We start from the raw sequence: 453,002 nt of genomic DNA, 5'->3' as shown, positions 1-453,002 counted from the left end.
ACGTCGCCGCCCTTGTCGGTGAAGGTCGCCGTCGGCGAGACGCGGACCAGGTCACCGCCCAGGGTGATCACGGTGTGCCGCAGCGCGGCGTCGCGGCCCAGCTTCAGGTGCTGCTCGGAGACGTGCACCGCGTCGTCGGCCCAGTCCTGGACGCTGACCACGGTGACCTTGGCGCCGTCGCCGATGACGAACTCGACGTTGTCGGCGTAGGTGCCGGAGCCGACGTGGTCGAGGACGACGACGGCTTCGGCGAACGCCTCGGCGCGGACCTGCAGGTGCCCGTAGGCGACCTGGTCCACACCGGGGCCGTGGATGCGCAGCACCGACGGCTTGGACGCCTTCGTCTCCTTGGGCACCGTCACGACGGTGGCCTTGGTGAACGAGGAGTACGCCTGGGCGGCGATCCGGTCGCTCGGCACGCCGGCCTGGCCCAGCCGCGAGTCGTCGCGGCCGACGGTCTCGATGGTCAGCTCGGGCGCGGCGTCGGCTTCGAGGGTGATCTCGCCGGTGGCGGGCGCACTGCCGTCGTGCAGGCCGCGCAGCCGCTTCATCGGCGTGAAGCGCCAGTTCTCCTCACGGCCGCCCGGGACCTCGAAGGCCTCGACGTCGTAGGAGGTGAAGCGCTCCGCGCGGGAGGCCGCCGGAATGACGGCCCCCTCGCGAAGAGCTTCGGAAACGTTGTTCTCGGTAACCGACATGACTAGCCGACGGACCCTTCCATCTGGAGCTCGATCAGGCGGTTCAGCTCGAGCGCGTACTCCATCGGCAGCTCGCGCGCGATGGGCTCGACGAACCCGCGCACGATCATCGCCATGGCCTCGGCCTCGTCGAGACCGCGCGACATCAGGTAGAACAGCTGCTCTTCGCTGACCTTCGACACCGTGGCCTCGTGGCCCATGGACACCTCGTCGTTGCGGATGTCCACGTACGGGTACGTGTCCGAGCGCGAGATCGTGTCCACCAGCAGCGCGTCGCAGACGACGCTGGAGCGCGAGTGGTGCGCGCGCTTCGCCACGCGGACCAGGCCGCGGTACGAGGTGCGGCCGCCGCCGCGCGCCACCGACTTCGACACGATCGTCGAGGAGGTGTACGGCGCGAGGTGCTCCATCTTGGCGCCCGCGTCCTGGTGCTGGCCCTCGCCCGCGAACGCGACCGAGAGGACCTCACCCTTGGCGTGCTCGCCCATGAGGAAGACCGACGGGTACTTCATGGTCACCTTGGAACCGATGTTGCCGTCGATCCATTCCATGGTCGCGCCCTCTTCGCACTTGGCGCGCTTGGTGACCAGGTTGTAGACGTTGTTCGACCAGTTCTGGATGGTCGTGTAGCGGCAGCGGGCGCCCTTCTTGACGATGATCTCCACGACCGCCGAGTGCAGCGAGTCGGACTGGTAGATCGGCGCCGTGCAGCCCTCGACGTAGTGCACGTAGGCGTCTTCGTCGACGATGATCAGGGTGCGCTCGAACTGGCCCATGTTCTCGGTGTTGATCCGGAAGTAGGCCTGCAGCGGGATGTCCACCTTGACGCCCTTGGGCACGTAGATGAACGAGCCGCCGGACCACACCGCGGTGTTCAGCGCGGAGAACTTGTTGTCACCGGCCGGGATGACCGAGCCGAAGTACTCCTGGAACAGCTCCGGGTGCGTCTTGAGCGCGGTGTCCGTGTCGAGGAAGAGCACGCCCTGCTTCTCGAGGTCCTCGCGGATCGAGTGGTAGACGACCTCGGACTCGTACTGCGCCGCGACACCGGCGACGAGGCGCTGCTTCTCCGCCTCGGGGATGCCCAGCTTGTCGTACGTGTTCTTGATGTCTTCGGGCAGGTCTTCCCAGCTCGCAGCCTGCTTCTCGCTGGAGCGGACGAAGTACTTGATGTTGTCGAAGTCGATCCCGGAGAGGTCCGCACCCCAGTTGGGCATGGGCTTCTTCTCGAAGAGCTTGAGCGCCTTCAGTCGCGCTTCGCGCATCCACTCCGGCTCGGACTTCTTCCCGGAGATGTCGGTGACGACATCTTCGTTCAGCCCGCGACGGGCGCTGGCGCCCGCTTCGTCGGAGTCGGCCCAGCCGAACGCGTACTTGCCAAGGGACTCGATGGTCTCTTCCTGGCTCAGTGGCGCGGTGGTGGGAGTGCGCTGCTCGGCAGCGGCAGTCATGCGGGTTTCCCTCCATTCGGGATCCGTGCTGTGCGCCCAGAGGGCACCGTGCTTCCCGGCTCGGGATGGGCCGGGTTGTTCCCCGTCGTGACGGGAACGTGGGTGGTGCACGCGGAGTCACCGCGTGCGATCGTCGCCAGCCGCTGGACGTGGGTGCCCAGCAGCTCGGCGAACGCCTCCGTCTCGGCCTCGCACAGCTGCGGGAACTCCGCGGCCACGTGGGCGACCGGACAGTGGTGCTGGCAGAGCTGAGCGCCGACGTTCTGACCGGGTGCCGGCGCGCCTACCTGACGGGTCGACGCAGCGTAGCCCTCCCTGGTCAGGGCGGTCGCCAGGGCCTCCGCGCGCGTCGCCGGATCACTCGATCCAGTGATCGCGGAACGGTGCGGCCCGACGAGCTTCTCGATGCGCTGCTCGGCGAAGGCGCGTACGGCGTCTTCGCCCGCGTGCTCGGCGAGGAAGCGGATGGCGGAGACGGCGAGGTCGTCGTAGGCGTGCCCGAACCGGGCGCGGCCGGGCTCGGTCAGCAGGAAGAGCTTGGCCGGACGACCCCGGCCGCGGGGCCCGCGGCGGGGGGCGTCGCGCGTCTCGGCTTCGCCGTCCGCGAGAAGAGCGTCCAGGTGCCGCCGGACGGCCGCGGGGCTGATCCCGAGCTGCTCGGCGACCACGACGGCGGTCATGGGACCCTGTTCCAGGAGCAGCCGGGCGACCTCGTTGCGGGTCTTGCCCTCGGCGCTGACCTGCGACGGGACAGCGTTGACCACGGCGCGGGGCATGTCGCCGCCCGCCGGATCACCCGCCTCCGTCTTTTTCACAACACAAGTGTGTCTTATTTCCCGGCGGTCGGCAAAGGCGGGGTGTCCGGCAGTGACCCGACTCACTCGAAGACGGCCCCGATACCCTGCACCCGTGGCAGTGGGTGAGCAGGACCAGCAGGCGGCGGTGATCGCGACGGAGAGTACGCATCCGGTGACGCTTTCGCCCGTCCGGCCCCTCGAACCCCTCCCCCTCGAAGCCGAGGAGCTGCGCGGGCTGAACGTCGTGCGCCGGTTCGGCACGGTCGGTTCGCTCTTCCTCGCGCTCGGCTCCCTCGGCGCCGGCGCCGCCCCGGTGATCAACCCGGTGCAGGAGATCCCGGTGCTGCGGCTGTTCACCCGGATCCCGACGGTGTCGCTGGCCATCGCGATCTCCGGGATGGGCATCCTCGTGCTCAGCTGGCTGATGCTCGGGAAGTTCGCCCGGCCCGACCGCGCCCGGCTCGCGTCGCAGGGCCAGCTCGCGCGCACGATCGCCCTGTGGGTGCTGCCGCTGCTGGTCATCCCGCCGCTGTTCTCCCGCGACGTCTACAGCTACCTCGCGCAGAGCGAGATCGTGCACCGCGGCATGGACCCGTACGTCCTGGGTCCGGCGCAGGCCCTCGGCGTCGCCGACCCGTTCACCGCGGGCGTGTCGAACATGTGGCGCGAGACGCCGGCGCCGTACGGGCCCCTGGTGCTGCGCCTCGGCGGCTGGCTCGCGCCGCTGGCGGGCAACAGCATCGCCGTCGGGGTGCTCCTGCAGCGCGTGCTCGCCCTGGCCGGCGTGGTCCTCATCGTCTGGGCCCTCCCCCGGCTGGCGCGCCGCTTCGGCGTCCAGCCCGCGACGGCCCTGTGGCTCGGCGCCCTGAACCCGCTGCTGATCTTCCACTTCGTCGCCGGCGCCCACAACGACGCGCTCGCCATCGGCCTCATGCTCGCCGGGCTCGAGGTGGGCATCCGGAAGCTGCCGATCCGGGTGAAGGGCGACACGCCGCCACCACTGGCGCACGGCGAGCTGCTCTACATCGGGCTCGGGGTGGCGATCATCACCCTGGGCGTCGCGGTGAAGCTGCCCGCCCTGTTCGCGTTGCCGTTCTTCGCCGTGATGGTCGCGCGACGCTGGCACGGCCGCCTCAAGGACCTCTTCTTCGCCGGCGCGCCGATGGCGCTGTGGTTCGGCGTCGTGCTCGTCGCCGTCTGCTTCGGCACCGGCCTCGGCTTCGGCTGGGTCGGCGCGACGTTCGACACCCCCGGCCTGGTCCGCTCCTGGATCTCCCCGACCGCCGAGCTGGCCAACCTCTCCGGCGTCCTCGGCATCGCCCTCGGGCTCGGCAACCACACCAACGCCCTGGTGCCGATCCTCGGCGCGCTCGGCTACCTGGTGGCCGTCGCCATCACGTTCAAGTTCCTGTGGGACAGCTTCAAGTGGCGCTACCGGCCGATCATCGGCCTCGGCGTCTCCCTCGGCGCGGTGATGATCCTGCAGATCAACCTGCAGCCCTGGTACGTGCTGTGGGCGGTGATCCCCCTGGCGGCCGCGGCCGGGACGTCCCGCTTCCGGGTGGCCGCGGCGGTGCTGTCCGCCGCCCTGCCGTTCCTCCTGCCGCCCACCGGCAGCACCTTCGACGGCCGCCCGTACGTGCTGCCGTTCGCCTACGTCGCGGCGATCGTCGTGTGCGGCGGCGGGATGCTGATCGTGCGGCGGCTCGCTCCCGTCTTGCTCTCCAGGCCGTCCCCGCGGGTGCCCGCGCGGGCCGAGCCCGTATCGTGACCCGATGTGAGTGCCCCCGCCGTCGAGATCACCGGGCTGGTCAAAAGCTACGGCTCCACCCGCGCGGTCGACGGTCTCGACCTGAGGATGGAGCGCGGCAGCCTGCTCGCCCTGCTCGGTCCGAACGGAGCAGGCAAGACCACCACCGTCGAGATCTGCGAAGGCTTCCTGAAGCCTGACGCGGGTTCGGTGCGCGTGCTCGGCCTCGACCCCGTGCGCGAGTCCGCCGCGCTGCGCCCCCGCGTCGGCATCATGCCCCAGGGCGGCGGCGCCTACCCCGGCGTCCGCGCCGACGAGATGCTCGGGCTGGTGGCGTCCTGCGCCGCCTCCCCGCTGGACCCGGCCTGGCTGCTGGAGGTCCTCGGCCTGGCCTCGTCGCGGCGGACGCCGTTCAAGCGCCTGTCCGGCGGGCAGCAGCAGCGGCTCTCGCTGGCGTGCGCGCTGGTCGGGCGGCCGGAGCTGGTGTTCCTCGACGAGCCGACCGCGGGCATGGACCCGCAGGCCCGGCGGCTGGTGTGGGACCTGCTGGGCGCGCTGCGCCGCGACGGCGTCTCGGTGCTGCTGACCACGCACCTGATGGAGGAGGCCGAGGCGCTGGCCGACACGGTGGTGATCGTGGACCACGGCAAGGTCGTGGTCTCCGGCGCGCCGCAGTCCCTGACGGTCGACGAGAGCGGCAACGCGGGCCTGCGCTTCAAGGCGCGCACGCGGCTGGACACGGCGCTGCTGACCGCGGCGCTGCCGGAGGGTTACGCGGTGCGCGAGTCGGCGCCGGGCACGTACGTCGTGGTGGGCTCGGTCGACCCGCAGGTCGTGTCGACGGTCACGGCGTGGTGCGCGCAGCAGGGCGTGCTGCCGGAGGAGCTGCAGGTCGGCAAGCGGACGCTCGAAGAGGTCTTCCTGGAGCTGACCGGACGGGAGCTGCGGGCATGAGCGTGTTCGAGCCCGGTGTTTTTGTTCCGGCACCCGGACGGGGGTCGCTGGGCCGGATGGTGCGCACCCACGCGAAGGTCGAGGCGAGCCTGACCCTGCGCCACGGCGAGCAGGTGCTGCTGACGCTGCTGATCCCGCTGGCGCTGCTCATCGGGTTGTCACTGCTGGACATCCTGCCGGCGTCTTCGGTCGGTTCGACGTCCAAAGTGGACTGGATCACCCCGCGCATCCTGGCGCTGGCGGTGATGTCGTCGGCGTTCACCGGCCAGGCGATCGCGCTGGGCTTCGACCGGCGTTACGGAGTGCTGAAGCGCCTTTCGGCGACGGCGTTGCCCCGCTGGCTGCTGGTGGCCGGCCGCCTCGCGGCGGCGCTCGTGGTCGTCGTCCTGCAGTCGGTGATCATCGGCGTGGTGGCGGCGTTCCTGGGGTGGTCACCTTCTCCGGCCGGACTCGCTTCGGCGGTGTTGCTGCTGGTGCTGGGCACCCTGGCCTTCGGCGCGCTGGGCGTGCTGCTGGGTGGGGCGCTGCGCGCGGAAGCCGTGCTGGCGCTGGCGAACATCGTCTGGTTCGTGCTCCTCCTGGCGGGCGGCATCCTGCTGGCGCCGTCGTCGCTGCCCTCGGGGCTGGCCCGGGTGGTGGAGCTGCTGCCGTCGGGAGCCCTGGCGGAGGGGATGCGGTCCGCTCTGGTGGACGGTTCTTTCGCGCCCGGGCCCATGCTGGTCCTGGCAGTGTGGGCAGTGCTCGCGGGAGCGCTGGCTTCCCGCACCACGAAACTCACCTGAGTCCGATCGGGACGGGTAGAAGTGACCTCACGGACCGCGCGCCGTCCTGGGAAGGTCGTCCGGACCCGCAACCGGCCCCCAGGGAGCAGTTCCACATGGTTTCGAAAACCCGCGTCTTCCTGATCATGCTGCTCCTGCTCGTGGTGGCGATCGGCTCGATCATCCTCTTGGTGAAGGTGGACGCGGGAGCGTTCTGGATCAGGACGGTTCCCCTCGCCGTGCTGGGCTTCGGTGCGGTCATCGCGCAGTCGATGGGCTTGTTCCAGAAGAAGGCCAAGAAAACCGAGTGACCTAGGTCCCTTGCGCCCGGCACGCCGTTCAGGGCGTCAGGACCTGCCGAAAGCCGTATTTCCGCGCGCTCTACCATCGATGGGTGCCGTTCACCAGCCTCGTCGCCCGCCTGCCGTATCCCTCCGCCACCGTGCAGCGGGCCGTCGGGATCGCCGCGGTCCTCGCGCAGGCGCTGATCGGCGTCACCGGCTCCATCGTGCGCGTCACCGGCTCGGGCCTCGGCTGCCCGACCTGGCCGCAGTGCGTCGCCGGCAGCCTGGTCCCGGTGGACCACCCCGGCATCCACGCGCTCAACCAGTGGATCGAGTTCGGCAACCGGATGCTGACCGGCGTCGTCATCGCCGTCGCCGCGGTCGCCGTCATCACGGCCTGGCGCGTGCAGATCGACCACCCGAGCCGCACCCGCCTGGTCAAGCTGGCCTGGACGATGCCCGGCGGCGTCGTCCTGCAGGCCGTCGTCGGCGGGATGACCGTGCTTGCCAAGCTCGAGTGGTGGACCGTCGCGATCCACTTCCTCGCCACCACTCCCCTCGTCTGGCTCGCGGTCCTGCTGCTGCGGGCGTTCCGCGAAGGCGACGAACCCGCCCGGCCACTGGTGCCCGGCCGCTCGGTCCTGGTCGCGCTGGCCGTCGTGATGTGGCTGGTGCTGGCCGCCGGCACGACGGTGACCGGCGCCGGCCCGCACAGCGGCGACATCAACACGCACCGCCTGGCCGTCTCGGTGGAGACCCTCGCCCAGGTCCACGGCGGACTGCTCGTGCTGTACATGCTCCTGCTCGCGGTGTTCGGCCTGCAGCTGCTGCGCGCCGGCGCGCCGAAGAGCCTGTGGCAGCGCTACATCGCGGTGTGGGTGGTCGCGCTCGCGCAGGGCGGGCTCGGCTCGCTGCAGTACGCGCTGGGCGTGCCGGAGGCGATGGTGTCGTTCCACGTCCTCGGCGCGATGGCGGTGATCATCGCGACGGCGACGCTGTGGACGGGCAGCCGCGACCGCGGCCCGGCCGTCTCGCTGACGGCGGCGCCTAAGGAACTCGCCACCGCCTGAGCAACCGCCGGTCACACCGCCTTAACTCGCACCGCATAGGGTCTGCGCATGACGACGCGCTCCGCGCCCAAGCCGCTCATCTCCCACCGTCGGGGGACCGGCGAGATGCTCGTGCTGAAGACGTTCCTGCTGGTGCCGTTCGCGGCACTCCTCGTCGCGGTCCCGCTGGTGTGGGGCTGGGGCATGACGTGGATCGACCTGGCGCTGGCGGCGGTGTTCTACGTGTTCGCGACGCTCGGCGTGACGGTGGGTTACCACCGCTACTTCACGCACGGCGCGTTCAAGGCGTCCCGGCCCCTGCGGGTGGCGCTGGCCATCGCGGGCAGCATGGCGGTCCAGGGCTCGGTGATCTTCTGGGTGGCGAGCCACCGCAGGCACCACGCGTTCGCCGACCGCGAGGGCGACCCGCACTCGCCGTGGCTGTTCGGCACGTCGCCGTCGGCGTTGCTGCGCGGGTTCTGGCACGCGCACATGGGATGGATGTTTTCCCGCGAGGTGACCAACGCGGACCGTTTCGCGCCGGATCTGGTGGCGGACGGGGATCTGCGGGTGGTCAACCGGTTCTTCTGGCTGTGGATCACGCTGAGCCTGGCGCTGCCGGCTCTTCTGGGTGGCCTGCTCACGTGGTCGTGGTGGGGCGCGGTGACGGCGTTCTTCTGGGCCGGGTTGGTGCGGATCGCTTTCCTGCACCACGTGTCGTGGTCGGTTAATTCGATTTGCCACCTGATCGGGGAAAGGCCGTTCGCTTCACGCGACAAGGCGGCCAACTTTTGGCCGCTGGCGGTGCTTTCGATGGGCGAGAGCTGGCACAACTCCCACCACGCTGACCCGACTTGCGCGCGGCACGGGGTGCTGCGGGGGCAGGTGGACATTTCGGCTCGGGTGATCCGGACTTTCGAGCAGCTCGGGTGGGCGACCGACGTGCGGTGGCCGCGGGCTGATCGTTTGGCGGCGAAGCGGGCAACCGCAGAAGCTTAATGTGCCCGGGACGACACGATCGAGCAGCTGAGTCCTCGATCGTGTCGACCGCTTTCTCTTACGGTGAGCCGGATTCCGATCACCTAAGGAGACCGATGAGCAAGGACAGCGGCAAAACAGGGCGCGGGAAAGACCGGCGGATCGTCACCGCGGCGAGCGCTCTGCTCCTCGTAGTGGCCGCGGCGATCTTCGTGGAGTCGATCGGCGACGAGCCGGCGAGCACCACAACCACCATCGCGGTTCCCGGCGGTGGCGGCGGCGGTGGCAACACCGGTAACTAGTTCAGCGGTCGCTTGAGGGAGGGTCTCGTGGCCGACGCGATCGCATCGGTCACGAGGATTTCCACCTGAAGGCGATGCCGTACTCCTCCCGTGGGTGACACCCGTCGGCGAAGGTGTGCCGGACGAACCCGTCCCCGACGGGCAGCAGGTGCGGATCACCTTCGGGCGGTTGCTGCGTCCGCTCGAATTCGAGCTGCTCGGCGTACCACCAGCACGCCTCGGGAAGGTGCTTCGGGTCGAAGTTCAGCTGGATGGTCAGGCCGCCGGGCGCAATGCCGTGGTGATCGATATCGACGTTGACCCACTCGCGTTCCTCGTCAAGCCGGCTGTCGAGCGCTTCGGAAACGAACGTGTAGCGCTCACCCTTGTGCAGCGTCCGGCGAAAGCGCAGGCGCGCCGGCACTGGGGCTCCCGGGTGCACCCTGGGTGAAGCGACCACCCGGCACGCCCACAACGCCCTCACCGGGATGTCCGCCGCGTCGTGCGTCCAGCCGATCAGCGCGTGAGCTTCATAGCCGTCGACGCCGTCCTCGCAGGCGGCGATATCGCGTTCGGTGATGCGGCGCTGCACCGTCCGGCGGTGCATGACCGCCGTGACGAGCATGCGTTCCACGAACACCGGCTGCGCCCCTCTCGACGCGGCCCGGGCCCGCCAGGCGACGCGCCCGGTCACGACTTCCACCGCCGCTCGTCCGATGTCGATGTAGGGCTGCCAGTCCGCCCCCGTCAGCGAGGCGAGCTTCGCCTCCAAGCGGCCGGCAAGGTCCTCGAGCGCGCGTCGCCAGGCTTGGTGCATCGGCGCCGTGGTCGTGGGCGGCGGGTCGCCGAAGACACCCGGCAGCAGCAGCAACTGCTTGAAACGATCGTTCAACGTGCTCTTCCACGCGGTTCCGCCCGGCGCCGGCGGCACGCGGAACGCCGCCGTGAGGGTGCTGTGGCGGCGGGCATCCGCGGCTGCGTTGATCTCGTCGAACATCAGTCCCCACGACGCGAGCGCGCGCGACTCCACCGTTGCCTCGGGGAGCGACGCTGTCGGCGTCACCAATGAGCAGAGCACAGGCGCCGCCTCGCTCGCCGGTTTTTCGATCGCGTCGCGGAGAAAGCGCAGGGGCACGCCGTCCTTGCGGGTCGCCAGCCAGCGCAGCGCGGCTTCGACCGACGGTGAAGCCCCCTTCTCGACGGTCATGACGCCTCCGCTACCCGGACGAAGATCGACAATTCCCCGGCAACGGCGAGATAAGCGACGACAACACTCCGGAAACGAAAAAACCGGCCCGAAAACAAAAGATCAGTTCCGGCCCGGCTCACCGCCGGTCACCATTGCCTGGGGCGTACTAGCACACCAATAAAGGGGTAGCACAGTGACCAAGGGCAGGACAAGCAAACCCGCGCGGAACCGCGGCGCACGGGAATTGATCAAAGTCGGCTTGAGCGGGATCGGCGGGCTCTACCTGCTCACCGGCTCGATCGCCGTGACGACGATCGGCGCCATCGTCGCCCTCGCGCTGGCCGCCGTGCGATGACTACGCCAGTTGCTGCCGCACCGCCGAGGCGAACCGCAGCGCCGCCGACGGGTCCGTCTGACGGAAGCCCAGCGACGGTTCCGTCAGCTCCAGCTCCAGCAGCAACGGCTTCCCGTCCGCACCGCGGACCACGTCCACCCGCGCGTACAGCAGCTCGGCCCGCAGGATCCCCAGCAACGCCGACGCCGCGTCCAGCACGTCCTCGGCCAACGCGACCGCGTCGGCGGGCGGCGAAGCCGGAGCCAGCTTCTCCGACAGGTACAGCCCCGACGAGTCCACTTCGGACCCCAGCATCGCGCTCTTGGTGAACGCGTGCGAGTAGAACCCGCCGATATACACCAGAGCCAGCTCACCGGAAGTGTCCACACTGGACTGGTACGGCTGGATCAGCGCCGTGTGGCCCTCGGCATGCAAGGTCGCCACGTGCGCGGAGGCGTCCTCACCAGCAGCGAACCGGGCCGCGCCGCGCGAACCCGCGCCCACCGATGGCTTCACCACGAAGTCCGAGGACGGGAAGCGTGCGTCGTCACCCGGCGAGACCAGCGTCGTCGGGACCACCGCCAAACCCGCGTCGAGCAGCTCGACAAGGTACGACTTGTCCGTGTTCCAGCGCACGACCGCCGCGGAGTTGAAGAGAGACGGGACCGACTCGCACCACGCGAGGAACTCCGAACGCCGCGACGGGTAGTCCCACGTCGCGCGCAGGATCACCGCGTCGGCGTCCTCGAACGCGGCGTCCGAGTCCCACGCTGCCCACGACACCGAGAAGCCCAGCGAAGACAAAGCAGGCACCAGAGCGTCGTCGTCGCCGTCACCGGAAGGAAGCTCCGCGCAGCCGACCAGGATCGCTGTGCGGTTCACCGGCCGGCCATCTTGCGGCGGTGCTCCGGGCCGATCTTCGTCGCCTTGACCGTCTCCGCGTCCCACGTCGCCGGGGAGAGGTCCTCGACCGCCTCGATCAGCGCCTCGCCGGTGGCCACGGACGGCACCACGACGTCGCCGAGGGCGCCGTCGGCGCCGACCAGCACCACACGCGCGCCCGCCCGGCCGATGTTCTCCACCACCGCGCGGGACGGCTTGCCGTGCGCCTTCACGAACTTGCGCGCCGCGCCCAGCTGCGCGCTGGTCGGCGAAACAGTCTCTTCGGAATCAGACACGTCCCGAACGATAACCAAAGACGCGCCGGAACGCGGAACAGCGTGGCGTCGGCCATAGTTGTGCCTGGGAGAACCGACCCGAGGAGGACGCATGCCCACCGCAGTGCAGGTGACGAAGACCGGCGGCCCGGAAGTGCTCGAAGCGGCCGAAGTGGACGTCCGCGCCCCGGAGGCCGGCGAGCTGCTGGTCGACGTCGCCGCGGCCGGCGTCAACTACATCGACACCTACCAGCGCCAGGGCATCTACCCGATCGACCTGCCGTTCGTGCTCGGCCTCGAGGGCGCGGGGACGGTGGTCGAGGCGGGCGCGGACACCGGGTTCGAGGCCGGCGACCGCGTCGCCTGGCAAGGCGACCTCGGCAGCTACGCCGCGCGCAAGGTCGTCCCCGCGTCGATCGCCGTGAAGGTACCCGAAGGTGTCTCGCTGGAGACGGCCGCCGCGATCATGCTGCAGGGCATGACCGCGCACTACCTGGTCGCGTCGACGTTCGAGGTCAAGCCCGGCCACGACGTGCTGGTGCACGCGGCCGCGGGCGGCGTCGGCCTGCTGCTGGTGCAGCTGGCGAAGGCGCGCGGCGCCCGCGTGATCGGCACCGTGTCGACCGAGGAGAAGGAGAAGCTCGCCCGTGAGGCCGGCGCCGACGAGGTGATCCGCTACGACCGGGACGACTTCGCGAAGGTCACCCGCGAGCTGACCGGCGGCGAGGGTGTCGACGTCGTGTACGACGGCGTCGGCAAGGACACCGTCGACGGCAGCCTGGCCAGCCTCAAGATCCGCGGCCTGCTCGCGCTGTTCGGCGCGGCCAGCGGCCCGGTCCCGCCGATCGACCCGCAGCGTCTCAACTCCGGCGGCTCGCTGTACCTGACCCGCCCGACGTCGGCGCACTACACGCGCAGCCGCGAGGAGATCGACTGGCGGTCGAAGGAGCTGTTCGACGCGATCCTGGCGGGCGACCTCACGGTCCGCATCGGCGGCAAGTACCCGCTCGCGGACGCGCGCAAGGCTCACGAGGACCTTCAGGGCCGCCGCACGACCGGCAAGCTGCTGCTCATCCCGTAAAGCCGTGGATGTCGCATTGAGGGACTTCGATTCCCTCAATGCGACCATTCACGGACCGGGCGGCTCAGGTCGGAACCGAAACCGCGTCGGTGACGAAGACCAGCGTCTCGTTCGGCTTGATGCCGCGGCCGCCCTCGCCGTACGCGAGGTCCGGCGGGATGATCAGCAGGCGGCGGCCGCCCTGCTTGATGCCCTCCAGGCCCTTGTCCCAGCCCGGGATGACCTCGCCCGCGCCCAGGTTCAGGTCGAACGTCTCGCCGCGGTCGAACGAGCTGTCCAGCTTCTGCTTGTCCGACCACGTCACCAGCAGGTAGTTCATCTTCAGCTGCTGCCCGGCCTTGGCCGCGCCGCCGGTGCCCTCGGACAGGTCCTTCGTGATCAACTTCTTCGGCGGGTCGCAGTCGTCGGGGATGGTGATGGTCGGCACCTCGCCGAACTTGCCCGTCGTCTTGATGTCGTCCGCCGTGCACTCGCGGCCCTTGCTCTGGGGCGCCTGGGCGGCGTCCGACGACGGCGGCACGGACGGTCCCGCCGGCGCGGCCGTCTGGGTCTTGGCGGCCTGGCCGCACGCGGCCAGCGACAACGCCGCCGCGGCGGTGACCACGATCTTCCCGATCTTCTGCATGCCGGGCACCCTAGCCAAGCACGGAGAGTGCCGGGACGTCGTCACCCGTGGCGACCACGCCGAGCCGCCGCGTAGCGCGCGTCAAGGCCACATACAGGTCGTTGAGCCCGCGCGGCGAACCCGAGACGACCTCGTCCGGCGCGACCAGCACCACCGAGTCGAACTCCAGGCCCTTCGCCCGCTCGACGGTCAGCACGCTCAGCCGCTCGTCGTGCTCCGAAAGCCACGACGAGACCTCGTCGAACCGGGCCGCGGGCACCAAGACCGCCACCGTCCCACCGTCCACTTCGGACAGTTCACGCTCGACCAGCCCTGGCAGCTCCGAGGCCAAGGACGAAGGCCGCGCCGACCACGGCGCCACCCCGGTCTCCCGCACCGAAGACGGCGCGGACAACGCCGGGTCGACCTCCGCGAGCACCCGGGCCGCGACCGCCATGATCTCCGCGGGCGTGCGGTAGTTCACGGTCAGCTGCTCGAGCCGCCACCGGTCCGCGACGTACGGCGAGAGCGCCTCGCCCCACGACCGCGCTCCCCCGGCCGCACCCGTCTGGGCGACGTCTCCGACCAGCGTCATCGACCGGTTCGGCGAACGCCGCATCAGCAGCCGCCAGTCCATCGCCGACAGCTCCTGGGCCTCGTCGACGATCACGTGCCCGAACGTCCAGGTCCGGTCCTGCGCGGCACGCTGGGCCGCGGTCAGCTCGCTGCGCTCCACCTGGCGCTCGGCGAACAGCTCGGCGTCGAGGACGTCGGAGACGCGCAGCAGCTCCTCGTCGATGATCTCCTCGTCCTGCTCGAGGATGTCGAGCACGCCCTCGGCGTACGCGCGGTCTTCGCGCTCACGGCGTTTGCGCTCGACGCGGGCCTCGGTGTCGTCGACGCCGATCAGCTCGGCCAGCTCGTCGAGCAGCGGCACGTCGGCCGGCGTCCACTTCGTGTCGCGGCCGCTCTCCAGCAGGGCGCGGTCTTCGGGCGAAAGCAGCTTCCGGGCCGCGCCGGAGAGCCGTTCGCGGTCGGCGAACAGGTCGTCGAGCACGCCTTCCGGGGTCAGCACCGGCCACAGCGAGTCGATGGCGGCCGTGACGTGCTCGTCCGCGGCCAGCTCGGCGCGGATGTCCTGCAGGTCCTGCCCGTCGAGGAGGTCGTCGCCCAGCTTCCGGGCGGCCTGGCGGGTCAGCGCGTCGAGGACGTCGGAGACGAACAGCCGCCGCGCCGGGTTGTGCGGCCGGCGCGACCGGCGGGCGCGGGTCCGGGCGTCGGTGCACGTCTTCCGGTCCAGCCGCAGCACGACGTGCTCGTACTCGATCTCCATGACGGGCTCGGGCACGCGCTGGCGATCGCGGACGGCGTTGGCCAGCACCTCGGCCATCACGAGCCGGCCCTTGACCTCGGTGGTCTCGCGCGGCTCGACGCCGTCGGCGTCCAGGCCCGGGTAGAGCTGCCCGACGGTGGCGAGCAGCACGCCGGTCTCGCCGAGCGACGGCAGCACCTGGCCGATGTAGCGCAGGAACGTGCTGTTCGGCCCGACGACGAGCACGCCGCGGGTCGTGAGCTGCTGGCGGTGCGTGTAGAGCAGGTAGGCCGCGCGGTGCAGCGCGACGGCGGTCTTGCCGGTGCCCGGCCCGCCCTGCACGACCATGACGCCGCCCAGCGGCGCGCGGATGATGCGGTCCTGCTCGGCCTGGATGGTCGCGACGATGTCGCTCATCTCGCCGGTGCGCCGCTGTTCGAGGGCGGCGAGCAGCGCGGCCTCGCCGGCCAGCCCGAGGTCCTGGCCCTGGTCGGCGGCGGTGAGGTCGAGGATCTCGTCGTCGAAGCCGGTGACCTTGCGGGTCAGCGACCGCAGGTGCCGTCGCCGCCGCACGCCGTCGGGCGAGGCGGCGGTGGCGAGGTAGAAGGGCCGCGCGACGGGCGCCCGCCAGTCGACGAGCAGCGGCCGGTAGTCGTCGTCTTCGTCGAACAGCCCGAGCCGGCCGATGTAGGTGGTCTCCTCGGCATTGCCGGGGACGAAGTCGAGTCGCCCGAAGGCCAGGCCCTGCTCGACGGAGCCGAGCTGGGCGAGCCGGTCGGTGTAGAGGGTGGTGGCGACGTCGCGTTCGGTGCGGGCCTGCGGGGTGCCGCCGGTCTGGCGGAGGGTGTCGTCGAGACGCCGCTGGGCCTCGGCGCGTTCGGCGTCGAGCTTCGCGTAGAGGGTGGTCACGTACGCCTGCTCGCGGGCGAGCTCGGCGATGAAGCCGTCCGAGGACACGGACAAGAGATCCTGCTTTCGCCTCAAGGAAAAGAGCCGGTCAAGTCTAACGGCCCCGGCGGCAGGATCATTCCGCCCCGAGGGCGCAGTACGGGTAGACCTCACTGCCGGCCGCGACGACGACCGGCAGTTCCTTCTCCCCCACCGCGCACGACACGCTCGCCGCACGCAGTTGCTCGCCACCGGTGAGCCGGCCGTTCGCGTCCCGGTGGAGGACGGCCGCGCCGTGGCTGGTCAGCGCCCGGCAGTTCGCCGAGTGGTAGCGGACGCCGCCGGGAACGATGGTCGCCGTCACCGGGGTGAAGCCGCCGAGGGACTCCGGGGGCAGCCACGTCGCCGGGCCCGGCTCGGGCCGGTCCAGGGCGACGCCGATCCGCTCCCCCGGCAGCAGCAGCGGCACTTCCACCGTCCGGGCGCCCGACATCACCGGAATCCGGTAAGCAGCCAGGGTGCTCGTGTTCTCCAGCTCAGCCGCGCCCGGGCCCTGTTCGGCGACCCGCACGACACCGCCGTCCGGGGCCGGGCCCGGGACCGCAGTGATCCGGGTGGGAATCGCGCAGGCAGTGCCGAGCAGCTCGTTCGTGTCGAGCGACACCTTCCCGCGGCCGATGAACGCCAGCAGGCCGAGGACCACGACGGCCGCCAGCACGGCCAGGACCCGGTCCTTGCCGAGGCGCGGCCTCATGGCTTGCTCGAGCTCGAGACGCTGTAGAGGTCACCGGCTTGCCCGTAGTAGGAGCCCGCGACCACGGAGACCAGGATCCCCGCGTCCGGCTGCCGGTAGGTGCGCATCTCGTCCGGGTCCGGCGGATAGGGCACCTCGTCCAGCCGCACGCCCCGCGCGGCGAGCAGCGCACTGACTTCGGCGAACGGCACCGGACCGTCGAAGGGGCCGTAGCGATCGCGGACCAGGCGATTGATCATCTCGGGGTCGCGGTACCGAAGCCGGTGCGCCTGGACCGAGAAGTGTGTCCCCACCCACGGGTGCCCGGGACCGGGACGCTGCCAGAAGAACTCGGCCAGGCCGTGGTCGCGCCCCAAAGTGTGCTTCGAAGGGTTGTCGCCGTAATCGTCGCCGAGCAGCGAAGCCACCCGCTCGGGTGACCAGGTGTGGTCGGCCCCGAGCACGGTGCCCGACTCGATGACGTCGGCGAAGAACTCCGCCGGGCTCAGAACGGCAGGCCGAGGGTCGGCAGGCCGATGGCCGAGTCGACCGCCAGCGCCACGAACACGATCATCAGGTACGTGTTGGACCGGTGGAACAGCGCCATCGGCTTCGTCTCTTCGCCGCGCCGCACCGCGGCCTGCAGGCTGTGCGCGTAGAAGAGGAACCAGCCGCCCGCCAGGATGGCGAACGTGCCGTACAGCCAGGACGTCACCGGGAGCAGCAGCAGCGTCCACGCCACCATCACCCACGAGTAGATGACGATCTGCTTGGCGACGTGCTGGGCGGTGGCCACCACCGGCAGCATCGGGACGCCCGCGCGCTCGTAGTCGTCGCGGTACTTCATGCCCAGCGCCCACGTGTGCGGCGGCGTCCAGAAGAAGATGACGCCGAACATCACGAACGCCGGCCACTGCACGGTGCCGGTGACGGCGGCCCAGCCGATGACCACCGGCATGCAGCCCGCCGCGCCGCCCCAGACCACGTTCTGCGACGTGCGCCGCTTGAGGCCGAGCGTGTAGACGAAGATGTAGAAGAGGATCGTGGCCACGGCCAGCACGGCCGACAGCAGGTTGACCGTGAAGTAGAGCACCACGGCCGACGCGACGCCCATGACCAAGCCGAAGATCAGCGCGCCGCGCCGCGGCACCGAGTCCTTCACCAGCGGACGGCGCTTCGTGCGGTTCATCACCTTGTCGATGTCCGCGTCGATCACGCAGTTGAGCGCGTTCGCGCTGCCCGCGGCCATCGTCCCGCCGACCAGCGTGGCCAGTACCAGCCACGGCGAGGGGATCTGACGGCCGGCGAGGAACATCGCCGGGATGGTCGTCACCAGGAGGAGCTCGATCACCCGCGGCTTCGCCAGCGCGGCGTAGGCGCCGACGACCTGGCGGATGCTTCGCCGGTCACCGTGCGGTCGCTCACCGGTCGGGTGCACGGCGCTGGTGTCGTCACTGCGTCCGTGCGCAGCGTTCACCAACGACATTTCACTCCCTGAGTCAGGTTCGGGCGGGCCCGATGCCGGAGGCGTGTGGTGCCGCTGAAACCCGCCGGTGTGAACCCTCGAACGATGTTAGACGTGGTGAATCCCGTGGGTGATCGCGGGTCTGGAACGGGTCCAAGCACTAGGCTGGCCGGGACGGGCCGCGATTGCCCCTGCGCACGGCCGCGAGCAGGAATATCGTCCCTTCGGGATCGATTGAGATAGATGTCCGTGCGCACGGGTAACCGGAACGAGCAAGACCAGCCGCAACCATCATGACCGGGAGTTGGAGTTCAGTGTCCGATACCGCCCCTACCAGCGAGAACAACCCACTCCTCCGGCGTAACGTCCCCGCCGACTGGACCGACACCGACACCCGCGCCGTGGACACCGTCCGGGTGCTCGCCGCGGACGCGGTCGAGAACTGTGGCAGTGGCCACCCCGGCACCGCGATGAGCTTGGCGCCGCTGGCCTACACGTTGTTCCAGCGCACGCTGCGGCACGACCCGAACGACCAGAACTGGCCGGGCCGCGACCGGTTCGTGCTGTCGGCCGGCCACTCCAGCCTGACGCTGTACATCCAGCTGTTCCTCGCCGGCTACGGCCTCGAGCTCGAGGACCTCAAGCAGCTGCGCAAGTGGGGCTCGAAGACCCCGGGCCACCCGGAGTACCGCCACACCGACGGCGTCGAGACCACCACCGGCCCGCTGGGGCAGGGCCTGGCGAACGCCGTGGGCATGGCGATGGCCGCCCGTCGTGAGCGCGGCCTGCTCGACCCGGACACCGCGCCCGGCGAGAGCATCTTCGACCACTACATCTACGCGATCGCGTCCGACGGCGACATCGAAGAGGGCGTGACCGCCGAGGCGTCGTCCATCGCGGGCCGCCAGGAGCTGGGCAACCTGATCGTCTTCTGGGACGACAACAAGATCTCCATCGAGGACGACACGAACATCGCCCTCTCGGAGGACACCGTCGCGCGCTACGACGCCTACGGGTGGCACACCCAGGTCGTCGAGGGTGGCGAGGACGTCGTCGCGATCGAAGAGGCCATCAAGAACGCGAAGGCCGAGACCGGCCGCCCGTCGTTCATCGCGGTGAAGACCGTGATCGGCTACCCGGCCCCGAAGAAGATGGGCACCGGCAAGGCGCACGGCGCCGCGCTGGGCGCCGAAGAGGTCGCCGCGGTCAAGAAGGTCCTCGGCTTCGACCCGGAGCAGTCGTTCCAGGTCGAGGACGACGTGATCAAGCACACCCGCCAGGCGCTCGACCGCGGCAAGGCCGCGCACGCCGAGTGGGCCGAGAAGTTCGAGGCGTGGGGCAAGGCCAACCCGGAGCGCAAGAAGCTGGCGGACCGCATGTCCACCCGCACCCTGCCCGAGGGCTTCGCCGACAACCTGCCGAAGTGGGAGCCGGACGCCAAGGGCGTCGCCACCCGCAAGGCCTCCGGCGAGGTGCTCAACGCGCTCGCCGAGCCGCTGCCCGAGCTGTGGGGCGGCTCCGCGGACCTCGCGGAGAGCAACAACACCACGATGAAGGGCGCCGACTCGTTCGGCCCGGAGAAGGCTTCCACGGACATGTGGAAGACCAGCCCGTACGGCCGGACGCTGCACTTCGGCATCCGCGAGCACGCCATGGGCTCGATCCTCAACGGGATCGCGCTGCACGGCGGCACCCGCCCGTACGGCGCGACGTTCCTCATCTTCTCCGACTACATGCGCCCGCCGGTCCGGCTGGCCGCGCTGATGAAGGCGCCGGTCACCTACGTGTGGACGCACGACTCGATCGGCCTCGGCGAGGACGGGCCGACGCACCAGCCGATCGAGCAGCTGTCCGCGCTGCGCGCGATCCCGGGCCTCAACGTCGTCCGCCCGGCGGACGCCAACGAGACCGCGTACGCGTGGAAGGCCGTGCTGGAGGACATCCACCACCCGTCCGGCCTGGCCCTCACCCGCCAGAACGTGCCGGTGCTCGAGGGCACCAGCGCCGAGGGCGTCGCGAAGGGCGGTTACGTCCTGGCGGATTCCGACGGCACGCCGGACGTCGTGCTGATCGGCACCGGCTCCGAGGTCCAGCTCGCCGTCGAGGCGAAGAAGGTCCTCGAGGCCGACGGCGTCAAGGCGCGCGTCGTCTCGATGCCGTGCGTCGAGTGGTTCGACGCGCAGGACGCGGCCTACCGCGAATCCGTCATCCCGGCCGGGGTGAAGGCCCGTGTGTCCGTCGAGGCGGGCATCGCCCAGTCGTGGCACCGCTTCACCGGTGACGCCGGGGTGAACGTTTCGATCGAGCACTTCGGCGCCTCCGCCGATGCCGCCACACTGTTCCGTGAGTTCGGTTTCACCACGGAGGCAGTCGTCGACGCGGCCCGCCGCTCGATCGCCAACACCAAGAACTGAAGGGGACATAGATGAGCAACGACAAGCTCGCGCAGCTGTCCGAGGCCGGTGTTTCGATCTGGCTGGACGACCTCTCGCGCGAACGCCTGAACACCGGCAACCTCGCCGCGCTGGTCCGCGACAAGCACGTCGTCGGCGTGACGACCAACCCGACGATCTTCGCCAACGCGATGTCGAAGGGTGACGCCTACGACGAGCGGACGAAGGAGCTCGCCGCCCAGGGCGCCGACGTCGAGGCGACCATCCGCGACCTGACCACGACCGACGTGCGCAACGCCGCCGACCTGTTCCGCGACGTCTACGCCGCCACGAACGGCGTCGACGGCCGCGTCTCGATCGAGGTCGACCCGCGCCTGGCCAAGGACACCGACAAGACGGTGGCCGAGGCCCAGGACCTGTGGAAGACCGTCGACCGGCCGAACACGCTGATCAAGATCCCGGCCACCGAAGAGGGCCTGCCGGCGATCACCGCCACGCTCGCCGAGGGCATCAGCGTCAACGTCACGCTGATCTTCTCCGTCGAGCGCTACAAGAAGGTCATCGAGGCCTACTTCGCCGGCCTGGAGCAGGCGAAGGCCAACGGCCACGACCTGCGCGGCATCCACTCGGTGGCGTCGTTCTTCGTGTCCCGCGTGGACACCGAGATCGACAAGCGCCTGGACGCGATCGGCACCGACGAGGCCAAGGCCCTCCGCGGCAAGGCCGCCGTCGCCAACGCCCGGCTCGCCTACGCGGCCTTCGAGGAGCTGTCGGCCACGGACCGCTGGAAGGCCCTCGCGGCCGACGGCGCCAACGCGCAGCGCCCGCTGTGGGCCTCGACCGGCGTGAAGAACCCGGACTACTCCCCCACGCTCTACGTCGACCAGCTCGTGGTGAAGGACACCGTCAACACGATGCCGGAGAAGACCCTGGACGCGGTCGCCGAGCACGCCGAGATCACCGGTGACCAGGTCTCCGGCCGCGCCGCCGAGGCGCAGGAGGTCTTCGACAAGCTTTCGGCGGTCGGCATCGACATCACCGACGTGTTCGTCGTCCTGGAGAACGAGGGCGTCGAGAAGTTCGAGAAGTCCTGGATCGAACTGCTCGAGACCGTCAACGGCCAGCTCGAAAAGGCGAAGGGCTGAAGCACGACATGACGACAGGGGAAAAGACCGGCGTCGAGATCGTGGACGCCGAACTGGCGGAGCGCGCCGCGCCGCTGGCCGAGCGGCTGGTCACCGACCAGGCCGCGTCGAAGCTGGCGGCGCAGGACCCCACGTTGTGGGGACCGGACGCCGAGTCCGAGGCGTCGATCCGGCTTTCGTGGACGACGCTGCACAAGTCGTCCCGGCCGCTGATCGGCGAGATCGAGGCGCTGCGGACCGAACTGCGGTCCGAGGGTGTCGACCGCGTGGTGCTCGCCGGCATGGGCGGCTCCTCGCTGGCGCCGGAGGTGATCACCGGCACCGACGGCGTCGCGCTGACCGTGCTCGACACGACCGACCCCGGCCAGGTCGCCGACGCGCTGGCCGGCGACCTCGAGCGCACGGTGATCGTGGTGTCGTCGAAGTCGGGTGGCACCGTCGAGACCGACAGCCACCGGCGGATCTTCGCGAAGGCGTTCACCGACGCGGGGATCGACGCGGCGCGGCGGATCGTGGTCGTCACCGACCCGGGCTCGCCGTTCCAGGAACTGTCCGAAAAGGAGGGTTACCGCAAGACCTTCCTCGCCGACCCGCACGTCGGCGGCCGTTACTCGGCGCTGACCGCGTTCGGGCTCGTGCCGGCCGGTCTCGCCGGCGCGGACGTCGCCCGCCTGCTCGACCAGGCCGCCTCGGTGGCCGAAGAGCTCGGCGCGGACTCGGCGGACAACCCGGCGGTCAAGCTGGCCGCCGCGTGGGCCGCCGCGCACGAAGCGGGCGCCGAGAAGGTCGTGCTGGCCGACTCCGGTTCCGGCATCAAGGGCTTCCCCGACTGGGCGGAGCAGCTGATCGCCGAGTCCACCGGCAAGCAGGGAACCGGGTTGCTGCCGGTCGCCGTCGAAGGCGTCGAGGCGCCCGGCTTCGCCGACGCGAAGTCCGATGCCACGGCGGTCGCCGTCGGCCCGGCGAAGGGTGCGGCGAAGCTCGCCGTCACCGGCTCGCTCGGTGCGCAGATGCTGCTCTGGGAGTTCGCGACGGCGCTGGCCGGGCGGCTGCTCGGGATCAACCCGTTCGACCAGCCCGACGTCGAAGCGGCCAAGAAGGCGGCCCGCGCGCTGCTGGACGACCCGGAGAAGCTGAAGGGCGGCGAGGAACCGTCCAACGTGGACGGTCCGGTCGAGATCTTCGGCAGCGACGGGGTTTCCACCGAGGGCAGCCTGACCGACGTGCTGCGCGCGTTCTTCGCGTCGGCGCCGGACAAGGGCTACATCGCGGTGCAGGCCTACCTCGACCGGCTCGACGACGCGTCGACCGCGCTGCTGCGCGGCGAGATCGCCAAGCGCACCGGCCTGCAGACGACCTTCGGCTGGGGACCGCGGTTCCTGCACTCCACCGGCCAGTACCACAAGGGCGGGCACCAGAACGGCGTGTTCCTGCAGCTCACCGGCGCCGTCGAGCAGGACCTCGACGTGCCGGAGCGGCCGTACACCCTCGGCCAGCTGCAGCACGCGCAGGCCCTGGGCGACGGGCAGGTGCTCGCCGAGCACGGCCGCCCGGTGCTGCGCCTGCACCTGACCGACCGGGCCGCGGGCCTCGCGGCCGTCGTCCGCGCGGTACAGGAGGGGGACGCATGACCTGGACCAACCCGCTGCGCGATCCGCGGGACAAGCGGCTCCCGCGCATCGCCGGGCCGTCCAGCCTGGTGATCTTCGGGGTCACCGGCGACCTGGCCCGCAAGAAGCTGATGCCCGCCATCTACGACCTGGCCAACCGCGGGCTGCTGCCCGCCGGCTTCTCGCTCGTCGGGTTCGCCCGGCGCGACTGGGAGCACCAGGACTTCGGCGAGCTGGTGCACGACTCGGTCAAGGCGCACGCGCGCACGCCGTTCAAGGAGTCGGTGTGGAACCGGCTCGCCGAAGGCATCCGGTTCGTGCAGGGCACCTTCGACGACGACGACGCCTTCGACCGGCTCGCGCAGACGGTCAAGGACCTCGACAAGGAACGCGGCACCGGCGGCAACACGGCGTTCTACCTGTCGATCCCGCCCGGCGCGTTCCCCGTGGTGACCAAGCAACTGGCCCGTTCCGGGCTGGCCAACGCGGACGAGAACACCTGGCGCCGCGTCGTCATCGAGAAGCCGTTCGGCCACGACCTGAAGAGCGCCGAAGAGCTCAACGCGATCGTCAACGACGTCTTCCCCGAGGAGTCGGTGTTCCGCATCGACCACTACCTCGGCAAGGAGACGGTGCAGAACATCCTGGCGCTGCGCTTCGCGAACCAGCTGTTCGAGCCGATCTGGAACGCCAACTACGTCGACCACGTGCAGATCACCATGGCCGAGGACATCGGCCTCGGCGGGCGCGCGGGGTACTACGACGGCATCGGCGCGGCCCGCGACGTCATCCAGAACCACCTGCTGCAGCTGCTGGCCTTCACCGCGATGGAGGAGCCGGTCTCGTTCGAGCCGCGGGCCCTGCGCGCGGAGAAGATCAAGGTGCTGTCGGCGACGGGCCCGGTCGGGCCGCTGAGCAAGACGACCGCGCGCGGCCAGTACGCGGGCGGCTGGCAGGGCGGCATGAAGGTGCCCGGCCTGCTGGAGGAAGAGGGCTTCGCGAAGGACTCGAAGACCGAGACCTACGCCGCGGTGACCCTGGAAGTGCAGAGCCGCCGCTGGGCCGGGGTGCCGTTCTACCTGCGCACCGGCAAGCGGCTCGGCCGCCGCGTCACCGAGATCGCCGTCGTGTTCAAGCGGGCGCCGCACCTGCCGTTCGACTCCACGTCGACCGAGGAGCTGGGGCAGAACGCCCTGGTCATCCGCGTCCAGCCGGACGAGGGCATCACGCTGCGGTTCGGCTCGAAGGTGCCGGGGACCACGATGGAGGTCCGCGACGTCACGATGGACTTCGGCTACGGCCACGCGTTCACCGAGTCCTCCCCCGAGGCCTACGAGCGGCTGATCCTGGACGTCCTGCTCGGCGAGCCGTCGCTGTTCCCGGTGAACGAAGAGGTCGAGCTCTCCTGGAAGATCCTCGACCCGATCCTGGAGGCCTGGGCCAAGGAAGGGTCGCCGGAGCAGTACCCGCCGGGCACCTGGGGCCCGCCGTCCGCCGACGAAATGCTGGAGCGCACCGGCCGGAAATGGAGGCGCCCGTGATCATCGACCTGCCGTCCACCACGACTTCGGCACTGAACAAGAAGCTGGTGGAGATCCGCGAACAGGGCGGGCAAGTCGCGCTCGGGCGGGTGCTGACGCTGGTGATCGTGGCCGACGACGACTCCAAGCTCGAGGAGGCCATCGAGGCGGCGAACGGCGCGAGCCGCGAGCACCCGTCGCGGGTGATCGTGGTCGCCAAGGGCGCCCGCACCGCGGCGCCGCGCATCGACGGCCAGATCCGGGTCGGCGGCGACGCCGGCGCGAGCGAGGTCATCGTGCTGCGGCTCTACGGCCCGCTGGCGGCCCAGGGCCAGAGCGCCGTCGTGCCGCTGCTGCTGCCCGATGCGCCGATCGTGTGCTGGTGGCCCAGCGCCGGTCCGAAGGACCCGGACAAGGACCCGCTCGGTGAGCTGGCCCAGCGCCGGATCACCGACTCGGCCGCGGAGAAGAGCCCGGTCAAGGCGCTGACCACGCGGGCGAAGGCCTACACGGCCGGCGACACCGACCTGGCCTGGACGCGGCTGACGCACTGGCGCGCCCAGCTCGTCTCCGCGCTGGACCTGCCGCCGTACGAGAAGATCACCGGCGCGACCGTGACCGGCGAGGCCGACTCGCCGTCGACCGAGCTGCTGGCCGCGTGGCTGGCCGAGTACCTGAAGGTGCCGGTCAAGCGGGTCAAGAGCTCGGGCGCGGCCGGGATCATCTCGGTGACGCTGGACCGGCGTTCGGGCGCGGTGGAGCTGCACCGGCCGGACGGGCGCGTCGGCACGCTGACCCAGCCGGGCCAGCCGACCCGGCGGATCGCCCTGCAGCGGCGCAGCACCCAGGACTGCCTGGTCGAGGAGCTGCGGCGGCTCGACCCGGACGAGGTCTACGAGGCGGCGCTGCACGGCCTGGGCAAGATCACGTCCGGCACCAACGGCAAGACGGGCGCGCCGGCCAAGGCCGACGTCACGTCGCCCGCGGCCGCGGGCGTGTCCGCCAAGGCGAAGAAATGAGCAAGACCGAGGTCGTCGTCTACGCGAACCAGGACCTCCTGGCCGCCGCGGCGGCGGCCCGGCTGGTCACGCGGCTGGTGGACGTCCAGGCGGCCAAGGGGTCGGCGTCGCTGGTGCTCACCGGCGGCGGCACGGGGATCGCGGTCCTCTCGGAGCTGCGGGCCTCCTCGGCCCGCGACGCGATCGACTGGTCCCGCCTGGACATCTACTGGGGCGACGAGCGGTTCGTCCCGGCGGATTCGGACGAGCGGAACGAGAAGCAGGCCCGCGAGGCGCTGCTGGACCACGTGCCGCTGGACCCGAAGCGGGTGCACGCGATCGCCGCGTCGGACGGCGAATTCGGCGACGACGTGGACGCGGCGGCCGAGGCCTACGCGGAAGTGCTGGCTTCGAACGCGGGCCCGGAGGACCACGGCGACGTGCCGTCGTTCGACATCATGCTGCTGGGTCTGGGCGGTGAAGGGCACACGGCATCGGTGTTCCCGGAGTCCCCGGCGGTGTACGAGACCGAAAGGTCGGTGGTGGCGGTGCGCAACTGCCCCAAGCCGCCGCCGACCCGGATTTCGCTGACGCTGCCGGCGATCCGGCGGGCCCAGGACGTGTGGCTGATGACGGCGGGTTCCGCGAAGGCCGACGCGGTGGCGCTGGCCTTGGCGGGGGCCGGTGAGGTTCAGCTGCCGGTCGCCGGGGCCCGCGGGCATCGGCGGACGCTGTGGCTGCTGGACCGTGCGGCCGCCGGGAAGCTGACGAAGGTTTATCAGCCGCCTACGGCTTAGGTTTCGGTGGTTGGTGAAGGCCCTCTGCTTCGGCAGGGGGCCTTCACGGCTTTTCGGGCGCCGGAACTGTCGGGGGTCGCCGGTAGCGTGGAAAACGAGGGCTGCTCAGGCGGCTTTCGCCTTACTTCACCCGCCAGCCCCGACCCAGGTTGCCGAAGATCTCCTCCGCGGCCCGTCTCGGGTTCTCATTGGCCACGATCAGCTCCCGGGACGCCAGCGCGAACCGCGCCAGGGCCGCGCACGACACGTCGCCTTCCGGGGCTTCCATCTCCTCCGCGATCGCGCGGGCGAGCGCCGTCTCGTGGCGCATCCACATGCGGCGGCCGTAGTCGCGCAGGGTCGGGGTGCTCTCGATCAGCCGGACGAACTCGTCGCTCGGGCCGCCGTCCGCGCTGTCACGCAGCATGTGCTCCCGCAGCGCGTCCACGATCGTCTGTCCCGGCGGCCGGCCGCGCACCGCCAGGACCAGCGCCGCCTCGATGTCGTCGTCCTGGTCGAACAGCAGCGCTTCCTTGCTGGGGAAGTACTTGAACAGCGTCGTCACCGAGACGTCGGCGGCATCCGCGACGTCCTTCACACCGACCTCGTCGTAGCCGCGTTCGAGGAACAGCTCCAGCGCCGCGTCGGCCAGCGCTTGCCGGGTCTGCGCCTTCTTGCGCTCGCGGCGCCCGATCACTTCGGTCATGACCCCAGCCTACGTGATGGTTGACTCACTTCAAAAGTTGAGTCGTTGCACTTTTTGAGTCACTGTGCTTTTCTGGATCCAGGCCGCCGGACCAGCCGGCGGCACCGAACTTCCAGGGGGAAGCCATGAACTCCATCGCGATCGTCGGCGCCGGACTGGGCGGACTCGCCTGTGCCCGCGTCCTGCAGCTCCACGGCCTCGACGTCACCGTCTTCGAACAGGAAGTCTCGGCCGACGCCCGGGCCCAAGGCGGCACGCTCGACCTCCACGGCGACACCGGCCAGGTCGCCCTGCACACCGCCGGGCTGTACGCGCAGTTCCGGGAGCTGGCCCGCCCCGAGGGTCAGCAGATGCGCGCCATCGACCCGCGCACCGGCGACGTCGTCATGGACGAGGTCCCCGCCGAAGGCGACGACTTCCGTCCCGAGATCGACCGCGGCCAGCTCCGCGGACTCCTGCTCGGCTCCCTGGAACCCGGCACGGTCCGGTGGGGACATCCGATCACCGACGTCACCAAGGCCGGCCGCCTGACCTTCGCCGACGGCACCGCCCGGGACTTCGACCTGGTCGTCGGCGCGGACGGCGCGTGGTCCCGGGTCCGCCGGGCGCTCACCGGCGTCCGGCCCGAGTACAGCGGGGTCACGTTCGTCGAGCTCGGCCTGGATGACGCCGACCGCCGTCACCCGGACCTGGCCACGCTGACCGGCCAGGGAACGATGATGACGAAGATCGACGGGAAAGCGCTCGTCGCGCAGCGCAACAGCAATGGCCACATCCGCTGCTACGCCGTCTTCTACGCACCCGAAGACTGGGCCGCGGGCCTCGACTTCGCCGACACCGCGGCGGTGCGCGCGCACCTGCTGGAGCGCTTCGCCGGCTGGCACCCGAGCCTGCTCGGCTTCCTGCACGACCTCGACGGCGGGTTCACCCACCGGCCGCTGCACGTCCTCCCGGTGCCGCACGCCTGGACCTGCACGTCCGGGCTCACGCTCCTCGGCGACGCCGCGCACCTGATGCCGCCGCTGGGCGTCGGCGCCAACCTCGCCCTGCTGGACGGCACCGAGCTCGCCACCGCGCTGGCCACCGCCCCGAGCGTCGGCGAAGCCGTCCGGATCTACGAGACCGGGATGCTGCCGCGGTCGATCGAGACGGCGAAGGCCTGCGCCACCGGCCTGCACGACCTGCTCAGCGACGACCTCAGGTCGATGGCGGCGTGACGACCTATCGCCGGACGGCCACACGTGGGTAACATGATTCCCACGATGTGGTCGTCCCGGTGCACAGCGGGGAGCAGCGCCCCGACTCTCGGTAGCACCCCTCCGCGGCTGTCGCCCGGACGGAGTAGTCGACTACGGAATTCGGCCGCCGCAACTCCGGCAACGGGTGAAACTTACCGTCTTCGTACGCGACCTCGTTAGCATCCGCACATTTGTCCGTTGCTGCGCGTCCCGATCGGGCCCTGAGCACCTCTCACCAACAAGTCCACAAGACGAATGGGGTCGCCAGCGATGAGTACAGAGGGACTCTCGATTCCAGGCATCTCGATCGCCGGCTCGGGGCCATCGGCCGCCGAGCGGGCGCGCAAGCGCGGGTTGAGCCTGTTCGGCTCGGTGCCGCGCCCCGCTGTGGTCACGTTCGCCATCGACGCGGCCGCGGTCATCCTGGCCGTGCTCGACGTCTGGCTGGTGATCCCCGAGAAGGCCCAGCCCTACTCGATCTGGCTCTCCGGCGCCGCCTGCCTCGCGGTGGTGTTCCGCCGGAAGTTCCCGTTCCTCGCCGTGCTCGTCGCGGTCCCCGGCTTCCTGGCCGGCTGGGCGCAGCTCGCGTCGATGATCACGCTCGGCATGCTCGCCACCCGCCGTCAGCTGCACTGGCAGGTGTGGGTCGGCGCGGCGCTGGTGTGGTGCTGCCGGTTCGTGCAGTGGCCGTTGGAGGACTTCGCCGAGCTCAGCTGGCGCGAACACATCCTCGACGGCATCTACGGCGTGCTCGTCGCGGGCATGCCGATCGCGATCGGCCTGCTCATCGGAGCGCGGGCCGAGGTTTCGAACAAGCTCGCCGAGCTGGCCACGAGCCGCGACCGCGAGCGCCGCTTCCACGCCGACGCCGTCCGCGCCGAAGAGCGCGCCCGCCTGGCGCGCGAGATGCACGACGTCGTCTCGCACCAGATCACGCTGATCGCGATGCAGGCCGGCGCGCTGCAGGCCCAGACCACCGACGACCACGCGCTGGAGACCGCGCAGGTCATCCGGACGCTGTCGAAGCGGACGCTCGAGGAGCTGCGTTCGCTGCTGAGCGTGCTGCGCACGGGCGCCGACGACGAGGGGCCGCGCCCCGGGATCAACGACCTCGACCGGCTGATCCGGACGTCGGAGGTCCCGGTGCACCTGTCGGTGGAGCACCTGCCGGAGGCCCTGCCGAACCAGGTGTCGGCGGCGGCGTACCGGACGGTGCAGGAGTGCTTGACGAACGTCCACAAGCACGCCCCGGGCGCGACGGCGACGATCCGCATCCAGGGTGAGCACGGAGCGCTCAAGATCGAGGTCCGCAACGAGCGCGCTCGCCGGACGGCGGAGTCGCTGCCGTCGGGCGGGCACGGGCTGACGGGGCTGGCCGAGCGGGCGCGCCTGCTGGGCGGGAGTTTCGAGACGTCCGGCATGGAGGACGGCGGCTTCCGGGTTCGGGCCCGGTACCCGCTGGATCGCTGAGGGCGCCCTCCGGCCCCCGGTATCCATTTTATCGGCGACCACCGACGATTTCGGATTCGCAGGAGCCGCGAGCGGCGGATTTCGGACCATTACGGCCGGAATTCGCCGCTCGCGGCTTTCTCGCGCCGGAATTGTCGGTGCCCGCCGGTAGCGTGGAAAACGGGGGCGGCGGCCCAACCGGACGCGAGCGGGAACGCTCGTGCGCGCACTTCGACCATCGGCCCGCGTATCCGGAGAGTCGGAATGCGTACCCGGACGGTCGGCTCACGTACATGGCAGGTCGGCTCGTGCACCGGGACGGTCGACACGCGTGATTGGGGGGCCGACACGCGTGTTTGGAGAGTCAGCTCGCGTGATTGGGGGGTCAACACGCGTGATTGAAGGGGCGACACGCGTGATTGAAGGGGCGACACGCGTGATTGAAGGGGCGACACGCGTGATTGAAGGGGCGACACGCGTGATTGAAGGGGCGACACTGCGTGCTGCGTCGTGTCGACCGTCGGATCACCCGTGTCGACTCTTGGATCACGTGTGTTGACCGTCGGATCACGGCGGGAGGGTGGGTGGGCGCGCGAAAAGCCACCCCGAGGAGTCCCGGGGTGGCTTTTGGCCGGCAACGCTTAGATGATCTCCCGGCGCTGGCGCAGGCGCTCGAGGGCTTCGGCCAGGATGGCCTCGCCGTCGGCGTCGCTGCGTCGCTCCTTCACGTACGCCAGGTGCGTCTTGTAGGGCTCGGTCCGCGGTGCGGCCGGTGGGTTCTTTTCGTCCTGCCCGCCCGGGAGCCCGCAGCGGGGGCAGTCCCACTCGTCGGGGATCTCCGCGTCGAGCGCGAACGACGGCCGGGCTTCGTGGCCGTTGGCGCACCAGTAACCCACCCGGCGCCGCGGCGCCGATTCACCTCGTTCCGATTCGCCTGTAGGACCGGCACCCACCCGGGTGCCTCGAATCGCGTTACCGCCAACCATGAATCCTCACACCTAGGAATCGGCGGCGCGCCCCCCAATAGGCACGCCGAATCACTGCGCCCTGCCGCCGGAATCCGGTCGCGATCGGCGGTGGGGCGCCGGACGCCTCACACCTTGAGCAGCAGACCCAGGCCCACGATGCTGATCAGCCACACCGCGCCCAGCAGCAGGGTGATGCGGTCGAGGTTCTTCTCGGCCACGCTCGACCCGGCCAGGCTCGACTGCATCCCGCCGCCGAACAGCGACGACAGGCCACCGCCCCGGCCCCGGTGCAGCAGCACCGCGACCACCAGGAAGACGCTGGTGACGATCAACAGGATTTGCAGGAACAGCTTCATGTCATCCCTTGGGCTCTAGGTGAATGCAGGGGTACGGCATGGTCGTTTCCGACCACCACCGTACCCCTGGACTCGTCCACTGCTGTGTGACGGACCGGATACACAGGCTACCCGGTCGTGGCCCCGATCAGGGCAGCGGCCCGCCCGCGGCGAGTGCGCAGAGTTTCGTGAACTCCTCGCCGTCCAGGCTCGCTCCGCCGACCAGGGCACCGTCGATGTTCTCGCAGCCCACCAGCTCGCTGATGTTGCCCGACTTCACCGATCCCCCGTAGAGCACCCGGACGGACGAAGCGATCTCGTCGCCGTACTTCTCCTGGAGGGTGGCGCGGATGGCCTTGCAGACCTCTTCGGCGTCGGCCGAGGAGGCGACCTTGCCGGTGCCGATCGCCCAGACCGGCTCGTACGCGACGACGACGTCCTTGACCTGCTCGGCCTTGAGGCCCTTCAGCCCGTCGATCAGCTGCGTCGTGGTGTGGTGGATGTGCTCGCCGGCCTCGCGGACCTCGAGCTTCTCCCCGATGCAGAGGATCGGCGTGATGCCGTGCTTGAGCGCGGCCTTGACCTTCTTGTTGACCAGCTCGTCGGTCTCGGCGTGGTATTCGCGCCGCTCCGAGTGCCCGACGGTGACGAACTTGCAGCCCAGCTTCGCCAGCATCAGGCCCGAGATGTCCCCGGTGTAGGCGCCGGAGTCGTGCGGCGAGAGGTCCTGGGCGCCGTAGGTGAGCGACAGCTTGTCGCCGTCGACCAGGGTCTGCACGCTGCGGATGTCGGTGAACGGCGGCAGCACCGCCACGTCGACCTTCGCGTAGTACTTCTCCGGCAGGGCGAAGGCGATCTTCTGGACGAGCGCGATCGCCTCGAGGTGGTTCAGGTTCATCTTCCAGTTGCCGGCGATGAACGGCTTGCGTGCCACTAGTTCTTCTCCTCCAGGGCGACCACGCCCGGCAGTTCCTTGCCCTCGAGGTACTCCAGCGAGGCACCGCCGCCGGTGGAGATGTGCGAGAAGCCGTCTTCGGGCAGGCCCAGCTGCCGGACCGCGGCGGCCGAGTCGCCGCCGCCGACCACGGTGAACGCGTCGCTCTTCACGAGCGCCTCCGCGACGGCGCGGGTGCCGCCGGAGAACGCCTCGAACTCGAACACGCCCATCGGGCCGTTCCAGAACACGGTCTTGGCGTCGGCCAGCTTGCCCGCGAACAGCTCACGGGTCTCCGGGCCGATGTCGAGACCTTCGCGGTCGGCCGGGATCGCGGTGGCGGCGACGACCTCGTGCTCGGCGTCGGCCGCGAACCCCGTCGCGGCCAGGACGTCCACCGGCAGGACCAGTTCGACGCCGCGCTTCTCGGCCTCGGCGAGGAAGCCCTTCACCTGGTCGAGCTGGTCGGCCTGCAGCAGCGAGTTGCCGACCTCGTGGCCCTGGGCCTTGAGGAAGGTGTACGCCATGCCGCCGCCGATGAGCAGCCGGTCGACCTTGGTCAGCAGGTTCGCGATGACGCCGAGCTTGTCGGACACCTTCGCGCCGCCGAGCACGACCACGTAGGGCCGCTGCACGTCGTCGGTCAGCTTCTTCAGCACGTCCAGCTCGGCCAGCACCAGGCTACCCGCGTACGCCGGGAGCACCGAAGCGACCTCGTAGACCGAGGCCTGCTTGCGGTGGACGACGCCGAAGCCGTCGGAAACGAACGCGCCGCCCGGCACGAGTGCGGCCAGCTCGGCGGCCAGCTCGGAGCGGTCCACGGCGTCCTTGCTGGTCTCGCGCGCGTCGAAGCGCACGTTCTCCAGCAGGACGACACCGCCGTCGGCCAGGCCGCCGGTCAGCGCCTTCGCGGACTCGCCGACCAGGTCACCGGCCAGCGCGACCTCGGCGCCGAGCAGCTCCGAGAGCCGCTTGGCAACGGGAGCGAGGGTGTACTTCGGGTCCGGCTCGCCCTTGGGGCGGCCGAGGTGCGCGGTGACGACGACCTTCGCGCCCGCGTCGGCGAGCTTCTTGATCGTCGGCAGAGCCGCGCGGACCCGGCCGTCGTCGGTGATGCGGTCCCCGTCGAGCGGGACGTTCAGGTCGGACCGCACGAGTACGTACCGGCCCTGAACGCCCTCGCCCAGCAGGTCGTCGAGGTTCTTGACGCTCATCGGGTCAGGAGAGCTTCGAACCGATGAGCTTCGCCAGGTCGGCGAGGCGGTTGGAGTAGCCCCACTCGTTGTCGTACCAGCCGACGACCTTGACCTGGTTGCCGATGACCTTGGTCAGCGGCGCGTCGTAGATGCAGGACGCCGGGTCGGTGACGATGTCCGAGGAGACGATCGGGTCGTCGCTGTAGCGCAGGATGCCGGCCAGCGGGCCGTCGGCGGCGGCCTTGTAGGCGGCGTTGATCTCCTCGACCGTGGCGGCCTTGGAGAGCGTCACGGTGAGGTCGGTGGCCGAGCCGGTCGGGATCGGGACCCGCAGCGCGTAGCCGTCCAGCTTGCCCTGCAGCTCCGGCAGGACGAGGCCGATGGCCTTGGCGGCGCCGGTCGAGGTCGGGACGACGTTCACGGCGGCGGCCCGGGCGCGGCGCAGGTCCTTGTGCGGGGCGTCCTGCAGGTTCTGGTCCTGCGTGTAGGCGTGGACCGTGGTCATGAGGCCCTGCTCGATGCCGAAGGCGTCGTGGAGGACCTTGGCCAGCGGGCCGAGGCAGTTGGTGGTGCAGGAGGCGTTCGAGATGATGACCTGCGAGCCGTCGTACTTGTCGTCGTTGACGCCGAGGACGACGGTCAGGTCCTCGCCCTTGGCGGGCGCGGAGATGATGACCTTCTTCGCCCCGCCGGCGATGTGCGCCTTGGCGGCGTCGGCGTTGGTGAAGAAGCCGGTCGACTCGAGGACGACGTCCACGCCCAGGTCGCCCCAGGGCAGGTTGGCCGGGTCGCGCTCGGCGAGGGCCTTGATGGTCTTGCCGTCCACGACGATGCCCTCGTCGCTGACGCTGACCTCACCCGGGAACCGGCCCAGGATGGAGTCGTACTTCAGCAGGTGGGCCATGGTGGCGACGTCGCCGAGGTCGTTGAAGGCGACGACCTCGATGTCGTGGCCGCTGGCCTGCACGGCGCGGAAGAAGTTGCGGCCGATGCGGCCGAAGCCGTTGACACCTACGCGAACGGTCACTGCTGCCACTCCTCTGAGGATCGGCCGGGAGTCCCGGCCGTGACTTGCGGGCTCGCGGCCACCCTAGCGTGCGGGCATGCGCGTCCCTGACTGCCCTGACGAGACTTCCACCACTTGGCGAACGGGTCAAGAATCGATTAAGAAGCCGGGGCCTCCCGAGGGGTCTCCTTAACGTGATCGACACCTGGACCACGGCGGACCGCCGAGGCCCGCGGTTCGACGGTTCTGCCTGGGAGCACCCGGTACGGACGACGTGACCGCGACGCGGCCGACGAGACCCTGGACCGATTCAGTCGATCTTGCGAAAACCCGGTTTCCGGACGCTGTCCGACGCGGGGTTCCGGACGGCCGCGAGCGGGCGTGAGGTCGATGACTCGACCGATCCAGCCAGGGAGCTTCACCCGGTCAGCTCCCGTTCCAGCGGCGTCCGGAACCGCGGCACCGCCCGGACCTCCCCGTACCACCCGGCGCACCGCTCCGCCTCGGCTTCCGCCAGCGCCTTCCCCTCCGCGCCCACGTCCTCCAGCAGCCGGAACGCGATCTCGCCCGAGCGTCGCTGGGCCCAGCCGCCGACCACGCGGCCGTCCATCCAGATCGTCGGGCCGACGTTGCCGCTGCGGTCGAACAGCGCCGGGCGATGCGGCCCGAGGTACCAGTCGCGCTCCTGCCAGCCCATCGGCGTCGGGTCCAGCGCCGGCAGGAACGCCACCCACGGCGCTGGCTCGGGCACGGACGCGACGTCGTCCGGCAGCACGACTCCGGGCACCCCGTCGAGGTCGACCTCCACCGGCGACAACGCGGACAGGGCCTTCTTCGTCTGCCCCGCCGTCCAGCCCGTCCACCAGCGCAGGTCGGCCGCCGGCGCCGGGCCGTACGCGCGCAGCCAGCGCCGGGCCAGCTCGACCCGCGCCTCTTCCGCGTCCCACCGGAGCAACCCGGGCGCCCAGGAATCGAGCGGGTGCCAGACGTACTGGCTGCTGGTCCAGCTCCCCCGCGGCCGGCCACGCACGATCCGGCCGCCGGCGGCCAGCAGGAACAACACCCGGCTGGTGACGTTCCCGATCGCCTCGTACGGCTTCCCCGCCGCCATCAGCAGCTGCTGCCGCAGCCGTGGCTCGTCCTCGCTGAGCTGCTGCGCCGTCGCCGAGCCGCGGGCCCGCAGCGCCGCCTCGACCGACGCTTCGACCTCCAGGAGCCACTTCCCCGGCTCCGGCACGTTCTCCGGGTGCCCCTGCCGGCCCAGGTGCTGCTCCAGCAGCTTCCGCTGCTTGACCTCGATGTCCGCGGAACACCCGGCCTGCACGAGCGCCGCGGTGTCCAGCCCGGTGACGAACACCGTGCGGCGCATGCCGAGCAGCCGCAGCAGCGTCCGGTCGTCGTACAACGCCCGTTCCACCGCAGCGATCGCCGGGGACGCGAGCCGAGCGCACGCCGAAAGGTGGACCGTCGCCGGGTCGGTGGCGTGCAGGGCAACGACGCCCGCCACGGCGTCCTCCACCGTGGCCGCGGGCGCGGCGAGGTGGTGCCGGACGGCGAGGCGGGCCCGGCGTTGCGCGGTGCTGATCTTGAGTGGAGGCACCCGCTGTTGATACCACCGGGCACCGACAAAAACGCCTGGTCGCCAGGCCGGGGCCCGGTTACTGATCCGACCGAAAGGAGGCCGACCCCCGAGCGGCACGCAACCGTTGCCACGAAAGTCATTCGGCCGTGGCTGTGGTCGGATCAGCAACGAACGGCACAGTACGCTCGCGGCATGGTCTCCGGTGCGCACTTCGCGGCCTTCGCCGCACTGACGTTCCTCATGGTCGTCGTCCCCGGTCCGAGCGTGCTGTTCACCATCAGCCGCGCGCTCACGGTCGGGCGGCGCGACGCGCTGCTCACCGTCGTGGGCAACTCCGCGGGCGTCTACACGCAGGTCGTCGCGGTCGCGTTCGGCCTCGGCGTGCTCGTGACGACGTCGGCCGCGGTGTTCACCGCGATCAAGATCGCCGGCGCGATCTACCTCGTGTACCTGGGCGTCCAGGCCCTGCGGCACCGCCGCCGGCTCACCGAAGCGATGGCCGCCAAGGTGCCCGCGACGCCCGGTCGCGTCCTGACCGTGCTGCGCGACGGATTCGTCGTCGGCTTCGCGAACCCGAAGTCGATCGTGTTCCTCGCGGCGCTGCTGCCCCAGTTCGTCGACCCGGTCGCCGGGTCCGTGCCGGTCCAGATGCTGCTGCTGGGCCTGTGCCTGCCGGCGATCGCGCTGGCCACCGACAGCGCGTGGGCGCTGGTGGCGGGCACCGCCCGCGCGTGGTTCGCCCGCTCGCCGAAACGCCTGGAGATGGTCGGCGGCACCGGCGGCCTCGTCATGATCGGCCTCGGCACCACCCTCGCCTTCACCGGCCGGGGTGACTGAGCACCAGGTCCAGCAACCCGGGGAACACCGCGTCGAACTCCGGGCGCCGCAAGCGGTTCAGCCGCCGCGGCCCGGCGTCGCGCTGCTCGATCAGGCCCGCCGCCCGCAGCACGGCGAAGTGGTGGCTGAGCGTCGCCTTCGCCACCGGCTGGGCGAAGGTGCCGCACGCCTTCGTCCACTCCGGCACGGCGGCCAGCTCCCGCAGGATGCTGCGGCGCACGGGATCGGCGACCGCGGCGAGGGCGTCCTGCAAGGACACCTCCGCCGGGACGCCGTGCGTCAGCCCGCGGGCCCGAGCGGTGGTCACCGCAGAGCCTCCGCCAGCGCCGGCCACCACTCGCGGGGCAGGTCACCGGCCGGGACGACGACCTGGTCCGCCCCCGCCGCCCGGTACTCGCGCAGCCGCGCCACGACCGCGTCGAGGTCGCCGCGGACCGTGAGCCCGTCGACCAGCCGGTCGGAGAGGTCCGCGATGTCGGCGTCGGTGAAGCCCATGCGGCGGAAGTTGTTCGCGTAGCCGGGCATGCCGGCCAGGAACCGCAGCGAGCCCTCGCGGGCGCGCTCGCGGGTCGCGGCGGTGTCGGCACCCGGGACGACGCTCAGCAGCACCACGAGCTGCTTGCCGGCGCCGAGGATCTCCCGCGCCGAAGCGACGTAGTCCGTCGTCACGAGGAACGGGTACGCCCCCGACGCGCGGTCCCGCGCCAGCTCCAGCATCTTGGGGCCGAGCGCCGAAAGGATGCGGTCGGACGCGGGGACGGTGTCGTCCAGCTCGTCGAGGTAGTCGTTCAGCGTGGCCAGCGGACGCGGGCCGTGGGCGCCGCCGAGGCCGACGACGAACCGCCCGGCCGGCAGGTCCGCGTACGCACGGGCGATGTCGGCCGCGGGTACCCGGTCGACCGGCAGGATGCCGCTCGCGACCGGGATCTTCGCGGTCCCGTGGATCACGTCGGCGATCAGCGGCAGGTTGCTGCCCTGCCCGCCCGGCAGCCACAGCGTGGCGTACCCCAGCTCGTCCAGCTCCGCGGCGGCCGTGACGGTCTCCGGCCCGGTCGTGCCCAACGTGGCGCCCAGCGCCCCCAGGTTCGTCATGCGCCGGGCAACCACGGAACTCCCGGAGATGTTCCCGTCAGGCCGTCTGTTCGTCCTCAGCGGAATCCTGGTCTTCGGACGGCCGCGAGAACATCCGCGTCGCCGACAGCCGCGCGACGCCGTCCGGGTCGCCGAGATCGTCGAGGGAGGTGCGGACCGTCGAATCCACCGAGAGGTACTTGCGGCCCGCCCGCAGGTCGGCGTCGTTGCGCAGCCGCACGATCAGCGGGAACTCCGACAGCGCGCCCGCGTCGAACAGGCCCGTCGTGTAGATGAGCTGCACGCCCAGCGCCTCGGCCACCGCCCGCTGCAGCTCCAGCAGGTACCCGGCGGACGCGCGGCCGATCGGGTTGTCCAGGAACAGCACGCCCGAGTGCCGGTTGCGGGCCTTGCCGCGGTTGTTGGCCCGCAGCGCGGCCAGCGTGCAGTACAGGATGATCGCCGCGGTCAGCTGCTGGCCGCCCGAGAACACGTCGCGGATCTCCGAGACGCGCTGGCGTTCGGTCCGCAGCACCGAGTCCGGCTTGAGCATGTCGACGCGGAAACCCTTGGGCGCCGCGGCCCGGACCCCGCGCAGCACCAGGGAAAGCCCGTCGCGCTTGACGTCGCGGCCGTCCGCGGTCTTGCCGACGGCCGCCTCGTCGACGACCTCGCCGAGCTTCTCGGTGAGCGCGTTGTCCTCCAGCTCGGTGAAGCGGATGCGGAGGAACTCCTGCCCGGACCAGTCGCCGAGGCCGTCCGGGAGCCGGGAGACGCGCTGGGCGGAGCGCAACGTCCGGAGCGCGCCGTCGACCATGCCCTGCAGGCGCGTGATGATGCCGCCGCGGTGGCGGTCGATCTGCGCGAGGTCGTCGGTGAGCGAGCGCAGCCGCGGCCGCAGCGCCTCCGCCCACTCGGCGGCGTGCGCGGGCAGCCGGTCGCGCTTGACCGAGATGACCTGCTGGCGCACCGGGGTGCTCAGCTTCTCGAACCGCTTCTCCGTCGCGTACTGCGCGAGCTGGTCGGCGGCCTCGCGCACGCGCCGGTCACCCGCGTCGGCGGCCTCCTGCGCTTCGGTGAACGTCGCGTTGAGCCGGGTGTACTGGGCGCGTGCGGTGTCGACGTCGCCGTCGTAGGCCGCGGCGTCGGTGTCCGTCACCAGCCGGGCCATCGACTCGGCCAGCAGCGAGAAGCCGGACGCCGAGTTCTTCGCGGACTCCAGCGTCGCTTCGGCCGCCGCCCGGCGTTCCTGCAGCTCTTCCCACTTCCGCGCGGCCACGGACACTTCCAGCCCGGCCGCGTCGATCAGTTCGAGGCCGTGCTCGATGTCGCGCGGTTTCTCGCCGGTGACGCCGTTCTGCAGCGGCAGCGCGTCCAGCTCGGCCCGCCGCGTCGACACCAGCCCGATCGCTTCCGTGCGCTCGTCCTCCAGGCCGTCGACGACCCGGCGGGCGCGCGCCAACGCGGCCGCGCGCGCCGAGGCGTCGGAGCCGTCGGGCGTCTCCAGCAGCTCGGCGGCACGGACCCGGACCGCCTCGTCGAGAGACTCGACGGCCGAGCCGGCGGCGGCCTCCGCGGACTCGGCCTGCTCCAGCTCGGCCCGCAGGTCGCTGCCGACCTCGACCTTCGCGTACGACTCGGACGCCGACAGGTAGGTCCGCCGCAACGCGTCGACCGGCTCGGCCGGCACCGGGCCGTCGGCCGCTTCGGCCGCGCCCGGGACCTCGGCCAGCTCGGCGCGGGCGGTCGTCGCGGTGCGGCGGTGGCCGTCGGCGGTGCGCTGCTCCTCCCCCGCCTGCTCGCGCAGCCGCGCGGCCTTGCCGGCGGCGTCGGCGGCCTGCAGGTCGGCGCGCTCGGCGATCTCGGTGGCGCGCTCGACGTCTTCGGTCCACTCGGCGATCCGCGCGCCGCGGGCGCCCAGCTCCCCGAGCCGGCGCGCCTTCTCCTCGGCTTCGCTCGCGGCCGCCCGCAGCTCCGGGACGCGCTCCCGCAGCGACGCGGCCTTTTCGCTCAACCGCGCGAATTCCGCGTCGGCCTGCTCCAGCGCCGTGCGCGCGGTCTCGCGCGCGGCCCGGGCCGCCTGGGCCTGCTCGGCCAGCGTCGCGACGGCGCCGGGCGGGTAGTCCTCGCGCCAGGTGGTGAGCTTCCACGTCAGGGCGCCGTCCGCGGCCAGCTTGGCGGACAACGCTTCCAGGCGTCGCTGCCGTTCGGTGTGCCGCCGGGCCACGGCTTCCCGCTCGGCGTCCGCGGCTTCTTCGTCGTACATCGCGGGGTTCGGCGGCACGAGGAACTCGACGCCGGGCGAGGCGGGCGCCTCGGCCAGCAACGCTTCGGTGGTGCCGACGGCGATGATCGCGCTGGGCAGCAGCCGCCGCGTCGTCAGGACCTCACGGGCCCGGTCCGCGTGGGCGGTGTCGTTCAGCAGCACGCCGGACACCAGCTGCGGCAGGCTTTCCAGGACTTCGGCGCGCCGGGCAACGTCCAGTTTGGACAGATAGCGCCAGCCGGACCACGCGGTGATCCCGGCCTCCTCCAGGGCATCCAGCGCGGCCTGGACGTCTTCCGGCGGCGGCAGCAGCCCGCCGGAGCCCAGCGCGGCGAGGGCCCGCTCGTCGGCGGACTCCTCCATCCGCAGCGCGGTCTGCTCCTTCTCGACGGACGCGCTCGCCTCGCGCAGCCGCTCCAGCAACACCGGCAGGTCGCTCTCCAGAGCGACGTCGTCGGCGCCGAGCAGCTCGACCAGGCGGCCCTCGGCGGCGAGCGCGTCGGTGCGGCGGTGGGCACGGTCGAGGTCCTCGGTGGCCCGCTCGAAGCGGTCCTGGGTGGTGCCGGCCAGCTGGTGGGCTTCGTTCACGGCCCGTTGCGCCGCTTGGAGGTCCGCCGCCACCCGGTCCAGTTCCTGCTCGCGCCGGGCCAGCTCGGCGGTGGCGGCCTCGGCCGCGGCACGGGCGGCTCGCGAAGCGTCCGCGACGTCGGCGCCCGAGGGCAGCAGCCCGGCGCGGACGGCGTTCTGGATCTCTTCGCGCAGCTCGGTGATCCGCGTGGTCAGCCCGCGGGCTTCGGCCCGGCGACCGGCGGCGAGGTTGGCGGCCTCGTCGCGTTCGGTCTGGGCCTTCTCCGCCTCGGCCCGCAACGCGCCCGCGTGGGCCTCGGCCTTGTCGGCCTGACGCTGGGCGTCCTGGGCCAGCGCGTGCAACCCCCGCGCGAGCGCCGAAGCGGCGTCGTTGCGCGCCTTCAGGGCCGGCCGTGCCTTCTCCTCGCGGCTGCCGACCAGTTCGCGCAGGTCCTTCGCCTTGCGGGAGGAGTTCAGCTGGTTGAGCACGGTCGCCGTCTCGCGCCACGCCTCCGCCTCGGTCTTGGCCGACGCGAGTTCGGCGTCGACGTGCTTGCGGGCCTCCTGGGCCTCGTCCAGGCGCAGCACCGCGACGAGCCGGCGCAGCTCCGTGACGCCCGCGGCGAGCCGCCGGTGGTCGCCCTCGGCGAGCTTCTCGGCCGACTTGACCTCGGTGACGTGCTCCTCGAGTCCCGACAGCCGCGCGTTCTCCAGCTCGTTGCGCGCGACGACGCGACCGGCGAGCGACGCCATGTCGGCCTTCGCGGCCTCGGCGATCTTCCGCGACTCCGCGGCGACGCCTTCCTCGGCGGCCAGCGGGCCCAGCAGGTCGAGCGCTCCCGCGACGAAATCGCGTTCCGACAACAGGTCCCCGCGCTGCGCCAGGTTGTGCGAGTACGTCGAGACGACCTCGGCGAGGTCCTTCGGCTCGTCCTCGGAGATCACCGCGCGCAGCAGGAAGTCGACGAAGGCGTCGTCGGTGCCGAAGGCGAACGCGTCCGCCGCTTCACCTTCGCCGGCGTTCATCGCACGCTGGTAGCGGAACAGCTCGGTGTCGAGGCCGAGGCCGTCGAGCCGGCCGGTCCACTCGTGGTGGCGGCGGGTCCAGGACAGCTCCAGCTCGGGCTCGGCCAGCTGGGCGGCGGCGAGCTTGTCGTGGAAGCCGGACATGGTGAGCAGCCGGCCGTCCTGGGTCATCGGCAGGGAATCGAGCCCCAGCGCGGCGGTCGGGCGGAAGCAGTACCAGGAGTCGGCGAGGTTCTCGGAGTCGGCGGACACGACGTGCCCGCGCCATTCGGAGACCTTGCCGGTGATGATCCGGTGCCCGCTCTCGACGTGCAGCCACTCCAGGACGACGTGCGAGACGTCCTTGGCGGCGACGAACTTCTCGAGCACCTTGGTGCTGGTGGTGCCGACGACCTGGCGGCGGCCGGGCAGCATCACCGAGAAGATCAGCTTGATGAGGACGGACTTGCCGCCGCCGTTCTCCAGGAACAGCACGCTGGCCGGCGACGGGCGGCGCAGTTCGGCCGGGCCGGTCGCGTGGATGCCGGCGCTGAACAGCGCGTCCTGCTGGGGTGCGGTGATCTTGGCGCCGACGCCGCTGAAGTCGAGCACGACGTCCTGGTAGCGGGCACCCGCCGGGCCCACGGAATGCAGGCGGACCCGCGAAAGCTCGTACATCGATTCCCCTCTACAGCGTGTCCGACGACGTCGCGCGCAGCGTGCCCCCGGAGTTCGCGACGGCCACGACGTCCAGCGCGAGCAGGTCGTCGAAGGCGGCGTCCGCGGCGAGCTCGCGGACCTGGATCTGGTAGCGCGGCGTGGTCCGGTAGGTGCCGCCCTGCTCGTCGCTCACCGGGACCAGGAAGCCCTGGTCGGCGAGGAAGCGCAGGGCGCGGCTGACCATGCCGCGGGTGGTGTCGGCGGCGAGGCGGCCGTCCTTGGTGGCCGCCGCCGCGGGACGCCGGGTGTAGGCGCGCCAGGCCTGTTCCAGCTCGGGCGCGTCGGCCAGGGGGTCGTTGTTGGCCTCGGCCGCCGCGGCGCGTTCGTCGAGCATGCGGGCGGCTTCGCGGACCATCGCGTCGACCTGTTCGACGCTGACGCGGCCGATGTAGGTGTCGTTGGCGAGGTCGTCCGGGCGCGGGTAGCCCAGCGCCGCGGTGGCGAGGTGGATCAGGCCGTGCAGGACCTTCTCCGTCTCGCGGCGCTCGCGGATCTTGGCCTGGCGGGCGTAGGAGTCCATCTTGATCTCGAAGACGGACTCGTCGGTGGCCGCGAGGACCGCGCCGGCCTGCTGGTTGACCTCGAGGACCATCAGCCCGAGCCCGGCGGCGACGGCGTGGGTGAGCGCCTTGAACGCGTTGTCCTCGCCGTAGCGGCGCACGAGGTCGCCGTAGACGACGTCACGCGCGGGCAGCTGCTTCGGCCGCATGCCGAACGCGACCAGCCGGGCCGCGGCCTCGGCGTCCACGCTGCTGTGGGACAGCGCCATTACGCGACTTCCTCTTCTTCGTCGGCCCGCTCTACGGCGGCGGTGGACAGCAGGAGGTCGGCGCCGCCGAACTCCGGGTCGTCGAGCAGGGTGCCGTCGTCGACGGCGAGCAGCACCGAGCGGTCGCCCTGGCGCCGGGCCGCGCCGACCCCGGGACTGTAGGCGTGCACCGCGCGCAGCGCGACCAGGGCGGCGAGCCCGGGCTGGCGGCCGCGGCGGGCCTCTTCGAGCAGGCCGGACAGCCGCCGCGGCACCTCGGGCAGGTCGAGCAGCTCGTCGGCCCGGCGCCAGACGTCGTCGCCGAACTTGTCGGTGATGTCGGCGGGCATCAGCTCCGGCTCGGGGATCTCGCCGACGAGCTGGTCGCGTTCGGGCGCGGGGCGCAGGAGCAGCGAAACCAGGGACGACAGCGACGGCACGACCGGCGGGGCAATGCCCGCCGCGGCGTGGAAGAAGTGCTCGACGGGCGCTACGGCGTCGGCCAGCGGCAGCCCGAGCGTCGGCACGAGGAGCTGGCCGAACAGGTCGAGCGTCGCGCGCTGCGGCGGGCCGGAGAACTGCTGGCGGTCCTGCTCGGCACGGAACACCGCGCCCGCGTCGGCCAGCCGGGACTGCAGCCGCGTGTGCCGGCGGATGCAGTCGCCGACGATGTCGACGAGTTCGGCCGCGCGGCGCTTGCGGTCGAGGTCCTCGGTCTCGTCGCGGGCGGTGGTGATGTTCTTGAGGATGGCGTTCTCGGCGCGGAACCGGGCCTCGATGTGGCTCAACGCGCTGTCGAGCAGCTCCGGGACCTCGCGTTCCCAGTCGACCGACCGGACATCGCGGCGGGTGGCGTCGAGCTTCGCGCGCAGCGTCTCGCCGTACTGGACGGTCCGGTAGCGGGCCTGCTCGGCGGCCAGCTTGGCGTCCGCGAGACGGCCTCGGTTGATGAGGTTCTCCAGCTTGACCTCGGCCGCGATCTGCGCCGACTCGACGTCGGTGTCCAGGGCCCCGACGAGGACGTTGATCGCCTCGTCGGTCGCGCGCAGGTAGACCTCGCCGTCCCGGGCCGCCAGCTCGACGAGCAGCTTGAAGTCGAACTGGCGCCGCTGGTAGCCGCCCGGGCCCATCGAGCCGTAGACGCGCCGGAAGCCGCGGTCGGTGGTGCCGACGTTGATCAGGTTGTCGAGGACCCACTTGGCCACGCGGACGTGCTCTTCGGGCATCCGCGACGGCGCCTGCGCGGCGATGAACGGCAGCAGCCGGTCGATGACCTCGTCGTGGCCGGCGCCGGTGTCGAAGTCCATGGCGATGGTGACCTGGTCGATCGTGTGCAGCGCGATCTCGGCCATCTGGTAGATCGTGGCGTCGGCCCAGTCGAGCTTCGCCTTCCGCGCGTCCAGGTCGTGCAGCGGCGCGGTGCAGGCCAGCGCCTTGAGGCGGCGCGTCAGCCCCTCGTCGGCCAGACCCATGGCAGCCCTGTCGTCGTCTCGCACAGCAGGCCAGGCTAGTCGGCCACCCTCTGCACACGCGCGGGTGACAGGTTAACGTCCCTCCTATGCGTGAGATGAGCCGCGAAGAGTGGTGGAAGTTCGCGTCCGAAGGCACCCGGACGGGCAAGCTCGGCCTGGTGCGGGCCAACGGCGCCGCGATCGTCACCCCGATCTGGTTCCTGCTGGACGAGACCCCGGACGGTGACGAGCTGGTCTTCACCACCGGCACCGACACCCTCAAGGGCAAGGCGATCGCCCGCGACCCGCGGATCTCCCTGGTCGTCGACGACCAGGAACCGCCGTACTCCTACATCCAGTTCACCGCCGAGGCGCGGCTGACCCACGACTACGACGAGATGCTCGCCTGGGCGACCAGGCTGGGCGGCCGGTACATGGGCGCCGAGCGGGCCGAGGAGTACGGCAAGCGCAACGCCGTCCCCGAGGAGTCGCTGGTCCGGGCGAAGATCACCAAGGTGATCGCGCGGGCCGAAATCGCCGGCTGACCTCGTTTTCGCGGTATCCTCGCCCGCGGGGGTGGGGGTCATGCTTTCGGGTGAGGACAGCAGACGTGACGCCGTCAAGGCGATCATGAGCTCCGGCCGGCGCGAGCTGGTCGCGGAGCTGGAACGCCTCGACGGCGGAGCCCGGTTCGGCCGGGGCCGCGCGAGCCTGCTGGAAGACGGCGACGTCTTCGAGCGCGCCGGGATCAGCGTGACGACCGCGGACGACGGCGGGTTCTTCACCAGCGGGCTGTCGGTCGTGGTCCACCCGCGCAGCCCGTACGTTCCCGGGTTCCAGGCGCACTTCCGGTACTGCGAGTCCGAGGACACCTGGTGGTTCGGCGGCACCGTGGAGCTCCTCCCGTGCTACGGCTTCGCCGAGGACGCGGCGCACTTCCACCGGGTGCTCAAGCAGCACTGCGACACGCTCGACCCCGCGTTCCACGCGCAGGCGAAGCGCACCGCCGACGACCGGTTCCGGCTGCCGCACCGCGACGAGCCGCACGGGCTCGGCGGCATCGCCTTCGACCACCTGCGCCCGGCCGGTCCGCACGGCTGGCGGCGCGGGGCGGCGTTCACGGCGGCAGGCATCGCCACGATCGCCCCCGCGTACCTGCCGATCGTGCGACGGCGGCGGGACCTGCCGCACGGCGACCGCGAGCGGCAGTGGCAGCTCCACCGCCGCGGCCGGTACGTCGAAGCCGCGCTCTTCCGCGCCGCGTCCGCCGGGCGCGCCGACGCCGAAGCGATCCTGCTGGCGCTGCCGCCGATGGCGCGGTGGGAGTCCGGGTTCACGCCGGAGCCGGGGAGCCCGGAAGCGGAGCTGGCGGCGTTCCTCGTGCCGCGCGACTGGGCGGGCGAAACCGCCGCGACGGTCGGCTGACGCTCCGGCTCCGCCGGACGGACAAGGCACCGCTGAGCGGGAAACCCTTCTTCACCAAGGGTGAGCGCCCGTGTCGAGTATTGACACGGCCCGCTCGAAGGGTGTGAGATCCCTCCTATAGATAGGAAACTTTCCTAACTATTAGGTCCGATTCCGGTGGTCCGCCGACCAGTTCCGCCCCGGTCACCCCCTGTCCCCCGACCCACGCAGGAGGCTCCCAGTGGCACCCCGTCCACCGTGGCGCGTGGTACTGGCCGGTACCGCCGTCGCGGCGCTCGGCCTCACCGCGCTCAGTCCGGTAAGCGCTTTCGCGGCCGATACCGACTACGAGTCCGAGAGCGCCGTCATTTCCCAGGGCGTCGTCGAGTCGAACCACGCCGGCTACTCCGGCACCGGGTTCGTCAACTTCGACAACGTCGTCGGCAGCTATGTCGAATACTCCGTGAACGCCGCGCAGGCGGGCACGCACACCCTGACCTTCCGCTACGCCAACGGAACCGCCGACAACCGGCCCGTGAAGCTGGTCGTCGACGGCGGCGACAAGGGCACTGTCGACTTCCCCGGCACCGGCGCGTGGACGACGTGGAAGACCGCCACCGCGAGCGTGCAGCTGACCGCCGGGGTCAACAAGATCCGCACCACGGCGACCACCGCGAACGGCGGCCCGAACGCGGACAAGCTCACCGACACCTTCGTCGCGCCGACCGACGGCGAACCGCCGACGCCGCCGTCGAACCTCAAGGCGAGCGACATCCTCCCCACCGCCGCGACGTTCTCCTGGACCGCCGCGACCGACAACGTCGGCGTCGTGCGCTACGAGATCAACCGTGGTGGCAACATCCTCAAGACCGTCGACGGGAACACGACGTCGGCGACGGTGACCAACCTGACCCCGAACACCGCCTACGACATCTCGGTCGGCGCGTTCGACGCGGCGGGCAACCCGTCGCAGCAGAGCAACGTGGTCACCTTCACCACGCCGCCGAGCGACGACACCACCCCGCCGACCGTGCCGGGCAACTTGCGCTCCACCGGCGTCACCGCGAACAGCGTTTCCCTGGCGTGGAACGCTTCCACCGACAACGGCGGCACGGTCGCCGGGTACGACGTCTTCCAGGGCGCCACGAAGGTCGCGACCACGACGTCGCTCGGCACGACCGTGACGAACCTGGACCCGAGCACCTCCTACACCTTCACGGTCAAGGCGCGCGACCCCGACGGCAACAGCTCCGCGGCGAGCAACGCGGTCACCGCCAAGACGTCCGCTCCGGGCGGCGCAGGGGGCATCCCGGAGTACGACAAGGACATCGCGAAGGTCGACCTCGGCTGGGCGGTGGACTTCCTGCCGAACGGCAACGCGCTGGTGACCGAGCGGGACCGGTTCGAGGTCCTGCTGGTGACGCCGTCCGGCCAGAAGACCACGCTGGGCAAGGTGCCGGGCGCGGTCGGCACCAACGGCGAAGGCGGCCTACTGGGCCTGGCGATATCGCCGAACTGGTCCACCGACCACGCGATCTACCTGTACCACACGGCGTCCGGCGACAACCGGATCGTGAAGATGACCTACGACGGCACCACGCTCTCCTCGACGTCGACACCGGTGCTGACCGGGATCGCGAAGAACCGCTACCACAACGGCGGGCGGATCAAGTTCGGTCCGGACGGCAAGCTGTACGCCACCGTCGGCGACGCGAAGAACAGTGACAACGCCCAGAACAAGAGCTCGCTCAACGGGAAGATCCTCCGGCTCAACCCGGACGGTTCGGCGCCGAGCGACAACCCGTTCTACGCCACCGGCGGCAACGCCCGGTACGTCTGGAGCTACGGCCACCGCAACCCGCAGGGCCTGGCCTGGGACTCCCGCGGCCAGCTGTGGGCGGCGGAGTTCGGCGAGAGCAGCCAGGACGAGCTCAACCTGATCCAGAAGGGCGGCAACTTCGGCTGGCCGAGCTGCGAAGGCACGCAGGGCAGCTGCAGCGGCTTCATCGCCCCGAAGAAGACGTGGTCGACGTCGCAGGCCGGGCCGTCGGGCGTCGAGATCGTCAACGACTGGATCTACATCGCCGGCGTCACCGGCGAGCAGATGTTCGCGACGCAGATCAACGCGGCGGGCACCGGCGTCGGCACCGTGTCGACCCTGTTCTCCGGCCGCTGGGGCCGGCTGCGCTCGGTCACGAAGTCCCCGGACGGCGGGCTGTGGCTGACGTCGACGAACAACGACAAGAACGGCGGCACGCCGTCGGTGCTGGACAACGTGATCGTGCGGCTCAAGTTCCCCGGCGGGACCACGCCGGGTGGCTTCAAGCTGACCAGCTCCGCCTTCGCCGACAACGCCACCATCCCGGACAAGTACACCTGCGCCGGGGACGGCACGGCGGGCCAGGACCCGTCGCCGCCGCTCTCGTGGGGCGAGTCCACGGGCGCGAAGGCCTACGCCATCGTGTTCGCCGACGTCGCCAACAGCGGCAACAAGCTGCACTGGGCGATCTGGGACGTCCCGGCCGCCACGAAGTCGCTGCCGGAGGGTCTCGGGGCGGGCTACACCGTGCCGAACCAGGGTGGCGCCAAGCAGAAGGCGATGGGCAGCGGGGCGAACGCGCAGAAGTTCTTCGGTCCCTGCCCGGGCGGCTCCAGCCACCCGTACACGTTCACGCTCTACGCCCTGAACACCGCGACGGTCCCCGGCCTGACCTCGTCTTCGACGATGGCCCAGGTGGAGACGGCGATCAAGGGCGCGTCGACGGCCAGCGTGGTGCTGCGCGGCAAGTCCAGCGCGGCGGCGGCCTAGAAGCCGCGGCAGGGGTGACCGGAGCGGCGCCGGTCACCCCTGCCGCCCTCACCCCTGTTCGGCGACGCTGCGCAGGTGGGCGTCGACGTCGAAGCCGTGTTCCTCCAGCCGCCGACGGGCCAGCAGGAGCTCGTCGGGGGTGAACAGGTCGGCGTACTCCGTGCGGAGCATGGTCGCCTCGGAGCTGCGGCCGAGCTGGTTCTTCTCCCAGAGCACGGTGAACCCACCCGCGGTGCCGGCGCCGCGCAGCAGCAGCCGCGCCGCCTCGACGCCGCCGTGCTCGCGGACCATCCGTTCGAACTGGGCCGGCCGGTATCCGTAGTCCTTCGCCAGGACCCGGCAACCGTCGAGCAGATCCTCGGTGAACCGCGCGGCTAGGCGTGGATCGGCCGGGACGGGGACGGCGGGCTCGGGCATGGGACACCTCTCGACGGGATGGCTTCCCTGATTAATCGCGAACCGAATCGGTTTCGCTACGCCGTTCGGGAAACCCGTCCGGGAATACCACTCTGCGTGTCATGGACAACGGACAAAAGCCGCAAACGGCAATTGTCGAGGACCCCCGCCAGGGTCACCAGCCGAACAGGCCCTCCATGATGCGCGCGCACCGGGAAGTCATCGCCACGGCGTCTTCGTCCGGACGGTCGATCCACCAGCTGATCAGCGAGTCGACCACGCCCGTCCAGACCTGCGCGATGGCTTCGATGTCCACGGGGTCGGCAAGCCCGCGCGACGTCATCAGCTGCGTCGCGCCGAGCAGGGCGAACGCGTCCAGGCGCCGCCGGTAGTCCGCCGCCGCGGTCGCGATGCCGCCCGTCGCCGGCACCGTCGCGTCGCGCAGCAGGCGCCACGCGTACCGGTCGTGGTCGAACGTCGTGAAGATCGCCGAAAGCACCTTCAGCGGCATCTGGTCGGGGTCGCCGCCGGCCGCCATGGTCGTCGCGACGCCCTCGGTGAGGCGGTCGCCCGCGCGGTGCAGGCAGGCCAGGTAGAGGCCGTCCTTCGAGCCGAAGTACTGGTACAGCAACGGCTTCGTGACGCCGACCCGGCGCGCGATCTCGACCATCGACGCGCCCGCGTAGCCCGCCCGGCCGAACTCCTCGGTGCCGGCCACGACGAGCTGGGCCTCGCGCTCTTCGCGGGGCATCCCCTTGGTCCCGACCGCCCTTGACTCCGTCACGCCGGAGAGCCTACCGTGCGTAAAGTGACTCTTGGGTAAGTTACCGTCAGGTCAGATCAAAGGGGACGACGTGGCCGAGTTCCTGGCGCACCTGCGCGACCCCGTGCTGTTCGCGATCCCGGTGTTCGTGCTGTTCGTGGCGATCGAGATCGTCGCGGTGCACGTGCTCGGGCACGACGACAACGTCCTCGGCTACAGCCCGGCCGACACCCGCACGAGCATGCTGATGGGCACCGTCGCGGTCGGCGTCAACGCGCTGTTCCGGCTGGTGATGCTCTTCGTGTTCGCCACGCTGTTCGAGCTCGCGCCGGTCAAGCTCGACCCGCGCGACTGGTGGACGTGGGTGCTCATGCTGCTCGGCCAGGAGCTGGTCTTCTACGCCTACCACCGCGCCAGCCACCGCGTGCGGCTGCTGTGGGCCGGACACCAGGTGCACCACTCCAGCGAGCACTACAACTTCTCGACGGCGCTGCGCCAGAAGTGGACCCCGTACTTCCAGCTGCCGTTCTGGTCGGTGCTGGCGTTGTGCGGGATCCCGCCGTGGATGATCCTGACCGGGCTCTCGATCGACCTCGTCTACCAGTTCTTCGTGCACACCGAGAAGATCGGGAAGCTGCCGCGCTGGTTCGAGTACGTCTTCAACACTCCCTCGCACCACCGCGTCCACCACGGCAGCGACGCCGAGTACCTCGACGCGAACTACGGCGGGATCTTCATCGTGTGGGACCGGCTGTTCGGCAGCTTCGTGCCCGAAGGCAAGCGCCCCACCTACGGGCTGACGAAGAACATCGAGACGTACAACCTGCTCCGGGTCGGCTTCCACGAGTACGGCTCGATCCTGCGCGACCTCCGCGCGGCCCGGACGTGGCGCGAGCGCGCGGGCTACCTGCTCGGCCCGCCCGGGTGGCAGCCCGCCGGAACCCACGCGCTCGCGAACGCCGAGTGACCACCCGGGTGTAACACGGTGACCGGCTGTCCGACTGGAGGAGGTGCGACCCGCCGGGCCCACGGCGGGCTCCGACGAGACGGCAACCGGGAGCACAGTGACGATCGCCATCACCTTCGAAGGCAGTACCGGCCCCGACGATCTCCCGGGATGGCTGGCCCTGGAAGAGGATCTGCGCGGCCGGCTCCGGACGACGTCCGGCCGGGCGACCCCCGAAACCATGGGCTGGGAAGTGGTGGTCGCGGCGGCGATCGCCGCGGTGCCCGTCCTGGCGCGCTCGGTCTGCGGGTACCTGGTCGAACGCGACCGGCTGCGGAAGGGTGACCTGCTTCTCTCCTACACCGCCGAAGACGGCCGAGAGGTGCACGTCCGCCTCACCCGCGCCACCGAGCCGGCCGCGCTGGCCGAGACCCTCCTGGTGCACCGGTCGGTGACCATCAGCGAGAACGCCGATGCGCCTTCCCGTTCCTGAGTCCTCGCACGCCGTCCTCATCGGCACGACCACGTACTCGGGCTCGTTCGCCGAGCAGCCATTGCCGGCCGTGGCCAACAACGTCGCGGACCTCGCGGCCGTGCTCACCGACGAGCAGTACGGCGGTTTCCTCGCGGAGAACTGCACGCCGGTGCTGGACGAGGACGACCGCAACGCGATCCTGCGGGCGGTCCGCGCCGCCGCGGCGCGGGCCACCGACGTCCTGCTGGTCTACCTCAGCGGGCACGCCGCGCCCAAGGAACTGTCGAGCAACGAGCTTCACCTGCCCCTGCCGAGCACGGACGACCTCGGCGAAGACTTCTGGTGGAACCACGCGCTGCCGTACTCCGACATCCGCCGGATCGTCCGGGACAGCCAGGCGGCGTGCCGGATGATCGTCATCGACACCTGCTTCAGCGGCCGGGCACTGGCCGAAGCGATGGGCAAGGCGGACGGGGAGGCGTTCGTCATCTCCGGCTCGTACGTGCTGGCCTCGGCCGGCAGCAACATCCACGCCGTCGCCCCGGCCGGAGCCCGGCACACCGCGTTCACGGGCGTCCTCATCGACCTGCTGACCAACGGCATCGACGACCCGTCGCCCGAACTGTCGCTGCCCCGGATCTTCCCCCGGCTGCGCCAGGCCCTGCTGGCGGCCGGGTACCCGGAACCGGACCACACCGCGACCAAGACGGTCGACCAGAAGGCCGTGGTCCGCAACCGGGCCGCGCTCATCGCGCGCGACCTGGCGCCCGACGTCGTCACCGACCTGGGCAGCGACGTCAACACGATCATCGTGCGCGGCCTGCGGCGCCTGGAAGACCTCTACGGCCAGGGCACCCGCTCGGTGCGCGACCGGGTCCGGTCGGAGGTCCTGCGGTTCCTCGACCACGACAGCAAGATCGTCTCGCAGGAGGCCGGGCGCCTCTACGACCTCATCCGCGCTTGGGAGGACGCCCCGGGCGCGGACGACGAGCCGAAGCGCCCCGGACGCGTACGCCGGGCGCTGGCCGACCCGTGGCTGGGCGCGTCCGCGGTGGTCCTGGCGCTCGTCGCGGGCACGGTCCTGTGGTCGACCGGCCTGTCCGCCGGGCTCGCGTGCGCGGTGGCGGCCCCGCTCGGGCTGCTCGGCTACGCGACCGCGATCGCGGTCGCCGTGGTCTCCACTCCTCCCGAGAAAGACTGACACGAATGCACAAACGCTCACTCGCCCTGACTTCGGCCGTGCTGGCGATCGCGGCGGCCACGACCACCGCGGCGATCACCTTGCACCCCGGCTCGGCCCCGGACCCCACGCAGACCGCCGCGGCCCGGCCGTCGGCCGCGCCCCTGGTCGCCGTCTCCGGACCCGAACTGTGGCCCGTCGCCGGCAAGACCCTGCGGGTCGGGTTCAACGGCGAGATCCCGGGGTGGAGCTACCCGGGCACCGACCCGAAGGGTTTCGACGTCGACCTGGCGGACTACCTCGCCGAGCAGTTCCACTTCACGGTCGTGCCGGTGGCGCTCACCCCGTACGACCGGGAAGGCGCCCTGCTGCGCGGCGACGTCGACCTGGTCATCGCGAACTACTCGATGGACGGGACCAGCACGACCGACCCCACGAAGAACCGCCGGGACCTCATCGACTTCGCCGGGCCCTACTTCGTCGACCGGTCGGGGCAGATGGTCGACCGCGACAAGCTGGCGGCCATCACCGGCCAGACCAGGCTGCTCGACTCCGAGCACACCTGCGTGACCAAGGGGACCACGGCCGCGGACAAGCTCGGCGCCCGGGCGAAGGACACCCTCGCCGAGTGCCTGGACCCCTTCCTCGACGTCGACGACCGGCAGTTCGACGCCGTGGAGACCGACGAAGCGATCCTCCTGTCCGTCGCCAACTTCAAGAAGGCCAAGGTCGACCCCGCCTACTGGGACAACGGTTCCCTGGTCAACCCGAAGGAGTTCTACGGAGTGGGCATGCGCAAGAGCGACTCGAAGGCGTGCATCCAGTTCACCACGAAGATCCAGGAATTCGTGAACTCGGCGACCTGGCAAGCCTCCTACGACGCCCTGCACATCGAGACGACCATTCCGCATCGGCCGGAGCGCACGGACCACGCGTACTGCTGACGGCGCCGGCGTGGCGATCACCCGCCGCGAGGGCTCCCGCGGCGGGCGACCACCGGACCTCGCTACGCGGTGTCCTGCAGGTCCAGCTCGTTCTCCGGGCGCAGCGTCACCGGCAGGCTCGCCAGCGGCGGGCGCTGCGGGGACGTCAGGTCCGTCAGCACCAGTTCCCGCTCGACGCCGTCCGCCGACGTGCCGCGCTGGAACTGCGCCAGGATCGTCGCCGGCGGGATGGCCGTCACCAGGCGGCCGTAGCGTTCCAGGCGGTCGAACAGGGTTTGCATGATCTGCCCCGACATCCGGCCCAGTGCCTGCGTGCTCTGGTGGCGGTGCACGCGGTGGCCCAGGTCGACCTGGGCGAGCGCGTCCAGGCCGCGCAGTTCCAGCAGGTCGATCAGGTGGCCGATCTCGACGCCGTAGTTCACGACGAACGGGATGCTCTCGAGCACCTCGCGCCGGCCCGCGTACTCGCCCGCCAGCGGCTGGACGAAGCCCGACAGCTCGGGCCAGAACATGTTGATCAGCGGCCGCGCGACGAGTTCGGTGACGCGGCCGCCACCCTCGGGCTCGCTGCCCGCCGCGCCGTTGAGCGGGCGGTGGTAGAAGCCCTTGACGTAGGCCACCGACGGGTCGGTGAGCAGCGGGCCGAGCAGCCCGGTGACGTAGTCGGTGGTGAAGTCGTAGAGATCGCCGTCGACGAAGACCACGAGGTCGCCGGTCGTCGCCGCGACGCCCTTCCACAGGGCCTCGCCCTTGCCCTGCAGACCGTCCAGGGCCGGGAACACGGCGTCCTGCGCGACGACACGCGCGCCGGCCGCGGCGGCCACCTCGGCGGTGGCGTCGGTCGAGTGGCTGTCGACGACCAGGATCTCGTCGACGAGCCGGTGGTGTTCGCAGAGTTCTTCGCGGATGGCGGTGACGATCGCGCCGACCGTCGTTTCCTCGTTGCGCGCGGGGATGACCACCGAGACGGTCGTGCCGCGTTTGGCCTCGACCAGCTGTTCCGCGGTCCAGTCGTCGGCCCTGCTGCTGCGCCGGGCGAGCCAGGTGCCGACCTCCGGCGACACCTGCAGCTGCGCGCGGTCATTGCTGTTCCGGCTCGTGCGCATGCGTTCCCCTTCCCTCGTTCGGCGTACTCCCTCCCGACCGAGGTTCGACGCGCCGCGTTTCGGCGACCACTCCCCCGCGCTACCGGGGTGTTACGAGTTGGGCCGGACGGCACCGATCCCGTTAACCGCACCGACCGAAAACCGGCTGACCAGCGGGGCCGGCTCCCCTGGGCTCGCCGCCGATGAACCGGTACCGCGACCGAGGCATCGGCGAACGCCGCGAACGGCGGGCCGTCGATCGTGAACCGCGAACCCGCGATCGCCGGACCCCGGCCGCGGGACCTCGTCAGGCCTCGTCGTCTTCTTCGAGCATCTCCGGGGTGACCGCGGACTCCGTGTCCGGGATGTTCAGGTCCTTGGCGCGCTTGTCCGCCATCGCCAGCAGGCGGCGGATGCGGCCGGCGACCGCGTCCTTCGTCATCTGCGGGTCCGACAGCTGGCCCAGCTCCTCCAGGGACGCCTGCCGGTTCGACAGGCGCAGCTTGCCCGCCGCCAGGAGGTGGTCCGGGGCCGTGTCGCCGAGGATCTCCAGTGCTCGCTCCACGCGGGCCGCCGCCGCCACCGCGGCGCGGGCCGAGCGGCGCAGGTTCGCGTCGTCGAAGTTGGCCAGGCGGTTCGCCGTCGCGCGGACTTCGCGGCGCATGCGCCGCTCTTCCCACTGCAGGACGCTCGTGTGCGCACCCAGGCGGGTCAGCAGCGCGCCGATCGCGTCGCCGTCGCGGACCACCACGCGGTCGGCCCCGCGGACCTCGCGCGACTTCGCCTGGATACCCATCCGGCGCGCCGCGCCGACGAGCGCCAGCGCCGCCTCCGGGCCCGGGCAGGTCACTTCGAGCGACGACGAGCGGCCCGGTTCCGTCAGGGAGCCGTGCGCGAGGAACGCGCCCCGCCACGCCGCTTCCGCGTCGGCCACTCCCCCGGACACCACGGCCGCGGGCAGCCCGCGCACCGGACGGCCGCGCTGGTCGATCAGCCCGGTCTGGCGGGCCAGGCCTTCCCCGTCCTTGACCACGCGCACGACGTACCGGGTGCCCTTGCGCAGCCCGCCGCTGGCCGTGATGACGTGGACGTCCGAATGGTGGCCGTACAGCTCGTGGATCTCCTTGCGCAGCCGTCGCGCGACCGAGCCCGTGTCCAGCTCCGCTTCCACGACCACCCGGCCGGCCACGATGTGCAGGCCGCCGGCGAAGCGAAGCAGCGACGCGACCTCCGCCCGGCGCGGCCCGATCTTCGTGATCTCCAGCCGGCTCAGCTCGTCCTTCACCGCGGCGGTCATCGCCATTACTGCCCCTCCCTGCCTTTCGCTCCTCCCCCGTGCTCCCCGCCCCTGCCGAGACCGAGAGCCTCCCGCATGCATCGCGCGAGCGCATCAGGATCATGCCGTCCCGCCACTTCCGGGTCGCCCACCGCCCCCAGGTGGGCGCGCCCGCCGAGCCGTTCCGCCGCGCGCCGGAGATTCGCCGGGTCGGGGACGGAATCGCGGTCCGCGATCACGGCGTCGACCCGCAGATCGGGCGCGTGCTCGAAGAGTACGTCCAGGTGCCGCTCCGGCGAGAACCCCGCGGTTTCCCCCGGCTGGGGGACAAGGTTGAGCACCAGCACCTTCGTCGCGGCGGTTTTCACGAGCGCGTCGTGCAGGCCGGGCACCAGCAGGTGCGGGAGAACGCTCGTGAACCAGGAGCCCGGGCCGAGGAAGACGACGTCGGCGTTCAGCACCGCCTCCACCGCTTCCTCGCACGCCTGTGGCGGCCGCCCCGAGTGCCCGGGCGAGTGCAGGCTGACGCGCTGGACCTGCCCCGGCGTCGACGCCACCGCGACCTGCCCGCGGATGGTGCGCAGCGCCGCCGGGTCCTCGCTGTCGAGGCCGCTGACCTGGCCCACGATCTCCAGGGGCTCCGGCGACATCGGCAGCACCCGGCCCGAGACGCCCATCAGGCGGCAGGCCTCGTCGAGCGCGGCGACCGGGTCGCCGAGCACCTCGAACAGCCCGGCCAGCAGCAGGTTCCCCACCGCGTGCCCGGCCAGCGCGCCGTCGCCGCCGAAGCGGTGCTGGAACACCTCGGCCCACAGCGTGCCGCCGTCTTCCGCGGCGAACGCGGCGAAGGCCTGCCGGAGGTCGCCCGGCGGCAGCAGCCCGAGTTCGCGCCGCAGCCGGCCGGACGACCCGCCGTCGTCGGCCACGGTCACGATCGCGGTGACGTCGGGGGTCACCCGCCGCACCGCGGACAACGTGGCGTGCAGCCCGTGGCCGCCCCCGAGGGCGACCGCCCGCACGTTATTCACGACCAAGGTCGCGGTGCACCACCTTCACGGCCATTCCGTCCTCTTTGGACAGACGCTGGGCGAGCTCCACGGACAGCGCCACGCTGCGGTGCTTGCCGCCGGTGCAGCCGACGGCCAGCGTCAGGTACCGCTTGCCCTCGCGCTTGTAGCCGGCACCGATCAGCCGCAGCAGCTGGTGGTAGCGGTCGAGGAACTCCTCGGCGCCCTCCTGCGAGAGGACGTAGTTGCGGACCTCGCCGTCGAGGCCCGTGTGCTCGCGCAGCTCCGGGATCCAGAACGGGTTCGGCAGGAACCGGACGTCCATCACCAGGTCGGCGTCCATCGGCAGGCCGTACTTGTAGCCGAACGACAGCACGGTGACCCGGGTCTGGGTGCTCGCCTCCGACCCGAACGCGTCCTCGATCTTGGCGCGCAGGTCGTGCACCGACAGCGACGAGGTGTCGAGCACCAGGTCGGCCTCTTCGCGCAGCGGCTCCAGCAGCGTCCGCTCCGCGGTGATGCCGTCGGCGAGCCGGCCGTCACCCTGCATCGGGTGGCCGCGGCGGACCGCCTCGAAGCGCCGGACCAGCACCGCGTCGGTCGCCTCCAGGAACAGCACGCGCGGCTTGTAGCCCCGGGCGTCCAGGTCCTTGATGACCGAGGCCAGGTCGTCGGTGAACGCGCGCGAGCGCACGTCCATGACGACGGCCACCTTCGTGATCGCGCCGCGCGCCTGCGCGCCCAGCTCGACCATGGTGGCGATCAGCTCCGGGGGCAGGTTGTCGACGACGAACCAGCCCAGGTCCTCCAGGCACTTGGCCGCGGTGCTGCGGCCCGCTCCGGACAGACCAGACACGACCGCGACCTCCATGCCGGACCCGCGGATCTCCTCTTGCGCACTCACTGTGTTTCCCTACTCCCCTGCTTGCGTGCCGTTGCTCGCGCCGGACTCCCCGGCCAGCGCGGCGACCACGGCCTCCGCGGTGCGCCTGCCGAAGCCGGGCACCGCCTCGATCTCTTCGATCCTGGCCTGCTTGAGCCTCTTCACCGAGCCGAAGTGCTTGATCAGGGCGGTACGGCGAGCCTGCCCCAGCCCGGGCACACTGTCCAATTCGGACGCCTGCAGCCGCTTGGAGCGCTTCTCGCGGTGGTAGGTGATGGCGAACCGGTGGGCCTCGTCGCGCAGCCGCTGGAGCAGGTACAGCCCCTCCGACGTCCGCGGCAGGATCACCGGGTCGGGGTCGGCGGGCAGCCACACCTCTTCGAGCCGCTTCGCCAGCCCGATCACGGAGATGTCGGTGATGCCGAGCTCGGCCAGCACGTCCGCGGCGGCGGTGGCCTGCGGGCCCGCGCCGTCGACGACCAGCAGGTTCGGCGGGTAGGCGAACTTCTTCGGCCGGCCGGTCTCCGGGTCGAGGCCCGGCTTGGCCGAGTCTTCGGCCGCACCCTCGGCGGTTTCCTTCAGGTAGCGGGAGAACCGCCGGCGCACGACCTCGGCGATCGAGGCGACGTCGCCCTCTTCCGCCGCCTCGCGCAGGGCGAAGCGCCGGTACTCGGACTTGCGCGCGAGCCCGTCCTCGAAGACGACGAGCGACGCCACGACGTCGCTGCCCTGGATGTGGCTGATGTCGATGCACTCGATGCGCAGCGGCGCGGTGTCCAGCGCCAGGAACTCCTGCAGCTCGGTGAGCGCCGCCGAGCGCGCCGTGAGGTCGCCGGCGCGGCGCAGCTTGTGCTGGGTGAACGCCTCCCCCGCGTTGCGCTGGACGGTCTCGGCGAGGGCCTTCTTGTCCCCGCGCTGCGGCACGCGCAGCTGGACCCGCGAGCCCCTCAGCCCGGTGAGCCACTCGGCGACCGCGTCGGCGTCCGCGGGCAGCTCCGGGACCAGCACCTCGCGCGGGACCACCGGCCCCGCGTCGACGTCGTCACGGGCGTCCAGGTCGGCCTCGTCGCCGTAGAACTGGGTGAGGAAGTGGTCGACCAGCGCCGGGACGTCCATCTCCTCGGCCTTGTCGATGACCCAGCCGCGCTGGCCGCGGACCCGGCCGCCGCGCACGTGGAAGACCTGGACCGCGGCTTCGAGGTCGTCGTGGGCGAACGCGACGACGTCGGCGTCCGTGCCGTCGCCGAGCACCACGGCCTGCTTCTCCATGGCTCGCCGGAGCGCGCCGAGGTCGTCGCGCAGGCGGGCGGCGCGCTCGAACTCGAGCTCTTCGGAGGCAGCGGCCATCTCGTTCTCGAGGCGCTTGATCATGACGTCGGTCTTGCCGGCGAGGAAGTCGCAGAAGTCCTCGACGATCTCGCGGTGCTCGTCGGCCGAGACGCGGCCGACGCACGGCGCCGAGCACTTGTCGATGTAGCCGAGCAGGCACGGCCGGCCGATCTGGCCGTGCCGCCGGAACACGCCGGCCGAGCAGGTGCGGGCCGGGAAGACGCGCAGCAGCAGGTCGAGGGTCTCGCGGATGGCCCACGCGTGCGCGTACGGCCCGAAGTACCGGACGCCCTTCTTGCGGGCGCCGCGGTAGACGTGCAGGCGGGGGAACTCCTCGGTCAGCGTCACCGCGAGCATCGGGTAGCTCTTGTCGTCGCGGTAACGGACGTTGAACCGCGGGTCGAACTCCTTGATCCAGTTGTACTCGAGCTGGAGCGCTTCGACCTCGGTGGCGACGACGGTCCACTCGACGCTCGCGGCCGTCGTGACCATCTGCCGGGTGCGCGGGTGCAGGCCGGAGAGGTCGGCGAAGTAGGAGTTCAGCCTGCTGCGCAGGCTTTTCGCCTTGCCGACGTAGATGACCCGCTTGGTCGCGTCGCGGAACTTGTACACGCCAGGGGCCTCCGGGATGCTTCCCGGAGCGGGTCGGTAGGTGGTCGGGTCAGCCACCTCCCAAGACTATGGGTCGGCACCGACAGTTCTCGCACGCCCCCGAGTGCCCCGCCGGAAGTAGGGTGTTAGTCCGGTTCCGACTTCGGTAGGTGTCGCCCGGGATGAGGCGGTGGTTACTTTCCGACCGGCCCGATCGGGCCCCGTCCGAAAGGATCACCTCCGTGAGCTCTGTTCGTATCCTCGGCGCCGCGTGCACGGCCGCCGTCGCGCTGACCCTCGCGGGTGGCGCCGTCGCTTCGGCCGGCGTCCAGCCGAACATCGTCGGCGGCACCACCGCCCCGGCCGTCTCCTGGGGTGCCCAGGTCTACGTCAACACCCCCGGCCGCGACTTCCAGGGCTTCAACTGCTCGGGCACGGTCGTCGCCGCGCGCTGGGTGATGACGGCGGTGCACTGCCTCGACCAGGACGGCTCGGGCATGCACGTCAAGGTCGGCAGCAACACGCTGTTCTCCGGCACGCAGATCGCGGTCGACGGGAAGTACGAGTCCCCGAACGGCGACATCGCCCTGCTGCACCTCGCCTCGGCGACCAGCGCGGCGCCGATCACGCTGGGCGGCGCCGACCCGTCGACGGGCAGCACCAACCAGCTCTACGGCTGGGGCCGCACCACCCCGACCGGCCCGCCGGCGTCGGCGCTGAAGACGGCGAACGTCCAGGTGACCGGCCGGTCGTCGGACGCGTACGGCGGCCGCGCGATCCAGAGCGTCGGGATCAACGGCTCGGCGTGGAAGGGCGACTCGGGCGGGCCCCAGGTGTCGGGTGGCGTCCAGGTCGGCGTCGCGTCGACGGTCCAGAACCAGAGCGGGACGAACACGCGCGGCACGAACAACTACGCGAGCGTGGCGTCGAGCCGGTCCTGGATCCGGACGACCGCGGGCGTCTGACGTTCCTTCGGGGCGGCGCGGTTCTCGCGCCGCCCCGAAGTTGTCGGTGCGGTGTGGGATGCTCGCGGGCATGCGGATCGCCACCTGGAACGTGAACTCCATCGTCCCCCGCCTGCCGCGCGTGCTGGAGTTCCTGGAGCAGACGGCGCCGGACGTGCTGTGCCTGCAGGAGCTGAAGAACTCGACGGAGAAGTTCCCGGCCGCCGAGGTCGAGGCGCTGGGCTACGAGGTGGCGGCGTACGGGCTCGGGCGCTGGAACGGCGTCGGGATCGTGTCGCGGGTGGGGCTGTCCGACGTGGTGCGCGGGCTGCCGGGCGAGCCCTCTTTCGAGGGTGCGGCCGAGGCGCGTGCCGTGGGCGCCACCTGCGGTGGGGTGCGGGTGTGGTCGGTGTACGTGCCCAACGGGCGCGAGCCGGACAACCCGCACTACGCGTACAAGCTGGAATGGCTGGAGGCTTTGCGGTCGCTGGTCGCTTCGGAGGTTTCCGGCGGTCCGTTCGCGGTGCTGGGCGACTTCAACGTGGCGCCGACGGACGCGGACGTCTGGGACATCGCGGTGTTCGCGGAGTCGACGCACGTGACGAAGCCGGAGCGGGACGCCTTGGCCCGGCTGCGGGATCTCGGGCTGTCGGACGTGTTCCCGCGGCCGTTGAAGTACGACCACCCGTTCACGTACTGGGACTACCGGGCGGGGAACTTCCCGAACAACAAGGGGATGCGGATCGACCTGGTGTACGGCAACGATGCTTTCACGTCGGCGGTGACGGATTCCTATGTGGACCGGAACATGCGGAAGGGCAAGGGCCCGTCCGACCACGCGCCGATCGTGGTGGACCTGGACCTCTAGCCGGGCTCAGTGCTCACGAGGTGGCCGCGCGGTGGAGCTTTCGCAGTGCTCGCACCGCTTCCACCGCCCGGGCCCGGTCCACCGCCTGCACCGCCATCACCGCGTGGTACTCGTCCTCCGGCAGCTCCAGCCGCGCCCACGAGGCACCGTCCGGGAAACTCACCGAAAGCACGTCGCTCCAAGCGAAGCGCCGGGTCATCAGCACGTTGCGGACTTCGATCCCGGTCTCGTCCGCGCGCACCCTGGCGATCGCGAACAGCATCACGCCGCACGCCAGCAGGATGCCGATGCCGATCATCGCCGCCTGGTCGGAGCGCTGGAAGCGGACTCCCGTGTTGCCGTTGCGCAGCAGCACCGCCACCACCACGAACACCGCCAGCAGCGCCACCGCCAGCACGCTGCACATGATCAGCGCGCGCCGCGGGCGGATCACCAGGGTCTCGGTCGAAGTAGCCACGCTCACACGAAACCCCGCTCGGTCCACGGCTGGCGCAGGGCCCGCAGCACGTGCGCGCTGTCGAGCGCCGCGACGGTCGCCTCGTACCCCTTGTCCTCCTTCGCCCCGGGACGCCCGGAGCGGTCGAGGGCCTGCTCCTCGGTGTCGCAGGTGAGGACGCCGTTGCCGACCGGGGTGCTCTCGTCGAGCGCCACCCGGGTCAGGCCCGCCGTGACCGCGTCGCACACGTACTCGAAGTGCGGGGTGCCGCCGCGGATGACCACGCCGAGCGCGACGACCGCGTCGTGGTTGCGGGCCAGCGCCTGCGCGACCACCGGCAGCTCGATCGCGCCGGCGACGCGGACGACCGTCGGCTCTTCCTCCAGCTCCGCCTCCTTCGCCGCGAACAAGGCCCGCTCCAGCAGGACGTCGGTGATGGCGGCGTTCCACTTGGTGGAGACGATGCCGAGCTTCAGCGACTTGCAGTCGGAGAGGTCCAGCTTGAGGTCGGGCCGGCCGTCGCCGCTCACAGGATGCCCCCTTCGGGGTGCTCGGAAGCCGCGCCGACCTGGTCGTAGTGCTCCAGCTGGGCCAGGTCGTGGCCCATCCGGTCGCGCTTGGTCCGCAGGTAGCGCAGGTTCTCCGGGTTCGGCGAGATCGGCAGCGGGACCCGCCCGGTGACGCGCAGGCCGTAGCCCTCCAGGCCGATCCGCTTGGCCGGGTTGTTCGACAGCAGCCGCATGGTGCGGACACCCAGGTCGCAGAGGATCTGCGCGCCGGTGCCGTAGTCGCGGGCGTCGGCCGGGACGCCGAGGGCGAGATTCGCGTCCACCGTGTCCGCGCCGTCGTCCTGCAGTTGGTAGGCCTGCAGCTTGTGCAGCAGGCCGATGCCGCGGCCTTCGTGTCCTCGGATGTAGAGCACGACACCGCGGCCTTCGGCGGCCACCGCTTCCAGGGCCGCCTCCAGCTGGGGGCCGCAGTCGCAGCGCAGCGAGCCGAAGACGTCGCCGGTCAGGCACTCGGAGTGGACGCGCACGAGGATGTCCTGGCCGTCGCCGATCTCGCCGTAGACGAACGCGACGTGCTCGATGCCGTCCAGGAGGCTGTCGTAGCCGACCGCGCGGAACGTGCCCGCGGCCAGCGGGATGCGCGCCTCGGCGACCCGCTCGACCTGCTTCTCGGTGCGACGGCGGTAGGCGATCAGGTCGGCGATGGTGATGATCGCCAGGTCGTGGTCGGCCGCGAACACCTCCAGCTCGTCGCGCCGCGCCATGTCGCCTTCGTCCTTCTGCGACACGATCTCGCAGAGCACGCCCGCGGGGGCGAGCCCGGCCATCCGGGCCAGGTCGACCGACGCCTCGGTGTGCCCGGGGCGCCGCAGCACGCCGCCGCCCTTGGCCCGCAGCGGCACGACGTGCCCGGGACGGCGGAAGTCCTTCGCCGTGGACGCCGGGTCGGCCAGCAGCCGGATCGTGTGCGCGCGGTCGGCGGCGGAAATACCGGTGCTGATGCCCTCGGCGGCGTCGACCGTGACGCTGTACGCGGTGCCCCGCGCGTCCTGGTTCGTGTGGTACATCGGCGGCAGGTCCAGCCGATCGGCCTCGGCCTCGGTCAGCGCCACGCAGACGTAGCCCGAGGTGTAGCGGACCATGAACGCCAGCAGCTCCGGCGTCGCCTTCTCGGCCGCGAAGATGAGGTCGCCCTCGTTCTCGCGGTCTTCGTCGTCGACCACGACGACCGCGCGGCCCGCCGCGATGTCCGCGATCGCCCGCTCGATGGCGTCGGCGTCGAACACCGCCCCGGTACCGCACGGGGTCCAGCCCGCCTCGGGCTCTGCCGCACTCGTCTCACTCATGACCGCTCCTCCGTGCCGCCGTCCCGATTGTGCACCTGGTCGCGGATGTGTGCCTCGGCCAGCTTCTCCACGTACTTCGCGACCACGTCGACTTCGAGGTTCACCAGGTCGCCGGCCTCCCGGCCGCCGAGCGTGGTCACCTCGAGCGTGGTCGGGATCAGCGCCACCTGGAACCGGTCGTCGGTCACCGCCGCGACGGTCAGGGAGATCCCGTCGACCGCGATCGACCCCTTCTCGACCACGTACCGGGCCAAGTGCGCCGGCAGCGCGAACGTCGTGACGCCGTTCTCGTCGCGGCCGAGGAACACGCCGGTCCCGTCGACGTGGCCCTGCATGATGTGCCCGCCGAGCCGGCCGCCGGCCGGGGTGGCGCGCTCCAGGTTGACCCGGTCGCCGGTCGCGACCTTGGCCAGGCTCGAGCGCTGCAGCGTCTCGTTCACGACGTCGACGGTGAACTCGCCGCCGCCCACCTCGACGACCGTGAGGCACACCCCGCTGACCGCGATCGAGTCGCCGTGCCCGGCGTCGCTGGTGACCAGCGGGCCGCGTACGCGCAGCCGTGCCGCGTTGGTCAGCTGTTCGACCGCGGTGACCTCGCCGATCTCCTCGACTATGCCGGTGAACACGTCCGCTGCCTCCTTGTGAGCCGGTTCTTCCATCCAACACCCGACGCGGCCCGCAGGCTTCCCCGGTGCCGTCGCGGGGTCAGCCGGCCCGGCCGCGGGCGGCCTGCTCGCGCAGCGCGGCGACCGCCTTGCCCGGGTCGCCGGCGCCGTAGACGGCGGAGCCGGCGACGAAGCAGTCGACGCCCGCCTCGGCGGCCTGTTCGATGGTCTCGGCGTTGATCCCGCCGTCGATCTCGACGATCAGCTTCAGGTGCCCGGTGTCGACCAGCCGCCGCGCGGTGCGGACCTTCTCCAGCACGTCGGCGATGAACGACTGGCCGCCGAAGCCCGGCTCGACCGACATGACCAGCAGCGTGTCGTAGTGCTTGAGCGCGTCGAGCCACGGCTCGAGCGCGGTGCCCGGCTTGAGCGACAGGCCGGCCTTCGCCCCGGCGGCGCGCAGGTTCTTGGCCAGCGCGATCGGGTCCTTCGCGGCCTCGGCGTGCACGGTGACGTTGTACGCGCCCGCCTCGGCGTACCCGATCGCCCAGCGGTCCGGGTCGTCGATCATCAGGTGGCAGTCGATCGGCACGTCGGTGCTCGCGAGCAGGGACTTCACCACAGGCAGGCCGAGGGTCAGGTTGGGCACGAAGTGCGCGTCCATGACGTCGACGTGGACCCAGTCGGCGCGGGTCTCCCCGCCGTCGGCCACGGCGGCGATCTCCTCGCCGAGCCGGGCGAAGTCCGCGGACAGGATGCTGGGGGCGATCAGGGGTCGGTCTGCCACGTCCCGAGTGTAGGAGGCCCGCGCTAACGGTCGCTAACCGGTTGTGACGGATCTGGCGTACGACCAGGATCTGGCTCCGGAGAGGGAGGTCCGGGGTGGCCCGGCCGTCCTACGCTCGCCGCATGCCCGGATTCCTCCATTCCCTGACCCGGATCGGCAGCTACCGCAGCCTGCTCCACGCCGCCGCGGGCGCTGCCGTCGCGGTCCCGGTGACGCCCTTCGCGTTCGCCGCGGCGGTGTCCGTCGAAGTCGACTCCCGGGTCCGCGCGCTCATCGCGTTGCTCGCCCTGGCCGTGCTGATGGGGCTGCTGGGCCTGCTGGGACCGGTGCGCCGCCTCGGCATCGGCCTGGCCAACACCCTGCTCGGCACCCGCGTCCCCGCGCCCGAGGGCCGGCCGGACGTGGCGTCGCGGCTGCGCTCGGGGCTGTGGCTCGCGCTGCACACGGCCGCGAGCGGCGTCCTGTTCACGCTGCTGGCCTTCCTGGGGCTCGGGCTGCTCGTCCCCGCGGTGTGGCTGACCGGCGGCCAGGACACGATCAGCCTCGTCTGGGACGGCGTCCCGCTCGGGGCGTGGACGATCCCGTTCGGGCTGGCGGTGGCCTTCGCGGCCCTGGCGCTGACCGCGGCCGCCACCCTCGGCCTGCGGACGGCCGCGACCGCGCTGCTGGGCCCGTCGGACGCCGAACGGGCGGCGCTCGCCGAACGCCGCGCCGCCGTGCTCGCCCAGCGCAACCGGCTCGCCCGCGAGTTGCACGACTCGATCGGGCACACGCTGACGACGTCGACCATCCAGGCGGCGGCCGCGGCGGACCTGGTCGAGGCCGACCCCGCCCAGGTGCGGCGCGCACTGGGCACGATCGAAGAAGCGTCTCGAAGCGCCCTCGAGGACCTCGACCACGTCCTGGGCCTGCTGCGCGAGGAACCCGCGACCAAGGAGCCGGCGCGCACGCTGACCGAGGTGGACGTCCTCGCCGTCCGGGCCCGCGACGCCGGGCTCGACGTCCGGCTGACCGTCACCGGGCCGGTCGCGGCGCTGCCCGCCGCGGTGTCGCGCGAGGGCTACCGGATCGTCCAGGAGGGCCTGACCAACGCGCTGCGCCACGCCGGCCCGGGCGGGGTCGACGTCCGCGTCGAGGCCGGGCCCGAGCGCCTGGCGATCGCCGTCGTCAACGCCCTGCCGGGCGTGGGCCCGCGGCCCGGACGACGCGGGCTGGCCGGGCTCGCCGAGCGCGTCGAAGCCCTGCGCGGCGAGCTCGACGCGGGGCCCGACGGGGAGCGGTGGCGGCTGCGCGCGACCATCCCCTTGAGGGCGGGCGCGTGACGCCGACCGTGCTCCTGGCCGACGACGAGCCGCTGGTCCGCACCGGACTGCGGGCCCTGCTGGAGCAGCAGGGCATCACCGTCGTGGGCGAGGCGGCGGACGGTGCGGAGGTGCTGCCCGCGGTCCGCCGCACCCGGCCGGACGTCGTGCTGATGGACGTCCGGATGCCCGGCACCGACGGCATCGAGGCCACCCGGCGGCTGCTGGCCGGACTGGCTGAACCGCCGAAGGTGCTCGTCGTCACGACGTTCGACAACGACGACTACGTCCACGAGGCGCTGCTGGCCGGGGCGAGCGGGTTCCTGCTGAAGCGGGCGCGCAAGGAGGAGATCGCGCACGCCGTCCGGACCGTCGCCGCCGGCGAGTCGCTGCTGTTCCCCGAAGCGATCCGGCGGCTGGTGGGCGCGCGGCTGCCGAGCGGGCGGTACGCGCGGGCCGCGAAAGCGCTCACCCGGCGCGAAGCCGAGGTGCTCCGGCTGGTCGCCACCGGACTGTCCAACCAGGACATCGCGGCCGCGCTCGTGATCAGCCTCGAGACGGTGAAAACCCACGTGGGCAACATCTTCGGCAAGCTCGGCGCCGCCAACCGCAGCCAGGCAGTGGTCATAGCGTACGAATCGGGCATCGTCGCGCCGGGCCACCTCGCCGGTCAATAACCGACGTGCTCCCGGTCACCTCCGTGAAGCCATGAGTTCCCCCAGCGGTCACCTGGCGCTCACCCGCCGTCCCTCCTCGGCACACATGCAGACGGACTAATAGCCCGTGTCCGGAATCCGGGCTCTTACCTCCCGAAGTCCCCGAAGAGGAGAAACATGGCTTCGCTGCTCACCGGCCGCCGCCGGTGGCTGGTCGCGGGCGCGCTCGGCGCCGCGCTGGTCGCCGCCGCCCCGGTCGCCATCGCCGCCAACGGCTCCGACAGTGCCACCGGCGGCTCCGACAGTGCCACCGGCGGCTCCGACAGGGCCAACGCGCGTTCGTCGGCCGGCACCGGTGACCGCACCACCGACGTCCGCTCCGCGATCCAGGGCGGCAGTGCCCGCAACGTCATCCTGTTCCTGGGTGACGGCATGGGCCAGTCCGAGATCACGTCCGCGCGCAACTACGAGCGCGGCGCCGCCGGCCGGCTCGCGATGGACGAACTGCCGCTGACCGGCGACTACACCACCTACGCCGTGGAGCAGAACAACCCCGGCAAGCCGAACTACGTGACCGACTCGGCCGCGTCCGGCACCGGCTGGGCCACCGGCGTCAAGACCTACAACGGCGCCATCTCGGTCGACGCGTACGGCAACCCCGTGCCGACGATCCTCGAGCTGGCCAAGCGCGGCGGCCTCCGCACCGGCGACGTCACCACCGCCGAGGTCCAGGACGCCACCCCGGCCGTGCTCGGCTCGCACGTCGTCAGCCGCGACTGCAAGGGCCCGGTCGAGACGACCGCCAAGTGCGCGGTCAACGCCAAGGAGAACGGCGGCGCCGGCTCGATCGCCGAGCAGCTCGTCCAGACCCGCCCCGACGTCCTGCTGGGCGGCGGCGCGAAGTACTTCAACCAGAAGGTGACGGCCGGGAAGTTCGCCGGCAAGACCGTGCTGGACCAGGCGAAGGCGGCCGGCTACAACGTCGTCAACACCGCGGCGGACCTGGCGGCGGCGAAGAAGGGCAAGCCGGTCCTCGGCCTGTTCGCCGACGGGAACATGCCGGTGAACTGGACCGGCCCGGCGGCGGTCCACGGCGGCACGGCGCCGTCGCGCTGCACCGCCAACCCGGCGCTGCCGAAGACCCAGCCGAAGCTGGCCGACCAGACCCGCAAGGCGCTCGAGCTGCTCGACGACCGCCACGCGGACAAGGGCTTCTTCCTGCAGGTCGAGGGCGCGAGCATCGACAAGCAGGACCACGCCGCCGACCCGTGCGGCCAGATCGGCGAGACGATCGACTTCGACGCGGCGATCGCGGCGGGCACGGCGTTCGCCCGCAGCCACCCCGACACCCTGGTGCTGGTGACCGCCGACCACGGCCACAGCTCCCAGATCGTCGAGCCGACCGCCACCCCGGGCCTCACCGCGACGCTGATCACCAACGAGGGTGCGAACATGACCCTCGCGTACGGCACCGCCGAGACCGGCGGCTCGCAGTCGCACACGGGCACCCAGGTCCGCATCGCGGCCATGGGCCCGCAGGCGGCCAACATCGTCGGCCTGACCAACCAGACCGACCTGTTCGGCACCCTGAAGCGGGCTCTTCGCCTGCGCTGATCCACGAAAGGTGGGGCAGGCCCCCGGATCGTTCGGGCGGCCTGCCCCATGCCCCCTGGTTTCGCGGCTCCCTAGGTTGGGGAGCACCACGACACCAGGGGGTTCTTCCATGCGGAAGTCTTTGCGCGGCAAGCGGATCGTCGCCATCGGGACGCTCGTCGCGCTCCTCGCGGCGACCACGGCGGCGCCGGCGCTCGCCACCACCAGCCCGCTCCAGGGCGCGCTCGACACGGTGACCGCCCAGGACGGCGTCCCGGGCGCCGAAGCCGTCGTCCAGGACGGCGCCCGGACGCGGGTGACGCGCAGCGGCACCGGGGACGTGACGACTGGGAAACCGTTCCCGCGCAACGGGTCCTTCCGCGCGGGCAGCGTCACGAAGTCGTTCGTCGCGACCGTCGTGCTGCAGCTCGTGGGCGAGGGCCGGGTGAAGCTGGACGCGCCGGTCGAGCGGTACCTGCCGGGCCTGCTCCCGGACCGGCGGATCACCGTGCGGCAGCTGCTGCAGCACACGAGCGGGCTGTACAACTACACCGACGACCTCGCGTTGAGCGATCCGGAGTCACTGCGCCACCGCGGCGCGGAGCCGGCCGAGCTGGTGGCGATGGCGCTGAAGCACCCCGCGCTGTTCCCGCCCGGTACGAGCTGGTCGTACTCGAACACCAACTACATCGTCGCCGGGATGCTCGTCTCGCAGGTCACCGGCCGTTCCTTGGGCGACGAGATCGCGCGGCGGATCACCCGGCCGTTGGGCCTGCGCGACACGTACCTCCCCCGCCGCGGCGATGAGAAGCTGCCCGACCCGCACGCCGTCGGGTATGTGCCGCTTGGTGGGGAGCTGGTGGACTTCAGCGACTACGACGCGACGATCGCGGGGGCGGCGGGCGGGCTGGTTTCGACGCCGGCGGACCTCGACCGTTTCTACGGCGCCCTGCTCGCCGGACGGCTGCTGCGCCCGGCCGAGCTGGCCGAGATGAAACGCACGGTCCCGGCCGACCTGGGCGTCCCGGGCGCGCGCTACGGCCTGGGGCTGGGCAGCATCCCGCTGTCGTGCGGGGAGTTCTGGGGCCACGAAGGCGGGATTCTCGGGTTCACGAACCTGGCGGGGGTCGGGCCGGGCGGTCGCCGGGTGACGGTGGTGCTGAACGAGAATCCCTCGCCGGCGGAGACGAGCGGGCACCTGCTGGCCGCCACCGCCGCGGCGGCGTGCTCGTAGGTCCGGAGGCCGCGTTCGCCCCTGGCCGGCGTTCGCCGTCCGCGAGCCGCGCCACCGCCTGCGTGCGCGGCTCGCGGCCCGGAACTGTCGGTGCCGCCCGGTAAGGTCGAAAACGGGGGGCGCCCCGGCGGCCGGCTCAGGGAAGCAGGTCCAGGGCCTCGGTCCACGGCCGGCCGATGTCCAGGCGGTGCAGCGTCACCCCGGCCTCCGCGAGGGTGTCGAGGTGGTGCTGCCACGCCGGGTGGTGCACCCGGGTGTCCTGGATCTGGTACGCCACCACGATCGTGATCCCCGGCGCGCCGAGGACGTCGCCGAGCACCGTCAGCGCCTGGTTGTCCGCGATGCCCAGCGCCAGCTTCGCGACCGAATTGGCCGACGCCGGCGCGAAGAGGAACACCGCCGGGTCCGGGTGCGGCCGCGGCTCCCCCGGCAGCCGCGAGACGCTGCGCACCGGCAGGTCGGTCGACAAAGCAACCTCGGCGAGCGCGCCCGTCGACTCCAGCCAGCGGTGCGCCGTCGGCGTCAGGGTGATCGCCGGGCGCCAGCCGCGCTCGGCGGCGGGCCGGACCAGCTCGGCGGCGAACCGGACGTCCAGTCCGCCGCACGAGCCGGCGACCAGCCCGAGATCTCTCACGGCTTGCGCAGCACGGCACAGAACATCGCGTCCGTGCCGTGGCGGTGCGGCCACAGCTGCACGTACGGCCCGTCGCCGAGCTCCGGCACCCCGGGGAAGAATTCGCGCGAGTCCAGCACCTGGGCCTTGAGCCGCCGCGCCGTCTCGCCCAGCACGCCCTCGGTTTCGGCGAGGTGCGGCGAGCAGACGACGTAGGTGAGCGCCCCGCCCGGCCGCAGCAGCGCGTAGGCCGCGGTGATCAGCTCGCCCTGCAGCTTCGTCAGGTCCGCGACGTCCGACGGCTGCCGCCGCCAGCGCGCCTCCGGCCGCCGCCGCAGGGCACCGAGCCCGCTGCACGGCGCGTCGACCAGGATCCGGTCGTAGCCCGGCTCCAGGCCACTTTCGCGGCCGTCGGCGACGTGCACCTTCACCGGCAAACCGGTCGTGGCCTTCTCCACGAGCTTCGCGCGGTGCGGCGCCTTCTCGACGGCGTCCACGGTCGCCCCGCTCAACGCGGCCAGCGCGCCGAGCAGCGCCGCCTTGCCGCCGGGACCGGCGCAGAGGTCGAGCCAGCGCTCGTCGGTGCCTTCGACGGGCACCTTCGTCGCGGCGATCGCGCACAGCTGGCTGCCCTCGTCCTGCACCGCGGCCAGCCGCTCGCGGATCGGCTCGGCGTCGGCCGGGTCACCGGCACCGGCGGGCAGCCGGACGCCATAGGGCGAGTACGGCGCGGGGTCGCCGCCGGTGATCGCGGCCAGCTCGTCCGCGCTGATCTCGCCGGGCCGGGCGACCAGGTGCACCTCGGGCCGCGCGTCGTCGGCTTCGAGCGCGGCCTTGAGACCCTCGCCCTTGTCCCCCAGCGCTTCGGCGAACGAGCGGGCGATCCAGCGCGGGTGCGCGGTGCGCAGCGCGAAGGCCCCGATCGGGTCGGTGGCCTCGTCCGGCGCGACCTCGTCCAGCCAGGCCGCTTCGTCCTTTTCGGACACCTTGCGCATGATGGCGTTCGCGAAACCCGTGGCCCACGAACCGGCTTCGGCTCGCACGAGGTCCACAGTGGACGTCACGGCGGCGTGCTCCGGGATGCGCGTGCGCAGCAGCTGGTAGACGCCGAGGCGCAGCGCGTCCAGCACCACCGGGTCGGTCTTGGCCAGCGGCCGCTCGGCGCAGGCCTCGATGACGGCGTCGAGCAGGCCCTGGGCCCGCGACGTGCCGTAGGCCAGCTCGGTGGCCAGCGCCGCGTCCCGGCCGCTGATCCGCCGCTCGCGCAGGAGGTCCGGCAGGACGAGGTTGGCGTAGGCGTCCTTCTCCCGGACCGCGCGCAGGACGTCGAACGCGGCCTGCCGGGGCCCGTCGACCTCCGGCGGCCGGCGCGGGCCTTCCTTGCGCGGTGCCGGACGGCCTCGCTGCGGCCGTGACGGACGTCGTTCCCTGTGGTCGTTCACCGGAGGCGCTCTCCCTGGTCGATCCTCGTACCTCGCGCCCAGTCGGTGGCCGCCATCCGTTTCTTGCCGGGTGCCTGGACCTCGCCGAGCCGCAACGGCTTCGTCGCTGTCCCGACCAGCACCCGCTTGCGTTCGACCACGATCTCCCCCGGCGGCGGACCGGGCTCGTCGACCACCGTCACCGGGCCGAGCTTGAAGCGCTCGCCGCGGAACTCCGCCCACGCGCCCGGGTCGGGCGTGACCGACCGGATCTGCCGGTCGACCGCCGAGGCCGGGTCGGCGAAGGACACGCGCGCGTCCTCGACGGTCACCTTCGGCGCGTAGCTCAGCCCTTCGGCGGGCTGCTCGCGCGCGACCAGGCTGCCGTCGGCCAGACCGTCCATGGTGGACAGCAGCAGCTTGGCGCCGGACTCCGCCAGCCTGCCGAGCAGGCCGCCCGCGGTGTCGGTTTCGCCGATCGCCTCGGTCACGACGCCGAACACCGGGCCCGCGTCCAGCTCCTTGACGATCCGGAAGGTCGACGCGCCGGTGATCTCGTCGCCGGCGCGGATCGCGGCCTGGACCGGCGCCGCGCCCCGCCACGCGGGCAGCAGCGAGAAGTGCAGGTTCACCCAGCCGAGACGCGGGATGTCGAGCGCGGCCTGCGGCAGCAACGCACCGTAGGCGACGACCGGGCAGGCGTCCGGCGCGAGCTCGGTGAGCCGGGCGAGGAAGGCCGGGTCGCCGGCGCGCGCGGGCGTCAGCACCTCGATGCCGTGTTCGTCGGCGAGGGCGCCGACCGGGGAGCGGACGACCCGGCGGCCGCGGCCGGCCTGGGCGTCGGGCCGGGTGACGACGGCGACGATCTCGTGGCGGCCGGAGTCGAGCAGGGCGCGCAGCGCGGGGACCGCGGGCTCGGGGGTGCCGGCGAAGACGAGCTTCATCGGCCCACCTCCGGCGGGAGCAGGGAGGATTCACGTGACTGGAACATCGCGCCCGAGTCTAGAAGGCCCGCATGATCACGGCGCGCCCGCGCCCGCGCCCGCCTGAAACGCCGGTAAACAACGCGACAGCTCCCGCGGCCGGGGATTAGCGTCACCCGCATGCCCGGACGATCTTCTTCCCCGACGTGGCGCCCGCTGACCCGCGAGGACGCCCAGGCCTCGGCCGACCTGCTCAACGCCATGGAAGCGGTCGACGGCATCGGCGAGCACTACACCGCGGAGGACACCCTCACCGAGCTGGTCGACCCCTTTGCGGACCTGGAGCGCGGCAGCCTCGCGGCCTTCGACGGCGACGCGATGATCGGCTACATGAAGATCCGCTTCAAGCCGGCCGCCGACGAGGTCCACCGGGTCTTCCTGGACGGCGGTGTCCACCCGGCCCACCGCCGCCGGGGCCTCGGCACCCGGCTGGTCGAAGCCGGGGTCGCGGCCGCGAAGGTCCTGCACGAGCTGCACCACCCGGCCCTGCGGCTCGCGGTGGACGTCCACCGCCCCGAGCACATCGCGGGCCTCGCCGAGCTGATGCGGTCCCGGGGCTTCACGCCGGTGCGGTACTTCCGGCGGATGGAGCACCCGCTCGGAGACGTCCCGCCGGTGGACGCGCGGATCGAACCGTGGTCGGCGGCGACCGACGAGGACTTCCGGCGGGTGCGGAACGAGGCGTTCGCCGACACCTGGGGCGCGGTGCCGATGCCCGCGGACCTCTGGCGGAACAAGATCGTCAACCAGACCTTCCGGCCCGGGGTCAGCTTCCTGGTCCGGGACGCGGCCGGGGTCCCGGTGGCGCTGCTCGTGACGATGTCCTGGGACGCCGACACCGAGGCCACCGGGATCCGCGACGCGCACTTCATGATCGTCGGGACGCTGCGCGAGCACCGGAAGCAGGGCATCGCCGGCGCGCTGCTCGCCCACGCGTTGCGCGCCGCCGCTGAGCAGGGTTACGACCGGGCGAGCCTGGTGGTGGACTCGGCGAGCCCGTCCGGCGCCTCCGGGGTGTTCGAACGGGCGGGGTTCGTCCCGAAGGCGCCGTACATCCGCTGGGCTCTCGAAGCCTGAGCTACCAGCGCGTGGGCCACACCACCTGGGCCGCGCCCTGACCGCGGCGGACCGGTTCCGCCGCCGCCAGCCAGCGGCCGTCACGCAGGCGCTCCACCCCGGTCGCCGCGCCGATCTCCGCCGGCGCCGTCGAGAAGCCCTGGCCGCGGGCCTTCAGGTCCGCCGTCTCCGGCTGGTCCAGGAACGCCTGCTCGACCTGGGCGGCCGCCGAGTTCCGCTGCGACGCCCGCGGCGCCGCGATGGCGTCCTCCAGCGACAACCCGCGGTCGAGGCGGCCGAGGATCACCTGCAGGACCGTCGTGATGATCGACGCGCCACCCGGCGAGCCGGTCGCGAAGAACGGGCGGCCGTGGTCGAGCACGATCGTCGGCGCCATCGACGAGCGCGGCCGCTTGCCCGGGCCGGGCAGGTTCGGGTCGGGCACGCCCGGCGTCACCGGCGTGAACGAGAAGTCGGTCAGCTCGTTGTTGAGCAGGAACCCGCGGCCCGGCACGACGATCCCGCTGCCGCCCTCCTGCTCGATCGTCAGCGTGTAGGCGACGACGTTGCCCCACTTGTCGGCGACGGTCAGGTGCGTGGTGTTCTCGCCTTCGTACGGCGTCGGCGCCGCCGTCGTGCCCGCGGCGCAGGGCGTGGGGTGCTTGGGGTCGGCCGGGGCGACCGGGCTGGTCGCGGCCTTGTCCTTCGAGATGAGGCACGCCCGCGAGTCGGCGAAGCGCTGGCTCAGCAGTTCCTTGGCCGGGACGTCGACGACGGCGGGGTCGCCGATCCAGCGGTTGCGGTCGGCGAAGGCGAACCGCGTCGACTCCAGGAAGTACTGCAGGTAGTCGGCCTTGCTCGCGTGCTTCAGGTCGAAGTTCTCGAGGATGTTGAGCGCCTCGCCGACGGTGAGCCCGCCCGAGGACGGCGCCGGCATGCCGTAGACGTCGAGGCCCTCGTACCGCGCGTGGGTCGGGTCGCGCTCGATGGCGCGGTAGGCGGCGAGGTCCGCGGTGCTCAGCTTGCCGGGACGCACGTTCAGCGTCGAAGCGGGATCCTTCGGCGGCTGCTGCACGGTCTTGGCGATGTCCGCGCCGATCGGGCCGCGGTACAGCGCGTCGACGCCCTGGCGCTCGAGCTGCGCGTACGTCGCGGCGAGGTCGGGGTTCCGGAACACGGTCCCGGGTGACGGCGGCGCGCCGCCCGGCAAGTACAGCGACCGCGTCGACGGGAACGCGGCGAACCGCGCGGCGTTGTTCGCGATCTGCGTCTGGAACGTCGAGTCGACGACGAATCCCTTGCGCGCCAAGTCTTCCGCGGGCTTCAGGGACTTCGCCAGCGAGCGCGTCCCCCACTTGCGGAGGGCCTCGGACCACGTCGCGGGCGTGCCGGGGACACCGACGCCGAGCCCGCTCGTGACGGCGTCGGCGAACGGCAGCGGCTGGCCGTTCTCGACGAAGAGGTTCGCGTCGGCGGTCTTCGGCGCGGTCTCCCGGCCGTCGAGGGTGTGGACGCGGTGGGTCTTCGCGTCGTAGTAGACGAAGAACCCGCCCCCGCCGACGCCGGCGGAGAACGGGTCGGTGACGCCGAGCGCGGCGGCGACCGCGACGGCCGCGTCGACGGCGTTGCCGCCGTCGCGCAGGACCTGGGTGCCGATCGCGGTGGCGTCGGCGTCGATGCTGGCCACGGCGCCCCCGAAACCGACGGCGACCGGGGACTTCGGCGTGGGGGTGGCGGCGTCGGCGGGCGCGGCCGCGACGGTCGTGGCGAGCACGGCGGTGGCGGCGATGACGAAGGCCCGGCGGCCTCTGAGCGACGGCATGCGGGCGAGTCTGCCCCCTGCGCGAAACGGCTTCAAGCCGCCGATCCGACTTACGCCTCGTGCGGCCGCCGAGCCACCCGCGCGAGCACTACGCAGAGCTACCGAGGCACTTCACTTGGTCAGCGGTAGAGGTGCGCACTTGATCGCCCCATAGTGGAATTTCTGCCGGTGAGGGGGATGGATGGGGCATTACCCGAACTGCGAACGCGCTCAGAGCCGAAGGTGCCGGTGCACCATGTGCTGGGGTACACAGCACGGCTGGAAGGACGCCGTCAAACTCGCCAAAGATCCCGATCCCGCGGTTCGCCGCGATTTCCGGATAAAGGTGGACGACGCATGGCGGGCCGCCTTCGTGGGGAAACGGAACGCGAACCAGCGCCCCTCGCAGCGGATCAGCTATCCGAAGAAGATCGCGGGTATCGACTCGGCGATCGCCGATCTCGTGGAGTGGCTGGCACAAGATCTCGCGGCCGCGGGCACCGTTCCCGCCGGGACATCACCAGCGATCGACGGAGAATCCCCTCTACATTCCGAGGAAACCCAGCAACACCGAACGTCACCTGACGATCCGGCCGACGACGCGGCACCTTCCGGCCGATCATCCATCGACGGGATATCGGACACGCGAGCGGCGCCGGACACCACTCACCCGCAGGCCGTTCTCTCGAACGAGGGACCGGTCGTCACTCGGGTGGAAGAGCTGGGCGACGTACTGGCCGAGCACGTCCTCAAAGACATCGAACGAGCGGTGGCCGGCCCGGTATCGAAGGAAGTCAAGGTCGCGCTCGCGGATCATTTCTGGTGCGACTTGTTCGCGCAACTGGCCCACGTGCTCGACGAAGGTGTCAAACTGTTCGACAAGGTGCCGGACAAGGTCACCGACCTCATCATCAAGTCACGTCGAGCGTCCGAACGCCTTCCACTCGAAGACTTGATCATCAAGACCGCCGTCAAGAGCGTCTGGAAATTCGTACAAGGACTTTCCTTGTTCGGCTGGGTCATTCAGGTTCGCAAGTTTCTCCCGGTGGTTCGCGTCCTCGCCGTGTTCATCTGCAAGGCTCCCGAGCGACACAAGGCAGTCGTGGAGTACTGCCTTGACCCCTTGCGGGAGCAACTGACTTCGGAAACGAAGGAGCGACTGGCGAAAGTCCTGCGAGAGTGGCTCCCTGAGATCACCGCCGAAGTCGCCCGACGGAAGAAGGACCTGCCGCCCGGGTGACGTACGGCGGCAGCGTGCCTTACCCACCGATCCGCCCGGACCGGACCGGATGAGTTCCACCGGGTCCGGCTGGATGCGGATCGGTCCTGGCCGCCCACCGATGCGGCCGCCCACCAGCGACGCCAGGCGTTTCAAGACGCCGAAGGGCGCGGATCGGGCGCGCGCGCCCGGCTCGTCAGAATTTTACGAGTTTCCCCAGACTTCGAAATTGGATCACATGGCGGAGTGACGGCGCCCACATCACTGTCACAGAATCGTCCGGCGCGACCCTGCACAGCCGCGCACAGCGAGGGCAACCGAAAGGACAACTGAAGATGACCGCACCACGCAGATGGCGCCGCCTGCTCGGCGCCGCTGTCGCCGTCTCGACCTCCCTGCTGGTCGTGACCGCCCCCGGCGCCTCGGCCGCGCCGGGTCAGGACGTGTCGGACAACCACGAGATGGGGGCCTCGATCCGCGCCCACGACGGGGTGGCCCCGGCGGGCCTCGCGCCGGCGTCGGTGGACGCGAGCGTCCCCGGCATCGACGTCAGCTCCTACCAGGGCAACGTCAACTGGGCGTCGTACTGGAGCGCGGGCAAGAAGTTCGCCTACGTCAAGGCGACCGAGGGCACCGGCTACCAGAACGCGTACTTCAGCCAGCAGTACACGGGCTCGTACAACGTGGGCATGATCCGCGGCGCGTACCACTACGGCCGCCCGGACACCTCGGGCGGCGCGGCCCAGGCCGACTACTTCGTCGCCCACGGCGGCGGCTGGTCGAAGGACGGCAAGACCCTCCCGGGCACGCTCGACATCGAGTGGGGCCCGAACAACGCCTGCTACGGCAAGACGCCTTCCCAGATGGTGGCGTGGATCAAGGCGTTCAGCGACGAGTACCACGCGAAGACGACCCGCTGGCCGGTGATCTACACGGCGACGAGCTGGTGGAGCCAGTGCACCGGCAACACGGGCGACTTCAGCTCGACCAACCCGCTGTGGGTGGCGCGCTACGCGTCGTCGGCGGGCACGCTGCCGTACAACTGGGGCTTCTACACCTTCTGGCAGTACAGCTCTTCGCCGATCGATCAGGACCAGTTCAGCGCGGACATCTCACGCTTGAAGGTGCTGGCGACCGGCTGAGCCGAGCGGGAGCACGCCACGCGCCGGGCGTGCTCCCGACCCGCTCAATCGGCGGACTTGATCTTATCCGCCAGCGATTGTTTAGCCTTCTTGACGGCACCTTCATCGATGGCGAACGCGTTTTCCTCAAGTCGACCATGCAGCACTGTGTAAACGTGCTCGTAGCCCACTCCCCACTTCTCACCCTTCTGCCAGGCGAACGCCACCAGACTCTCCTTGCCTTTGACGTACTCCGGGACCAGAACGACGACCAACTGACGACCGGTCGCAGAAGTAAAACCATTCTTCGGGAACTGACAGTAGTAAAGAAACCCACGTGACGGTGGACGATTCATGGCATTTCCTTTCAGATGGGCGAGGAGGCGACGGTAACCCCCGCGCGATGATCCGAGCCCGTTTGCTGCGAAACCGGTGCACCCGTTCGGCGGCGTTCCCCACCGAACCAGCCAGGGAAAATCGCCCCATGCCACCGGCTCGACGCGGGCGCCCGACCTCACTCGGCGACGAGGCGTTCGATCCGTGGCCACGGATCGAGCACGGTCAGCTCGCGGCCTGGCTCCTCAAAATGTGCCGCCTCTACGGCCGCGAGGACATCCTGACCATCCGGCAGCTGGCGGCCGCGGTGCGGACGCCACCCGTCGACAACGCCACCGTCTCCCGCTGGGAGAACTCCCGAGCAACGGTGCCGACATGGGCCCTGCACCAGTACGAGCGACTCTTCGATCTGCCGCCGGGCGAGCTGGTGGCCGTAGTGACCGCACTCGGCCGGGACCGGCCGACGGGACGCCGGAGCGCGCCGCGCTGCGACGAACTGCTCGAGAAATGCCTCGACCGTGCTCCTGTCTCCGCCGCGGAATGGGCGGACCTGACGGTTTCCCTGACCCAGCCGCGACGCAAAACCGCCCGGCCGATATGGGACACCCTCGGCCACCGGCTGCTCACCGAAATGTGCCTCTCCGTGGGCTGGCGATATCTGCTCCGGCTTTCCGCGCTGCAACGAGTGCATCGGCACCCGGAGGGAGGCGCCGCGCTGGTCGCGGCGACCGAAGAATTTGTCACCGAGCCCGCCTGCCAGCTGATCATCGACCCGATCGCCCTGCTCGCGGCGAATCCGGCGCCGGCGGCGGCCCGCCACCTCCTTCGGCTGCTGTGCGAACCGCGGAACGAAGCCGAACAACTCGGCGCGCTCTTCGCGTGGGCGGCCCGGCCACCCAGTGCACCCGACATGGTTCGCCGGCTCGAAGCTGCCTCCTGCGAGCTGTGTGCGTCGACGTCACCGCCGCTCCAGGTAGCGGCTTCGGACGTCCTCGCGGCCCTGTTCCGGCACCGCCCGAGCCGTCCCGGCGCACGTTCGGCGCCTCTGGGAAAAGCTGGAGACGGGGTCTTCGGCCAACTGCACGGCGCCTTGGCGAAAGCTCAGACCCGGCATCACGAAGCGGACCTGCTCGGCCGGCGGATCCTCCGGCAGGCGCTGGCCAGCACCGACAGCGATCTGCGCATCCTCACCGTCAACGTCCTGCACGCGTCGCCGTTTCGCGCAGTTCTCGCCGACACTGTCGCGTCGATGCTGACCAGCGGGCGCACGAGGACCGGCTCGGCGATCCACAGCGTGCTCGTGGACCTACTGGGCAGTCTCGGCGAAACCCGGCACCGCACGATCGTCGAGAACCTGATACGGCGGGGCACGGCGCGGGACGCGGCGGCCTTGGCACTGGCCCACCTCCCCGGGCGGACGGACCCGCGTCTCTGGCACCACGTGCTCACCGCGCAACCCACCGGCAGTAGCACCCAGCGAGCCGTGCTCTACGCGGTGGGGATGAAGGGCGACCGCGACGGGCTGCGGCTCCTGCGGGCACACGCTCCCGTCGTCCGCTCCCGCGCGAACTGGTGGCTGCGACTTCCGGCCGAAGCCTCGGCGGGTGCAGCCCTCTGACGACCGGGCCGGCCGGCGGATTTGGACTTGCGCGGGTTACGCGGGTGGCGACGCCGCCAGAAGACTCGGCCAGGTCGCACGCGCCGTGAAGGAAACCCGTGCGCCTGACCGTCCCGCCCCCTGCTCGCCGCCGTTCCACTCTTTACAGTTCCAACCTTGTGCAACCATCCCCGAAGTGAAGCTGCGATGGCGAAAGAAGACGCGAGAACACTTCTAGAACTACTTCGACCATGCGATCTGGGGCGTTAATATTGGTCAGGCACAGTCCGACGCGCTGCCAGCCACCTTAGAACCAGACGGCTCGATTACCGTATATACGCTCTCCAAATCGCACGGAGCTACCGCCCTCTTGGTCTTCACTTCATCGGTCGTCATCGACGACCAGCGTGTCAGGCGGGATTCCGGTGACAGATCAGATGACTCCAGCCAGCTACAGGCACGCGAGTACCGGCTCGTCCTCCTTCAGACCAGCGGCCCGAACTCATTCGACAACGCCAGCGCCGTGCCCGCCGCGAAGCCCGGGCCGGCGATCGACTCCGGGCCGAGGCTTGCCATCGTCCGCGACTTCGATGCGTTCGACATGCTCGAGGTCGAGTTCGGACGGTGGATGTAACAACTGGGGCCCATCGACGACTTGATGTTGGTCGACGAAAGGAGGCGCTCGGTGACGGACCCGGCGACAATAGAACCGCTCGAGGAACTGACAGCGTTGTGGGCCCCGGGAAGCGCGATACTTTGCGTAGGTGCTGGGGACCACGAGATCGAGTCGGTGGCAACCTGGCACGTAAGCCCGGCCGGCGATCCGACGGGAGCGTGGATCTACCCCGCGAGCGACGTGTTCGGCTCCCAGGACGCGGCGCGACGTGTCCTGGCCTTCGTCGAACGTCGTGCGATCGCGGCCGTTCACCCCCAGCGCCTGCAGGAATGGCTTGACCAGCTGACCGCAACGGCGAAGGTGGACGTCGAAGACGGGTGGTGGAAGCGGCAACTGTTCTCACCGGTGGACGCGTTTCACGAGACAACCCGGCGACGGCAGCAATACGCCGTCACGGTCGAGGCCGCACGCGAGAACAGCAAGACGATCACTCCCCTGGAATGGACACACGACCTTCCCGACGACGCCGAGGTCCAGGACTTTGCGTCCCTGCAGCGCATCGCCGGCATTTCGAGCGCGCCCGGCACGCCCGTGGTGTCCGAGATCCTGCCGATCGCCCGCACCCTGAGATGGCTGGTGTCCCTCTGGGCGGAAACCGAGCAGGTGAAGAACCGGCGCCGCTACGTGCGAGCCGAACACGGCGATCCCGACCCGCTGCCGCCCCAGTGGCTGGCCGCGGTCCAAGCCGGCAGCACCAACCGGCTGCCGCTGTGACGACCGCACGCGGGTACGCCGTCATCGACACCGAAACCACCGGCATCCTGACCGGCTGGCATCACCGCATCGCCGAGATCGCCGTCGTCCACGTAGACCCGCACGGAAACATCACCGACGACTGGGTGACGCTCGTCAACCCCGACCGCGACCTGGGACCCCAGGCCATCCACGGCATCCGCGCTGCCGACGCACGCCGAGCGCCCCGGTTCGAGCAACTCGCCGGCGACCTCGTCGAGCGGCTGGCCGGGCGCGTGGTGGTGGCGCACAACTGGACCTTCGACGCGATGCACCTACGTGCCGAGTTTGGCCGGCTGGGTATCGACACGCCGTTCGCACCCGACGCCGGGCTGTGCACCATGCGAGCCGCCGGCCGGGCGCGGCTGAGTTCCGGACGTTCCCTGATCGACTGCTGTGCGGCCGCAGGGCTGCCCGAACGTGCGTGGCACACCGCACTCGACGACGCGCGAGGAGCGGGCGAACTGCTTGGTTTCCTCCTGCGGCATGCGCCGAGCGCCGTGGGTGCCACGGATGCCCAGTTGCACGCCGCGAACTGGGCCTGGGCGCACTTGGAACGGCGTCGCACCCCGGCAGTTCACCGTGCGGCGATCGGACAAATCGAACCACATTTCCTTGCCAAGCTCGTCGAGCGGATGCCGCGAGACGGCGAACCGGTCGTCGACGCCTACTACGCGATGCTCGACGACGCCTTGCTCGACCGGCAGATCTCAGCAACCGAAGGCGACGCGCTCGTCGAGATCGCCCACGACCTCGGCCTGCACAAGAACGAAGTCGTGGCCCTGCACCTGAGCTACCTACGCGACCTGGCCCGCGAAGCCTGGGCCGACCAAGTGGTCACCGACGGGGAGCGCAACGACCTGCTCACAGTCGCCACCCTCCTGGCCCTTGATCCGGCGATCGTCGAATCCATCCTCGACGAGGAACGCGACGCCGTGCGGGACCCGGCACCCGACAGGGAACACAAGATCGGCGGACTGGTCCTGCGACCGGGCGACAAGGTGGTCCTGACCGGCGACATGAAGCGCCAACGCGCCGACATCGCGGCCGAAGCCACCGCGGCAGGCATCCGCGTCACCGGGGCGGTCAGCAAGCAGACGCGTGTCCTAGCCGCGGCCGACCCGGACTCCATGTCGGGCAAAGCCAAACGTGCCCATGAATGCGGCGTCCCAGTCGTCTCTGAAGACGCTTTTCTGAAGGCGCTCGCGAAGCTCGCCAGCCATCCTGTTGCCACAAGGACCCCTTGATCACCGCGCCCACAGCGCTCATGACCCCACCGACGCCACAAAGTCGATCGGCGACGAGCGTTGCCGCCACCGGCCGCGAAGGCCTCGTCGCCACGCTCCTGTGTACCCTCCCTGCCTCGCGAACGCCCGGACTACTGCTGCGAGCACGCCCTCATGCAGACCACCGAAATGATCATCCGAGGCCGGCAGGCCGTTGCTCGGCGGCCACGATCCCGAGACCGGTGACCTGGTCTCGGCGACGACGTCAAGCTTCGTGGAACCGGGTTCAGCGACACCGTCCGGGTCCGGGTCAACCTGCCCCGCTATCCGGTGCCCCGGTGCGCCAGGCCGGGAGCTCGTCGGCGAACGGGGAGCGGGACGCGTGCCACGACGCCAGGAGCCGCAGCCGGTCCTCGTCGGTGCTGCCCGGCTCGGCCGTGAACACCAGCATCACCGGTCCGGGGTTGCCGGGCAGCGGATAGGTGTCCCAGTCCAGGCGGATGTCGCCCACCTCGGGCACCGAGAAGGTCTTGGTTCCGCTCACCGACTCGCGGACGTCGTGGCGGGCCCACAACCGGCGGAACTCCGCGCTGCGGATGCTCAGTTCGCCGACGATCGCGGTGGCGCGGGGGTGGGTCGGGTCCGCGGCGACGGCGGCCCGCAGCATGCCGATGTAGTCCAGGGCCTGCTCCTCCCAGTCCGGGCAGCTCCGCCGGCCGGTCAGCGCGTCGTCGAACAGCAGCAGGAGCATGTTGAGCCGGTCCGGCGGATAGGCGTCCGGTTCGCCGAGCAACGCCTCGGCCATCGGGTTCCAGTCGAGCAGGTCCAGGTGCCTGCCCAGAACGACCGCGGGGGTGTCGATCACCCGCAGCAGCCGGCGGGTGCGGTCCCGCACCCGCTCCGGCTCGCGATCCACCGGGGCGGGCGCCGGACGACGGGCGGCGTGCCCCAGGGTGAACAGGTGCCGGCGTTCCTCGTCGCCGAGGCCGAGCACGCCGGCGAGCGCCGCCAGGACGTCGTCGGACGGGCGAACCTCGCGGCCTTGCTCGATCCGCTGGTAGTAGTCGGTGCTCAGCCCGGCCAGCAGCGCCATCTCCTCGCGTCGCAGCCCGGTGACCTTCCGCCGGCTGCCCGGTTCCAGGCCGACGTCGCGCGGACTCAGCCGGGTGCGCCGGGCGCGCAGGAATTCCCCGAGTTCGCGAGCGTAGGGATGCGGACTGCTCATGCCACCAGTGTGACTCCTCCGCGGCGGCCCAAGGTAGGTCTCGCAGTCCCAGGCAACCGAAAGCGACCGAGCCCGCCCGGATCGCTCCTAACGTCGTCGGCACAGCGCACCGACCCCTTCAGGAGCAGCAGATGACCGGATGGACCGCCGACCGCATGCCCGACCAGAGCGGCCGCGTCGCCGTCGTGACCGGCGCGAACTCGGGCCTCGGCCTGGTCACCGCCACCGAACTGGCCCGCCACGGCGCCCACGTCGTCCTCGCCGTCCGTGACACCGCCGCCGGCGAGCGGGCCGCCCGCCGGATCGACGGCGACACCGAGGTGCGCGAGCTCGACCTGGCCTCCCTCGACTCCGTACGCGCGTTCGCCGCGAAGCTGGTCGTCGACCACCCGGCGATCGACCTGCTCGTCAACAACGCCGGCGTGGTCCTGCTCGGCCCGCGCCGCACCTCGGCCGACGGTTTCGAGCTTCAGTTCGCCACGAACGTGCTGGGCCACTTCGCCCTGACCGGCCTGCTGCTCGACAACCTGGCCGCGGCACGGGAAGCCCGCGTGGTCAGCCTCAGCTCGATCACCCACAAGAACGCGAGCCTGGACTTCGACGACCTGGAGTTCGAACGCGGCTACCGGGCCGCCGCCGCCTACGGCAGGTCCAAGCTCGCCACGACGATCTTCGGCCTGGAGCTGGACCGCCGCCTGCGTTCCGCCGGCTCGCCGGTCGTCAGCGTACTGGCCCACCCCGGGGTCACCCGGACCAACTTGACCCCGCGCGCCTGGGAACACCGTGGCCGGGCGGGGCGGGCGATCGCGCGGCTCGGCCTGCTGGCCACCCAGCCGGTGGAACGGGGTGCGCTGCCGCAGCTCTACGCCGCGACCGCGGACGGTGTGCGGGGCGGCCAGTTCTTCGGACCGGCCGGGCTCGCCGAGACGCGCGGCCGCGTCACCGAAGCCCGGCTCAACCCGCGAGCGGCCGACCCGGCCGTCGGAAAGCGGCTCTGGGCGGCGGCCGAAGAACTGACCGGCATCGGCTACCTCTGAACACCCTTCCCGGGCACGGAGGCGGCGCTCAACGGGAATGACAGGTCTTCAGGTAGCTCAGAAACGAAGCCTGCAGCCCGGTGAGGTGCGTCTCGTGCAACATCTCCGTCGTGACATCCCGCGATCGCCCCTTGGCGTGCAACTGTTCCACCACCGCGAGAGCGTTGCGCGCCACCGCGCGGTAGAGCGGGACGGCTCCCAGCAGTTCGACTTCGTTCAGCGTGACGTGCAGAGAGGCTGAGTCTTCGCTGGGTGCCGGCAGGTTCTCGACCAGGGCGAAAACCCGGCTGTCCTCGACCGCGACGCCGGGACTGCCCGCGCCGAAGGTCGCGAACGGGGCCGCCTCGCGCAGCCACGCGTAGAGGGTGAAGAGGCCTCCGTAGGAGTAGCCGAACAGGCCGTGCCCGGACTCGCTGACCCGGAGCCGCGACCGCAGGTGCGGGTGGAGCTCGCCGGTCAGGAAGTCGAGGAAGACGTCGGCGTGGGAGTCCGCCAGCTCCGCGAGGTAGGCGTCCATGTTCTCCTGGGTCATCGCACCCGAGTCGCGCGCCGCTGCCAGCACGGCCACCATCTCGTCGCTGACTCGTTCCCCCGGCGGCACGAGATCGCGATTGCGGAGCCGCGCCCAGTCCGCGGCCTCCTCACCGGCGTAACCGACGCTCACCTGGATGTACGGCGCGATCGTCAGGTACGGGTCCGCCTGGACGACGATGAGGGGCGAGGTGAGGCCGACGGCCCAGTTGCCGTCCACCACGTAGATCAGCGGCAGGGGGTCGGTGGAGTCCTCGTACCCGGGGGGTGTGGTCACCCAGACGCCGTAGCGGTGCCCCGACCGCGCCGTGATTTCGAGGTACTCCGTGTCCGCGAAGCAGCCGTTCAGCATTCCGCTCATCGAGCTTTCCCTTTCATGACGCGGCCGTCCTTCACGACGAGAACGGCCATCTCCGGATCGGCGAACACCTTCGCGTCTCGCAGCGGGTCCCGGTGCCACGCGACCATGTCGGCCCGCATCCCGACACGGATCGTCCCGACGGTCTCGCCCAGGCCGAGGATGCCGGCGTTGACGCTGGTGGCCGAGACGAGCGCGTGCATGGGCGACTCCAGCTCGGCGCGCAGGCGCAGCTCCTCGCCTCGGCGCCGCTGGTGCGGCCCGATGAGGTCCGAGCCCAGTCCGATCCTCAAGCCCGCCGCGCGAGCGATCCCGAGTGCCGAGGCCATGCGCTGACGGACGCCGGCGACGCGGTCCCGCGCCTCGGGGCCCAGGTCCATGCTTTCGGTGTCCGTGAGCTGTTCGATCACGGCGAAGGTGGGGACCAGCGCCACGTCGTGCTCCCGCATCGACCGGGCCGTCGGCTCGTCGATGCCGGTGCCGTGTTCCACGCAGCGGACGCCGGCCCGCACGGCGTTGCGGATGCCCGCGTTGTTGTGCGCGTGAACCGTGACGTAGGTGCCGCGCGCGGCCGCTTCTTCCACGGCCACGGCGATCTCTTCGGTCGAGAACTGGGTGTCGGCGAGGCGGTCGTGTCCCCCGACGACACCGCCGGTGACGCACAGCTTCACGAACGTCGCACCACGGCGGAACGACTCGCGGACGTTGCGCCGCAGCTCGTCGGCATTGCCCGACACCAGCGACAAGGCGCAGAGCCCGGGGATGTGGTGGGCGTTCCACAGCTCGGTCGGTTCCCACGCCGCCCCGTAGTAGCCGTGCCCACCGGTCTGGCACTGCACCGGACCGCACGAGAGGACCCGCGGACCTCGCACCTTGCCGTTCGCGATGACGTCGACGACTCCGGCGTCGATGCCGCCGGTGTCGCGCACCGTCGTGAAGCCCGCGTCGAGCGCGTGGCCCGCGGTGGCGAAGATGTCGGCCGCGAGTTCGGCGGCCGAGAGCTGGAACCCGAACTGCGCCCGGATCGGGCTGGAGAGACCCAGGTGGACGTGCGCGTCGATCAGTCCCGGGGTCAGCAGCATGCCGTCGAGGTCGACCGTCGTCGCGCCCGCCGGGGCCCGGCCGATCGCGGTGATGATCCCGTCCGTCACGCACACGTCGGACGCGGCCGGGTCGGCGCCCGATCCGTCCGCCACCACGCCGCCGGCGAACCACACGTCGGTCAACGAACCTCCCGGACCTCGTCCTAAACAGTGGTGAATTCGATCTGCGGTAACATACTCAACAGTGGTGAACTCGTCAAGGGAGGCAGCGTGCGATCGCCGGTCGGGGAAGGACGGGAGCGCCTGTTGCAGGCCTTGTTCGACGAGTTCGGCGAGGGTGGCCCCGGACCGAACCTCTCGATGCGCCAGGTGGCGGAGCGGCTCGGCGTGCACCACACGCTGCTGACCTACCACTTCGGATCACGGCCGGGGCTGCTGGGCGCCGTGCTTTCGGAAGCACGCCGCCGCGACAACCGCGTCATCGCCGCGACCGGCGACGCACCCGGGTTCGCGACGTTGTGCGAAGCCATCTGGAACTTCTACGCGAACGACGCGCACGAAGATCGGACCCGCGCCTTCTTCCGCCTGGTCGGACTCGCGGTCTACGAGCCCGGCGCATTCCGAGAGTTCGTCGCCGACCTCGACGACCTGACGCGCCTCCTCGAAGCGGCGGCTCTGCGTGAGGGGTCCACGGCGACGGAGGCGCGGCAGCGGAGCGTCATCGCCGTCGCGGCTTTGCGAGGACTGTTGCTGCAACGGTTGCTCACCCCGGCCGCCGAGGTCGACGCGGCAGCCGGGCACTTCATCGCCTCCTTGGCGGCGCCTCCCGCGTGAGGCCGAGCGGGCCCGCCCGACGTCCGCCGGTCAGGGCCGGATGCCCGCCGCGCGGAGCCACACCACCCGGCAGGTCTCCGACGCCTGGTCCAGCGCCGCCGGGGACACCGCCGACGCGTGGTAGAACGTCCGCTCGATCATCCAGCACAGCGCGCCCGCGATCGCCCGTGCGCCGTCGGGGCCTTCCTCGTCCGGGACACCGGCGCGGACCAGGATCGTCGCGATGGCGGCGATGAAGATGTCCGCGGTCTCCATCCACAGCGCACCCAGCTCGGGAATGGCCGAGGACTGGTCGATCGCGACGCGCATGATCAGGCCGTGCTCGTGCCAGCGTTCGCGGGTGCGGCGCAGGGCCGTCGCGATCGCGTCGCGAGGCGCCGCCGGATCGTCGGCCGCCGCCCGGGACTTCTCGTGCAGCGCCTCGACGGTCTTGGCGAAGAGCGCGACCAGCGCCTCCTGTTTCGAGCTGAAGTAGAAGTACATCGACGCGCGGGACAGCCCGGCGCGCTCGGCGATGTCGTTGGTCGTGAGCGCGTCGAAGCTCTTCACCGCCAGCAGTTCCTCGAGGACTTCGAGGAGCTTCGCCTCGCGCAGGTCCCCTTTGGACGGTGCGGCGCGCCGGCGTCCCGGTTCAGGCATCGTTCGCCGCGATCTGGTGCCCGTCCGGGAAGTCCGTGGACCGCGAGAGCTCCTCCCACGCTTCGATGTCCGCGGTCACCGCGGCCCGGCCGCTCGCCACCAGCCGCAACGCGTCCGAACCGAGCACCAGGTGCACCGGCGGCTTTTCCGCCTCCACCACCGCCAACACGGCCGCGGCGGCCTTCGCGGGATCGCCCAGCTGGTTGCCGCTGGCCGCCTGGCGGGCCGCGCGGATCGGCTCGAACAACTCGTCGTAGTCGGCGATCGACCGCTCGCTGCGGACCATCGAACGGCCCGCCCAGTCCGTCCGGAACGAGCCGGGTTCGATGACGGTCACCCGCACCCCGAACCCGGCGACCTCCTTGGCCAGGGTTTCGAGCATGCCCTCCACCGCGTATTTGCTGCCGCAGTAGTACGCCAGCCCGGGCACGGTCATCAACCCGCCCATCGAGCTGACCGCGAAGATGTGTCCCGAGCGCCGCTTCCGCATCCCCGGCAGGACAGCGTGGACGGTGGCCGCCACCCCGAACACGTTGACGTCGAACTGCGCGCGCAGTTCGGCCATCGGGGACTCCTCGAACACGCCCTCGTGCCCGTAGCCGGCGTTCGCGATCAGCACGTCGATCGGGCCGACGGTCCGCTCGACCTCGGTGACAACGGCGACGACCGCGTCGTCGTCGGTCACGTCGAGCTGCCGCGCGTGGGCGCGCCCGGGCGCCAGTTCTTCGAAGGCCGCCAGATCGGCGGGCTTGCGCACGGTGCCGACGACGGTGTGACCGGCCGCCAGCGCGCCTTCGGCGAAGGCACGGCCGAGGCCGCTGCTCGCGCCGGTGATCAGGAAGGTTCGCTTCGTCATGAACTCGACTCTACACCTCGTCGATAAAATTCGACACTGTGTCGACTACGGCTCACGAGCGCGTGAAGACCGGCTTGCCCGGCGGCGGGTCCAGCAGCACCTCGACGGCGTCCTCGTAGCCGAACGGGCCCGTCAGGATCGGCGACGGATCCAGGGTTCCGCTGTCCAGCAGCTTCAGCACGTCGGGAACGTGCGGACTGGCGTGGGGTGGTCCGACGACGAGGGTGATCCCCGTGCCGTACAAGGAGAAGTACGGCAGCCGCGGCTCTCCGAAGTAGACGGACCGGATGACGCACGTGCCGCCCGGGCGGGTCGACAACAGGGCGCACCGGAAGCCCGCGCTCGCGGCCGAGGCGTCCACGACCAGGTCGAAGGCGCCGTCGAGCCGGTCGGGGTACTCGGCGGCAAGGGTGACGGTCGCGCCCGCGGCGGCGGCCTTGGCGCAGCGGGATTCGTCGACGTCGAGGTAGGTGACGCTCCCCGCGCCCAGCGCGACGGCGCTCAGGACGGTCAGCAGCCCGAGGCTGGCCGTGCCGCCGACCACGAGCACTGCGGCGCCGGGCTGGGCGTCGAGGGTCGGCCGGACGGCCTGGAAGGCGTCGGCGAGGTTGTCGGAGGCCGACGCGGCCAGGACCGGATCGACGGCCGGTGGCAGCGGCGTGAGGGCGTACCGGGCCCACGGAACCCGCACCAGCTCGTCGAACAACCCGCCCCACAGCCCGCCGGCGCTCGTGCCGTACGACGCCAGGCGCGGCACCGAAGCGCAGGCGCCGGGCAGGTCGCGCCGGCAGTTCCCGCACGTGCCGCAGCTGATGTGCCACGGGATGACCACGCGCTGGCCGATCCGCAGCGGGGAGTCGTCGTCGGCGAGGTCGACGATCTCGCCGACCGCCTCGTGGCCGAGCGCGAACGGGGCTTCGAACGGCGCGGGCGACACGACGAGCCGCCGGTCGAGATCGCACGCGGACGAGGCGATCGGCCGCACCAGCGCGTCCCCGGACGCCGAGAGGCCGGGCGCCGGCCTGTCCTGCCATTCCAGGCCGCGGGGACCGGTGACGACGAGGCTCCGCATGGCACTCCTTAGATGATGCTCTCTAGAGAGCTGACTCTAGAAGGCGCGTTCGGTACCGTCAACCCATGCCCCGCCTCGTGCACGACACGTCGACGATCCTCGACGCGGCCGCCCGGCTGCTCGCCGCGGGCAGCGCCGACGCGATCACCATCGCCGGCGTGATCCGGGAAGCCGCGGTGTCCAGCGGCTCCGTCTACCACCGGTTCCCGAACCGCGCGGCCCTGCTGGCCGCGGTCTGGAACCGGGCGGTGCAGAGCTTTCACGCCGAGCTGTACCCGCTCTTCGACGACGAACCGGTGGCCGCGGCGGTCGCTCTCGGGCGCCGGACCGTGTCCTGGTGCCGCGCCAACCCGGCCGACGCCCGGGTGCTGCTGACCGGCCTCGGCTCCTTCGAACCCACGGCCTGGCCCGCGGAGAGCCGGGACGCGCGCGAGGCCGACCAGTCCCGCTGGGACCAGCACATCCGCCGCCTGGTGACCGACCTCAAAGCGGCGACCGGGCGGCGAACGGCGGAGATCCTGCTCATCGTCGTCGACTTGCCTTACGCCGCCGTCCGCCGCTATCTCGGCGCCGACCGGGACATCCCGGCGACCCTCGAGGACATCGTCGAGCGCGCCATCCGGGCCGCACTCACCGCGGACTAGCACGGACTAGCGCGGACCAGGCCATGCCATCACTCCGCTCCCCCGCACCGGCGGGGAGGTGGGGTGGCGGCGCTGCCGTTGAACCTCGCCAGCAGCGCGGCGAACGTCCGGACCTCCTCTTCGGCCCAGGACCCGAGCAGCTCGCCCAGCCGTCCGCCGCGCGCCACCCGGACCTCCTCGACCCGGCGGTGCCCCGTGTCCGTCAACCGCACCGAGTACGCCCGCCCGTCGTCCGGTGCCTCGACCCGCTCGATCAACCCGAGCGCCTCCAGGTGCTGGAGCTGGCGCGAGATCGTCGGCGACGTCACGCCTACGTGGCACGCGAGTTCGGTGGGGCGGCGCGGGCCGCGCTCCGCCAGGTGGGCCAGGAGGCGGTAGGCCGCGACCTTGAGGTCCGGGTGCACCTCCCGGCCGAGTCGTCCCAGCGCCGCGCGGTCCTGGCGGACGAAGACGGCGAACTCGCGTTCGAGGCGGGCGATCGTTTCCTCGGCCGGCGTCATCGCGGACCCTCGGGCACGGCGTTGGTGGTCCGCAGCGGCACTTCCCGGATGAACAGCACGCACACCAGCGCGACCAGCGCCAGCGGCACCGCGTACTGGAAGAGGGTGCCGGTCGCCTGGCCGTAGGCGTCTTCGACCACGGCCCGGACCGGCGCGGACAGCTCGGCCGGCCGGGACAGGGCATCGCCGGTGGCCGAGCCCAGCTTGTCCGCGAGGTGGTGTCCGACCTGCCCGGCCAGGGCCGCGCCCAGCGCCGAGACGCCGATCGTGCCGCCCAGCGTGCGGAAGAACGACACCGACGAGGTCGCCGCGCCGAGTTCGCGCGGACTCACCTGGTTCTGCACGGCGAGCACGAGGTTCTGCAGCAGCACACCGAGCCCCAGGCCGAGCAACGTCATCGCCAGGGCCAGCTGCCAGTACGGCGTGTCCCGCTCGGTGAAGCCGAGCAGCGCGAGCCCGGCGGTGATCAGCACGGCCCCGGTGACCAGGAGCGGCTTCCAGCGGCCGGTGGCGGAGATGATCCGCCCGGCGACGCTGGACGCGAGCGCGAGGCTGAGGATCTGCGGCAGCGCCAGGATGCCCGCCATCGTCGGCGACTTTCCTTCGGCCAGCTGGAAGTACTGGCTCACGTAGGTCGCCGCGGCGTAGAGGGCAACGCCGACCGCGAGGCTCGCGATGACCGCCAGCACGACGGTCCGGGTGCGGAACAGCCACAGCGGCAGCACCGGCGCCTCGGCTCGCCGTTCGACGGCAACGAACGCAAAGGCCAGCACCAGCACACCGGTGAGCATGACCACGGTCTGCCAGGACAGCCAGGCGTACCGGTCGCCGGCGAGTGTCACCCAGATCAGCAGGAGTGACGCCGCGGCCGTCAGCAGCGCGGACCCGGCCCAGTCGATCTTCACCGAACCCTTGGTGACCGGCAGGTTCAGCGTCTTCTGCAGCACGATCAGCGCGACGACGGCGAACGGCACGCCGACGAAGAAGCACCAGCGCCAGCCCAGCCAGTCAGTGTCGACGATGAGCCCGCCGATCAGCGGCCCGGCGCTGGTCCCGACCGCGAACACCGCGCCGAAGTAGCCGGAGTACCGCCCGAGTTCCCGCGGCGGGATCATCGTCGCGATGATCACCTGGATCAGCGCCATCAGCCCGCCCGCGCCGATCCCCTGCACCACGCGTGCCGCGATGAGCAGGCCCGCGTCGGCGGACAGGCCCGACAGCACCGAGCCCACGGTGAAGATGATCAGACCGGCCTGGATCAGCAGCTTCTTGCTGACCAGGTCGGCCAGCTTGCCCCAGACCGGGCTGGACACCGTCGTGGACAGCAGCGTCGAGGTGATCACCCAGGTGTAGACGCTCTGGCCGGCGTGCAGGTCGGCGACGATCGTCGGCAGCGCGTTCGTCACGACCGTCGAGGACAGGATCGCCACGAAGATCCCCAGGTACAACCCGGACAGGGCCTGCAGGATCTGCCGGTGGGTCATCGGCGCCGCACCGGCCGGCGCGGCTACTCCGGCCGTCATCGTGCGGCTTGCTCGACGAGCTTGGTGACGACGTCCGGACGGCTGAGCATGACCGCGTGGGAGGCGTCCACTTCGGTGACCCGAGCACCCGCGCGCGTGTCCATGAAGCGTTGCAGATCCGGGCTGATGGCGTGGTCCTGGCGGGTGAGCAGCGCCCACGACGGGATCGTCCGGAAGCCTTCGGTCGCGCCGGCGTCGGTGACGGCGCGGGTGTCGGCGGGCCGCTGGGTGGTGGCGAGGTCGGCCGCGAGGGTCGGAGCGAGGTCACCGGCGAAGGCCGCGCGGAACTGTGCAGGGTCGATGGTTACCTCCGCGCCGCCGGGCACCGGGGTGGTGATCAACGGCAACGGCGTCGACGACTTCGCGGCCAGCTCGCCGATGGTTTCGCCCTTGACCGGGATGAATCCGGCGATGTAGACGAGCGACTTCACGCCGGTGACCGCCGTGGCGGCGTTGGTGATGACCGCACCGCCGTAGGAATGACCGACCAGCACCTTCGGTCCGTCGATTGTGGACAGATAGGCGGTGACGTACGCGGTGTCGCTGCTCAGGCCCCGCAAGGGATCGGCGATGGCGCGCACGGGGTAGCCGTCCCGGCGCAGCCTCTCGATGACGGGTGCCCAGCTCGAAGAGTCCGCCCACGCGCCGTGGACGAGGACGATGGTCGGCTTCGGACCGCCGGTGCCCGAGGCCGTGGCCGGTGCGGAGGTGGCGAGCAGGGCGAGTGCCGCGACGCCGGCGACGGCGAGGCGGGAGAAGCGGAAACGCATGGCAGAACCCCTTTCGGGGAAGGAAGGCGTGCCGGTGCCCCGCCGGATCGCGGCGGGGCACCGGGGTGGGTCAGCGGCCGTGGGCTTCGAGCAGCCGCAGCCACACCTCGCTGACGGTGGGGAAGGCGGGGACCGCGTGCCAGAGCCGGTCGATCGGGACCTCGCCGGCGACCGCGATGGTCGCCGCGTGGATCATCTCCGCGACGTCGGGGCCGACGAGGGTGAAGCCGACGATCACCTTGCGGTCCTCGTCGACGACCATCCGGGCGTGGCCGCGGTAGCCCTCGGCGTGCAGGGCGGAGCCGGCGGTGGCGGCCAGGTCGTAGTCGACGACCCGGATCCGCAGCCCCGCCGCCTCGGCCTTGGCCGCGGTCAGGCCGACCGACGCGATCTCCGGGTCGGTGAAGACGACCTGCGGGACCGCGCACTCGTCGGCGGTCGCCGCGTGCCGGCCCCACGGGGCGTCGTCGACGGGTTCGCCCTTCGCGCGCGCGACGATGACGTCGCCGACCGCCCGGGCCTGGTACTTGCCTTGGTGCGTCAGCAGAACGCGCCGGTTGACATCGCCGGCGGCGTAAAGCCAGCCGTCGACGCCGTCGACGCGCATGGTGTCGTCGACCGTGAGCCAGGCACCCGGCGTCAGGCCGATGTTCTCCAGGCCGAGATCCTGGGTGTTCGGCGTCCGGCCGATCGCGACCAGCAGTTCGTCGGCTTCGATCTGCTCGCCGTCGGTGAGGATGACCGACACCGTGCCGTCGTCGTTGCGCTTGACGGACCCGGCTTCGGCGCCGATGCGGACCGAAACCCCCTTTTCCCGCAAGGAGACCGCCACGTGCTCGCCGACGAACGGCTCGTTCAGGTGCAGCACGCCGTCCCGGGCCAGCATCGTCACCGACGACCCCAGCCGGCTGAACGCGGTCGCCATCTCCGAAGCCACCACCCCGCCGCCGATGATGGCGAGCCGAGCCGGAACCTCCTTGGCCGCAACGGTTTCGCGGCTCGTCCACGGCTTCGCGTCGCGGAGGCCCTCGATGTCCGGGACCAGCGCGCCGCTGCCGGTCGCGACGATGACCGCGTGCCGCGCGGTCAGCGTGGTGGTGGTGGTGCCGTCGGCGCCGGTCACCTCGACGACCCGGGCGGCGGTGATCCGGCCGTGCCCGCGGTAGAGCGGGATGCCCGCCGATTCGAGCCAGGACACCTGGCCCTCGTCGTTCCAGTTCGAGGCGAAGGCGTCGCGACGGCGGAGCACGGCCGCCACGTCGAGGTCGCCGGTCACCGCTTCCCGCGCGCCGGGCACCTGCCGGGCCGCACGGAGTGCCGCGCCGCTGCGCAGCAGCGCCTTGGTCGGCATGCACGCCCAGTAGGAGCACTCACCGCCGACCAGTTCCCGCTCGACGATCGCGACGGTCAACCCGCCCCGCACCACCCGGTCGGCCGCGTTCTCCCCGACCGGACCGGCGCCGATGACGATGACGTCGAAGTCACTCACGTCAGTTCCCCTTGGCGGCGCGGCCGAGGCGGATCGCCGAGACGAGGAAGAAGATGCCGCCCAGCACGGCGTAACCGGCCACATTGGCCAGCGACGGGTTCGCCGCCGAGGCACCGATGACGAAGTTGGCGCCGGCCAGCACGGAGATACCGCCGCTGAGCATCATCGGCCACTGGCCGCCCATCTTGCGGCGGCGGATGCCGACGATCAGCTGGACCACCCCGGCCACGATCGCCCAGGCACCCCACACCCGCAGCACTCCCGGCACGCCGGACGCGGACGCGATGCCGATCCCGATGGCCGCGAGCAGGCTGATCGCCATGTTCACGTACAGCGCGGTCACCGACCCGCCGCCCTTCGACGACCGAGCGTCCACAATGGCCGATCCCACGTCGAACAGCGGGTACACGACGGCCAGGACGACGCCGACCGCCCCCAGCCCCGACTTGGTCGTCAGGAACACCAGGACCGCCCACACGATGGCGAACGCGAACCGCACGAAGTACAACCGGCGCAGCGCCGGAGCGAACCCACCTACGGCGGGCGAGTCGACAGTAGTCACCATGATCCCTTCAAGGCTGCGGGGATCTCCCCCGACAAGACCGAACGTTCTATCTCAATTCAGCATGGCCGCGTGGCCGGGGAAAGTCAAGACAGATCGTTCTATCTAGTTCTTACGAACCCGTGATCCGGCCCGACCAGCCGCGGTACTCGTCGACGGGCACCGGGTGGTCGACCGGCACCACACGGGAGTGGACCGCGGTCAGGCAGCCGGGACACAACAACTGCCGGAAGACGATCTCCGCGTCGACGTACTCCAGCGGGTCGTGCCAGATGTGCGGGCCCGCTTCGGTCGGCGCCGCGTCCCGGCGGGCGAGCCCGGCGACGAAAGCGCCTCCCGCCAAAGGTCCGATCCCGGTTCCACAGTGGACGCACGCGACCGTCCCGTCGGCCAGGACGACGAGGTTGTCGTCGAGCCGGCGCACCGCGTCCAGGTCCGGCGTGCCGAGGGGCGTGAGCCCGGTGACTCCGGCGCCGGACGCCCGGTGACGCCGCAGTTTCGCGCGTCGCTCTTCGGTCGCGGTCACATCCACTTCGCCACCGCGGAGCACGACTCCGTAGACGTCCTCGGCCGCGTCCGCCGTCACCCGGACCTGCTGCACGTCCTCACGCACGCTCTCGGGCGCGCGCAGCAGCGGGTCGCCGTACCCGCCACCGGCCTGCCAGTGCAGGTAAAGCGCGTCACCGGGGCCCAGGTCCGACTCGCCTTCGCAGGGCAGCACCTCGATCTCCCCGCCCAGCTCGCCCAGGTGGCCGGGGATGGTGATCGCCTGGGCGAGCTGGGGTTCACGGACTCCGCGCACGACGAGGTCGAGCTGGGAGTTGCCGGGATAACCGCCGGCCAGTCCGACGTTCTGGTTCGCGACCTTGCCCGTCCCGGACACGACGAGGGACATCGTCCCCGCCTGGTCCGGGTGCTGGACGTAGCAGACCGAGCCGCTCATCCCGCCGCGCTGCCGGCCCGGGCCACCGGAATCGGTCTGCTCACGACGCCACAGCGCGACGAGCGGGTAGAGGTACTCGGTCATCTCGACGTCCGGCGCCCGAGCGGCGGGGATGATCAACCGGCCGCCGGTGTCGACGCCGTCGTGGTACACCTGCGCGCCGTAACCGCCGGCCATGACGTCGAAGATGGGCGACACGAAGCCCTTGCTGCCCCCGCCGCGAGTGTCCACACCGGACACCACGCAGAGGTCGGTGGTGCCGTTGCAGATGGACTGCACGTCGGAGCGGTGGTCCGGTTCGGCGTCCAGCATCTTGGCCAGCACCTCGGCGACGAGGTTGCCCGAGCCCCAGGCCGGCCCGAAGGGTCCCTTGCCCACGGCGGCCGGGAAGGACGCGTTGGTGATGGTGTCCTCGTCGGTGATGATCTCGAAGCAGCGCATCAGCCCGCCCGCGGCCCACGGGATGTCCCCGGCCAGCAGGGGAAGCATCGTGAACACGATGCCCGCGCGCAGCCCCGGGTAGGGGCAGTTGATGATGCCGGTCTGCCCGGCGGTGCCGCGGAAGTCGAAGACGAGCCGGTCGGCTTCCTTGGTCATCGCGACCTTGATGGCGTGCAGGCCACGGTCGCCGGTCCGCGACTGTTCCTGGTAGCCGACCGCGGACCACGTCCCGTCGGGCAGCGTTGCGAGCTTGGCCCGCAGCCGGCGTTCGGCGTCGTCCATCATCCGGTGCATCACGGACTTGACGGTGTCGGCACCGTACTTGGTGATGAGCCGCAGGATCTGCTCGGCCGCGTTCTTGTTGGCGGCGATCTTGGCGCGCAGGTCGAGGCCGACCAGGTGCGGCAGCCGGGAGCGGCGGACCCAGGCGTCGGCGATGTCGCGCTGCAGTACCCCGCCGCGGACCACCTTCATCGGCGGCGTCGGCACGGCCTCGCCGAAGACGTCCTGCGCGGACGGGCTGAACGAGCCCGGCCGCGGCCCGCCGAGGTCGACCTGGTGCGCGATCGCCGTCGTCCAGCCGAACAGCTTGCCGTCGTGGAAGATCGGCGCGAGGATCGCGGCGTCGTTCTGGTGCAGCCCGCCGCCGATCCACGGGTCGTTGCACAGGAACATGTCGCCCTCGGCGATGCCCGGGTTGTCGCTGCGGTGGCGCAGCGTCCAGGTGATGGCCAGGTCCATCGAGCCGATCAGGCCGATGTTGTACGTGCCGACCTGGACCTGCTCGCCGAGCTCGTCGCAGATGGAGAAGTTGAAGTCGTTGGACTCGGTGACGACGTGCGAGCCCGACATACGCCGCAGCGTCTCCCCCATCTCCTGGGTGATCGCCCACAGCCGGTGCCGGACGACCTCGTAGGTCAGGGCGTCGACCTCACCGTCGTCCACCTGGTGCAGCGGCAGGGACGGCGAGATCTGCCGCAGCAGCTCCTCGCGGGGCATGGGGCGGCTGGTGAACTCGTCCGCGCCGGGAATTCGGGAAGTCATGGTGTCCTCACTGGTAGCGCAGCACGAGGTTGCCGAGGTGGTCGACGCGACCGGTGACGCCGGCGGGGACCACGACCACCGTGGTCGGGACGTCGACGATCGCGGGTCCGACGAGCTCGTGGCCCGCGCGCAGCCGCGCGTAGTCGTAGACCGGGGTCATCACGAAGCCGATCTGCGAGTCGAGGCAGACCGACCGCTCCGAGAGCAGCGCCTCCGCCGGGTCCGGGCCGTCGGCCTCGGGGACCACCGGAAGCCGGACGGGGAATCCGAGGCCGGCCTTGGCCTGCACGCGGTAGGTGATCGCCTGCACGCCGGCTTCGCGGTATCCGGCGCCGCTGCCGTTGATGCGCTCGTACTGCTCCTCGAAGCGCTCGAGGATCTCCTCGCCGGTGCGCTCGGTGAACTTCGCGTCCGGGACGGCCGTGGCGAGCTCGGTGACCTGCATCGAGTACCGCAGGTCGATCTCGCGGTGCAGCGACACGTCGTGGAACTTCACCTTCTGCCGGTCCAGCGCGCGCTGCAGGTCGGCCTCCAGCCGGCCGAAGTGCGCCTCGAGCACCGCGGGCTCGACCGGGAACGACGACGGATCGGACAGCTCGGCGCTCAACGCGACGTCCGAAGCCGCGAGCCCGTAGGCCGAGAACGCGGACGCCACCGGCCCGAGCGGCACGACTACCGCGCTCACACCGAGGTCCTGGCAGTACCCGGCGCAGTGCGCGGGCCCCGCTCCCCCGAAGGCGTAGGCGACGAAGTCGCGCGGGTCGTAACCGGCCTGCACGACGGCGCGCCGCAGCAGGTCGCCCGCCTGCGCGTTCTGCACCTCGTGGATCGCGATCGCGGCTTCCTCGACCGTGAGGCCGAGCGGCTCGGCCACGTGCTCGCGGATCGCCTCCCGCGCCAGGTCCATCCGCAGCGGCTTACGGCCGCCGAGCAGGCCGCGCTCACTGAGGATGCCGAGCACCAGGTTGGCGTCGGTGTTGGTGGGCCGGGTGCCGCCGTTGCCGTAGCAGGCCGGACCGGGGACGGCTTCGGCGCTCTGCGGGCCGAGCCGCAGATTCCCGCCGGCGTCCACGGAGGCGAGCGCGCCGCCGCCCGAGCCGATGGTGTGCACGCGGATCGTGGCCGCGTTGATCGGGAACTGGTTGACGATGGAGCCCGGAGCCATGACCGGCTCGCCGTCGACGATCAAGCCCGCGAGGAACGTCGTGCCGCCGACGTCGGTGGTGATGACGTTGCGGTGGCCCAGTTGCCCGGCCAGGCGCATCCCGCCGATGACCCCGCCGGACAGGACCGAGCCGACCGTGGTGATCGCGTGCTCGGGGGCGCGGTCGGCGGTGATGGTGCCGCCTTCGCTCTGCATGACCAGCAGCGGTCCCTTGAGCCCGCCCGCCTCCAGCTGCTTCTGCAGCGGCAGCAGGTAGGTGCGCAGCCGCGGGCCGACCTGGGCGTTCATGATCGTCGTCGAGGTTCGCGCGAACTCACGGATGCGGGGACTGACCTCCGAGGAAAGCGTCACGTACATGTCCGGCGCGATCTCGTGGATCAGCTCGCGCACGCGCCGCTCGTGGCCGGAGTTCTTGAACGACCACAGCAGGCAGACGGCGATCGCCTCGACCCCTTCGTCCACAAGGGACTGTGCGACGCGGCGCACCTCGTCCTCGTCCAGCGGTACGAGGACCTTCCCGGCGTGGTCGATCCGCTCGGTGACCTCCAGCGCCCGGTACTTCGGGATCAGCGGCGCGGGCTTGCGCTGCCGCAACGTGTCCTGGATTTCGTGCGCCGAGCGGCCGAGGGTGCGGCCCTCGGCGTTCATGATGTAGATCGCGTCGCGGTGACCCTTGGTGGCGATCAGCCCGACGTCGGCCACCTGGCCCTGCACCAGGGCGTTGATCGAGGCAGTGGTGCCGTGGGCGATGTAGTCGGTCCGCGAGAGCAGCTCGCCGACACCGATGCCGAGCTCGCCGGCGAGGTCTTCGATCGCGCGCATGACGCCGACCTCGCGGTTCGGCGGGGTCGTCGGGGTCTTGGCCGAGACGATCCGGCCGGCGCCGTCGGAGGCGACCGCGTCGGTGAACGTGCCGCCGACGTCGATGCCCAGTGCGTATGGCATGTCCGTTCCTTACCGCTGGCGGGCGGTGACGCGCCCGGTGACTGTGTGCAGGAGTGCCGTGGGGTCCTCGTCCGCCGCGCCCATCCAGGCGACGTGCTGGTCCGGGCGCACGAGCAGCAGCGCGGCGGGGTAGCGGCCGGGCAGGTCCACGACGGCGAGCGGAATCCCGAGTTCCCGGGCCGCCAGCGTCCAGGACGTCGTCCCGGTTCCCGGGTCCGTGCGCAGCAGGGTGAAGCCGGGGCCGAGGAGGTCGAGCACCGACCGGCCGTCGTCGAGCCAGGCGTGCGGCAGCCGGAACCCGGGCCGCGCCCGATCCTGGTAGTCCCCCATGGTGATCTCGGCCTGGTCTTCCCCACCGACCACCAGCGGCGAGCCCGCGTAGTGGTAGCCGAAGCTGAAGCCGTCGGGGGAATACCGGCGCGGCTCGGTGACCGCGAGCCGCTCGGCGAACGCCGCGCGCGCCCGCTCGCCTTCGGGGCCCGTCAGGTGGATGTCCGGCGAGACGTCCGCGAACGACGTCCGGGCCTGGGCTCCCACCGCGGTCGCGAACTGCTCACCGACCGGCCTGCGCTCCGGTTCGTACGCGTCCAGCAGCTCCGGCGGTGCCCAGCCGTGGTGGACCGCCGCCAGCATCCACGCCAGCGCCGCGGCGTCCTGGATGCCGGCGTTCATGCCGAACCCGCCGACGGGGATCCAGACGTGGGCGGCGTCCCCGGCCAGGAACACCCGGCCCTCGCGGTACCGCCGGGCGACCAGCCGTCGCCCGGTCCAGCGCACCACGCCGAGCACCTCGTGCTCGACGGGCCTGCCCACCGACTCCCGCAGCAGCTGCTCGGGGTCCTCGCCCCCGGTGTCGTGGCCGGGCGCGAAGGCGACGTGGTTGAGCCACAGCTCGTCGCCGTCGATGGCGATCAGCGACGCGATCCGGCGGCCGTAGGTCCAGTACGTCCAGGCCCGGTCTTTCGCGGCCAGCCGGCCCAGCTCGGGTGACCGGACGAAGGTCGAAACGAACTGCTGGATCGCGTCGACGCCTTCGTACCGGATGCCCAGCTGCCGCCGGACGGTGCTGTGGGCGCCGTCGCAGCCGACGACGTACGCGCACCGCAGGGTGCGCTGCTCCCCGCCGGTCTCGACGACGGCCTCGACGTGGTCGTCGTGCTGCCGCAGCTCGACCAGCCGCGTGCCGCGCTCGAAGGTCAGCCCGGGCAGCTTGCGCGCGTGCTTTTCCAGGATGGGTTCGAGGTACAGCTGCGAGATCCGGTGCTGCGGCTCCGGCGTCGGCCAGCCGTCCCTGCCTTTACCCGCCAAGACGTCGTGCGCGGTCGGCAAGTCGATGCGGAAGATCCCCTCGCCGTCCAACGTCGTGCGGTACTGGATCGACGTCGGGTAGTCCTCCGGCAGCCCGGCCCGGCGGATCTCGTCCGCCAGCCCGAGCCGCCGGAAGATCTCCATCGACCGCGCGGAAGTCGTGTTGCACCGGGGGTTGACGGGCCGCTCGTCGGTGGCCTCGACGACGTGGCAGGGCACACCGCGCCGCGCGAGGTCGATGGCGAGGGTCAAGCCGGCCGGCCCGGCGCCGACGATCAGGATTTCGTTCATGCGCTCAGGAACTCCCCTACCAGCTTGGTGAACTCGTCCGGGCGGTCGACGTGGATCCAGTGCCCGGCGCCCGCGACCACGTGCAGGCGACCGTGGGGCAGGGCGTCGGCGAGGCGTTCGGAGACCTCGACCGGCTGGACCCGGTCGCGCTCCCCGTGCAGGGCGAGCACGGGGGTGGTGAGCTTGGCCGGGTCGACGGGCGGCGGGCCGCCCGCGGCGTCGGCGAACATGGCGCGGAACGCTCCCTCCGCGGCGGGACGAAGAGCTTGCCTCAGCCGGAGATCGGTGAGTTCGTCCAGGAGTCCTTCGTGGACGCTCTCGTCGGCGACCAGCCGGCCGAGGGTGGCCCGCATGGATTCCTTGGTCGGGTTGTCGTAGAAGGGAACCGCCGGCGGCAGCGGCCCGGTCCCGGCTCCGCCCATGACCACCGCGCGCTCGACGCGGTGCGGCGCCACGGCCAGCAGGGCCAGCGCGGCGGCGCCGCCGGCCGCCGAGTTGCCGACCAGGTGCACGCGGTCCAGGCCGTGGCGGTCGAGCAGGTCCAGCACCTGCCGGGCCCGGGCGATCGCCCAGGCGTGCGGCCCGCGAAGCCCGGCCGTCCCGGCGATCTGCGTGCCGAACCCGAGCAGATCGGGAGCGAGGCAGTCGAACGCGCCGTCGAACCCGGCCCGCACGCTCGCCCAGTTGCTCGCGGCGTCCACGCCGGGCCCGCCGCCGTGGAGCAAGACCAGGGCAGGCACGTCCGTCCTCCTTTGTGGATGGTACGTCGGTTCGCGGCTCACGGCAGCCGCCACGAGGGCTTCCCCGCAGGTACAGCGGCGTTGTGGTCCGGTTCGAACTCGTTCACGCGTCCGCCACCGCGCTTTCGGCCGGCCGGTCCGCGGTGGTCCGGGCGGAGCGTCCGAACCGGGCGAGCAGGAGCGTCGCGACCGCGCCGATGACGCCGGGGATCGCGAAGAAGCGGAACATCGAAGCCGGCGCCCAGCCGGCCTGCAGCAGGAACCCGGCGAGCAGGGGCGCCAGGACGGCACCGAGCCTGCTCACCGCGACCGCCATGCCGAGGGCGGTCGCGCGGGCTTCGGCCGGGTACAGGCTCGGGATGATGACGTTGATCCCAGTCACCGTCCCGTTGAGGAACAACCCGACGAGCACCGCCACGACGAGCGCGATCGCCAGTGTGCCGAGCGAGAAGGAGAACAGGATGAGCGCGAGGGCGCCGATGCCGAAGTAGGCCGCCGTCAGCCGCCGCGGGCCGATCCGGGACACCAGCAACCCCAGCAGCACCGCGCCCGTCACTCCGCCGAGGCTGAGGAGGACGCCGCCGCTGATGCCCTGCCGGCTCGACATCCCCGCCTTCAGCAGCAGGCTGGGCGTCCACGAACTGGCGAAGTAGAACATCAGCTGCGCCGAGACGAAAGCCACCCAGACCAGCACGGTCCGCACCGCGTTGCTCCCGCGGAACAGCGAGTCGAGGACCACCTTGCGCGTCGTCGCGGCGGACGGCGCCGCGGGCAGCTCCTCGACCGGCGTGCGGCCCATCGAGACGAGGATCCGGTTGAGCTTGTCCAGGGCCCCGCGGGGTCGGCGGGCGACGAGGAAGTCCATCGACTCGGGCAGGAACCGCAGCGCCACCGCGAAGAGCGGAGCCGTCAGGACGGCGCCGAACACGAAGACCGACCGCCAGCCGAACGAGCCCAGCAGCACGCTCGACGCGATTCCGGCGATGACCGAACCCAGGCCGTAGCCGGTGGTGATCAACGCGACCACGAGCCCCCGGCGGCGGTGGTTCGCGTATTCGGACGTGAGCACCGGCAGGCTGGCCGCCATCGCCCCCACGGCCGCCCCCGTCACCACCCGGCACGCGAGCAGCTGCCCGAAGTCCTGCGCCGCGGCGGCGGCGAGCATGCCCAGCGACGCCAGGGCGAGACAGGCGAGGGTGAGCCGGCGGCGTCCGACGCGGTCGGCCAGCGGAGCGAGGAAGAGCCCGCCGATGGCCATGCCGGCCAGCCCGCCGCTGAGCAGCACGCCCACCGCGGACGGGGACAGGCCCCACTGCCGGGTGATCGACGGCCCGACGTAGGAAGTGACCAGCAGGTCGAAGCCGTCGATCAGGTTGATCACGAGGCAGAGCGCGACCGCTCTCACCTGGGCGCGGCTCATCGGTGAATTCTTCACCTGGTCAAGGACGTTCAAGGAAACCTCGCTTCGTTGCGGCGGCCGGTTACGTCCCCCCGGGGAAGCTCTGTATGTAGCGCTCACTATACAACTTCCGAGACGGGTTGACCAGCGCTCGCGACGCTGAGCGTCAGTCCACAGTGGAGTACGGCGTCAGGCGGTTCGGCCCGCCGACGCGGAACCCGGAATCACTCGCTGTATGGAGCGATCAGTACACAAGTCACCGTAGCGACGACCCGGGCGATCGTCAAGACCGAACGTTCTCCCCCCGGAGCGGGGTCACTTCCCCGCGGCCTCGAGACGGTGCCGCAGGAGCCCGTCGACACCCTGGAGGAACGTGTCGCAGACCTCGGCGGGATCCGACAGGCAGCCCGCCGTCATCGCGCCGTCGCGCAGCATCACGAAGTGACGCCCCGCGAGCTCCGGCGCGGTCTCCCCCACCTGCGCGAGCAGGTCCGTGACCGTCCGGCGGAACCACTCGCGATGAGCGAGGACGGCCTGGTGCACCGGGTGGGCGGGATCCGGGTATTCCGCCACGGCGTTGAGGAAAGCGCAGCCCCGGAAGTGCGCCGACCCGATACCGTCGGCGATCGACCGGGCGATCGCCCGCAAGCCGTCGGCCGCCGGCAAGCCACCGGCGACGACCTTGTCGACCCCTTCGCGCTCCATCTCGTGGACACCTTGGAGGTACGCGACGACGAGGTCGTCCTTGCTGGGGAAGTGCCGGTACAGGGTGGCGCGGGTGACCTTCGCCTCAGCGACGATCCGGTCGATCCCCACGGAGTGCAGGCCCTCGGCGTAGAAGATCCGCGTGGCCGTCGCGAGCAGCCGCGACCGCGCTTCGGAGACCTGACCTCGAGCGTTCTGCACCATCTTTCGAGTGTAGCAGAGAGAACGTTCGGTACTCCCCTGCTTGATCAGGAGGCGCTCCAGCCTCCGTCCAGGACCAGTTCGGTCCCGCTGACCGAAGCGGCTTCGGGCGAGCACAGGTACGCCACCGCGCCGGCGACGAGGGCGCGGCGACCCGAGAGGCTCACGACTTCGGCGCGGCGAACGGGTTCGCGTCCGCGTGGTGGTGTCCCCACTCGTCCGAGCGCCCGAAGTCGTGCGGGACCCAGTCGTCGCCGACTTCGATGCCGCCGCAGCCGATCTCCAGGTGGAACCCGCTGGGGTTGCGGACGTAGAAGGAGATCGCCTTGTCGTTCATGTGCCGGCCGAGGCTGATCGAGATCGGCACCTCGTGGGCCTGGGCCCGGTCGTAGGCCCGCCCGACGTCGTCGATCGAGCCGTGTTCCAGCTCCAGGTGGTGGATCGACGCGGTTTCCGCGTTCGCGAGCGCGATGCTGTGGTGCGTCCGGTTGCAGCGGAAGAAGAACAGACCCGGCGCACGGTAGTCGGTCAGCTTGAACTCGAGCACGGACTCGTACAGCTCCCGCAATTCGGCGAGCCGGGGACTGGCGAGCACGAGGTGGCCCAGGCCGGTCACGCCGGCCGGCCGGTCGACCCCCAGGCGCACCTTGGCTTCCCCGACCGCCAGCTCCACGCGGTAGCCGACCGGGTCGGTGAACCAGCGCAGCTGCGTGGCACCGCGCAAGCCCTTCTCCTCCACGGAGCCGTCCGCGACGGCGAACCCGGCGTCGGTGAGCCGCTGGGTCAGCCGGTCCAGCTCGCGCGGTGAGTCGACGATCCAGCCCAGCTCGCGCGGACGGTCCTCAGTGGACGGACGAAGGGCGAGGCGGTACTTGAACTCGTCGAGCTCGGCGAGGGCGATCTCGTCCGTGCCGGACTTGGCGTGGGTGACCCCGACGCCCAACGTGCGCCCGAGCAGGTCGGTCCACGCGTCGAGGTCGGTGACGTCGAGACCGACGTAACCCAGCTTCCTGATTCCCACGCGTGTCACCCTTCCGCCGCGGCGGCCGCGCCGCCCTGCAGGAACTCGCGGACGATGTGGTTGAACTCGGGGGCGCGCTCGTACTGGACCCAGTGCCGGCAGTGCGGCAGCACCCGCAGCTCCGCGTTCGGGATGCCGTCGAGGATCCTGGGCGCCCAGGTCAGCGGGACGGTCTGGTCCTCCCGGCCCCACACGAGCAGCGTGGGAGCGGCGATGCGCCCCAGATCGGGCGTCAGGTCACCGAAGTTCGGGGGAATCGGCAGCTCGGGATGAGCTCGGAGGCTCGACTCGTACCGCTCGTCGATGAGCGCCTCGGTCGCCAGCGACTCGTCGTACACCATCAGGCGCACGAACTCCGCCATCGCGTCACGTGACGGCTTTTCCGCGGCCATATAACCGAAGAGGCGTTCGAGGCCGACGGGCCACGGCGGCGCGTCCGCCGGGAGGACCCCACCCGGCGCCATGAGCACGAGCCGGTCCACGCGGTCGGGGTAGCGCATCGCGATCCGCATGGCCACGGCACCGCCGTAGGAGTTGCCCACCAGGTGGGCTCGCTCGATCCCGAGCGCCGTCATCGCCCGGCACACCCGGTCGGCAGCGTGGAAGATCAGCGGCTCGTCCGTCTCGGGCCGCGGCGACTCGCCCCAGCCCGGCAGGTCGACCACGATGTTCCGGTGGTCGGCGAAGGCGGGCAGGTTGCCGCCGAAGTTGCTCATCCCGGTGGCGCCCGGCCCCGATCCGTGCAGCCACACGACCGGGCGGCCCGAACCGGCCTCGGTGTAGGCCAGCCGCGCGTCACCGACATCCAAAGTGCTCGTCACTGTGCCGCCTCATTCGTTGTATGTAGCGCTCACTATACAACGGAGGGCGGCGTTTTCAAGGTCGATCAGCCTCGCGGTCAGCGCTTGCGCTTCGCCGCCCGCTGGTCCGCCAGGCCGCGGATCAGGGCGACGAACGGGGCGACCTGCGAGCGGTAGCTCATGCCGTCGAAGCTGTTGGCCACGGAAAGGCCGTCCGTCAGCGCGCGACCGAGGACGGCCAGCTCCTGGACGAGGGCTTCGTTGTTCTTGCCGCCGTTGGGGGCGAAGATCGGGGTGAGCGCGGCCACCCAGGAAGCGTGGGCGTAGTCGCGGATGCGGCGCACGGTCGCCTGCACCGCCTCGGCGTCCTTCTGCGGGCCGACGCTGATGGCGACCAGCAGCTGCAGATAGTCCGGCCGCCGGTCGAGGGAACCGCAGGCCGCGGAGAACCACGCTTCGAGGCGGTCGAGCGGCGCCCGGTCGTCGAACGACGACGGGTTCGGGAACAACGCGTGCAGCTCGTCGAAAGTCCGCTCCAGCAGCGCCGCGAGCACACCGAGCTTGTTGCCGAAGTGGTAGTAGATCGAGCTGGGCGGCAGCCCGGACTGGGCACTCAAGTCCGAAATGGCCATGCCGTCGTAGCCCTTTTCCCCGACGAGGGCGCGCGCCGCGTTGAGAATGACCTCGCGGCTGCTCAACCCGGGGGCCGTCGATGCGGAGCTGGAATCCCTCGCCATGCGGCCATGATAGGTCCGCGGCGGCCCCGCTCCCCCACCGGGAGCGCCGGGCCGGCGGGTCTTCCGCCGGCCCGGCCGCACGGTTCAGGCGACGGTCGCGTCGACGGTCACCGGGATGTTCCCGCGGGTCGCGTTGGAGTACGGGCAGATCGCGTGGGCGCCTTCGACGAGCTGGTCGGCGGTCGCCTGGTCCACACCGGACAGCTCGGCGTGCAGCGCCGCGCCGAGGGTGAAGCCCCCTTCCGGCGTCGTGTGCACCTGGACCTCCGCGACGACGGCGGAGTCGGTGACCTTGACCTTCCGCTGTGCCGCGACGGCCTTCAGCGCCGAGTGGAAGCACGAGGCCCAGCCCGCCGCGAACAGCTGTTCCGGGTTGGTCGCGCCGCCGGGGCCGCCCATTTCCTTGGGGATCGCCAGGGAGAGGTCGAGCAGGCCGTCGTCGGTCCGCGCCTGCCCTCCCGCGCGGCCGTCGCCGGTCGAGGTGGCGATGCCGAGGTACAGGGGCTTGGTCATGAGGGGGTCCTTTCCCGATCGCGGACAATTCGCGATACCGAACGTTCTATCCCGCTCACTATGAACCCGCGGACTCCGCCACGTCAAGACCGAACGTTCTATCTTGAACGTGCTATAGTGATCGCTACATACACGTCGAAAGGTGCGCCCGTGAAACGGCACCACTGGTCCGCCGAAGACATCCCCGCCCAGCACGGCCGGACCGCCCTCGTCACCGGCGCCAGCACCGGGCTGGGCTTCGCGATCGCGGACGCCCTCGCGCGCCGCGGCGCCGACATCGTGCTGGCCTGCCGCGACGCCGGACGAGCGGCCGCGGCGGCCGACCGCATCCGGGCCGGCTCGCCCGGCGCCGTCGTCCGCACCCTGCTGGTGGACTTCGCCTCGCTCGCGTCGGTCCGCGCCGCCGCCCGGCGGCTGCACGACGAGTACGACCGCCTCGACCTGCTCGTGAACAACGTCGGCGGCTTCCGCGTGCGGTACGCGGTCACCGAAGACGGCTTCGAATCGACCATCGCCGTGAACCACCTCGGGCCGTTCGCGTTCACCGGCCTGGTGCTCGACCTGCTGACCGGAACCCCCGGGTCGCGGGTGGTGACGATGGGCAGCAACGGGCACCGGCAGGGCGCGATCGACCCGGCCGACCTCGACCCCGAACCCGGCCGCGCCTACCGGTTCGTGGCGGCCTACAACCGGGCCAAGCTGGCCAACCTGCTGTTCGCGCACGAACTCGACCGCCGCCTGCGGGCCACCGGTACCCCGACGATCGCGGTGGCCGGCCACCCGGGCCTGGCCCGGACCGAAGGCGGGCGTGAGCTGAACGCGCTGGTCCGGGCCGCACTCGACCCCAAGGTCAACCCGCTCGCGCTCGCCCTGTCCCAGAGCGCGGCGAAGGGCGCGTTGGGGCCGCTGCGAGCCGCCACCGACCCGGCCGCCCGGGGCGGCGACTACTTCGGCCCGCGCGGACGCACCGGCTACCCCGAGCCGGTCACCTCCAGCGCGCTGTCCCACGACGCCGGCCTGCAGCGGCGGCTGTGGGAAGCGTCCGAGCAGCTCACCGACGTCAGCTATCTCCCCATCCAGGAAAGCGAGGCAAGCAGGTGAAGACGAGCACCAAGGTGGCCCGCGGCATCGCCGCCACCGCACTGACGGTGGCCGACACGATGACACTGACCGTTCCCCCGGCCACGGCCGCCGAAGTTCCCGCCGGGGCCGCGCTGACGGCGAACGGCTCGCTCGGCAGGCTCGGCCCGCTGACCGACCTCGTCGTCGAACGCCTGCGCGTGGGCGACGACGTGGCGGCGGCCAAGTTCGGCACCGGCTCGCCGATCGACGACCCCGCACGCGAGGAGCAGGTGCTGAACCAGGTACGCGCCCAGGCCGGGGCCATCGGGCTGGACCCGGACGCGGCGGCGGCGTTCTTCCGCGACCAGATCACCGCCGGCAAGGTGGTGCAGCGGGGACTGTTCGCCCGCTGGACGGCGCACCCGGACGAGGCGCCCACCACCCGCCCGGACCTGGGACAGATCCGCACGCGACTCGACCAGCTCACCACGGACCTGCTCGCGCGACTGGGGTCCACTGTGGACATTCGCGCCGAGCGGATCCCGTGCGTCGTGCAGCTCGTCCTGGCGACCGGTTCGGCGGTGGTCCTGGAGCGGCTGGACGCGCTGCACCGCCAGGCGCTCGGCACTGCCGTGCACTCCGTGTGCCGGCCTGCGGGATCGCCCGCGCCGTGAACGTCCACACGGGACTCGCCGCCTCCGGCCGTTTTGACGGGACATCCCGCCTGCGGCCCTGAGCGCTCAGGCCGGCGGCCAGTTCCGCAGCGCGAGCTCCGCCACCCGCCGCAGATCCTCCCGGGTCGCGCCGCCCGCCGCCTGGACGGCCATGCCGTTCGCGATCGTCATGACGTAGCGGGCGATCAGCTCCGGTTCGGCGTCGGCGGGCAGATCACCCTCGTCGACGGCCCGCTGGAAGCGTTCGCGCAAGTACTCCTGGCCCAGCGCGCGCCACGCGGCCAGGGTGTCGTGCGCGACCTGCCCGGTCGCGCCGACGGCCAAAGCGCCCTGCACCCCCAGGCAGCCGGCCGGGAACCCGGGCCGGGTGTTGGCCAGGACCGAGCCGGCCAGGAACAGCGTCGCCACCTCGTGCGCGGTGGGAGCTTGCAGTGCTTCGACGATGTAGGCGCCGGGGCCTTCGGTGTAGCGCTGCAACGCCAGGCGGAAGAGGTCTTCCTTGTTGCCGAAGGCCGCGTACATGCTCTTGCGGGAAATCCCCATGGCCTCGGTCAAGTCGGTCAGGCTGGCCCCGTCGTAGCCCTGCTCCCAGAAGACCACCATGGCCTTCTGCAAGGCCGCTTCGGCGTCGAACGCCCGCGGCCGGCCCACCTGCGCCTTGTCCACCACCACATCCTACCGCTTGTGCACCGATCGGTGCAGAAGCTGCTAGGGTCGACTTCGGCACCGATCGGTGCACAATTATCCGGAGGTCGAGAATGCTGAGACTGGAAGGCAAAACCGCGGTCGTGACCGGGGGCGGTACGCGCGGGATCGGCCGGGCCACCGCCGCCCGGCTGGTCGCCGAGGGCGCGCACGTGTTCATCACCGGACGCCGCGAGACCGAACTGGACGAGGCGGTGGCGGCGATCGGCGGGACGGTGACCGCGGTGCCGGGTGACATCACGGACCCGGCCGACCTGGACCGCCTCTACGAGCGGGTCGCGGGTCGCGGCCAGGGCCTGGACGTGCTGTTCGCCAACGCGGCCACCGCCTCGTTCGCCACCATCGAGACGATCACCGCCGAGGACTTCGACCAGGTCTTCGGCGTCAACGTCAAGGGCACCGTCTTCACCGTCCAGAAAGCGCTTCCGCTGCTCAACGAGGGCGCCTCGGTGATCATCAACGCCTCCACCGCGGCCGACCGCGGCACCGCGGGCTTCGGCGCCTACGCGGCATCCAAGGCGGCGTTGCGGACGTTCACGCGCGTCTGGGCGAACGAGCTGAAGGACCGCGGGATCCGGGTCAACGCCCTCTCCCCCGGCCCGACCGACACCTCCGGGATGACCGAGCTCATGGGCGAGGAGAACGCGCCGGCGTTCAAGGCCGCCGAAGCGGCCCGGATCGCCATCGGACGGCTCGGGCGCGTCGAGGAGGTCGCGGCCGCCGTGGCTTTCCTGGCTTCGCCCGACAGCAGCTTCATGCTGGGCGCCAACGTGTACGTCGACGGCGGCGAGAACCAGATCTGAGCCCGAGCCGGCCATGATCGGCACGAAGAAAATTTGAGGAACGGTCGTTCTTGACTGATCGTTCCTCAAAAGGCTATCGTCGTGGCATGGGCAGGCAACGGGCGTTCGACGAGGACGAGGTGGTGCGCGCCGCCGTGGGGTTGTTCGGCGGCCGCGCGTACGACGGGGTGTCCGTCGACGACCTCGTCACCCACCTCGGCGTGCACCGCAACAGCCTGTACAAGACGTTCGGCAGCAAGCGCGGCCTCTACCTGGTCGCCTTGCGCCGGCACCTCGCCGACGACGTCCGTCCCCTGGCCGAAAAGCTCGCCGCGGCACCGGATGCCGCGACCGCGCTGCGGCTCATCACCTCGGCCGACCTCGGCCTGCTGCTGCTCGCGGCGGTCGAACGGGCGCCGGCCGACGACGAGGTGGCCGCCGAAGTGAACGCGGCGCTGGCCGCCGTCGACCAGGCGATCGCCGACGCGCTCGGCATTTCCACCGTCCTGGCGGCCGCCCTCACGGCGGCCGCACTGGGCATCCTCCTGCGCGGTAACCCGGACGGTGTCGCCGCCGCACTCGCCCAAAGCTTCCATTTTCCCGGCTGACAAGGAAACCGACATGGCACTGGTCCACATCGACGGCGACGACCTCGTTGTCGTGATCGAAGGTCTCGACAAGCTCTGGGCCTTCAAGAGCAGCCTGAGCATCCCGCTGGTCAACGTCCGTGGCGCGACCGCGGATCCCGGCATCGCCGCCGATCCCAAGGGAATCCGCGCGCCGGGTGCCCACGTGCCCGGCGTCATCACGGCGGGCACGTTCCACCTCGACGGCGAAAAGGTCTTCTGGGACGTCAAGGATCCGTCGAAGGCCGTCGTGATCGAACTCGCCGACGAGCGCTACGCCCGCCTGGTCGTCCAGGTCGACGACCCGCGCGCGACCGTCACGCTGGTCGAGAACGCTCTGCGCTGAAAGGCGAACCGATGCTCCCCCACCTCGCCGCGGTCGCGATGTCGCTGGCCGCCGTGACCGCCACCCCGCCCGCCCTCGTGCCCGCCGCCGATCGCGAGATCGTCTTCACGATCGACGGAACCGCGACGTACGGCACCCTGCACGTCCCCGAACACCGCGCCGGGCAACGGTTGCGCGCCGCACTGCTGCTGCCCGGCAGCGGCCCCACCGACCGCGACGGCAACCAACCGGCCGCATCCCCGAACACCCTGGCCCAGGTGGCCGGCGCGCTCGGCGGCGACCGGGTCGCCACGCTGCGGTTCGACAAGTACGGCACCGGCCGCACCGGCCTCGGCGCCTACCGCGACCACCCGGAAACACTCGACTACCCGGCGTTCGTCCGTCAGGCGAAAGCCGCCTACGAGTTGTTGCGCGACCAGCCGGAGACCGACCCGCACGCGCTGCTGGTCGTCGGGCACAGCGAGGGCGCGATGACGGCGTTGCTGCTCGGCGGCACCGTCCACCCGCGCCCGGCCGGCCTGGCACTGCTGCAACCGCAGGCGATCCGCCTGCTGGACCTGGTCGCGCTGCAACTGCACGCCCAGACCGCCGAGGCGGCCCTCACGCCGGAGCAGCAGCGGGCCATCGACACGGCGATCGACGCCGCCGTCACCGCCCTGCGCGAACACCGGCCGGTCGACACCACCGACCTGCCGCCCGTCCTCGCACGGCTCTTCACGGCTTTCCAAGGAGCGAGCGGCCGGTTCGTGGACAGCGACGACGCCGTCTACCCGCCGGACGCCGCCGCGGCCCTGCGTCCGGGGACCCGGGTGCTGCTGACCTGCGGCACGAACGACACCCAAGTTCCTTGTGCCACAACGGATGCCTTGACCGCCGCCCTGCGCCGCGCGCACGTGGGCGGACCGGGCCGGGTGCCGCTGCCCGGAGTGGACCACCTGCTGCACGACGCCGACCATGCGGACACTCTCGCCCCGGCCGCGCTCGACGTCCTGCACCGGTTCGGTCAGACGCCGGGCCAGAGCTGAACCAGCCAGCCCTCGACGCCTTCGGCGTAGGACCCTTCCTCGAGTTCCGCGGCCTCGACGCGCCGGCCGGAATGCACACGGGCACGGTGCAGACCGGGACGGCCGATGGTCAAGACGTTCGGCGACTGGATCGCGGTGACCGACTGCAGCCGAACCAGATCACTCAGATCGCAGGCGACCTCGACCACCTGGTCCCAGTCGCCGAGCCCCGGCAGCGGATCGACGTCCCAGAGTTCCAGCCGCACGGCCGGGTAGTGGTCGGTCCCGGCGCTGTGGAGCAGAAGCCCGCCCGGACCGCCGACCGCGAGCCAGTCGCCCCGCGGCACGGGCAGGTTCAGCGCAGTGCGGGTCATCGGGATCTCCTGCAGGAGGAACTGGCCGTACTCGACTTCGATGCGGTCGTCGATCGCGGCCACCAGCGTCGGCATCCCCACGCTCCTTCCTTTGTCCGGCGGTACATCGTGAGGGTATTGGGGTCGCGAAGAGCGAACGCGGCGCCGGCCGGTTTGCTGGCTCCCGGCCGCCGCTCGGCGGTATCGTCGACGTCATCATGACCGTTGACCCCCTCCGGCCGTACGGGGCGCTGATCGAGTCGCGGCTCCGGCTGATCACCTGGAACGTCTGGGGCCGGTTCGGTCCATGGGAACAGCGGCAAGGCGGCATCGCCGCGGTTCTCGCCGAACACGCCCCGGACGTCTTGGCCCTCCAGGAGGCGTGGTCGGCGGCCGATCGGGATCAGGCACGGGAGCTCGCCGCCGCGGCGGGGCTGCACCACCACCGGTTTTCCGGCGATCGCGAGGAAGAAGGCGTGACGTCGGGCAGCGCGGTGCTTTCCCGCTGGCCGATCACCACAGTGGAGTCCTGGGTCCTGCCCGGACCTCCGGGCCATGAGGGCAGCGCGGTCCGGGCCGACATCGATGGCCCTCGTGGCCCGGTCCGGCTGGTGAGCGTCATGCTCGACTGGCCGTTGCACCACACCCGCATCCGGCAGGACCAGGTCACCGAGCTGGCACAGCGAGTGCGTGAACTCGGCCGCGGCGCGCTGACCGTGGTGTGCGGCGATTTCAACGCCACACCGGATTGCGACGAAATCCGGATGCTCACCGGCCGTGCCGCGGGCGCCGGGGTGTGCTGGCACGACGCCTGGGAATTCGCCGGCACCGGCCCGGGCCACACCTGGTCCACCGCGAACCCCTGGGCGGCGGCGGTGCTGCCTCGCGACCGGCGCATCGACTACGTCTTCTCGACCTCGTTCCGCCGGGGCGGCGCCGGGCAGCCGACCCGGGCACAGCTCCTCGGCACCGCGGCAGCCGGCGCGACGATGCCCTCCGATCACTACGGAGTGCTAACCGAGCTGCGCTACTGAGCCGGCGCTCAAGCCGATGGCGCCGTCGACGAGTTCACGGACGATGTCGGCGTGGCCGACGTGCCGGTTGATCTCGGCGATGTCACCCACCGTGTGCGCCGCCGATCGGTCGTCAATTCCGGTCGACGTCCGCGTAGAAGGACCGCAGAGCGGCCGCGAGCTGGTCGGGGGCTTCCATCGCCACGTAGTGCCCGATCCCTTCGATCCGTACCGCGGTCACGTCGGTGGCGACCTGCCGCAACGTCGTGGGTGTGAACTCCCCCGAGAACCCCGTCACCGCGAGCACGGGCATGTCCAGCTTCCGGACTGCGAGCTCGCGAAGTTCTTCGCCTTCCGAGATGAAGGACCGGTACAGGCCGGCGGCGCCGAGAAACGCGTGGGGTCGCGCATAGGAGCGGACGAGCTCGTCGATGTCGGTGCCGGTGAACGCGTCGGGGCTCGCGGCGAGCGAGGGGATCGCGTAGTCGGCGATGAACGCGCGCTCGCGTCCGGTGAGGAGCATCTCCGGGATGCCCGGGGCGGCGAGAACGCCGATGTGCCAGGCGCCGCCGTGGGCGACGTCGGCGAGCTTCTCGGCGCCGAATCCCGGAAGCCCGGTCTCGATCCCGGTGTAGCTGCGGACGAGCTCGGGGTGGGTGTTGGCGACGCGGAACGTCGTGGGGCCGCTGATGTCCTGGCCGGCGAGGTGCACCGGTCCGACGCCCAGCCGCGTGATCAGGTCGCTGAGGTCTTTCGCCGAGGTCGCGCTGTCGTGCTCCGGGGTGGCGGTGGCGGAGTCACCGAATCCGCGCAGGTCGACGGCGAACACCCGGTGGTGCTCGCTCAGCAGGGGGATCAGCTTGTGGAAGACCCACCAGGTCTCCGGAAAGCCGTGCACCAGCAGTACGGGAGACCCCGCGGTGCCGGCGGCCGCGTAGTGCAGCTCGGTGCCGTTGAGGCTGAGACGGTGGTGCTCGACGCCGGGGATGGTGGCGGCTGGGCGATTCATGAGCTTACTTCCCGTCGATAGACAAGTCACTTGTCGAACCTTAGAGGATGGACAAGTGACTTGTCTATCTCGGTGCGCCTCGTATGATCGACCGCATGGCGCAGTCCAGCGGCGCCGAGCTCGCGCTTCTGCTGCTCGGCGGGTTCCACACGATGGTCGACGAGGTGAGCGTGGAGCTGGCGAGACGCGGCCACGCGGGCGTCCGCCCGGTGCACGAGTTCGCGTTGCGCGCCGTGGACGCGGGCGCGGACACTGCCTCCGAACTCGGTCGCCGTCTGTCGGTCACCAAGCAGGCCGCCGCGCAAACCATCGCCACGCTGGAGGGGTTCGGCTACGTCAACCGCGAGCCCGATCCCGGCGACGCCCGCCGCAAGCGCGTACGAGTCACCCACCGCGGCCACGAGCTGATGACCATCGGCGGCGCACTGTTCGACGACGTGCGCAGCCGCTGGGCAGCCCGGATCGGACCCGAGCAGCTCGAAGTCCTGGAAACACACCTGGCCCAGCTCACCGAGCACCGCTCCTTCACGGCCGAGGACCTGCAGGACTGACCCGGCGAAGCCACTCCGTGACTGCCGATGGGGTACTAGATCGTCTCGAGCATGCAGATTTCGGTGAAGACGTGGCCCTCGGGGAGCACACGGAAGGACCCCTCGGTCCGGAAGGTGGTGGTGAGCGTGATCTTGCCGTTCCTGGTCCACCAGTAACCGTTGGAGTGGGACACGTAGCCGGCGGCCCTGATCCGCCCGGCGAGCGCCCGCCGGACCTCCGCCACCGTGCCGGGGCGGATGGTCTGCAGGCACATCGAAGCCTGGTGGCCGAGGACCGCCCACCGCCGCCGGCTCTCGTACACCAGCTCGCCGTCGCGCGCGCCGATCCGCGCGGCGAGTTTCCGCATCTCGCGCCACCGCCGCCGGATCGTGAACTCCATGCTGTACCCGGACACGACAACCAGGAACGTGACGACGAGTGCGATCGGGAACGCCCAGAGCAGCCACGGCCAGTAGTCCGTCCAGAGCCACAGCCCGGTCGCCAGCAGGACGTACGACAGCGGCAGCCAATAACGTCCACGCATCCGGCGCTCCCCAGCTCTGGCGTCCTCCCGGCAGGGTACGCGCGAGCGCTCCTTGGCAGACAACGATCCCGGGATTCACCACGTGATCAGGAGCCTTCGCAGTCCTCGGGTCAGGCTCTCGGGCTGCCACGCCAGCTCGTCGTCCCGCTCGGCCACCCGCAGGCCGGGCATCCTGGTCACCAGGGCGTGCAGCGCGACCTGCAGTTCCATCCTGGCCAGCGGCGCGCCGAGGCAGAAATGCGCTCCGCGGCCGAACGACAGGTGGCGGGCCGCTTCGGTGCGGTCCACGTCGAACCGGTCCGGGTCGGGGAAGACGGCGGGGTCCCGGTTGGCCGCCGTCACGACCGGGAACACCGTGGTGCCGGCTTCGACGGTCCGATCGGAGAATTCGACGTCTTCACGGGCCATTCGTGGCTGTCCGGCGTGTCCCAGGGCGACGACCCGGAGCAGTTCCTCGACCGCGTTCGGCACCAGGTCCGGCGCCGCCACCAGGCGTGCCCACTGGTCCGGGTGGTGGGACAACACCAGCACGGACTTGGCCAGCTGAGCCATGGTGGTCTCCTGGCCGGCGCCGATCAGCAGCAGCACGGTGATCAGCAGTTCGGCTTCGCTGAGCCGATCGCCGTCCTCGTCGTGCACCTGGGTCAGTCCGGAGAGCAGGTCGTCGCCGGGGTGGTGACGCTTGCGCTCGATCAACCCGAGCAGGTGCGACGCGGCGACGGCGCCGGTGGCCGCGAACGCCTCCTGGTCGAACGTGGTGGTTATGGACATGGCTTCGATGAAGGCGAGCAGGGGTTCGCGCTCGTCGTGGGCGATGCCGAGCAGTTCGCAGATCACGATGCCGGGCAGTGGTTCGGCCAGCGCGCCGACCAGGTCCGCCGGCGGTCCGGCGGCCAGCATCCGGTCCAGCAGGTCGGTCGCGACCGTCTCCACTCTCGGCCGCAGGAGTTCCACGTTGCCGATGGTGAACGCCTTGGCCACCAGGCGACGCAGTCTCGTGTGGTCGGGTGGGTCCATGTTCGGCATCATGTCCGGTGACTGCAGGCCGGGGACGATGGTGGGTGCGTCCGGTGTCGCCAGGGCGGCGCGGCTCATCCGGGGATCGGACATCGCGCGCTGGACGTCGTCGTAGCGGGTGACCAGCCGGACCTCGTGCCCGCCGGCCAACCGGACCCAGGGCACCGGGTCGGTGTGCAGCATCCGGATCGCCTCGGCGGCCGGGTCGGTCGAGGGTGGTGCGTCGAACGGGAACAGCGGTGGTCGACCCTGCGCTGTCATCGCGCTCTCCCGGTGCCGTGTCGAAGCGACGATGGCCTGGTGTGCCCGTCGACAGTGTGATCCGGTTCTGCTCGGACCGCAAAGGATTGACCCGGCCTGAACGCTTTGGGCGCGCGGCGGCAAAGACGGGGTGTCAGGGCGAAGCGAAACCCGAGGAGCTTCATGTCGTCAGACGCGGAACTGATCGGTAGGTCGCTGCGCGGGGACACCGATGCCTTCGTGGAAGTGATCAGCCGGCACGAGACCGCGCTCGGGAACTATCTGGCGCGCAGAGTGGGGCGGCAGGCCGCCGAGGACGTGCTCGGCGATGTGTGGGTGGCGGCTTACGAGTCCCGCGCGAACTACGACCGTTCGTATCCCGAAGCCCGGCCTTGGTTGTACGGCGTCGCGCTGAACCGGCTGCGCCGGTACTGGCGGTCCGCACCGGCCGAGGAGCCGGCGTCGGACCTGACCGGCGTGGCGAGCGACTGGGATCCCTGGCCGGCGGTGGATGCCCGCGTGGACACGCAGGCACAGCTCAGCAGGGCACTGGCTCGGCTCAAACCGGAAGAGCGGGAAGTGCTGGGCCTGGTCGCCTGGGAGGACCTGACCGTCGCCGAAGCCGGGCGGGTGCTCGACATCCCCGCCGGCACGGCCCGCCGCCTGTTGCACCAGGCGCGCAAGGCACTGCGTGAAGCCCCCGAAGTGGTCGCGCTGCTGCAAGTCCCGACAACGTGAAAGACACCCCATGGATGAAATGGATCTCATGAAGAATCTGCGCGACGTGCCGTCCCCCGGGCCCGAGGCCTATGACCGCGCCCGCACGGCACTGCGGACGGCGATGGAGGAACAACCCGTAGCCGCGGTCGTGCGACCGAAGCGCTGGTTCTCCTGGCCCAAGGTCGGCGTCGCCGCCGTGGGCGCGGCCGCCGTCGCGGCGGCGGTGGTGGTGGCTACGTCCGGCGGCAGCGTCCCGGCCGGCCCGTCCGACGCGGTCCCGCGGGCGGCCGAGGTACCACCGGCGGTCGAGGCACCGCTGGTGAAGCTGGCCTCCGCGGTCAAGGCGGCCGGCACGCAGCCAGGAGACGCGTCGCTGATCGTCAACACGAAGTTCGGGCTGGACGGCAAACCGGACCTCGACTACACCCTCTACACCGACAAGGGCCAGCAGTTCACGGGTGACTCGGCGAAGACCCTGGTGGACGCGGTCGCCAAGGGTGACGCCCAGCCCGCTACCCCGTATGACGGGAAGGTGATGGCGGCGGCCCGTCTCGCCGCGAACGGCGACGTCGACAAGGCCAGGACCGCGATGATCACCGCGGGCGGCAACGCTCTGGGAGTCGGCCTGAGCCCCGCCGAGGCCGAAAAGGCCTGGGCGGACGCCCAAGCGGAGACCGCGGAGATGTTCCGCAAGATCGGCAAGCCGGTTCCCGCCCCCCGACCGCGTCCGACGGGCAAGGACCTGGAAAACCTGATCAACAACCACCTGTGGAGCAACACCGAACACGCGCTGTTCGCCAACGCCGCCGACGCGGAGGTCCGCGCGGGCGTGCTGAAGCTGTACGCGACCATCCCGGACATGATCGTCGGCATGACCGCCGTCGACGGCCAGGCCGCGCTGACCCTCACCGCGCCCCCCGCCATCCTGGGCGGCAGTGCGGACGTCCTCATCATCAACGCCGACAACGGCCTGCCGATCCGTGAGGAGATCACCTCGGCGGAACCGTCCAAGCACTGGGTGGTGAACTACAAGTCCTCCCGCGTGACCCTCGCCGACGTGGCCGCGGGCAAGATCTGATCCGTCCTGGGAGGGCCGAGATCATCTCGGCCCTCCCAGGATCGTTCCGCGTTCCGCCGCCTCCGGTCGTCCAGGAGACCTTGTCGCTCCGGCTACCCACCTGCCTCGAGCACCGCGAGGTCGCGCACCGCGTAGCGGTAGTGCTCGGCTTCTTCCTTCAGAACCACCTTGAGGCAGCGGCGCACGACGTATTCCTGGTCGGGATACATGACAGCCGGCTTGCGGCCACACACCCGGTCGAGCTCGGCCGGGTCGAGCCCGTCGACCGCACGTCGCATCGCGGCCATGCGGGCGAGCCGCGGCGCGAGCACCTCGTCGAGGGTCGGGGTGGCGTCGAGGGTGAGGCCGAGCTTCTCCGCTTCTTCGGGCGGCATTCCGCCGTGGGGGTAGCCCAGCGGGTGGTAGGGCGCCTCCTCCTCGAGCACGGCGTTGCCGAGCCAGGCATCGCCGGCGAGCAGCAGATGCCGTTGTGTCTCGACGAAGGACCACTCACCGTCGACCCTCTCGTGGAGCTTGGCCTCGGGCAACCGCCTCGCCCGGTCGAGCGTCGTGCCCCACAGGGTCTCGATGGCGTCCCAAGCGGCCCGGTAGTCCTCGGGGGACGCCGCATTGCGCGCCAGCGCCCGCGCGGGGTGCCGGCGGTCGAGCTCGGCCTCGACGTAAGCGGTTACATCGACGTCGTTGACGACGAGGCGCTCGAAGTGACCACCGAGGTAGACGTCACTGCCGTAGCAGTCGACGATCTTCAGACCGTCCACCTCGCAGTCGCGGATCTCGAGGCCGGCCAGGTCGCACAGGTGGATACGAGCACCGCGGAATCGATCGGTCCGGGCGTATTCGGAAACCATCGGAGCAGTCTCGCCGAATTTGTCCCGCCCGCGCCACGCTCTCTTCGCGTGCGCCGCAAGACAAGGGCACTTTCGTCCGTTCGACGGTGCACCTCCCCTTGGTTCGCGCACTAGGCTCCGCCTCCATGATCGAGGACGACACGCCAGCCGATCCGGTCGCCTCGCGCCGCCCGGCCTACCTGGAGGACCTGGCCGGCGGTGTGGATCGGTTCTTCGAGCCTCGCCGGACCAGCTGTCCGTGGTGCGGCTCCGCCGCGCTTCGGGGCCGATTGCGCACGACCGACTTGCTGCAGCACAAGCCGGGCCGGTTCGTGCTCGACGAATGCCGGGACTGCGGGCACGTCTTCCAGAACCCCCGGCTGAACCCGGACGGGCTCGAGTTCTACTACCGGGACTGCTACGACGGGCTCGGCGAAAAGAACATGACCGGCATGTTCGAAGGCAACCGGGCGGGGTACCGCTCCCGGGCCCAGCTGGCCCGGGAAGCCGGTGCATCGGGTGAGTGGCTCGACGTCGGCATGGGACACGGGCATTTCTGCCAGGAAGCCGCCGCGGTGCTGCCCGGAGTCGAGTTCGACGGCCTCGATCTCGGCGACGGGGTGGACCTGGCGCGTCGGCAGGGCCGGATCCGTACCGGCTACCGGGGCTTGTTCGTGGACCGGGCCGAGGAGCTCGCCGGGCGCTACGACGTGGTCAGCATGTACCACTACCTGGAACACACGGCGGAACCCCAGCGAGAGCTGGCGGCGGCGAGGACGGTGTTGCGGCCCGGCGGGCTGCTGGCCATCGAGCTGCCCGATCCGGAATGCCGCTGGGCGAAGGTGCTCGGCCGGTGGTGGATGCCCTGGCTGCAACCCCAGCATCTGAACCTGATGCCGATCGGCAACCTCCGTGCCGAACTGGCGGCCCGCGGATTCACGGTGGTCGCCGAGCAACGCGCCGAGCCGCACGGCGCCATCGACGTGCTGGCCGCGTCGATCATGGCGGTCAACGCACTGACGATCGCCGGGGAGGATCTTCCGTGGCGGGGCGCCCCGCCGACGTGGTGGCGGCGGATCCTGCGCAAGGTCACGTTCGTCGCGTGCGTGCCGTTGTTCGTACTGGCCTCGGCGGCGGACCGGATCAGCGCTCCCTTAGGCCGGCGGCGCGGGTGGTCCAACGCGTACCGGGTGGTGGCCCGCCGGGACGCCGCATAGCCCGCACACTCTGCCGGCGCGGCGATTCGAGGTCGCGTCATGCGCAGTCGGGCCCGGCGGCTTCAAGCCTGCCGTCGGAGGTCCTCGATGTGCACGAGGTACTCCTGGGCCACCGCGAGGTCTTCCTCGTCCACCGTGCCGCCACCACTGTGACCCGCTGTGGCGCGTTCCTCCTCCTCGACCCAGGCCAGGTGGGCGGTGTGGTGCTCGTACAGGGCCGCCAGCAGGGAATCCGCGACGCGCGTGATCTCGCTTTCCCGCGTCGGGTGGTACTCGATCGCGAAGACGGTCGCCCGGCCCGCTGCCAGCTCACTGAGGCGGTAGCAGAGGAACTTGCCGCCGAAACCGGCGTAGTTGTTGAGGCACAACACAACCGGCAGGAGATCCGGATCGCGGGCGAAGACGGCCCGCTCGTTCTTGCTCATCGGATTGGCCGCCGGTGGCGGGCCACCGCGATCGAGGGGCACGGCCAGGTTCGCCGGCTGGTTGGTGAAGTGGAACAGCAGCACCGGGTCGGGGTCGTGCAGCACGAAGAACTCGGTGGGGAACTCGACGCCGTAGCACTCGCGCAGGACCTCGCGCGGGCCGAGCCCGGTCTCGTACAGCGCCCGTGCCAGGCGGGCCATCGCGGGATAGTCGTCGCGTGCCGCCTCCGCGCGAACCTGTTCCAGACTCACTACGCCCTTCTTTCGCGGCTGCGCCGTTCGCGGTCGATCGTCTTCAGCAGGCTGCTCAGCGGGCGCCAGACGCTCTTGAGCTCGTCCGCCGTCATGGCGTCGATGATCCGCTCGGCCAGCTCCCCCGCCTTGGCGACGGCCTGCTGTGCCTCTTCCCTCCCCTGCGCCGGCAGCTGGCTCACCAGGGTAGCGACGTCGTCGCGGAGCTTGTCCAGCTGGGCCTTGATCTCCGGGCTGTCACCGGTCAGCTTGGGGGTGTCCGCCATCAGCAGCGCGACTTCCTCGACGTGGACGAACACCCGGTCCTGGAGGTCGACCTTGAACCGATCCCGCGCTCTCTTGGGCCGGATCTCGTTCAACCCCGGCGTAGCCATGGTGAGCTCCCTGGCGAGGTTCACGGCACTGACCATGGTCTGTGACTGCAGGATCATCGCGTAGGCCCGGTGTGCGCGGCGGATGACGCCGGACTCGACGACCTTGCCGTCCTCGACGGTGAGCTTCTTGCCCCTGGCCGCGGCACGGACGTGGGCGGAGGTCGACTCCAGGCCACGTCCGACGTCGCCGGGCTCCGGGCTCGTCATCGTGCTCACCTCCGGCACGAAGACGATCTTGAACTCGACGCCGAAGACTTCCATCAGCCGGTTGCGCAGGAAGCGGCCCTCGGCGCCGCCCACGCCGTAGATCTCGCCCTGGGCCGCGAGCAGCGCCTTGGCCCTGGTGTTCTGGAAGATGCCGCGGAGGCGGCCCTGGCGGTTCTCGAACGCCTTGATCAGCATGTTGGGCTCGGTCGGGTAGAGCATCTGCGGGTACTTCTCGTTGATCGCGACCCGGACGGCCCGGTCGATCTCGTTGAACTGGACGGTCAGCTGTTCCCTGCGTTTGGTCCCGTGGCCCTTCCACTGGTACCCGGCGAAGTGGTAGCCGCCGACGACGAGCAGCGGGTCCTCCGACATCTCCTCGAGCACCTTCTTGTACGCGGCGAGCACACCCATCGTGTTCTTGGCCGTGGCGCCGGTGTCGGCGTCCTGACCCACGACGTACACCACGTCGTTCAGGTCCTTGAGCACGCCCACCGCGGTGCCGACGTAGGAGGAGCCGAGCACCTCCTGGCGGAAAAGGCCGTACGGCAACGCCTTCTTGTCCCGCAAACCCCTCTCCTGGTCCTCGGCGTGCTTGCGGACCTTGGGGTCCTGCAGGTCCCGGTACGCGGCGCGGACCTCGGTGAACGGGACCGCGTTGTCCGTGCCACGTTTGACCCACCTCGGTGTCCAGACGAAGCCGAACACGGCGAGGAGGAGCTCCGGCGTCTTGCGCACGGCCTTGACGGCGCCGGTGATCTCCTCCTTCCCCTTCGACGGGTCGAGGTGTTCGAGACCGTTGACGCCGATGACGACGGCGGTCCGCGCCGCCGCGAGATCCTTGGTGCCGCTCTCCCAGCCGGTGGTGAGGTACCGGACGGCCAGATCCGGGTTGTCCCTCACACCCGACGGAATCGTCGCGATGGTGACGACGAAGCCCATCCGTTTGTCGAGCCCCTCCATCGGAATCCGGTGTGGGCTGAGCTGTTCCACCACGCCTTCGCGCCTGCTGATGGTGAAAGCGCCCTTGGCCTTGCCGACCTCGTAGGGGAACAGTTCCGCCGGCGGCGTCTCCGCCTGTGGGTTGATGGCGAGCCGGATCGCGTAGGAGTCCTTGCCGATCTTCTTCAGCTGGATCGACGTGAGCTTGTGCTTGCGTTTGATGGCGGGAAGCTTGCGTCGGATGCTTTCCGGCGTCGCGTCCTGGTCCTTGAGCAGACGGGTGGCCTCGCGCAGCGCGGCGGCCAGTGAGCGCTTCTTCTTGTCGGCACGCTTGTCGCGGCGGTCGGGCCGGCGTTTCCCCGGCCTGTGCCGGTCGTCGCGGCGGCGCCTGCGCGCCCGGTCCCGGGCCGGCCGTCGTGGCCGCTTCGGACGGGCCGGCCGGCGCTTCTTCCCCGGCTTCGGCTTGAGCCTCGCCCACAGCTTCTTGACCAGGCCGGAGATCTTGTCGATGACCCAGTCGACGGCGCGGTTCACCGGGCGGGCGATCTGCTGGAAGATGTTCTTGACCTTGCCGGCGATGCCGCCCAGGCCCAGCAGGGCCGCCAGCGCGCCGATCAGGACGGGAATGGCCCGGGCCAGAGCGTTCTCCACCAACGCCGGCACGCCACCGGTGCCACCCTTCGCGATGGCGATCACGGCGTCGAGGACCGCGTTGACGAACTCGATGATCCGGCGCGCGTTGGTGACGACGAAGCGGATGATGTCGATGATCATCTTGCAGGCGCGGATGAACGCCGACGCCGGCGTGAACAGGGACGCGATCCACGTGATGCCGGCGATGATGATCGTCGGCAGCAGGTAGCTCACGAGCTTGCCGATCAGGTCCTTCTTGAGGTCGCCGACGCGGGTCTTCAGGTCGTCCCACATACCGGCCACGCCTCGGCGCTTGACGTTCGAGACCAGCGGGATCGACGTCTCGGCCGCGGTGATGGCCTTGTCGGGGACTTTGCGGGCGAGGCGGGACCGGATGTTCGGCCACGACAGCCCGAGCAGCGTGGCGATCATCATCAGGATGCCCAGGACGTCGAACGTGACCGGCAGCGTGAGCCCGGCCGACGCGCCGATGCCCGTGCCCAGGAGCCACGCCAGCACGCCCTGCTCCAGGTGCCGGCCCGCGTTCTTCATGAACAGCTTCAGGCCGCCGCCGACGCCGGTGACCAGGTTGCCGAGGAAGCCGATCGGGTTCTCGAGGATGTAGCCGACGGCCGACGCCGCCTTGGCCAGCACACCGAGCAGCAGCCTGCCCAGCTCGATGATGGTCTTGATGGCGCCGCCGATCGCCGCGATCGCCTTGGCCACCAGGCCCTTGTTCTTCTCCTTCTCCGCCGCGATCTCGTCGTCGACCGACTTGACCGCGTCGGTGTAGCGAGTGGCCAGGTGGTCGACGAGGTCGGAACCCTTCTCGTCGACGGTGTCCGTCAACTCGTCGAACCGGGCGTCGAGGTCGGCCGCCGCCTGCCTGCCGATGGCCTTGAGATCCGCCGGCAGCTTGTCCACCGCGGCCTTGATCTCCTTGCGGCCGGACGCGATGCGGTCCTTCGCGCGCTTCAGCTCGCCATCGACCGTGTCGGCGATCCCGGTGATGATCCCGTCCATCGCCACCAGGTAGTTGTCCCGGGCGTGCTCGTAGATCCGGTTGGCCTCCTCCGGCAGGCCGGCGAACTTGTCCTTGATCCACTTCGTCCAGCCCCACCAGCCGCCGTAGCGCTCGTCCTTGTAGCGGCGCATCCCGTCTTCGTGCTCTTCGGTGAACCGGTCGCGGGCGACCTTCTCCTTGGCCGTGAACTCGTCGTCGACCTTCTCGTCGAGGTCGGCGAGGATCTTCTCGACGTCGCACTTCGTCTGGTCGAAGAGCTTCTGGAGGAGGTCGGTGACCTCCTTCTGCTTGTCCTCGTCGCTCTTCTTGGTGCTGCCCTTGCGGGTGCGCACCGTGGTGCCGGTCGTCAGGCGGGTGGTGTGGATGCCGGCCATCGCGGCCGCGCCCTGTGTCGCCGCGGCGACCTTGACCTGCTTGAGCTCGCCGGACTCCTCGGCACGGAGCTTCTTGGGCGCCGCCTCGGAGTGGGCGTCCATCGTCTTCTTGTCTTTCACCGCCTTGTCGAACGCCGGCTCGTGGGCGTTGTCGAACCCGAGTTGCTCCTCGGTGACCTTCGCCTTGGTCATGTCCTGCCCGACCTGGTCCGGCCCGGCCGACATGTCCGTCGCCGACGGGGGCAGCCGGTCGGGGGCGGCGAGGTTCGGGTCGGGCGTGCCCGGCTTGCCCGGGACCTTGTCCGGAGCCATGGGCACGACCTGCTTGCCGTCCGGCGCCGGCTCCGGTGGCGCGGCGGTGGTGTCGGCGATCTCCTTGGCCGAGGCGTCCTTGCCCTCGCCGACCTTGCCCCGGACCTCGTTCTTGACCTCCTCGGCCTTACCCGAGTCGCTGAACTTGTCGGCCTCATCGAGGTTCTTCGGCGCTTTGTCGGCCACGGCCTTCTTGACCGCGGCGACGAACTCCTGCTTGTCGAACGCCTTGGGCCGCGCGGCGTCCATGTCTTCGGCGTGGGCCGCCTTGCCCCGCGCCTCGCGATCGTCGGCCGGGGGCTCCGCGGCGGCGTGGGCCGAGCCGGCTTCCGCGGCCGCCGGCGGGTGGCTCGAGCCGATGGCCTTCTTCTTGGCGGTGACGTCCTTCTCGAGTGCCTGGAACTTCGGGTCCGCGCCGGGAGAGCGGGGGCCGGTACCTTTTTCCTGCTTGCCGGCTTTGTCCGCCGTGGGCTTGTCCGGTGCGGCCTGGTCCTTCTGGTCGTTGCCAGGGGGGACCGGGGCGGCGGCCTTCGGTCGGGCCGGCAACGCAGGAGGCATCTTCGTGACCGGCGGCTTGCGGGCGGCCGTCGCGGTCGCGAGCGGACCGGACGCCGGTGTCGCCGGCGCCCCGGCCCGGTTCGTCACCGACTGGTTCGCCAAGGCCTGGTTGCCGACCAAGTTCTGGCCGGCGAGCAGCATCCGGCCGGTCCAGGAGGCCGGATCCGGGGTGGCGCCGAACGGCAAGCCGGTCATGGCCGCGGTGACGACCGCGTTGCCCAGCATCGTGCGGGCACGGACCATGTCCGCGGCGCCGGACGCCGTCGCGCCGGCCTGCTCGGGCCGGCGCAGGTCGGCTGCCGGCGTGGCCGACGCGGGCGGTCGAAGACCGCGGACCTTCAGCGGAACGGGCATCCGGCCCTACCCATCGTGACGGGGATCGAACCACAGAATGACAGTGCGCCCGTCGCGATCACGCTGCTCCGGCGTCACCCGGGCGTCACCGGAATGAGGCCGTAGCCTGCCCGGCACCGGGCACGAGGCACGACCGGGTCAGTCCATGAGCGCGGAAGCCGCAGCCCTGATCTGCTCATCCTCGCTGAAGGTGCGCCACCCTCCGTTGCAGGCGATGCGGCGCGGATTGTCGGCGATCGCCTGTGCCACAGCTCGCACTCGGCCGTCGACCACACCGATGTCGGCGAGATAGCGCAATGCCGCGATGCCGGCCGGCAGGCACTCGCCCCGGGCGAGCGGCTCCGCCAGCTCGGTCAGGACGGTGACGGCTCCGGCCGGGTCGCCGGTGACCCGCCACAGCGCGTGGGCGGCCTCGGTCCGGGTCCAGTCCTCGGTGGAGCGGGTCAACGCACGCAGCGCGTCGACACACGCCGCCGCTTCGGAGCCGAGGTCAGCCGACAGCGCGATGGCCACGTGTCCCGGCCGGGGTTGGGTGAGCTGCCGGGTCAGCGAGTGGAGGCCGAGGTCAGGGTCCGCGCCGGTACGCCACAGCGCCCACGCCACGGCCGGCTCGGCGGCGCTGTCACGCAACGTTCTCGCCGCGGCCGCCGCGGCCGGCCCGATGGCGCCGATCGCCTTCGCCGCCAAGGGCCGCAGCTTGTCCTGCGCGGCCGCGTCGAGGAGGGCGGGCAGAGCCACCGCCGCGGCCGGCCCCCAGGCCGCGACCACCCTGCACAAGTTCGACGCCAGGTCGCGCCGAGCGGCGAGCGGGCCGATGAGAACGTCACTGTACTCACGCAACGGGATCAGCACTTCGCAGATCGCGGGCTGAACCAGCATGGGGACTTCCCGCCCGTAGTGAGCGAGCACGGTGTCGAACCCGAGCCTGTCACCGGACAGTCGTTCCACCAGGCCTGACCGGCAGTCCGGATGGCCTTGCCGGGCCAACGCCCACACCGCCGCATCACCGACCGTGGTCCGGACACGGGAGTCACGCAAGGCCGAATCCGCGGTGCGGGCAGCCAGTTGTTCCGCGTAGGGTGCGGCCTCCGTGCCCAGGCAGGCCAACAGAGCCGCCGCGCGATAACGGACTTCGGGTACGTCGTCGTCCAGGCCCCTGCCCAACAACGACCGGATCCCTTCCACGGCGGTGCGCCACCGGGAGAGCACCTGCTGGGCGTGTCCCAGGCCGGCCACCCGCCGATCGGCCTCTCCGTGTCGAGCGACCCCGACCGCGAACACGCTGTCCGCGACCGGGTCGGAGGCCAGCAGTCCGCCTGTCGTGTGCACGAGCGTGGCGGACGTGCCCCCGATCCAGGCGGAGTCCAGCCACAGCACGGCGTCCGGATCCAGCACGGCCCGTACCAGCATGCCGACCTGACTTGCCGCGATGGCGGGTTCGGACCTGGCCAACGCGTGCACGGCGGCCAAGCGCAGGTGCAGGTCGTCATCTTCCAGCAGTGCCACCAGTTCGGCACGCAATGCCTCGGTCGGGGCCCAGGTCTGCACAGTGCCCAACGCGAGCACGAGGTCGGCACGGGTGGTGCGGTCGGTTTCCCGCTCCCATCTGCGGCGCAGCGCCAGCTCCGACTCCGGGTGCCGGATGCCCTCAGCCGCCAACAGGGTCGTTTCCCGGCGTACGCGCGGATCCGCGTCGTCCAGCAGTGCGAGCAACCGCGGTCTCGCGTCGTCCAGTGCCCGCTGCCAGCCTGGGGCCACCCACTTTTCGGCCGCGGTGACGGCCTCACCGGCCAGCAGACGAATCAGTTCAACCACTTCGCGCCGGTGGTGCACGGCACGGTCCGACACGAGATCGGTCAGCGACGGCAGCGCGGCCGGCGCCGCGGAACAGACCCAACCACCCTGGTGGTAGAGCTTGTTGGTCAAGTCGGCGAGCGCGTCGGACGCCGTGCCCGCGTCCGGGCTCGCGCAGGCCCGGAGCAGGCCGGGCACATCCGAGGCATCGCCGTAGTTGTGTTCCAACGCCGACCAGTCGACATCCCCCATGCTCGTCAATGTAGCCATCGACCGCCTGGGTCCGGGTGGCTGCACCGATGACGGCGCAGGGCGGGAGGCGCGGGCGGCCTCCCGCCGGGATCGCGAGCCCCTCAGCTGCCGATGACGAAGCCGGCTACGGCCTCGGCGAACACGGCGGGTTCCTCGAGGTGGCCGAAGTGACCGCTGCGCTCCAGTACGACGAGGCGGGCGTCCGGGATCAGCTCGACCAGCTCGCGCGCCCAGCGGACTCCGCAGATCACGTCGAACCGGCCGGCCACCACCAGCGCCGGCACGGTCAGGGAACCCAGCGCCGCACGGTCGTCGATCGTGTCCGGCACGAGCCGCTCGTCCAGTCCGGAGATGTGCGTGCCGCGGACGGTCGCCCTCAGCGGCGCGAACTCCGCCTCCCGGCCCCAGTAGTCGGCGAAGTACGCCGGCAGCAGACCACGCAGCGCGGCGTCCATCTCGTCGTCGTCCGAGATCGACGCCGTCGCCTGCAGGGCGGCCAGCACCCCGGGCAGGTCGGGCCGGTCGGCGTTGCGGCGGGCGAACTCCTCGACGTTGCGCTGGGCTTCGGCGCCGTGCTCCGGCCCGGTGACCGGGGCGCTCTCGTACAGCACCACCCCGGCGACCCGGTCGGGGCGGTGCAGCGCGAAGTACTGCGCGACGAACCCGCCGTGGGAATGGCCGATGAGGTGGGCCGTGGCCACGCCGAGGTGGTCCAGCAATGCGAGCAGGGCACGGGCGTACCGGGCGCGGGTGTACCCGTGCGGGTGGGACGCCAGCCGCCCCGAGCCGCCGGTGCCGATCGGCTCGACGTAGACCACGGTCAGGTGCGCTTCGAGCGCGGGCATCCGCAGGTACGCCCAGTCGACGCCGGGGCCGCCGGGCAGGGCGACGCACACCGGCCCGCGGCCGTGCACGTGGTAACGCTGGCGGACGCCGTCGAGTTCGACGGTGTGGGTGCCGGTGTCCATGATTTCTCCGATCGCACTGTGCTGGGAACACCGTCAAGATGGCCTCGGGGCAGCGAAGTTCGATCCGGCGGGCATGGCGTGCGTCACACCGCGGAGCCCGGGCCGGGACCGGGCAGAATGATCAGGTGACGTCCATCGAGATCGAGCTGGCGCGCGGTGCCCGGGCCGGCAGTGTGAGCGCTCTCGGGACGTTGCTCGCCCGGCACCAGGCCGACATGCGTGCCGTGGCGCTCGGCATCCTGGGCCACGGGCCGGACGCCGAGGACGCCCTGCAGGACGCCGCGCTGACGGCGTTGCGGCGGATCGGAACCTTGCGCGACCCGGCCGCCGCCGGGCCGTGGCTGCGGGCGATCGTCCGCAACGCCTGCCGCATGCGCCTGCGCGCCGCGCGCCGGGTCGTGCCGGTCGCGGACCCCGGGCCGCCGGCCGATCTCGCGACCCCGGAACGCCTCCTCGACGACCACGTCTCCCGCGACTGGGTCTGGCACGCGATCGACAGCCTGTCCCCGGCGTTGCGGGAGGTGGTCCTGTTGCGCCACTTCAGCGACGTCACGTCGTACGAGCAGATCGCCGCCGCCTGCCGGCTCCCGGTGGGCACGGTGCGCAGCCGGCTGAACCAGGCGCGGACCAAGCTGTCCGAAGCCCTGCTGGCCACGGCCGACCAGGCGTACGACGACGCCGCCGCGCGCAACGCCGCCAGCGCACGGGAGGCGGCCGACACGCTGGCCGCCGCCCGGCGGGGCGAGTTCGCCGGCGTCGTCGCCGACCGCTGGACGCCGGACCTGCGCATGACCAGCGGTCAGGGCTTCCAGGGCGGGCGGGACATGGCGGTGGCGGGCATGGAAGCGGACTTGACCTACGGTGTGCGCCAGCACTTCGTCAACGCCGTCACCAGCCGCGACTTCACCGTGTGGGAGATGGCGATGGTCAGCCCGCCGCACGATCCGCAACACTGCCCGCCGGCGGTGGTCTGGCTGATGTCGCACCGCGAAGGCCGGGTCGACCGCCTGCGCCTGTTCTTCCCCGCGAGCTGACGATCGCCGCTCCGGTGCGTGGTGCACGCCTCAGGCGAGACGAAAGCGGGCTCATCCGCCGGCCCGGCCGGCCACCCGAGGGTGGTGTCCGGCCAGTCGAACGCGGCCGCCCGGGCGGTGACCGGATCGTCTGGCGGCCGATGGGCTCCGGCCGTGGCGGGTGCGAGACTGGGCGGCGACGTGACGACGCGAAGGAGCTCGCGGTGGCCTCTGATGCCCTTGAAGGACCGGTCCCGGCGTCGAGCGGGCCGGGGCAGCCGGCCCTTCAGGTACTGGACAAGGCCATCGGCTTGCAGACACCGCTGGTGCGCAAGAACATCGCCCGGGCCCGTCAGCGCAACCCGGATGCCACACCGGCGGAGGTCATCCGCACCCTGGAGCGGATGTACGTCAGCGCCCTGGCGGGCACCGGGGCCGCGGTCGGGGCCACCGCGGCCGCGCCCGCCGTCGGCACCGGGGTCGCACTGGCACTGTCGGCGGGCGAGGCCTTCTCTTCGCTCGAACTGAGCACCCTGTTCGTGCTCTCGGTCGCCGAGGTCCACGGCGTTCGGCTGGACGAGATCGAACGCCGGCGGACGCTGGTCATGGGGATCCTGCTCGGCCAGTCGGGTTCCTCGACCATTGTCGGCAAGGCCGCCGAGCGCACCGGTCAGCACTGGGCCCGCCAGCTCGTCAGCAAGGTGCCCACGGCGACGCTGAAACAGATCAACAGCGTCCTGGGCAAGAACTTCGTCACCAAGTACGGCACCAAGCAGGGCATCATCGTGCTCGGCCGGGTGGCTCCGTTCGGCATCGGCGCGGTGATCGGCGGTGGCGCCAACGCCACCGTCGCCACGCTCGCAGTCCGAGCCGCCCGGCGCGCGTTCGGCCCGGCGCCACAGTCATGGCCCGAAACAGAGCGGACTCTGGACGGCTGATGACCTCGCGGAGAATCCTCGACACAGAGGCAACGCGTGTCACGGCGTCCGAGCCCGGCACATCACTCAGGAGCGAGGGAAATGTGCGACGCGCGTTCGCGGACATCGGCGTCGGGGTGCGCGCGCAGGGCCCTTACCAGGTCGCGCCATGGGTGCGGCCATCCGGCGTGGGGGCCGGCCTGGCCGGCGATGCTCGCCGCCAGCGAGGCCTCCGCCGGGCCGGTCGTGAGGGCCTGAGCGGTGCCGAGCAGTTCGGCCCGTCCCGGGTCGTGGCCGGCCAGCCAGGTCGCCAGCCGGTCCGCCACCTGCCAAGCCAGTGCGGGACGGTCGGCGAGGGCGGCGATCCGGCGGACGGCCGGCAGCAGTTCGCCGTGGCGAGGGAGGGCGGCGACGGCGAGCAGCAGCGCGTCCGTTCGGTAATCCGCCTGGTGCGCCAGCGTCGTCGACAGCCGCTCCGCGGCGCCGCGCATGGTTTCGCCGTCGGTGTCCAGGCGGACCGCGAAGCAGGCGACGAAGTGGCGTAGTCGTTGTCGCGCCGGCTGGTCCCGGCCGTCGGCGACGACGTCGTCCGCTTCGGCGAGCGTCGTGACCACGTCGTCCAATGGCGCCGGATCGCCGGTGACCGCGCACGCCGCGAGTACCGCTTCGACCGCTGCCCGCCAAGTCGCGGTGCTGGTGAGGTCGCCGATCAGGGTGACCAGCGCAGCAGGTCCTTCGCGGTCCCAGGCGCTCCACGCGGGCCAGGCGGCCAAGCCGGTTCGCGCGGTGTCCGGATCGGCGCTGCCCGCCACGCCGCGCACCAGCGTGCCGTACCGCTCGCGGTAGTGCTCGGCGATGGTCATCGGGTGGGCTTCGGTCACGGCCGTGGCCACCGCGGTCATGGTGGTCGCTTCGGCGAGCCATTGCCAGGCACGGTCGTCGTCGAGCAACCGGCGCGCGGCCGACACGATGGCGCGGCGGAGGTCGCGGTGCAGATCCGGGGTCGCCCACAGGGTGGCGAGATCACCGGCGGCGCCGGGCACGCGGTGCTCGGCGAGCAACCGGATCGCCTCCTTGCGCGCCGTCAGCTTCTTCCCGGCCAGCACCGGACGAAGGGCGGCACCCAATGCGTCCGGTCGGATGGCGCGGGCGGCCCGGCCGGCCGCGTACACCGCGACCCGGGCGCGATCGGTGTCGGCGTAGCCGAGCAACGTGCCGAGTGCGTCGCCGGGCCGATCGGTCCAGGCCAGGCCGGCCAGCGCGGCCTCGACCACGGCGACTTCGTCGTCCTGGAGGAACGGCCGCACGTCGTCGAGGACGGCGCCGGGCAGGCTCGCCAGGCGCCGCACGGCCGAGACCCGCTCCCAGACCGGCTTGCGGGGCGCGGTCGCGAGGTCGGCCAGCAGCTCGCCGTACCGGGCGACCTGACGCGGCAGCCAGTGCCGTGACGCCCCGCTGAACGTCGGGACCAGCCGGACACCGCGGGCGACGAACCGGCCGCGCGGCGGCCGGTCCAGCACGCGGTCGAGCAGGTCGGTCCGGCGTTCGCTGATCGCGTTCGCCACGGCGGTCACGGTGATCGTCGACGGGTCGCGGCGGAGCACGGCCTCGACGCGTTCGTCCCGGGTCGCGGGCGGGGCCAGCCACAGCCCGAGTGCCCAGCGGACCGTGGCGTCGTCGGCGGCGCCGGTCGCTTCGCCCACGGCGGCCTGGAGGTCGGGCATCGTCCACGCGCGCCGCCGCAGGCCCGAGGCCAAGGACAGGACCAGGTCGTAGCGGCCGGCGCGGGCGTCGGCGGTGATGCGCGGCCGCAGCGCGGAGAACAGGCCGTGTTCGGCGCCGCGGGGCAGGTCCTGATCGAGCCGGTGCAGGGTGAGGGCGTGTGCGTGTCCACCGGACAGCTCCACCATCAGCAGCCCGCTCTCGACCAAGTCGGGCCGCGTCGTGAGCGTTCCCTGCCGGACCAGGGTGACGGCCAGCGTGCCGACCGCCTGGCGGGTGGCCCAGGACGCGTCCCTGGCCTGGACGGCATCGGTGGCCAGCTTGACCAGGGTGGACGGATCGGCCGACCGCAGGAGCCAGCCCGGGAGCGCGGCGATGGCCGCGAGCGCGGTGTGGCGGACCGGATCCTGCTCGTTGGGCAGCCGGGTCAGCGACCCGAGCAGGCCGGCGACGACCTCCGGGTCCCGGGTCGCGGCCGCCGCGCCGATCAGCAGCGGGTAACCGAGGGCACGCTCCACGGCGGTCGGCCGGGCGGTCGCGGCGCGCAGGTGGGGCTCGGCCTCCGGCCAGGGCAGCCGCGCGGTCGCCTCCCGCCGCAGGTCGGGATGGTCGGCCACGGGGCGGGCGGCGAGCAGCCGGCGGGCCTGCTCGTGCCGGGACCGCCACGGCAGGACGTCGAGCAGGGCGATCGGCAGTCCGGCCTGCTGCAGGGTCTGCTCCCCCAGCGCTCCACCCAGGACGATCGCGCGCCGGGCGGGCGGGAGCCCGCGCAGCAATGCCGTCAAGCGGCGCACGTCGGTGAGCGAGGTGCGCGCGAGCGAAGTCAGAGACCCGTCCGTGGCCCGCCGCAGAGCGAGCTCCATGCTCCGGCCCGCGCGGAACCGGATGCGCCGCGCGGGATCGGCGAGGATCGCCACGACGCGGTCCGGGTCGGCCGCGGTCGCCGTGGCCAGCCACCGGTCCGCGCCGGCCGGGAGCCCGGTCAACGGTCCCGACCGCGCCAGCAGGTCGACGAGATGTCCGGGGTCTTGCCGGACCAGCTGACCCAGCGCCGGACCGAAGAGAGCCCACACGGCGTTGCGCCCGGCGTCGCCGGCTTCGGTCAGCCTCCGGCGCAGGTGCGCGAGCACCACGGCGGGGTGACGGCGGGACAGCGCGGCGAGGTTGGGCACCGCGAAGTCCAGTTCCGGCAGCAAGGCCGTCACGGTGTCGGCGTCGCAAGCCGGGAGCACGGCGGCGGCCTCGTGGTCACCGAAGCGGGCGCGCACCCGGGGCAGCAGCGCTTCGGCCCACTCGGTGGCTCCGGTGGCGCGCACCGCGCGGTAGAGAGTGTGCCGCCACGCGAGGGGCGCGGTCGGGAGTGCCGCGGTGAGGACGTCGAAGTGCAAGCCGTGGCGGGCGCAGTGGGTCATCGCCAGAGCGGCGACCCGGGTGTCCGTCGCGACGAGGCTGCGGCGCAGGTGCGTGTCATCGCCTGCGATGGTGGCCATCTTCGCGGCCCAGGCGCGCGGAAGCCCGGGGACGGCGTCCAGTTCCGCGAGCAGAGCGGTCAGCTCCGGCGAACCGGCCAGCGCGCGTGCGGTATCGGCGAGAACCCGCCTTCGTGCCGGAGCGGCCAGCGGATCGATCCGGGCGAGAAGGGCGCGCAGGTCCATTCCGGGGATTCTTCCCGATCATGGAGCCTTCACCAACGCAATTCCGCTCGACGGCGCGGACGGTGCCCGGCGGCACGAGAGCGCGTTCGGGGTCGACGCGATAACCGGTGGACCGGCACGTGCGCCCCGCCTAGCCTTCCGCCCAACCGTATGACCTTCCGTTCGAAGAGGTGCATTTCATGAATGTCCGGGCAGCCCGGCCGTCGACGGCCGACCCAGCGCTGGACTACCCCTTGGACGTGAGGAATCCCCGAAGTGGATCTACCCCGTAGCTTCACCATCCGCGAGAGCGGCCACCGCATCCACAACCCGCTCACCAGCCGGAAACTGGCCGGCCTGGGCGAGGCGCTGAACCCACCACCCGGCACTCGGCTGCTCGACCTGGCCTGTGGCTCGGGCGAGCTGCTGTGCACCTGGGCCCGCGATCACGGCATCACCGGAACCGGCGTGGACATCAGCACCGTGTTCCTGGCCAAGGCCCGGGCACGAGCGATCGAACTGGAGGTCGCCGAACAGGTCACGTTCACCCACGGCGACGCGTCCGACCACGTCACCGACGGCGCGGTCGACATCGGAGCGTGCGTAGGTGCGACCTGGATCGGAGGTGGCGTGGCCGGCACCGTGGACCTGCTCCGACGCAGCCTGCGCCCCGGCGGCATGATGCTGATCGGCGAACCGTACTGGCGCAGGCAACCCCCGGACCAGGCCACCGTCGAAGGCTGTCACGCCACCGGTGAAGACGACTTCCGCGTCCTCCCGGAGCTGCTGGAACAGTTCGGGGAGCTGGGTTGTGACGTCGTGCAGATGGTCCTCGCCGACCAGGACAGCTGGGACAGCTACGTCGCGGCTCAATGGCTCAACACCCGCCGCTGGCTGGACGCCCATCCCGACGACGAGCTGGCCGAGCAGATGCGCGCGGAACTCACCGCCGCTCCGGCGCGCCACGCCCGGTACCAACGCGAATTCCTCGGCTGGGGCGTCTTCGCTTTGATGAACCGCTGACACAGCGGCCGAGTGAGTCCCGGTGATCCGGCACCGGGACTCACTCACATCCCTGACGTCGTCGCTTCTTCGAGGGTTTTGAGTGCGCGGGCGTGCTCGACGAGGTCGCGGAGGGAAGCCGGGACGAATTCGGCGACCCGGGGTGCCCAGTCCGATCGCTCGACCAGTTCGCCGGTGGGGTCGAAGAGCCGGTGGGCGTGGGCGAGGGGGAGGCTTCGGGGCAGGGGCAGCATGCCTGCCTTGCTCAGGGACAGCCGCAGGTGCTGGCCGGCCAGGGCGCCGCCGTGTGCGGTGGTGGAGTACGACACGATCGTCGCGGGTTTGCCGGCGGCCTCGGTGGCGAGGAAGTCCAGGGCGTTCTTCAACGCGGCCGGTGGCGCGTGGTTGTACTCGGGTGTCAGGAAGACGTAGGCGTCGGCGGCCGCCATGGCTTCGAGCCAAGCCCGCACGGGTGCGGACGGCCGGCGGTCGTGGTTGGCCAACGGCGCGAGCGGCTCGTCGAAGAACGGCATCGGGTGGTCGGCGAGGTCGAGCACGGTGAACTCGGCGCCGTTGACGAGGGCCGCCTTGCCGATGACGAACCGGCAGACGCGGTCGCCGAGCCGTCCGGGGCGGGTGCTGCCGAGGATGACCTCGATTCTCATTGCCGCTCCTCGGTCTCCAGGAGTTCGCACATCGTCTTCAGTGTCTGGATGGTGGTGGCCATCGCGGCGTCGGTCATGTGCTTGCCGCCCAGGCGCTCGTATTCGCGTTGCACGGCCAGCCCGTCCTTCACGAGGGACTGGCCCGCGGGGGTCAGCGTCAGCGCGTGCTCGCGACGGGACGCGGACGAGGTCGTGACGGCCAACCAGCCTCGTCGCCGGGCAGTCTCGACGTGCCGGCTGACCGCGCCCTTCGTCAGGCTGAGGAGGTCGGCGATCTCTTGTTGTGACGGGGAGACGTCGCCGGCGTCGGCGATCGACCGGAGCACGAGGAACAGGGTGCGCCCGATGCCGATCCGCTGCCGGAAACGGCGATCGCCGACCCGTTCGCTCAGCAGGGCCGCTCGGTGCAGGTAGCGCATGAGGTCCCGATGCGGGGACGGATGCTGCGTCACGGCAACAGTCGTGACCTGAACAGTCGACATGTGAACGGTTTGGCCGCCGAACCGATCGCCGACTCGGCCGGCTTCGCCACACCACCGAGATGGTTCCGCCCTGGGGCCGGCCAGGAGCATCCAGGAAGCGTGGTCGAGCGGATCTCGTTGGGCGGATCGGCCACCACAGCGGCGGCCCGGTCTTCCGGGCCAAGTTCACTTCAGGCAGATCAGCTGGGGTCGTGGCAGCTCTAAGGACGCTTTGCCGAGCTGCGCTCGGATCCTCTGGATGTCGGCAAGGTCTTTGGGGCGCGACAGTTCCGTCTTGTACTGGAGCACGTCCTCGAGCCGGGCCAGACGAAGGCCGCCGATGACTTCTGCGTTGTCCATCAGGTTGTCCACATCCCACCGGGACGTGATCCACCCGGCGGAAAACTGGATCCGGCCTCGGCCGCACTGCCAAACCGGATCCCCGCTGTACGCGCCCACACTCGGGACGCCGGTCCGCCTCGCCCAAGCCAAGACGTCGCCCCGGGCCACCACGTCGAGGTCGCGGATGGTCGTCCGCAGCCCGTGCGCCAGCAGCGGCGCGCTGCCGAAGAGAACGAAGTGCCTGGGATCGAGGTCCCAGGCCAGAAGTTCGCGGATGAACTCGTTCCGGAAGAGGCGCTTCGCCTCGGGGGTGGTCGTCACGGCTATTCCTTGTCGTCGGTTCGCGATGACAGGCCACGCCCGATCAGGCCACGCATGGCCTTGATGATCTGGGGGCGTTCCGCCGGCTTGCTGTTCCGGATCGCGGCTTTGAACATCATCAGCCTGACGATCTGGTGGACGACAGTCCCGATCGCCAGCATCGCGAGGACCCAGCCGCTCGAAGGGTGCTCCAGCACGGACAGCACGGCTGATCACCACGACGACATGGGCCGGCCACCGGCTATCCGGCGCAGCCCTTCGGCATCGGTGACGCGGAGGACGAGGCGCCCGGTGTCGATCAAACCGCTCTGCTTGAAAACGCGGACGATCTTCTTGGTCGCTTCCAGGGAGGAGCCGCTCAAGGATGCGAGGTCCTTCTGGCTCAGTCCGATGGTCGGCACCCCGTCGACGACCTCGCAGATGCCGTTCCCGATCAGTTCGGTGAGCGCCTTGGCGATCCGCCGTTCCATCGCGAGGTCGGAATCCGAGATCTTCCGCGTCGCTTGAGCGAGCCGCTTGCGGACCGCGGCGTGCAGGGCTTGCTCCGCGGGTCGGTTCTCGTCGAGGAACTTCAGCAGTTCGGCCGCCGGAACGTGCAGCGCCTCGACGTCACCCCAGGCGGTCACGGTGGCCGACCGCGGCTCGTCGTCGATCACTCCCAGCTCGCCGACCGTCTCCCCCGCCCCCCGGAAGGCCACGATCCGTGCCGGCTGACCGGTGGAGACCTGCACGTGTCCCTTCCTGATGAGCAGCAGGAAGTCGCTGTCCTCCCCTTCGCGCATGAAGACGTGGCCGTCGCCGCGCCGCAGCACGCTACCGACACCCTCAAGAGTGCGGATCTCTTCCTCGCCGAGAAGCCATCTGCTCTCGTCTGCGTGCGCTTCGGCCATGAGTTAAGTGTAAAAGTACCTTTTGATCGAAGGCAAGAGGCACTCTTGCGGCTAAATGAGGTCCAGCGGATCCACCTGGACGCGGATCGGTTCCGTCGCCTTCTTGGCGTCCCGCCGGGCCGCGGCCGCGTGGATCGAGGACGACAGCGCCTTGCCCTCCGCGCGGGATACCCGCACCAGGGCCCGCTCCCGTGCGGCATTCCCGTCCTCGTCGATCTCCCCGAGCGGGACCGGGCCCAGTACCTCCCCCGACGACGGCAACGGCAGGTCGTCGAGGAAGCCCGCCACCGCGTCCGGGCTTCCCTCGACGCTCGCCATCCGCATCGCCGGCGGGAAGCCCAGCTCACGGCGTTCCGACAGCTCCTGCCCCGCGTGCCACGCCGGGTCCCAGCGGACCAGTGCCTGGACCACCGGCATCCCCGCCTCCGCTCCGACGATCACGCGGCCGCCCGAGGCGGCGGGGCGGACCAGGGATGCGGCCGCCATCCAGCGGCGCAACGCCTCCTCCCCCGCCCGCAAGTCCTGACGCCCCAGCAATGCCCAGCCGTCCAGCAGCAGCGCCGCGCCGTAGCCGCCCTCGGCCACCGGTTCCGCTCCCGGCGTGCACACCACCAGCGCCGGCTTGCCCGGGACCGAGGCCAGGACCTCCGCCGCTCCCGAGGTGCGGACCGGGATGCCCGGGAACGCCCGCCCCAGCTCCTCCGCCGTCCGCTTCGCGCCGACGATCACCGCGCGCAGGCGGACCGAGCCGCACGCCGTGCAGCGGAACGCCGTCTCCGGGACTCCGCACCAGCGGCACGCCGGGGGTTTCGGCTGCCCGTCCACCGACCCGCCGGGCAGCGCCAGCGGCCCCGCGCAGCGGCGGCAGTGCGCCGGCGTGCGGCAGTTGCCGCACGCCAGGCCCGGGACGTACCCACGCCGGGGCACCTGGACCAGCGTCGGCAGGCCAGCCGCAAACGCTTGCCGCGCGGCTTCGAACGCCACGGCCGGCAGCCGGGCGACGCGCGCCGCCTCGTCTCGGGCGACGTCGAAGTCCTCGCCGACCGGGGTGACGCGGGGCGCCGCCGACCGCAGCACCGTGCGGTCGGCCAGGACCGGCACAGCCCAGCCCGACTCGACCAGCAGCTGGGCCTCCGCCGTCCGGGCGAACCCGCCGACCAGCAGCGACGCCTTCGCCGCGTGCGCGCGGTCCATCAGCACGTCGCGGACGTGCGGGTAGGGCGCGTGCGGGTCGAGGTGCAGGTCGTCGCCGTCGTCCCAGACGACGAACAGGCCGGGGTCGTGGACCGGCGCGAACATCGCCGCCCGGGTGCCGACCACCACGCGCACCGCGCCGCGCAACACCGCCAGCCAGCGCCGGTACCGCTCCGCGGGCCCGAGGCCGGCGATCAGCGCCACCACGGCCTCCTCACCCACCAGCGCCGCGCAGGCCTCGTGCACCCGGGTCAGGTCGCGGTGGTCCGGGACCACCAGCACCGCGCCCCGCCCCGCGGCGGCCACCGAAGCGGCGGCCTCGGCGAGCCGGCGCGGCCAGTCCTCGCCCGGCAGCGCCTGCCAGACGGCGTTCGCGGGCTTGCCCTCGGCGAGGGCCTCCAGAAACGCCGGACCACGCTGGTAGCGTCCCCAGGCCGTCGTGTCGGGTGCTTCGGGGAGCGCCGCGGGCGCCGGCGGCGGTTCGGCCTCGGCCTTCGCGTGGCGGGGCGGGATCGCCAGGCGCAGGACGTCCGACAGGGTGCCGCCGTAACGGTCGGCGACCGCGCGGCAGACCGCGTGCGACGACGGCGGCAGCACCGCCTCGGGCGACGTCACGCGGTCGAGGAACGCCAGCTTGCTGCCGTAGTCGCTGGTCTCGCCGCGCTCGATCAGGTAGCCGTCGACGAGCTGCCCGGCGAACCGGACGCGCACGCGGCAGCCGGGCACGGCGGTCTCGTGCAGCTTCTCCGGCACGAGGTAGTCGAAGGTGCGGTCGAGGTGGGCCAGCGGGATGTCGACGACGATCCGCGCGACCGGCCGCTCGGGCGCGGGCGACTGGGCCCCCTTGGCCTTCTGGCCGGCCTTCGCCGGTTTCCGGGCACGCGAGGGCGCCGCCTTCGCCGGAGCGGGAGGCGGCTTCTCCGGGAGCTCCCAGAGAGCGGCGGGCTCGGAACTACTCACGCCGTGATCTCTACCAGACCCCTCCGACATCCCGGACGCCAGGAAGGCCACCTCGAAGAGCTTCGAGGTGGCCTTCACCGGATCGTGCGTCAGGCTCCCGCGGCGTTCTTCAGCGCCTCGGCGCGGGCCGTGCTCTCCCAGGGGAGGTCCAGCTCGGGCCGGCCGAAGTGGCCGTACGCCGCCGTCGGGGCGTAGATCGGGCGAAGCAGGTCGAGGTCGCGGATGATCGCGGCGGGCCGCAGGTCGAAGACCTCGGTGATGGCCTGCTGGATCTTCGACGGGTCGACCGTCTCGGTCCCGAACGTCTCGACGAACAGGCCGACCGGGGCCGCCTTGCCGATCGCGTAGGCGACCTGCACCTCGGTCCGCGACGCCAGCCCGGCGGCGACGACGTTCTTGGCCACCCAGCGCATCGCGTACGCGGCGGAACGGTCGACCTTGGACGGGTCCTTGCCGGAGAACGCGCCGCCACCGTGGCGGGCCATGCCGCCGTAGGTGTCGACGATGATCTTGCGCCCGGTCAGGCCGGCGTCGCCCATCGGGCCGCCGATGACGAAGCGGCCGGTCGGGTTGACCAGCAGCCGCGCGCTGGAGGTGTCGATGCCCAGCGCGTCGATCTCGGGGCCGACCACGTGCTCCTTGACGTCGACGCTGAGCATCCGCTCGAGGTCGATGCCGTCGGCGTGCTGCGAAGACACGACGACCGTGTCGAGGCGCACCGGCTGGTCGCCGGCGTACTCGATGGTCACCTGGGTCTTGCCGTCCGGGCGCAGGTACGGCAGCACGCCGTCCTTGCGGACCGCGGTCAGCCGCTTCGACAGCCGGTGCGCCAGCGCGATGGGCAGCGGCATCAGCTCGGGGGTGTCCGAGCAGGCGTAGCCGAACATCAGGCCCTGGTCGCCGGCACCCTGGCGGTTGATCTCGTCTTCGTCGGACTCGACCCGCGACTCGTACGCGGTGTCGACGCCCTGGGCGATGTCAGGCGACTGCGAGCCGATCGCGACGTTGACGCCGCACGAGTTGCCGTCGAAGCCCTTGGCCGAGGAGTCGTACCCGATCTTCAGGATGACGTCGCGGACGATCGTGGGGATGTCGGCGTACGCCTCCGTGGTCACCTCGCCGGCGACGTGCACCTGGCCGGTGGTGATCAGGGTCTCGACCGCCACGCGGCTGCGCGGGTCCTTCGACAGCAGACCGTCGAGGATCGAGTCGCTGATGGCGTCGCAAATCTTGTCGGGGTGCCCTTCGGTCACCGACTCCGAGGTGAACAATCTGCTGCTAGACGCGGTCACGGTGGCCGTCACTTCCTCACCTTGTCGTCGGATGCCCCGAAACTTAGGCACCCCTTACCTGTGCAAGCGTACTGACTATCGCTCGGAGGACGGTCAACGCTTCATGAAGCTCACTACAGCGTCCCACAGAGTGGACGCGAGTTCGGCTTTCGCGCCCAAGGGGATGGGGATTTCCGTGCCGTCGGAGCCGAGCAGCCAGCCCGAATTGTCCTCCGTGCCGAACGCCTTGCCGTCGCCGACGGCGTTCACGACCAGCAGATCCGCGCCTTTTCGCTTGAGTTTCACGCGGGCGTGGTCGAGGACGTCGCCGTGCTCGTCCCCGGTTTCCGCGGCGAATCCCACGACGACCTGTCCGGGACGCCGGTTTCGCACCAGTTCGGCCAGGATGTCCGCATTGCGGGCGAGCGTGATGACCGGGTCCGGCTGATCGTCGGACTTCTTGATCTTGTGGTCGGCCCGGTTCGCCGGCCGGAAGTCGGCGACGGCGGCGGCCATCACGACGACGTCGGCGGTCTCGGACGCGGCGTGCACCGCCTGTCGCAGCTCCTCCGCCGTCGACACGTGCGAGACGGTCGCGCCCGCCGGGTCCGGCAGCGCGACGGTGTGGGCGGTGACCAGGGTGACCTTGGCGCCACGCTGGGCGGCGACGCGGGCCAGCGCGTAGCCCTGCTTGCCGGACGAGCGGTTGCCCAGGTAGCGGACCGGGTCGAGCGGCTCGCGGGTGCCGCCCGCCGACACCACGACGCGGACCCCTTCGAGGTCGCGCGGGAGGGCGTCCGGCCGGGCCAGCAGCAGCCGGGCGAGGTCGACGATCTCGGCGGGGTTCGCCAGGCGGCCCTTGCCGGTGTCGACGCCGGTCAACCGGCCGGAGTCGGGCTCGGTGACGATCGCGCCGCGCGAGCGCAGCAGGGCCACGTTGGCGCGGGTCGCGGGGTGCTCCCACATCTCCGTGTGCATCGCCGGGAAGAAGGCGACCGGGCACCGGGCGGTGAGCAGGGTGTTCGTCAGCAGGTCGTCCGCGAGGCCGTGGGCGGCCTTGGCGAGCAGGTTCGCCGTGGCCGGGACGACCAGGACGAGATCGGCTTCCTTGCCGACGCGGACGTGCTGCACCTCGGGCACCTCGGTGAACACACCCGTGTGCACGGGGTGCCCGGAGAGGGCTTCGAAGGTGGCCGCGCCGACGAAGTTCAGCGCGGCTTCGGTGGGGACCACGCGGACGTCGTGACCGGATTCGGTCAGTCCGCGCAGCACCTCACAGGCCTTGTAGGCGGCGATGCCGCCGCCCACGCCCAGGACGACCTTGGGCTTACTCACCCTCGGTGTGCTCGAGCAGGCCGCCGTGGATCTCGCGCAGCGCGATCGAGAGCGGCTTCTCGCGCGGGCCCGGCTCGACGAGCGGGCCGACGTACTCGAGCAGGCCCTCGCCCAGCTGGGCGTAGTAGTCGTTGATCTGGCGGGCACGCTTGGCCGAGTAGATCACCAGCGCGTACTTCGAGCTGACCTTCTCGAGCAGGTCGTCGATCGGCGGGTTGGTGATGCCCTCGAGCTCTTCGTGCAGGGTCGCCTGAGTCGTCACTCGTGGTGCTCCGAATCTGTGGGACTACCGGCGGCAAACTGCTCGCCGGTAATCAAGTTTAGCAAGTGCTCAGCGGCCTCTCGCACGTCGGCGTTGACGACCCGGTGGTCGAACTCGCCGGCGGCGGCCAGCTCACGCTCCGCTTCGGCCAGCCGGGCCTGCACGGCGGCCTCGTTCTCGGTGCCGCGCCCGGTGAGCCTGCCGACCAGTTCCTCCCAGGACGGCGGCATCAGCATCACCAGCCGGGCCTCCGGCATCGCCGCGCGGACCTGGCGGGCGCCCTGCAGCTCGATCTCCAGGATGGCCGGGCGGCCGTCGGCGAGGGCCTTCTCGACCGGCTCGCGCGGGGTGCCGTAGCAGTTGCCGGTGAACTCGGCCCACTCGAGGAGCCGGCCGTCGGCGACCATCGCGTCGAACTCGGCGCGGTCGACGAAGTGGTAGTGCGCGCCCTCGACTTCGCCGGGGCGGGGCTTGCGCGTGGTCACCGAGACGCTGAAGTAGATGTCGGGCTCCAGCTTCCGCAGCTCGCCCACCACGCTCGACTTCCCGACCCCCGAAGGCCCCGATACGACGGTGAGCCGGTGCCGGGGGATGTCCCCCGTCACCGGCTCACTGCCGCGGTCGGCGCCCCGGTTCACCGGGTAGTCACGACCGGCGCCGTTCACTCGCCGCTGAACTCGGCCAGCAGCGCCTTGCGCTGCCGGTCGCCGAGGCCGCGAAGGCGACGGCTGGGGGCGATCTCCAGTCGTTCCATGGTCTGCTGCGCGCGGACCTTGCCGACGCCCGGAAGGGCCTCGAGCAGAGCCGAAACCTTCATCTTGCCGAGGACTTCGTTCTCCTCGGCCTGCTTCAGCACGTCGACCAGAGTGGTACCGCCCCGCTTCAGCCGCTCCTTCAGCTCAGCACGGATCTTGCGAGCGGCGGCGGCCTTCTCCAGCGCCGCAGCGCGCTGTTCCTCTGTCAGCTGGGGAAGTGCCACGTTTTCCTCCGGTAGTTCTCAAATCTGGGTGGGTGACGCGACGGTACCCACCCGTGAGCACCGGCCACAATGCGGGGGTGCCTGGTGGGACCCCGTTCCGGGCCCTGCTATTGGTCGTTTTCCTGCGGGTCGGCCAGCACTTCGGCGACCCGTTCGACCGCTTGGCGCAAAGCCGCTTGCTCCGGACCGTGCTTCAGGATGTCGCGAGACGACGCGGGCAGCACTCCCGGCAGGGATGCGCCGAAGAGCGCCTTCAGATCGGCCACAGTGGCTCCCTGGGCCCCGAAACCGGGTGCCAGCACGGGTCCGTTCAGCCGCGAGAGGTCGAGCTCCCCCGGCGGAACCGTGGCGCCGACCACCACACCCACATCGCCGAGCGGCCCCGCGGATGCGTTGAGCGCCGCCGCGGAGTCGACGATCGCCTGCGCGACGGTGCGGCCGTCGGGCAGTTTCGCGTTCTGCACGGCGGCCGCTTCGGGGTTCGAAGTTCGCGCAAGCACGAAGATGCCGCGCCCCGCGGCGACCGCCGTTTCGGCGCATTGGGCCAAAGAGCCGAACCCGAGGTACGGCGAAACGGTGATCGCGTCGGCCGCGATCGCCGCCCCGTCGGCCACGTACGCGGCCGTGTACGCCGCCATCGTGGAGCCGATGTCGCCGCGCTTGACGTCCAGCAGCACCAGAGCGCCGGCTTCGCGCGCGGTTTCGACGACCCGCTCCAGCACGCGGACGCCCGCCGCGCCGAAACTTTCGAAGAACGCCGACTGCGGCTTCACGATCGCCGTGCGCGCCGCCAGAACCTCCGTGGCGGACAGCGCGAACCGTTCCAGGCCCGAAGCGTCCACCGGGAGCCCCCAGGCCTCGAGGAGGCCCGGGTGGGGGTCGATCCCGGCGCACAGCGGGCCCCGGTCCGCGACGGCTTTCGCCAGCCGCGCCCCGAAGCGCTCCGGCGTGCTCACGACTTCGCCTTCAGCGCCGCCTGCAGCTCCTGCAGGGACTTGACCCCGATGTCGCCCCGGATGAGCGCCTCGATGCCGTGCACGGCCGCCGCGGCGCCCTGCACGGTGGTCACGCACGGGATGTCGCGCGACACCGCGGCGGTGCGGATTTCGTAGCCGTCGACGCGCGGACCGCTGTTGCCGTAGGGAGTGTTGATCACCATGTCGACGTCGCCGTCCAGGATGACGTCCACAATGTTCGGCTCGGCTTCGGTCGAGCCTTGGTAGTGCTTGCGCACCACCGAGCACGCGACCCCGTTGCGCCGCAGCACTTCCGCGGTGCCGGACGTGGCGAGGATCTCGAACCCGAGGTCCGCCAGGCGCTTCACCGGGAAGACCATCGAGCGCTTGTCGCGGTTGGCGACCGAGACGAACACGCGCCCGGACGTCGGCAATGAGCCGTAGGCCGCGCTCTGGGACTTGGCGAACGCCTTGCCGAAGTCGACGTCGACGCCCATCACCTCGCCGGTGGACTTCATCTCCGGGCCCAGCAGCGAGTCGACGCCGTGGCCTTCGGGCGTGCGGAAGCGGTGGAAGGGCAGCACGGCTTCCTTGACCGCGACCGGCGAGTCGGCCGGCATCTGCCCGCCGTCGCCGTCGGACGGCAGGACGCCGCTCTCGCGCAGGTCCTTGATCGTCGAGCCGGTCATGATCAGCGCGGCCGCCTTCGCCAGCGGCACCGCCGTGGCCTTGGACACGAACGGCACCGTCCGCGACGCCCGCGGGTTGGCCTCCAGGACGTACAGGACGTCGTCCTTGAGCGCGTACTGGACGTTCAGGAGCCCGCGCACGCCCACGCCTCGCGCGATCGCCTCGGTGGAGCGGCGGACGGCCTGCAGATCGGTGTGCCCGAGCGTGATCGGCGGCAGCGCGCACGAGGAGTCGCCGGAGTGGATGCCAGCCTCCTCGATGTGCTCCATCACGCCGCCGAGGTAGAGCTCCTCGCCGTCGAACAGCGCGTCGACGTCGATTTCGATGGCGTCGTCGAGGAAGCGGTCCACGAGCACCGGGTGCTCGGGGGTGATCTCGGTGGCCCGGCTGATGTACCCGGCGAGGGTCTCCTCGTCGTAGACGATCTCCATGCCGCGCCCGCCGAGGACGTACGACGGCCGGACGAGCACCGGGTAGCCGATCTCGTCGGCGATCCGCTTGGCGCCCTCGAACGACGTCGCCGTGCCGTAGCGCGGCGCGGGCAGCCCGGCGTCGGTGAGGACCTCGCCGAACGCGCCGCGGTCCTCGGCCAGGTGGATGGCCTCCGGCGGCGTCCCGACCACCGGGACCCCGGCGTCGGCGAGCCGCTTCGCCAGGCCCAGCGGGGTCTGGCCGCCGAGCTGGACGATGACGCCGGCGACCGTGCCGGACGCCTGCTCGGCGTGCACGACCTCGAGGACGTCCTCGAAGGACAGCGGCTCGAAGTACAGCCGGTCGGACGTGTCGTAGTCGGTGGACACGGTTTCCGGGTTGCAGTTGACCATGACGGCCTCGAACCCGGCCTCCCGCAACGCGATCGCCGCGTGCACGCAGGAGTAGTCGAACTCGATGCCCTGGCCGATCCGGTTCGGGCCCGAGCCGAGGATGAGCACCTTCGGCTTCTCCGTCTGCGCCGCCACTTCGGACTGCGCTTCGGGGTCGGACTCGTAGGCCGAGTAGTGGTACGGCGTGTTCGCGGCGAACTCCGCCGCGCAGGTGTCCACGGTCTTGAACACCGGCCGCACGCCGAGGCGGTGGCGCAGGGTGCGGACGCCGTCCTCGCCGGCCAGCTCCGGCCGCAGCGCGGCGATCTGCCGGTCGGACAGCCCGGTGCGCTTGGCGCGGCGCAGGAGATCGCCGTCGAGCACCGGGGCGTCGCGGACCTCGGCGCCGACCTCGCCGATGTAGGCGATCTGGTCGATGAACCACGGGTCGATGCCGGAGGCCTCGTGGACCTGCCGCACCGAAGCGCCCAGGCGCAGCGCGCGTTCGACTTCGTACAGCCGGCCTTCGTGCGGCGTGCGCAGGGAGTCCAAAGTGGACTCAACCGTGACGCCATCGGGGTCGGGCAACGTCCAGAACCCGGTCGCCTTGGTCTCGATCGACCGCATCGCCTTGCCGAGCGCCTCGGGGAAGCTGCGGCCGAACGACATCGCCTCGCCGACGCTCTTCATCGTCGTGGTCAGCGTCGGGTCGGCGCCCGGGAACTTCTCGAAGGCGAACCGCGGCATCTTGACGACGACGTAGTCCAAAGTGGGCTCGAACGCCGCCGGGGTCTCGCCGGTGATGTCGTTCTGGATCTCGTCGAGCGTGTAGCCGATGGCGAGCTTCGCGGCGATCTTGGCGATCGGGAAGCCGGTCGCCTTCGACGCCAGCGCACTCGATCGGGAGACGCGCGGGTTCATCTCGATGACGACCATCCGGCCGTCTTCGGGGTTGATCGCGAACTGGATGTTGCAGCCGCCGGTGTCGACGCCGACCGCGCGCAGCACGTCGATGCCGACGTCGCGCATCACCTGGTACTCGCGGTCGGTGAGCGTCATGGTCGGCGCCACGGTGACGGAGTCGCCGGTGTGCACGCCCATCGCGTCGACGTTCTCGATCGAGCAGACGACCACGACGTTGTCACTGCGGTCGCGCATCAGCTCGAGCTCGTACTCCTTCCAGCCGAGCACGCTCTCCTCGATGAGCACCTCGGTGACCGGCGACTCGTCGAGGCCGGTGGAAGCGAGCCGTTCCAGGTCTTCGGGCGTGTGCGCCATGCCGGACCCGAGCCCGCCCATGGTGAACGACGGCCGGATGACGACCGGGAGGCCCAGCTCCTTCACCGTGTCCCGGACCTCGTCCATGGTGTTGCAGACGCGGCTGCGCGGGGTCTCGGCACCGACCTCGGCGACGATGTTCTTGAACTTCTGCCGGTCCTCACCGCGCTGGATGGCGTCGATGTCGGCACCGATCAGCTCGACCCCGTACTTGGCGAGCACGCCGCGCTCGTGCAGCGCGACGGCACAGTTGAGCGCCGTCTGCCCACCGAGCGTGGCGAGGATCGCGTCGGGGCGTTCGACGGCGATGACCTTCTCGACGAAGTCCGGCGTCACCGGCTCGATGTAGGTCGCGTCGGCGAACTCGGGGTCGGTCATGATGGTGGCCGGGTTCGAGTTCACCAGTGACACGCGCAGGCCTTCGCTGCGCAGCACCCGGCAGGCCTGGGTCCCGGAGTAGTCGAACTCCGCGGCCTGCCCGATCACGATCGGCCCGGAGCCGATCACCAGCACGTGCTGGATGTCCGTCCTCTTCGGCATCAGGCCTTCTTCTCCATGAGCGAAACGAAATCGTCGAACAGGGGCGCCGCGTCGTGGGGGCCGGCCGCGGCTTCGGGGTGGTACTGCACCGAGAACGCCGGGACGTCGAACGCCCGCAGGCCCTCGACCGCGCCGTCGTTCGCGCAGTAGTGGCTGACCTGAGCCGCGCCGAAGGGCGACTCGAAGCGCTGCCCGGGCTCGCCTTCGAGGGCGAAGCCGTGGTTCTGCGCGGTGATCGCCACCTGCTTGGTGGCGACGTCGATCACCGGGATGTTGATGCCGCGGTGGCCGTAGCGCATCTTGTACGTGCCCAGGCCGAGCGCGCGGCCGAGGACCTGGTTGCCGAAGCAGATGCCGAACAGCGGGATCTCGCGGCCCAGTACCTGCTTGGTCAGCTCGGTCGCGTGCGTCGTCGTGGCCGGGTCGCCCGGGCCGTTCGACAGGAACACCCCGTCCGGCTCGATCGCGAGCAGCTCGTCCAAGGTCGACGTCGAAGGCAGCACGTGCACCTCGATGCCGCGCTTGACCATCTGGCGCGGGGTGTTGGACTTGATGCCCAGGTCCAGCGCGACCACCCGGAAGCGCGTCTCGCCCGACGGCGAGACGACGTACGGCTTGGGCGTGGTGACCTGGCCGGCCAGGTCGGCGCCCTCCATCTTCGGGCTGGCGAGCACCTCGGCGACCATCTCGTCGACGGTGCCCAGCGCGTCACCGGAGAAGACCCCGGCGCGCATCGCGCCCAGCTCGCGCAGGTGCCGGGTCAGCGACCGGGTGTCGACCTCGGCGATGCCGACGATCCCCTGGTTCACCAGCTCCTCGTCCAGCGTGCGCTTCGAGCGCCAGTTGGACGGCGTGCGGGCCGGGTCGCGGACGACGTAGCCGTTGACCCAGATCTTCGAGGACTCGTCGTCCTCGTCGTTCCAGCCGGTGTTGCCGATCTGCGGCGCGGTCTGCACCACGATCTGCCCGTGGTAGGACGGGTCGGTCAGCGTCTCCTGGTAGCCGGTCATGCCGGTGCAGAACACGGCCTCGCCGAGGCTCCGCCCCCGCGCGCCGTAGGCAGCGCCGCGGAACACCCGGCCGTCTTCGAGCACCAGTGCGGCCTGAGCGCGCGCGTTCACTGGGCACCTCCCTTGATCTTCAACTGTTCGATCCACTGTGGATAGTCGTCGAGGTCGTCGCCGCGGAAGCCGGTGTCGACCTCGGTTTCGCCGGCCCGCCAGGTGAGCACCAGCAGCGCGTCCGTGCCCATCACCTTCCCGGCGATCCTGGAGTCGCGCCGGACGCCGGTGACCGCGTCGCGCGGGATCCAGAAGTCGGGCGCTCCCCCGCGTTCGACCGCGACACCGCCCTCGTGCAGCCGCAGGACCGCGCCGGTGCGCAGACCCGCGCCGCGGGTGACGACCCGGTTCTGCCACTCCCCCGCGAACGTCGTCGCGACGTAGACACCGGTGGACTCCAGCAGGACGTCCCCCGGCTCCGCGGGGATGGCGGGGAACGGCGGCACCCGCACGCTCTGCGAGCGCGCCTTGCGCCGCCAGCCGACGTACATGCCCCACAGGCAGAGCAGGAAGAAGGCGACGATCGCCAGCACCAGCCAAAGGCGTTCCATCAGCAGACCTTCCCGTCCCGCGCGGTGAGCCGCCCGCGCAGCAGCGTCGCGGTCACCACACCGGGGAGCCGCATTCCCTCGTACGGGGTGTTGGCGGCGATGCTGGCCAGCTCCGCGCCGCGGACCGTCCACTCGGCGTCCGGGTCGACCAGCGTCAGGTTCGCCGGCTCGCCGACGGCGATCGGGCGGCCCTGGTCGGCCAGGTTCCCGATCTCCGCGGGGCGCTCGCTCATGACGCGGGCGACGCCGCGCCAGTCGAGCAGCCCGGTGCGGACCATGGTCTCGGCCACGATGGACAGTGCCGTCTGCAGCCCGAGCATGCCCGGCCGGGCCGCGCTCCACTCGGTGTCCTTGTCCTGCACCGCGTGCGGGGCGTGGTCGGTGGCGACGCAGTCGATGACGCCCTCGGCCAACGCCGTCCGCAACTTCTCCGCGTCGGACTCCGTGCGCAGCGGCGGGTTCACCTTGTTGACCGGGTCGTAGGTGGCCAGGCGCTCGTCGGTGAGCAGCAGGTGGTGCGGCGTGACCTCGGCCGACACCTTGGTGCCGCGGTCCTTCGCCCAGGCCAGGACGTCCGCGGTGCCCGAAGTGGACACGTGGCAGACGTGCAGCCGCGCGTTCGCGTGCCGGGCCAGCAGGCAGTCGCGGGCCACGATGGACTCTTCCGCGGCGGCCGGCCAGCCGGTGTAGCCGAGCCGGGCCGCGCGCTCGCCCTCGTGGGCCTGGGCGCCTACGGTCAGCCGCGGCTCCTCGGCGTGCTGCGCGATGACGACGTCCAGCGCGGTCGAGTACTCCAGCGCGCGGCGCATCAGCAGCGGGTCGGCGACGCAGAGGCCGTCGTCGGAGAAGACCTTCACCTGGGCCTGCGACTTCGCCATCGTGCCCAGTTCGGCGAGCTTCTCGCCCTTGAGCCCGACGGTGACCGCGCCGACCGGGTGGACGTCGACCAGGCCGACCTCCTGCCCGCGGCGCCACACGTGGTCGACGATCACGGCGTTGTCGGCGACGGGGTCGGTGTTGGCCATGGCGAACACGGCGGTGTAGCCGCCGAGCGCCGCCGCGGCCGAGCCGGTCTCGATCGTCTCGGTGTCCTCGCGGCCGGGTTCGCGCAGGTGGGTATGCAGGTCGACGAACCCCGGCAGCAGCACCTGGCCGCCCGCTTCGACGATTTCGGCGCCCTCCGGGACGTCCACCGCGCCGATCGCGGTGATCACGCCGTCCTCGATCAGGACGTCGACCGGGTCGCCTTCGCCGTAGGGGCGGGCGCCCTTGATCACGGTGCTCACGCGGCGGCTCCTTCGCTGGCCAGCAGGTGGTAGAGGACCGCCATGCGCACGTGGACGCCGTTGCGGACCTGTTCGGTGATGGCCGAGGCCGGGGAGTCGGCGACCGCGCTCGCGATCTCCATCCCGCGCAGCATCGGGCCGGGGTGCAGGACGACCGCGTGCTCCGGCAGCAGCTTCTGCCGCTTCTCCGAGAGGCCGTACGCGATCGAGTACTCGCGGGCGCTCGGGAAGAACCCGCCGTGCATGCGCTCGGCCTGGACCCGCAGCATCATCACCGCGTCGACCGCGGGCAGCTCGGCGTCGAGGTCGTGCGAGACGGTCACCGGCAGGCTTTCGACGCCGTAGGGCAGCAACGTCGGCGGCGCGACGAGAACCACTTCGGCGCCGAGCGCGGAGAGCAGGTGGATGTTCGAGCGGGCGACGCGGCTGTGCAGGACGTCACCGACGATCGCGATCCGGCGGTCCTTGAGCGAACCGAGCCGCTCGCGCAGGGTCGCCGCGTCGAGCAGCGCCTGCGTCGGGTGCTCGTGGGTGCCGTCGCCGGCGTTGACCACCGACGTGCCGGGCTCGGCGAGCCACTCCGAGAGCCGCTGGGCGGCACCGCTGGCGGGGTGCCGGACGATCACGCAGTCGGCGCCCGCGGCGGCCAGCGTCAACGCCGTGTCACGCAGGGACTCGCCCTTGTTGACCGAGGAGCTGGACGCGGAGACGTTGATCACGTCGGCGCTCATCCACTTCCCGGCGATCTCGAACGAGACCCGCGTGCGCGTCGAGTTTTCGTAGAACAGGGTGATCACCGTGCGGCCGCGCAGCGTCGGCAGCTTCTTGACCTCACGGCCGAGCAGGGTGTGCTTCAGCTCGTCGGCGGTGTCCAGCACGGCCGTGGCCAGCGCCGGGTCCAGCCCGTCGGTGGCGAGCAGGTGCTTCACGAGTCTTCTCCAGGTACTTCTTCGGTCGGGCCGCTTTCCGAGGGACGGAGCAGTACCGCGTCGCGGCCGTCGATCTCGGCCAGCAGGACGGACACGCCCTCGGTGCGGGCGGTCGGCACGTTCTTGCCCACGTAGTCGGCGCGGATCGGCAGCTCACGGTGACCTCGGTCGACGAGGACGGCCAGCTGCACCGCGCGGGGGCGGCCGTGATCACGGAGGGCATCGAGCGCGGCCCGGATCGTGCGGCCGGAGAAGAGGACGTCGTCGACCAGGATCACCACCCGGTCGTCGATGCCGTCGGCGGGCAGCTGCGTCTGTTCGAGCGCGCGCGGCGGGCGGCGGCGGAGGTCGTCCCGGTAGAGGGTGACGTCGAGGGCGCCGGTCGGCGGGCGGACTCCGGAGAACTCGCCGATCTTGTCGGCGAGGCGGGCCGCGAGGGGAGTGCCGCGGCTGGGGATCCCGAGCAACACGGGCGGGGTAGTGCTCTCCGCACCGTTCGCGGTCTTTTCGATGACCTGATGGGCCATTCGGGCGATCGTGCGCGCGACATCGCCGGCCGTCAGGAGCTCGCGCTCCCCGGCCGAACCAGCCGCGCCACGCGGACGTGACGACACTTCGGACTCCTTCCCCGCCTCACCGGACGGGTCCTTAAAGGACGTCTGTTCCCCTGCTGGTCGGGGCTTTCCCACCGACAGTAGCAGGCACTTTGCTCAGTCTTACGGGTGGTGTGGCGTGATTCGCGGCAAGCTCCTGCTTGACCTGGTGACAACAATGCGTAACCATTACTCTGAGTATTCGACTCGAAGAGTCCCCTGGACCGGTCACCCCGACCGGGAGGGGGTGGAGAACGGAGAACGACCAGATGGGCGATTACGCCAAGGCGCTCGGGGCCAAGCTCCGCGGGATCCGCCAGCAGCAGGGCCTGTCCCTGCACGGGGTCGAGCAGAAGTCCGGTGGGCGCTGGAAGGCCGTCGTCGTCGGCTCGTACGAGCGTGGCGACCGTGCCGTCACCGTGCAGAAGCTGGCCGAGCTGGCCGACTTCTACGGCGTGCCGGTGGTCGAGCTGCTGCCCGAGGGCCGGGTCCCCTCCGGCGCGGAGCCCGCCACCAAGATCGTGATCAACCTCGAGCGCCTGCAGCAGCTGCCGGCCGAAAAGGTGGGCCCGCTGGCCCGCTACGCGGCGACGATCCAGAGCCAGCGCGGCGACTACAACGGCAAGGTGCTCTCGATCCGCACCGAGGACCTGCGGTCCCTGGCGATCATCTACGACATGACCCCGGGCGAGCTCACCGAGCAGCTCATCGACTGGGGTGTGCTCCCGCCGGAGGCGCGGCCGTCCAAGGAGGACTGATTCCGGGTGTGCTGTGCCGACAGCAGTGAGCGTTCCCGGTGGGGGCACCGGAGACGCTCACTGACTTCGTCGGGGGGCTCGCAGCAGACCTACAGGACGGCGCGGAGGCGGTCGGCGATCGTGCCGATCCGGCCCAGCACGCCGTTGACGAACCGCGGCGAATCGTCCGTGGAGAGTTCCTTCGCCAGGCCGACGGCCTCGTCGATCGCGACCGGGTCCGGCACGTCCTCGGCCCAGAGCAGCTCGTAGACCCCGACCCGCAGCACCGCGAGGTCGACCTTCGGCATCCGCTCCAGGGTCCAGCCCTGCGCGTGCTCGGCCAGCAGCTCGTCGATCTGCGTCTTCCGGGCGGTCACGCCCTCGACCAGGCTGATCGTGTAGTCCCCGATCGGGTCGACCTCGGTCGCGCCGACCCGGTCGGCCAGCAGCGTGACCGCGTCGGCGTCGCGCTGCGAGGCCTCGTACAGCATTTCCACCGCGCGACGGCGCGCCTGCCTGCGGCTGATCGCGCCGCCGCGGTTGGGGTGGGGCTTCGACGTCGGCATCAGCTGGAGACGCGGCCCAGGTAACGGCCGTCGCGGGTGTCGACCTTGATCTTCTCGCCGGTGGACAGGAACAGCGGGACCTGGATCTCCGCGCCGGTCTCCAGCGTCGCCGGCTTGGTGCCGCCGGTGGAGCGGTCGCCCTGCAGGCCCGGGTCGGTGTGCTGGATGACGATCTCGACCGAGGTCGGGAGCTCGACGTAGAGCGCCTCGTTCTCGTGCACCGCGACCTGGACCTCGGTGTTCTCGAGCATGTAGTTGGCGTTGTCGCCGACGACCGCGGCCAGCACCGTGATCTGGTCGTAGGTGTCACCGTCCATGAACACGAAGTCCTGGCCGTCCTTGTACAGGTAGGTCATGTTCCGGCGGTCCACCGTGGCCGTCTCGACCTTCGTGCCCGCGTTGAACGTCTTGTCGACCACCTTGCCGGTGAGCACGTGCTTGAGCGTCGTGCGCACGAAGGCGCCGCCCTTGCCCGGCTTGACGTGCTGGAACGCGGTGACGGTCCACAGCTGGCCCTCGAGGTTGAGGACGAGCCCGTTCTTCAGGTCGTTGGTCGTGGCCACGAGCTTGCAGTCTCCTGTGTCGATCTACGGTTCGCGGCCGCTGTCAGACGACCACGAGGTTCTTGGTGCTCAGGGTGAGGAGTTCGGGCTCCCCAGCCCGCACGACGAGCGTGTCCTCGATGCGCACGCCACCGCGCCCCGCGAGGTAGACGCCGGGCTCGACGGTGACCGCCATACCGGCGGACAGTGTACCGACGCCCGTCGCGGCGAAGCTGGGCGCCTCGTGGATCTGCAGGCCGACGCCGTGGCCGAGACCGTGCGCGAAGTGCTCGCCGTGCCCGGCGTCCGCGATCACCCCGCGCGCCGCGGCGTCCACATCGGACACCTCGGTGCCCGGCACGACGGCGCGGACCCCGGCCGCCTGGGCGGCGTGCACGAGGTCGTACACCTCCCGCTGCCAGTCCGCGGGTTCGCCGAGGACGAAGGTGCGGGTCATGTCGGAGTGGTAGCCGTCGACGGTCGCGCCGAAGTCCAGCTTGACGAAGTCGCCGCGCTTCAGCTGGGCGTGCGTCGGCTGGTGGTGCGGGATGGCCGAGTGCGCGCCGGCGGCGATGATGGAGGCGAAACTGGGCTCGGCCGACCCGTGCTCCAGCATCCGGTTCTCCAGGTCACGGGCGATTTCCAGCTCGGTCCGGCCGGGCCGCAGGCCGCCGGCGGCGACGAGGTCGTCCAGCGCCCGGTCGGCGGCGGCGCAGGCCTGGCGCAGCGCCTCGATCTCGGCTTCGTCCTTCACCAGCCGGAGCCGCTCGACCAGCCCGGGGGTGCGCTCGAGGGCGGCGTCCTTCTTGAGGGACTCGTACTCTTCGACGCTGACGTGCTGGCTCTCGAAGCCGACGCGGCCGTATGTCCTGGCGTCCTTCGCGGCTCTCGCGACGAGGGCGGCGGCGCTGGCCCGGTCGACGACCTTGTCCAGGTCGGGCACCTCGGCGGCCGACTGGGTCGTGTAGCGGCCGTCCGTGCAGAAGAGCGTCTTCCCGTCGCCCTCGGCGTGCAGCAGCACGGCGGCGTTCGAGCCGGTGAACCCGGTGAGGTAGCGGATGTTGAGCAGATCGGTGACCAGCAGCGCGTCGACACCGGCTTCGGTCAGAAGCCCGCGCAGCGCCGCCCGGCGTCGTCCATGGGTTTCGGGCACGTCCCCAGCCTAGTGGGCGCTGGCGAAGCGACTCGCCAGTAACCTGGCCTACACTCCGCAGGATGAGCGCTTGGGTGATCCGCGGACTCGGGATGGCGGTGCTCCACGGCGTCGCGCTGACGCTGCTGGCCAAGTACGCCGTGTACCACCCGACGGACCAGACGCTGATGGTGTCCCTGACCCTGGCGGCCCTGGTCGGCGCGGCAGCGCTGTGGAGCGCCCTGGACGCCTGGCGCGACGTCCCCGACCGCGGCCGCGCGTGGTTCATCGCGGCGCTGGTGGCGGGGGTCGTGTCGGGGATCCTGTACGTGATCGGGCGGGCGGTGTTCGTCGACCAGACGGGCGTGTCGGAGCTGGGCGGGGCGTTGACCGGCGGGGCGGCGTTTTCGGCGCTGCTGGTGCTGGTGCCGGCCGGGCTGGGGCTTTTCGTGGGTGGGCGGATCGGGCGGACCCGGCCGTCGGAGGAGGACGATGCGGAGCGCGAGGGTTCTTCGGCTTCGCCCGCGCCTTCACCGCGTCCGCGCCGGCGGGTCCGGGTGGACGGCTCGGAAGCCTCGCCTCAGCCTCGTCGGCGGGTCAGGGCGGACGACCCGGAACCCTCGCCGCGACCTTCTCCGCGGATGCGGCCTCGCAGCGGGGAACCCCGCACCTAGCACGCGGTTTCCCACCGCAGCGCGGCGTCGGTTCCCGCCGATGAGCACCGCGCGCGCCTCCGGCGTCAGCCGACCAGTGAGGCGCCTTGCGGGTAGCCGTCCCATTGGGCGTCCGTCACCGGGTGGGCCGCCGAGCCGTTGCCGGCCACGATCGTCGCGTCCGGGACTCCCCACAGGCGGCGGTCGTCGAGGACCAGTGCCAGGCCGCGGCCCGGAGCCCGGACCGACTCCGCGCCCGAGCGCAGCCGCGTCGCCACCGGCAGTGCCGCCACCTCGGGCGATTCCTTCTCCAGCAGCTCGCCGGCCAGGGCCGCGGCCACGCTGCGCCGGTCGACCCGCACCCGCTGCCCGGCGCGGACCAGGTCCATCGTCCGGTCCGGCGACGGCATCGTCACGCCGTCGAACGTGGCGGCCACCCGGCCCGGGTTCGCGCAGGCCTGGCTCCCCACCAGGTCGAGCCCGAAGTGCCGCAGGGCGGTCGGCGCGCCGGCCCCGCCGATCGCGGTGGCGCGCACGACGTCGAACGGCACCCGGTCGCACGGCGCGGCCGACGACAGCGGCGCGTGCCCGTCCGCGCGGCGCACCAGCCCCGGCCCTTCCTTCCAGGGGCCCGGGATGACGACCGCCCGGTACGGGTTCTCGGTGAAGTCCGCGGTCCAGAAAGTCAGCGTCGTCCCGGTGTCGGTCTCGTGCGCGATGACGAACGCGTCGAGCGCGCCCACCCACATCAGGTCCGCGCTGAACCCCTCGACCACCGACCGGCCGCGCGGCGCGGCGGTCGTGGCCACCGGCACGAACCCGCCGACGTCGAGGGCCTGGACGCCGGCCCCGAACGCGGGGTCGTGCGACCGGAGCACGAACTGCCCGGCGCCGTTCCACGCCGCGGCGCGGCCGGTGGTGTCGGTGAACATCAGGTAGAACCAGCCGTCGAGGTAGACGGCCGAGGGCTGGCCCGCGCCGTAGACGTTGGCGCGGTGCACGTCGTGCGACGGTCCGAGGATCGGCTTCCCGCCCGCCGCGCGGGTCCAGTGCACGCCGTCCGCGCTGGTGGCGAGCCCGACGGCGTTGCCGAGCGCGTGGTCGCCTGCCGCGCCGGTGTAGTAGAGGTAGTACGTCGAGCCGACGCGCAGCACCGACGGGTCGCAGGTGTGCATGCCGTCGAACTGCCCGGGCGCGCCGGAGAAGACGGCGGCCGGGATCCCGCCGCCGGGCCCGGCGAACGGCCCGTCGATCGACTGGGCCTGGGCGTACAGGATGTCGTCGCCGGCGGGTCCGGCGCCGCCGTACTGGCTGCACCACCACATCCGGGTCTGCCCGCGGTCGAGCATGACGGACGGCCCGTAGTTGTAGACGGCGTCCGCACCACCGGCGGCGATCACGCCACCACTCTCCCGGGGGTCACCCGAAGCGAGCTTGACGTCGACCGGCCGCGGCGGGGAGCCGGTCTTCCCCCCGGCGATGGCCGGATTGTCCCCGGCCGCCTGAGGCTGGGCGTAACCCTCGGTGCACCCGGCGACGAGCAGCCCGGCCAGGACACTGGCGAGCAGGGCACGAGCGGGTCGCCGACCCCCACGACGAAACGGGCGCACGACATCGGAGTGTAGCGAGACCGAACCCGTCCGAGTGATGGCACGCCTGGTCGGCGGTCATTCGTTCGCACCCAAGATCGCGGGCGCAGCAGGGGGTTCGCAGTGTGCGCCGGTCAGGCCGGTCGTGAGTGGGAAACAGGGTTAGAACACTGTTTCCCACTCACGACCGGCCGCGGCGGGCTCGGCGGGTGTGGCGGGCCCTCGGCCGTGAAGCCCGGCGGGTCAGTGTGCGGGTGGGCCTTCGAGCGCGACCAGCTCGACCTCGAAGCCCGCGTCATTCTCGAGATAAGCCGCGTAGTGCGCTTCGCCGCCCGCATACGGATAGCGATCGCCGAACAACGGCCGCCAGCCGTGGCCGGCTGCCTGCTCGGCCAGCGCGTCGACCTGGGCGCGCGTTCCCACGTGCAGCGCCAGGTGGTTCAGGCCCGGGCGGGTGCGCTCGTGTTCCGGGGCGCTCATCGCCGGCGAGGCCTCGACCACCACGTACGTCCCGCCGAGGCGCCAGCTGACGCCCGCGGGCCAGCGCTGGAACTCCCGCCACCCCAGCTCGCCGAGCAGCCAGCCCCAGCTCCGCTCGGCCTCGGCGAGGTCCGGCACCCACAGCTCGATGTGGTGCGGCCGTCCGGGCACCGGCGCCAGCGCGACCAGCACGCGGTGCAGGTCGCCGTAGTGGATGCCGCTGCCGACGTCGAGGAAACCCAGCCGGGCCGCCACTTTCCGGCTCGCCGCGTTGTTCTCGTGCACCAGCGCCCAGACCGCCGGCAGCCCGAGCGCGTCGAGCCCGTGGCCGAGCACCGCCCGGGCGGCCTCGGTCGCCAAGCCTTGCCCCGCGTACGCGCTCGCGACGTAGTAGCCCAGCTCCGCCACCCCGCCGGGCAGCTCCGACGACGGGCGCAGGTGCGCGACGCCGATCACCTCGCCGTCGCGCTCGATCACCCAGTGGCCCTGGCCGGCCGGGCCGCGGTAGGCCAGCCGGCGGTCGACCATCGCGCTCGCCGCCGCCGGGTCGGAGAAGTCCGCGGCGAAGAACCGGCTCATCTCCGGGTCGGAGAACACCTTCACGACGGCTTCGCGGTCGGCCTCGACCAGCTGACGCAGCTCCAGCCGCGCCGTGGTCAGCGTCGGCGGCGTCATCCCGGGTGCGCGGCGAGCCACCGCAGGGCGAGCGGGTAGCCGTCGACGCCGAGGCCGGCGATCACCGCGGTCGCGATGTCCGACAGCACGCTGTGGTGCCGGAACGCCTCCCGCTTGTGCACGTTCGAGATGTGCAGCTCGATCAGCGGCGCGGACAGCTGCGCCGCGGCGTCGCGCACCGCGATCGAGTAGTGCGTCCACGCGCCGGCGTTGAGCACCACCGGGTTCCCGCCGTCGGCGGCTTCGTGCAGCCAGCCGACCATTTCACCCTCGTGGTCGGTCTGCCGGACCTCGACCTCGATCCCCAGCTCCTCGCCGGTCTTCACGCACAGCGCCGCGAGGTCGTCGTGGGTCGTCGAGCCGTAGACCGACGGCTCGCGCTTGCCGAGCCGGCCCAGGTTCGGGCCGTTGAAGACGAACGCCTTCACAGCAGCACACTCCCGCCGCTCTTCGGAGCGTCGGCGGCGATCGCCGAGTACGCGGCCGCGAGCAGCGACGGGTCCGGGCCCTCGAGCCGGCCGGGCTTGCCGAGGGCGTCGAGGACGACGAACCGCAGCACCCCGGAGCGGGTCTTCTTGTCGCCTTTCATGATTTCCAGCAGCTGGGGCAGCGCGTCGGCGTCGTACGTCGTCGGCAGGCCGAGCAGCTTCAGCACGGCGGCGTGGCGCTCGGCGGTGGCGTCGTCGAGCCGCCCGGCCAGCCGCGCCAGCTCGGCGGCGAACACCAGCCCGACGCTCACCGCGGCACCGTGGCGCCACCGGTACCGCTCGCGGCGCTCGATGGCGTGACCGAGCGTGTGGCCGTAGTTGAGGATCTCCCGCAGGTCGGACTCGCGCAGGTCGGCCGCCACGACGTCGGCCTTGACCTGGATCGACCGGCGGACCAGCTCGGCGAGCACGTCGCCGCTCGGGTCGAGCGCGCCGGCCGGGTCGGCCTCGATCAGTTCGAGGATCCGCGGGTCGGCGATGAAGCCCGTCTTGACGACCTCGGCCATCCCGGCGACGAGCTCGTTCGGCGGCAGCGTCTCCAGCGTCGCGAGGTCGACGAACACCGCGCTCGGCTCGTGGAACACCCCGACGAGGTTCTTGCCCGCCTCGGTGTTGATGCCGGTCTTGCCGCCGACCGCGGCGTCGACCATGCCGAGCAGCGTCGTCGGGACGTTGACCAGGGACACCCCGCGCATCCAGGTACCCGCGACGAACCCGGCGAGGTCGGTGACGGCGCCGCCGCCGAGGCCGACGACGACACCTTGGCGGTCCAGCCCGATCCGGCCGAGCACCTCCCAGCAGAAGCTCGCGACGGTGAGCGCCTTGCCGTCCTCGGCGTCCGGGATCTCGACGCGGTGCGCGTCGAGACCGGCGGCGATCAGCTCTTCGCGGATGGCCTCGGCCGTGGTGGTCAGCGTGGGCGGGTGGACCAGCGCGATCTTCGAGGCGCCGGCCAGTTGCGCGGTGAGGTCACCGAGCAGGCCGCGGCCGACCACGACGTCGTAGGGACGGGCGGTGGCGACGGGGATGCGCACCGGATCGGACACGGGGTGACTCACTCCTTGGCTTCGGCGGGGACGGTGAGCTCGGCCGCCAGGCCCGCGACGATTTCGGCGGGCGTCCGGTCGTCGGTGGCGACCTCGATGGTGGCGACCTCGCGGTAGACGGGCGCCCGCTCGTCGAGCAGTTTCTTGAACGTGGCGCGGGGGTTCACCCCGGCCAGCAGCGGCCGCGCGGACGACAGGCCGGTGCGCTGGACCCCGGCGGCGAGGCCGACGTTGAGGAACACGACGGTGTGCTCCGCCAGCCGGGCCCGGGTGCCCGGGGTGAGCGGGGCGCCGCCGCCGAGGGAGAGCACGCCGTCGTGCTCCGCCAGCCCGGTGGCGACCGCTTCTTCTTCCAGTGCGCGGAAAGCGGGTTCGCCGTCGTCCGCGAAGATGTCGGCGATGGTGCGGCCGGTGCGCGCGACGATGTCGTCGTCACTGTCCCGGAACTCGACGCCGAGCGCCTTGGCGAGCAGCGGGCCGACCGTGCTCTTGCCCGAGCCGGGCGGCCCGATGATCACCGCGCGAGGGCTCACCAGCGCTCCTCGAGTGCCTTCAGGTACGCCTCGGCGTTGCGCTTGCTCTCGGCGAGGGAGTCGCCGCCGAACTTCTCGAGCGCGGCGTCCGCGAGGACGAGTGCCACGACCGACTCCAGCACGACGCCGGCGCGCGGCACGGCGCAGACGTCGGACCGCTGGTGGATGGCGACGGCGGACTCGCCGGTCTTGACGTCCACTGTGGACAGTGCTTTGGGGACGGTCGAGATCGGCTTCATCGCGACGCGCACCCGCAGCGGCTCGCCGTTGGTGATGCCGCCTTCGAGGCCGCCCGCGCGGTTGGACCGGCGGGTGACGCCGACCGGGCCGGTGCCGCGGTCGATCTCGTCGTGCGCCTGGCTGCCCCAGCGACGGGCGGTGGTGAAGCCGTCACCGACCTCGACGCCCTTCATGGCCTGGACGCCCATCAGCGCGCCGGCGAGCCGGGCGTCGAGCCGGCGGTCCCAGTGGACGTGCGAGCCGAGGCCCGGCGGCAGGCCGTAGGCGAGGACCTCGATGACGCCGCCGACGGTGTCGCCCGCCTTCCGCACGGCGTCGACCTCGGCGACCATGGCGTCGGTGCCTTCCTGGCCGAAGGCGCGCACCGGGCTCTCGTCGATGGCGGCGAGGTCTTCCGGCTTGGGGACGAGCCCTTCGGGGGCGTCGGCCCCGCCGATCGAGACGACGTGGCTGAGGATCTCGACGCCGAGCAGCTGCTTCAGGAAGTTCCGCGCGACGGTGCCGAGCGCGGTCCGCGACGCGGTTTCGCGTGCGCTGGCCCGCTCGAGGACGGGGCGGGCCTCGTCGAAGCCGTACTTCTGCATGCCGGGCAGGTCGGCGTGACCCGGGCGCGGCCGGGTGAGCGGCTCGTTGCGCGCGAGGCCTTCGAGGATCTGCGGGTCGACCGGGTCGACCGCCATGACCTGCTCCCACTTGGGCCACTCGGCGTTCTCGATCTGGATCGCGACCGGGCCGCCCTGGGTGAGGCCGTGGCGGACGCCGCCGAGGAAGTCGATGTGGTCGGTCTCGAAGCCCATCCGCGGGCTGCGCCCGAAGCCGAGGCGGCGCCGGGCGAGCTGCTCGGTGACGTCGGCGGTGGTGACGCCGACGCCGGCGGGCATGCCTTCGAGCACGGCGGCCAGCGCGGGTCCGTGCGATTCACCTGCGGTGATCCAGCGCAACATGGGCTCAATCCTGTCACGGGGGCCGGGCGGGCCCGAAGAGTGTTCCGGTCATGGCGCACCCGGGAAGAGGGCGCACAGCCAGGTGGCGGCGAGGAGGGCGGGTCCATGGGGCACTCGGTGGCCGCCGAAGGGACGAATCGGGGGTGGGATGGGTGTGGGCCGGGTGGTGGTTGACGGCGCCGGGTGCGGGCGGGCCGGCGGAGCTGGGGGTGGGACGGAGGCCGGTCGGGTGGTGGCCGCCGGCGCTGGGTGCGGGCGAGCCCGCGGAGCCAGGGGTGGAACGGACGCCGGCCGCGTGGTGGCCGACGGCGCCGGGTGCGGGCGGGCCGACGGAGCTGGGAGTGGGACGGAGGCCGGTCGGGTGGTGGCTGACGGCGCCGGTCGAAGGCCGCGGTGCCGGCCCGAGCGCGGCACGGACGCCGGTCGCTCGGCACCTGACGACGCGAGGCGCAGACCGAGGCGCCGGCCGGCCGCCGATACCGAGCGCAGGACGAACGCCGGGGGTCTGACGGCTGAGGGCGCCGGGTGCCGAACGGCGGTCGGCGCTGGGGGCAGGACGGGCACCGGTCGTTCGGTGGCTGACGTCGGGCGCGCGGCGGGTGCCGGATGCGGCTCCTGCGCCGGTCGAAGGCAGGCTGATGGCGCCTCCCTTGCTCGGGTGCCGGGGCGTCGGCGGCCTACCTCCTGGGCGATCGCGATGGCCAGGCTGAACAGAGCCGCCAGGATCGCCGCGAGTGCGAGGGCCGGCCAGCCCGTCGCGCCCAGGACCGCGCCCAGGCTGCCGGACAGCTTCACGTCGCCCGCGCCGAGGCTGCCCGGGACCGCGCGGGCGACCAGGGCGTGGGCGCCGCCGAACAGGAGGGCGCCCGCTGCCGCGCGTGCTGCCAGGGACGGGCCGCCGCCGCCGAGTGCGGCCGCTCCGATCGCCGCGCCGAGGAGGGGGTACGCGGGCAGGGTCAGCACGTCGGGCAGGCGCAGGTGACGCAGGTCGGCGAGGGCCAGCGGGACGGCGATGACCGTCAGCACGACCGGCACGGGCAGCCACCAGCCGGGCCGGCCGCCCGCCTGCCACCGCGCGGTGACCATGGCGACGCCGACCGCGGCCAGCGCGGCGGCGCGCCAGACCGGGATCGGGGCGTCGGCGCGGGCGAGGGCCCACGCCGCAAGGGGCGCGGTGACGGCTCCGGCGGCCGCCGCGGTGGTGAGGACGAAGATCGTCGGGGGCATGGGTCCAGGGTGCGGCGACCGGGCTGAGCTGGGCAAATGGCGGGCGCAGCGAACGGTCCGTTCGCTACGTTCCGGGCCGGTTTTCACTCCTGTGGGCGACACGCCGGGCGCGGAATGTCGGCCGAAACCACTCGGATCGAGACGGCGCGAGGGCCGGGCACGGAAAGAATCAGGCGGCCCGTCCGGAACCCCCTGCGTCCCGGACGAGCCACCGACCCCTCACAACGTCAACCGCAACAGCGGTTTTCCGCTGGTCCCCCCACGCACCTCCAGCGCCGCCAGATCGGTCCGCTTCAAGGCCGTGCCGATCACGATGCGGGCCGTGTTGTCCGGGACCGCCTTCCACGTCGCCAGCTGGGTCTCCACGCCCGTGCGGGAAATCGCCACCAGTACGTACTCGCCGCTGCTGCGGTCGCCCGTGTAGCTGCACGACATGTCGACCTGCGTGCCCCAGTCGAAGGCCGCCAGGCTGGCATCCGCGCGGACCGGGAACTCACCCAACGAGGTCATCGCCGTGTAAGGCGGCTGAGCAGGCGAAGGCGCCGAAGCCACCACCGCCAGCGCCACGCACGCCGACACCGCCAGCGCGGCCGACGCGGACGTCACCGCGAGCCGGATCCGGCGGCCGCGGCGGACGCGGCGGAGCACCGTCGGGAGCAGGTCCGGCGGTGGCGGGCCCGCGTCCGGCACCGCGGGCGGGGCGTCCACCCTGGCCAGCAGCCCCGGCAGCCCCGCCATGTCCCGCACCGAGGACGCGCACCGGTCGCACGTGCGCAGGTGCTGCTCGAAGCGCTGGCGGTCCTCGGGGGAAAGCGCCCCGAGCACGTAGGCCGCGTCGAACGTCGCGAACGGGTCCTCGCTCACTGGGTCACCCCCCTCTCCTCGAGCACCAGGCGCAACGCGCGCAACGCGTAGTGCGTCCGGGACTTGACCGTCCCTTCGGCCACACCGAGCCGCGTCGCCGCGTCCGCCACGGAATAGCCCTGGAAGTAACACAGCACGAGCACCTCGCGGTGCCGCTCCGACAGCTCGGCGAGCGCCTCGGCGACCAGCCAGCCCTGCACCGCGCGGTCGGTCCCGTCGCCGACCGCGCGTTCCGGCGGCTGGTCGGTCATCACTTCCGACCGGGCCGACGCCGAGCGCCAGCCGTCGATCGCGATGCGCCGCGCGACCGTGAACAGCCACGCCCGCGCCGAGCCCTGCGACTGGTCCAGCACCGCCGTCGACCGCCAGGCGCGCAGCAGCGTCTCCTGGACGACGTCCTCGGCCCGGATCCGGTCGCCGGAGGTCAGGTGGAGCGCGTACGACCACAGCGCGCCCGCGTGTTCCTCGTGCAAGGCGCGCATCAGCGCGTCTTCGGCGACTTCCCCCACGGACTCAGGCCGCGACTCGGCGCCGGTCCTTCACGAACAACAGCGCCAGGCCGCCGACGATGCAGACCGCCTCGGTGATGACGCCCCAGTACTCCGGCTGGCTGTTGAACTGGTCGTGGTTCCCGGCGAACCCGACGGTCGCGGCGAGGACGTACGCACCCAGCGTCAGCACCCCGAAACCGACCGCGCCCAGCGCGGGCAGCCAGTGCCGCCAGGCCAGCACGGCGATCGCGAGGACCAGGCCGCCGATCGCGTCGAGCAGGAACAACGGCCCGACGATGCCCGGGTAGTCCTCGGTCCACAGGAAGTAGTGCACGCCCGCCGAGCCGAGCAGCGCGGCCGCCACGACGATGCGTAGAACCCAACTCACCATGATCGATCCTCCACTCCACACCCACTCGGGTACATACACGGAGCAGGGGCCGATCCGGTTCACCGCGAATTGAACCGATGGGGTGTCGATCTCGTTTAGAGGGGCATGACTGCCGAAACCCACTCCCGCCGCACCGTCCTCACCACGGGTGCCGCCGTCGCAGGTGCCGCCGTGGGCGCCGTCGCGCTCTCCGCCTGCGGTTCTTCGGACGACGCCAAGTCGGGCACCGCGCAGGCGCCGATCGCCGCCGGGACGCCGCTGGTCGCGCTCGCCGACGTCCCCGTCGGCCAGGCGAAGGCCGCCAAGGCCCCGGACGGCTCCGACGTGATCGTGGCCCGGACGTCCGAATCGGCGTGCGCCGCGTTCAGCGCGATCTGCACGCACCAGGGCTGCACCGTCGCCCCGAAGGGCGCCGACCTCGTCTGCCCGTGCCACGGCTCGGTGTTCAACGCGCTCACCGGGGAGGTCAAGCAGGGCCCGGCGAACAAGCCGCTGCCGAGCGTGCCGGTCAAGGTCGAAAACGGGAAGGTCGTGACCGGCTGACGGGCCGGGAGCACGCGAAGGGCCCTTGGGGACGACTGTCCACAAGGGCCCTTCGCGTGACACGAAGACCTCAGGCGTCCCAGCCGAAGAGCTTCTCGCCGGCGGCGACGTCGCGCTCGGCGTCCAAACCGGACAGCACGTCCGCCGAGGCGTCCAGTGCGACGACCGGGACGATCGCCGAGTAGCCCGCCGCGGTCACCGCCTCCGGGTCCCAGCTGACGATCGGCTGGCCGGCCCGCACCTGCTCGCCCTTGACGACGTGCAGCGTGAAGCCCTCGCCCTTCTCCTTGACCGTGTCGATGCCCAGGTGCACCAGCACGGCCTTGCCGTCCTCGGTCGCGACGACGTAGGCGTGCGGGTGCAGCGTCGCGACCGTCCCGTCGACCGGCGCGACCGCGTCGGACCGGCCGCCCGAGGGCTGCACGGCGACGCCCGGACCCACCATGGCCTGCGCGAACACCGGGTCCGGGACCTCGGTGATCGGCACCACGCGCCCGGCGACCGGGCTCAGGATCTCCAGGCTCACAGCAGGTCCTCGATGTCGCTGGCGATCGTGTCCGCCTCCGGCCCGACGATCACCTGCAGAGCAGACGACCCCATCTTGACCACGCCCATGGCGCCGGCCTTCTTCAGCGCCGGCTCGTCGACGAGGCTCATGTCCTCGACCTCGCAGCGCAGCCGCGTGATGCAACCCTCGATCTCGGTGAGATTCTCCGAGCCGCCGAGTGCGGCGAGGATCTTTTCCGGCCTGTCATCCGCCATCGCGGTCTCCTTGATCACTGTTTGTTCCCAACCTGACGCGCACCGCGTGTCCACCTGTACTACGCCGTTCGTCGGCATGCACCCCGCCGCGGGCCACGAACGGATAACGGTGGTTGACACCCGTCCGCACGGCGGAGCATCCTGCCCCATCAGATCATTGGTCTAGACCGGAACGTACCAATGTTCCGGGCCGGACGCGAGCACCGGTCCCCGGTGACGCGAGAACGAGGAGGGTGACGCCGATGAGCGCGGCAGCGCACGTCCCGCCACCCGACCGGGTCGTCAACGGGCCCACGCCCAAGCACGCCCAGCTGCGGGAAATCCTCCGCCGCACGGTGGAGCGCGAGCTCCCCCCGGGTGCGCCGATCCCGTCGGAACGTGAGTTGGCCCAGCGCTACGGCGTGTCGCGGCTCACGGTCAGATCGGCGATCGGCAAGCTGGTCGAGGAAGGTCTGCTCGCCCGGGTCCGCGGCAAGGGCACGTTCACCGCGGCCCGGCGGATGGAGCTGCAGCTCTACCTCATGTCGTTCACCGACGACATGCGGCGGCGGGGGCTGACCCCGACGACCGAGGTGGTCTCGGCGGCCACCGAGGTCCCGCCGACCGCCTCGGCGCACGCCCTCGGGCTGTCCGAGGGCGCCCCCGCACACCACCTCGTGCGGTTGCGCCACGCCGACGGCGTGCCCCTGGCCGTCGAACGCGGCTGGTACCACGCGGGCCGGGCTCCCGGCCTGCTCGAGCTCGACCTGACCCAGTCCATCTACGCGCAGCTGGCCGAGACGTACGACGTGCGTCCCGACCAGGCGTGGCAGACGGTCTGGGCCGAAGGCGCGGACCGCGAGACGGCCCGGCTGCTCGGCATGCGTGCCGGCAGTCCCCTGCTCGTGTTCCGCCGGGTCTCCAGCGCCAACGGCGACCCGATCGAAGACATCACGTCCTGGTACCGGGGAGATCATTACCAGGTGACCATGCAGTTGGACCGGAACACCCCGGAACCCGGTCAACCACCCCACTATGGAGGATCCAGATGAGCTCCACCACCGCGGAGGGGGCGAAGAAGAGCGGCAGCGGTCTCGCCGGTCTTCAGCGCTTCGGCCGTAGCCTCATGCTCCCCATCGCCGTGCTCCCGGCGGCGGGCATCCTGTTGCGGTTCGGACAGGACGACATGCTCGGCAAGGACGGCCTCGGCTGGAACAAGGTCGCCTCGGTGCTGGGCGCCGCGGGCGGCACGCTGTTCAACTGGCTGCCGCTGCTGTTCGCGGTCGGCATCGCGGTCGGCTTCGCCAAGAAGGGCGACGGCTCGACCGCCGTCGCGGCGGTCGTCGGCTTCTTCGTCTTCAGCGCCGTCATCCAGGTGTTCGCCCCGCTGAGCGACCTGCCCGGTTACAAGGCCGGCGCCACCGAGCTCGCGCCGATCAAGTGGCCCTACTCGGTGCTCGCCGGTGTCGTGGTCGGCATCGTGGCCGCGTTGCTGTGGCAGAAGTACCACCGCATCAAGCTGCCCGCCTACCTGGCGTTCTTCGGCGGCCGCCGGTTCGTCCCGATCATCACCGCGGGCGTCATGGTGCTCCTCGGCGTGATCTTCGGCCTGGTCTTCCACTGGGTCGACCAGGGCATCCAGGCCGCCGGTGACGCGGTCACGGCCTCCCCGATCGTCGGTGGCGGCATCTACGGCGCGCTGAACCGCCTGCTCATCCCGGTCGGTCTGCACCAGCTGCTCAACGTCCCCGTCTGGTTCATCTTCGACGGCGGTGACATCAACAACTTCGTCGCGGGCAAGATGTCGGCGGGTGCCTTCACCACGGGCTTCTTCCCGATCTTCATGTTCGCGCTGCCCGCCGCCGCCCTCGCCATCTGGCAGACGGCCCGCCCGGCGCAGAAGAAGGTCGTCGGCGGTGTGATGATCGCCGGTGCGCTGACCTCGTTCCTGACCGGTGTCACCGAGCCGATCGAGTTCTCGTTCATGTTCGTCGCGTGGCCGCTGTACTTGTTCCACGCGATCATGACCGGCACCTCGCTGGCGATCTGCAACGCGCTGGGCATCCACCAGAGCTTCAACTTCTCGGCCGGCGCGATCGACTACCTGCTCAACTTCGGGGCCCCCGCCGCGCAGAAGCCGTGGCTGCTGATCCCGATCGGGCTCGTCTACGCGGTGATCTACTACGTGGTCTTCCGCTTCGCGATCACCAAGTGGAACCTGCGCACGCCGGGCCGTGAGGACGACTCGATCGAGGCCGACCTCGACCGCACGGCCGCCGCGTAACATCCGTAACCGACGTAACACCCCTTAGGGAGAGGACGAACATGCCGGAGAAACGCGTCGCCGTGGCGAGCAAGGTGGGCCTGCACGCCAGGCCGGCCGCGCTGGTGGCGAAGGCGGCCGCGGCGCAACCCGTCGCGGTGCAGATCGCGAAGGCCGGCGGGAGCCCGGTGGCCGCCGGCAGCGTGCTCAACCTGATGACCCTCGCCGCCGGGTACGGCGACGAGGTCGTCATCAGCGCCGAGGGCGAGGGTGCAGAGGAGGCCGTGGAAGCGGTCGCCCAGCTGGTCGCCACCGACCTCGACGCCTGAGCTGGATCCACGAAGGCCCTCGCACCGGTCCCCGACACCGGTGCGGGGGCCTTCGTGGCGTTTCGTAGGGTGGACGCATGGAGAGCGTGCGCCTGATCGACGAGTGGCCGGTGGACAACGCGGCGACGGCCGTGGTCTCCGCGGACGGGACCGTCGTGGGCCGCCACGGCGACACCGCGCGGAAGTTCCGGCTGGCTTCGGTCAGCAAGCCGCTGACCGCCTACGCCGCGCTCATCGCGGTCGAAGAGGGCGTCGTCGAGCTCGACACGCCGGCCGGTCCCGAGGGCTCGACCGTGCGGCACCTGCTCGCCCACACCTCCGGCCTCGCCTTCGACGCGCACAAGGCCATGGCCGAGCCGGGCACGCGGCGGCTCTACTCCAACGCCGGGTTCGAGCAGCTGGCCGACGCGCTGGCCGAGCACTCCGGCATCCCCTTCGCGCAGTACCAGGCCGAGGCGCTGTTCGCCCCGCTCGGCATGACTTCGACCGCCTTGACGGGTTCGCCCGCCTCCGGTGCGGAGTCCACTGTGGACGACCTCGTGGCCTTCGTTGCCGAGCTGCAGGCACCCAAGCTGCTCGACCCCGCGACCGTCGCCGAGGCGACGAATGTCGTCTTCCCGGGCCTGTCCGGCGTGCTGCCCGGGTTCGGGCACCAGAAGCCCAACGACTGGGGCCTCGGCTTCGAGATCCGCGACCACAAGAGCCCGCACTGGACCGGCGCGAACAGCTCGCCGCGCACCTTCGGGCACTTCGGCCAGTCCGGCACGTTCCTCTGGGTCGACCCGGACGCGGGCGCGGCCTGCGTCGCGCTGACCGACCGCGCGTTCGGCCCGTGGGCCGCCGAGGTCTGGCCGCGCTACACCGACGCCGTCCTGGCGGAATTGAGCGCGTGAAGGCCCTGCTCGCCGCCCTGCTGCTCCTGCTCGCCGCCTGCAGCGCACCCCAGGCCGCACCCGCTCCCGCGCCGCCGTCCGCGGCCGCCCCCGAAGCCCCGCCCGCGCTGGGCACGAACGGCGCCGCCGTGCCGGCGCTGCGCTGGACGCCGTGCCACGGGAAGTTCCAGTGCGCGGCCGCGTCCGTGCCGCTGAGCTACCGCGAGCCGAAGGGCACCGCGCTCACGCTCTCGGTGATCCGGCTGCCGGCGAGCGACCCGGGCCGGCGGGTCGGCTCGCTGTTCTTCAACTTCGGCGGCCCGGGCACGGACGGCGTCGGTGAGCTGACGCGGTTCGCCGACCGCTACCCCGACGAGCTGCGCGCCCGCTTCGACCTGGTGAGCTTCGACCCGCGCGGGATCGGCGGGTCCGCGCCGATCAGCTGTCCCGGCGCCGACCACGCCCCCGCGCCGGGCTCGCCGCTGCGTCAGCCGGACGCGTTCTTCGCGGCGAGCGCGGCGCCGGGCCGGGCGTGCGCGGCCGGGTCGGGGGCGCTGCTGAGCCACCTGTCGACGGCGAACGTGGCGCGCGACCTGGAGCTGCTGCGCCAGGCCGTCGGCGATCCCACGCTGAACTTCTACGGCTACTCCTACGGCACCTACCTGGGTGGCACGTACGCGAACCTGTTCCCGGACAAGGTCCGCGCGATGACCCTCGACGGCACGCTCGACCTCGTCGCGAACGCCACCGGGAAGCCGAGGCAGGAGAAGGAGCCGGTCGACGTCCGCGCCGACGTCGCCGGGGCGCAGCAGCAGGAGCTGGACCAGTTCTTCGCGGTGTGCGCCGCGGCCGGGCCGAAGTGCGCGTTCTCCGCCGGTGACCCGAAGGCGAGGTTCGCCGGGATCTTCGCGCAGGCGTCGCGCGGCCCGGGCGTCGGCTCGCTGATGAGGACCGTCGACAGCGCGCTGTACCAGTCGGGGCGGTGGAAACGGCTCGCGCAGACCCTGGCCGCGATGCCGGTGGGTTCCGGTCCGGCCGCGCCGGTGCTCGACCCGTACGTGCCGACGCACTCCCCCGGGTTCCTGGCCGTCCAGTGCGTCGACAGCGACAACCCGTCCTCGGCGGCGGATTATGCGGCACTGGCGACGCGGGAGAGCGCGCGTCAGCCGTATTTCGGGCTGGGCGCGGTGTTCTCGATGGCCCAGTGCGTCGGCTGGCCCGCGCACGACGACGACCGGTACACCGGCCCGTGGAACCGGCGGCGCGCGAACCCGATCCTGGTGCTGAACAACCGGTTCGACCCGGCGACCCCGCTGCACAACGCCCGGGCGACGGCGGCCGAGCTGGGCGACGGCCGGGTGCTGGTCGTCGACGGATACGGCCACACTTCGCTGGACGCGCCGAGCGCGTGCGCCTCGGCGGCCGTCGTTCGCTATCTGACGGATCCGGCCGCACCGGCGGAGGGCACCACCTGCGCGCCGGACGCGGTCCCGTTCTCGTGAGTGAGAAACAGTGTTCTAACGCTGTTTCTCACTCACGACCAGCGCGGGCCCGTCGTCAAGCCGAACGGACGCGTTCAGCAGGGTCTTTGGACCCTGCCCGGCGTGCGCTGCCGGTGGTGTCATGGTTCTCGTGCGGGCCCGCCGCCGGGCCGGTGCGGGGACCTCGGGCCCCGGCGGGCCGCACGCTTCACTCCATGAGCCGGATCGGCTCCCCCGCCTGGAAGGCCGCGATGTCCTCGACCGCGTCGCCGTAGAAGATCTCGTAGGTCTCCCGCGCGACGAACCCCAGGTGCGGCGTCAGGACCGCGTTGTCCATCGTCCTCAGTGGATGGTCGGCCGGGAACGGCTCGACGTCGTAGACGTCCAGCGCCGCCGCCCGGATCTCCTTGCGCCGCAACGCGTCCACCAGCGCGGACTCGTCGACGATCGGGCCGCGCGAGGTGTTCACCAGCAACGCGCTCGGCTTCATCGCGGCGAGTTCGGCGGCGCCGACCAGGCCGCGGGTGCGGCCGCTGAGCACGAGGTGGATCGAGAGCACGTCCGAGCGGGCGAACAGCTCGTCCTTCGCCACCGCGGTCACGCCGTGCGGGGCGGCCTTCTCCGGCGTCAGGTTCTGGCTCCAGGCAATGGTCTCCATGCCGAAGGCCTGCCCGATCTTCGCCGCGCCCGCGCCGAGGCGGCCGAGGCCGAGCAGGCCCAGGGTCTTGCCGTGCAGCATCGTGCCGACGGTCGTCTGCCAGCCGCCTTCGCGCATCGACCGGAACTCCTGCGGCAGGTTCCGCGACGCGGCCAGGATCAGCGCCCAGGTGTGCTCGGCGGTGGGTTCGCCGAGGTACCCGGTCCTGGACACGACGACGCCGTTGCGTTTCGCGGCCGGCACGTCGATGGCGGCGTTGCGCGGGCCGGTGCTGACGAGCAGCTTCAAGTCCGGCAGCCGGTCGAGCACCTCGGCGGGGAAGCGGGTGCGTTCGCGCATCGCGACGATCACGTCGAAGCCCTGGAGCTGCCCCACGACGTCGGTGAGGGGCTCGGTGAAGACGGTGATGTCGGCCTTCAGCGAGTCCCAGTCACCGAAGGTCAGAGCGACGTCCTGGTAGTCGTCGAGAATCGCGATCCGCATGATCTCACCGTAGGGCACGAGGACCGCCGCGTGACGCAGCCCTCTTGAACGCGTTCAAATTCAGCGCTACCGTCCCTTCTTGAACACGTTCAAAACAAGGAGGACCCATGGACCCGATAGTCGTCGCGTACGCCCTCTACCTGCTGATCAGCATCCCGCTGACGGTGCTCGTGGCCCGGACGCTGAGCCGCCACGGCCGCACCTTCCTCACCGAGGTCTTCGCCGACAGCCCCGGCCTGGCCAACGCCGTCAACCAGCTGCTGGTCGTCGGCTTCTACTTGGTCAGCCTCGGCTTCGTGACGCTCTTCCTGACCAGCCACGCCGAGGTGCCGACCGCCCGCGAGGTGTTCGAGCTGCTCTCGGTGAAGGTCGGCGTCGTCGCGCTGATCCTCGGCGCGATGCACCTGACGAACGTGCTGATCTTCAACGGCATCCGCCGCCACCACCTGGCGCCGAAGCAGGCACCGCGCCCGGCGACCATGCCCTACGGCATGCCGCAGGTCCCGCCCTTCCCCGCGCCCTGACGTGCCCGGCGCTAACGTGCCGCACGTGGCCAAGAGCGAGGAAACGCGGTCCCTGATCGTCACGACCGCGATGCGGCTGTTCACCGAGAACGGCTACGACCGCACGACGATGCGCGCGATCGCCGCCGGAGCGGGTGTCTCCGTCGGCAACGCCTACTACTACTTCTCGTCGAAGGAACAGCTGATCCAGGGCTTCTACGACGAGATCGCGCGGCGGCACCTCGGCGAGGCGCGCGCCCGGATCGGCGGCGAGACCGCGTTCGCCGCCCGCCTGAAGACCGTGCTGCTGTGCTGGCTGGACATCGCCGAGCCCTACCACCGCTTCGGCACGCAGTTCTTCGTCAACGCAGCCGACCCGGAGTCGCCGCTGAGCCCGTTCAGCGACGACTCCTCGGCCGCCCGCGAGGCGTCGATCGGCCTCATGCGCGAGGTCGTCGACGGCTCCGACGTCAAGCTCGACCCGGAGCTGCGCGAGCAGCTGCCGGAGCTGCTCTGGCTGTACCAGATGGGCGTGGTGCTGTTCTGGGTCCACGACCGCTCCCGCGGGCAGAAGCGCAGCCGGATGCTGGTGGAGCGCAGCGTGCCGCTGCTCGCGCGGCTGGCCGCGCTCTCCCGGCTGCGGATGTTCCGCCCGGTCAGCCGGGAGATCGTCGACCTCATCCAGGACCTCGCTAAGAAGGACTGACCGCCCGGAAGTAGAGGAACCGCGGCTCGGTCCGCAGCTTCACCGTCCACTTCGGATCGACGTCGGCCGCCTCGGGCACCGGCATCGGTTCCACCAGCCGGTCGACGGCGAACCCGGCGTCGCGCACCGCCTGGAACGTCCAGCTCAGCGGCCGCCGGTAGAAGCGGACCGGGTGCGGTTTCCCGTCGAGGCCGAAGTCGTCTTCGAGCAGTTCGAGCTGGAAGTAGTCGTCCTTCTCGAACCAGCGCCAGTCCTCGCCCGGGTGGTGCACCGAGAACACCAGCCGGCCGCCCGGCTTCAGGACCCGCCGGAACTCGGCCAGGGTGGCGGTCCAGTCCTTCAGGTAGTGCAGCACGACCGACGCCGTGACGACGTCGATCGAGGCGTCCGGCAGCGGCAGCGGCCCGGTGACGTCCACGACCTCGAACCGGGCGACGTCTCCGAACTTCCGCCGGGCGACCTCGACCATGCCCGCGCTGGCGTCGACGCCGAGGACGTCGGCGCCACGGCCGGCCAGCAACGCGCTGAGGTGCCCGGCCGCGCAGCCGACGTCGAGGACGCTCAGGCCCTCGACGTCGCCGGCCAGGTCCACGATCGCGGGCCGGTCGTAGAGGGCGTTGGTGACGGACTTCTCCGCGTGCGACGCGTAGGCCTCGCTGTAGCCGTCGTACTGCTCGGCCCGCGCGCGGGCGAGGATCTCCTCGACCACCGCCGTCTTGGCGTCGGCGTACTGCTGGATGTACTTCCACTCCTTCGCACCCAGCTCGCGCTTCGTCGTCGCGTAAAGCGCCAGCTCCTCCGGGTGCGACCGCAGCCGGTCGCGGAAGAGCCGGTAGCGCGGCGTCTGGCCGTTGCCCGGCGAGTAGACGTGCAGGTTGATGTTCGTGTCCGGGCCCTTGAAGCAGCGGTGCTTCTCCCAGTCCGGCTCTCGGATCACGAGCTGGTAGCCCGCGGCTTCCAGGGCCGGGAGGTACGCGTCTTCGTCGTCGGAGTCCGGCACTTCGAGCAGGATGTCGACGCAGGGCTTGGCGCACAGGCCCGGCACCGACGTCGACCCGACGTGCTCGAGGACGAGCACCCGCTCCCCCAGCGCACCCCGGATCCGCTCGGCCTCACGCTCGAACTGCGCCGGCCACTCCGGGTCGTAGTCGACGAGGGTGACCGTGGTGTTGAGCTTCGGCGCCTCGCCGCCGACCCACCCCGACTCGATCTCGTCCTCGCTCAGCGCTTCTTGGCTGGTCATTCCGGTAGACCCCCTTCTTCAAGGCAGTCGGCCAGATTATCAACACGCGCAAGCGGATTTACGAGATCGGCAGCGGCAGGAGGTTCCCGGTGGCTTCGCGCAGGGCGTCGCGCATCGCCGCCCGCGGGGCCGGCCGGCCGGTGAAGTGCTCGGCCTGCCCGAACGCCTGGTGCAGCAGCATGTCCAGCCCGGTCGCGAGGCGGCCGCCACGGGCCGCGACGGCTTCGGCGAGCGGCGTCGGCCACGGGTGGTAGATGACGTCGAGGACGTGCGCGATGGCCGCGAGCTCGGCGACGTGCGCGGCGACGGCGTCCGGCGGCACGGTGGTCACCAGCACCGCCGCGGAGCCCAGGGCCGCGAAGTCCGTCTCGGACCAGCGAAGCACGTCGACGTCGAGCGAAGCACGCTTCGCCGCGTCGAGGGTTTCGCCGGCTCGTGCCGGATCCCGCACGACCAAGCGCACCTGCCGCACGCCCAGCTCCGCGAGCCCGACGACCGCCGCGGCCGCGGTGCCGCCCGCGCCGAGCACCACGCCGGTGTCCCCGGGCGACGGCTCGTAGCCGCCCGCCGCCCGCAGCGCCCCGGTGACGCCCTCGACGTCGGTGCAGTCCGCGAGCCAGCCCGCGGCGGTGCGGACCAGGGTGTTGGCCGCGCCGACGGCGGCCGCGCGCGGTGTCACCTCGTCCGCGTGGTCCAGCGCCGCGCGCTTGCCCGGCATGGTGACCGAGAGCCCCGCCCACTCCGGGCCGAGCCCCGCGACCAGGCCGGGGAGCTCCTCGGCGCTCGTCTCGATCCGCTCGTACGTCCAGCCGGTCAGGCCGAGCGCGGCGAACGCGGCGCCGTGCAGCACCGGCGACAGCGAGTGCGCCACCGGCTTGCCCAGCACCGCGGCCCGCCGGGGCTCAGAACGCACCGTTCGCCTTTGCCTTCTCGACGTTCTTCTTGTGGTCGTCGAACGACACCGCGAAGCACGACAGGCCGTTCTTCTCGCACTTGACGAAGAACAACCAGTCACCCGCCGCCGGGTGCACCGCCGCCTGGATAGCCTCGGGACTCGGCACCGAGATCGGCGTCGGGGTCAACCCCGAGATCTTGTAGGTGTTGTACGCGCCGGCCTTCTCCCGGTCGCCGTCGTTGGTCGCCAGGGTCGGGCGGTCCAGGACGTAGTTGACCGTGGAGTCCATCTGCAGGCGCATGTTGCTCGCCAGCCGGTTGTAGATCACCCGCGAGAGCTTGCCGAAGTCGGCCTTCACGGCCTCGCGTTCGATGATCGAGGCGATGATCAGCGTCTGGTACGGCGTCATCTCCGGGCCGGTCGACTGCGGGCTCAGGCCGGCGTTCTGGATCGCCGCGGTCGAGCTGCTCACCAGCTGCCCGATGATCTCCTGCGCGGTCGCCCCGGGCCGGACGTCGTAGAGGCCCGGCGCGATCAGGCCCTCGAGCCTGCGGTCCTTGCGGTCGGCCTTGTTCGCGGGCTCGACCGCCCAGTCCGGCACACCCAGCTTCTTGAGGTCGGCACCGTCGACGACCTTGCGCAGGTCGTCGGTGCTCACGCAGGTGCTCTTGCCGTCGAGCTGCGCGCACGACGCCTTCGCCATCAGGCTGTACACGCCGGGCGTGACCTTGCCGTCGGGCTGGGTGATGTCGTCGAACTGCGTGTACGGCCGGATCTCCAGCTGGCCGACCCGCGACGCCGGCGTGAGGATCCGGTCGACCGCGCTGGCCCCGGACATGTGCGACTTCATCACGTAGAAGCCGTGCTGGATCCGCGACAGCTTCGGGTTGTCCTCGCCGGCCTTGACGAACGCCTTGCCGCTGGCGACGACGCCCGCCGTGGCGAGCTTCGCGCCGATCGCCGACGTCGAGTCGCCGTCGTCGACCTGGAACAGCACGTCGCCGTCGCCGGAGCCCTCGAAGTCGTCGTAGCCGAAGATCTTGTTGAAGCCGTAGTAGGCACCGCCCGCGAGCAGCACGATCACCACGAGCGCGGCGACCCAGCCGAGGGCGCGCTTGCCCTTCTTCTTCTTGCGCGGCTTCTCCGGCTCTTCCTCGTAGCCGTCCTCGTACTCGGCGTCGTCGTAGTCCTCGTAGTCGCCGTCGTACTCGTCGTAGTCCTCGTACTGCGCGTACTCGTCGTCCTCGGCGAAGAACTCCTCGGGCTCCTCGTGCGCCGGCTCGGCCGGGGCCTGCGCCGGGATGATGTCGGTCACCGGCTCCTCGCGCACGGGCGGGGGCGGCGGACGACGGCGCCGAGGCGGCTCCGCACCGGGTTCGGGCACGCCGACAGAGCGGTCACCCGGCTGGACGGACCGCCGCGGGGGTTCCGGTGCCCCGAGACGGGGGTCGGACGCGGCGTCGGGATCCAACGCTGCCCGGCGCCGGCGCGCCTCGACGGCCTCGTCGGGATCGGGTGCCGCGCGGCGACGGCGCGGATCGGCGGCTTCGCCCGGGTCGGGAGCGGCGCGACGCCGCCGGCCCGGCGCCGGCTCCACGGGCTCGTCGGGGGCGGACGCGGCCCGGAACCGGGCGAGGTCGGCCACCTCGTCCGACGCGCCCCGCGAGCGGCGCGGACCAGGGCCTTCGTCCTCCGGCGCGCCGCGGAGGCGGCTCGCCTGTGCTTCGGCGGCCTCTTCCAGGTCGAGCATCGCCTGGTGGCGGCGCGCGGCGTCGGCTTCGGCCAGCTCTTCGGGAGTCGGACGGCGACGGCGCGCGTCCGCCGGCTCGGCCGGGACCGGCGCGGGACGGCGGCGGCGCGGGGCCGCTTCGTCGGGCGCCGGGGCCGGACGCCGGCGCCGGGGTTCGGCGGGCTCACCGGGATCCGGGGCCGCGCGGCGGCGGCGCGGGGGCGTCCCGTCGGCGGCACCGTCGTCGAGGCCGTGGCGGGCCCGGACCGGTGCGGAGCGCTCGGCGTCCCGCGGGTCGAACTCGTCGTCGGCGGGGGGCAGCGTGGCCGGCGGCTCGAGCCGTCGGCGGCGGCCGGACGGCGGCGCGTCGCGGCGCGGGTCGTACCCCGGCTCGGGCCGTGCCCGGCGCGACGGCTGGGGCAGCTCGTGAGAGCCACTGTGAGAGCCACCGTGCCGCGACGGCTGCGGAAGCTCTTGATAGCCACTCGCGTGGGGGTCGTGCGGGTCCGCACGGCGTGGTGCGGGCCGGGACGGCGGCGGGGTGGCCGGTCCCGGCTCGCGGAGTCGCCTGCGCCCGCGTGGGGGCTCAGGTGGCTGCTCGTTCATCGGTCTCCCTCCCGGGCGCGGTGCGCAGCTGCGGCGTCGATCCAGGCCTGCAGGATCTCGACGGCGGCGGCCTGGTCGACCACCGCACGCTGCTTGCGGCCTTTGACCCCGCGCTGGGAGAGGATGCGGGATGCGGTGACCGTGGTCAGCCGCTCGTCGCCCAGCCGGACCGGCACGGGCGCGACGCGCCCGGCCAGGCGTTCAGAATACGCGATCGCCAGCTCGGCCGCCGGACCCTGCCGGTTGGCGAGCGTTCGCGGCAGGCCCACGATCACCTCGACCACCTCGTGCTCGGTGACGAGGGCGGCCAGCTGGTCCAGATCACTGTCGTCGGTCGCATCGCGGGAGAGGGTAACCAATGGCGAAGCGAGCACGGGGGCCGGATCGCTCAGCGCCACCCCGACCCGGACGGATCCGACATCCACCCCGAGCCGACGGCCGCGGCCCGGATCGTCCTTGCCTGGCCGATCCGGGCCGCGGTTCCCGCGGTTAACCAATGCCGGCAATCGCCGAACGGAGGGCGGTGACCGCCTCGGCCGCGCCGGCCGGGTTGGTGCCGCCACCCTGGGCCATGTCGGGCTTGCCGCCGCCGCGGCCGCCGATCTTCTCGGCGAACGACGGGACGAGCTTACCCGCCGCGATGCCCTTGTCCTGCGCCGCCTTCGTCGTCGCGACGACGAAGCTCAGCTTCTCGCCGGCCGGGGAGAACAGCGCCACGACGCCGGGCCGTGTGCCGAGCCGGCCGCGGATGTCGGAGGCGAGCGCGCGCAGGCCGTTGCCGTCGACGTCGGGGACGACCTCCGCCACCACGGTGACGCCGCCGATCTCCTGCGCCTTGTCGAGCAGCGAGCCCGCCGAGCCCAGCACCTGCTGGGTCTTGAGCTGTGTGATTTCCTTCTCGGCGTTCTTCAGCCGGGTCAGGACGTCCTCGATGCGGCCCGGCAGCTCGTCCGACGGCACCTTGAAGGTGTTCGCCAGCTGCGAGACCAGCAGCTGCTCCTTGCGGACGTACTTCAGCGCGTCCGAGCCGACCAGTGCCTCGACGCGGTGCACGCCCGAGCCGATGGAGGCGTCGGAGACGAGCTTGACCAGGCCGAGCTGGCCGATCCGGTCGACGTGCGTGCCACCGCAGAGCTCGCGGGAGTACTCGCCCATGTCGACCACGCGGACGTCGTTGCCGTACTTCTCGCCGAACAGCGCGACCGCGCCCAGCTCGAGGGCCTTGTCCTTGGTCGTGGTGAAGCTCTGCACCTCGACGTTGGTCTGCAGGTAGTCGTTGACCTCCTGCTCGACCTCGGTCAGCACGTCCGCCGACACCGAGCCCGGCGTGGTGAAGTCGAACCGCATGCGGCCCGGTGAGTTCAGCGAACCCGCCTGCGCCGCGCGCTTGCCGTACGCGCCGCGGACGGCCGCGTGCACCAGGTGCGTCGCGGAGTGCGAGCGCTCGATGGACAGCCGGCGGTGCGCGTCGACCGAGCCGGTGACCTTGGAGTCCAGGCCGATTTCGCCGTCGACGACCTCGACGCGGTGCACGAACAGGCCGGGCACGATCTTCTGGACGTCCAGGACCTTCAGCTCGACGCCGTCGCCGAGCAGCACGCCGGTGTCGGCGACCTGGCCACCGCTCTCGGCGTAGAACGGCGTGCGGTCGAGGACCAGCTCCGCCTTCCTGCCCGCCGAGACGCTGCGGACCGGCTGCCCGTCTTCGAGCAGCGCGACGACCTTCGCCTCGGCCTGCAGGTCGGTGTAGCCGAGGAACTCGGTCTCGCCGTGCTGCTCCAGGACCTTCCGGTACTCCGAGAGGTCGCCGTGGCCGGTCTTGCGGGCCGCCGCGTCCGCCTTCGCGCGGGTGCGCTGCTCGTTCATGAGCGTGCGGAAGCCGTCCTCGTCGACGGTCAGGCCCTGCTCGGCCGCCATCTCGAGGGTCAGGTCGATCGGGAAGCCGTAGGTGTCGTGCAGCTGGAAGGCCTTGTCGCCGGCGAGCACGTCGCCACCGCCGCGCTTGGTCTCCTCGGCCGCCAGGTCGAAGATGCGCGAGCCGCTCGTCAGGGTCGAGAGGAACGCCTCCTCCTCGATCCGGACGACCTCGTTGATGCGGTCGAACCCGCTGACCAGCTCCGGGTAGGTCGGACCCATGGTGTCGCGCACGACCTTCGCGAACTCCTGCAGCACCGGCTCCTGCACGCCCAGCAGGCGCGTCGAGCGGACGATGCGGCGCAGCAGCCGGCGCAGCACGTAGCCGCGGCCGTCGTTGCCCGGGGTGACGCCGTCGCCGATCAGCATGACGCCGGTGCGGGCGTGGTCGGCGATGACGCGGAAGCGGACGTCGTCGGCGTGGTTCGAGCCGTAGCGGCGGCCGGAGAACTCCTCGGCGCGGCCGATGACCGGGCGCACGAGGTCGGTCTCGTAGACGTTCTCGACGCCCTGCAGGATCGTCGCGACCCGCTCGACGCCCATGCCGGTGTCGATGTTCTTCTTCGGCAGCACGCCGATCGGCTTGTGCCCGAGCTTGGGGCTCAGGTCGCCGCGGACGTCCTGCATGAAGACGAGGTTCCAGATCTCGATATAGCGGTCCTCGTCGGCGACCGGGCCGCCCTCGCGGCCGTACGCCGGGCCGCGGTCGTAGTAGATCTCCGAGCAAGGGCCGCCGGGACCGGGCACGCCCATGTCCCAGTAGTTGTCCTTGCCGTCGCGCTCCTGGATGCGCTCGCCGGGCAGCCCGGTGAGCTTGCGCCACAGGCCGGCCGCCTCGGCGTCGTCGTTGTAGACGGTCGCCCAGATGCGGTTCGGGTCGAGGCCGAAGCCGCCTTCGCCCTGGGGCTTGGTGATCAGCTCCCAGGCGTACTCGATGGCGCCTTCCTTGAAGTAGTCGCCGAAGGAGAAGTTGCCGGCCATCTGGAAGAACGTGTTGTGCCGGGTGGTCTTGCCGACCTCGTCGATGTCCGGCGTGCGCACGCACTTCTGCACGGAGGTCGCGCGCGGGTACGGCGGCGGCGCCTCACCGAGGAAGTACGGCTTGAACTGCACCATGCCGGCGTTGACGAACAGCAGGTTGGGGTCGTCGAGGATCAGCGGCGCGCTGGGCACGCGCGTGTGGCCCTTGCTTTCGAAATGGCGCAGGAAGCGATCGGTGATTTCGTGTGTGTCCACGGAGTCTGTCCTTGCTGTGCTGTTCGTCACCGATCCAACCACAGTCACGGCCGATGGCTTTCGCGGCAACGGCTGCTTCCGCTCGAGGGACGGCCTGCTTTTGGTCGGATCGGTGACGGGGGGTGGCGAAGAGCGGGGCGACGTCGACGGCGGAAGGGTTCCGGGCGGGCCCGGATCAGCCCTCCGCCCGGCGAGCTCGCCGGACCGGGCGCCGGGCGGCAGCGGCGTGCCGTCCTTCGGCGCGGGGCGCGGTGACGCCCGTGCGCTCCTCGACCATGTCGTGCAACTCCTGCTCCCGCTCGCTCATGCCCGCGCGGACCTCCGCGCCGAACGAACCCACGGCGCCGGCCAGCTCGCGCACGGCCTCGCCCAGGTTCGATGCTAACCCGGCCGGAGTGGCCTGACGAGCGGTTTCGGCGGCCTTGCGGGACAGCGCGACCCCGGCGACCACGCCGACGCCGAGCCAGAACAGCCGCTTCACTTCGCCGCCTTCTTCGCGGCCTTCAGCGCGTTCTTCTTCTTGCGCGCCCGGATCGCCTTGCTGAGCCCGTAGGACAGCGCCGCGGTCTTGACGAGCGGGCCGCCCAGGGTCGCGGTGAACACCGACGTCAGCGCGGAGACGTTCCCGGTGACGGCCTGCGCGTTCGACGTGATCCCGTCCACCCGCTCGAGCTGGGTGTTGACGTGCGTGATCGTCTGGTTCGCGCCGATCAGCAGCGGATCGGTGTTGCTGTTGGTGCGCTCGATCGCCTCGGTGGCCGCGTCCAGCGTCTTGCCGAGCTTGATCAGCGGGATCGCCAGCAGGACGACCAGCACCACGAATGCTCCTGCGGCGATCAACGCGGCGATCTGCCCTGCCGACACGGGCCCTCCTCGGTTCACGGGTCTTGGGTGCGGATGAGGTTACCGCCTGGCCCGGTTCCCGACCGTGTCACCCCGCGCGGGCCGGAAAACGCCTCGCTCCCCGCGGCGGCGGCGCGGTAGACCTGGGCGATGGCACACGACGACGGACCGGGCCGCCGGATCCTCTCCGGCCCGGGCGGGGCCGCGGCCGACGTGCTGGCCGCGTTGCCCGGCGCCGACCTGACGACGGTCCAGCTGGAGGTCGCGCGGCGGCGGGCGTCCCGGCTGGCCGGGCCGGACGTGCTGCGCCGGCACCGGGCCGACCGGTTCACCGGCCCGAGTCCCCTGCCGTTCGCGCTGCTGCGGCGGGTCGAGGACGCGGTCCTGGGCGCGGCGTCCGGTTTCGACCTGGTGACGCTCGCGCCGCTGGTCCCGCTGGGCACGCATTCGGCGGTGACCGGGCTGGCCCAGCACCGGGTGGTGCCGACCGGCCGCGGCACGGAGGTCGCCGCGGACCCGACGACGGGGCTGGCCCTGGAGGCGGCGGTGCGGCGCGCCGCCGGGGGTGTCGTCCGGCTGGCGACGGTGCAGCGCGTGGTGCGCGCCCAGCCGGTCCCGGCCGGGTTGTTCGCGCACTTCTCGCTGTTCGGCGCGGTGACGGCCGGGCGCGACACGGGCGACCGGGAGTTCGAGCGGGCGGCGCTGGCCGAGCACGCGCGGCTGATGGTGGCCGGGTGCCGTGCGCTGGGGGCCACGGCGGTCTCGCTCGGCGTGACGGTGCTGGACCCGCGGTTCGAGGGCCTGCTCACCGCGGCGGAGGTACCGGTCCACCCGTTCCCGGACCGCGAAGGCGGCCGCGGCGGGTACTACGAGGGGCTTTGCTTCAAGGTGTACGCGTCCTTCGGCGACGAACTCCTCGAGGTCGGCGACGGCGGCTTCACGCCGTGGACGCGCCGGCTGCTGGGGAACGCGAAGGAGCGGTTGATGACGAGCGGCCTCGGAGTCGACCGCCTGGCCACGCTCCTCCCGGCTTAGCGGCGGGAACCGGGGTCAGCTTTCCTTGATCACCGCGGTGTAGAGCGCGGCCATGTCCTCTTCGCCGTGGCCCGCCTCCACCGCCGTCTCCAGGTGGGCCAGCGCCGCGCGGGCCCCCGCCACGTCGACCTCGGCGCCCGCCGCCTCGACCACCAGACGCGCGTCCTTCGCCGCCAAGCTCGCCGGGAACGCCGGTGGGTACTCGCCCGCCAGCATCGCGGCACCCTTCACGTGGGCGTAGCCGACGTCGAGGCCGCCGCCCTCGATCGTCTCCAGGAACAGCGACGGGTCCAGGCCCAGCCCGCGGGCCAGGCCGAGGCTCTCGGCCGTCGCGTTGGTCAGCGCGAGCACCCACGCGTTCACCACCAGCTTCAGCCGGCTCCCCTGCCCGGCCGGGCCGAGCCACCGCGTCTTGACGGCGACCGCGTCGAACACCGGCGTGGCCGCGGGGCGGGCCTCGTCCGGCCCGGACGCCAGCACCTGCAGCTGCGCCTGCTCCGCGGGCGTCCGCGTGCCGAGCACGGGCGCGTCGACGAACACGACGCCCGCCTTTTCGGCCGCCGCGGCGAGGCGGTCGGTCCAGTCGAGGCCGACCGTGCTCATCTGCAGCCACAACGTGCCCGAAGCGGGCGAAGCGGCTTCGAACGCCGAAGCGACCGCGGGTCCGTCCGCGAGCATCGTCACCAGGATGTCCGCGCCCTCGGCCGCGGCGGCCGCCGAGTCGGCGACGGTGGCGACGTCGGCGAGGGGCTCGGCCTTCGCCCGGGTCCGGTTCCAGACCCGGACCTCCAAGCCCGCCTTCGCGATGTTGGCCGCCATCGGCGCGCCCATGATTCCGGTTCCGAGAAAAGCGACGCTCATGTCCCCATCGTGCCGAACGCGCGCCCGTCCCGCAGTTCGCGTCAGTAGTCGCCGAGGAGGCAGAAGGGGTGGCCGGCCGGGTCGGCGTAGACGCGCCAGCCGCGGCCGCCGAGGTCGGGGTCCAGCAGCCGGCCGCCGTTCACCAGCACCTGGTGGTGGGATTCCCGGAAGTCGTCGACCTCGAAGTCGAGGTGGAACTGCTGCGGGAAGGCGGGGTCGGGCCAGCGCGGCGGCCGGTAGTCGAACGAGCGCTGGAACCCCAGGACGATCCCGCCGGCGTGCAGGGTCGACCAGTCCTCGTCGACGCGCCACCGCGGGTCCGGCCGGTCCACCTCGCCGCCGAGCAGCGCCTGGTAGAAGCGGGCGAGCACCACCGGTTCCGGACAGTCCAGGACGATGCACTGCAGTGTCGCGGGCACGGGAGCGCCTCCTGCGGTCGCGGCGACCCCGGTTCGTGGCCGCCTCAAGGCGCGAAGCTTACGAAACCCGATGATCTTGGCTTCCGCGGGCCACGCTGGTGATCAGGTTCCCGGCGATTCGTCCGCCGGGCTCACTTCTCCCCGCGGATCGTCCGGCGCAGCTTCGGGACGCGCTCGGCGAGCGTGCGCTCGGCGCCGCGCTGGGTCGGCTCGTAGTAGTCCTTGCCGACCAGCTCGTCCGGCGGGTACTGCTGGGCCAGCACGCCCTCCGGGACGCCGTGCGGGTAGCGGTAGCCCTGCGCGTTGCCGAGCTTCTTCGCGCCCGCGTAGTGCCCGTCGCGCAGGTGCGGCGGGACGGTGCCGGCGAGCCCGCCGCGGACGTCGGCCAGCGCGGCGTCGATGCCCGCGATCACCGCGTTCGACTTCGGGGCCGTCGCGAGGTGCACGGTCGCCTGCGCCAGCGCGAGCCGTCCCTCCGGCATGCCGATGAACTGCACCGCGTGCGCCGCCGCGACGGCCGACTGCAGCGCTGTCGGGTCGGCCATCCCGATGTCCTCGCTGGCGTGCACGACCAGCCGCCGGGCGAGGAACCGCGGGTCCTCCCCCGCTTCGATCATCCGGGCCAGGTAATGCAACGCTGCGTCCACATCGGACCCGCGGATCGACTTGATGAACGCGCTGATGACGTCGTAGTGCTGGTCGCCGTCGCGGTCGTAGCGCACCGCCGCCTTGTCCACAGTGGACTCGACGATCGGCAGGTCGATGGTCTTCGCCTCGGTCGCCGACGCCGCGTCCGCCGCCGCCTCCAACGCGGTCAGCGCGCGGCGCGCGTCACCCCCGGCGAGCCGGACGAGGTGGGCGCGGGCGTCGTCGGTCAGCGTCAGCTCGCCGCCGAGACCGCGTTCGTCGGCCAACGCGCGTTCGAGCAGCTGCGTGATGTCCTCGTCGGTCAGCGGGCGCAGCTGCAGCACCAGCGACCGCGACAGCAGCGGCGAGACGACGGAGAACGACGGGTTCTCGGTGGTCGCCGCGACCAGCAGCACCGTGCGGTCCTCGACCGCGCCGAGCAGCGCGTCCTGCTGGGTCTTGGAGAACCGGTGGACCTCGTCGATGAACAGCACGGTGTTCTCGGCGTTGTACTGCCGGCGCCGGCGCGCCTCCTCGATGACGCCGCGGACCTCCTTGACGCCCGCCGAAAGCGCCGACATCGCGACGAACCGGCGCCCGGTCGCGATCGAGACCAGGTTGGCCAGGGTCGTCTTGCCCGTGCCGGGCGGGCCGTAGAGCAGCACCGACGCCGGCGCGGCGCCCTCGACCAGCCGCCGCAGCGGAGCGCCTTCGCGCAGCAGGTGCTGCTGGCCGACGACCTCGTCGAGCGCGCGCGGCCGCATCCGCACGGCCAGCGGGGAGCTCGCCGGGTCCGCCTGCCGCTCGTCCGCGTTCGACGTCGTCCGCTCCGGTGACGGCGCGATGTCGGTGTTCACGGTGAAGAGCTCGTCCTGTGCCACACGGATGACGTTAACCGAAGCCACCGACAGAACCCTTGCCCCGGTCCACGCGGCAGCGCTACCGTCGTGATGACTGGTTGACCGAAAGTGCGAATCTGGTCAACAAGTCAAACGCTCAACGGAACCGCAGGTGGAGAACGCATGAGTCATCCCAACCGCGAACGCGCGGACCGCATCCTGGACGCGGCCGGCGAGCTGCTGCTGCGCATGGGCTACCGGAAGGTGGCGGTCGACGACATCGCGCGCGCGGTCGGCATCGGCAAGGGCACCGTCTACCTGCACTGGCGCAACAAGGAGCTGCTGTTCCAGGCGCTGATGATGCGTGAGTCGGCCGACCTGACCGACGAGATCCTGGGCCGGATCGAGGCCGACCCGGCGATGATCCTGCCGCACAAGATGATCTCGGCGTCGTTCCTCGTCACCCACCGGCGGCCGCTGGTGATGGCGATGCTGCGCGGCAACGCCGACATGTTCGGCTCGCTCGGCGACCTCGCCCTGCGCAAGCAGCAGGACGAGCTGCGCGCGCGGTTCGAGGAGGCGATGCTCCGGCGCGGACTGATCCGCTCGGACGTCCCGAACCTCACGTACGCGCTCAACGCCGCGACGCTCGGCTTCTACCTGGGCGACACGCTTTCCGACGAGTTCGACGGCATCCCGCTCGAGGGCAAGGCGGAGGTGCTCGCCCACCTGATCCGCACCGCGTTCGAACCGGCCGGGGAGCCCGATCCCGCGGCGGTCGCGGACGTGGCCGCGGAACTGAGCTCGGCGCTCGAGGCGCTCGTCTCGGGCTACCGGCAAGGGATCTACGCACACGATCCCGCCAGGGCACCCGGCTGACCCGGGGCCACCAAGGGGAAAGAAGGGGCGGACATGACCACCACACAAGCGGACACCTGGGGACTCCACGAATCCCAGTTCTGGCTGCGGGGGAAGCAGCCCGGGGAGCGCGTGCACCACGCGGCCGAGCTCGGGTTCTGGAACGTCTACGGGCACCCGGAGGCCGAAGAGGTCCTGCGCGACCCGGCGACGTACTCCTCGGACACCACCCGGCTGGTGCCGAAGGACATGATGCCCGACATCGACCTCGAGGAGATGCAGGCGGGCAACCTGCTGCAGCTGGACCCGCCGCTGCACAACAAGATGCGCAAGCTCGTCAGCCGGGCGTTCACGCCGAAGGTCGTCGCGGACCTGGAGCCGCGCATCGCGGCGGTGACGCACGAGATGCTCGACGCGGCGGGCGGCGACGGCCGGCTCGAGCTGGTCGAAGACCTCGCCTACCCGTTGCCGGTGATCGTCATCGCGGAGCTGCTGGGGGTCCCCGCGAGCGACCGGCACCTGTTCAAGGGCTGGGTGGACAAGCTGTTCGACTCCTCGGAGCAGTTCTCGCTGAAGGAGCAGTCCAAGGGGCGGCAGGAGGCGGTCGAGAAGTCCCTGGAAGGGCAGCAGGCCCTCGTCGAGTACCTGGGGCAGCACGTCGACGAACGGCGCAAGCAGCCCCGCGAGGACCTGCTGACGAAGCTCGTCGAAGCCGAAGTCGACGGGGAGAAGCTGACCCGCAACGAGGTCGTCAACTTCGCCAACGTCCTGCTGCTGGCCGGGCACATCACCACCACGATGCTGCTCGGCAACGCGGTGCTGTGCCTGGACACGCACCGCGAGTGGGACGAGCGCGTGCGCGCCGACCGGGCGCTGGTGCCGCCGGTGATCGAGGAGTCGCTGCGGTACCTGTCGCCGTTCGCGGCGGTGGCCCGCGCGACGACGCGCGAGGTCGAATTGGGCGGCACGACCGTGCCGGCGGACCAGATGCTGATGGTCTGGGTCGCGGCGGCCAACCGGGACGACCGGGTGTTCGCCGAGCCGGACACGTTCAACCCGCTCCGCGACCCCAACCCGCACCTCGCGTTCGGCCGCGGGATCCACTTCTGCATCGGAGCACCGCTCGCGCGGCTCGAAGGGCGGGTGGCGCTGAACATCCTGTTCGACCGCTACCCGGCGCTGCGCACGATCCCGGACGAGCCGCCGAAGTTCCAGATCAACCCGAACATGACGGGGGTGCGGGAGCTGCCGCTCACCACGGCGTGAACCGGTTGCGCCCTGGGCGAAATCCCTCGCCCGGGGCGCCGCCGTGCCCGAAGGTGGGCCGATGAACGTGGCGGTGCTCTCGGACATCCACGGCGTCCTCCCGGCACTGGAGGCCGTGCTCGCCGAGCCGGATGTCGCGGCGGCGGATCGGATCGTCCTGCTCGGTGACCTGCTCGCGGGCCCGATGCCGGTCGAGACCCTCGAGCGGCTGCGGGCGCTGGGTTCGCGGGCGGTCTGGGTACGGGGCAACGCCGACCGGGAGCTGGCGGCGTCCGCGCGCGGCACCGGGAAGTTCGTCCCGGACCCGATCTTCCCGTGGGCGGCGCGGCAGCTGCGTCCCGCGGATCTGCCGGTGCTCGACGCCCTGCCGCTGACGGTGACGCTCGACGGCGTGCTGTTCTGCCACGCGACCCCGCGGGACGACACGGAAATCGTGCTCGTCGACAGCCCGCTGGAGCGGTGGGCGGAAGTCCTCAAGGGCGTCTCGGCGCCGATGGTCGTGTGCGGCCACACGCACATGCCGTTCGTCCGGCTCGCGGACCGGCGGCTGGTGGTCAACCCGGGCAGCGTCGGAATGCCCTACGGCGCCAGGGGTGCGCACTGGGCCCTGCTCGGCGACGGCGTCCAGCTGCGGCGCACGGCGTACGACGTCGAGGAGGCGTGCCGGTTCCTGGCCGCGCGGTCGGGTTATCCCGGCATCGAGGAGTGGGCGGACTACTTCGTCCGGAACCCGGCGTCGGACGCGGAGGCGTTGCGGGTGTTCAGCGGCCCTGGAACGACTTCCACATGATGACCGCGGCGTAGGGCAGGAACTCGCGGCCGCGGCGCCAGAGCCACGGGATTCCCTTGAGCACCAGCCATCCCACGTGCCCGGAGGCGCTCGGCTCGACCCCGCCGCTGCAGGTGAGGCTCACCGGCTCGGGAACGTCGAAGCCGGCTTGGGCCAGCAGGCCGGTGAAGCCGTCCGCGAGCAGGCGGTGGCCGAGTTCGGAGGGGTGCAGCCGGTCGACGCTCCAGACGGTCAGGTCGTAGGCGCCGGGGAGGCGGTCGAGGTCGAGGCAGGGCACGCGTTCGCGGGCGACGACCTCGTCGATGGCGGCGTTCAGCTCGCCGACGCGCGCGCTGAGGGCGCGCTTGAGCGACGGCGGGAGGCGGAAGACCTTGCTGTGGTCGTGGAAGCGCACCGGGATGACGGTGGTCTTCACCTCCCGGAGCCGCCGGATGACCTCGGTGAGGTCGGCGGCGATCCGGGCGGCGTCGAAGTCCGGGCGCAGGGTGTCGTTCATGCCGGCGACGAGCAGAGCGACATCGGGCCGATGCGCGACGGCGGCGGGCACCTGTTCGGTGAGCACGCACCGCATCCGGGCGCCGGTGAAGGCGGGGTTGAGGTAGCCGTCCGCCTCGACCCCGAGCGCCTCCGCGACGAGCGGGCCGACCCCGCGCCAGCCGCCGCGCTTGGGAAGGGGATCCCCGAGCCCGACGGCGGTGGAGTCGCCGAGCACGACGAGCCGCCGGGCGCGCTTGAGCACCGGCACGGCGGCTTCCAGCGGCGGCGCGACGGCTTCCAACGCGGGCACGGCGGCTTCCAGCGGCGGCACGGCCGCGAGCGCGGGGCGGGAGGGTTCGGGGAACGGAGTGACTTCGACACTCATCACGGTCACGCCCACGACCATCGGCCACGGAAGCTCACTTGCGGTGAGGACGAGGTAACACGCCCGCGACCGGGCGCCTAATTCTTGACGCTCACCTCACAGGTGCCGGAAAAGTCCCGTTCCGCGGCGGACTGGGCTGACGATGCCGAGGCCCACCGCCTGAGCCGGACCAGGCCAAGCGGCATCCGGACATCACCAAGCTGACCCGCGGTACCCCCGGCGATCGCCCCGCCCCGAAAGCAGCCCCCGCCCGTCCCTGGGGGGCGGCCCCGCTTCCAGCGTATCGGCGAGCCCCGACGGAAACCCGAAAACAGCCGCCCACCAGCCGACCGATCCACATCACGGCCACCCTGTGGACAACCACCCGAACTCAGCGAAAAGCCGGATAAAAAGCCAGGTCGGCATGCGGACCCAGCCGCGCCGCCAATGCCGCCGCCACCCGGGCCGCGAACTCCGATACCGCCGTCATCCGGACGTACCCCGCGTGCCTCGCCAAGTCGCGCCACCACGTCACCAGCGCCGCCTCGCGGCTCACCGGGGCCGCGTGGCGGGACAGGTCCAGCGAGCCCAGCTCCTCCCCCGTGATCAGCCACACCCGCAGCAGCTCGCTGCTCGTCAGGTGCGCGGCCAGTGCCTCGTCGTCGGCCAGGGCCGGCCAGACCGCCACCACCTCCGCGCGCCACGCCGCGATCATCGCCTCGCTCATGCCCGCCGGGAGGGCCAGCGCGTCCGGCCAGCTCGCGAACGGGAGCCTCAGGTGCGCCGCGTCGACCAGGACCGACCGGACGCAGCCGTACTCGAAGTCGAGGAACCGGACGCTCTCGCCCGTCACCAGGTTGTTGTCCGGGCTCAGTTCCACCGGGCTGAACGCGCGAAAGCCGGCCGAATCAGCCTGCTCCCGCGCCGCCGCCACCTGCGCGAGGACCTCGTCCGGCGCCGGGATGCCCAGCCGCTCCTGGATCACCGCCGGCACCCGTGAGCCCAGTTCGTCGCCGTCGCCGGGGTCGGTCTTCGCCGGGCCTCCCAGCCGCCGCAGCAGCGCGTTGAAGTCGGCTTCGCGCCCCGCCGTGCTCGCGTGCAGCCGACCCAGGGAACGGGCCCACGACAGCAGCGCGCGCTCGGCCGCGCGGGAGTCGCGGGCGTAGAGCTTGTCCTCCAGCGTCGGCGTGCGGCCCAGGTCCTCCAGCACCAGCACCCGGTCTCGGCCGTCGTGGGCCAGCAGCTCCGGGCACATCCGCTCGTCCGGCGCCAGCGCCGTGAACAGCTGGTAGCTGACCGCCTCCTGGGCGAACGGGTCGGCACCCGAGGACGGCTGGTCGGGGTAGTGCTTGATGACGAGCGTGCGCGGCAGCGCGAAGGACGACGACACCACCCTCGCCCGGACCACCGTGGCCGGCCCGCTCCCCGCGAGGTCTTCGGGCGCGACCAGCGTGATCGCACTGCCGAACCGGCGCGAAAGAACGGACTCGCCCGCCGCGACGGCCGCGGCGACGGCAAGGTGCTCGGCTCCTGCCCCGACCCCAGCATCGCCGGTGGAGGAGGTGTCGACTGTCATTGTCACCGACCCTACTCGTGACTGAGCAACCATGACTACTGACATCCGGACAAGAAGGAGCCCCCGGCCCGGAGGGGGTCATCCCCGTGAAAGCGGACGCATCCCCACCGGTGAACGTTGCCCATTCCGGCGCACGATCAACACAATGGCCGCTGCTGCAACGATTCCGAGAAGGTTGACGAGCAGCTGACCCACCGATTGGACGCACCGGCTCCACTCCCCCGCCACGGCGGCGACGACCGCGTACCCGGCGGCCGGCACCGTCGTGACGGAGATGAAGACGCCCACGAGCGCCGCCGACTTCGCCGACGTCATCGCGAGCATCCCGGCCGCGCCGGCGAGCATCGCCACGACCAGCGACGGAACGCCGACGGAGAACACGAAGTCGACCTCGTTGTGCTGCTTCAGCTCGAACGCCCGCTCGCCGAACACGTCGGTGACGCGCACCAGCAGCGCGCCGCCGAGCGTGACGACCATGGCCAGCGGGAAGCCGACGCCGAGAGCGCCACTCGCGAGCCGGACGAGGTCCCAGCGGCGCAGCACCAGCCCCACCGCCAGTGCGGCCAGCGGCCCGAACTCCGGGCCGACGACCATCGCGCCGACGATCGTCACGGCGGAGTCCGTCAGCACACCGACCGCCGCCAGGAGGCAGGCGATGGTGAGGAACGCCAGGAACGTCACGTTGAGCCGCGACTCCTCGCCCGTGCGGGCGACCAGCTCCTCCCACACGACGGCGTCCGCGCCTTCACCGGGCGCGGCCTCTTCCGCCTGGTCGGCGGCGTCCGAGAGCGCCGTGTCGAGGGATTCGAGCGTGATGCCGCCGGTGTGGTCGAGCTCGAGCACGCACAGCGCCTCGAGGATCTCGTCCGCCGCTTCCCGCGCGATGTCGGCCTCGACCAGGTCGCCTTCCGGCGACACGGCGGCGCCGCGGTGCACGATCAGGTGCGCTGTCCCGGCGTGCGCCCGCAGGATGTCGAGCGCCTCGGCGGTCTTGTCCGGCGGGCACACGGCCCTGAGGTGCAGCACTAGTTCTGCGGGGGCGCGGCCGGCTTCGCGTCGATGCCGGCCTCCTTGCGCTGCTGCGCCGTGATCGGCGCCGGCGCCGCGGTCAGCGGGTCGTAGCCGCCGCCGGTCTTCGGGAACGCGATGACATCGCGCAGCGAGTCGGCCTTGGCCAGCAGCATGACGATGCGGTCCCAGCCGAACGCGATGCCGCCGTGCGGCGGCGGCCCGAAGGCGAAGGCGTCGAGCAGGAAGCCGAACTTCTCCTGCGCCTCCTCCTCGCCGAGGCCCATCAGGCTGAAGACGCGCTTCTGGACGTCGCCCTGGTGGATACGGATCGACCCGCCACCGATCTCGTTGCCGTTGCAGACGATGTCGTAGGCGTAGGCGAGCGCGTTGCCCGGGTCGGACTCGAACTTCTCGATCCACTCCGGCGTCGGCGAGGTGAAGGCGTGGTGCACGGCGGTCCACTTGCCGGAGCCGACGGCGACGTCGTCACCGATGTCCTCGACCGGCGCGAACAGCGGGGCGTCGACGACCCACACGAACGACCAGGCGTCCTCGTCGATCAGGCCGAGGCGCTTGCCGATCTCGTCGCGCGCGGCGCCGAGCAGCGGCTGCGTGCTGGCGGCCTTGCCGGCGGAGAAGAAGATGCAGTCGCCGGCCTGGGCGCCCGCCGCGGCCGCGACGTTCTCGCGCTCGGTCTCGGACAGGTTCTTCGCGACCGGGCCGCCGAGCGTGCCGTCCTCGTTGACGAGGATGTACGCGAGGCCGCGCGCGCCGCGCTGCTTCGCCCACTCCTGCCACGCGTCGAGCTGACGACGCGGCTGGCTCGCGCCGCCGGCCATCACGACCGCGCCGACGTAGGGCGCCTGGAACACGCGGAACGGCGTGTCGGCGAAGAACTCCGTCATGTCGGTGATCTGGAGGTCGAAGCGCAGGTCCGGCTTGTCCGAGCCGTACTTGGCCATCGCCTCGTGGTAGGTGATGCGCGGGATGGGCCGCGGGATCTCGTGCCCGATCAGCTTCCACAGCGCGGAGACGATGTCCTCGCCGAGCTTGATGACGTCGTCCTGCTCGACGAAGCTCATCTCGATGTCGAGCTGGGTGAACTCCGGCTGGCGGTCGGCGCGGAAGTCTTCGTCGCGGTAGCAGCGCGCGATCTGGTAGTACCGCTCCATACCGCCCACCATGAGCAGCTGCTTGAACAGCTGCGGCGACTGCGGCAGCGCGTACCAGGAGCCGGGCTTGAGCCGGGCGGGCACCAGGAAGTCGCGCGCGCCTTCGGGGGTCGAGCGGGTCAACGTCGGGGTTTCGATCTCGACGAAGTCCTGGGCGTGCAGCACCTCGCGCGCGGCGCGGCTGACCGCGCTGCGCAGGCGCATGGCCGCGGCCGGGCCGCTGCGGCGCAGGTCGAGGTAGCGGTGCTTGAGACGGACCTCTTCGCCGACGTCGACGCGGTCGTCGATCGGGAACGGCAGCGGCGCGGACTCCGACAGCACCTCGAGCTGGGTCGCGAGGACCTCGATCTCGCCGGTGGGGATCTCGGCGTTCGCGTTGCCCTCGGGGCGCTTCGCGACCTCGCCGACGATCTTGACGCAGAACTCGGAGCGCAGCGCGTGCGCGCGCTCGGCCATCTCGCCCTCGCGGAAGACTACCTGGGCGACGCCGCTGGCATCACGCAGGTCGATGAAGATGACGCCACCGTGATCGCGCCGCCGGGCCACCCATCCGGTGAGGGTGACGGTCTGTCCGGCCTGCTCGGCACGCAGGGTGCCGGCGTTGTGAGTGCGGAGCACTGCGACTGCTCTCCTTCGACCTGGGGTTATCGCTGCCTGGAAAGGCTAACGAACACCCGGCGCTTGAGGGGGCCCGGGTGGCGGAGCCCCCGGTTCGGGGCGCAGCCCCGAACGTCACAGCGTACGACGTCGGCAGGCTTGGGTTGCGCGGTGGTCAGAGCACGTACTTCGGGCGGGCCTCCAGCGCGGCGACCAGCCGGTGGGCCTGGGCCAGGTAGGCGCCGACCTGGTAGATCCGCCCGCCGGGGTGGGTGACGACCCAGCCGGCGGCCGCCGAGGCGGAGGCGAAGAAGGGCTGGCCGGCGCACGCCATCGCGTCGGCGCGTTCGAGGCCGAAGCCCAGGTCGACGGCGGCGACGACGGCCGTCGGCGGGTCGGCCTGCACGATCGCGTGCGCGGTGAGCTCGATCTGGATGCGCGTGCCGGTGACCGGGCAGGTCGCGGCGGCGTGCACGCGCTCGCCGGTGGCGATGGCCAGCAGGAACATGTCGACGGTGCCGTCGGGGCCGGCGCCGAGGGTGCCTTCGGCCGGCTGGAGCCGGTGGTGGGCCCCGCGCGGCGCGGGTCCGGTGCTGACGAGGTCGCGGTGCAGGGTGAAGCCGATCAGCTCGACGAGCCGGCGCGCCTCGACCGGGGCGACGCCGACGGTCGCGGCCAGCCGGTCGACGCTCACGGGGTGCCGGCCGGCCCGGGTCAGCTTCAGGGCGGCCCACGCGAGCCGGGCGGCCGCGACCCGGTCGGTCTGCGAGGTCGTCATCACCGCTCTCCCTTCCGCATCGATCCCTTCGACGTTAGGCGTCGGTGAGGTGGGGCGACAACGACACGATCGGACATTTTTCCGCAAGGGCGCGACACGGTGGCGCAATCGGGTCGGGACTACGGCGAACGGGGGAGCCGGACCGTGTCCGGCGGCGGTCCGGGTGACAGCTTCACCCACACGGCGGCCCGGCGGATGATCACGCACCGCGGGCGGCGGTAGTCCACAAAGGACCGTCGCGGTGGCCGGGCCCGTTCCGAAGCACGGCCTCTCCCGGCTCACCGCGCCGGAGCCTCAGAGGAGGCGGAGCTGCTCCACGACCGGCGCCTCCGGTGGCGGCTCGGGCAGCGGCTCCGGGCTCCGGGCCTCGTACCCCGTCTTCGGGGCCAGCCCGTGCCGGCGCAGCAACGGGGCCACCCGCTCCCCGAGCCGCTCCCGGTACGCCTTCCGGACGTAGCTCCCCCGCGCGTACAGCTCCCGGTACCGCGGCACGAGCGCCGGGTACGCGCCCGCCAGCCAGCGGCCGAACCATTCCCGCGCGCCCGGGCGCAGGTGCAGCGGGATCACCGTCGCGCTCGTCGCCCCCACCTCGGCCAGCCGGGCGAACAGCGCGTCGAGGGCTTCGGCCGAGTCCGTCAGCCACGGCAGCACCGGCGCCACCAGCACCGAGCACGGCAGCCCGGCGTCGCGGGCCTTGCGGACCAGCTCCAGCCGAGCCTGCGGGCTCGGCGTGCCGGGTTCGAGGCGGTGCTGCAGCTCGCGGTCGAGCAGGGCGATCGACACCGCCAGGCTGACCGGCACGTCGGCGGAGACGTCCTGCAGCAGCGGCAGGTCGCGCGCCAGCACGGTGCCCTTCGTCAGCACCGACAACGGCATGCCGGAGCGGGCCAGCGCCGTGATGATCCCCGGCATCAGCCGGTAGCGGCCCTCCGCGCGCTGGTACGGGTCCGTGTTCGTGCCCATCGCGACGTGCTCCCGCCGCCACGACGGCCGTTTCAGCTGCGCCGCCAGCACCTCCGGGGCGTTGACCTTCACCACCACCTGGGTGTCGAAGTCGTGGCCCGCGTCGAAGTCCAGGTACGTGTGGGTGTTCCGGGCGAAGCAGTTGTGGGACACCATGCCGTCGGCGATGAAGTCGCCGGTGCCGGTGGTGATGTCGAACAGCGGCAGCTGCAGGCCCAGCGGCTCGATCGCCTCGACGCGGCGGCGGCTCGCGCCGATCACCGCGCCGTCCAGCGACCGCTTCCACCCGACGGCCGGGTTGCTCACGTGCAGGAACCGCAGTACCTCGGCCGTGCCGCCGAGCAGCCGGACCTCCTGGCGGGCGGGGAACTTCGGCACCTCGTCGATCTGGTGCGCGAAGCCGAAGCGGGTGAGCGCGCCGGCGAAGGCCTCGACGATCTCCGGTTCGTCGTGGGCGACGGCGAGGACGCCGCGGCCGTAGTCGCCCGCGATGTCGAAGAGGCCGGCGAGGAACCCGCGCTGCCAGTGCGCGTCCGGCTCCGGCGGCACCTTGAGGAACCCGACGGACGCCCCGAAGTCGGGCAGGTACTCGAGGGCGCGCGTGGCGGCGTCCGGTTCCGCGGCGAACCCGCCGGAGCGCAGCATCCCGCAGAGGTAGCCGGCGCGGTACCCGAGCGTTTCGTCCGGCGTGGGCTCGAACCGGCCGACGCCGATCAGTTCGGCGCCGGGCTCCAGGTGCGGGCGTTGCGCGGCGCCGAACTTGGTGCCGGTGACGTGCTTCCAGCCCTTGCTCGTGAGGAACCGGTGGTCGCCGCCGGCGACGAGCCGGGTGCCGTCTTCGAGCGTCACCCGGTAGGCGGCGCGCAGGGTCGTCCAGTGGGCTTCGACCCGGGTCGGCACCAGCCGCCGGGACGCGCCGTGGCCGCGGGTGCCGTAGATCTCGTCGCCGACCTTCAGCTCGGACAGCGCCCGGGTGCGGCCGTCCGCCAGCAGGATCTTGGTGCCGCCTTCGAGGCAGTAGGTGCAGGCGTGGGAGCAGCCGCGGTAGGGGTTGACGGTCCAGCCGAAGGGCACCCCGGACCCGGCGGGCACCTTGTTCAGCACCGAGCGGGCGTGCACCTCGTGAAAGGTGACGCCGTCGAACTCCGGTGACCGCACGGACCGCACCAGGCCTTCCAGCCCGGGCAGTGCCGGCTCACCCTCCCCCGCTCGCTGCCGATCCCATCGCACGGCGCCAGTCGAACATATGTTCTAGTCGAGTGTCAAACCGGTTCGCCGCAGGCGAATCCGGTGGTGCTGTTGTGACTCCTGGGGCGGTTCAGGACGTGAAGCGGTCCAAGGCGCGGATCTTGTTGGTCGCGTCCAGCGCGGCCACCTTGTACGCCTCCGACAGCGTCGGGTAGTTGAACACCGCGTCGACGAGGTAGTCGACCGTGCCGCCGCAGCCCATCACCGCCTGTCCGATGTGGACCAGGTCCGTCGCGCCCGTGCCGAACACGTGGACGCCCAGGAGCTTGCGGTCCGAAGTGGACACCAGCAGCTTCAGCATGCCGTAGCTGTCACCGGTGATCTGCCCGCGCGCCAGCTCGCGGTAGCGCGCGATGCCGACCTCGTACGGCACCGCCGACGACGTCAGCTGGGCCTCCGTCGCACCGACGTACGAGATCTCCGGGATCGTGTAGATGCCGATCGGCTGCAGCGCGCCCAGGCCGTTCGCCGGCTCGCCGAACGCGTGGTACGCCGCGAGCCTGCCCTGGTCCATCGACGTCGCCGCCAGGGCCGGGAAGCCGATCACGTCGCCGACCGCGTACACGTGCGGGACCTCGGTGCGGTAGTTCTCGTCGACCACGAGCCTGCCGCGCTCGTCCGCCTTCAGGCCCGCCGCGTCCAGGGCCAGCTCGCCCGTCATGCCCTGGCGGCCCGCGGAGTACATGACGCCGTCGGCCGGGATGCGCTTGCCGCTCACCAGCGTCGTGATCGTCGCGTCCTCGGACACCGCGACGTCCGCGACCTTCTCGCCGAAGCGGAACGTCACGCCGAGGTCGCGCAGCTGGAACTTCAGCGACTCCACGATCTCGGGGTCGCAGAAGTCGAGCATCTGGTCTCGCTGCTCCACCACGGTGACCCGCGAGCCGAGCGCGGCGAACATCGACGCGTACTCGATGCCGATCACGCCCGCGCCCACCACGACCAGCGACGACGGGATCTGCTCGAGCCGCAGGATCTCGTCGGAGTCGAGCACGCGGGCGGCGTCGAAGTCGACGTGCGCCGGCCGCGCGGGGCGGGTGCCGGTGGCGATCACGACGTAGTCCGCGCTCAGCGTGCGGCGGTCGCCGGCGTGCTTGCCGTCGACGACGATCGTGTGCGGGTCGGCGAACGAGCCGGTGCCGGCGATCAGGTCGACGTGGTTGCGCATCAGCTGCGCGCGCACCACCTGGACCTCGCGCCCGACGACGTGCTGGGTGCGCGCCAGCAGGTCGGCGATGGTGATGTCCTGCTTGACGCGGTAGCTCGCGCCGTACAGCTCGCGCTGGTTCATGCCGGTCAGGTAGAGCACCGCTTCACGCAGCGTCTTGGACGGGATCGTGCCGGTGTTGACGCACACCCCGCCGACCATGTCGTGCCGGTCCACGACCGCCACCCGCTTGCCCAGCTTCGCCGCGGCGATCGCGGCCTTCTGGCCCCCGGGGCCCGAACCGATGACGATGAGGTCGTACTCGTGCTCGCTCACGACGTCGAGCCTGCGCACCCGGGCGCCCCGGCGCAACCCCCGGCCGGTGAAGATCCGCGCGCGAACCCGTCTCGGGGCTAGCGTGACCGGATGCTGCGGGTGTCGCTGCTGGGCGAGCAGGTGATCACCGACGACGAGACCGGCGCCGTGCTGACGCGGTCGCCGCGGTCCGTCGCGCTCGTGGCCCACCTCGTCGTCCACGCCGGGCTGGCACAGCCGCGGCGGCTGCTCGCGGGGCTGTTCTGGCCGGACTCCACCGACGCGCAGGCGCTGACCAACCTCCGTCGCGAGCTGCACCAGCTGCGCCGAGTGCTGGGCGAACTGCCCTCGCTGGCCGTCACCGGGCGCGACCTGTGCTGGCGGGACACCCCGTCGAGCCGCGTCGACGTCCGGGAGTTCGACCTCGCCCGCCGGGCCGCCCTGAGCGCGTCGGACCCCGGTGACGTCGTCGCCCACGCGCGGGCCGCCCTCGCGGCCTACCGCGGCGAGCTGCTGCCGGGCCTGGCCGACGACTGGGTCCTGGCGGCCCGCGCCGAGCTGGAGCGTCAGTGCGTGGAACTGTGCGACGTGCTCTGCCGGACCCCGGCCGGCGACCCGGCCGTCGCGCTCGCCGCGGCCCGGCTCCGGATCCGGCTGCGCCCGCTGGAGGAGACCGGTTACCGGACGCTGATGGGGCTGCAGGCCGACGCCGGCGACCGGGCGGGCGCGGTGAGCACGTACCACCGGTGCGCGTCGGTCCTCGAACGCGAGCTGGGCGTCGTCCCGGCCGAGCCGACCCGCGCGGCGCTGCGCCGGCTGCTCGCCCGGCCGGACCCCGAACCCCGCCGGGCGGCCGCGCCCGGCCTCGTCGGCCGGGCCGGCGAGCTGGCGCGCCTCGGCGACGCGTGGCGTGCCGCGGCGGCCGGTCGCGCCGGGATCGTCCTCGTGCGCGGTGACGCCGGGGTCGGCAAGACGCGGCTGGTCGCCGAGCTGGCCGCGCTGGCCCGCGCGGAAGGCGCGGTCGTCGCCGCCGGCCGCTGTTACGGCACGCCGGGACGGGTCGCGCTGGCGCCGGTGGCCGAATGGCTGCGCACGCCCGCGGTGCAGCGAGCCGCGGCGTCGCTGGACCCGGTGTGGCGGACCGAGGTCGACCGGCTGCTTCCGGCCGCGCGTCCGGCCGCGCGCGGGCATCCCACGGTCGACGCGTGGCAGCGCCTGCGGTTCTTCGAAGGACTGGCCCGCGCGCTCACGGCCGGCGGGCGGCCCGTCCTGCTGGTGCTGGACAACGTGCAGTGGTGCGACGAGGAGACGGGCGCGTTCCTCGCCTTCTGCCTCGGCCTCCTGCCGGACGCGCCGCTGCTGGTCGCCGGGACGCTGCGCGACAGCGACCTCGACCCCGGCGTGGCGGCCTGGACCGCCCAGCTGCGCGACGACGGCAAGCTGACCGAGCTGCCGCTGCGCCCGTTCGACGCCGACGGCACCGCGCACCTCGGCGAAGCGGTGGCCGGGCGTCCACTGTCCACTTCGGACCGGACGCTGCTGCACGCGGCCACCGGCGGATATCCGCTGTACGTCGTGGAGGCCTTGCGCACCAACGATTCCCCGCCGTCCGGTCGCCTGACCGGCGTGCTGCGAGCGCGGCTCGAACAGCCGGGCCCGGCGGCCCGCGAGGTCGCCGGGCTCGCCGCCGCGGCCGGCCGGGACTTCACCCTGGAGCTGCTCACCGAGGCCAGCGACCTCGACGCGGACACCGTCGTCGACGCGGTCGACGAGCTGTGGCGCCGCCGGATCGTGCGCGAGTTCGGCGGCGGCTACGACTTCACCCACGACCTGCTCCGCGAGGCCGCCTACCAGCAGGTCAGCCCGCCGCGGCGGTGGCTGCTGCACCGGCGCCTGGCCCAGGGCATGGAACTGCTGCACGCCGACGACACCGACGCCGTCGCGGCGCAGCTGGCCGAGCAGTACGCCCGCGGCGGCCGGCCCGACCGCGCCGTCGCCCACTACCGGCGGGCCGCGGCCGTCGCCGCCGGGACGTTCGCCCACGCCGAGGCCATCCGGCTGCTGAAGAAGGCCCTCGACCTCGTCCGCGAACGTCCGGCGAGCGGCAACCGCGACCGCGCGGAGCTGGCCGTCCTCGAAGCGCTCGCCGGGCCGCTCAACGCCCACCACGGGTACTCCTCCCCCGAGCTGCAGCAAGTCCTGGAACGCTCGCTCGCGCTCGCGGAGTCCGCCGGCAGCAAGGAGTCCGCGCTGACGGTCCTGCTCGAACTGTGGTCGTCCCGGTTCGTCCAGGGCCGCACGGCGGAGGCGCACGAAGCGGCCGAACGCGCCCTCTCGCTGCTGGCCCCCGGGACGAGCGCCGAACAGGACGGCTCGGCGCACTTCATCGTCGCGGGCTCGTCGCTGAGCCTCGGGCACGACCCGGCCGACGCGCTGCGGCACTTCGAGGTGGGCGCGGAACGCACGCGCGGCGCGTCGTCGTGGCCGATCGGGACCCGGCCGGACGTGCACGGGCCCGCGTGGGCGGCACACGCCCACTGGCTGCTCGGCCACGACGACGCGGCCGTGGCGAGCAGTGCCGCCGCGATCGCCGTCGCCCGCGGGATCGAGCAGCCGTACAGCCTGGCCATCGCGCTGGCGTACGCCGGGATGACCCACCAGATGCGCCGCGACCGGCGGGCGCTGTGGGAGGTGGTCACCGAGCTGCACGACCTGTGCGACCGGTACGGGTTCGCGTACTACCGGGAGTGGGCGCTGGTGCTGGGCGGCTGGTCCCGCGGCGGGGCGGCCGGGCTGGCCGCGGCGCAGGAGGGCGTCGCGCACCTGAAGGCCGAGGGTTCGTTCGCCCGGATGCCGTACTGGCTGACGCTGGTCGCCGAGCTGTCGGGGCCGGCGGCGGCCCGCGCGACGCTGGACGCCGCGCTCGCCGCCGGGGAGGCCCGCGACGACCGCTGGTGGCTGCCCGAGGTGCTGCGGCTGCGGGCGGCCCACGACCCCGACCCGGTGCCCCGCCTGCGGGCGGCCGCGGAGCTGGCGCGGGCCCAGGGCAGCGCCGCCCTGCTGCGGCGGGCGGAGGCCGACCTCGGCGCTTTCGGGGGCGGAGCCTCCGGCTAGGGGCGAAGCCCCGGGTGTCACAGCGTTCGGTCCCCGCCCTGAGCTGCGGCGAACGGACCGAACGCTGCGCGAACGCCGCGTGCCTACGTTCTGCTCGGGTACCGGGAAATCCGAGAGGGGCACCATGACCACCACCGCTTTGCCGCATGAGGAACTGGCCACCGCGCTGCGCGGCGACCTCGTGACGCCGGCCGACCCGGGCTACGACGAAGCCCGCGCCGTCTACAACGCCATGATCGACAAGCGGCCCGCGGCGATCGCCTACTGCCGCGACACCGCCGACGTCGTCGCCTGCGTCCGCTACGGGCGCGCACACGGCCTGGAGCTCGCCGTGCGCGGCGGCGGCCACAACGCCGGCGGCCTCGGCGTCGCCGACGACGCGCTGGTCATCGACCTGTCCGGGCTGCGCAGCACCACCGTCGACCCGGTGAACCACACCGTCCGCGCCGACGCCGGGTGCACCTGGGGCGACGTCGACCACGCCACGGTCGCGTTCGGGATGGCGACGCCGTCGGGCATCGTCGGGTCCACCGGCGTCGCGGGCCTGACGCTCGGCGGCGGCATCGGCTACCTGGCCCGGCGGTTCGGCCTGACGATCGACAACCTGCTCGGCGCGGACGTCGTCCTCGCGGACGGGTCGTTCGTGCACGCTTCGGAGTCTTCGCACAGCGACCTGTTCTGGGCCCTGCGCGGCGGGGGCGGCAACTTCGGCGTCGTCACGTCGTTCACCTTCCGCTGCCACGAGATCGGCGAGCGCGGCGTCGTGATCGGCGGGCCGGTGCTGTACGACCTGGGCGACACCCCGGACGTGCTGCGCTGGTACCGCGAGCTGCTGCCGTCCCTGCCCGAAGAGCTGAACGGCTGGTTCGGCCTGCTGACGATCCCGCCGGCGCCGCCGTTCCCGGAGGAGCTGTGGGGACGCAAGGCGTGCGGCATCGTCTGGTGCTACACGGGAGCGCACGACAAGGCCGACGAGGTGCTGGCGCCGGTGCGCTCGTTCGGTTCGCCGTTGCTGGTCGGCCTGCAGGAGATGCCGTACACGGCGTTGCAGGGGGCGTTCGACGCGCTGTACCCGGCCGGGCTGCAGTGGTACTGGCGCGCGGACGTGTTCCACGAGATCTCCGACGCGGCGATCGACATCCACGTCAAGTACGGCTCCCGGCTGCCGTCGATGCACTCGTCGATGCACCTGTACCCGATCGACGGAGCGGCGAGCCGGGTGGCTCCGGACGCGACGGCGTTCCCGCACCGCTCCGGCGGCTGGTCGGGCGTGATCGTGGGGGTGGATCCGTCCCCTTCGCGCGCCGAGGACATTTCCCGGTGGACGCGCGACTACTGGGAGGAACTGCACCCGACCTCGGCCGGCGGGGCGTACGTCAACTTCATGATGGAGGAGGGCCAGGACCGGGTCCGGGCTTCGTACGGCGCCAACTACGACCGGCTGGCGGCGGTCAAGCGGCGGTACGACCCGGACAACGTGTTCCACGTCAACCAGAACATCCGCCCGGCGTAACGCGCGGCGCGGCGGCCGGGGTGGAGGGTCCGGCTCGTGGTACGTGAGGGCCACCCTGCGGGACCGAGTCTCGCGAGGTGGCCCTCACGGCTTTCGATGGCTCGAACTGCGCGGCGGCACCGGGCGCCGTCCGGGGTGCGCCGACGACCGGCCCGAGCGGCCGAACCCGGATCGTCGTCACGCCGGGCCCGGTGCGCGGATCACCGCCGGGGTAGGTTCGGCGCGGGAGGTGATCAGCGTGCCCGCGACCCGGTGGGACGTCCTGCTCGCGATCGGCGCCGGCGGCGCGCTGGGCAGCCTCGCCCGGTACGGCCTGTCGGTGGCGGTTCCGCACGCTCGCGGGGAGTTCGCCGTCGCGACGCTGCTCACCAACGCGCTCGGCTGCCTGCTCATCGGTGTCCTGATGGCCTTCCTGACGACCACCGCGCGCCCGCACCACCTGCTCCGGCCGTTCCTCGGCGTCGGGATCCTCGGCGGCTTCACGACGTTCTCCACGTTCGTGACCGACACCCTCGACGCGGCGACGACCGGGCGGATACTGGCTTCGTTCGCCTACGTGCTGGCGTCGCTGGTGCTCTGCCTGGCCGCGGTGACCGCCGGCCTGACGGCGACCCGCGCGATCCGGAAGGGACGCTGATGGAAGGACCGGCCACCCGCCTCACGATCTACGTCGGCGAAGACGACCACTGGCACCACAAGCCGCTCTACCACGAGATCGTCCGCCGGGCCCGCGACGCCGGGCTGGCCGGCGCCTCGGTGCTTCGCGGTGTCGAGGGCTACGGCGCGTCGTCGCTCATCCACACCACGCGGATCCTGTCGCTGTCGGAGGACCTGCCGATGGTGATCGTGATCATCGACGCGGAGGAGAAGCTGCGGGCGTTCCTGCCGCAGCTGGACGAGCTGATCGGCGAGGGCCTGGTGACGCTCGACCAGGTCGAGGTGGTCCGCCACGTGGGGCGGACCGGGTGACCCTGGTCCTGGTGGCCCTCGGCGGGGCGGCGGGCTCGATCCTGCGCTACCTGACCGACCGGCGGGTGCAGTCGTGGCGGGACTCGCCGTTCCCGTTCGGGACGCTGACGGTGAACGTCGTGGGCTCGTTCATCCTGGGCTTCCTGAGCGGCTGGCTCCTGCACGGCGCGGAGCCGTCGTCGGTGCGCGCGCTGGTCGCGGTGGGTTTTTGCGGCGGGCTGACGACGTTCTCGACGTTCGGCTACGAGACCGTGCGCCTGTTCCTGGAGAAGACGCGGCTGTACGCGGTGCTGAACGTGGTGGCGACGGTGGTCGCGGGCCTGACTTCCGGCACGCTCGGCCTGCTGCTAGCTACCGCACTCTGGTCGTGAGTGAGAAACAGTGTTCTAACCCTGTTTCTCACTCACGACCCCTCAGCGCGGCGCGAGGCCGCGAACCTGCTCGAACGGATCCCCGCCCGTCGGCAGCAGCGCGATGATCGGCGTCGTCAGCCCGTTGTCCACATAGGACTGGACCTGCTCGCGACACGACTCGACACTCCCGTGGATCACCAGCTCGTCGACGACCGAGTCCGGGATCACCTGGTTCGCCTTCTGCCGGTCACCGGCGGCCCACGCTTCGTGCATGGGCGCCAACTGCGAACCGCGACCCAGCCACTCGTGGAACGCCGCGTACACCGGGACCGTCAGGTAACTCGAGATCAGCATGCGGCCCAAGCCACGCGCCGCTTCCGCGTCTTCGGTCGGGCACACGAAGATCCGGGCCGCCAGCTCGACGTCCGGACCGATCACCGAGCGCACCTTCGGCACGTCCGAAGCCGCCAGCCAGTTCGTGATCGCGCCGTCCGCTTCGCGAGCCGCCAGCTTCAGCATGCCCGGGCGCAGGGCCGCCAGCATGATCGACGGCGGCGGGTCGGCCGGGCGCTCCAGCCGGAACTTCGAGACGGCGAACGTTTCGTACTTCTCGCTGACCTTCTCCCCCGCCAGCGCGGAACGCAGGAACCGCAAGGTGTCCCGCGACCGCGCGAACGGCTCTTCGAAGGGAGCGGCGTTCCAGTTCGTGACGATCACCGGCGACGACGCGCCGATGCCGAGGACGAACCGGCCCGGCGCCAGCTCCGCGACCGTCGCCGCCTGCATCGCCAGCAGGCCCGGCCCGCGCGTGTACACCGGGACGATCGCCGTGCCCAGCCGCAGCTGGGGCGCCCACTGCGAAGCCAGGACCAACGGCGTGAACGCGTCGGTGCCCGCCGTCTCCGCCGTCCACGCGTCGGTGTAGCCCAGGTCCGGCAGCTGCTCGACCAGCTCGCGGTGCGCCGTCAGCGGCACCCCGGTCAGCGGGATCGTGAGGCCCCAGCGACTCATGCGTTCTCCTTGTCCACGGCGGAAAGCTCGCGCAGCAGCCAGTCCACCTGCGTGCGCATCAGGTTCTCCGCGACCTCTTCGGCCTGCGGTGTCATGTGGGTGGCCCCCGCCAGCGGCAGGAAGACGTGTGACCGCCCCTTCGCCAGCAGCGCCGACGAGAGCCTCAGCGAGTGCGCGACGAACACGTTGTCGTCGGCCAGCCCGTGCACGATCAGCAGCGCCCGGCTCAGCTCCGCCGCGCTCTCGATCAGCGAGTTGTGCGCGTAGCTCTCGACCTCGTCCTGCGGCTTGCCCAGGTACCGCTCGGTGTAGTGCGTGTCGTACAGCGACCAGTCGGTGACCGGCGCACCCGCGACCGCCGCGTGGAAGACGTCCGGCCGGCGCAGCACGGCCAGCGCCGACAGGTACCCGCCGTAGGACCAGCCGCGGATCGCGACGCGCTCCAGATCCAGTTCGGGATGAGACGCTGCCGCCGCCTGCAACGCGTCCACCTGGTCCTGCAGGGTGACGTCGGCGAGCCGGCCGTGGATCTCGCGCTCCCACACCGCGCCGCGGCCGGGCGTGCCCCGGCCGTCCGCGACGAGCACCGCGAAGCCCTGGTCGGCCAGCCACTGCGACGTCAGGAACGCGTTGCGGCTCTGCAGGACGCGCTGGGCGTGCGGGCCGCCGTACGGGTCGAGCAGCACCGGCAGCTTGCCTTCGCTCGGCTCGTAGCCGCGCGGCAGGAGCAGCGCCGCGCGCAGGCCGCGCTCCCCCAGCGTCAGCCAGGTCAGGTTCGGCACGATGTCCGGGTCCACAGTGGACGACTCGATCGACGCCACCGGCGCGCCGTCCCGCAGCACCGAGACGCGCGGCCCGCTGTGGTCGAGGCTCCACGACGACACCACGGTGACCGCGGCGGAGCCGGACCCGACGTGCACGCCGTCCACAGTGGACAGGCGACGGATCGACGCGCCTTCCGTGCGGAACACGTGGATCTGCGTCGGGTCGTCCTCGGAAGCGCTGAAGAGGATCTCGTCGCCGACGTCGAGCACGGCCCGCAGCTGAAGCCCGGCCGGGGTTACGGCCTCGCCGCCGACGCAGAGCCGGTGGTCGCCGTCGACCATGCCCTCGGTGACGAGGCGGCCGTCGGGCGTCCACGCCGGGACGCCGCCGACGATGTCGATCCAGTGCTGGTCGGACGCGGTGTGCACGACCGACGTCGAGCCGTCGGTGACGTCGAGGGCGAGGACGTCCATCCGCTTCTGGTCGCGCGGCTCGACGGCCAGCAGCGGCGCGCCGCCCGCCGACCAGTGCACCGAGGCCAGGTACTCCCACTCGCCCGGGGCGACGTCCACGCGGGACCCGTCCAGGCCGAGCACGGCCAGGGACACGAGCGCGTTCGTGGTGCCCGCGGCCGGGTAGGCGACGACGTTCGCGGGGTTCTGCGGGTTGGCCGGGTCGGCGATGGTCCAGCGCGGCACCGGGCCGCGGTCGGACCGCTCGGCCAGGATGCTGCGGCCGTCCGGGGCCCACCAGTAGCCGCGGGTGCGGTCCATCTCCTCGGCGGCGATGAACTCGGCGAGGCCCCACGCGATGTCCTCGCCGTCCTCCTCGACGAGCACGTGGTCGTCGCCGGTGGCCAGCTCCAGGACGTGCAGCCGCTGGTCCTGCACGTACGCGACGTGCGTGCCGGCCGGGTTCGGGCGCGGGTCGATGACCGAGCCGTCGACGCGCAGCGTCACCTCACCGGAAGCGAGGTCGAGGGTGTAGAGCTTGCCCGAGAGCGAGAACGCGGCGACGGTGAAGCCGGCGTCGACGCTGTAGTGGACGACGCCGCCGCCGGCCTCGCGGGCGCGTTCGCGGCGCGCCCGCTCCTCGGCCGGCAGCTGCTCTTCACCGGGCAGCAGCTCGACGGCGTCGACGAGCTTCGTCTCGGCGCCGGTCGCGAGATCGGCCGACCAGAGGCTGTGCCGGGGGTCGGTGCCCGACTCCGCGCGCAGGAACAGCACGCGCGAGGCGTCCGGGGCGACCCGGAACTCCTTGGGCGCGCCGAGGGTGAAGCGCTGGGTCCGGGCCTGCTTGCGGAGGAACGGGAGGTCGTCGACATCGGTCACGTCCGCACTCTTTCAGACGGTCACGACGGGACGCCAACACCCTTCAGCTTCGCCAGCTCTTCGGCGACGTCGTAGTCCGGCTCCGGGAACTCCGGCTTCAGCTCCGTGAGGGTCTCGCTCAACAGTTCGGCGACCGCCCAGTTCCGGTACCACTTGTGGTCGGCGGGCACGACGTACCAGGGGGCGTGGGCGGTCGACGTCTTCTTGAAGATGTCGGCGTAGGCCTCCTGGTAGGCCGGCCAGTGCGAGCGGGCTTCGAGGTCGCCCGGGTTGTACTTCCAGCGCTTCTCGGGCGTCTCCAGCCGGGCCTTCAGCCGCCTGAGCTGCTCCTCCGGCGAGATGTGCAGGAAGACCTTGACGACGGTCGTGCCCGTATCCGTCAGCTCCTGCTCGAAGGCGTTGATCTCGCCGTAGCGGCGGCGGCGCTCGGCCGCGGTCAGCAGCCCGGTCACGCGCGGGACCAGGATGTCCTCGTAGTGCGAGCGGTCGAAGACGCCGATCTGGCCGGGCGTGGGCAGCTGCTTGCGGATCCGCCACAGGTAGTGGTGGCGCCGCTCGGCCGCGGTGGGCTTCTTGAACGCGGCGTAGTGCACGCCCATCGGGTTCACCAGGCCGAGCACGTGCGAGACCGTGCCGCCCTTGCCCGAGGTGTCCATGCCCTGCAGCACGAGCAGGACGCTGCGCCGTCCGCCGCCGACGCCCTCGGCGTAGAGCGCCTCCTGCAGCCCGGACAGCAGCTCGCCGGCGCCTTCGAACTTGGCGAGCGCCTTGGCCTTCTTGCCGGGCCCCACCGGGGTGGAGCCCGGGTCCGGCAGCTCCGCGCCGACGCGCAGCGCGTCCCGGACCCGGCTTCCTTCGTCCTTCTTCGCCATCCCGCGAAGCTACCCGCTCAAGCGGCGGCTTTCTCGGCGAACAATTTCAGCAGCCCGCCGTGTCCGCCGTCGCTGGAGACGCCGTCGCGGACCTTCTCCGCGGTTTCCCCGTGCCGCTCGAAGTTCCGGTGCTCCAGCTCGACGCGCGTGCTGCGGGGTCCTTCCTCGATGAACCGGACGTCGATCTCGCTGGCGTGCGCGGGATCAGGGTCCACCTTCCAGTCGCCGTCGATCCGCCACGACAGGACCACCCGGGCGGGTGGCTCCCAGACGAGCACCTCGCCCCACTGGCACTCGGCGCCGTCCACGGTCTTCTCGTACCAGCGTCCGCCCGGCTTCGGCTCGATGACGGCCTCGGCGAGGTCGGCTTCGCCCAGGTGGTGCTCGCGCGGCCACCAGCTGTCGAAGGCCTCGGTGTAGGTCTTGAACGCGTGCTCGCGCGAGCAGGCGACGGTGATCGTCTTGCGGATCGGCTCCAGGGTCATGACTGCTCCTCTTCGGGGGATTCGGTGGATTCGGCGTACTCGGCGAACGAGCGCAGCGCGTCCGACCACATCCGGTCGAGGTAGGCGCGCACCGCGGCGATGCCGTCGGGCTCGAGGCGGTAGAGCCGCTTCGTGCCCTCGGCCCGGTCCGCGACCAGGCCGGCTTCCTTGAGCACCTTGAGGTGCTGGGAGACGGCCGGGCGGCTGATCGGCAGGTCCGCGGCCAGCTCGCCGACCGCGCGGGGCCCGGCGCGGAGCGCTTCGACGATCGCGCGCCGCGACGGGTCGGCCAGCGCGGCCAGCTGGTCGCTTCCGTAAGTCGCCACGAACGGTAAGTTACGACTTACCGACGTGCTCGTCAACCGGCACGCAGTGTTTCGTGGGTGTGACGGGCGGATTGCGCAACGAACAACGGGTGAAAGCAATGATTCCCGGCTGAACTCTGCGTGTTCTGCCTCTAACCTGAACACATGACGACGTTCGCCGGCCGGGAGACCGCCGCCCCCACCGCCGCGAGCTTCATCGAGCTCGACGAGCGGTGGAGCACGCACAACTACCACCCGCTGCCCGTCGTGATCGCCGAAGCCGCCGGCGCTTCCGTCACCGACGTCGAAGGCCGGTCCTACCTCGACTTCCTCTCCGGCTACTCGGCCCTGAACTTCGGCCACCGCCACCCCGACCTGATCGCCGCCGCGGTCGAGCAGCTCGGCCGCGTCACGCTGACGTCGCGGGCGTTCCACCACGACCAGCTCGGCCTGTTCTGCCGCGAGCTGGCCGAGCTGACCGGCACCGAGCTGGTGCTGCCGATGAACTCCGGCGCCGAGGCCGTCGAGTCGGCCGTCAAGATCGCCCGCAAGTGGGCGCACCGGGTCAAGGGCGTGCCGGACGGCACGGCCGAAATCATCGTCGCCGGCTCGAACTTCCACGGCCGGACCACCACGATCGTGTCGTTCTCGACCGACGAGACCGCGCGCGCCGACTTCGGCCCGTTCACGCCAGGCTTCGTCACGGTGAAGTACGGCGACGCGGCCGCGCTGCGCGACGCGATCACCCCGCGCACCGCCGCGGTGCTGCTGGAGCCGGTGCAGGGCGAGGCCGGCGTCATCGTGCCGCCGGAGGGCTACTTCGCCGACGTCCGCGCGGCCTGCGACGAGCACGGCGTGCTGCTGATCGCCGACGAGATCCAGTCCGGGCTGGCCCGCACCGGCACGGTGCTGGCACTCGACCACGAAGGCGTCCGCGCGGACGTGTACACGCTGGGCAAGGCCCTCGGCGGCGGCATCATGCCGGTGTCCGCGGTGGTCGGCCGCCGCGACGTGCTGGGCGTGCTGAAGCCGGGCGAGCACGGCTCGACGTTCGGCGGCAACCCCCTGGCCTGCGCGGTCGGGCGCGCGGTCGTCCGCCTGCTGGCCACCGGCGAGTTCCAGCAGCGCTCCACGGAGCTGGGCGCCCACCTGCAGACGCGCCTGGGTTCGCTGATCGGGTCGGGACTGTCCGAAGTCCGCGGCCGCGGCCTCTGGGCGGGCATCGACATCGCCCCGGGCGGGCCGTCGGGCCGCGAGGCATCGGAGGCGCTGGCGACGCGGGGCGTGCTGTGCAAGGAGACGCACGAGCGCACGCTGCGGGTCGCGCCGCCGCTGGTGATCACCCGCGAGGAGCTGGACCGCGGCATCGACGCGATCGCCGAGGTCATCCGCCCCTGAACCACCGGATGCCGCCGGGTGAGCCTCCCGCCCCGGCGGCATCCGGAGCACACTACGGCGCGCCGTGCCCGGCGCCGGCCCGGCGGCGCCTCCCGCAGGCGCGGACCCCCGGCCCCAGGTATCCCGGACGCGGCTCGCGTGACCCAGCAGCAGTCCGGAGCGCCCCACCCGGGCAGGTATCGCGGCGCGGCTCGCGCGACTTCGGCCCCGGTCTTCCCACGGCCAAGCACACCGGCGGCCACCGCGTCCGGAGCACGACACGACCGGGTGACCCGGCCGTGGCTGGCGGCGCACCAATCCCGGCGGCTCCGCCGCCTCCCCGCAACAGCCCCGAGCGCAACCCCGGCCCACGCAGACACTTCCGGCGCGGCTTGCGCAACCCCGGCCCGGCGGCGCATCCCTGCCCCCGGCCGAGCGCACTGGTGCCCGGCGGCATCCGGAGCACACCCGGCCGGAGGACGCCGGGAGCAGAACGTCCCCTTCGGACGTTGTGCCCGGTATGGGATCAGGGGAATGGGTGGAGCGGCCGCTCGTCGGCACCGAAAGCGTGACGCCGGCCGAACTCTACGAGCAAGGGAAGCGGCTCCGCGAGAAGACGCCCGCGAGCGCGCACGACCACGAAGCCGCCGCGAAGGACCGGCCGAGCGCGAAGCAGTACTTCGACGCCAGCAACGCCGGACGCCTCCCCGAACTGGTCGAACTCCGCCGCGAGCGCATGCTGGCCTCGCCGTTCACCTTCTTCCGCGGCGCCGCCGGGCTGATGGGCGCCGACCTCGCGGGCACACCGGACTCCGGGCTCACCGCTCAGCTCTGCGGCGACGCCCACGCCGCCAACTTCGGGCTCTACGGCACCCCCGAAGGCAAGATCGTGATGGACATCAACGACTTCGACGAGACCGTCCCGGGCCCCTGGGAATGGGACCTCAAGCGGCTCGCGGCCGGCCTCGTGCTCGCCGGCCGCGAGGGCGGCATCGGCGAGTCCGGCTGCCGCGAGGCCGCCGAAGACGCCGTGAAGTCCTACCGCCGCACCATCCGCGCGCTCGCCGACCTGCCGTTCCTGCGCAGCTGGAACGCCCTGCCGGACTCCTCGGTGCTGTCCAAGGCCCGCGCGGACGAGCTGATCGACGACTTCGCCGACGCCGCCGAGAAGGCCCGCAAGAACGACAGCGCGAAGGTCGCCGCGAAGTGGACCGAGCGCGTCGACGACCACGAGACCGGCCTGGCGCGCCACCGGTTCGTCGAGGACCCGCCGGTGCTCACGCACGTCGACGAGCGGACCGCCGAAGCCGTCGCCGCCGGGCTGGTGTCCTATGTGGACACCCTGCGCGAGTCGCGGCGGACGCTGATCGCGCGGTACCGGATCGCCGACGTCGCCTTCCGCGTCGTCGGCACGGGCAGCGTGGGCTTGCGCAGCTACGTCGCCCTGCTGCACGGCAACGACGACGAAGACCTGGTATTGCAGGTGAAGCAGGCGCAGAAGCCCGCGCTCGCGCCGTACCTCGACCTGCCGGCAGCGGAGCACGAAGGACAGCGGATCGTCGACGGCGCGCGGCTGGCGCAGGCCGAGACCGACGTCCTGCTCGGCTGGACCACGATCGACGGCGTCCCGTACATCGTCCGCCAGTTCCGCAACCTCAAGGGCGACATCGACCCGTCGGAGCTGGAGAAGGACCACCTCGACGACTACGGCCGCCTGGCCGGTGCGCTGCTCGCCCGCGCCCACACGCGCTCGCTGCACCCGAAGCTCCTGGCGGGCTACTTCGCCGAAGACTCCGAATTGGACGAGGCGATGGGCGCGTACGCCGTGCGGTACGCCGACCTGACCGAGGCCGACCACGCCGCCTTCTCGGCGACCTAGGACGCCACCAGAGCCGCGACGTCCGCCGCGCAGCCCCACGCCAGCGTGATCCCCGAGCCGCCGTGGCCGTAGCAGTGGACGACGTCGCCCTTCCGCTCCAGCCGCACCACCGGCCGGAACGGGCGCAGGCCCACCAGCGACCGCAGGACCTCCGCCCCCGCCAACGCCGGGACCAGCTCGCGGCAGCGGCGCACGATGTCCGCCGTCACGACCGGGTTCGGCTCCGTGCCGGCGCGGCCGGGCTCTTCCGTGCCGCCGCAGACCACGTGGCCGCCGTGGGGGATCACGTACGTGGCGCCCGGGCCCGTCTCGTCGACCACGAACTCCGTCAGGCCCGGGTCGGCCAGGTGCACGACCTGGCCGCCGATCGGGACCAGCGAGCCGTCGCCCGCCAAGACCCCGGCGCCCGAACCTGTCGCGTTGACCACCGGGCCCAGGCCCGACAGCGAAGCCAACGTCCGGTGCTCGACGCGCACGCCCAGCGAAACCACCTGCGCGAGGAGCCACTCCAGGTACACCGGCGTGTCGACCAGCGCCGTCGTGAACACCAGGTGGCCGCCGTCGCGGACCGGGTCGATCATCGCCGGCAGCCACTGCGGCGCGGGCTCCCCCGGCGCCAGCAGGACGTGGCCGCGGCGGAAGCGCACGCCCGGCGCCTCCTGCTCGCGCAGCACCGCCAGGGTCTCGGCCGTCCAGCGCACGATCCGCTTGTCCGGCAGGCGCACCGGCGGGTACAGCACCCCGCCCGCGACCGCAGACGTCGTCTCCCCCGGCGGGGCCGCCGCGACGACCGTGACGTCGTGTCCCGCACCGGCCAGCCGGTACGCGCAGCTCAGGCCGATGATCCCGGCCCCCGCCACCGTGATGTGCATCCCCGCATCGTGGCAGACGGGTGCATCACGGAGTCACAGCTACCCTCTCGCGAGTGAGGACAATGTGGGTGCCGGCCGCGGTCTGCGGCCTGCTCGCGGTGCTGCTGGGGCTCCCGTTCGCCGGCGGGAGCACGCCCGGGGCCGTGGACGCGACGGTCGCCGGCTGGACCGCGCACCTGAGCCCCGGCGTGCTGCGGGCGCTGGTCCTGCCGACCGAGCCCGCCGTCGTGATCGCCCTCGGCGTGCTCGCCGTCGTCCTGTGCCTGCGCGCGGGGCGGCGGACCGACGCCGCGCTCGCGCTCGGCGCGCCGCTGCTGGCGGTCCTGCTGAACGCCTTCCTGCTCAAGCCGCTGTACGACCGGTGGAAGAACGACACCCTGGTCTACCCGAGCGGCCACACGGTGAGCCTGGTCGCGGTGCTGACCGTGCTCGTCCTCGTCACGCGCAAGGCGTACGTCGTCGTGCTGAGCGCGCTGGCGCTGCTCGTCGCCGCGGCCGGGCTGGTCGGCATGGGCTACCACTACCTGACCGACGTCGTCGGCGGGACGCTGTTCGCGGTCGCCGTCGTGCTGCTCACGTGGTCGGTGCCGCGTCGCGTGCCAGCGCGGTCAACCGGCTGACCGCGCGACCCTGCACGGCGCGATCGCCAAACAGGCAGGCGTCACCCTTCCGGTGAGTTGCCGACTCGATATTTCACTGCAAGACTGAAACAAGTTGCTCACGCGCGCCCGGTCGGGCCCCTGCCGAGAGGTGATCAGCCGCATGAAGGTCTTTCTTTTGAGGGGCGACCCCTGCCCGGACCGGTTTTCGTGCCCCCACCTCTTCGCGACTGATCGCGGAACGCACATTGTGCAGGGGCGGTCGAGCACCGATCTCCCTCGACAACCCGGCCAAGCAGTTGTGGAAATCCCACTGACACTGATCCCGGAGATCGCCACCTGCAGCCATCGCGATCTCTACCTGACCGACCGTGGCACTGCGGTGATCCGCGGCTCGAAGGTCACCGACTCCGAAGCCCTGGCCGCCATCCGACTGCCGGCCGACGAGGACGTCGTGGAACTCGCACAGAACGTCTTGCCGACATTGGAGGCCTTGACCGATGCTCGATGAGGAGGGACTCGGAAGTTACATCGACGAGCATTACACCCGAACCCTGTTTCGCCTGGAGACACTCCCGCAATACCTCGTCGACTCCGACGGAGAGGACTACCGGCGTTACGTAGCCGGGCTGCCCGGTCCCACGATGTCCCGCAAACAACCGTGGCTCGACACGCTGCGCACTGAACGCGACCGCGGCCTTTACCAGCACCGCGTGCACGTCTGGCACGGTCCCTTGGGGGACTATCTGCGGTACGAGTGCGAGTGGGGTTATACCTACAACGCGCGAGCAGGCGAAGACATCCGGGTACTGGACACAGCCGAGCGGCCCAAACCAGCAGCGATCATCAATGAGGACTTCTGGCTCATCGACGACGCTCATGTCGCGAAGATGCACTACGACCCCGAGGGCAGGTTTCTCGGCAGCACGATCGGTGAGCCCGGCGAGATTCAGCGGTACCGGGACACCCGAGACGCAGCCTGGCAGGCGGCGGTACCGTTCGTCGACTACTGGACCGACCACCGCGAGTACTGGCGGGACCCCCTCGTCACTTGATCGCCCGCCAGGCGAAAGGGCACGATGAAGCCGCCGACAAACCCGCTCTCGGAACAGCTTCGTGATCTGCGGCTGCAGGCGAACCTGTCCGGAAGAGAGGCGGCCAAACTCTCGGGACTCTCGCCCGCCAAGATCAGCCGGGTGGAGACCGGGGCGTTCATGCCCACCCCACCACAGGTGGACAAGCTCTGCCGCGTCTACCAGGCACCGGACGACGTTCGACGGCAGCTGGTCGAACTGATCAAGGATCTCCGCGAAACAAGCCATTCCGCCCGCGTTGTGCTCCAGCGCGGCGGCTGGCAGATGCAGGAACGCATCGGCCGGATCGAGGCCGCTTCGGAGCTGGTCAGGAGCTTCTCGTCGGACACGATGATCGGACTCCTCCAGACCGAGCCGTACATCCGCGCATTGCTGGGCGACGCCCTGCAGGGCGAGAGCCTGGAGCGCACCGTAAGGGCACGCCTTAACCGCCAGGCCGCACTCGACTCCGGTCGCGAGTTCCGGCTGATCATGTCCGAAGGCGCGCTGCGATGGAACGTTGGCGGCGCCGAAGTCATGCTCGATCAGCTCACCCTGCTGAGCGAGCTTCGCCATCGGCACAACGTGCACTTCGGCGTCATCCCCTGGACCACTCAAACCGGCATGCCCGGCGCCCACGCCTTTCATCTCTATGACACCCGGGCGGTGATCGTCGGCACCATCAATGCGACCGCGATCATGACGAACAATCGGGACGTGTCCGAGTACGAATCATGGTTCGGCCGGTTCGAAGCAATCGCCTCCTTCGGCGACGAAGCGCAGGCCGTTCTGGAGCGCATCGCAGAGGACTACCGAAGCCTCATCTGATCAAAGCAAAGCGCAAGCCCGTAGTCAGCCACGCCTCCACTATTTCAGTCTCACACTGAAATAGCACTAAACGAAGCATCCGACCTGGCGGCAACCAGGGCGGGGCCCGAGCAGAAATCAACCTTGGACATGGAGGAATCTGCGATGACGCCCGTACTCACGACATCCGGCAACCGCACTCCGATCGGTGTGGCCACGCACGACATCACGGTCGTCTGCGGCGAGTGCGGCGGCAAGGGATGCCGGAAATGCAACAACTCCGGCACGGTCACGATCGTCGAATAATGGCCGGCTTGCCCCATCTCCCGCCCGGCCTGAAGGCGGAGACGTTCGCCTACGCCGACGGGCGCCAAGTCACCGTTTACCGGGCACCGTACCGGAGCGAGGGCCCCGTCCTCACGGACGAACACGGAACGCACGTGCTCTACTACATGTTCGCCGAATACGTGTTCCGCTGGCCCGAGCGAACCACCCGGGTCGACGTCGGCCACGGATCGATCGGCAAGCACATGCGACTGCGCGAGGGGCTCACCATCACCGGCCGGTGGTCGCCCGGGAGGCTGGCCGAGTTCGGTCAGCACTGGGTGGCCGAACACCTGCGCAAGTTCGGGATCCCCTGACCTACGTGGTCGGTGCCGCGTCGCGTGCCAGCGCCGTCAACCGGCTGACCGCGCGCAGGTACTTCTTGCGGTACCCGCCGTCGATCATCTCCTCGGTGAACAGCGCCGGCAGCGGCTCGCCGGAGACGACGACCGGGATGGCCCGGTCGTAGAGCCGGTCGGCGAACGCGACCAGCCGCAGCGCGACGTTCTGGTCCGGCGCCGGGTGGATGTCCCGCAGGTGCACGCGGGTGACGCCGTCCAGGAGCCGCCCGTAGCGGGAGGGGTGCAGCGAACCCAGGTGCTCGCACAGCGCGTCGAAGTCGTCCACAGTGGACCCTTCGTGCGCGGCGACGGACTCCTCGAGCGCCTCGGGCGAGACCGGCGGCGGCGCGTCCGGCAGGCCGCGGTGGCGGTAGTCCGGTCCGTCGACGCGAGCTACGCCGAACCGGGCCGAGAGCGTCTGGATCTCGCGCAGGAAGTCCTCGGCGGCGAACCGGCCCTCGCCGAGCTTCTCCGGCAGCGTGTTCGACGTCGCCGCGATGTACACGCCGGCGTCCATCAGCTCCTGCAGCAGCCGCGTGACCAGCGTGGTGTCGCCCGGGTCGTCCAGCTCGAACTCGTCGATGGCGAGGATCCGGTGCTCCGAAAGCCGCCGGACGGCCTCGGCGAAGCCCAGCGCGCCGACCAGGTGGGTCAGCTCGACGAACGTGCCGTACGCCTTGGGCGACGGTGCCGCGTGCCACGTCGAGGCGAGCAGGTGGGTCTTGCCGACGCCGAAGCCGCCGTCGAGGTAGAGGCCCATCGGCCCGGCCGGCTCCGAAGACCCTCCAGCGCCGCCGAAGAGCCTGAACCGCTTCTTCTCCTTGCGCGCGCCGACCTTGGCGGCGAACGCCGAGCACGCCTCGACCGCGGCGGCCTGGCTCGGCTCGTCCGGGGTCGGGATGTAGGTCTCGAACCGGACGGCGCCGAAGCGCGGCGGCGGCACCAGCGCCCCGATCAGCTCGTCGGCGGACAGCTCGGGTCGGCGGTCGGTGAGGTGCGCGGGCATGGTCGCAGAGCCTAACGGCGCGGCGAGCCCGGCCCGGCGGCGATGTCCCCCGGTCGAGACGCACTTCACGCCCGTGCTGGGATTGTTCCGTGCGGAACGTGTGGCCCTCTTCGACGGGCGAGCTGACCGGGGTGGACCTCGAGGGGATCTACGCCTACCCGGCGTCGGTCGACCGCCCGTGGGTGCAGGTCAACTTCGTCTCCTCCGCCGACGGCGCCGTCGAGGTCGACACGACGTCCGCGGGCCTCTCGCACGCCGCCGACCGGCGCGTTTTCCTGCTCGGACGCGACCTCGCCGACGTCATCCTGGTCGGCGCCGGCACCGCCCGTGCCGAGGACTACCGCGGCGTCGTCGCCGGCCCGAAGCGTCTCGAACGCCGTCGACGGCTCGGCTTCGAGACCGTCCCGCCGATCGCCGTCGTGACGCGCACGGCCGATCTCGACCCGGCGTCGCGGCTGTTCACCGAGACCGTCGTACCCCCGATCGTGGTGACCACCCGGACCGCCGGCACCGGCGCGCTCGAAGCCGCCGGGGCGGAGATCGTGCGCGCGGGCGAGGACGACGTCGACGTCCGGCGCGCGCTCGAGCTGCTCGCCGAGCGCGGGCTGCGCCGCGTCGCCTGCGAGGGCGGGCCGCGGCTGTTCGGCAGGCTCGTCGCGGACGACCTCGTCGACCAGCTGTGCCTGACCGTCGCGCCGATGCTGGTGGCGGGCCCGGCGGCCCGCATCGCCGTGGGGCCGGTCGCCGTGCCGCGCCGGCTCGCGCTCGCGTCGATCCTGGTCGAGGACGGCTTCACGTTCCTGCGCTACCGCCGGGACGCCGGGTGAACGACGACGCCGATCTCCTCACCCGGGCCGCGGCCGGCGACGAAACCGCGTTCGGCGCGCTCGTCCGGCAGCACACCCCGCGGATGTACCGCGTCGCGCTGCGGATCACCGGCAGCGCGGCCGAGGCCGAGGACGTCGTGCAGGACTCGTGGCTCGCCGCGTGGCGCTCGCTGGCCTCCTTCCGGCACGAGTCCGCGGTGTCGACCTGGCTCTACCGCGTGGTCACCAACAGCGCGCTCGCGCTGCTGCGGCGCCGCCGGCCCACGATCTCGCTCGACGCGCCGGAACCCGACGGCCGGTCCACTCTGGACAGTGCGCTGCTCGCCGGGGCCGATCCGGGCCCGGAAGGCCGCGTCGTGCGGGCCGAAGAGGTCGACGCGGTCCTGCGCGCGATCGGCAGGCTGGAGGTGTCCCAGCGGGTGCCGCTGGTGCTGCGCGAACTGGAGGGCCTGAGCTACGAAGAGGTCGCCGAAGTGCTCGACGTGAACGTCGGCGCCTTGCGCTCGCGGCTGCACCGGGCCAGGGTGGCGCTGCTCGCCGAGTTGAGGGAGCGGTGATGGCCGAGCCACAGGACCCCGAGCGGGACCCGCGCTGGGACGCCGTGCGCGCGGCCGCCCGGCGCCGGGTGCCGACCCCGCCCGGGCTGGTCGAACGCGTGCTGCGGGCCGTCGCGCGCGGCCGCCGGACGGCCGTGGACGTGCCCGGCGAGTCCGGCGGCTTGAGCGTCACCGAAAACGTCGTCGCTCGGCTGGCCTCGGCGATCGCGGCCGAGCGGGCGCCCGACGGGGTGCTGGTTTCGGCCGTCGCGGTCGAGGACGACGCCGTGCAGGTGCTGGTCTCGGTCCGGTTCGGCGTCGCCGCCGACGCGGCGGCCGAGGCGCTGCGGCAGCGGATCACCGCGGAGCTGTCCCGTCAGCTCGGCGTCGCCGCGACGGTGAACGTGCACGTCGTGGACGTCCACCCCGGCTGACCGTTCCCCCGTTCGGGGGACCTTGCGTGAGGTTTGCCCGTGCGCGGGCATCGTACGGGCGAGAGACCGCCGCGAGAGGAGCCCGCAAGCATGCACCCGCAACGGACCGAAAGCCCCGGCACGGTGACCCCGCTCAACGAGGAGGGCGCCGCCGGCCGCACCACCATCTCGTCGGTGGTCGTGCAGAAGGTCGCCGGCCTGGCCACCCGCGAGGTCGCCGGCGTGCACGCCCTGGGCGGCGGCGGGGTGTCGCGCGCGCTCGGTGCCCTGCGCGAACGCATCCCCGGTTCCGGCACGGTCACGACGGCCGGCGTCGCGGTGGAGGTCGGCGAGAAGCAGACGGCGATCGACCTCGACGTCGTCGTGGAGTACGGCGCGCGCATCGCCGACGTCGCCCGCGCGATCCGGCGCAACGTCATCACCGCGGTCGAGCAGATCACCGGCCTCGAGGTGATCGAGGTCAACATCTCCGTCAACGACATCCACCTGCCCGGCGAGGAAGAACCCGAATCGACGCGGGTGGAATGAGCGGGCGCGACGCGGACGACGCGGAAGGCCGGGCGGCCTTCCGCGCGTTCGTGCGCGCCCACCACCCGGACGTGGGCGGCGACCCGGCGGAGTTCGCGGCCGGGCTGGCCCGCTTCCGCGAGCGCGGGCCGGCCGCCCGGGAGTCCGAAGTGGACTCCCGCTACGACGCTCCGGTGAGCTTCGTCGCCCGGCGCCGGGGGATCGCCGCCGTACTGGCCCGCTTCCGCCGCCGGCCGCCCCGGGTGCGGTGACCGCACCTTCGTACCGTCCAAGGAGGACATGTGAACGCAACGCAGACCGGGCTACTGGCCGGGCTGATCCTCGGCCTGGCCGCGACCCAGGGGTTCACCGCGTTCCTGGTGACCCTGGCCGTCGGCATCATCGGCCTGGTCGCCGGCCGGGTCCTCGACGGCGAACTCGACCTCGGTGAGCTCTTCGGCAAGGGCCGCGACAAGTGAGCCGCGTCCTGGACGTGCCGCGCGAGCTCGCCGAACCGGCCGAGCGCGGCACCCTCACCGTCGGGCACGCCGTGGTGCGCAAGGTCGCCCAGCACGCCGCCGACCAGGTCCCCGGCACCTCCCGCGCCGGCAAGAAGGGCACCAAGGCGAAGGTCGGCGGCCTCGACAACGACGTCGACCTCGCGCTCGACCTCGCCCTGCAGTACCCGGCGCCGGTGCGGACCGTCGTCGGCGTCGTGCGCGAGAAGGTGACCGAAGAGGTGGAGCTGCTCACCGGCTACCACGTGCGGACCCTGGCCGTGACGGTGTCCGCGCTCCTGCCGGACGTGCCGCCGAGGGTGCGGTAGCCGTGCGCCCGCTCGTCCGCCTCCTGTCCACCCTGCTCGCCCTGGCCTTCGCGGCCGCCGGCGCGCTGCTCGCCCTCGAAGTCGGCTGGCACTGGTGGCGCCCCGGTTCGGGGCCGCTGGTGGTGCCGTGGCCGCGCTGGCAGGCCGAACTCGCGTCACTGGGCTGGGACGCCTACGCGGTGCGCGTCGGCGCGGGCGTGGTCGCCGCCGCCGGCCTGGTCCTGCTGCTGTGCGCGCTGGGCGCCGGGAGCCGCGCGATCCGGCTCACCGACCCGGCGGGCGAGGTGAGCGTCTCGACGTCACCGCGCTCGCTGGCCCGGCTGGTCGGGCTCGCCGTGCGCGCGCAGGACAACGTCGCCGGCGCGACGGTCACCGCGAGCGCCCGCCGCGTCCGCGTCCGCGCGAAGAGCACCCTCGAAACCGAGGGCGAGCTGCGGCCGCGCCTGCTCGAAACGGTCTCCGCACTGCTCGACGACGTCCCGCTGGTGCGACGGCCGAAGGTGTCGGTCGTCGTCGACTCCCCCAAGGACCGCCGATGAGCAAGTCCGTCGCTACCAAGGCGCTTTCCCGGTCGTACACGGGCGAACGCGCGCTCGCGTTCCTCGTCGGGCTGCTGGCCCTGGCCGGCGGGGCGCTCGCCCTGGTGGTCGGCTTCGGCGTGCTCGGCGAGTTCCGCGGCCGCCGTCCGCTGCTCGACCCGATGGCGCTCGACTGGCTCGGCGCGCACGCCACGCCCGCCCGGATCGCCGCGATCGTGCTCGGCGTCCTGCTGTTCGTGTTCGGCCTGCGGGGGACGCTGCGTTCGCTGCGCCCGGAACCACGGCCCGACGTGGACCTCGACCGCACCGAGGGCGCGGAGCTCGTCGTCACCGCGGCCGCCGTCTCCGGCGCGGTCCAGACCGACGCCGAGCAGCTCGACGGCGTGAGCCGCGCCCGGGTCCGCGCGGTCGGCTCCCGGACGTCTCCCGCGTTGCGCATCACCCTGTGGCTGCACGAGGGAACCGACCTCAAGAGCGTCTGGGAAGACCTGGACGCGCGCGTCCTGACCAGGGCGCGGGAATCGCTCGGCCTCGACGTCCTGCCCACCGCGGTCCGCTTGGAACTCGACACGACCGCGGCGAAACGCGTGCGCTGAGCGGCGTCCTTCCGCAGAATGCGGGCATGCCCCTACCGCTGCGGCCGCCGCTGAAGCCGATGCTCGCCAAGCCCGCGAAGGCCATCCCGGACTCCGGGGGCCTGCTGTTCGAGCCCAAGTGGGACGGCTTCCGCTGCATCGTCTTCAAGGACGGCGACGAGCTGTACCTGCAGTCCCGCGCGGAAAAGCCGCTGAACCGGTACTTCCCGGAAGCCGTCTCCCGGCTGTTGGAGACGCTCCCACCGCGGGTCGTGCTCGACGGCGAGCTGGTCGTCGCGCGCGGCGGGCGGCTGGACTTCGACGCGCTCACCGAGCGGATCCACCCCGCCGAAAGCCGGATCACGCTGCTGGCCGCCGAGCAACCCGCCGAGTTCGTCGCCTTCGACCTGCTCGCCCTCGACGACGAGTCGCTCCTGGACGAGCCGACGTCGGCCCGGCGCGAACGGCTCGTCGAGCTGGCCGGCGACCGGTTCGCGCTCACCCCGGCCACGACCGACCCCGCCACCGCGCGGCACTGGTTCGAGCTGTTCGAGGGCGCGGGCCTCGACGGCGTCATCGGCAAGCCGCTCGACGAGCCGTACACGCCGGGCAAGCGCGTCCTGCACAAGTACAAGCACCTGCGCACCGCGGACTGCGTCCTGGCCGGACTGCGCTGGCACGTCGACGGCGGCCCCGGCGACCTGGTCGGCTCGTTCCTGCTCGGCCTCCACGACGACAAGGGCGTGCTGCACCACGTCGGCACCGTCGGGTCGTTCCCCAAGGAACGCCGTCGCGAGCTCGCCGAGGAGCTGGCGCCGCTGGTCACCGACGGCGAGGACCACCCCTGGGGCGGGCGCGCGACCGGCGAGGCCCAGCGGATCCCCGGCGGCATCACCCGCTGGCGGGCGACCGAGCACGAGTGGGTGCCGCTGCGGCCCGAGCGCGTCGTCGAGGTCGCGTACGAGAACACCGAAGGCGGCATGCCGTCGCGGTTCCGGCACAACGCCCGGTTCAAGCGGTGGCGCCCCGACCGCGAACCCGCGTCGTGCGACTACACGCAGCTGGAGGAACCGGCACGCTACGACCTCGACGCCGTGTTCCGCGGCCAGGTGGTGCGGACCCGCTAACCCTCGTCCCACACCGGGCGTGCGAAGCTCGGCGTCATCCTGCCTGTGATCTACGTGAGGACCTCGCCGTGCGCCGCCGTTCCCGTGTCCTGGTCGCGCTGCTCGCCCTGGCCTCCGCCGCGGGCTGCGCCGCCGGGCCGTCGGTCCGCCCGGCGCTGGTCGAGAACGACGGGAAGCCGACGGCCGCCTCGCCGTCGGCCACGCCCTCGGTGCCGCTGCCGCCGCTGGGCGAACCGCAGTCGCCTTCGCTGCGGTGGGCCGACTGCGACGACGACACCCGGCAGCGGATCGGCACCCCCGGCGTCCCGGACACGCTGCACTTCACCTGCGCCCGGGTCACCGCCCCGCTCGACGCGCCCGGCGAGGCCCGGCGCTCGGTCGTGCGGCTGCTCGCGCTGAAGGTCGGCACCGGCCCGGTGCCGCTGGTCGTCGTCAACGACGTCAGCGGCGATCCCGGCACGGTGTACGCCGCGCGGCTGGCCGCGACGCTGCCGCCGGCGTTCCTGGAGAAGTTCTCGCTGATCGGCCTCGACCGGCGCGGCACCGGGCTCTCGGGCCCCGCCCAGTGCGTGCCCGACGACATCCGGCACGACCTGATCGACGCGGACCCGGCCGAAGGCGACCTGCAGGACGTCCTGGACGCCGCGCGCAAGGCCGGCCAGCAGTGCGCGATCGAGCTGGACGACTCCCAGACCGCGCTCGACAGCTGGCGCAGCGCCGGCGACCTCGACGAGCTGCGCAAGCAGCTGGGCATGGAACGGCTGAACGCGCTCGGCCGCGGCGACGGCTCGAAGGTCCTTTCGCAGTACGCCGTGCGCTTCCCCGGCCAGGTCGGCCGGATGGTGCTCGACGGCGTCCCCGACCCGGGCCCCGACACCGCCGCGGTGCTCGACGCGGTCGCCGCCGGCGCCCAGTCCACGCTGGACGCCTTCGCCACGGACTGCGCCGCGCGCAAGTGCGCTCTCGGCGACCCGAAGACGGCACTGACGGCGCTCGCCGGCCAGCTGCGGCAGAACATCGCGCCGCTGACCGACGACGGCGTCGCGTTCGGGCCGGGGGTGGCGATGTTCGCCGTCTACTCGGGACTGGCGCAGCGCTCGCGGTGGCCGGAGCTGGCCGACGCGATCGTGGCGGCGCGGTCGGGGGACATCCGGCCGCTGGCGGCCTTCGCCGCGCCGGCGTTGCACGACTCGCGCGCCCAGCCGTCGCGGCTCGACGTCACGATCGCGACCCACTGCAACGACAGCCAGACCCGGCTCTCGGCCGACCAGCTCGACCAGGTCGCGGCCGGAATGCGGGCGAAGTACCCGCAGTTCGGCGCGGTCGTCGCCCAGCAGCTGGCCTGGTGCGGGCCGTGGCCGGTGCGGACCGAGCCGCTGCCGCCGGCGGGCGCGACCGGCGCACCGCCGATCCTGGTCACGGCCACCGCGGCCGACCCGGTGACGCCCCAGGTGGGCAGCACGCGCGCGGCGGACCAGATGCCTACCGCGGTGACGATCACCTGGCAGGGCGCGGGCCACGGCGCGGTGGGCTCGTCCCCCTGCGTCACCGACGCGGCCCGCGCCTTCCTGATCGACGGCAAGGTCCCCGCCGACGGCACCCTCTGCCCCGCCTGAAAGGGGCATCACGCGTGATCAGAGGGGCATCACGTGTGATTGGCGGGGCATCGCGCTGATGCCCCCGCAATCACGGGTGATGCCCCTCCGGACACGGGTGATGCCCCTTCAAGCACGCGTGATGCCTCTTGGCGCACGCGTCGATGCGGGTTACTGGCGGTAGGACTCCACCTCGGAGACCGGGCGGGCCGCGGCTTCGTCCGGGTTCTCGTGGAACTCCGTTTTCGCGCGGCGCTGGCGGAGCAGGTCCCAGCACTGGTCGAGCTGCTGCTCGACCGTCGTGAGGCGATCCTTGTCGCCACCGCTCAGCCCGACGCCGACCGCGCGCGACCGGAGCTCGTGCTCCTCCGCGATCAGCTCGTCGATCCGGCCCAGGATTTCGCCGTCGGCCATGAGTTCCTCCTCGTACGGTTGCTCGGGGGAGACGCTACCCCGAGCCCGGGAATTCCCGCCGCCCCCGCGTCGTTGACCTGGGCATGAGCACCGTTGAACTGACTGCCGAGAACTTCGACCAGACGGTAAGCGACAACGAGTTCGTCCTGATCGACTTCTGGGCGAGCTGGTGCGGACCGTGCCGCCAGTTCGCGCCGGTCTACGAAAAGGCCTCCGAGAAGCACGACGACCTCGTGTTCGCGAGCGTCGACACCGAAGCGCAGCAGCAGCTCGCCGCAGCCTTCGACGTCCGCTCCATCCCGACGCTGGCCATCATCCGCGACAAGACGCTGATCTACGCCCAGCCGGGCGCGCTGCCCGAGCCGGCCCTCGAAGAGCTCATCAAGCAGGCTCGCGAGGTCGACATGGACGAGGTCAAGCGCAAGGCCGCCGAAGCCGAGGCCGAGCAGGCCTGACCACCACCACAGGACGAAGGCCGCCCCGCGGGGCGGCCTTCGTCCTGTTCAGGAGCGGGTGGCGAGCCCGCGCAGGAAGAACGCCAGGTTCGCCGGGCGCTCGGCCAGCCGGCGCATGAAGTAGCCGTACCACTCGTCGCCGTAGGGCACGTAGACGCGCATGCGCGAGCCCGCGGCCGCGATCCGGCCCTGCTCCTCCGGCCGGATGCCGTAGAGCATCTGGAACTCGTGGTCGTCGTCCTTGCGGCCGTTTTCGATCGCCAGCGCCCCGGCGATCTCGATCATCCGCGGGTCGTGCGAGGCCACCATCGGGTACCCGGCCCCCGCCATCAGGACGCGCAGGCAGCGGACGTAGGACTTGTCCACCTCGGACTTCTCCTGGAACGCCACGGTCTCCGGCTCGGCGTACGCGCCCTTGCAGAGCCGCACGCGCGAACCCGGCCCGGACAGTTCCCGGCAGTCCTGCTCGGTGCGCCGCAGGTAGGCCTGCAGCACCGCGCCGACCCACGGGTACTCGCCGCGCAGCTCGCGCAGGATGCCCAGCGTCGAGTCCGTGGTGGTGTGGTCCTCCATGTCGAGCGTCACCGTCGCGCCGACCGCGTCGGCCGCCGCGCAGATCTTCCGCGCGTTCTCCAACGCGACGTCCTCGCCGTTCGACGGCAGGAACTGGCCGACCGCCGACAGCTTCACCGAGACGTCCGCCCCCGAAGCCAGGCCTTCCGCGGCCAGCGCCGACAGCACGGCTTCGTAGGCCGCGACCGTCGACGCGGCCTGCGCGGCGTCGGTGGTGTCCTCGCCGAGGTGGTCGAGGGTGATCCGCCGGCCGTCCGCCGCCAGTTCCCTGGCGACGCGGACGGCGTCGGCGGTCTCGGACCCGGCGACGAACCGGCGCACCACGGATCGCGTGGCGGGTACCGCTTCGACGAGCCGCCGGATGCCCTTCGACCGGGCGGCGGCGAGCAACGGGGCACGCAGCATGACGAGTCCTCCCTCAGCCCTGGTGGGGGTAACGGACGCTGGTCGGCGGGACGAACGTCTCCTTGATCGAGCGCGGGCTGGTCCAGCGCTGGAGGTTGAAGATCGACCCCGCCTTGTCGTTGGTGCCCGACGCCCGCGCGCCGCCGAACGGCTGCTGGCCGACGACGGCACCGGTCGGCTTGTCGTTGACGTAGAAGTTGCCCGCGGCGAACCGCAGCGCCTCCGACGCCTTCGCCACGGCCGTGCGGTCGTTGGCGATGATCGCGCCGGTCAGCGCGTACGCGGCGGTCTCGTCGACGAGCTTGAGCACGGCGTCGAAGTCGCCGTCTTCGTAGACGTGCACCGAGAGGATCGGCCCGAAGTACTCGGTGGAGAAGATCTCGTGCTTCGGGTTGTCCGAGACGAGGATCGTCGGCTGGACGAAGAAGCCGTCTTCGTCGTCGGCGGTGCCCCCGGTGAGGACCTCCACCGAAGCGTCGCTCTTGACGCGCTCGAACAGCTCCGCGTGCTTGGTGAACGCGCGCCGGTCGATCACCGCGCCGCCGAAGTGCGAAAGGTCGGTGACGTCGCCGTAGGACAGCGCCTCGGTCTCGGCCACGAGACCGTCCTTCACCTGGTTCCAGACGCTGCGCGGGATGTAGGCCCGCGAAGCCGCGGAGCACTTCTGGCCCTGGTACTCGAAGGCGCCGCGGACCAGGGCGGTGCGCAGGACGTCGACGTCGGCGGACGGGTGCGCGAGCACGAAGTCCTTGCCGCCGGTCTCGCCGACCAGCCGCGGGTAGGAGCGGTAGCCGGCGATGTTCGCGCCGACCGTGCCCCAGAGGTGCTGGAACGTCGCGGTCGAGCCGGTGAAGTGGATGCCGGCCAGGTCGCGGTGGGTCAGGGCGACCTCGGAGACGGCCTTGCCGTCGCCCGGCAGCAGGTTGATGACGCCCGGCGGCATGCCCGCCTCTTCGAGCAGCCGCATGGTCAGGTGCGCGGCGAACGACTGCGTCGGCGACGGCTTCCACAGCACGGTGTTGCCCATCAGGGCAGGCGCGGTCGGCAGGTTGCCGGCGATCGCGGTGAAGTTGAACGGCGTGATCGCGTAGACGAAGCCTTCGAGGGGCCGGTGCTCCAGGCGGTTCCACACACCCGGCGAGCTGATCGGCTGCTCGGTGAGGACGCGGCGGCCGAACTCGACGTTGAAGCGCCAGAAGTCGGCGAGCTCGCAGGCGGCGTCGATCTCGGCCTGGGTCGCGGTCTTGGACTGGCCGAGCATGGTGGCGGCGTTGAGCGTGGCGCGCCACGGGCCGGTCAGCAGGTCGGCGGCGCGCAGCAGGATGGCCGCGCGGTCGTCGTAGGACAGCGCGCGCCACCCGGGCGCGGCCTTCGCGGCGGCGGCGATGGCGTCGGTCGCGTCCTGCTGGGTGGCGCTGTGGATGGTGCCCAGCACGTGCCGGTGGTTGTGCGGCTGGACGACCTCGATCTTCTCGCCGCCGCCGGGGCGCTGCTCGCCGCCGACGGTGACCGTGAGGTCGACGGGTTCCGCCTGGCCCAGCCGCTTGAGCGCACCCTCGAGTTCCGCGCGCTCAGCGCTGCCCGGCGCGTACGTCAGCACCGGCTCGTTCTTCGGGGCGGGGGTCTGGGTCACGGCGTCCACGGCGGCTCCTCATGCTTTACGTCCGGATGCCCGAACGGTAACTCCGGACACGTCGGAGCGGGTTGTCCGACCGGCTAAAATCGCTCGTATGAGCTTGGCCGATCGAACAAGGCTGCCGTGACGTCGCTGCGACACGTGCTGGCCACCCTCGGTGAACCGCTGGTCGAGGTGGTCGTGGCGCCGCACGGGCTGGGCGTCCCGGTCGGCGACGTCGTGATCCTCGACCCCGAAGACCCCTTGGAGGCGTCCCCGGGCGACCTCGTGCTGGTGATCGGCGCGCGCGGCCGGGCGGCGGCGCCCGCGATCCGCGCGGCCGGGCGCGGCGGGGCGGCCGCGGTGGCCGTCAAGGGCGCGACGGGCGCCGACGTCGCCGCCGACGCGGGCGTCGCGCTCCTCACGGTCGGCGCGGAGGCGCGCTGGGAGCAGGTGGAGTCGCTGGCCCGCGGCGTCGTCGAGGCGGCGCGCGCGGGCGGTGAAGCGGCCAGCGGCGAGGTGCTCGGCGACCTGTTCGCCCTGGCCCAGACGATCGCGACGCTCACCGGCGGCCTGGTCAGCATCGAGGACACGGCCAACCGCGTGCTCGCCTACTCCCGCGCGGGCGACGAGGTCGACGAGCTGCGGCGGCTGTCGATCCTCGGCCGCGAAGGCCCGGAACGCTACCTCGCGATGTTGCGTGAATGGGGTGTCTACCAGCGGCTCCGCGCCGGCGAGGGCATCGTGCGGATCGACGAGCGCCCGGAGCTGGGCATCCGGCGGCGCATCGCGGCGGGCATCCACGCCGGCAAGCAGCCGCTCGGCACGATCTGGGTGCAGGAAGGCGCTCAGCCGCTCACCGAACGCGCCGAGACGGCCCTGCTCGGCGCGAGCCGCACGCTCGCACCGCGGCTGATCCGCGCCCGCACGCTGCCCAGCCCCGAGTTGCGGCTGCGGGAGGACCTCCTCGCGAGCCTGCTGGAAGGGCGGCTGGACGCGGAGTCCGTCGCCGACGACATCGGCGCGGACCCGGCCCGGCCGGCGCAGGTCCTGGCGTTTTCCCTGGACCGCTCGGACAACCGGCAGCTGCGTCGCGCCGAGCTGGTCCACCTGATCGCCGTCCACACGGCGGCCTACCGGCGCAGCGCGCTGGTGAGCGTGATCGGCGGCCGCGTCTACGCGCTGCTGCCCGATCTGCCCGAGCACTCGGATGCGGCCGTGCTGGCGCTGGCCCGGGAGATCGTCGGCACCGCGCGGCGGCACCTGGACGTCCCGGTCCGGGCGGCGCTCGGTGGCGTGGTGCCGCGGTTGTCGGCCGCGGCGGCGTCCCGGGGCGACGCGGACCGCGTCCTGGCGGCGATGGCGCGCGGACGCTGGCCGGCCGACGTCGCGTCGCTGGCCGACGTCCGCGCCGAGGTACTGCTGTCGGAGGTGCTGGGCTTCCTGGGTGCGGAGCCGCGCATCCGGGATCCGCGGCTGACGGCGCTGGTGGAGCACGACGCCGAGCACGGCGGCATCCTCGTCCCGGCCGTCCTGGCGTGGCTCGACGCGTTCGGCGACGTCCGGGCGGCGGCCCGGGTCCTGAACATCCACCCCAACACGGTCCGCTACCGCGTCCGGCGCGCGGCCGAAGTGTCCGAAGTGGACTTCGCCGACCCCGCTCAGCGGATTCTCACCCAGCTGCAGCTGAGGCTGTGATCCTGCTAGCTTCGCCGGCGTGGACCTCTTCTCGCGCACGTGGGCGGCGTTGCGCGCCGCGGTCGCTTCCCTGCCCGACGCGGAGTTCGCGAAACCGTCGGGCTGCCGGGGGTGGCTGGTCCGGGACCTGGTGTGCCACCTGGTGATCGACGCGCAGGACGTCCTGATCACGCTGGTGACCCCGGCGTCCTCGCCGGTCACGCACGACGCGGTCACCTACTGGGCGGTGTCATCGTCGCTGCCCTCGGGCGACGACCCGCTGGACGCGCTGATCGTCCGCTTGGCGGCGGCGTACGAGGACCCGGCGCTGCTGAAGTTCCACCTCGACGACGTGGGCGCGGCGGCCGGGCGGGCGGCGGACCTGGCGGACCCGGGGATGCGGGTGTCGACGCAGGACATGGTGCTCACGGCGGGCGACTACCTGTCGGCATACGTGCTGGAGTGGACACTGCACCACCTGGACCTGCCTGCTGTCCCTCCCCCGCCTCCCGAGGGTTTGGCGCGAGCGCGCGAGATGGTCGAGAAGATCGCGGGGACGGCGTTCCCGGCGGCGTTCTCGGACCCGGACGTGCTGCTGGTGGCGACGGGCCGCCGCGCCCCTTCCGAGGCCGAGCGCGAGGCGCTGGGCGAGCTGGCCGCCCGGCTGCCGTTCGTGCTCGGGTGAGGCAGGACGCCCTGCCTCACCCGGCTCACGTCACGCCCGGACCAGGCTGAACCGGCGGCGTTCCACGTCGATGGTCTCGATGCGGACCGTCACCCGGCTGCCCGGCTCGGGGGCCGCGTCGGTCACCAGGAGACCCTGATGGCCGTCGACGTCGACGAACGCGCCGAACGGGACCACCCGGGCCACAACACCGTCGAGCACCCCGCCTTCGGCGTGGGCCGCGACGAACTCCTGCCACTGGGACATGCGATTCACCTCCTTCCCGCGCACGTTCCGATGACGGAAGACGTGCGGGAGGCGGCGGCCCACGGGGCCGCCCGGAGGTCACGGCACAGCCGGGTACCCCGTCTGCTCACGGCTCGAGGCCGACCCGGCAGTCACGGGAAAACGATAGCGCAAAGTCATCGGTGATATTCCGACGTGGTGTCACGGCAATTCGAGATCCACTCACGAAATGGGGACGCGAAGCCCCGCGAGTTCAGCTAGTGCGGTGAAAGAATCGAGCCGCGCGGATTGGTCGTAGGCGGCCGTCGTCGCGAGGACTTCGTCGGCGCTCACGGCCGCGACGAGCGTTCCCAGCCGGTCTTCCACTTCGGCCGGGGTGCCCGAAATCTGGCCGTCCAGGGTCTCCTCGAGGCGCTTGCGCTCGCGGTCGGTCATCGGCAGGGCCAGGACTTCCGCGGGCGGCGACAGCGGCGGGAAGACGCCGTGGGAGCGCGAATACACCGTCGCCCAGGCCTCCGACACGAGCAGGCGGCGCGCGTCGGCCGCCGAGTCAGCGACGGCGATCGCCGTCGACACCACGACGTACGGCTCCCGCGCCCATCCGGAGGGCCGGAACCCGTCGCGGTAGCGCGTCACGGCTTCGACCAGGGCGCGTTCACCGCGGACCGGCGCGATCACCAGCGGCAGCCCGAGCTCAGCGGCGAGGTCGGCACCGGACCCGGTGGCCAGCAGGAACGGCGGCACGCGCAGCCCTTCGGCGGGGTAGGCGTGGACACCCGGACGGTCGTGCGCGCCGGTGAAGAACCCGAGCAGCTCCCGGACCTGCGCGCCGAAGTCGTCGGCGGCTTCCTTGCCGTGGCCCAGCGCCTCGCGGACGCCGGCGGTGAAGCCGACCGACCGGCCCAGCCCCATGTCGATCCGGCCCGGGTGCAGCGCTTCCAGGACACCGAACTGCTCGGCGACGACCAGCGGCCGGTGGTTCGGCAGCATGACACCCCCGGTACCGACCCGGATCCGGCTCGTCGCCCCGGCCACGGCGGCGGCCAGCACGGTCGGCGCCGACCCGGCGACCCCGGGCACGCCGTGGTGCTCGGAAACCCAGAACCGGTGGTAGCCCAGCCGTTCGACGTCCGCGGCGAACGCGACGGTGTCCCGCAGCGCCCGCGCGGTCCCACCGTCACGCCGCACCGGCGAGCGGTCGAGCACGGAGATCCTCACCCCGGGTGCAACGCGCGCCGCGGGACGGGATTCCCGTCAGGGACGCCAGCGCTCGCTGTAGTCCGGGTGGTCGGTGTAGGGCAGGGCCAGCAGGCGCAGCGTGAGGCACCAGTTGGAGCCGGCCTCGTCGGCGGGCACGTGGCAGGTCTCACACCAGTATTCGCTGCCGTAGAGCGGAAACCCGGGCACCTTCTCCGACACCGTGGTGCGGTGCGCGAGCAGGATCCGCCGGGTCGCCTCGATCTCGTTGATCATCTGGTTGACCGCGTCGAGGTCCAGGTCGGTCAGCCCGCGGATCTTCTGCTCCACGGCGACCTTCGTCTCACCGCGGTTCATCGCGTCGCCGGCCTTGGCCTTGTTGACGGCCTGCATGATCATCGCCTGCCGCGCACCCACGCGCGCGGCGAGGAAAGCGATCAGGTCGTCCACTGAGGGCCTCCCTCGAGCTCACCCCTGGACATGTCTCCGGGGTGTCGTCATTCCGGGACCGCACGTTACGCCGTTCGTGCCGATGGTCGAGACCACCGAAGCGGCCGTACGACATTTGTGACCCGAAAGGCGACAGCGGGGAGTGAGGTGATCACTCCGCGTTTTCCGGCGTGAAGTTCCGATTAAGCCATTGACGGCTTCCGGCTCAGGAAGTGGCGCTCGGCACGGCGGTGGTGTCGATTACATCCGGTATCGATCGAGGGAAATCCGGTGCCGCTGAGTAACACCGGTCATGGCCGCGGCGTCAGTCCCGGGCACAAGAGTCACGGAGGCGACCATGTCCGTTCCCCTTCCGCCCGGCCCCGAGGTGCCGTACTTCCCGCCGCCCGCTGCCCCGCCGAAGCGCCCGAAGTGGCCGTGGGTGCTCGGCGCGGCGCTGGTGATCCCCGCCCTCGCGGCCGGTGTCGTGCTGGCGCTCGCCCTCGGCAGAGCGTCTTCGAGCCCGTGCCTGGACAAGTCCCAGGAAGCGCCCTGCGTCGGACCCGGCGGGACCTGGATCTCCGCCGACGGCGGGATCCGGCCTCGCGACGCCGCCGCGCCCGCCACCACCAGTCCCTCGATCCCGGCCCTCGCGGCGCCGACCACCACCGAGCCCGCTCTTCCCGAGCCCACGGCGAAGGACTACTCCGTCGACCTGGCCGTCGTCTCCAAGCAGTGCTTCGGCTCGGCCGGGTGCAACGTCGTCGTCGAACCGAAGCTGACCTTCCTCGGCGCGAGCACCCTGCTCTGGGAGTGCGACATCACCTACAGCATCTCGGGCGACAGCTCCGGCGAGCTGATCGAGACCGCCTACTCCCAGGGCGGCTCGTCCTACCGCGTCGACCGCACGGTCATGAGCACCAGGACCACCAAGGTCGCCCCCAAGGCGAGCGTGACCTCCGTCAGCTGCCGGAAGCCGTGAGCCCGCGTCACTCCTCCGGCCGCGCCTTGCTCGGCTGGACCCGCTTGGGCTCCCCCGGCATCTTCGGGTAGTCCGGCGGGTACGGCATGTCCCCCAGCCCGTCGCGCTCGTACCACTCGAGCGCCTTCTCCAGGCCGAACGCCTCCGCGTCCATCGCCGCGTGCAGGTCGCCGTGCTCCTCCAGGAACGCCGGGATCGTCAGGACGTCGAAGTCGTCCGCGTCGACCCGCGGCAGCATGTCCCACGTCACCGGTGTCGACACCGTCGCCCGCGGGGTGCCGCGGACCGACCAGCTCGACGCCACCGTCCGGTCGCGCGCCGCCTGGTTGTAGTCCAGGAAGACCCGGCCGCCGCGCTCCTCCTTCCACCACGCGATCGTCGCCTTGTCCGGGATCCGCCGCTCGACCTCGCGGCCCAGCGCGATCACCGCGTGGCGGACCTGGACGAAATCCCACTCCGGCCGGATCCGCACCAGGACGTGCACCCCGCGGCCGCCGGACGTCTTCGGGTAGCCCGTCAGCCCGGCCTCCGCCAGCACCTCGCGGACCACCAGCGCCACCTCGACCGCGTCGGCGAACCCGGCGCGGTCCGGCGGGTCGACGTCGATGCGCAGCTCGTCCGGGTGGTCCACGTCGGGGCGGCGGACCGGCCACGGGTGGAAGTCGAACGTGCCCAGGTTGGCCGCCCACGCGAAGACCGCCGGCTCGGTCGGGCACACCTCGGCCGCCTTGCGGCCCGACGGGAACGTGATCTCGGCCGTCTCGAGCCAGTCCGGGGCTCCCTTGGGCACGCGCTTGGCGTAGAACCACTCGCCCTCGACGCCGTCGACGTAGCGCTTCAGCGTGGTCGGCCGCTCGCCGATCGCGCGCAGCAGCGGCCCGCCGACGGTGATGTAGTGCTCGACGACCTGCCGCTTGGTGATGCCGCGCTGGGGGAAGTACACCTTGTCCGGGCTCGAGACGCGGACGGTGCGCCCGCCCACCTCGTACTCGACCGGGTCACCGTGCTTGGGCATGCGGCCAACCTAGCGGCGATCGCGCTCCCCGGCCCCCGCCGACGTGCCGCAGCTTTCCCGTGCAAGCTCCGCCGGTAGGCTCGAACAGGTGTCCGGCCGCACCAAGCTGATCGTCGCGCTCGCCGTGGCCGCCCTCTTCGCGGCGGCCGTGGTGCTGCTGCCGATCCCCGGCCCCGCCGAGCTGCGGGCCTGGGCCGCCGCCACCGGACCCGCCACCCCGGTCGTGCTGCTCGTCGCGTATTCGCTGCTCACCGTCGCGCCGATCCCGCGCACCGTCTTCAACCTGGCCGCCGGCCTGCTGGTCGGGACCACCGCCGGGATCGCCATCGGCCTGGTCGCCACGACCATCGCGGCCGGCCTGTCCTTCGGGCTGGCCCGGCTGCTCGGCCGCGACCTGGTCACCCGGCACCTGCACCGGGCGGGCGTCCGGACGGTCAACGACCGGCTCTCCGGCGGCGGTGTCCTCGCGATCACCTCGCTGCGGCTGATCCCGGTGGTGCCGTTCGCGCCGTTCAGCTACCTCTGCGGCGTGTCGTCCGTGCGCCTGGCCCCCTACCTGGCCGGTACGCTGCTCGGAAGCGTGCCCGGCACCGTCGCCGTGGTCGTCCTCGGCGACGCGCTGACCGGCGGCACGCCGCCCGCGCTGCTCGCCTGCTACGGCGCGTTCGCGCTGGCCGGGGCGGTCGGGCTGGTCAGGGTGTTCCGGAAACGGACCCCGGCGGCACCGGTGCCCGAACCGGAGCCCGCCGGACCGGCTGGCTGACGCGAACAGCACGAGGCCGACCGCTACACTCGATCGGGTGCGCGAACCGGAAACGCGCTGAGCAGGGTCACCATCACCGGGAATTTCGTCAGGAGCAGTCGCCATCGACACCGGTCAGCTGATCGCGGGGCACTACCGCCTCGTCGAGCACATTGGTAGCGGTGCCATGGGAGTCGTGTGGCGCGCCACTGACGTGCGCCTCGAGCGCGACGTCGCGATCAAGCAGATCCTCCCTCAGCCGGGCGTCTCCGAGACCGAACGCGACAACATGCGCCAGCGCGCGATGCGCGAGGCGAAGAACGCGGCCCGGTTCCAGCACCCGAACGCCATCGTGGTGTTCGACATCGCCGAGCACAACGGCGACCCGTGCCTGGTGATGGAGTACCTGAACGGGCCCAGCCTCTCCACGATCCTTTCCGAGCAGGGCACGCTCCCGCTCGGCCGGATCGCCCGCATCGGCGAGCAGGTGGCCTCCGCGCTGGTCGCCGCGCACCGGGCCGGGATCGTCCACCGCGACGTCAAGCCCGGCAACATCCTCATCGACGAGACCGGCACCGCGAAGATCACCGACTTCGGCATCTCGCGCGCGGCCGGCGACATGACGCTGACGGCCACCGGCCTGATCGGCGGCACCCCCGCCTACCTGGCGCCCGAGCTGGCCCGCGGCGCCGACCCGGTGCCCAGCTCCGACGTCTTCGCCCTCGGCGCGACCCTCTACCAGGCGATCGAGGGCACCACGCCGTACGGCAACACCACCAACCAGCTCGCGCTGCTGTACGCGGCGGCGAACGGCCAGATCAACCCGCCGGTGCAGGCGGGCGCGGCCACCGCGCTGCTGATGAGCCTGCTGCGCAGCGAGCCGGGCGAGCGGCCGAGCATGGCCGAAGCCCGCGAGCGGCTGGCCGCGCTGGCCCGCACCGAGCCCGGCGGCATGTCGGCGTCCCCGCCGCTGCTCTCGGGCAACTCGGGCCGCAAGCCCGCCGCACCCGCCGAGAGCGGCGAGCGCCCGCCGTGGCAGCGCACCGACCAGCCCGCGCCGCCGTCGCCGCCGGTCGGTACGCCGGTGCCGGCGAACAAGGCGGCGTCGAACCCGCCGCGTCCGACCGCGGCGTTCATGCCGATGCGGTCCCCGGCCGCGCCGCCGAACACCCCGCCGAGACCGATGCCCGCGGCCGCGCCGACGGCCAGGGCCCCGCAGTACTCGTCGAACACCTCGAAGCCGGACAACAAGCGCAAGTACGCGCTGCTCGCCGGGGGTGGCGCCGCGGTCGTCGTGGTCGCGGTCATCGTCTTCCTGGTGCTGAACTCCGGCGGGGGCGGCGGTGGCACCCAAGCGGCCCAGTCGACGCCCAAGGCGCCGGTGACGGTCGAATCCACCCCTCCGCCCAGCCCGACGACCAGCCCTTCCCAGCAACCGGTCGCCTCGAACGGCAAGGTCGAGTGGCAGCCCGCCGGGAACCGGGTCATCGAGTTCTACAGCAACGTCGGCAACGCCGCCGCGGCCTGGGCTCTGCTGACCCCGGACGCCCAGGCGCTGTACGGCGACCAGGGCCAGTTCGCGTCCTACTGGGCGCAGCGGGTGCCGAGCAGCTACGGCGGCGCGAACGCCTACAAGCGCGCCAACGAGAACGACGGATCGGTCGACATCCAGATCACGCTGAAGTTCAAGGACGCCCCGAACCAGCAGATCGTCGTCCGCGTGGTCGACTCCGGTGGCGGTCAGCTGAAGATCGCCGGCGAGACCCGGCTCCCCCAGACCTGACGGGCGCCGAGCGCGTCCCGCCTCCGAGACTTAACGCGCCGCTGGTGGGCTGACGGGCGCGGATGGCCTACCGTGGAAGCATGGCCGACAACGGAGCTTCGCTGCCGGGCCAGAATCCTCGCTTCCACGAGGACCTGGTCGGCCTGGATCCGTACGACCCGGAGGCGCTCGCGTTCGCCGAGCACCTCGACCGGATCGAGCGCTCCGGTCCCAACTACACGATCGAAGCCGCGCTGGACGGCGTGGCCGACTTCGCCGACTCCAGCAACCGCCTCGGCGGGCTGCGCTACTGGGTGTCGGCCTTCATCGTCGTGCTCATCGTGCTCGGCGTGATAGTCGCCGCATGGGACATCGTCGTGCACGCCCTGGCGTGGCTCGCGGCGTAACGTGGACCGGGTGAAAGGTATGAAACCCGTTGTCGGCGCCACCCCACGCGTCGTGAAGTCCGAGCAGGAATGGCGGGAAGAGCTGAGCCCGGAGGAGTACGCCGTACTCCGCCAGGCCGGCACCGAACGGCCGTTCACCGGCGAATACACCGACACGCAGACGACCGGCAGCTACGAGTGCCGCGCCTGCGGTGCCGAGCTGTTCCGCAGCGACACGAAGTTCGAGAGCCACTGCGGCTGGCCGTCCTTCTTCGACCCGGCGGACTCCGACGCCGTGCTGCTGCGCGAAGACCGGACCATGGGCATGAAGCGGATCGAGGTGCTCTGCGGCTCCTGCCACAGCCACCTCGGGCACGTCTTCGAAGGCGAGGGCTACGCGACCCCGACCGACCAGCGCTACTGCATCAACTCGATTTCGCTGAAGCTGGTGCCCCAGTCGTAGGACCGCCAGCCTAAATCCTCCTCAAGCCGACAACCGCCGCCCTTCCTCGGACGTAGTCTCCGCACACGGACGAGGGAGGGCGGCGTCATGACCGACACCTGGGGCATTCCCGGACCGCTGTTCACAGGCCTCTACCTGGGCCTCCTGCTCGTACCCGCGCTCTACGCCGCGGTGCGCGTCAAGCTGCTGCTGCGCGGCCGCGCGGGCGGCGCGCCGGACCGGGCCGAAGAACTCGCACTGCTGACCGGCGGGCGCCCGCGCGCCGGCGAGTTCGTCGTCGCGCGCCTGCTGGAGCGCCAGACCATCCGGATGGACGGCACCGGCCGCGTGCACCGCGTCCGGGGCAGCGCGCCGGACGACCTGGGCCGCGCCGCCCTGACGCGGATCAGCAAGACCGGCACCGCCGTCGCTTCGGTGAGCCGTGAAGTGCTGCACCACCCCGCGCTGGCCGACCTGGAAAACGGCCTGGTCGCGCGCGGCCTGCTCGTCGACGCGGGGAAGATCCGCCGGACCTGGGTGTTCACCGCCGTCGCGTACTGGGTGCTGCTCGTCTTCGGGATTCTCCGGCTGATCGCCGGCAGCTCCACCGGGCACCCCGTCGGCTTCCTGGTGGGCCTGCTGCTGCTCGGCCTGGTCGCGGCCATCTTCGTCACGACCCGGGCCGCGAACCCCTCCGAGGTCAAGGCCACCACCGCCGGGCGGGCCGCGGCGGGCGAGGCCGAGCGCGCCGGCTCGCTGACGTCCGGCCCGGCGGGCGCGGTCGCCGTCGGCGGGTTCGGCGGCCACCCCGACAAGGACGTCCGGCTGGCCGTCAGCCGCTCCACGGTGGTGTCGACGTCCCGTGCCCACAGCCGCCGCGGCCGGTGGGCGGCGGCCGGCGGCGGTGGCGGGTTCGCCGGCTACTACGGCGGCAGCTCCTGCAGTGGAGCGAGCGGTGGCAGCTCTTGCGGCGGTGGCGGCGGGGGCGGCTGCGGAGGCGGTGGCGGCGGGGGCTGCGGCGGTTGAAACGCCGACGCGAGCACCCGCGTCTCACAGCTACGGTAACCGCAACTCAGTGAGGGGAGACGGGCGATGGACGACCCGTGGGGCATCTCTGGACCGGATTTCGTGGTCCTCTACATCGCACTGCTCGGCGCGGTGCTGCTGATCCGCGTCATCGTGAGCGGAGTCGTCTCGAGCCGCGCGCTGCGGGCGGACAACGAGCGTCCCGGCCCGCCGCCGACCGTTTACCAGCTCGCGTTCCTCGCGGGCGGCCCCGACCGGGCCTCCGACGCGGCGATCGCGGCGCTGGTGGAGCGCGGACAGCTGCGCGTCAACAGCTACAAGCAGATCAGCCAGGCCGGCACGCGGCCGTCCGAACCGCTGGAGCAGGCGATCTTCGACGCGGCGCAGCTGAAGACCACGGCGACGCTGCGGGGCCACGGCCGCCGGTCGGCGGCGATGCGGACCCTGGAAGAGGGCCTCGAGCAGCGGGGGCTCCTGGCGTCGGTGGCCGCGAAGCGGCAGGCCCGGACGTTCGGGCTCGTCCTGCAGCTGGCCGTGCTGGTGCTCGGCCTGGTGCGGCTGGTCAACGGCATCTCGCTCGGCCGGCCGGTCGGGGTCCTGGTGTTCCTGGTGCTGGTCGCGGCCGTGCTGACGATCGTGGCCGCGGTCCGGCGGTCGAAGACCGGGGCCCGGCAGCCGTCGGCCGCGGGGCACCGCCTGCTCGGGCAGGCGCGGGCCGCGGCGAGCGGCCCGGTGCCGGCCGGGATGCTGGCGGGCGGCGTGCTGCTCGGCGGCGCCGTGGCCGCGGTCGCGCTCGGCGGCTGGGCGATGTACCCGGACGAGGAGCTGAGCGCGGCGCTGATGCCGCCCGCGGGCTCCTTCGGCGGCGGCGGTTCGTCGGGCGGGTCCTCGTGCTCGAGCTCGTCGTGCAGCAGCGGGTCTTCGTGCAGCAGCGGCTCGTCCTGCGGCGGCGGCTCTTCGTGCGGCGGAGGGGGCTGCGGTGGGTGAGCTCGGCATCGGGATCGGCTGGCGGCACGAGCTGGACCTGTCCATCGCCCGCCTGCCCGGCGTCGACTGGGTGGAGGTGGTCGCCGAGAACCTGCACGCCGACCACCTCCCGGAAACCCTGAAAGCGCTGCGGAAGCGGGGAATGCCGGTGCTTCCGCACGCGGTGTCCCTGTCCCTGGGCGGGGCCGAGCCCCTGGACACCGGGCGCGTCCAGCACCTCGCGGAGATCGCGCGGGCCGTGGACGCGCCGCTGGTCAGCGACCACGTGTGCTTCGTGCGCGCGGGCGGGCTCGACTCGGGTCACCTGATGCCGCTCCCCCGCACCCGCGAAGCGCTGGACGTGCTGGTGGCCAACGTCCGGCTCGCCCAGTCCATCGTGGACGTCCCGTTCGCGCTGGAGAACATCGCCGCGGTGCTGGACTGGCCGTCCGCGGAGCTGACCGAGGAGCAGTTCCTCACCGAGCTGACCGAGCGGACGGACTGCCTGCTGATCATCGACGTCGCGAACCTGTACGCCAACGCCCGCAACATCGGCACCGACCCGGTGGCGTTCCTCGACGGCATCCCGTGGGAGCGGCTGGCGTACGTGCACATGGCGGGCGGCATCGAGCGCGACGGCGTCTACCACGACACCCACGCCCACCCGGTGCTGCCGGAGGTCCTGTCGCTGCTCGCCGAGCTCCGCCGCCGGACGGATCCCCCGGGGGTGCTGCTGGAACGCGACGACGACTACCCGACCGACGACGAGCTGGCCGCGGAGCTGGCGGCCCTGCGAGCGGCGGTGACGGGGTGAGCCGGGCGGAGCTGGCCGCCCAGCAGGCGGCGGTGACGGGGTGCCTGGCCGCCCTACGAGCGGCGGTGACGGGGTGAGCCGGGTGGACCTGGCCGCCCAGCAGGCAGCGCTGCTCCGGGCGTTGCTGGCCGACGGGCCGGCGCCTCCGGGTTTCGACACCGCGCGGTTGCGGGTGGAGGCCCAGGTGCTGCGGCGCAAGCACGGGCGGGTGCTGGCTTATCAGCGTCCCGAGCTGGCGGAGCAGCTCGGGGAGCGGTTCGGCCCGCTGTTCGCGGAGTTCGCCGCGGGGCGACCCAAGCGGGATGCCGAGCGGTCGGGGGCTTATGCCGACGCGTTCGTGGAGTGGCTGATCGAGGGTGGGCACGTGGCGAAGCCTCGGCGGGGGTGGGTTTCCCGCCTCCGGCGGAGGTGACGGCGCGGGTTCGACGGCGGTGCGGGGTCGACGGCGGTGACTGCGGTTGGCAAATCTCGGCAGCCAGGTCGCGAAGTCCCGTGCCGCGTCGCATCCACAAGCCGGCCGACTTGTGGACAACCAAGCTCGGACCGGGCTGTTCGTCGGACCTCGCCGGTAAACTGGATGCGGGGGCACCCCCCGGGATGGGCGGGCTGCGTCCGGGCGGGCGGGGTCGGGGCGGGCTGCGACCGCGCAAGCAAAGTCAGGGCGGACCGCGTTCGAGCGAGCCTGCCCAGCGCAAGCCAGTCTGCGTCCGAGCGAGCCTGCTCAGCACAAGCCGGGCTGCGTCCGAACGAACCGACTCAACAAGCCGGGCTGCCTCAGCACCCGCAGAGTCAGGGCGTCCAAGTCGGTTTGTCGACTCCGGGCAGCCGCGTCCCGAAGTCCCAGTGCGGCTCCGCTCCCGGCAATCCGCCGGCCATCCGGACCCGCGTCAGCCGGCCGTAGCCGCTGTCCGTCTCCTCCAGCAGGTCGGTGAAGTCCGCGGCAACCGCCGCGGGTTCCTTGCGCCCCAACGAATCCAGCCATCGGCCCGTTCCCGCCAGGGACAGCCGGACCCGCCACGTGCCGCCGTCGGTTACCTGGCGGCGCAACGCCGTCATCACCGCCGCCGCCGCGAGCCAGCCCGTTCCGTGGTCCAGCGCCTGGACCGGGAGCGGCGAAGGGTCGGGACCGAAAGCCATGCCGTTCGACATCTGGACCAGGCTGTCGAACCCGCGACGCCTCGCCCACGGGCCTTCCCAGCCGTACGCGCTCAGGTCCGCGATCACCAAGCCCGGCCGCAGCTCCGCCAGCTCCGAGGGTCCGAAACCGATGCGGGAAAGCGCCCCCGGGCGGAACGACTGCACCAGCACGTCCGCGCGGCTGATCAGCTTCTTCAGCCGGGCGCGGCCGCCCTCGGTGTCCAGGGCCACGAACGCCGATCGCTTGCCCTGTCCCGTATCCCGCACCAAAGTCTCGACGCGGGGCAGGTGCGCCGCGCCGATGTGCAGGACGTCGGCGCCGTGCGCCGCCAGCACCCGGCCGGCCACCGGGCCCGCGAGCACGTGCGTCAGCTCCAGGATCCGGATGCCGCCCAGTGGACGGTCCGAGTAGAACAACGTCCGCTTCGGCGCCTCGCCGATCGGCGCCAGGTCCACCAACGGCAACGACGCCACGGCCGACCCCTGCGGGTGCGCGGCCCAGTCCTCGGGCGAGCGCAGCTGGGCCGCCGCTCCCCCGGCCGACACGACGGCGTGCTCGACCTCGCGCGCGCCGCGTCCGGCGACGGCCTTCGTCACCGCCTCGCGGCTGCCCGGGACGCCGAGGCCCCAGCACACCGCCGCTTCGTGGCGCGGGTAGTTGCAGTGCAGGCGGACCCAGCCGTCGGCCGTGCGGTAGTTGCCCGACAACGGCGCCCACACCGGCTCCGGCGACGCACCCTCGACGCGCGAAAGCCCTTCGCTCGCGAACGCCGCCGCCGCGTGGCGCGTGTCCGCCGTGACGACACCCGGCTCGATTTCGCGCAGCTTCAGCATTTCCCCGGCCGCCAGTGTCGCGGCGGCAACGGACGCGGTAGCGGCGGCCGCCACCCGGTACGGGCCGGGCAGCACGTCTTCGGCGCCGGTCAGCTCGACCGGTCCCGGCGCTTCCCCGGTGAGGGTGCGCCAGACGCCGTCCAGGACCTCGGGCACAGTGTCTTCGGGCACCACAGTGTCGTCGGGCACTAGGGCAGGGCCGCGACGAGCTCGGCGGGCGGCACGCGCGTGCCGGTGTAGAACGGGATCTCCTCGCGCACGTGCAGCCGCGCCTCGGTGCCGCGCAGGTGGCGCATCAGGTCGACGATCCGGTGCAGCTCGTCGGCTTCGAAGGCCAGGATCCACTCGTAGTCGCCCAGCGCGAACGACGCGACGGTGTTGGCGCGCACGTCCGGGTAGTCGCGGGCTTCCTTGCCGTGGTCGGCGAGCATCTTGCGGCGGTCGGCGTCCGGCAGCAGGTACCACTCGTAGGAGCGGACGAACGGGTAGACGCAGATGAACTTGCGGGCCTCTTCGCCGGCGAGGAACGCCGGGATGTGGCTCTTGTTGAACTCCGCGGGCCGGTGCAGCGCGGTCTGGCTCCAGACCGGCGTCGACGCGCGGCCGAGCGGGGTCCGGCGGAAGCCCGAGTAGGCCGCCTGGACCTGCTCGATCTCCTCGGCGTGCCACCAGATCATGTAGTCGGCGTCGGCGCGCAGGCCGGAGAGGTCGTAGACACCGCGGACGACGACACCCTTCGCCTCCAGGCCGTCGAGGTACTCGGTCGTCTCGCGACCGGCCGTCCCGCGGTCCTCGCCCAGCCGGCCCGGCTCGATCCGGAAGACCGACCAGGTGGTGTAGCGGATGGTGTCGTTGAGCTCGTTGTAGTTGACCCGCGCCATGGTTCCCATCCTGTCACCGCGACGACGCGGGCGCTGCCACGGGTCAGGTGAGAGCACTCACGAAGCGAGGTGGGCCGCGATCCGGTGCGCCGCCGCCTCGGCCGTCGCCACGCACGCCGGGAGCCCCACGCCGTGCAGGGTCGCCCCCGCCACCGCGAGCCCCGGCACCTGCGCGATCGCCTTCTCGATCCGCTCCACGCGCTCGAGGTGGCCCGTGCCGTACTGCGGCAGCCCGCCGCCCCAGCGCGTCACCAGCGTCTCGACCGGCGACGCCCGCACGCCCGTCAGCCGCGCGAGGTCGTCGCGGACCACGCGGACCAGCTCGACGTCGTCGGCCTGCAACGCGCCCAGGTCGCCGAACCGCCCGACCGAGCCGCGGACCAGCACCGGGCCGGTGCCGAAGTGCGCCCACTTGCGCGAAGAGAACGTGAACGCCTTCGCCGCGTACGGCTTGCCCGAGGAGTCGCTTTCGCCGGCGCCGATCAGGATCCCCGACGCGTCGGGCAGGCGCGTGCCGGGCGGCAGCGCGAGCGCCACCACGGCCATCGAGGCCAGCTCGACCTCGCCGAACGCCGCCGAAGCCGCGGGCACCAGCTCGGCCAGCAGCCGCCGGGCCGAGGGCGCGGGCACCGCGAGCACGACCGCGTCGGCCTCGACCGTGTTGTCCGCCGGCGCGTGCGCCGTGGGGTTCGCGCCGATCCGCAGCCGCCAGCCGGTGCCGTGCCGCTCGATGTCGCAGACCGGCAGCCCGGTCCGCAGCTCGGCGCCGGACAGCTCGGTGAGCCGGTCGACCAGCGTGCCCAGGCCACCGGGGACCGTCCCGAACACCGGCGCCGTACTCGGCGAAGCGGGCAGCTGCGCCTTCGCCGCCGCGGTCAGCGAACCGGCTCCCGCGGCCACCGCCGCGGCCAGGCCGGGCATGGTCGCGCGCAGGCCCAGACCGTCCGCGCCGCCCGCGTAGACGCCGCCGAGCAACGGGTCGACGAGCCGGTCGACCAGCTCGTCGCCGAACCGCTCGCGCAGCAGCGGCCCGAGCGGCAGGTCACCGCTCGGCAGCCGCAGCTCGGGCAGCGACGGCTCGGCCTCGACGGCCCGCCGCCCGGCCTCGGACAGCACTCCGGCCACCGACTCCGCCGACGCCGGGACGCCCATGACGGTGCCCGGCGGCAGGCCGGTGACGGTGCCGCCCGCGTGGATCTTCGCGCGTGCCTTTGTCGGGTGGACGACGTCGAGGCCGACCTCGCGGGCCAGCTCGAGCATCTCGGGACGGCGGACGAGGAAGGCCTCCGCGCCGACGTCGTACGGGACGCCGGCCAGTTCGGCCGTGCGCAGCTTCCCGCCCGGCGTCTTCGTCTTCTCGAACACGACGATCTCGGCGCTGTCGCCGAGCAGCCGCCGCAGCCGGTACGCCGCGGTCAGCCCCGAAACGCCCCCGCCGACGACGGCGACGCGCTTCACAGCTCGTGCACCAGCCCGACCACGCGGGTCAGCACGTCGGGGTCGACGCCCGGCAGCACGCCGTGGCCGAGGTTGAAGATGTGGCCGTCGGCCGCCCGTCCCTCTTCGACGATCCGGCGGACCTCGGCTTCGAGGACCGGCCAGGACGCGTGCAGCAGCGCCGGGTCGAGGTTGCCCTGCACGACGGCGCTGCCGCCGAGGCGCCGGACCGCTTCGTCGAGCGGGATCCGCCAGTCGACGCCGACGACGTCCGCGCCCGCTTCGCGCATGGCGACGAGGAGCTCGCCGGTACCGACGCCGAAGTGGATCCGCGGCACGCCGTACGCGGCGACGCCGTCGAGGACCTTCGCCGAGTGGGGCAGCACGAACTCGCGATAGTCCCGCTCCGACAGCGCGCCTGCCCAGGAGTCGAACAGCTGGATCGCGTCGACGCCGGCGTCGAGCTGCGCGCGCAGGAACGTCAGCGCGATGTCGGCCAGGCGGCCGGCCAGCTCGTGCCAGACCTCCGGCGACGAGTGCATCAGGGCCTTGGTGTGCTCGTGGTTGCGGCTCGGGCCGCCCTCGATGAGGTAGCTGGCCAGTGTGAACGGCGCACCGGCGAAGCCGATCAGCGGCGTCCCGCCGAGCCGCTCGACCAGCAGCCGGACGCCGTCGGCGACCTTCGCGACCTGGTCCGGCGCCAGCTCCGGCAGCGCCTTCACGGCGGCGAGGTCGCGCACCGGCGCCGCGACCACCGGGCCGGTGCCGGGGACGATGTCGATGTCGACCCCGGCGGCCTTCAGCGGCACGACGATGTCGCTGAAGAGGATGGCCGCGTCGACCGCGTGCCGGCGGACCGGCTGCAGCGTGATCTCGGCGAGCATCTCGGGGTCGAAACAGGCGTCGAGCATCGGCACGCCCTCGCGCAGCGCGCGGTACTCGGGCAGCGAGCGGCCGGCCTGGCGCATGAACCAGACGGGCGTGCGCGCCGGGCGTTCGCCGCGCGCGGCGGCCAGGAACGGGGCTTCGGGCAGCTCGCGGCGGCCGGACGGGGCGGCTCGCTGCGGCAGGGGCGTGGTCGGAGACATCGCCGTCAATCGTGCCACGAGCTGGGGACGGTGCTTCCATCGGCGCGCCTGCGCCCGCAACGGGGCGTGCCCGCCCTAAAGTCGAAGCGTGACCGCGATGACGCCAGTGCCCGAACTCTTCCGTGAAGCAGTTGTGGCGCTGCAGTCCGTCCGGCCCCGCCGGGAGGTGCTGCTGGAGCCGATGCGGGCCCCGCAGCGGCTCGCGCCGTGGTCGTACGCGGTCAGCTGCGAAGTTGCCGGGCCGGCGGACGTGCTGGCCTCGGGCCGGTTGGTCCTGCTGCACGACCCCGAGGGCCAAGAGGGCTGGGACGGCGTCCTCCGCCTGGTCATGTACGTGCGTGCGGAGCTGGACCGCGAGCTGGCGACCGACCCGTTCCTGCCGGCGGTCGGCTGGTCGTGGCTGACCGACGCCCTCGAGGTGTCGGGCGCGAGCTGGACGGCGCTGGGCGGCACGGTGACGGAGACGTCGTCGGCCCGTTTCGGCGACATCTCCGGGCCGGCGCGCACAGACGACCTGGAGCTGCGGGCGTCGTGGACGCCGACGGACGCCGGGCTGTTGCCGCACGGGCAGGCGTTCTGCCAGGTCATGGCCAGTGTCGTGGGCCTGCCGCCGGTCGGCGTGACGCTCTTCGGGCAGCGCCAGAGCTCCTGACCGGAGGCCACTGCCTCCCGTCGGGGAGGGGCGCCGCCGCGCGGCCGTCCGGGCGATCATCGGCAACGGATCGGCAACGGCCGCGCTCCCCCGGCCGTCCGCGCCCCAACCCTTGTATGGATGTGAGCAAATTTCACGTCCGCTGAACGCAGTCCAAACCAACGGGAACCCCCGATCGGCCCCCTCGGCGCACCACCGGCAGGCGGAGCGGCCGGACGGCGGCTGCCCACCCGGCGGACCGCCCCGACGTTCCTGAGGCCGTTTCACGTCTTCGCCGGTGCCCCCGTTCGTGACGCGGCGTGGTCACTCACCGCAACAAGATCAACTTGGGCCCGACGACCCGGAGACAGTCGGCGAGAGCCACGGACAGTCACCGTTCCCGGCTTCCAGGCGCCTCTCGGAAGCCGATCCGCGAAGTTGATCATGCCCCGGCCGGAGGCACATTCCGGCCCTCCGGGACCCCATCCGGCCCCTCGTCACTACGCGCACCGGCAGCTGCACACCTCATCTGCACGGCCATTTGGGCGCCGGTAACTTCTTTGCATCGTGTTCGCTGGGCTATCCGTTAGCAACCGGCCGTGTACTAGCCCGATCGTGTTACTCCGAACCCACTGAGTGACTGTTCGTTTGAGATAGATACCCATTCGATCCCCCCGCGAAGGGCCCAGGGCGGCTACAGTGCCTTCGACGACACCACTTTCGGTCTAAAGCTGGCGCGGCTGAACGGCCGAAGGTCCCGGTGCCGGTCGGGGGGCACGACCGACTCCAGGGAGGTAGTGACGTGGCTACCGTCGGCATTTCTCAGGCCGTCCGATCCACGCCAGCCGGTGCATTGCCGGCGAGCATGGTTCCGCACCCGCGGGAAGAGCTTTTTTCCGTGTTGGTGGTCGATGACCACCCGCTGTTGAGGGAGGCAATCGCAGCAAGACTCGCACAGATGGGTGCGGGTACCGTTCACGAAGCCGCCACGGTGGCCGAAGCGAGGGCGCGAGCACAGGCCACTGGGCCTTGTGACCTGGCGATCCTCGATCTCGGACTGCCGGACGGCAGCGGCATCGAGCTGGTTACGGAACTCCGTAGCCACGGCTGGCCGCGCGTGGTCGTACTCGCATCCTCGGACGACCCGTACGCGGTCCGCTCGGCCTTCCAGGCCGGGGCCCAGGCGTACCTGCTGAAGTCCGCGTCACCGGTCGTCGTGACCGATGGCGTGCGGCGTGTGCTCGAGGGCGGCGTCTACGCCGACCCGAGCGTGGCTCCGGTGCTGGCCACCGGGACCCGCGTCGCGGGCACCGACAACACCCCGCGCGAGCTGTCCGCTCGTGAGGTGGAGGTGCTCCAGCTGGTCGCCGACGGACAGTCCAACAAGGAGATCGGCGAGGAGCTTTCGCTCTCCGCTCTCACCGTCAAGTCCCACCTGTCCCGGATCGGGCGCAAGCTCGGCACGGGCGACCGGGCTCAGATGGTTGCGCTGGCCATGCGAGCCGGCGTCATCCGCTGACGCAGACGAACCTCCCTGCGGGGCGGGCGGACCAGGCGCGGTACGCCCGTCCCGTAGGGTCGTCGGTTATGGGAAGTGCAGAGGCCTCCGGGATGGAAATCGAGTCCACGGGCGGCCCTGTGCTGCTACGCGAACCCACCGAGGGCACGCCCCCGGTGGTCACGGACCAGTCCGCGCTGGCTGAGGCCTGCGCGCGGCTGGCCGCGGGTACGGGCGCCGTCGCCGTCGACACCGAACGCGCGTCCGGCTACCGGTACTGGCCCAAGGCCTACCTCGTCCAGCTGCGGCGCGAGGGTTCCGGCACGGTCCTGATCGACCCGACCGAGCTGGACGACCTCACCCCGCTGAAGAACGTCTTGAATTCCCTGGAGTGGGTGCTGCACGCCGCCTCCCAGGACCTCCCCTGTCTCGCCGAGCTGGACCTGCACCCGGCGGCGCTGTTCGACACCGAGCTGGCCGGCCGGCTGGCGGGCTACGAGCGCGTCGCGCTGGGGACGCTGGTCGAGCTGCTGCTGGGCTACACCCTCGAGAAGGGGCACAGCGCGGCCGACTGGTCCAAGCGGCCGCTGCCGGTCGACTGGCTCAACTACGCGGCCCTCGACGTCGAGCTGCTCATCCAGCTGCGCGAAAAGCTGGAGGCGGAGCTGGGCGCCCAGGGCAAGCTGGAGTGGGCGCGGCAGGAGTTCGAGAACGTCCGCACCGCCCCGCCGCCCGCACCGCGGGCCGAGCCGTGGCGCCGGACGTCCGGCGTCCACAAGATCCGCAACCCGCGCGGCTTGGCGGCGGTCCGCGAGCTGTGGCAGGCCCGCGACGAGCTGGCCCGCAAACGCGACCGCGCGCCGAGCCGGATCCTGCCGGACAGCGCGATCATCAACGCGGTGACGGCCGACCCGAAGACGGTCGAGGACCTCCAGGCGCTGCCGGTGTTCAGCGGCCGCGTCCAGCGCAAGTACACGGCGAACTGGCTCCGCCACCTCCAGGCGGCGCGCGCGCTCCCGGCTTCCGAGCTGCCGTCACCGTCCCAGCCGACGGACGGCCCGCCCCCGGTGAACCGCTGGGCGGACAAGGACCCGGACGCGGCGGCCCGGCTGTCGGCGGTGCGAGCGGCACTGACGGCGATCGCGGAGGACCGGCGGCTGCCGGTGGAGAACCTGCTGCTGCCGGACCTGGTGCGCCGCACGTGCTGGCGTCCCCCGGCCTCGACGGACGAGGACACGGTGGCGGAGGTGCTGCGAGCGGGCGGAGCGCGGCCGTGGCAGATCGAGTTGACGGCGACGGCGTTGAGCAAGGCCCTGCAGACGACGGCTTCCTGACCCGTCGTGAGTGAGAAACCGGGCTAGAACACTGTTTCTCACTCACGACCCGCTGCGGCAGACCAGCGTCGCTAGCCGGTGAGGGTCGCCAGCAGCGTGTGGGCCTCGGTGCGCAGCTCCTCCGTCGGCTCCGGCAGCCCCACCAGCCGGACCACGCCGTCCGCGCCTTCGCGGACGTGGGCCTCGACGTCCAGCTCCGGGTCGTCCCTGCGGATCACCGCGATGCTCTCCACCAACCCGAACACCAGGTCGGTCCGGATCGGCACGGCCGAAGGCGCGACGCCGCACGCCGCCACCAGCTGCCCGTACGCCGCCTTCAGGTCCGCGCGCTCCGCTCGGAAGCGGGCCAGGTTCGGTGAAGCGACCTCCGGCAGCAGGTACAGCGCGCCCAGGTTGTGGTGAGCGCCGCCGAGCAGGCCGATGTCCGCGTACGCCAGGGCCCACAGCCGGACCGCCGCCGGGGCCGAGCCCGCGACCAGCCGGGCCGCCACGTCGAGCGACGGCCGGACCGTCTCGGCCAGCAGCGCCGCGAGGATGTCTTCCTTGGCCGGGAAGTGGTAGTAGAGCGACGCCTGGCGCAGGCCCGCGCGTTCGGCGATCGCCCGCGTCGTCGTCGCCGCGTAGCCGGCTCCGGTGAACAGCTCCCCCGCCGCGTCGAGCACGGCTTGACGCGCGTCCGGCCGGTTCGCCGCCGCGCCGCTCGCCCGGGGCCTGCCGACCCCCACCCCTTTGACCACGGCGGTGATCTTGCCAGGTTCGCCGCCCGGACACCCGCACCGAGGCGTGGTTACACCCACATGTCGGCGTTGACGCGCGGTCGAGGCGGTCGTTAACAAGCTCCTAACGCACCGGAGATCGGAAAACGCTTGCGTGGCCCCTAATTTCTGTCATGCGATCGAAACCAAGTCAGGAGCGTGCATGGCCGACGAACTCGCCGCCTTCGGTTACCGTCAAGAGCTTCGCCGGTCATTGGGCGGGTTTTCCGCCTTCGCCGCCGGCTTTTCGTTCGTCTCGATCCTCACGACCGTCTTCCAGCTCTTCGGCTTCGGCTACACCTTCGGCGGTCCGCTCTTCTTCTGGACGTGGCCGGTGGTGCTCGCCGGCCAGGTCCTCGTGGCGCTGACCTTCGCCGAGCTCGCCGCGCGCTACCCGCTCGCCGGATCCGTGTACCAGTGGGCGAAACAGCTCGCCCGCGGCTTCCTCGGCTGGCTCGCCGGCTGGATGATGCTGCTCGGCTGCGTCGTCGCGCTCGCGGCCGCGGCGATCGCGCTGCAGATCGTGCTCCCGTCGGTGTGGGACGGCTTCCAGCTCGTCGGCGGCGACCCCGCGGTGACGTCGCCGTCGGGCGCGGCCAACGCCGTCCTGCTCGGCACGCTCCTGCTCCTCTTCACCACCGCGGTCAACGCCGGCGGCGTGCGGCTGATCGCGCGGATCAACGACGTCGGGGTCGCGGCCGAGCTGCTCGGCGTCGTCGTCCTCATCACCGGCCTGGCCCTGTTCGCGGTCCGCGGGCCGCAGGTCGTGCTGCACGACGCTCCCGGCACGAGCGCCGGAACAGGCGGAGTGCTCGCTTCGGCGCTCATGGCGGCGTACGTCCTCTACGGCTTCGACACCGCCGCGTCGGTCGCCGAAGAGACGAAGAACGCGCGAAGGGCCGCTCCGCGCGCGGTGCTGCGAGCGGTGCTCGTGTCCGGGATCGGCGGGCTGGCCGTGGTGCTCACCGCGCTGATGGCCGCGCCGAGCCTCACCGACGGGCAGCTCGCCGGCCACGGCCTGCCGTACGTGATCACCGCCGTCTTCGGCGACACCCTCGGCCGGATCTTCCTCGCCGACGTCGCGATCGCCGTCGTCGTCTGCACCCTGACCATCCAAACGGGCACCGTCCGGCTGATCTACGCGATGGCCCGCGACGGCGCGCTCCCCGCCTCCGCCCGACTTTCGTCGGTGAGTTCGCGCACGGGGACGCCGGTCGCGCCGGCCCTCGTGTCCGGCGCGCTCGCGATCGGGTTGCTGCTGCTCAACCTCGGCAACCCGACGCTGTTCAGCACGATCACCGGGACGTCGGTGGTGGTCGTCTACCTGGCGTACCTGCTGGTCACCGGGCCCCTGCTGGTGAAGCGGCTGCGCGGGCGCTTCCCCGCCGAGCCCGGGCTGTTCTCCCTCGGCCGCTGGGGCGTCCCGGTGAACGGAGCGGCCGTTCTCTACGGCATCGCCATGATCGTGAACATCGCCTGGCCGCGCCCGGAGATCTACGACGTGACCGGTTCGGGCGCCCCCTGGATGCTCTTGTTCCCGATAGAGTTCGTCGGCGGCGCACTGGTGATCGGCCGGCTCTGCTGGCTGCGGCTGCGTCCCGCCCCCGCCCTCGAACCCGCGCTCTGAGAGAGGACGTCCATGAGCACCACCGCCACCCCCTACGGCGCCCGCGACCACGCCCGCGCCCAGGCCGGCACCGTGGTCGAAACGATGCCGTCGATCCCGGCGAGCACGTGGCCGGCACCGCCCCCCGAGGTCGCGCCCGAGGCGCTGACCTGGGCCGAAACGGTGGCCGGTGGCGGGTACACGCACAAGGTGCTGGCGCGGGGCACCCGGCTGCGGCTGACCGACGTCGACGGCGACGCGTGCGCGCACCTGCTGTTGTTCAACGCCGACGCGCCGTGGGAGCGGCTGAACGTCGCGGACACGGTGAAGGTGCAGTGGAACGCCTACCTCGGCCCGAAGGTCGCACTGCTGTCGGACCAGGGCCGGGTGCTCGCGACGATCGTCGCGGACTCCAGCGAGCGGCACGACGCACTGTGCGGAACGTCCACTGTGGATGGCAACACCGAGCGCTACGGCGACGGCGCCCCGCAGGGCCCCTCCCCCGCCGGGCTGCCGCTGTTCACCTTGGCCGCGGCCAAGAACGGCCTCGGGCCGCGGGACCTGCCGCCGAGCCTGTCGTTCTTCCAGGGGGTGTGCGTCCGGCCGGAAGGCGACCTGGACTTCACCGGGTCCGCGGGCGCGGGGAAATCCGTCGAGCTGCGGATCGAAATCCCGTCGGTCATGCTCATCGCGAACGTGGCGCACCCGGTCGACCCGCGGCCGGACTACACCGTGACGAACCTCGAAGTGCTCGCCTGGCGCGACCGGCCGTCCACTCCGGACAGTCCGGAGTGGACGCACTCGCCGGAGACGCGGCGGGCCTTCGAGAACACCGCCGACTACCTGACCGCCCGGGGGATCGCATGAGCACGGCGTACCAGTCCCAGCTGACGCTGACGTTCGACGTCGCCGCGCGCGCCCCGTTCTCGACGGTGCTCCGGCGCGGGCAGGAGCTGGCGATCATCGACCTCGGCGGCAACCAGGCCGTCGACTTCCTCTGCTACGACGCGAACGACACGGCCCAACGCTACAGTGCAGCAGCGACGATCGCGGCCCAGCGCAACATCTTCCTGACCACCGGCAGCGTCCTGCGCACCCAGGAGAGCGCCCCGCTGCTGACCGTCGTCGCCGACACCTGCGGTCGGCACGACACGCTCGGCGGCGCGTGCAGCAAGGAGTCCAACAGCCTCCGCTACGGCCAGCACACCCGTTTCCAGCACGCCTGCGTCGAGAACTTCCTCAGCGAGGGCGCGAAGTGGGGGCTGGGCAAGCGTGACCTGGTCAGCAACGTCAACTGGTACATGAACGTGCCGGTCGAAGAGGACGGCACCCTCGGCATCGTCGACGGGATCTCCGCGCCCGGCCTCGAAGTCCGGCTGCGCGCGGAGACCGACGTCCTCGTGCTCGTGTCGAACTGCCCGCAGATCAACAACCCCTGCAACGGGTTCGACCCGACGCCGGTGCGCCTGGTCGTGACGTCCCCCGGAGGCGGCGAGTGAGGCTGCTCGTCGCCAACCGCGGCGAGATCGCGGTCCGGATCCTGCGCACCGCCCGGGAGCTCGGCCTCGAGACCGTCGCGGTGTACTCCGACGCCGACCGCCTCGCCCCGCACGTGCGGCTCGCCGACCGGGCGGTGCGGCTCGGGCCGGCGCCCGCGGCGGAAAGCTACCTGCGGGCCGGCGCGATCGTCGAGGCCGCGCTCGAAACCAGCTGCGACGCCGTCCACCCCGGCTACGGGTTCCTGTCCGAGGACGCCGCGTTCGCGCGGGCCTGCGAGGACGCCGGGCTCGCGTTCGCCGGGCCGTCGCCCGGGCACCTGGAGGTGTTCGGCAGCAAGCACACCGCCCGGGAGGCGGCGATCGCCGCGGGCGTCCCGCTGCTCGCCGGCACCGGTCTGCTGTCCGATGTGGACGAAGCCGCGGCCCGCGCCGCGGACATCGGTTACCCGGTGATGCTCAAGGCGACCGGGGGCGGCGGTGGGATCGGGATGCGCGCGTGCGCCACGCCCGGGGAGCTGCGGGAGGCATGGGACTCCGTGCGGAGCATCGCGGCCAAGAGCTTCGCGAACTCCGGCGTGTTCCTGGAACGGCTGGTGCGCCGCGCCCGGCACGTCGAGGTCCAGGTCTTCGGCGACGGCTTCGGCGAAGTCCTGGCGCTGGGCACCCGCGACTGCTCCCTGCAGCGGCGCAACCAGAAGGTCGTCGAGGAGTGCCCGGCGCCGGACCTGCCGGCCGCCGTCCGGAAGCAGCTCGTCGACTCGGCCGTCGCGCTGTGCTCGTCGGTGCGGTACCGCTCGGCGGGCACGGTCGAGTACGTCTACGACCCCGAGCGCGAAGAGGCAGCCTTCCTCGAGGTCAACACGCGCCTGCAGGTCGAGCACCCGGTCACCGAGGCGGTCTACGGCGTCGACCTGGTCGCCTGGATGCTGCGGCTCGCCCAAGGCGACCGCGCGATGTTCCGCGCGGTGCCGATCGCGCGCGGGCACGCCGTCGAAGCGCGGGTGTACGCCGAAGACCCGAGCGCCGGGCACCGGCCGAGCGCGGGGCTCGTCACGCGGGTCACGCTGCCCGAAGACGTCCGCGTCGACACCTGGGTCGAACCGGGCACGACCGTCACCACCCACTACGACCCGTTGCTGGCCAAGGTGATCTGCACCGGCGCCGACCGCGACGACGCACTCGCGCACCTGCGGGAAGCGCTCGCCGTGACCCGGGTCGACGGCGTGCGCACCAACCTCGGGCAGCTGCGGGCGGCGGCCGCCGACGCGGCGTTCGGCGCGGCCGCCCACGACACGTCCACCTTGGACGGCATCGAGGACGGCGAACCCCGCATCGACGTCGTGCGCGGCGGGACGATGACGACCGTGCAGGACTGGCCGGGCCGCACCGGCTTCTGGCACGTCGGGGTCCCGCCGAGCGGGCCGATGGACGACCGTTCGCTCCGGCTGGGCAACCTCGCGCTCGGCAACCCGGAAGGCGCGCCCGGCCTGGAGTGCACTGTGGACGGCGTGACCCTGCGGTTCTCCCACCCCACCGAGGTGTGCGTCACCGGCGCACCCACCACCGCCCTGGTCGACGGGAGCGAAGTTCCCTTGTGGACACCGGTCGAGGTGCCCGCCGGGGCCACGCTCGACGTCCGGGCGTGCACCGCCGGGCTGCGCAGCTACGTGCTCGTCCGCGGCGGCGTCGACGTCCCGGCGTTCCTCGGCAGCGCGGCGACGTTCACCCTGGGCCGGTTCGGCGGGCACGGTGGTCGTGCCCTGGCCGCGGGCGACGTCCTGCAGTGCGGCCCGGCTCCCGCGGACCCCGTCGTGGGCCCGGTCGCCGACCGCCCGGAGTTCGCCGCGCACTGGACGATCGGGGCGCTCGAAGGACCGCACGCGGCGCCGGAGTTCTTCACCCCCGGCGACGTCGACGCGTTCTACGCCACGGAGTGGCAGGTGCACTTCAATTCCGCCCGCACCGGCGTCCGGCTCGTCGGGCCGCGGCCCGAGTGGGCGCGCGCCGACGGTGGCGAAGCAGGCCTGCACCCGTCGAACATCCATGACACGCCGTACGCGATCGGCGCCGTCGACTACACCGGCGACCTGCCGATCCTGCTCGGCCCGGACGGGCCAAGCCTGGGCGGCTTCGTCTGCCCGGCGACGGTCGCCACCGGCGAGCGCTGGAAGCTCGGGCAGCTGCGCCCGGGCGACACCGTGCGGTTCGTGCCGATCGACGCCGACCACGCGGCGGTGCTGCGGCAGCAGCCGGCCACCGCGGTGACGCCGACCCGGCAGGCCCGCCAGGACGGCGGGGTCCTCGGGCGACTGTCCTCTTCGGACGACGAGCCGTCGGTCACCTACCGGCGCAGCGGGGACGACAACCTGCTCGTCGAGTACGGCGAGATGACACTCGACCTGGCGCTGCGGATGCGGGTGCACGCGCTCGGGGAACGGCTCGCCGCCGAGGGCGTGCCCGGGATCGTCGACCTGACGCCGGGCATCCGGTCGCTGCAGGTGCACGTCGATCCGGACGCCCTGCCGGTCGAAAAGGCGCTCGGGCTGGTGCGGGAGCTGGAGCGGGACCTGCCGCCGACCGCCGAGCTGGAGGTGCCGAGCCGCCGCGTCCGCCTGCCGCTGTCGTGGGACGACCCGGCGACGCGCGAGGCGATCGAGCGGTACATGACCGGCGTGCGCGACGACGCGCCCTGGTGCCCGTGGAACATCGAGTTCATCCGGCGGGTGAACGGACTGTCCGATGTGGACGAGGTCTACCGGACGGTCTTCGACGCGGAGTACCTGGTGCTCGGCCTCGGCGACGTCTACCTGGGCGCGCCGGTCGCGACTCCGCTGGACCCGCGCCACCGGCTGGTGACGACGAAGTACAACCCGGCGCGGACGTGGACCGCGGAGAACTCCGTCGGCATCGGCGGCGCCTACCTGTGTATCTACGGCATGGAAGGGCCGGGCGGCTACCAGTTCGTCGGCCGGACCGTGCAGGTCTGGAACAGCTGGCACGGCGGCGAGCAGCCGTGGAACCTGCGATTCTTCGACCGCATCTCCTGGTACCCCGTGTCCGCGGACGAGCTCCTGGAGCTGCGGGCGCAGAGCTCGTCCGGGCAGCTGGAGCTCGACACCACCGACGGCACCTTCAAGCTGGCCGAGTACCAGGAGTTCCTGGCCGACAACGCGGACGGCATCGCCGGGTTCCGGGCGACGCAGGCGGCGGCGTTCGAGGCGGAACGGCGGGCGTGGGCCGCGGCGGGCGAGTTCGACCCGAAGCCGGAACCGGTGACGCTGCCGCCGAAGCGCGTCGAGGCACCGCCGGGCGGGCACGTCGTCGAGGCGCCGTTCGCGGCGACGGTGTGGCGCGTCGACGTCGCGGCGGGCGAGCGCGTCGAGGACGCGCAGTCGCTGGTGACGCTGGAAGCGATGAAGACGGAGGCGCGGATTCCCGCGCCGGCCGGCGGTGAGGTGGTCGAAGTGCTCGTGTCCCCCGGTGACCAGGTCGCCCCCGGTACGCCGCTGGTGGTGCTGGGATGAGTCTCGTGGAACGAGTTCGCGCGGCGTACCGGCGCATCGAGCAGGTCGACCGGCCGGAGATCTGGATCGACCTGCGGCCGGAAGCCGAGGTGCTGGCCGAGGCCGCCGCGCTGGAGGAACGCGGGCTGCCGCTGTACGGCAAGCTCGTCGCGGTCAAGGGCAACATCGACGTCGCGGGGCTGCCGACGACCGCGGGCTGCCCGGCCTACGCGTACCGGCCGGCGGCCGACGCCCCGATCGTCGCGCGGCTGCGGGCCGCCGGGGCGCTGGTGCTCGGCACGACCAACCTCGACCAGTTCGCGACCGGTCTGGTCGGGACGCGCAGCCCGTACGGCGCGGTGCGCAACGCCGTCGACCCGGCGTACGTCTCGGGCGGGTCGAGTTCCGGCTCGGCCGTGGCCGTCGCGCTCGGGATCGTGGATCTGGCGCTCGGTACCGACACCGCGGGGTCGGGGCGGGTGCCGGCGGCGTTCAACGGGATCGTCGGGCTCAAGCCGACGCCCGGGCTGCTGCCGACCGAGGGCATCGTGCCCGCCTGCGCGAGCATCGACTGCGTGTCGCTGTTCGCACGGACGGTCGAGGAGGCGGCGTTCGCCCTGACCTGCCTGGCCGAACCCGCGCAGGTCCACACGGGACGGTTCCGGCTGGGCATCCCGGACCGGCTGGGACCGCTGGAAGCGGGCTGGGCGGAGGCGTTCGAAGCCACCGTCGCGGAGTACGCCGCGGCGGGCGCCGAAGTGACCACTGTGGACATATCGGCTTTCCTGGAAGCGGCGAACCTGTTGTACGGCGGCGCGTTCGTCGCCGAGCGGTACACCGCCGTCGGCGAGTTCCTGGAGGCGCACCCGGACGCCGTCGACCCGGTGGTGCACGGCATCATCACCGGCGCCCGCGACATCCCGGCGCACCGGTTGTTCGCCGACCAGCGGACGCTCGCCGGGCTGCGCACCGAAGCCCTGGCCGTGCTGGCCGGCGTCGACGCGATCCTGACACCGACGACGACCGAGCACCCCACGATCGCTGCGGTGGCCGCCGATCCGGTCGCGGTCAACGCGCGGCTGGGCCGGTTCACCAACTCCACCAACCTGTTCGGGCTCTCGGCGCTGGCGGTCCCGGCGGGCACGGTGGCCGGGCGCCCGTTCGGCGTGATGCTGGCCGGCGCCCCGCACGACGACCTGAAGCTGGCCGCGCTCGCCGGGCTGCGCGGCGAGCGGGTGCCGATCGCGGTGGTCGGCGCGCACCTGCGCGGACAGCCGCTGAACCACGAGCTGACGTCCCGCGGCGGGCGGTTCGTTTCCGAGGTGTCGACTTCGGCGTCGTACCGGCTGTTCGCGCTGGACACGCTGCCGCCCAAGCCCGGGCTGGTGCGCGTCGCGTCCGGCGGCGTCGCGATCGCGGCGGAGGTGTGGGACCTGCCGGTGAAGGGGTTCGGCGAGTTCGTCTCGCGGATCCCGGCACCGCTGGCGATCGGCAAGGTGGAGCTGGCCGACGGCTCGCGCGTGTCCGGTTTCCTCTGCGAACCGGCGGCGACCGAGGAGGCGGAGGACATCTCGGAGAAGGGTGGGTGGCTGGCGTACCTGGGATAATTCGGGTGCGGACCGGTGGCGCGGCCCGCACACTGAAACCGTGAACACCCTGCCTTGCGGCCATCCGGGCCGCATCGGCACCTTGCGCCTTTGCCCGCACCTGGCTGTCGAAGAACCTCCCCCGTCCGCGCGTCACCTGACCGGCGTGGGCACGCGCTACGACCTGATCTGCGGGCTCTGCACGCCGGCCGAGCTGGTCGAAGTCTGCGAGAGCTGCGCGGATCGGGCCGACCAGGAGAGCTTCCCCGCGGGCTGGCAGGGCGAGCCCGAAATGCTGCTGCGGGACGGGGAACTCGGGGGACGCTGGTCGACGCGCCCCTGCCCGGTGCGGCCGGTGAACGACGGCTGCCTGGCGCCGATGCCCGGCGGCTGGCTCGCCCTCACCGAAGAGGGCTTCGTCCGGATCGACGAAGACGACCAGTGGCTCCTCGGGCCGGTCGAGCTGCCCGCGGAAACCTACGAAGACATCCGGGACATCCCGGACCGCCCCCGCCGCGGCCTGCACACCTCGCGGGACGGCCGGTACGCGGCGGTCGTCTCGGACTACGGCCAGTTCGCCACCGTCGTCGACCTGCGCGAGTGGCTCACCGTGCTCGACGTCGACCGGGACTGGAACGACAACGAGCTCACCCGGTTCCCCCTGGCCTTCCTCGGCGAAGGCGACGCGACCAGGGTCGTCGCGGGGACGGACTGGAACCGGCTCGACGTGTTCGCGCTGCCCGGCGGAGAGCTGCTTACCGACCGCGAAACCGCGGCGCCGGACCGCGGCGAAAAGGCTCCCGAGCACTACCTCGACTACTTCCAGGGCGCGCTCCACGTGAGCCCGTCCGAACGGTCACTGGTCGTGGACGGCTGGGCTTGGCACCCGGTCGGCATGCCGACGGTCGTCGACGTCGAAGCGTGGCTGGGCGGCGACATCCACGCGGCCGAGCGGGGGCGGACCATCACCCCCGGCCGCGACGACTGGGATCAGCCGATCGCGTGGCTCGACGACACCACGGTCGCCGTCCAGCGCATGGGGGTCTCCTCGGACGAGATGCTCGACGGCGTCGAGCTGTACGACGCGGGAACCGGCCGCCGGACCGGGATGTTCGCGGGTCCGAAGGGACCGATGTGGGGCCACCGCGGCCTGCTGTACGTCACTGCCGAAGCCGGGTTCGAGGTCTGGGACCCGGCCGCCGGCGCGCGGATCGGGTTCGCCGAAGGCTTCCGCCCGACCGCGCACGCCCCCGCGACCGGCGCGTTCGCCGAACTCCGTAACGATCAGCTGAGGATCTGGGCCGCCGTCGGATAACGACGCTCGTTCCGGGGCGGGAAACCGCCGATGACCTCGGTGAGACCCCGGAGGCGGCCATGACCACCACGACCCAGACCCCCCTCGTCCACTCCTACCTCTACCTGCGACGCGCGATCGGGCTCATCGGCCTGGCGCTGCCGATCGTCCTGATCGTGGGCAAGCAGGTCGTCCAGGGCGGCGATCTCATCGGGTCGCTCAGCGGCTACTACTACAGCGACCTCGGGAACGTCTTCGTCGGCGCGATGTGCGCCGTGGGAGTGTTCCTGCTCGCGTACTACGGCCACGACTTCATCGACAACGTCGCGAGCACGGTGGCGGGCCTCGGCGCGATCGGGCTGGCGCTCTTCCCGACGACCCCGGACCGCGACGTCTCGTCGTGGGACCGCACGTCCGGCGTGCTGCACCTGGTGTTCGCGGCGGTGTTCTTCCTGATGCTGGCGTACTTCTGCCTGCGCCTGTTCCCGCACGACGGCGAGCAGCCGGCGGGGACCGGTGTCGTCTACCGCGTGTGCGGCGTGGTGATCCTCGCCGCGCTGGTGCTCATCGCGCTGACGAGCTGGCTGCGTCTCGTCCCGGAATGGCACCCCGCGTTGTGGCTGGAGAGCGCCGCGGTGTGGGCGTTCGGCGTCGCCTGGCTCGTGAAGGGGCAGACGTTGACGCCCAAGAGTGTGCCGTAGCCCACTCGACCGGGCCACAGCACTGGTTACCGACGGGTAACAAGGGCTATCGTGCGGCTGTGACAACCGGGGCTCCGCCCCGGGCCGGGGGCTCCGCCACCCGGAACCCCCGAACGAGCAAGCCGTCTACCTCCATGGAGCATTCGTGGCCGCACCAGCAACGCCGCTCGCGCCGACCGCGCGGGGCGTGCGCACCGTCGCCTTCGTCGAGGGGGTACGGACCCCCTTCGGCAAGGCCGGCGACAAGGGCATCTACGCCGGGACCCGCGCCGACGACCTCGTCGTCAACGCCATCCGTGAGCTGCTGCGGCGGCACCCCGAACTGCCGCCCGAGCGCGTCGACGAGGTGGCCATCGCCGCCACCACCCAGATCGGCGACCAGGGCCTGACCATCGGCCGCACCGCCGCGCTGCTCGCCGGCCTGCCGAAGTCGGTTCCCGGCTTCGCCATCGACCGCATGTGCGCCGGCGCGATGACCGCCGTCACGACCGCCGCGTCCGGCATCGGCTTCGGCGCCTACGACATCGCCATCGCCGGCGGCGTCGAGCACATGGGCCGCCACCCGATGGGGGAAGGCGTCGACCCGAACCCGCGGATCATCGCCGACAAGCTCGTCGACCCGACCGCGCTCGTCATGGGCCAGACCGCCGAGAACCTGCACGACCGGTTCCCCGCGATCACCAAGCAGCGCACCGACGCCTACGCCGCGCGCAGCCAGGAGCGCTACGCCGAGGCCGTCAAGACCGGCAAGATCGGCCCCGAGCTGGTTCCCGTCGCCACCCGTTCCAAGGAGCTGGGCTGGGGCCTGGCCACCGAGGACGAGCCGCCGCGTCCGGGCACCACGCTGGAAACGCTCGCCGGGCTGAAGACGCCGTTCCGCCCGCACGGCCGGATCACCGCGGGCAACGCGGCCGGCCTCAACGACGGTGCGACCGCGTCGCTGCTGGCCGACGAGGAGACCGCCCGCGAGCTGGGCCTGCCCGTCGCGATGCGGCTGGTCGGCTACTCCTTCGCCGGCGTCGAACCGGAGGTCATGGGCATCGGCCCGGTGCCGGCCACCGAGAAGCTCTTCAAGCGCACCGGCCTGTCCATCGACGACATCGGCCTGTTCGAGATCAACGAGGCCTTCGCCGTGCAGGTGCTGGCCTTCCTCGACCACTTCGGCATCGACGACGAAGACCCGCGCGTCAACCAGTGGGGCGGCGCGATCGCGTGCGGCCACCCGCTGGCCTCGTCCGGTGTCCGCCTGATGACGCAGCTGGCCCGCCAGTTCGCCGAGCGGCCCGACGTGCGGTACGGCATGACCACGATGTGCATCGGCATCGGCATGGGTGGCACCGTGATCTGGGAGAACCCGGCCTTCGAGGGGGCGAAGTAATGACTTTCACCGCAGAAGAAGCGAAGGCCGCGTTCCCGGACGAGGTCGTCACCCACGCTGTCACGCGGCTCGTGAAGGTGCCCCGGCTCGAGAAGCCCGTCGCGCTGATCACACTGGACAACGGCCACGACCACACCCGGCCGAACACCTTCGGCCCGCAGGGGCTCGTGTCGCTGAACGCCGCGCTGGACAAGGCGTTCGAGGCCGAGCCGGCCGCGATCGCCGTCACCGGCAAGCCGTTCATCTTCGCCGTCGGCGCGGACCTGTCCGGTGTCGAGTCCGTGAGCGACCCGAAGCTGGCGCGCGAGATCGCCCAGACCGGCCACGACGTGTTCCGCCGCCTCACCGAGACGAAGATCCCGACCTTCGGGTTCATCAACGGCGCGGTCATGGGCGGCGGCCTGGAGCTGGCGCTGTCCTGCCACTACCGGACGCTCTCGGAGAACACCGCCGCCATCGCGTTCCCCGAGGTCTTCCTCGGCCTGTTCCCGGGCTGGGGCGGCACGCAGCTGCTGCCGAACCTCATCGGGCCGGACGCCGCCGTCACGGTGATCATCGAGAACGCCCTGGCGCAGAACAAGATGCTCAACGTCAAGCAGACGGCGGAGCTCGGCATCGTCGACGCGGTCTTCGGGTCCGCCGACTACCTCGAGCAGTCGCTGCTGTGGCTGGCTCGCGTGGTGAACGGCGAGATCACCCCGGAGCGTCGCGAGATCAACCGCGGCTCCGAGTGGGACGCCGCGATCGCGCGCGCCAAGTCCCTTGTGGATGGACGCACGCACGGCGCCTCGCCGGGTGCCACCAAGGCCGTCGAGCTGCTGGAGCTGGCCCGCGAGAACGATCTGGACCGCGGGTACGCGGCCGAGACCGACGGCCTGGCGGAGCTGCTCATGTCCGACGTCCTGCGCGCCGGGCTGTACTCGTTCAACCTGGTCAACAAGCGCGCCAAGCGCCCGGCCGGCGCGCCGGACAAGAACCTGGCGCGCAAGGTGAACAAGGTCGGCATCGTCGGCGCCGGCCTGATGGCCAGCCAGCTCGCACTGCTGTTCGTGCGGCGGTTGAAGGTGCCGGTCGTGCTGACCGACGTCGACCAGGAGCGCGTCGACAAGGGCGTCGGGTACGTCCACGCCGAGATCGACAAGCTCCTGGCCAAGAAGCGCGTCTCCCCCGACGGCGCCAACCGGCTCAAGGCGCTGGTCTCCGGCTCGCTCGACAAGGCCGCGTTCTCCGACGCCGACTTCGTCATCGAAGCCGTCTTCGAGGAGCTGGGCGTCAAGCAGCAGGTGTTCGCCGAGCTGGAGCAGCACGTCAAGCCCGAGGCGATCCTCGCGACGAACACCTCCTCGCTGTCGATCACCGCGATGGCGTCGAAGCTGCAGCACCCCGAGCGGGTCGTCGGCTTCCACTTCTTCAACCCGGTGGCCGTGCTGCCGCTGCTGGAGATCGTCCGCGGCGAACGGACCGACGACACCTCGCTCGCGACGGCGTTCTCGGTGGGCAAGCAGCTCAAGAAGTCCAGCGTGCTGGTGAAGGACGCTTCGGCGTTCGTCGTCAACCGGCTCCTGCTGCGCTTCCTCGGCGAGGTGCTGGTGGCGGTCGACGAGGGCACGCCGTTCGAGGTCGCCGACGGCGCGCTCGAGCCGCTCGGCCTGCCGATGTCGCCGCTGACGCTGATGCAGCTCGTCGGCCCGGCCATCGCGCTGCACGTCGGCGAGACGCTGCACGAGGCGTTCCCCGACCGCTTCACCGTGTCCGACAACCTCGCCAAGTTCGTCAAGGCGGGCAAGAAGGGCGTCTGGGTCTGGGATGACAAGGGCAACCAGTCGCCCGACCCCGAAGTCGTCGAGCTATGGACGCAGGGAGACTCTCCGTCCACTTCGGAGCAGGTGCGCGACCGGGCGCTCTCGGCCATCGCCGAGGAAATCCGGATCATGCTCGACGAGGGCGTGGTCGCCGAGGCGCAGGACATCGACCTGTGCCTGATCCTCGGGGCCGGCTGGCCGTTCTGGAACGGCGGCATCACGCCGTACCTGGACCGCTCCGGCGTGTCCGAGCGCGTGAACGGCAAGCCGTTCCTCGCCCCGGGCGTCGCCTCGGTCCCGGCGCGCTAGTACTCGCCCTCACGAGGGCACTTCGGCGGCGGCGCGGTGAGTTTCAGCTGCGCCGCCGTCGTGTCGGAGTCGATGACCGTCACCCGCTCGGCCTCGCGGAAGCGGGCGTGCAGCTCCTGCGCCCAGGTCTTCAGGTCGGTGCCGGGGACGGCGAGCAGGGAGAGGGACGGCGGGTCGACGAACACCCGCCGCGCCTTCGGGTCGGCGCGGACGGACGGCACCGCCGCCCGCATCTCGGCGTCGGCGGGGAAGACCACGATGACCGCCGCGCACAGCGTGTGGCCGGCCAGCGGTGCCGGGTTCGTGTCCACCGGCAGGTCCGGCGGGCGCTTCAGGGCCGCGACGCCGAAGGCCAGCCCCACTCCCGCGGCCAAGGCGAGCGCGACGGCCGGGGCGACCACGCGGACCAGGGGCTTCTCCTCCACGCCCAAGATCACAGCACACGTTGGCCGCCGGGACACCGCCCGTTCACCCCGGCGGCTTAGCGTCCGCGCGTGACCACCGACAGACGCCGGTTCCTCAAGGGTGCCGGGCTCGCGGCCGCCGCCGCGGGCATCCCCCTCCCCGATCTCGACGCCGACGTCGACCTGAGCCGGCTGTGCGGCCGCTACCAGTGGCTGGTCGGCGACCACCACACGCACAGCCAGTACTCCTACGACGCGATGTACCGGATCGACCAGATCGCCCGGGGCGGGCGGGCGCACGGCGCCGACTGGATCGTCTTCACCGACCACGGCCACGCCGAGCACGAGAAGGTGTCGGTCGAGCCGACCGAAGCGGACTTCCTCGCGGCCCGGCGGAAGTACCCGGACCTGCTGCTCTGGCACGGCATGGAATGGAACGTCCCGGGCGCCGAGCACGCGACGGTGTTCTTCCAGGCCGGTTCGGAGCAGGCGGCCAAGCTGCGCGAGTTCGAGCGGACCTTCGACTGGCGGCTGACGAACTCCGAGGCGTCGAGCCCGGCGAACGAGGCACTGGCGCTGAGGGCGTTGCGCTGGCTGGCCGCGGAAGAACGCGCGAAGCGGATCCACGCTCCGGTCGTGCTGATCAACCACCCGCTGCGCAACGGCCGCGTCGCCCCGCACGAGCTGCGCGCCTACCGCGACGCGGCTCCGGACATCGTGATCGGCATGGAAGGCGCACCCGGCGCGCAGGCGGACGGCTTCCCGAAACCGCTCGGCAACGGCGGCGCGCGCGGCGGCTACGCCAACAGCCCCGGCCCGAACTCCTGGCCGGGCTTCCCGGCCGAGGCGTACCGGACGTACGGCGGCTGGGACTGGGCGACGGCGAAGGTCGGGGGCCTCTGGGACTCGATGCTCGCCGAGGGCAAGCCGTGGTGGATCACCACGAACTCCGACTCGCACTACAACCGCGGCGACACGCTCGTGCGGCCCCAGGTCGCCGACGGCTGGTACGACACGCACGGGAAGTTCCCGGACCCGGTCGACACCGGCTCGCCGCAGCTGCTCGCGCCGTACGCGGACTTCTACCCCGGGGAGTTCAGCCGCACGTACGTCGGCGTGACGCGGCGAAGCCTCGAAGGCGTCCTGGAAGGCCTGCGGGCCGGGCGGATCTGGCTGACGCACGGCGGGCTGGCGCAGGACCTGCAGGTCGGCGCGCACGGCGGGGGTTCCTCGGCGACGCTCGGTGGCCGCCTGCGGGTGCGCCGCGGTTCGGACGTCACGCTGGTGATTTCGGCGCGGCTCGCGTCGCGGCCGAACGGCGGCGGCTCGGTGCCGCGGCTGGCGCGCCTGGACGTCGTCGCGGGGCCGGTCACCGGCCCGGTGACCGACCCCGACGCGATGACCGCGCCGGGTACCCGGGTCGTCGAGTCGTTCGAGCCGCGGTGGGCGCCCGGGCGGCAGGTGGTCTTCCGGCACACCTTCCGGAACGTGCGCTCGCCGTTCTACGCGCGGGTGCGCGGGACGAACCGGGACACCGAGCCCACTCCGGACGTTATCGGGCAGGCGAACCCGTTCGAGGACTTGTGGTTGTACGCGAATCCGATATTCGTGGACGTGTGCTGAACAGGAGAGTGCTGCTCGTACGAGCGGTCATGGCCGGGTTGCGGTGGCTGCTGAGCCTGCCTTCGCCGGTGCTGCGCGTCATCGCGGGCCGTCCGGTGGTGGTGGAGGGGCGGCAGCCGGTGCCAACCGCCCGCGTGCTGATGCGGGTGTCGCGCCTGGCGCCGTTCGACGCGCCGCACCAGAACGGGAGCCTCGCGCGGGCCCGCACCGAGCTGAACCTGGCGGGTGCGCTCGCCGGTGCCGGGATCTGCCGCGGCGTCCGGACCCGCGACGCTTCGTGGCCCGGGCCCGGCGGGCCGCTGCCGCTGCGGCTGTACGAACCGGCCGGCGTCCCGGCGCGCGGCCCGGCGATCGTGTACTTCCACGGCGGCGGGTTCGTGCTCGGCAGCCTGGACACGCACGAGGGCGCGTGCCGGCTGCTGGCCGAGGAGGCCGGCGTGCGGGTGGTGTCGATCGGCTACCGGCTGGCGCCGGAGGACCCGTTCCCGGCGGCGGCTTCGGACGCGGTGGCGGCTTTCACTTTCGTCCACGCGCAGGCGGCCGACTTCGGCGTCGATCCTTCGCGGCTCGCGGTGGGCGGCGACAGCAGCGGCGGCAACCTGGCGGCGGTGGTGGCCCACGCGGCGGCCCGCGGCGAGCTGCCGAAGCCGGCGTTCAGCCTGCTGCTGACCCCGGCGACGGACGCGCTCGGCGAGTCGGCGTCCCACCGGCAGTTCGGCTCGGGTTTCCGGCTCGACCGGGACGAATGGGCCTGGTACCGCGACCAGTACGTGCGCGACCCGGCGCGGTACACGGACCCGCGGGCGTCCGTGCTCTACGACGACGCCCTCGACGGTCTCCCGCCGACGTTTGTGGCGACGTGCGGCTTCGACCTGCTCCGCGACGAAGGCGAGGCCTACGCGGCCCGGCTGGCCGCCGCGGGAGTCCCGCTGGTGCACCGACGTCACGAAGGACAGCTACACGGCTTCGCGAACCGAGTCGGCATAGACCCGGACGCCCGAGCGGCCATGGTCCACGCGGCCGGAGTCCTCCGAGCCGGCCTCGCCCTGGCCCACCCGTGATCCGAGGGGAATCTCGCGTGATCAGAAGGGCATCACGCGTGATGCCCCCTCAATCACGAGTGATGCCCCCTCAATCACGGGTGATGCCCGCTCAGTCACGGGTGATGCCGGTCAGCGCACCGGGAGGTGGACCGTGACGCCGAGGCCGCCGCCCACGATCGGTTCCGCCGCCACGCTTCCGCCGTGGGCCGCGACCGCCGCGCGGACGATCGACAAGCCCAGGCCCGCGCCGTGGCGGGCCGTGCGGGCCACGCCCGCCCGGCGGAACGGTTCGAACAGCTCCGGCACCGCCGCCGGGTCGACCAGCCCACCCGACGAGCGCACCCGCAGCACCGACCACTGCGGGCCGGGCTGCGTCACGACCTCCAGCCAGCCGCCTTCGACGTTGTGGCGGACGGCGTTCTCCAGCAGGTTGCCCGCGATCCGCTCCAGCAGCGCCGGGTCGCCGAACGCCGGCGCCGGCACCACCGCGAACGTCGCCCGGATCCCGCGTTTCTCGGCTTCGAGACGCGCCGCGCGCCACGCCCGGTCGACGACGTTCGCCAAGTCGACCGGCTCGCGGACACCGAGCCCGGCGCCGTCGGTGCGGGCCAGCAGCAGCAGCGAGTTCACCAGCTGACCGGCGCGCTCGGTCGCGTCGCGGACCACCCCGCCCATCCGGCGCAGCTCGGCCACGTCGGCGTCGTCGTCGGCGAGGGTGACGTCGAGCTCCGTGCGGATGACCGACAACGGCGTCCGCAGCTCGTGGCTCGCGTTCGCGACGAAGTGCCGCTGCGCGTCGAACGCGGACTGGAGCCGGTCGAGCATGTCGTCGAACGTGCCGGCCAGCTCGGCCAGCTCGTCGCGCGAGCGCACCTCGCCGATCCGCTCCCCCAGCGACTCGACCGACAGCCGCCGCGCGGTGCCGGTGATCTCGCGCAGCGGCAGCAGCACCCGCGAGGTGAACGTCCAGGCGAGGATCGCCGCGGCCGCGACCACCAGCAGGAACGCCAGCGACCCGAACAGCAGCATCCGGTTGCGGGCGTGCACGCGCAGGTGCTCGGCGAGCGTCGACGCGTCGACCTGGACGCCGTCCACGACGACCACGCTGCCCGGCGGCATCTGCGGGACGTTGTCGAGCGAGTCGCGGACCAGCGTCCAGGCCAGCCAGAGCAGCAGCAGGCTGACGGCGGCGACCAGCACGGTCGCCAGCAGGGTGATCCGGGCGCGGAGGCTGCGGGTGCCCGGCAGGTTCACGCGCGCGGCGAGCCGGGCTCCGGCACCCGGTAGCCGGAGCCGACGACGGTCTCGATGATCCCCGGCTCGCCGAGCTTCTTGCGCAGCGTCATGACGGTGACCCGGACGGTCGTGGTGAACGGGTCGGCGTTCTCGTCCCACACGCGCTCGAGCAGCTCCTCGCTGCTGACGACCGAACCGGCGGCCGAGAGCAGGACCTCGAGGACGCCGAACTCCTTGCGCGTCAGCTCGACCGGCCCGCTCGCACGCCGGACCGTCCGCTTGGCCGGGTCCAGCTCGACGTCCCCGGCGGTGAGCAGCGGCGGCGCGGCCGGCGTGGCGCGCCGGCCCAGCGCCCGCACCCGGGCGACCAGCTCGGGGAAGGCGAACGGTTTCGCGAGGTAGTCGTCGGCACCGAGCGACAGCCCGTCGACGCGGTCGGACACCGAACTGCTCGCCGTCAGCATCAGGACCCGGGTGAGCTCCCCGGACGCGACGATCTCCCGGCACAGCTCGTCGCCGGACATCCCGGGCAGGTCCCGGTCCAGCAACACGACGTCGTACCGCGTGACGGCGGCCTTTTCATGCCCGTCGTCACCGGTGAGGGCGACGTCCACGGCCATGCCTTCCCGGCGCAGCCCGCGAGCGATCGCGTCGGCCAGGGGTTCTTCGTCCTCGACTACCAAAACTCGCACGAGACCACAATTCCATATTTTCCTGAGAGTGCCCTTTAAGGACTGTGTGTGACCGGTGAGAGCCACCGCAGCGCGAACCACAGCCGCATCCGGACCTCCGGGTCGGCCAGATCCACCCCCAAGGCGCGCTCCACCTGGGCGATCCGGTGCCGGACGCTGTTGCGGTGCACCCCCAGCTCGGCCGCCGTCGGTTCCCAGGCGCCGTGGTGGGCCAGCCACGTCCGCAGCGTCAGCACCAGTGACCGGTCCCCCGCGTGATCCAGCGCCACCAACGGCTCCAGGGCCTTCGAAGCGAACCCCCGGGAAGCGTCCGGAGCCACCAAAGCGTCGAAATCCAGCGGCGAATCCCCCGCCACCACCGGGCGCCCCAGGGACTGAGCGCGTGCGAGCAGCAAGTCGACTTCGCCCTCGGACAGCCTGCCCGCCGGCGCCGGTGAGCCCACCGCCGCCAGCCAGCCGTGGGCGCGCAGGTCCTCCAGCACCGCGAGCGGCGGCGCGGACCCCGCGATCGCCACGAACCGGCCGGGCAGCACGGAGACCAGCGGGGTGTCCAGCCGCGCCCGGAGCCAGTCCGGGCGCCGGGCCACCTCGTCCGGACCGCGCCGGTGGGCCGCCCCGGCGACCAGCCGGACGACCTCGGACCCCAGCAACGACCCGGCCGCGTCCCCGGGGGCCACCCGGCCGAGCAGCAGACCGGTGGCCGCCGCGCCCAGCTCGGCCGCGTCCGAGCCCGCGCGGCCGACCAGGCCCAGCAGGGCCGCGCCGACCGCGAGGATCGCCCGCTCGGCGCCGTCGAGCCGCCGGGGCCGGCCGACGACCACCAGGTGCGACGCCGTGGCCTGCGGGTACACCGGCTGGACGACGACGAAGCCGCCGTCGGCCTCGGTGGTCGCGCTCCGGATCCCGCTGCCCGCCCGCACGGTCGCCATCAGCTCCCGCACCGCCGTCGGCAGCGGCGTGGGCGCATCGTGCGCGGAGGCCAGCACGTCCCCGGCGCCGACCAGGGCCACCCAGGACCGCAGCGCCGCCGCCAACGCCGACGTCAGCTCGCCGAGCCCGCCACCCGCGGCGCGCGTGAGCGTCTCACGCGCCGCCGTGATCCGCCGCTGTTCTCGCTGGCCGGCCTCGGTCAACGCCACCGAGACCGCCCGGTTGACCGCCAGGAACGGCGTGCGCGACGGCACCACCAGCAGCGGCAGCCCGCGTCGCGCGCACGCCCGGCGCAGCGGTTCCGGCAGGGTCTCGTGGACCGTCGGGGTGAGCCCGAACCCCAGCGCCGTGACGCCGGCGTCGCGCAGCCCGCGCACGTACCGGTCGATCTGCTCCGGCAGGTCGACCCCGGCGGTGAGGATCAGCTCGCCGCCCAGCAGGTAGGGCGCGGGATCCTGCAGCTCGCTCACGTGCGCCCAGCGCACCGGGGCGTCCAGCGCGCCCGGCCGCAGGGTTTCGGGCACGACGTCGAGCGCGAGCTCCCGGTTGCCGACCACGTCCCGTAACGGGACATTCACCTCCGTGGACAGTGAATCCGTGATCTGGGTCATTTCATCCCTACCGATGTCGACTTGAGGATCAATCGTCCCATGCCGGGAGGGTGGCGGGCGAATTTACGGTGGCCCGAAACCAACGTGAGGAGGACGCCGTGACCGGGGACTACGTGGTCATCGCCCTGTACATCGCGGGCATGCTCGGGGTCGGCTGGTACGGCCTCCGGCTCGCCAAGACGAAGTCCGACTACCTCGTCGCCGGACGGCGGCTGGGCTGGTTCATGTACTCCGGCACGATGTCGGCCGTCGTCCTCGGCGGTGCGTCCACCGTCGGCGGCGTGAAGCTCGGCTACACCTACGGCATCTCCGGCATGTGGCTGGTCGTCAGCATCGGGGTCGGCATCCTCGTGCTGCACGCGCTGTTCGCGCGGCGGCTGGTGCGGCTGAAGGTCTACACCGTCGGCGAAATGCTCGACCTGCGCTACGGCGGCCGCACCAGCGCGGTGTCCGGCGTCGTCATGTGGGGCTACACCCTGATGCTCACGGTCACCTCGACGCTGGCGTTCGCGACCATCTTCAAGGTGCTCTTCGACCTGCCGAACTGGGCGGGCATCGCGATCGGCGGCTCGATCGTGGTCCTCTACTCGGTCCTCGGCGGCATGTGGTCGATCACGCTCACCGACATCGCCCAGTTCGTCATCAAGACCATCGGCATCCTGGCGATCCTGCTGCCGGTGGCGATCTCTTCCGCGGGCGGCTTCGAAGGCATGAGCGAAAAGCTCGACGCGAGCTTCTTCAGCTTCACCTCGATCGGCACCGACACGATCATCACCTACTTCGTCATCTACACCTTCGGCCTGCTGATCGGCCAGGACATCTGGCAGCGCGTGTTCACCGCCCGCACCCCGGCGATCGCGACGTCCGGCGGCATCACCTCCGGCGTCTACTGCCTGGTCTACGGCCTGGCCGGCGCCCTCATCGGCACCGCGGCCCACACGCTGTACCCGGATCTGGCGAGCGCGCAGGACGCCTTCGCGACGATCGTCGAACGCCTGCTGCCCACCGGGGTCCGCGGGCTGGTGCTGGCCGCCGCGCTCTCGGCGATGATGTCGACCGCGAGCGGCGCGCTGATCGCCTGCTCCACCACCACGACGTCGGACCTGCTCACCAAGGTGGGTCTCAAGAAGGGCGGCGAGGTCAGCCGCAACCGGATCGCCACGCTCGTGCTCGGGCTGCTCGCGATCGGCATCGCGATGATCGTCGACGACGTCGTCAACGCCCTCACGATCGCCTACGACATCCTGGTCGGCGGCCTGCTCGTCGCGATCGTCGGCGCGCTGTTCTGGAAGCGCGGCACGCGGCAGGGCGCGTACGCGTCGATGATCGCCGGCACGGTGTCCGTGGTCGCCTTCATGATCATCGACGGCGTCGACGCCAACACCCCGATCTACTGGGGTCTCGGCGCGAGCCTGATCGTGTACCTGGTGGTCAGCTTCGCCACACCCCGCACCGCCGACTCGATCCTTTCCACCTGGACCCGCCGCCTCAATGGCGAAGACACGTCCGTCCCGACCCGTGAACAGGAGCCCAGCAGTGCCTAACATCGGACCCCTCGACTCGTCGCGCGTTCCCCGGTTCGCCGGTTTCGCGACCTTCGCGCGGCTGCCGCGGATCGACCAGGTCGAGCACGCCGACGTCGCGGTCGTCGGGGTCCCGTTCGACTCCGGCGTGTCCTACCGGCCCGGCGCGCGGTTCGGCCCGGCCGCCGTCCGCGAGGCGAGCCGGCTGCTGCGGCCGTACCACCCGGAGCTGGACGTCTCGCCGTTCGAGGAGCGGCAGGTCGTGGACGCGGGCGACATCGCGATCAACCCGTTCAACATCGGTGAGGCGATCGAGACGCTGCAGCAGGAAGCCGAGGCGCTGCAAGCGAACGGGACGCGGCTGGTGACGGTCGGAGGCGACCACACCATCGCCCTCCCGCTGCTGCGGGCCGCCGCGAAGCGGCACGGACCCGTCGCGCTGCTGCACTTCGACGCGCACCTCGACACGTGGGACACCTACTTCGGCGAGCCGTACACCCACGGCACGCCGTTCCGGCGCGCGTCGGAGGAAGGCATCCTCGACACGAGCGCGCTGTCGCACGTCGGCACGCGCGGGCCGCTGTACGGCAAGCGTGACCTCGAGGAGGACCGGCGGCTCGGCTTCGGCATCGTCACCTCCGGCGACGTCCTGCGCCGCGGGGTCGCCGAGACCGTCGACGCGCTGCGGCAGCGCATCGGCGACCGGCCGCTCTACATCTCGGTCGACATCGACGTGCTCGACCCGGCCCACGCCCCCGGCACCGGCACGCCCGAGGCCGGCGGGATGACCAGCCGTGAACTGCTGGAAATCCTGCGCGGGCTGCGCGATCTCAACCTGATCGGGGCCGACGTGGTCGAGCTGGCCCCGGCTTACGATCACGCCGAGATCACCGCCATCGCGGCTTCCCACGTCGCCTACGACCTGGTGAGCCTGCTGAGCCTCGGGAAGAGCGCATGACGCGCATCGGCGGCGACGTCGTCGTCGAGACCCTCCGCGCGCTGGGCGCCGACACCGTGTTCGGCCTGCCGGGCCAGCACGCGCTGGGCCTGTTCGAAGCGTTGCGACGCGCCGACGACGTGCGCGTGCTCAGCGGACGCGTCGAGAACAACCTCGCGTTCGCCGCCGACGGGTACGCCCGCGCGCGGCTCGCGACGGACCCCGACGGCCCGGTGCCGGTGACGCCGCTGATCGTGTCGACCGGGCCGGGCGCGCTGCTGACGTTGGCTTCCCTGCAGGAGTCCCGGGCGGCGTCGGTGCCGGTGCTCGGCATCTCCAGCCAGGTCCCGGTCGCCGGCCTCGGCGGCGGACGGCACGGCTACCTGCACGAGCTGCCGGACCAGCAGGCGAGCTTCCGGGACGTCGTGAAGTCGGTGCACGTCGTGCGCCGCGCGAGCCAGATCCCTTCCGCGTTGCGGGAAGCGTGGACGTCGGCCGCGACCGCGCCGTACGGCCCGGTGTGGGTCGAGATCCCGCAGGACGTCCTGCTCGGGCCGGCCGGGGTCCCGCCGATCACGTCGGTGGCGGCCACTCCCCCACCGCTGGAACCCTTGCCGGAGCTGGTCACCGCGGCCGCCGATCTGCTGGCGGCGGCGTCGAACCCGGTGATCTTGGCGGGCGGCGGCGCGCTGCGGTCCGGCGCGCACGCCGAGCTGACCGCCCTGGCCGAGGCGTTGCGCGCGCCGGTGATCTCGACGTTCGGCGGCAAGGGCGTCTTCGGCTGGGACCACGAGCTGTCCGGGCGGTCGTGGATGGAGGACTGGCACACCACGGAGTTCCTCGCCGCCGCGGACGTCCTGCTCGTGCTCGGTTCCGGCCTCGGCGAGCTGTCCAGCAACTACCGCGAGTTCGCCCCGCGCGGCCGCGTGATCCAGGTCGAGGCCGACCTGGGCAAGCTGGAGTCGAACTACCCGGGCCTCGGCATCCACGCCGACGTCAAGCTCACGCTGCAGGCGCTGCTGGAGTGGGTGCCGATGCGGTCTTCCGACGGACGGGCGGAGGCCGCCGTCTCTTCGCTGGTGGCGTCGGTGGAGTCGCGTTTGGACGGTCAGGACCTGGCCGCCGAGCGCAAGCTGATCGACGACATCCGCGCGGCGCTGCCGGACGGCACCCAGACGTTCTGGGACATGACGATCGCCGCGTACTGGGCCTGGTCGGCGTGGAACCCCGAGGGCGCGCCGATCCACACCGCGCAGGGCGCGGGCGGGCTGGGCTACGGCCTGCCGGGCGCGCTCGGGGGCGCGGCGGCCGGGGGCCCGACGCTCGCCGTGTCGGGCGACGGCGGCGCGATGTACGGCGTCGCCGAGCTGGCCACCGCGGTGCAGCACGGCCTCGACGTCACGTGGCTGGTCGTCGACGACGGCGGCTACGGCGTCCTGCGCGAGTACCTGACCGGCGCCTTCGGCCACACGACGGCCACCGAGCTGGCCCGCCCCGACTTCGTGGCCCTGGCGGAGTCGTTCGGAGTGCCCGCCACGCTGTCCTCCTCGGACTCCGTCGGCGCGGACCTGGCGAAGGCGTTGCGCACGCCCGGGCCGTCGGTGGTCGTCCTCCCCGCCCTGCTGAAGCTGTTCGCGCCGACCCACCTGGAGCAGGCATGACCCGCACGCTCGACCTGACCGACCCGGCGACCGGCGAGGTGTTCGGCACCAGCGCCGTCGCTTCCGAGTCCGATGTGGACAGCGCGCTGGCGGCCGCCGCGCAAGCGTTTGCGGTGTGGCGGCGCAGCACGCCCGCGCAGCGCCAGCTCGCACTGTTGAAAATCGCCGGCGCGGTGGAGGCGCGCGCTTCCGAGTTCGCCGACCTGGAAGTGCGCGAGACGGGCAAGATCCGGTCCGTCGTGCTGGAAGAGGAGATCCCGGAGTGCGTGAGCGCGCTGCGGTTCTTCGCCGGCGCCGCGCGGCACCTGGAGGGCACGGCCGCCGGGGAGTACGCGCCGGGCCACACGTCGGTGATCCGCCGCGAGCCGGTGGGCGTCTGCGCGCAGATCGCGCCGTGGAACTACCCGCTGATGATGGCGGTCTGGAAGATCGCGCCGGCGCTGGCCGCGGGCAACACCGTGGTGCTCAAGCCGGCCGAGACGACCCCGTCGACGGCCGTGCTGCTGGCCCGGGTAGCCGCGGAGTTCCTGCCTTCGGGGGCCTTCACGGTCCTGACCGGCGACCGCGACACCGGCCGCGCGCTGGTCAAGCACCCGATCACGGCGCTGGTCTCGATCACCGGGTCGACGCGGGCGGGCATCGACGTCGCCACCGTCGCGGCCGCCGACCTCAAGCGCACCCACCTGGAACTGGGCGGCAACGCGCCGCTGCTGGTGTTCCCCGACGTCGACCTCGACGCGACGGCGGAGGGCATCGTGGGCGCCGCGTTCTACAACGCCGGGCAGGACTGCACCGCGGGCAGCCGGGTGCTGGTGCACGAGTCGATCCATGACGAGTTCGTCGCTTCGCTGGCGAAGACCGCCGCGGAGCAGACGCCGGGCGTCGACTTCGGGCCGCTCAACAGCGCGGCGCAGTTCTCGCGCGTCGAGGGCCTGATCTCGCGGCTGCCACCGCACGCGCGGATCGAAACCGGCGGGACGCGGTTCGGCTCGAAGGGGTTCTACTACTCCCCCACCGTGGTCTCGGGGCTGCGCCAGGACGACGAGATCGTCCAGGAGGAGATCTTCGGGCCGGTCATCACCGTCCAGTCCTTTTCGGACGAAGTATCGGGCGTGGCGCTGGCCAACGGCGTGCCGTACGGGCTGGCGTCGTCGGTCTGGACGAACGACCTCGGCGTCGCCGCGCGGGTGTCGGCCGAGCTGGACTTCGGGTGCGTGTGGGTCAACACGCACGGCCCGCTGGTCGCCGAGATGCCGCACGGCGGGTTCGGTCACTCCGGCCACGGCAAGGACCTCTCGTCGTACGCGTTCGCCGAGTACACCCGCGTCAAGCACGTCATGACGAGGTTCGCATGAGCGACAAGATCACCGAGGTCGAGCAGCACGGCATCGCGCCGATCCCGCCGGAGGAGCAGACGTCGCGCCCGCGTGACCTGTTCCGGATGGCGTTCGGCGGCGCGAACACGTTCGCCACGATCATCCTGGGCACGCTGCCGATCGCGTACGGCCTGAGCTTCCGCGACGCGGCGCTGGCGACCGCGCTCGGCGTCGTCGTGGGCGGGCTGGTGCTGGCGCCGATGGCGCTGTTCGGGCCCCGCACGCGGACCAACAACGCGGTGTCGTCCGGCGCGCACTTCGGCGTGGTCGGCCGGTGCGTCGGGTCGTTCCTGTCGCTGCTGACGGCGATCACGTTCTTCGCGATCTCGGTCTGGGTGAGCGGCGACGCGGTGGCTGGCGCGGCACAGCGGCTCTTCGGCTTCGACGGCGGCGCGGTGCTGCGCGCGGTGGCGTACGGCGTGATCGCGATCGCGACGCTCGTCGTCTGCATCTACGGCTACCGGTTCATGCTGCTGGTCAACCGGGTGGCGGTGGTCCTGGGCACGGCGATCATGCTGCTGGGCGTGCTGGCGTACGGCGGCTCGTTCGACCCGGGGTACGCGGGCACGGGGACGTACGCGCTGGGCACGTTCTGGCCGACGTTCACCTTGGCGGCCCTGACGGCCCTGGCCAACCCGATCTCGTTCGGCGCGTTCCTCGGCGACTGGGCCCGCTACATCCCTTCCTCTTTCAGCAAACGTTCCTTGCTGGCGGCGCCGTTCCTGGCGCAGGTGGCGACGCTGCTGCCGTTCGGCTTCGGCATCGCGACGGCGACGCTGGTGGCGGACCCGGCCGACTACATCACGGGGCTGACGGCGGTTTCCCCACTGTGGTACGCGATCCCGCTGATCGTGGTCGCCCTGATCGGCGGCCTGTCGACGGGAACGACGTCGTTGTACGGGACCGGGCTGGACTTCAGCTCGATCTTCCCGCGCCTGTCCCGGGTCCAGGCGACGCTGCTGATCGGGACGTTGAGCGTGGCCTTCATCTTCATCGGCAACTTCGCACTGGACATGGTGTCGAGCATCAACGCGTTCGCGACGTTGATCGTGCTGTGCACCTCGCCGTGGATGGTGATCATGATGATCGGCTTCGTCCAGCGCCGAGGTTTCTACGACGTGGCGGACCTGCAGGTGTTCAACGAGGGCCGCAAGGGCGGCCGCTACTGGTTCGCCCGAGGGGTGAACTGGCGCGCGATGGCGGCCTGGATCCCGGCGACGACGCTCGGGTTGCTGTGCGCGAACACACCGATGATCGCCGGGCCCCTGCGAGACATCGCGGGCGGCGTGGACGTGAGCCTGCTGGTGACGTTGGTGACCGCCGCGGTGGCGTACCCGGTACTGGTGAAGCTGTTCCCGGAACCCCCGGAGGTGTTCGCCTCGACGCCCGCTTCTTCAGCCGTACTCCAGGTGGAGGAGTGGGCTGCCGAGGTCTGAATCCGACGCCGGTCGGCCGAGTTCGTGCAACTCTTACCCTTCTCAAACGTGTCGCGCTCCTGTACAGATTTGTTATGCACAGGGCTCGAACCATGGCCGCCGTCGGGATCCTTTGCGTCGCCGCGCTGGGCGTCGCGACGAACATCGCAACATCAGCTGTGCCCCAGGCATGGCAACCGTACCAATGGATCGCGTGGCCAGTCTTGGTGTGCTTGATCATTGCCGCAGTCCTTCTGGAGGTGCGCCGGACAGATAGTGGCCGAGCCGATAGCACGTCAGCCCCCAGCGCTCACTCCAGGAGGGTCCTTCTCCGCAGAGTCCACTCACATTGGATCAAGGGGGTGCTGGAGCGCTCGTTCTACCAGCAAGTTCGCCTGGAACTCGGGATACAGACGACTGTCAACAGCATTCACCCTTGGGATGTAGTTACAACCACGACGCACACACGCCCGAGAGTCGTACCATCTGGCACGTCGGCACTGACGGTATTCGACGAACTCGAACGCATGATGGTCGTTCTCGGCGCTCCAGGATCGGGCAAGACCACCATGTTGTTGGAGCTACTCAGAGACGCACTAATAATAGCGGAAAAAGACATCGATGAACCTATCCCGGTGATGCTGAACCTCACTTCTTGGACACAGCGACGTGGCCCCATCGATGAGTGGATCGTTCACGAAGTGTCAGTTAGATACCAGATTCCCCCGAGGCACGTGCGCGCCTGGCTTGACGTCGACCTCCTGCTCCCAGTGCTGGACGGGCTCGACGAAGTCGGCTCATCATACCGTCAGCCATGTATTCAGGCCATCAATGAATTCCATCGGAGATACACAACCACTTCGATTGCCGTCGGCTGTCGCCACCTAGACTACGAAGCACTCGACGACAAGCTCGAACTGCACGGTATTGCACAAATCCAACCATTGTCCGCGCATCAGGTGGATGATTTCCTTGTTCACGCGGGCCCGGCAGGCGAAAGTGCAAAGTCAATACTGATAAAGCACCCAGAACTGAACGACTTCACATCGTCACCTCTCATGTTGAGCGTACTCATACTTGCGATACAACCAGGCAACAGACTGACTGAGCAGCCAGTCGGCGTCGACGAGGGCGATGCGACGAGAATTTTCCGGGCTTTCGTGATAACCATGCTGAAACGACGCCCCAGCCCATCGCACGCTGCCAAAGATGTTATCACCAGCCTCTGTTTTCTCGCGAATAACCTCCGTCGCATATCGCAAACACAGTTTACAATCGACCTCATAGACAATGCCTGGCTGCCGCGCAGCACCTGGAAACCAGGTCGACGAGCATCGTTAATATCACTTATAATCGGATTTATCCTATTAGGTGCCGTCGGGTATACTTCATCGGGATTCGTCGGCGCGATCGCGGGTGCAATTACAGCCACCTCTTTCGCGTTGCCAGCTTTGGAAAAGCTCGGCACGTGGGACTTTCAATACGAGATTCGAAAGAGGGACGCAGATCCAGCATGGCTTTCACTGAAGGCGATCGACTGGACGTTCCCGCCTTTCGGCGTACTCGAAGGCCTATCGAAACATCCTAAAGTGATCCCCGTTGCAGCAATCCTTGGAATCGTCGCTGGCGCGACATTTGGCACACCAAAGGGCTGGCTATCCGCCGTCTTCTGCGGCGCAACGGTGTTCATTTTGGCATCAATTTCAGCGTGGCTGATATACGATTACGGCTTCAACTTCTCCAAGCTTCCACCCAGAGAGGGCCGCTCAGAGGTACCCAGCCCCCGAGTGCGAGCAGCACTCCAGGTCAGCATCATGGTTGCCCCACTGATCGGACTAGTCGCAGGAACCCTGGCCTGGCTGGTCCTCACATTACTGCTCGACACCGACGATGGGAAACTCGCCCTTTTGATTGGCCTCAGTGTGACCACCTATGCGTTCATCTGCCTGGGCTGCCATGCGTTTTTCGAACAGCTATCGATACGACGGACACTGCACCGAGCCGAATTGTTTCCATTTCCGGCCAAACCAGTGCTGGACTACGCGACAAGGTGTCTTTTTCTACACAAAGTCGGAGATGGCTACATTTTCGCCCACCAGTCACTACTTGACTTCTTCGACGCCTTGCACACGAAAGGGCCAGCGAAATACCGAACGGTTGAATCGCTCTTCGATGAGCAACCAGGCCGATGAGCGGTGCAGTGCCCGCCGAAGCATGATTCAGCTGCGGTCGACGCTCTGCTCGGACCGTGAACCAAGGCGACCCGAAGCCCACTCGGTCACCCGCCGAGCCACATCCTGAGCCGTCAACCCGATCCGCCCCAAGACCTCGTCCCGGCTACCCAAGTCGTGGAACACCTGCGGCACCGCCAAGTCCCTCAACGGCACATCACATTCGGCGTCCCGGAACACGGCCGCCAACGCCGACCCGAAACCACCGTGCCGGCCACTGTCCTCGACGGTCACGACGAGCTTGTGCTGCGACGCCAGCGCCACCAGCTCGGCCGGCACCGGCAGCACCCACCGCGGGTCCGCCACGGTCACCCCGATGCCCTGGTCGGCGAGCCGATCAGCGGCCGCCAGCCCCAAAGCGGCAAACGGACCGACCGTCACGAGCAGGACATCAGCACCTTCGACCGGGCGGCGAAGCACATCGACCGTGCCCATCCGCTCGACCGCCGGAACATCCGTACCGACCTTGCCCTTGGAGAACCGCAACGCGGTCGGCCCATCGGACACGGCCACAGCCTCACGCAACTCCTCGCGCAGCGTCGCCGGGTCACGCGGAGCGGCCACCCGCATCCCCGGCACCATGCCGAGCAACGACAGATCCCACATCCCGTGGTGGCTGGGCCCGTCCGGCCCCGTGATCCCGGCCCGGTCCAGCACCAGGGTCACCGGCAGCCGGTGCAGCGCGACATCCATCAGCACCTGGTCGAACGCGCGGTTCAGGAACGTCGAGTAGATCGCGACCACCGGGTGCAGCCCGCCCATCGCCAGCCCCGCCGCCGACGTCACGGCGTGCTGCTCGGCGATCCCGACGTCGTACCAGCGGCCAGGGAACGCCTCGGCGAACTTGTCGAGACCGGTCGAGCGCAGCATCGCCGCCGTGATCGCGACGACGTCCTCGCGCTCGGCACCGATCTTCGCCAGTTCGTCGCCGAACACGCCGGTCCAGCTCGGGCCCTTCACCGGCGGCAGGCCGGTCTCCGGGTCGATCGGGTCGGTCTGGTGCATCTGGTCGTGCTCGTGGTTGACCGCGGGCGCGTAGCCGTGGCCCTTTTCGGTCACCACGTGCACGATCACCGCGCCGCCGAAGCTGCGCGCGCTCTGGAACGCCTTCTCCAGCGCGGCGAGGTCGTGGCCGTCGACCGGGCCGAGGTACTTCAGGCCCAGGTCGGAGAACATCGCCTGCGGGCTCAGCGCGTCCTTCAAGCCGGCCTTCGCGGCGTGCAGCGCGGCGTAGATCGGCCGGCCGACGACCGGGGTGTGCTTGAGGAGCTCACGGCCGCCGTCGAGCAGCCGCTCGTAGCCGGGCTGCAGGCGCAGCGCCGCGAGGTGGTCGGCCAGGCCGCCGATGGTCGGCGAGTAGGAGCGGCCGTTGTCGTTGATGACGATGACGACCGGGCGCTCGCGGTGCGCGGCGATGTTGTTGAGCGCCTCCCAGCACATGCCGCCGGTGAGCGCGCCGTCGCCGACGACGGCGACCGCGTGCCGCTCGCCGCCGTCCAGGGCGAACGCCTTCGCCAGGCCGTCCACATAGGACAGTGCGGACGAGGCGTGGCTGCTTTCGACCCAGTCGTGGTCACTCTCCGCGCGTGACGGGTAACCGGTGACGCCGCCGGTCTGGCGCAGCCGGTCGAAGCCTTCCGCGCGGCCGGTGACGATCTTGTGCACGTAGGCCTGGTGCCCCACGTCCCAGACGATCGCGTCGCGCGGCGAGTCGAACACGCGGTGCAACGCGATGGTCAGCTCGACGACGCCGAGGTTCGGCCCCAGGTGCCCGCCGGCCCGCCGGACCTTGTCGACGAGGAAGTCCCGGATCTCGGCGGACAGTTCGCCGAGGTCCTCGACACTCATGCGCTTCAGGTCCGCCGGTCCGTTGACGGACTCCAGCAACGTCACTCGTCTCCACCTCACTTGGTCGGCACGCCTCGCGTCCGGCCAGTCTACGGAGGATGGCCACCGCCCTTCCGCCCGCCGCGTCCGGCGTCACAGGCGGAGCGCGACCGCCCGTCATCTCCTGAGGTGAACCTCGTCTCCCCGCCGTGCTGTGGCGGTCACGCGGGGTGGCCACGAGAATGGGCGCATGGCGGACTTCTTCATCGGCGGCGAATGGGTGGACGCGGTCGGCGGCGGCCGGCGGGAGATCCGCTGCCCCGCCGACGGATCCCTGGTCGCGACGGTCGCCGAGGGCACGGCCGCGGACACCGAAGCCGCCATCGCGGCGGCTCGCCGGGCGTTCGACACCGGCCCGTGGCCCGGCACGCCCGCGCACCTGCGCGGCGACCTGCTGCTGCGCACCGCGGACCTGCTGGACCGCGACGCGGAGGCGTTCGCCCGCGCCGAGTCGCTCGACACCGGCAAGCGCCTGGTCGAGAGCCGCTACGACATGGCCGACATCGCCGCCTGCCTGCGCTACTTCGGCAAGCTCGCGGCGCAGGACGCGGGCCGCGTCGTCGACACCGGCAGCCCCGACGCGTTCAGCCGGATCGTCCATGAGCCGGTCGGCGTCTGCGGGCTGATCACGCCGTGGAACTACCCGCTGTTGCAGACCGTGTGGAAGATCGCACCGGCGCTGGCCGCCGGCAACACGTTCGTGCTCAAGCCCAGCGAGCTGACACCGCACACGTCGATCCTGTTCCTGAAGCTGCTCACCGAGGCGGGCCTGCCCGCGGGGGCGGGCAACCTGGTGCTGGGCGCCGGCGCGGAGGTGGGCGCACCGCTTTCCGCGCACCCGGACGTCGACCTCGTGTCGTTCACCGGCGGCCTGGCGACCGGTCGCGTCATCGCCGCGTCGGCGGCCGCGACGGTCAAGAAAGTGGCCCTGGAACTGGGCGGGAAGAACCCGAACGTGGTCTTCGCCGACGCCGACTTCGAGACGGCGGTCGACTACGCGCTGACGGCGGTGTTCCTGCACTCCGGCCAGGTGTGCTCGGCGGGCGCGCGGCTGATCGTGCAGCGGGAGTGGCACGACGAGTTCGTCGCCGAGCTGGTGCGCCGGGCCGAGCGGATCCGCCTGGGCGGGCCGTTCGACGAGCGCGCCGAGACCGGGCCGCTGATCTCCGAGGCGCACCGGGCGAAGATCGAGGCGTACGTGGCGGCGGCGCTGGCCGAGGGCGCGGTGCTGCGCACCGGCGGCAAGCGGCCGGACGACCCCGCGTTGCAGGACGGCTTCTACTACCTGCCCACCATCCTCGACCAGGTGAAACAGGGGTCGTCGGCGGTCGTCGACGAGTCGTTCGGGCCGGTGCTGACGGTCGAGACGTTCACCGACGAGGACGACGCGGTCCGCATCGCCAACGACACCCACTACGGCCTGGCCGGCGCGGTGTTCACGAACGACGCCTCGCGGGCGCAGCGGGTGGCCGGTCGGCTGCGCCACGGGACGGTGTGGATCAACGACTTCCACCCGTACCTGCCGCAGGCCGAGTGGGGCGGCTACAAGCAGTCCGGGTTCGGCCGCGAGCTGGGCCCGACGGGGCTCGGCGAGTACACCGAGATCAAGCACATCTACCAGAATTTGAGGCCGGCACCGCAGCACTGGTTCGCCGGCTGAGCCGGGTCCTTCGATCGGGATCCACCGAACGGCCCAGCACCGGAAACATGCTCGGAAAGCCGTTTCCCGCGTTTTATGCTGCCTCCACCGCGACGCAGGGAGGCCGGAGTGGACGAGCAGCGACCGGGGAAGCGGCTGCGGGGCCCGCGCGCCGTGGCGGTGGGGGTCGCGGGCCTGGGCGTGATCGCGGGACTGACCCTGCGCACGGCGGACTACCCCGGGATGCTGCCCCCGGGAACGCCGGATCCGGAGCTGGACCTGGGATTGCGCCTGGTCTGCGCGGCGGCGGTGCTGATCGCGGGCACGCTGGCGTACCTGACGTTCGCCCGCCACCAGGACGAGCCGCTGGCGATGGCCTCCCTCCCGGGTCTGGTGGTGACGGGCGTGGTCCTGCGCCACCTGGTGGTGACGCTCCCGGGGGTGACACGCATCCAGCCGGCGGCGCGGGTGGTGCCGGGAGCGGGGTCCTGGGTGCTGCTGGCGTCCGGGCTGGCGATGACGGCGGCCGGTTTGGCGGCGGCATTCGCGGCGCGCCGGGCGGCGTGAACCCGGGCTCAAGCCCCAGCACGCAGCCAACCCGCACCAGAGCAGGGCCTGAGCCGGATCGGCGGGCTCGCAGCCTGAACCAATCGGCAAGGTGCGAACCCTGCTAAACTCGTTTCATGCCGCAACGAAATGAACCTGCCGAGCTGGCGAGGGCCGTCATGGAACTCATCGACCAGGGACACCGGCAGATCTCGCGGCGGATCGACCTCACCCGCGTGCGCATACTCGGGCTCGTCTCCGCCCGCGGGCCGCTGCGGCCGCGGGACATCGCCGCCGAGCTCGGCCTCACCGCGTCCGCGACCAGCCGGCACCTCACCGCGCTCGAGCGGGACGGCCGGGTCGGCGTCGAGGCGGATCCGGCCGACTCGCGCACCTTCCTCGTGCGGGTCGCCGCGGACGGGCAGGCCGAGATCGACGCCACCGTCGAAGCGGGCGCCGCGGTGTTCGCGCAGGTCGTCGCCGACTGGCCGGACGAGGACGTCGCCACCGCGCGGGTCCTGATCGGCCGCCTCAACGAGGCCTGGGCCCGGCGCCACGCCGCCTCGGACGGCGCCGCCCCACCGACCGGCCCGCGCTGGCAGCGGGCCCGCAGGCGGGAGGACTGACCGTGGCCACGACCACCCGGACGAAGACCGTGCCGAAGCCCGTCCAGGCCGCCCGGGCGCTCCTGGCCCTCCTCGGCCTCAGCCACCTCGTCATCCCGGTCGTCCTGGGTTTGCGCGAGGACGCGCTGCGCGACCAGGTCGCCGCGCAGCACCCGGACTTCGGCGCCGCCGAGGTCGCGCGGTCGGCCGACGTCGCCGTGGTCTCCGGCGCCATCTTCCACGGCCTGCTGCTCCTGCTCTGCCTCCTCCTGGTCGTCAAGCTGGCCTCGGGCCGGCCGTGGACGCGCTGGCTCACCACCGTCTCCCAGCTGCTGTCCGTGGTCTTCGGCTTCTTCTCGTGGTCGTCGTCGCCGATGTTCCACGCCGTCATCCCGGTGGCCGCCGCGGCACAGCTCGCTGTCGTCGTCCTGGTGTGGGCGCCCCGCTCGTCGAGGGACTTCTTCGCGAAGCGCTAGCCGTTCACCGCCTTCCGGCCGAGGAACGCCGCCAGCCGGTCGGCCGCCGTCGCTCCCGGAGGGGCCTCCGCCTCCGGCCCGAACGGCCCGCCCGGCGGCCGGGCCGCCGACCCGAACCGGGACCGCCACTGCGCCAGCGCCCCCTCCGCCAGGTCCGGCAGCAGGTCGGTCGACGCACCGGTCGCGTCCGCGAGGTCCCAGCCGTGGGCCAGGTACTCGTTCACGCGCATGTGGACCAGGAACACGCCCGGCACCTCACCCAGCGGGGTCGTCACCTGCCGCGAGAACAGCCCCGGCTCGGCCAGCACCGCCCGCGCCGCCGCGACCGACGCCCCGAAGGCGGAGGCCGGCGAAGCGCCCAAGTAGTCGCCCTCCGGGGCCGGTGGGCCCGCACCGGCCCAGAACGCCACTTTCGCGTTGCCGTGCGCGAGGTGGTTGACCACCGCGCGGACGTCCCAGTCCGCGCACGCCGTCGGCAGGGCCCACTGGTCGTCACGGAGAGCGGTAACCAGGGAAGTCACCGTCGAGGCCGCGCGATCGAAGTCGTCGAGAGTCATACCCGCAGTGTGCCGACCACCACCGACAAAAACTCAGGACAGCAGCGCCACGCACTCCACGTGGTGGGTCATCGGGAAGGCGTCGAACGCCCGCAGAGCGGTCAGGCCATAGCCGTGCGAAGCGAAAGTTGCCAGGTCACGGGCCAGTGCCGCGGGATCGCACGCCACGTAGACGACCCGATCAGGTGAACCCGCCACGATCGACTCGACGACCGCCTTGCCCGCGCCCTTGCGGGGCGGGTCCAGCACGACGACGTCCACCGGCTTCTCGGCCTCCGCCAGCACGTGCTCGACGCGCCCGGCCTGCCAGGACACCTGAGGCAGGTCGGCCAGGTTCTTCTCGCCGTCGGCGACCGCGCGCCGGCCGGACTCGATCGCCAGGACCCGGCCGGACGAGCCGACCTGCGAAGCCAGCACCGAAGCGAACAGGCCGACCCCCGCGTAGAGGTCCCAGGCCGATCCGCCCACGGGCGCCTCCGCCCACTCCGCCACGACCGCGGCCAGCGTCGACGCCGCCGCCGGGTGGACCTGCCAGAAACCGTGCGCGTCGAGCCGCCAGTCGCGGCCCGCCGCGTGCTGCACCGCCACCCCGCCGGTCAGCTGACGGGCCCGGACCTTGCCGCGCACCGTCGACAGCTCCCGGACGTGCACCCCGCCGTCGCCGTCCTGGGTGACCTCCAGCTCGCTGCCCGGCCGCCAGCGCCGCGCCAGGACGTCGTCGAGCTCGCCGGGGACGGCGATCGGGCAGTCGTCCAGGGCCACCACCCGGTGGCTGTGGTGGGCGCGCAGGCCCGCCCGCCCCTCGCGGTCGGCGACCAGCCGGACGCGGCTGCGCCAGTCCAGCGGACCGCCTTCGAGGGCCTCCACGACGACGTCCCGCTCGATGCCGGCCAGCCGCTTGAGCTGCTCCGCCACGACGGTGGCCTTCAGGTCTCGTTGGTACGCCGGGGAAGCGTGCTGCCAGTCGCAGCCGCCGCAGCCGCCCGGCACCGCGAGCGGGCACGGCGGCGGAACCCGGTGCGGCGACGGGACGAGCACCTCGACGGCGTCGCCGCGGCAGAACGAACCGCCGTTGTCCTCGGTGATCTCGACGCGGACCTGCTCACCCGGCAGCGCGTGCCGGACGAACACGACGCGGCCGTCGGCGCGCGCCACGCAGTGGCCACCGTGTGCCACCCCGCCGACCTCGACCTCGAGGACCCGGCCCAGCCAGCTCGTCATTCGGCAGGCTCCTTGGGCTTCGGCGCGCCGGCGCCGGCGGGCTTCCCGTCGGGCGAGAAGCCGCGACGGACGTCACCGGCCGCGGGCCGCTCGGTGCGGACGCGCGCGGCCGCCTTGGCCGACGACTCCAGCTGCCACGGCACGCTCGCCACGATCACGCCGGACTGGAACAGCAGCCGGCCCTTGAGCCGCAGCGCGCTCTGGTTGTGCAGGACCTGTTCCCACCAGTGACCGACCACGTACTCCGGGATGAACACGGTCACGACGTTGCGCGGGTTGTCCCCGCGCACGCGCTTCACGTAGTCGAGGACCGGCTTCGTGATTTCGCGGTAGGGCGACTCGACGACCTTCAGCGGCACCTTGAAGTTGTGCGCGTCCCACTCGGCGGTGAGCCTCCGCGTGTCGGCATCGTCCACATTGACCGTCACGGCTTCGAGGACGTCCGGGCGCATCGCCTTGGCGTAGGCCAGCGCACGCAGCGTCGGGCGGTGCAGTTTGGACACCAGCACGATCGCGTGGTTGCGCGACGGCAGCACGGTCGGGGTGTCGCCGAGGTCCTTCAGCTCGTCGGCGACGCGGTCGTAGTGCCGCCGGATCGCCGTCATCAGCACGAAGATCGCGACCATCGCCGCGATCGCGATCCACGCGCCGAGCAGGAACTTGGTGATGAGCACGATCACCAGCACGACGCCGGTGCAGGTGAGGCCGACCGCGTTGACCGTCTGCGAGCGCCGCATCCGCCGCCGCTTGGCCGGGTCGGTTTCCTTGGCCAGCAACCGGTTCCAGTGCCGGATCATGCCCGCCTGGCTCACCGTGAACGACACGAACACGCCCACGATGTAGAGCTGGATGAGCCGGGTCACCTCGGCGTCGAACGCGATGATCAGCACCAGCGCGAACGCGGCCAGGAACAGGATGCCGTTGGAGAACGCCAGCCGGTCGCCACGGGTGTGCAGCTGCCGCGGCAGGTAGCGGTCCTGCGCCAGGATCGAGCCCAGCACCGGGAAGCCGTTGAACGCGGTGTTCGCGGCCAGCAGCAGGATGATGCCGGTGGAGAAGGAGATGTAGTAGAACGCCGGCGGGAAGTCGGCGAACACCGCGTGCGCGATCTGCGCGACGATCGTCTTCTGCTGGTAGCCCGCGGGCGCGCCGGCGAGCTGCTCCGCGGGGTCTTCGGCGAACTTGACGTCGGTGATCGAGGCCAGCGTGATGATGCCGACCAGCATGGTCACCGCGAGCAGGCCCATCATCAGCAGCGTCGTCGCCGCGTTCTTCGACTTGGGCTTCTGGAACGCCGGGACGCCGTTGCTGATCGCCTCGACCCCGGTCAGCGCCGCCGCGCCGGAGGAGAACGCCCGCAGCACCAGGAACGCGTAGGCCACGCCCGCGAAGGTCCCTTCGGCGTTCAGGGTGAACCCCGCGCTCTCGGCCTTCATCTCGGTGCCGGTGGCCGCCTGCGCCAGGCCCCACACGACCATGACCAGGATGCCCAGGATGAACCCGTATGTCGGGATCGCGAAAGCCTTCCCCGACTCCCGGATGCCGCGCAGGTTCAGCGACGTCAGCACGACCACGATGACGATCGAGGCCAGCACCTTGTGCTCGGCCACCCACGGCACCGCCGACCCGATGTTCGCCACACCGGACGAAGTGGACACCGCGACCGTCAGCACGTAGTCGACGAGCAGCGCGCTCGCCACGGTCAGCCCGAACTTCCCGCCCAGGTTCGTGTTGGCGACCTCGTAGTCGCCGCCGCCGCTCGGGTACGCGTGCACGTTCTGCCGGTAGGACGCGACGACGACGAGCATCACCAGCGCGACCATGATGCCGATCCACGGCGCCAGCGCGTACGCGGAGAGACCCGCGACGCTCAGCGTCAGGAAGATCTCTTCCGGCGCGTACGCCACGCTCGAGAGCGCGTCGGACGCGAAGATGGGCAGCGCGATGCGCTTCGGGAGGAGCGTGTGAGCGAGCCTGTCACTGCGGAACGGACGTCCGAGGACCAGGCGTTTCAGCACGGTCGGGAACTTCGACACCACGGAAGCCTAACCGGAGGGGGGCACGGTAGGTTCGGCGCTGGCATGTCGGGGTAGGTACGGACGGGTTAACCGCCGAAGAGGAGGCAGGGCGTGCACGTGGTGATCATGGGATGCGGCCGGGTAGGCGCGTCCCTGGCCGCTGCGCTGGAGCGGCTCGGCCACGAGGTGGCCGTCATCGACAAGAGCCAGCAGGCGTTCCGGCGGCTGGGCAGCGACTTCCACGGCCAGCAGGTCGTCGGCGTCGGGTTCGACCGCAAGGTGCTGATGGAAGCGGGCATCGAGCGGGCCGGCGCGTTCGCCGCGGTGTCCAGCGGAGACAACTCGAACATCATTTCCGCGCGGGTCGCGCGGGAGAACTTCGGCATCGAACACGTCGTCGCGCGCATCTACGACCACAAGCGCGCGGCCGTGTACGAGCGGCTGGGGATCCCGACGGTGGCGACCGTGCCGTGGACCACCGACCGGTTCCTGCGCACGCTGCTGCCGGACGGCGTCGCGTCGGCGTGGCGGGACCCGTCGGGCAACATCGCGCTGCTGCAGCTGCCGCTGCACGAGGGCTGGGTCGGGCACTCCGTCCGGTCCCTGCAGGAGGCGTCCGGCGCGCGGGTGGCGTTCATCATGCGCTTCGGCACGCCGGTGCTGCCGGACGGCAAGACGATGGTGCAGGACGGCGACGACGTGTGGGTCGCCGCGCGCTCCGGCACCGTCAGCGACGTGACCAGTGTGGCCAACCGCGAACCGGAGGACGAGGCATGAGGGTCGCGATCGCCGGGGCGGGCGCGGTGGGACGCTCGATCGCCAACGAGCTGATCGACGGCAGGCACCAGGTCATGCTCATCGAGCGGGAGGCCGACCAGTTCGAGCCGCAGACCGTCGAGCAGGCCGACTGGGTGCTGGGCGACGCCTGCGAGGTGTCGATCCTGGAGGAGTCCGGGATCGAGCAGTGCGACGTCGTGATCGCCGCCACGGGTGACGACAAGGCGAACCTCGTCGTGTCGCTGCTGGCGAAGACGGAGTTCGCGGTGCGGCGCGTGGTGGCGCGGGTGAACAACCCGGCCAACGAGTGGTTGTTCACCGACGCCTGGGGCGTCGACGTCGCCGTCTCGACCCCGCGGATGCTCGCGGCGATGGTCGAGGAGGCGGTCAGCGTCGGCGACCTGGTCCGGCTGATGACGTTCCGGCAGAGCAACGCGAACCTCGTCGAGCTGACGCTGCCGGCGGAGACTCCGCTGGCCGGCAAGCCGGTGAGCGACCTGACGCTGCCGCGCGACGCGGCGCTCGTGACGATCCTGCGGGGCGACCGCGTGATCGTGCCGCAGCCGGAGGACCCGCTGGAGCCGGGCGACGAGCTGCTGTTCGTCGCGACGGCGGACGTCGAGCCGGAGATCCGGACGGCTTTGGGTTACTGAGTCCACGAAGAAGGCCCCGGCAGATGCTGCCGGGGCCTTCTTCGTGATCGAAAACTGTCGGTACCGGCCGGTAATGTGAAAACCGGGGGTCCCTCCACGCGCGCGGGTTGTGTCCCTTCGCGAGCAGCGCACCGGCCCGAAGCGGAACCGTCAGGCTTCGGGAGCCTGGGCGTACTTCTCGCGCAGCCGGGCCTCGACCTCGGCGTCCGTCTCCGGCTTGGGCTCGTCCTCGGCCTGCGCCTTCAGCCGCTTGTCCGACCGGCGCACCGCCCAGACCACCACCAGCAGGCCCAGCGCGTACAGCGGGTACCCCATCGCGATCTTCGCGAAGGCCAGCCAGCCGGTGTAGTCCTCCTGGTAGAGCCACCGCTGGACGACGAACCGGGCCGCGAACACGGCCGCCAGGGCCAGCGTCGCGATGTCGTAGCCGTAGCGGGACGGCTTGTCCTTGCGCCACGCCTGCCCGGTGCCGTTCAGCACGTTCCAGACGACGCCCGCGATCGGCCAGCGCACGACCACCGACAGCACGAAGATGCCGCAGTAGACCAGGCTCGCGTAGATCCCGAAGAGGAAGAACCCCTTCGCGGACCCGGTGCGGTAGGCGATGAACGCCGCGATCGCGACGCCGAAGAAACCGGAGATCGCCGGCTGCAGGGGCTCCTTGCGGACCACGCGCAGCACGGTGATCGCCACCGCGCTGCCCACCGACGTCCAGATGGCCGCGGTCAGGCCGAAGAAAGCGTTCGCCAGGACGAAGACGATCACCGGCACCGACGAGTAGACCAGGCCGGACACGCCGCCCATCTGCTCGAGCAGGGTCGGCTGCGGTTCTTCCTCCGCGTCGGTCTTCTTCTCGCTCGGGGCGGGTTCAGTCACGATGGGTGATCAACTCACTGGGCTCTGGAGCTCGTAATAGGGGTTGTACAGCACCTTCTGGCCGTCACGCTCGGCCATCCGGCCGCGCACCTTGATCGTCCGGCCAGGCTCGATGCCCGGGATCCGGCGGCGACCGAGCCAGATTAGCGTCACGCCCTGTGTCCCGTCGAACAGCTCCGCCTCCAGCGTGGCGGCCTCGTTCGTCGGGCAGAGCTCCACGCTGCGGAGTCTCCCCATCACGGTGACCTCTTCGCCGGAACGGCAGTCGCAGGCCCGCTGCGCGCCCTCGGCGCCGGACCTCATCGACATCTCGTCGGCGTCGAGCTCATCGACGTCGCTGGTCAGCTTGCGTACCAACCGGCTGAAGTAGCCGCCGTCTTTGGCGGACATAGGTGCTCCTGTGCTCCGGGGCCCCCGACATAAGTGCTTGCGGCCCGTGCGATTCCAGCGTACTGCGGTCCCCGCCAGGGAAACGCCTTTGCGCAAAGATCGCAACGTGACGTCCGCTATCAGAGTTCCCGCCGCGGTCCTGCTGCCCGGCACCGGCTCGGACGAGGTCTTCGTCCGGGCGGTCTTCGCCGGCCCGCTGCGCGCCCTCGGTGTTCCGCTCATCGCGCCACCGCCGCCCTCCGGTGCGGTCCTGGCCGACGGCTACCTGGCGACGCTGGACGCGCTGGCGGACGAACACGGCGAACTGCTCGTAGGCGGCATCTCGTTCGGCGCCCACCTCGCCGCCGAGTGGGCCGTGGCCAATCCGGACCGTTGCGGGGGCCTGCTGGCCGCGCTCCCGGCCTGGAACGGCCGTCCGGGCCAGGCACCCGCGTCGCTCGCCGCGACGCTGTCCGCGGATCTGGTGGCCGGCTCCGGGGTCGAAGCGGCGCTGGCGCAGACGGCGGGCAGCCCGGACTGGCTGCGGGCGGAACTCGACCGGGCGTGGCGCCGCCACGGCGACGGGCTGGCGGCGGGCCTACGCGTTGCCGCGGGCCGGCCGTCCCCGACCCTCGCGGAGCTGACGCGCCTGGCGGTCCCGGCCGGGATCGGCACCTGCACCGACGACCCGATCCACCCGACGAAAGTCGCATCGGAGTGGGCCGGGGCACTCCCCCGCGCGGCGCTCGGCGAGACGACCCTGGCCGCGCTGGGCGCCGACCGCGAGTCGCTCGGCCGGGCGACCGTCCTGGCCTTCCTCAGGGCCCTCGAAAAGCCGTGAAGGCCGCCTCGGGGGACTCCCCCGGGCGGCCTTCAGGGACCGAGCGTCAGCCTTGCTGCTGCTGGGCCGCGATGTGCTCGGCGACGGCCTCGGGCAGCGTGATCGTGAGCGGGGTGCGGACCGGCATCGGCGCGTCGCCGCGGTCGACGATCGTGCGGCGCACGATCCCCCGCAGCACCTCGACGGCCGCCGCGGCCTCGGACTGCGGCCCGGCGATGACGCCGCGCAGCATCCAGCGCGGCCGGTCGATGCCGACGAAGCGCAGCGAGACGTCCCCGACGATGGCCGAGATCTCCAGGCCCCACACGCCGCGGCCGATGTTGACCTTGGCGCCGTCGGCCCGCAGCTGCTCGGCCAGCTCGGTGCTCACCTCGCGCCAGAGGCCGCCCGAGCGCGGCGCGGCGTAGGCGCTGACCGTGATCTGGCCCTGCTCGGTGACGACGTGCACGGCGCGCACGCCCCCGGTTTCGGGGTCCATCTCGACCTGGACCTGGGATCCGTCGGGCACCGGCACCTTCACCGAGCCGAGGTCGATCCGCGGGACGCCGTCGTCCTCGAAGTCCGCGACGTCGAACGGGCCGTCGGAGACGTCCGACAGCTCGTCGCCCTCCTCGCCCTCGTACCCGTCGTCCTCGATCGTGTCGTCGGCCTCGGGCGCGGCGTGCCTGCCGGCGGACTCGCCCTCGGTCCGCCGCTTGCGTCCGAAAATCCCCACTACTTCTCCGTTCCTTCCCCCGCGCCGGCGCTCGCGCCGAGCGCCTGTGCTGCTCCCAGTGTGGCGTGTCCACCCGTGGAGCCGTAGCCTCCGTCGCCCCGTTCGGTGGCGTCGAGCTCGTCGACCTCGACGAACTCGGCGTGCTCGACCCGCTGCACGATCAGCTGGGCGATGCGGTCGCCGCGCGCGAGCTTCACCGGGTGCACCGGGTCGTGGTTGATCAGGCAGACCTTGATCTCCCCGCGGTAGCCCGCGTCGATCGTGCCCGGCGTGTTCACCACCGAGAGGCCGACCCGGGCGGCCAGGCCGGACCGCGGGTGGACGAACCCCGCGTACCCGGGTGGCAGCGCGATCGCGACGCCGGTGCCGACGACGCCGCGTTCCCCGGGTTTCAGGACGATATCCGAGGTGGTGACGAGATCGGCCCCCGCGTCGCCCGGCCGGGCGTAGGCGGGCAGCGGGACATCCGGGTCGAGCCGGGAGAGGAGTACCTGAACGCTGGACACGGGCGGCGAGATTACTCTCTACCCGTGGGTGAATCTGCGAAGACGGCCGCGAGTGCCGCGGTCCGGCACTCCGAACGGCTGTACGTGCCGTGGTGGGGCTGGCCGCTGCCGGTGCTGGGCGCGATCCTGCTGGCCGCCGAGGTCGACATGGGCTACCCGGGCGTCCGGGCGTGGCTGCCGTACGTGATCGCGCTGCCGGTCGTCGTCGGGCTGATGCTCTCGCTGGGCCGGGCGAAGGTCCGCGTCACCGGCGGTGACGAGCCGGAGCTGTGGGTGGGCGACGCGCACCTGCCGCTGCGCTACGCCGGCACGGTCGAGATCTTCGACAAGGACGCCAAGCGCAAGGCACTGGGCCGCGACGGGGACCCGGCCGCCTACGTGCTGCACCGCGGCTGGGTGGGCCCGGTGGTGCGGATCACGCTCACCGACCCCGCCGACCCGACGCCGTACTGGCTGTTCAGCACCCGGCACCCCGAGCGCGTCGCCGATCTGGTCAAGGGCGCCTGACCCCGGCTCTGCCCCCTCAAGACGTGCCCCCTCAAGACATGGGAAGGGGGCCGGCCTGCCGGCCGGCCCCCTTGTCCCCAGCGCTTCGAGCCTCCCCCTTGGTGCCCTCGAGGCTCTCCGCGTCTGTTCGTCCCCTGTAGCGAAGCCCTGTCCGAGATCCCGCGCGATCAGGCGCAGTCGCGGCAGATCAGGCGTCCACCGCTCTCCTCGGCCAGCCGGCTGCGGTGGTGCACCAGGAAGCACACGGAGCAGGTGAACTCGTCCGCCTGCTTCGGCACCACCTTCACGGTCATGTCCTCTCCGGAAAGCCCGGAAAGGTCGGCACCCGGCAGCTCGAAGTTCTCGGCGGTCGCGTCCTCGTCGACGTCGACGACGCCGGACTGGTTCTCGTTCCGCCGGGCCTTGAGCTCCTCCAACGAGTCTTCGGCCAGCTCGTCGGCTTCGCTGCGGCGCGGAGCGTCGTAGTCGGTAGCCATGTGTCCCTCACCCCTGCGATCAGCTTGTGTAGTCGTTTTCCCGAACCCTCGGATGCGCCCGTGAGTCCGCCGTGCCGCTGGTCAACGTTCCAGGGCCCTCGTTTGTGCCCGACGGCCGAAGTGACCGAGGTCTCTTCTTTATGGGCCTCTTCCTGCGGCCGGAGCCCGGGAAGGGTAGCTCACGCCCGCGACGGTTCTGCAACGAGTCAGACATTGCCGGGAAATCGTCACCCGACAGGGGGAACCCGCAGGTAAGACGCGTTGTCGTCCATTCGGGTTGCCCGCGGGTGGAGAACCTCACCGGCGGCCCGTGTCCGCTTGCCCCGGCCGACCCCGCCGTGGTGCGATCGCCGCACGGGGATCGGTCGCGGGCGGGGTCCCGCGACGACGGGCGGCGCACCGGAAGAACCGGGCCCCCGGGACGGTGGGCGCGGGTCGCAGCGCCTAGGCTCATCGGCCACGACGGTGCCGGGTTCGCACCGGCCGGGTTCGGTGTTCGGGAAGGGACGGGCAGGTGGCGTCGGGGAACGGCATCGGGGACCGTGGGGCGCGGCCGTATCGCAAGCACAAGCCGCTGCCCGCGCTGATCGTCATCGGTGTGCTCGCGCTGGGCGCGATCATCGTCTGGATCAACGCGGCCGTCGGCAAGGGCGACGTCGACGAGGCCGTGAAGTGCGACCCGGCCGCCAGCCCGCCGCCGGGCGTCACGTTCAGCACCCTCCCCCACAACGCCCTCGACGACCGCGCGCCGGTGCCGCCGGACAAGGTCGCGGTGAAGGTGCTCAACGCCTCCGGCTCCCGCGGCCAGGGCGGCATCACGACCACCGCGCTCAAGGAGCTGGGCTTCACCGGAGCGGGTGAGCCGGCCAACGACCCGGCCTACGAGGGCCGTGCGGCCAAGTGCCGCGGCCAGATCCGCTTCGGCGAGAACGGCGTCACGGCGGCCCGCACGCTCAGCCTCGTGGTCCCGTGCGCCGAGCTGGTCCAGGACAACCGCAAGGACGCGAGCGTCGACCTGGTCACGGGCACCCTCTTCGGCGACCTCCGGCCCCGCGCCGAGGCCCGCCAGGTCCTCACCCAGCTCGCCGACTGGTCCAAGGCCCACCAGGGCGGCGGCACGAACGAGCAGTCCGCGGGCGCGAAGGCCCCGGTCATCGACCAGACGCTGCTGGCATCGGCCCGCGACGTCGGCTGCTGAGCCGGCGCGCACCCACCCGCACTACAGCCAGCACCCAGCAACCCGCATCCAACAACCCGCGCGCGTGGGGGCGCCCCCGATCTTCACGCTACCGGGGAGCACCGACAATTCCGGGCGCTCGCGTCGCGAGCGGCCCGTTCGCGACGCCGGAGTTCCCCGGACGAGACGCCGGAGTTCCACGGACGAAGTGTTGGCGGTGGAAGGCCCGGAGGAGGTGCCGACCTTCCCCGGCACCGTCTCGCCGTAGACCGCCGCGGCGGGAACGCCGTCTCCTCCCTGACCGGACCGTCAGACCTCGGCGGCCCCGCAGTCCGCCAGGACCTTCCGCAGCGGGTCCGCGATCGACGGTGCCGCCGCGTACGTCGCGTCCGCGCCCAGCTCCGGTGCCGACCCCGGCAGGCGCACCCGAGCGCCCGCCTCCGCCGCGATCAGCGCCCCCGCCGCCCAGTCCCAGCGGTGCAGCCCGTGCTCCACGTACGCGTCGAGCCAGCCCGCCGCCACCGCGCACAGGTCCAGCGACGCCGCCCCGTTGCGCCGGATGTCCCGGACCCGCCCCAGCAGCTCCGCCGCGAACCGCGACTGCCGCGTCCGGCGCTCCGCCGAGTAGGCGAAACCGGTCCCGACCAACGTCAGCTCCAGCCTCGAAGGCGCCGACACCGCCAGCCGGCGGCCGTCCAGGAACGCGCCCTGCCCGCGCGCGGCCGACCAGACCCGGCCGCTCGCCGGCTCCACCACCGCGCCGGCCACCGACTCGCCGCCGACCTGCGCCGCGACCGACACGGCGAACCACGGCAGCCCGTAGAGGAAGTTGACCGTCCCGTCGATGGGGTCGACGACCCAGGTCACGCCGTCGCCGGCGGCCCCGCCGCCCTCCTCGCCCAGCACCGGCTCCCCGGGCCTCAGCGAGGCCAGCCGCGCGCGCACCAGCTGCTCCGACTCGTGGTCGACGGCGGTGACGACGTCGGTGTCCGCGGACTTCGTGTCCACGGCCACCGAGCGCCCCCGCGCCATCCCCTCCCAGGCCTCGCGGACCAGCTCGGCGGCGTCCGTCGCGACCTGCACCGCGACGCTTTTCAGCAACGACTCGTCAACTCCCACGTCCGACATGTCACCACATCCGGTTAAAGTCTCCGAGGCAGGCTTCTGAATCGTGCGAGAAGGGACCACGTCCGTGGTGGAGGCGACCCGCCGAGGTTTCGGCATCGACATCGGCGGCAGCGGGATCAAGGGGGCCTTGGTCGACCTGGACAAGGGGCAGCTCATCGGCGACCGGATCCGGATCGAGACGCCGAAGCCGTCCACGCCGTCGGCGGTGGCGGACGTCGTCGCCGAGATCGTGACGCAGGCGGGCTGGGACGGCCCGGTCGGCGTGACGCTCCCGGCGGTCGTCAAGAAGGGCGTCGCGCACACCGCGGCCAACATCGACAAGCAGTGGATCGGCACCGACGCCGACGCCCTCTTCGCCAAGCGCCTCGGCCGCGGCGTCGACCAGGTCGCGATGCTCAACGACGCCGACGCGGCGGGCATGGCCGAGATCCGCTTCGGCGACCCGGTCGCGCGCAAGGGCGTCACCGCGCTGCTCACCTTCGGCACCGGCATCGGCAGCGCGGTGTTCCAGGACGGCAAGCTCGTCCCGAACACCGAGTTCGGCCACCTGGAGATCGACGGCCACGACGCGGAGAAGCGCGCGGCCGCCTCCGTGAAGGACAACGAGGGTCTCTCGTACCCCGAATGGTCCAAGCGCGTGCACCGTTATCTGACCGTGCTCGAAAACCTGATCTGGCCCGACCTGTTCATCGTCGGCGGCGGGGTCAGCAAGAAGGCCGAAAAATGGGTGCCGCTGCTGGACCTCCGCACGCCGGTCCTGGTGGCGACGCTGCAGAACAACGCCGGGATCGTGGGTGCCGCGGCGGCCGCGAGCGAGGGCATCCAGCACTAGATCCGGGCGCCGGAGCGGGCCGGAGGGTGATCGCTTCGCGACGCATGCGCGTACCGTCGTTACAATGGAACACGGCCCACGGCTGCGGAGGCGAAAACCGCAGGCCGAGGCGTGATCCCCGAATGTGAGGCAGCAGTGGCACCCGTGCCGTTGCTCGTCATGATCGACCGCTGCGAAAGGGCGTAAGTGGCAGCCGCAAGAACCGCAACCCGAGGCGGGACGAAGACAGCGACCGCAGCCGGCGAGCCGGCCGAAGAGGCAGCCACCGGGACGGCGAAGCCTGCGGCCCGCAAGACCACCACCGCGAAGAAGGCTCCGGCCAAGAAGGCGCCGGCGAAGAAGCCCGCGACCAAGGGCGAAGACGGCGACCCCGAAGGCCCCGAGGGTCTCGAGGAAGGCGAACTCGACTCGCCCGACCTGTCGGACCTGGAAGAGGTCGAGGTCGACGTCGTCGACGAGACGGTCACCGAAGAGCCGGACGCCGCCTCGGCGGATGACGACGACGATGACGACGACGACGAGACCCCGGCGCAGCGCCGTCGTGGTGCCGCGGCCGACAAGGCGGCGGCCGCCAAGAGCTCCGACAACCCGGACTTCGTCTGGGACGAGGAAGAGTCGGAGGCCCTGCGCCAGGCGCGCAAGGACGCCGAGCTCACCGCGTCGGCCGACTCCGTGCGTGCCTACCTCAAGCAGATCGGCAAGGTCGCGCTGCTGAACGCGGAGGAGGAGGTGGAGCTGGCCAAGCGGATCGAGGCCGGGCTCTACGCCGCCGAGCGCGTGCGCACCGCCGAGGAGGAGGGCGAGAAGCTCGTCACCCAGATGCGCCGCGATCTCAAGTGGATCGTGCGTGACGGCGAGCGCGCCAAGAACCACCTGCTTGAGGCGAACCTCCGGCTCGTGGTGTCGCTGGCCAAGCGCTACACCGGCCGCGGCATGGCGTTCCTGGACCTGATCCAGGAGGGCAACCTCGGCCTGATCCGCGCGGTGGAGAAGTTCGACTACACCAAGGGCTACAAGTTCTCGACGTACGCCACGTGGTGGATCCGCCAGGCGATCACCCGCGCGATGGCCGACCAGGCCCGCACCATCCGCATCCCGGTGCACATGGTCGAGGTCATCAACAAGCTCGGCCGCATACAGCGCGAACTCCTGCAGGACCTCGGCCGCGAGCCGACGCCCGAGGAGCTCGCCAAGGAAATGGACATCTCCCCGGAGAAGGTCCTGGAGATCCAGCAGTACGCGCGTGAGCCGATCTCGCTCGACCAGACGATCGGCGACGAGGGCGACTCGCAGCTCGGTGACTTCATCGAGGACTCCGAAGCGGTCGTCGCGGTGGACGCGGTGTCGTTCACGCTGCTGCAGGACCAGCTCCAGTCGGTGCTGCAGACGCTGTCCGAGCGCGAGGCGGGCGTGGTCCGGCTGCGCTTCGGCCTCACGGACGGCCAGCCGCGCACGCTCGACGAGATCGGCCAGGTGTACGGGGTGACCCGTGAGCGCATCCGGCAGATCGAGTCGAAGACGATGTCGAAGCTGCGCCACCCGTCGCGGTCGCAGGTCCTGCGGGACTACCTGGACTGAGTCGTACTCACGGAAGAACCCCGTCACCTCGGTGGCGGGGTTCTTCCGCGTTCAGGCCCGGCCGGTGAGCGTCGTCCACGGGACGTGCACCACCACGCGCTCCCGGAGCTGCTCGTTCAGCAGCCACAGCTCCCCCGTCGCCGGCCAGTAGGACAGGTTCTGGCTGTTGACCGGCGCCTGGCCGGCCAGCCTCGACGTCGAGACGCCGCCGACCCCGCCGTGCAGGCACGACGGGTGGTCGCCGGCCGCTCCGGCGTACTCCGGGCAGACTCCCGTCAGGACGAAGTAGCCGTTCCGCGCCACCGCGCCCTGCATCCCCCACACCGGCGACGAGAACCCTTCGACGGCGTGCACCTGACCGTCGGCCGAGGTCTTCAGGCGGCCCGTCGAGGCGTCGAACGGCCAGCGCAGGACCCGGCCGCCCGCCTCGGCCGCGTGCTCCGCCGTCACGAACGTGGAATCGCCGTGGTCGAAGGAGAGCGTCGACAGGCACGGCCGCGCGCCGGTCCCCGTCGTGCACGCGCCGCCGCCGGGGTACCAGTAGGCGCCGACCTGCGGCATCGCGTAGTCGTAGTACGCCGCGTGGTACCGGCCGTCGGTGCCGAGGCCGACCGTCGCGGAGCTGGCGTCGACCTGCCAGAAGTGCGTCGTGTCGAAGACGCGGATCAGGCCGCCGGTGGTCGCGACGTAGAGCAGGTTCCCGGACCACGTCATGCCGTGCCCGTGTCCGGTGACGACCGCGAAATCGGTGTCGGACGTCGGTTCCACGAGCAGGACGTGCCGGTAGCCGAGGCCGCTGGCGTCCACAAAGGACAGCCGGACCATGGTGTCGCCGGGGGTGTGCCAGGACGTCGCGACGACGCGCTTGCCGCCGACGGTCCCGGTCACCGGGTCCGCGTCCCCCGAGCCGGTGAGGCCCTGGGGGATCCAGTCGTTGGTCTTGTCGTCGTTCGCGTCTTCCCAGCAGAAGCCGGCGGGCTTCAGCGCGGCCGCGAGGTACGTGCCGTGGCAGAGCGGCCGGGCCGTGCGGTTGGCGTCGCCGAGGAGCTGCGGCAGGCCGCGCGGCGGGAGCTTCTCGTCGAGGGCGGTGATCCGGCTGCCGTAGGTGGCGAAGGAGCCGCCGGGGGTGAGCCGGTAGCCGTCGACGGTCGCCGCGTTGAGGCGGGGGAAGTTCGCGGCGGCCTGGGCCGTCGTCGTCAGGCCGAGCAGCAGCAGTGTCACGAGACCGAGCACAAGTCGCATGCCGGCAGCGTGACCGGGCCGCGTACACGGCCCGTACAAGTCAGGGCACGGCCAGGCCGCGCTCCCGCAGCGACTCCTCGACGCGCAGGCGTTCGATCTCGCGGTCCATGCCCTCGGGCAGCTCGGCGAGCCGGTGCGGGACGTCCACCTGGCGGCAGGCCTGGGCGAGCAGCTCGTCGTACGCCTGCCGCGTGCCGAGGCGCCGCGCGGCCGGGGTGCCGGACGGGTAGCCGGCGAGCAGGCGGTGCACCCGCCGCAGGTCCGCGGCGACGCGTTCGATCGGCGGACCCGCGGGTTGCGGCTTCGCGCGCTTCTCGAGGAGCCGGTGAAGCAGCTTCGGGGCGCGCAACGCGCACCAGAAGAGCACCGTGGGAGCGATGCAGACCACGGCGAAGAGGATCAGGTTCACGAGGACGCCGCCGGCGCCGGCCATGCACTGATGGTAAGCCCGCGACGCCCACCCGGCGGACCCATTTTCACCCCGCCGAGCGTGATCGACGAGGTGACTCGCGTGTTCGGAAGGGCATCTCGCGTGACGGGAGAGGCATCAAGCGTGATTGAAGGGGCATCACCCGTGATTGGAGGGTCGACACGAGCGTGGTCGCCGTGTCGACCCTTCAATCACGCGTGTCGACCTCAGGATCACGCGTGTCGACCCCTTGGTCACGTCAGGTCGGGGTCCGCGGGGGTCCCTTCGGCCAGCCAGAGGACTCCGGCCGGGGGGAGCTGGAGGACGGCCGAGGCCGGCTGGCCGTGCCACGGGTCCTCCGTCGCCTCCACCGCGCCCAGGTTGCCGACGCCCGAGCCGCCGTAGGCCTCCGCGTCCGTGTTGACCACCTCGAGCCAGCGGCCCGCCGACGGCAGGCCGACCCGGTAGTCGTGGTGCGGCACGCCCGAGAAGTTCGCGACGCAGGCCAGCCGGGATCCGTCGGTGCCGATGCGCAGGAAGCTCAGGACGTTGCCGCTCGAGTCGTTCGCGTCGATCCAGCGGAAGCCGTCCGGTGACGTGTCCTGGCTGAACAGCGCGGGCGAGGACCGGTACACCGAGTTCAGCGACCGCAGCAGGTCCTGGACCCCGCGGTGCAGCGGCTCGTCGAGCAGGTGCCAGTCCAGGGACCGCTGCTCCGACCACTCCGACGGCTGGCCGAACTCGCCGCCCATGAACAGCAGCTGCTTGCCCGGGTGCGCCCACATGAACGCCAGCAGCGAACGCAGCCCGGCCGCCTTGTTCCAGGCGTCGCCCGGCATGCGGCCCCACAGGGATCCCTTGCCGTGCACCACTTCGTCGTGCGAAAGCGGCAGCACGAAGTTCTCGCTCCACGCGTACACGAGTGAGAACGTCATCTCGTTGTGGTGGTAGGCACGGTGGATCGGCTCGTGGGACAGGTACCGGAGCGTGTCGTGCATCCAGCCCATGTTCCACTTGAAGCCGAACCCGAGGCCGCCCAGGTGCGTCGGGCGCGTGACGCCCGGCCACGCCGTCGACTCCTCGGCCACCATCACGACACCCGGGTGTCGCTTGTAGACGGTCGCGTTCAGCTCCTGCAGGAACTTCACCGCGTCCAGGTTCTCGCGGCCGCCGTACTGGTTCGGCAGCCACTCCCCGTCCTTGCGGGAGTAGTCGAGGTAGAGCATCGAGGCGACGGCGTCGACGCGCAGGCCGTCGAGGTGGAACTCCTCGATCCAGTACAGCGCGTTGGCGACGAGGAAGTTGCGGACCTCGTTGCGGCCGAAGTCGAACACGAGCGTGCCCCAGTCGGGCTGCTCGCCGCGGCGCGGGTCCGCGTGCTCGTACAGCGCCGTGCCGTCGAACTTGGCCAGCGCCCAGCTGTCCTTCGGGAAGTGCGCGGGCACCCAGTCGACCAGGACGCCGATCCCCCGCTGGTGCAGGCGGTCGACGAAGTAGCGGAAGTCGTCCGGGGAGCCGAAGCGGGACGTCGGCGCGTAGTACGACGTCACCTGGTAGCCCCACGAGCCGCCGAACGGGTGCTCCGACACCGGCAGCAGCTCGACGTGGGTGAAGCCGGTCTCGACCAGGTAGTCGCCGAGCTGGTCGGCCAGCTCGCGGTAGCCGAGCCCGGGCCGCCACGAGCCGAGGTGGACCTCGTAGACGCTCATCGGCGCCGCGGACCACTCGGTGGCCTCGCGCTGGGCGACCCACGCGTCGTCGTCCCACAGGTGCCCGGAGGTGGTGACGACCGACGCCGTCGCGGGCGGGTGTTCCGTGCCGAACGCCATCGGGTCGGCCTTCTCGCGCCAGTTGCCGTCGGCGCCGAGGATTCGGAACTTGTAGCAGGAGCCGGCGCCGACGCCCGGCACGAACAGCTCCCAGACCCCGGACGAGCCGAGCGAGCGCATCGCGTGCCCGCGGCCGTCCCAGCCGTTGAAGTCGCCGATCACGCGGATGCCGCGGGCGTTCGGCGCCCAGACCGCGAACGACGTCCCGTCGACGACGCCGCCTGGCGTCTCGTACGCCCGGACGTGCGCACCGAGCACCTCCCACAGCCGCTCGTGCCTGCCTTCGCCGATCAGGTGCAGGTCCAGCTCGCCGACCGTGGGCAGCCAGCGGTACGGGTCGTCGGCGGTGACGGAGTGCCCGTCGTAGTCGATCTCCAGCCGGTAGTCGCCGGGGTGCTCCGGCACCGCGACGGCGAACAGCGCGTCGATGACCGGCTCCATCGGGTACCGGTGCTCGCCGCTGAGCAGCGCGACGGCTTTGGCGCCGGGCAGCAGCGCCCGGGCCACGAAACCCTTCCCCACCGCGTGCACGCCCAGCACCGAGTGCGGGTCGTGGTGCGAACCGGCCAGCAGCCGGTCGATGTCCGCGGCCGCCGGGGCGGCGGCCGGGAGGCCTTCCGGAACCGCGTTCACGGCGTCATCCCTCTCCGTCGGTGATCCGGGCGATCGAAGCGAGCGGCACGCCGAGCCAGTCCGGCCGGTTCGCGTGCTCGTAGCCCACTTCGTAGACCGCCTTGTCCAGTTCGAAGGCGCGCAGCAGCTCGCCCTGGTCACGCGGGTCGGCCGCGACCGCGGCATAACCCTCGCAGAACGCCGCCCGGTTGCGGTGCGACCACTCCTGGGCCCGCGCGGCCAGCGCCGAGTCGTCCGGGTGGCCGACCAGCATCTGCTGGGCCGCGTAGTCGAACGACCTCAGCATGCCCGCCACGTCGCGCAACGGCGACCGAAGCGCGTGCCGCTCCTCCACCGGGGCCGCCGGCTCGCCCTCGAAGTCGATCAGCAGCCACCCGGTGACGGTCCGCAGCACCTGGCCCAGGTGCAGGTCGCCGTGGATGTACTGCATGGTCACGGCGCCGGCGGGCAGCGTACGCAGCTTCTCGAACGCCGCCCGCAGCGCCGGGGCGTGCGCGGCCAGCTCCGGCACCCGCCCGGCGATCGTGTCGAGCCGCTCGAGCATCGCCTTCGTCGAGCGCTCCAGCTCGCCGGCGTCGACCGGTTCGGTGCCGAGGGCCTCGGCCAGGTCCGCGTGCACCTCGGCCACCGCGCGCCCGAGCCGCTCGGCCTCGCCGGCGAAGTCGCCGCCGACCTCCTCGGCGTGCAGCTCCGGGGCGGCCATCAGGTCGCGGACGCTGGTGGTGGCCATCGCCCAGCCGTCGACCGCGTCCGCGACGAACTGCTGGAGCATGCCGACCGTGGTCGGCTCGCCGTCGAGGTCGCCGGTGATCGAGCCGAGCACCGGCGCGATGTGCTTGCTGTCGACGCCCTGCAGCGCCCGGTGCAGCAGCAGGTCCTTGTTCTTGCCCGGCGTCAGCTTCCGGAACAGCTTGAGGATGTACTGCCCGCCGTAGACCAGCGACGTGTTGCTCTGCTCCGAGGTGATCGGCCGGGCCCGCAGGCCGGTGTCCAGCTCGACGCCGGGCTCGTGCTCGAAGACGAGGGAGCCGACGCGGCCCTCCCGCGCCATCAGGTCCAGCAGCACACCGGTGACGTCGAGGTCGCCGGACGCCTCGTAGGCGTTGAGGTCGCCGACGGCGCCGATCCAGCTGCCCGACGAGATCTCCGGCGGGTGCGTCCGCCGGCCCACGAGCAGCTGGTACGGCTCGCGCCGGTCGCCCTGGGCGACCTCGACGACCACGTGCAGCAGCTGCGGGTCGCCTTCGACCAGCTCGGTCACGCCGAGCGGCCGGACGCCGGTCACCGGCCGGTCCTTGCCGGCGAACCAGCGCTGCTCCGGCAGCCAGTGCTGCAGGTCGCCGATCAGGTCGTCCACCAGCTCACGCGGGTCGGACAAGGGACTCACCTCGCTTCGCCTTCGTCTCCCGGGCTCGTCAGCTGGAACCAGTAGAAGCCGTGTCCCGGCAGCGTCAGCAGGTACGACAGGTCCCCGATGCTGGGGAACTGCACGCCACCGGTGAGCTCCACCGGCGTGCACCCGCGGTGCGCGGACAGATCCAGCTCCACCGGCTGCGGGAACCGGGAGAGGTTGTTCACGCAGAGCACGACGTCCTCGCCGCCGTCCGGGCGCCGCCACTGGCGCTTGTAGGCCAGCACGCTCGGGTTGGACCCGCCGAGGTCGACGAACTCGCCTTCCGCGAACGCGTGGTGCTCCTTGCGCACCTCGATCATCCGCCGGGTCCAGTTGAGCAGCGAGGACGCGTTGTTCGACTGCGCCTCGACGTTCAGGCCCTGGTAGCCGTACACCGGGTCCATGATCACCGGCAGGTAGATCCGGCCGGGGTCGCAGGAGGAGAAGCCGGCGTTGCGGTCCGGGGTCCACTGCATGGGGGTGCGGACCGCGTCGCGGTCGCCGAGCCAGATGTTGTCTCCCATACCGATCTCGTCACCGTAGTACAGAACGGGCGAGCCCGGCAGCGACAGCAGCATCGCGGTGAAGAGCTCCTGCTGGTTGCGGTCGTTGTCCAGCAGCGGGGCCAGCCGGCGGCGGATGCCGATGTTGGCCTTCATGCGCGGGTCCTTGGCGTATTCCGCGTACATGTAGTCGCGCTCGTCGTCGGTGACCATCTCGAGGGTCAGCTCGTCGTGGTTGCGCAGGAAGATGCCCCACTGGCTGCCGCTGGGGATCTCCGGGGTCTGGGTCATGATCTCCGAGATCGGGAACCGCGACTCGCGGCGCACGGCCATGAAGATCCGCGGCATCAGCGGGAAGTGGAACGCCATGTGGCACTCGTCGCCGCCGACCGCCGGGTCGCCGAAGTACTCGACGACGTCCGAGGGCCACTGGTTGGCCTCGGCGAGCAGGATCCGGCCCGGGTACTCGTCGTCGACGACCTTGCGGCAGCGCTTGAGGAACTCGTGCGTGCGCGGCAGGTTCTCGCAGTTGGTGCCTTCCTGCTCGAACAGGTACGGCACGGCGTCCAGGCGGAACCCGTCGATGCCCAGGTCCAGCCAGAACCGCAGGGTGTCGATCATCGCGTTCTGGACGTCGGCGTTCTCGAAGTTCAGGTCGGGCTGGTGCGAGAAGAAGCGGTGCCAGTAGAACTGCCCGCGCACCGGGTCGTAGGTCCAGTTCGACGACTCGGTGTCGACGAAGATGATCCGCGCGTCGGCGTAGCGGGAGTCGTCGTCGCTCCACACGTAGTAGTCGCCGTACGGGCCGTCCGGGTCGCTGCGGGACTGCTGGAACCACGGGTGCGCGTCCGAGGTGTGGTTGAGCACCAGGTCGGTGATCACCCGGATGCCGCGCCGGTGGGCTTCGTTCAGCAGGAACACGAAGTCCTCGACGCTGCCGAACTCCGGCAGCACCGCACGGAAGTCGCTGATGTCGTACCCGCCGTCGCGCAACGGCGACGCGTAGAACGGCGGCAGCCAGAGGCAGTCGATGCCGAGCCAGGCCAGGTAGTCCAGCCGGCCGGCCAGGCCGCGCAGGTCGCCGGTCCCGTCGCCGTTCGAGTCGGCGAACGCGCGCACCAGCACCTCGTAGAACACCGCGCCCTTGAACCACTCCGGGTTGCTGGGCGCCTGTTGCGCCGAGCGGAAGTCCCCGGCCTGGGGCTCCACGAGCATCCCGTCGGCCGTCATCGCCTCACCGGTGTGCGGCACACCGTCCAGCCCGAGTGCCGCGTCGGGGCGGGCTTCCTCCGCCATGTGTTCCACCTCAGTCCCTCGATCCGTTCCTTCCCCCGCTAACCGGCCAGCCGCCGCCGGACCGACACCACGTGCGCCACGGCCCGCCAGGGCTCGAGCCGCACGAAGTTCGCCGGACCCCAGTCCCAGGTGTCGCCGGTGACCTCGTCGTGCGCGATCAACCGTTCGTGCGCCTCGAACCCGAGGGCCGCCGTGTCGAGCCACAGGGTGCCTTCCTGCGGCGCGTACGGGTCGAGGGTGACGACGGTGACCACGGTGTCACCGGTGGCCGGGTCCTGTTTGGAGTACGCCAGCAGCGCGTCGTTGTCGACGTGGTGGAAGTGCAGGGTCCGCATCTGCTGCAGCGCCGGGTGCGCGCGGCGGACGGCGTTGAGCTTGGCGATCCACGGCTCCAGCGACCGGCCCTCGGCCAGCGCGCGCTCGAAGTCGCGCGGGCGCAGCTGGTACTTCTCGGAGTCGAGGTACTCCTCGCTGCCTTCGCGGACCGGGAGGTGCTCGAACAGCTCGTACCCCGAGTAGACGCCCCACGTCGGCGCGATCGTCGCGGCCAGCGCGGCCCGCAGCGCGAACATGCCGGGCCCGCCGCGCTGCAGCGACTCGTGGAGGATGTCCGGGGTGTTGACGAACAGGTTCGGCCGGCCTTCGTGCCAGTGCTCGCGCAGGTCGATGGCGAAGTCGATCAGCTCCTGCTTGCCGGTGCGCCAGGTGAAGTACGTGTAGCTCTGGGTGAAGCCGAGCCGGGCCAGGCCCCACAGCCGCGCCGGGCGCGTGAACGCCTCGGCCAGGAACAGGACGTCCGGGTGGGCGTCCTTCACGGACTGGATGAGCCAGGCCCAGAAGTCCGGCGGCTTGGTGTGCGGGTTGTCGACCCGGAAGATCTTCACCCCGTGGTCGATCCAGACCGTGATGACCCGCAGCATCTCCTCGTAGACGCCCTTGGGGTCGTTGTCGAAGTTGATCGGGTAGATGTCCTGGTACTTCTTCGGCGGGTTCTCCGCGTAGGCGATCGAGCCGTCCGGACGGGTGGTGAAGAACTCCTGGTTCTTCAGGACCCACGGGTGGTCGGGGGCGGCCTGCAGCGCGAAGTCCAGCGCCACCTCCATGCCCAGCTCTTCCGACCGGGCGACGAAGGCGTCGAAGTCCTCGAAGGTGCCGAGGTCCGGGTGGATGGCGTCGTGGCCGCCTTCGTCGGCGCCGATGGCCCACGGCGAGCCGACGTCCTCCGGCTTGGCGTCGAGGGTGTTGTTGGGGCCCTTGCGGTTCACGCGGCCGATCGGGTGGATCGGCGGCAGGTAGACGACGTCGAAGCCCATCTTCGCGACCCGGTCGAGCGCGGCGGAGGCCGTGGTGAAGGTGCCGTGCACCGGCTTGCCCTCGGCGTCGACCCCGCCGGTGGAGCGGGGGAACAGCTCGTACCAGGAGCCGAACGCGGCCCGGCGGCGGTCGACCCACATCTTGTGCGGCTTGCCCTTGGTGATCAGCTCGCGCACCGGGAACTCGTGCATCAGCTGGCGGACCTCGGGCGAGAGCGCGGGCCCGACCCGCTCGGCGAGGCTGCGCTCGGTGTCACGCAACGCGGTCAGCGCGCCGGTCAGCAGCGCCTTCTCCGCGCGGCGGTCCGGGCGGCGCGAGACGCGCTCCAGCAGCCGGGCGCCGTTCTCGAGGTCGTTGGCGAGGTCCTCGGGGCCCTGCCCGGCGGCCACCTTCACCTCGACGTTGTGCTCCCACGTCGCCCAGGGGTCGCCCCACGCGTCGATGCGGTAGGTCCACATACCGGTGGTGTCCGGGACGATCACGGCGGCGAACTCGTCGGGGTGGTCGGGACCGCGCGGCACCATGCGCGCCTGGCGGGTCAGCCGGTCGCCGGGGCCGCGCCACGCGACGGTGGCGGCGACCGCGTCGTGACCTTCCCGCCAGACGGTCGCGGTGACCGGGATGTGTTCCCCCACAACGGCTTTGGCCGGGTACCGGCCGCAGCTCACGCTGGGGGAGACGTCGTCGATGCCGAGCCGGCCGGTCATGGGCAACGCCCCTCGAAGTGTCGGATTGTGCGCAGGCGTCGTCAGTCTGCCCGACTCGATCACGCACGATCGAGGCAGGTCTCTCTTGTTCTGTACCCACGCGGGCGCGGGTGAAACGCTTTCCCCGCAACGAATTTCCGGCAGATGTCCGACAGGTTAACCGCGCGCCGGTGACCTACCGCCCGGAAGCCGCGGTGAACACCCGTACCCGAATGGACGACACGCGGACCGGCCGGCTCGCGTGATCGGAAGGTCGACACGCGTGATTGAGGAGCCGACTCGCGTGATTGGGGAGTCGACACGATGCCGGTCGCTGTGTCGACCCTCGGATCACGCGTGTCGACCTCCTGATCACGCGTGTCGACCCTTGAAGCACGTGTCGTCCGGTGCGGTACGCGTCAGTAGGGTTCGGGCGCGGGGTCCGCGGCCAGGCGCGGGGCGCGCAACAGGAGCAGCGAACGCGACCGCAGCGTCACCCGGCTCTTGGCCTCCAGCGGGCCCGGGTCGGCCGGGCTGCCGTCCGAAGTGCTCGTGTCGAGCGTCGGCTTGAACGTCTCGCCGTACTCGCGGCCCGGCAGCACCACCTCGGCCGGCTCCTCCCCCGCGTGCAGCCACATCAGCCACGAGTGGTCGGGCACCAGCTCGCCGTCGCGGTTGCGGGCCTGGCTGTTCGAGCCGTCGACCCACATGCCGAGGGTGTGCCGGTCCTCGAACCAGTCGGTCTCGCCGAACTCCTCGCCGTCGGGGCGGAACCAGACCAGGTCCGGCTTGCCGGTCGGCGTCGTCCGGCCTTCGAAGAACTCCGGCTGCCGCAGCGCCGGGCTGTTCGCCCGCAGCCGGACGACCCGCCGCGCGAAGGTCAACATGGCCTCCGCCTCGGGGTCCTCCGGCGTCCAGTCCAGCCAGGACGTCTCGTCGTCGAGGCAGTAGGCGTTGTTGTTGCCGCGCTGGGTCCGCCAGAACTCGTCGCCCGCGGTGATCATCGGGGTGCCGGTGGACAGCAGCAGCGTGGCGAACATGTTCCGCACCTGCCGCGCGCGCAGCTCGCGGATCTCCGGGTCGGCCGTGTCACCCTCGACGCCGTGGTTCCACGAGCGGTTGTCGTTGCCGCCGTCGCGGTTGTCCTCGCCGTTGGCTTCGTTGTGCTTTTCGTTGTAGGACACCAGGTCCCGCAACGTGAAGCCGTCATGGGCGGTGACGAAGTTGATCGACTGCCACGGACGGCGCAGGTTGTGGTCGTAGAGGTCCGACGAACCGGACAGCCGGTAGGCGAGATCGCGCACGCCGGTCGCGCCGCGCCAGAAGTCGCGCACCGTGTCGCGGTAGCGGCCGTTCCACTCCGCCCACTGGGCGCCGAAGCCGCCGACGCGGTAGCCCTCGCCGGTGGCGTCCCACGGCTCCGCGATGAGCTTGCAGCGCGAGAGCACCGGGTCGGTGGTGATCGCGGTGAGCAGCGTCGACGCGGGGTCGAACGGGCCGCCGCGGGCCCGGCCGAGCGTGCTGGCCAGGTCGAACCGGAAGCCGTCGACACCCAGTTCCTGCGTCCAGTACCGCAGCGAGTCGGTGACCAGCCGGACCACGGTCGGCGAGCCGGCCTCCAGGGTGTTGCCGCAGCCGGTGATGTCGGCCATGTGGCCGCGCTCGGTGTGCAGGTAGTACACGGGCGCGTTCAGCCCGCGGAAGCTCAGCGTCGGGCCGTCGGGGCCGCCCTCGCAGGTGTGGTTGAACACGACGTCGATGATCACCTCGATGCCGGCCGCGTGCAGGGCCGCCACCATCAGCCGGAACTCCTCGACCTCGTGGCCGGGCTCGCTGGCGTAGGCCGCGTGCGGCGCGAAGAAGCCGAGCGGCGAGTACCCCCAGTAGTTGTGCCGCCCGGCCCGGACCAGCGACGGCTCGTCGAGGAACGAGTGCACCGGCAGCAGCTCCACCGACGTGACGCCGAGCCGGGTCAGGTACTCGATGGCCACCGGGTGGGCCAAGCCGAGGTAGGTGCCGCGCAGGGCCTCCGGGATGAACGGGTGCCGCTGGGTGAACCCCTTGACGTGCAGCTCGTAGACCACCGCCTCTTCGAACGGGACCTCCGGCTTGACGCCGGTGTCCGGCCCGCCCGGCGAGGACACCACCGACAGCGGCACGCTGCCGAGTGAGTCCACTGTGGACATCGGCCCGCGCTCGGGGTCGCCGGTGAAGCCCTGCGCCGCGGTCAGGTCGGTGAGCCCGCCGGTGATCTGCCGGGCGTACGGGTCGAGGAGCAGCTTGTGCGGGTTGCAGCGCAGGCCGCGGGCCGGGTCGTACGGGCCGTGGACCCGGTAGCCGTACCGCTGCCCCGGCGTCACCCCGGGCACCAGGCCGTGCCACACGCCGAACGTGCGTTCGGTGAGCGCGATCCGGCGCTCCGACCCGTCGGCGTCGATCAGGCACAGGTCGACCGCGTCCGCGACGGCGGAGGTGATCGCGAACCGGACGCCGCCCGCCTCGGCGTGGGCGCCGAGCGGGAACGGGCGTCCGGCGAGGACGTGCTGGGTCGAGGGTCGTGTGGCCATTCCTGAATCGTCCCAGATCCGGCCCGCTTCGCGCGCGGGGTGCCGCCGGAGTTACCGGGTTTCGACCAGAACGAAACTGTCCGGGGCCAGCTCGGCGGCACCACCGTCCACGGTGGCCCCGGCCCAGGTCAGCAGGGCCGTGGTCGCGCCCAGCGGGAGCGTGACCGGGCCGGGGCCGAAGTTGACGGCCAGCCGCAGCCCGCCGCGGTGCAGCACGAGCCACGAGCCGTCCGGTGCGGTGTCGACCCGCAGGTCGGCGAGCCATGGGCCGGCCAGCTCGGGCCGCTCGCGGCGCAGCCGGATCAGCGTCCGGTACAGCTCCAGCATCTCCCGGTGGCCGGGCGTGTCCACCTCGGTCCAGTCGAGCCGGGAACGCTCGACGGTCGCCGGGTCCATCGGGTCGGGCACGTCGGACTCGCCCCAGCCGTGCCGGGCGAACTCGCGACGGCGGCCCGTGCGGACCGCGTCGGCCAGCTCCGGGTCCGGGAAGGAAGCGAAGAACTGCCACGGCGTGCTCGCCGCCCACTCCTCCCCCATGAACACCATCGGCGTGAACGGCGAGCAGAACAGGATCGCCGCGCCGCAGGCCAGCCGGTCCGGCGAGACCGTCGTGGAGAGCCGGTCGCCGGTGGCGCGGTTGCCGATCTGGTCGTGGTCCTGCAGGTAGGCGAGGAAGCGGTGGCCCGGCACGGTCCGGGTGTCGACCGGGCGCCCGTGGGTCCGCTCGCGGAACGACGACCAGGTCCCGGCGTGGAAGAACACCCCGCGCAGGACCCGCTCGACGGCGTCCTGCGCGGCGAAGTCGGTGTAGTAGCCCGAGTCCTCGCCGGTGAGCTTGACGTGCAGCGCGTGGTGGAAGTCGTCCGACCACTGCGCGTGCAGGCCGTACCCGCCGCGCTCACGGGGCGTGACCAGCTTCGGGTCGTTGAGGTCGGACTCGGCGATCAGCGTCAGCGGCCGGTTCAGCGCCGCGGACAGGGCCTCGGTCTCGGTGGCGAGCTGTTCGAGCAGGTGGACGGCCCGCCGGTCGAGCAGCGCGTGCACCGCGTCCAGGCGCAGGCCGTCGACGTGGAAGTCGCGGAACCAGCTCAGCGCGTTGTCCACGACGTACCGGCGGACCTCGTCCGAGCCGGCGCCGTCGAGGTTCAGCCCGGGTCCCCAGTCGTTCTGCCCGGCGAAGTACGGGCCGAACCGGTCGAGGTAGGCGCCCGAGGGCCCGAGGTGGTTGTAGACGACGTCGAGCACGACGGCCAGCCCGCGCGCGTGGGCCGCGTCGACGAACCGCTTGAAGCCGTCGGGCCCGCCGTAGGGCTCGTGGACCGCGCCCCAGAGGACGCCGTCGTACCCCCAGCCCGCGGTGCCGTCGAAGGAGTTGACGGGCAGCAGCTCGACGTGGGTGATGCCCAGGTCGACGAGGTGGTCGAGCCGGTCGATGGCCGCGTCGAAGGTGCCGCCCTCGGTGAACGTCCCGACGTGCAGCTCGTAGACGACCCCGCCCGGGAGCTGCCGGCCGTGCCACGCGTCGTCGGTCCACTCGAACTCGCCGTGGTCGTAGACGCGCGACTCGCGGTGGACGCCGTGGGGCTGCCACCGCGACCGCGGGTCGGGCAGGCGGTCGTCGGAGTCGTCGAGGACGAAGGCGTAGTTGATCCCCTCGGCCTCGGCGTGCCACCAGCCGCCGTCGCCGGCGGTCATCTCGTGCACGCCGGCGTCGACGGTCACCCGGACCCGGCGGGCGGACGGCGCCCACACGCTGAACCTCATGCGTCTCCTCGCACCAGCAACGCGACGGGGTACCGCTCGAACAGGACGGCGGGCTCGCCGGTGACGTCGCGGCCGGTCAGGACGTCGGTCCAGACGCCGGCCGGCAGCGGGAGCACGGTGTCGCGCCAGCCGCCGGCGGCTTCGAGGCCGATCGGCAGCCGCGTCACCGCGACCGCCAGGTCCGCGCTCCGGGTGAAGGCCAGGCAGTGCTCGGCCGCGGCTCCTTCGGCCCGCAGCGGCCGGTAGCCGCGGAACAGCGCCGGGTGTTCGCGGCGCAGCCGCAGCGCCTTGTGCACCACGAGCAGCTTCGCCGCGCCCGACGCGTCGATCTCCGGCAGCTCGCCGTCGAGGACGCGGGCCAGGATTTCGCGGCGGACCGCGTAGTCGACCGGGCGGCGGTTGTCCGGGTCGACCAGGGAGAAGTCCCAGAGCTCGGTGCCCTGGTAGACGTCCGGGACGCCGGGCGCGGTCAGCTGCACCAGCTTCTGGCCGAGCGAGTTCGCGTACCCCGCTTTTTCGATGCGCGCGACGAACGCCTCGACGTCGGACGCCAGCTCGGCGTCGCCGAGGACGTCTTCGGGCCACGCCGCGACGTCGGCCTCGAACGCCTCGTCGTGGCTGGTCCAGCTGGTCCGGAGCTTGGCTTCCTTGGCCGCCTTGTCGAGGTAGTCCCGCAGCCGGGCCGGCTCGATCGGCCAGGTCGACACCAGCGTCTGCCAGGCCAGGAGGTTCAGCGACGGCTCGTCGATGCCGCGTCGCGCGGTCCACCGGCGGACGGCCTCGGCGAACTCGCCGGGCACCTCCGCAAGCACCGCCATCCGCGCGCGGGTGTCCTCCGAGCGCTTGGTGTCGTGCGTGGTCAGCGTCGTCATCGAGGCCGGGTGCCCGGCTTCGCGCTCGGCTGCCAGGCGGTGGAACTCCTCGACGCCGAGGCCGAACCGGTCCGGGTTGCCGCCGACCTCGTTCAGCGCGGCGAAGCGGGTGTAGCGGTAGAACGTCGTGTCCTCGGTGCCCTTGGCCACGACCATGCCGGACGTCTGCTGGATCCGGGTGGCCAGCTCGCTCTCGGGGTTCTTGCGCACGTAGGCGTCGAGGATGAGCAGCGCGTCGGCGAGGTCGGGCCGCGCCTGGCGGGCCCCGTCGATCGCGGCCGCCCAGTTCGCCGCGCCTTCGGGCAGGTAGGAGCGGTAGACGGGGAAAGCGACCATGGTCTCGGCGACGGCTTGCCGGGCCTGCTCCGGGTCGATGTCGGGCAGCAGCGCGGCGATCCGCCGGACCTCGGCGACCAGGATGTGCTCGGTGACCAGGCGCCGGGCCTCGGCCTCGACGCGGTGGTAGCCGGTCTTCACGCCCAGCTCCGTGGCCAGCGCGGTGAAGTCGGGCTCGGCGGCCGGGTCGACGAAGACGCCGGCGATCTCGCGCAGGGCGTCGTAGCCGGTGGTGCCGTCGACCGGCCAGCTCTGCGGCAGCGGCTCGCCGGGGTGCAGGATCTTCTCCGCCACGATCCACGCGTTCGGCGCGTTCTCCCGCAGCCGCCGGAAGTAGCCGCCCGGGTCGGCGAGGCCGTCCGGGTGGTCGACGCGCAGGCCGGTGACGTCGCCGTCGGCGACCCAGCGCAGGACCTCGCCGTGCGTCTCGGCGAACACCGTCGGGTCTTCGACGCGGACCGCGGCCAGGTTCGTGATGTCGAAGAACCGGCGGTAGGTCAGCTCCGCGTTGCCGCGTTGCCAGCCGATCAGGCGGTAGTGCTGGCGCTCGTGGACCTCTTGCGGTGTCCCGCTTCCCGTGCCGGGGGCGATCGGGAAGCGGTGGTCGTAATAAACCAGCTCGTCGCCCTCGACGGTCAGCTCCGAGACGGCGTCATCGTCGCCGAGCACCGGCAGCAGGAGCGGCCCGCGTGCCCAGTCGACGTCGAAGAAGGACGCGAACTCCGAGTCGCGGCCGTGCGTGAGCACGTCCCACCACCACCGGTTGACCTTCGGCACCTCGACCGACATGTGGTTCGGCACGATGTCGACGACCAGGCCGAGCCCGAGCTCCTTCAGCTTCGCGCTCAGCGCCGCGCGAGCCGCCTCGCCGCCCAGCTCCGGCCGCGCGCGCGTCGGGTCGACGACGTCGTAGCCGTGGGTCGAGCCGGGTGCCGCGTCGAGCACCGGCGACGCGTAGAGCGCGCCGGCGCCCAGGTCTCGCAGGTAGCCGGCGATCTCCGCCGCTTCGCTGAAGGGGAACTCCGGGCGCAGCTGCACCCGGTAGGTCGACTCCGGCACCGTCATGCGGGCTCCGTTCGCTGCAGCACGATCAGGGACCGGGCGGGCAGCGTGAACTGGCCGCCGCCTTCGATGGACTTCGGTTCGCGCGGCTCGACCTCGCCCGTCGCGGTGTCGATGACGACCGTCCAGGCCTGGCCGTAGCCGTTGCCCGGGAGCTTGGCGTCGATGTCCTCGTAGTGGGCGTTGAACGCGAGCAGGAACGAGTCGTCCTCGACGTGCATCCCGCGGGGGTCGAGGTCGGGGATCGCCTGGCCGTTGAGGAAGACGACGACCGCCTTGCCGAAGCCGTCGTCCCAGTTCTGCTCGGTCATCTCCTCGCCGGCCGGGGTGAACCAGGCGATGTCGCCGAGCTTGTCGCCCTTGCCGACCGGGCCGCCCTGGAAGAACCGGCGGCGGCGGAACACCGGGTGCTGGTGCCGGAACGCGCTCACCCCGCCGGTGAACCGCACCAGGTCGGCGTGCTCGGTGGCCAGCTCCCAGTCCATCCAGGACAGCTCGGAGTCCTGGCAGTAGACGTTGTTGTTGCCCTGCTGGGTGCGGCCGAACTCGTCGCCGTGCAGGACCATCGGCACGCCCTGGGACAGCAGCACGGTGGCCAGCATGTTGCGTTGCTGGCGGATGCGCAGCTCGTTGACCTCCGGGTCGTCGGTCTCGCCCTCGACCCCGCAGTTCCACGACCGGTTGTCGTCGGCGCCGTCGCGGCCGTCCTCGCCGTTGGCCTCGTTGTGCTTTTCGTTGTAGGACACCAGGTCCCGCAGCGTGAAGCCGTCGTGGGCGGTGACGAAGTTGATCGACGCGAACGGGCGGCGGCCGTCGTCCTGGTAGAGGTCGGACGAGCCGGTGATCCGCGAGGCGAACTCACCCAGCGTCGAGGGCTCGCCGCGCCAGAAGTCGCGGACGGTGTCGCGGTACTGCCCGTTCCACTCCGTCCACAGGGGCGGGAAGTTGCCGACCTGGTAGCCACCCGGGCCGACGTCCCACGGCTCGGCGATCAGCTTCACCTGGCTCACGATCGGGTCCTGCTGCACGAGGTCGAAGAACGTGGACAGCCGGTCGACGTCGTAGAACTCGCGCGCCAGCGCCGAGGCGAGGTCGAAGCGGAAGCCGTCGACGTGCATCTCCGTCACCCAGTAGCGCAGCGAGTCCATGATCAGCTGCAGGGTGTGCGGGTTGCGCACGTTGAGGGAGTTACCGGTGCCGGTGTAGTCCATGTAGTACTCCGGCTCCCCCTCGACCACGCGGTAGTAGGCCTCGTTGTCGATGCCGCGCATCGACAGGGTCGGCCCGAGGTGGTTGCCCTCCGCGGTGTGGTTGTAAACCACGTCGAGGATCACTTCGATGCCGGCCTCGTGGAAGGCCTTGACCATGCCCTTGAACTCCTGGACCTGGCCGCCTTCGCCGGGCATCGCGGCGTAGGAGTCGTGCGGCGCGAAGTAGCCGATCGTGTTGTAGCCCCAGTAGTTCGTGAGGCCCTTCTCCTCCAGGCCGTGGTCGGAGACGAACTGGTGCACCGGCAGCAGCTCCACCGCCGTCACGCCGAGCTTCTGCAGGTGTTCGATGACGGCGGGGTGCGCCATCCCGGCGTACGTCCCCCGCAGCGCCTCGGGCACGAACGGGTGGTTCACCGTCATGCCCTTGACGTGCGCTTCGTAGATGACCGTCTCGTTGTACGGCCGCTTCGGCTGGCGGTCGTTGCCCCAGTCGAAGAACGGGCTCGCCACCAGCGAGTACGGCACCCGGCCGGCGGAGTCGTCGTCGTTGCGCTCCTCCGGGTTGGCGAACTGGTAGCCGAAGAGCGACTCGTCCCACTTCACGCCGTGCGAGACGGCCTTCGCGTAGGGGTCGATGAGCAGCTTGTTCGGGTTGCAGCGCAGGCCGCGGGCCGGGTCGTACGGGCCGTGCACCCGGAAGCCGTACCGCTGGCCGGGCCCGACGTTGAGCAGGTAGCCGTGGTGGACGAAGCCGTCCACCTCTTCGAGCGCGTACCGCGTCTCGTTGCCCTCGGCGTCGAACAGGCACAGTTCGACTCGCTCGGCCACCTCGGAGAAGAGGGCGAAGTTCGTCCCGACTCCGTCGTAGGTGGCGCCGAGCGGGTAGGGCGTTCCGGGCCAGGGCCGCACTGGGGTCTCCTCGAGCTGTTACAGGGTGTACCGGGCGCGCCCGCACTCGCGGACGCGCATCACTGCGGGGGTCGTGCGCCGGGGGGTACCCGTTACCCGGGCAACGGACGCGCCGCAGCCAGCGGGGCCACCGCGGCGCGCACCCCCTTCGCGGTGAAGAAGCCGTCGACGCTGACGGGAAGGGGAATCCGCCAGTTAGGGTACTGGTCGACCGTCCCGGGCAGATTCGGCTGCCGCACCTGGCCCGCGACGTCCGCCGGCGAGGTCAGCACCAGCCGCGACGCGGCCTCCGCGAGCAGCGTGTGCAAGGCGACGACCGGGTCGTCGTCCGGGATCCCTTCGCGCGCAACGAGTTCGAACAAAGCTTCACGTTCGGCGGCGGCCGCCTCTTCTTCGGCCTCGACGCCCCGGTCCAGCAGCCCCAGCTCGGCCCGGACCCGGACGTGCTCGCCCCGCAGCCAGCCGGTGACCGTCGGCAGGTCGTGCGTGGAAATGCTGGCCATCGCCGCCGGGTCCCACTCGGCCGGGCGCGTGAACGGCTTGCCCGGCGCGTCCCAGTCGCGCTCGAACCAGAGCACGGCCGAGCTGAGCATGCCGCGCTCGTGCATGGTCTCGGTGACGGTCTCCTCGACGGTCCCGAGGTCCTCCCCCACGACGATCGCGCCGGCGCGGTGCGCCTCCAGCGCGAGCACGCCGACCATGGCCTCGGCGTCGTAGTGGACGTACGTGCCGCGGTGCGCGGGCTCGCCCGGCGGGATCCACCAGAGCCGCCAGAGCCCGGCGATGTGGTCGACCCGGATGCCGTCGGCGTAGCGCAGGACACCCCGGATGACGTCCCGGAAGGGCGCGTACCCGGCCTCGGCGAGCTTGTCCGGCCGCCACGGCGGCAGGTTCCAGTCCTGGCCCTGCTGGTTGAAGGCGTCCGGCGGCGCGCCGACACGGACGTCGGCGGCGAAGACGTCCCGGGCGGCCCAGGTGTCGGCCCCGCCCGGGTGCACGCCGACGGGCAGGTCGTGCACGATCCCGACGGTCATCCCGGCGTCTTTCGCCGCTTTCCGGGCGGTTTCCAGCTGCTCCCGGCAGAGGTGCTGGAGCCAGGTGTGGAAGCCGACGCGGTCCTTCAGCTCCTCGCGAGCTTTTTCGACCTCGGGCCCGGCCGGGTTCCGGAGCGGCTCCGGCCACTCCCGCCAGTCGGCGCCGTGCTGCTCGGCGAGGGCGCAGAAGAGGGCGAAGTCTTCGAGGTCCCGGTCTTCGGGCAGCTCCTCGACGCGGTGCGGCCACAGCAGCTCGAGGGCGGCGCGCTTCGCCGTCCAGACCTTGTCGTAGTCGATGAGCTCGCCGTCGCGGTCCGGGACCAGCGACTCGACCGCCTCCCGCGTCGCCGCGTCGGCCCGCTCGAACGTCTCGGTCGCGGTGACACGCAGGTAGATCGGGTTGGCGAAGCGCCGGCTCGCGGGCGAGTACGGCGACCGTTCGACCGGGTGGGCCGGGCTGAAGGCCTGCACGGGGTTGACCAGAAGCACGCCGGCGTCCAGCTCCGAGGCCGAGCGGGCGGCGAAGGTCGCGAGGTCGGCGTAGTCGCCGATGCCCCACGACCCGGCCGAGTGCAGGGCGTAGAGCTGCAGCATCCAGCCCCAGGCCGGCGGGACGTCCGGCAGCTTCGCGGGGACGACGGCGAGCACGACGTCCTGGTCGGCGGTGACGATCCGGTGCCAGCCCAGCGGCAGGTCGGCGGGCAGCTCGCCGGCGGTGACGCGCCGGCCCCCGTCTTCGAGGAAGATCTCGGCGTTGGTCCCGAGGCTCCGCGTACTGCCCTCCTTCAGGACGATGGTCGGCGGCAGCCTGCCGGGAGTTTCCCGCACATCGAGCGCCCGCGCGATCGCGTCGTCGCTGGTGGCGTCGACCCCGAACTGCCCGAGGACGGCGACGACGACGTCGTCTTCGACCTCGACCCAGACCTGGTCGGCGTTCTCGTACCGGGTGGCGACGCCGTAGCGGTCGGCGAGCTGGTGCAGGGCGCTGCGGGAGGGGATGTCGTCGGGCACGGGCCCAGCATTCCGGTGCCCGGCCGATCGCGCCATCCGCGCGACGGAGGTCACCCTGGAACCGTTCTGCGAAAAATCCCGTGACCTTCTAACTTCTCCTCATGGGTGTGCGGAGAACCTTGAACGTGGACGACGTCCTGAAGCGCCAGGACTCCGGGGAGCTCAAGCGGCGGCTGCGCGGGCGCGACCTGGTCGGGTTCGGCGTCGGGATCATCATCGGTACCGGCATCTTCACCCTCGCGGGCGTCGAGGCGAAGACGCACGCCGGGCCCGCGGTGACGCTGTCGTTCGTGCTCGGCGCGGTCGTCGCGGGGCTCGCGGCGCTCTGCTACGCCGAGCTCGCCTCCAGCGTCCCCACCGCCGGAAGTGCTTACACGTACGCCTTCGCCACCCTCGGCGAGGTCTTCGCCTGGATCATCGGCTGGGACCTGCTGCTGGAGTTCGCGCTCGGCGCCGCGGTGGTGTCGCGCGGCTGGTCCGGCTACCTGGCCAACCTGCTCGGGCTGTCGCCGGAGTGGTTCGGCGAGGACGCGAAGGTGAACGTCGGGGCGGTGCTGATCATCGCGGTGCTGACCGTCGTCGCCGTGCTCGGCATCAAGGAGTCGGCCTGGCTGACCAACCTGCTCGTCTGCGTGAAGGTCGCCGTCTGCGTGCTGGTGCTGGCCGTCGGCCTGTTCTTCGTCAAGGGCGCGAACCTGACGCCGTTCATCCCGCCGGCCCAGCCTCCCGCGAACGGCTCGACGGTGCTGGAGCAGCCGATCGTCCAGGCCGCGCTCGGCCTGGAGCAGTCGGTCTACGGCATCGCCGGGATGGTCACCGCCGCCGCCATCGTCTTCTTCGCCTACACCGGTTTCGAGGCGCTCGCGAACCTCGGCGAGGAGACGCTGAACCCGCGCAAGGACCTCCGGGTCGGCATCCTCGGCGCGCTCGGCGTGTGCGCGCTGCTCTACATCGGCGTGTCGATCGTGCTGACCGGCATGATCCCGTTCACCGACATCGACACGGGCGCGCCGCTGGCGGACGCGTTCGACAAGGTCGGCCAGCACTGGGTCGGCGCGCTCATCTCGCTCGGCGCGGTGACCGGGCTGACGTCGGTGATGATGGTCGAGCTCGTCACGATCGGGCGGATCGGCTTCGCCATGGGCCGCGACGGCCTGCTGCCGAAGGCGCTCGGCCGCACCCACCCGCGCTGGGGCACCCCGCACCGGATGACCATCGGCGGCGCCGTGCTGATCGCCGTGCTGGCCGCGTTCATCCCGATCTCCGAGCTGGCCGACATGGTGAGCATCGGCGCGCTGTCGGCGATGATCATCGTGGCCGTCGCGGTGCCGGTGCTGCGCCGCCGTCGCCCCGACCTGGACCGGCCGTTCCGCGTGCCGTTCTCGCCGGTGGTCCCGGTCGTGGCGGCGCTGGCGTGCCTGTACCTGATGCTCAACCTGAACGTGCTCACCTGGATCCGGTTCGCCGTGTGGCTGGCGATCGGCCTGGTCATCTACTTCGCCTACGGCCGCCGCCATTCCCGCTTCGCGCCGGAGAACGCCGGCGAGGTCAGTCCCACGCCGACGGAGCGAGGCCGGCGACGCGGGCCGCCTCGCGCGTCACGGCGACCTGGTCCGCGTCGACGACCACCAGCACGCCCAGCCCGGCCAGCGCCGCGGCGACCCACTCGACGGGCTGGTCGTGGATCCCGTTGTCCCCGAACGACGGATAAGTGTCCACAACGGACAGCAGCGTGCCCTCCGCGCCGATGCGGACCCCGGCCACGAGCACGAAGTGGCCACCCGGCGGGCGCCAGCGGGACGTCCACAGTGGCGGGACACCGGTGTCGAGGTAGTCGAGCAGCGCGCGTTCCGGGGTGTCGTGGGCGCCCAGCTCGGCGCCGTCGATCCGGGCGATCACCGCGACGCGCGGCACGTCCCACAGCCCGATCAGCAGGTCGAAGAGCGTCTCGGTGGTCCACTCCCCCGTCACCGGTACCGCCGCGAGAGCGCCACCCGACAGCGCGCGGACGGCCGTCGCCAGCCCGGACACCCGCGTGCCCGCCGCGGCCGGGTCGTCGACGTGCGGCACGGACAACCGGAACTCCGCGCGGCCGGCCTCGCCCGGCGGGCGCACGACCGGCCCGCGGACCGTGCCCGCGGCGAGCGCGACGGTGTCCTGGTCGGGCACGTCGAGCCCGGCCGCGCGCAGGGCCGCGAGCCCGCAGAACGCCGCGGCCAGGCCGTCCTTCTGCGGCAGCTCCGCCTGGGCGATCGCGGCCAGCCGGGCCCCGCCCGGCAGCCACCGCACCCCGGACAGGTCGAGCTGTCCGCCGTCGATCCCCGAAGACATCGGTCCCCTCAGCGGTTTCCCGGATTCGTCGGGTCCATTGTCCCAGCCTCAATAAAGCCACAGGTGCGCGGCGACGATTTCGTCGGCCGTGCGCTCCGCGGCCCACGCCGCGTCGGACGCCCGGACGGCGCGGAAGGCCCCGAGCAGGTCGTCGCCGAGCACCCCGGCGACCCGCGGCGACGCCGTCAGGGCGGCGTCCTGCCCGGCGGTGTCGGCCGGCAGCCGGCGCACGCCGCGCGTCTCCCGCTCGCCTTCCGTCCAGCCGCCCGGGTCTTCGGCGATCGGGGCGGGCAGCGCGGCGGCGTCGGCGATGCCGGCCATCCCGGCGGCCAGCACCACGGCGAGGGCGAGGTAGGGGTTGGCGGAGGCGTCCGACGTCTTGAGCTCGACGTTCGCGTGGTCGGCGCCCAGCAGCTGCGAGCCCGGGACGTACCGCAGCGGCGCCTCCCGGTTCTCGACGCCCCAGAACGCGTACGCGCCCGCGAAGTAGCCGGGGCGCAGCCGCAGGGTCGACGGGACGCTCGGGGCGGTGATCGCGGTCAACGCCGGCAGGTCCCGCAGCAGGCCGGCGAGGTAGCCGGCGCCGTCACCGGTCGGGACGCCGCTTTCGTCGTCGAGGAGGTTGCGGCCCTTGCGGCGGACGGAGGTGTGCAGGTGCCAGCCGTTGCCGGCCGCGCCGAGTCCGATCAGCGGCGCGAAGCTGACGACGAGGCCGTGCGCGTGTGCGGCGGCGTGGATGGTCTGCCGGGCCAGCAGCTGGTCGTCGGCGGCGGAAACCGGATCGGTGGCGGCCAGTGACAGCTCGAGCTGCGCCACGCCGTACTCGGCGTGCAGCTGGCCGATCCGCAGGCCGTTGGCGGCGAAGTCGTGCAGGAGGGCGGCGACGAAGCCGTCGAGCCCGACGAGGGCGTGCGGGCTGTAGGCGGGCCCGGGGTGCCCGGGCGAGGTGACGACATCGGTGCTGCCGGCGGGAGCGACGGCGAACTCGAGCTCGTAACCGGCCCGGAACTCGAGCCCGCGGCGCGCACCCTCGGCGACCTGCGCTTCGAGGACGGCACGCTGGCAGTAGGGCCAGGGATCGCCGCTCTGGGTGAGCTGCCGGACGGGCGCCCAGGCGAGCGCGGGCTGCCCGGCGAGCCGCCGCAGCCGCTCGACGACGGGCACGAGCCGGACGTCCCCGGAGGGGGTCGAGAGGCCGGCGTGCCCGTAGGTGATGGCGTCATGGCTGTCGAAGACGGCGAAGAGCGAGGTGGCCCCGACCCCCCGCGTGGCGGCATCGGCGAGGCCACCGATGGGGACGATGCGCGAGCGCGGGATTCCGTTGTTGTCGGCCCAGGCGAGGTGAACCCCACCCACCCCGGCGGCGGCGAAGTCCTTCGCCGCGGCTGACGCCGCCTTGGTCATGGCACCCGCCTCCTCCGGCCCGGGGGCGCGGCCCACCCTTCCCAGGGGGTCCGTCCCCGCTCCAGCGTATCGGCGGCGCCCGACGGAAACCCGCGGCAAGCCCCGGTCGGGGCCGGGTTGTCCACATCACGGACGGCCTGTGGGCAACTCGGCGCCATCGGCCCGGCACCCCTGCAGCTCAGCGGCCGTCAGCCTGGTTGTTCCGACAAACCGGCGCGGTCAACCCGGCGGTCCCGACGCCACCAACCCCGGCGGCCCGACAGTTCAGCGGCCGTCAGCCCAGCAGCTCCGGCAAACCGGCGGCCAGCAACGGCCCGACAGTTCAGCGGCCGTCAGCCCAGCAGCTCCGGCAAACCGGCGGCCAGCAACCCCGGCGGCCCGACAGCGATCGGCCCTGCGCCGGTAGCCGGCAGCCCCGGCAGCTCAGCGGCCATCAGCCCGGCAACCCGGCCGATCCCGCAACCCGCCACCAGCGACCACTCACCCCGGCGGCTCCGGACCAGGCCGAACAGCCTCATCCCGGCTCCGCAAAGCCACCCCACCGACCACAGCCAAAGTCCCCGCCGCTTCCACCGGCGAAGGCACCTGGGCCAGCAACACGAACCCCATCACTCCCGCCGTCACCGGCAGCAACGCCAGCAGCACCGCGAACCGCGCCTGTCCCAGCCGGCGCAGCACCACCTGGTCCAACGCATAAGGCACCACCGTCGACAACACCCCGACCCCCACCCCGAGCAGCAGCATCCGAGGCGAAGACCACACCTCACCCGTCCCGAAGGCCAGCGGAGAAAGCACCACCGTCGCCGCCGCGAAGCCGATCGCCAGGCTGTCGATGCCCGATCCCTCGGACGACGCCACCCGCTTCCCCAGGAGGATGTACCCCGCCCACGCCGCCGCCGCGCCCAGCGCGAACACGACACCGATCACGGACCCCGACAGCTGGACATCGGCGATCGCCACCACGCCGCACGCCACCAGGACCACCGCCAGCACGTCGCGCGGTGAGCGGGACCCGAACGCGGCCACCAGGACCGGGCCGAGGAACTCCATCGCCACCACCGTCCCCAGCGGGAGGCGGGCGATCGCCTCGTAGAAGAGCACGTTCATGCCCGCCGTCACGATGCCGAACGCGATCGCCAGCACCAGCCGGCGGCCGCGCCAGGCCGCGCGCCCCGGGCGCCGCCAGGCCAGGAGGACCACCGCCGCGCCCAGGCAGCGGAGCCAGGCGATGCCGGCCGGGGTCGCGTGGCCGAAAAGGCCGACCGCGATGGCCGCTCCGGCGTACATGGAAATTCCGCTGAGAACGAACAACAGCGGGGCGGGTACCGCGGAAAGCCTCCTCGGCGAAGTCTGTGTGCTCACGAGTCCATGGTGCCTGACCACGGAAAACGTAACTCTCCGGATATTCGTCTCCTACATTGCGGGACGCCGCTACGGCATACGGGGTAAATCGGCGTGACTCAGGTCCCCACCGGCGCGGGAACACTTGCGAGCCGCCGAACGTCTGGAAGAGTGGAAGCACGAACACCGCGGAGCCGAAGGCGATCGCCGCCACCGGCATCAGTCCCGATGTGGGCGTAGCTGGATCGATGGCACCGGGCAACCGGTGCCGGGACGGAGGGAGACCCCCATGACAACGCCGACGCTCACCCGCCCCGAACTGACCGCTGCCGACCGCTGTGACCGGTGTGGAGCTGCAGCTCAGGTACGAGCCATCCTCAGCAAGGGTGGGGAACTGCTCTTCTGCGGGCACCACGCCCGCGAGCACGAGGCCAAGCTCAAGGAACTGTCCGCCGACATCCAGCGGTAACCCAGACAAGCGAAAAGGCGGCCGGTGCGCACAGGCACCGGCCGCCTTCGCGTTTTCTTGAAACCCGCGCAGCTGAAACCTGCACAGTCTGCAACTTGCACAATGCGTGGCCGATATCACGGTACGGCCGCGAAAGACCGTGATTCCGGACACAAAACCGGACAGGAAATCAGACAGAATCCAGCACGACTTCGAACGCCACTTCCGCGGCGCCCAGCAGCTTCACATCGGCCCCCAGCGCCGAGCTGATGATCCGGGTGCCGCCGACCGCGCGGCTCACCAGGCTGCGCCGGCGAACCTCCGTGCCGACGTGCCGCAGCACCGCCTCCGGCAGCACCGTCAGCAGGTCGCCGAGGATCACCAGCTGCGGTCCGAGCAGGTTGACGACGTTGATCAACCCCAGGGTCAGCCACTCGGCGAACTCCGCCAGCCGCGTCAGCGCGACCTCCGGGTTCCGGCCGAGCTCGCGCAGCTCGAACAGGATCGCCCCGCGCGGGGTGTCCTCCGGCAGGCCGAGCGCCCGGCACAGCGCCGCCTCGCCGACCTCGGTCTCCCAGCAGCCGCTGCTGCCGCAGTAGCAGTCCCGCCCGTCCGGGCGGATCACCATGTGCCCGATCTCGCCGACGTAGCCGGAGCCGCCGCGCAGCGCCGAACCCTCGGCGATGACGCCGCCGCCGACCCCGACGTCCGCCGAGATGTACACCACGTCGGACGCCCCGCGGGCCGCGCCGCGCAGGTGCTCGGCGACCGCGCCGAACTCGGCGTCGTTGCCGACCAGGATCGGGATCTGCAAGACCGCGCCGAGCCGCTCGCCGAGCGCGACGTCGGTCCAGCGCAGGTTCGGGGCTTCGTGCACGTGCCCGTCCGCCCGCCGGACGACGCCCGGCACGGACACCCCGGCGGCCACCGGGGTCACGTCGAGGTCGCTCGCCAGGATGGCGGTCGACTCGATGACGTGCGTGATGACCTCGTCGGGCTGCCCCATCCGGCCCCGCAGGTTCCAGCTGTTGCGGCCCAGGATCTGGCCACCCAGCCCGACCAGGGCGATCGCGACGTGCTCGACCTGCAGGTCGACCGCGAGCACGACCGCCGCGTGCGGCTGGGGCAGGACCAGGAGCGAGGGGCGGCCCGCCCCTCGTCCCGGCCTCGGCACCTTCTCCTCGACGACGCCGGCTTCCGCCAGCCCGTCGACGAGGGTCTTGATCGTGCTCCGGTTGAGCCCCAGCTGCGTGGCCAGGGTCGCCCGGGTGCTCGGCCCGCCGACGTGCAGCAGGCGGAGCAGGGTCGTGCGGTTGTGCCGGCGCACCTCGTCCGGTCGAGCAACGGGTGAGCTGGACACAGGCTTGATCATGCCAGGCTGGTTCAGCGCGTCGACGCAGCCGCGCGGCGCCGGGACAGCGCGTCGACCGTGGCGGCGAGCAACAGGACCAGACCGGTGACGATGTTGACCACCGCGGCCGGCTGCTTGAGCAGGCCCAGGCCGTTGATGACCACGGCGATCACGAGACCACCGACGACGGCGTCGGCCACGCGGCCCTTGCCGCCGAACAGCGACGTGCCGCCGATGACGGCCGCGCCGACCGAGTACAGCAGCGTGTTGAGGCCACCGGACTGCGGGCTGACCGAGCCGACCTTCGACGCGGCGACGATGCCGCCGATGGCCGCGACCGCCGAGCCGATGACGAACACGCTGGCCCGGATCTTCGGCACGTCGATACCGGCACGGCGGGCGGCTTCCTTGTTGCCGCCGACCGCGTAGACGTACCGGCCGTACTTGGTCCGGTTGAGCACGTAGGTCCCGGCCACCAGCAGCACCAGCATGATCGGGATGACGTACGGGATGCCCTGGATCGTGACGACCGCCTTGTTCGGCGAGCGGTTGATCGTCAGCAGCCAGGTCCCCACCGCCGACAGCACGACGAGCGCGCCGACCTTGATCAGCACCAGCGTCGTCGGCTGGACGACCAGGCCGCGCTGGAGCCGCCGGAAGTGACTGAGCAGCGTGATCGCCGCGAACCCGCCGGCGGCGACGAGGAAGAAGATCCAGCTGCCGAGGACGTTCAGGTTGCCGTTGGCGATCTTGTACAGGACGTCCGAGTTGGTGATGCCGATCGTGCCGCCCTCACCGATGAACTGCAGCAGGACGCCCTGCCACACGATGAACAGCGCCAGCGTCACGACGAAGGACGGCATGCCGATCTTCGACACCAGGAAGCCGGTGATGCAGCCGATCGAGGTGCCGACGCAGATGGCCAGCACGATCTCCAGCCAGGCGTTGGCGGGGACGCCGATCGCGACGATCAGCAGGCCGATCAGCGACAGCACTGCGCCACCCCAGATCCGCTGGTAGGCCGAGAGCAGCATGGCCGCGGCGAGGACCGCGATGAACGTGATGAACACGCCGGAGCCCAAGGTGCCCAGCAAATTGCCCGCATGGACGTAGTGCAGGGCCATCACCGACGCGGCGGTGCCGGACGCCACACCGGCCGCGAGGTCGATCTCGCCGAGCAGCAGCACGAAGACGATGCCCATCGCGATGATGATCACGCCCGCGCCCTGCGGGAACACGTTGGCGATGTTGGCCAGCGTGAAGAAGTTGTCCGACAGCGCGCTGAACAGGATCACCAGCACGAGCAGGCCGAACAACGACGGCAACGAGCCGAGCTCACCGGCGCGGATGCGGGCGAAGTAGTCGCGGACGGCTTCCCCGGTTGACATCGATGTCGTGTCGATGCCGAAGTCGGTGATCGCCGCGGTGGGGTTCTGGGTCTGCGCGAGCGCTTCCGCGGCCGGGGTACCGACCTCGTGCTTGGCAGGAGTTTCAGTCATTTCCGGTTCTTTCTTCCCGCTCACAGGACCACGGCTTCGGGCCGGGCCAGGCCGAGGTCACCGGAGCGACCAGCGGTGATCAGTTCCACGATCTGGCCGTGGCTCACGTCCTTCGTGTGCACCTCGGCGACGAGCCGGCCGAGGTAGAGGACGGAGATGCGGTCGGCGACCTCGAACACGTCGGCCATGTTGTGGCTGATCAGCACGACCCCCAGGCCCTGCTCGGCGAGCCGGCGGACGAGGTCGAGCACCTGCCGGGTCTGCGCGACGCCGAGGGCGGCGGTCGGCTCGTCGAGGACGACGACCTTGCTGTTCCACAGCACCGACTTCGCGATGGCCACGGTCTGCCGCTGACCACCGGACAGCGAGGAAACCGGGGTGCGCACGGACTTGACGGTCCGGACCGAGAGCGAGGCCAGCGTTTCGCGGGCGGCCTTCTCCATGCTGGCTTCGTCCAGCTTCCACGAATTGCCGCGCTCGCGGCCGAGGAACATGTTCTGGACGATGTCGAGGTTGTCGGCGAGCGCGAGGTCCTGGTAGACGACCTCGATGCCGAGGTCCGCCGCGTCGCGCGGGCCGCGGATGTGGGTGTCCTCGCCGTTGAACCGCACGGCCCCCGAGTCGTACGGGTGGATGCCGGCGATGCACTTGACGAGGGTCGACTTGCCGGCGCCGTTGTCGCCGACCAGGGCGGTGACTTCGCCCGCGCGCACGTCGAAGTCCACGTCGTGGAGGACGTGGACGGGGCCGAAGCTCTTGTTCAGGCCCTTGATCTCGAGGATGGGCTCACTCATGGATGGCATTTCTCCGAATTTCCGATGCCCTCTGCCGCCGCTGGGGCCAGGCGATCCCCGCGAACGGGGAGTGGGGACCGGGCCGGGACGCGCCGTCGGGGTGCGCGTCCCGGCCCGGCTGTTCTTGGGTGTTACGGGCAGGTCAGGAGATGCCGAGCGAGCTGCACTTGGCGGCGAGGTCGCCACCGCAGATCTCGGTCGCCTTCACGTAGCCCTGGGTCACGACCGTCTTGACGTCCTTCGCCAGGATCGTCGTCGGGGTCAGCAGCACGGACTTGATGTCGCGGTTGCCGGTCGGGTCGTGCAGCTTCGCGGTCGCGATGGCGTCGGCACCGGCGGTGTCACCCTTGGCCAGTGCGGCAGCCAGCTTGGCGGTGGCTTCGGCCTCTTCCTTGATCGGCTTGAAGACCGTCATGTACTGGTCGCCGCGCATGACCGCCATCAGGCCGTCGGCGGTCGCGTCCTGGCCGGTGACCGGGACCTTCCCGTTGAGGCCGTTCTTCTTGAGGATGGTGATGACCGCGCCGGCCAGGCCGTCGTTCGCCGCGACGACGCCGTCGACCTTGCCGCCGTTGGCGGTGAAGATCTGCTCGAACGTCGTGCCGCCGAGCTGGTTGTCCCAGTCGTTGATCGGCTGCTTCTGGATGCGCTTCAGGGTGCCCGCCGAGAACAGCGGCTCGAGGACGGAGTCCTGGCCCTTGGTGAACAGCGTGGCGTTGTTGTCGGTCGGCGCGCCCTCGATCTGGACGACACCCGCACCCGCCTTGCTCTTCAGCGCGTCGGCCATGGCCTGGCCCTGCAGCTGGCCGACCTTCTCGTTGTCGAACGAGACGTAGTAGCCGGCGGACCCACCGAGGCTCGGGCGGTCGTAGTCGATGACCGGGATGCCGGCCGTCTTGGCCTTGGCCTCGACCGCGGAACCGACGGCCGGGTCACCGGGGGCGATGATCAGGACCTTGACGCCGGAGCTGATGAAGCCGTCCGCCAGCGTCGAGAACTTCTGGTTGTCACCCTGGGCGTTCTGGACGTCGACCTCGAAGCCCTGCGCCGTCAGCGCGGCGGTCAGCATCGGCTTGTCGAACGCCTCCCAGCGGGCCGAGGTGGCGGTCTCCGGCAGGATGACACCGACCTTGCCGGAGGCACCACCGGCGGCGGCCGGGGCGGACGAGGAAGCGGAGTTGCTCCCCGTGCCCCCGCTGTCCGAACTGTTTGCACCGCAAGCGGTCAGCACCAAGCCGGTGCTCACCGTGGCGGCGAGGAGGGTAAGGGTTCTGCTGCGCATCCTCGTTCCTTCCGGATCCAAGCATTGTGACGAGTGGGCCGTCGACGTCGTCTCGGGCCCTGCGAGGCGGTGATCCGGAAGGGTCCCGGCGCACCGACGCGCATATGTTGTGGGCGACAACATATGCCGCTGAGCGGCTGCGGGGAAGATAGCTGGATCGATTAAATGACACCAATTGGACACGGTTCGGCAACACAGGCTGGGTATCGCCCGGAAAGAGTAGATCCGCTGACGATGTGATCGCCAGCACTCACGGTGTGTTACATCCAGGTTTCCTAGCGAGCTGAAGATACTCCGGAGGTGTACACCCAGCGCGATCCGCCGGGAAGTGGTGGTGAACCCACGGCAAACGCCCCGGATTGGTCGCCGACTTGCGAACTTCGGACCCGAAGGTGCCCGAAGCACCACCGCCCGGGGGACGCGGGGGCAGCCGGGAGACGACCGATCGGGCACGCAACGTCACGGACTTGTGGAAGGTCCGGCGCGGCCTCGGTGGAACGGACGGTGACGAGCGGGTTCAGCCTCTCGGGCGACATCGCGGGTCTCCGAGGAGCCGCCGGACCCGACGCGTGGACGAGCTGCGCTCAGAGCCGGTCGGGCCTCACCAGGTCCGGAGGGTGACGATCCGTTCCTCGAGCTGCTCGACCGTCGCCATCGCCGTCACCGGGCCGCCGCACACGCGGCGCAGCTCGTTGTGGATCGCGCCGTGGGGCTTCTTCGTGCGGTGGTGGTACATGCCCACCAGCGCGTTCAGCTCCTTGCGCAACGCGCCGAGGCGCTCGCTCACCGACTGCGGGCGGGCCGGGGCCGGGGCGGCCTCTTCCTTCGCGGGCTTGCGGCGCTTCTCGTCGGCGATCTGCTCTTCCTGCCGCTTCCGCAGCAGCGCGCGCACCTGGTCGGGCTCCAGCAGCCCCGGCAGGCCGAGGTACTCCTGCTCCTCGTCGGAGCCCGAGAACACCGCCGTGCCGAACGAGTTGCCGTCGTAGATGACCTGGTCGAGCTCGGCCGAGGCGCCCAGCGAGGTGAACGCCTTCTCCTCCTCGCCCGGCTCGTCCTCGGTGCGGTTGGCCTGGGCGAGGAGCTCGTCCTCCCAGCCTTCCTTCTCCCGGTGGGGCTTGCCGAGCACGTGGTCGCGCTGCGCCTCCAGCTCGCTGGCCAGCTCAAGCAGCACCGGGACCGACGGCAGGAACACGCTCGCCGTCTCGCCCTTCTTCCGGGCTCGCACGTACCGGCCGATCGCCTGGGCGAAGAACAGCGGGGTCGAAGCGCTCGTCGCGTACACGCCCACCGCCAGCCGCGGGACGTCGACGCCTTCCGAGACCATGCGGACGGCCACGATCCAGCGCTCGTTCGTCTCGGAGAACTCCTTGATCCGGCCCGAGGCCTTCGGGTCGTCCGAGAGCACCAGCGTCGGAGTCTCGCCCGAAAGCCGCTCCAGGATCTTCGCGTACGCGCGCGCCGACTCCTGGTCGGTGGCGATCACCAGCCCGCCGGCGTCCGGCACGCTCTGGCGGACCTGCGACAACCGCGTGTCGGCCGCGTGCAGCACCGCCGGGATCCACTCGCCCGCCGGGTCGAGGGCCGTGCGCCACGCGCGGGCGTTCTGCTCCGCCGTCAGCGGCTCGCCGAGCCGCGCTGTGAACTCCTCCCCCGCGCTGGTGCGCCAGGAGGCCTCACCCGAGTAGGCGAGGAAGACGACCGGCCGGACCACGCCGTCGGCCAGCGCGTCCGCGTAGCCGTACGAGTGGTCGGCCTTGCTGCGCTGGAAGCCGCCGGAGTCCGGCTCGTAGGTGACGAACGGGATGGCCGAGTCGTCGGACCGGAACGGCGTCCCGGTCAGCGACAGCCGCCGGACGGCCGGGGTGAAGGCCTCGCGGATCGCGTCGCCCCACGACTTGGCGTCGCCACCGTGGTGGATCTCGTCGAGGATCACCAGCGTCTTGCGGTTCTCGGTGCGCACGCGGTGCAACGTCGGGTGCGCCGCGACCTGCGCGTACGTGAGCGCGACACCGTTGTAGTCCGACGACGTGACGCCGGTGGTGTTGCGGAAGTTCGAGTCGATCTGGATCCCGGCCATCGCCGCCGCCGACGCCCACTGGTGCTTGAGGTGCTCGGTCGGGGTGACGATGGTGACGGCCTCGATCGTGCGGTCGCTCAGCAGCTCGGCGGCGATCCGCAGGCCGAACACCGTCTTGCCGGCACCGGGCGTCGCCACCGCGAGGAAGTCCTTCGGCTTGCGCGTCAGGTACTTCGTGAGCGCCCGCCGCTGCCACGCCCGCAGCGGGCGCGCGGTCGAGTCCTTCTCCGCGGGAGGCGCCCCGAGCTGCGTCTCCGTCATCGCCGGTCCTCCCCCTCGCTCACGTGCCTCAAGTGCTGTGACGTGCGAAAACCCTCACTGTGGTACCGACTTCGGCCAGGACGACCGGCGTGGCGACTGCGGTGAGGGCACTGGAGCGAGTCTACCGGCCGGGTCCGACAGTTCCCGGCACCGGCACGGGTGATGTCCCCCGACACGCCCGGGCGCAGGCACGGTGACGAGCCAAATCAGCACGGATGGACCATGCTGGACACGTCATGGGTGAGGTTCAGCCGTCCGCAGCGACGAAGGTGGCCCGCAGGGGGCCGTGGCGCCTCGTCACGCGCACGCTCGCCAAGGCCTGGGAGGGCAACATCTTCTCCGAGGCCGCCGAGGCGGCCTTCTGGCAGACGCTGTCGCTGCCGCCGCTGCTGCTGGGGCTGCTCGGCAGCCTGGGCTTCGTCGGCGAGTGGTTCGGGCAGGACGTCGTCACCCAGGTGCACGACCGGATCATCGGCTTCTGCAAGACGGTCTTCAGCGCCAACGCCGTCCACGACATCATCGAGCCGACCGTGAACAGCATCCTCACCGTCGGCAAGGGCGAGATCGTCTCGGTGGGCTTCCTGATCTCGCTGTGGGCGGGTTCGTCGGCGATGTCGTCGTTCGTGGACGCGATCACCGTCGCCCACGACCAGTACGGCGTCCGCAACGACGTCTGGCAGCGGATCTTCGCGCTGCTGCTGTACCTGTGCGGCCTCGTCATCCTGGTCGTCGGGCTGCCGCTGCTGGCGATCGGCCCCGACCTGCTGCCGGAGTTCTTCCCCACCGAGTGGCGCCCGACGGTCACCTCGTGGGTGAGCGCGCTGTACTTCCCGACCCTCGGGATCATGATCACCCTCGCGCTGACCACGCTGTACAAGCTCGCCCTGCCGCGGAAGCTGCCGTGGCACCGCGGGCTGCCCGGCGCCGTGCTCGCGATGGTCGTGTTCCTGCTCTCCTCGGTCGGCCTGCGCGTCTACCTGAACTGGATCACCAAGACCGGCTACACCTACGGCGCGCTCGCCGCGCCGATCGCGTTCCTGCTGCTGATGTTCTTCATCGGGCTGGCCGTGGTCGGCGGGGCCTACTTCAACAGCGCGATCCAGGAGCTGTGGCCGGCGAAGGCGACCCGGCGGCAGCGGCGCAAGTGGCGGCGGCTGGAGATGGAACGCGCGTCCGAGCGGCTGCGCACCGAAGAAGGCCGGAAGCTGTGGGAGCGCACGACCACCCCGCTGCGGCGCCCGCGTCCCGAAGAGGTCTCGTCCAACGGTGACGCGCCGGACGAGGACGCCGGACCGTCCGAAGAGGACGAGCCGTCACCGAGCGCGCCCGACCCGGCACCCAGCGCTGCTCAGGGTCGCGTCTCCTCCCCAGGGACGACCCGGAATCCACCCCCAGACTGAGTCGCCCCTCAGGTCGGACATGGGAAGCTCGGCCGGTCACTGACGCAGGCGTCGGTCGCCGCGTCGTTCCCGAGGGGGTTGTCGAAGTCATGTCCGTGCTGGCCAGATTGAGCCTGCGCAACCGAAGCCTGATCGGCCTGCTCGCGCTGGTGGTCGTCGGTTTCGGTGCTTTCGCGCTGCCGCAGATCAAGCAGCAGCTGTTCCCGTCGCTGCAGTTCCCGCAGGCCCAGATCGTCACGGCGTACGCGGGGGCGTCGCCGGACGCGGTCGACCGCCAGGTCACCGAACCCCTCGAAGGCGCGTTGCAGGGGCTCAAGGGCCTCGAAGAGATCAACTCGACCAGCTCGGACGGCGTCTCGCGCGTCGTCACGCAGTTCGCGTTCGGCACCGACCTCGACGCGGCCGTCTCGCGGATCCAGCAGGCGGTGAACCAGGTCCGCCCGCGGCTGCCGCAGAACTCCGACCCGTCCGTGTCCGCCGGTAGCACCGACGACCTGCCGGTGATCCTGGTCGCCGCGGGCACGGCCGGTGACCCGCAGCAGCTCGCGCCCGCGCTGACCGACCAGGTCGCGCCGGAGCTGCGCAAGATCGACGGCGTCCGCACGGTGACTGTCACCGGCGTGCAGCAGCCGCGCGTCACGATCACGCTCGACTACGCGAAGCTGGCCGCGGCCGGCGTCGACCCGGCGTCGATCGCGACCGCGCTGCAGACCGCCGGCGCCGCCGTGCCGGCCGGCACGCTGACCGAAGGCGACAAGACGCTGAGCGTCCAGGTCGGTGGCGGGCAGACCACTGTGGACACCCTCCGCGACCTCTACCTCACGCCGAGCGCCGCGGCCGGCGCCGCGCGGCCGGGAACGCCGGCTCGCGGACCGGTGAAGCTGGGTGACGTCGCCGACGTCCAGACCGGCTTCGCGCCGGCGACGTCGATCACGCGCACCAACGGCAAGCCCAGCCTCGGCCTCTCGATCACCATGGTGGACAACGGGAACGCCGTCGCGATCTCCGACGCCGTCCGCGCCAAGCTGCCGGACCTGGCGAAGAAGACCGGCTCCGAGATGAGCGTCGTGTTCGACCAGGGCACGCCGGTGAAGGACGCGATCAGCGGCCTGACCACCGAAGGCCTGCTGGGCCTGGCGTTCGCCGTCATCGTCATCCTGCTGTTCCTGCTGTCGGTGCGCTCGACGCTGGTGACCGCGGTGTCCATCCCGCTGTCGGTGGTGGTCGCGCTGATCGCGCTGTGGACCGGCGACCTGTCGCTCAACCTGCTCACCCTCGGCGCGCTGACTATCGCGATCGGCCGGGTGGTCGACGACTCGATCGTCGTGCTGGAGAACATCAAGCGGCACTTGGGTTACGGCGAGGAGAAGCAGCGGGCGGTGCTCGACGGCGTCCGCGAGGTGGCCGGCGCGGTGACGTCGTCCACGCTGACGACCGTCGCGGTGTTCCTGCCGATCGCGTTCGTCGGCGGGTTCGTCGGCGAGCTGTTCTCGCCGTTCGCGATCACCGTCACGGTGGCGCTGCTGGCTTCGCTGCTCGTCTCGCTGACCGTGGTTCCCGTGCTGGCGTACTGGTTCCTGAAGCAGCCCGAGGTCCCGGCGGACGCCATCGAGGCCGAGCGGGCCCGCGAAGCGGCCGTCGAGAAGGAGCGCCGCAGCTTCCTGCAGCGCGCCTACCTGCCGGTGATCCGGTTCGCGACCAAGCGGCGGCTGACCGTCGTGCTGCTGGCGCTGCTGATCTTCGCCGGCACGGTCGGGCTCGCGACGCGGCTGAACACGAACTTCCTCGACCAGTCCGGCGGCACCACGCTGAACATGACGCAGAAGCTGCCCGCGGGCACGAGCGTAGCGGCGAAGGAGAAGGCGGCGACGGCGGTCGAGCAGGCGCTGGCCGCGGAGCCCGCGGTGCAGACCTACCAGGTCAGCATCGGCGGCGGGGGCGCGTTCGGCTTCGGGGGCGGGACGAACACCAGCATCTCGGTGACCGTCGCGAAGGACACCGACCTGAACGCGCTGTCCGACCGGCTCCGGTCGAAGCTGACCTCCCGGCCGGAGCTGGGCGAGGTCAAGATCGGCGCGGACGCGTCCGGGTTCAACTCCGACCAGGTCTCGGTGACGGTGACCGCGCCGTCGGAGGCCGCGCTGAAGCCCGCGTCCGACCAGATCGTGCAGGCGCTCGGCGGAGTGTCCGGGCTGACCGAGGTGAGCAGCGACCTGGCCGTCGGCTCGCCGCGGGTGCAGGTCGAGGTGGACGACGCCGCGGCCGCCGCGCGCGGGCTGTCGGCGAGCACCATCGGCCAGGTCGCCAACCAGGCGATCGCCGGCCGCACGGTGACGCAGCTGCCGGTCGGCGGCCAGCGCACGGACATCGTGCTGCGCGCCGGCACCGCGCCGGCCACGGTCGACCAGGTGAAGGGCCTGCAGATCCCCGGTCCCACGGGGGTCGTCCGGCTCGACGAGGTCGCGAAGGTGTCCACTGTGGACGGACCGGCGTCGGTGCACCGCACCGGCGGCGACCTGAGCACCACGGTCACGGCCAAGAACACCGGCGACAACCTGAGCAAGACGACCGCGGACATCCAGTCCAAGCTGGACGGGCTGACGTTCACCGGCGGCGCGTCGTACTCGCTCGGCGGCGTGAGCCAGGACCAGCAGGAGGCGTTCTCGAACCTGTTCCTGGCGCTGCTGGCGGCGATCGCGATCGTGTTCCTGATCATGGTGGCGACGTTCCGCAGCCTGATCCAGCCGCTGATCCTGCTGGTGTCGATCCCGTTCGCGGCGACCGGCGCGATCGGGCTGCTGCTGGCGACGGGCACCGCGCTCGGCCTGCCGGCGCTGATCGGCATGCTGATGCTGGTCGGCATCGTCGTGACGAACGCGATCGTGCTGATCGACCTGATCAACCAGTACCGGGCCGAGGGGATGAGCGTCGCCGACGCCGTCACCGAAGGCGGCCGGCGCCGGCTGCGGCCGATCCTGATGACCGCGGCGGCGACGATCTTCGCGCTCGTCCCGATGGCGCTGGGCATCACCGGCCAGGGCGGGTTCATCGGCCAGCCCCTCGCCATCGTGGTGATCGGCGGCCTGGTCAGCTCGACGCTGCTGACGCTGGTGCTGGTCCCGACCCTCTACACGATGGTCGAGACCCGCAAGGAGCGCCGCCGCGCTCGCCGCGAGGCCAAGCGGGCGCCGAAGGAGGCGCCGGAGTCGGAGTCCCTGGACCCCGCCCCGACCGCCTGAGTCACGCCGGCAACCGTGATCAGAACGCCGACACACGTGATCCGAGGGTCGACACGCGTGATTGAAGGGACGACACGCCGAGGCCATCCCAGCCCCGGCGTGTCGTCCGCCTGATCACGTGTGTCGACTCCGCAATCACGCGAGTCGACCCTTCGATCACACGGCTACTGCTTGAAGCGGTAGGTCATGCTGTCGAAGAGGATGCAGATGCTCGGCGACATCACGATCACGCGGAGCGTGTTGTCCCGCTCGTCGAAGTCGATGCCCTCGACCTCGAAGTTGCCGCTGCAGCCGCTGCGCAACGGGAGCTGACCCAGCGACGTCACGTGCCCGGCCACGTCCGAGCCGGACAGCGGGCCCGCGAGGTCCACCTGCAGGAGCGGCTTCGTGGTGCCGAAGAGGCTGCCGTCCGGGTCGTCGGACGCGCAGAGCAGGCGGGTCGCGGTCTGGAAGTCGCAGCCCTGGACGTCGCGGACCTGGTGGTCGAGCCGGATCGTGCCGGACAGGGGCAGGTTCTGGGCCGGGTCGGTGGCCGCCACGCCGGGCATCGGGTGGACCAGGAGGCGATCCATCGTGCCCCACTCCCCCGCCACCATCCACCGGGCGTCGGGCGACACCGCGGCGAACGAGTTGTTGTTCGCTTCCCACGACTCGAGGTTGTGCTTGTAGTTCTTCCACGAGCCGTCCGGGGCCTGGACGCGGAAGAGCTTCGCGCCCCGGTCGTCACGCTGGTAGGGCTCGACGTAGAAGCCCTGGGCCGAGCCGGGGTCGCCGACGTGGTTCCAGCCCTGCGAGTTGAGGTCCGCCGGGATGGTGCCGATCCCGGTGTAGCGGATGGTGGTGCCCGAGGGGCGGACGATCGTGGCGAGCCCCTGGCTCTCGTCGAGGGCGCGCGCGGAGTCCCGGCCCACCTCCGACCAGCCGGTGACGGCCTGGGCGAGCGCGGGCGAGACCACGGCGAGCAGGGCGGCGAGGATGAGCACGATCCCGGTTCTGCGCATGTGCGACTCCGGTGGGTGAGGAGACCTGGCCCGCTGGATTTACCAGGTCTCCCGCACCCGGCGCACCCGCCGAATGAAGGTTTTTCACGTTTGTTCGACGACTTGTCCGTTTCCGGACAGCCCGAAGACCCGGCGGGAACACCCGCCGGGGTTCAAGCCGGGGTCACTCCCCCGGGCGCAGCCCGTCGAAGATCTTCTTGCAGTCCGGGCAGACCGGCGAACCGGGCTTCGGCGACTTCGTGACCGGGAAGACCTCGCCGCACAGCGCCACCACGAAGTTGCCCATGACCGCGCTCTCGGCGATCTTGTTCTTCTTCACGTAGTGGAACATCTTCGGGGTGTCGTCGTCGGCCGTGTCCGTGCCCTCGGGCGTGGTTTCCGGCTTCGTCAGCGTCTCGGTGCTCACCCGGCCATTGTGCCCGAGTCCCGCCGGACCTCGTACGAAAGCCCCTCGACCTGGCAGGATCGGCGGCATGTTCCAGAAGGTGCTCGCGACGTTCGGCTCGGGCGGAGCGAAGATCGACGCCCGCCTGCTCGACCGGACCGCCTCCCCCGGCCGTCCCCTGCACGGCGAGGTGCTGCTGGCCGGCGGCGAGGTCGACCAGGAGATCAAGGGCCTCGCGGTGACGCTGCTGGCCCGCGTCCAGGTCCCCGGCGCGGACAAGACCGAAGACCTCCCGTTCGGCTCCCAGCACCTGGTGGGCGCCGAGACGATCCGGGCCGGACAGCAGGTGCGGCTCCCCTTCGAGGTGCCGCTGCCGTGGGAGACGCCCGTCACGAGCGTCTTCGCCAAGCCGCTCACCGGCATGGCCGTGGGCGTGCGGGCCGAGCTCGACCTGGCCTCGGCCGTGTCGGACCCGTTCGACGCCGACGCCGTCGCGATCGAGCCGCTCCCGGCGCAGAAGCGGGTCCTCGACGCGCTGAGCCGGACCGGCTTCACCTTCCGCGAGGCGATCCTCGAGCAGGGCCGGATCAACGGCGCGCAGCAGCAGCTGCCGTTCTTCCAGGAGATCCGCTTCATGCCTTCGCCACGTTTCGCGAGCGTGTTCTCCCAGCTCGCGGTGACGTTCCTGGCGTCGTCGAGCCGCACGGACGTCGTCCTGGAGGTCACCAAGCGGGTCCGGGTGACCAAGACCGGCGGCTTCGGCGGGCGCGGGCAGGACTTCCTCGGGATGTTCACGATGAAGCCGGACGTGAACTGGGAGAAGCAGCTCGAGGACTGGCTGGACCAGGTCGCCCGCCCGCGCGGCATCTTCGACTGATGGAGTGGCGCGATGCGGTGGCGGCACTGGGCGGTGTTTCCGACGCGTGGCCGCGGCTCGAAGCGCGCTACGCCGAGCCCCACCGCCGCTACCACACGCTCGACCACGCGGCCGCCGTCGCGCGGGACTCCGCCTGGCTGGCCGGCGACCTCGGCGACGTCGAACGCGCGATCGTCGCCGTCGCCGCCTGGACGCACGACGTCGTCTACGACGCGAACCCCGGCGAAGACGAACGCGCCAGCGCGCGATGGGCCCGCGAAGCGCTGGACGGGGTCGCCGAAACGCACCAGAAGCGCGTCGAAGGCCTGATCCTCGCGACGATCAAGCACGACGCCCCGCCGGACGACCGCCTCGCCACCGCGCTCCTCGACGCCGACCTCGCCATCCTCGGCGCGCCCGAGGAGCGGTACTCGACGTACGCCCGCGCAGTGCGTGAGGAGTACGCGAAGTACCCCGACGACATCTGGCGCGAAGGCCGCATCGCCGTCCTGGAGGGCATGCTGAGCAGGACGCTCTACCGCAGCGAAGCCGCGCGGACACGCTGGGCGACCGCCGCGGAAAAGAACCTGACGGCCGAGCTGACCCACTGGCGCCGCGAGCGAACCGATCACCGATGATGGTTCCTCGTGACCACCCCACTCACCCTGCACGAAGAGGTCGCCTCGGCGCTGCGTGACGGGCACCCCGTCGTCGCGCTGGAGAGCACCATCCTGTCCCACGGCCTCCCCGCCGGCCGCAACCTCGACGTCGCCCACCGCCTCGAGCGCGTGGTGCGCGACGGCGGCGCCGTCCCGGCCACCATCGCGGTGCTCGACGGCCGCGTCGTCGTCGGCCTCTCCCCCGCCGAACTGGAGCGCGTCTGCGCGCCGGACGCCGGCCTGGACAAGCTGTCGCTGCGCGACCTCGGCCCGGCCGTCGGCCTCGGCCGCTCCGGCGCGACGACCGTGGCGAGCACGTCGGCGCTGGCGGCCGCGGCCGGCATCGGGATGTTCGCCACCGGCGGCCTCGGCGGCGTGCACGTCGGCGCGGCGCAGTCGTGGGACGTCTCGGCGGACCTCGGCGTGCTCGCGAAGGTGCCGACCGTCGTGGTCTGCTCCGGCGTGAAGTCGGTGCTCGACATCCCGGCGACGCTCGAAGTGCTGGAGACGAACTCGGTGCCGGTGCTCGGTTACCGCACCGATGACTTCCCGGCGTTCTACCTCCGCTCGTCCGGGCACGCGGTGGGCTGGCGGGTCGACGACCCGAAGCAGGCCGCCGCCGTGGTCGCCGCGCACCGCGCGTACGCGAATTCCGGTGTCCTGCTGGCGAACCCGATCCCCGAAGCGTCCGAAATGGACAAAGAGCTGCACGACCGGCTGCTCGCCGAAGGCCTCGCACTGGTCGCCGAGCGGGGCGTGCACGGCGCCGATGTCACACCAGTGCTGCTGGAGCACTTCCACACGGCGAGCGCGGGCGTGAGCATCGACGCGAACGAAGCCTTGGTGCTCAACAACGCGAAGCTGGCGACCGAGGTCGCGGTGGCGCTGTCGTGAGCGGGATCGTGGTGGTCGGCGACGCGGCCCTCGACGTGATCGCCCGGCACGACAAGCCGCTGCCGCACGGCGGCGACGCCCGCGCGAAGATCCGATTCACCGGCGGCGGCTCGGGCGCCAACACGGCGCTGTGGCTGCGTCACCTCGGCGCGGACACGACGCTGGTCGCGCGGATCGGCGACGACCCGGGCGGCCGGCTGATCAAGGCCGAGCTGGAGGCCGCGGGCGTGCGGTGCGCGTTCGCCGTCGACCCCGAAGCGCCGACGTGCTGCGTCGTGGTGATGGTCGACGGTTCCGGGCAGCGGAGCATGCTCGCCGACCGCGGCGCGAACCAGCGCTTCGCCCCGGAAGACGTCACCGCCGAGGCGCTGGCCGGCGCCCGGCACCTCCACCTGTCGGGGTACGTGCTGCTCGACCCGCCGTCACGCGCGGCCGGGCTGGCGTCGCTGGCCGCCGCTCGCGAAGCGGGGCTGACGACGTCGGTCGACCCGCAGGCCGCCGCGCACATCACCGACCCGGCCGCGTTCCTCGACGACGTCCGCGGGGTCGACCTGCTGATGCCGAACACCGAGGAGCTGGTGGCGCTGACCGGTTCGGCGGATCCGGCGTCGGCGAAGGAGCTGCTCGACGCCGTCGGCGCGGTGGTCGTGACCGCCGGTCTGGACGGCGCGAGCTGGGTCGATCAGGGCGGCGTCACGAGCGTCCCGGCCGTCGAAGCCGAGTGCATCGACTCGACCGGCGCGGGCGACGCGTTCGACGCGGGCGTGCTCACCGGCTGGCTGGCCGGGGAGTCCACTGTGGACGTCCTGCGGCACGGGACGCGGCTGGGCGCGCTGGCGGTCGGGAAGGTGGGCCCGCAGCCGGTCTGACGCTCAGCCGTCGATGACGCGGTGGCTGGTGCCTTCGATCGCCGTCGCCTCGTGCTGGTAGGTCGAGACGTTCTCGGACTTGCGGGGCGGGCGGTCGTTGGCGATCAGCACCGCGATCCACGGCAGCGGCACCGAGATCGCCAGGAACCCCAGCGCCAGCCACCAGGTGTGGTAGGTCAGCCCGGCGAGGATCAGGCACGGGATGCGGCACGCCATCATGATCACGTACTTGCGCTTGCGCGCTTTGAACTGCTCTTCGTACGACGGGGCCGCCCCGGTGATCAGCACCGGGTCCGAGTCGTTGGCGGGCATGGTCACTGCACCACCTCCACGTCCCATCGTCCCACCTGTGCCGGTCATCCGACACCGGGGTGGGACAACCGGCTCAACGCGGCGGTCACGAGCGTCTCGATGCCGGTGCGCAGGGTCGGGTGCAGCACCGGGGCGAAGCGCGGCGAGTGGTTGGACGGGATGTCGCGCTCGAACCGGCCCTCGGTCATCGCCGTGATCACCGTGTGCGGGTCGAAGCCGCCGACCAGCCAGAACACCGACGGGACGCCGGCCGCGCGGCCGAACTCGCTGAAGTCCTCGCTGCCGGTGACCAGCGGCGCCGGCAGCACCGCTTCGGCACCGAAGTGGGCGCGGAAGACCTCGGTGAGCGCGTCGTTGGCCGCTTCGTCGTTCTCGGTGATCGGGTAGGAGCCGGACCGGACGATCTCGGGCGGCTTCGGCGCGCCCGCCGTCGCGGCCTCGCCGTTGACGATCCGCTCCACCGCGGCGAGCACGCGCTCGCGGACGGCCTGGTCGAACGACCGGACGTTCACCTCGAGCACGGCGTCGTCGGCGATCACGTTGCTCGCGGTGCCCACGTGCAGCGAGCCGACGGTGACGACCGCCGAGTCGGTGGCGGCGATCTCGCGGGAGACGATCGTCTGCAGCTTGAGCACCACGGACGCGGCCAGCACGGCCGGGTCGACGGTCGTCTCGGGGCGCGAGCCGTGGCCGCCGCGGCCGAACAGGGTGATGCGCAGGGTGTCGGTCGCGGCCATGATCACGCCGGGCCGGGTGAGCACCCAGCCGGCCGGGCCGGGCACCAGGTGCTGGCCGTACACGACGTCGGGCGTCCCGGCGCGGTCGAACAGGCCGTCGCGGACCATCGCGACGGCGCCGCCGACGCCCTCCTCCCCCGGCTGGAAGACCACCTGCAGCGTGCCGGACCAGGTGTCGCGGCCCTTCGCGAGCAGCGCCGCGGCGCCGGAGAGCCAGGTGGCGTGCATGTCGTGCCCGCACGCGTGCATGACCGGGACGTCCTTGCCGTGCTCGTCGGTGCCGCGGGCGGTGCTCGCGTACGACAGCCCGGTCTTCTCCTCGACCGGCAGCGCGTCGATGTCGGCGCGCAGCAGCACCGTCGGGCCCTCGCCGTTGCGCAGCACGCCCAGCACGCCGGTACCGGCGATGCCGGTGTGCACCTCGTAGCCGTCGCGCTCCAGCCGCCGGGCCAGCTCGGCCGCCGTCCGGGTCTCGGCGAAGGACAGCTCGGGATGCCGGTGCAAGTCGATGTACAGCGCTTCGAGCTCGGGCAGCGCCGCGTCGAGCGGGGCGAGGACGCGTTCAAGGGTCACGGGGGCCATCGTGGCAGCATTACCCACCGTGAGCACGCGAAGCGTACTGCCCGACCTGTCCGACGACGTCTGCGCGCGGCTGCGCGAGGCCTTCCGGCGCGCCTCCTACGACGCCGACGGCGTGGTGGCCGCCCTCGGCGGGGCCGCGCACGCGGCGCTGGGCCGCGGCGAGCCGGTGCCGGCCGAGCGCGCGACCCGGGACGCGGGCGAGCTGGGCACGCTGATCCGGCTGTTCCTGCTGGGCGGCACCGAGCCGGAGACCGCGATCAAGGCCGCCTTCGCGCCGTTGTCCCCCGAGGACGCCGTCGCCGCGGGGGTGCTGGCCCCGGCGGCCGGCGGCTACCGCGCGGCGCTCGACATCCGGCCGCACGGGGACGACGACGGCTCGTGGTGGGTCGTGTCCGACCTCGACGCCGACGTGCTCGGCACCACCGTGCCCGAGGACCACGTGCTCGGCGTCGGGCACGCGTCGCTGTCGCTGATCCGCGCGACCAGCCGCCGCCCGGTCGGCACCCTGCTCGACCTGGGCACCGGCAACGGCGTGCAGGCGCTGCACGCGACCCGGCACGCCCGGCGCGTCACGGCCACCGACGTCTCCGAGCGGGCGCTGACGCTGGCCGCGGCGACCTTCCGGCTGAACGAGCTGGACGTCGAGCTGGCCCGCGGCGAGTGGTTCGCGCCGGTCGCCCGGCGGAAGTTCGACCAGGTCGTCTGCAACCCGCCGTTCGTGGTCGGACCGGCCCGCGTCGACTACACCTACCGCGACTCCGGGCTGGCCGGCGACGACGCGACCGCGCTGGTGATCCGGCAGCTGCCGGGCTTCCTCAACGACGGCGGAGTCGGGCACCTGCTCGGCTCCTGGCTGCACACCGGCCGCGAGGACTGGGCCGACCGGGTGAGCCGCTGGCTGCCCGCCGAGACCGACGCCTGGTTCGTCCAGCGCGACATCGCCGACCCGGCGCTCTACGTCGGCACCTGGCTGCGGGACGCGGGCCTCGACCCGCGCTCGCCGGAGGGCCGGGCGAAGGCGGCGGCGTGGCTCGACTGGTTCGCGGCGAACGACGTCCAGGGCATCGGGTTCGGCTTCGTCACGCTGCGGCGCGCGGCCGGGCGCACCCCGACCGTGGTGTGCGAGGACCTGCGGCAGGCCTACGACGACCCGCTGGGCCCGGAAGCGGCCGGCTGGCTCGAACGCGTGGACTGGCTGCGGGAATCGGGAGATTCCTTACTTGATGTCCGTTTTGTGGTCCCGGACACGGTTTTGCTGGAAAGCGTCGAGGAACCCGGTGACGAAGGCTGGGCGACGACCGTCCGGCGGCTGCACCGCACCGACGGGCCGGGCTGGCAGCACGAGGTCGACGAGCTGGCCGCGCGGCTGCTCGCCGGCTGCCGCGGCGCGTTGCCGCTGGCGGACCTGATCGAGCTCCTCGCGTTCTCGCAAGGGCTCGAGGCGGAGGAGCTGGCGGCCGCCGCGCTGCCCGTCGTCCGCGAGCTGGTCCGGCACGGGATGCTCGTCCCGGCGGGCCGGTGAGGGCGGTCGCGGCCCGCGTCACGCGGGCCGACGTGACCGTCGAGGGCGAGGTCGTCGGGGCCATCGCCGAACCGGGTTTGCTGGTGCTGCTGGGAATCCACGTCGACGACGACGCGGCGAAGGCCGTGACGATGGCGCGCAAATTGCACGAGCTGCGCGTGTTGCGCGACGAGGAATCATGCGCCACGGCGAATGCGCCGCTGCTCGTGGTGAGCCAGTTCACGCTCTACGGCGAGACGAAGAAAGGGCGCCGGCCGTCGTGGACGCAGGCCGCCCGGCCGGAGGCGGCCGAGCCGTTGGTGGACGCCGTCGTGGCCGAGCTGCGCGGCCGCGGCGCCACCGTCGCGACGGGCCGTTTCGGGGCGATGATGGCGGTCTCGAGCGTGAACGACGGTCCGTTCACCGTTCTCGTAGAGGTCTAGACCACCGCCCGCCGGTTCACATCTCGACCCGATTCACATCGGATTCTCAGGTTGTCCGGTCACGGACCGTTCTCAGCAAAAGCTCAGCAATGGTGGAGCAACCGGAGCGCGCCCGCAGCCGTCTCCTTTTCAGGCGAGCCGGGAACGTTTTGGAAACCCGGAGCGTTGTGCCAGATGTCCAGCCAAGCCGGCCGGACCGGCGTACCGGGTTCCACAGGCCCCGGTCCGCGGGTACGCACCCGGTGGGACGACCGCAGCAACACGTTCAGCCCGTGACCGGGGAGGCAGAATGTCAGTCCAGACTCTCGAACGCGAGTCGCGCGGGATTCGCGAGCGCATCCCGGCTCAGGTGTCCGAGGAGCCGGTGAGCGTGGGGGCGCTCGCCGACGGCGACCTCGACGCCCCGAGCCCCGCCGCCGACCTCGTGCGTGTCTACCTCAACGGTATCGGCAAGACGGCGCTGCTGTCCGCGGCCGACGAGGTCGAGCTCGCCAAGCGCATCGAAGCCGGCGTCTTCGCCCAGCACATGCTGGACACCGGGGAGAACCTCACCCCGAAGCGCCGCAAGGAGCTCTCCGCCCTGGTCCGTGACGGGCACGTGGCCAAGAACCACCTGCTGGAGGCCAACCTCCGCCTGGTGGTCTCGCTGGCCAAGCGCTACACCGGCCGGGGGATGCCGCTGCTCGATCTGATCCAGGAGGGGAACCTGGGTCTGATCCGCGCGGTGGAGAAGTTCGACTACTCCAAGGGGTTCAAGTTCTCGACCTACGCGACCTGGTGGATCCGCCAGGCCATCACCAGGGGGATGGCCGACCAGGGGCGCACGATCCGGCTCCCGGTCCACCTCGTGGAACAGGTCAACAAGCTGGCCCGCATCAAGCGCGACCTGCACCAGCAGCTCGGGCGCGACGCGACGCACGAGGAGCTGGCGGCCGAGTCGGGCATCCCGGCGCACAAGATCTCGGACCTGCTCGACCACTCGCGTGACCCGGTAAGCCTGGACATGCCGGTCGGCACCGAGGAGGACGCCCCGCTGGGCGACTTCATCGAGGACTCCGAGGCGACGGACGCCGAGAGCGCCGTGATCTCGAGCCTGCTGCAGGACGACCTGCGCCGGGTCCTGTCGACGCTGGACGACCGCGAGCAGCAGGTCATCCGCCTGCGTTACGGCCTCGACGACGGCCAGCCCCGCACGCTCGACCAGATCGGCAAGCACTTCGGGCTGTCCCGCGAGCGCGTCCGCCAGATCGAGCGCGAGGTCATGTCGAAGCTCCGCCAGGGCGAGCGCGCGGACCGGCTCCGCGCCTACGCCAGCTGATCACCGATCCACGACTACGCCGAACGGGGCGGATGCGCACAGAGTGCGCACCCGCCCCGTTTTTTGTGCGCACAGCGACGACCAGGGGCGTCGTGGCGACCGAAAATATGTCACCAAGAACCGGTTTGACGCTGCGCCGACCTGGGTAGCAACCGGTGGCGGTACCCATTCGGCGGCGTTGACTTATGACTTGGGTCACGCCAGCCTCGAAGTACCGGTACAGACCTCGCGACCGGGCGTGCACGCGTCCGGAAGCTCTCCCCGGGAGGTCGGGTCCGTCGGGGTGGACCCGGCCTCCCGACCATTCGTCCGGCGGGACCCGGCTCACGCGCCCGCGGTGGGCGTGGGGTGGCCCACAGTGACCGCATGCCTCTTCGGCGTCGACCTCCCCGCTGCGTAGGGTGGACCGATCCCGGAGCTGGCAAAGGAGCCTGGCAGTGCCGTCCACCACCACGTTTCAGCACACCGAAGTCCTCCCCCTCGGCAAGGACACCACCACCGAGTACCGGCTGGTCACCGACGAGGGCGTCGAGACCGTCGAAGCCGCCGGGCGGAAGTTCCTCAAGGTCGACCCCGCCGCGCTGACCACCCTCGCGCGCACCGCCATCACCGACATCCAGCACCTGTTGCGCACATCACACCTTCAGCAGCTGCGCGCCATCGTCGACGACCCCGAGGCCAGCGGCAACGACCGCTTCGTCGCCATGGACCTGCTGCGCAACGCCGCCATCTCGGCCGGCGGCGTCCTCCCCATGTGCCAGGACACCGGCACCGCCATCGTCATCGGCAAGCGCGGCGAGGGCGTCCTCACCGGCGGCGACGACGAGCGAGCTCTCTCGCGGGGCATCTTCGACGCCTACCAGCAGCTGAACCTGCGGTACTCGCAGATGGCACCGGTGAACTTCTGGGACGAGCGCAACACGGGCACGAACCTCCCGGCCCAGATCGAGCTCTACCACAAGGACGGTCAGGACGACCCGGCCTACGAGTTCCTCTTCATGGCCAAGGGCGGCGGCAGCGCCAACAAGACGTTCCTCTACCAGGAGACGAAAGCCGTCCTGAACCCGAAGCGGCTCGCGCGCTTCCTCGACGAGAAGCTGCGCAGCCTCGGCACCGCGGCCTGCCCGCCGTACCACCTCGCGATCGTCGTCGGCGGCATGTCGGCCGAGTTCAACTTGAAGGTCGCAAAACTCGCTTCGGCGCGTTACCTCGACAACCTGCCGGCCGAGGGTTCCGAGCTGGGCCACGCCTTCCGCGACCGGGACCTCGAGCAGCAGGTCCTCGAGATGACCCGGCAGTTCGGCATCGGCGCGCAGTTCGGCGGCAAGTACTTCTGCCACGACGTCCGCGTCATCCGGCTCCCCCGCCACGGCGCGAGCTGCCCGGTCGGCGTCGCCGTGAGCTGCTCCGCCGACCGCCAGGCCAAGGCGAAGATCACCGCGGACGGCGTCTTCATCGAGCAGCTCGAGCGCGACCCGGCCCGCTTCCTCCCCGACGTCACCGAGGAGGACCTCTCCGACGACGTCGTGAGCGTCGACCTCAACCGGCCGATGGCCGAGATCCGGGCCCAGCTCTCGCAGCTGCCGGTCAAGACGCGGCTTTCCCTCACCGGGCCGCTGGTCGTCGCGCGCGACATCGCGCACGCGAAGATCGCCGAGCGTCTCGACGCCGGCGAGGAGATGCCGGACTACCTGAAGGACCACCCGGTCTACTACGCCGGCCCGGCCAAGACGCCGGAGGGCTACGCGTCCGGCTCGTTCGGGCCGACGACGGCCGGGCGGATGGACTCCTACGTCGAGCAGTTCCAGGCCGCCGGCGGCTCACTCGTCATGCTGGCCAAGGGAAACCGCTCCAAGCAGGTCACCGACGCGTGCCGGTCGCACGGCGGGTTCTACCTCGGCTCGATCGGCGGCCCGGCCGCGCGGCTCGCGCAGGACTGCATCAAGAAGGTCGACGTCCTCGAGTACGCCGAGCTCGGCATGGAAGCCGTCTGGAAGATCGAGGTCGAGGACTTCCCGGCGTTCATCGTCATCGACGACAAGGGCAACGACTTCTTCGCGAGCACCGGCGACCCGGTGCTGCAGATCAGCTTCCGTTAGCACGCAAGGGAAGGGGACACCGGCCCGCCGCCGGTGCCCCCTTTCTTCCCTGCTCCCTCAGCCGACGCGCTCGATCCGTGCGCGCCGGATGAGGAACTTTCCGGGTTCCCGAACCTGTTCGAAGGCCGCGTTGTTGAGCAGCGTGCAGCTGCCCGACACCGAGGTCACCTCGACCGTCGTGGACTTCGAGTTGTCCAGGTTGGTCACCTTCAGCTTCGTCCCCGCCGGGAACTGGTTGCTCGACGCCGCCGGCGCGCCGCCCTCGCCCGAGAGCGTCACGGTGGAGCCCGCGCACACGACATCGCCGGTCGCGCCCTGGTTGCCGGTGTTCGCCCCGGCCTGGTTCTGGTTCTGCTGAGCGGGCGCCTGCTGCGCCGGGGCCTGCGCGGCGGGTGCCTGCTGGGCCGGTGCTTGCTGGGCCGGGGCCTGCGCGGCCTGGCCGTTGTTCGCGGCCACGTTCGCCGTGCAGCCGGCGACCTGCCGCCGCTGCTGGATCAGGTCGACCACCGCCTGCCGGTTGGCGATCCGCGCGGCCGACTGCGCGTCCGGGGCCGCCTGCTGGCCCGCGATGAAGTTCAGGTTGTTCTGCAGCGCGGTGTCGAGTCCCCCACAGTTCTCCTTGGGCGCCTCGGCGGCGTTGCCCGCGGGGCTGCTCAGCGCGATGGCGGTCGCGGTGACACCGGCGACCCCCAGCAGCGCGGCCAGACCGACGGTCGCCTGCTTGCGGTGCCGACCACTACTCAAGCGGGGCATGGCCCCTCCTCTCTGATCACCACCTCACTGATGGATACGGCTCGGTAACAGCGGCGGTTCACCGAGATTTCAAAAGACTTTTCGACGACTTCGACACCGACCGGCCGGAGTGGTCCGGACCACCGGTCGGACAAGCGACGCTCAACAGCGGATCGCGCGGCGGTCAGGCCGCCGGGGCGTCTTCGTGGTCCGGACCACTCACACGCGCAGCGGTCGCCATGGCCCAGCGGCCCGTCGTCACCAGCCCCAGCACGAACACCAGCACCCCGCAGCCCGCGACGATCGTCCACACCGCGCGGCCGGTCCCCGGCGGCGTCCCGGCGCTCCCCGCCACGACCGCGCCGACCACCGCCACCCCCAGCGACGTCCCCACCTGGCGGCTCGTCGACGCCACCGCCGCCGCCAGGCCCGCCTGCTCGCGCGGCATCCCGGACACCGCCGCGTTCGTGATCGGCGCGTTGAGCAGGCCATAGCCGATGCCGAAGCACACGTACCCCACCACCAGCAGCGAAATCGGCGTCCGCGGGCCGATCCCGGCCAGTACGACACCGGACACGGCGATCCCCGCACCGGCCACCAGCAACGGCAGCCGCGGGCCGCGGGTCCCGGTCATCCGGCCCGACAGCGGCGCGCCGACGGCCGTCAGCACGGCCATCGGCAGGGTCAGCAAACCCGCGTGCAGCACCGAAAAGCCGCGCGTTTCCTGGAGGTAGAGGGTGGTGAGGAACAGGAAGCCCGACAGGGCCGCGAAGCCGGCGACCGCGGTGAGCGTCGCACCCGAGAACGGCACGCTGCGGAAGAACCTCAGCTCCAGCAACGGGTCGCGGCGCCGGCGCTCGTACGGCACCAGCACCGCCAGCGCCGCCGCGGCGATCAGGAAGCACCCCACCACCACCGCCGCGCCCGAGCCGCGGCCTTCGATGATCCCGTACGTCAGCGACGCCAGCAGGACGATCACCAGCAACTGCCCCACCGGGTCGAGGCGGCGCGGGCGCGGAGCGCGGGACTCCGGGACGAACAGCGCCGTCAGCACGATCGCGGCCACGCCGACCGGGACGTTGATCCAGAAGATCGAGCGCCAGCCCGCCCAGGCGACGAGGACGCCGCCGAGCACCGGCCCGACCGCCAGGCTCAGCCCGTTCACCCCCGCCCAGACGCCGATCGCGCGGGCGCGGTCACGGGGGTCGGTGAAGACGTTGGCGACGATGGACAGCGCGACCGGGTTGAGCATCGACCCGCCGATCGCCTGCAGCGCGCGGAAAGCGACCAGCGGCCCGATGTCCGGCGCGAGCCCGCACAGCAGCGAGCCGAGGCTGAACAGCGCGAGCCCGGTCTGGAACGTCCGGCGCCTGCCGATCCGGTCGGCCGTCGAGCCGGACAGCATGAGCAGGCTCGCCAGCACGAGCGTGTACGCGTCGATCGTCCACTGCAGACTCGAGACCGACGCGCCGAACTCGTGGCGGATCGACGGCAGCGCGAGGTTCACGATCGTGTTGTCGAGCCCGACGATGAACAGGCTCAGGCAGCAGATGGCCAGGACCAGCCGCCGCCGCACCGGCTGCGGCACCGCTCTCCCAAACTAGTTGCACGGACAATATTAAGCACTGTACAACTAATCCGGGTGGGTCACCGTCAGGCCGGGAACAGCTCCCCGAGCCGAGCCAGGGTCTTCTCGATGCCGTCGGCGTTCTTGCGCGGGAACGGGCTGAGGCTGATGGCCAGCGGGAACTTGGCCGTCGACCAGTCGAACGTCTCGGTGACCTCGGTGCGGCCGCCGTCGAGGGGTTCGAGGCGCCAGCGCCAGCGGTGCCCGTTGAAGTGCCGCCAGGCGATCAGCCTGCCCTCTTCGAACTCGACCACGGTGTTGAGGATCTTGTACGACGCGCCGATCTTCATGTCCATGCCGAACTTGGCACCGAGCGTGAGCCGGTCCGGGCCGCCGGACTGGGCGGCCCGGACCGTGCCGGATCCGTCGATGAGCGGGTGCTGGGCCGGATCGGCCAGGAGCCCGAAGATCTTCTCCGGGGTCGTGGCGACGATCGCGGTGCGTGAGACCTGGCGGCTTCCCATCACCCGACCCTAGATCATTTCGCGGGCGTGGTCTTCAGCACCACCGTGCGCTGGTCCAGCGGCGCGGCCAGCGCGACCGAGATCACCGGGTACCGGATGTCCATCGTGCACATCTGACCGGTCTGGGCCTTGGTCTCGCTCAGGTTGACGACGACGTGGTCGCCCGCCTGCTCGGCCGCCTCGCCGAGCGCGTGACCACAGCCGCCTTCCTGGGCGCGGATGTTGAGGATGGTGCCGCCGTTGGACGTCCACACCTCGTGCGGGTAGTCCTTGGGCAGCGCGGCGGCGTCGACCTTGTCCGGCGGCACCGGGGTACTGCCCTCGGGCACGGTCAGCCGGGGTTTGCCCGGCGGGTTCGCCGACGGCGGCGCCGGCAGCACCGACTCGGTCGGCGACGTCGACACGCTGCCGGTGGGAGCCGCTGAGGTCCCCCCGGCGGCGGGCTGGCTGATGGGCACGTTCTGGCCGGCGCAAGCCGTCGCCATCAGCAGGATCGCGCCGGTCCCGGCCACCTTCGCTAAGTACCTCATGTCCCGAAGACGGAACGAGCGCGGCGAGGGGTTGCACCGAAGATCGACCCACGGGGAGCTTTCCCGTGGAAGCTCCGTGGACGTGGTCCGGGAGGGCCGCCCCGGGCGTCCCGGGGCGGCCCTCCCAGCGTCGATGCGGTGCGTCAGCCCTGCGTGAGCACCACGGTGCGCGTCCCGAGCGGTTCGGCCAACGCCAGCGGGACGCTGACCTCCTTGATGTAGTCCGGGCACATCTGGCCCTTCTTCGCCGCGGTGACGGCGACGAGCACGACGACCCGCTCCGGCGTCTGGTCGCCGACGTGGGCCGAGACGCGGCGGCACCCGCCCTCCTCCGCCTGGAGGATCAGCGTCTTGCCGTCGGTGCTCCGCGTGAGGCTGCGGGGGTAGCCCTCGGGCAGCCCGCGCGCGTCGACCTGGGACTCCGCGATCACGTCGTCGCCCGGGGCGATGCCCTGCGTCGGGCGGCCGACCGTCTGCGACGGCGGCGGGGCGACCGGCGGCGAACCGGGCACCGAGGACGAAGCCGACGTCGTCGGCGTCTCCGGACCGGTGCTGCCGGCGGGCGCGGCCGTGTTCGCCGCCCCGCAGGCCGTCAGCGTGAGGAGCAGCAGACCCGTACCCAGCACTGTGCGCATACCTGCCAGACGGACCGGACGCCGGAACGGTTGCATCGGCGGTGCGCCGCGCGCCCCCGGACCAGCCCGAGCAGCGTCGCCTCAGGCGCGCCCGAGCCGGGTCACGAAACTGAGCCGGTCACCGCGGTACAACGAACGCACCCGCTCGAACGGCGCCCCGTCCGGACCCCACGAAATCCGGTGCATCAGCAGCATCGGCAGCGCCGGGTTCGTCCCGATCAGCAGGGCCTCGCGCGGAGTCGCCAGCACCGTCTCGACGCGTTCCTCGGCGCCGTCGAAGACCACGCCCAGCTTCTCGCTCAAGCACGCGTACAGCGACTGCTCGGGGTCGAACACCTCGAGCAACGTCGGGAACCGCTCGGCCAGGAGATATGTCGACTCCAGGCCGACGCGCTCCTCGTCGGCCAGCAGCACCCGCTCGATGTGGATCACTTCGGCGTCCGACGTGACCTGCAGGTCGGCCGCCAGCGCGCTGCCGGCCAGGCGCCGCTCGAGGGTGATCACCGTGCGGCCCGGCCGGATGCCCTGACGCCGCAGCCCTTCGGTGTAGCTCACCAGGGCCAGCGGCTGCACCAGCTTCGGGCCCGCGACGAACGTGCCGCTCCCCTGCCGCCGGCTGAGCCTGCCCTCGAGCACCAGCTCGCCGACTGCCTGCCGCACGGTCGCCCTCGACACCTCGAACCGCTCGCACAGTTCCCGTTCCGTGGGCAGCACCGATCCTTCGCCCAGTTCCGCGATCACCGCCAGCAGTTCGACCTTGACCGCGTAGTAGCGCGGGACACGGCCGTGCTCGGGAATCCCGTCGAGCACGGGACCGTCGGCGGACAGGCGGTGATGGCGCGGAGGGGCAGGCACGGAATCGACCCTATTGGTTTCCCGGCGCGCGGTGGTTCGCTGTGGCGCGCAACACCGACGATCACCCGGATGCTTCGAATTCGGAGGCCGGCGGCCCGGACGGCCGCGCGGCACGGTCACTGGGCGCTTCGGCCTACGACGTTCGCCGGATCCGGCGGTGAGAAATCACCCAACCGCCCGAAACATCCGAAGAAAGTCGGTTGTCCGGGTATGTGAGCACCTGGTGTAGTCAGGGGGCCGCAGACGGCAATGGCTTCCACTGTGGACACTGGAAGGACTGATCCCCTTGGCTCCCAAGCGCTGGTTCACCCTGCTCAGAAACGTCACCACCGCGGTGGCCGCGGTCGCCGCGGCCGCGTCGTTCGCCACCCCCGCGATCGCGGCCCAGCCGCCCTCCACCGACGTCGTCGGCGGGACCCGGGCCGCCCAGGGCGAGTTCCCGTTCATGGTCCGGCTGTCGATGGGCTGCGGCGGCTCGCTCTACACCAACCAGATCGTCCTGACCGCCGCCCACTGCGTCAGCCGGACCGGGTCGAACACGTCGATCACGGCGACCGTCGGCGTCGTCGACCTGCAGAGCACGAGCGCCAAGAAGATCAAGTCGACCTACGTCTACCAGTCCCCGACCTACGGCACCTCGACCGGCGGCGACTGGGCGCTGATCAAGCTCGCGAGCCCGGTCACCGGCCTTTCGACGCTGCCGATCGCGACGACCTCGACCTACAACACCGGCACGTTCACCGTGGCCGGCTGGGGCGCGGCGACCGAGGGTGGCTCGCAGCAGCGGTACCTGCTGAAGGCGACCGTCCCGTTCGTCTCCGACTCCACCTGCGCCGCACAGGGCGGCAGCTACCCCGACCTCATCCCGAGCGCCGAGATCTGCGCCGGCAACCTGACCGCGGGCGGGGTCGACACCTGCCAGGGCGACTCCGGTGGCCCGATGTTCCGCCGGGACAACGCCAACGCCTGGATCCAGGTCGGCATCGTCTCCTGGGGTGACGGCTGCGCCCGGCCGCACGCCCCCGGCGTCTACACCGAGGTGAGCACGTTCGCGTCGAAGATCGCCGCGGCCGCCTCCTCGCTGTAACACCCGGACGCTGAAGGGGGCTCGCCGCGGCGGGCCCCCTTCAGCGCGTCTTGTCCAAACGCGACAGTGCCTCTTCGTAGCCGGCCACCAGATCCGCGACGACGTCGGCGACCGGGCGGACGGCGTTCATCCGGCCGACGATCTGCCCGACCGGCATCGACACCACGCTCGGGTCGTTCGCCGCGTGGATCCGGTTGTGGGCGTGGGAAACCAGCAGGTTCTGCAACGGCATCGGCAACGGCTCGGGCGCGTCCGCCGCGGCCCACGCCTCGGTCCAGCGGGTCTTCAGCAGCCGCGCGGGCTTGCCGGTGTAGATCCGCGTCCGGACGGTGTCCGACGACGTCGCGCCGACCAGCGCCTGCTGCATCGCCACGGACTCGCCCATGGTCTGCAGGTACTCCTCGGTCGCGAGCCACATCGAGCCCATCCAGACACCGGACGCGCCGAGCGCGAGCGCCGCGGCCATCTGCCGCCCGGACCCGATCCCGCCCGCGGCGAGCACCGGCACGTCGACCGCGTCGACGATCTCCGGCACCAGCACCATGGACGCGATCTCACCGGTGTGCCCGCCGGCCTCGTAGCCCTGCGCGACCACGAAGTCGACGCCGTTCTCGACGTGCCGGACCGCGTGCTCGGCCTTCCCGGCGAGCGCTGCCACCGGCACGCCGCGGTCGTGGCACTGGCCGATGACGTCCGGCGGCGGCGAGCCGAGGGCGTTGGCGATCAGCTTGATCGGGTGGTTGAGCGCGACCTCGACGTGCGAGCGGGCCACCGAGTGCAGCCAGCCGAGGACACCCGCGCGCTCGTCGGTGTCGTCGGGCAGCGGCGGCACCGAAAGGTCCCGCAGCACTTTGTCGACGAACGCGCGGTGGCCCTCCGGGATGTGCTTCGAGAGGTCGACCTGGGTGCCCTCGGCGGGGATCTTCGCCGGCATCACGATGTCGACGCCGTAGGGCTTGCCGCCGGTGTTCTCGTCCATCCAGGTGAGCACCCGGTCGAGCTCGGCGGCGTCGTTGAACCGGACGCAGCCGAGCACGCCGAGCCCGCCGGCGCGGCTGAGCGCCGCGGCGACGTGCTCCGAGGGCGTGAACCCGATGATCGGCAGGTCGATGCCGAGCCGGTCGCACAGGGATGTCCGCACTGGTGGTGTCCTCCTAGACGGGCTGGGCCGTGGCCGGTTCGTGGCCGGCGGCGTAGCGCTGGGCCCACGGGTAGTCCGGCTTGCCGCTGGGCGAGCGGCCGATCTCGTCGGCCAGCCAGACGGTGCGCGGCACCTTGTAGCCGGCGATTTCGCCGCGGACGTGCTGCTCGATCCCGTCGAGGTCGGCTTCGGCGCCCTCGCGCAGCTGGACGACGGCGGCGACGCGCTGGCCGGTCCGCTCGTCCGGGATCCCGATGACGAGCGCGTCGAAGACGTCCGGGTGCGACTTGAGCGCCCCTTCGACCTCCTCCGGGTAGACCTTCTCGCCGCCGGTGTTGACGCACTGGGAGCCGCGGCCGAGCAGCGTGACCGTGCCGTCCTCCTCGTACCGGGCGTAGTCGCCCGGGACGACGTACCGGACGCCCTCGATGTCGACGAAGATCGTCTTGCTCTTCTCGGGATCGCCGTAGTAACCGAGCGGGACGTGCCCGCGGCGGCCGATGAGCCCGATCGCGCCCGCCTTCGGCTCGACGAGGTGTCCGTCGTCGTCGAGCAGGATCGCGTCCTTGCCGAAGTTCACCCGCGGCCCGGCACTGTGGTCGGAGCCCTTGGCCACCATGCCGATCCCGGTGAACCCGCTCTCCGACGAGCCGATCGCGTCGGTGATCACGGCGTTCGGCACGAGCTCGACGAACTCCTGCTTCACCGACTGCGAGAACAGCGCCGCGTGGCTCGACACCGCGACGATCGACGAAGCGTCGTAATCGCCTTCGCGGAACGCCTCGATCAACGGCCGCGCCATCGCGTCGCCGACGATCGTGAGGACCTGGACCTTGTGCTCCTGCACAGCCCTCCAGATCTCGTGGGCGTCGAAGCGCGGCACGAACACCACCGGGCTGCCGGTGAACAGCGCGCCGAACGCGGCCCACTGCGCGGCGCCGTGGATCAGCGGCGCGGCGGGCAGCCGGGTCAGGCTCCCGGCCTTGCCCTGCTCGGCGAGCGTCCACTCGTCGGGAACGTATTCGCCGGTGACGAAGTTGATCCCGCCACCGAGCGCCCGCCAGATGTCCTCGTGGCGCCAGAGCACGCCCTTCGGGTAGCCGGTGGTGCCGCCGGTGTAGAGGATGTAGAGGTCGTCGTTGCTGCGCTCGGCGAAGTCGCGCTGGGGGGACTGCGCTTCGAGCGCGGCCTCGTATTCGACGCCGCCGTAGCTCTCGAAGTCGCCGTCGCTGCCGTCTTCGACGACGACAACGTGTTTCAATTTCGGCGCCTCGGGCAGGACGGCCCGCACCTTGTCGGCGTAACTCCGCTCGTGCACGAGGGCGGCGAGATCGGCGTCGTTGAAGAGGTAGACGAGCTCGCCGTGCACGTAGCGGTAGTTGACGTTGACGGCGATCGCGCGCAGCTTGTACGCGGCGATCATCGCCTCCAAGGCCTCGATCGAGTTGCGGGAATAGACCCCGATGTGGGACCCGCGTCCCACGCCGTGCGCGGCGAGGTGGTGGGCGAGCCGGTTGGCCCGCGCCTCCAGTTCGGCGAAGGTGACCCGCCGGTCGCCGCACACGACCGCGACGCGCTCCGGCACGGCGTCGACGGCGTGCTCCAGAAGATCCGCGATGTTGAGTGCCACGTCCTCAAAGTAGAACATGTTATCGTTCTGGGCAATGGCACTGCTCCTTCAGGAGGTTTCCGTGGGTGAACCGCACGCGCTGGTCTCACAGGAGGGCCAGACCCTCGTCGTCACGATGAACCGGCCCGAGGCGCGCAACGCGATCACCGGCGAGATGATGGCGATCATGGTCGAGGCGTGGGACCGCGTGGACTCCGACGACTCGATCCGCAGCTGCGTCCTGACCGGGGCGGGCGGTGCGTTCTGCGCGGGCGCGGACCTGAAGTCGATGTCCCGGAACTCGCCGTCGGAGTCGTTCGCCTCGGGTAAGTTCGACCCTTCGCGCATCCCCGGGCTCCTGAAGGGGCGCCGCCTGACGAAGCCGTTGATCGCGGCGGTCGAGGGACCGGCGATCGCGGGCGGCACGGAGATCCTCCAGGGAACGGACATCCGGGTGGCGGGTGCTTCGGCCCGCTTCGGGGTGTCGGAGGCGCGGTGGGGCCTGTTCCCGATGGGCGGCTCGGCGGTCCGGCTGCCGCGCCAGATCCCGTACACGGTCGCGGCGGACATCCTGCTGACCGGCCGCCACCTCACGGCCGACGAGGCACTGGCCATCGGCTTGATCGGGCACGTGGTGCCGGACGGAACCGCGCTCGCGAAGGCCCTGGAGCTGGCCGCACTGGTCAACGCGAACGGGCCGGTCGCGGTCCGGGCGATCCTCCGGACGATCCGCGACACCGAGGGGCTCCACGAGGAGGAGGCCTTCAAGCTCGACTCGCAGTACGGCATCGAGGTCTTCGCTTCGGAAGACGCCAAGGAAGGGCCGCGGGCGTTCTCGGAGAAGCGGAAGCCGGAGTTCCGAGGACGCTGAGGCCACTGACGCCACTGACTTAGAACGCGTTCCACCGATGCCCAACCGTCCCGCGTAGCAACCTTGTCGACAGAACAGGAACGTGTTTCACTCATGACCGTGACCGAGACACCACTGGCGGCACCCCTCAACGTCGGCTTCGACTACACGCGCTCCACCGGGCCCGTCCTGGGCCGGTTCGTGAACGCGCTGCGCGAACGCCGCATCGAAGGCATCCGGGGCAGCGACGGCCGCGTGCACGTCCCGCCGGTCGAGTACGACCCCGTGACCGCCGAACAGCTCAGCGAGTTCGTCCCGGTGGCCGAAGAGGGCACGGTCGTCTCCTGGTCCTGGTGCGCCGAGCCGCTCGACGGGCAGCCGCTGAGCCGGCCCTTCGCCTGGGCCCTGGTCAAGCTCGACGGCGCCGACACCGCCATGCTCCACGCCGTGGACGCGGGCGAGCCCGGAAACATCCACAGTGGACAGCGGGTCCGCGTGCGCTGGGCCGACGACGTCGTCGGGCACATCCGCGACATCGCCTACTTCCGGCCACTGGACGCCGAAGACACCGCGCCGACCGAGCCCGCTCCCCCGGTCGCCGATCGCGAAGAAGGCGCGCCGGTCAGCGTGATCATCACTCCGGTGCACCTCAAGTACCAGCACTCCGCTTCCCCCGAGGAGAGCCGCTACCTGCGCGGGCTCGCCGAAGGCAAGCTGATCGGCCAGCGCTGCCCGAAGTGCGAGAAGGTCTACATCCCGCCGCGCGGCGCCTGCCCGACCGACGGCGTGCCGACCACCGACGAGGTCGAGCTGCCCGACACCGGCATCGTGACGACGTTCTGCATCGTCAACGTCCCGTTCCTCGGCCAGCGCCTCAAGCCGCCCTACGTCGCCGCGTACATCCTGCTCGACGGCGCCGACATCGCCTTCCTCCACCTCGTCCTCGGCTGCGACGCCCAGGACGTCAAGATGGGCATGCGCGTGCGCGCGGCCTGGAAACCGCGCGAAGAGTGGTGGACGTCGCTGGAGAACATCGACCACTTCGAGCCGACCGGCGAGCCCGACGCGGCCTACGAAACCTTCGCCCACCACCTGTGAGGTCCTGATGCCAGACGTCGCGATCGCGGGCTTCGCGAAGGCCCCCAACGTCCGGGAGACCGCGGGCACCACCAACGGCGTGGAGATGCTCGTCCCGATCTTCGCCGAGGTCTTCGAAAAGACCGGCCTGTCCAAACAGGACATCGGCTTCTGGTGCTCCGGCTCGTCGGACTACCTGGCCGGGCGCGCCTTCTCGTTCATCGCCGCCGTCGACGCGATCGGCGCGTTCCCGCCGATCCACGAGTCGCACGTCGAGATGGACGCCGCCTGGGCGCTCTACGAAGCGTGGCTGAAGATCAAGATGGGCGAGGTCGAGACCGCGCTCGTCTACGGCTTCGGCAAGTCCAGCGCCGGGCAGCTGCGGCGGGTGCTCGCCCTGCAGCTCGACCCGTACGTCGTCGCTCCCCTGTGGCCGGACTCGGTGTCGATCGCCGGGATCCAGGCGCGGCTGGGACTGGACGCCGGACTGTGGTCCGAAAAGGACCTCGCCGAGGTGGCCGCGCGCGGCACGGACCAGGACGTCAGCGCCCTGCTCGACACGCCGTACTTCGCGGATCCCTTGCGCAAGCACGACATCGCGCCGGTCACCGACGGCGCCGCGGTCGTCGTCCTGTCCACTGTGGAGCGCGCGAAGGACATCGTCGAGCACCCCGCGGTGATCCAGGGCATCGAGCACCGCGTCGACTCGCCCGTCCTCGGCGCCCGCGACCTCACGCGGTCGCCGTCCACCGAGATCGCCGCCCGGGCCCTGGACCTCGACGGCGTCGACCTCGCCGAGCTGCACGCACCGTTCACGCACCAGGAGCTGATCCTGCGGACGGCGCTGAAGCTCGACGACACCGTCAAGGTCAACCCGTCGGGTGGCGCGCTCGCCGCCAACCCGATGTTCTCCGCCGGCCTCGCCCGCATCGGCGAAGCGGCGACCCGGATCCACACCGGCGAATCCCGCAAGGCGGTGGCGCACGCGACGAGCGGCCCCGCCCTGCAACAGAACCTGGTGACCGTGCTGGAGGCCCGATGACCAAGCAGCTCACCGCCGTGCTCGGCACCGGCCAGACGCACCACCGCGCCAAGCGGCAGGACGTCTCGATGCCGGGCCTGCTGCGCGAAGCGATCGACCGCGCGATGGCCGACGCCCAGGTCGGGTGGGCGGACATCGACGCCGTCGTCCTCGGCAAGGCGCCGGACCTGTTCGAGGGCGTCATGATGCCCGAGCTCTTCCTCGCCGACTCACTGGGCGCGACCGGGAAACCGTTGCTGCGCGTGCACACCGCCGGTTCGGTCGGCGGGTCGACGGCGCTGGTGGCGGCCTCGCTCATCCAGTCCGGCGTGCACCGCCGGGTGCTGACCGTGGCGTACGAGAAGCAGTCCGAGTCGAACGCGATGTGGGGCCTGTCGATCCTGCCGCCGTTCCAGATGCCGGTCGGCGCCGGCGCGGGCGGCTACTTCGCCCCGCACGTGCGCTCCTACATCCGCCGGTCCGGCGCGCCCGAGCACGTCGGCGCGATCGTCGCGGCGAAAGATCGCCGCAACGGCGCCCTGAACCCGTACGCGCACCTGCGGCAGGCCGACATCACGGTCGAGTCGGTGCGGAAGTCGCAGATGCTGTGGGACCCGATCCGCTACGACGAGACGTGCCCGTCGTCCGACGGCGCGTGCGCGATGGTGCTCGGCGACGAGGCCGCCGGGGACGCCGTCGAAGGCGGGGCCGCGTGGATCCACGCGACGGCGATGCGGACCGAGCCCACGACGTTCGCCGGCCGCGACCAGGTCAACCCCCAGGCCGGGCGCGACGCCGCCGCCGCGCTCTGGGCCGAAGCCGGCATCACGGACCCGATGTCCGAAGTGGACGTCGCGGAGATCTACGTGCCGTTCTCCTGGTTCGAGCCGATGTGGCTGGAGAACCTCGGGTTCGCGCCCGAAGGCGAGGGCTGGAAGGTCACCGAGGCCGGCGAGACGGCGATCGGCGGACGGCTGCCGGTGAACCCGTCCGGCGGGGTCCTCTCGTCCAATCCGATCGGTGCGTCCGGCATGCTTCGCTTCTCCGAAGCGGCGAAGCAGGTCATGGGCCGCGCCGGGGACTACCAGGTGGACGGCGCCCGCATCGCGGTCGGGCACGCCTACGGCGGCGGGTCGCAGTACTTCTCGATGTGGGTCGTCGGCGCCGGCAAGCCACGTTGATACGCTCGACCCACCATGCCGAGACTCGCCGACCACGGGCAACGCCGCCGCCAGATCGCCGAGGCCGTCTGGCGGATCGCGAGCGCGCGCGGGCTCGAAGACGTGTCGCTGCGCAAGGTCGCGGCCGAGGCCGGGGTCTCGCTGCGGCTGGTCCAGTACTACTTCGGCACGCGTGACGACCTGCTGCTCGGCGCGCTCGAGATCCTCAACGCCGACGCCGGGGACAGCGTCCGCGCGGGCACCGGTCCGGACGAGGACGCGACCCCGCGTGAGGTGCTGCGCGCCATGCTCGTCGGGATGCTGCCGGTCGACGACGGGCGCCGCACGCGCTACCTCGTGCACCTCGCCTACTTCGTCCGGTCCCTTTCGGACCCCGGACTGGCGTCGGCGGTCAGCGCCACGCCGCCCGAGCTGGGACGGCTGACCGCGGACCTGCTGGCGTGGGGACGCGACCGCGGTGAGGTGGCGCCGGACCTCGAACTGCTGCCGGAGGCGGAGCTGCTCCTGTCGAGCGTCGACGGCCTGCAGACCAGCATCATCCTCGGCCAGCGCACCCCGGAGGCGGCGATCGCGCTGATCGACCACCAGCTGATGCGGCTCTTCAGCCTCGCGAACGTCGCCACCTGAGCGCCAGCAGCGTGCCGATCACCCCCGTCACGACGCCGACCGTGGCCGGCACCGCGACCGGCGGGTCCACCACGATCACCGGTTCGAGGACGACCGGCGCCGGCGGCTGGACCGGCTGCGGCGGCGCGTCGGAGCCGGTGGCCGTCCACGCCGTGACGAACACGAGCAGCCGCGCCACCAGCGAGATGAAGAAGATCAGGCCGATGACCGAGCCGAACGCGATCCCGGTCGGCGAGTCGCTGATCAGCCGCAGGTAGATCCCGCCGGCCAGCTTGAGCAGCTCGAACCCGACGGCCAGGGCGATCGCGCCGCGCACCGCGCTGCGCACGCCCACCTTCTGCCGCGGCAGCCGCGTGAGCACCCACAGGAACACCAGCCAGTCGGCGGCCAGCGAGAGCGGCACCGAGGACGCCGAGACGAGCTGGTGCCCCCAGCTCGTGTCATCCAGCCCGGCCAGCCGCAGCAGGTAGCTGCCGAGCGCCGTGCCGGAGATGGTCAGCGTGAACGACACCAGCAGCGCCGCGCTCAGGCCGAGCAGCGCGAGCAGGTCGACGGCGATGAGCCGCGGCAGCGACTGGTCGGACCGGTTCTGCCCCCACAGCGCGGTCAGCGAGTCCCGCAGCGCGTTCATCCAGTTCCAGCCCGAGTAGAGGCCGATGGCCAGGCCGAACACCCCGACGCTGGTCCGCTGCTTCACGAAGCCGGTCAGCAGGTCGGAGGCCTTGCCGCCGAGTCCGCCGGGCAGCGTCTTGACGATGGCGGCGACCATCGTGTCGAGCAGGTGCGGCTGGCTGGCCAGCACGAACCCGGCGACCGACGACGCGACCATCAGCAGCGGCACCAGCGACAGCAGGCTGAAGTAGGTGATCGAGGCGACGTAGTGGTAGCCGCCGCACTCGATGTAGCGGTTGGTCGCGCGGGCGATGTGGTCCAGCCACCGGTACCGGGCACGGGCCCGCGTCCAGGGGCTCGGGGCCTTGGGGGAACTGTTCACGGACACTGTCTACCCAGCGAAGAGCCTCTTCGCGCAGTTAACACGCGGTCGGACCATCCTCAGTCCAGTGCGACGAGCTCGCGCCAGTCGTCGTGGGGCAGCGCGGTGTCCGTCGTCGCGAACACCGTGCTGCCGAGGAAGTCGAGCTCGCAGCCGAGAGTGGCGAAGAACGCCGTGTCCGCGGCGTCGCGGCCGGTGGAGATGCGCAGCATGGTCTGGCGCGGCGCGAGGTGGGTGGCGTCGAAGACGTACCAGAGGCCGTCGACCCCGGCCTCGAAGACGGCGTGGAAGTCCATCGGCGAGAGCCCGGGCGCGTAGACGCCGACGTAGCGCGCGGGGATGTCGAGGAACCGGCAGAGGGTGATGCAGACGTGCGCGAAGTCGCGGCAGACGCCTTCGCCGGCGAGGAGCGTGTCGATGGCGTCGTCGGTGGGCCGGCTGGAGCCGACCACATAGGACAGTCGCTGGTGGACGTGCCGGACGATCGTGTCGACCTTCTTCCGGTCGCTCTTCAGCGCGTAGAGCTCCGGCGGCACGAGCCCGGCGATCCGGTCGGAGGGGCAGTACCGGCTCGGCCGGGTGAAGACGGCGGCATCGGCGCGCGTGACGGGCTCGGGTTCGGCCTCGCCCAGCGCGCGTTCGGCGTGGTAGCTGACGCGGTGCTCGCCCTTGGGCAGCTCGAAGACCTCCGCGCGGGTGCCGTGCTCGAACTCGACGAGCTCGCTTTCCCCGTGCCAGGAGACGGTGAGCTCATCGGTATCGGCGTGGGCGGCGGCGACCGAGATCGCGGCGGGCCCGGGTTTGGTGACGCGGACGGAGAACTCGACGTCGACAGTCGCTCGCGGGGCCATCGCCTCATGATGTCATGGTCCGGTGACCACCATCGCGCTCTTCCACTCGGTGCTGGGGCTGCGGCCCGTCGAACCCGCCACCGGGCTCACCCGGCGGCGGGTCCACGAGTTCCTCAGGCGTAGCGCACCGGGTAGTGCTTGATCCCGTTCAACCAGCTGGACCGCAGCCGCACCGGGGGCTCGGCCTCGGTGATCCCCGGCATCACGTCCGCGATCGCGTTGAAGATCAGGTCGATCTCCAGCCGCGCCAGGTTGGCGCCGATGCAGTAGTGGGAACCGGTGCCGCCGAAGCCGACGTGCGGGTTGTCTTCGCGGAGGATGTCGAACTTCTCCGGGTCGTCGAAGACCTCGTGGTCGAAGTTGGCGGAGCTGTAGAACATGCCGACGCGGTCGCCCCGGCGGATGTGCGCGCCGCCGAGCTCGGTGTCGCGGGTGGCCGTGCGCTGGAACGCGACCACCGGGGTGGCCCAGCGGACGATCTCGTCCGGCGCCGTCTTCGGCCGTTGCTCCTTGTAGAGCTCCCACTGGTCCGGGTGGTCGAGGAACGCCTTCATGCCGTGGGTGATGGCGTTGCGCGTGGTCTCGTTGCCGGCGACGGCGAGCAGGATCACGAAGAAGCCGAACTCGTCCGAACCGAGCGCTTCACCGTCGACGTCCGCCTGGATCAGCTTCGTGACGATGTCGTCCATCGGGCACTTGCGGCGGTCCTCGGCCATGTTCCAGGCGTAGCCGATGAGCTGCGCGGACGCCTCCAGCGGCTCGACCTCGTACTCCGGGTCGTCGTAGGCGACCATCTGGTTCGACCAGTCGAAGATCTTGAGCCGGTCCTCCTGCGGGATGCCGATCAGCTCGGCGATGGCCTGCAGGGGAAGCTCGCACGCGACGTCGGTGACGAAGTCGCCGGTTCCCTTTTTCCGTGCTTCGTGGACGATCTTCTCCGCGCGGTCGCGCAGCGTGTCTTCGAGCTTCGCGATCGAGCGCGGGGTGAAGCCCTTCGACACGATCTTGCGCAGCTTCGTGTGCTGCGGCGCGTCCATGTTGAGCAGGACCAGGCGGTTCGCGTTGAGGCGGTCCTCGGTCATGCTCTCGTCGAAGCGGATGATCGCGGTCTTCTCGCTGGAGGAGTAGAGCGCGCTGTCGCGCGAGACCTCCTTGACGTCTTCGTGGCGCGAGACGACCCAGTAGCCGTCGTCGCCGAAGCCTGCGGTGTTGGTCTTCTGGGGGTTCCACCACACGGGGGCCGTCCGCCGGAGCTCGGCGAACTCCGCCAGGGGCAGCCGTTCGGCATAGAGGTCCGGGTCCGTGAAGTCGAAACCGGCGGGGATGAGCGGAGCGGCCACGTTGCCTCCCACGGTTCGCCGTTTGAAACACGTTCTAATGGCGATTAGAGCATACGGTGTTAACTTCCGGAAGAGCGTTCAGTGAAACCCGTTAACTTTACCGATGAGGCCAGGTGAGCGAGCGCTCACTCGAGAAAGATCAAGATCCGGGCAACCCTGGGGACGCTTGCGCAGAACGATAACTTGTTCTAGTTTTTGGGTCACTGGACAGCGTTGCCCGACGAAAGGGACGACATGGGCGTGCCGGTCATCGTCGAAGCCGTGCGGACCCCCATCGGCAAGCGGGGCGGCCTGCTGGCCGGCCTCCACGCGGCCGAGCTGCTGGGCGCCGCGCAGCAGGCCCTCCTCGACCGCGCCGGCCTCGACCCGGCCCTGGTCGAGCAGCTGATCGGCGGCTGCGTCACGCAGGCGAGCGAGCAGTCCGGCAACGTGACGCGCACGGCCTGGCTGCACGCGGGCCTCCCGGAGACGGCGGGCGCGACGACGATCGACGCCCAGTGCGGCTCGGCGCAGCAGGCGGCTCACCTGGTGGCGGGCCTGATCGCGGCGGACGCCATCGAGGTGGGCGTCGCGTGCGGGGTCGAGGCGATGAGCCGGGTGCCGCTGGGCGCGAACCGGGGTTCGGGTTCGCCGCGGCCGGCGTCGTGGACGATCGACCTGCCCAACCAGTACGGCGCGGCGGAGCGCATCGCGGTCCGGCGCGGCCTGACTCGCGCCGACGTCGACGCGTTCGGCGTCGCCTCCCAGCGGAAGGCGGCGGCCGCGTGGGAGGCCGGGCACTTCGACCGCGAAGTGGTGCCGGTGAAGGCCCCGGTCCTGGCCGCCGACGGTTCGGCGACCGGCGAGACGCGCCTGGTCGGCCGCGACCAGGGGCTCCGCGAGACGACGGCCGAAGGCCTGGCGCGGCTGAAGCCGGTGGTGGAGGACGGCGTCCACACGGCGGGAACGTCCTCTCAGATCTCCGACGGCGCGGCGGCGCTGCTCCTGATGGATTCCGCGCGGGCTTCGGCGCTGGGACTGCGCCCGCGAGCCCGGATCGTGGCGCAGGCGCTGGTCGGCGCGGAGCCGTACTACCACCTGGACGGCCCGATCCGCGCGACGGAGCGGGTGCTTTCGAAGGCGGGCATGACGATCGCCGACCCGGACCTGTTCGAGGTGAACGAGGCGTTCGCTTCGGTGGCGCTGTCGTGGCAGCAGGTCATGGCGCCGGATCCCGCCCGGGTCAACGTCAACGGCGGCGCGATCGCGCTGGGCCACCCGGTGGGCAGCACGGGAGCCCGGCTGCTGACAACGGCGTTGCACGAGCTGGAACGCCGCGACGCCGCGACGGCCCTGGTGACGATGTGCGCCGGCGGCGCCCTCTCGACGGCGACCATCATCGAACGGCTCTAGCCGGGCAGGTGGGCGTCCACCTCGATTTCGATCTTCATGCGCGGGTCCGCGAGGCCGCACTGGAGCATCGTCGCCGCCGGGCGGACGTCCGCGAAAGCCTTGCGCAGCACCGGCCAGCACGGCTCGAAGTCCTCGCGCACGGGCAGCAGGTAGCGCACGCGGACCACGTCCGCGAAGGTGCAGCCCGCCTCCGCCAGCGCCGCTTCGATGTTGCGCAGGCACTGCGCCGCCTGCTCGACGACGTCGTCGGAGATGGTCATGGCCGAGTAGTCGAAGCCGGTCGTGCCCGAGACGTACACGCGGCCGCCGTCGACCACCGCGCGGGCGTAGCCGATCCGCTCTTCGAAGGTCGACCCGCTGAGGATCGTTCGCCGTTCCGCCATGCCGCGCACGCTAGGGATCGACCACCGCGCCGTCCACTTCATTGTCTGTGCTTGACTTCAAGCATGATCTCGGAGAGCCGTTGCCCGGTGGAGGACGGCGAGCTCCTCGTCCGCCGCGGCGGCGAGGGCCCGGCGCTGCTGCTGATCGCGGGCGGCACCGGAGCGGGTGACTCCTACCGCGCGCTGGCGAAGCAGCTGTACGCGGACTACACCGTCATCACGTACGACCGGCGCGGCCACTTCGGCAGCACGGACACCACGACGGGCCCGATCCCGGTGTCCCGCCAGGCGGACGACGCGCTGGCGGTGCTGAGCCACACGACCGACGGCCCGGCGCTGGTGTTCGGCTCGAGCGCGGGCGCGCTGATCGGCCTCGACCTGGTGGCCCGGCACCCGGACCGGGTGACGACGCTGGTCGCGCACGAGCCCCCGGCGGTCCACCTGATGCCGGACGCGAGCGGCTGGCTCGCGGCGGCCGCGGAGCAGGTCCGGCTGGCCCGTTCGGGTGAGCTCCTGACGGCGGTGACCCGTTTCGCGGACGCGATCGCGGGCGCGGCGCTGCCGGACCTGCCGAACCTGCGGCTGCCCCACGAGACCGACTGGATCCGGCTGTTCGACCGCGAGCTGACGCCGTTCTTCGACTACTTGCCGGACTTGCGTGCGCTGCGCAAGGCCGGCACGGAGATCATCCCGGTGGCCGGCGAGGGCAGCCGGGGGCGGTACCACTACCAGCCGGCGAAGATCTTGGCGTTGGAGCTGGGGTTGCCGTTCACGGAGATGCCGGGGGCGCACCTGGCTCCGCAGCGGAACCCGGGGAAGTTCGCGGTGGCGTTGAAGGACCTGCTGAGCCCGGAGTCGGCTTGACGACCTCCTGGACCGCCGACGACCTGAGCTTCCTGGACGCGGCCCAGGAGCTGGAGATCGCGGTCGGCTCGCGACGGTGGACACCGATCTGGGTCGTGTGCGCCGACGGTCAGGTCTACGTGCGGACCTGGTACCGGCGGGACACGGGCTGGTTCGGGGACGCGGTGCGGTCGCGCTCGGCGCACATTCGCGTGCCGGGACTGGACGCCGAAGTCACCATCGAGGACATCGGCACCGCTTCCGCGCGGGTCACCGCGGCCGTGGATGCCGCCTACCGCACCAAGTACACCGGCGGCGGCACCGACGCCATGGTGACGGCCGAGGCCGCGGCGACGACTCTGCGGCTCGACCGCCGGTAGCGCCACGCGCGGGCGAACACACCGGGCCCGCCCGCGTGCGCCACGCCGAAACTCACGTGACCGGGACCGCGACCCGCGCGGCCGTGGCCCCAGGCGTCATACCACCCGGACCCCGTCCTTCCACACCTCCCGGATGTTCGAAGCCAACCCCGGGAAGTCATAGGGATCCCCCGCCACCACGACCAGATCCGCTCGCAGCCCCGGCTCGATCCGCCCCAGCTCCCCGTCCAGCCCCATCAACCGCGCCGCCGAGGACGTCGTCGCCTCCAGGACGTCCGCCTGCGTCATCCCGCACGCCGCCATCAACGCCAGCTCCTCCAGGTTCGTGCCGTGCGGCCCGACCCCGCTGTCCGTTCCCATCGCGATCCGGACCCCCGCCGCGTACGCGCGGCGCACCGAATCCCGGTGCACCTCCACCACTTCACGCGCCTTCGCCACCACGGACGCCGGCAAATCCACCCCGGCATCGGCCGCGCGGACCACGTTGACCGGGGCGATCAACGTCGGGACCAGCCACGTCCCGTGGCCCAGCATCAGCTCGATCGCCTCGTCGTCGAGGTAGATGCCGTGCTCGATCGAGCGCACGCCCGCCCGCACCGCGTTCTTGATGCCCGCCGCGCCCTGGGCGTGCGCCATCACCGGGCGGCCCTGCGCCGCCGCTTCGGCGACCAGGACCTCCAGCTCCTCCGGCGTGTACTGCGAATGCCGCGGGTCGTCGCGCGGGGACAGCACGCCGCCGGTCGTGCACACCTTCAGCACGTCCGCTCCGGCGCGCAGCAGCGTCCGGGCGACGCGGCGCATCTCGTCGGGGCCGTCGGCCGTCGCGTCCGGGCGGCCGGGGTGCGGCACCAGCAGCGGGACGCAGATGCTCGACGGGTTCCAGCTGTCGCCGTGCCCGCCGGTCTGGCTGATCAGCCCGATCGAGATCTGCATCCGCGGCCCCGGGATCAGCCCGTCGTCCACCGCCTGCTTGATGCCGAGGTCCGCGCCGGACGCGTCGCGCACCGTCGTGATGCCCAGCCCGAGCGTCGCCCACAGGTTCCGCGCGGCTTCGTAGAACTGGTAGGAGAACGGCTTCTGCACGCGCGACATCAGCCCGATGTCCGACACCGTGACGTGCACGTGGCAGTCGAAGAGCCCCGGCAGCAGCACCGCGCCGGAACAGTCGACGCCCTCGTCGCCGTCCAGGTCCGTGCCGACCTCGACGATCCGGCCGTGCTCGACGACGACGTCGGCCGCCGCCGGCTCGGACCCGGTGCCGTCGAACACCGAACCACCGGTGAAAACCGTGCGCGTCACGCCGCCTCCACGGGAGAAGTCTGTCGCCGCGCCGCCGCGGCCAGTGCGAGGACGACGACGTTGACGCCGAGCCCGATCAAGCCCACGTTGACCGTGCCGGCCAGATGGGTGTCCACAAAGGTCAGGTACACGACCACGAGCTCGCCGGCGATCAGCCCGGCGAACACCGGGCCCTTGCCGACGGGCACCCGCCGCAGGAAGCCCAGCAGGTTCGCCGGGGCCAGCTGGACCGACCCCGAATAGGTGAGCAACAGCAGGTTGGCCAGCAGGTCCGGCCGGAAGATGCCCAGCACGAGGGCAAGAGTACTCGCGAGCACAACCGTGCCGTGGTTGATCCAGAACTGCTTGCGGCCGCTGCGGACGCGGACTATGTTGCGCGCCACCAGCGACGAGATGCCGATCAGGATCCCGGCCGCCGGGACCATCGCGGTGGCCGTCGCGGCGACCACGACGATGCCCGTCACCCACCCGGGCAAGGCGTCCTTCGACAGCGTCAGCAATACGCCGTTCGGGTCACTCCCCTTGGACACCACGAGGATCGCCGCGAACCCGATGATCATCGGCAGCAGCAGGCACAGCTCGTACACCGGCATCCAGGCGTAGTTGCGCCGCAGCACCTTCGGGTCGCGCGCCGACATCAGCGCCGGCCACGAGTGCGGCAGCGTCATCAGGCCGACGCCGATCGCGCTGACCAGCATGCTCGTCACGAACCAGACGTGGTCGTTCGCTCCACTGTGGACGATCAGCTTCTCCGGGTGCAGCTGCTCGATCTTGCGGAACACACCCCCGATCCCGCCGGCGAAGTGCGTCGGCACGGCGATGGCCAGCACCACCAGCGCGACCAGCATGATCCCGTCCTTGAAGTAGGACGTCGCCGCGACGCCGCGCAGCCCGGCCCACAGCACGAACGCGACCACCAGCACGCTGCCGGTGACCATGCTCAGCGTGCCGGACGCGCTGTCGCCGGTGACCAGCCGGACGATCAGGCCGAGCCCGGTGATCTGCAGCTGCAGGTACGGCAGCACGAACACGACGCCGAGTACCGCGGACACCGTCCCGAGCGCCCGGCTGGAGTAACGGTCCTCGAGGAAGTCGCCCTGCGTGAGGTAGCCGCGCTCCTTCCCCATCGTCCACAGGCGCTTCGCGAGGAAGAACAGCACGACGTAGGCGATCGGCACGTACGGCAGCGCGTACATCGCCGCGACGCCGCCGGAGAACGCGAGGCCGGCCATGCCCAGGAAGGTGAAGGTGGTGAACACCTCGCCCGCCTGCAGGAACCACATGGTGAGCGCGCCGAAGCGCCGCCCGCCGACCGTCCACTCGGCCAGGTCGGCGACGGGCTTGCGCCGGCCGACGAAGCCGAGGACACCGATCAGGACGATGCCCACGAGGGTGAAGGCGAGGATCACGACTCGTCCTCCCGCCCGCGCAGCAGGCGTTCGGACAGCAGCAGCGCCGGGGTGAACATGAGGCACCAGAACGCGCCCCACACCATCATCCGCGGCAGCCCGAGCCACAGCCCGGTCGTGTTGACGAACGGCAGGAACGGCATCAGGACCAGCGCGAGCACGGGCAGCAGCGGAGGCCAGTGGTAGCTGCGCACGGGGTCACCCGGCCAGGAGCCCGAGGCGGCGGACGGCGAGCTCGGCCAGCAGCGCGGCGCCGTCACCGAGCACGCTGTCGTCGAAGCGGGCCCGCGGGGAATGGTTGTCCGGCGCGGTTTCCGGGTCCGCCGGGCACGCGCCGAGGAACAGGTACGCGCCGGGAACGCGTTCGAGCACGCGGGAGAAGTCCTCCGAGCCGGTGATCGGATCGGCCATCTCGGTGAACCGCTCCTCCCCGAAGACGTCACGGATCGTGTCGGCGACGAAGTCGTAGGCGGCCGCGTCGTTGACCGTCGCGGGGTACTCCGGCTCGTAGGTGACGTCGATGTCGAGGCCGTGCGCGTCGGCGATGCCGCGGCAGACCTGCACCGCCTTCTCCCCCACCCGGGCCGCGACCTCGGGCGAGAACGACCGCAGCGTCGCCTCGAACACCGCGTCGTCCGGGATGATGTTGCGCCGGGTGCCGGCGTGGAACGAGCCGACGGTGACCACGACCGGGTCGAAGACGTCGAAGGTGCGCGTCACCATCGTCTGGAGGGCGGTGACCATCTCGCAGGCCGCCGGGATCGGGTCGCGGGCGTCGTGCGGCGACGAGCCGTGGCCGCCTTCGCCCCGCACGCGGACCTCGAGGGCGCCCGAGGCCGCCATCAGCGTGCCGGGGCGGGCGGTGAACTGGCCCTTCGCGTAGCTGGCGGCCGAAACGTGCAGGCCGTACGCGGCGTCGACGTGCTTGCCGGACGCTGTCAGGACGCCTTCGTCGATCATGACGCCGGCGCCGTCCCAGCCTTCTTCGCCGGGCTGGAACATGAAGACGACGTCGCCGGCGAGTTCCTCGCGGCGGGCGGCGAGCAGGCGGGCCGCGCCGACCAGCCCCGCCGTGTGGAGGTCGTGGCCGCAGGCGTGCATGGCGCCGTCGAGGGTCGAGCTGAACTCCTCGCCGCTGGCCTCGGTCACCGGGAGCGCGTCCATATCGCCGCGCAGCAGGACGGTTCCGCCGGGCTTGCCGCCACGGAGGACTCCCGTGATCGACGAGAGGTTCTTGCCGAGGCTGAGTTCGAGGGGCAGGCCGTCGAGGGCCGCGAGGACCCGCTCCTGGGTGCGCGGCAGGTGCAGGCCGATCTCGGGGATGCGGTGCAGGTCGCGGCGGAGGGCGACCAGGTCGTCGAGCAGGGCGGCGGCGTCCGAGCGCAGGGTCATCCGCAGATCATGCAAGTGTCGAGCACAATGGCCGGAGAAAAACACCGAAACCACCGTTGCGAGAGCCGATGAGCGAAGAATCCGCCATGTTGACCGAGCAGGACCTCAAACTGGTCGACGCGCTGCAGGCGGCGCCGCGCGCGTCGTGGTCGACGCTGGGCCGCGCGCTCGGCCTGGGCGCGGTGACCGCCGCCCGGCACTGGGACACGCTGGTCGAGCGCGGCGACGCGTGGCTGACCGCGTACATCGGCGGGGAGCTGACCGCGCAGCTGGCCTTGGCGTTCGTCGAGATCGACTGTGCGCCCGGGACCGCTCTTTCGGTGGCGTCCGCGCTGGCCGCGGACCCCCAGGTGGTCACCGTCGAGTACGTGGCCGGGCCGTGCGACCTGCTCGCCCACGTCGTCGCGCCGTCTCTGCGGGAGCTGGGCGCGCACGTGCTGGACCGGGTGTCGGCGGTGCCCGGGGTGACGCGGGTGCGCACGGTGCTGTCGCCGCGGATGTTCACCGAGGGCAGCCGGTGGCGGGTGCGGGCGATCTCGCCGGGTCAGCGCGAGGCGCTGTCGGTGAAGCCGGCGAAGAACCGGGCGCCCCTGCGGTTCGACGACGCGGACCGGGCGCTGATCCTGGCCCTCGGCGTGGACGCCCGGGCGTCGGCGGCAGCACTGGCGATCGAACTCGGCGTCGGCGCGACGACGGTGCGGCGCCGGCTGGACGCCCTGCTGGCTCGGGGCGCGATCCGCGTCCGGTGCGAGATCGCGCGGTCGGTGTCGCCGGCGCCGGTCACGGTGACGCTGTGGCTGCGGGTGCCGCCGGACAAGCTGGAGACGACCGCGCGGTCGCTGGCGATGCTGCCGGAGGTGCGCATGTGCGCGGGCCTCACCGGGGCGGCGAACCTGATGCTGGTGGTGTGGCTGCCTTCGCAGCACGACACGCTGGCGCTGGAAGCGGTGCTGGCGGCGAAGCTGCCGTGGCTGGAGATCACCGGCCGGGCGGTGACGCTGCGGAACGTCAAGCTGATGGGCCGCCTGCTCGACGCGGCCGGCCGCGGAACCGGGCGCGTGCCGCTGGACTTCTGGGCCGCGGTCCCCGTGCCGGAGCACGGGGACCGCAGCGTAGGCCGGTCCGGGGGATGAGGGGGGTGAGGTGGAGGGAAGCATCCACCGGACCGGGGTCTTTTTTTGAGGGGCTCCGGCCGGGTGACCGAGGGGCGGCCGGCGGGCCGGGAAGTCTGGGGCTGATCTCGCGTGATCGGAGGCGTGACTCGCGTGTCTGGAGGCGGATCTCGCGTGGCTGAAGGCAGAACTCGTGTGACTAGGGACGGATCTCGCGTGACTGGTGGGGCATCTCGCGTGACTGGAGAGGCATCTCGCGTGACTGGTGGGGCATCACGCGTGACCGGTGGGGCATCTCGCGTGACTGGGACGGAACTCGCGTGACTGGGGAGGCATCACGCGTGACCGGTGGGGCATCTCGCGTGACTGGGACGGAACTCGCGTGACTGGGGAGGCATCTCGCGTGATCGGAGGGGCATCTCGCGTGATCGGGGAGGCATCTTGCGTGATTGGAGGGGCATCACGGGGGTGAGGGAGGAGTTCCGGCTCGGTGGACTCGGGGGGTGAGGTGGAGGGAAGCGTCCACCGGCCGGAACTCGCGGGGCGGGGAAGCGCCCGCCTGTTTCCTCCTTCGCTGATCCGGCGGAGCCGGATCGGTGGGGGGTGAGGAATCCCGGCCCGGGGGGACATTGGGGGGTGAGGTGGAGGGAAGCGTCCACCCGGGCCGGGGCTCGGGGCGCGGGACGGGGGTCCCGCGGTACTTCGGGTGGTGCGACCGGCCCGGCGGACGAGGGGGGTGAGGTGGAGGGAAGTGTCCGCCGGGCCGGGGTTCGGGGAGCGGGTCAGTACCCGCTGGAAGAGGCCGTCGCGATGGAGTTGTCCGGCCGGCGCGACGGGTCGACCTTGCAGCCATTGGGTTCCATGGCGTACCAGGTGTTCCCGGCGCCGTGGCCGTTCGCCTCGCCGGGCGCGCCGTCCTTGGCGTAGGTGTACACGGGCCAGCCGCCGACGGTGACCTGCTTGCTGCCGTCGGCCCGGGTGATCTGCCCGACCAGGCCGGTGTCGATGTCTTCGGCGACGGTGATCCGGCCGTCGACGAGCAGCGGTGGCCACGTCCGTGCGCAGGCACCGTCGCAAGTGGACGATCCGGAACCCCGGCCGTCCCGGGTGAACAGGTAGAGCGTGCGCCCGGCCGGGTCGGTCAGGACCGGGCCGAGACCGCCGATGTCGGCGGTGCCGATGCTGGTCTTCGCGGCGGGCTCACCCGCCGCCGCGGCCGCCTTCTCCCCCGCCGGCGTGATCGCCGCCCAGTCCGCGCTGACGTTCTGGCCGAGCGCGATGCCGGAGCCGGTGTCCTTGGCGTAGCGGTACACCGGCCAGCCGCCGACCGTCACCTGCTTGCGGCCGTCGGGCCGGGTGACCAGGCTGACGAGCTGGGCGTCCACCCCGGCGGCCAGTGCCGGGGAGTCGGAGAGCAGCGGTGGCCACATATCCGCGCAGCCGTCGACGCAAGCGACCTTCGGCGGCTTCGCAGTGTCCTTGGCGTAGCGGTAGAGCGTGTGGCCTTCGGCGTCGGCGAGGACCGCGCCGAGACCCTCCACAGTGGACGTGACCAGCTGGGCCTGGCCGGCCCCGGGGGCGGCCTGAACCGTGCTCGCCGAGAGCTGCTGCTGTGCGCCGAGCGACACCTGCTGGACGGCACCGGACGTGGCGTACGGGTTGGTCCCGCAGGCCGCGACCAGCGCGAGACCGGCGATGGCGGCGGACAGTGCGACAGCACTCGGACGAGCACGGTTCATCGGACGTTCTCCCTCCTGGCGTGGACTGGCTGGTGCGGAAGGACTATTCCGCGCAGGCCTTGCCGGAGTTGATGCAGTTGACCAGGCGACCCATGATCTTGCGGCTCATCACGTTCGCGAAGTCGTCGTGGTCGGACCGCGGGTTGTGCTTTTCCTGGGCGAACGCGTCCACTTTGTACTGGCCCTTCTGCTGGACGTCCTGCGGGACGTCGTAGACGAGCGTCACCTGCAGCTGGGGCACGTTCTTGAAGCCCTGCGGGCACTTGCCCTGCTGGTTCGCGAACACGATGTGCGTGCGGTGGTTCGCGCTGTCGGTGTTCTTGCCGTCCCAGCAGTTCGGGAAGGCGTGGATCCGCTCCACCTTGCTGCCCGCCGGGCAGATCGGGTAGAGGTCGGTCAGGCGGTCCTCGAACCCGGTGCAGGTCCAGCTGGGCCGGGCGTTGGCCGGGCCGTTGGTGCTCTGCTTGGCGTCACCGTAGAGGATCTTCAGGCCGAGCGGCATCGCGACGACGTTCTGCGCGCCACCGCCGATGAACTTCAGGGTCGCGGACTCCGGCTCGACGATCTCGCCGTCGTTGTCGCCGACCTCTTCGTTCGCGCCTTCGGGTCCGCCGAGCTCCTCGGCCGGCGGTGCGGCGGCCGAGCTGCTCTGGTTGCCGTTCTTGCCGCCGTTGTTCTGACCACCGTTCTGGCCGCCGCGACGGCGGTCCTGGGCCTGCTGCTGGTCTTGCTGGTTCTGCCCGTCCTGCTGCTGGGCACTCGCGTCACCGTTGCGGGTCGCGCCGCCACCGGTGTTCCGGCGCTTCTGCTGCTGCCCGTTCTGGTCCTGCGCGTTCTGGTCCTGGGCGTTCGGGTCCTGCTGGTCCTGGGCGTTCGCGTCCTGGCCCTGCTGGTCCTGCGCGTTCTGGTCCTGCGCGTCCTGGCCCTGACCGGCGGCGTCCGCGGCCTGGGCATCCTTGGCGCTCTGGTCCTGCTGGACGTCGCCGGTCTTGCCCTGCTGCTTCTGCTGCGCCTTCTGGTTCTCGTTCTCGTTCGCCGCGTTGTCTTCGCGGTCGATGCGGATCACGGGCCAGAAGTAAGCCGACTTGTCACCGTTCTTGCAGGTGGTGTCGCCGGCGAGCAGGCTCTTGAGGCTCGAATCGGCGTCGGTCGTCACGTTGCCGACGTAGTCGTGCAGGTGCTGCGCGCCGTTCTTGATCCCGGGCTGCGCGATGAAGTTGTCCGGGTTGTGGTGCGCGCCGTCCGCGTTCGTTCCACAGTCGACGGTGAAGGACCCTTGCGCACCCTTCTTCTTCAAGGCCGCGTTGACGTTGTTGCCGGCGGGAACCTTGTTGATGTCGATGAAGAACGACGGGTCCGCGGGGTCCGCGCTCGCTTCGCCCGTGCGGCCCGTGCTGACCGCGACGGCGAGTGCGCCGACCGCGATCGCCAGGCCGATCGCGCCCATGGCGATCTTGGTACGGCGGGCGACGCGATGCTTGCCCGTCACGGGGGACCGAGAATTCCGGGCCATAGACTAGTTCACCTCGTTCGTTATTCCGGGCACGCCGAATAGCGCGGCGGCCCGGGCAAGAACTACCGTTGGTTGAGGTCGAGATCGCACGGAACCCGCGGGGAGCTCTGGTTCCGGCTGTCGGGATGCATCGGGGGATGCATTGGGGGATACGGACGTGAGCGGCCCGAGGTTCAAAAGCGACCAGCCCGTTATCTGTTCGTTATCAAGCGAAGCGCAACCGGACGCCATTTATCCAGGTCATGGCGGTGCGACCGCGGAAATGAAGTCTCGCTCATACCGTGAACCACGACTCGGCGACGCCCGTGGTTCACGACGACGGCACGCGGAACACCCGGCGGGGCGCCGGGTACGGGGAAGGAAAACTCAGCGCTGCACGACGACGAGGACCGTGCCGTCGTCGCCGCGGACCTCGAACCGGGAGATCTGGTCCATCGCCAGCGAAACGGAACCCTGCAGCCGCAACGGCTCCGGTGAGCCGGGGATGCCGAAGCCCTTGGGCGGCACCGACCAGCCGGACACCACGCGGGCGTCGCCCGTCGTCGAAATGGCGAACAGCTGGCACTTCAACGGCCCGACGATGCCGCGCAGCTCGAGGTCGACGCGGCTGCCCCACTCCACCGGGGACACCGTGACGACGGCACTGACGGCGGAGCCGCCGCTGCCGCTGCCGCGGCCGTAGATCTGACCGCCACCGGGCTGGCTCGGCGCGCCACTGGACGGCGCCGGGACGCTCGTCGCCAGGACGCTCGTCACCGGCGGGGGCTGCTTGGTGCTCGGCGCCGAGAGCGACGCGGGCGGGACGGCGTCGGCCGGCCGGACCGCGAGGGTCACCAGCGGGCCGGCCACGACGAGGGCGGCGGCGGCGGCGCCGGCGATGATGCCGAGGCGCTTGCGGCGGCGGCGCTTGACCGAGGCCTCTTCCATCAGGCCGCGCAGCACGCGGGGCCCGGGGGCGAGGGTGCGCGGGCCCGGCGCGGGCATCGGGGGCTCCGGCCAGCTGCGCTTCACGAGGTCGAGGACGTCCGGCAGCTGGTAGAGCTCGATCAGGTCGAGCTGGCAGTGCGGGCAGTTCATGAGGTGGGCTTCGAACTGGGTGCTCTCGGCCTCGCTGAGGACGCCGAGCACGTACGCGGCGACGTCGGTGTGTGCGGACCCGGCCACCCTCAGTTCACCCCCGCTCACGCAGGGCCCGGCGCAGCGCGCGGACGGCGTGGTGGATGCGGGACTTGATGGTGCCCGGCGGTACCCCGAGGGTCGCCGCCACCTCGTTCACGGTGCGATCGCGCAGGTAGGTCTGCTGGATGGCCTCCCGCTGCTCGGGCGAAAGGCCCTGCAGCGCCTCATAGACGATCATCGCCGCGAGCGTCCGGTCCGACTCGTCGGACACCGCGATCGCGTCGGACTCGATCTCCTCGAGCTCCTGGGGGCGGACGCTCCGGCTGCGCCAGCCGTCGATGACGGTGCGCCGGGCGACCGTGAACAGCCACGCGCGCAGCATCTCCGGCTGGCGGTCGAGCTTGTCCGCGTTCCGCCACGCCTTGATCAGGGTCTCCTGCACGACGTCTTCGGCCCACTGCCGGTCGTGGCCGGTCAGCCGGAGCGCGAACGCCATGAGGGACCCGCCGAACTCCTGGTAGAGCGCCTTCGCCAGATCGTCATGGGCGTCGTTGGGCTCAACACCGACGACTTCATGATCTTCGACGGGTCTCAGCGCTCGAGTGTGCCGTCCCACGCGGGACATCCTGGTGGGCCGGACGGCGTACGTCTAGTACCAAATGCCGCAACGCGGGGGGCAAAACTTTTTTGAACCGTTTCCCGACCGTGTCCGTATCCCCTACCGAAGACCCCCGACAACGCGTTGTCCCCCGCAACGCTCCGCATCCACTCCGGACTGATTGTCCATTGTGGATCTTTCGCGCGCATTTTCGCCTCACCCCAGGCTACTGCGCGTAGTCATGCCCACGGAGGAGCAGTGATACGCATTCCCCGAACGGTGGTCCCCGCCGCCGTGTGCCTCACCGCACTCGCCCTGCTCACCGCCTGTACCGCCGGCGCGGCCACCTCGGGTGGCTACGCGGCGGGCGGCGGCGCCGGTATGCAGATGCCCGGTATGCAGGCCCCGATGACCCTCGCCATGCCGCAGCCCATCACGGCCAACCCGAACGACCCGATGAAGAGCCAGCTCAGGGGTGCGAAGACCTTCGACCTCGGCCTGATGCTCGTCGACGGAACCGGATACACGATCTACCGCTACGACCGCGACTCGACCAACCCGCCGCGGTCGAACTGCAACGACGCCTGCGCGACCAAGTGGATCCCCGTCAAGACCGGCGGTCCCGCGCCGATCGACGTCGACCAGTCGCTGATCGGCGAGCTCACCCGCGACGACGGCACCCAGCAGGCCACTCTCGCCGGCTGGCCGCTCTACCACTTCGTCGGTGACAGCGAGCCGGCCGACACCTCCGGTCAGGGTGCCGACCAGGCCTGGTACCCGATCGCGCCGGACGGCAAGAAGATCACGCTGACCCAGGACGAGTGGAGGACCAATGCTTTCGGCCTCTGAGTTCGCCGGTCCGGAGTTCGCCCCGCCGTCCTCGCCCGAGCGTTCCCGCCCGGTGGTCCGGATCCTGTTCGTGCTGGTCGCGGTGCTGACCCTGCTCGCGTCGGTGTCCCCGGCCTCGATCGCCCAGACGAGCACCGGTATCTCCCCCGAAGACGCCATCCTGCTGAACAAGGTCCGCCAGGCCGGGCTGTGGGAGATGCCCTCGGGCATGATGGCGATGCAGAAGGGCAGCCCGAAGGTCCAGGCGGTCGGCTTCGCGATCATGATGGACCACGGCCGGCTCGACGTCGCCACCCGCGCGTTGTCGGCGAAGCTCAACTCGCCGGTGCCCGACCAGCCGTCGGACGAGCAGCGCGGCTGGCTCCTCGAAGAGATGAACGCGGCCCCCGGGCCGGCGTTCGACAGCGTCTTCGCCAACCGGCTCCGCTCGGCGCACGGCGCGGTGTTCGCCGTCCTCGCGCAGCTGCGCGCCGGCACCCGCAACGACGACGTGCGCGCGTTCGCGACCGTCGGCAACCAGGCCGTCATGCGGCACATGACGATGCTCGAGAGCACCGGCATGGTCGACTACACGGCGCTTCCCGCACCGGTCGTCTCCGCGACGTCCGCGCCCGCCGGGCAGCCGCTCGGCCTCGACACCTCGCAGATCGCCGTGGTGGGAGCGTTGTTCCTGCTGGTCGGTGGCGGTCTCTTCTACGTGCTGCGCCAGATCAAGGGCAACCGCGGCCGCGCCAAGGCGACGCGCCGGCCGGCCACCGTCAGAACCGGGGGCAGTCATGGTTGAGACCTGGCACGACGCGACGATCTTCCTCACGCAGCAGTTCCAGCCCAAGACGGACCCGGCGGCCCGCGGTCTCGCGGCGTTCGCCGCCCGCGCGTCCTACGCGGCGATGATGCTCACGCTCACCTGGGGCGTGCTCACCGCCACCGGCTGGGTGCGCTCGGTCACCGGCCGCAAGGCACTCCGCAGCTCCCACATGGTGCTCGCCACCGGCACGCTGATCTTCGGCGGCATCCACGCGCTGGGCTTCTTCTACCTCACGGTCCAGCCGTACAGCCTGCAGTACCTGTTCCTCCCCTTCCTGTCGGGCCAGGAGACCCGGCACAGCATCGGCATCGTCGGCTTCGAGGTCATGCTGGCCATCGCGCTCACCGCCGGCCTGCAGCGGTTCACCTCCTACCGCCGCTGGCTGTGGCTGCACCGCTGCGCCTACCCGGCTGTGGCGCTGACCGCGCTGCACGCGTGGTTCGGCTCGATCGCCAACGGCCACCTCGCGGTCGTCTGGCTGGGCGGCATCACGCTGCTCGTCCCGGCGGTCACGACGTCGCTGCTGCGGTTCATGCCGGCCCGGACCCTCGAACGCATCGGACTCGTGGAAGAGCAGGTGGCCTGACATGCCCTTCCGTTTGCCCGGTGGCGGGCCCCGGATCAGCGTCGACAACGACCGGTGCGAGCTCTACGGCATCTGCGCCATGGAAGCGCCGGACGTGTTCGACCTAGGCCAGGACGGCCGCCTGCGCTTCCACACGCGGCTGCTGGACGAAACCACGATCGAACAGGCGAAGATGGCGGCCCGCTGCTGCCCGATGCAGGCGGTCGTCATGAGAGGAGAGCTCGATGGCTGACGGCGACCGGATCGTCATCGTCGGTGCGGGTGTCGCCGGGCTGCGCGCCGCGGAACGGCTGCGGGAACAGAACTTCGACGGCGAGATCGTCCTCATCGGCGACGAGGCGCGGCGTCCCTACCACCGGCCGATGGTCTCCAAGGCGCTCGTCATGGGGACCGAACGGCCCAGCGACGTGGGCCTTTCGCACTACCTGCCGGACCTCGACGTGCACTGGCGCCTCGGCGCGCGGGTCACGCACCTGGACACCACCGAGCGGGTCGTGCACCTGCCCGGCGGCGAGTCCCTCTGGTACGACGGCCTGATCGCCGCGACCGGCGTCTACCCGCGGCACCTGCCCGGGTCGCCACGGCACGACCCGCGCGTGCGGATCCTGCGCACGGTCGAGGACTCGATGGCCGTGCGGCGCTGCCTCAACGCCAGCAAGAAGCCGGCCGTCGTGATCGGGGCCGGCCTGATCGGCAACGAGTTCGCCGCGAGCATGCGGCACATCGGCCGGGACGTCACCCTGATCGGCCACGCGAAGGCACCGCTGCACCGCTTCGGCGACCGCGTCTCCAGCGGCGTCGTCGAGGCGCACCACGAGCACCGCGCGAAGCTCGCGATGAAGAGCGAAGTGCGGCACTGGATCAGCACGAAGGACACCGTCGGCCTGCACCTGACGAACAACCAGCTGCTGGTCGCCAGCGTCGTCGTGCTCGCCATCGGCAGCGTCCCGTCGGTCGACTGGATGCGCGGCTCCGGCCTCGACATCAGCGACGGCGTGCTCTGCGACTCGAAGCTGTTCGCCGAAGGCGCCTCCGACGTCGTCATCGCCGGCGACATCGCGCGCTGGCCGAACCTGCGGTTCGACGAGACCCCGCGGCGGGTCGAGCACTGGATCAACGCCGTCGAGTCGGCCCGGCACGCGGCGGACAACCTGCTGATGGGCCAGTCCAGCGCCAAGCCGTTCACCCCGCTCCCCCGGGCCTGGTCGACGCTGTACGACACGCGGCTGCAGATGTGCGGGATGCCCAGTCTGGCCGAGGACACCGTGACGCTGGCGGACGGCATCACCGGCTTCATCCGCGACGGACAGCTCGTCGGCATCTCCGCGTGGGACAAGCCCCGGGCGATGCTCGACTGGATGGCCGAGCTCGACCGCCGGCTGCCCGCACCCGACTACGTTCCGGAGCCGGAGCCCGCTCCCGCCGCCGTCGTGCCCGAGGTCCCGGCGGTCGAACCGTCGCTCGCCGCCCTGGCGGCCGAGGTGCCGCCGGAGTTCGAGAGCGGCTTCGACGAGCAGGCCTTCGAGCGCGAGTTCGAGAGCGAGTTCGCCAACGACATCCCCACGACGGCGTTCCCCGCGCTGGCGGCCCCGCCCACCACGGCGTTCGCCGCACAGCCCGGGGCCGCGGCGCCGCCGACCATGGCCATCCCGATGGGGAGGTAGAAAGCCGGGACGTGGCTGCGCGCGGCGGCCATCGTCCCTTGCCGGTCACCACATCCCCTCCGCGGCTGGGCGGTGTGGTGACCGGCCCCCAACTGTGACAACCGAGGCTCCGCCTCGGGCCGGGGGCTCCGCCACCCGGAACCCCCGAACGACAACTGTGAAACAGGGGCTCCGCCACCCGGAACCCCAGAACAACAAGCGTCCCCCTGCCCGCCTCGCGTGTCGCGCACCGAGCGTCCGGCGGGCCAGGAGAGGGCCATCCCGAGGGAACCCGACGCCCCCGGGGTGGCCTTCTTCCGGCGCACCGGGCGGGGGCCCGGGGTCGAGCGCTGCGGTGGTCCCCACTGTCGCGGCGTGCACGTCCGTGCCGGCCTTTCCGGCGGAAGGGTATGCCGCCGAAAGGGCCGGCACGGTCGAAAGTCGGGTCGGGGTTGCACCGGCGATGGCCGTCTCGAGGGAAACGGGAACCCTCGAGGCGGCCTTCACCTCGTCCTGACCCCTTGTGAGACCTTCGATTCGGCCACCACGAGCACGCCGAGCACCAGCACCACGATCCCGACCACCCGCAGCCCGGCGTCCGCGCCCGCGACGAACGCCGTGACGAAGTCGGGCCCGTGGCTCGCCGCGGTCATGACCGTGCCGATGACGGCGACGCCGAGCGCGCTGCCGAATTCGCGGGTGGTGGCCTGCAGCCCGGTGCCGACACCCGCCCGGTCCGGCGGCAGCGAGCCGGCGATGACACCCGACAGCGTCGGCAGCGCCAGCGTCACCCCGATCCCGGTCACCACCAGCCAGGCCGCGTAGCCCGCGTACGGCGTCGTCGTGTCGCTTGTGGACAGTCCGAGCAGGCCGCCACCGACGAACGCGAAGGCCAGTGCCACGGTCGTGTCGAGGCCGATCCGCCGGGCCAGCGGGCCGGCGTGGCGGCCGCCGGCGATGATCGGGACGGTCAGCGGGATGATCCCCAGCCCGGTGCCCAGGACGCCGAACCCCTTGGCGTACTGCAGGAACGACGCGTTGACGTAGAACAGCGCGAACATGCCGAAGAAGATCGTCGTCATCCCGAGGCAGGCGCTGCGCAGGCCCGCGATCCGGAACAGCCGCGGGTCCAGCAGCGGGTGCGCGGCCCGCAGTTCGACGAACGTCCACGCCGCGAACAGCACGACCGCGCCGGCGAACCCGGTCACCACGACCGCGCTCCCCCAGCCCGCCTCCGGGCCCTGGACGATGCCGACGAGCAGCGCGACCGAGGCCCCGACCAGCAGCACCGTGCCGAGCGGGTCCAGCGCGCGGTCGTGGCGCGAGGACACCGGAGCCGTGCGCGCCACCAGGGCGGCGGTCACGAGGGCGAGCGGCACGGCGGCGGCGAACAGCCATCGCCACGAGCCCGCCGTCAGGACCAGCCCGCCGCCGACGTTGCCGAGGACGCCGCCGATGCCGGTCATCGACGCCCAGGTCGCGATGGTCGCGGCCCTCTTCTCCGGCGGCACGGCGTGCAGCAGCACGGCGAGCGAGTTCGGCAGCACCGCGGCGGCCCCGACCCCGGTGAGCGCCCGGCCGGCGAGCAGCGGGACGACGTCCGGCGCCACCGCCGACAGCAGCGCGCCGGCGGCGAACAGCCCGAGCCCGGCCAGCAGGACGCCCTTGCGGCCGAACCGGTCGCCCGCCGCCCCGGCCGGGATCACCAGGCAGGCGAACACGACGACGTAGGTGTCGACGATCCAGACGAGCGCGGACGCCGACGGGTGCAGCGCGCTCGCGGCGAGCATCGGGACGGCGAGGTTGACCGCCGCGACCATGCCGATGACGAGCACGACGCAGGCGCACACGATCGTGAGCAGGCCGGTTCGTTTCTCGAGGTGCATGAGCCCGACGGTAGGAACCGCCTGCCGTGTCGCGCCACGCAACTTCGACAACACTGAGTTGCGTACGCTGCAACTATGTCCGACCAGCTCGACCTCAACCTCCTGCGCGTGTTCGACGCGCTGCTGCGGGACGGGAGCGTGACGGCGGCGGCCGAGCGCCTCCACCTGTCCATCCCGGCGACGAGCCGGGCGCTGGCCCGGCTGCGGCGCGCGATGGGCGACCCGATCCTCGTGCGCGCCGGCCGCGCGATGGCACCGACGCCGTTCGCGCTCCGCACGGCGCCGAGGGTGCGGTCGCTGCTGGAGGAGGCGGCGTCCCTGGTCAACGTGGACTTCTCGGTGGCCGGTCTCGAGCGGACGTTCACGATCCGCATCAACGACGGCGTGGCGGCGACGCTGGCGTCGGCGGCGGTCGAAGCGACGGCGGCGGCCGCGCCGGGCGTCACGCTGCGCTTCGTCGCGGAGGGCAGCGAAAGCCCGGAGGCGCTGCGCGACGGCTCGATCGACCTCGACATCGGCGTCGGCGACGCTCCGGCCCCGGACATCCGGACCACGGTGCTGTACCGCGAACAGCTGGTCGGCATCGTCCGGGCCGACAGCCCGCTGGGCCGCGGCCGCCGTCCGACCCCGGCGCAGCTGTGCCGCCACCCGCACGTGGCGGCGTCCCGGCGCGGTCTGGCCCGGGGTCCGCTGGACGAGGCGCTGGCCGCGCTCGGCCTGCGGCGGCATGTGGCGGCGGTGGTCCCGACGTCGGCGGTGGCGACGCTGCTGGTGGCGTCGAGCGGCTACGTCGGCATGGTCCCCGGCCGGCTCGCCGAGCAGCACGGCCCGGCGCTGGGCCTGCGCTGGTTCCCGATGCCGGTGGAGCTGCCGGAGACCGACGTCCGGCTGTACTGGCACGCCCGCCTGGACGCGGACCCGGCCCAGCGCTGGCTACGCGACACGCTCGGCGACGCCCTCCGCTGACCGTGTCGACCCTCCGATCACGCGTGATGCCCCTCCAATCACGCGTGTGGGGTTGCCCCTTGGGGCCGGACACCTTGATTCCAGACAGTGGTCTGGAGGGAGGATGTCCTGGTGTCTCGCAGGTCGAAGTACCCGGAGCAGTTCCGTCGTGACGCCATCGAGTTGGTGAACTCGAGTGATCGTCCGTTGCGGCAGATCGCCCGCGAACTGGGGGTCAACCACGAGACCCTGCGGTCGTGGGTGAACGTGGCCAAGCAGGAAACTGCGGCCGGGCCGATGGTGGAGGATCCGGCGGTGACCGATGAAGTCCAGCGGTTGCGGAAGCAGGTCGCTGAGCTGCAGAAAGAGAAGGAGATCCTGCGGAAAGCGGCCGCCTATTTTGCGCGCGAGATGGATCGATGATCTACCGCTACCGGTTCATCTCCGAACACCGCACCACCTTCGGTGTCCAGCGGTTGTGCCAGGTCCTCGGGCTGCGCCGGCAAGGCTTCCACGAGTGGGTCGCGGCCGAGTCAGATCGGGCCCGGCGGGCGGAGGCTGAAGTCGAACTGGTCAGGTTGATCACCAGCATCCACGCCGAGCACCGTGGCGCCTACGGCGTTCCGCGGGTGACTGCGGAACTGCACCGCCGCGGCCACACGATCAACCACAAACGGGTGGAGCGGCTGATGCGCGAGCACGGTCTGGCCGGGATCACCCGCCGCAAACGCCGCGTCACCACCCGGCCCGCGGCCGGCCCGGTCACCCCGGTGGGTGATCTGATCCGCCGCGACTTCACCGCCACCGCCCCAGGGTCAAGGCTGGTCGGGGACATCACCTGCCTGCCCACCTTCCAAGGCTGGCTCTACCTGGCCACCGTCATCGACCTGCACACCCGCGAAATCGTCGGCCACGCCATGGCCAGCCATATGCGCACCGACCTGGTCTGCGACGCGATCGACCTCGCTGCGGCCCGCGGCCTCATCCAGCCCGATGCGGTGTTTCACACCGACCGCGGCGTCCAATACACCTCCGGCCAGTTCCGCACCGCCCTCGCCGAACACCAGATCCGGCCATCGGTCGGGCGGGTCGGGTCCTGCTACGACAACGCCGTCGCCGAAGCCTTCTTCGCCACGTTGAAGACCGAAATCGGCACCACGATCTGGCGCACCCGGGCCCAGGCCCGCCAGGACGTGTTCCGCTATCTGCGCTACTACAACCACGCAAGGTTGCACTCCACCATCGGCCAGAACACCCCGGCCGAAGCCAGAACCACCTACTACGCTCAAGCCTCAGCTGCCTAAACCCCGTGTCCGCCTCACCGGGGCAACTCCACGCGATGCCCCTCGGCGCACGCCCGTGTCGTGCGGAAACGGACGACACGCGTGATCGGGGGGACGACACGAAGCTCTCCGCCGGAGCTGTCCGGTGTGGCACGATTCAAGCGTGACCAGCACCGCCGCCTCGGCCCAGTACCTGCGCGACCTCGCGCTGCTGCGCCGGGTCCGGGACCGGATCGACCGGGAGTACGCCCAGCCGCTCGACGTCGAAGCGCTCGCGCGGGGCGTGAACATGTCCGGCGGGCACCTCAGCCGGCAGTTCCGGAAAGCGTACGGAGAGTCACCGTACTCGTACCTGATGACGCGGCGGATCGAGCGGGCGATGGCCCTGCTGCGCAAGGGCGAGCTGAGCGTCACCGAGGTCTGCTTCACCGTCGGCTTCTCGTCGCTGGGCACCTTCAGCACCCGGTTCGCCGAGCTGGTGGGCGTGCCGCCGAGCGTTTACCGCGAGGAGCAGGCCGAAGCCACCCTGGGGATGCCGGCGTGCGTGGCCAAACAGGTCACCAGACCGATCAGGAATCGAGAAGCGCGGCCCTCGGCCGCCACCTAGGGTCACCGTCATGGACGTCACCATTCACTCGAGCTTCCTCCCCCACACCGACCCGGAAGCGTCGCTCGCCTTCTACCGCGACCTGCTCGGCTTCGAGGTCCGGATGAACGTCAAGTACGGCGAGATGGCCTGGATCACCGTGGGGCCGCCGAACCAGCCCGACACCGCGATCGTGCTGGCGCCGGCGACCGCGACCCCCGGCCTCACCGACGACGAGCGCCGCACCATCAACGAGATGATGGCCAAGGGCACCTACGCCGGCATCAACCTCGCCACCAAGGACCTCGACGCGCTGTTCGCGAAGCTCGAAGCGGGCAACGCCGAGGTCGTCCAGGAGCCGGTCGACCAGCCCTACGGCGTCCGCGACTGCTCCTTCCGCGACCCCGCCGGCAACCTCCTGCGCATCCAGGAGCTGCGCTGACCGAGGTCGCGGTCGCCCGGAGCTATCGCGAGGTCCTGCGGGACAGCCGGGTGGCCGGCCTGCTGCTCGGCGACCTGCTGGCCAACGTCGGCACCGGCATGATCATCGTCGCCATGCCCGTGCAGACGCTGTCCCTGCACGGCGGCGTGCCGAAGGCGATCGCGATCGGGCTGGTGGAGGCCGCGCCGTTCGCCCTGTCGACCGTCCTCGCGCTGGCCATCGGCCTGGGCCGGGTGCGGGTCCCGCCGCGCACCCTCCTGGTCGCCGACTGCGTGCTGCGGTCGCTGACGTTCGCGACCCTCGGCGTCCTGTCCGTCACCGGCACGCTCACCCTGCCGGTGCTGTTCACCGGCCTGCTCTTCGGCGCGACCTTCCGGCTCGCCGGGTCGAGCAGCCGCCGGCTCCTGGCGACGTCGGCCGCGGGCGAGGCCGGCCGGTTTTCGGTCAACGGCCTGCTCGGGCTGAACACGACGTTCGCGCTCTACATCGCCGGGCCGGTGCTGGGCGGGCTGGTCGTCGCGACCGCGGGCGCCGGTTACGCGCTCTTCTTCGACGCCGGCGGCGCCCTGATCCTGCTCGCGGCCACGCTGCTGTCCGTACCGCGGGACACCGGGAGCCGGGACGCGCTGCGCGAGCCGAAGACCTCGGGCTGGCGGATCCTGCGCCGCCGCCCGGTGGCCGCGCGGCTCCTCGTGGTCGAGTTCTTCTTCAACTTCCTCTACATGCCCATCGAAGTGGCGCTCCCGCTGTACGTGAGCGGGACGCTGCACGCCGGCGCGTCCGGGCTGGGGCTGCTGTGGGGCGCGCTGGGTGCCGGCGCGTTCGTCGGCGCGGCGCTCGTCGGCCGGCTGCGCAACCTCCCCCAGCGGCCGCTGCTGGTCGCGATCATCGGGCTGTGGGCGCTGTGCCCGATCGCGCTCGCGGTCGTCGGCGACCTCCCGGCCGCGCTGGTCGTCTTCGCGTTGGGCGGCCTGGTGTACGCGCCGTTCACGCCCGTCGCGTACAGCTTCCTGCAGTCCGGGCTCGCGCCCGGGGAGCAGCAGCAGGTCGTGACGCTGTGGACGACCGGGGCCACGGTGGCCGCCCCGCTGGGCCTGGCCCTCGGCGGTCCGCTGATCGAGCTGACCGGTACCACCGGCGGGCTTGTGCTCTCCGGGGTGCTGACGCTCCTGCTGCTCCCGATCGCGGCCCGGGCGGTGCTGGGCCGCACCCAGGAAAGGGAACCGACATGTGCCTCAGCCTGAAGGCCGCCGCGCACGAGCACTTCCGCGAGCTGGCGCTGCTGCGCCGGGCCCGCGACCGCATCGACCGCGAACCGGCCCTCGACGTCGAGGCGCTCGCCCGCGGCGCCGGCATGACGGCCGCGCAGTTCCTCCGCCGCTTCCGGGACGCCTACGGGCAGTCCCCGCACGCCTACCGGCGGGCCGCCCTGGCGGCCCGCACGCTCACCTTCGACCGAGTGCTGGAGACCCGATGACCAAGCCCACGAGGAAGTCCGCGCCGCACGTCGCCGACAGCCACGACCTGATCCGCGTCCACGGCGCGCGCGTGAACAACCTCAAGGACGTCAGCGTCGAGCTGCCGAAGCGCCGCCTGACGGTGTTCACCGGCGTCTCCGGCTCGGGCAAGAGCTCGCTGGTGTTCAGCACGATCGCCGCCGAGTCGCAGCGGCTGATCAACGAGACCTACAGCACCTTCGTGCAGGGGTTCATGCCGACGCTGGCCCGGCCCGACGTCGACGTGCTCGACGGGATCACGACGGCGATCATCGTCGACCAGGAGCGGATGGGTGCCAACCCGCACTCCACGGTCGGCACCGCCACCGACGCGAACGCGATGCTGCGCATCCTGTTCAGCCGGCTCGGGCAGCCGCACATCGGCTCACCGCAGGCGTTCTCGTTCAACGTCGCTTCGATCAGCGGCGCGGGCGCGGTCACCATCGAGAAGGCCGGGCGCCAGATCAAGGAGCGCCGCAGCTTCAGCATCACCGGCGGCATGTGCCCACGCTGCGAGGGCCGCGGCAAGGTCAACGACATCGACCTGACCGCGCTGTTCGACGAGAACAAGTCGCTCAACGAGGGCGCGATCACCATCCCGGGCTACAGCATGGAGGGCTGGTTCGGCCGCATCTTCCGCGGCTCCGGCTTCTTCGACCCGGACAAGCCGATCAAGAAGTTCACCAAGAAGCAGTTCAACGACCTGGTGTACAAGGAACCGACCAAGATCAAGGTCGAAGGCATCAACCTGACGTTCTCGGGGCTCGTCCCGGCGATCCAAAAGTCGATGCTGTCCAAGGACGTCGACTCGATGCAGCCGCACATCCGCGCGTTCGTCGAGCGGGCCGTCACGTTCACGACCTGCCCCGACTGCGACGGCACGCGGCTGTCCGCAGAGGCCCGGTCGTCGAAGATCGACGGGATCAGCATCGCCGACGCGTGCGCGATGCAGATCAGCGACCTCGCCGGCTGGGTCGGGAAGCTGGCCGAGCCGTCGGTCGCGCCGCTGCTGGACGCGCTGCGCCGCACCCTCGACTCGTTCGTCGAGATCGGGCTCGGCTACCTCTCGCTCGATCGTCCTTCCGGGACGCTCTCGGGCGGGGAAGCCCAGCGCACCAAGATGATCCGGCACCTCGGGTCGTCGCTCACCGACGTCACCTACGTCTTCGACGAGCCGACGATCGGGCTGCACCCGCACGACATCCGGCGCATGAACGACCTGCTGCTGCAGCTGCGCGACAAGGGCAACACGGTGCTGGTCGTCGAGCACAAGCCGGAGGCGATCGCGATCGCCGACCACGTCGTCGACCTCGGCCCGCGCGCCGGCTCCGACGGCGGCGAAGTCGTCTTCGAGGGCACGGTGGACGCCCTGCGGAAGAGCAAGACGCTCACCGGGCGGCACCTGGACGACCGCGCTTCGCTGAAGCCGTCGGTGCGGTCGCCGTCGGGCTTCCTGGAGGTGCGCGGCGCGTCGACGCACAACCTGCGGGACGTCGACGTCGACATCCCGCTCGGCGTCCTGACCGTCGTGACCGGGGTGGCGGGCTCGGGCAAGAGCTCGCTGATCCACGGCTCGGTGTCCGGCGGCGAGGGCGTGGTGACGGTCGACCAGACCGGCATCCGCGGCTCGCGCCGGAGCAACCCGGCGACCTACACGGGCCTGCTGGAGCCGATCCGCAAGGCCTTCGCCAAGGCCAACGGCGTCAAGCCCGCCCTGTTCAGCGCCAACTCCGAAGGCGCGTGCCCGAACTGCAACGGCGCCGGCGTCGTCTACACCGACCTGGGGATCATGGCCGGCACCGCGACGCCGTGCGAGGTCTGCGAAGGCAAGCGGTTCATGGCGGAGGTGCTGGACTACAAGTTCGGCGGGCGCGACATCAGCGAAGTCCTCACGATGTCGGTCGCCGAGGCCACGGAGTTCTTCGCCGACGGCGAGGCCCAGCTGCCGGCGGCGCACAAGATCCTGACGCACCTGTCCGACGTCGGCCTCGGCTACCTGACGCTCGGCCAGCCGCTCACGACGCTGTCCGGCGGCGAGCGGCAGCGGATCAAGCTGGCGACGCACATGGCGGAAGAGGGCGGGATCTACGTCCTCGACGAGCCGACGGCGGGCCTGCACCTGGCCGACGTCGAGCAGCTGCTGGGCCTCCTCGACCGACTTGTGGACTCGGGCAAATCGGTGATCGTCATCGAACATCACCAGGCGGTCATGGCCCACGCGGACCGGATCATCGACCTCGGCCCGGGCGCGGGCCACGACGGCGGTCGCGTCGTCTTCGAGGGCACCCCCGCTGACCTGGTGAAATCGCGCAAGACGCTCACCGGCGAGCACCTCGCGGAGTACGTCGGCTGATCAAGGAGCCCCTATACCAGATTCGGCGGTAGGGCAGGCCCCCGGAATGTGCCGGGGGCGCTCCGGGTTCCGCGACGAACCCCTACCAGGAAGACTGCTGCCGGTGACCACAGAGAACCTCGTGCACACCGGCAGCGACTTCGCCCGGCTGAGCCAACGCATCTCCGCCGCCGGCCTGATGGCGCGCCGCCCCGGCTACTACACCGCCCGGTTCGCCATCGTGGGCGGGCTGTTCGCCGCCGGGTGGGTCGCCTTCGCGTTCCTCGGGAACTCGTGGTGGCAGCTGGCCGTCGCGGCGTTCCAGGCCGTCATGTTCGCCCAGATCGCCCTGCTGTCCCACGACCTCGCGCACAAGCAGGTCTTCCGCCGCCGGCGGCCCACCGAGATCGCCGGGATGCTCGTCGGCAACCTCGGCATCGGGATGAGCTACGGCTGGTGGATGGACAAGCACACCCGCCACCACGCCAACCCGAACCACGAGGAGCTCGACCCCGACGTCGACCCGGACATCTTCGTGTGGTCGAAGGACCAGGCCCGGAACGCGGGCGGGGTCGCGCGGTTCATCGGCAAGTACCAGGCCTTCCTGTTCTTCCCGATGCTGACGCTCGAAGGCCTCAACCTGCACGTTTCGGGGATCCGCGCGGTGGTCAAGCCGGGCCTGCGCCGCCGCTGGGTGGAAGCCGCGCTGCTCGCCACGCACGTCGTCGTCTACCTCGGCGCGCTGCTGCTCGTGCTCTCCCCCGGCATGGCGCTGCTGTTCTTCGTCATCCACCAGGCGCTCTGGGGTGTCTACATGGGATCGATCTTCGCGCCCAACCACAAGGGCATGCCGACGCTGACCGGGCAGCCCCAGCTCGATTTCCTCCGCAAGCAGGTGCTGACCTCGCGCAACGTCCGCGGCGGCCTCGTCACCGACGTCGCCCTCGGCGGCCTCAACTACCAGATCGAGCACCACCTGTTCCCGAGCATGCCGTCGCGGCACCTGCGGCTGGCGCAGCCGATCGTCCAGGGTTACTGCGCCGAGCTGGACATCCCCTACCTGCAGACGAGCCTCGTCGAGTCCTACCGGCAGGCCCTCACCCACCTGCATGAAGCTGGGGCACCTCTCAGGAACCCTTCGTAGACTCGGAGACATGAGAGAGACGATCGCCGCCCTGCGCGACCTCCCGGCGGCGTTCGGCGCGAAAGCCACCGGCGCGCGGGCCGAACGCGTCCGCACGTCACCGCAGTTCGACGGCAAGGTGTTCCGCAACGCCGCGCCCCGGCTCCCGATGACCGCGGCGTCGATGCGGACCATCTTCCGCGAGATGTTCTTCGGCGAGCACCGCGAACTGCGCAAGCCCGCCGGCGCGGTTCCGCTGGTCGCCGCTTCGCCGGTCGAGTCGGCCGAGGGCCTGCACGTGACGTGGTACGGCCACGCGTCGGCGCTGATCGAGCTGGACGGCGCCCGCGTGCTCCTGGATCCGGTGTGGAGCGACCGGGTGTCGCCGGCGGCGTTCGCGGGCCCGCGGCGGCTGCACGAGCCGCCGGTGGCGCTGTCCGGGGTCGGCCGGGTCGACGCCGTCGTGATCTCGCACGACCACTACGACCACCTGGACCTGGCGACGGTCCGCTCCCTGGTGGCGTCGACCTCGGCCCCCTTCCTGGTGCCGCTCGGGGTGGGCGCGCACCTCGAACGCTGGCACGTCCCGGCGTCACGGATCATCGAGCTGGACTGGCACGAGGAAGCGACGGTGGCGGGCGTCCGGTTCGTGGCGACGCCGGCCCAGCACTTCTCCGGCCGTGGCATCACCAACGACAGCACCCTGTGGACGTCGTGGGCGCTGCTGGGGCCCGCGCACCGGGTGTTCTACAGCGGCGACACGGGGTACTTCGACGGTTTCGCCGCGATCGGCGAGGAGCACGGCCCGTTCGACGCGGCCCTGATCCAGATCGGCGCGTACGCCCCCCAGTGGTCCGACATCCACATGACACCGGAGGAAGGCGTCGCGGCGGGCATCGACGTGCGGGCGAAGCTGCTGATCCCGGTGCACTGGGCGACGTTCCAGCTGGCGATGCACCCGTGGGGCGAGCCGGCGGACCGGGTGTGGCGCGAAGCGAAGGCGGCGGACCTGGCGCTGGCGATCCCCCGCCCGGGCGAGCGCGTCGACGTCGACAAGCCGCCGGCCGTCGACGGGTGGTGGCAAGCGCTGTGACGGAAGAGCCGACACCCGTGATCAGCGAGCCGACACGCGTGATCAGAGCAACGACACGACTTCGATCCGCCGTGTCGACCCCGCAATCACGCGTGCCGACCCTTCGATCACGCGTGTCGGCTTCGCAAGCACGTCGGCGGCGGGAGCGCGTGTGAAGCTGAAGCTGGACCTCCACGACATCTACAACCGCGGCGGGGAGATCGACCGGGCGCTCAAGGCGATCATCGACGAGGCCGTCGCCAAGAAGGCGCCGCTCGTCGAGATCATCCCCGGCAAGGGGTCGGGCCAGCTGAAGAAGCACGTCCTGCGGTTCCTCGAACGCAAGGACGTCAAGGCGCTCTACCACCGGATCGAGAAGGACAAGGACAACTTCGGCCGGGTGTTCGTGCACTTCCGCTGGAAGTGATCAGAACCGGCTGTCGTGCCGCGCTTCGGCCCAGGCGCGGTCCCACGCCGCCGAGTGCAGGCGGCTCACCGCGAACCGGCCGATGCCGTACAAGCCCGCCAGGGACCCGGTGATCGCGACCCACAGGAGGATCGCCGCGAAGACGCCGTCGGCCGCGGAGGTGGACGGCGAGAGCGGCTCGTTCGTCAGCTCGCCGCGCTGGTCCAGCCACACCGGCACGTGCGTGCCCACCGGGCTGCCCGCGTCGGCGAGGACGTCGCCCGTGTGCCGGACGCCGCGCGCGTCGAACCAGGCGGCCTGGACCGTCGTCTGGTCGGCCGGGGCACCCGCGCCGTCGCTGCTGTAGCTCTGGTTGGGGGCCGCGGCCAGGGACACCGCCGTCGCCGGGTGGCGGGTGGTGCGTTCCTGGGCGGCGCGGGCGGTCTGCGACGCGTAGGTGTCGGACCCGAACGCCGCCGCGAACGGCAGCGCCAGGAGCGCGCCCGCGAAGACCAGGGCCAGCAGGGCGGCCTCGACGCGATCGCCGAACCTGGTCAGCGGGTTGCGGCCGGGGTGCAGCCGACGCCGGAACCGGGTGATCCGTCCGCTGGGCCCACGCATGCGCGACTCACTCCTCCCGGAAAGACGTCATCTCGATAACAGTGTGCGCGCGGGGGCTCGACTTTTTCTCGTGAATGGGATGCGGCCCACCTGTGAACCGCGCACAACCACCCGGACGCTAACTCGACGCGATCGCCGACCACAGCGCGTGAGCGATCTGCGGTCCGCAGACGTCGGTGTGGCCGCGCACGAACCGGTCGGCGAGCAGGTTGTGCGGGACGCCCGGCCGCCAGCGGTAGCTCCCGCCGACCGGCAGCAGCTCCGCGGTGACGGCCTCGGCGGTCCGCCGCGCGCCGTTGCGGCCGAGGCCGCCGTAGGGGCTCGACGCGTCGCCGGCCGCGGAAGCCGGCCGGCCCGCGATCCGGGACGCGAGGGCGTAGGCGACGCCGACCGCGAGGTCGTTGGCGGTGTGCGTGACGAGGATCGGGCCGGTCACGACCCTCTCGTCCAGGACCCGGCGGAACACGCCGGGCTGCGGGCCGGCCTCGCCGTCGTCCCAGCCGGCGGCGAAGGCGTGGTGCGAGAACGCCGCCTGCAGCAGGGTCAGCGTCGCCAGCGACCCGGCCGGACGGGCGTCCGCGGCCGCGGTCACCAGCCGTCCGCCGAAGCTGTGGCCGACGAGGTGGATCTTCGGGCCGTCGAGCGTGGCCAGCAGCGGCGCGAGGCCGCGGACGCCGATGTCGCCCGCGCGGGCCTTCATCTCGTAGTAGGCGAGGAAGTCGAGGAGGCCGGCCGCCGCGTCGGCGAACCCGGTCGCCCCGAGGCGGTCCATGACGGTGCCGCCGGGGAGGGTGAACAGTTGCGTCGAAGCGTCTTCGCGGTCGTCGGCGCCACGGGCGGCCACCGAGAGCAGCGCGGCGGCGAACGCGGTGCGCGCGGTCGCCCGGACGGTCAGCGCCGGCACGAGGTCGGCCGCGGCGTCGATGGTGAGCCGTTGGCCGGGCACGAGGTCCCGCAGCAGGTCGAGACGCTCGGGCAGGCCGGCGTCCGGTTCCGGTCCGGCGAGCTTGCGCGACGGCCACAGCACGCAGGCGAAGGCGATCCGGCGCCCGGGCGCGCCACCGGACACCGCGCGCATCGACCCGGCCAGCGCCGAGTAGAGCAGCCGCGCGACCAGGGGGGCGTCGTTCCAGCCGTGGGTGAGGACGACGAGATCGGTGACGCCGGGATCGGCGGCGAGCGCCCGCACGGCGGCCCCCCGGTCGCCGACGAGCTCACCCGCCCGGTCGAACTCGACCTCGGCGGCCGGGAACCCGCACAGCTGCACGGTGGTCCTCCTCGGGCGACGACTCCCGGGAAGTCGCCCGCAACCCGGCGGCTGTTACTCGAAGCGGGTGGTGCGGTCGCGGGTGCGTCCCCTCAGAGCCAGTCGTCGGGGCGCGGCCACGGCATCAGCGCCGCCAGGGCATCGCGGGCCGCCTCGGTCACCGCGTACCGGCCCCGGTGGAACAGCAACGGCCGGGCTTCCGACGGCGTGCCCAGCGCGGTCACGCGGCCGATCACCACGTAGTGGTCACCCGCCTCGTGGACCGCCTCCAGCTCGCAGTCGATCCACGTCAACGCGCCGTCGAGCAGCGGTGCTCCGGACGGTGCCGGGGTCCAGGCGACCCGGGCGAACTTGTCCTCGCCGCGGGCGCCGAACACCGCGCTGATCTCTTCCTGGTGCTCGGCCAGCACGTTGACCGCGAACCGGCCCGCCGCGGCGAGCACCGGCCACGTCCGGGACGTCCGCGCCGGGCAGAACAGCACCAGTGGCGGGTCGAGCGACAACGCCGCGAAGGACTGGCAGGCGAACCCGGCGAGGGTGTCGCCGTCGCGGCCGGTGACCACCGTGACGCCCGTGCAGAAGTGGCCGAGGACGCTGCGGAACGCGGTCTGGTCGACCGCCATCGCGGTCATGCGCCCGGAGGCCGCGCGCCGACCGAGAAGTCGTGCCCCCACAGGGAAACCGCGGTGCTCTCGCGGGCGATCCAGTTCTCGTCGTCGACCTGACGGCCCTCACAGCCGAACTCGACGTCGAAACCGCCGGGGGTCTTCATGTAGAACGACAGCATCAGGTCGTTGACGTGCCGGCCGAGCGTGGCCGACATCGGCACCTTCCGCCGGATCGCGCGGTCGAGGCACAGCCCGACGTCGTCGGTGTTCTCGACCTCGACCATCAGGTGCACGATCCCGCTCGGCGTCGGCATCGGCAGGAACGCGAGGCTGTGGTGGCGCGGGTTGCAGCCGAAGAACCGCAGCCACGCGGGCGGGCCGTCGGCGGGCCGGCCGAGCATCTGCGGCGGCAGGCGCATCGAGTCGCGCAGCCGGAAGCCGAGCACGTCGCGGTAGAACCGCAACGACGCTTCGTCGTCCTTTGTGGACAAGACGACGTGACCCAGCCCCTGCTCGCCGGTGACGAACGTGTGGCCGTACGGGCTCACGACGCGCCGGTGCTGCAACGCGACGCCGTGGAACACCTCCTGGGTGTTGCCAGAGGGATCGTCGAAGCTGATCAGCTCGACGACTCGCCGGTCGGCCAGCTCCTCGGGCGTGCCCTCCTTGTAGGGCACCGACGCACTGTCCAAACGCGACCGCAGCTCGGCCAGCTCACCCGCGTGCGCGACCTCCCAGCCGGTGCGGGCCAGCCGGTCCGCCGGCCCCGGCGAAATGACCAGCCGCGCCGGGAAGTCGTCCATGCGCAGGTACAGCGACTCCGGGTCGACGCCCTTGCCTTCGACCATGCCGAGCACTTTGAGCCCGTATTCGCGCCACGCGGCCATGTCGGTGGCCTCGATGCGGAGGTAGCCCAGTGACCGGATACCCATCAGGAACTCCCGAGGAAGTCGAGGGCCAACCGGTTGAACTCGTCGAACTTCTCCAGCTGGGCCCAGTGCCCGCAGCCGCCGAACACGTGCAGCTGCGCGCGGGGGATGGTTTTCAGGGCGAGGATAGCGCCGTCCAGCGGGTTGACGCGGTCCTCGCGGCCCCAGATCAGCAACACGCGCTGACGCAGCCGGTGGGCTTCGCGCCAGAGCATGCCTTCTTCGTACGTGCCGGGCTGCGCGAACGACATGCCCATCGCCCGCATCGCGGCCAGCGACTCGGGGGTGTTCGCCGCGGCGAACCGGTCGTCGATCAGCTCGTCGGTGATCAGCGCCTGGTCGTGGACCATGATGCGCAGGAACGCTTCCATGCGTTCGCGCGACGGCTTGGCCGCGAAGCGACCGAGGTTCTTGACGCCCTCGGTCGGGTCCGGCGCGAACAGGTTGACGCTCAGCCCGCCCGGCCCCATCAGCACCAGCCGCCCGGCCCGCTTGCCGTGGTTCAGCGCGAGCCGGACCGCGGCGCCGCCGCCGAGCGAGTTCCCGACGAAGTGGGCGCGTTCGATGCCGAGGGCGTCCATCAGGCCGACGACGGCGTCGGCGCTGTGCCGGAAGTACTGCGGGTGCTCGGTCGGCTTGTCGGAACGGCCGAAGCCGGGCTGGTCGACGGCGATCGTCCGGTAGTGCTTGGCGAACTCCGGCAGGTTGCGGCCGAAGTTGCTCCACGCCGACGCGCCGGGCCCGCCGCCGTGCAGCAGGATGACCGTCTCGGCGTGTTCCGCGCCAGCCTCGTGGTAATGCAGTTTCAGCGAGCCGGCCTCGACGTACTTGCCTTCCGGAGCGGCCATCAGTACATCGCGTTCTCGACGGGCAGCCCGAAGGCGCCGGTGCCGAACATGACGTACGCGCGCTCGGCGTCGTTGGCCGCGTGGACCCGGCCGGCGTGCGCGTCGCGCCAGAAGCGCTGGATCGGCGTGCCGCGCTGGATGGCGCGGCCGCCGGAGTTCTCGAAGAGCCGGTCGATCGCGGAGATCGCGCGCTCGGTGCCGCGCACCTGGTCGCGCCGGACGCGCAGCCGCAGGTCCACGGGCAGCCGTTCCTCGCGCTTCGCGAGCTCGTAGAGGTCCTCGATGTTGCGGGTCAGCTGCAGCCAGGCGGCGTCGATCTCGCTGGCGGCCTCGGCGATCCGCACCTTGGCGAACGGGTCCTCTTTGGACTGTTCACCGGCGTACGCGGCCCGGACCCGCTTGCCCTGGTGCTCGACGTGGGCGTCGTAGGCGCCCTGCGCCATGCCGATGATCGGCGCGGTGATCGTGCTCGGGTGCACCGAGCCGTAGGGCAGCCGGTACAGCGGCCCGGGGTTGACGAGCTGGCCCGGCACCTTGCACTTCGACGTCGCGATGAAGCTCAGCGCGCGGTGCTGCGGGATGAAGACGTCCTCGACGACGATGTCGTTCGAGCCGGTCCCGCGCAGGCCGATGGTGTCCCAGACGTCCACGATGGCGTAGTCCGCGATGGGCAGCAGGTACGTGCAGAAGTCGACGGGCTTGCCGTCCTTGAACGCGGGTCCCCCGAGCAGCACCCACGTGCAGTGGTCGCAGCCGGAGGAGAAGCTCCAGCGGCCGGACAGCCGGTAGCCGCCGTCGACGACCTTCGCCTTGCCCATCGGGGCGTACGACGAGGAGATCCGCACGTCCTGATCCTCGCCCCAGACCTCCTGCTGCGCCCGGTCGTCGAACAGCGCCACGTGCCACGGGTGGACGCCGAGGATGGAGGCGACCCAGCCGGTGGAGCCGCACGCGCTCGCGATCAGCTTGACCGCGGTGTAGAAGCTCACCGGGTCCGTTTCGAGGCCGCCGTACGACTTCGGCTGCAGCATCTTGAAGAACCCGGTCTCCTGCAGGGCCTTGACGGACTCCGCGGGGACGCATCGCGCGTCCTCGGTGTCCTGGGCCCGTTCCCGCAGGACCGGCAGGAGGTCCCGGACCCCGGCGATCACCTGCTCACTCATGCGCAGTCCTCTCTCGGTTCCACTTCCGAGAAGACTAGAACACGTTCTCGTTTTTGTCGAGAACACCCTGCGCCAGGGCACTGTTGATCCCTGCTCTACGGCCGGAAAACACGCAGTCGGCCAGGGACAGCCCGCTCACGTACGACCTGGAACAGATTCCCACCGCGGTGCGACCGGCCGCGTACAGCCCGGCGATCGGCTCCCCCGCCGCGCTCCGCACCGCACCGGTGTCCTCGTCGACGACCAGGCCGCCGAGGGTGAGCATCGGCGTCGGGTAGCCCAGGTTGGGCCGCACCGAGATGTCGATGAGCGAGAACGGCGGGTGGTCCAGCCGGCGCGCGAATTCGGCGGGCTTGCCCATCGGGTCCTCGGCGCCGTGGTAGGCCTCGACGCTCGCACGCAGCCCCCGGGGATCGACCCCGGCCTTGCGCGCCGCCTCTTCGACCGTCGCGCCGGTGACGCGGCCGCGGCGCAGCAGGTAGCGCAGCTGGAGTCCCTGGAACCACTGGCTTTGCGCTTTGGTGTCCCGCCGCGCGTCGGCCACGATCGGCGCGTCGACCAGCAGCCAGCCCTTGCTTTCATGGTCCTCGATGAGCTTCTCGCCGACGGCGGCGCCGTACCGGGACTCGTCGATGACCCGCCGCCCGCCGGCGTCCACGATGATGCCGCCGAGGAACGCGCTGGGCGGCGTGACGAACCGCCACGCCGAGATCCGGCCCAGCTCACCGGTCGCCGCCCCGGCTTCGACGCCGAGCCGGATGCCCGAGCCGTCGTCGGCGGACGTGCCGAGCGGGAGGCCGCCGCGGTAGGCGGGCGCGTGCTCGCGGACCATTTCGCGGTTCGCGATGAACCCGCCGGCGGCCAGCACGACCCCACGCCGGGCGATGATCCGCAGCTCACGGCCGTGTGCGCGCTCCAGCCGTTCGACGCGGCGGTGCAGCGACTTGCGCAGCGAAGGCACGTAGATCCCGGGTTTCGCGGAGTACCGCGCGAGCCGCCGGTGCCGGGCCCGCACCCGCGCGGGGGCGTCCCGCAGCGTATCGGCGACGAGCCCGGTGACGCGGCCGTCGTCGTCCCGGACCAGGCCGCGGGCGTTCGTCTGGGTCAGCACCCGGATGCCGCGCTTCCGGACGGCCTCTTGCAGGCGCGTCATCAGCATCTTTCCCGAGGTGCCGGGCCCTTTGACGCGGTGGCCGCGCGGGGCGGGCTTCGCCGCGTCGCGGAAACCGCCCGCGGCTTCACTTCCGGAGTAGTACAGGTAGTGCGCGTCGCTCGGGTACGACGTCTTGTAGGGGCACAGACTGCCTTCGAACGGCACGCCATTGCCCTCCAGCCAGGTGATCATCTCGCGGCTGCCTTCGCAGAAGCGCCGCAAGGTCTCCTCGGCGACGACGTCCCCGGTTTCGAGCCGCAGGTAGGCGTACATCGCGTCGACCGAGTCGTCGACGCCCGCGTCGAGCTGCTGGGCGGTCCCGCCGCCCGCGTAGACCACGCCACCGCTGACCGCGCTGGCGCCACCGCCGCCGAACCGCTCGACGAGGATGACGTCGGCGCCCGCGTCGGCCGCTTCGAGGGCGGCGCAGGCGCCGGCCGCTCCGAACCCCACGATGATGACGTCCGCGACGAGTTCGTCCATGGTCACCACCCTAGAACTGGAACACGTTCTCGTCTATGGTGAGCGAAAGTGGCTCTCAACTGGCTACTCGTCTTGTGGAACACGTTACAAGTGAGGTGGCATGACGGAGCAGTTCGACGTCGTCGTGGTCGGCAGCGGCGCTGCCGGGATGACCGCCGCGCTGGCCGCGGCCCATAACGGCCTGAGCGTGGTCCTCCTGGAAAAAGCCCCTTGCTTCGGCGGTTCGACCGCCCGCTCCGGCGGCGGGGTCTGGCTGCCGGGCAACCACGCGCTGCGCGCCGCCGGGATCGACGAACCGCCCGAGCGGGCCCGCGAGTACCTGGCCTCGATCGTCGGCGACGTCGTCCCGGCCGTCCGGCGCGACACGTTCCTCGACCACGGCCCCGAGGTGCTGAAGTTCGTCTGCGACCACACGCCGCTGAAGTTCCGCTGGGTCCGCGACTACAGCGACTACCACCCCGAAGCTCCCGGCGGCCGCCCCGGCGGCCGCTCGGTCGAGCCGATGGCCTTCGACGGCAAGCTGCTCGGCGGCGACCTGGCCCACCTCGAACCGCCGTACAGCGCTCCCCCGCTCGGCGTGCCGATCACCCAGGCCGACTACCGCTGGCTGAGCCTCCTCGCGCGGCACCCGCGCGGGGTCGTCCGGATGCTGTCGCTGGGCGTGCAGTGGCTGGTCGGACGCGTGCGCGGACAGCGGCTGCTGAGCATGGGGCAAGCGCTTGCGGCCGGCCTGCGGGTGGGCCTGACCAGGGCGGGTGTCGACGTCCGGCTGAACACGCCGCTGGTCGACCTGCGGGCCGAAGGCGACCGCGTCACCGGCGTCGTCACCGCGGACGGGGTCGTCGGGGCCCGGCGCGGGGTCATCCTCGCCAGCGGCGGCTTCGAGCAGAACCTCGAGATGCGCGAGAAGTACCAGCGCGCCCCGATCGGCATCGACTGGACCGTCGGCGCGGCCGCCAACACCGGCGACGGCATCACCGCCGGCCTCAAGCTCGGCGCCGCGCTCGACCTGATGGACGACGCCTGGTGGGGCCCGTCGCTGCCGCTCACCGGCGGCCCGTGGTTCGCGCTGGCCGAGCGGTCGCGGCCGCGCTGCATCATGGTCGACGCTCGCGGCGAGCGGTTCGTCAACGAGTCGGCGCCCTACGTCGAGGCCGTGCACGCGATGTACGGCAAGGGTGACGGGCCGGGCGAGCACATCCCGACCTGGCTCGTGTTCGACCAGCGCTACAAGGACCGGTACATGTTCACCGGCGTCGGACCGCGCCAGCCGCTGCCCGGCCGCTGGTTCAAGGCCGGCGTCGCGGTCAAGTCGTCCACCCTGGCCGGGCTGGCCGGGAAGATGGACGTCCCGGCGGAAGGCCTGGAAACCACGGTGACGCGCTTCAACGGCTTCGCGCGCAACGGCGTCGACGAAGACTTCCAGCGTGGCGTCAGCAAGTACGACCACTACTACGGCGACCCGCGCAACAAGCCCAACCCCAGCCTCGGCCCGCTCGACAAAGCGCCGTACTACGCGGTGAAGATCGTCCCCGGCGACCTGGGGACCAAGGGCGGGCTGCGCACCGACGAACACGCGCGAGTCCTGCGTGAGGACGGCTCGGTCGTCCCGGGGCTGTACGCCGCGGGCAACGTCAGCGCGGCGGTGATGGGCCGGACGTACGCCGGGCCGGGCGCGACCATCGGCCCCGCCATGGTGTTCGGCTACCTTGCGGCGACGCGGCTGGCGCACGAAGATCAAGGGACCACGGGAGGCGAGCGATGACGCAGGAGTCAGTACGCACGATCTACGCCGGTGAGCCGCCGGCCCGGTTCGCCCGCGGCTGGCACTGCCTCGGCCTGGCGAAGACGTTCCGGGACGGCAAACCGCACGCGGTGACGGCGTTCGGCACGAAGCTCGTGGTCTTCGCCGACTCGAAGGGCGGCCTCAACGTCCTCGACGGCTACTGCCGGCACATGGGCGGCGACCTGACCCAGGGCTCCGTCAAGGGCGACGAGGTCGCGTGCCCGTTCCACGACTGGCGCTGGAACGGCAAGGGCAAGTGCGTCTCGATCCCCTACGCCAAGCGGGTTCCGCTGCGCGCGCGGACCCGGGCGTGGACGGCGGTGGAGCAGAACGGCCAGCTCATGGTGTGGCACGACCCGGAGGGCAACCCTCCGCCGGACGAGCTGGCGATCCCGCACATCGAAGCCGCCGACAGCTCCGAGTGGAGCAACTGGACGTGGGACTCGATCTTCATCGACGGCTCGAACTGCCGCGAGATCATCGACAACGTCGTCGACATGGCGCACTTCTTCTACATCCACTACGCCTACCCGACGTACTTCAAGAACGTCTTCGAAGGCCACATCGCGACGCAGTACCTCAACACCAAGGGCCGCCCGGACATGGGGATGGCGTCGAACTACGGCGGCGAGGACAACCTGCTGCGGTCGGAGGCGTCGTACTTCGGGCCGTCCTACATGATCAACAAGCTGGTGAACTCGTTCCAGGGTTACGAGATCGAGAGCGTGCTCATCAACTGCCACTACCCCGTGACGCCGACGTCGTTCGTGCTGCAGTACGGCATGAAGGTCAAGAAGCAGCACGGGCTGACCGACGAGCACGCGGACAAGATCGCGGCCAAGCTGGCCAAGGGCATCGGCGCGGGCTTCCTGCAGGACGTCGAGATCTGGAAGCACAAGACCCAGATCGACAACCCGCTGCTGTGCGAAGAGGACGGTCCGGTCTACCAGCTTCGCCGGTGGTACCAGCAGTTCTACGTCGACGCGGCCGACGTCACCGAGGACATGACCCGGCGGTTCGAGTTCGAAGTGGACACTTCGAAGGCCAACGAGGCGTGGGCGGCGGAGGTGGCGGAAAACCTCGCCCGCCGGAAGACCGAGGCGGAAGTGTGACGACCGCCGAGCAGACCGAGTTCCTCAGCGGCGGGCTGCGGCCGCACGAGTGCCGCAGCTGCGGGACGTGCGTGCTGGTGAAGAAGAACAGCATCCAGCACACGAGCATCCAGTGGACTTCGCGGCCCGCCGAGACGTGCCCGGTGTTCGCCGACGCGGACGGACCTTCGGCGCTGCTCGACACGTGCCCGAAGCTGGCGGACAGCATCGGCGACGCGGTCCGCGAGGGTTCGCTGGCGGTGGCCGATGGGTGAGCGGGTCTACACGCTGACCGTCGCCGACGTGGTCGTCGAGACGGCCGACGCGCGGTCGGTGGTCTTCGAGATCCCGCCCGAGCACGCGTCGGCGTTTTCTTACCAGGCCGGGCAGTTCCTGACGCTGCGGATCCCCAGCGACGAGACCGGATCGGTGGCCCGGTGCTACTCGCTCTCGAGCGCGCCGCACGAGAACCGCGTGCAGGTGACGGTCAAGCGGACCGACGGCGGGTACGGGTCGACCTGGGTCTGCTCCTCGCTCGAGCCGGGGATGTCGATCGACGTCCTCGCGCCGGCCGGCGTGTTCTGCCCGGCGTCGGTGGACGAGGACTTCCTGCTGTTCGCCGGCGGCAGCGGCATCACGCCGGTGATGGCGATCCTCAAGACCGCGCTGGAGCGGGGTTCCGGGCGCGTCGTGCTGGTCTACGCGAACCGCGACGAGAACTCGGTGATCTTCGCGGGCGAGCTGGCTTCGCTGGCGAAGCGGTACGGAGACCGCCTGGTCGTCGTGCACTGGCTGGAGAGCGTCCAGGGATTGCCCGACGTCTCGCAGCTGCGCGGGCTGGCCTCGGCGTACATGTCCTTCGAAGCGTTCCTGTGCGGCCCGGCGCCGTTCATGGCGGCCGCGCGCGAGGCGCTCGGGCAGCTCGGCGTGCCGCGCGACCGCGTGCACATCGAGAAGTTCACATCGCTGACCGGGAACCCGTTCGAAGACGCCCCCGCCGCGGAAGAGCCGGAGTCGGACGATGCACCGGCGGCGCTGACGGTGACGCTGGACGGCGCCACGCAGTCGATGGCCTGGCCGCGGCAGCGGAAGCTCCTCGACCGCCTGCTGGACGCGGGCCTGGACGCGCCGTACTCGTGCCGCGAGGGACAATGCAGCGCGTGCGCGTGCCGGATCGTGGCGGGTGAGGTGAAGATGCTGCACAACGAGGTCCTGGACGCCGAGGACATGGCGGACGGCATCGTGCTGGCCTGCCAGTCGCTGCCGGTCACCGACGAGGTCTCGATCAGCTACGAATAGGAGTCCCGCGTGCCCATCGATCCCGCGGTCGCCATCGGTGCCGAGATCGGCGAGGTGAACTTCGCCTGGACGTCGTCGGACGTGCTGCTCTACCACCTGGCGCTGGGGGCCGGCCCGGACGAGCTGCGGTACACGTACGAGCAGGACCTGGTGGTGCTGCCGACGTTCGCGACGGTCGCGGCGAACCTGCGGGTGTTCGACCCGCCGGCGGTGTCGTTCCCCGGGGTGGAGATCGACCTGGCGAAGGTGCTGCACGGCAAGCAGGAGGTCACCTTGCACCGGGCCATCCCGACCTCGGGGAAGGCGGTCGCCCGCTCCCGGATCGCGGACGTGTTCGACAAGGGCAAGGCCGCGGTGGTGATCCAGGAGGTCTCGGTCACGTCGTCCTCGGGCGATCCACTGTGGACGGCCCGGTCGAGCATCTTCGCCCGTGGCGAGGGCGGGTTCGGCGGTTCGCGGGGTCCGTCGGATCGCATCGAGTGGCCTTCACGGGAGCCGGACTTCGTTTTCGAGACGCCGACGTTGCCACAGCAGGCGCTGCTGTACCGGCTGTGCGGCGACCGGAACCCGCTGCACGCGGACCCGGCGTTCGCGCGCGCGGCCGGGTTCGACCGGCCGATCCTCCACGGGCTGTGCACGTACGGGATCGTCGCGCGGGTGCTGGTCGACGAGTTCCTGGACGGTGACCCCGCGCGGGTGGCGTCGTTCGCGACGAAGTTCGCCGGGGTGGTGTTCCCCGGCGAGACGCTGCGGATCCGGGTGTGGCGCTCCGACGACCGGCTGCTGGTGACGACGACGGCGGTGGAGCGCGACGACGCGCCGGTGCTGGCGGACACGGTGCTGGTGTCCACTTCGTGAGCGTGCCGTCGGTCGCCCGCTACCGTGGTGGGGAGACCTCGGGAGGACGGAAGACGATGCCGGAATACTTCGTGGTGCGCGGCACGGTGGAACACGGCGACGAGCGAGGCCGTGAGCTGGGCTTTCCCACGGCGAACATCGCCTTGCGCGACCAGTCCGGCTCGGTCGGCGACGGGGTGTGGGCAGGCTGGGTCCGCCGAGCCGACGGAACCCCCATCCCGGCGGCGATCTCGGTAGGCCGCCGCCCGACGTACTACGGCGCGGACGGGTACCGCCTGCTGGAGGCCCACCTGCTGGACTTCGCCGGGGATCTGTACGACGAGACGCTGGTGGTGTGGCTGGGAGCCCACCTGCGGGACCAGCAGGCGTACGCGTCGGCGGAGGACCTGATCACGGCGCTGAAGAACGACATCGCGGCGGCCACGCAGTGGGCGGCGAACCACCCGGCGGAAACGCTCCCGGACCCCGGCGAGCCGCCATTGGGCGAGGTCCGCCGCATCAAGAGCTGAGCCGGGCCGGGTGGTCTGCCGCAGCTGGTCGTGAGTGAGAAACAGCGTTCTAACCCTGTTTCTCACTCACGACCCCGAGCGTCACAAAGCCGACGCCAGCAGCAGGTAGCCCATCCCCGCCCCCATCACCACCCGGCAGACCGCACGTGATGCCTGCCCCGCCCCGTCGGACATCACCGCCGACCCGCGGACCGCCAGCACCCCCGTCCGCGCCGCGTCCAGCACGAAATACCCCGCCGCCGCCACCGCGACCAGCGGCAGCGCCAGTCGGGCCGAGGAGCCCATCGTCAGCCACGGCCCGTGCGCCATGGCGGTGTGGGGCATCGCCGTCACCATGTAGAGCATCGCCGCCGCCGAGAGGGCGTGGTGGGCGCAGCCCGTCCGGCCGCGCCACCACGCGACCGCGAACCAGCCCGTCGTCAGCACCAGGACCGCCTGCCAGCCCGCCGCCGGGATCGGGCCGCCGACCGGGGACAGCATCGCCACCATCGCGATCACCAGCAGCAGCTCGGCCAGGTCGCCGTGGCGGACCGGCGACCCCAGCCGGGCGTAGTCGAGGCGGACGAGCCGCAGCACGCACGGCAGCGCCAGCGTCGCGAACACCGCGGTGAGCGCCCAGTCGAGCACCATCGCCAGCCGTCCTCACTCTCCGTCGCGGGTGGTGTCTCCACCGTGACACCCGCGACGGCCCGGCACCAGCCGTCAATGAGGTGAAGCCGTCAGGACGAGGCCGCTCGTCGGCACGCCCGTCCCCGCCGTCACCAGCACCCGCGCCGCGCCGGCGACCTGGTTGACCGCCGTGCCGCGGATCTGCCGGACACCCTCCGCGATGCCGTTCATGCCGTGGATGTACGCCTCGCCGAGCTGGCCGCCGTGCGGGTTCAACGGCAGCGCGCCGTCCAGTTCCAGCGCGCCGTCGGCGATGAAGTCCTTCGCCTCCCCGCGACCGCAGAACCCCAGCTCTTCCAGCTGCATCAGCACGTACGGCGTGAAGTGGTCGTACAGCACGGCGACGTCCACATCGGACGGTCCGAGCCCGGACTGCCCCCACAGCTGCCGCCCGACGACGCCCATCTCGGGCAGCGCGGCCAGGTCGTCGCGGTAGTAGCTGGTCATCACGTACTGGTCCGGCCCGCTCCCCTGCGCCGCCGCCGCGATCACCGCCGGCGCCTGCGCCAGGTCGCGGGCGCGGGCAGCACTGGTGACGACCAGCGCCACCCCGCCGTCGCTCTCCTGGCAGCAGTCGAGCAGGTGCAGCGGTTCAGCCACCCAGCGTGACGCCTGATGCTCCTCCAGGGTGATCGGCCGCTCGTGGAACCACGCGTTCGGGTTGGTCGCCGCGTGCTTGCGGTCGATGACCGCGACCCGCCCGAAGTCCTCGCTCGTCGCGCCGTAGTCGTGGAGGTACCGCTGCGCGACCATGGCCACCGTCGCCGCGGGCGTCGCGATGCCCATCGGGTAGTGGAACGCGTTGTCGACCCCGGACGAGTTGACCTGCCCGGCCGCGGCCGAGGAGACCTGCCCGAACCGCATGCCCGAGCGTTCGTTGAACGCCCGGTAGGCGACGACGACGTCCGCGACGCCGGTCGCCACCGCCATCGCGGCCTGCTGCACGGTCGCCGCCGCCGCGCCGCCGCCGTAGTGGATGCGGCTGAAGAACTTCAGTTCGGGGATCCCGGGCTCCCGCGCCACCGCGATCTCGGCGTTGCCGTCCATGGTGAACGACACGAGCCCGTCCACATCGGACGGCGAAAGCCCCGCGTCCGCCAAGGCGTGGGAGATGCATTCGGCCGCCAGCCGCAGTTCGCTGCGCCCGGAGTCCTTCGAGAACTCCGTCGCGCCGATGCCGGCGATGGCCGCCTGGCCCGAGAGCGTCACGGCAGCGTCACCTCCACGGTCCCGGCGACGTGCTCGCCGAGACTGTCCACTCCGGACACCGAGACGACGACGTCACGCCCCGCTGAAGAAACCACCCGTCCGGTGAAGGTCAGCGTGTCGTAGGCGTAGCACGGCACGCCGAGCCGGATCTTGATCGACCGGATCAGCGCCTCCGGCCCGGCCCACGCGGACACGAACCGCTGCACCAGGCCGGTGTCGGTGAGGATGTTGAGGAAGATGTCCTTCGACCCGCGCTCGATCGCGGCGTCGCGGTCGTGGTGCACGTCCTGGAAGTCGCGGGTGGCGAGCGCGGTGCTGACGACGAACGTCGGCGTCGCCTCGATCGTCAGCGTCGGCAGCTCGGTCCCTTCGGTGACGGTCATCGCGCCACCTTCCAGGCCGGCAGCGTCAGGTCGTCGTCGACGCGGACGAACGCCGCCACCACCGGAAGTCCGATGTGGACCTCTCCGGGTGCGGCGTCCAGCAGTTCGGCCATCACGCGGACCCCTTCTTCCAGCTCCACGAGCGCCACGACGAACGGCAGGTCCTTGCCCGGCACCGGCGGGTGGTGGTGCACGACGTACGAGAACACCGTCCCGCGCCCGCTCGCGACGACGTAGTCGGGCTTGGTGTCCAGCGAGCCGTCGGGCGGCATCGGCCCGGGCGGGTGCCGCAGGGTCTCGCCCCAGCGCTGGATCCGCAGCTCGCCTTCGCGCAGGCCGTCCCAGAAGAACTCCGTGTCGCGGCTGATCACCGGGCGCAGCACCGGCGCCGGCGGCGGTTCCGGCGCGGGCGGGCGGAACTTGAGGACGCGGAACATCATCTCCGCGACGGCCTCGTCGCCGACGTACCAGGTCATCCGCGTGGTGACGAACCAGCCTTCGCCGAGCGCCGTCCTCTTGGGACCGACGACGTCCTCCAGCCGCGTCCGTGCCTCGACCTGTTCGCCGGGACGCAGGTAGCGGTGGTAGGTCTGCTCCGAGTTCGTCGCGACGACGGACGTGAAGCCGGCCTCGTCGAGCAGCTCCATCATCAGGCCGAGCGGATCGTCACTGCCCCGGGGAGCGTTCAGGCCGCCCATCGTCCACACCTGGGCCATCGCGGGCGGCGCGACCAGTCCCTTGTGGACGCTCCGCGCGGCGAACTCCGGGTCGGTGTACACCGGGTTGTCGTCGCCGATCGCCTCGACCCAGTTGTTCACCATGGCCTGGTTCACCGGGTCGCGCGCCTTCCGCGGCGCGCACTCCCCGCGGGCGGCGATCTCTTCGGCGGCTTCTCGGATGTTCATCGCGGCACCCTCGGCAGGCCCAGGCCGATCGAGGCGATCAGCTCCCGTTGGATTTCGCTGACCCCGCCGCCGAACGTCAGCACGATGTTGCGCTTCGCGGCGACGTCCAGCCACTCCGCCAGCTCGGCGGTGTCCGGATCGGCCAGGTCGCCGTGACGCCCGACCAGCTCTTCCAGGTTCCGGCCGATGCGCTGGATGACCTCCGAGCTGAACACCTTCGTCGCCGACGCGTCCGCGACGGCCACCGGCGCACTCGCCGCGGACTCCGCGACCTGCCAGTTCAGCAGCTCGTTCACCCGCGTCACCGCCAGGGCGTCGGCCAGCACGGCCCGGACGTCGGCGAGGTCGAGCAGGCCGTGGGCGGCGGCCCAGGCGCGGACGCGGTCGTACAGCCCGCCGATCCGCCCGGCCGGGCCGAGCATGACGCGCTCGTGGTTGAGCTGCGTCGTGATCAGCCGCCAGCCTTCGTTCTCCTTGCCCACCAAGCGGTTCACGGGCACGCGAACGTCCGAGTAGTACGTCGCGTTGACGTGGTGGGCACCGTCGCAGGTGATGATCGGCGTCCACGAGTAGCCGGGGTCGCTCGTGTCCATGATGAGGATCGAGATGCCCTTGTGCCGCGGCGCGTCCGGCGCGGTCCGCACGGCGAGCCAGATGTAGTCCGCGTCGTGGCCGCCGGTGGTGAAGATCTTCTGGCCGTTGACGACGTACTCGTCGCCGTCGCGCACCGCCGTCGTCCGAAGCGCCGCGAGGTCGGTGCCCGCTTCCGGCTCGGTGTAGCCGATCGCGAAGTGGATCTCACCGGCCAAGATGCGGGGCAGGAAGAAGGACTTCTGCTCGTCCGTGCCGAACTGCTGCAGCGTCGGCCCGACGGTCTGCAGCGTCACCGACGGCAGCTGGACGTCGGCGCGCGCGGCCTCGTCGACGAACAGGTGCTGCTCGATGCCGCCGAAGCCCTGCCCGCCGTACTCGACCGGCCAGCCGACGCCGAGCCGCCCGTCGCGGCCCATCCGGCGGACGATCTCGCGGAACACCGGGCCGTGCCGCTCGCGCAGCATCGCCTGGCGTTCTTCCGGGCTGATCAGCCCGGCGAAGTAGTCGCGCAGTTCGGCACGCAGCGCCTTCTGCGCCGCGGTCAGCTCGACGTGCATCAGCTCGCCCCCGCCACTCGTTCGCCGAGCCTGCCGAGCCGGTGCGTGGCACCGCCGAGCGCCCGGCCGAGGTCCTTCACCGCCGACGAATACCGGTGCAGCGGATAGGTTTCGTCGACGCCGACGCCGCCGTGCAGGTGGTGGCAGGTCGCGAGCGCCTGGGGTGCCTCCTGCGCGAACCAGTACGCGGCGATGTCCAGGTCGGCGTCCGCGTCGAGGCCGGACGCGAGCCGCCACACCGCGGACGTCACGGCCAGGTGGACGGTCCGCGCGGCGACGTAGACGTCGGCGATCTGGCCCGCCACCGCCTGGAACGTCGCCAGCGGCCGGCCGAACTGGGTGCGTTCGCCGACGTGCTTCACCGTCAGGGCGAGAGCCCCGGCCAGGAGGCCGTCCCCGACCGCGAGCGCGCCGGCGAGCGCGAACCGGTGCAGCGCCGCGACGGCGCCCCGGTCGAACAGGAGGTCGGTCTCCTCGACGGCGACGTCGTCCAGCCGCACGGTGTACTCCGGCGTCCCGGCCGAGGTGGGCGACGGGACCAGCGTGACGCCGTCGGCGTGCGGGTCGACCAGGTAGACGGCGGTGCCGTGCGGGGTGGACACGGGGGTCAGGATCCGGGTGGCTTCGCTCGCCGACGGGACCGCCGTCTTCACGCCGTCGAGCAGCCATTTCCCGTCGCGGGCCCGCGCGGTCGTCGCGGGCTCGGCGACGAGCGGGGCGGACGGCTCGTGCAGGGCCGCGGTGAGCAGCGCCTCCCCCGCGGCGACCGGCGGCAGCAGCCGCGCGCGTTGCTGCGGCGTGCCGAGGGTCTCGATCGGCAGCACGCCCAGTGCGAGAGCGGCGTAGGCGGGCACGGGCGCGGCGGCGCGGCCGACCTCGGTCAGGACCTGCGCGATCTCCGCGACACCCAGGCCGTCGCCCTCCAGGTCGGGCGGCAGGGCGAGGGCCAGCAGGCCGGACGAGGCCAGCGCGTGCCAGGGGTCGTCGGCCGCGCCGAGCACTTTCGCGGCGAGGGCGGCGATCTCCGCCTGCGTATCGTCAAGGGTGAAGTCCACGCCCGCCCTCCGGGTCGACGCAATACTGAAACCTGTTCTAGTCTTAACCGGAAACACCCTGCACGGCAACCCCCGCGGAGGAGCTTCGGTGGCGGTGACCGGACCGAGTGGCGCGCGGCGCCGCCGGCGGATCACCGTGCCCCCGACCGCCGGCGTGCCCGACCCGGTCCCCCTCGAGCTGCCCGGGCGCGGGACGACCGTGGTCACCGACGTCGGCCCGCGCGACGCGCCCGCGCTCGTCCTGCTGCATTCGGTGGCCTGCACGGGCTTGCTGACCTGGTACCCGGCGCTCGACCGGCTCGCGCGCGACCACCGCGTCGTCGTGTTCGACCAGCGGTGGCACGGCCGGGGCATCCGGTCGCCGCGGTTCCGGCTCGCCGACTGCGCCGGGGACGTCACCGCCGTGGCGGACGCGCTCGGCATCGGGCGGTTCGCGCTCGCCGGGTACTCGATGGGCGGGATGGTCGCTCAGCTCGTCGCCCGCGCCGAACCAGAACGTGTTACCGGACTGGTGCTGTGCTCGACCGCGAGCAACTTCCGGCGCGGGCTGCGCCAGAGCGTCGCGCTCGACGTGTTCGGCCGGACACTGCGGCAGCTGCGCCAGCGCGTCAGGCTGCCGGCCGTGGCCGCCGCCGTCCCGCGTGAGCGCGTCGAGGACTACCGGTGGGGGCTGCGGGAGTTCCGGTCGACCACGCCGTGGGAGATCGCGGTCGCCGTCGACGAGATCGGCCGGTTCGACTCGACGCGCTGGCTCCCCGCCCTGCGGCTGCCCGCGGCCGTCGTCGTGACCACCCGGGACCGGTTCATCGCCCCCGACCACCAGCGATCGCTGGCCCACCGCATCCCCGGTGCCGCGACCTACGAGGTCGAGGCCGGGCACGCCGCCTGCGTGCTCGCCGCCGACCGCTGGGTGCCCGCCCTGCTCGCCGCCGTCCACTCCCTCCGAGGAAGGAACCCGTGATGGGACGCTTCAGCCTGCCGGACCAGAAGCCCGACGGCCTCGACTCGCCGGTGACGGCGAAGGTCATGAAGTACGGGGCGAAAGCCCAGGTGGCGGTGTTCAAGCTGACCGGCGGCCGCGTCGGCGGCAAGTGGCGGGTCGGGGCCGGGTTCCGCAAGCCGGTGCCGACGCTGCTGCTGGAGCACCGCGGCCGCAAGTCCGGCCGGCTGTTCACGACGCCGCTGCTCTACCTGAGCTCCGGCGAGGACGTCGTCATCGTCGGTTCCCAGGGCGGGCTGCCGAAGCACCCGCAGTGGTACCGGAACCTGCTGGCGCACCCCGAGACCCGCATCCACCTCAGGGGCCGGCGGGACGTGCTCGTGACGGCGCGGGTGGCCTCGCCGGAAGAGCGCGCCGATCTCTGGCCGCGGCTGGTGGACCTGTACGCGGACTTCGCGAAGTACCAGGCCTGGACCGACCGGGAGATCCCGGTCGTGGTGCTCAGCCCGCGGCCTTGAGCAGCTCGGCCAGCGCCTCCGGGAGCGCGTCGGCGAGCGGCCAGAGGTCCTTGACCAGCTCCCGCGCGCCGAGCAGCCCGACGTGGATCTTGCCGGCGTTGGACAGCACGGTGATGTTCAGCCCGGCACCGTGGAAGACCGGGCCGAGCGGGTAGAAGCCGGTGATCCGCGCGCCGAGCAGGTACAGCGGCATCGGCGGGCCGGGCACGTTCGACACGACCAGGTTGTGCACCACCGGGTGCTTCTCGGCCAGCCGCAGCGCCGAGTACGCGCGCACGGCGAGGCCGAACGCCGTCGCGGCCGAGAACTGCGCCCAGTCCTGGAGCATGTCGGCGTCGATGTCGTAGTGGTGGTCCTTCGAGAGCCGGTTGGCCTCGGCCAGGAAGAACACCCGCGCGGCCGGGTCGGGCAGGTGCGTCGGCAGTGACGCGAAGAAGGCGGAGACCTTGTTGCTGCCGTGGTCGCGCTCGGTCCGGTCGTGCACCGAGACGGGGACGGTCGCGACCAGCGGGTCTTCCGGCAGTTCGCCGCGCGCCGCGAGGAAGTCCCGCAGCGCCCCGGCGACGAGCGCGAGCACGACGTCGTTGACCGTCACCCCGAAGGCGTTCTTCACGTCCTTGACCTCGTCGAGGTCGAGCTGGGCGAACGCGACGCTGCGGTGGCCGGTGATCGTGCCGTTCAGCGACGTCCGCGGCGCGGTGAACGGGACCGGCATCCCCTTGCCCTGCAAGGCTTTCCCGAGCCACTGCGGCACGAGGCCCAGCAGGTCCGGCAGCAGCCGCGCGATTTCGGCGGGGCGTTTCGCGAAGCTTTCGACGCCGGTGCGAAGCAGCTTCAGCGGCGAAGGCATCGAGGCGTTCCGGGGTCCCTCGATCTCCGGCGCCGGCGCGTCCGGCTCGAGGCCGGCGAGGTAGGTGATCAGGCTGGCGCCGCTCACGCCGTCGACGCTGGCGTGGTGCATCTTCAGCAGCACCGCGATCTGGCCGTCGGCCAGGCCTTCGATGACGTACAGCTGCCAGAGCGGGTACGCGCGGTCGAGCTGCTGCCCGGCGATGTGCGCGCACAGGTCGGCCAGCTCGGTGCGGTCGCCGGGGGCCGGCACGCCGATGCGGTGCACGTGGTGGTCGAGGTCGAAGTCCTCGTCCTCGACCCACACGGGATGCCCGATGTTCCAGAGTGGATTGTGCAGTTTGCGACGGAATGCCGGGATCAGCCGGACGCGTTCGTCGAGCTTTTCCGCGAGCTTCGCGAAGGTGTAGCCGCCGGGGACGGTCGAGCCGTCGAGGACGAGCAGGCCGCAGACGTGCAGGACCTGGGACGGCGTCTCGAGGTAGAGGAAGCTCGCGTCGAGGCCGCTCAGTCTCTGCATGCCGATCAGCGTAAGCCACTTCCCGTGAGCGGCGCGCTACACTACTCGCCGGTATCATCGCAGTGGTGCAGCCGAATTTCCTGATCCGTCGCGCGGTCCAGCTCGGCCTCACCGCGAACGCGCTCCGCCCGTTGCGAGCCCGGTCCACGACCATCCCGGCGTTCTTCGCGGGCTGGCTGACCGGGGAGCTCGCGCCCCAGTTCCTGGCCTTGACGGCGGCGGACGCCGCTGTGCACGTGGCCCGCCACGGCGTCCGCGACCGCTCGACGCAGGCGGGGCTGGCGATGGCCGCCGCGTCCGCCGCCGGGCTCGCGGCGCTGATCCGGACGGGTCACGGCGCGCGGGAGGAGATCGAGAAGGCGCTGGAGTCCGCGCTGGGCGAGGACTACGCGTCCGAACTGGGGCGTTCGGACCTGGGCCTGCCGTGGGGCGAGCTGGCGCTGCCGTTCCGGATGGGCGCGCCGGACGTGCGGGTCGACCGCAACATCGCGTACGCCCCGGGCGGCAAGCGGTTCCTGCTGGACGTGTACCGCCCGTCGTCCCCGGTGACCGGCGCACCGGTGCTGCTGCAGGTCCACGGCGGCGCGTGGGTGATCGGCAACAAGGAGGAGCAGGGCCGTCCGCTGATGCGCTACCTGGCCCGCCGCGGCTGGGTGTGCGTCGCGATCAACTATCCGCTGTCGCCGACGCACCGCTGGCCGGCGCACATCGTGGCGGCGAAGCAGGCGCTGGCGTGGATCCGCTCTTCGATAGCTTCGTACGGCGGCGACCCGCGGTTCGTCGCGGTGACGGGCGGTTCGGCGGGTGGTCACCTGTCGGCCCTGCTGGCGTTGTCGCAGAACGACCCGGCGCTGCAGCCGGAGTTCGAGGACGTCGACACGAGCGTGCAGGCGTGCGTGCCGCACTACGGGGTGTACGACTTCGCGGCGACTTCGGGTTCCCGGGCGAGTCAGTACCGGTTGGAGAGCTTGATCGCGCGGCGGGTGTTCGCGGCGGATCGGGACCCGGTCCGGCACCTCGACGACTATGTGGCGGCGTCCCCGCTGGACCGGATTTCTTCGGAGGCGCCGCCGTTTTTCGTGATCCACGGACGGGATGATTCGCTGGTGCCGGTGCGCGAGGCGCGCGAGTTCGTGCGGCGGTTGCGGGAGAAGTCCCGTCAGCCGGTGGCGTATGCGGAGCTGGCGGGGGCGCAGCACGCGTTCGATGTGTTCACTTCCGTGCGGAGTGCGCATGTGGTGCGGGGTGTGGCGCGGTTCTTGGACTTCACGTACAACGCCTGGAAGGCCGAGAACCGGTAGCTGCGGCGCTGAGGTCCACGGCCGGGTGGTGCCCGCCGGTCGACGGTCGCGAGCCCAAGGCGCCCTTCGATGCGCAACGGCCGGGCGGGTGTACGCGGGCGGCGGTCGCGAGCCCAAGGCGGCCTTCGGTGCGCTCGGGCCCACGCCATCCTGCGGGCGGCGGCACGGGCTCCGGGCGGTGCGCGCCTGCAGTCGGTCTCATGGGCACCGGGACCGTGAGGCACCCAGGCCCGCGCCATCCGGCGGGCGGCTGGCGGCTGGCGGCTGGCGGCTGGTCGCAGCCGTGGTCAGTACGCCAGGTCCACCGGGCTTGCCGAAGGTGGGCCGTCCAGGCGCCACTCCGTGCCTACTCGGATGAAGCGGTACCAGCGGGCGTCCTGGCCGTAGCGCAGTTGCAGCTCTCCCTGCGTCAAGCGGTTGCGCCAGACCTTCGGCGTTCCCGGGAGCCCGGCCTCGGCCAGCACTGCCTGAGCCTCCGCCAGTGGGCCCGGGCCCGGCTGCCACGTCTCGCGCACCACCGCCACGCCGGCGCGGCCCGCTTCGCGCCACGCCTCCGCCCAGAGGACCAAGTCTCGCGCGGGTACCTCGGCCGCCGTGGCCAGCGCGGTGAAGTCCGAGCCGGTTCGGGCCGCCGCTCGGCGGGCCAAGTCCTCTTCGAACGTCAGCTCTGCCGCCTTCGCACCGCCTGTCAGCAGGTCGCGGGCCAGCGAGGCCGCGTCCGCCGCCAGGCTGGAGAGCATCTCCGCCGTCCAGCCTGTGCTCGGCGGCGGGTCCAGGTCCAGGATCGCCGGTGGTCCGGCCACCCGCGGTGGCGGTGGGAGGGCCGGGATCGCCCCCGGCCGGCGGGCGTAGGCCGCGCGCGGGGTCAGTCCCTCGTCCACGCGCTTCGGCAGCTTGGGCCGCTCGCCGCGCGCCGGGGCGCGGCGGGAGCGCAGCTCGGCCAGGACGTCCGCGCGGGGGCGTCCGCGCAGCAGGAACAGCATGAACGGGTCGCGGTCGACCTCGTCGGCGACCAAGTAGTACACCGCGGCGACGTGCTTGCACGGGTTCGCCGAGTCCGGGCACGAGCACCGCGGCCGCAGGTCGCCCGGCCCGGGCAGCAGGTCGGCGCCCGCCTCGCGGGCCTGCTCGGTGAGCGCGGCCGGCAGCTCGCCGTCGAGGAGCGCGGCCGCGTGCCCGAGCTGCGTGCCGACCACGCCGAGCAGCGTGTCCCACTCGCCCTCGGTGAAGGTGCGCATCGTGATGGTCACCTTGTACGGCTGCGGCCGGCTGCCGAGCACCCGCGCCGTCATCTCCCCGGCGCCGAAGTGCAGCTCGCTGACCGTGCCCTTGCGCGCGTACGTCCGCCCGCGGGGCAGCCGGTTCGGGTCGAGCTTCGCCCGCTGCTCCAGCGCGTCGACCCAGGCGCGACCCCACCACGTCCGGCCGAAGTTCCGCCTCGGGGGCATCACCCGCTCCCGAGCCGGACCAGGTCGGCGAGCTCGTCGTCGGACAGCTCGGTGATCCAGTCCTCCCCCGCGCCGACGATCGACTCGGCCAGCCCGCGCTTCTTCTCCAGGACCTGCGCGATCCGCTCCTCCAGGGTGCCCTCGGCGATCAGCCGGTGGACCTGGACCGGCCGGTCCTGGCCGATGCGGTACGCGCGGTCGGTGGCCTGGTCCTCGACCGCCGGGTTCCACCAGCGGTCGTAGTGGATGACGTGGGTGGCCCGGGTCAGGTTGAGCCCGACGCCGCCCGCCTTGAGCGACAGCAGGAACACGGGGATCTCGCCGGCCTGGAACCGGTCGACCATGTCCTGGCGTTTCGCGGGCGAGCTTTCCCCGGAGAGCAGTTCGGTGGGCAGGCCGCGGTCCTTGAGACGGCGCTCGAGTAGCCGGCAGAGCTGGACGTACTGGCTGAAGACGAGGACGCTCTCGCCCTCGTCGAGGATGACGTCCACCAGCTCTTCGAACGCCGCGAGCTTGCCGGACCGGCCGGTGAGCGCGCTGTGGGGTTCTTTGAGGAACTGGGCCGGGTGGTTGCAGATCTGCTTGAGCTCGGTGAGCAGCCGCAGGACCTGCCCACGCCGTTCGACGCCCTGCTTCTCGCGGATCTCGGCGAGGTTCTCGCGCACGACGGCTTCGTAGAGCGTGGTCTGCTCTGCGGTGAGCGGGACGAACCGGTCGGTCTCGGTCTTGGGCGGCAGTTCCGGGGCGATGTCCGGGTCGGACTTGCGCCGCCGCAGCAGGAACGGCCGGACGGTCGCGGCCAGCCGCTCGGTGACGGCCTTGTCGCGGTCGCGCTCGATCGGGCGCGCCACGGTACGGCGGAACCGGTCGAGCGGACCGAGCAGCCCGGGCGTCGTCCAGTCCACAATGGACCAGAGTTCGGTCAGCCGGTTTTCGACCGGGGTGCCGGTGAGGGCGACCTTCGCCCGGGCGGGGATCTTGCGGAGCTCCTTGGCCGTGGCGGACAGCGGGTTCTTGACGTGCTGCGCCTCGTCCGCGGCGATCAGGCCCCAGTCCACTTCGGACAGGGTCTCGCGGTCGCGGCGGAGGACGCCGTAGGTGGCGAGCACGACCTCGTCGGGGGCGAGGTCGTCGAGGTGCCGGCGGCCGCCGTGGAACCGGCGGACCGGGATGTCCGGGGCGAAGCGGGCGAACTCGCGTTCCCAGTTGCCGAGGAGGGAGGTCGGGCAGAGGACCAGGGTCGGGCCGGCGGTAGAAGGATCGAGGACGGTGGCGGGTTCCGGCTCCGCGGCGGCATCGACCGGGTGCGGATGGCTGTGGGCCTCGGGCTCGGCAGGTGCCGTTCCCGCCGCGAGCACGGCACCCCGATCCGTGATCGGCTCACTCCCGGACCGGTGCGCGGAGGCCAGTGCTCGGCGGTGCAGGTGCAGGGCGATCAACTGGATCGTCTTGCCCAGCCCCATGTCGTCGGCCAGGCACGCGCCCAGCCCGAGCCCCGTCATCGTCGCCAGCCAAGCCAGTCCCGCCTGCTGGTACGGCCGCAGCGTCGCGTGCAACCCGGGTGGCGGGAGTACCGAAGCGCCCTCCCGGTCGCGGATTCGCGAAGCCAGATCGCCCAGCACCGGGGGTGCCGCGAACTCGACGCGTTCGCCGTCCAGTTCCAGCTCGCCCGTCAGGGCCGCCGCGAGGGCCTCGCCCGCGTCGAGCTTGCGGGTGCGGCCCCGGACGCGCGCGAGCAGCTGCGGATCGACCCGTACCCATTGCCCGCGCAGCCGGACCAGCGGGCGCTTCGCCTCCGCGAGGGCCGTGACCTCCGCCTCGGTCAGCTGCTCGCCGCCCAGGCTGAGCTGCCAGCGGAACTCCAGGAGGCTCTTCAGCGCGAACTCCGCCTCCGTGACGCTCGCCGGCGCCTGGGTCGCGCTCGCCTTCGCCTTCACCTCGCCGGCGAACAACCCCTTCGACCAGAGCACCTCGATGCCGGCGCCGCCGAGGTCGCGGCTGCCGTCGGTCAGCAGGTCGACGACGTCGTCGTCCGTCAACGGCAGCTCCGCCGGGGCCGGTTGGGCCAGCACCCGTTCCAGCGGAGCCCACGCCCGCGCGCCACGGCGCAGGCCGAGCAGCAGCTGCGTCTCGACCTGGTCGCCGAGCCGGTTCAGCACCGCGTCCGGCGCGTCCCACAGCGTCGACGCCTCCACCACCAGGCTCGCCTCCGCCATGCTGCGCACCGCCAGCACGCCGGCGAACGTGTCGTCGTCCCGGCCCTCGACCCGCAGCAGCACCTGGACGCCGCGGGGTTCGCGGGCATCCAGTTCGGCCAGCCAGGCCGCGCCGTCCGGGCCGAGCAGCGCCGGTTCGCGCGCCGCGAACGCCGGGTCGCCGGCCCCGACCGGCGCCGCCGGGCTGCGCGCCAGCAGGTCGGCGGTCGCGTCCCAGAGCGCGCGGACCAGGGAGTCCGGCGAGTGCAGGCGGATGCGTTTCAGCCCGGTCAGCGGCAGGGCGTACGCCTCCGGTGGCAGGGCGCCGGCCAGGCCGCGCAGCAGCTCTTCGTCGGCCGCGTCCAATGGCCCGATCCGCCAGGCCGCCGCCCCGGCCGGCGAGACGGCGGGCCGCAGCCGCCCCCGCGCGACGAGGTTCACCCCGGCGTTGACGGCCGCCGACCACGCCGCGACGGCCGGGCTGGCCTCCTCCCCCACCGCGAGCAGGCGAGGCAGCGCGCGTTCCAGCGGGACGAGCTCCGCGTCGACCTTCGTGCGCGCGAACTTCGCGCCCCGGGGCAGCACGAGCTCGATCATGGTCCCGCCGGCCACGTCGTCGCCCCACAAGGCCAGCACGCCGTCCCGCGGGGGATCCGCGGGAAGGTACGTGGCTTGAGTGTCTGTGCTGAACTCCACGACGGCAACGCTAGAACACGACCCCGACAGTTTCGGCCCCGGCGGCGCGAACGGTCCTTTCGCACCGTCTCGTCGGGCAACCCAGCCGGGAAGCTAGCCACGCGGGAGGCCCAGGAGGCGTTCCGCGGTCAGGGACCGCAGGACCTGCGTGGTGCCGCCCGCGATGGACAAGCACCGCGTCAGCAGGAACTCGTGCTGGGCCGGATCGCCCGCGACCAGCGCACCCGCGCCCGCCAGCTCCAGGGCGAACTCCGCGACGTCCTGCCGGTGCGCCACCCCGAGCAGCTTCCGCACGCTCGACTCCGCGCCCGGGTCCTGCCCCTCCAGCCGGCGCAGGGCGGCCCGCAGGTCCAGCACCGAACCCGCCACCCCGAAGGCCACCAGCGAGCCGAGCCGGTCCAAGGCGACGTCGTCCAGCGCCGAGACGTCCACTGTGGACACCAGCGACTGCACGCTCTCCCCCACCGCGGACCCGCTCCCGAGGGCCACCCGTTCGTTGGCCAGGGTCGTGCGCGCCAGCCGCCAGCCGCCGCCCGGCGTGCCGACGACGTCGGCGTCCGGCACGAACACGTCGTCGAGGAACACCTCGTTGAACACGGCCTCGCCGGTGATCTCCCGCAGCGGCCGCGTCGTGATGCCCTCGGCGCGCATGTCCACCAGGAAGTAGGTGATCCCCCTGTGCTTGGGCGCGTCCGGGTCGGTGCGCGCCAGGCAGATCCCCCAGTCGGCTTCGCGCGCCAAAGACGTCCACACCTTCTGCCCGGTCAGCCGCCAGCCACCGTCGACGCGCCGCGCGGCCGTCCGCAGCGACGCCAGATCGGACCCCGCGCCCGGCTCGCTGAACAGCTGGCACCACGTGATTTCGCCGCGCAACGTCGGCCGCGCGAACCGGGAGCGCTGTTCGTCGCTGCCGTGTTCGAGGATCGTCGGGACCGCCCACGCGCCGATCACCAGGTCCGGACGGCGGACGCCGGCGGCCGCCAGCGCGCCGTCGATCCGCAGCTGCTCCGCCGCGTCGGCACCGCGCCCGTGGGGCTCAGGCCAGTGCGGGGTCAGCAATCCGGCGTCGGCCAAGGCGACACGCTGCGAAGACGCGGGCAACGCGGCGATCCGCGTCACCTCCTCACGCAGGGCGGGATCGTCCCCGACGTCGACGCCCAGCGTCCGCTCGGTCCCGGCTAGAGCCAGCGAAGCCGCTTCACGCCGCCACGGCCCCGATCCGCCGAGCCACTGCCGCAACGCCACGGCCCGCCGCAGGTAGAGGTGCGCGTCGTGCTCCCAGGTGAACCCGATCCCGCCGAGCACCTGGACGCAGTCCTTCGCGTTGGCGACGGCGGCGTCGAGAGCGACGACGGCCGCGCTCGCCACCGAAAGCGGGTGCTGCCCGGACGCCGCGTCCCAGGCCAGCGCTTCGGCCGCTTCGGCGCGGCACAGCATCTCGGCGCACAGGTGCTTGATCGCCTGGAACCCGCCGATGGGCTTGCCGAACTGCTCGCGGACCTTGGCGTACTCGACCGCGATGGTCAGGCAGCGACGCGCGACCCCCGCCGCCTCGGCCGAAGCCAGGGTCGCCGCCAGCGGGGCGATCGGTGGCAGCGTCAGGACGTCGGCACTCCCGGAGAACCGGACGCGTGCCAGCGGGCGCGAGAAGTCGAACGGCGTCAGCGGCTCCACGCTCAGCCCGGGCGTCCCCGGCGCGAGCAGCACGTGACCACCCTCGACCGGCACCACCAGCCAGGTCCCGGAGTCCACACCGGGCACCGGCCCGGAGACGCCGTCGACCAGCTCGTCCAGCAGGACCGCGACCGTGGCTTCCCCCTCGGCAACGGCCTGGAGCAGCTCTTTCGCCTCCGGCACCTCCGCCAGGAGCAGCCCGCCGAGCGTGGTGCTCAGTACCGGACCGGGAACGAGTTCTTCGGCCGCCGCGGCCAGCCCGGCGGCCAGGTCGGCGAGGGTGCCGTCCGCACCGCCGGCCGCGGCGGGCAGGGCGACGCCGAACAGGCCGAGCCCCGCGAAGCTCGCCGGGACCCCGGCGCCCGAGCCGGTTTCCGCCGCTCGCACCGCTTCTCGCGGGTGGTGCGCGGCGGACCAGGCGTGGATGGCCTCGGCCAGCGCGGCCTGTTCCTCGGTGAGCGCGACCGGCATGGGCCCTCCTCGCGACATGGGACACTACTCGCGAGTGTAGAACGTGTTACAGTTTTTCGGCCAGTGGGTCAATTGTTGAACGTTTCGCCAGGACAGGTACTCTACGTCGTGAACTGGAACAAGTTCCGAAGGACGGGGGAATGCCGATGCCCGGCAAAGCCAAAGCGCCGGCGAAGGCACGCGGGAACGGCCTGAGCGCGATCGGCGCCGACGAACTCGGCTCGGCCGCCCAGCGCGACCGCCGTCGCCGGATCATCGACGCCACCCTCGCACTGGCCTCGAAAGGCGGCTACGACGCCGTGCAGATGCGCGCCGTCGCCGAGAAGGCCGACGTCGCGCTCGGCACGCTGTACCGGTACTTCCCGTCCAAGATCCACCTGCTGGTCTCCGGTCTCGCGCGCGAATTCGAGCGCGCGCAGGAGAAGCTGGAACGCCAGGCCATCCCCGGCGACACCCCCGCCGAGCGGCTGATGTTCGTGCTCGGCCGCAACACCCGCCTGATGCAGCGCGACCCGCACCTGACCGAGGCGATGGTCCGGGCGTTCATGTTCGCCGACACCTCCGCCGCGGCCGAGGTCGAGCAGGTCGGGCGCCTGATGGAGAACATGTTCGCCCAGGCGATGGGCATCACCGAGCCGACCGAGGCCGACCGCGACATCTTCCACGTCGTCGCGGACGTCTGGATGGCGAACCTGGTGGCGTGGGTGACCCGCCGCGCGTCCGCCGCCGACGTCGCGAACCGCCTCGAACTGTCGGTGCACCTGCTGCTCGACAAGTGATCCCGGCGGCCGCGGTCGCCGAGGCGCACAGCAGGCTGCACCGCGCCCTCGAACCGCTGACCGACGAGCAGGTGCGCGAGCCGTCGCCGCTGCCCGGCTGGACTCGCGGGCACGTCCTCTCCCACGTCACCGACGCCGGGCGCGCGCTCGCCGACCTGGTCGAGAACGCACTGCTCGGCGTGCTCGTCCCGCTCTACGACCCGAAAACGCACGACCGGGACGGCATCATCGAGGCGACCGCGGGCCGCAGCGCCGAGGAGCACCGGCGGGACCTGCTGCGGCACTCCGTCCGGCTCGAAGACGCGTGGGCTCGCGTCAGGGACTGGGAGCAGCACGTCGACTACCGCGACGGCAAGCTGTCCAGCACGGTCTTCGCCCGCTGGCGCGAGGTCTGGATCCACGCCGTCGACCTCGACGTCGGCATCGGCTTCGCCGACTGGCCCGACGACTTCTGCGGCCACGCCGTGGACTTCCTCCAGGGCCGGCTGCCGGACGGCGTGGCGGTCCGCGCCGGCGACCACCGCTGGGGCGCCGGCGACACCGAAGTCACCGGGTCCGTGCGCGACCTCGCCGCATGGCTGTCCGGGCGGGCCGCCGGCACCGGCCTGGCCGGCGACCTCCCGGACCTGGGACCGTGGCCCGTCAGCGGTGCGCGGCGACCACCTCGGCCAGCTCGTCGAGCGCCTTGAGCGTCTCGGCCTCCGGCAGCGTCTCCAGCAGGAACGTGTAGCGCTCGACGCCCGCCTCGCGGAAGCCGTCGATCACCTTGGCCTTCGTGTCACCGCCGAAGACGGCGAACTCGATGTCCGGACGTCCCTGGTCGGCGAGCCAGCCGCGGACGCGCTTCGCCTCGTCGAAGTGCGTGTGACCGCGCAGCAGCCAGCCGTCGCCGTAGCGGACCAGGCGGTTCAGCGCCGCTTCGCTCTCCCCGCCGATGTAGATCGGCGGGTGCGGCTTGCGCACCGGCTTCGGCCAGGCGTAGATCGGGTCGAAGTCGACGTGCTCGCCGTGGAACTCGGCCTCGTCCTTGGTCCAGATCTCCTTGAGCGCGGCCAGCTGCTCGTCGATCAGCGCGCCGCGGGTCTTGGGGTCGGTGCCGTGGTTGCGCATCTCCTCGCGGTTCCAGCCGACGCCGACGCCGAACAGCGCGCGCCCGTCGGAGATCAGGTCGAGCGACGCGACCTCCTTGGCGGTGTGGATCAGGTCGCGCTGGATCAGCAGCGCGATGCCGGTGCCCAGCAGCAGCTCGGACGTCGCGGTGGCCGCGGCGGTGAGCGCCACGAACGGGTCGAGCGTGCGCTTGTACTTCTCCGGCAGGTCGCCTCCGCCCGGGTACGGGCTTTCCCGGCTGACGGGGATGTGCGAGTGCTCGGCCAGGAACAGCGAATCGAAGCCGCGTTCCTCCAGCGCCGCACCCAGCACGTCCGGCCGGATGCCCTCGTCGGTCACGAACGTCGAGATCCCGAATTTCATACCCAACCACTACCACCAGGTCGGCGGTGGGTGCATGATGAAGTGATCTCATCATACGTTGAATAATGGGGTGGTCATGGACGTGCAGGACATCGACTTCGAAGAGCTTTACCGGGGCACCACGCCGATGGGCCGGAAGATGCCGTGGGACATCGGCGCGCCGCAACCCGCGGTGGTCGCGCTGGCCGACGCCGGCGAGTTCACCGGCGAGGTGCTCGACATCGGCTGCGGCCTCGGCGACAACTCGGCGTTCCTCGCCTCCCGCGGCCTGCACGTGACCGGGCTGGACGGCGCGCCCTCGGCGATCGAGCAGGCCCGCACCCGCACGGAAGACGTCACCTTCGCGGTGGCCGACGCGACGAAGCTCGAAGGTTACGAAGGACGCTTCGACACGGTCCTGGACAGCGCGCTCTACCACTGCCTGGGCGAGGACGAGCGGCACCGGTACCTCGCCGCCCTGACCCGTGCGACCCGGCCGGGCGCGCGGCTGCACCTGTTCGCCTTCTCCCCCGAGGTGCCGGACGCGTTCCCGGCGCCGTACCTGATCAGCGAGGCCAACCTGCGCGAGACGGTCGGCAAGGACTGGACGATCGAGAAGCTCGAGCCGACCGTCTACACGACGTCGATGACCGCGGAGGAGCTGAAGCAGAGCATCCGCACGATCCTGGACGCGGACCCGGCCGGCCTGGACCGGCTGGACACCGACGACGACGGCCGGGTGCTCGTCCCGGTCTGGCAGCTGACGGCGGTCCGCCGCTAGACGTTGCGGCGGTACTGCCCGCCGACCTCGAAGAACGCCTCCGTGATCTGACCCAGCGAGCACACCCGCGCGGCATCCATCAGCACCCCGAACAGGTTGCCGCCGCGGGTGGCCGCCTCGCGCAGCGTCTTCAGCGCCTGCTGGGCCTCCTCGTGGTGGCGGTGCTGGAAGTCCGCCAGGCGGTCCAGCTGGGACTTCTTCTCGTCCTCCGTCGCGCGCGCCAGCTCGACCTCGACGTCGTCCTCGCCCGCACGCGGGTTGCGGAACGTGTTGACGCCGACGATCGGCAGCGAGCCGTCGTGCTTCTTGCGCTCGTACAGGATCGACTCGTCCTGGATCTTGCCGCGCTGGTAACCGGTCTCCATCGCGCCGAGCACGCCGCCGCGCTCGGAGATCCGGTCGAACTCCAGCAGCACGGCCTCTTCGACCAGGTCGGTCAGCTCGTCGACGACGAACGAACCCTGCAGCGGGTTCTCGTTCTTCGACAGGCCCCACTCCTTGTTGATGATCATCTGGATGGCCATCGCCCGGCGCACCGAAGACTCCGACGGCGTCGTGATCGCCTCGTCGAACGCGTTGGTGTGCAAGGAGTTCGCGTTGTCGTAGAGCGCGCAGAGCGCCTGCAGCGTCGTGCGGATGTCGTTGAAGCTCATCTCCTGCGCGTGCAGTGAGCGCCCCGACGTCTGCACGTGGTACTTCAGCTTCTGCGACCGCTCGTTGGCGCCGTAGCGCTCCTTCATGGCCACGGCCCAGATCCGCCGCGCCACCCGGCCGAGCACGGTGTACTCCGCGTCCATGCCGTTGGAGAAGAAGAACGACAGGTTCGGCGCGAAGTCGTCGATGTCCATGCCGCGCGCGAGGTACGACTCGACGTAGGTGAAGCCGTTCGACAGCGTGAAGGCCAGCTGCGAGATGGGGTTCGCCCCGGCCTCCGCGATGTGGTAGCCGGAGATGGACACCGAGTAGAAGTTGCGGACGCCGTGCTCGATGAACCACTCCTGGATGTCGGCCATCATCCGGAGGCTGAACTCGGTGGAGAAGATGCAGGTGTTCTGGCCCTGGTCCTCCTTGAGGATGTCGGCCTGGACCGTCCCCCGGACGTTGCGCAACGCCCACTCGCGCAGCTCGGCGGCTTCCTCGTCGGACGGGTTCCGGCCGTGCTCGGCCTTGAACTCCTCGACCTTCTGGTCGATCGCGGTGTTGAGGAAGAAGGCCAGGATCGTCGGCGCCGGGCCGTTGATCGTCATCGACACCGAGGTGTTCGGCGCGGTCAGGTCGAAGCCGTCGTAGAGGACCTTCATGTCCTCCAGCGAGGCGATGGACACGCCCGACGTGCCGACCTTGCCGTAGATGTCCGGGCGCGTGTGCGGGTCGTGGCCGTACAGCGTCACCGAGTCGAACGCTGTCGAGAGGCGCTTGGCCTCGGAGTCGGCCGACAGCATCTTGAACCGGCGGTTGGTGCGGAACGCGTCTCCCTCACCGGCGAACATCCGCGCCGGGTCCTCCCCCTCGCGCTTGAACGGGAAGACACCAGCGGTGTAAGGGAAGTAGCCCGGCAGGTTCTCGCGGCGCAGGAACGACAGCAGCTCGCCGGACTCGGCGTAGCGCGGCAGGGCGACGCGCGGGATCCGGTTGCCGGACAGCGTGTCGCGCCACAGCTGCGTGCGCAGCTCCTTGTCGCGGATCTTGACGACCAGCTCGTCCTGGCGGTACTCCTCGGCCAGCTCACGGAACCGCGAGAGGAGCTTTGTCGACTCGCCGTCCACATCGGACTCGGCCGCGGCGAGCAGCCCGTCGAGCGCGTCGGTCGAGGCATCCACCTTGGACAGTTCGGTGCGCGCCAGCGCCAGCGCTTCGCGCTTGCGGATCGCGGCGACCTGCGCCTCGGTCTTCGCGTGGTACCCGCGCACGGTCTCGGAGATCTCGGCCAGGTAGCGGGCCCGGTTGCCCGGGATGACCGTCGAAGCGTCGGTCGACACCTTGCCTTCGACCTTCGGCAGCGTGCCGGCCGAGACGGTCAGCCCGCGCTCGGCGAGCAGGCCGCGCAGGTGCTGGTACAGCGCGGTGACGCCGTCGTCGTTGAACTTCGCCGCGCTCGTGCCGTACACCGGCATGTCTTCCGGGCCCTGGGAGAAGGCCTCGCGGTTGCGCACCAGCTGACGCGCGACGTCGCGGCGGGCGTCCTCGGCGCCGCGGCGCTCGAACTTGTTGATCGCGACGACGTCGGCGAAGTCGAGCATGTCGATCTTCTCCAGCTGCGACGCGGCGCCGAACTCCGGCGTCATCACGTACAGCGACTCGTCCACGAAGTCGACGATGCCGGCGTCGCCCTGGCCGATGCCCGGCGTCTCGACGATCACCAGGTCGAACCCGGCGGCCTTGCACGCCTGGATCGCCTCGCTCAGCCCGGCCGGGATCTCGCCGGACGTCGTGCGCGTCGCCAGGGAGCGGAAGTACACCGGGGAGCCGTCGAGGCAGTTCATCCGGATGCGGTCGCCGAGCAGCGCGCCGCCGCCCTTGCGCCGCGACGGGTCGACGGCGAGCACCGCGATCCGCAGCTTGTCCTCCTGGTCGAGGCGGAAGCGGCGGATCAGCTCGTCGGTGAGCGACGACTTGCCCGAGCCGCCGGTGCCGGTGATGCCCAGAACCGGCACCTCCCGCTTGCCCGCGGCCTCGGCGATACCACCGAGCAGGTCGCCGGGCAGCCGCTCCGCCTGCAGCTGCGTGATGACGCGCGAGAGGGCGGCGACGTCGCCGGAGAGCACCTTGTCCAGCGCCGGGGCCTCGGCCGCGAGGTCGACGTCGCAGGCCTTGATCATCAGGTTGATCATGCCCGGCAGGCCCATCTCGTAGCCGTCCTCGGGCGAGAAGATGCGGGCGACGCCGCGCGAGTGCAGCAGGTCGATCTCCTCGCGCACGATCACCCCGCCCCCGCCGCCGAAGACCTTGATGTGGCCGGCGCCGCGCTCGCGCAGCAGCTCGACCAGGTAGGAGAAGTACTCGACGTGCCCGCCCTGGTAAGCCGAGATGGCGACACCCTGGACGTCTTCGGCGATGGCCGCGGTGGCCACCTCGTCGACCGACCGGTTGTGGCCGAGGTGCACGACCTCCGCGCCCTGCGACTGCAGGATCCGCCGCATGATGTTGATCGACGCGTCGTGACCGTCGAAGAGACTCGACGCCGTGACGAACCGGACGGGGTGCGCGGGGCGGTACAGCTCACTGCTCATCCCCTGAGAATACTTTGACTTCCTACTATCGGGAACCCGAGGACCCGTGACACGGCTCTCACGAGCTCTCCAGGAGAACTTGACATCGGCCAGCTCGGCGCTATGTTTAACGAGTCCGTTAATTAACAAGGTGCTGAAATGACCACTGACCAGTTGAGCCGGACGTTCTCGGCGCTCGCCGACCCGACCCGGCGTGCCATTCTCGCCCGGCTGTCGGCGGGCGAAGCGACCGTGAACGAGCTCGCCGAGCCGTTCACGATGAGCCTGCCCGCCGTCTCCCGGCACCTGAAGGTGCTGGAACAGGCCGGGCTGATCACTCGCGGCCGCACCCGCCAGTGGCGGCCCTGCCGGCTGGAGGCGAAACCCCTGGAAGACGTCGCCGACTGGGTCGCGACCTACCGCCGGTTCTGGGACGGTGGGTTCGACCGCCTCGAGGAGCACCTGAGGAGCCTGACCGGCGATGCCTGACCTCACCATCACCCGCGTCTTCGACGCCCCGCGCGAACTCGTCTACACCGCCTGGACCGAACCGGACCACCTGGCGAGCTGGTTCGGTCCGCAGGGCTTCACCTGCTCCGCCGTGACTGCCGACCCGCGCCCCGGCGGCCGCTGGCGGGCCTGCATCCACTCCCCCGAAGGCGAGGACCACTGGATGCACGGCGTCTACCGCGAGGTCGACGCCCCGGAACGGCTCGCGTTCACCTTCGCCTGGGAAGCCCAGGGGCAGGAGACGCTCGTGACGATCGGCTTCGCCGACCTCGGGGGCAAGACCGAGATGACGTTCACCCAGACCGGCTTCCCGACCGCCGCCGAACGCGACGGCCACGAGGAAGGCTGGAACTCCAGCTTCGAGGACCTGACCGGCTTCATCCGAGGAAAGGACGCCCGATGACCGCCACCCAGCCCCAGATCGTCACGCCGGAGGAATGGCAGGCCGCGCGCGACGCGCTGCTGGTCAAGGAGAAGGAGCACATGAAGGCGGCCGACCGCCTCGCCGCCGAGCGCCGGCGGCTGCCGATGGTCCGCTTCGACGCGAAGTACCCGTTCGAGAGCGCCGACGGGCCGGTCACGCTGCTCGACCTGTTCGAGGGCCGCCGTCAGCTGATCGTGTACCACTTCATGCTGCACCCCGGCGACGAGGCGGGCTGCCCCGGCTGCTCCCTGCTCGTCGACAACATGCCGCACCTGGCGCACCTGCACGCCCGCGACGTCACGCTCAAGGTCGTCGCGCCGGCGACCCTGCTGGAGATCGAGCGGTACCGGGCGCGGATGGGCTGGGACGTGCCGTGGGTGTCCGCGCACGGCACCGGGTTCACCGAGGACTGCGGCGTCGGGATGGGGTTCGGCGTGAGCGTGTTCCTGCGCGACGGCGACGACGTGTACCGCACGTACTTCACCTCCGGCCGGGGCGGCGAGATGTTCCTGGCCTCCCACCGCTACCTCGACGTCACGCCGCTGGGGCGCCAGGAGGCGTGGGAAGAGGACAGCCACGGCGACGACGCGCCGAGCTCGTGGTGGCGCCGTCACGACGAATACTGAAAGTTCCCCGGGCGGCCGTGTCCGGTCTGCCCGCGCGGCTCCGACCTCCCGGTGAAAGCACTTCAGAAGGAGACGGAAATGCGCGAGATCGTCCACATGGTCCACACCTCGCTCGACGGCTGCGTCGAGGGCCCGGCCGGCGAGTTCGACTGGCCGGTCATGGGACCGGAGCTGTCCGGCTACTCGCAGGAGCTGGCCGGGCGCTACGGCGAGTTCGCCTACGGGCGGAAGGTCTGGGACATGATGTCCGCGTTCTGGCCGACCGCCGAGACGACCTCCGACCACCCGCACGACATCGCCTTCGCGCCGGTGTGGCGGTCCACCCCGAAGATCGTGTTCTCGCGGACGCTGGAGAAGGCGGACTGGAACACGCGGGTGGTCGGGGGCGCGCTGCCCGAGGTGGTCACGTCGCTGAAGGCCGAGCCGGGCAAGGACGTGCTGCTGATGGGCGGCGCGGAGCTGGCCGCCGAGCTGACCGCCCACGGGCTGATCGACGAGTACCAGGTGTTCGTCCACCCGGTGATCCTGGGCGGCACCAAGCGCCCGTTCGCCGAGGGCACGGCACGGCTCGGGCTCGAGCTGGCCGAGTCGCGCACGTTCGACGGACGGGTAGTGCTGCTGCGCCTGCGGCGCGCGTGAAACGGCGCCGGCGATCCCGCGCTTCCCCGCGCGCGATCGACCGGCGTGGTGCTCACGCCCGGAAGCGGCTGGTGCCTCCTCGGCACCGTCCGCTCCCCCGGCGTCAGCGGCTCTTGGCCGCCCGCAGCGCGATCCACTGGCGCATCGCGTACTCGACCAGCGTGATCAGCGTCTGCTTCGTCGACTCGCGGTCCCGGGCGTCGCAGCGGACGATCGGGATGTTCGGGTCGATCGACAGGGCCTCGCGCACGTCGTTGATGTCGTGCTCCAGCACGCCGTCGAACGTGTTGACGCCGACGATGTACGGCAGGCCGCGATCTTCGAAGAAGTCGATCGGGGCGAACGAGTCGGCCAGCCGGCGGGTGTCCGCCAGCACGACCGCGCCGATCGCGCCGCGGACCAGGTCGTCCCACATGAACCAGAACCGCTGCTGCCCGGGCGTGCCGAACAGGTACAGGATCAGGTCCGCGTCCAGCGACACCCGGCCGAAGTCCATCGCCACCGTCGTCGTCGACTTGCCCGGCGTGTGGTCGAGGTTGTCGACGCCGACGCTCGCGTCGGTCATCATCGCCTCGGTGGTGAGCGGCACGATTTCCGACACCGACCCGACGAAGGTCGTCTTGCCCGCGCCGAAGCCGCCCGCCACCACGATCTTGGCGGATGTCATGGTCGGGGGCGCGGTGTCCCGCGGTGCCTTAAAGCCGACGGAGTCCACTCAAAACCCTTTCCATCAACACCAGATGTGCCTCGGCGCCGTCATTGCCCGTTATCGTCTTGTGCACCGTGACCAGCCCTGCGTCCGCCGCGTCGCTGATCAGCACCCGGGCCACGCCCAAAGGCACCCGCAAGGCCGACACCAGCTCGGCGACCGAACGGGGGGTCCGGCACTCTTCCATGATCGAGATGCACTCGATCTGCTCCGCGGCCACTTCGGGGAAGCCACCGGTGGCAGCGTAGTCCTTCGCGGAGATCAGTGTCTCCAGCTCCAGGGCGTAGTTCGCCCGGGTGCGGCCACCGGTCAAAGCGTACGGCCGGACGATCGCCGTCTGGTCCTCGGGCGCGAGCGGCTGTTCGAACACCGCGGGCATGATGAACTCGCCGCTGGGCGGTCCGGGGTCGAACAGCCCCCCTGGTCTGGGGGCGTCTCCGTCGGTACTGCCGGGTGGAGAGACTAAAGAGGTCACTCGATCTCCTTGGTCGGCCGACGGCGCGGGCGCCGGCGGTTCCGCGGCCGCGTGCGCACCGGCGGCCGGGGGTGGCGGGGACTCCTTGCTCTTCTTGCGCTTCCGGCGGGCACGGCCGGAATCCAGGGTGAACCCGTTGAGGACGTCGGCGAAGGTGCCGTCGTCCTCTCGCCCGGGGGGCCGCTGCCCCTCGGGTGGTTCACCGCCGAATCCGGACCCTGTGCTCATCGCGCCATCATCCCACCGGTTCGCCGATCAGCGACCCACCAGAGCCCTGAAGCTGAGCGCGCAGCTCCGGGGTCAGGATCTGGCCGACCCGGTCGACGAGCATCGTCATCTCGTAGGCGACCTGCCCGATGTCGCAGTTCGGGGCCGCGAGCACGGCCAGGCAGGACCCGTCGCTGATGGACATCAGCACCATGATCCCCAGCTCCATCTCGACGACGGTCTCGTTGACCGCGCCCGCCTCGAAGCACCGGGCGGCGCCCTGGGTGAGGCTGACCAGGCCCGAAGCGACCGCGGCGAGCTGGTCGGCCCGGTCGAGCGGCAGCCGGTTCGACGCGCTCAGCAGCAGGCCGTCCGCCGAGACGACCACGGCGTGGGCCACGCCGGGCACCCGCTCCGCGAAGTCGTTGATCAGCCAGCCGAACTGATTCTGCGGCGGCTGTGCGCTACTCGGCGAGGTCATTCGCCCTCCAGTGTCTCGTGGTTGGTCTCGGCCCGCGCGGTGCGGTGGCGTCCGCGCTCGATGCCCTGCTGGAAGCTTCGCAGGCGGCCGCGCACGTCGTGTGCGTCCCGTTGTGGTCGGGGGGCCGTGGCCCCGGTGGGCGGTCCGGCGCTGCCCGGGAGCAGCTGCTCCCCGCGACGGCGCCGGGGCAATCCTGCCGAAGTGAACGTGGCAGGTGCCGACTGGGACACCGCTTGCACCGCCCGCCAGCCTTCATCGGTGCCGAAGTTCCACTCGGCGGTGGCTTCGACGGCCGACTCTTCCTGGCGCGGCGCCGGCGTTTCCGGATCCGCGGAGCCCCGCCGTGACGGCAGCGCGGAGGGCGGGACGGCGGGACGGCCCGGGCCCTCGAGGAAGGCCGGGGACGGCCGGTCGGGTCCACCGAAGGCCGGCGGGCGCGGCGACGGCCGCGGCTGCCGGCTCGGCAGCGGTCCGGGCTGCTGGGGCGCGGCCGGTTCGCCGGGCTGAGCCGGGCCATCCTGCTGCGCGGGCTGGTGGAGGGCGGCGGGCTGAGCTTGCCCCGGCTGCGGCGATCCGTCGGACGGGGAGGACTGCTCGCCCGGGCGGAGGGCAGCGGGCTGAGCTTGCCCCGGCAGCGGCGAACCGTCCGACGGGGAGGGCTGCTCGCCGGGCTGCGCCGGTGTGGACTGCTGCGGCGCGGGCGACGGCCGCCTGGCCGGCGGCTGTCTGGGTTCGCCGGCCTCAGGCGCGGCCGGAGACTGGCCGGACTGCGCCGGCTTGTTCGCCTCACTGGACCGACGGAGAGCGGCGGGCACCTGGCTCCACTGCGGCAGCCCGTCGGACTCGCCAGGCTGGTGGAGGGCGGCCGGCGTTTGGCCCGGCTGCGCCGACCCATCCGACTCACCGAGAGCAGCAGACCCCTGCCCCGATCCATCCGGTTCGCCGGACGGGCGGAAAGCGGCCGGCACCTGGCCTGAACCACCAGGCTGACCGGGAGCAGCGGACCCCGGCTGCGCCGGCGCGTGCGGCTGGAACATGTCCGGCCGGGCGGCCGGGCGGCCCGGCCGGCCGTTCGGCTGCGGCGCCTGCCCGGCACCTGGCTGTCCCCGCCGCGGCAGGCCGTTCTGCTGGAACGCCGCGTCCTGCTGCGCCCCGGGTGCACCCGGCTCGAGCCTCTGCGCGAACGACTGCTGCCGGTCTGCCGCCGCCGAGGTGTCCGGCTCGGCGGCTTCCGGCTGAGGAGCGTTCGGCTGGAAGGCGGGTGCCGTGCCCTGTGCCTGGCGCGCCTGGCGGCGGCCACGGGTGACGCCCTGCTGGAAGCTGCTCAGCCGCCCGCGGACGTCGGCCGGGTCGCGGACCGGCAGGTCGGAACGGGCCGGGGCCGGGGCCGCCGGAATCGCCGCGGCCGGGGTCGCGCTGCCCGGCATGAGCTGCTCGCCGCGGCGGCGGCGGGGCAGCCCCGCCTCGGTGAACGCCGTCGGCTCCGCCTTGGTGACCGCCTGGACCGTGCGGAAGTTCTCGTCGCTGGCGAAATCCCAGCTGCGGGCCTCCTGCGGCTCGGCAGCGGGCTTCTCCGGGGCCTCGGCGACCGGCTCCGAATCTTCCGAAGCGGCGGCGGCCGGCTTCTCGGCGGGCTTGTCCTCGCGGAACCACGCCGACAGCATCTCGTCGAAGATCGGCGTCGTCTCCGAGCGATCCGGCGCCGGAGTGGGCGCCGGGGCCGGCTCCGCGGTCGCCTGCTGCCACCAGTCGGTCAACGTGGTTTCGTTGGCGGAGAACAGGTCCTTGCCCGAGGGCAGGTCACCGGCGCGCGGCGGGTCCGGCACCGGCAGCACCGCGGGCACCGGCGGCAGCGTCGGCCGCGGCGGCGGGGCCGGGTCGTCCTTGGGCAGCGGCGCGAACAGGTCCGTCCCGGAGATCTCCAGGTCCGACGGCGGCCGGATCCCGGCCGGCCCGTGACCGTTGGTCAGCCCGGCGAGGTCGCTCGCCGACGGCCAGCGCTCCTCCCCCATCGCCGGCTGCTCCGGCACCAACGGGCGCGGCCGCGAGTTGCCGTTGACCTGGCGCCGCGGCAGCTGGTTGCCCATCGGCGGGCTCGCGGGCGGCCGCTGCGCGCTGATCTGGCCCGTCCGCGGGCCGTCGGTCACCGCCATCACCAGCTCCGCCGGGACGACGACCGTGGCGCGGACGCCGACGATGTCCCGGCCGCCGTGCAGCGACACGCCGATCCGGTGCCGGCTGGCCAGGCGGCCGACGACGAACAGGCCCATCCGGCGCGAGGTGGCCAGGTCGACCGACCCGGCCTCGGTCAGCCGGGTGTTCGCCTCGGCGACCTCGGCCTCGTTCATGCCGATGCCCTTGTCGAGGATGTCGATGTTGAGCGAGCCGTCCTCGCCCAGCCGCGACGCCACGGTCACGCTCGTCTCCGGCGCGGAGAACGCCGTCGCGTTGTCCAGCAGCTCGGCGACCAGGCGCATCAGGTCGCTCGCGGCGTAGCCGACGATCCGGGCCGGGGGCGGCGACTGGACCTGGACCCGCTGGTACTGCTCGATCTCCGAGACCGCGGCGCGGAGCATGTCGGTGGTGCCGACCGGCTTGCCGGACCGGCGGCCGGGCTCCGCGCCCGACAGCACCATCAGGTTCTCGTTGTTGCGCCGCATCCGGGTGGCGAGGTGGTCGAGCTGGAACAGCGTCGCCAGCTGGTCGGCGTCCTCCTCGTCCCGCTCCAGCTGCTCGATCAGCTGCAGCTGCCGCTGGACCAGGCTCTGGCTGCGCCGCGACAGGTTGACGAAGACGCTGCCGAAGCCGGTGCGCATCGCGGCCTGCTCGGTCGCCAGCCGCAGCGCCTGGTGGTGGACCTTGTCGAACGCCCGCGCCACCTCGCCGACCTCGTCCTCGGTCTGCACCGGCACCGGCACGACGGCCGTGCCCTGCACGCGGCCTTCCTGGATGTTGCGGACCGCTTCGGGCAGCGCGGTTTCGGCGACGTCGAGAGCGCTGCGACGCAGTGCTTTCAGCGAGCGCAGCAGCTGCCGGGTGATGAGGAAGACGACCGCGACGGCGAGCACCATCGCGGCGAACAGCAGCACCGCGAGCAGGCCGGCGCCGCTGCTGGCGTCGTCGACGAGCTGCTCCGAGGTGGCCGACGCCGACGCGCCGAGCCGGTCGGCGACCTGGCCGATCTGCGTCCGCATCGCCGAGGACGCGGCGGTCCAGTCGGCCGCGGACAGGGCGCGGAAGGCGTCGTCGACCGTGTTCCCCTGCGCGTTCAGCACCGACTCGACCATCCGGGCCCGGCTCTGGGCCTGCGCGCCTTCGGCGATCGCGGCGAAGTCGCGCTGCAGCGTGTCACCCGCCGCGGAGCGGAAGTCGATGAGCCGGTCGGCCAGCCGCAGCTCGGCGGCGCGCAGCGTGGCCAGCTCGCTCGGCGACAGCGCGGAGCGGGCGATGCCGTAGGAGACCAGTGCCTGGCTGACCGACACCTGCTCGCCCGCGACGAGCAGCTCGTGCAGCCCGGCGGGGGTCCCGCCGAGGGTGCCGTCGCCGGCGCCCGCGGTGGCCGCGGTGTCGAGGCCGATCAGCGAGCCGGTGGTCCCGGAGTACGCGGTGACGGCCTGGGCCGGGTCGAGCTGGCCGCCGTCGACCTGGCGGCGGAGGAAGCCGAGGTTGTTGACTTGCGCGGTGGCCGCGCCGGCGGCCCCGGCCACGCCGGGCTCGACCTCGGACGCGCGGGCCTGCGCCGCGGTGAACGGCCCGACCGCGGCGTCGGTGGCCTTGCGGGCCGCGGCCAGCGCGGGCGTGCCGCCGACGGTGCCGTCGGTCAGCATCGCCGCGGTGACCGTGCGCTCCTGCTGCAGCGCACCGGTGAGCGCGCGGGTCTGGCCGCCGAGCGAGACGAGCCGGTCGAGGCGCTGGTACTCGGCCGAGCGGCCGACCTGGCCCGCGATCGTCGTGACGCCGAGGACCAGCGCGAGCACGATGGGGACGACGGTGACGGCCGAGAGCTTGACGGGCAGGCTCCAGTCGCGCCAGCGCACGAGGGCGCGCCACGCGTCCTTCCCCTTGGACCGCCGGGGTGCTCGGCCGAGCAGCTCCCCCACGGGCACCTGACCTTCTCCTGCAACGGTCACGTGAGTGACTCCCTGTCCGGCGTCATGGATCCGCGTCGACGGCGCGGCGTCCCGGCTCGTGGCGGGCCGCCGGACGGTCGTGCCGCCCGCGCCCTGCCGCGTCCCCGGTGCCCTCGCTCGTCCCCGGCCGCCCGGCCGTCCGCGCACTCGTGCAGGCACCGTCCCGCCGTCCCGTGCAAGGGACTGTGCACGTGCACGGCGCAACTTGCGGTCTGCACGGTCGTCGAGATCAACTTAATCGGTGCCAATCGATCGCTGCGGTCAGCTGGGCCAAAGAATCGTACCCCCGGCGCCCGGACGGTCAATTTTGTTCTCCACTCGGGCGCTGACCTGCGAAAAGTGGATTCCGGGCCGAGAACCACCCCGCACATTCGCCCTCACCGCCCCCGAAGAGGGAATTCCGGTTACCGGAAGCGTCTCACCCAGGCATCCGGCCGTCACCCGATTAGCCCACGCAGAGGAGTGTAGTACCTCGGACGATCTACACTCAGTACCCCCATCGGGTGGGTCAAGTCTCAAGATGTGCCCGATGTTGTGGCGTTGTCCCCCATCGTGCCCCGACCTGGTGATTTCTTTCGAGACTGACCGCTGACCAGTGGATCTTCACCGCCACGCCCGCAGGCGGGCGACACTCTCCGGGACGACGTGAGCGCTCACGGACACTCTGCGTGTCCGACGCGGATCGACCCTCGACCGGATTAGCTCGTTCGCCGCAGTGCCCGCCGGATGCGACAACGTGGCGTCACAATTCTTTTCATCATTACGGGTGATCTGCTCGTGATCATGAAGCACTACTCCATTCGACGCTTTCGACGAGAAATCGAATACCGCGCGTTCCGCGCGTCCTGGACCGACCGGCCGCCTGCGATGTCCGCCGGACGGCCTAGTTACGATGTTCGTCTCGCAGTCCGCAAGGGCGGCCCGGCGCGCTGTCCGCAGACGGCCGGGGCCCCGCCGCCACGGAGGCACTCTGCCGGAGGCAACCCACATGTACGACGTCGCGCGCCCCGCGGCGGGCAACCCCCTCGAGGAGACCGGCCAGATGCCGGCCCTGTTCACCGGGGACCGCCCACCCGCGGCCCAGCACCGCCGGCCCGTTCCCCGCCCGGGTCCCGACTACCCCGCGATCCAGGCCAGCCGCGAGTTCGGCTCGCTGCGGCGGCGGTTCCGGGCCTTCGTCTTCCCGATGAGCTTGGCCTTCTTCGCCTGGTACATGACGTACGTGCTGCTCGCCGCGTACGCGCACGACTTCATGAGCACCAAGGTGTTCGGCCAGGTCAACGTCGGCATCCTGCTCGGCATCGGCCAGTTCGCCAGCACCGCGCTGGTCACCTGGCTCTACCTGCGCTACGCGCGCCGCCACCTCGACCCGCGCGTGGCCGAGCTGCGGGCCCGCGCGGGCCTGACGGAAGGGACCCGCCGATGACCGCCCTCGCCGCCGAAGGCACCCCGGCCAGCGACCCGCTCGTCAACACCGCCGTGTTCGCCCTGTTCGTGGCGATCACGCTGTACGTCGTCTACCGGGCCAGCAGCCGGAACTCCTCGACGGCCGACTACTACGCCGCGGGCAGCGCGTTCACCGGCCGCCAGAACGGCATCGCGCTGTCGGGCGACTTCCTGTCGGCGGCGTCGTTCCTCGGCATCGCCGGCGCCATCGCGATGCACGGCTACGACGGCTTCCTCTACTCGATCGGCTTCCTCGTCGCCTGGCTGGTCGACCTGCTGCTGATCGCCGAGCTCCTGCGCAACACCGGCCGCTTCACGATGGGCGACGTGCTGAGCTTCCGGATGAAGCAGCGCCCGGTCCGCGCGGCGGCGGCGACGTCGACACTGGTGATCTCCTTCTTCTACATGCTGGCGCAGATGGCGGGCGCCGGCGGCCTGGTGGCGCTGCTGCTCAACGTCCACTCCAAGCTCGGCCAGGCGCTGGTGATCGGCGTCGTCGGCTTGGTCATGGTGCTGTACGTGTTGGTCGGCGGGATGAAGGGCACCACGTGGGTGCAGATCATCAAGGCGACCATCCTGCTGCTGTGCGGCGCGCTGCTCACGGTGTTCCTGTTCGGCAAGTTCGGCTTCTCGTTCTCGAACCTGCTCTCGTCGGCCGCGGAGAACAGCCCGCTCGGCGACAAGCTCCTGGAGCCGGGCGGCTCGTACGGCAAGAACGCCACCACGAAGCTCGACTTCGTGTCACTGGCCTTGGCGCTGGTGCTCGGCGCGGCGGCACTGCCCCACGTGCTGATGCGCTTCTACACCGTGCCGAACTCCCGTGAGGCGCGGCGAAGCGTCGTCTGGGCGACGGCGTGCATGTTCCTGTTCTACCTGTGCACGCTGGTCATCGGCTTCGGCGCGGCCGCGCTGGTCGGCGCGGACGAGATCAAGGCCGCGCCCGGCGGGGAGAACTCGGCGGCGCCGCTGCTGGCCCTGCACGTCGGCGGGACGCTGCTGCTGGGCATCATCGCCGCGGTGGCGTTCGCGACGATCCTCGCGGTGGTGGCCGGGCTGACGATCACCGCGTCGGCCTCCTTCGCCCACGACGTCTACGCGAACATCTTCAAGCGCGGCAAGGCGGACCCGGCCGACGAGGTCCGGGTGGCGCGGCTGACCGCGATCGCGGTCGGGGCGCTGGCCATCGTCGGCGGCGTGCTGGCGAACGGCCAGAACATCGCGTTCCTGGTCGCGCTGGCGTTCGCGGTCGCGGCGTCGGCGAACCTCTCGACGCTGCTGTACTCGCTGTTCTGGAAGCGGTTCAACACGACGGGCACGCTCTGGGGCATCTACGGCGGCCTGGCCGCGAGCCTGATCCTGGTGCTCTTCTCGCCGGTCGTCTCGGGCGCACCAGACGCGATCTTCAAGGGCATCGACTTCGCCTGGTTCCCGCTCAAGAACCCGGGCCTGGTGTCGATCCCGTTCTCGTTCCTCTGCGGGTTCGTCGGCACCCTCGTCGGCAAGCCGAAGGCGAACCTGGAGAAGCAGGCCGAGATGGAGGTCCGGTCCCTCACCGGGATCGGCAGCTGACTTGCCTGACGATCCTGGACGGCCTGCGTCACGCGCGCAGGCCGTCCAGGATCACGGTCAGCACGCGTTTCCCGTCCTCGGGGCTGCAGTTGCGCACCGCCATGCCCGCCCCGTGGGCCAGCCGCAGGACGTCGGGCCCCGCGACGTCGGGCCGGATCAGCCCCGCGGCCGCGTCGACCAGCACCCCGACCGCTTCCCGCAGCCGCACCTGGCAGTACTGGAACGTCTCCGAGCCCGAGTCGATCGACTCCTTGAGCACCGTCGCCAGCTTGTGCCGCTCCACGACCCAGGTGACCTGTTCCCGCAGCCAGGCCTCGAGAGCCTCCCACGGCGCCAGCTCGTCGTGCAGTACGTACGCGCGGTCGGCGAGCACCTCGATCTCGTCGCGGTAGACCGCTTCGAACAGCTTTTCGCGCGTCGGGAAGTGCCGGTACAGCGTGCCCGCCCCCACCCCGGCCTTCTTCGCGATGTCGTCCAGCGGCACGTCGGCGCCGTGCGCGGTGAAGAGATCCTTCGCCGTCGCGACGATGCGCTCGTAGTTGCGCCGCGCGTCCGCCCGCATCGGACGCTCCGAGTCCGCACCCGGCATCCCGGCCTCCTCGCCACTTAACCGGAGAGATTCTCCGAATTCACTTGCGCATCCGGAGACACTCTCCATATTATCGGATCGCACCCAAGCGGAGAAACTCTCCGCTTACCTCCGTACTCCTTGGGGGAGTATCTCTTGTCCCAGCAAACGATCCATCCTGCGGTCGAGCCTGCCCCGGCGCGCCGCAGCGGGCTGGTCCTCGCGATCATCCTCACCTGTCAGCTCATGCTCATCCTCGACGCGACCGTCATGAATGTCGCGCTCCCACGCATCCAGGCCGACCTGGGGTTTTCGGCCACCGGCCTGTCCTGGGTGATGACGGCCTACAGCCTGGTCTTCGGCGGTCTCCTGCTGCTCGGCGGCCGCGCCGGCGACCTGTTCGGGCGACGCCGGATGTTCGTCGCGGGCACCGCCCTGTTCACCCTCGCGTCGCTGGCCGGCGGCCTCGCCGGCTCGGCCACGCTGCTCATCGCCGCCCGCGTCCTGCAGGGCGTCGGCGCCGCCATGGCCGGTCCGAGCACCCTGGCGCTGGTCACGACCACGTTCACCGAGGCCAAGGCCCGCATCCGGGCGCTCGCGCTGTTCTCCGCCATGTCCAGTGGCGGGTTCGCGATCGGCCTGATCGTCGGCGGCCTGCTCACCGAGTGGATCTCGTGGCGCGCGGCGCTGTTCATCAACGTCCCGTTCGGCCTCGCGATCGTGCTGCTCGCACCCCGGTTCGTCCCCGAACCGGCCCGCCGCCCCGCGCACCTCGACCTGCCCGGCGCGATCACCGGCACCCTGGGCGTCGGCTCGCTCGTGTTCGCCTTCACCCACGCGGCGTCCGACGGCTGGGGCAACCCGGTGACGCTCGGCTCGCTCGCCGGCGGGCTGGCGCTGCTGACGGCGTTCGTCGCGATCGAGGCCCGCACCGCGATGCCGCTGGTCCCGCTCCGGCTGTTCGCCGACCGCGACCGCAGCGCGGCCTACGTCAACTTCTTCCTCGGCCCGATGGCCATGATGTCGATGTTCTTCTTCCTCACCCAGTTCATGCAGGACGTCCGGCACTTCGCCGCGCTGGCCACCGGCTTCGCGTTCCTGCCGATGGCGGCGCTGATCTTCACGATGAGCCGGCTCGTGCCGCGGCTGCTCCCGCGCTACGGCCCGAAGCCGCTCGCCGTCACCGGCACGCTGCTGATGCTGGCGGGCGTCGGCTGGCTGGCGATGCTGACGACCACCAGCGCGTACTTCCCCGCGTTGCTGGGGCCGCTGGTGCTGATGGGGCTCGGGGGCGGGCTGGCGTTCGCGCCGCTCAACGTGATCGTGATGGCCACCGTGCCGAACGACGACGCGGGCGCGGCGGGCGGCGTCCTGCAGACGATGCAGCAGGTCGGCAGCACGCTGGGGCTGGCCGTGCTGGTCACGGTGTTCGGCGCGACGACCCGCTCGTCGGGCGCGACGGGAGCTCAGCTCGTCGTCGACGGCATGACGTCGGCCTTCGCGACGGCCGCGGTGTTCGCGGCGGGCACGGTCCTGGTGGCGCTGACGTTCCGGCGGGTTACAGCTTCTGCCCGGCCTTGACCTTGTGCGTCACCCGGCGCTCGACGAGGAACGAGACGAACGGGACGCAGCCGGCCAGCAGCACGAGCACGGTGCCCTTGATCGACCAGCGGGCCTTGATCGCCAGGTCGATGGTCAGCACGAGGTAGATCATGTACAGCACGCCGTGGATCGGCGAGTAGACCGCCGACGGCGTCGGGTTGTCGAAGCCGTAGCGCAGCACCATGACGAAACAGAGGCCGAGCAGCCCGACGCCGGTGACGTAGGCGGCGGTGCGGAACCGGACGAGGGGGCCGGCGAGCGGCACCGCGGTCTGGGCGGCACCTTCGGTGCTGGTGGTCATCGGGACGTCCTCACTCTGCGGCCTCACTCGGCGGCCTGCTGGTCGCGGGCGTTCAGCTCGCGCAGGTAACGGTTGTACGCGGCCAGCTCCTCGTCCTCGTCCGTCGGCCGCACGTCGGGCCGGGGACGGGGAGCGGGCACCTCGGCGACGGGGGCCGGCTTCGGGCGGTCGTCCGCGGTGCCGTCGGCCTCGGCCTTCTGGCGGAGCTTGCGGATCCGCCAGAACATGAAGGCCGGGAACAGGCCGAAGAGCGGCCACTGCAGGACGTAGCCGAGGTTCTGGAAGGTGCCGTTCGCCGAGGTGAAGCGGTCCCACTGCCACCAGGCGAGCCCGCAGCAGACGAGCAGGCTCACCAGGCACGTCGCGGCGATCGCGATCCGGCGTCCCCAGGGGGAAGCCGCCGGCGAAGGGGAAGCTGGCACGCTCCGACGCTAGCACTGGGCGGCTGAGGGCCGGCGGCCGACTTGCGCGCCAGGTGGCGTCGCTCTCAGCGCAGGTCGTGTGGGTTCACGTGCGCTTGACCTGACGGTCGGGTCCGCCCAGGCGATGCGGGTTGCCGGGTGCTTTGACCTCGCGATGGGTCAGCCCCGGGCGGTGCAGGTTCCCGTGCCCTTGACCTGACAGGGGTCAGCCCCCGGCGGCTTTGCTTCCCGGGTGCTTGACCGCTTGTCCCCACCCCCGGGCGATTGTGGACAACCCGGCCGCGACCGGGTTCTTCGTCGGGGGTCGGCGATAGACTGGATCGGGGTCAGCCCCCAGGGATGGGTGGGGCCTGCTTACTTGCGGGAGGGCCCGAAACTCAGCCTTGCTTGCGCACCGACTGGGCACCCTTCGCATAGCCATCGGCCAGGCCGAACACCTTCTGCGCGTACTCCGTCGAGTTGTTGTACGACAGGATCCCGGCCCACCACCCCGAAGGGCTCGCCATGTCCCGCCCGCCCGCGCACAGATAACGCGCCGCCCCCAAAGCCGCGTCGTCGATCTGCTGGGGGTCGCCGAGGCCGTCGCCGTTGCCGTCCGATGCCCACTTGCGCCACGTGCTCGGGATGAACTGCATCGGGCCGACCGCCCGGTCGACACCGGCGTCGCCGTCGTAGCGGCCGCCGTCCGTGTCGCCGATCGCCTGGACGCCCGCCGATCCGTCGAGGGGGACGCCGATGATCGGCTTGGACGGGCGGCCGTCCGCGCCGAGGACCGCGCCCGCGTACTGGCCGTGGTTCGACTCGATCCGGCCGATGCCGGCGAGCGTGGCCCACGAGATCTTGCACTTCGGCTGGTCCGCGCGCATCGCCAGCTCGGCGTTGCCGTACGCCTGCAGCGCCCGCGCCGGGACTCCGGTCGCCGCGGCGACCTGGGTCGCCCACTGGGACAGCGTCGCCGGGCCGGTGCTGCGGGCCTGCTGGGGAGACGTCTGCTGCTCGGCCCCGCCCGCGACCGCACCGCCGGCCGGCGCGACCGACCCCGGGCGGACGTCGGCCGCCTTGACCTGCAGGGCGGGGATTTCGGTGGTGAGCGGGCTCGCCTCCGGCGTCGACGCGCGGGTGACGAGCCAGATCCCGCCGCCGGCCACGGCCAGCACGGCGAGGACCACGATCAGCCGGGTGAGCACCGCGACACTCGCGGAGCGCGGCGCCGGTGCCGGTGCGGCGGGGGCGGCTTCCTCGACGCTCGCGTCGATCGGGTCGTCCTCGTTCTTTCCGGTCCTGGTGCGCACGTAACTCCGGTCCTCCAGCGTGGTGTCGACGAAGTGTCAACGAGCCCGCGCAGGTTAGCGTTACGCGGGTCGTCGCGATCGTCTCACCACACCGGTTCACCCGGCCGAGTGGAAAGGTCAGGCGGACTTCTGCTGCCGCGCGAGGCGCGCGACGCACCAGGCCGGGGCACTGCCGCGGCGGAGGTGCTGAAGGACGGTCATCGGCCCGAGCCGGCGGCTCAGGTCGGACGGCGCGAGCCCGGCCGCCCGGTAGTCGAGGGCCCGCTGGTCGAGCGGGCTGAGACCGGCGTCCCACCACTCCTCGGCCTCGGCGACGCCGCCGACCATCTGCCACCAGCCCGCGGCGGCGGTGAGGAGCTCTTCGGGTACTTCCGGCAACCGGCGCCGCATCGCGTCGAGGTAGCCGGGATCGGCCGCCTCGACCGGGACGAACCGCTGCTGCCCCGTACGGGCACGCTGGCCGGGGATGCCCGGAGCCTGCGCAGGCGCGTCCGCCAGCCACGCGGACGCGATGCGGTCGACCTCCTGCTCTTCGGGGGTCTGCTCGCGCTCCGCGGCCCATTGCCGGATCAGCGCGTCCACTCCGGGATCTCCGGTCATCCCTGCCTCCTTGTAGGTCCCCGACGGACAGGCCTGACACCTGTCCCACGCGGTGGTGCCGCACGCACCAACCTGCACCTTGCTGAGTGGAAACTGCCTGCGCACCGGGGTTCTCCGGGGGGATGGCGAACCACCCGATCACGCAATGTGAGCACCGTAGGGCCGGGGTGGTCTCCTTCGCCAGACCCCGGCAGGCACGAATTCGCCGACCTGCGCGTTTTCGGCCGCAATCCACCCGGATGGTCGAGCGTTCGGTCCGAAATCCGAGATTCGTGACACTCAGTGATTTACCGTCCGCTAACACACAGGGTGACGACCGGCGCCGCCTTTTGCGGCGCCGGTCAGAGCGTTTCCGGTGGTCAGGAGAAGAGCGACCGGAAGAACGTCACGATCGCTTCGGCGCCGTCCTTGAGCCAGCCGAGGACGCGGTGCACGAAGTCCGCGGACTGGGTGGGCTGGGTGATCAGGAAGAAGAGCACGAGCGCGACGACACCGACGATGAGAACTTTCTTCATGCCGCTCGACATGCGCTTCCTCCCCGGCTCGCCGTCCCCGTCCTGGGAGTGGCCACGTCAATACTCTAGGGAAGGCGTGCCCCGAAGACACCCCGATCAACCCCCGATCACCCCCGACCGGCCCCGAGGAGCGGCGATGACCCGGAACATACTGGTCGAGCGGGACGGCGCGGTGACGACGGTCACCATCGACCGCCCCGCCGCCCGCAACGCCGTCGACGGGCCGACCGCGGCCGAGCTCGCCGAGGCGTTCCGCGAGTTCGACGCGGACCCCGGCGCCGCCGTCGCGGTCCTCACCGGATCGGGTGGCGCGTTCTGCGCCGGAGCGGACCTCAAGGCGATCGGCACCGACCGGGTGAACCGCACTCACCCGGACGGGGACGGCCCGATGGGCCCGACCCGGATGCGCCTCGGCAAGCCGGTGATCGCCGCCGTGCACGGGCACGCCGTCGCGGGCGGGCTGGAGCTGGCGCTGTGGTGCGACCTGCGGGTCGCGGACGCGACGGCGGTGTTCGGGGTGTTCTGCCGCCGCTGGGGCGTGCCGCTGATCGACGGCGGCACGGTCCGGCTGCCGCGGCTGATCGGCCAGTCCCGCGCGATGGACCTGATCCTGACCGGACGGGCCGTCGAGGCGCCCGAAGCGCTGGAGATCGGCTTGGCGAACCGGCTCGCGCCGGCCGGCGAAGCGGTTTCCGCGGCGCAGGAGCTGGCGCGGCAGCTCGCGGCGTTCCCGCAGACGTGCCTGCGGGGCGACCGGCTCTCGGCGCTCGAGCAGTGGGGGAAGTCCGAAGAGGACGCGCTCGCGACGGAGTTCCGGGCGGCGATGGGCGCGAGGGTGCTGGCGGCGGAAGCGGTCGACGGCGCGGCCCGGTTCGCCGGCGGCGAGGGCCGGCACGGCACTTTCACGTGATCAGAGGGGCATCACCCGTGACTGCAGGGGCATCACTCGTGCTCGAGGAGTCGACACGCGTGACTGGGAGGTCGACACGCGTGACTGCGGGGTCGACACGGCGAAGCCGATCGTCCCCGCCGTGTCGACCCTCCAGTCACGCGTGTCGACTCTCCGATCACGCGTGATGCCTGGCTGGTCACGGGGTTTCGGTCGGTGACCGGCCATGGCTCGACCGGGTGGATCACGGAGAACCGGGGCGGTTCCGGTCGGGCGGCCGATAGGGTCGACCGATGGACGACGATGTTCCGAGAGTCGTGCTCCGGCCCGTGGCCGAAGGCGATCTCGACCTCCTGGAACGGCTGACCAACGATCCCGTCGCCGCCGGGGAGCACCAGTGGTTCGGCTGGCACGATCCCGGCTACCTGCGCCGCCGCTGGCAGGAAACCGGCATGCTCACCACCGAAACCGGGATGCTCGTGCCGACGCTCGGCGGCCGCATCCTCGGTCTCGTCTCCTGGCACCGCAGCCGCACCGGGCCGACGTCCTACTGCTGGAACGTCGGACTCGTGCTGGCGCCGGAAGCGCGTGGCCACGGCTACGGCACCGAAGCCCAGCGGCTGCTCGCCGAGTACCTCTTCGCCCACACCCAGCTCAACCGGGTCGAAGCGACGACCGAGGTCGGCAACCGCGCCGAACAGCGCTCGCTCGAGAAAGCCGGCTTCACGCGCGAAGGCATCCTTCGCGGCTACGGCTTCCGTGACGGCGAGTGGCGCGACAGCGTCGTCTACTCGGTCGTGCGCTCCGACCTGGCCAAGACCTAGGCGATCGCCCCCGCCGAACGTAGGGCGCCGAGGTCCGTGACGCCCAGTTCGGCGAGCACGGCTTCGGTGTCGGATCCCTTGGCGCGCGGGGCTTCCGGCGTCTCGGGCGGGGTGCGGCCGAACCGCGGGGCCGGCGCGGGCTGGACCATGCCGCCGATCTCGACGAACGTTCCGCGCGCCGCGTTGTGCGGGTGTTGCGGAGCCTCCGAAGGCGACAGCACCGGCGTCAGGCAGGCGTCGGTGCCTTCGGCGCGCGCGACGAGGTCGTCGCGGGTGTGCTTGGCGATCGCCCCCGCCACGATCTCGCGAAGGCGGGGCCACTGCGAACTGTCGATGTGCAGCGGCAGGTCCGCCGGGTCCAGCTCGAGGACCTTCACGAAGTCGCCCCAGAACCGCATCTCGATCGCGCCGACGGCGACGTACTTGCCGTCCGCGGTTTCGTAGGTGTCGTAGAAGGGGGCGCCGCCGTCGAGCATGTTCTCGCCACGGGCGCCGCCCCAGAGCCCGGCCGCGGCCATGCCGTGCAGGCTCGTGGTGAGCAGCGCGGCGCCGTCCACCATCGACGCGTCGACGACCTGCCCGCGGCCCGAGGTGTTCCGTTCGTACAGCGCGGCCAGGATGCCCATCGCCAGCAGCAGCCCGCCGCCGCCGAAGTCGCCGACGAGGTTGAGTGGCGGCACCGGCCGCTCGCCCGCGCGCCCGATCGGCTCGAGCGCGCCGGAGATGCCGATGTAGTTGATGTCGTGCCCGGCCGCGGTGGCCAGCGGGCCGTCCTGGCCCCAGCCGGTCATCCGGCCGTAGACCAGCCGCGGGTTGCGGGCGTGGACGACGTCGGGGCCGAGCCCGATCCGTTCGGCGACGCCGGGGCGGAAGGGCTCGATGAGGATGTCGGCGGTGTCGCACAGCTTCAGCACCAGTTCGACGCCCTCGGGCGTCTTGGTGTTGATGCCGACCGAGCGGCGGCCGCGGGCGAGCGGGTCGGTCTGGATGCCCAGCACGTCCTCCCCCGGTGCCGCGCGGTCGACGCGGACGACGTCGGCGCCGAGGTCGGAAAGGATCATCGCGGCGAACGGGCCGGGGGCGAGCCCGGCCAGTTCCACCACCTTCAGGCCGCTGAGCGGACCTGCTTTCATGTCGGGTCCTTTCAGAGCGAGCGGGAGATGATTTCCTTCATGATCTCGCTGGTACCACCGAAGATCCGCGAGATCCGGACGTCGGCCCACGCGCGCGCGATCGGGTACTCGGACATGTAGCCGTAGCCGCCGAAGAGCTGCACGCAGTCGTCGATCACCTTGTTGACGCGCTCGGTGGTCCACAGCTTCGCCATCGCCGCGCCCTGGACGTCGAGCTCGCCCTTGAGGTGGCGTTCGATGCACTGGTCGAGGAACGCCCGCGCGACGGCGGCCTCGGTGGCGGCCTCGGCGAGCTTGAACTTGGTGTTCTGGAAGGAAAAGATGGGCCGGCCGAACGCCGTGCGTTCCTTCGTGTACTCCAGCGTGAGGTCGACCGCCGCCTCCAGGCCGGCCACCGCGGTGACGGCGATGATCAGCCGTTCCTGCGGCAGCTGCAGCATCAGCTGGAAGAAGCCCTGGCCCTCGGCGTCGCCGAGGAGGTTGGCCGCGGGCACGCGGACGTCGTCGAAGAACAGCTCGGCGGTGTCCTGGCCCTTGAGGCCGACCTTGTCGAGCACGCGGCCGCGGCGGAAGCCCGGGGTGTCGGTCTCGACCACGATCAGCGAGACGCCCTGCGCGCCCGCGTCCGGGTCGGTCTTGACCGCGACGACCACCAGGCCGGCGTGCAACCCGTTGGTGATGAAGGTCTTCGCGCCGTTGATGACGTAGTGGTCGCCGTCGCGCACCGCGCGGGTCTTGATGCCCTGCAGGTCGGAGCCGGTGCCGGGCTCGGTCATCGCGATCGCGCCGACCAGCTCGCCGCTGGCCATCTTCGGCAGCCACTCGCGCTTCTTCTCTTCGGCGGCGTACGCGTTGAGGTAGTGCGCGACGATTCCGTTGTGGACGGTCACGCCCCACGCGCTGTCGCCCGAGCGGGCCTGCTCTTCGTAGAGCACGGCCTCGTGGGCGAAGGTGCCGCCGCCCCCGCCGTACTCCTCGGGGATGGAGAGGCAGAGCAGGCCGACGTCGCCGGCCTTCGTCCACAGCTCGCGGTCGACCTTCTTCTCGGCCGCCCAGCGTTCCTGGTGCGGCACGGCCTCCTTCTGCAGGAACGACCGCGACAGCTCGCGGAGGTCGTCGAGCTCGGTCGTGCTCCAGGAGCTCTTCGGGAGTTGAAGCGGCACGGGACCCTCCTGCTGGAAAACATGACGATCAGCATGTAAGTTCTCTGCGGAATGTACATCCGTACCGGCCTGTAGGTAAAGCAGGGAGGCCGAAGTGACCGCGGCGGCACACCGGACCCAGGCGCAGCGGCGCGAACAGACCCGCACGGCGCTGCTCGACGCCACCATCGACTGCCTGGTGGACGTCGGGTACGCGCGCACGTCGGTGCAGGAGATCTGCGCCCGCGCCGGCGTCTCGAAGGGCGCGGTGCAGCACCACTTCACCGCGAAGGCCGAGCTGATGGCGGCCGCCGTCGAACACCTGACGACGAAGCTGCGCCGCCAGCTCGCCGCGTCGCTGGACGAGCTGCCCAGCGGCGGCACCGGCGTCGCCGCGGCGATCGACCTGCTCTGGACCGGCTACTCCGGCACCCTTTCCACCGCCGTCACCGAGCTGTGGGTCGCCGCCCGCACCGACCCCGAGCTGCGCGCGGCCATCCGCCCGGTCGACCGCGCGCTCGGCCGCGCCACGCTGGAGCACGTCACCCAGGTCGCCGGCGAGCTGCCGCCCGAACGCGCGGAAATGCTGTTCTGGCTCACCGTGAACCTGACCCGCGGGCTGGCGCTGGACGCCGAGCTCGGCGGCGACCCGAACCGGCGGCGGCAGCTGCTGGAAGAGTGGAAGCGGATCGCGGTGCTGCTCTACCAGGACGCAGCCACTGCGCCAAGCTGACCAGCCGGGCCCCGCAAGGGCTGGAATACCCCTTATCCCGCAGGCGGATTCGTGGTCCAATCCCCCCGGACGAGGGGAGCTCCGATGACCGCCAGCCCGTACCAGAACCCGTACGGCCCTCCCCCGGTGCAGCAGCCACCGCCGCCCCGGCCGCCCGCCGACGCCGGCGCGCGCTTCCGGCTGATCGCCGCGATCGTCGGCGCCTTGGCCGCGGTGCTCGTGCTGGCCGGGTCGTTCCTCCCGCAGACGAAGTTCGAGCAGGTCGTCGGCGGCAAGGCCGAGAGCAGCCAGACGATCAGCGCCTGGACGCGCTCGTTCGACGTCGAGCCCAGCCCCGAGGCGAAGAAGTTCTACGAGAACACCCACGTCGCGCGCTACGGGATCCCGCTGTCGGCCGGCGCGCTGGTGCTGCTGGCGGGAGCCGGCCTGGCGTTCGCGGGTGCGCGGCGTTCGGCGGGTCCCGGAGTGCGCTCGGGCGCCCGGACGGCCCTCGTCGCCGGCGGTGCCGGGGTCGCCGCGGCGGTCTGGATGCTCGGCATGGACGTCTCGGCGACCTTGAGCTACGAGTCCGACGACGAGTCGCTCAGCTCCGTCTACTCGACCGGCATCGGGTTCTGGATCCTGATCGGCGGTGGCGCGCTGGGCGTGGTGACGCTGATCCTCGCGACGCTCGCCGGGCGGCGGGCGCCGGCCACCGCGCCGGCGGGATTCTCCCCGGGGCCGTACGGCGGGCCGTACCAGCAGCAGCCGCGGCCGTACCCGGTTCCGCCGCAGCAGTACGGACCGCCCCATCCGGGTGCCCAGCCGCCGTACCCCGGCGGGCCGCAGCCGTACCCGGGTGCGCCGTCGTCGCAGCCGTTCCCCGCGCAGGGCGGACCGGTTTCGCAGCCCTTCCCGGCGCAGAGCGGACCCCCGTCGCAGCCCTTCCCGGCGCAGTCCGGCGAGGTGACGCCCGCGCCGGCCGACGGGCTGTCATCGCGGCTCGACGACGCTTACGGCGGCGCGACGCAGGCCCATCCACATCCTGGGCAGGAGCCGCCGTCGCCGACGGAGCCGAACTACCAGCTCCCACCGCTGAACCCACCCAATACGTGAAACTTATTCACATCAGGCTGGACAACTGACGTACCGACGGTATGGTGTACTCGTCGGTAACCTCTGCGCGGCACCGCGTGGACTCCGGACGCCGCGGAACGGAGACGTCATGACCAGCACGACCCCCGCGAACGCGGTCGAAGACACCCCCTTGCCGCCGACCGTCGGCGGCGTCGCCGGGGCTCCCGGCTCGGCACGGGCGGCCCAGCTCGTCGCCCGCGTGGCCGGCGGCGCGGACTCGGCGCCGATCCGCATGCACGCCCCCTTCACCGGCCAGCCGATCGCGACGCTGCCCCAGGCCACCGACGCCGACGTCCGCGCGGTGTTCGCCGGCGCGCGGACGGCCCAGCGGGCCTGGGCGGAGCGCTCCCCCGCCGAGCGCGCCCGCGTCCTCACCCGGCTGCACGACCTCGTGCTCGCCCGCCAGGACGAGGTGCTCGACCTGGTCCAGGTCGAGGCGGGCAAGGCGCGGCTCGACGCGTTCGACGAGGTCAGCGCGACCGCGCTGGTCGCGGCCTACTACGGCAAGCACGCCGCGAAGCTGCTCGCCCCGCGCCGGGTCGCCGGCGTCATCCCCGGCCTGACCCGGGCCGGCGAGATCCGGCACCCCAAGGGCGTCGTCGGCGTCATCTCGCCGTGGAACTACCCCCTCGCGCTCACCGCGATGGACGTCCTCCCGGCGCTGGCCGCCGGCAACGCCGTGGTGCAGAAGCCGGACAACCAGACCGCGCTCTCGGCGCTGTGGCTGCAGGAGCTCGCCGAGGAGGCCGGGCTGCCGGCCGGGACCTGGCAGATCGTGCTCGGCCGCGGCTCGAAGATCGGCACCGCGCTGGTCGAGGAGTCGGACTACCTGTGCTTCACCGGGTCCACGCCGACCGGCAAGGAGCTGGCCGGCCAGGTGGCGAAGCGGCTGACGTCGTACTCGCTGGAGCTCGGCGGCAAGAACCCCATGGTCGTGCTGCCGGACGCCGACATCGCGAAGGCCGCGACGGGTGCGGTGACCGCGTGCTTCTCCTCGGCGGGCCAGCTGTGCGTGTCGGTCGAGCGGATCTACGTCCACGAAGACATCCGCGACGAGTTCACCCGCGCGTTCGTCGCCCGGACCGCGGCGCTGAAGCTCGGCGGCGCGCTGGACTACCACGCCCAGATGGGGTCGCTGACGTCGGAAGACCAGCTCGCGACGGTGTCGGCGCACGTCGAGGACGCCCGAGGGAAGGGCGCGTCCGTGCTCACCGGCGGCCGGGCCCGGCCCGACCTCGGCCCGCTGTTCTACGAGCCGACGGTGCTGTCCGGGGTCACGCCGGACATGGTGCCGTTCGCGGAGGAGACGTTCGGGCCGGTCGTCTCGATCTACGGCTACACCGACGTCACCGACGCCATCGACCGGGCCAACGACACGCCGTTCGGGCTCAACGCCAGCGTCTGGTCGCGCAACGGCCGCGCGGGCTGGGAGGTCGCGGCACGGCTCAAGGCCGGGACGGTCAACGTCAACGAGGGCTACGCGGCGACGTTCGGCAGCGTCGGCGTCCCGATGGGCGGCATGAAGGACTCGGGCGTCGGCCGCCGCAACGGCGCCGAGGGCCTCCTGAAGTACACGGAGTCCCAGTCGATCGCGCTGCAACGCGGCTTGGCCCTCCGCCCGCCTCGCCGGGTCCCGGGTTCGCTGTGGTCCCGCGGCATGACCCTGGGCCTCAAGGCCCTC

General features: G+C 71.6%; 428 protein-coding genes and 1 pseudogene (2 of these 429 cut by a window edge). 197 read left to right on the top strand and 232 right to left on the bottom strand.

Translation table 11 applies throughout. From position 1 onward, the window contains the following. The 3 genes in view from sufD to AA23TX_RS11440 are tightly spaced (at most 2 nt apart) and all read right to left on the bottom strand, a layout consistent with a single transcriptional unit that may run on beyond the window. Window positions 1-698, bottom strand: the 5' portion of a protein-coding gene (gene sufD / locus AA23TX_RS11450; RefSeq protein ID WP_155542514.1) for a Fe-S cluster assembly protein SufD. Its footprint begins 475 nt before the window's first position; 698 of the gene's 1,173 nt are visible here — the first part of the coding sequence; its start codon is at window positions 696-698; the stop codon falls past the left edge of the window. A 2-nt stretch (window positions 699-700) separates the two neighbouring features. Beyond that, window positions 701-2,149 (bottom strand): Fe-S cluster assembly protein SufB, encoded by a 1,449-nt coding sequence (sufB, locus tag AA23TX_RS11445; RefSeq protein ID WP_155542513.1) that lies wholly within the window; start codon window positions 2,147-2,149, stop codon window positions 701-703. Continuing rightward, the gene (locus tag AA23TX_RS11440) at window positions 2,146-2,925 is read right to left on the bottom strand and encodes a helix-turn-helix transcriptional regulator (protein ID WP_155544387.1); all 780 of its coding nucleotides are present in this window, start codon (window positions 2,923-2,925) and stop codon (window positions 2,146-2,148) included. The genes sufB and AA23TX_RS11440 overlap by 4 nt, the downstream gene beginning before the upstream one ends. 139 nt (window positions 2,926-3,064) lie before the next feature. On the opposite strand from AA23TX_RS11440, the gene mptB reads away from it, so the two are divergent. From mptB to AA23TX_RS11405, 7 genes are all read left to right on the top strand, one after another. Next, window positions 3,065-4,717: a polyprenol phosphomannose-dependent alpha 1,6 mannosyltransferase MptB gene (gene mptB, locus AA23TX_RS11435; protein WP_230862616.1), complete on the top strand. Its 1,653-nt coding sequence runs from the start codon at window positions 3,065-3,067 to the stop codon at window positions 4,715-4,717. A 6-nt stretch (window positions 4,718-4,723) separates the two neighbouring features. Beyond that, window positions 4,724-5,650, top strand: a complete 927-nt coding sequence (locus AA23TX_RS11430) for an ABC transporter ATP-binding protein (RefSeq protein WP_155542512.1) — start codon at window positions 4,724-4,726, stop codon at window positions 5,648-5,650. Further along, entirely contained in the window at window positions 5,647-6,432 is a 786-nt protein-coding gene (locus AA23TX_RS11425; RefSeq protein ID WP_155542511.1) for an ABC transporter permease, read from the top strand. The genes AA23TX_RS11430 and AA23TX_RS11425 overlap by 4 nt, the downstream gene beginning before the upstream one ends. Before the next feature lie 95 nt (window positions 6,433-6,527). After that, window positions 6,528-6,722 (top strand): hypothetical protein, encoded by a 195-nt coding sequence (locus AA23TX_RS11420; protein ID WP_155542510.1) that lies wholly within the window; start codon window positions 6,528-6,530, stop codon window positions 6,720-6,722. Between the two features lie 83 nt (window positions 6,723-6,805). Then, window positions 6,806-7,765, top strand: coding sequence for a COX15/CtaA family protein (locus AA23TX_RS11415; RefSeq protein ID WP_155542509.1), 960 nt, complete (start codon window positions 6,806-6,808; stop codon window positions 7,763-7,765). Between the two features lie 48 nt (window positions 7,766-7,813). Next, complete coding sequence (locus tag AA23TX_RS11410) at window positions 7,814-8,743, top strand: acyl-CoA desaturase (protein ID WP_155542508.1); 930 nt, start codon at window positions 7,814-7,816, stop codon at window positions 8,741-8,743. A gap of 95 nt (window positions 8,744-8,838) precedes the next feature. Further along, window positions 8,839-9,024: a hypothetical protein gene (locus AA23TX_RS11405; RefSeq protein ID WP_155542507.1), complete on the top strand. Its 186-nt coding sequence runs from the start codon at window positions 8,839-8,841 to the stop codon at window positions 9,022-9,024. A 49-nt stretch (window positions 9,025-9,073) separates the two neighbouring features. Here AA23TX_RS11405 and AA23TX_RS11400 read toward each other — a convergent pair whose 3' ends face one another. The 3 genes from AA23TX_RS11400 to AA23TX_RS11390 all read right to left on the bottom strand — a co-directional run bounded on the left by AA23TX_RS11400 (window position 9,074) and on the right by AA23TX_RS11390 (window position 11,704). Beyond that, on the bottom strand, window positions 9,074-10,210 hold the full coding sequence (locus AA23TX_RS11400) for a hypothetical protein (RefSeq protein ID WP_155542506.1): 1,137 nt from the start codon (window positions 10,208-10,210) through the stop codon (window positions 9,074-9,076). Window positions 10,211-10,547: 337 nt separating this feature from the next. Then, window positions 10,548-11,408: an ATP-grasp domain-containing protein gene (locus AA23TX_RS11395; protein ID WP_155542505.1), complete on the bottom strand. Its 861-nt coding sequence runs from the start codon at window positions 11,406-11,408 to the stop codon at window positions 10,548-10,550. Continuing rightward, on the bottom strand, window positions 11,405-11,704 hold the full coding sequence (locus AA23TX_RS11390) for a hypothetical protein (protein ID WP_155542504.1): 300 nt from the start codon (window positions 11,702-11,704) through the stop codon (window positions 11,405-11,407). The genes AA23TX_RS11395 and AA23TX_RS11390 overlap by 4 nt, the downstream gene beginning before the upstream one ends. 91 nt (window positions 11,705-11,795) lie before the next feature. Between AA23TX_RS11390 and AA23TX_RS11385 the strand changes: the two genes are divergently transcribed. Beyond that, the gene (locus AA23TX_RS11385; protein WP_155542503.1) at window positions 11,796-12,764 is read left to right on the top strand and encodes a quinone oxidoreductase family protein; all 969 of its coding nucleotides are present in this window, start codon (window positions 11,796-11,798) and stop codon (window positions 12,762-12,764) included. Between the two features lie 64 nt (window positions 12,765-12,828). Here the strand turns inward: AA23TX_RS11385 and AA23TX_RS11380 are convergent, their stop codons facing one another. From AA23TX_RS11380 to AA23TX_RS11360, 5 genes are all read right to left on the bottom strand, one after another. Then, window positions 12,829-13,389 (bottom strand): FKBP-type peptidyl-prolyl cis-trans isomerase, encoded by a 561-nt coding sequence (locus tag AA23TX_RS11380; protein ID WP_155542502.1) that lies wholly within the window; start codon window positions 13,387-13,389, stop codon window positions 12,829-12,831. 10 nt (window positions 13,390-13,399) lie between these two features. Then, window positions 13,400-15,643, bottom strand: a complete 2,244-nt coding sequence (locus AA23TX_RS11375) for a HelD family protein (protein WP_155542501.1) — start codon at window positions 15,641-15,643, stop codon at window positions 13,400-13,402. Window positions 15,644-15,704: 61 nt separating this feature from the next. After that, complete coding sequence (locus tag AA23TX_RS11370; protein WP_230862428.1) at window positions 15,705-16,322, bottom strand: hypothetical protein; 618 nt, start codon at window positions 16,320-16,322, stop codon at window positions 15,705-15,707. Continuing rightward, the gene (locus AA23TX_RS11365) at window positions 16,319-16,765 is read right to left on the bottom strand and encodes a hypothetical protein (protein ID WP_155542500.1); all 447 of its coding nucleotides are present in this window, start codon (window positions 16,763-16,765) and stop codon (window positions 16,319-16,321) included. The genes AA23TX_RS11370 and AA23TX_RS11365 overlap by 4 nt, the downstream gene beginning before the upstream one ends. Before the next feature lie 41 nt (window positions 16,766-16,806). Next, complete coding sequence (locus AA23TX_RS11360; RefSeq protein ID WP_155542499.1) at window positions 16,807-17,787, bottom strand: heme o synthase; 981 nt, start codon at window positions 17,785-17,787, stop codon at window positions 16,807-16,809. A 293-nt stretch (window positions 17,788-18,080) separates the two neighbouring features. On the opposite strand from AA23TX_RS11360, the gene tkt reads away from it, so the two are divergent. From tkt to pgl, 6 genes are read left to right on the top strand one after another with little or no spacing between them, the layout of a single operon-like run. Further along, on the top strand, window positions 18,081-20,180 hold the full coding sequence (gene tkt, locus AA23TX_RS11355) for a transketolase (protein WP_155542498.1): 2,100 nt from the start codon (window positions 18,081-18,083) through the stop codon (window positions 20,178-20,180). Window positions 20,181-20,191: 11 nt separating this feature from the next. Next, on the top strand, window positions 20,192-21,304 hold the full coding sequence (gene tal / locus AA23TX_RS11350; RefSeq protein ID WP_155542497.1) for a transaldolase: 1,113 nt from the start codon (window positions 20,192-20,194) through the stop codon (window positions 21,302-21,304). Between the two features lie 8 nt (window positions 21,305-21,312). Beyond that, on the top strand, window positions 21,313-22,935 hold the full coding sequence (locus AA23TX_RS11345; protein ID WP_155542496.1) for a phosphoglucose isomerase-related protein: 1,623 nt from the start codon (window positions 21,313-21,315) through the stop codon (window positions 22,933-22,935). Beyond that, on the top strand, window positions 22,932-24,455 hold the full coding sequence (gene zwf, locus AA23TX_RS11340; RefSeq protein ID WP_155542495.1) for a glucose-6-phosphate dehydrogenase: 1,524 nt from the start codon (window positions 22,932-22,934) through the stop codon (window positions 24,453-24,455). Before AA23TX_RS11345 ends, zwf begins: the two co-directional genes overlap by 4 nt. After that, on the top strand, window positions 24,452-25,453 hold the full coding sequence (gene opcA / locus AA23TX_RS11335) for a glucose-6-phosphate dehydrogenase assembly protein OpcA (RefSeq protein ID WP_155542494.1): 1,002 nt from the start codon (window positions 24,452-24,454) through the stop codon (window positions 25,451-25,453). The genes zwf and opcA overlap by 4 nt, the downstream gene beginning before the upstream one ends. Next, window positions 25,450-26,229: a 6-phosphogluconolactonase gene (pgl, locus tag AA23TX_RS11330; protein WP_155542493.1), complete on the top strand. Its 780-nt coding sequence runs from the start codon at window positions 25,450-25,452 to the stop codon at window positions 26,227-26,229. Before opcA ends, pgl begins: the two co-directional genes overlap by 4 nt. Before the next feature lie 121 nt (window positions 26,230-26,350). Here pgl and AA23TX_RS11325 read toward each other — a convergent pair whose 3' ends face one another. Beyond that, the gene (locus AA23TX_RS11325) at window positions 26,351-26,914 is read right to left on the bottom strand and encodes a TetR/AcrR family transcriptional regulator (RefSeq protein WP_155542492.1); all 564 of its coding nucleotides are present in this window, start codon (window positions 26,912-26,914) and stop codon (window positions 26,351-26,353) included. Between the two features lie 125 nt (window positions 26,915-27,039). Here AA23TX_RS11325 and AA23TX_RS11320 point away from each other — a divergent pair, with 125 nt between their 5' ends. Beyond that, window positions 27,040-28,131 carry an FAD-dependent oxidoreductase gene (locus AA23TX_RS11320; protein ID WP_155542491.1) on the top strand — a complete coding sequence of 364 codons (1,092 nt, stop codon included), beginning with the start codon at window positions 27,040-27,042 and terminating at the stop codon, window positions 28,129-28,131. Between the two features lie 291 nt (window positions 28,132-28,422). Further along, on the top strand, window positions 28,423-29,622 hold the full coding sequence (locus AA23TX_RS11315) for a sensor histidine kinase (RefSeq protein ID WP_196425280.1): 1,200 nt from the start codon (window positions 28,423-28,425) through the stop codon (window positions 29,620-29,622). 620 nt (window positions 29,623-30,242) lie between these two features. Here the strand turns inward: AA23TX_RS11315 and AA23TX_RS11310 are convergent. From AA23TX_RS11310 to AA23TX_RS11285, 6 genes are all read right to left on the bottom strand, one after another. Further along, window positions 30,243-30,587, bottom strand: coding sequence for an RNA polymerase-binding protein RbpA (locus AA23TX_RS11310; protein ID WP_086671261.1), 345 nt, complete (start codon window positions 30,585-30,587; stop codon window positions 30,243-30,245). Window positions 30,588-30,694: 107 nt separating this feature from the next. After that, entirely contained in the window at window positions 30,695-30,925 is a 231-nt protein-coding gene (secG, locus tag AA23TX_RS11305; RefSeq protein ID WP_086845181.1) for a preprotein translocase subunit SecG, read from the bottom strand. Window positions 30,926-31,052: 127 nt separating this feature from the next. After that, a complete protein-coding gene (gene tpiA, locus AA23TX_RS11300; protein ID WP_155542490.1) occupies window positions 31,053-31,838 on the bottom strand; it encodes a triose-phosphate isomerase in 786 nt (261 codons plus the stop codon). After that, complete coding sequence (locus tag AA23TX_RS11295; protein WP_155542489.1) at window positions 31,838-33,052, bottom strand: phosphoglycerate kinase; 1,215 nt, start codon at window positions 33,050-33,052, stop codon at window positions 31,838-31,840. The genes tpiA and AA23TX_RS11295 overlap by 1 nt, the downstream gene beginning before the upstream one ends. A 4-nt stretch (window positions 33,053-33,056) precedes the next feature. Beyond that, entirely contained in the window at window positions 33,057-34,061 is a 1,005-nt protein-coding gene (gene gap, locus AA23TX_RS11290; RefSeq protein ID WP_155542488.1) for a type I glyceraldehyde-3-phosphate dehydrogenase, read from the bottom strand. Between the two features lie 397 nt (window positions 34,062-34,458). Next, window positions 34,459-35,640, bottom strand: a complete 1,182-nt coding sequence (locus AA23TX_RS11285; RefSeq protein WP_155542487.1) for a winged helix DNA-binding domain-containing protein — start codon at window positions 35,638-35,640, stop codon at window positions 34,459-34,461. A 174-nt stretch (window positions 35,641-35,814) separates the two neighbouring features. On the opposite strand from AA23TX_RS11285, the gene AA23TX_RS11280 reads away from it, so the two are divergent. Continuing rightward, window positions 35,815-36,459, top strand: a complete 645-nt coding sequence (locus tag AA23TX_RS11280; RefSeq protein WP_155542486.1) for a LysE family translocator — start codon at window positions 35,815-35,817, stop codon at window positions 36,457-36,459. Here AA23TX_RS11280 and AA23TX_RS11275 read toward each other — a convergent pair. Genes AA23TX_RS11275 through AA23TX_RS11255 form a run of 5 tightly spaced genes read right to left on the bottom strand, consistent with a single transcriptional unit; the run spans window position 36,440 to window position 44,308 of the window. Beyond that, window positions 36,440-36,766 carry an ArsR/SmtB family transcription factor gene (locus AA23TX_RS11275; protein ID WP_155542485.1) on the bottom strand — a complete coding sequence of 109 codons (327 nt, stop codon included), beginning with the start codon at window positions 36,764-36,766 and terminating at the stop codon, window positions 36,440-36,442. The genes AA23TX_RS11280 and AA23TX_RS11275 overlap by 20 nt on opposite strands. After that, complete coding sequence (locus tag AA23TX_RS11270; RefSeq protein ID WP_155542484.1) at window positions 36,763-37,551, bottom strand: TIGR03620 family F420-dependent LLM class oxidoreductase; 789 nt, start codon at window positions 37,549-37,551, stop codon at window positions 36,763-36,765. Before AA23TX_RS11270 ends, AA23TX_RS11275 begins: the two co-directional genes overlap by 4 nt. A gap of 37 nt (window positions 37,552-37,588) precedes the next feature. Then, complete coding sequence (locus tag AA23TX_RS11265; RefSeq protein WP_155542483.1) at window positions 37,589-42,046, bottom strand: coiled-coil domain-containing protein; 4,458 nt, start codon at window positions 42,044-42,046, stop codon at window positions 37,589-37,591. 10 nt (window positions 42,047-42,056) lie between these two features. Next, complete coding sequence (locus AA23TX_RS11260) at window positions 42,057-42,857, bottom strand: hypothetical protein (RefSeq protein ID WP_155542482.1); 801 nt, start codon at window positions 42,855-42,857, stop codon at window positions 42,057-42,059. Continuing rightward, a complete protein-coding gene (locus AA23TX_RS11255) occupies window positions 42,857-44,308 on the bottom strand; it encodes a hypothetical protein (RefSeq protein ID WP_155544383.1) in 1,452 nt (483 codons plus the stop codon). Before AA23TX_RS11255 ends, AA23TX_RS11260 begins: the two co-directional genes overlap by 1 nt. Before the next feature lie 86 nt (window positions 44,309-44,394). Here AA23TX_RS11255 and AA23TX_RS11250 point away from each other — a divergent pair, with 86 nt between their 5' ends. The 3 genes from AA23TX_RS11250 to AA23TX_RS11240 all read left to right on the top strand — a co-directional run bounded on the left by AA23TX_RS11250 (window position 44,395) and on the right by AA23TX_RS11240 (window position 48,500). Further along, window positions 44,395-44,832 carry a PPOX class F420-dependent oxidoreductase gene (locus tag AA23TX_RS11250; protein WP_155542481.1) on the top strand — a complete coding sequence of 146 codons (438 nt, stop codon included), beginning with the start codon at window positions 44,395-44,397 and terminating at the stop codon, window positions 44,830-44,832. 40 nt (window positions 44,833-44,872) lie between these two features. Further along, window positions 44,873-45,712: a coproporphyrinogen III oxidase gene (locus tag AA23TX_RS11245; protein ID WP_155542480.1), complete on the top strand. Its 840-nt coding sequence runs from the start codon at window positions 44,873-44,875 to the stop codon at window positions 45,710-45,712. 220 nt (window positions 45,713-45,932) lie between these two features. After that, a complete protein-coding gene (locus AA23TX_RS11240; protein ID WP_155542479.1) occupies window positions 45,933-48,500 on the top strand; it encodes a PQQ-dependent sugar dehydrogenase in 2,568 nt (855 codons plus the stop codon). A gap of 48 nt (window positions 48,501-48,548) precedes the next feature. On the opposite strand, the gene AA23TX_RS11235 is transcribed toward AA23TX_RS11240, so the two are convergent. Together AA23TX_RS11235 and AA23TX_RS11230 are read right to left on the bottom strand one after the other, a co-directional pair. Continuing rightward, window positions 48,549-48,917, bottom strand: a complete 369-nt coding sequence (locus AA23TX_RS11235; protein WP_155542478.1) for a hypothetical protein — start codon at window positions 48,915-48,917, stop codon at window positions 48,549-48,551. 154 nt (window positions 48,918-49,071) lie between these two features. Next, window positions 49,072-49,680: a TetR/AcrR family transcriptional regulator gene (locus tag AA23TX_RS11230; protein WP_230862427.1), complete on the bottom strand. Its 609-nt coding sequence runs from the start codon at window positions 49,678-49,680 to the stop codon at window positions 49,072-49,074. 70 nt (window positions 49,681-49,750) lie between these two features. On the opposite strand from AA23TX_RS11230, the gene AA23TX_RS11225 reads away from it, so the two are divergent. The 4 genes from AA23TX_RS11225 (at window position 49,751) to AA23TX_RS11210 (ending at window position 53,204) form a co-directional block, all read left to right on the top strand. Further along, complete coding sequence (locus AA23TX_RS11225; protein ID WP_155542477.1) at window positions 49,751-50,626, top strand: sterol desaturase family protein; 876 nt, start codon at window positions 49,751-49,753, stop codon at window positions 50,624-50,626. A 97-nt stretch (window positions 50,627-50,723) separates the two neighbouring features. After that, complete coding sequence (locus tag AA23TX_RS11220; RefSeq protein ID WP_155542476.1) at window positions 50,724-51,098, top strand: effector-associated constant component EACC1; 375 nt, start codon at window positions 50,724-50,726, stop codon at window positions 51,096-51,098. After that, window positions 51,079-52,281: a caspase, EACC1-associated type gene (locus tag AA23TX_RS50705; protein ID WP_155542475.1), complete on the top strand. Its 1,203-nt coding sequence runs from the start codon at window positions 51,079-51,081 to the stop codon at window positions 52,279-52,281. Before AA23TX_RS11220 ends, AA23TX_RS50705 begins: the two co-directional genes overlap by 20 nt. Window positions 52,282-52,286: 5 nt before the next feature. Next, complete coding sequence (locus AA23TX_RS11210) at window positions 52,287-53,204, top strand: transporter substrate-binding domain-containing protein (RefSeq protein ID WP_155542474.1); 918 nt, start codon at window positions 52,287-52,289, stop codon at window positions 53,202-53,204. A 62-nt stretch (window positions 53,205-53,266) separates the two neighbouring features. On the opposite strand, the gene AA23TX_RS11205 is transcribed toward AA23TX_RS11210, so the two are convergent. From AA23TX_RS11205 to uvrC, 5 genes are all read right to left on the bottom strand, one after another. Then, window positions 53,267-54,310 carry a glucosyl-3-phosphoglycerate synthase gene (locus AA23TX_RS11205; protein WP_155542473.1) on the bottom strand — a complete coding sequence of 348 codons (1,044 nt, stop codon included), beginning with the start codon at window positions 54,308-54,310 and terminating at the stop codon, window positions 53,267-53,269. 286 nt (window positions 54,311-54,596) lie between these two features. Beyond that, the gene (gene whiA / locus AA23TX_RS11200) at window positions 54,597-55,592 is read right to left on the bottom strand and encodes a DNA-binding protein WhiA (RefSeq protein WP_155542472.1); all 996 of its coding nucleotides are present in this window, start codon (window positions 55,590-55,592) and stop codon (window positions 54,597-54,599) included. Further along, a complete protein-coding gene (locus tag AA23TX_RS11195) occupies window positions 55,592-56,584 on the bottom strand; it encodes a gluconeogenesis factor YvcK family protein (RefSeq protein ID WP_155544381.1) in 993 nt (330 codons plus the stop codon). Before AA23TX_RS11195 ends, whiA begins: the two co-directional genes overlap by 1 nt. Before the next feature lies 1 nt (window position 56,585). Continuing rightward, a complete protein-coding gene (rapZ, locus tag AA23TX_RS11190; protein ID WP_003101350.1) occupies window positions 56,586-57,443 on the bottom strand; it encodes an RNase adapter RapZ in 858 nt (285 codons plus the stop codon). Window positions 57,444-57,485: 42 nt separating this feature from the next. Then, window positions 57,486-59,453 carry an excinuclease ABC subunit UvrC gene (gene uvrC / locus AA23TX_RS11185; protein ID WP_155542471.1) on the bottom strand — a complete coding sequence of 656 codons (1,968 nt, stop codon included), beginning with the start codon at window positions 59,451-59,453 and terminating at the stop codon, window positions 57,486-57,488. 164 nt (window positions 59,454-59,617) lie between these two features. On the opposite strand from uvrC, the gene AA23TX_RS11180 reads away from it, so the two are divergent. Then, a complete protein-coding gene (locus AA23TX_RS11180; RefSeq protein WP_155542470.1) occupies window positions 59,618-60,340 on the top strand; it encodes a S1 family peptidase in 723 nt (240 codons plus the stop codon). Window positions 60,341-60,410: 70 nt separating this feature from the next. Continuing rightward, window positions 60,411-61,187, top strand: coding sequence for an exodeoxyribonuclease III (locus AA23TX_RS11175; RefSeq protein ID WP_155542469.1), 777 nt, complete (start codon window positions 60,411-60,413; stop codon window positions 61,185-61,187). Window positions 61,188-61,200: 13 nt separating this feature from the next. Here AA23TX_RS11175 and AA23TX_RS11170 read toward each other — a convergent pair whose 3' ends face one another. From AA23TX_RS11170 to rpe, 5 genes are all read right to left on the bottom strand, one after another. Further along, complete coding sequence (locus tag AA23TX_RS11170) at window positions 61,201-61,593, bottom strand: PH domain-containing protein (protein ID WP_155544380.1); 393 nt, start codon at window positions 61,591-61,593, stop codon at window positions 61,201-61,203. A gap of 53 nt (window positions 61,594-61,646) precedes the next feature. Continuing rightward, a complete protein-coding gene (gene ribH, locus AA23TX_RS11165; protein WP_155542468.1) occupies window positions 61,647-62,153 on the bottom strand; it encodes a 6,7-dimethyl-8-ribityllumazine synthase in 507 nt (168 codons plus the stop codon). Next, window positions 62,150-63,478 carry a bifunctional 3,4-dihydroxy-2-butanone-4-phosphate synthase/GTP cyclohydrolase II gene (locus AA23TX_RS11160; RefSeq protein ID WP_155542467.1) on the bottom strand — a complete coding sequence of 443 codons (1,329 nt, stop codon included), beginning with the start codon at window positions 63,476-63,478 and terminating at the stop codon, window positions 62,150-62,152. Before AA23TX_RS11160 ends, ribH begins: the two co-directional genes overlap by 4 nt. After that, a complete protein-coding gene (locus tag AA23TX_RS11155) occupies window positions 63,475-64,104 on the bottom strand; it encodes a riboflavin synthase (protein ID WP_155542466.1) in 630 nt (209 codons plus the stop codon). The genes AA23TX_RS11160 and AA23TX_RS11155 overlap by 4 nt, the downstream gene beginning before the upstream one ends. A gap of 79 nt (window positions 64,105-64,183) precedes the next feature. After that, window positions 64,184-64,855, bottom strand: coding sequence for a ribulose-phosphate 3-epimerase (gene rpe, locus AA23TX_RS11150; RefSeq protein WP_155544379.1), 672 nt, complete (start codon window positions 64,853-64,855; stop codon window positions 64,184-64,186). 137 nt (window positions 64,856-64,992) lie between these two features. Between rpe and AA23TX_RS11145 the strand changes: the two genes are divergently transcribed. The 4 genes from AA23TX_RS11145 (at window position 64,993) to AA23TX_RS11130 (ending at window position 69,654) form a co-directional block, all read left to right on the top strand. Next, window positions 64,993-66,192: a sensor histidine kinase gene (locus AA23TX_RS11145; protein ID WP_155542465.1), complete on the top strand. Its 1,200-nt coding sequence runs from the start codon at window positions 64,993-64,995 to the stop codon at window positions 66,190-66,192. Next, window positions 66,189-66,848 (top strand): response regulator transcription factor, encoded by a 660-nt coding sequence (locus AA23TX_RS11140; RefSeq protein ID WP_155542464.1) that lies wholly within the window; start codon window positions 66,189-66,191, stop codon window positions 66,846-66,848. Before AA23TX_RS11145 ends, AA23TX_RS11140 begins: the two co-directional genes overlap by 4 nt. A 156-nt stretch (window positions 66,849-67,004) precedes the next feature. Next, on the top strand, window positions 67,005-68,441 hold the full coding sequence (phoA, locus tag AA23TX_RS11135) for an alkaline phosphatase (protein ID WP_155542463.1): 1,437 nt from the start codon (window positions 67,005-67,007) through the stop codon (window positions 68,439-68,441). Window positions 68,442-68,550: 109 nt separating this feature from the next. Further along, complete coding sequence (locus AA23TX_RS11130) at window positions 68,551-69,654, top strand: serine hydrolase domain-containing protein (protein WP_155542462.1); 1,104 nt, start codon at window positions 68,551-68,553, stop codon at window positions 69,652-69,654. Window positions 69,655-69,790: 136 nt separating this feature from the next. Here the strand turns inward: AA23TX_RS11130 and AA23TX_RS11125 are convergent, their stop codons facing one another. Genes AA23TX_RS11125 through fmt form a run of 3 tightly spaced genes read right to left on the bottom strand, consistent with a single transcriptional unit; the run spans window position 69,791 to window position 72,632 of the window. After that, window positions 69,791-70,288: a flavoprotein gene (locus AA23TX_RS11125; RefSeq protein ID WP_155542461.1), complete on the bottom strand. Its 498-nt coding sequence runs from the start codon at window positions 70,286-70,288 to the stop codon at window positions 69,791-69,793. Further along, the gene (locus AA23TX_RS11120) at window positions 70,285-71,709 is read right to left on the bottom strand and encodes an RsmB/NOP family class I SAM-dependent RNA methyltransferase (RefSeq protein ID WP_155542460.1); all 1,425 of its coding nucleotides are present in this window, start codon (window positions 71,707-71,709) and stop codon (window positions 70,285-70,287) included. Before AA23TX_RS11120 ends, AA23TX_RS11125 begins: the two co-directional genes overlap by 4 nt. After that, entirely contained in the window at window positions 71,706-72,632 is a 927-nt protein-coding gene (gene fmt, locus AA23TX_RS11115) for a methionyl-tRNA formyltransferase (protein ID WP_155542459.1), read from the bottom strand. Before fmt ends, AA23TX_RS11120 begins: the two co-directional genes overlap by 4 nt. 159 nt (window positions 72,633-72,791) lie before the next feature. Here fmt and AA23TX_RS11110 point away from each other — a divergent pair, with 159 nt between their 5' ends. After that, window positions 72,792-73,748 carry a GNAT family N-acetyltransferase gene (locus AA23TX_RS11110; RefSeq protein ID WP_155542458.1) on the top strand — a complete coding sequence of 319 codons (957 nt, stop codon included), beginning with the start codon at window positions 72,792-72,794 and terminating at the stop codon, window positions 73,746-73,748. Window position 73,749: 1 nt separating this feature from the next. Here AA23TX_RS11110 and ggt read toward each other — a convergent pair whose 3' ends face one another. After that, the gene (ggt, locus tag AA23TX_RS11105; protein ID WP_155542457.1) at window positions 73,750-75,549 is read right to left on the bottom strand and encodes a gamma-glutamyltransferase; all 1,800 of its coding nucleotides are present in this window, start codon (window positions 75,547-75,549) and stop codon (window positions 73,750-73,752) included. A gap of 235 nt (window positions 75,550-75,784) precedes the next feature. Here ggt and AA23TX_RS11100 point away from each other — a divergent pair, with 235 nt between their 5' ends. After that, window positions 75,785-76,768, top strand: a complete 984-nt coding sequence (locus AA23TX_RS11100) for a hypothetical protein (protein ID WP_155542456.1) — start codon at window positions 75,785-75,787, stop codon at window positions 76,766-76,768. A 314-nt stretch (window positions 76,769-77,082) separates the two neighbouring features. Then, complete coding sequence (locus AA23TX_RS11095) at window positions 77,083-77,889, top strand: lysozyme (RefSeq protein WP_155542455.1); 807 nt, start codon at window positions 77,083-77,085, stop codon at window positions 77,887-77,889. Window positions 77,890-77,933: 44 nt separating this feature from the next. Here AA23TX_RS11095 and AA23TX_RS11090 read toward each other — a convergent pair whose 3' ends face one another. After that, window positions 77,934-78,224, bottom strand: a complete 291-nt coding sequence (locus tag AA23TX_RS11090; protein ID WP_155542454.1) for a hypothetical protein — start codon at window positions 78,222-78,224, stop codon at window positions 77,934-77,936. Here AA23TX_RS11090 and AA23TX_RS11085 point away from each other — a divergent pair. The 4 genes from AA23TX_RS11085 to AA23TX_RS11075 all read left to right on the top strand — a co-directional run bounded on the left by AA23TX_RS11085 (window position 78,206) and on the right by AA23TX_RS11075 (window position 82,456). Then, on the top strand, window positions 78,206-79,822 hold the full coding sequence (locus tag AA23TX_RS11085) for a hypothetical protein (protein ID WP_155542453.1): 1,617 nt from the start codon (window positions 78,206-78,208) through the stop codon (window positions 79,820-79,822). The genes AA23TX_RS11090 and AA23TX_RS11085 overlap by 19 nt on opposite strands. Before the next feature lie 349 nt (window positions 79,823-80,171). Then, window positions 80,172-80,435: a hypothetical protein gene (locus AA23TX_RS50050; RefSeq protein WP_155542452.1), complete on the top strand. Its 264-nt coding sequence runs from the start codon at window positions 80,172-80,174 to the stop codon at window positions 80,433-80,435. A 51-nt stretch (window positions 80,436-80,486) separates the two neighbouring features. Continuing rightward, window positions 80,487-81,191, top strand: coding sequence for a DUF6218 family protein (locus tag AA23TX_RS50045; protein WP_230862426.1), 705 nt, complete (start codon window positions 80,487-80,489; stop codon window positions 81,189-81,191). Continuing rightward, window positions 81,188-82,456, top strand: a complete 1,269-nt coding sequence (locus AA23TX_RS11075) for an exonuclease domain-containing protein (protein WP_230862425.1) — start codon at window positions 81,188-81,190, stop codon at window positions 82,454-82,456. Before AA23TX_RS50045 ends, AA23TX_RS11075 begins: the two co-directional genes overlap by 4 nt. A gap of 289 nt (window positions 82,457-82,745) precedes the next feature. Here AA23TX_RS11075 and AA23TX_RS11070 read toward each other — a convergent pair whose 3' ends face one another. Further along, window positions 82,746-83,660, bottom strand: coding sequence for a helix-turn-helix transcriptional regulator (locus tag AA23TX_RS11070; RefSeq protein WP_155542450.1), 915 nt, complete (start codon window positions 83,658-83,660; stop codon window positions 82,746-82,748). 131 nt (window positions 83,661-83,791) lie between these two features. Here AA23TX_RS11070 and AA23TX_RS11065 point away from each other — a divergent pair, with 131 nt between their 5' ends. Then, complete coding sequence (locus AA23TX_RS11065) at window positions 83,792-84,697, top strand: oxidoreductase (RefSeq protein WP_155542449.1); 906 nt, start codon at window positions 83,792-83,794, stop codon at window positions 84,695-84,697. Between the two features lie 28 nt (window positions 84,698-84,725). Here AA23TX_RS11065 and AA23TX_RS11060 read toward each other — a convergent pair whose 3' ends face one another. Together AA23TX_RS11060 and AA23TX_RS11055 are read right to left on the bottom strand one after the other, a co-directional pair. Continuing rightward, entirely contained in the window at window positions 84,726-85,589 is an 864-nt protein-coding gene (locus tag AA23TX_RS11060; RefSeq protein WP_155542448.1) for an alpha/beta hydrolase, read from the bottom strand. Further along, the gene (locus tag AA23TX_RS11055; RefSeq protein WP_230862615.1) at window positions 85,586-86,803 is read right to left on the bottom strand and encodes an amidohydrolase family protein; all 1,218 of its coding nucleotides are present in this window, start codon (window positions 86,801-86,803) and stop codon (window positions 85,586-85,588) included. The genes AA23TX_RS11060 and AA23TX_RS11055 overlap by 4 nt, the downstream gene beginning before the upstream one ends. Before the next feature lie 96 nt (window positions 86,804-86,899). Between AA23TX_RS11055 and AA23TX_RS11050 the strand changes: the two genes are divergently transcribed. After that, window positions 86,900-87,463, top strand: a complete 564-nt coding sequence (locus AA23TX_RS11050) for a TetR/AcrR family transcriptional regulator (protein WP_155542446.1) — start codon at window positions 86,900-86,902, stop codon at window positions 87,461-87,463. Window positions 87,464-87,493: 30 nt separating this feature from the next. Here the strand turns inward: AA23TX_RS11050 and AA23TX_RS11045 are convergent, their stop codons facing one another. The 3 genes from AA23TX_RS11045 to AA23TX_RS11035 are packed head-to-tail and all read right to left on the bottom strand — an operon-like array spanning window position 87,494 to window position 90,030. Then, window positions 87,494-88,102 carry a TetR/AcrR family transcriptional regulator gene (locus AA23TX_RS11045; protein WP_155542445.1) on the bottom strand — a complete coding sequence of 203 codons (609 nt, stop codon included), beginning with the start codon at window positions 88,100-88,102 and terminating at the stop codon, window positions 87,494-87,496. Further along, window positions 88,095-88,958 carry an oxidoreductase gene (locus AA23TX_RS11040; protein ID WP_155542444.1) on the bottom strand — a complete coding sequence of 288 codons (864 nt, stop codon included), beginning with the start codon at window positions 88,956-88,958 and terminating at the stop codon, window positions 88,095-88,097. Before AA23TX_RS11040 ends, AA23TX_RS11045 begins: the two co-directional genes overlap by 8 nt. 52 nt (window positions 88,959-89,010) lie before the next feature. Further along, window positions 89,011-90,030, bottom strand: a complete 1,020-nt coding sequence (locus AA23TX_RS11035; RefSeq protein WP_155542443.1) for a zinc-dependent alcohol dehydrogenase — start codon at window positions 90,028-90,030, stop codon at window positions 89,011-89,013. 65 nt (window positions 90,031-90,095) lie between these two features. Here AA23TX_RS11035 and AA23TX_RS11030 point away from each other — a divergent pair, with 65 nt between their 5' ends. Beyond that, the gene (locus AA23TX_RS11030; protein WP_155542442.1) at window positions 90,096-90,674 is read left to right on the top strand and encodes a TetR/AcrR family transcriptional regulator; all 579 of its coding nucleotides are present in this window, start codon (window positions 90,096-90,098) and stop codon (window positions 90,672-90,674) included. A 29-nt stretch (window positions 90,675-90,703) separates the two neighbouring features. On the opposite strand, the gene AA23TX_RS11025 is transcribed toward AA23TX_RS11030, so the two are convergent. From AA23TX_RS11025 to AA23TX_RS10950, 15 genes are all read right to left on the bottom strand, one after another. Next, the gene (locus AA23TX_RS11025) at window positions 90,704-91,174 is read right to left on the bottom strand and encodes a MarR family winged helix-turn-helix transcriptional regulator (protein WP_155542441.1); all 471 of its coding nucleotides are present in this window, start codon (window positions 91,172-91,174) and stop codon (window positions 90,704-90,706) included. After that, on the bottom strand, window positions 91,171-92,697 hold the full coding sequence (locus AA23TX_RS11020) for an MDR family MFS transporter (RefSeq protein ID WP_230862424.1): 1,527 nt from the start codon (window positions 92,695-92,697) through the stop codon (window positions 91,171-91,173). Before AA23TX_RS11020 ends, AA23TX_RS11025 begins: the two co-directional genes overlap by 4 nt. After that, on the bottom strand, window positions 92,694-93,467 hold the full coding sequence (locus tag AA23TX_RS11015; protein ID WP_155542440.1) for an alpha/beta fold hydrolase: 774 nt from the start codon (window positions 93,465-93,467) through the stop codon (window positions 92,694-92,696). The genes AA23TX_RS11020 and AA23TX_RS11015 overlap by 4 nt, the downstream gene beginning before the upstream one ends. Window positions 93,468-93,537: 70 nt before the next feature. Then, the gene (locus tag AA23TX_RS11010) at window positions 93,538-94,956 is read right to left on the bottom strand and encodes a dihydrolipoyl dehydrogenase family protein (protein WP_230862423.1); all 1,419 of its coding nucleotides are present in this window, start codon (window positions 94,954-94,956) and stop codon (window positions 93,538-93,540) included. A 1-nt stretch (window position 94,957) separates the two neighbouring features. Continuing rightward, window positions 94,958-95,521: a hypothetical protein gene (locus AA23TX_RS11005; protein WP_155542438.1), complete on the bottom strand. Its 564-nt coding sequence runs from the start codon at window positions 95,519-95,521 to the stop codon at window positions 94,958-94,960. Window positions 95,522-95,630: 109 nt separating this feature from the next. Next, the gene (locus tag AA23TX_RS11000; protein WP_155542437.1) at window positions 95,631-97,946 is read right to left on the bottom strand and encodes a hydantoinase B/oxoprolinase family protein; all 2,316 of its coding nucleotides are present in this window, start codon (window positions 97,944-97,946) and stop codon (window positions 95,631-95,633) included. A 7-nt stretch (window positions 97,947-97,953) separates the two neighbouring features. Continuing rightward, the gene (locus AA23TX_RS10995; RefSeq protein WP_155542436.1) at window positions 97,954-100,056 is read right to left on the bottom strand and encodes a hydantoinase/oxoprolinase family protein; all 2,103 of its coding nucleotides are present in this window, start codon (window positions 100,054-100,056) and stop codon (window positions 97,954-97,956) included. A 9-nt stretch (window positions 100,057-100,065) separates the two neighbouring features. Continuing rightward, window positions 100,066-101,655, bottom strand: coding sequence for an FAD-dependent monooxygenase (locus tag AA23TX_RS10990; protein ID WP_155542435.1), 1,590 nt, complete (start codon window positions 101,653-101,655; stop codon window positions 100,066-100,068). Continuing rightward, entirely contained in the window at window positions 101,652-102,395 is a 744-nt protein-coding gene (locus tag AA23TX_RS10985) for an alpha/beta fold hydrolase (protein ID WP_230862422.1), read from the bottom strand. The genes AA23TX_RS10990 and AA23TX_RS10985 overlap by 4 nt, the downstream gene beginning before the upstream one ends. Window positions 102,396-102,498: 103 nt before the next feature. Then, window positions 102,499-103,815, bottom strand: coding sequence for an MFS transporter (locus tag AA23TX_RS10980; RefSeq protein ID WP_230862421.1), 1,317 nt, complete (start codon window positions 103,813-103,815; stop codon window positions 102,499-102,501). 294 nt (window positions 103,816-104,109) lie between these two features. Next, entirely contained in the window at window positions 104,110-104,703 is a 594-nt protein-coding gene (locus tag AA23TX_RS10975) for a TetR/AcrR family transcriptional regulator (protein ID WP_155542433.1), read from the bottom strand. 160 nt (window positions 104,704-104,863) lie between these two features. Continuing rightward, the gene (locus tag AA23TX_RS10965) at window positions 104,864-105,721 is read right to left on the bottom strand and encodes a VOC family protein (protein WP_155542432.1); all 858 of its coding nucleotides are present in this window, start codon (window positions 105,719-105,721) and stop codon (window positions 104,864-104,866) included. A 5-nt stretch (window positions 105,722-105,726) separates the two neighbouring features. Continuing rightward, on the bottom strand, window positions 105,727-106,542 hold the full coding sequence (locus AA23TX_RS10960; protein ID WP_155542431.1) for an alpha/beta fold hydrolase: 816 nt from the start codon (window positions 106,540-106,542) through the stop codon (window positions 105,727-105,729). Between the two features lie 77 nt (window positions 106,543-106,619). Further along, complete coding sequence (locus tag AA23TX_RS10955; RefSeq protein WP_155542430.1) at window positions 106,620-107,258, bottom strand: TetR/AcrR family transcriptional regulator; 639 nt, start codon at window positions 107,256-107,258, stop codon at window positions 106,620-106,622. An 84-nt stretch (window positions 107,259-107,342) separates the two neighbouring features. Next, window positions 107,343-107,771 carry an organic hydroperoxide resistance protein gene (locus tag AA23TX_RS10950; RefSeq protein WP_155542429.1) on the bottom strand — a complete coding sequence of 143 codons (429 nt, stop codon included), beginning with the start codon at window positions 107,769-107,771 and terminating at the stop codon, window positions 107,343-107,345. A 150-nt stretch (window positions 107,772-107,921) separates the two neighbouring features. On the opposite strand from AA23TX_RS10950, the gene AA23TX_RS10945 reads away from it, so the two are divergent. Continuing rightward, a complete protein-coding gene (locus tag AA23TX_RS10945) occupies window positions 107,922-108,872 on the top strand; it encodes an oxidoreductase (RefSeq protein WP_230862420.1) in 951 nt (316 codons plus the stop codon). Further along, the gene (locus AA23TX_RS10940) at window positions 108,869-109,507 is read left to right on the top strand and encodes a chorismate mutase (protein WP_230862419.1); all 639 of its coding nucleotides are present in this window, start codon (window positions 108,869-108,871) and stop codon (window positions 109,505-109,507) included. The genes AA23TX_RS10945 and AA23TX_RS10940 overlap by 4 nt, the downstream gene beginning before the upstream one ends. Before the next feature lie 66 nt (window positions 109,508-109,573). Here the strand turns inward: AA23TX_RS10940 and AA23TX_RS10935 are convergent, their stop codons facing one another. Then, window positions 109,574-110,173, bottom strand: coding sequence for a TetR/AcrR family transcriptional regulator (locus AA23TX_RS10935; RefSeq protein WP_230862418.1), 600 nt, complete (start codon window positions 110,171-110,173; stop codon window positions 109,574-109,576). 92 nt (window positions 110,174-110,265) lie between these two features. Between AA23TX_RS10935 and AA23TX_RS10930 the strand changes: the two genes are divergently transcribed. The 4 genes from AA23TX_RS10930 (at window position 110,266) to AA23TX_RS10915 (ending at window position 112,991) form a co-directional block, all read left to right on the top strand. Further along, on the top strand, window positions 110,266-111,015 hold the full coding sequence (locus AA23TX_RS10930) for an SDR family NAD(P)-dependent oxidoreductase (protein WP_155542427.1): 750 nt from the start codon (window positions 110,266-110,268) through the stop codon (window positions 111,013-111,015). A gap of 86 nt (window positions 111,016-111,101) precedes the next feature. Beyond that, window positions 111,102-111,602, top strand: coding sequence for a TetR/AcrR family transcriptional regulator (locus AA23TX_RS10925; protein ID WP_196425278.1), 501 nt, complete (start codon window positions 111,102-111,104; stop codon window positions 111,600-111,602). A 13-nt stretch (window positions 111,603-111,615) separates the two neighbouring features. Next, entirely contained in the window at window positions 111,616-111,966 is a 351-nt protein-coding gene (locus AA23TX_RS10920; RefSeq protein WP_155542425.1) for a hypothetical protein, read from the top strand. An 11-nt stretch (window positions 111,967-111,977) separates the two neighbouring features. After that, window positions 111,978-112,991 (top strand): alpha/beta hydrolase family protein, encoded by a 1,014-nt coding sequence (locus tag AA23TX_RS10915; RefSeq protein ID WP_155542424.1) that lies wholly within the window; start codon window positions 111,978-111,980, stop codon window positions 112,989-112,991. Here the strand turns inward: AA23TX_RS10915 and AA23TX_RS10910 are convergent. Continuing rightward, the gene (locus tag AA23TX_RS10910) at window positions 112,970-113,419 is read right to left on the bottom strand and encodes a hypothetical protein (protein WP_155542423.1); all 450 of its coding nucleotides are present in this window, start codon (window positions 113,417-113,419) and stop codon (window positions 112,970-112,972) included. The genes AA23TX_RS10915 and AA23TX_RS10910 overlap by 22 nt on opposite strands. Window positions 113,420-113,541: 122 nt before the next feature. Here AA23TX_RS10910 and AA23TX_RS10905 point away from each other — a divergent pair, with 122 nt between their 5' ends. Then, window positions 113,542-114,357 carry an endonuclease/exonuclease/phosphatase family protein gene (locus AA23TX_RS10905; protein ID WP_155542422.1) on the top strand — a complete coding sequence of 272 codons (816 nt, stop codon included), beginning with the start codon at window positions 113,542-113,544 and terminating at the stop codon, window positions 114,355-114,357. 112 nt (window positions 114,358-114,469) lie between these two features. On the opposite strand, the gene AA23TX_RS10895 is transcribed toward AA23TX_RS10905, so the two are convergent. Continuing rightward, window positions 114,470-115,345 (bottom strand): alpha/beta fold hydrolase, encoded by an 876-nt coding sequence (locus AA23TX_RS10895; protein ID WP_155542421.1) that lies wholly within the window; start codon window positions 115,343-115,345, stop codon window positions 114,470-114,472. Between the two features lie 95 nt (window positions 115,346-115,440). On the opposite strand from AA23TX_RS10895, the gene AA23TX_RS10890 reads away from it, so the two are divergent. Further along, a complete protein-coding gene (locus AA23TX_RS10890) occupies window positions 115,441-115,896 on the top strand; it encodes a MarR family winged helix-turn-helix transcriptional regulator (protein WP_230862416.1) in 456 nt (151 codons plus the stop codon). Window positions 115,897-115,931: 35 nt separating this feature from the next. Here AA23TX_RS10890 and AA23TX_RS10885 read toward each other — a convergent pair whose 3' ends face one another. Then, a complete protein-coding gene (locus AA23TX_RS10885) occupies window positions 115,932-116,420 on the bottom strand; it encodes a hypothetical protein (RefSeq protein ID WP_155542419.1) in 489 nt (162 codons plus the stop codon). Between the two features lie 75 nt (window positions 116,421-116,495). Then, a complete protein-coding gene (locus AA23TX_RS10880) occupies window positions 116,496-117,698 on the bottom strand; it encodes a cytochrome P450 (protein WP_155542418.1) in 1,203 nt (400 codons plus the stop codon). Between the two features lie 162 nt (window positions 117,699-117,860). Here AA23TX_RS10880 and AA23TX_RS10875 point away from each other — a divergent pair, with 162 nt between their 5' ends. Together AA23TX_RS10875 and AA23TX_RS10870 are read left to right on the top strand one after the other, a co-directional pair. Continuing rightward, window positions 117,861-118,415: an RNA polymerase sigma factor gene (locus tag AA23TX_RS10875; RefSeq protein WP_155542417.1), complete on the top strand. Its 555-nt coding sequence runs from the start codon at window positions 117,861-117,863 to the stop codon at window positions 118,413-118,415. 28 nt (window positions 118,416-118,443) lie between these two features. Then, window positions 118,444-119,475, top strand: coding sequence for a hypothetical protein (locus tag AA23TX_RS10870; protein WP_230862415.1), 1,032 nt, complete (start codon window positions 118,444-118,446; stop codon window positions 119,473-119,475). Window positions 119,476-119,567: 92 nt separating this feature from the next. Here AA23TX_RS10870 and AA23TX_RS10865 read toward each other — a convergent pair whose 3' ends face one another. After that, entirely contained in the window at window positions 119,568-120,323 is a 756-nt protein-coding gene (locus AA23TX_RS10865; protein ID WP_155542416.1) for a DinB family protein, read from the bottom strand. A gap of 125 nt (window positions 120,324-120,448) precedes the next feature. On the opposite strand from AA23TX_RS10865, the gene AA23TX_RS10860 reads away from it, so the two are divergent. Next, window positions 120,449-121,519, top strand: coding sequence for a class I SAM-dependent methyltransferase (locus AA23TX_RS10860; protein WP_155542415.1), 1,071 nt, complete (start codon window positions 120,449-120,451; stop codon window positions 121,517-121,519). Between the two features lie 62 nt (window positions 121,520-121,581). On the opposite strand, the gene AA23TX_RS10855 is transcribed toward AA23TX_RS10860, so the two are convergent. The 4 genes from AA23TX_RS10855 to AA23TX_RS10840 form a co-directional block, all read right to left on the bottom strand. After that, entirely contained in the window at window positions 121,582-122,196 is a 615-nt protein-coding gene (locus tag AA23TX_RS10855) for a hypothetical protein (RefSeq protein WP_155542414.1), read from the bottom strand. Then, window positions 122,196-126,971, bottom strand: coding sequence for a hypothetical protein (locus AA23TX_RS10850; RefSeq protein WP_155542413.1), 4,776 nt, complete (start codon window positions 126,969-126,971; stop codon window positions 122,196-122,198). The genes AA23TX_RS10855 and AA23TX_RS10850 overlap by 1 nt, the downstream gene beginning before the upstream one ends. 138 nt (window positions 126,972-127,109) lie before the next feature. Then, complete coding sequence (locus tag AA23TX_RS10845; protein WP_155542412.1) at window positions 127,110-129,017, bottom strand: HEAT repeat domain-containing protein; 1,908 nt, start codon at window positions 129,015-129,017, stop codon at window positions 127,110-127,112. A 101-nt stretch (window positions 129,018-129,118) separates the two neighbouring features. Further along, window positions 129,119-129,985 (bottom strand): alpha/beta fold hydrolase, encoded by an 867-nt coding sequence (locus tag AA23TX_RS10840; protein ID WP_196425277.1) that lies wholly within the window; start codon window positions 129,983-129,985, stop codon window positions 129,119-129,121. 125 nt (window positions 129,986-130,110) lie between these two features. On the opposite strand from AA23TX_RS10840, the gene AA23TX_RS10835 reads away from it, so the two are divergent. Both AA23TX_RS10835 and AA23TX_RS10830 read left to right on the top strand, forming a co-directional pair. After that, complete coding sequence (locus tag AA23TX_RS10835; protein WP_230862414.1) at window positions 130,111-131,019, top strand: RNA polymerase sigma factor; 909 nt, start codon at window positions 130,111-130,113, stop codon at window positions 131,017-131,019. A 203-nt stretch (window positions 131,020-131,222) separates the two neighbouring features. Next, on the top strand, window positions 131,223-131,936 hold the full coding sequence (locus tag AA23TX_RS10830) for a hypothetical protein (protein WP_155542410.1): 714 nt from the start codon (window positions 131,223-131,225) through the stop codon (window positions 131,934-131,936). 62 nt (window positions 131,937-131,998) lie between these two features. Here AA23TX_RS10830 and AA23TX_RS10825 read toward each other — a convergent pair whose 3' ends face one another. Continuing rightward, window positions 131,999-135,292 (bottom strand): hypothetical protein, encoded by a 3,294-nt coding sequence (locus AA23TX_RS10825; protein WP_155542409.1) that lies wholly within the window; start codon window positions 135,290-135,292, stop codon window positions 131,999-132,001. 255 nt (window positions 135,293-135,547) lie between these two features. Between AA23TX_RS10825 and AA23TX_RS10820 the strand changes: the two genes are divergently transcribed. Continuing rightward, a complete protein-coding gene (locus AA23TX_RS10820) occupies window positions 135,548-136,294 on the top strand; it encodes an SAM-dependent methyltransferase (protein ID WP_155542408.1) in 747 nt (248 codons plus the stop codon). Window positions 136,295-136,338: 44 nt separating this feature from the next. On the opposite strand, the gene AA23TX_RS10815 is transcribed toward AA23TX_RS10820, so the two are convergent. The 18 genes from AA23TX_RS10815 to pyrR all read right to left on the bottom strand — a co-directional run bounded on the left by AA23TX_RS10815 (window position 136,339) and on the right by pyrR (window position 153,661). Continuing rightward, the gene (locus tag AA23TX_RS10815; protein ID WP_155542407.1) at window positions 136,339-136,938 is read right to left on the bottom strand and encodes an NADPH-dependent FMN reductase; all 600 of its coding nucleotides are present in this window, start codon (window positions 136,936-136,938) and stop codon (window positions 136,339-136,341) included. Then, window positions 136,935-137,357 (bottom strand): MarR family winged helix-turn-helix transcriptional regulator, encoded by a 423-nt coding sequence (locus AA23TX_RS10810; RefSeq protein ID WP_196425276.1) that lies wholly within the window; start codon window positions 137,355-137,357, stop codon window positions 136,935-136,937. Before AA23TX_RS10810 ends, AA23TX_RS10815 begins: the two co-directional genes overlap by 4 nt. Before the next feature lie 228 nt (window positions 137,358-137,585). Next, entirely contained in the window at window positions 137,586-138,062 is a 477-nt protein-coding gene (locus tag AA23TX_RS10805; RefSeq protein ID WP_155542405.1) for a hypothetical protein, read from the bottom strand. A 2-nt stretch (window positions 138,063-138,064) separates the two neighbouring features. Next, window positions 138,065-138,268: a hypothetical protein gene (locus AA23TX_RS10800; RefSeq protein WP_155542404.1), complete on the bottom strand. Its 204-nt coding sequence runs from the start codon at window positions 138,266-138,268 to the stop codon at window positions 138,065-138,067. 6 nt (window positions 138,269-138,274) lie between these two features. Continuing rightward, window positions 138,275-138,952, bottom strand: a complete 678-nt coding sequence (locus AA23TX_RS10795; RefSeq protein WP_155542403.1) for a Crp/Fnr family transcriptional regulator — start codon at window positions 138,950-138,952, stop codon at window positions 138,275-138,277. A gap of 51 nt (window positions 138,953-139,003) precedes the next feature. Next, window positions 139,004-141,106, bottom strand: a complete 2,103-nt coding sequence (locus AA23TX_RS10790) for a primosomal protein N' (RefSeq protein ID WP_155542402.1) — start codon at window positions 141,104-141,106, stop codon at window positions 139,004-139,006. A gap of 89 nt (window positions 141,107-141,195) precedes the next feature. Further along, complete coding sequence (gene metK / locus AA23TX_RS10785; RefSeq protein ID WP_196425431.1) at window positions 141,196-142,398, bottom strand: methionine adenosyltransferase; 1,203 nt, start codon at window positions 142,396-142,398, stop codon at window positions 141,196-141,198. A 93-nt stretch (window positions 142,399-142,491) separates the two neighbouring features. Continuing rightward, a complete protein-coding gene (coaBC, locus tag AA23TX_RS10780) occupies window positions 142,492-143,712 on the bottom strand; it encodes a bifunctional phosphopantothenoylcysteine decarboxylase/phosphopantothenate--cysteine ligase CoaBC (RefSeq protein WP_196425275.1) in 1,221 nt (406 codons plus the stop codon). After that, window positions 143,705-143,974: a DNA-directed RNA polymerase subunit omega gene (gene rpoZ / locus AA23TX_RS10775; protein ID WP_005152353.1), complete on the bottom strand. Its 270-nt coding sequence runs from the start codon at window positions 143,972-143,974 to the stop codon at window positions 143,705-143,707. Before rpoZ ends, coaBC begins: the two co-directional genes overlap by 8 nt. Next, a complete protein-coding gene (gene gmk / locus AA23TX_RS10770) occupies window positions 143,971-144,639 on the bottom strand; it encodes a guanylate kinase (protein ID WP_196425274.1) in 669 nt (222 codons plus the stop codon). The genes rpoZ and gmk overlap by 4 nt, the downstream gene beginning before the upstream one ends. Further along, on the bottom strand, window positions 144,636-144,953 hold the full coding sequence (mihF, locus tag AA23TX_RS10765) for an integration host factor, actinobacterial type (protein ID WP_013224622.1): 318 nt from the start codon (window positions 144,951-144,953) through the stop codon (window positions 144,636-144,638). The genes gmk and mihF overlap by 4 nt, the downstream gene beginning before the upstream one ends. A 107-nt stretch (window positions 144,954-145,060) precedes the next feature. Then, window positions 145,061-145,909, bottom strand: a complete 849-nt coding sequence (gene pyrF / locus AA23TX_RS10760) for an orotidine-5'-phosphate decarboxylase (protein ID WP_155542401.1) — start codon at window positions 145,907-145,909, stop codon at window positions 145,061-145,063. Further along, a complete protein-coding gene (carB, locus tag AA23TX_RS10755) occupies window positions 145,906-149,220 on the bottom strand; it encodes a carbamoyl-phosphate synthase large subunit (protein ID WP_155542400.1) in 3,315 nt (1,104 codons plus the stop codon). Before carB ends, pyrF begins: the two co-directional genes overlap by 4 nt. Further along, window positions 149,220-150,341 carry a glutamine-hydrolyzing carbamoyl-phosphate synthase small subunit gene (carA, locus tag AA23TX_RS10750; protein ID WP_155542399.1) on the bottom strand — a complete coding sequence of 374 codons (1,122 nt, stop codon included), beginning with the start codon at window positions 150,339-150,341 and terminating at the stop codon, window positions 149,220-149,222. Before carA ends, carB begins: the two co-directional genes overlap by 1 nt. After that, window positions 150,338-150,832: a PH-like domain-containing protein gene (locus tag AA23TX_RS10745; protein ID WP_155542398.1), complete on the bottom strand. Its 495-nt coding sequence runs from the start codon at window positions 150,830-150,832 to the stop codon at window positions 150,338-150,340. Before AA23TX_RS10745 ends, carA begins: the two co-directional genes overlap by 4 nt. Next, window positions 150,832-152,118 (bottom strand): dihydroorotase, encoded by a 1,287-nt coding sequence (locus AA23TX_RS10740; RefSeq protein WP_155542397.1) that lies wholly within the window; start codon window positions 152,116-152,118, stop codon window positions 150,832-150,834. The genes AA23TX_RS10745 and AA23TX_RS10740 overlap by 1 nt, the downstream gene beginning before the upstream one ends. Further along, on the bottom strand, window positions 152,115-153,047 hold the full coding sequence (locus AA23TX_RS10735; RefSeq protein WP_086671159.1) for an aspartate carbamoyltransferase catalytic subunit: 933 nt from the start codon (window positions 153,045-153,047) through the stop codon (window positions 152,115-152,117). The genes AA23TX_RS10740 and AA23TX_RS10735 overlap by 4 nt, the downstream gene beginning before the upstream one ends. Next, on the bottom strand, window positions 153,044-153,661 hold the full coding sequence (gene pyrR, locus AA23TX_RS10730) for a bifunctional pyr operon transcriptional regulator/uracil phosphoribosyltransferase PyrR (protein ID WP_155542396.1): 618 nt from the start codon (window positions 153,659-153,661) through the stop codon (window positions 153,044-153,046). The genes AA23TX_RS10735 and pyrR overlap by 4 nt, the downstream gene beginning before the upstream one ends. A gap of 248 nt (window positions 153,662-153,909) precedes the next feature. On the opposite strand from pyrR, the gene bldD reads away from it, so the two are divergent. Continuing rightward, window positions 153,910-154,398: a transcriptional regulator BldD gene (gene bldD, locus AA23TX_RS10725; RefSeq protein WP_003096372.1), complete on the top strand. Its 489-nt coding sequence runs from the start codon at window positions 153,910-153,912 to the stop codon at window positions 154,396-154,398. Window positions 154,399-154,487: 89 nt separating this feature from the next. Here bldD and nusB read toward each other — a convergent pair whose 3' ends face one another. From nusB to AA23TX_RS10710, 3 genes are read right to left on the bottom strand one after another with little or no spacing between them, the layout of a single operon-like run. After that, complete coding sequence (nusB, locus tag AA23TX_RS10720) at window positions 154,488-154,943, bottom strand: transcription antitermination factor NusB (RefSeq protein WP_155542395.1); 456 nt, start codon at window positions 154,941-154,943, stop codon at window positions 154,488-154,490. Then, complete coding sequence (gene efp, locus AA23TX_RS10715) at window positions 154,943-155,506, bottom strand: elongation factor P (protein ID WP_155542394.1); 564 nt, start codon at window positions 155,504-155,506, stop codon at window positions 154,943-154,945. Before efp ends, nusB begins: the two co-directional genes overlap by 1 nt. Before the next feature lie 43 nt (window positions 155,507-155,549). After that, on the bottom strand, window positions 155,550-156,638 hold the full coding sequence (locus tag AA23TX_RS10710; RefSeq protein WP_155542393.1) for a M24 family metallopeptidase: 1,089 nt from the start codon (window positions 156,636-156,638) through the stop codon (window positions 155,550-155,552). Window positions 156,639-156,700: 62 nt separating this feature from the next. On the opposite strand from AA23TX_RS10710, the gene AA23TX_RS10705 reads away from it, so the two are divergent. After that, a complete protein-coding gene (locus tag AA23TX_RS10705; protein ID WP_196425273.1) occupies window positions 156,701-157,291 on the top strand; it encodes a B-4DMT family transporter in 591 nt (196 codons plus the stop codon). A 65-nt stretch (window positions 157,292-157,356) separates the two neighbouring features. On the opposite strand, the gene AA23TX_RS10700 is transcribed toward AA23TX_RS10705, so the two are convergent. The 10 genes from AA23TX_RS10700 to AA23TX_RS10655 all read right to left on the bottom strand — a co-directional run bounded on the left by AA23TX_RS10700 (window position 157,357) and on the right by AA23TX_RS10655 (window position 166,238). Beyond that, window positions 157,357-158,838 carry a glycoside hydrolase family protein gene (locus AA23TX_RS10700; protein ID WP_155544368.1) on the bottom strand — a complete coding sequence of 494 codons (1,482 nt, stop codon included), beginning with the start codon at window positions 158,836-158,838 and terminating at the stop codon, window positions 157,357-157,359. A 264-nt stretch (window positions 158,839-159,102) separates the two neighbouring features. Then, window positions 159,103-160,014, bottom strand: coding sequence for a GNAT family N-acetyltransferase (locus tag AA23TX_RS10695; protein ID WP_155542392.1), 912 nt, complete (start codon window positions 160,012-160,014; stop codon window positions 159,103-159,105). Then, on the bottom strand, window positions 160,011-160,442 hold the full coding sequence (aroQ, locus tag AA23TX_RS10690; protein WP_086856373.1) for a type II 3-dehydroquinate dehydratase: 432 nt from the start codon (window positions 160,440-160,442) through the stop codon (window positions 160,011-160,013). Before aroQ ends, AA23TX_RS10695 begins: the two co-directional genes overlap by 4 nt. Then, complete coding sequence (gene aroB / locus AA23TX_RS10685) at window positions 160,439-161,548, bottom strand: 3-dehydroquinate synthase (protein ID WP_155542391.1); 1,110 nt, start codon at window positions 161,546-161,548, stop codon at window positions 160,439-160,441. The genes aroQ and aroB overlap by 4 nt, the downstream gene beginning before the upstream one ends. An 8-nt stretch (window positions 161,549-161,556) precedes the next feature. Beyond that, on the bottom strand, window positions 161,557-162,081 hold the full coding sequence (locus AA23TX_RS10680) for a shikimate kinase (protein ID WP_196425272.1): 525 nt from the start codon (window positions 162,079-162,081) through the stop codon (window positions 161,557-161,559). Then, window positions 162,078-163,265 (bottom strand): chorismate synthase, encoded by a 1,188-nt coding sequence (gene aroC, locus AA23TX_RS10675; RefSeq protein WP_155542389.1) that lies wholly within the window; start codon window positions 163,263-163,265, stop codon window positions 162,078-162,080. The genes AA23TX_RS10680 and aroC overlap by 4 nt, the downstream gene beginning before the upstream one ends. 48 nt (window positions 163,266-163,313) lie before the next feature. After that, a complete protein-coding gene (locus AA23TX_RS50040; RefSeq protein ID WP_230862413.1) occupies window positions 163,314-164,492 on the bottom strand; it encodes an A24 family peptidase in 1,179 nt (392 codons plus the stop codon). 219 nt (window positions 164,493-164,711) lie between these two features. Next, a complete protein-coding gene (locus tag AA23TX_RS10665; protein ID WP_155542388.1) occupies window positions 164,712-165,356 on the bottom strand; it encodes an anti-sigma factor family protein in 645 nt (214 codons plus the stop codon). Then, on the bottom strand, window positions 165,353-165,865 hold the full coding sequence (locus AA23TX_RS10660) for a sigma-70 family RNA polymerase sigma factor (protein ID WP_155542387.1): 513 nt from the start codon (window positions 165,863-165,865) through the stop codon (window positions 165,353-165,355). The genes AA23TX_RS10665 and AA23TX_RS10660 overlap by 4 nt, the downstream gene beginning before the upstream one ends. A gap of 4 nt (window positions 165,866-165,869) precedes the next feature. Then, on the bottom strand, window positions 165,870-166,238 hold the full coding sequence (locus tag AA23TX_RS10655) for a hypothetical protein (RefSeq protein WP_155542386.1): 369 nt from the start codon (window positions 166,236-166,238) through the stop codon (window positions 165,870-165,872). A gap of 105 nt (window positions 166,239-166,343) precedes the next feature. Here AA23TX_RS10655 and AA23TX_RS10650 point away from each other — a divergent pair, with 105 nt between their 5' ends. Next, window positions 166,344-166,781: a QcrA and Rieske domain-containing protein gene (locus tag AA23TX_RS10650; protein ID WP_155542385.1), complete on the top strand. Its 438-nt coding sequence runs from the start codon at window positions 166,344-166,346 to the stop codon at window positions 166,779-166,781. 70 nt (window positions 166,782-166,851) lie between these two features. On the opposite strand, the gene AA23TX_RS10645 is transcribed toward AA23TX_RS10650, so the two are convergent. Both AA23TX_RS10645 and AA23TX_RS10640 read right to left on the bottom strand, forming a co-directional pair. Then, window positions 166,852-167,307, bottom strand: coding sequence for a PTS sugar transporter subunit IIA (locus AA23TX_RS10645; protein WP_155542384.1), 456 nt, complete (start codon window positions 167,305-167,307; stop codon window positions 166,852-166,854). Continuing rightward, window positions 167,304-167,543 (bottom strand): PTS sugar transporter subunit IIB, encoded by a 240-nt coding sequence (locus tag AA23TX_RS10640; protein ID WP_196425271.1) that lies wholly within the window; start codon window positions 167,541-167,543, stop codon window positions 167,304-167,306. The genes AA23TX_RS10645 and AA23TX_RS10640 overlap by 4 nt, the downstream gene beginning before the upstream one ends. A 242-nt stretch (window positions 167,544-167,785) precedes the next feature. Here AA23TX_RS10640 and AA23TX_RS10635 point away from each other — a divergent pair, with 242 nt between their 5' ends. The 5 genes from AA23TX_RS10635 to AA23TX_RS10615 all read left to right on the top strand — a co-directional run bounded on the left by AA23TX_RS10635 (window position 167,786) and on the right by AA23TX_RS10615 (window position 172,488). Beyond that, on the top strand, window positions 167,786-168,574 hold the full coding sequence (locus AA23TX_RS10635; protein ID WP_155542382.1) for a GntR family transcriptional regulator: 789 nt from the start codon (window positions 167,786-167,788) through the stop codon (window positions 168,572-168,574). After that, window positions 168,571-169,806 (top strand): PTS transporter subunit EIIC, encoded by a 1,236-nt coding sequence (locus AA23TX_RS10630; protein WP_155542381.1) that lies wholly within the window; start codon window positions 168,571-168,573, stop codon window positions 169,804-169,806. The genes AA23TX_RS10635 and AA23TX_RS10630 overlap by 4 nt, the downstream gene beginning before the upstream one ends. Window positions 169,807-169,847: 41 nt before the next feature. After that, entirely contained in the window at window positions 169,848-170,114 is a 267-nt protein-coding gene (locus AA23TX_RS10625) for an HPr family phosphocarrier protein (protein WP_013224593.1), read from the top strand. Between the two features lie 77 nt (window positions 170,115-170,191). Continuing rightward, the gene (locus AA23TX_RS10620) at window positions 170,192-171,007 is read left to right on the top strand and encodes a serine hydrolase domain-containing protein (protein WP_155542380.1); all 816 of its coding nucleotides are present in this window, start codon (window positions 170,192-170,194) and stop codon (window positions 171,005-171,007) included. Further along, window positions 171,004-172,488 (top strand): alpha/beta hydrolase, encoded by a 1,485-nt coding sequence (locus AA23TX_RS10615; RefSeq protein ID WP_155542379.1) that lies wholly within the window; start codon window positions 171,004-171,006, stop codon window positions 172,486-172,488. Before AA23TX_RS10620 ends, AA23TX_RS10615 begins: the two co-directional genes overlap by 4 nt. A 187-nt stretch (window positions 172,489-172,675) precedes the next feature. Here AA23TX_RS10615 and AA23TX_RS10610 read toward each other — a convergent pair whose 3' ends face one another. After that, on the bottom strand, window positions 172,676-173,608 hold the full coding sequence (locus AA23TX_RS10610; RefSeq protein WP_155542378.1) for a D-2-hydroxyacid dehydrogenase family protein: 933 nt from the start codon (window positions 173,606-173,608) through the stop codon (window positions 172,676-172,678). A 107-nt stretch (window positions 173,609-173,715) separates the two neighbouring features. Here AA23TX_RS10610 and AA23TX_RS10605 point away from each other — a divergent pair, with 107 nt between their 5' ends. Continuing rightward, window positions 173,716-174,132: a hypothetical protein gene (locus AA23TX_RS10605; RefSeq protein WP_155542377.1), complete on the top strand. Its 417-nt coding sequence runs from the start codon at window positions 173,716-173,718 to the stop codon at window positions 174,130-174,132. Between the two features lie 25 nt (window positions 174,133-174,157). Beyond that, on the top strand, window positions 174,158-174,817 hold the full coding sequence (locus AA23TX_RS10600; RefSeq protein WP_155542376.1) for a TetR/AcrR family transcriptional regulator: 660 nt from the start codon (window positions 174,158-174,160) through the stop codon (window positions 174,815-174,817). Here the strand turns inward: AA23TX_RS10600 and AA23TX_RS10595 are convergent. The 7 genes from AA23TX_RS10595 to AA23TX_RS10565 form a co-directional block, all read right to left on the bottom strand. Continuing rightward, a complete protein-coding gene (locus AA23TX_RS10595) occupies window positions 174,804-176,060 on the bottom strand; it encodes a GrpB family protein (RefSeq protein ID WP_155542375.1) in 1,257 nt (418 codons plus the stop codon). The genes AA23TX_RS10600 and AA23TX_RS10595 overlap by 14 nt on opposite strands. A gap of 58 nt (window positions 176,061-176,118) precedes the next feature. Then, on the bottom strand, window positions 176,119-176,973 hold the full coding sequence (locus AA23TX_RS10590) for a shikimate dehydrogenase (RefSeq protein ID WP_155542374.1): 855 nt from the start codon (window positions 176,971-176,973) through the stop codon (window positions 176,119-176,121). Then, window positions 176,963-179,290 carry an endolytic transglycosylase MltG gene (gene mltG / locus AA23TX_RS10585; protein WP_155542373.1) on the bottom strand — a complete coding sequence of 776 codons (2,328 nt, stop codon included), beginning with the start codon at window positions 179,288-179,290 and terminating at the stop codon, window positions 176,963-176,965. Before mltG ends, AA23TX_RS10590 begins: the two co-directional genes overlap by 11 nt. After that, window positions 179,287-179,715: a Holliday junction resolvase RuvX gene (gene ruvX, locus AA23TX_RS10580; protein ID WP_230862612.1), complete on the bottom strand. Its 429-nt coding sequence runs from the start codon at window positions 179,713-179,715 to the stop codon at window positions 179,287-179,289. The genes mltG and ruvX overlap by 4 nt, the downstream gene beginning before the upstream one ends. A 64-nt stretch (window positions 179,716-179,779) precedes the next feature. Further along, a complete protein-coding gene (gene alaS, locus AA23TX_RS10575) occupies window positions 179,780-182,440 on the bottom strand; it encodes an alanine--tRNA ligase (protein ID WP_155542372.1) in 2,661 nt (886 codons plus the stop codon). 175 nt (window positions 182,441-182,615) lie between these two features. Further along, on the bottom strand, window positions 182,616-182,921 hold the full coding sequence (locus AA23TX_RS10570) for a hypothetical protein (protein ID WP_155542371.1): 306 nt from the start codon (window positions 182,919-182,921) through the stop codon (window positions 182,616-182,618). Next, entirely contained in the window at window positions 182,918-183,304 is a 387-nt protein-coding gene (locus AA23TX_RS10565; protein WP_086865270.1) for a DUF948 domain-containing protein, read from the bottom strand. Before AA23TX_RS10565 ends, AA23TX_RS10570 begins: the two co-directional genes overlap by 4 nt. Window positions 183,305-183,433: 129 nt before the next feature. Here AA23TX_RS10565 and AA23TX_RS10560 point away from each other — a divergent pair, with 129 nt between their 5' ends. Beyond that, the gene (locus AA23TX_RS10560; protein ID WP_155542370.1) at window positions 183,434-184,318 is read left to right on the top strand and encodes a hypothetical protein; all 885 of its coding nucleotides are present in this window, start codon (window positions 183,434-183,436) and stop codon (window positions 184,316-184,318) included. A 15-nt stretch (window positions 184,319-184,333) separates the two neighbouring features. On the opposite strand, the gene AA23TX_RS10555 is transcribed toward AA23TX_RS10560, so the two are convergent. The 3 genes from AA23TX_RS10555 to AA23TX_RS10545 form a co-directional block, all read right to left on the bottom strand. Beyond that, window positions 184,334-185,179 (bottom strand): NAD(P)-dependent oxidoreductase, encoded by an 846-nt coding sequence (locus AA23TX_RS10555; RefSeq protein WP_155542369.1) that lies wholly within the window; start codon window positions 185,177-185,179, stop codon window positions 184,334-184,336. A gap of 41 nt (window positions 185,180-185,220) precedes the next feature. Then, window positions 185,221-185,598 (bottom strand): VOC family protein, encoded by a 378-nt coding sequence (locus AA23TX_RS10550; RefSeq protein ID WP_155542368.1) that lies wholly within the window; start codon window positions 185,596-185,598, stop codon window positions 185,221-185,223. Window positions 185,599-185,729: 131 nt separating this feature from the next. Next, window positions 185,730-187,106: a replication-associated recombination protein A gene (locus tag AA23TX_RS10545; RefSeq protein ID WP_155542367.1), complete on the bottom strand. Its 1,377-nt coding sequence runs from the start codon at window positions 187,104-187,106 to the stop codon at window positions 185,730-185,732. Between the two features lie 141 nt (window positions 187,107-187,247). On the opposite strand from AA23TX_RS10545, the gene AA23TX_RS10540 reads away from it, so the two are divergent. The 3 genes from AA23TX_RS10540 to AA23TX_RS10530 all read left to right on the top strand — a co-directional run bounded on the left by AA23TX_RS10540 (window position 187,248) and on the right by AA23TX_RS10530 (window position 189,978). Beyond that, a complete protein-coding gene (locus AA23TX_RS10540) occupies window positions 187,248-187,943 on the top strand; it encodes a TetR/AcrR family transcriptional regulator (RefSeq protein ID WP_155542366.1) in 696 nt (231 codons plus the stop codon). Window positions 187,944-187,976: 33 nt separating this feature from the next. Continuing rightward, a complete protein-coding gene (locus AA23TX_RS10535) occupies window positions 187,977-189,188 on the top strand; it encodes a cytochrome P450 (RefSeq protein ID WP_155542365.1) in 1,212 nt (403 codons plus the stop codon). A 61-nt stretch (window positions 189,189-189,249) separates the two neighbouring features. After that, window positions 189,250-189,978 (top strand): metallophosphoesterase family protein, encoded by a 729-nt coding sequence (locus tag AA23TX_RS10530; RefSeq protein ID WP_155542364.1) that lies wholly within the window; start codon window positions 189,250-189,252, stop codon window positions 189,976-189,978. Here AA23TX_RS10530 and AA23TX_RS10525 read toward each other — a convergent pair. From AA23TX_RS10525 to sthA, 7 genes are all read right to left on the bottom strand, one after another. Then, a complete protein-coding gene (locus AA23TX_RS10525; protein ID WP_155542363.1) occupies window positions 189,950-190,861 on the bottom strand; it encodes an SGNH/GDSL hydrolase family protein in 912 nt (303 codons plus the stop codon). The genes AA23TX_RS10530 and AA23TX_RS10525 overlap by 29 nt on opposite strands. A 349-nt stretch (window positions 190,862-191,210) precedes the next feature. After that, window positions 191,211-192,395: a phosphotransferase gene (locus tag AA23TX_RS10520; RefSeq protein ID WP_155542362.1), complete on the bottom strand. Its 1,185-nt coding sequence runs from the start codon at window positions 192,393-192,395 to the stop codon at window positions 191,211-191,213. Window positions 192,396-192,473: 78 nt separating this feature from the next. Continuing rightward, entirely contained in the window at window positions 192,474-193,421 is a 948-nt protein-coding gene (locus AA23TX_RS10515; protein WP_196425270.1) for a DUF389 domain-containing protein, read from the bottom strand. Beyond that, entirely contained in the window at window positions 193,421-195,196 is a 1,776-nt protein-coding gene (gene aspS / locus AA23TX_RS10510; RefSeq protein WP_155542361.1) for an aspartate--tRNA ligase, read from the bottom strand. The genes AA23TX_RS10515 and aspS overlap by 1 nt, the downstream gene beginning before the upstream one ends. Window positions 195,197-195,350: 154 nt before the next feature. Beyond that, window positions 195,351-195,953, bottom strand: a complete 603-nt coding sequence (merB, locus tag AA23TX_RS10505; RefSeq protein WP_155542360.1) for an organomercurial lyase — start codon at window positions 195,951-195,953, stop codon at window positions 195,351-195,353. Window positions 195,954-196,247: 294 nt separating this feature from the next. Next, on the bottom strand, window positions 196,248-198,146 hold the full coding sequence (locus tag AA23TX_RS10500) for an intein-containing Rv2578c family radical SAM protein (protein ID WP_196425269.1): 1,899 nt from the start codon (window positions 198,144-198,146) through the stop codon (window positions 196,248-196,250). 88 nt (window positions 198,147-198,234) lie between these two features. Then, the gene (gene sthA / locus AA23TX_RS10495; protein WP_230862412.1) at window positions 198,235-199,647 is read right to left on the bottom strand and encodes a Si-specific NAD(P)(+) transhydrogenase; all 1,413 of its coding nucleotides are present in this window, start codon (window positions 199,645-199,647) and stop codon (window positions 198,235-198,237) included. A 90-nt stretch (window positions 199,648-199,737) separates the two neighbouring features. Between sthA and AA23TX_RS10490 the strand changes: the two genes are divergently transcribed. The 5 genes from AA23TX_RS10490 (at window position 199,738) to crcB (ending at window position 205,593) form a co-directional block, all read left to right on the top strand. Beyond that, the gene (locus tag AA23TX_RS10490) at window positions 199,738-202,740 is read left to right on the top strand and encodes an ATP-binding protein (protein ID WP_155542358.1); all 3,003 of its coding nucleotides are present in this window, start codon (window positions 199,738-199,740) and stop codon (window positions 202,738-202,740) included. Between the two features lie 124 nt (window positions 202,741-202,864). Further along, window positions 202,865-204,253, top strand: a complete 1,389-nt coding sequence (locus AA23TX_RS10485; RefSeq protein ID WP_155542357.1) for an FAD-binding oxidoreductase — start codon at window positions 202,865-202,867, stop codon at window positions 204,251-204,253. 229 nt (window positions 204,254-204,482) lie between these two features. Then, window positions 204,483-204,890, top strand: coding sequence for a fluoride efflux transporter FluC (locus AA23TX_RS10480; protein ID WP_155542356.1), 408 nt, complete (start codon window positions 204,483-204,485; stop codon window positions 204,888-204,890). After that, window positions 204,890-205,222, top strand: coding sequence for a DUF190 domain-containing protein (locus tag AA23TX_RS10475; RefSeq protein WP_155542355.1), 333 nt, complete (start codon window positions 204,890-204,892; stop codon window positions 205,220-205,222). The genes AA23TX_RS10480 and AA23TX_RS10475 overlap by 1 nt, the downstream gene beginning before the upstream one ends. Then, window positions 205,219-205,593, top strand: a complete 375-nt coding sequence (crcB, locus tag AA23TX_RS10470) for a fluoride efflux transporter CrcB (protein WP_155542354.1) — start codon at window positions 205,219-205,221, stop codon at window positions 205,591-205,593. The genes AA23TX_RS10475 and crcB overlap by 4 nt, the downstream gene beginning before the upstream one ends. A 42-nt stretch (window positions 205,594-205,635) precedes the next feature. Here the strand turns inward: crcB and AA23TX_RS10465 are convergent, their stop codons facing one another. Genes AA23TX_RS10465 through AA23TX_RS10445 form a run of 5 tightly spaced genes read right to left on the bottom strand, consistent with a single transcriptional unit; the run spans window position 205,636 to window position 210,365 of the window. Further along, a complete protein-coding gene (locus AA23TX_RS10465; RefSeq protein ID WP_155542353.1) occupies window positions 205,636-206,586 on the bottom strand; it encodes an LLM class F420-dependent oxidoreductase in 951 nt (316 codons plus the stop codon). Beyond that, entirely contained in the window at window positions 206,583-208,682 is a 2,100-nt protein-coding gene (locus AA23TX_RS10460) for a S9 family peptidase (protein ID WP_155542352.1), read from the bottom strand. Before AA23TX_RS10460 ends, AA23TX_RS10465 begins: the two co-directional genes overlap by 4 nt. Before the next feature lie 20 nt (window positions 208,683-208,702). Continuing rightward, entirely contained in the window at window positions 208,703-209,554 is an 852-nt protein-coding gene (locus tag AA23TX_RS10455) for a PPK2 family polyphosphate kinase (protein ID WP_155542351.1), read from the bottom strand. 17 nt (window positions 209,555-209,571) lie between these two features. Next, the gene (locus AA23TX_RS10450) at window positions 209,572-210,039 is read right to left on the bottom strand and encodes an SRPBCC family protein (RefSeq protein ID WP_155542350.1); all 468 of its coding nucleotides are present in this window, start codon (window positions 210,037-210,039) and stop codon (window positions 209,572-209,574) included. Further along, a complete protein-coding gene (locus AA23TX_RS10445; RefSeq protein ID WP_155542349.1) occupies window positions 210,036-210,365 on the bottom strand; it encodes an ArsR/SmtB family transcription factor in 330 nt (109 codons plus the stop codon). Before AA23TX_RS10445 ends, AA23TX_RS10450 begins: the two co-directional genes overlap by 4 nt. 144 nt (window positions 210,366-210,509) lie before the next feature. Between AA23TX_RS10445 and rocD the strand changes: the two genes are divergently transcribed. Both rocD and AA23TX_RS10435 read left to right on the top strand, forming a co-directional pair. After that, entirely contained in the window at window positions 210,510-211,742 is a 1,233-nt protein-coding gene (rocD, locus tag AA23TX_RS10440; RefSeq protein ID WP_155542348.1) for an ornithine--oxo-acid transaminase, read from the top strand. A 499-nt stretch (window positions 211,743-212,241) separates the two neighbouring features. Then, window positions 212,242-213,600: a DUF2252 domain-containing protein gene (locus AA23TX_RS10435; protein ID WP_155542347.1), complete on the top strand. Its 1,359-nt coding sequence runs from the start codon at window positions 212,242-212,244 to the stop codon at window positions 213,598-213,600. Here the strand turns inward: AA23TX_RS10435 and AA23TX_RS10430 are convergent. Further along, window positions 213,597-214,472 (bottom strand): FAD-dependent oxidoreductase, encoded by an 876-nt coding sequence (locus AA23TX_RS10430; RefSeq protein WP_155542346.1) that lies wholly within the window; start codon window positions 214,470-214,472, stop codon window positions 213,597-213,599. The genes AA23TX_RS10435 and AA23TX_RS10430 overlap by 4 nt on opposite strands. Window positions 214,473-214,540: 68 nt before the next feature. On the opposite strand from AA23TX_RS10430, the gene AA23TX_RS10425 reads away from it, so the two are divergent. The 6 genes from AA23TX_RS10425 to AA23TX_RS50035 all read left to right on the top strand — a co-directional run bounded on the left by AA23TX_RS10425 (window position 214,541) and on the right by AA23TX_RS50035 (window position 217,592). Further along, window positions 214,541-215,092: a phosphatase PAP2 family protein gene (locus AA23TX_RS10425; protein ID WP_155544364.1), complete on the top strand. Its 552-nt coding sequence runs from the start codon at window positions 214,541-214,543 to the stop codon at window positions 215,090-215,092. Between the two features lie 280 nt (window positions 215,093-215,372). Further along, entirely contained in the window at window positions 215,373-215,582 is a 210-nt protein-coding gene (locus AA23TX_RS10420; RefSeq protein WP_230862411.1) for a hypothetical protein, read from the top strand. Next, window positions 215,572-216,126 (top strand): DUF6879 family protein, encoded by a 555-nt coding sequence (locus tag AA23TX_RS10415; RefSeq protein ID WP_155542345.1) that lies wholly within the window; start codon window positions 215,572-215,574, stop codon window positions 216,124-216,126. Before AA23TX_RS10420 ends, AA23TX_RS10415 begins: the two co-directional genes overlap by 11 nt. A gap of 24 nt (window positions 216,127-216,150) precedes the next feature. Next, window positions 216,151-216,972, top strand: coding sequence for a helix-turn-helix domain-containing protein (locus AA23TX_RS10410; protein WP_155542344.1), 822 nt, complete (start codon window positions 216,151-216,153; stop codon window positions 216,970-216,972). Window positions 216,973-217,116: 144 nt separating this feature from the next. After that, window positions 217,117-217,257, top strand: coding sequence for a hypothetical protein (locus AA23TX_RS10405; protein ID WP_155542343.1), 141 nt, complete (start codon window positions 217,117-217,119; stop codon window positions 217,255-217,257). Continuing rightward, window positions 217,257-217,592, top strand: a complete 336-nt coding sequence (locus tag AA23TX_RS50035) for a hypothetical protein (protein ID WP_230862410.1) — start codon at window positions 217,257-217,259, stop codon at window positions 217,590-217,592. The genes AA23TX_RS10405 and AA23TX_RS50035 overlap by 1 nt, the downstream gene beginning before the upstream one ends. A gap of 1 nt (window position 217,593) precedes the next feature. Here the strand turns inward: AA23TX_RS50035 and zapE are convergent, their stop codons facing one another. After that, entirely contained in the window at window positions 217,594-218,622 is a 1,029-nt protein-coding gene (gene zapE / locus AA23TX_RS10395) for a cell division protein ZapE (protein ID WP_155542342.1), read from the bottom strand. Window positions 218,623-218,711: 89 nt separating this feature from the next. Between zapE and AA23TX_RS10390 the strand changes: the two genes are divergently transcribed. From AA23TX_RS10390 to AA23TX_RS10340, 11 genes are all read left to right on the top strand, one after another. Further along, window positions 218,712-219,449, top strand: coding sequence for a pyrimidine reductase family protein (locus AA23TX_RS10390; RefSeq protein ID WP_155542341.1), 738 nt, complete (start codon window positions 218,712-218,714; stop codon window positions 219,447-219,449). Then, window positions 219,446-220,006, top strand: a complete 561-nt coding sequence (locus AA23TX_RS10385) for an RNA polymerase sigma factor (RefSeq protein ID WP_155542340.1) — start codon at window positions 219,446-219,448, stop codon at window positions 220,004-220,006. Before AA23TX_RS10390 ends, AA23TX_RS10385 begins: the two co-directional genes overlap by 4 nt. Then, on the top strand, window positions 220,006-220,419 hold the full coding sequence (locus AA23TX_RS10380; RefSeq protein WP_155542339.1) for an Asp23/Gls24 family envelope stress response protein: 414 nt from the start codon (window positions 220,006-220,008) through the stop codon (window positions 220,417-220,419). Before AA23TX_RS10385 ends, AA23TX_RS10380 begins: the two co-directional genes overlap by 1 nt. A 90-nt stretch (window positions 220,420-220,509) precedes the next feature. Continuing rightward, entirely contained in the window at window positions 220,510-220,947 is a 438-nt protein-coding gene (locus AA23TX_RS10375; RefSeq protein ID WP_155542338.1) for an Asp23/Gls24 family envelope stress response protein, read from the top strand. Further along, window positions 220,944-221,198: a J domain-containing protein gene (locus AA23TX_RS10370; protein ID WP_155542337.1), complete on the top strand. Its 255-nt coding sequence runs from the start codon at window positions 220,944-220,946 to the stop codon at window positions 221,196-221,198. Before AA23TX_RS10375 ends, AA23TX_RS10370 begins: the two co-directional genes overlap by 4 nt. A 30-nt stretch (window positions 221,199-221,228) precedes the next feature. Then, window positions 221,229-221,405: a hypothetical protein gene (locus AA23TX_RS10365; protein ID WP_013224542.1), complete on the top strand. Its 177-nt coding sequence runs from the start codon at window positions 221,229-221,231 to the stop codon at window positions 221,403-221,405. Continuing rightward, window positions 221,402-221,752 (top strand): Asp23/Gls24 family envelope stress response protein, encoded by a 351-nt coding sequence (locus AA23TX_RS10360; RefSeq protein ID WP_230862409.1) that lies wholly within the window; start codon window positions 221,402-221,404, stop codon window positions 221,750-221,752. The genes AA23TX_RS10365 and AA23TX_RS10360 overlap by 4 nt, the downstream gene beginning before the upstream one ends. Window positions 221,753-221,754: 2 nt before the next feature. Next, a complete protein-coding gene (locus AA23TX_RS10355) occupies window positions 221,755-222,291 on the top strand; it encodes a DUF6286 domain-containing protein (RefSeq protein ID WP_155542336.1) in 537 nt (178 codons plus the stop codon). Beyond that, the gene (locus tag AA23TX_RS10350) at window positions 222,288-222,887 is read left to right on the top strand and encodes an Asp23/Gls24 family envelope stress response protein (RefSeq protein WP_155542335.1); all 600 of its coding nucleotides are present in this window, start codon (window positions 222,288-222,290) and stop codon (window positions 222,885-222,887) included. Before AA23TX_RS10355 ends, AA23TX_RS10350 begins: the two co-directional genes overlap by 4 nt. Window positions 222,888-222,913: 26 nt before the next feature. Continuing rightward, window positions 222,914-223,993, top strand: coding sequence for an ATP-dependent DNA ligase (locus AA23TX_RS10345; protein WP_155542334.1), 1,080 nt, complete (start codon window positions 222,914-222,916; stop codon window positions 223,991-223,993). Between the two features lie 68 nt (window positions 223,994-224,061). Continuing rightward, window positions 224,062-225,609, top strand: coding sequence for an alpha/beta hydrolase (locus tag AA23TX_RS10340; protein ID WP_155542333.1), 1,548 nt, complete (start codon window positions 224,062-224,064; stop codon window positions 225,607-225,609). 150 nt (window positions 225,610-225,759) lie between these two features. Here the strand turns inward: AA23TX_RS10340 and AA23TX_RS10335 are convergent, their stop codons facing one another. After that, complete coding sequence (locus AA23TX_RS10335) at window positions 225,760-226,002, bottom strand: DUF2630 family protein (protein ID WP_155542332.1); 243 nt, start codon at window positions 226,000-226,002, stop codon at window positions 225,760-225,762. 83 nt (window positions 226,003-226,085) lie between these two features. Between AA23TX_RS10335 and trxA the strand changes: the two genes are divergently transcribed. Beyond that, complete coding sequence (gene trxA, locus AA23TX_RS10330) at window positions 226,086-226,457, top strand: thioredoxin (protein ID WP_155542331.1); 372 nt, start codon at window positions 226,086-226,088, stop codon at window positions 226,455-226,457. Window positions 226,458-226,505: 48 nt separating this feature from the next. Here trxA and AA23TX_RS10325 read toward each other — a convergent pair whose 3' ends face one another. Continuing rightward, window positions 226,506-227,435: a proline dehydrogenase family protein gene (locus tag AA23TX_RS10325; RefSeq protein ID WP_155542330.1), complete on the bottom strand. Its 930-nt coding sequence runs from the start codon at window positions 227,433-227,435 to the stop codon at window positions 226,506-226,508. A 13-nt stretch (window positions 227,436-227,448) separates the two neighbouring features. After that, window positions 227,449-229,077, bottom strand: a complete 1,629-nt coding sequence (gene pruA / locus AA23TX_RS10320) for an L-glutamate gamma-semialdehyde dehydrogenase (RefSeq protein WP_155542329.1) — start codon at window positions 229,075-229,077, stop codon at window positions 227,449-227,451. Between the two features lie 117 nt (window positions 229,078-229,194). Here pruA and AA23TX_RS10315 point away from each other — a divergent pair, with 117 nt between their 5' ends. Beyond that, window positions 229,195-230,748 (top strand): PucR family transcriptional regulator, encoded by a 1,554-nt coding sequence (locus AA23TX_RS10315; RefSeq protein WP_155542328.1) that lies wholly within the window; start codon window positions 229,195-229,197, stop codon window positions 230,746-230,748. 19 nt (window positions 230,749-230,767) lie between these two features. Continuing rightward, window positions 230,768-231,412, top strand: a complete 645-nt coding sequence (locus AA23TX_RS10310) for a maleylpyruvate isomerase N-terminal domain-containing protein (RefSeq protein ID WP_196425268.1) — start codon at window positions 230,768-230,770, stop codon at window positions 231,410-231,412. A 30-nt stretch (window positions 231,413-231,442) separates the two neighbouring features. Here AA23TX_RS10310 and AA23TX_RS10305 read toward each other — a convergent pair whose 3' ends face one another. The 3 genes from AA23TX_RS10305 to AA23TX_RS10295 all read right to left on the bottom strand — a co-directional run bounded on the left by AA23TX_RS10305 (window position 231,443) and on the right by AA23TX_RS10295 (window position 233,284). Further along, window positions 231,443-231,658, bottom strand: coding sequence for a S1 RNA-binding domain-containing protein (locus AA23TX_RS10305; protein WP_155542327.1), 216 nt, complete (start codon window positions 231,656-231,658; stop codon window positions 231,443-231,445). 201 nt (window positions 231,659-231,859) lie between these two features. After that, the gene (locus AA23TX_RS10300) at window positions 231,860-232,843 is read right to left on the bottom strand and encodes an LLM class flavin-dependent oxidoreductase (RefSeq protein WP_196425267.1); all 984 of its coding nucleotides are present in this window, start codon (window positions 232,841-232,843) and stop codon (window positions 231,860-231,862) included. Between the two features lie 48 nt (window positions 232,844-232,891). After that, window positions 232,892-233,284, bottom strand: coding sequence for a DUF6221 family protein (locus AA23TX_RS10295; protein WP_155542325.1), 393 nt, complete (start codon window positions 233,282-233,284; stop codon window positions 232,892-232,894). Between the two features lie 337 nt (window positions 233,285-233,621). Here AA23TX_RS10295 and AA23TX_RS10290 point away from each other — a divergent pair, with 337 nt between their 5' ends. After that, on the top strand, window positions 233,622-234,245 hold the full coding sequence (locus tag AA23TX_RS10290) for a hypothetical protein (RefSeq protein WP_155542324.1): 624 nt from the start codon (window positions 233,622-233,624) through the stop codon (window positions 234,243-234,245). A 7-nt stretch (window positions 234,246-234,252) separates the two neighbouring features. Here the strand turns inward: AA23TX_RS10290 and AA23TX_RS10285 are convergent, their stop codons facing one another. Further along, window positions 234,253-235,260, bottom strand: a complete 1,008-nt coding sequence (locus AA23TX_RS10285) for a DNA polymerase domain-containing protein (protein ID WP_155542323.1) — start codon at window positions 235,258-235,260, stop codon at window positions 234,253-234,255. Between the two features lie 88 nt (window positions 235,261-235,348). Between AA23TX_RS10285 and AA23TX_RS10280 the strand changes: the two genes are divergently transcribed. The 8 genes from AA23TX_RS10280 (at window position 235,349) to AA23TX_RS10245 (ending at window position 241,810) form a co-directional block, all read left to right on the top strand. Continuing rightward, window positions 235,349-236,023 carry a TVP38/TMEM64 family protein gene (locus tag AA23TX_RS10280; protein WP_155542322.1) on the top strand — a complete coding sequence of 225 codons (675 nt, stop codon included), beginning with the start codon at window positions 235,349-235,351 and terminating at the stop codon, window positions 236,021-236,023. Window positions 236,024-236,189: 166 nt separating this feature from the next. After that, on the top strand, window positions 236,190-237,785 hold the full coding sequence (locus tag AA23TX_RS10275; protein WP_230862408.1) for a serine/threonine-protein kinase: 1,596 nt from the start codon (window positions 236,190-236,192) through the stop codon (window positions 237,783-237,785). Window positions 237,786-237,865: 80 nt separating this feature from the next. Continuing rightward, the gene (locus AA23TX_RS10270; protein WP_196425266.1) at window positions 237,866-238,171 is read left to right on the top strand and encodes an aminotransferase class IV; all 306 of its coding nucleotides are present in this window, start codon (window positions 237,866-237,868) and stop codon (window positions 238,169-238,171) included. A gap of 19 nt (window positions 238,172-238,190) precedes the next feature. Next, window positions 238,191-238,613: a peptide-methionine (R)-S-oxide reductase MsrB gene (gene msrB / locus AA23TX_RS10265; protein ID WP_155542319.1), complete on the top strand. Its 423-nt coding sequence runs from the start codon at window positions 238,191-238,193 to the stop codon at window positions 238,611-238,613. A gap of 87 nt (window positions 238,614-238,700) precedes the next feature. Beyond that, window positions 238,701-239,618, top strand: coding sequence for a TIGR04222 domain-containing membrane protein (locus AA23TX_RS10260; protein WP_155542318.1), 918 nt, complete (start codon window positions 238,701-238,703; stop codon window positions 239,616-239,618). Between the two features lie 66 nt (window positions 239,619-239,684). Continuing rightward, window positions 239,685-240,605, top strand: coding sequence for a TIGR04222 domain-containing membrane protein (locus AA23TX_RS10255; RefSeq protein WP_155542317.1), 921 nt, complete (start codon window positions 239,685-239,687; stop codon window positions 240,603-240,605). Next, a complete protein-coding gene (locus AA23TX_RS10250; RefSeq protein WP_155542316.1) occupies window positions 240,598-241,398 on the top strand; it encodes an MbnB/TglH/ChrH family RiPP precursor modification enzyme in 801 nt (266 codons plus the stop codon). The genes AA23TX_RS10255 and AA23TX_RS10250 overlap by 8 nt, the downstream gene beginning before the upstream one ends. Window positions 241,399-241,471: 73 nt before the next feature. Next, complete coding sequence (locus AA23TX_RS10245) at window positions 241,472-241,810, top strand: SCO6045 C-terminal-like domain-containing protein (RefSeq protein WP_155542315.1); 339 nt, start codon at window positions 241,472-241,474, stop codon at window positions 241,808-241,810. 377 nt (window positions 241,811-242,187) lie between these two features. On the opposite strand, the gene AA23TX_RS10240 is transcribed toward AA23TX_RS10245, so the two are convergent. The 4 genes from AA23TX_RS10240 to hemE are packed head-to-tail and all read right to left on the bottom strand — an operon-like array spanning window position 242,188 to window position 246,775. Next, the gene (locus tag AA23TX_RS10240) at window positions 242,188-243,540 is read right to left on the bottom strand and encodes a CoA transferase (protein WP_439328754.1); all 1,353 of its coding nucleotides are present in this window, start codon (window positions 243,538-243,540) and stop codon (window positions 242,188-242,190) included. A 17-nt stretch (window positions 243,541-243,557) separates the two neighbouring features. Beyond that, window positions 243,558-244,250, bottom strand: coding sequence for a hydrogen peroxide-dependent heme synthase (gene hemQ, locus AA23TX_RS10235; protein ID WP_155544358.1), 693 nt, complete (start codon window positions 244,248-244,250; stop codon window positions 243,558-243,560). Between the two features lie 57 nt (window positions 244,251-244,307). After that, complete coding sequence (gene hemG / locus AA23TX_RS10230) at window positions 244,308-245,708, bottom strand: protoporphyrinogen oxidase (RefSeq protein ID WP_155542314.1); 1,401 nt, start codon at window positions 245,706-245,708, stop codon at window positions 244,308-244,310. Continuing rightward, on the bottom strand, window positions 245,705-246,775 hold the full coding sequence (hemE, locus tag AA23TX_RS10225; protein WP_155542313.1) for a uroporphyrinogen decarboxylase: 1,071 nt from the start codon (window positions 246,773-246,775) through the stop codon (window positions 245,705-245,707). The genes hemG and hemE overlap by 4 nt, the downstream gene beginning before the upstream one ends. An 88-nt stretch (window positions 246,776-246,863) precedes the next feature. Between hemE and AA23TX_RS10220 the strand changes: the two genes are divergently transcribed. The 3 genes from AA23TX_RS10220 (at window position 246,864) to AA23TX_RS10210 (ending at window position 250,238) form a co-directional block, all read left to right on the top strand. Beyond that, a complete protein-coding gene (locus AA23TX_RS10220; RefSeq protein ID WP_196425265.1) occupies window positions 246,864-247,427 on the top strand; it encodes a DUF3000 domain-containing protein in 564 nt (187 codons plus the stop codon). Window positions 247,428-248,208: 781 nt separating this feature from the next. Beyond that, entirely contained in the window at window positions 248,209-248,925 is a 717-nt protein-coding gene (locus AA23TX_RS10215; RefSeq protein ID WP_033261886.1) for a response regulator, read from the top strand. Between the two features lie 92 nt (window positions 248,926-249,017). After that, a complete protein-coding gene (locus AA23TX_RS10210; RefSeq protein WP_155544356.1) occupies window positions 249,018-250,238 on the top strand; it encodes a ribonuclease D in 1,221 nt (406 codons plus the stop codon). A gap of 71 nt (window positions 250,239-250,309) precedes the next feature. Here the strand turns inward: AA23TX_RS10210 and AA23TX_RS10205 are convergent, their stop codons facing one another. Beyond that, complete coding sequence (locus AA23TX_RS10205; RefSeq protein WP_155542312.1) at window positions 250,310-250,975, bottom strand: TetR/AcrR family transcriptional regulator; 666 nt, start codon at window positions 250,973-250,975, stop codon at window positions 250,310-250,312. A 181-nt stretch (window positions 250,976-251,156) separates the two neighbouring features. Between AA23TX_RS10205 and AA23TX_RS10200 the strand changes: the two genes are divergently transcribed. The 9 genes from AA23TX_RS10200 (at window position 251,157) to AA23TX_RS10160 (ending at window position 264,671) form a co-directional block, all read left to right on the top strand. Continuing rightward, window positions 251,157-252,620 carry an amino acid permease gene (locus AA23TX_RS10200; RefSeq protein ID WP_155542311.1) on the top strand — a complete coding sequence of 488 codons (1,464 nt, stop codon included), beginning with the start codon at window positions 251,157-251,159 and terminating at the stop codon, window positions 252,618-252,620. A gap of 12 nt (window positions 252,621-252,632) precedes the next feature. Next, a complete protein-coding gene (locus AA23TX_RS10195; RefSeq protein ID WP_155542310.1) occupies window positions 252,633-253,466 on the top strand; it encodes an urea amidolyase associated protein UAAP1 in 834 nt (277 codons plus the stop codon). After that, complete coding sequence (locus tag AA23TX_RS10190) at window positions 253,463-254,098, top strand: urea amidolyase associated protein UAAP2 (RefSeq protein ID WP_155542309.1); 636 nt, start codon at window positions 253,463-253,465, stop codon at window positions 254,096-254,098. Before AA23TX_RS10195 ends, AA23TX_RS10190 begins: the two co-directional genes overlap by 4 nt. Next, window positions 254,095-257,622: an urea carboxylase gene (gene uca / locus AA23TX_RS10185; protein WP_155542308.1), complete on the top strand. Its 3,528-nt coding sequence runs from the start codon at window positions 254,095-254,097 to the stop codon at window positions 257,620-257,622. Before AA23TX_RS10190 ends, uca begins: the two co-directional genes overlap by 4 nt. Next, window positions 257,619-259,208, top strand: coding sequence for an allophanate hydrolase (locus AA23TX_RS10180; RefSeq protein WP_155542307.1), 1,590 nt, complete (start codon window positions 257,619-257,621; stop codon window positions 259,206-259,208). The genes uca and AA23TX_RS10180 overlap by 4 nt, the downstream gene beginning before the upstream one ends. 40 nt (window positions 259,209-259,248) lie before the next feature. Then, window positions 259,249-260,502 carry a hypothetical protein gene (locus AA23TX_RS10175; protein ID WP_155542306.1) on the top strand — a complete coding sequence of 418 codons (1,254 nt, stop codon included), beginning with the start codon at window positions 259,249-259,251 and terminating at the stop codon, window positions 260,500-260,502. A 59-nt stretch (window positions 260,503-260,561) separates the two neighbouring features. Beyond that, window positions 260,562-261,182, top strand: coding sequence for a DUF998 domain-containing protein (locus AA23TX_RS10170; protein ID WP_155542305.1), 621 nt, complete (start codon window positions 260,562-260,564; stop codon window positions 261,180-261,182). A 187-nt stretch (window positions 261,183-261,369) separates the two neighbouring features. Further along, a complete protein-coding gene (locus AA23TX_RS10165; protein WP_155544355.1) occupies window positions 261,370-262,560 on the top strand; it encodes a thiolase family protein in 1,191 nt (396 codons plus the stop codon). After that, window positions 262,560-264,671: a 3-hydroxyacyl-CoA dehydrogenase NAD-binding domain-containing protein gene (locus AA23TX_RS10160; RefSeq protein WP_155542304.1), complete on the top strand. Its 2,112-nt coding sequence runs from the start codon at window positions 262,560-262,562 to the stop codon at window positions 264,669-264,671. Before AA23TX_RS10165 ends, AA23TX_RS10160 begins: the two co-directional genes overlap by 1 nt. Here AA23TX_RS10160 and AA23TX_RS10155 read toward each other — a convergent pair. Continuing rightward, window positions 264,668-265,096 carry a hypothetical protein gene (locus tag AA23TX_RS10155; protein WP_230862406.1) on the bottom strand — a complete coding sequence of 143 codons (429 nt, stop codon included), beginning with the start codon at window positions 265,094-265,096 and terminating at the stop codon, window positions 264,668-264,670. The genes AA23TX_RS10160 and AA23TX_RS10155 overlap by 4 nt on opposite strands. A 69-nt stretch (window positions 265,097-265,165) precedes the next feature. Between AA23TX_RS10155 and AA23TX_RS10150 the strand changes: the two genes are divergently transcribed. Together AA23TX_RS10150 and AA23TX_RS10145 are read left to right on the top strand one after the other, a co-directional pair. After that, window positions 265,166-266,698, top strand: a complete 1,533-nt coding sequence (locus tag AA23TX_RS10150; protein ID WP_155542302.1) for a twin-arginine translocation signal domain-containing protein — start codon at window positions 265,166-265,168, stop codon at window positions 266,696-266,698. Then, complete coding sequence (locus AA23TX_RS10145; protein WP_155542301.1) at window positions 266,692-267,759, top strand: alpha/beta hydrolase; 1,068 nt, start codon at window positions 266,692-266,694, stop codon at window positions 267,757-267,759. The genes AA23TX_RS10150 and AA23TX_RS10145 overlap by 7 nt, the downstream gene beginning before the upstream one ends. A gap of 111 nt (window positions 267,760-267,870) precedes the next feature. On the opposite strand, the gene AA23TX_RS10140 is transcribed toward AA23TX_RS10145, so the two are convergent. The 3 genes from AA23TX_RS10140 to AA23TX_RS10130 are packed head-to-tail and all read right to left on the bottom strand — an operon-like array spanning window position 267,871 to window position 271,210. Beyond that, the gene (locus AA23TX_RS10140) at window positions 267,871-268,995 is read right to left on the bottom strand and encodes a sensor histidine kinase (RefSeq protein WP_155542300.1); all 1,125 of its coding nucleotides are present in this window, start codon (window positions 268,993-268,995) and stop codon (window positions 267,871-267,873) included. Next, window positions 268,992-269,669 carry a response regulator transcription factor gene (locus tag AA23TX_RS10135; protein ID WP_196425264.1) on the bottom strand — a complete coding sequence of 226 codons (678 nt, stop codon included), beginning with the start codon at window positions 269,667-269,669 and terminating at the stop codon, window positions 268,992-268,994. Before AA23TX_RS10135 ends, AA23TX_RS10140 begins: the two co-directional genes overlap by 4 nt. Window positions 269,670-269,704: 35 nt before the next feature. Beyond that, window positions 269,705-271,210 (bottom strand): PucR family transcriptional regulator, encoded by a 1,506-nt coding sequence (locus tag AA23TX_RS10130; RefSeq protein WP_196425263.1) that lies wholly within the window; start codon window positions 271,208-271,210, stop codon window positions 269,705-269,707. A 98-nt stretch (window positions 271,211-271,308) separates the two neighbouring features. On the opposite strand from AA23TX_RS10130, the gene AA23TX_RS10125 reads away from it, so the two are divergent. The 6 genes from AA23TX_RS10125 (at window position 271,309) to AA23TX_RS10100 (ending at window position 280,314) form a co-directional block, all read left to right on the top strand. Next, window positions 271,309-272,754 (top strand): sodium:solute symporter family protein, encoded by a 1,446-nt coding sequence (locus tag AA23TX_RS10125; protein WP_155542299.1) that lies wholly within the window; start codon window positions 271,309-271,311, stop codon window positions 272,752-272,754. Further along, a complete protein-coding gene (gene speB, locus AA23TX_RS10120; RefSeq protein WP_155542298.1) occupies window positions 272,747-273,691 on the top strand; it encodes an agmatinase in 945 nt (314 codons plus the stop codon). Before AA23TX_RS10125 ends, speB begins: the two co-directional genes overlap by 8 nt. Then, window positions 273,688-275,331: a thiamine pyrophosphate-binding protein gene (locus AA23TX_RS10115; protein WP_155542297.1), complete on the top strand. Its 1,644-nt coding sequence runs from the start codon at window positions 273,688-273,690 to the stop codon at window positions 275,329-275,331. The genes speB and AA23TX_RS10115 overlap by 4 nt, the downstream gene beginning before the upstream one ends. Continuing rightward, window positions 275,328-276,686 (top strand): aminobutyraldehyde dehydrogenase, encoded by a 1,359-nt coding sequence (locus AA23TX_RS10110; RefSeq protein ID WP_155542296.1) that lies wholly within the window; start codon window positions 275,328-275,330, stop codon window positions 276,684-276,686. Before AA23TX_RS10115 ends, AA23TX_RS10110 begins: the two co-directional genes overlap by 4 nt. Next, window positions 276,683-278,143, top strand: a complete 1,461-nt coding sequence (locus tag AA23TX_RS10105; RefSeq protein ID WP_155542295.1) for a purine-cytosine permease family protein — start codon at window positions 276,683-276,685, stop codon at window positions 278,141-278,143. Before AA23TX_RS10110 ends, AA23TX_RS10105 begins: the two co-directional genes overlap by 4 nt. Before the next feature lie 341 nt (window positions 278,144-278,484). Beyond that, a complete protein-coding gene (locus AA23TX_RS10100; protein ID WP_155542294.1) occupies window positions 278,485-280,314 on the top strand; it encodes an NACHT domain-containing protein in 1,830 nt (609 codons plus the stop codon). Window positions 280,315-280,341: 27 nt separating this feature from the next. Here AA23TX_RS10100 and dxs read toward each other — a convergent pair whose 3' ends face one another. After that, a complete protein-coding gene (gene dxs, locus AA23TX_RS10095; RefSeq protein WP_155542293.1) occupies window positions 280,342-282,246 on the bottom strand; it encodes a 1-deoxy-D-xylulose-5-phosphate synthase in 1,905 nt (634 codons plus the stop codon). Between the two features lie 184 nt (window positions 282,247-282,430). Between dxs and AA23TX_RS10090 the strand changes: the two genes are divergently transcribed. The 4 genes from AA23TX_RS10090 to AA23TX_RS10075 all read left to right on the top strand — a co-directional run bounded on the left by AA23TX_RS10090 (window position 282,431) and on the right by AA23TX_RS10075 (window position 285,506). Continuing rightward, a complete protein-coding gene (locus AA23TX_RS10090) occupies window positions 282,431-283,900 on the top strand; it encodes an aldehyde dehydrogenase family protein (protein WP_155542292.1) in 1,470 nt (489 codons plus the stop codon). A gap of 108 nt (window positions 283,901-284,008) precedes the next feature. Continuing rightward, on the top strand, window positions 284,009-284,446 hold the full coding sequence (locus tag AA23TX_RS10085) for a hypothetical protein (RefSeq protein WP_155542291.1): 438 nt from the start codon (window positions 284,009-284,011) through the stop codon (window positions 284,444-284,446). A 116-nt stretch (window positions 284,447-284,562) separates the two neighbouring features. Next, window positions 284,563-285,051 carry a MarR family winged helix-turn-helix transcriptional regulator gene (locus tag AA23TX_RS10080; protein WP_155542290.1) on the top strand — a complete coding sequence of 163 codons (489 nt, stop codon included), beginning with the start codon at window positions 284,563-284,565 and terminating at the stop codon, window positions 285,049-285,051. A 2-nt stretch (window positions 285,052-285,053) separates the two neighbouring features. Continuing rightward, window positions 285,054-285,506, top strand: a complete 453-nt coding sequence (locus tag AA23TX_RS10075; RefSeq protein WP_155542289.1) for a hypothetical protein — start codon at window positions 285,054-285,056, stop codon at window positions 285,504-285,506. Here the strand turns inward: AA23TX_RS10075 and AA23TX_RS10070 are convergent. Genes AA23TX_RS10070 through AA23TX_RS10060 form a run of 3 tightly spaced genes read right to left on the bottom strand, consistent with a single transcriptional unit; the run spans window position 285,503 to window position 289,320 of the window. Next, a complete protein-coding gene (locus tag AA23TX_RS10070; RefSeq protein ID WP_155542288.1) occupies window positions 285,503-286,063 on the bottom strand; it encodes a TIGR03086 family metal-binding protein in 561 nt (186 codons plus the stop codon). The genes AA23TX_RS10075 and AA23TX_RS10070 overlap by 4 nt on opposite strands. Window positions 286,064-286,096: 33 nt before the next feature. Next, window positions 286,097-287,284: a class I SAM-dependent RNA methyltransferase gene (locus AA23TX_RS10065; RefSeq protein WP_155542287.1), complete on the bottom strand. Its 1,188-nt coding sequence runs from the start codon at window positions 287,282-287,284 to the stop codon at window positions 286,097-286,099. Then, complete coding sequence (locus AA23TX_RS10060; protein WP_196425262.1) at window positions 287,281-289,320, bottom strand: APC family permease; 2,040 nt, start codon at window positions 289,318-289,320, stop codon at window positions 287,281-287,283. Before AA23TX_RS10060 ends, AA23TX_RS10065 begins: the two co-directional genes overlap by 4 nt. A 93-nt stretch (window positions 289,321-289,413) precedes the next feature. Between AA23TX_RS10060 and AA23TX_RS10055 the strand changes: the two genes are divergently transcribed. Further along, entirely contained in the window at window positions 289,414-290,079 is a 666-nt protein-coding gene (locus AA23TX_RS10055; protein ID WP_155542285.1) for a potassium channel family protein, read from the top strand. Further along, window positions 290,076-290,732, top strand: coding sequence for a potassium channel family protein (locus AA23TX_RS10050; protein WP_086676743.1), 657 nt, complete (start codon window positions 290,076-290,078; stop codon window positions 290,730-290,732). Before AA23TX_RS10055 ends, AA23TX_RS10050 begins: the two co-directional genes overlap by 4 nt. Window positions 290,733-290,882: 150 nt before the next feature. Here AA23TX_RS10050 and AA23TX_RS10045 read toward each other — a convergent pair whose 3' ends face one another. Beyond that, window positions 290,883-291,608 carry a DUF3159 domain-containing protein gene (locus AA23TX_RS10045; RefSeq protein ID WP_155542284.1) on the bottom strand — a complete coding sequence of 242 codons (726 nt, stop codon included), beginning with the start codon at window positions 291,606-291,608 and terminating at the stop codon, window positions 290,883-290,885. Between the two features lie 9 nt (window positions 291,609-291,617). Then, window positions 291,618-291,998 carry an OB-fold nucleic acid binding domain-containing protein gene (locus AA23TX_RS10040; RefSeq protein ID WP_072480405.1) on the bottom strand — a complete coding sequence of 127 codons (381 nt, stop codon included), beginning with the start codon at window positions 291,996-291,998 and terminating at the stop codon, window positions 291,618-291,620. A gap of 106 nt (window positions 291,999-292,104) precedes the next feature. Between AA23TX_RS10040 and AA23TX_RS10035 the strand changes: the two genes are divergently transcribed. After that, window positions 292,105-292,818 (top strand): alpha/beta fold hydrolase, encoded by a 714-nt coding sequence (locus AA23TX_RS10035; RefSeq protein WP_196425261.1) that lies wholly within the window; start codon window positions 292,105-292,107, stop codon window positions 292,816-292,818. A 46-nt stretch (window positions 292,819-292,864) separates the two neighbouring features. Here AA23TX_RS10035 and AA23TX_RS10030 read toward each other — a convergent pair whose 3' ends face one another. Continuing rightward, window positions 292,865-293,533 (bottom strand): DUF3710 domain-containing protein, encoded by a 669-nt coding sequence (locus AA23TX_RS10030; RefSeq protein ID WP_155542283.1) that lies wholly within the window; start codon window positions 293,531-293,533, stop codon window positions 292,865-292,867. Further along, the gene (gene dut, locus AA23TX_RS10025; RefSeq protein WP_155542282.1) at window positions 293,533-294,039 is read right to left on the bottom strand and encodes a dUTP diphosphatase; all 507 of its coding nucleotides are present in this window, start codon (window positions 294,037-294,039) and stop codon (window positions 293,533-293,535) included. The genes AA23TX_RS10030 and dut overlap by 1 nt, the downstream gene beginning before the upstream one ends. Before the next feature lie 24 nt (window positions 294,040-294,063). Between dut and AA23TX_RS10020 the strand changes: the two genes are divergently transcribed. Next, the gene (locus AA23TX_RS10020) at window positions 294,064-294,546 is read left to right on the top strand and encodes a DUF3093 domain-containing protein (protein WP_155542281.1); all 483 of its coding nucleotides are present in this window, start codon (window positions 294,064-294,066) and stop codon (window positions 294,544-294,546) included. Window positions 294,547-294,713: 167 nt separating this feature from the next. On the opposite strand, the gene AA23TX_RS10015 is transcribed toward AA23TX_RS10020, so the two are convergent. Next, entirely contained in the window at window positions 294,714-295,022 is a 309-nt protein-coding gene (locus AA23TX_RS10015; RefSeq protein WP_086676737.1) for a DUF4193 domain-containing protein, read from the bottom strand. 514 nt (window positions 295,023-295,536) lie between these two features. Here AA23TX_RS10015 and cei point away from each other — a divergent pair. Beyond that, window positions 295,537-296,220 carry an envelope integrity protein Cei gene (gene cei, locus AA23TX_RS10010; protein WP_155542280.1) on the top strand — a complete coding sequence of 228 codons (684 nt, stop codon included), beginning with the start codon at window positions 295,537-295,539 and terminating at the stop codon, window positions 296,218-296,220. Between the two features lie 288 nt (window positions 296,221-296,508). Here cei and AA23TX_RS10005 read toward each other — a convergent pair whose 3' ends face one another. Next, a complete protein-coding gene (locus tag AA23TX_RS10005; RefSeq protein ID WP_155542279.1) occupies window positions 296,509-297,327 on the bottom strand; it encodes an inositol monophosphatase family protein in 819 nt (272 codons plus the stop codon). A gap of 64 nt (window positions 297,328-297,391) precedes the next feature. On the opposite strand from AA23TX_RS10005, the gene ppgK reads away from it, so the two are divergent. Together ppgK and AA23TX_RS09995 are read left to right on the top strand one after the other, a co-directional pair. Next, the gene (ppgK, locus tag AA23TX_RS10000; protein WP_155544351.1) at window positions 297,392-298,159 is read left to right on the top strand and encodes a polyphosphate--glucose phosphotransferase; all 768 of its coding nucleotides are present in this window, start codon (window positions 297,392-297,394) and stop codon (window positions 298,157-298,159) included. 186 nt (window positions 298,160-298,345) lie between these two features. Beyond that, the gene (locus tag AA23TX_RS09995) at window positions 298,346-299,737 is read left to right on the top strand and encodes an RNA polymerase sigma factor (RefSeq protein ID WP_155542278.1); all 1,392 of its coding nucleotides are present in this window, start codon (window positions 298,346-298,348) and stop codon (window positions 299,735-299,737) included. 51 nt (window positions 299,738-299,788) lie between these two features. Here AA23TX_RS09995 and AA23TX_RS09990 read toward each other — a convergent pair whose 3' ends face one another. From AA23TX_RS09990 to malQ, 11 genes are all read right to left on the bottom strand, one after another. Continuing rightward, entirely contained in the window at window positions 299,789-300,979 is a 1,191-nt protein-coding gene (locus AA23TX_RS09990) for a hypothetical protein (RefSeq protein ID WP_155542277.1), read from the bottom strand. Window positions 300,980-301,019: 40 nt separating this feature from the next. After that, window positions 301,020-301,412 (bottom strand): hypothetical protein, encoded by a 393-nt coding sequence (locus AA23TX_RS09985; RefSeq protein WP_155542276.1) that lies wholly within the window; start codon window positions 301,410-301,412, stop codon window positions 301,020-301,022. 230 nt (window positions 301,413-301,642) lie between these two features. Next, window positions 301,643-303,850 (bottom strand): 1,4-alpha-glucan branching protein GlgB, encoded by a 2,208-nt coding sequence (glgB, locus tag AA23TX_RS09980; protein WP_155542275.1) that lies wholly within the window; start codon window positions 303,848-303,850, stop codon window positions 301,643-301,645. 4 nt (window positions 303,851-303,854) lie between these two features. Then, window positions 303,855-305,228: a maltokinase N-terminal cap-like domain-containing protein gene (locus tag AA23TX_RS09975; RefSeq protein ID WP_155542274.1), complete on the bottom strand. Its 1,374-nt coding sequence runs from the start codon at window positions 305,226-305,228 to the stop codon at window positions 303,855-303,857. Between the two features lie 5 nt (window positions 305,229-305,233). After that, a complete protein-coding gene (gene treS, locus AA23TX_RS09970; RefSeq protein ID WP_155542273.1) occupies window positions 305,234-307,042 on the bottom strand; it encodes a maltose alpha-D-glucosyltransferase in 1,809 nt (602 codons plus the stop codon). 38 nt (window positions 307,043-307,080) lie between these two features. Further along, window positions 307,081-309,063: a maltotransferase domain-containing protein gene (locus AA23TX_RS09965; protein ID WP_155542272.1), complete on the bottom strand. Its 1,983-nt coding sequence runs from the start codon at window positions 309,061-309,063 to the stop codon at window positions 307,081-307,083. Between the two features lie 398 nt (window positions 309,064-309,461). Then, window positions 309,462-311,609 carry a glycogen debranching protein GlgX gene (gene glgX / locus AA23TX_RS09960; protein WP_155542271.1) on the bottom strand — a complete coding sequence of 716 codons (2,148 nt, stop codon included), beginning with the start codon at window positions 311,607-311,609 and terminating at the stop codon, window positions 309,462-309,464. Between the two features lie 51 nt (window positions 311,610-311,660). Then, the gene (gene treZ, locus AA23TX_RS09955; RefSeq protein ID WP_155542270.1) at window positions 311,661-313,373 is read right to left on the bottom strand and encodes a malto-oligosyltrehalose trehalohydrolase; all 1,713 of its coding nucleotides are present in this window, start codon (window positions 313,371-313,373) and stop codon (window positions 311,661-311,663) included. Then, window positions 313,370-315,646, bottom strand: coding sequence for a malto-oligosyltrehalose synthase (gene treY / locus AA23TX_RS09950; protein WP_155542269.1), 2,277 nt, complete (start codon window positions 315,644-315,646; stop codon window positions 313,370-313,372). Before treY ends, treZ begins: the two co-directional genes overlap by 4 nt. Continuing rightward, on the bottom strand, window positions 315,643-317,763 hold the full coding sequence (gene glgX / locus AA23TX_RS09945; protein ID WP_155542268.1) for a glycogen debranching protein GlgX: 2,121 nt from the start codon (window positions 317,761-317,763) through the stop codon (window positions 315,643-315,645). The genes treY and glgX (AA23TX_RS09945) overlap by 4 nt, the downstream gene beginning before the upstream one ends. Before the next feature lie 92 nt (window positions 317,764-317,855). Continuing rightward, window positions 317,856-319,808, bottom strand: coding sequence for a 4-alpha-glucanotransferase (malQ, locus tag AA23TX_RS09940; protein ID WP_155542267.1), 1,953 nt, complete (start codon window positions 319,806-319,808; stop codon window positions 317,856-317,858). 125 nt (window positions 319,809-319,933) lie between these two features. On the opposite strand from malQ, the pseudogene AA23TX_RS09935 reads away from it, so the two are divergent. Beyond that, window positions 319,934-321,346, top strand: a pseudogene (locus AA23TX_RS09935) (amino acid permease); the annotation flags it as partial. A 10-nt stretch (window positions 321,347-321,356) separates the two neighbouring features. Here AA23TX_RS09935 and AA23TX_RS09930 read toward each other — a convergent pair. The 4 genes from AA23TX_RS09930 to AA23TX_RS09915 form a co-directional block, all read right to left on the bottom strand. Next, window positions 321,357-322,139 carry a DUF6885 family protein gene (locus tag AA23TX_RS09930; RefSeq protein WP_155542266.1) on the bottom strand — a complete coding sequence of 261 codons (783 nt, stop codon included), beginning with the start codon at window positions 322,137-322,139 and terminating at the stop codon, window positions 321,357-321,359. A gap of 48 nt (window positions 322,140-322,187) precedes the next feature. After that, the gene (locus AA23TX_RS09925; RefSeq protein WP_155542265.1) at window positions 322,188-323,543 is read right to left on the bottom strand and encodes a type I glutamate--ammonia ligase; all 1,356 of its coding nucleotides are present in this window, start codon (window positions 323,541-323,543) and stop codon (window positions 322,188-322,190) included. Between the two features lie 332 nt (window positions 323,544-323,875). Then, window positions 323,876-324,061 carry a hypothetical protein gene (locus tag AA23TX_RS09920; RefSeq protein WP_155542264.1) on the bottom strand — a complete coding sequence of 62 codons (186 nt, stop codon included), beginning with the start codon at window positions 324,059-324,061 and terminating at the stop codon, window positions 323,876-323,878. Beyond that, window positions 324,024-324,830, bottom strand: coding sequence for an EamA family transporter (locus AA23TX_RS09915; protein WP_155542263.1), 807 nt, complete (start codon window positions 324,828-324,830; stop codon window positions 324,024-324,026). Before AA23TX_RS09915 ends, AA23TX_RS09920 begins: the two co-directional genes overlap by 38 nt. Window positions 324,831-325,173: 343 nt before the next feature. On the opposite strand from AA23TX_RS09915, the gene AA23TX_RS09910 reads away from it, so the two are divergent. Continuing rightward, window positions 325,174-325,353, top strand: a complete 180-nt coding sequence (locus AA23TX_RS09910; RefSeq protein WP_155542262.1) for a DUF7455 domain-containing protein — start codon at window positions 325,174-325,176, stop codon at window positions 325,351-325,353. A gap of 169 nt (window positions 325,354-325,522) precedes the next feature. Here the strand turns inward: AA23TX_RS09910 and AA23TX_RS09905 are convergent, their stop codons facing one another. The 5 genes from AA23TX_RS09905 to AA23TX_RS09885 all read right to left on the bottom strand — a co-directional run bounded on the left by AA23TX_RS09905 (window position 325,523) and on the right by AA23TX_RS09885 (window position 332,596). Continuing rightward, window positions 325,523-326,704 (bottom strand): ROK family transcriptional regulator, encoded by a 1,182-nt coding sequence (locus tag AA23TX_RS09905; protein WP_155542261.1) that lies wholly within the window; start codon window positions 326,702-326,704, stop codon window positions 325,523-325,525. 11 nt (window positions 326,705-326,715) lie between these two features. Next, window positions 326,716-328,182 (bottom strand): sugar ABC transporter permease, encoded by a 1,467-nt coding sequence (locus tag AA23TX_RS09900; protein ID WP_155542260.1) that lies wholly within the window; start codon window positions 328,180-328,182, stop codon window positions 326,716-326,718. A gap of 20 nt (window positions 328,183-328,202) precedes the next feature. Next, window positions 328,203-328,976 (bottom strand): ATP-binding cassette domain-containing protein, encoded by a 774-nt coding sequence (locus AA23TX_RS09895; protein ID WP_155542259.1) that lies wholly within the window; start codon window positions 328,974-328,976, stop codon window positions 328,203-328,205. 142 nt (window positions 328,977-329,118) lie between these two features. Further along, window positions 329,119-330,258 (bottom strand): sugar ABC transporter substrate-binding protein, encoded by a 1,140-nt coding sequence (locus AA23TX_RS09890; RefSeq protein ID WP_155542258.1) that lies wholly within the window; start codon window positions 330,256-330,258, stop codon window positions 329,119-329,121. Between the two features lie 601 nt (window positions 330,259-330,859). Further along, window positions 330,860-332,596, bottom strand: coding sequence for a DEAD/DEAH box helicase (locus tag AA23TX_RS09885; protein ID WP_155542257.1), 1,737 nt, complete (start codon window positions 332,594-332,596; stop codon window positions 330,860-330,862). A 236-nt stretch (window positions 332,597-332,832) separates the two neighbouring features. On the opposite strand from AA23TX_RS09885, the gene AA23TX_RS09880 reads away from it, so the two are divergent. Together AA23TX_RS09880 and AA23TX_RS09875 are read left to right on the top strand one after the other, a co-directional pair. After that, a complete protein-coding gene (locus AA23TX_RS09880; protein ID WP_155542256.1) occupies window positions 332,833-333,996 on the top strand; it encodes a YihY/virulence factor BrkB family protein in 1,164 nt (387 codons plus the stop codon). A gap of 89 nt (window positions 333,997-334,085) precedes the next feature. Continuing rightward, window positions 334,086-337,235 (top strand): efflux RND transporter permease subunit, encoded by a 3,150-nt coding sequence (locus AA23TX_RS09875; RefSeq protein WP_155542255.1) that lies wholly within the window; start codon window positions 334,086-334,088, stop codon window positions 337,233-337,235. Window positions 337,236-337,399: 164 nt separating this feature from the next. Here the strand turns inward: AA23TX_RS09875 and AA23TX_RS09870 are convergent, their stop codons facing one another. After that, entirely contained in the window at window positions 337,400-338,236 is an 837-nt protein-coding gene (locus tag AA23TX_RS09870; RefSeq protein ID WP_196425260.1) for a hypothetical protein, read from the bottom strand. 163 nt (window positions 338,237-338,399) lie between these two features. Further along, complete coding sequence (locus AA23TX_RS09865; protein WP_155542254.1) at window positions 338,400-338,642, bottom strand: DUF3039 domain-containing protein; 243 nt, start codon at window positions 338,640-338,642, stop codon at window positions 338,400-338,402. Between the two features lie 67 nt (window positions 338,643-338,709). Here AA23TX_RS09865 and AA23TX_RS09860 point away from each other — a divergent pair, with 67 nt between their 5' ends. Genes AA23TX_RS09860 through AA23TX_RS09845 form a run of 4 tightly spaced genes read left to right on the top strand, consistent with a single transcriptional unit; the run spans window position 338,710 to window position 341,899 of the window. Beyond that, window positions 338,710-339,498, top strand: a complete 789-nt coding sequence (locus AA23TX_RS09860) for a sporulation protein (RefSeq protein WP_155542253.1) — start codon at window positions 338,710-338,712, stop codon at window positions 339,496-339,498. After that, complete coding sequence (locus tag AA23TX_RS09855) at window positions 339,498-340,115, top strand: HD domain-containing protein (RefSeq protein WP_155542252.1); 618 nt, start codon at window positions 339,498-339,500, stop codon at window positions 340,113-340,115. The genes AA23TX_RS09860 and AA23TX_RS09855 overlap by 1 nt, the downstream gene beginning before the upstream one ends. Before the next feature lie 9 nt (window positions 340,116-340,124). Beyond that, on the top strand, window positions 340,125-341,030 hold the full coding sequence (locus AA23TX_RS09850; RefSeq protein WP_155542251.1) for a pseudouridine-5'-phosphate glycosidase: 906 nt from the start codon (window positions 340,125-340,127) through the stop codon (window positions 341,028-341,030). Further along, complete coding sequence (locus AA23TX_RS09845; RefSeq protein ID WP_196425259.1) at window positions 341,027-341,899, top strand: carbohydrate kinase family protein; 873 nt, start codon at window positions 341,027-341,029, stop codon at window positions 341,897-341,899. Before AA23TX_RS09850 ends, AA23TX_RS09845 begins: the two co-directional genes overlap by 4 nt. A 3-nt stretch (window positions 341,900-341,902) precedes the next feature. On the opposite strand, the gene AA23TX_RS09840 is transcribed toward AA23TX_RS09845, so the two are convergent. Beyond that, on the bottom strand, window positions 341,903-342,238 hold the full coding sequence (locus AA23TX_RS09840) for a DUF3099 domain-containing protein (RefSeq protein ID WP_196425258.1): 336 nt from the start codon (window positions 342,236-342,238) through the stop codon (window positions 341,903-341,905). 17 nt (window positions 342,239-342,255) lie between these two features. Continuing rightward, window positions 342,256-343,521: an amidohydrolase gene (locus tag AA23TX_RS09835; RefSeq protein WP_155542249.1), complete on the bottom strand. Its 1,266-nt coding sequence runs from the start codon at window positions 343,519-343,521 to the stop codon at window positions 342,256-342,258. A gap of 28 nt (window positions 343,522-343,549) precedes the next feature. Here AA23TX_RS09835 and AA23TX_RS09830 point away from each other — a divergent pair, with 28 nt between their 5' ends. From AA23TX_RS09830 to AA23TX_RS09815, 4 genes are all read left to right on the top strand, one after another. After that, window positions 343,550-345,052, top strand: coding sequence for a DUF7782 domain-containing protein (locus AA23TX_RS09830; RefSeq protein ID WP_196425257.1), 1,503 nt, complete (start codon window positions 343,550-343,552; stop codon window positions 345,050-345,052). Continuing rightward, window positions 345,049-345,474, top strand: a complete 426-nt coding sequence (gene dtd, locus AA23TX_RS09825; protein WP_155542248.1) for a D-aminoacyl-tRNA deacylase — start codon at window positions 345,049-345,051, stop codon at window positions 345,472-345,474. The genes AA23TX_RS09830 and dtd overlap by 4 nt, the downstream gene beginning before the upstream one ends. 289 nt (window positions 345,475-345,763) lie before the next feature. Beyond that, window positions 345,764-346,792 carry a sigma-70 family RNA polymerase sigma factor gene (locus tag AA23TX_RS09820; RefSeq protein ID WP_155542247.1) on the top strand — a complete coding sequence of 343 codons (1,029 nt, stop codon included), beginning with the start codon at window positions 345,764-345,766 and terminating at the stop codon, window positions 346,790-346,792. Between the two features lie 437 nt (window positions 346,793-347,229). Next, entirely contained in the window at window positions 347,230-348,891 is a 1,662-nt protein-coding gene (locus AA23TX_RS09815; protein ID WP_155542246.1) for a fumarate hydratase, read from the top strand. Between the two features lie 57 nt (window positions 348,892-348,948). Here the strand turns inward: AA23TX_RS09815 and AA23TX_RS09810 are convergent, their stop codons facing one another. From AA23TX_RS09810 to AA23TX_RS09785, 6 genes are all read right to left on the bottom strand, one after another. Next, window positions 348,949-349,644, bottom strand: a complete 696-nt coding sequence (locus AA23TX_RS09810) for an SCO2207 family protein (RefSeq protein WP_155542245.1) — start codon at window positions 349,642-349,644, stop codon at window positions 348,949-348,951. 163 nt (window positions 349,645-349,807) lie between these two features. Beyond that, complete coding sequence (locus tag AA23TX_RS09805) at window positions 349,808-351,211, bottom strand: MFS transporter (RefSeq protein ID WP_155542244.1); 1,404 nt, start codon at window positions 351,209-351,211, stop codon at window positions 349,808-349,810. 65 nt (window positions 351,212-351,276) lie between these two features. Beyond that, the gene (locus AA23TX_RS09800; protein WP_155542243.1) at window positions 351,277-351,714 is read right to left on the bottom strand and encodes an SRPBCC family protein; all 438 of its coding nucleotides are present in this window, start codon (window positions 351,712-351,714) and stop codon (window positions 351,277-351,279) included. 14 nt (window positions 351,715-351,728) lie between these two features. Then, complete coding sequence (locus tag AA23TX_RS09795; RefSeq protein WP_230862405.1) at window positions 351,729-352,244, bottom strand: RAD23 family protein; 516 nt, start codon at window positions 352,242-352,244, stop codon at window positions 351,729-351,731. Between the two features lie 143 nt (window positions 352,245-352,387). Next, window positions 352,388-352,879 carry a hypothetical protein gene (locus AA23TX_RS09790; protein ID WP_155542242.1) on the bottom strand — a complete coding sequence of 164 codons (492 nt, stop codon included), beginning with the start codon at window positions 352,877-352,879 and terminating at the stop codon, window positions 352,388-352,390. 81 nt (window positions 352,880-352,960) lie between these two features. Next, complete coding sequence (locus AA23TX_RS09785; RefSeq protein WP_155542241.1) at window positions 352,961-353,734, bottom strand: GntR family transcriptional regulator; 774 nt, start codon at window positions 353,732-353,734, stop codon at window positions 352,961-352,963. 286 nt (window positions 353,735-354,020) lie between these two features. On the opposite strand from AA23TX_RS09785, the gene AA23TX_RS09780 reads away from it, so the two are divergent. After that, complete coding sequence (locus AA23TX_RS09780; protein WP_155542240.1) at window positions 354,021-354,821, top strand: S1 family peptidase; 801 nt, start codon at window positions 354,021-354,023, stop codon at window positions 354,819-354,821. Between the two features lie 40 nt (window positions 354,822-354,861). Here the strand turns inward: AA23TX_RS09780 and AA23TX_RS09775 are convergent, their stop codons facing one another. Together AA23TX_RS09775 and AA23TX_RS09770 are read right to left on the bottom strand one after the other, a co-directional pair. Further along, a complete protein-coding gene (locus AA23TX_RS09775; RefSeq protein ID WP_155542239.1) occupies window positions 354,862-355,962 on the bottom strand; it encodes an NAD(P)H-dependent flavin oxidoreductase in 1,101 nt (366 codons plus the stop codon). A gap of 13 nt (window positions 355,963-355,975) precedes the next feature. Next, entirely contained in the window at window positions 355,976-357,592 is a 1,617-nt protein-coding gene (locus tag AA23TX_RS09770) for an acyl-CoA synthetase (protein WP_196425256.1), read from the bottom strand. 61 nt (window positions 357,593-357,653) lie between these two features. On the opposite strand from AA23TX_RS09770, the gene AA23TX_RS09765 reads away from it, so the two are divergent. The 5 genes from AA23TX_RS09765 to AA23TX_RS09745 all read left to right on the top strand — a co-directional run bounded on the left by AA23TX_RS09765 (window position 357,654) and on the right by AA23TX_RS09745 (window position 362,327). Continuing rightward, window positions 357,654-358,442: a crotonase/enoyl-CoA hydratase family protein gene (locus AA23TX_RS09765; protein WP_155544346.1), complete on the top strand. Its 789-nt coding sequence runs from the start codon at window positions 357,654-357,656 to the stop codon at window positions 358,440-358,442. Window positions 358,443-358,535: 93 nt separating this feature from the next. Then, entirely contained in the window at window positions 358,536-359,519 is a 984-nt protein-coding gene (locus tag AA23TX_RS09760; protein WP_196425255.1) for a Zn-ribbon domain-containing OB-fold protein, read from the top strand. A 7-nt stretch (window positions 359,520-359,526) separates the two neighbouring features. After that, entirely contained in the window at window positions 359,527-360,540 is a 1,014-nt protein-coding gene (locus AA23TX_RS09755; protein WP_155542236.1) for a thiolase family protein, read from the top strand. Further along, window positions 360,537-361,700 carry a thiolase family protein gene (locus tag AA23TX_RS09750; RefSeq protein WP_155542235.1) on the top strand — a complete coding sequence of 388 codons (1,164 nt, stop codon included), beginning with the start codon at window positions 360,537-360,539 and terminating at the stop codon, window positions 361,698-361,700. The genes AA23TX_RS09755 and AA23TX_RS09750 overlap by 4 nt, the downstream gene beginning before the upstream one ends. A 15-nt stretch (window positions 361,701-361,715) precedes the next feature. Next, window positions 361,716-362,327, top strand: a complete 612-nt coding sequence (locus AA23TX_RS09745) for a TetR/AcrR family transcriptional regulator (protein ID WP_155542234.1) — start codon at window positions 361,716-361,718, stop codon at window positions 362,325-362,327. Here the strand turns inward: AA23TX_RS09745 and AA23TX_RS09740 are convergent. From AA23TX_RS09740 to AA23TX_RS09730, 3 genes are all read right to left on the bottom strand, one after another. Beyond that, window positions 362,302-363,321, bottom strand: a complete 1,020-nt coding sequence (locus AA23TX_RS09740; RefSeq protein ID WP_155542233.1) for a YhjD/YihY/BrkB family envelope integrity protein — start codon at window positions 363,319-363,321, stop codon at window positions 362,302-362,304. The genes AA23TX_RS09745 and AA23TX_RS09740 overlap by 26 nt on opposite strands. Before the next feature lie 59 nt (window positions 363,322-363,380). Continuing rightward, window positions 363,381-364,172, bottom strand: coding sequence for a transglutaminase-like domain-containing protein (locus AA23TX_RS09735; protein WP_155542232.1), 792 nt, complete (start codon window positions 364,170-364,172; stop codon window positions 363,381-363,383). A 113-nt stretch (window positions 364,173-364,285) separates the two neighbouring features. Further along, complete coding sequence (locus AA23TX_RS09730; RefSeq protein ID WP_196425254.1) at window positions 364,286-365,512, bottom strand: cytochrome P450; 1,227 nt, start codon at window positions 365,510-365,512, stop codon at window positions 364,286-364,288. A 234-nt stretch (window positions 365,513-365,746) separates the two neighbouring features. On the opposite strand from AA23TX_RS09730, the gene AA23TX_RS09725 reads away from it, so the two are divergent. Further along, a complete protein-coding gene (locus AA23TX_RS09725; RefSeq protein WP_155544345.1) occupies window positions 365,747-366,904 on the top strand; it encodes a steroid 3-ketoacyl-CoA thiolase in 1,158 nt (385 codons plus the stop codon). Here AA23TX_RS09725 and AA23TX_RS09720 read toward each other — a convergent pair. After that, window positions 366,901-367,287, bottom strand: a complete 387-nt coding sequence (locus AA23TX_RS09720) for a RidA family protein (protein ID WP_155542230.1) — start codon at window positions 367,285-367,287, stop codon at window positions 366,901-366,903. The genes AA23TX_RS09725 and AA23TX_RS09720 overlap by 4 nt on opposite strands. Window positions 367,288-367,350: 63 nt before the next feature. Between AA23TX_RS09720 and AA23TX_RS09715 the strand changes: the two genes are divergently transcribed. Continuing rightward, window positions 367,351-368,151 (top strand): alpha/beta fold hydrolase, encoded by an 801-nt coding sequence (locus AA23TX_RS09715; RefSeq protein WP_196425253.1) that lies wholly within the window; start codon window positions 367,351-367,353, stop codon window positions 368,149-368,151. Then, window positions 368,148-368,510, top strand: a complete 363-nt coding sequence (locus AA23TX_RS09710; protein WP_155542229.1) for a DUF2255 family protein — start codon at window positions 368,148-368,150, stop codon at window positions 368,508-368,510. The genes AA23TX_RS09715 and AA23TX_RS09710 overlap by 4 nt, the downstream gene beginning before the upstream one ends. A 96-nt stretch (window positions 368,511-368,606) precedes the next feature. Here the strand turns inward: AA23TX_RS09710 and AA23TX_RS09705 are convergent, their stop codons facing one another. The 4 genes from AA23TX_RS09705 to AA23TX_RS09690 are packed head-to-tail and all read right to left on the bottom strand — an operon-like array spanning window position 368,607 to window position 372,610. Then, a complete protein-coding gene (locus AA23TX_RS09705; protein WP_155542228.1) occupies window positions 368,607-369,809 on the bottom strand; it encodes a metal-dependent hydrolase family protein in 1,203 nt (400 codons plus the stop codon). Then, window positions 369,806-371,218 carry a sodium:solute symporter family protein gene (locus AA23TX_RS09700; protein ID WP_155542227.1) on the bottom strand — a complete coding sequence of 471 codons (1,413 nt, stop codon included), beginning with the start codon at window positions 371,216-371,218 and terminating at the stop codon, window positions 369,806-369,808. Before AA23TX_RS09700 ends, AA23TX_RS09705 begins: the two co-directional genes overlap by 4 nt. Continuing rightward, window positions 371,215-371,412 (bottom strand): hypothetical protein, encoded by a 198-nt coding sequence (locus tag AA23TX_RS09695; protein WP_155542226.1) that lies wholly within the window; start codon window positions 371,410-371,412, stop codon window positions 371,215-371,217. The genes AA23TX_RS09700 and AA23TX_RS09695 overlap by 4 nt, the downstream gene beginning before the upstream one ends. Before the next feature lie 4 nt (window positions 371,413-371,416). Further along, window positions 371,417-372,610, bottom strand: coding sequence for a M20 metallopeptidase family protein (locus tag AA23TX_RS09690; protein ID WP_155542225.1), 1,194 nt, complete (start codon window positions 372,608-372,610; stop codon window positions 371,417-371,419). Between the two features lie 68 nt (window positions 372,611-372,678). On the opposite strand from AA23TX_RS09690, the gene AA23TX_RS09685 reads away from it, so the two are divergent. Continuing rightward, complete coding sequence (locus AA23TX_RS09685; RefSeq protein WP_230862404.1) at window positions 372,679-373,743, top strand: Lrp/AsnC family transcriptional regulator; 1,065 nt, start codon at window positions 372,679-372,681, stop codon at window positions 373,741-373,743. A gap of 761 nt (window positions 373,744-374,504) precedes the next feature. Here the strand turns inward: AA23TX_RS09685 and AA23TX_RS09680 are convergent. From AA23TX_RS09680 to AA23TX_RS09665, 4 genes are all read right to left on the bottom strand, one after another. After that, window positions 374,505-375,461 (bottom strand): SCO0930 family lipoprotein, encoded by a 957-nt coding sequence (locus AA23TX_RS09680; protein ID WP_155542224.1) that lies wholly within the window; start codon window positions 375,459-375,461, stop codon window positions 374,505-374,507. A 43-nt stretch (window positions 375,462-375,504) separates the two neighbouring features. Then, window positions 375,505-376,974: a DUF1996 domain-containing protein gene (locus tag AA23TX_RS09675; RefSeq protein ID WP_155542223.1), complete on the bottom strand. Its 1,470-nt coding sequence runs from the start codon at window positions 376,972-376,974 to the stop codon at window positions 375,505-375,507. A 366-nt stretch (window positions 376,975-377,340) separates the two neighbouring features. Continuing rightward, window positions 377,341-378,138 carry a zf-HC2 domain-containing protein gene (locus tag AA23TX_RS09670; RefSeq protein WP_155542222.1) on the bottom strand — a complete coding sequence of 266 codons (798 nt, stop codon included), beginning with the start codon at window positions 378,136-378,138 and terminating at the stop codon, window positions 377,341-377,343. A gap of 7 nt (window positions 378,139-378,145) precedes the next feature. Further along, window positions 378,146-378,709: a sigma-70 family RNA polymerase sigma factor gene (locus AA23TX_RS09665; protein ID WP_155542221.1), complete on the bottom strand. Its 564-nt coding sequence runs from the start codon at window positions 378,707-378,709 to the stop codon at window positions 378,146-378,148. Between the two features lie 240 nt (window positions 378,710-378,949). Between AA23TX_RS09665 and AA23TX_RS09660 the strand changes: the two genes are divergently transcribed. Genes AA23TX_RS09660 through AA23TX_RS09640 form a run of 5 tightly spaced genes read left to right on the top strand, consistent with a single transcriptional unit; the run spans window position 378,950 to window position 382,598 of the window. After that, window positions 378,950-379,540 (top strand): hypothetical protein, encoded by a 591-nt coding sequence (locus AA23TX_RS09660; protein WP_155542220.1) that lies wholly within the window; start codon window positions 378,950-378,952, stop codon window positions 379,538-379,540. Beyond that, window positions 379,524-380,324, top strand: coding sequence for a DUF4142 domain-containing protein (locus tag AA23TX_RS09655; protein ID WP_155542219.1), 801 nt, complete (start codon window positions 379,524-379,526; stop codon window positions 380,322-380,324). The genes AA23TX_RS09660 and AA23TX_RS09655 overlap by 17 nt, the downstream gene beginning before the upstream one ends. Further along, on the top strand, window positions 380,317-380,934 hold the full coding sequence (locus tag AA23TX_RS09650; RefSeq protein WP_155542218.1) for a ferric reductase-like transmembrane domain-containing protein: 618 nt from the start codon (window positions 380,317-380,319) through the stop codon (window positions 380,932-380,934). Before AA23TX_RS09655 ends, AA23TX_RS09650 begins: the two co-directional genes overlap by 8 nt. A 1-nt stretch (window position 380,935) precedes the next feature. Further along, the gene (locus tag AA23TX_RS09645; RefSeq protein WP_086675010.1) at window positions 380,936-381,166 is read left to right on the top strand and encodes a ferredoxin; all 231 of its coding nucleotides are present in this window, start codon (window positions 380,936-380,938) and stop codon (window positions 381,164-381,166) included. Next, window positions 381,159-382,598 carry an NAD(P)/FAD-dependent oxidoreductase gene (locus AA23TX_RS09640; RefSeq protein WP_155542217.1) on the top strand — a complete coding sequence of 480 codons (1,440 nt, stop codon included), beginning with the start codon at window positions 381,159-381,161 and terminating at the stop codon, window positions 382,596-382,598. The genes AA23TX_RS09645 and AA23TX_RS09640 overlap by 8 nt, the downstream gene beginning before the upstream one ends. 482 nt (window positions 382,599-383,080) lie before the next feature. Here AA23TX_RS09640 and AA23TX_RS09635 read toward each other — a convergent pair whose 3' ends face one another. After that, window positions 383,081-384,427: an MFS transporter gene (locus tag AA23TX_RS09635; protein WP_155544342.1), complete on the bottom strand. Its 1,347-nt coding sequence runs from the start codon at window positions 384,425-384,427 to the stop codon at window positions 383,081-383,083. 111 nt (window positions 384,428-384,538) lie between these two features. Between AA23TX_RS09635 and AA23TX_RS09630 the strand changes: the two genes are divergently transcribed. From AA23TX_RS09630 to AA23TX_RS09580, 11 genes are all read left to right on the top strand, one after another. Then, window positions 384,539-385,429, top strand: a complete 891-nt coding sequence (locus AA23TX_RS09630; RefSeq protein ID WP_155542216.1) for a LysR family transcriptional regulator — start codon at window positions 384,539-384,541, stop codon at window positions 385,427-385,429. Window positions 385,430-385,516: 87 nt separating this feature from the next. Beyond that, a complete protein-coding gene (locus AA23TX_RS09625) occupies window positions 385,517-385,831 on the top strand; it encodes a transposase (protein WP_155540925.1) in 315 nt (104 codons plus the stop codon). Beyond that, complete coding sequence (locus tag AA23TX_RS09620; RefSeq protein WP_155542215.1) at window positions 385,828-386,712, top strand: IS3 family transposase; 885 nt, start codon at window positions 385,828-385,830, stop codon at window positions 386,710-386,712. The genes AA23TX_RS09625 and AA23TX_RS09620 overlap by 4 nt, the downstream gene beginning before the upstream one ends. A gap of 142 nt (window positions 386,713-386,854) precedes the next feature. Then, complete coding sequence (locus AA23TX_RS09615; protein WP_155542214.1) at window positions 386,855-387,298, top strand: helix-turn-helix transcriptional regulator; 444 nt, start codon at window positions 386,855-386,857, stop codon at window positions 387,296-387,298. A 10-nt stretch (window positions 387,299-387,308) separates the two neighbouring features. Then, a complete protein-coding gene (locus AA23TX_RS09610) occupies window positions 387,309-387,719 on the top strand; it encodes a VOC family protein (RefSeq protein ID WP_155542213.1) in 411 nt (136 codons plus the stop codon). A gap of 50 nt (window positions 387,720-387,769) precedes the next feature. After that, the gene (locus AA23TX_RS09605; RefSeq protein WP_230862403.1) at window positions 387,770-388,963 is read left to right on the top strand and encodes an MFS transporter; all 1,194 of its coding nucleotides are present in this window, start codon (window positions 387,770-387,772) and stop codon (window positions 388,961-388,963) included. Further along, window positions 388,948-389,196 carry an AraC family transcriptional regulator gene (locus AA23TX_RS09600; RefSeq protein ID WP_155542211.1) on the top strand — a complete coding sequence of 83 codons (249 nt, stop codon included), beginning with the start codon at window positions 388,948-388,950 and terminating at the stop codon, window positions 389,194-389,196. Before AA23TX_RS09605 ends, AA23TX_RS09600 begins: the two co-directional genes overlap by 16 nt. Then, entirely contained in the window at window positions 389,193-391,568 is a 2,376-nt protein-coding gene (locus AA23TX_RS09595; protein WP_155542210.1) for an ATP-binding cassette domain-containing protein, read from the top strand. The genes AA23TX_RS09600 and AA23TX_RS09595 overlap by 4 nt, the downstream gene beginning before the upstream one ends. Window positions 391,569-391,614: 46 nt before the next feature. Further along, window positions 391,615-392,691, top strand: a complete 1,077-nt coding sequence (locus AA23TX_RS09590; RefSeq protein WP_155542209.1) for a fatty acid desaturase family protein — start codon at window positions 391,615-391,617, stop codon at window positions 392,689-392,691. Window positions 392,692-392,701: 10 nt separating this feature from the next. Continuing rightward, window positions 392,702-393,763: an MBL fold metallo-hydrolase gene (locus AA23TX_RS09585; protein ID WP_155542208.1), complete on the top strand. Its 1,062-nt coding sequence runs from the start codon at window positions 392,702-392,704 to the stop codon at window positions 393,761-393,763. 151 nt (window positions 393,764-393,914) lie between these two features. Then, window positions 393,915-394,169, top strand: coding sequence for a Smr/MutS family protein (locus AA23TX_RS09580; RefSeq protein WP_155542207.1), 255 nt, complete (start codon window positions 393,915-393,917; stop codon window positions 394,167-394,169). Here the strand turns inward: AA23TX_RS09580 and AA23TX_RS09575 are convergent, their stop codons facing one another. The 7 genes from AA23TX_RS09575 to AA23TX_RS09545 form a co-directional block, all read right to left on the bottom strand. Beyond that, entirely contained in the window at window positions 394,170-394,769 is a 600-nt protein-coding gene (locus tag AA23TX_RS09575; RefSeq protein WP_155542206.1) for an Rv1733c family protein, read from the bottom strand. A 118-nt stretch (window positions 394,770-394,887) separates the two neighbouring features. Continuing rightward, window positions 394,888-396,036: an alpha/beta fold hydrolase gene (locus AA23TX_RS09570; protein WP_155542205.1), complete on the bottom strand. Its 1,149-nt coding sequence runs from the start codon at window positions 396,034-396,036 to the stop codon at window positions 394,888-394,890. Between the two features lie 92 nt (window positions 396,037-396,128). After that, window positions 396,129-396,668, bottom strand: a complete 540-nt coding sequence (gene hsaB, locus AA23TX_RS09565; RefSeq protein ID WP_155542204.1) for a 3-hydroxy-9,10-secoandrosta-1,3,5(10)-triene-9,17-dione monooxygenase reductase subunit — start codon at window positions 396,666-396,668, stop codon at window positions 396,129-396,131. Then, complete coding sequence (gene hsaC / locus AA23TX_RS09560) at window positions 396,665-397,576, bottom strand: iron-dependent extradiol dioxygenase HsaC (protein WP_155542203.1); 912 nt, start codon at window positions 397,574-397,576, stop codon at window positions 396,665-396,667. Before hsaC ends, hsaB begins: the two co-directional genes overlap by 4 nt. Then, window positions 397,576-398,421 carry a 4,5:9,10-diseco-3-hydroxy-5,9,17-trioxoandrosta-1(10),2-diene-4-oate hydrolase gene (hsaD, locus tag AA23TX_RS09555; RefSeq protein ID WP_155542202.1) on the bottom strand — a complete coding sequence of 282 codons (846 nt, stop codon included), beginning with the start codon at window positions 398,419-398,421 and terminating at the stop codon, window positions 397,576-397,578. The genes hsaC and hsaD overlap by 1 nt, the downstream gene beginning before the upstream one ends. Continuing rightward, on the bottom strand, window positions 398,421-399,584 hold the full coding sequence (hsaA, locus tag AA23TX_RS09550) for a 3-hydroxy-9,10-secoandrosta-1,3,5(10)-triene-9,17-dione monooxygenase oxygenase subunit (protein WP_155542201.1): 1,164 nt from the start codon (window positions 399,582-399,584) through the stop codon (window positions 398,421-398,423). The genes hsaD and hsaA overlap by 1 nt, the downstream gene beginning before the upstream one ends. A gap of 34 nt (window positions 399,585-399,618) precedes the next feature. Continuing rightward, entirely contained in the window at window positions 399,619-401,220 is a 1,602-nt protein-coding gene (locus AA23TX_RS09545; protein WP_155542200.1) for an FAD-binding protein, read from the bottom strand. Between the two features lie 100 nt (window positions 401,221-401,320). On the opposite strand from AA23TX_RS09545, the gene kstD reads away from it, so the two are divergent. The 6 genes from kstD to AA23TX_RS09515 are packed head-to-tail and all read left to right on the top strand — an operon-like array spanning window position 401,321 to window position 406,763. Further along, window positions 401,321-402,985, top strand: a complete 1,665-nt coding sequence (gene kstD, locus AA23TX_RS09540; protein WP_155542199.1) for a 3-oxosteroid 1-dehydrogenase — start codon at window positions 401,321-401,323, stop codon at window positions 402,983-402,985. After that, the gene (locus AA23TX_RS09535; protein ID WP_155542198.1) at window positions 402,982-404,118 is read left to right on the top strand and encodes a 3-ketosteroid-9-alpha-monooxygenase, oxygenase component; all 1,137 of its coding nucleotides are present in this window, start codon (window positions 402,982-402,984) and stop codon (window positions 404,116-404,118) included. The genes kstD and AA23TX_RS09535 overlap by 4 nt, the downstream gene beginning before the upstream one ends. Continuing rightward, entirely contained in the window at window positions 404,115-404,372 is a 258-nt protein-coding gene (locus tag AA23TX_RS09530; protein ID WP_086674992.1) for a hypothetical protein, read from the top strand. The genes AA23TX_RS09535 and AA23TX_RS09530 overlap by 4 nt, the downstream gene beginning before the upstream one ends. Then, window positions 404,365-405,396, top strand: coding sequence for a ferredoxin--NADP reductase (locus AA23TX_RS09525; RefSeq protein ID WP_155542197.1), 1,032 nt, complete (start codon window positions 404,365-404,367; stop codon window positions 405,394-405,396). Before AA23TX_RS09530 ends, AA23TX_RS09525 begins: the two co-directional genes overlap by 8 nt. Before the next feature lie 9 nt (window positions 405,397-405,405). Continuing rightward, on the top strand, window positions 405,406-406,254 hold the full coding sequence (gene chsH3, locus AA23TX_RS09520; RefSeq protein WP_155542196.1) for an enoyl-CoA hydratase ChsH3: 849 nt from the start codon (window positions 405,406-405,408) through the stop codon (window positions 406,252-406,254). 56 nt (window positions 406,255-406,310) lie between these two features. Then, window positions 406,311-406,763: a riboflavin kinase gene (locus tag AA23TX_RS09515; protein WP_155542195.1), complete on the top strand. Its 453-nt coding sequence runs from the start codon at window positions 406,311-406,313 to the stop codon at window positions 406,761-406,763. An 81-nt stretch (window positions 406,764-406,844) separates the two neighbouring features. Here AA23TX_RS09515 and AA23TX_RS09510 read toward each other — a convergent pair whose 3' ends face one another. The 6 genes from AA23TX_RS09510 to AA23TX_RS09485 all read right to left on the bottom strand — a co-directional run bounded on the left by AA23TX_RS09510 (window position 406,845) and on the right by AA23TX_RS09485 (window position 412,135). Next, window positions 406,845-407,393 (bottom strand): DUF5134 domain-containing protein, encoded by a 549-nt coding sequence (locus AA23TX_RS09510; RefSeq protein WP_155542194.1) that lies wholly within the window; start codon window positions 407,391-407,393, stop codon window positions 406,845-406,847. A 72-nt stretch (window positions 407,394-407,465) separates the two neighbouring features. Next, window positions 407,466-408,641, bottom strand: coding sequence for a lipid-transfer protein (locus tag AA23TX_RS09505; protein WP_155542193.1), 1,176 nt, complete (start codon window positions 408,639-408,641; stop codon window positions 407,466-407,468). Further along, window positions 408,638-409,024 (bottom strand): hotdog family protein, encoded by a 387-nt coding sequence (locus AA23TX_RS09500; RefSeq protein WP_155542192.1) that lies wholly within the window; start codon window positions 409,022-409,024, stop codon window positions 408,638-408,640. The genes AA23TX_RS09505 and AA23TX_RS09500 overlap by 4 nt, the downstream gene beginning before the upstream one ends. Next, window positions 409,021-409,929 carry a bifunctional MaoC family dehydratase N-terminal/OB-fold nucleic acid binding domain-containing protein gene (locus AA23TX_RS09495; RefSeq protein ID WP_155542191.1) on the bottom strand — a complete coding sequence of 303 codons (909 nt, stop codon included), beginning with the start codon at window positions 409,927-409,929 and terminating at the stop codon, window positions 409,021-409,023. The genes AA23TX_RS09500 and AA23TX_RS09495 overlap by 4 nt, the downstream gene beginning before the upstream one ends. Next, window positions 409,926-411,080: an acyl-CoA dehydrogenase family protein gene (locus AA23TX_RS09490; RefSeq protein WP_155542190.1), complete on the bottom strand. Its 1,155-nt coding sequence runs from the start codon at window positions 411,078-411,080 to the stop codon at window positions 409,926-409,928. Before AA23TX_RS09490 ends, AA23TX_RS09495 begins: the two co-directional genes overlap by 4 nt. Continuing rightward, window positions 411,080-412,135, bottom strand: a complete 1,056-nt coding sequence (locus AA23TX_RS09485) for an acyl-CoA dehydrogenase family protein (protein WP_155542189.1) — start codon at window positions 412,133-412,135, stop codon at window positions 411,080-411,082. The genes AA23TX_RS09490 and AA23TX_RS09485 overlap by 1 nt, the downstream gene beginning before the upstream one ends. 94 nt (window positions 412,136-412,229) lie before the next feature. Here AA23TX_RS09485 and AA23TX_RS09480 point away from each other — a divergent pair, with 94 nt between their 5' ends. Then, a complete protein-coding gene (locus tag AA23TX_RS09480) occupies window positions 412,230-413,096 on the top strand; it encodes an alpha/beta fold hydrolase (protein WP_155542188.1) in 867 nt (288 codons plus the stop codon). Continuing rightward, window positions 413,096-413,593: a nitroreductase family deazaflavin-dependent oxidoreductase gene (locus tag AA23TX_RS09475; protein WP_196425251.1), complete on the top strand. Its 498-nt coding sequence runs from the start codon at window positions 413,096-413,098 to the stop codon at window positions 413,591-413,593. Before AA23TX_RS09480 ends, AA23TX_RS09475 begins: the two co-directional genes overlap by 1 nt. Here AA23TX_RS09475 and AA23TX_RS09470 read toward each other — a convergent pair. Next, a complete protein-coding gene (locus AA23TX_RS09470; protein WP_155542186.1) occupies window positions 413,577-414,962 on the bottom strand; it encodes a WS/DGAT/MGAT family O-acyltransferase in 1,386 nt (461 codons plus the stop codon). The genes AA23TX_RS09475 and AA23TX_RS09470 overlap by 17 nt on opposite strands. Before the next feature lie 65 nt (window positions 414,963-415,027). Between AA23TX_RS09470 and AA23TX_RS09465 the strand changes: the two genes are divergently transcribed. Then, complete coding sequence (locus tag AA23TX_RS09465) at window positions 415,028-416,263, top strand: alpha/beta hydrolase (RefSeq protein WP_155542185.1); 1,236 nt, start codon at window positions 415,028-415,030, stop codon at window positions 416,261-416,263. A 287-nt stretch (window positions 416,264-416,550) separates the two neighbouring features. Here the strand turns inward: AA23TX_RS09465 and AA23TX_RS09460 are convergent, their stop codons facing one another. The 3 genes from AA23TX_RS09460 to AA23TX_RS09450 all read right to left on the bottom strand — a co-directional run bounded on the left by AA23TX_RS09460 (window position 416,551) and on the right by AA23TX_RS09450 (window position 422,747). Further along, entirely contained in the window at window positions 416,551-417,711 is a 1,161-nt protein-coding gene (locus AA23TX_RS09460) for an SWIM zinc finger family protein (protein WP_155542184.1), read from the bottom strand. Next, entirely contained in the window at window positions 417,711-420,602 is a 2,892-nt protein-coding gene (locus AA23TX_RS09455) for a DEAD/DEAH box helicase (RefSeq protein ID WP_155542183.1), read from the bottom strand. The genes AA23TX_RS09460 and AA23TX_RS09455 overlap by 1 nt, the downstream gene beginning before the upstream one ends. Window positions 420,603-420,695: 93 nt before the next feature. Further along, on the bottom strand, window positions 420,696-422,747 hold the full coding sequence (locus AA23TX_RS09450; RefSeq protein ID WP_155542182.1) for an acyl-CoA dehydrogenase family protein: 2,052 nt from the start codon (window positions 422,745-422,747) through the stop codon (window positions 420,696-420,698). Window positions 422,748-422,887: 140 nt separating this feature from the next. On the opposite strand from AA23TX_RS09450, the gene kstR reads away from it, so the two are divergent. Next, window positions 422,888-423,526: a cholesterol catabolism transcriptional regulator KstR gene (gene kstR, locus AA23TX_RS09445; RefSeq protein WP_155542181.1), complete on the top strand. Its 639-nt coding sequence runs from the start codon at window positions 422,888-422,890 to the stop codon at window positions 423,524-423,526. Then, window positions 423,523-424,215, top strand: a complete 693-nt coding sequence (locus AA23TX_RS09440; RefSeq protein ID WP_196425250.1) for a maleylpyruvate isomerase family mycothiol-dependent enzyme — start codon at window positions 423,523-423,525, stop codon at window positions 424,213-424,215. The genes kstR and AA23TX_RS09440 overlap by 4 nt, the downstream gene beginning before the upstream one ends. On the opposite strand, the gene AA23TX_RS09435 is transcribed toward AA23TX_RS09440, so the two are convergent. Further along, window positions 424,169-424,999 (bottom strand): LLM class F420-dependent oxidoreductase, encoded by an 831-nt coding sequence (locus tag AA23TX_RS09435; protein ID WP_155542179.1) that lies wholly within the window; start codon window positions 424,997-424,999, stop codon window positions 424,169-424,171. The genes AA23TX_RS09440 and AA23TX_RS09435 overlap by 47 nt on opposite strands. A gap of 76 nt (window positions 425,000-425,075) precedes the next feature. On the opposite strand from AA23TX_RS09435, the gene AA23TX_RS09430 reads away from it, so the two are divergent. Continuing rightward, the gene (locus AA23TX_RS09430) at window positions 425,076-425,759 is read left to right on the top strand and encodes a class I SAM-dependent methyltransferase (RefSeq protein WP_155542178.1); all 684 of its coding nucleotides are present in this window, start codon (window positions 425,076-425,078) and stop codon (window positions 425,757-425,759) included. On the opposite strand, the gene icmF is transcribed toward AA23TX_RS09430, so the two are convergent. Then, entirely contained in the window at window positions 425,756-428,989 is a 3,234-nt protein-coding gene (gene icmF, locus AA23TX_RS09425; protein WP_155542177.1) for a fused isobutyryl-CoA mutase/GTPase IcmF, read from the bottom strand. The two genes, AA23TX_RS09430 and icmF, sit on opposite strands and share 4 nt — an antisense overlap. Before the next feature lie 138 nt (window positions 428,990-429,127). Here icmF and AA23TX_RS09420 point away from each other — a divergent pair, with 138 nt between their 5' ends. The 4 genes from AA23TX_RS09420 to AA23TX_RS09405 all read left to right on the top strand — a co-directional run bounded on the left by AA23TX_RS09420 (window position 429,128) and on the right by AA23TX_RS09405 (window position 431,167). Next, a complete protein-coding gene (locus AA23TX_RS09420) occupies window positions 429,128-429,457 on the top strand; it encodes an ArsR/SmtB family transcription factor (protein ID WP_155542176.1) in 330 nt (109 codons plus the stop codon). Further along, on the top strand, window positions 429,450-429,881 hold the full coding sequence (locus tag AA23TX_RS09415; RefSeq protein ID WP_155542175.1) for an SRPBCC family protein: 432 nt from the start codon (window positions 429,450-429,452) through the stop codon (window positions 429,879-429,881). Before AA23TX_RS09420 ends, AA23TX_RS09415 begins: the two co-directional genes overlap by 8 nt. Beyond that, the gene (locus AA23TX_RS09410; protein WP_155542174.1) at window positions 429,878-430,528 is read left to right on the top strand and encodes a DUF899 domain-containing protein; all 651 of its coding nucleotides are present in this window, start codon (window positions 429,878-429,880) and stop codon (window positions 430,526-430,528) included. Before AA23TX_RS09415 ends, AA23TX_RS09410 begins: the two co-directional genes overlap by 4 nt. 78 nt (window positions 430,529-430,606) lie before the next feature. After that, window positions 430,607-431,167, top strand: a complete 561-nt coding sequence (locus AA23TX_RS09405) for a dihydrofolate reductase family protein (protein WP_155542173.1) — start codon at window positions 430,607-430,609, stop codon at window positions 431,165-431,167. Between the two features lie 103 nt (window positions 431,168-431,270). Here AA23TX_RS09405 and AA23TX_RS09400 read toward each other — a convergent pair whose 3' ends face one another. The 4 genes from AA23TX_RS09400 to AA23TX_RS09385 are packed head-to-tail and all read right to left on the bottom strand — an operon-like array spanning window position 431,271 to window position 437,145. Beyond that, window positions 431,271-431,834, bottom strand: a complete 564-nt coding sequence (locus AA23TX_RS09400; RefSeq protein WP_155542172.1) for a GTP-binding protein — start codon at window positions 431,832-431,834, stop codon at window positions 431,271-431,273. A gap of 28 nt (window positions 431,835-431,862) precedes the next feature. Then, on the bottom strand, window positions 431,863-432,579 hold the full coding sequence (locus AA23TX_RS50030) for a DUF742 domain-containing protein (protein WP_230862401.1): 717 nt from the start codon (window positions 432,577-432,579) through the stop codon (window positions 431,863-431,865). 7 nt (window positions 432,580-432,586) lie between these two features. After that, the gene (locus tag AA23TX_RS09390; RefSeq protein WP_155542171.1) at window positions 432,587-433,039 is read right to left on the bottom strand and encodes a roadblock/LC7 domain-containing protein; all 453 of its coding nucleotides are present in this window, start codon (window positions 433,037-433,039) and stop codon (window positions 432,587-432,589) included. Further along, complete coding sequence (locus AA23TX_RS09385) at window positions 433,036-437,145, bottom strand: sensor histidine kinase (protein WP_155544340.1); 4,110 nt, start codon at window positions 437,143-437,145, stop codon at window positions 433,036-433,038. Before AA23TX_RS09385 ends, AA23TX_RS09390 begins: the two co-directional genes overlap by 4 nt. Window positions 437,146-438,157: 1,012 nt before the next feature. Between AA23TX_RS09385 and AA23TX_RS09380 the strand changes: the two genes are divergently transcribed. Continuing rightward, window positions 438,158-438,595, top strand: a complete 438-nt coding sequence (locus AA23TX_RS09380; RefSeq protein WP_155542170.1) for a DUF485 domain-containing protein — start codon at window positions 438,158-438,160, stop codon at window positions 438,593-438,595. Further along, on the top strand, window positions 438,592-440,184 hold the full coding sequence (locus tag AA23TX_RS09375) for a monocarboxylic acid transporter (protein ID WP_155542169.1): 1,593 nt from the start codon (window positions 438,592-438,594) through the stop codon (window positions 440,182-440,184). Before AA23TX_RS09380 ends, AA23TX_RS09375 begins: the two co-directional genes overlap by 4 nt. Window positions 440,185-440,212: 28 nt before the next feature. Here the strand turns inward: AA23TX_RS09375 and AA23TX_RS09370 are convergent, their stop codons facing one another. Continuing rightward, window positions 440,213-440,773 (bottom strand): TetR/AcrR family transcriptional regulator, encoded by a 561-nt coding sequence (locus AA23TX_RS09370; RefSeq protein ID WP_155542168.1) that lies wholly within the window; start codon window positions 440,771-440,773, stop codon window positions 440,213-440,215. Between the two features lie 135 nt (window positions 440,774-440,908). On the opposite strand from AA23TX_RS09370, the gene AA23TX_RS09365 reads away from it, so the two are divergent. Continuing rightward, a complete protein-coding gene (locus AA23TX_RS09365; protein WP_155542167.1) occupies window positions 440,909-442,333 on the top strand; it encodes an MFS transporter in 1,425 nt (474 codons plus the stop codon). Here the strand turns inward: AA23TX_RS09365 and AA23TX_RS09360 are convergent. The 5 genes from AA23TX_RS09360 to AA23TX_RS49560 all read right to left on the bottom strand — a co-directional run bounded on the left by AA23TX_RS09360 (window position 442,311) and on the right by AA23TX_RS49560 (window position 445,496). After that, window positions 442,311-442,655, bottom strand: a complete 345-nt coding sequence (locus AA23TX_RS09360) for a DUF3817 domain-containing protein (protein WP_155542166.1) — start codon at window positions 442,653-442,655, stop codon at window positions 442,311-442,313. The genes AA23TX_RS09365 and AA23TX_RS09360 overlap by 23 nt on opposite strands. Window positions 442,656-442,678: 23 nt before the next feature. Further along, window positions 442,679-443,077 carry a hypothetical protein gene (locus AA23TX_RS09355; RefSeq protein ID WP_196425249.1) on the bottom strand — a complete coding sequence of 133 codons (399 nt, stop codon included), beginning with the start codon at window positions 443,075-443,077 and terminating at the stop codon, window positions 442,679-442,681. 377 nt (window positions 443,078-443,454) lie between these two features. Then, window positions 443,455-444,369, bottom strand: coding sequence for a lytic transglycosylase domain-containing protein (locus AA23TX_RS09350; protein WP_155542165.1), 915 nt, complete (start codon window positions 444,367-444,369; stop codon window positions 443,455-443,457). Between the two features lie 117 nt (window positions 444,370-444,486). After that, a complete protein-coding gene (locus AA23TX_RS09345) occupies window positions 444,487-444,969 on the bottom strand; it encodes a helix-turn-helix transcriptional regulator (RefSeq protein WP_155542164.1) in 483 nt (160 codons plus the stop codon). A gap of 359 nt (window positions 444,970-445,328) precedes the next feature. Continuing rightward, on the bottom strand, window positions 445,329-445,496 hold the full coding sequence (locus tag AA23TX_RS49560; RefSeq protein WP_196425248.1) for a hypothetical protein: 168 nt from the start codon (window positions 445,494-445,496) through the stop codon (window positions 445,329-445,331). Between the two features lie 124 nt (window positions 445,497-445,620). Between AA23TX_RS49560 and AA23TX_RS09340 the strand changes: the two genes are divergently transcribed. Continuing rightward, window positions 445,621-446,394, top strand: a complete 774-nt coding sequence (locus AA23TX_RS09340; RefSeq protein ID WP_155542163.1) for a crotonase/enoyl-CoA hydratase family protein — start codon at window positions 445,621-445,623, stop codon at window positions 446,392-446,394. 272 nt (window positions 446,395-446,666) lie between these two features. After that, the gene (locus AA23TX_RS09335; protein WP_155542162.1) at window positions 446,667-447,197 is read left to right on the top strand and encodes a GNAT family N-acetyltransferase; all 531 of its coding nucleotides are present in this window, start codon (window positions 446,667-446,669) and stop codon (window positions 447,195-447,197) included. Here AA23TX_RS09335 and AA23TX_RS09330 read toward each other — a convergent pair. Both AA23TX_RS09330 and AA23TX_RS09325 read right to left on the bottom strand, forming a co-directional pair. Continuing rightward, a complete protein-coding gene (locus AA23TX_RS09330) occupies window positions 447,194-448,330 on the bottom strand; it encodes a CaiB/BaiF CoA transferase family protein (protein ID WP_155542161.1) in 1,137 nt (378 codons plus the stop codon). The two genes, AA23TX_RS09335 and AA23TX_RS09330, sit on opposite strands and share 4 nt — an antisense overlap. Before the next feature lie 11 nt (window positions 448,331-448,341). After that, complete coding sequence (locus tag AA23TX_RS09325; RefSeq protein ID WP_155542160.1) at window positions 448,342-449,493, bottom strand: acyl-CoA dehydrogenase family protein; 1,152 nt, start codon at window positions 449,491-449,493, stop codon at window positions 448,342-448,344. Window positions 449,494-449,587: 94 nt separating this feature from the next. Here AA23TX_RS09325 and AA23TX_RS09320 point away from each other — a divergent pair, with 94 nt between their 5' ends. From AA23TX_RS09320 to AA23TX_RS09310, 3 genes are all read left to right on the top strand, one after another. Beyond that, entirely contained in the window at window positions 449,588-450,205 is a 618-nt protein-coding gene (locus AA23TX_RS09320) for a TetR/AcrR family transcriptional regulator (protein ID WP_155542159.1), read from the top strand. 84 nt (window positions 450,206-450,289) lie between these two features. Continuing rightward, window positions 450,290-451,300 carry a hypothetical protein gene (locus AA23TX_RS09315; RefSeq protein WP_155542158.1) on the top strand — a complete coding sequence of 337 codons (1,011 nt, stop codon included), beginning with the start codon at window positions 450,290-450,292 and terminating at the stop codon, window positions 451,298-451,300. A gap of 109 nt (window positions 451,301-451,409) precedes the next feature. Further along, window positions 451,410-453,002 carry the 5' portion of a succinic semialdehyde dehydrogenase gene (locus AA23TX_RS09310; protein ID WP_155542157.1) on the top strand. Its footprint extends 18 nt past the window's final position, so the window shows 1,593 of its 1,611 coding nt (coding positions 1-1,593); the start codon lies at window positions 451,410-451,412; the stop codon falls past the right edge of the window.

It is taken from the genome of Amycolatopsis camponoti (genome assembly GCF_902497555.1).
Taxonomy (GTDB): Bacteria; Actinomycetota; Actinomycetes; order Mycobacteriales; family Pseudonocardiaceae; genus Amycolatopsis; species Amycolatopsis camponoti.
Note: the sequence above shows the minus strand (reverse complement) of the source record. Positions and strands in the feature narration are given on the sequence as shown.

What these genes read in the sequence shown, in the direction of transcription:
- hsaC (WP_155542203.1), bottom strand. Translation starts at nt 397,576, where the DNA reads ATGGGTATCCGGTCACTGGGCTACCTCCGCATCGAGGCCACCGACATG.
- AA23TX_RS10980 (WP_230862421.1), bottom strand. Translation starts at nt 103,815, where the DNA reads ATGAGCCGCGCCCAGGTGAGAGCGGTCGCGCTCTGCCTCGTGATCAAC.
- AA23TX_RS09525 (WP_155542197.1), top strand. Translation starts at nt 404,365, where the DNA reads ATGGGTGAGCGGGTCTACACGCTGACCGTCGCCGACGTGGTCGTCGAG.
- AA23TX_RS11245 (WP_155542480.1), top strand. Translation starts at nt 44,873, where the DNA reads ATGCTTTCGGGTGAGGACAGCAGACGTGACGCCGTCAAGGCGATCATG.
- AA23TX_RS09640 (WP_155542217.1), top strand. Translation starts at nt 381,159, where the DNA reads ATGGCTGACGGCGACCGGATCGTCATCGTCGGTGCGGGTGTCGCCGGG.
- AA23TX_RS10275 (WP_230862408.1), top strand. Translation starts at nt 236,190, where the DNA reads ATGGGAGTCGTGTGGCGCGCCACTGACGTGCGCCTCGAGCGCGACGTC.
- AA23TX_RS09720 (WP_155542230.1), bottom strand. Translation starts at nt 367,287, where the DNA reads ATGGCGGAACGGCGAACGATCCTCAGCGGGTCGACCTTCGAAGAGCGG.
- AA23TX_RS10610 (WP_155542378.1), bottom strand. Translation starts at nt 173,608, where the DNA reads ATGCGGATCGCGATTCTCGACGACTACCAGGACGTCGCTCTGACCTTC.
- AA23TX_RS09725 (WP_155544345.1), top strand. Translation starts at nt 365,747, where the DNA reads ATGGGCGTGCCGGTCATCGTCGAAGCCGTGCGGACCCCCATCGGCAAG.
- AA23TX_RS11070 (WP_155542450.1), bottom strand. Translation starts at nt 83,660, where the DNA reads ATGAGCAGTCCGCATCCCTACGCTCGCGAACTCGGGGAATTCCTGCGC.
- AA23TX_RS10520 (WP_155542362.1), bottom strand. Translation starts at nt 192,395, where the DNA reads ATGACAGTCGACACCTCCTCCACCGGCGATGCTGGGGTCGGGGCAGGA.
- AA23TX_RS11025 (WP_155542441.1), bottom strand. Translation starts at nt 91,174, where the DNA reads ATGACGCCGGCCGAGGAAACGATCGCCCGCCTCGAACGCGAGTTCGCC.
- AA23TX_RS10180 (WP_155542307.1), top strand. Translation starts at nt 257,619, where the DNA reads ATGAGTCTCGTGGAACGAGTTCGCGCGGCGTACCGGCGCATCGAGCAG.
- AA23TX_RS10950 (WP_155542429.1), bottom strand. Translation starts at nt 107,771, where the DNA reads ATGACCAAGCCCCTGTACCTCGGCATCGCCACCTCGACCGGCGACGGC.
- AA23TX_RS10975 (WP_155542433.1), bottom strand. Translation starts at nt 104,703, where the DNA reads ATGGTGCAGAACGCTCGAGGTCAGGTCTCCGAAGCGCGGTCGCGGCTG.
- AA23TX_RS11095 (WP_155542455.1), top strand. Translation starts at nt 77,083, where the DNA reads ATGACCGCACCACGCAGATGGCGCCGCCTGCTCGGCGCCGCTGTCGCC.
- hemQ (WP_155544358.1), bottom strand. Translation starts at nt 244,250, where the DNA reads ATGGCGCGGGTCAACTACAACGAGCTCAACGACACCATCCGCTACACC.
- AA23TX_RS09685 (WP_230862404.1), top strand. Translation starts at nt 372,679, where the DNA reads ATGAGCGAAGAATCCGCCATGTTGACCGAGCAGGACCTCAAACTGGTC.
- AA23TX_RS11425 (WP_155542511.1), top strand. Translation starts at nt 5,647, where the DNA reads ATGAGCGTGTTCGAGCCCGGTGTTTTTGTTCCGGCACCCGGACGGGGG.
- AA23TX_RS09645 (WP_086675010.1), top strand. Translation starts at nt 380,936, where the DNA reads ATGCCCTTCCGTTTGCCCGGTGGCGGGCCCCGGATCAGCGTCGACAAC.
- AA23TX_RS11400 (WP_155542506.1), bottom strand. Translation starts at nt 10,210, where the DNA reads ATGACCGTCGAGAAGGGGGCTTCACCGTCGGTCGAAGCCGCGCTGCGC.
- AA23TX_RS10875 (WP_155542417.1), top strand. Translation starts at nt 117,861, where the DNA reads ATGTCGTCAGACGCGGAACTGATCGGTAGGTCGCTGCGCGGGGACACC.
- AA23TX_RS09930 (WP_155542266.1), bottom strand. Translation starts at nt 322,139, where the DNA reads ATGTCTTCGGGGATCGACGGCGGACAGCTCGACCTGTCCGGGGTGCGG.
- AA23TX_RS10530 (WP_155542364.1), top strand. Translation starts at nt 189,250, where the DNA reads ATGAACGTGGCGGTGCTCTCGGACATCCACGGCGTCCTCCCGGCACTG.
- AA23TX_RS10450 (WP_155542350.1), bottom strand. Translation starts at nt 210,039, where the DNA reads ATGACCCTGGAGCCGATCCGCAAGACGATCACCGTCGCCTGCTCGCGC.
- AA23TX_RS10865 (WP_155542416.1), bottom strand. Translation starts at nt 120,323, where the DNA reads ATGGTTTCCGAATACGCCCGGACCGATCGATTCCGCGGTGCTCGTATC.
- AA23TX_RS11315 (WP_196425280.1), top strand. Translation starts at nt 28,423, where the DNA reads ATGAGTACAGAGGGACTCTCGATTCCAGGCATCTCGATCGCCGGCTCG.
- AA23TX_RS11060 (WP_155542448.1), bottom strand. Translation starts at nt 85,589, where the DNA reads ATGAGCGGAATGCTGAACGGCTGCTTCGCGGACACGGAGTACCTCGAA.
- AA23TX_RS10705 (WP_196425273.1), top strand. Translation starts at nt 156,701, where the DNA reads ATGAGCGCTTGGGTGATCCGCGGACTCGGGATGGCGGTGCTCCACGGC.
- AA23TX_RS11110 (WP_155542458.1), top strand. Translation starts at nt 72,792, where the DNA reads ATGCCCGGACGATCTTCTTCCCCGACGTGGCGCCCGCTGACCCGCGAG.
- AA23TX_RS11385 (WP_155542503.1), top strand. Translation starts at nt 11,796, where the DNA reads ATGCCCACCGCAGTGCAGGTGACGAAGACCGGCGGCCCGGAAGTGCTC.
- AA23TX_RS09675 (WP_155542223.1), bottom strand. Translation starts at nt 376,974, where the DNA reads ATGGCCCGGAATTCTCGGTCCCCCGTGACGGGCAAGCATCGCGTCGCC.
- hsaD (WP_155542202.1), bottom strand. Translation starts at nt 398,421, where the DNA reads ATGGCCGCTCCGGAAGGCAAGTACGTCGAGGCCGGCTCGCTGAAACTG.
- AA23TX_RS10885 (WP_155542419.1), bottom strand. Translation starts at nt 116,420, where the DNA reads ATGCGTGGACGTTATTGGCTGCCGCTGTCGTACGTCCTGCTGGCGACC.
- phoA (WP_155542463.1), top strand. Translation starts at nt 67,005, where the DNA reads ATGGCTTCGCTGCTCACCGGCCGCCGCCGGTGGCTGGTCGCGGGCGCG.
- AA23TX_RS09470 (WP_155542186.1), bottom strand. Translation starts at nt 414,962, where the DNA reads ATGCAGAGACTGAGCGGCCTCGACGCGAGCTTCCTCTACCTCGAGACG.
- AA23TX_RS11440 (WP_155544387.1), bottom strand. Translation starts at nt 2,925, where the DNA reads ATGCCCCGCGCCGTGGTCAACGCTGTCCCGTCGCAGGTCAGCGCCGAG.
- carB (WP_155542400.1), bottom strand. Translation starts at nt 149,220, where the DNA reads ATGCCGAAGAGGACGGACATCCAGCACGTGCTGGTGATCGGCTCCGGG.
- AA23TX_RS10105 (WP_155542295.1), top strand. Translation starts at nt 276,683, where the DNA reads ATGAGCGACAAGATCACCGAGGTCGAGCAGCACGGCATCGCGCCGATC.
- AA23TX_RS09510 (WP_155542194.1), bottom strand. Translation starts at nt 407,393, where the DNA reads ATGGTGCTCGACTGGGCGCTCACCGCGGTGTTCGCGACGCTGGCGCTG.
- AA23TX_RS10080 (WP_155542290.1), top strand. Translation starts at nt 284,563, where the DNA reads ATGCCGCAACGAAATGAACCTGCCGAGCTGGCGAGGGCCGTCATGGAA.
- AA23TX_RS11280 (WP_155542486.1), top strand. Translation starts at nt 35,815, where the DNA reads ATGGTCTCCGGTGCGCACTTCGCGGCCTTCGCCGCACTGACGTTCCTC.
- AA23TX_RS11360 (WP_155542499.1), bottom strand. Translation starts at nt 17,787, where the DNA reads ATGTCGTTGGTGAACGCTGCGCACGGACGCAGTGACGACACCAGCGCC.
- AA23TX_RS10415 (WP_155542345.1), top strand. Translation starts at nt 215,572, where the DNA reads ATGCTCGATGAGGAGGGACTCGGAAGTTACATCGACGAGCATTACACC.
- AA23TX_RS10920 (WP_155542425.1), top strand. Translation starts at nt 111,616, where the DNA reads ATGGCACTGGTCCACATCGACGGCGACGACCTCGTTGTCGTGATCGAA.
- AA23TX_RS09800 (WP_155542243.1), bottom strand. Translation starts at nt 351,714, where the DNA reads ATGGGAAGCCGCCAGGTCTCACGCACCGCGATCGTCGCCACGACCCCG.
- zapE (WP_155542342.1), bottom strand. Translation starts at nt 218,622, where the DNA reads ATGCCCGCGCACCTCACCGACCGCCGACCCGAGCTGTCCGCCGACGAG.
- AA23TX_RS09755 (WP_155542236.1), top strand. Translation starts at nt 359,527, where the DNA reads ATGCCAGACGTCGCGATCGCGGGCTTCGCGAAGGCCCCCAACGTCCGG.
- AA23TX_RS11015 (WP_155542440.1), bottom strand. Translation starts at nt 93,467, where the DNA reads ATGCGTTTCCGCTTCTCCCGCCTCGCCGTCGCCGGCGTCGCGGCACTC.
- treZ (WP_155542270.1), bottom strand. Translation starts at nt 313,373, where the DNA reads ATGAGGTTCAGCGTGTGGGCGCCGTCCGCCCGCCGGGTCCGGGTGACC.
- AA23TX_RS11005 (WP_155542438.1), bottom strand. Translation starts at nt 95,521, where the DNA reads ATGGTGACTACTGTCGACTCGCCCGCCGTAGGTGGGTTCGCTCCGGCG.
- AA23TX_RS09435 (WP_155542179.1), bottom strand. Translation starts at nt 424,999, where the DNA reads ATGAAATTCGGGATCTCGACGTTCGTGACCGACGAGGGCATCCGGCCG.
- aroC (WP_155542389.1), bottom strand. Translation starts at nt 163,265, where the DNA reads ATGTTGCGCTGGATCACCGCAGGTGAATCGCACGGACCCGCGCTGGCC.
- AA23TX_RS10655 (WP_155542386.1), bottom strand. Translation starts at nt 166,238, where the DNA reads ATGGTGAGTTGGGTTCTACGCATCGTCGTGGCGGCCGCGCTGCTCGGC.
- AA23TX_RS10255 (WP_155542317.1), top strand. Translation starts at nt 239,685, where the DNA reads ATGGACGACCCGTGGGGCATCTCTGGACCGGATTTCGTGGTCCTCTAC.
- AA23TX_RS11370 (WP_230862428.1), bottom strand. Translation starts at nt 16,322, where the DNA reads ATGAGGCCGCGCCTCGGCAAGGACCGGGTCCTGGCCGTGCTGGCGGCC.
- AA23TX_RS10405 (WP_155542343.1), top strand. Translation starts at nt 217,117, where the DNA reads ATGACGCCCGTACTCACGACATCCGGCAACCGCACTCCGATCGGTGTG.
- AA23TX_RS10260 (WP_155542318.1), top strand. Translation starts at nt 238,701, where the DNA reads ATGACCGACACCTGGGGCATTCCCGGACCGCTGTTCACAGGCCTCTAC.
- AA23TX_RS11255 (WP_155544383.1), bottom strand. Translation starts at nt 44,308, where the DNA reads ATGGGTCTGGCCGACGAGGGGCTGACGCGCCGCCTCAAGGCGCTGGCC.
- AA23TX_RS09910 (WP_155542262.1), top strand. Translation starts at nt 325,174, where the DNA reads ATGACAACGCCGACGCTCACCCGCCCCGAACTGACCGCTGCCGACCGC.
- AA23TX_RS09870 (WP_196425260.1), bottom strand. Translation starts at nt 338,236, where the DNA reads ATGCGCAGAACCGGGATCGTGCTCATCCTCGCCGCCCTGCTCGCCGTG.
- AA23TX_RS10560 (WP_155542370.1), top strand. Translation starts at nt 183,434, where the DNA reads ATGGCACACGACGACGGACCGGGCCGCCGGATCCTCTCCGGCCCGGGC.
- AA23TX_RS10870 (WP_230862415.1), top strand. Translation starts at nt 118,444, where the DNA reads ATGAAGAATCTGCGCGACGTGCCGTCCCCCGGGCCCGAGGCCTATGAC.
- AA23TX_RS11020 (WP_230862424.1), bottom strand. Translation starts at nt 92,697, where the DNA reads ATGACGGCCGGAGTAGCCGCGCCGGCCGGTGCGGCGCCGATGACCCAC.
- AA23TX_RS11250 (WP_155542481.1), top strand. Translation starts at nt 44,395, where the DNA reads ATGCGTGAGATGAGCCGCGAAGAGTGGTGGAAGTTCGCGTCCGAAGGC.
- AA23TX_RS09590 (WP_155542209.1), top strand. Translation starts at nt 391,615, where the DNA reads ATGTGCCGGGGGCGCTCCGGGTTCCGCGACGAACCCCTACCAGGAAGA.
- msrB (WP_155542319.1), top strand. Translation starts at nt 238,191, where the DNA reads ATGAAACCCGTTGTCGGCGCCACCCCACGCGTCGTGAAGTCCGAGCAG.
- AA23TX_RS09475 (WP_196425251.1), top strand. Translation starts at nt 413,096, where the DNA reads ATGGGACGCTTCAGCCTGCCGGACCAGAAGCCCGACGGCCTCGACTCG.
- AA23TX_RS11170 (WP_155544380.1), bottom strand. Translation starts at nt 61,593, where the DNA reads ATGTGCAGCGTGCTGGCGGTGGCGCTGCTGGCGGTGTTCGTGGTGGTG.
- AA23TX_RS09965 (WP_155542272.1), bottom strand. Translation starts at nt 309,063, where the DNA reads ATGACCGGCCGGCTCGGCATCGACGACGTCTCCCCCAGCGTGAGCTGC.
- hsaA (WP_155542201.1), bottom strand. Translation starts at nt 399,584, where the DNA reads ATGAGTGAGCAGGTGATCGCCGGGGTCCGGGACCTCCTGCCGGTCCTG.
- treS (WP_155542273.1), bottom strand. Translation starts at nt 307,042, where the DNA reads ATGGCGGAGGAAGCCCGCCCCGACGCGGCACTCGGGCTGGACGGTGTG.
- AA23TX_RS10380 (WP_155542339.1), top strand. Translation starts at nt 220,006, where the DNA reads ATGGCCGAGCCACAGGACCCCGAGCGGGACCCGCGCTGGGACGCCGTG.
- AA23TX_RS11210 (WP_155542474.1), top strand. Translation starts at nt 52,287, where the DNA reads ATGCACAAACGCTCACTCGCCCTGACTTCGGCCGTGCTGGCGATCGCG.
- AA23TX_RS09400 (WP_155542172.1), bottom strand. Translation starts at nt 431,834, where the DNA reads ATGACATCCGCCAAGATCGTGGTGGCGGGCGGCTTCGGCGCGGGCAAG.
- AA23TX_RS11260 (WP_155542482.1), bottom strand. Translation starts at nt 42,857, where the DNA reads ATGGCGCTGTCCCACAGCAGCGTGGACGCCGAGGCCGCGGCCCGGCTG.
- AA23TX_RS09405 (WP_155542173.1), top strand. Translation starts at nt 430,607, where the DNA reads ATGCGCGAGATCGTCCACATGGTCCACACCTCGCTCGACGGCTGCGTC.
- AA23TX_RS11310 (WP_086671261.1), bottom strand. Translation starts at nt 30,587, where the DNA reads ATGGTTGGCGGTAACGCGATTCGAGGCACCCGGGTGGGTGCCGGTCCT.
- AA23TX_RS09500 (WP_155542192.1), bottom strand. Translation starts at nt 409,024, where the DNA reads ATGACCGTCACCGAAGGGACCGAGCTGCCGACGCTGACGATCGAGGCG.
- AA23TX_RS10490 (WP_155542358.1), top strand. Translation starts at nt 199,738, where the DNA reads ATGCTGCGGGTGTCGCTGCTGGGCGAGCAGGTGATCACCGACGACGAG.
- mltG (WP_155542373.1), bottom strand. Translation starts at nt 179,290, where the DNA reads ATGAACGAGCAGCCACCTGAGCCCCCACGCGGGCGCAGGCGACTCCGC.
- AA23TX_RS10535 (WP_155542365.1), top strand. Translation starts at nt 187,977, where the DNA reads ATGACCACCACACAAGCGGACACCTGGGGACTCCACGAATCCCAGTTC.
- whiA (WP_155542472.1), bottom strand. Translation starts at nt 55,592, where the DNA reads ATGGCGATGACCGCCGCGGTGAAGGACGAGCTGAGCCGGCTGGAGATC.
- AA23TX_RS09650 (WP_155542218.1), top strand. Translation starts at nt 380,317, where the DNA reads ATGGTTGAGACCTGGCACGACGCGACGATCTTCCTCACGCAGCAGTTC.
- AA23TX_RS11030 (WP_155542442.1), top strand. Translation starts at nt 90,096, where the DNA reads ATGCCCCGCCTCGTGCACGACACGTCGACGATCCTCGACGCGGCCGCC.
- AA23TX_RS10410 (WP_155542344.1), top strand. Translation starts at nt 216,151, where the DNA reads ATGAAGCCGCCGACAAACCCGCTCTCGGAACAGCTTCGTGATCTGCGG.
- AA23TX_RS09535 (WP_155542198.1), top strand. Translation starts at nt 402,982, where the DNA reads ATGACGCAGGAGTCAGTACGCACGATCTACGCCGGTGAGCCGCCGGCC.
- AA23TX_RS10485 (WP_155542357.1), top strand. Translation starts at nt 202,865, where the DNA reads ATGACCACCACCGCTTTGCCGCATGAGGAACTGGCCACCGCGCTGCGC.
- AA23TX_RS10040 (WP_072480405.1), bottom strand. Translation starts at nt 291,998, where the DNA reads ATGTCCGCCAAAGACGGCGGCTACTTCAGCCGGTTGGTACGCAAGCTG.
- AA23TX_RS11345 (WP_155542496.1), top strand. Translation starts at nt 21,313, where the DNA reads ATGACGACAGGGGAAAAGACCGGCGTCGAGATCGTGGACGCCGAACTG.
- AA23TX_RS09375 (WP_155542169.1), top strand. Translation starts at nt 438,592, where the DNA reads ATGACCGCCCTCGCCGCCGAAGGCACCCCGGCCAGCGACCCGCTCGTC.
- AA23TX_RS10270 (WP_196425266.1), top strand. Translation starts at nt 237,866, where the DNA reads ATGGCCGACAACGGAGCTTCGCTGCCGGGCCAGAATCCTCGCTTCCAC.
- AA23TX_RS11130 (WP_155542462.1), top strand. Translation starts at nt 68,551, where the DNA reads ATGCGGAAGTCTTTGCGCGGCAAGCGGATCGTCGCCATCGGGACGCTC.
- AA23TX_RS50040 (WP_230862413.1), bottom strand. Translation starts at nt 164,492, where the DNA reads ATGCCCCCGACGATCTTCGTCCTCACCACCGCGGCGGCCGCCGGAGCC.
- AA23TX_RS09680 (WP_155542224.1), bottom strand. Translation starts at nt 375,461, where the DNA reads ATGAACCGTGCTCGTCCGAGTGCTGTCGCACTGTCCGCCGCCATCGCC.
- AA23TX_RS50030 (WP_230862401.1), bottom strand. Translation starts at nt 432,579, where the DNA reads ATGAGCACAGGGTCCGGATTCGGCGGTGAACCACCCGAGGGGCAGCGG.
- AA23TX_RS09490 (WP_155542190.1), bottom strand. Translation starts at nt 411,080, where the DNA reads ATGCACGTCGAGCTGACCGCGGCGCAGAAGGCGCTGCGTGCCGAACTG.
- AA23TX_RS09690 (WP_155542225.1), bottom strand. Translation starts at nt 372,610, where the DNA reads ATGACCCTGCGCTCGGACGCCGCCGCCCTGCTCGACGACCTGGTCGCC.
- AA23TX_RS10630 (WP_155542381.1), top strand. Translation starts at nt 168,571, where the DNA reads ATGAGCTCCACCACCGCGGAGGGGGCGAAGAAGAGCGGCAGCGGTCTC.
- AA23TX_RS11205 (WP_155542473.1), bottom strand. Translation starts at nt 54,310, where the DNA reads ATGCGCACGAGCCGGAACAGCAATGACCGCGCGCAGCTGCAGGTGTCG.
- AA23TX_RS10210 (WP_155544356.1), top strand. Translation starts at nt 249,018, where the DNA reads ATGGAAATCGAGTCCACGGGCGGCCCTGTGCTGCTACGCGAACCCACC.
- AA23TX_RS10910 (WP_155542423.1), bottom strand. Translation starts at nt 113,419, where the DNA reads ATGCCGACGCTGGTGGCCGCGATCGACGACCGCATCGAAGTCGAGTAC.
- AA23TX_RS09360 (WP_155542166.1), bottom strand. Translation starts at nt 442,655, where the DNA reads ATGACCACCAGCACCGAAGGTGCCGCCCAGACCGCGGTGCCGCTCGCC.
- AA23TX_RS10110 (WP_155542296.1), top strand. Translation starts at nt 275,328, where the DNA reads ATGACCCGCACGCTCGACCTGACCGACCCGGCGACCGGCGAGGTGTTC.
- AA23TX_RS09760 (WP_196425255.1), top strand. Translation starts at nt 358,536, where the DNA reads ATGACCGTGACCGAGACACCACTGGCGGCACCCCTCAACGTCGGCTTC.
- AA23TX_RS09380 (WP_155542170.1), top strand. Translation starts at nt 438,158, where the DNA reads ATGTACGACGTCGCGCGCCCCGCGGCGGGCAACCCCCTCGAGGAGACC.
- AA23TX_RS11235 (WP_155542478.1), bottom strand. Translation starts at nt 48,917, where the DNA reads ATGCCCGAGCCCGCCGTCCCCGTCCCGGCCGATCCACGCCTAGCCGCG.
- AA23TX_RS09430 (WP_155542178.1), top strand. Translation starts at nt 425,076, where the DNA reads ATGGACGTGCAGGACATCGACTTCGAAGAGCTTTACCGGGGCACCACG.
- AA23TX_RS11175 (WP_155542469.1), top strand. Translation starts at nt 60,411, where the DNA reads ATGCGGATCGCCACCTGGAACGTGAACTCCATCGTCCCCCGCCTGCCG.
- AA23TX_RS10325 (WP_155542330.1), bottom strand. Translation starts at nt 227,435, where the DNA reads ATGCTGCGTGCCCCGTTGCTCGCCGCCGCCCGGTCGAAGGGCATCCGG.
- treY (WP_155542269.1), bottom strand. Translation starts at nt 315,646, where the DNA reads ATGACGGTGCCGGAGTCGACCTACCGGGTGCAGCTGCGCCCGGAGTTC.
- AA23TX_RS10890 (WP_230862416.1), top strand. Translation starts at nt 115,441, where the DNA reads ATGGCGCAGTCCAGCGGCGCCGAGCTCGCGCTTCTGCTGCTCGGCGGG.
- AA23TX_RS11000 (WP_155542437.1), bottom strand. Translation starts at nt 97,946, where the DNA reads ATGACTTCCCGAATTCCCGGCGCGGACGAGTTCACCAGCCGCCCCATG.
- AA23TX_RS10475 (WP_155542355.1), top strand. Translation starts at nt 204,890, where the DNA reads ATGGAAGGACCGGCCACCCGCCTCACGATCTACGTCGGCGAAGACGAC.
- hsaB (WP_155542204.1), bottom strand. Translation starts at nt 396,668, where the DNA reads ATGACCGCGATGGCGGTCGACCAGACCGCGTTCCGCAGCGTCCTCGGC.
- AA23TX_RS09715 (WP_196425253.1), top strand. Translation starts at nt 367,351, where the DNA reads ATGATCTCGGAGAGCCGTTGCCCGGTGGAGGACGGCGAGCTCCTCGTC.
- AA23TX_RS09345 (WP_155542164.1), bottom strand. Translation starts at nt 444,969, where the DNA reads ATGACCGGAGATCCCGGAGTGGACGCGCTGATCCGGCAATGGGCCGCG.
- AA23TX_RS49560 (WP_196425248.1), bottom strand. Translation starts at nt 445,496, where the DNA reads ATGTCGAGCGGCATGAAGAAAGTTCTCATCGTCGGTGTCGTCGCGCTC.
- AA23TX_RS09885 (WP_155542257.1), bottom strand. Translation starts at nt 332,596, where the DNA reads ATGACGGAGACGCAGCTCGGGGCGCCTCCCGCGGAGAAGGACTCGACC.
- AA23TX_RS09390 (WP_155542171.1), bottom strand. Translation starts at nt 433,039, where the DNA reads ATGACCTCGCCGAGTAGCGCACAGCCGCCGCAGAATCAGTTCGGCTGG.
- AA23TX_RS09655 (WP_155542219.1), top strand. Translation starts at nt 379,524, where the DNA reads ATGCTTTCGGCCTCTGAGTTCGCCGGTCCGGAGTTCGCCCCGCCGTCC.
- AA23TX_RS10285 (WP_155542323.1), bottom strand. Translation starts at nt 235,260, where the DNA reads ATGCCCAAGCACGGTGACCCGGTCGAGTACGAGGTGGGCGGGCGCACC.
- AA23TX_RS10995 (WP_155542436.1), bottom strand. Translation starts at nt 100,056, where the DNA reads ATGCCATACGCACTGGGCATCGACGTCGGCGGCACGTTCACCGACGCG.
- AA23TX_RS10190 (WP_155542309.1), top strand. Translation starts at nt 253,463, where the DNA reads ATGAGCACGGCGTACCAGTCCCAGCTGACGCTGACGTTCGACGTCGCC.
- AA23TX_RS11040 (WP_155542444.1), bottom strand. Translation starts at nt 88,958, where the DNA reads ATGACGAAGCGAACCTTCCTGATCACCGGCGCGAGCAGCGGCCTCGGC.
- glgX (WP_155542271.1), bottom strand. Translation starts at nt 311,609, where the DNA reads ATGGCCACACGACCCTCGACCCAGCACGTCCTCGCCGGACGCCCGTTC.
- AA23TX_RS10525 (WP_155542363.1), bottom strand. Translation starts at nt 190,861, where the DNA reads ATGGTCGTGGGCGTGACCGTGATGAGTGTCGAAGTCACTCCGTTCCCC.
- AA23TX_RS09420 (WP_155542176.1), top strand. Translation starts at nt 429,128, where the DNA reads ATGACCACTGACCAGTTGAGCCGGACGTTCTCGGCGCTCGCCGACCCG.
- AA23TX_RS10810 (WP_196425276.1), bottom strand. Translation starts at nt 137,357, where the DNA reads ATGCGCTACCTGCACCGAGCGGCCCTGCTGAGCGAACGGGTCGGCGAT.
- AA23TX_RS10540 (WP_155542366.1), top strand. Translation starts at nt 187,248, where the DNA reads ATGAGTCATCCCAACCGCGAACGCGCGGACCGCATCCTGGACGCGGCC.
- AA23TX_RS09340 (WP_155542163.1), top strand. Translation starts at nt 445,621, where the DNA reads ATGACCCGGAACATACTGGTCGAGCGGGACGGCGCGGTGACGACGGTC.
- AA23TX_RS09745 (WP_155542234.1), top strand. Translation starts at nt 361,716, where the DNA reads ATGCCGAGACTCGCCGACCACGGGCAACGCCGCCGCCAGATCGCCGAG.
- kstD (WP_155542199.1), top strand. Translation starts at nt 401,321, where the DNA reads ATGACGGAGCAGTTCGACGTCGTCGTGGTCGGCAGCGGCGCTGCCGGG.
- AA23TX_RS10955 (WP_155542430.1), bottom strand. Translation starts at nt 107,258, where the DNA reads ATGGCGAGGGATTCCAGCTCCGCATCGACGGCCCCCGGGTTGAGCAGC.
- AA23TX_RS10815 (WP_155542407.1), bottom strand. Translation starts at nt 136,938, where the DNA reads ATGAGAATCGAGGTCATCCTCGGCAGCACCCGCCCCGGACGGCTCGGC.
- icmF (WP_155542177.1), bottom strand. Translation starts at nt 428,989, where the DNA reads ATGAGCAGTGAGCTGTACCGCCCCGCGCACCCCGTCCGGTTCGTCACG.
- AA23TX_RS09915 (WP_155542263.1), bottom strand. Translation starts at nt 324,830, where the DNA reads ATGTACGCCGGAGCGGCCATCGCGGTCGGCCTTTTCGGCCACGCGACC.
- AA23TX_RS10880 (WP_155542418.1), bottom strand. Translation starts at nt 117,698, where the DNA reads ATGACAGCGCAGGGTCGACCACCGCTGTTCCCGTTCGACGCACCACCC.
- AA23TX_RS11325 (WP_155542492.1), bottom strand. Translation starts at nt 26,914, where the DNA reads ATGACCGAAGTGATCGGGCGCCGCGAGCGCAAGAAGGCGCAGACCCGG.
- AA23TX_RS10435 (WP_155542347.1), top strand. Translation starts at nt 212,242, where the DNA reads ATGGGATCAGGGGAATGGGTGGAGCGGCCGCTCGTCGGCACCGAAAGC.
- AA23TX_RS11410 (WP_155542508.1), top strand. Translation starts at nt 7,814, where the DNA reads ATGACGACGCGCTCCGCGCCCAAGCCGCTCATCTCCCACCGTCGGGGG.
- AA23TX_RS09415 (WP_155542175.1), top strand. Translation starts at nt 429,450, where the DNA reads ATGCCTGACCTCACCATCACCCGCGTCTTCGACGCCCCGCGCGAACTC.
- AA23TX_RS11420 (WP_155542510.1), top strand. Translation starts at nt 6,528, where the DNA reads ATGGTTTCGAAAACCCGCGTCTTCCTGATCATGCTGCTCCTGCTCGTG.
- AA23TX_RS10640 (WP_196425271.1), bottom strand. Translation starts at nt 167,543, where the DNA reads ATGGCGGATGACAGGCCGGAAAAGATCCTCGCCGCACTCGGCGGCTCG.
- AA23TX_RS09330 (WP_155542161.1), bottom strand. Translation starts at nt 448,330, where the DNA reads ATGAAAGCAGGTCCGCTCAGCGGCCTGAAGGTGGTGGAACTGGCCGGG.
- AA23TX_RS10915 (WP_155542424.1), top strand. Translation starts at nt 111,978, where the DNA reads ATGCTCCCCCACCTCGCCGCGGTCGCGATGTCGCTGGCCGCCGTGACC.
- AA23TX_RS09450 (WP_155542182.1), bottom strand. Translation starts at nt 422,747, where the DNA reads ATGCCGGTCGCGCTCACCGAGGAACAGGCCGCGCTGGCCGAGGCCATC.
- AA23TX_RS10115 (WP_155542297.1), top strand. Translation starts at nt 273,688, where the DNA reads ATGACGCGCATCGGCGGCGACGTCGTCGTCGAGACCCTCCGCGCGCTG.
- tal (WP_155542497.1), top strand. Translation starts at nt 20,192, where the DNA reads ATGAGCAACGACAAGCTCGCGCAGCTGTCCGAGGCCGGTGTTTCGATC.
- AA23TX_RS11295 (WP_155542489.1), bottom strand. Translation starts at nt 33,052, where the DNA reads ATGAGCGTCAAGAACCTCGACGACCTGCTGGGCGAGGGCGTTCAGGGC.
- AA23TX_RS10015 (WP_086676737.1), bottom strand. Translation starts at nt 295,022, where the DNA reads ATGGCTACCGACTACGACGCTCCGCGCCGCAGCGAAGCCGACGAGCTG.
- AA23TX_RS10795 (WP_155542403.1), bottom strand. Translation starts at nt 138,952, where the DNA reads ATGGCCGAAGCGCACGCAGACGAGAGCAGATGGCTTCTCGGCGAGGAA.
- AA23TX_RS09880 (WP_155542256.1), top strand. Translation starts at nt 332,833, where the DNA reads ATGGGTGAGGTTCAGCCGTCCGCAGCGACGAAGGTGGCCCGCAGGGGG.
- AA23TX_RS10990 (WP_155542435.1), bottom strand. Translation starts at nt 101,655, where the DNA reads ATGAACGAAATCCTGATCGTCGGCGCCGGGCCGGCCGGCTTGACCCTC.
- AA23TX_RS10070 (WP_155542288.1), bottom strand. Translation starts at nt 286,063, where the DNA reads ATGACTCTCGACGACTTCGATCGCGCGGCCTCGACGGTGACTTCCCTG.
- AA23TX_RS10335 (WP_155542332.1), bottom strand. Translation starts at nt 226,002, where the DNA reads ATGGCCGACGGCGAAATCCTGGGCCGGATCGACGAGCTGATCGCGGAG.
- kstR (WP_155542181.1), top strand. Translation starts at nt 422,888, where the DNA reads ATGCCGATGCCCGGCAAAGCCAAAGCGCCGGCGAAGGCACGCGGGAAC.
- AA23TX_RS10845 (WP_155542412.1), bottom strand. Translation starts at nt 129,017, where the DNA reads ATGGGGGATGTCGACTGGTCGGCGTTGGAACACAACTACGGCGATGCC.
- AA23TX_RS10860 (WP_155542415.1), top strand. Translation starts at nt 120,449, where the DNA reads ATGATCGAGGACGACACGCCAGCCGATCCGGTCGCCTCGCGCCGCCCG.
- AA23TX_RS09860 (WP_155542253.1), top strand. Translation starts at nt 338,710, where the DNA reads ATGTTCCAGAAGGTGCTCGCGACGTTCGGCTCGGGCGGAGCGAAGATC.
- AA23TX_RS09855 (WP_155542252.1), top strand. Translation starts at nt 339,498, where the DNA reads ATGGAGTGGCGCGATGCGGTGGCGGCACTGGGCGGTGTTTCCGACGCG.
- AA23TX_RS10930 (WP_155542427.1), top strand. Translation starts at nt 110,266, where the DNA reads ATGCTGAGACTGGAAGGCAAAACCGCGGTCGTGACCGGGGGCGGTACG.
- AA23TX_RS10465 (WP_155542353.1), bottom strand. Translation starts at nt 206,586, where the DNA reads ATGAGTCGCTGGGGCCTCACGATCCCGCTGACCGGGGTGCCGCTGACG.
- AA23TX_RS11065 (WP_155542449.1), top strand. Translation starts at nt 83,792, where the DNA reads ATGACCGGATGGACCGCCGACCGCATGCCCGACCAGAGCGGCCGCGTC.
- AA23TX_RS10620 (WP_155542380.1), top strand. Translation starts at nt 170,192, where the DNA reads ATGGAGAGCGTGCGCCTGATCGACGAGTGGCCGGTGGACAACGCGGCG.
- AA23TX_RS09820 (WP_155542247.1), top strand. Translation starts at nt 345,764, where the DNA reads ATGTCAGTCCAGACTCTCGAACGCGAGTCGCGCGGGATTCGCGAGCGC.
- fmt (WP_155542459.1), bottom strand. Translation starts at nt 72,632, where the DNA reads ATGAAGCTCGTCTTCGCCGGCACCCCCGAGCCCGCGGTCCCCGCGCTG.
- AA23TX_RS10050 (WP_086676743.1), top strand. Translation starts at nt 290,076, where the DNA reads ATGAGGGTCGCGATCGCCGGGGCGGGCGCGGTGGGACGCTCGATCGCC.
- AA23TX_RS11100 (WP_155542456.1), top strand. Translation starts at nt 75,785, where the DNA reads ATGTGCTGGGGTACACAGCACGGCTGGAAGGACGCCGTCAAACTCGCC.
- AA23TX_RS09925 (WP_155542265.1), bottom strand. Translation starts at nt 323,543, where the DNA reads ATGACCAAGGCGGCGTCAGCCGCGGCGAAGGACTTCGCCGCCGCCGGG.
- AA23TX_RS11090 (WP_155542454.1), bottom strand. Translation starts at nt 78,224, where the DNA reads ATGAATCGTCCACCGTCACGTGGGTTTCTTTACTACTGTCAGTTCCCG.
- AA23TX_RS10840 (WP_196425277.1), bottom strand. Translation starts at nt 129,985, where the DNA reads ATGGACACCGGCACCCACACCGTCGAACTCGACGGCGTCCGCCAGCGT.
- AA23TX_RS09985 (WP_155542276.1), bottom strand. Translation starts at nt 301,412, where the DNA reads ATGGCCGGCGCCGGCGGCGTCCTCGTGAACCTGATCCTCTTCGCCGTG.
- AA23TX_RS09900 (WP_155542260.1), bottom strand. Translation starts at nt 328,182, where the DNA reads ATGACTGAAACTCCTGCCAAGCACGAGGTCGGTACCCCGGCCGCGGAA.
- AA23TX_RS10430 (WP_155542346.1), bottom strand. Translation starts at nt 214,472, where the DNA reads ATGCACATCACGGTGGCGGGGGCCGGGATCATCGGCCTGAGCTGCGCG.
- AA23TX_RS09610 (WP_155542213.1), top strand. Translation starts at nt 387,309, where the DNA reads ATGGACGTCACCATTCACTCGAGCTTCCTCCCCCACACCGACCCGGAA.
- AA23TX_RS50705 (WP_155542475.1), top strand. Translation starts at nt 51,079, where the DNA reads ATGCGCCTTCCCGTTCCTGAGTCCTCGCACGCCGTCCTCATCGGCACG.
- AA23TX_RS50035 (WP_230862410.1), top strand. Translation starts at nt 217,257, where the DNA reads ATGGCCGGCTTGCCCCATCTCCCGCCCGGCCTGAAGGCGGAGACGTTC.
- ggt (WP_155542457.1), bottom strand. Translation starts at nt 75,549, where the DNA reads ATGCCGTCGCTCAGAGGCCGCCGGGCCTTCGTCATCGCCGCCACCGCC.
- AA23TX_RS10370 (WP_155542337.1), top strand. Translation starts at nt 220,944, where the DNA reads ATGAGCGGGCGCGACGCGGACGACGCGGAAGGCCGGGCGGCCTTCCGC.
- AA23TX_RS10745 (WP_155542398.1), bottom strand. Translation starts at nt 150,832, where the DNA reads ATGGAACGCCTTTGGCTGGTGCTGGCGATCGTCGCCTTCTTCCTGCTC.
- AA23TX_RS11320 (WP_155542491.1), top strand. Translation starts at nt 27,040, where the DNA reads ATGAACTCCATCGCGATCGTCGGCGCCGGACTGGGCGGACTCGCCTGT.
- nusB (WP_155542395.1), bottom strand. Translation starts at nt 154,943, where the DNA reads ATGCCGACGTCGAAGCCCCACCCCAACCGCGGCGGCGCGATCAGCCGC.
- AA23TX_RS11160 (WP_155542467.1), bottom strand. Translation starts at nt 63,478, where the DNA reads ATGAGTGAGACGAGTGCGGCAGAGCCCGAGGCGGGCTGGACCCCGTGC.
- AA23TX_RS09495 (WP_155542191.1), bottom strand. Translation starts at nt 409,929, where the DNA reads ATGAACATCCGAGAAGCCGCCGAAGAGATCGCCGCCCGCGGGGAGTGC.
- AA23TX_RS10200 (WP_155542311.1), top strand. Translation starts at nt 251,157, where the DNA reads ATGGCCGACGAACTCGCCGCCTTCGGTTACCGTCAAGAGCTTCGCCGG.
- AA23TX_RS10170 (WP_155542305.1), top strand. Translation starts at nt 260,562, where the DNA reads ATGACCACCACGACCCAGACCCCCCTCGTCCACTCCTACCTCTACCTG.
- AA23TX_RS10650 (WP_155542385.1), top strand. Translation starts at nt 166,344, where the DNA reads ATGACTGCCGAAACCCACTCCCGCCGCACCGTCCTCACCACGGGTGCC.
- AA23TX_RS11035 (WP_155542443.1), bottom strand. Translation starts at nt 90,030, where the DNA reads ATGCGGAGCCTCGTCGTCACCGGTCCCCGCGGCCTGGAATGGCAGGAC.
- AA23TX_RS10065 (WP_155542287.1), bottom strand. Translation starts at nt 287,284, where the DNA reads ATGACGAGCTGGCTGGGCCGGGTCCTCGAGGTCGAGGTCGGCGGGGTG.
- AA23TX_RS09810 (WP_155542245.1), bottom strand. Translation starts at nt 349,644, where the DNA reads ATGCCCCGCTTGAGTAGTGGTCGGCACCGCAAGCAGGCGACCGTCGGT.
- pgl (WP_155542493.1), top strand. Translation starts at nt 25,450, where the DNA reads ATGAGCAAGACCGAGGTCGTCGTCTACGCGAACCAGGACCTCCTGGCC.
- AA23TX_RS09370 (WP_155542168.1), bottom strand. Translation starts at nt 440,773, where the DNA reads ATGCCGGGTGCGGACTCGGAGCGTCCGATGCGGGCGGACGCGCGGCGC.
- AA23TX_RS09795 (WP_230862405.1), bottom strand. Translation starts at nt 352,244, where the DNA reads ATGAGGTACTTAGCGAAGGTGGCCGGGACCGGCGCGATCCTGCTGATG.
- AA23TX_RS09545 (WP_155542200.1), bottom strand. Translation starts at nt 401,220, where the DNA reads ATGGACGAACTCGTCGCGGACGTCATCATCGTGGGGTTCGGAGCGGCC.
- AA23TX_RS11265 (WP_155542483.1), bottom strand. Translation starts at nt 42,046, where the DNA reads ATGTACGAGCTTTCGCGGGTCCGCCTGCATTCCGTGGGCCCGGCGGGT.
- secG (WP_086845181.1), bottom strand. Translation starts at nt 30,925, where the DNA reads ATGAAGCTGTTCCTGCAAATCCTGTTGATCGTCACCAGCGTCTTCCTG.
- AA23TX_RS10635 (WP_155542382.1), top strand. Translation starts at nt 167,786, where the DNA reads ATGAGCGCGGCAGCGCACGTCCCGCCACCCGACCGGGTCGTCAACGGG.
- AA23TX_RS09630 (WP_155542216.1), top strand. Translation starts at nt 384,539, where the DNA reads ATGTCCGACCAGCTCGACCTCAACCTCCTGCGCGTGTTCGACGCGCTG.
- AA23TX_RS10595 (WP_155542375.1), bottom strand. Translation starts at nt 176,060, where the DNA reads ATGACCAGCCAAGAAGCGCTGAGCGAGGACGAGATCGAGTCGGGGTGG.
- AA23TX_RS09515 (WP_155542195.1), top strand. Translation starts at nt 406,311, where the DNA reads ATGCCGGAATACTTCGTGGTGCGCGGCACGGTGGAACACGGCGACGAG.
- AA23TX_RS09335 (WP_155542162.1), top strand. Translation starts at nt 446,667, where the DNA reads ATGGACGACGATGTTCCGAGAGTCGTGCTCCGGCCCGTGGCCGAAGGC.
- rocD (WP_155542348.1), top strand. Translation starts at nt 210,510, where the DNA reads ATGACGACGTTCGCCGGCCGGGAGACCGCCGCCCCCACCGCCGCGAGC.
- AA23TX_RS11270 (WP_155542484.1), bottom strand. Translation starts at nt 37,551, where the DNA reads ATGACGAACCTGGGGGCGCTGGGCGCCACGTTGGGCACGACCGGGCCG.
- AA23TX_RS09895 (WP_155542259.1), bottom strand. Translation starts at nt 328,976, where the DNA reads ATGAGTGAGCCCATCCTCGAGATCAAGGGCCTGAACAAGAGCTTCGGC.
- AA23TX_RS10160 (WP_155542304.1), top strand. Translation starts at nt 262,560, where the DNA reads ATGACTTTCACCGCAGAAGAAGCGAAGGCCGCGTTCCCGGACGAGGTC.
- AA23TX_RS10695 (WP_155542392.1), bottom strand. Translation starts at nt 160,014, where the DNA reads ATGACGCCGCCGACGCTGACCACGGCGCGGCTGGAGCTGCGTCAGCTG.
- hemE (WP_155542313.1), bottom strand. Translation starts at nt 246,775, where the DNA reads ATGTCTCCGACCACGCCCCTGCCGCAGCGAGCCGCCCCGTCCGGCCGC.
- AA23TX_RS10375 (WP_155542338.1), top strand. Translation starts at nt 220,510, where the DNA reads ATGCACCCGCAACGGACCGAAAGCCCCGGCACGGTGACCCCGCTCAAC.
- AA23TX_RS10455 (WP_155542351.1), bottom strand. Translation starts at nt 209,554, where the DNA reads ATGGCGAAGAAGGACGAAGGAAGCCGGGTCCGGGACGCGCTGCGCGTC.
- AA23TX_RS09750 (WP_155542235.1), top strand. Translation starts at nt 360,537, where the DNA reads ATGACCAAGCAGCTCACCGCCGTGCTCGGCACCGGCCAGACGCACCAC.
- AA23TX_RS09735 (WP_155542232.1), bottom strand. Translation starts at nt 364,172, where the DNA reads ATGGCCCCGCGAGCGACTGTCGACGTCGAGTTCTCCGTCCGCGTCACC.
- AA23TX_RS09585 (WP_155542208.1), top strand. Translation starts at nt 392,702, where the DNA reads ATGAGAGAGACGATCGCCGCCCTGCGCGACCTCCCGGCGGCGTTCGGC.
- AA23TX_RS10825 (WP_155542409.1), bottom strand. Translation starts at nt 135,292, where the DNA reads ATGGACCTGCGCGCCCTTCTCGCCCGGATCGATCCGCTGGCCGCTCCG.
- AA23TX_RS09990 (WP_155542277.1), bottom strand. Translation starts at nt 300,979, where the DNA reads ATGCGACTTGTGCTCGGTCTCGTGACACTGCTGCTGCTCGGCCTGACG.
- AA23TX_RS10555 (WP_155542369.1), bottom strand. Translation starts at nt 185,179, where the DNA reads ATGAGCGTCGCTTTTCTCGGAACCGGAATCATGGGCGCGCCGATGGCG.
- AA23TX_RS10605 (WP_155542377.1), top strand. Translation starts at nt 173,716, where the DNA reads ATGGACCCGATAGTCGTCGCGTACGCCCTCTACCTGCTGATCAGCATC.
- sufB (WP_155542513.1), bottom strand. Translation starts at nt 2,149, where the DNA reads ATGACTGCCGCTGCCGAGCAGCGCACTCCCACCACCGCGCCACTGAGC.
- AA23TX_RS10090 (WP_155542292.1), top strand. Translation starts at nt 282,431, where the DNA reads ATGGCGGACTTCTTCATCGGCGGCGAATGGGTGGACGCGGTCGGCGGC.
- AA23TX_RS09620 (WP_155542215.1), top strand. Translation starts at nt 385,828, where the DNA reads ATGATCTACCGCTACCGGTTCATCTCCGAACACCGCACCACCTTCGGT.
- AA23TX_RS11380 (WP_155542502.1), bottom strand. Translation starts at nt 13,389, where the DNA reads ATGCAGAAGATCGGGAAGATCGTGGTCACCGCCGCGGCGGCGTTGTCG.
- AA23TX_RS10130 (WP_196425263.1), bottom strand. Translation starts at nt 271,210, where the DNA reads ATGACCCAGATCACGGATTCACTGTCCACGGAGGTGAATGTCCCGTTA.
- bldD (WP_003096372.1), top strand. Translation starts at nt 153,910, where the DNA reads ATGGGCGATTACGCCAAGGCGCTCGGGGCCAAGCTCCGCGGGATCCGC.
- AA23TX_RS10895 (WP_155542421.1), bottom strand. Translation starts at nt 115,345, where the DNA reads ATGAATCGCCCAGCCGCCACCATCCCCGGCGTCGAGCACCACCGTCTC.
- rapZ (WP_003101350.1), bottom strand. Translation starts at nt 57,443, where the DNA reads ATGGAGGTCGCGGTCGTGTCTGGTCTGTCCGGAGCGGGCCGCAGCACC.
- AA23TX_RS09600 (WP_155542211.1), top strand. Translation starts at nt 388,948, where the DNA reads ATGTGCCTCAGCCTGAAGGCCGCCGCGCACGAGCACTTCCGCGAGCTG.
- AA23TX_RS10625 (WP_013224593.1), top strand. Translation starts at nt 169,848, where the DNA reads ATGCCGGAGAAACGCGTCGCCGTGGCGAGCAAGGTGGGCCTGCACGCC.
- AA23TX_RS09840 (WP_196425258.1), bottom strand. Translation starts at nt 342,238, where the DNA reads ATGGGACGTGGAGGTGGTGCAGTGACCATGCCCGCCAACGACTCGGAC.
- AA23TX_RS09595 (WP_155542210.1), top strand. Translation starts at nt 389,193, where the DNA reads ATGACCAAGCCCACGAGGAAGTCCGCGCCGCACGTCGCCGACAGCCAC.
- merB (WP_155542360.1), bottom strand. Translation starts at nt 195,953, where the DNA reads ATGACGACCTCGCAGACCGACCGGGTCGCGGCCGCCCGGCTCGCGTGG.
- AA23TX_RS10925 (WP_196425278.1), top strand. Translation starts at nt 111,102, where the DNA reads ATGGGCAGGCAACGGGCGTTCGACGAGGACGAGGTGGTGCGCGCCGCC.
- AA23TX_RS10345 (WP_155542334.1), top strand. Translation starts at nt 222,914, where the DNA reads ATGCCCCTACCGCTGCGGCCGCCGCTGAAGCCGATGCTCGCCAAGCCC.
- AA23TX_RS09575 (WP_155542206.1), bottom strand. Translation starts at nt 394,769, where the DNA reads ATGCGTGGGCCCAGCGGACGGATCACCCGGTTCCGGCGTCGGCTGCAC.
- AA23TX_RS09905 (WP_155542261.1), bottom strand. Translation starts at nt 326,704, where the DNA reads ATGATCAAGCCTGTGTCCAGCTCACCCGTTGCTCGACCGGACGAGGTG.
- AA23TX_RS10350 (WP_155542335.1), top strand. Translation starts at nt 222,288, where the DNA reads ATGAGCAAGTCCGTCGCTACCAAGGCGCTTTCCCGGTCGTACACGGGC.
- AA23TX_RS09890 (WP_155542258.1), bottom strand. Translation starts at nt 330,258, where the DNA reads ATGCGCAGCAGAACCCTTACCCTCCTCGCCGCCACGGTGAGCACCGGC.
- AA23TX_RS10905 (WP_155542422.1), top strand. Translation starts at nt 113,542, where the DNA reads ATGACCGTTGACCCCCTCCGGCCGTACGGGGCGCTGATCGAGTCGCGG.
- AA23TX_RS09460 (WP_155542184.1), bottom strand. Translation starts at nt 417,711, where the DNA reads ATGCCCCCGAGGCGGAACTTCGGCCGGACGTGGTGGGGTCGCGCCTGG.
- trxA (WP_155542331.1), top strand. Translation starts at nt 226,086, where the DNA reads ATGAGCACCGTTGAACTGACTGCCGAGAACTTCGACCAGACGGTAAGC.
- AA23TX_RS09875 (WP_155542255.1), top strand. Translation starts at nt 334,086, where the DNA reads ATGTCCGTGCTGGCCAGATTGAGCCTGCGCAACCGAAGCCTGATCGGC.
- AA23TX_RS09410 (WP_155542174.1), top strand. Translation starts at nt 429,878, where the DNA reads ATGACCGCCACCCAGCCCCAGATCGTCACGCCGGAGGAATGGCAGGCC.
- AA23TX_RS10305 (WP_155542327.1), bottom strand. Translation starts at nt 231,658, where the DNA reads ATGTCCCAGTGGCAGGAGTTCGTCGCGGCCCACGCCGAAGGCGGGGTG.
- AA23TX_RS09790 (WP_155542242.1), bottom strand. Translation starts at nt 352,879, where the DNA reads ATGCGCACAGTGCTGGGTACGGGTCTGCTGCTCCTCACGCTGACGGCC.
- AA23TX_RS09920 (WP_155542264.1), bottom strand. Translation starts at nt 324,061, where the DNA reads ATGAGGCTGTTCGGCCTGGTCCGGAGCCGCCGGGGTGAGTGGTCGCTG.
- AA23TX_RS09315 (WP_155542158.1), top strand. Translation starts at nt 450,290, where the DNA reads ATGACCGCCAGCCCGTACCAGAACCCGTACGGCCCTCCCCCGGTGCAG.
- AA23TX_RS10850 (WP_155542413.1), bottom strand. Translation starts at nt 126,971, where the DNA reads ATGCCCGTTCCGCTGAAGGTCCGCGGTCTTCGACCGCCCGCGTCGGCC.
- AA23TX_RS10005 (WP_155542279.1), bottom strand. Translation starts at nt 297,327, where the DNA reads ATGTCGGACGTGGGAGTTGACGAGTCGTTGCTGAAAAGCGTCGCGGTG.
- zwf (WP_155542495.1), top strand. Translation starts at nt 22,932, where the DNA reads ATGACCTGGACCAACCCGCTGCGCGATCCGCGGGACAAGCGGCTCCCG.
- AA23TX_RS10290 (WP_155542324.1), top strand. Translation starts at nt 233,622, where the DNA reads ATGTCCGTTCCCCTTCCGCCCGGCCCCGAGGTGCCGTACTTCCCGCCG.
- AA23TX_RS11145 (WP_155542465.1), top strand. Translation starts at nt 64,993, where the DNA reads ATGCCCGGATTCCTCCATTCCCTGACCCGGATCGGCAGCTACCGCAGC.
- AA23TX_RS11405 (WP_155542507.1), top strand. Translation starts at nt 8,839, where the DNA reads ATGAGCAAGGACAGCGGCAAAACAGGGCGCGGGAAAGACCGGCGGATC.
- AA23TX_RS11045 (WP_155542445.1), bottom strand. Translation starts at nt 88,102, where the DNA reads ATGCCTGAACCGGGACGCCGGCGCGCCGCACCGTCCAAAGGGGACCTG.
- AA23TX_RS10195 (WP_155542310.1), top strand. Translation starts at nt 252,633, where the DNA reads ATGAGCACCACCGCCACCCCCTACGGCGCCCGCGACCACGCCCGCGCC.